Origin of the sequence: Polaribacter marinaquae, from assembly GCF_038019025.1 — a bacterium.
Taxonomy (GTDB): Bacteria; Bacteroidota; Bacteroidia; order Flavobacteriales; family Flavobacteriaceae; genus Polaribacter; species Polaribacter marinaquae.
On record NZ_CP150496.1, the window covers coordinates 2,244,942 to 2,706,314 of the forward strand.

Consider the following 461,373-nt stretch of genomic DNA (forward strand, 5'->3'; position numbering starts at 1 on the left):
AAAAAGGTTTGCTAGATTACAAGATGCAGTTATTAGATTATAAGAAAGGTAAAGACGCTTCTAAAAGTTACGATTTAGATTTTAATGCTAGACAAACTTTAGGCGATGATTTATATGATATTAACGATAAATTTTACGGTAACAATAATGTAATTGGTTCTAAAGATTTAGAAAGTCATGGTACACACGTTGCAGGTATAGTTGCAGCTTCTAGAAATAATAATAAAGGTGTAAACGGTGTTGCTAGCAATGTTAAGATTATGGCAGTAAGAGTTGTTCCAGATGGCGATGAACACGATAAAGATATTGCTTTAGGAATTCGTTATGCAGTTGATAATGGTGCAAAAATTATAAATACAAGTTTTGGTAAAGCATATTCACCAAATAAACAATGGGTTTATGACGCTATTAAATATGCAGAAAGTAAAGATGTTTTAATTGTAAATGCTGCTGGTAATGATGGTAAGAATATTGATATCGAAAAAACATACCCAAATGATTCTAAAGATTTAGTAAACGAAATTGCTGATAATGTTTTAACAATAGGAGCAATGAGTTTACATTATGATGAAAACTTGCCAGCTACTTTTTCTAATTATGGTAAAATGAATGTAGATGTATTTGCACCAGGTGTAGATATTTATGCAACATTTCCTAAAAACGAATATCAAGCTATTAGTGGTACATCTATGGCAGCACCTTCAAGTGCTGGTGTAGCGGCTTTAGTGCGTTCGTATTATCCGCAGTTATCTGCAAGTCAAGTAAAGCATATTTTAATGAACTCTGGTTTAAAAGTTAATTTTGATGTTATCAAACCAGGTACTAAAGACGAAAAAGTTCCATTCTCAGATTTATCAGTTTCTGGTAGAGTAGTTAATGCTTATAATGCGTTAATTATGGCAGATAGAATTGTAAACGGAAAAAAATAATAATTACAAAACAGCAATCTTTTGATTGCTGTTTTTTACTTTTATATTCAAATTTAATTAACTATCACATGAAAAAAAACCTACTTTTATTTTTTGCAATTGCTGTAATTGCTTCTTGTACCCAAACAAAAGAAGCAACATATCAGCAAAAAGAAGACACTAAGTTTACTACTTATTGGCAACAACACATCGATTATACAATGGATATTGATGTTGATACAGAAAAATATCAATATCAAGGTTCACAAAAAGCGGTGTACACAAACAACTCTCCAGATCAATTAGATAAAGTTTATTATCACTTATATTTTAATGCTTTTCAACCAGGTTCTCAAATGGATGTTAGATCTTTAAACATCAAAGATCCAGATAGAAGAGTTAGAGATAGAATTAGTAAATTAAATGCTGATGAAATTGGTTATATTAAAGTAAATTCTTTAAAACAAAACGGAACAGCGGTAACTTATGAAACTGTAGGTACTATTTTAGAAGTAACTTTAAATACGCCAATTAAATCTGGTGAAACAGTAACTTTAGATATGGATTTTGATGCACAAGTTCCTGTTCAAATTAGAAGAACTGGTAGAAATAATAAAGAAGGTGTCGCACTTTCAATGTCTCAATGGTATCCTAAAATGGCAGAATATGATTTTGAAGGTTGGCATACGCCACCTTATATTGCTAGAGAATTCCACGGAATTTGGGGTAATTTTGATGTGAAGATTTCTATTGATAAAGATTACGTTGTTGGTGGTACAGGTTATTTACAAAATCCGCAAGAAATAGGACACGGTTATGAAGACAAAACAAAGCAGTTAAACGTACCAAGTACAGAAAAATTAACTTGGCATTTTAAAGCTCCAAATGTACATGATTTTATGTGGGCAGCAGATCCTAACTACAATCATGATGTTTTAAAAATGGCAAACGGAATTGATTTACACTTTTTATATAAGAAAGATTTAGAGGCAAAGTATTTAAGAAACTGGAAAGAATTACAGCCAAAAACAGCTGAATTAATGTCTTATTTTAGCAAGCATGTTGGTCAATATCCATATAAACAATATTCTGTTATACAAGGTGGAGATGGTGGTATGGAATATGCAATGTCTACTTTAATTACAGGAAAAAGAAGTTTTGGTAGTCTTTTTGGTGTTACTTCTCATGAAATGGCACACACTTGGTTTCAGTTTTTGTTAGCTACCAACGAAAGTAAACACCCGTGGATGGATGAAGGTTTTACATCTTATATTTCTAACAAAGCATCTTATGAAATTTTAAAAAGAGGAAACAAAAATCCAAATGCAGGTCCATACAGAGGTTACAACTATTTAGTAAAAAATAATATAGAAGAACCTTTAACTACACATGCAGATAGATATAATACTAATGCAGCTTATAGTACTGGTAGTTATGGTAAAGGAAGCATGTTTTTATCGCAATTAGAATATGTAATTGGTGCAGATAATGTAGCAAAAGGATTAAAAAAATACTTTACAGATTTTAGTTTTAAACACCCAACACCAAACGATGTAAAACGTTCTATGGAAAAAGTATCTGGTATTCATTTAGATTGGTATTTAAATGAATGGACGCAAACAATACATACAATAGATTATGGTGTAAAATCTGTAAACAATAAAACAATTACTTTAGAGAGAATTGGTAAAATGCCAATGCCTATCGATTTAGAAGTTACTTATGTTGATGGTTCTATAGAAAACTTTAATATACCATTAAGAATAATGAGAGGTAATAAGCCAACAACAGCAACTGTTATTACAGATTGGGGTTGGGCAATGCCAACATATACTTTTAACGCATCGAAAGCAGTTAAATCTGTAACAATAGATAAAAGTAAACTAATGGCAGATGTTAATGCTGATAATAACTTTTACGAAGTAAAATAATACTTCTACAAAAAAGAGAAAAGCCTCATCATAATTTATGATGAGGCTTTTTTATTGTTATCTAGTTGATAAAATCTTCAATTCTATCATTTGGTATAAAACCTTTCAACATTAAGAATACACCACAAATTATCAATATAATTCCCATAATTTTTTTCACTCTAAAAATTACTTGTGGTGTCATTTTAGATTTTAATTGTTTTGCTAAAAAAATCTTACCTAAATCGGTTACAAAATAACCTATTAAAACAGTACCAAAATACCAAAATATAGCATTTTGATCCATTTTTAAGGTAGGTCCAATTACAAGAACAGTACCTAACCAAAAAGCTAAAACACCTACGTTTATAAAGTTTAAAAAGAATCCTTTAAAAAATAATTTTAAGTAGTTGTTTTTTATGGGTACATCTACAATTTTAGCAGATTCTAATGCTTCTTTTTTGTTCTCTTTTTCTAAATACGTAATTAAACCATAAATTATAAGTACCAAGCCGCCAAGAAAGAATAATCGCGGATCATCTTTAATTTTTTCTAGCAGAGATCTACTTCCGTAGTAAGCAATTAGAATAAAGGATAAATCGCCTAAAATAACACCTAAATCAAAAACAATTGCAGCTCTAGCGCCTTTTAAAATACTAGTTTGTATTAACATAAAAAAAACAGGTCCTATCATGAAAGCCATGAAAAAACCTATTAAAAAAGCATTTTTAAAGTCGTAAATATCCATATTGGCAAAAATACGGAATTTTAAACATCATCAAAGTCAATTGTAATTTTTGGTGTTGTTGGATATGCTTGACATGCTAAAACCAAACCTTCTTCAATTTCACTATCTGTAAGTATAGAATTTTTTACCATTACAGCTTTTCCTTCGGTAACTTTACACATACAAGAACTACAAACACCACCTTGACAAGAGTAAGGTGCATCTAAGTTATTGCGTAAACTTGCCGCTAAAAGATCGTCTGTTTGTTGCATAGAAAAAGTAGTTTCTTCATCGTCTAAAAGAACTTTAACTTCTGTAACGCCTTCTTTAACTTCTGCAGCAGCTTCTTTATCAATAGAAGTTGTAAATAATTCGAAATGAATATTTTCTTTACTAATTTTATTAGCAGCTAAAGTTTTAGAAACTTCTTCTATCATTTGTTCTGGTCCGCATAAAAAAGCAGCATCAAAACTAGTTTCTTTGTACATGTTTTTAACGAAATACTTTGTTACGTTTTCGTCTATTCTACCACGCAAACCGTTTTTTACGTTTTCTCTACTGTAAATAAAATGCAAATTTAAACGTTCTGAATACGTTTCTTTTAAAGCGTTTAATTCATCAAAAAAGATAGTGTCTGCAATAGATTTGTTACCATAAACTAAAGTAAAGTTAGAAGTGTTTTCTTCTTCTAAAACCGATTTTACCATCGATAAAATTGGTGTAATACCAGAACCTGCAGCAAAACCGATATAGTTTTTATTAGCCTGCGGATTTAGTAAAAAACGACCTTCTGGTTCAGAAACTTCTATTTCATCGCCAGCTTTTAATTTAGAAGTTGCGTAGGTAGAAAACACACCGTTTTCTACAGCTTTAATCGCAACTCTAATTTCTCCGCTTTTTGGTGCAGAGCAAATAGAATATGCTCTTCTTATTTCTTCACCATTAATTACTTTTTGTAAAGTAATGTATTGTCCTGCAACAAAATTAAAACTGTTTTTTAAATGTTGAGGTATTTCTAATAAAACAGAAACCGCGTTTGCGGTTTCATGTTTTACTTCTTGTATGTTTACTTTGTAAAATGTTGCCATTTAAATATGTATTAAACCAAATTATTCGCAATTAAATATTCGGCAATTTGAACTGTGTTGGTAGCAGCACCTTTTCTAAGGTTGTCTGCAACAATCCACAAATTTAAGGTATTTTCTTGAGATTCGTCTCTTCTAATTCTACCAACAAAAACTTCGTCTTTATTATGCGCATTAATTGGCATCGGATACACGTTGTTGGCCAAATCATCTTCTACAATCACACCAGGTGTTTCGCTTAAAATAGTTCTAACTTCTGCTAAATCGAAATCATTTTCAAACTGCACGTTAACAGCTTCAGAATGTCCACCAGCAGTAGGAATACGAACAGCGGTTGCAGTTACAGAAAAAGAATCATCACGTAAAATTTTCTTTGGCTCTTTAACCAATTTCATTTCTTCTTTAGTGTATCCGTTTTCTAAGAAAATATCACAATGTGGCAAAGCATTTCTACCAATTTTATGCGGATACGCCATTTCTCCGTCTACACCAGCTTCTTCATTATCTAGTTGTTGTACTGCTTTTACACCAGTACCAGAAACAGACTGATACGTAGAAATTACAACACGTTTCATGGTATATTTAGAGTGTAACGGCGCTAAAGCCATTACCAATTGTATTGTAGAACAGTTTGGATTAGCAATAATTTTATCATCCGCAGTTAAAACATCACCATTAATTTCTGGAACTACTAATTTCTTTGTCGGATCCATTCTCCAAGCAGAAGAATTGTCTATAACCGTTGTACCAACTTCTGCAAATTTTGGTGCCCATTCTAAAGAAGTATCGCCACCGGCAGAAAATAAAGCCACATCTGGTTTTAAACTCACAGCATCTGCTAAGGTTACAATAGTATATTCTTTGCCTTTATAAGATAATTTTTTACCGGCAGATCTTTCAGATGCTACAGGTATTAACTCAGTTATAGGTAAATTACGTTCTTCTAAAACTTGTAACATTACAGTTCCAACCATTCCAGTTGCTCCAACTACAGCTATTTTCATCGGTATTTCTATTTAATAATTTTTATTATACTACAAAGATGCTAACAAATTAGTAACCAGCCATTCTTTTAATAAAAATTTACCAATATAATTCCTGTTGTTTAAAATTAAACAAATTGATATAAAATTATATTTGTAAGTTAATTTTGAAGCTATCTCCTGCTTTCGCTACTCGCTTTTTTTGCAGAAAAAGCAAAAAAGAGCTCAAACAGACCGCTCTATCAGGGCTAAACTATTTGCATACAATTGGTCTTTTCTATTACAGTCTTTGCTTTGAAATGACTGTTTAAAAAACTAACTTTGCAAAAAATATATAGTTTAACCTAAAAAGTATAGCATGCAACTGTACAATAAGTTAAGCGCAAAAGAACGCGCTGCATTAATAGATGAGGCTGGTAAAGACCGTCTTACAATATCATTCTATCAATACTTCAAGATAGAAAATCCACAATTATTTAGAGATAAATTATTTTTAGAATGGAACGCTTTAGATGTTCTTGGTAGAATTTATGTTTCTTACGAAGGTATCAATGCACAATTATCGGTACCATCAGAAAATTTTTATGCTTTAAAAGAACAATTAGATAGTATTTCATTTTTAAAAGACATACGTTTAAATGTTGCGGTAGAGCAAGACAATAAATCGTTTTTAAAGTTAAAAGTAAAAGTTAGAAACAAAATTGTTGCCGATGGATTGAATGATGAGACTTTTGATGTAACTAACAAAGGAGTGCACTTAAACGCAAAGGAGTTTAACCAAATGCTAGCAAACCCAAACACGGTTTGTGTAGATATGCGTAACCATTACGAAAGTGAAATTGGACATTTTGATGGTGCTGTAACGCCAGATGTAGATACTTTTAGAGATTCTTTAGATATTATAGAAGAAGATTTAAAAGACAACAAAGAAGATAAGAATTTATTGATGTATTGTACCGGCGGAATTCGTTGCGAAAAAGCATCTGCATATTACAAACACAAAGGTTTTAAAAACGTATTTCAACTAGAAGGCGGTATTATAGAATATACGCGTCAGGTAAAAGAAGAAGGAATCGAAAATAAATTTATTGGTAAAAACTTTGTATTCGATCATAGAAGAGCAGAACGTATTACAGATGATGTAATTTCTAATTGTCACCAGTGTGGTAAAGCGTGCGACGAGCATACAAATTGTGCAAACGAAGCATGTCATTTATTGTTTATACAATGTGATGAATGTTCAGAAAAGATGGAAAACACCTGTTCTACAGATTGCCAAGAAATTATTCAGTTATCTTACGAAGAACAAAAAGAACTTCGAAAAGGGAAGGGAAATAGCAACAAAATCTTTAAAAAAGGACGTTCGGAGAAATTAAAGTTTAAGAAATAACCTAATTCCAAAAGATATTTGAAAGCTCTCAATTTTTGAGAGCTTTTTTTATGGATTAAATTTTAAAATATATCTGAATTCAAAAAAGATTATCAGTGAAATTAAATTACACGCTTACTAATTATTTACCTACAAATTCTAATAATAGATAAATTAAAGCTTCTGTTTATAGTAATTTCGTTTTAAAATTAAATATCAGTTCTCTTAAACTTATAAAAAGCTATTTTTTCATTCTTTAAGAATGCGTATATTTACGAATTAGACAAAATTAAGTGGTGTTTTTATACTTGCTTGATAATCAAAATTATGAACTTAAAGATTCTTAATTTTTATGTAATTTAAAGAGGTTTTTTGATGTAAAACGTTTAATTACTAAGAGTTAAAAATTATAAAATATAAATCACATGGCATGTGGAAGTTGCGGTACAACAGAAAATGGTGTACCAAAAGGATGTAAGAGTAATGGTAATTGTGGTAGTGGAACCTGCGGAAGTGGTAGTAATAAATTAGCTGTTTTCGATTGGCTTTCTAACATGACGTTACCAACCGGACAAGAACGTTTTAATATTTTTGAAGTCCGTTTTAAAAACGGAAGAAAACATTTTTATAAAAATGTAGATAATTTACCCATAACAATGGGAGATATTGTTGCTGTAGAAGGAAATCCTGGGCACGATATTGGTACCGTTTCTTTAGCCGGAGAATTGGTAAAAGTGCAAATGAAAAAGCGCAAAATTACCGCAGATCACGAAGACGTTAAAAAAATCTATAGAAAAGCAAGTCAAAGAGATATCGATATTTGGCAACAAGCAAGAGGTAAAGAAGAAGAAACTCAAAGAAGAGGAAGAGAAATCTTAGGTCGCTTAGGTTTGCAAATGAAATTATCTGATGTAGAATATCAAGGAGATGGTAACAAAGCTACTTTTTATTACACAGCAGATGCAAGAGTAGATTTTAGACAATTAATTAGAGATTTGGCAAGTGCATTTTCTATTCGTGTAGAAATGAAACAAGTTGGTGCAAGACAAGAAGCGGCAAGACTTGGTGGTGTTGGTTCTTGTGGTAGAGAATTGTGTTGTTCTACTTGGTTAACAGATTTTAGAAAAGTAACAACATCTGCAGCGCGTTATCAGCAATTATCTTTAAATCCGCTAAAGTTAGCAGGACAATGTGGAAAATTAAAATGCTGTTTAAATTTTGAATTAGACACGTATTTAGATGCCTTAAAAGCGTTTCCGAAACAAGATGTAGTTTTAAAGACAGAAAAAGGAGATGCCGTTTTTGTAAAGATGGATATTTTTAAAGGACATCTTTGGTACACTTATAAAGAAGAGCGTTTCAAGTGGTTTCGTTTGACTTTAGATCAAGTCTTAGAAATTATAGATTTAAATAAAAATAACGAAAAATCTGCTACGTTAGAAGAATATGAATCTGATGTAGAAATTCCTGTAAAAGTAGATTTTGAAGATGCTGTTGGGCAAGATAGTTTAACAAGGTTTGATGCGCCAAAAACTAGCAAAAGAAGAAGAAATAACAGAAACAAGAAAAAGAAAAAACCTGTTGCAGCTGCGGCAAGCACAACGCAACAAAAACCAAACGCTAGAAAGAAACCGCAAGCAAAACCCGCCGCAAAAAAAGGAAACAGGCAACCACAAAAAAATAAGCCACAACAACAAGGGCAAGCACAAGGGCAGCAAAAACCAAATAAACCAAAGCAGAAATCTAAGCCAAGGCAAAAACCTGTTGCTAAAAATACAGATGCTACAAAATCTGTTGCAAAAGCGAATGCAAATACAAACAAACCAAAGGTAGAAGGTAAAAGACTAAACAAACCAAGAAGAAATAATAGAAATCGTAAAAACAATACGCCTAAGAATGGAAAGGATTCAGAAAAATAAAATATTACTTTTTGTAGGTTTTTTCTTTTTGATGATTTCTTGTCAAGACGTATCCGAGTTTAATCAATATAAAACATTAGAAGATGGTTCTTGGAAATCGAACCAAGATTTAACGTTTAATTTTGAAGTTAAAGATACGATTCGACCAAAAAATTTGTTTATCAATATTAGAAATAATAATGAATACGAATACAGTAATTTGTTTATAATAACAACTTTAAAGTTTCCGAATAACACAGCAGTTATAGATACGTTACAATATGAAATGGCAGATGAAAAAGGGGTGTTTTTAGGTAGTGGATTTTCGAGTATCAAAGAAAATAAATTATTTTATAAGGAAGAAAAAGTTTTTCCTACTTCTGGAAATTACGTTTTAAGTGTAAAACAAGCAATGCGAAAAAACGGAGAAATTAACGAGATTAAAAATTTAAAAGGAATTTTAGACGTTGGTTTAACTATTGAAAAAATTAATGAATAATGGCAAAAAAAGAAACTACAAGTTTTAAAAAATATTTAAAATGGTTCTGGGGAATTGTTTTAGGAGGTTTTACACTAATCTTATTGTTGTTTTTGTATACAGCCTGGGATCCTTTTGATGCTTTACCATCTTTTGAAGAATTAGAAAATCCGCAGACCAATTTAGCAACAGAAGTTATTTCTATTGATGGTAAAACAATAGGAAAATATGCAACAGAAAACAGAACGCCAATTACTTTTAAAGAGTTGCCAACAAATTTGATAAATGCATTAGTTGCAACAGAAGACGAGCGTTTTTACGAACATTCTGGTATTGATTTTAGAGGAACAGCAAGAGCTGTAGTAAAGTTAGGTGCTGGCGGTGGTGCTAGTACAATTACACAACAACTGGCTAAAAATTTATTTACCAAAAGAGCTTCTGGTAACAAGATAAAAAGAGTTATACAGAAAGCAAAAGAATGGATTGTTGCCATCAAATTAGAACGCCAATACACAAAGCAAGAAATAATTGCAATGTACTTAAATACGCAAGATTTTATTTTTAGAGCAGTAGGTATTCGATCTGCTTCAAGAATTTATTTTGGTAAAGAAGCTAAAGATTTAGATTTACAAGAAGCAGCAATTATTGTTGCGATGTTAAAAAATCCTAGACAATACAATCCTCATAGAGAAATCTCAAAAAAGAAATCTTTAAATAGAAGAAATGTGGTTTTTGCTCAGATGTATAAAAATAGTTTTATCACAGAAGAAGAAAAAGATTCATTGCAAAAATTACCTTTAAAAATTAACTTTACTCCAGAAAGTCATAGTGATGGTTATGCCACTTATTTTAGAGGGCACTTACAAAAAGTGATGCGTAAATGGGTAAAAGAACACCCAAAACCCAACGGAGAAGAGTATAATATTTTTGAGGATGGATTAAAAATCTATGTAACTTTAGATTCTAGAATGCAACAGTATGCAGAAGAAGCCGTAAATGAGCATATGGCAAATTTGCAGAAATACTTTTTTAAAGAACAGAAAAATAATAAAACAGCTCCTTTTTTAGATATTGAAAAAAGCCAAGTTGCCGGAATTTTAAATAGAGCTAAGAAAAACTCTGAAAGATATAAGCGATTAAAAAAAGCAGGAAAATCTTCAAAATATATAGATGAAGTTTTTAAGAAAAAAACTGCAATGAAAGTGTTTTCTTATAAAGGAGATATTGACACAATTATGTCTCCAAACGATTCAATTAAATATTATAAATATTTTTTACGTTCTGGTTTATTATCAATAGAACCACAAACAGGGCACATTAAAGCTTGGGTTGGTGGCGTAAATTATAAACACTTTAAGTTTGATGCAGTAGAACAACAAAAAAGGCAAGTAGGTTCTACCTTTAAGCCATTTGTATATGCAACTGCAATTAATCAATTAAAATTGTCACCATGTACAGAGTTTCCTAATATTCCTTATACGATTCCGCAAGGAAAATATGGAATTCCAGAAGCTTATACACCAGAGAATTCTAACTCTAAGTATGGCGGAATGTTAACGCTTAAAGAAGGTTTAGCAGGTTCTGTAAATACAATGTCTGCAAGATTAGTAGATATGGTTTCACCAGAAAATGTTGTTCGATTGGCAAAGTCTGCGGGTATCGAAACTGATATACCGGCAAATCCTTCTATCGCTTTAGGTGCTGTAGATTTATCATTATTAGAAATGGTTAGTGCTTATTCTACTTTTGCAAATAGAGGTTTGCGCGTTAGCCCTATGATTATTACAAGAATAGAAGATAAAAACGGAACAGTTTTAGAAGAATTTACACCAAAAACACAAGAAGTTTTAAGTGAAGAATCTTCTTATGTTGTTTTAAATCTTTTAGAAGGTGTAACTCAATCTGGTTCTGGTGCAAGATTGCGTTCTGGCTATACCGCTTATCCAAAAATTGTAACGGGTTTTCCATATAAATTTACGAATGCAATTGCAGGTAAAACGGGTACAACTCAGAATCAATCAGATGGTTGGTTTATGGGTGTTGTGCCAAATTTGGCAACTGGAGTTTGGACTGGTGGAGAGGATAGATCTACGCATTTTCCGGGTATTGGTTACGGGCAGGGAGCAACTATGTCTTTACCTTCTTGGGCTTTATTTATGCAAAAATGTTATGCTGATAAAAGTTTAAAAATTAGTAAAGCAGAATTTGATAAGCCAGAAAACTTGTCGATAAATATCAATTGCGAAGAAGATACAGACGATAAGAATAATAAAGAAGAAGAAGAGGTTGTGCCAGAAGAAGATACAGACTTTTAATTTTTATTCTTATCAATACTTAAAATAATAACTTACAAAATTTAATTTTATGATTAATAAAAAAGTTAAAAATGTACAAGAAGCCTTACAAGGTGTTAAAGACAAAATGACCTTTATGCTAGGTGGTTTTGGTTTGTGTGGTATTCCTGAAAATGCAATTTCAGAATTGGTAAAATTAAACGTTAGAGATGTTACATGTATTTCTAACAATGCTGGGGTAGACGATTTTGGTTTGGGTTTATTACTTCAAAATAAACAAATAAAAAAGATGATTTCTTCTTATGTTGGCGAAAACGACGAATTCGAAAGACAAATGTTGTCTGGTGAATTGGAAGTAGAATTAACGCCACAAGGAACTTTAGCAGAAAAATGTAGAGCTGCACAAGCAGGTTTCCCTGCATTTTATACGCCAGCAGGTTACGGTACAGAAGTAGCAGAAGGTAAAGAAACAAGAGAATTTGATGGTAAAATGTATGTTTTAGAACCCGCTTTTAAAGCAGATTTTGCTTTTGTAAAAGCTTGGAAAGGTGATGCAGCAGGTAATCTTGTGTTTAAAGGAACCTCTAGAAACTTTAATCCAAATATGTGTGGTGCAGCTACAATTACTGTTGCAGAAGTAGAAGAGTTGGTAGAAGTTGGTGAGTTAGATCCAAACAATATTCATATTCCAGGAATTTTTATACAAAGAATTTTTGAAGGAAAAGATTACGAGAAAAGAATTGAACAACGAACTGTAAGACAAAGAAGCTAATTATGTTAGATAAAAACGGAATTGCGAAAAGAATCGCACAAGAAGTTCAAGACGGATTTTACGTTAATTTAGGTATCGGTATTCCAACGTTAGTTGCCAATTATGTTAGAGAAGATATCGAAGTAGAATTTCAATCTGAAAATGGAGTTTTAGGTATGGGACCTTTTCCTTTTGAAGGCGAAGAAGATGCAGATATTATAAACGCAGGTAAACAAACAATAACCACATTGCCAGGAGCAAGTTTTTTTGATTCTGCAACTAGTTTCTCTATGATTAGAGGTAAACATGTAGATTTAACAATTCTTGGTGCTATGGAAGTTGCCGAAAATGGTGATATTGCCAACTGGAAAATTCCAGGAAAAATGGTAAAAGGAATGGGTGGCGCAATGGATTTAGTAGCATCTGCAGAAAACATTATTGTAGCCATGATGCATTCTAACAAACGTGGTGAATCTAAAATTTTAACAAAATGTTCTTTACCATTAACTGGCGTAGGTTGTGTTACTAAAGTGGTAACCAATTTGGCGGTTTTAGAAGTAAAAGATAATGCATTTCATCTTTTAGAAAGAGCACCAGGAGTTTCTGTAGAAGAAATACAAAATGCTACAGAAGGTACTTTGGTTGTAAACGGAGAAATTCCGGAAATGAATATTTAGATAGAACAATAACCTTTTTACTTAAAAAGAACATGACTTTATTTAAAAAATTATATTGGTTGATAAATCCATTATTAATGGTTGTTTTTATGCTGATTTTAGAAAAGCTTTTTAAATTAGAGAACATCGTTTTAAGTACTTCAATTGCTGTTTTACTGGCGTTTTTATTATCTCCGAAAGTTGTAATTGTAGAAAGGCAACATGGGCCAGAAGAGCAAATTAAGTGGTTGTTTTTTAAAAAGGTAGTGAATAAAAAACTATAGAAAGATATAAAAATGAAGATAATATCTTATAACGTAAACGGAATTAGAGCCGCTTTAAAAAAGGGTTTTATAGAATGGTTAGAAGTAGCACAACCAGATGTACTTTGCATTCAAGAAACAAAAGCACATAAAGAACAATTAGATTTGTCTGTTTTTGAAGATGCAGGTTACAAATACCATTATTGGTTTTCAGCTCAAAAAAAAGGATATTCTTCAGTAGCAATTCTTTGTAAAGAAAAACCCAATCATATCGAATATGGTACAGGTATAGAAACCATGGATTTTGAAGGAAGAAATCTTCGAGTAGATTTTGATGATGTTTCTGTAATGAGCATGTATTTGCCATCTGGTACAAATTCTGATAGACTTAGTTATAAGTTTAATTATATGGATGAAATTCATGAGTATCTTCAAAATTTAAAACAAGAAATACCAAATCTAGTTATTTGTGGTGATTATAATATTTGTCATGAGGCAATTGATATTCACAATCCAAAAATGAAAGGTGTTTCTGGGTTTTTACCAGAAGAAAGAGCTTGGTTAGGTAATTTTATTGATAATGGTTTTATAGATAGTTTTCGTTATTTAAATCCAGAGAAACAACAATATTCTTGGTGGAGTTACAGAGCAAATTCAAGAGCAAACAATAAAGGTTGGCGTTTAGATTATGCAATGGTTACAGCACCTTTAAAAGACAAGATTTCTAGAGCTTATATTTTATCAGAAGCTAAACATTCCGACCATTGCCCAATCGCAGTAGAATTAGATTTATAGAATTTTAATGAGAAATTTTTTAGTAGTATTTTTTATAGCAACAAGTGTTTTTGCACAATCACCTAAAGATTCAACTTACAAGAAAATAACAAAAGCAGATTTATTCTCTGATTATGATATTGTTTTGATAGATAGTTTGTTAATGGATTCTAAATACAAGTCTCCGTTATACGAAACATCAACATATATTATAAAAGATGTAGAAAATAAAGACGTTTCTAATGTTGCTTTAACTACAGAGGTTTTAAAGGAAAGATTGCAAAAAGTAAATGCCAAAACACCTTTTCATATTGCCTATAATCCTGCTTTAGAAAAGGTAATAAAGTCTTATTTAAAATATAGAAAAAGATATTATCCTGCTTTAATGGCGAAAGCAGAATATTATTTTCCGATGTTCGAGAGATATTTAGACCAATTCGATGTTCCTTTAGAAATGAAATATTTGGCAATTGTAGAATCTGCTTTAGATCCTACGGCTAAATCTAGAGTTGGTGCAACAGGTTTATGGCAATTTATGTACACAACAGGTGTGCAATACAATTTAAAAGTTAGTTCTTATGTAGATGAGCGCCAAGATCCGGTTAGAGCAACTATTGCGGCTTGCAAATATTTATCTAATTTGTATACTATTTTTGGTGATTGGGATTTGGCTTTGGCAGCATATAATTCTGGTCCTGGTAATGTAGCAAAAGCAATTAAGCGTTCTGGGGGTTATAGAAATTACTGGAATATTCGCCCGTTTTTACCACAAGAAACAGCAAGTTATGTGCCTGCATTTTATGCAACAATGTATTTGTTTGAATATCAAAAAGAACATAATTTAATTGCGGCACCACCTCAAATTCGTCATTTCGAAACCGACACAATTCAAATAAAAAAGACAATTAGTTTCGATCATGTTTCGGAAACTACCGGTATAAGTTCAGAGTTGATTCAGTTTTTAAATCCGGCTTATAAGTTAGATATTATCCCTTTTGTAGAAGGAAAAAATTATGCAATTCGTTTACCAAGAAAGAATGCCTTTAATTTTATAGAAAATGAAAATGCAATTTACACTTTAGCAGCAGAAGATGCTTCTAAAAGAGAAAAGCCTTTACCTAAGTATTTTGAGATGGATAAACGTATTCGTTACAAAGTAAAAAGTGGAGATTTTTTAGGTAAAATAGCTAATAAATTTGGTGTTAGAATTAGTGAAATTAAAAGATGGAATAGATTAAAAAATAGTAGATTAAAAGTAGGGCAACGTTTAAGTATTTATCCAAAGAAATTGGCAATTCCAAAATCTTCCGTAAAAGTTTCATCAACCAAAAAAAATACGAAAAGTAATAAAAAAGGTGCTTACGACTTGTATACAGTGCAAAAGGGAGATTCACTATGGACAATTTCTAGAAAGTTTAAAAATGTTTCTGTAGATGAAATTAAAAAATGGAATGATATTTGGAGTGCAAAAAGTATTAAACCCGGAACCAAACTTAAAATCTATAAAAGTTAATTATGAAAAAAGCATTAATACTATTTGTAACCGCATTAGTTTTAGTTTCTTGTAAAGGTACAGACAAATATGTACTTAGAGATTCTTTAGGAAAAGTAAACAAAGTTTTAGTTGTAACAAAAGCAAGTGATTGGAACGGAGATTTAGGCTCTGAAATAAGAAATTCTTTTGGTGAAATTTTAGTTGGTTTGCCACAAGCAGAACCTATTCTTTCTGTGTCTCAAATTGCGCCAAATGGCTTTGGTAGCATGATGAAAGTTTCTAGAAACATCATGATTATTGGAGAAGGTGAAAAAGAAGAATTTTATATTAAAAGAAATGTATACGCACAACCACAAATAATTGTGTATGTATATGGTACAGATGATGCGAGTATAAGTAAAGTTTTTAATGAGCATAAGAAAGAAATTATGGATGCTTATATAGATTCTGATATCAAAATGACTCAAAAGATTTTTGAAAAGAAAAAACTAGATGAATCTCAATTTGAAACTGTAAAAAACTTGGGTATTACTTTTACGGCACCAGATAATTATAATAAAGTTGATGATACAGGAGACTTTTTATGGCTTAGACAGCATTTATTAAGTGGTATTGCAAAAACAGGTAGTAATAATATTTTAGTGTACAGTGTGCCTCTAGAAGATGAAGATAAGGTAGCCGAAAATATTGTAAACGTTAGAAACCAAATAGGAGAGAAGTACATACCAGGTACAAATGAAGAAACTATGCACATGATTACAGAAGAAGCGTATACTCCTTTTACTTCTGAAATGGTTTTAGATGGTAAAAAAACTTTTGAAACGAGAGGTAAATGGGAAGTAAAAAACGATTTTATGGCTGGTCCTTTTTTAAATTATTCTGTAATTGATAAAAAGAATAATAGGGTTGTAGTTTTCGAAGGATTTACATATGCGCCTTCTGTTAATAAAAGAGCTTTTATATTCGAGTTAGAGGCAATTGCAAAATCAATGAAAATAAAATAACGATACTTAGTTTATAGACTAAAAAATCCCTTAACAAATTCTGTTAAGGGATTTTTTTAATTATATATAAAAGTAAAGTAGCTTAGTACCCTATTTTTTGTCTTACTCTTTTAAGAACGTCATTTGCAGTTTTTGTTGCTTTTTCTGCTCCAATACGTAATGCATCATCAATTTCATTTTTGTTATTCATATAATGATGATAACGTTCTCTTACTGTCGCAAATTTTTCTAAAATAAGTTCGTACAAAGCTTGTTTTGCGTGCCCGTAACCATAATTACCACCTTCATAATTAGCTCGCATTTCTGCAATTTGAGCATCAGAAGCTAATAACTTGTACAAAGCAAAAACGTTATCTGTATCTGGGTTTTTAGGATCTTCTAAAGCTAAACTATCGGTTTTTATACCCATAATTTGCTTGCGTAATTTTTTATCAGTTAAAAAGATATTGATAGTATTATTTCGAGACTTACTCATTTTTTCACCATCAATTCCTGGTACTAGTTTTGTATGCTCTTGTATTTTTGCTTTCGGTAAAACAAACGTTTCTCCAATAATATTGTTCATTCTACTTGCAACATCTCTTGTAATTTCTAAATGTTGTAATTGATCTTTACCAACAGGCACAACTTCTGCATCATATAATAAAATATCTGCAGCCATTAACATTGGGTATGTAAATAAACCTGCATTAACATCTTCTAATCTATCAGATTTATCTTTAAAGCTATGTGCTAAAGTTAATCTCTGAAAAGGAAAATAACAACTTAAATACCAAGTTAATTCAGTAGTTTGTGGTATGTCGCTTTGTCTATAAAAAACAGTTTTATTAATATCTAAACCACAAGCAAGCCAAGTAGCAGCAGTACTGTAAGTGTTTTCTCTTAATTCTTCTCCGTTTTTAATTTGCGTTAAAGAATGCATATCTGCAATAAATAAATAAGCTTCGTTTTCTGGGTTGTTAGCCATTTCTACTGCAGGTAAAATAGCTCCTAATAAATTACCTAAGTGCGGGGTACCTGTACTTTGTACACCTGTTAAAATTCTTGACATTAATTGTATGTTTTAATACTTATAATTCTTCTTTAAAAAACAAAAATAAGGTTTTGATAAGGATAATCAATAAACAAAAAGAATATTAGTATTTTTGATTGATATGAAATTATTTAAGATTCCGTTATTACTTATTTGGCGTTTGTGGTTCTACATTTTAATGTTTGTTTCACTTTTAATTTTCTTTCCTTTTTTATTGATTTTTACAATTAAAGAAGAACATTATCCTATATTCTGGAAGTTTGCTAGATTAATTTCTAAGATTTTAATTTACGGAATGGGTTTTCGTATAGATTTAACTGCGGATGAAAAAATAGACGTTGATAAAAGTTATATGTTTTGTCCTAACCATGCCTCTTTATTAGATCCTTTTGTATTGATTGTATTAAGTAAAAGGCCCATTGTTTTTGTAGGTAAAAAAGAGTTGGTTAAAATACCAGTATTTGGTTTTTTCTATAAAAGAACCGTTATAATGGTAGATAGATCGAGCGTAGAAAGTAGAAAAAGAGTTTTCGAAATGGCTAAAAAAAGACTACAAAACGGTGTAAGTATGGCTATTTTTCCTGAAGGATTAGTGCCTGAAGAAGATGTTGTTTTAGCACCATTTAAAAAAGGTGCATTTAGTTTGGCTATCGAGTTTGAAATACCCATTGTACCGCAAGTATATTACGATTGTAAGCGTTTTTTTTCTTGGGATATTTTTAAAGGAAGGCCTGGTGTTTTAAGGGTTCATCAGTTTAAATTTATAGAAACAAAAGGTTTAAACGTGTTAGAAGATATGAAGGTTTTGAAAAATAAAACCTTTAATATTATTTTTGAAGCTTTGCAGGCTGATAAAAAATATATGAAAGATACAAATAGAAAAAAATGAACGAAAAATTAAATCCTATTTATACAAGTACCGAAGAAAAACTAAATATTTTGTCTCACGGATTCGGTTTGGTGTTAAGTATAATTGCTTTTCCTTTTTTGATTTTAAAAGCATTTGAATATGATGATTTTTGGAAACCTACAAGTTTTATAGTTTATGGAGTAAGCATGATATTGTTGTATGCCGCATCTACTTTTTATCATGCAGCAAAAGATCCAAAAAAAAGAAGGCGTTTAAATATATTTGATCATGCTGCTATTTACGTATTAATTGCAGGAAGTTACACACCTTTTTGTTTGGTAGGTTTAGATTCTTCACTAGGTAATTACATGGCTATATTTGTTTGGATTTTTGCGTTGATTGGTATCATACTCAAATTATTTTTTACAGGTAAATTTGATAAATTATCTACCGCAATGTATTTACTTATGGGATGGCAAGTAGTTTTTTTTATTTCGCCTTTAATAGATAGTCTGTCTTCGTTTAGTTTAAATTTTCTTTTTTATGGGGGTATTTCTTATAGCATTGGTGCAGTTTTATATTCCATTAGAAAGATGCCGTATAATCATGCAATTTTCCATTTATTTGTTTTAATAGGAAGTTTTTGTCATTTTTTATCAATATATAATCTATTATAAATATTAGGTTAATTTATTAATAACTTAATAAATGACTGCTTTACAGTTATTTAGTTTTGTTTTTTTGATGATTTAATGACAAATTCTTAAAACAAGGTAATTATTTTGTTAAATGTTAAAAAAACTTTAATTTTGTGTCGCTCATAAAAAAGTTAACATTTGTTAATGGATTTTTGAGTATTTATAAATTTATTTAGGGGGTAGGTTTATTAAATTTCCTCGAACAGCAAGTTCGAGGTTTTTTTATATCCAATTTTTAAAAGGAAATTTGCTAATATTTGAGTTATAGTATTTTACGTCTCCTGTAACTTCTTTACCCAACCAATTTGGTTTTTCAATTTTTTGATTTTCAGAAGTTAGTTCTACTTCAGCAATTATCAAACCTTTATTGTCGCCATTAAATTCATCAACTTCAAAAGTTAAAGATTCGTAAGAAACCAAATATCTATGCTTTTCTATGATGCCTGGTTCGCATAATATAAATAAATTTTCGGCTTCTTTTACATCAATTTCTTTTTCCCATTCAAATCTTGTGGTGCCTTCTAAATTAGATTTTCCTTTGATAGTTAAAAAAGCTTTGTCGTCTGCAATTCTAACTCTTACGGCTCGGTTTTTATCAGAATTTAGATACCCTTGTTTAATATATTTTTTTTCGAAACTTTCTGTTTTAAAGTTTAAGTTTTTTACCAAAAACTTTCTTTCTATTTCTATACTCATAAAACGTGCTGTATTTTGTACTAATGTAATGTGTTTTAGCGTTATTGTAACAATAAATAAATATCTTTGATTATTAATTTTATCTTCATGAAAAAAATAGTAACTCTTTATATATTCATTATCTCTTCGATAATATTTTCTCAAACAGATTACAGTGATTCTTGGGAAGATTTCTATTCGTACAATAATGTTAAAGATTTTACAAAGGTAGATAATGTAATTTATGCGTTGGCAGATAATGCTGTTTTTACCTACAATGTTTTAACTGGCGATATTGATAAACTATCTTCTGTACAAGGTTTATCTGGTGAGAATACAACATCAATTTATTATAATAAAACGTATCAAAGATTAATTATTGGTTACGAAAATGGTTTGGTAGAAGTTGTAGATAATGATGGTTCTATTACAATTTCATCAGACATTGTTAATTTTAGTCAATCTGGAGAAAAAAGTATCAATCATATATCAGAACACGGTAATAAACTCTTTTTAGCAACACCTTTTGCCATTGTAGTGTATGATATAGAAAAATTAGAATTTGGCGATACTTATTTTATAGGAAACAATTCTACATCAGTAAAAATTAATGAAACATTAGTAAATAATGATGTTATTTACGCAGCTACAGATTCTGGTATTTTTAAAGCTGATGTTAACAGTACTTTATTAATAGATTATAATAATTGGGAGCAGCAATTTGATGGCAGAAGTTTTAAATCGATCTCATTTTTAAATAACTTGTATGTATCAGAAAACAGAAATTTATATGTATATGATGGTAATGCTTTAAATCAAATACAAAGTTTTTCAGAAAATATTTTAGCAACAAAAGCATCAGAAACACATTTAAATATTGCTTTAAGTAAAAGTGTTGTCGTATTAAATACAACTATGGGAATTCAAGCAACTTTTAGTGCAAATTCTAGTTTAGATTATAGTGTAAACACTAGTTTTTTTGAAAATAATTTGGTTTATATCGCAACCAAAGAGTTTGGTGTTTTGGTATCAAATATTTCTAACCCTAATAATTATTTAGAAATTCATCCAGAAGGTCCGTTAGCAAACAATGCTTTTTCAATAGCTTCTGCAAATAATAATTTATGGATTGTTTACGGAGGTTATAATTCTGTGTATGGGCCAACTTTTAACAAAGCAGGATTTAGTCATTTTAACGGAGAAAATTGGTTAAATACCAACTACAATCCTAGTTTTCCGGTAACAGATTTAAGTTATGTTACAATAGATCCTAACCAAGAAAATAAAGTTTTTATAAGTTCTTTAGGCGATACAAGTAACACAAATAGTGTTGCTACTGGTGGTTTAATGGTTGTAGAAAATGATGAAATTACTACATTTTACAATCAATTAAATAGTCCGTTACAAGATATAGAAGCATTAGATCCTAACAGAGTAACTATTAGAGTTGTTGGTTCTGCAATAGATAGCCAAGGTAATTTATGGGTAACAAATATTGGTGTGCCAAACGAACTTAAAAAATTATCTACTAATGGGCAATGGTCTAGTTTTGATATGAGTTCTGTAAAAACCAATGCTGCATTTGGTTTAAGCGAAATGGCAATAGATAGAAACAACAGTATTTGGTATGGTTCTAGAAATAACGGCGTTTTTGTGTTTAATGAAAACGGAAACCGAAAAAAATCTTTAATAGCAACACCTAATTTGGGTAATTTACCAGACGCTTCTGTAGTTACTGTTGCTGTAGATAAAAGCAATAGAGTTTGGTTGGGTACAAAATCTGGTTTGGTAGTTTATTCTAATGCTTCTGGAGTTTTCGAAGAGACAGTTACCAATGCAAATCCTGTAATTATTTTAGATGACGGAATTCCGAAAAAATTAGGAGGAGATCAAGCAATTAATAGTATTTCTGTTGATGGCGCAGATAATAAATGGATTGGAACTGATAACGGAGGTGTGATTTACACAAACCCAAGCGGGCAAACAACATTGGCTAATTTTAGTAAGCAAAATTCACCTTTACCATCTAACCGAATATTAAAAATTAGCGTAGATACTTCTACGGGTAAAGTATATTTTGCAACAGATAAAGGTATTGTAGCTTACAATAGTAAAGTTGCGCCTTTTGGTGATGTTTTAGGTGAAGTTTATGCGTATCCAAATCCTGTCTTAAAAAATCATGAAACTGTAACAATAGATGGCAGAAATGGAACACATTTACCAAAGGGTACAAATGTTAAAATTGTAGATGTAGCAGGTAATTTGGTTTATGAAACTAATATTGTAGAAGGGCAAGAGCTTCAAGGTGGTAAGGTAGTATGGAACAAAGAAAATTTATCTGGTAGAAAAGTTGCTTCTGGTATTTACATTGTGCTACTTTCTAATGATGATGCATCAGAAACCTCAATAACCAAAATAGCAATTGTAAACTAATAATGGCTGCAATTAAAACAAAAGCTATTGTTTTAAGTAGTTTAAAATATAGCGATACTAGTTTAATAGTTAAATGTTTTACATATGAAGATGGTGTAAAATCTTACATTATAAAAGGGATTTTAAAAGCAAAAAAAGGCGGAATTAAAGTTGCTTATTTTCAACCTTTAACACAATTAACAATTGTAGCAAATCATAATAATAAAAGTACTTTAAATACACTTAAAGAAGTGCAGGTTTTAAATCCGTATACTTCTATTTACAGAGATATAGTTAAGCAATCTGTTGTATTGTTTATTTCTGAAGTGTTGTCTAACAGTATTCAAGAAGAAGAAAGTAATACATCTTTTTACAATTATTTAGAGGCAGGATTAAATTGGTTAGATTCTCATGATAAAATTGCCAATTTTCATTTACTTTTTCTTTTAAACGCTTCTCGTTTTTTAGGCTTTTATCCTGATACTACAAATGATTCTTTATTTGGCTTCGATTTATTAAACGGAAGTTTCTCAGAATCAACGCTTGACGCTAATGTTATTTCTGGTAACGAATTTTATCAATTTAAAAAGCTGTTAGGCATAAATTTTGATAGTATAGAAAACGTGTCTTTCAGTAAAAATGAAAGACAAATGGTGTTAAAAACCATAATAAGATATTTTGAATTACATTTGGATGGCTTTAGAAAACCTAAATCATTACAAATTTTAGAAGCAGTTTTTAATTAATGAAGAAATTTTTACTTACAATCGTTTTTTTTGTCGCAGGCATAACTTATGCACAAGAAGTTAAAGTTTTAGACAAGCAAACAGGTAAAATTGTTAAAAATGTTAGTGTTTTTAATGATAACCAAACAATTAATCTAACTACCAATAAGTTTGGTTTGGTAGATGTTTCTGATTTTAAAGAGAACGAATATGTTGTTTTCTCTCACTTAGCATATGCTGTTTTAAGAGTCAAAAAATCTGTGCTAAAGAGCAAGAATTATGTTATTTCTTTAGCAAAAGAATCAGAGCAGTTAGATGAAGTTGTACTTTCATTATTTAAAAAAGAAGAAAAAGCATACAGGATAGCAGAACAGGTTGCAGTTTTAAATACTAAAGATATTCAAAATGTATCACCACAAACGTCTGCAGATTTATTGGCAACAATACCTGGTATAAAAGTTCAAAAATCTCAATTTGGTGGTGGAAGTCCGGTGATTAGAGGTATGGAATCTAATCGTGTTTTATTAGTTGTAGATGGTGTTAGAATGAATAATGCAATTTATAGAAAAGGACATTTACAAAGTTCTATTACGGTTACACCAAATATTTTAGATAAAACAGAAGTAGTATTCGGACCATCCTCTGTTCTTTACGGCTCAGATGCTTTAGGAGGTGTAATTCATTATTACACAAAAACACCAAAGTTATCAGAAGAAAAAGAAGTTAAAAGTCAGTTTTTTTCTAGGTTTTCTACTGTTAATCATGAAATTACTACAAATGTTACTGCAGAAATTAGAAACAAAAATTGGGCTTCTTTAACAAGTGTTTCTTATAGTGATTTTGGCGATTTAAAAGCTGGTGAAAATAGAAGGCATGGTTTTGATGATTGGGGAAAAGTATTCTTTTACTCTGAAAATATTAACGGAAATTATAAAGAGAATCCTACACCAAATTTAGATCCAAATTTGCAAAGAAATACAGGCTACAATCAAACAGATGTTTTGCAGAAGTTTTTTGTGCCTTTAAATAAAAACGCAGATTTAAAAATTAATTTACAATACTCTACTACATCAAATATACCAAGGTTTGACAGGTTAACAGAATTAAGTGGCGGAACGTTAAAATTTGCAGAATGGTATTATGGTCCGCAAGAAAGATTGTTAATTTCGTCTCAATTATTATTTGATGCCAACAAAAATTGGTTAGAAAAAGGAGTTATTACTGCAGCGTATCAGAACCTGCAAGAAAGTAGAATCCAAAGAAAATTTGGTAGTTTAGAGCGTTCTTATAGAGAAGAATCTGTAGATGTTTTTAGTTTGAATGGAGATTTTTCTGTGTCTTTAACAGAAGATAAAAAAAGAACACTTTCTTATGGTTTTGAATTGGCTTATAACGACGTCGGTTCAAATTCTTACGGAAGAGAATTAAATATAGAAAACAATCAAATTAATGGTTTTTCTAACAATTTTAAAGTACAATCTCGTTATCCTGATGGTGGAAGCAGTTATTTGAGTTCTGCTGTTTATGTTGATTATAGACAAGATCTTAGTGCTAAATCTACTTTAAACTCTGGCTTAAGATTTACAAACACCCATTTAGAAGCAAAATGGATAGATCAAACATTTATTCAGCTACCAGAAACAGATATTGAAGCAAATCATTCTGCAGTTACGGCAACTTTAGGTTACGTTTTTAAACCTAATAAAAATTGGCAAATAAATAGCGTTTTATCATCTGGTTTTAGATCACCTAACATAGATGATGTTGGTAGAGTTAGAGAAAAATCTGGCAATGTTACAGTGCCAAATATCAATGTTACACCAGAATATGCGTATAGTGCAGAACTAGGTATTCAAAAATACTTTAATAACAAAAGATTTCGATTTGGTGCAAATATCTATTACACATTATTAGATAATTATATTCAAAGAGATTTTGTTTACAACGCAGACGGTAGTGTACAACAAGTAGAGTTTGATGGCGAATTTGGGAACGCTGTTTCTAATCAAAATAAAGAAACTGCTTATATTACTGGGTTTACAGCAAACTATTTAGGTAAAATTTCTGATGTTTGGAATACAACAGGTTTTATTACTTATACTAAAGGACGTACCTACGACACAGAAGAACCAATGTCTTCTATTCCGCCGTTATTTGGTCAATTTGGTGTAAACTATAAAGTAAATAAAATAGAATTAGGTGCAGCTGTTAGATTCAATGCCAAAAAAGATATAGAAGATTTTAATATTACAGAAGGTATCGATAATCACGATTTAACACCAATTGTTAACGAAAACGGTGCTACAGCATCAGATATTTACTTTGGCACACCAAGTTGGGCTACTTTAGGCTTAAATGGTAGATATGATGTTAATAATAATGTGTCTGTGCAAGCAAGATTAGATAATTTACTAGACGAACATTATATAGAATTTGCTTCTGGTGTTGCTTCTCCTGGTAGAAACTTATCAATTTCTTTAATGGCTACTTTTTAAGCTTTTTCTTTTTTCCTTCATCCGTAAAGTTTTCGTTTAAAGCTTTTTCTGTTTTTACGATACTTACAATTACAGATAAAAAAACAAAAGCCATTGGTTGCCAAGTTAAATTAGCGTTTAATAAAGTGGTAAAAGCTAAACAAGCAATAAAAGACAAACCTGCGTAAATTAACAGACTTCTATTAAAAGTGCTGTTTGCAAAATCCCAAATTTGCTGATTTTGCATCGCTTTAGGTGTTTTATAGCCGTAAATACTATTAATTTTTTTGGGTGGAAATTTCCAAAAAATTATACTCAATAAAAACAGTAAACCGTTGGTTGTTAATATGTATAATAAAGCATCGTTCATAATTATTTCTTTTTAGGTCTTAACAATCCTTCTTGTGCAAAAGATGCTATTAATTTACCGTCTCTTGTAAAAATATTTCCTCTAGATAAACCTCTAGCGCCAAAAGCATTTGGTGATTCTGCTGTAAAAAGCATCCAATCGTTAAAGTCAAAATCTCTAAAAAACCACATAGAATGATCTAAACTTGCAGTTTGCGTGTTCCCAAAATTATACTTGCTTGCATTTGGATTAAAAGCTGCATTAAGTATGTTATAATCAGAAATATATGTAAGGATTTCTAGTTTTGTTCTAAAATCTAGGTTTTCAGGTTTACCTTTTAAGCGAAACCAAACTTGCTCTGTAGGTGGCAAGTTTTTTGGATCTAAAGGATTTGGAACTCTAATAGGTTTAAACTCTATTGGTCTTTTAACGTTTAAAAATTCTTTAGTAGATTTTGGTAAGAAATCTCCAAATTTAACCAACATATCATCCCAACTTAAAAGTTCTTCGGGTTGTTTTATGTCTTTATCAAAATTAGCTTGATGCTCAAAACCTTCTTCTTGCTGATGAAAAGAAGCTGCAAGTATAAATATGGTTTTATCATGTTGTATTGCAGTTACTCTTCTTGTAGAAAAGCTTCCGCCATTTCTAACTTCTTCAACCTTATAATTAATAGGAACCTTTAAATCTCCTGCTTCTAAAAAATAACCATGTAAAGAATGTAAAAATCTATTTTCTGGAATTGTTCTATGTGCAGCATTAACGGCTTGTGCCAAAACTTGTCCGCCAAAAACTTGCGGGCTACCAATAGTATAACTATTACCGCTAAATATATTTTCTCCTACTTTTTCTAGATTTAAAAGTTTTATTAATTCTTGTATAGTTTGCATTTAACTTTGTTTTTTAAAAGGAAATTTTTGTTGAAACGGTGTTGGTTGAACTCTTTGCAAAAATAACTTTAAAATTTTGTTTTTTATAGTTTTCTTATGACGAAGATACATTGTTAAATTTTGTGGGGTTGCGCCTACAGAACTTTTAATCTCGCTTGCTGTTCGTCCGTAATTAATAGTGTTTAAATTGTTTTTTATGGCAATTTCTATATAATTATAAAGCATTCTTTGGTAAATAGCATACGCTCTATTTAATCGATAATCGATACCAACAAAATGTGCATCTAAAGCATTTTTATTAATAACACCAGATATAAAACCAACCACTTCACCGTTTAAACAATAGGTTTTTAAAATATAATTTTCACCTAGTTTTTCTTTTAAACTTATGTAAGTTTCTAAATTGAAATCTACCAAATTAAAACTAGCATTGGTAGCTACTTTGGTATACAAGGATTTTATTTTAGGTAAAATATTTTCTATGGATGCAAGCGTAACATCTTCAATTACCAATTCTTTACTCAGTTTAAAAGCTTTTTTTGCTTTTACCCTAAACTTTGTTTTTAATGAAGCTAAATAATCATCAAAATTTAACCAATTTGTATCTAATTTTAAAACCATATTTGGTTCTACTGAAAAAGGATGATAATTGTATAATTTTAACTTGTTTGTTATGTTTATAGAAGCATCGACAAAGTCTTTTATTAAAAAAGCATCAATTTGTTTTTTTAATTTTTTATCAGAATTTACAAAGTGATAAATACTAGCAGCTAGTTCTTTAACTACAGCTTTTTTATCTTGATTATTTTTGATGAATACACCGTGTTCTCCGCTAACAAATGTATTACCACATATTAATAGTTTTAAAGGTTTTGTTTCTGGAAAAAGATGCAGTTTTCTGCCAATATTCTTTAAAAAATCAAAATTATCTTTTATAGATTTTAAGTGAAAATCTACTATTTTTAAACTAGCAAAAGCAATAGGATTTTTTAAATTATCAACTAAAATAATATAAGAAAATGTAATTTTTGGATGATTTATCTCTAAAGATTTTAAAAATTTAGGATTAAAATATAAGTTGTCTAAACAACCTAACTCTTTTAAGGTTTCAGACGGAATTTCATCAATAGAAGAGAAATAAAGTGCCGTATTTGTATTTGTGCAACAAATCAAATTAATTTATATAATGTGTTAAGTTTTCTGGCCCTTCTAAAATGGTTCTTTTTATTTGCATTGTGCCATTATTGTTGGTTATTATGTGCCACTTTATAAGTGTAATTTCGTTGTTTTCTATTTCTATACCCGTTATAGATCTTGGATGTACGCAGCTACCATCATTAAAAAAAGGGATTTCACTTTTATCGGGAAAACGTGGCCTATGTGTGTGTCCGGTAATCATCATTTGATTATTATTTTCCATAATCCATTTTTCTAGTTTGTGCTCTACTTTTATACGTTCTTTAAAATTTTGAGCCGGACTTGTAGGGTCTGAAAAACCTAGTATTTGTAATGGTTTCCATAGTGTTTTTACTAAAAAACTGCTCAATCTCCAAAAAACATAATTAAACCAATCTGCTTGATGTCCGTGTAATAAAAAAATCCCTTTTCCGCTATTTTCATCTTCTAAAACGATTGCTTCAGAAAAAGAGGCACCAATTAGTAGCTCTTTTTGTGTATCTGTTACAGAGTCGTAATAATAATGTAAATTCCTACGAATTGTTGCCGGGTTTTTGTATTTCATGTCATGGTTTCCCCAAATAAAATGCAACCTATTATCATCATTAAACTTTTTAAGCAACATGTAAATGTGTTTGTTTGCTCTAAAAATTCTTTCAAAACGTCTGTTTTCCCATAACTCATCGCCATCACCTAATTCTATATAAGTAAAATTATTAGTGTAGTAATGTTCTAAAGCATGCTTAAACATATTTCTATTTCTAGCAAAATCGTCTGCAAAGCCATTGTTACCTCTATGAGAATCACTAAAAAACACAAATTTAGAATCTGTATTAAAACAAATTCTTTTAGCATTTTTAAAAGCACGAGAAATCCTTTTATTAGAAGACATTTATATATTTTTAGATGATATAAAGATGCTAAAAAAAAGTGAGTTTCTAGAAGAACTAATTTTATTAGTAAATTATAACGTTTCTTTAACATAGTTGGTTTTAAACTTTACCAAATAGCTAGAGTCATAAAAAGTATCTTTGTGCCAACCACAAGAAAACTTTTTACGAACTATTAAAAAGTGAAACGAAACCAATTATGAGAAAAGTTATTCTAGCCATTCTAGGAGTATTAAGTATTGCAGGAGCAATATTATTAGGAAATTACCTTATTGATAAGAATCAAAAACCAAAACCAAAATTTAAAAAACAGATAAAAACGGTATTTGTAGAAAATGTAGAGAATAAAGAAATTCCTATTATTTTATCTGCTAGCGGTAACTTAACTGCAAAAAATAAAATAGAAATTTTCTCTGAAGTACAAGGTGTTTTAAAAACTTCAAATAAATTATTTAAACCAGGTACAAACTATTATAGAGGCGAAACGCTTTTAAGTCTTAATAATGACGAGTTTTACGCTAGTTTACAATCTCAAAAAAGTAATTTATATAATTTAATTACTGCTATTTTACCAGATTTAAGATTAGATTATCCTAACGAGTTTAGCAAATGGGAATCTTATTTGAAGGGTTTTAATATGAACAATTCTACACCTAAAATTCCTGAGTTTTCTTCGGATAAAGAAAAGTATTTTATTTCTGGTAGAGGTATTATAACAGCTTATTACAATGTAAAAAATTTAGAAGTTCGTTTGTCTAAATATAAAATTAGAGCACCTTTTTCTGGTATTTTAACAGAAGCATTAGTTAGTCCGGGTTCTTTGGTAAGAGTTGGGCAAAAGTTGGGTGAATTTATCGACCCAAGTGTTTATGAAATGGAAGTTTCTATAAATTCTGAATTTGCAGATTTACTAAAAGTGGGCAATTCTGTAACACTAACAAATTTAGAGAAAACCAAAGAATATACAGGTAAAGTAGTTCGAGTAAACGGTAAAGTAGATCAGGTTTCGCAAACAATTAAAGCGTTTATAGATGTAAAACATAAAGATCTAAAAGAAGGAATGTTTTTAGAAGCAAATTTAGTAGCCAAATCAGAATCTAATGCAATTGAAATTCCTAGAAAATTATTAATAGATAATACCGCAGTTTACACAGTTAAAAACGATAGTATTTTGAGCTTAGTTTCTGTACAACCAGTATATTTTGGAACAGATAAAGTTGTGATTAAAGGAATCGAAAATGATGCAAAAATTTTAACACAAACTTTACCAGGAGCTTTCGACGGAATGGTTGTAAAAATTAATAAAAAGAAGTAAACTATGAAAAAAATCATTACTTATTTTATTAAATACCCGGTTGCTGTAAATGTAATGATTCTTGCATTTATTATTTTTGGAGCGGTTGGTGCAATTAGCATGAAATCTTCTTTTTTTCCGCTAGTAGATTCGCAACTTATTCAAATAAGTTTAGCTTATCCTGGTGCTTCACCAGCAGAAATGGAAGAAGGTGTAGTTTTAAAAATTGAAGATAATTTAAAAGGAATTGTTGGTGTAGAAAGAGTAACATCTGTTTCTAGAGAAAACTCTGCAAGTGTAAACATCGAAGTAGAAAAAGGTAAAGATATAGATGTTGTTTTATCTGATGTTAAAAATGCAGTAGATAGAGTTCCGTCTTTTCCTTCTGGTATGGAACCCGCAGTAATTGCAAAGGTAGAAAGTATAAGACCAACAATAAGTTTTACGGTTAGTGGAGAAAATGTTCCTTTAAAATCATTAAAACAATATGCTAGAAATGTAGAAAACGATATACGAGGTATCGAAGGAATTTCTCAAGTAGCAATTTCTGGTTTTCCAGACGAAGAAATAGAAATTTCTGTTAGAGAGAACGATTTGCGTTCTTACAATATGTCTTTTACAGAGGTTGCAAATGCCATAAGAAACTCTAATATTTTAATTACTGGTGGTAACATAAAAACATCCGAAGAAGATTATTTAATTAGAGCAAGTAACCGTTCTTATTATGGTGTAGAGCTTCAAAATTTAATAGTTAGAACGTCTACCGATGGTAATATTATTCGATTAAAAGATATTGCAAAAGTTAGCGATACTTGGTCTGAAACGCCAGATAGATTGTATTACAACGGTAATTTAGCAATTAATGTTACGGTAAGTAATACAAATAACGAAGACTTAATTAGTTCTGCAGATAAAATTAAAGAATACATTCATAAATTTAATCAGCAACAACAAAACGTACAATTAAATATTTCTAGTGATGCTTCTATTACACTAAATGGTAGAACTAAATTATTAATAGAAAACGGAGTTGTAGGTATTTTATTGGTGTTGTTTTTCTTAGCGTTATTTTTAAATTTAAGATTGGCAATTTGGGTAGCTTTTGGTTTGCCTGTTGCATTTTTCGGGATGTTTATTTTTGCTGCTCAGTTTGATGTAACAATCAATGTATTATCATTATTTGGTATGATCATCGTTATTGGTATTTTGGTTGATGATGGTATTGTGATTGGAGAGAATATTTATCATCATTATTACGACTTAGGAAAATCTAAAATAAATGCCGCAATAGATGGAACAATGGAAGTTATTCCGCCAATTGTATCTGCTATTTTAACTACAATTATTGCATTTTCTACATTCTTTTTTGTTGATGGTAGAATAGGAAGCTTTTTTGGTGAAGTTTCTACAATTGTATTATTAACATTAACGGTTTCTTTGGTAGAAGCATTGGTTATTTTACCGGCGCATATTGCACATTCTAAAGCTTTAGAAAGAAAAAGAGAAGAAAACGGAGAAGAGAAAAAAACCAATGTTATCGATGCTTTCTTTACAAAAGTAAATAAAGCAGCAGATAGGTTGTTAATGAAATTAAGAGATACTTTTTACATGCCTTTTTTAAAGTTCTGTTTGCAAAATAAAGTTTTTGCATTGTCTTTACCAATTGCGCTTGTAATATTTAGTATTATGGCAATGAATGCAGGTATTGTAAAACAAGCGTTTTTTCCAAGAATAGCAAGTGATAGAGTTCAGATAGCTTTAACAATGCCGCAAGGTACTAACGAGCAAATTACAGATTCTATAATATCGTCTATAGAAGAAAAAGTTTGGTTAACAAACACAGAATACACAGAAAAACAAACAGGTAATATTTCTGTAGTAGAAAATGTTATTAAAAGAATTGGACCTGGTAGTGCAAACGCAACTTTAACGGTAAATCTTTTACCTGGTGAAGCCAGAGATTTCTCGTCACCAGAAATTACAAATTCTATTAGCGATAAAGTTGGTAAAGTTTATGGTGTAGAAAGTTTAACTTTTGGGTCTGGTGGTAATTTTGGTGGAAGTCCGGTTGCTGTTTCTTTATTAGGTAATAATATTAGCGAGTTAAAAGCTGCCAAACAAGAGCTTAAACAAGAGTTAGAAAACAATGCACTTTTAAAAGATATTGCAGATAATGATCCTGCCGGAATTAAAGAAATTCAAATTACTTTAAAAGATAATGCGTATTTATTAGGCTTGAATTTGCAAGCAATAATGGCGCAAATTAGATATGGTTTCTTCGGATTTCAGGCACAAAGATTTCAAAGAGGTCAAGATGAAATTAAAGTTTGGGTTCGTTATGATAAAAAAGATAGATCTTCTATTAAGAATTTAGATGACATGAGAATTTCTACACCTTCTGGTACTCGAGTTGCATTTTCTGAAATTGCAAATTATACAATTGCTAGAGGAGATATTGCAATAAATCATTTAAAAGGTAAAAGAGAAATTCAAATCACAGCAGATTTAAAAGATCTAGAAACAAGTGCTACAGAAATTTTAGATGATATTAAAACAAGGGTAATGCCAGAAATAATATCTAAATATCCAACAGTTTCACCTTTATATGAAGGTCAAAATAGAGAAGCTAAAAAAACAACAGATTCTGTAAATGTTGTTGGGCCTATTATTTTATTACTAATTTATATTGTAATCGCATTTACGTTCCGTTCTTATAGCCAGCCAATTTTATTAATAATCATGATTCCTTTTAGTATGATTGGTGTAGTTTGGGGGCATTACTTTCATAATTTTCCAATTGGTATTTTATCCTTTTTAGGAATTATTGCCTTAATAGGAATTATGGTAAACGATGGTTTGGTATTAATTGGTAAGTTTAATAATTACCTTAAAGAAGGCATGAAATATGATGATGCTTTAATTGCTGCAGGTCAATCTCGTTTTAGAGCAATATTTTTAACGTCTTTAACTACAGTTGCTGGTTTAGCACCTTTACTATTAGAAAAAAGTAGACAAGCACAATTTTTAATACCAATGGCAATTTCAATTTCTTATGGTATTGCAATTGCTACTGTTTTAACATTAGTTATGTTGCCTATTTTACTTTCTGTATCTAACTCTATTAAAGTAAAGGCAAAGTGGTTAAAAACAGGAGAACATGTAACAAAAGAAGAGGTAGAAAGAGCAATTATAGAAGCCAAAGTAGATGAAGAAGAACAAACTCTTAAGATTAATTCAAAAGAAGAATAATATGAGATTGGTAAGAAAAACAATATTAGCAGTCGTTTTTTTATCGACTTTACAAATGGTTTCTCAAGAAATTTTAACCAAAGAAAAAGCGTTAGAAATAACATTAGAAAATAATTTCGGAATTAAAATTGCCAAGAATAACTTAGAAATTGCAGAGAACAATACAAGTATTTACAATACTGGTAAATTACCAACTGCAACTTTTAATTCTGGTGCAAACTATAGTAGGAACAATCAAAGTTTAATTTTTACGGATAGAGATACTGGTGATGATTCTGAAATATCTGGTAATGGTGTTGTAGCAAAAACATACAATGCATCACTTGCTGTAAACTATACAATTTTTGATGGTTTTGGTCGTAAATATAATGTAGAGCAATTAAAAGAAACCTATAATTTAACAGAGTTACAAGCTAGAGAAACGATAGAAAATACATATTTGCAATTGTTTACAACGTATTTTCAAATTGCTCGTTTATCAGAAAATACAGACAACTTAACAGAAGCACTTACCATTTCTAAACAACGTTTACAACGTGCCCAATATCAATATGATTATGGTCAATCTACCAAATTAGAGTTTTTAAACGCGCAAGTAGATGTAAATAATGATAGTATTTCTTTAATCGCAGCAAAACAACAATTAAACAATGCAAAACGTGGTTTAAATGTTATTTTAGGTAAAAAAAACGATGCAAATTTTTCTGTTGAAACAGAAGTGACTTATAATAAAATGTTAAGCTTTAATGATTTAAAAAATAAAACATTAGAAAATAATTCGCTTTTAAAACAGAATGAAAAAAACATTGCTATAAGTGAGTTTAATATCAAAATTAACAAAGCAAGTTATTTACCGTCTTTAAATTTTAATGCTTCTTATGGTTATAATAGAACCAGAAACGAGAATTTAATCAATCCTTTTGGGGCAAAATTAATTACGTCTGATGGTTTAAATGCGGGTGTTAATTTAACATGGAATATTTTTGATGGAGGTTCAACAAAAACAAGAATTGCCAATTCTAAGATTGCTTTAGAAAATCAGCAAATACTTTTAGAACAACAAAAAATAACTATAGAAAATAATCTAAAGAATACTTGGGAAAATTATCAAAATCAGTTATTTATTTTAAAAGCTCAAGAAACAAATGTTTTAACTACAGAGAATAACTTTAAAAGAACACAAGAGCGATACAAACTAGGGCAAGTGACCTCAATAGAGTTTAGACAAGCTCAAATAAATCTAATAAACTCTAAAACGGCATTAAATAATGCAAAATATGACGCGAAATTAATTGAACTTCAATTATTACAATTAAGCGGAGATATTTTAAACGTAGATTTTTAAAACCTGATTTATATCATAAATTTTAAAGTCCATAGTTTTTAGTTTTGTAGCAAACTTAAAATTATGGACTTTTTAAATTTCCCGCTAGTTTCTTGGGTAAACGGTACAGTTATGATTGGTGTATTTGCTGTTGTAGTAATCGGTTTAATAGCAGCAATTTTTTTATTGATAAATTCAGATAAGAAAGTAAAATAATCAAACTTAAATCTTTAATAGGTTTAAAATACTTTGCGTAAAATCATTTTATTATTTTTATACTTTTAAAATTTATAAAATGGCAGACGAATTAGCTACTAATTTTGGATATCTTTTTGAAGATAGTTTAATACAAGAAATTACAAAAATAGGTGTTTCTAAAGCTTATAAAGCAGAGTCTACAATTATAGACCGAGGAGATTACATAACTTCGATGCCATTATTACTTTCTGGAGCTATAAAAATACTTAGAGAAGATGAAAAAGGCGAGGAGCTAGTTTTGTATTATTTAGAAAAAGGAGATACTTGTGCCATGACACTTTCGTGCTGTATGGGACAAACAAAAAGCAAAATAAGAGCCGTTGCAGAAACAGATATAGAATTGATAATGCTACCAAAAGAAAAGATGACCGCATGGTTAAGCTCTTATAAATCTTGGCAATCTTTTATTTTACAAAGTTACCACAACCGTGTAGAAGAACTTCTTGTGGCAGTAGATACTATTGCTTTCTTAAAGATGGACGAGCGTCTTTTTAAGTATTTAAAAGACAAAGCTATGGTTACACACAATGATGTTTTACAAGTAACTCACAAACAAATTTCAGACGATTTACACACTTCTAGAGTTGTAATTTCTAGATTGTTAAAAAAGCTAGAGAATGAAAGTAAAATAGTGCTTCATAGAAATAGTATTAAAATTTTAGAACTTTAAAGTTAATTTTATGGCTAAATTTTCAGAAATAATACATCAAGAAAAACCTGTTTTAGTCGATTTTTTTGCAGAATGGTGTGGTCCTTGTAAAATGATGAATCCAATTTTAAAACAAGTTAAAGACGTTTTAGGCGACAAGGTTTCAATTATTAAAATAAATGTTGATAAAAATCAATCATTAGCATTAAAATATCAAGTTAAAGGAGTGCCAACTTTTATGGTTTTTAAAGAAGGGAAACAGCTTTGGCGACAATCTGGAGTTTTACAAACAAAAGAATTGGTTGAAATTATAAAAAGATTTAGTTAACCCTAAAGCACTTGTGTAGACAAGTGCTTTTTTTATGAATTTATATTTTAATTAAAGAATACCCTGTATTTTTTATTTTACCAATTCTTGCTTTTTTAGCAGTAGCGAATGTGCCAAGGTTGGTTTCTAAGAAAAAATATGGCAATGCTCTGGTTTTTTCATCGTTAACAATGGCGTTTTTATTAATGCTAGTTGCTTTTCAACTGTACCCTGTTTTATTGCCTTCTACCATAGGCCCTAATTTAGTGATACTATTTATAATGCAGCATCATCTCAAAAATCTTTAGGCATTATGTTAACAATTGTTTTAATTGGAGCGCCGCTTTTAGCAGGATACTTTTTGTTTTTATATAAAACTTTTCACGGTAAGGTAAAGTTAGATGATACAAGTTATTAGAAACTAACTTAGTTTTTAATTTAAAAGTTAATTAAAAAGCACTTAAATCTCTATGGTTTAAGTGCTTTTTCTTTAGTAACTAATGTTACTAAAAAAAGATTTTATTCAATTTAGCTTTGTACTGTTAAAATAGAATAGATAAATAAAATAATAAAAAGTGTATTTGTAATTGTGTTGTTGTTTTCTAAACAATTACCTGCACAAGAAATAATTTCGATTGGTAAGTCTGATGTTTTGTCTAAAATATCTGAAAACAATTTATCCTTAAAAATTTCTAAAGAAGCGTTTAATGCAGCAAAAGCAGATTACAATCAAACCAATGCAGTCTTTTTACCAAACATTAAAGCAAGTCATACTGGTATTTCTACAACGAATCCTTTAATGGCTTTTGGGTCTAAATTAAATCAAGAAATTTTAACGCAAAACGATTTTAATCCATCATTATTAAATGATCCAATCACTACTAGAAATTTTGCTACAAAGATCGAAATTCAGCAACCATTAATAAATTTTGACGGTTTTTATCAAAGAAAAGCAGCCAAATCTAAAATGGAAGCAATGTCTTTAAAAACAGAAAGAATGCAAGATTACTTGGTGTTTGAAGTAGATAAAGCATACATGCAATTGCAATTAGCCTATAAAGCAGTAGACGTTATAGAAAAAGCACTAAAAGCGGCCAATGCAAACAAACAAATGGCAGATAATAGTTTTAAACAAGGGTTTTTACAGCGAGCAGATGTTTTAAATGTTGAGGTAAGAGTTACAGAAGTTAAAAACCAATTACAAACTGCAAAAAGTAATGTGCAAAATGCCTCTAATTATTTGTCTTTTTTGATGAATGATAAAAGCTACGTAGTTTATAAACCAACAGAAACCTTATCAGTGGTTAGTTTTAATGTTGATGATAAAAAAATATCAGAAAACAGATCTGATATCAAAGCAATGGAACTTGCTTTAAAAGGATTTGAAGCAATGAATAAAGCGGCTAAAATGGCTTTTTTACCTCGTTTAAATGCTTTTGGTAGTTATGAAATGTATGATAATAAAGTGTTTCAAGGAAATGCAAATGGATATTTAATTGGTGCACAATTAAGTTGGGATTTGTTTCAGGGATCTAAACGTTTTGGAAAAGCGCAAAAAAGTAAAGCTGAATTCGAAAAATCAAAATTAGAATACAATCAATATGTGTCTAAAAGTAATTTAGAATTAAACAAAGTAAAACGCCAATTAGTAGATGCTAAAAATAGATTAGAATTAACAAGTTTAGCAATACAACAATCTGAAGAATCTTTAAGAATTAGAAAAAATAGATTTAAAGAAGGATTAGAAAAAACATCTGATTTGTTAATGGCAGAAACTCAATTTGCTAAAAAGCAATTAGAATATTACCAAACAATTTTCGAATACAATTTTACACAAACTTATTTAGAATTTTTAACTAAAGAATAATTATTAAAATGAAAAAATATATCTACATAATCGCGTTTTTATCTGCATCAATATTTATTACTAGTTGTGGTAGCGAAGAAAAAAAAGCAGCAATAGATACTACTCCTGCAATTAAAATTTCGGTAAATAAAGTTGCTGTAAATAGTAACAGTCAATTTTTGTCTGTTAGTGGTAAAATACAAGCAGCAAATAGTACAGACTTAAGTACTAGAATGATGGGTTACGTAAAAAAGGTACACGTAAATGTTGGCGATAAAGTAAGAAAAGGTCAGTTGTTAGTTTCTATTAATAATACAGATTTAGAAGCTAAAAAAGGACAAGTAAATGCAGGAATAATTCAAGCAAAAGCGGCTTTTAAAAATGCTGAAAAGAATTACAATCGTTTTAAAAACTTATTTGCAAGTAACAGTGTTACTCAAAAAGAAATGGATGATATGACTGCAAATTACGAAATGGCAAAAGCCGGATTAGAATCTGCAAATCAAATGAAAAACGAAATTAATGCACAGTTTACGTATTCTAATATTACAGCTCCTTTTAGTGGTGTAATTACAAGTAAAAACGTAGAAAACGGAGATATGGCAAATCCAGGAATGCCTTTAATTAGTTTAGAAACTCCTAAAGTTTTTGAAGTGATTGCAATGGTGCCAGAAACAGAAATATCAGAAATTGACAAAGGAACAGACGTAAATGTATTAGTAAAATCGATTGATACAACTGTAAAAGGAAAAGTTACAGAAGTAAGTACTTCTGCTAAAAATACTGGAGGACAATATTTAGTAAAAGTAGCTTTAGAAAAAACAGATGCAAATATTTTATCTGGTATGTTTTCTACAGTTCAGTTTCCTGTAGAAAGAAAAGTAAAATCTGAGTTGGTTTTAATTCCTACGGATGCAATAGTTAAAAACGGACAATTATCTGGAGTTTATACAGTAAGTGAAAGTAACACAGCAATTTTACGTTGGTTACGTTTAGGTAGAACTTACGGAAATGAAGTTGAAGTCTTATCTGGTTTAAATTCAGATGAATCTTATATAGTTTCTGCTGAAGGAAAATTATTTAACGGAGCAAAAATTACAATTCAATAACTAACATTCCGCGTTAAGGATAGCAATGGAAATCCTTTTTTTGCTGCCATTTATGGCAAAAAAAGATTGAAATGGATAGCCTGTTAAAACGCCCAAAAAATAAATAATATGAAAGAAGGTTTAGCTGGTAAAATTGCAAAAGTCTTTATAGGATCTAAACTTACAGTGCTTCTAATGATCGTTTTTATGGTTGTTGGTGTATATGCTTCGTTTTTAATTCCTAGAGAAGAAGAGCCACAAATTGATGTGCCAATGGCAGATATTTTTGTGGGTTACCCAGGCGCAAGTCCTACAGAAGTAGAAAATAGAGTTGTAAAACCTTTAGAGAAATTAATTTCTAATATTAAGGGTGTAGAGTATGTGTATGCCACTGCTATGAACGAAAAAGCGATTGTAATTGTTCAGTTTTATGTAGGCGAAGACATTGAGCGTTCGTTTGTAAAATTGTATAATGAAATTAACAAACATATGGATCAAATGCCACAAGGTGTTACGTTTCCGTTAGTTAAAACACGTGCTATTGATGATGTGCCAATGTTAGGTTTAACGTTGTGGAGTGAAAATTACAGTGATTATCAAATTAGCCAAATGGCGCAAGAGTTAGAAACAGAAATTAAGAAAGTAAATGATGTTTCTATTACACATAAAATAGGTGGAAGAAACAGACAATTGCGTGTGGTTTTAGATAAAGATAAGTTGGCTGCTAGTGGATTAGATTTCTTATCTGTTTCTGAAATGATAAAAGCCAATAATACACAATTAAGTTCTGGTAGTTTTGATAAAAACGATACTGAGTTTTTAGTAAATACAGGTAAATTTTTAGCTTCTGTTAAAGATGTAGAAAATTTGGTGGTTGGCGTGCAGCAAAATTTACCAATTTATTTAAAACAGATTGCAACTATTGTTGACGGACCAGAAATTTCACAAAACTATGTGTCTTTAGGTTTTGGACAAGCAAGTGATAAAGCTCAAACATATAAATCTGAATATCCTGCAGTAACGATTTCTGTTGCTAAAAGAAAAGGAGCAGATGCAATGAAAATTGCAGAAGTAGTTTTAGATAAAGTAGCTCATTTAAGAACTACTTTAATACCAGATGATGTTCATGTAGAAGTAACAAGAAATTATGGGGAAACAGCTTCTCACAAAGTATCAGAATTATTATTACACCTTATTGGTTCTATCATTGCAGTAACACTTGTAGTGATGTTAGCTATGGGTTGGCGTGGTGGATTGGTCGTGTTTTTATCTGTGCCAATTACATTTGCTTTAACATTGTTAAGTTACTATATGTTAGATTATACTTTAAACAGAATTACGCTTTTTGCATTGGTTTTTGTTACAGGTATTGTAGTTGATGATTCTATTATTATTGCAGAAAACATGCACAGGCATTTTAAAATGAAACGCTTGCCTTTTAAACAAGCTGCATTATATGCAATTAATGAAGTTGGTAACCCAACAATATTGGCAACATTTACAGTAATTGCTTCCGTTTTACCAATGGCTTTTGTATCTGGTTTGATGGGGCCTTATATGGCGCCAATGCCAATTGGAGCTTCAATTGCAATGATTTTATCTTTATTTGTAGCATTAACAATTACACCTTATTTAGGATATATTTTCTTAAGAGAAAAAGATAAAAAAGGAGGAGAAGAAAAAGTTGAAAAACCGTTAGAAGAAACGTTTATTTATAGAGTATACAATAAGTTTGAGAGACCTTTATTAGAAAATGCAACCAAAAGATGGTTGTTTTTAGGAGGAACATTCTTTGTTTTAATTGCAACTATGGGATTATTTGTAACCAATTCTGTTGCAGTAAAAATGTTGCCTTTTGATAATAAAAACGAGTTTCAGGTGGTAATAGATATGCCAGAAGGAACAACTTTAGAAAGAACAGGCGTTGTTACACAAGAAATTGCTCAGTATTTATCTACAAGACCAGAAGTGGTGAATTATCAAAATTACATTGGTACTTCTGCACCAATAACTTTTAATGGATTAGTGCGTCATTATGATTTACGTGGTGGATCTAATATGGCAGATATTCAGGTGAATTTGGTTGATAAAGGAGACAGAACAATTCAAAGTCATGGAATTGCTAAGTTGCTTAGACCAGAAATTCAGAAAATTGCAAAAAAATACAATGCAAATGTAAAATTGGTAGAAGTTCCACCTGGACCTCCAGTTTTATCGACAATTGTTGCTGAGGTTTACGGACCAGATTATAAAGAGCAAATTAGAATAGCAAACGATGTTCAGAATATCTTAAAAAATACCGATGATGTTGTAGATATTGATTGGATGGTAGAAGCTGATCAAAAAGAATATCAATTTGAAATAAATAAAGAAAAAGCAATGCTGTATGGTGTTGCGCCACAGCAAATTGCATATACCATGAATATGGCTTTATCTAACAGAGCAATAACAACTTTATATGATGAAGATGCTGCAAGTCAAGTTGGTTTGGTGTTGAGTTTAGATGAAAAGGAAAAGTCTACTATTTCTGATATTTCTCAATTAAAAGTAAAATCTAAAATGGGAAACATGGTTCCTATTGTAGATTTGGTTGAAATAAAAGAAACAATTGCTGATAAAAGCATCTACAGAAAAAACCAAAAACGTGTTGTGTATGTTATGGCAGATATGGCTGGGGAATTAGAAAGTCCTGCTTATGCTATTTTAGGAATGGAAAAGAAATTGAATACAATTGAACTTCCTGAAGGATACAAATTAAACGAAATGTATTTAGGACAGCCAGATTACGAAGATGATTATACTGTAAAATGGGATGGAGAATGGCAAATTACCTTAGAGGTTTTTAGAGATTTAGGAATTGCTTTTTTAGGCGCAATTATTTTGATTTATATTTTGATTGTGGGTTGGTTTCAAAACTTTAAAGCACCAGTTGTAATGATGGTTGCAATACCACTTTCTTTAATAGGAATTGTTTTAGGACACTGGATTATGGGCGCATTTTTTACAGCAACATCTTTTATTGGAATGATTGCTCTGGCAGGAATTATGGTGAGAAACTCCGTTTTATTGATAGATTTTATCAACTTAAGGCTAGAAGAAGGTGTCCCGTTAAAACAAGCGGCAATAGAAGCAGGAGCTGTAAGAACAACACCAATTTTATTAACTGCGGGTACAGTGGTAATTGGAGCCTTTGTTATTTTATTTGATCCAATTTTTCAAGGATTGGCAATTTCGTTAATGGGTGGTACAATTGTTTCTACTGTGTTAACATTATTGGTTGTGCCATTAGTTTATTATATGATAGAAAAAAAGAATTATAAATAAAAACAAGTAAATTATGTTGAATAAATATTTTAGAGTTATAGTTGGTTGTATGGTACTTTTAATGGTTTTATTAACTTATTATGTAAGTATTAAATGGTTGTGGTTTGGTGTGTTTATTGGTGTAAATATGATACAATCAGCATTTACAAAATGGTGTTTGTTAGAAACTATTTTGATGAAATTAGGAATTAAAAAATAATAAAAAAGCCCGATAAATTAATTTATCGGGCTTTTTTTTAAGTATTATATTGATTTTATCCTCTATATCTTCTTCTATTTCCTCCTTCGAATTTCTTACCAGCGCTACCTAAACTATTAAATTTCCAGGTAAAAGATAACATTGCGTATTGATTTAAAACCGTACTCGAAGAATCTTGAATGTAATCTTCTGTTGCAACTCTTCTTGCATTGGTGTTTTGATCTAAAATATCATAAACTTTTAAACTAATAGCACCTTGGTCTTTTAAGATAGAATAACGTAAAGTTGTGTTCCAGAACCAAGCACTTTTTTGAAAACCATCGGCAATATTAGGGTTGTAATTATAGTTGATGTCATTTCTCCATTCTAATTTTTTTGGTAAAAATGTTGCAGTTTGTATGGTAACATCATGACTTACAAAATTTCTATCCTCAAAACTTTCGATATCATATTTGTTGTTATTGAATGAAATTGAATATTCTGGCCTAATTTGAAGTACCTTATCCCAATTAAAATCAAAACCAATTCTAGGTGAAATAGTAGCCGTTTTACTTGAGTATTGAATTCCGTTATTAAAGTTGATGTTTTTATTATAGTTACCAAAAACTCTAAATTCTGTTCTTAAACTTCCAAAATCTTCCCACTTTTTTGTAGTGCTATAACTTCCTCCTGCTCTAAAACTATAAAAGCCATCTACATTTGCATAAGTTGTTTCTCTAATTAAAGAGTTAGGGTCTATGATAGTTTTTGCAACAACTCTATCATTTGTAAAAGTTAAGTTTGCAAAAGACCAAAAACCAGTTCTTTTTTGCCAATTAAAATTAGAAGCACCAAAGTTTAAAGAATGTGTTTTAGAAGGCGTTAAAGATGGATTACCAGTTACAATATTTAAAGGATTAGATTCATCTCTAAAAGGTTGTAACTGCGATAAACTAGGTGTATTATTTCTAAAACGATATCTTAAACGATACCTACTACTTCTACTTTCTCTAAAACGCACACCAAAACCATATTCTAAATTATTAAAATCTCTAACTAAATTTGTTTCTGGTCTTAAAAAATCTACATTTTCTAAAGTTCTATTTACTTGAGCTATTTCTGCGGATGCAGACCATTTATCATTTCTAAACTCTAATTCTAAACTTGGTCTTTTAGTTTTATCTAAATACTCGAAATCTGTACTTAATAAAGTACTAAAACTTGTAAAATCGTTAGTAGCTTGATCAAAATCGAAAGTACTACGTTTTGTTTTCGTTTTTGTGTTGCCATATGCATAAGCAACATCTAAAAATAATTTATTGGCCATAATTGGTAAACGGTATGTAAATTCACTACCAATTTCTTTTACCTCTGTTTTTCCGTCAGAATATTGATTTCTGATAATTTGATCAGGATTAGAGCCGTAAATGTTTGTTTCAGACTTTACAAAATCGTCTGTTTTATTATCGCTAAAATTTGCTGTTACTTCCGCTCTTATAAAGGCACCTTTACTTCCAAATCTTTTAGAAAAGTTAATTTCATTATCAAATTGATTTCTATCAGAATCTGCAACAGAATTTGTTTCAGAATCGTTGGTAAGTGTTCTATCATTATTTAAACTTTCTGAAATACTGTTAAAAGTGTTTGTATTTAAGTTCTTGTTAAAATCAGATTCAATATCTATTCTAAAAGTACTATCAATTTCAATTTCGAAATCGATACTTGCATCGTGGCTATCGCTTTCGTTTACAGAATTACTATTAGAGTTTCTAAAAAAACTTTCACCGTTAGATAAAAACGTTTCTCTATTGTTAGAAGAAGTGTTTTTAGACTCACTGTTTTTGTAAAAATAATCTCCAGAAAATTCAAAAATTTTCTTGAACACGTTAATGTAATTTACACCATAATTATTTGATGTAATAATACCTTGTCCGCCACCAAAACTTCTATTATTACCACCAAAACGAAGTCTTTGATTACCAAAACTAAAACCTGGCGAGTTTATATTGTTTCCACCGGCTAAAAGTCCTATTCGTTCACTTTGTTCAAAACGAGTTCCTAAACCAGCATACTCATAACGATCATCTGTACCTATACCCGCAGCTACTTTACCAAAATAACCTTTATTGTTTTCTTTCTTTATGGTTAAGTTTATTGTTTTATTTTCTCCATCAGAATCTTCGCCAGCAAATGCTTGTGCGTTGGTTTTTGTATCAGAAATCTGAATTTTCTCTATAATTTCTTTTGTTAAGTTTCTAGTTGTAATTGTAGGGTCGTTACCAAAAAAAGGTTTACCATTTACAAGAATTTTATTTACTTCTTTACCGTTTACAGTAATTGTACCTTCTGCATCTACCTCTACACCTGGTAATTTTTTAAGTAAATCTTCTACATTAGCATCTGCTTTTGTTTTAAATGATTTTACATTAAATTCTACGGTATCTTTTTTAATAGTAATTGGCGCAGAAGATCTAATAACAATAGCATCTAAAGTATTGGCAGATTTTAGGTATAATGTACCAACGTTTTGATTTTTTACATCTATAATTTTAGAATATGACTCGAAACCAATAAAAGAAACTACTAACTTTAACTTAGAATCGCCTGTATTAGAAACAATTTTAAAATCTCCTTTGGCATCTGTAATTGTATAAGAAACAATGCTGCTATCTTTTAACCTTTCTACATGTACGGTTGCAGATTCTAACATTTCTTTATCTTCTGCAGATTTTATGATTCCGCTAATTGTAAAGTCTTTTTTTTGCGAATAGGTTAAAGATGTCGCTAAAAAAGCAATTAAAAGTAATATTTTTTTCATTTGAGTTTGTTAGTATTATTTTGCAAATATTTAACTAATAAGTAGAAGTTTTTGCCATTTAACAGAACTTTATGAATACTTTAAGGAACTTTAACGGCTTTAATTTCTGATGAGTTACTAATAGAAATTTTAAATGATCTTATTTAAAATGTACTTTTGTTAAACTAATAAAAAGAAGATTTTAAATGGATTTATCTGCAAGTGCTTGGGACAATAGATATATTAATAATGATATTGGTTGGGATTTAGGTATTGTTTCTCCTCCTTTAAAAGCATATTTTGATCAATTAAAGAATAAAGAACTTAAAATTTTAATACCGGGTGGAGGCAATTCTTACGAAGCAGAATATCTTTTTAAACAAGGTTTTAAAAATGTCTATGTAGTTGATTTATCTAAAACAGCTTTAAATAATTTACATAATAGAATACCAGAATTGCCGAATAATCAATTGATAAATTCAGATTTTTTTGATGTAAATGATACTTTTGATTTAATTTTAGAACAAACTTTCTTTTGTGCTATTGCACCAAATTTAAGAGAGAAATATGCGGTTAAAATGAAGGAATTACTAAAACCAAATGGTAAATTAGTTGGTGTTATGTTTAATGTTCCGTTAAATGAAAATAGACCTCCTTTTGGTGGAAACTTAGAAGAGTATTTAAAACTTTTTTCTTCTCATTTCAAAATAGACATTTTAGAAAAGTGTTATAATTCATATAAAAATAGGCAAGGTAGAGAGTTATTTGTAAAATTGTTGAAGGATTAACTTTGCTATTTTTATTTATTCTAAATAAATACTTATATTTGCAGTATAATTATTTAGATTATGATTGTTTTTTACACAAATACTGCACCAACAATTCAGTTAAAGCAAGAAGTTGCTTGTAATTCTGTTTGTTCTTCTAGTTGTATTAAGCCAAAAAATAAATGCTGTAATAAATATAAAAAGAAGGGAATCAATTGTAAAAGATGCCCTCATGTTTTATTAGCGAAAGCCTCTTAATTATTTAATTTCTTTAACGCTAAAGGTAAAATTCTTTGTATAAATTTTGTGTATGCTAGTTTTGAAAGATGTAAATTATCTGATGCTACCAAATTAGGATTTGTTAAACCTTCACGAGAAATATCAGTTATATTTACATAAGTAATATCATTTTTAGTACAATATTCTTCTATAAACTTGTTGTAATTGTCTATTTGCTTTGAAATATAAGTATTATTTTTAAATAATGGTGTAAAAGAATAATCGGGTATAGAAATAACAATCAACTTATTCTTTTCGTCACCAATAGCTTTTATAGCAGTATCAACTAATAATGGAAATTCTTCTTGGAAGACAGCCATATTACTAAATCTATATTGATTATTTACGCCTATTAATAAAGTCGTTAAATTATAATCATTAGAAATATTTTGAGAATTGATTGCATTAATTAAGTCTGTAGTTGTCCAACCAGTTCTGGCAATAATTTTAAGATCAATTGTAGATCCTTCGGGATATTTTTTTAGCAAACTATCTTTTAATTGAGACGGATATCTACAAGTCTCGCAAACGCTTTGGCCAATTGTATAACTGTCACCTAAAGATAATATTTTGAAGCTTTTTGTATTTGAATTGTTTATTGAAGTCGAATCTAATTCTGCATCAATAACAACTACTTCGTCTTTAATTTCATCAATTTCTTCAATTGTTTCTATTTGATCATTCATACTTCCGCATGAAACAAGAAACAGACAAAAACAAATAAAAATACTTAGAATAGGCTTTTTCATCTTGCTTTTGTCTGAATATTAATGTAAACCTTACAATTTGAGTGGGTTATTTAAATGCATTAAAGCCAGTAATATCTAAACCTGTTATAAGTAAATGAATGTCGTGTGTACCTTCATAAGTAACAACACTTTCTAAATTCATCATATGACGCATGATAGAATATTCTCCAGAAATTCCCATTCCACCTAACATTTGTCTTGCTTCTCTGGCTACTTTTAATGCCATATCTACATTATTACGTTTTGCCATTGATATTTGAGCAGAAGTAGCTTTATCTTGATTTTTTAAAGTTCCTAATCTCCAAGCCAACAATTGTGCTTTTGTAATTTCGGTAATCATTTCTGCTAACTTTTTTTGTTGTAATTGAAACTGACCAATTGGTTTGCCAAACTGAATTCTTTCTTTACAATAACGAAGCGCGGTATCATAACAATCCATCGCTGCACCAATTGCGCCCCAAGCAATACCATATCTTGCAGAATCTAAACAACCTAATGGTGCGCCCAAGCCAGATTTATTTGGTAATAAATTTTCTTTTGGCACTTTTACATTGTCAAAAATTAATTCTCCTGTAGATGATGCGCGTAAAGACCACTTGTTGTGTGTTTCTGGTGTAGAAAAACCTTCCATACCTCTTTCTACAATCAAACCATGTATTCTACCTTCTTCATTTTTAGCCCAAACAACTGCAACTTGTGCAAACGGAGCATTCGAAATCCACATTTTAGCGCCATTTAATAAATAATGATCGCCTTTATCTTTAAAATTGGTTTCCATTCCTGCCGGATTAGAACCGTGATTTGGCTCTGTTAAACCAAAACATCCCATCCATTCGCCAGAAGCTAATTTTGGTAAATATTTTTTTCTTTGCGTTTCATTTCCGTATTTAAAAATAGGATACATTACCAAAGAAGATTGTACAGAAGCTGTAGATCTTACTCCAGAATCACCGCGTTCTATTTCTTGCATAATCAACCCATAAGAAATTTGATCTAAACCTGCGCCACCGTATTCTTCTGGAATATAAGGACCAAAAGCACCAATTTCTGCCAAACCATTGATAATTTGCTTTGGGAACGCTGCTTTTTGAGCATAATCTTCTATGATAGGAGAAACATCTCTTTTAACCCATTCTCTTGCTGCATCTCTAACAAGTTTATGTTCTTCGGTTAATAAATCGTCTAGATTATAATAATCTGGTGCTTGAAATAAGTCGGGTTTCATATATTTATATGTTTTATTTTAAACAAATTTATAAATTATTGTTTAATTTTTAACAATAGTAATTAAAAAGTATTGCTAATTTAAGCTAAAAATACACAACTTTTTTTAAAGTTAGCCGTTATAAATTGTAAAAACTAGTTGTTTTCTATTAAGTTTGTATAGATGAAAAATACGTTAGGAAAGCAAGAGCGTTTAAAGAGTAAGAAGTTAATAGAAAAACTGTATTCAGAAGGTAGTTCTGTTAAAACTTTTCCTTTAAGATTAATTTATGTGCAAACAGAACATACGTCAGATTTTCCTTGTCAAGTAGGAGTTTCTGTAGCAAAAAGAAACTTTAAATTAGCTGTGCATAGAAATCGATTAAAAAGACTGTTAAGAGAAACGTATCGATTGCAAAAAGAGATTGTGTATAACAATTTAGATAAACCGTATGTTTTTATGATTTCGTATATTGGTAGAGATGAAATTAAATATGAAGAATTGTATTTAAAAATGGAAAAACTACTAACGTTATTTGTAAATAAAGTAAAAGAAAAGGAAGATGAAAAACTTTAAAATAAAAAAGAAAACTATAATTATAGCTCTAGTAGCTACTGTTTTTTTAACGTATTCGTTTAAATCGAAGTTTTTTGAAGTTGCAAAACAAATAGAAATCTACAATACTTTGTTTAAGGAATTAAACATGTACTATGTAGATGAGATTAATCCTGCAGAACTTACCAATAGAGCAATTAAAAACACATTAAAAGATTTAGATCCATACACAAATTTTTATAACGAACAAGATGTAGAAACAGCAAGAATTAGAAGAGCTGGTGAATATGGCGGTATCGGGGTTTCTGTATTTTACACAAAACAAGGTATAGAAATTAGCGAAGTTTATAAAGGATATTCTGCTGATAAAGCAGGTTTAAAAGCAGGTGATGTAATTATAGCTGTAGACAATCAATCTATTAAAAACATGAATAGAGAACAATTGTCTATGTTTTTAAAAGGAACACCAAATAGCAAGTTTTCTGTTGAGGTTGTTAGACAAAGTAAATCTTTTACTAAAGAAATTATTAGAGAAAAAGTAGTTGTTAATCCGGTTCCGTTTGCAGAAATGATTGATGCAGAAACCGGTTACATTACCTTAACTCGTTTTAATGATAAAGCTTCATCCGAAGTAAAAAAAGCATATAGAAAATTAAAAAAACAAGGAATGAAAAAACTTGTTTTCGATTTAAGATATAATCCTGGTGGATCGTTATTAGAATCTATCAGAATTTCTAATTTCTTTTTACCTAAAGGAAAAAAAATAGTGAGTACAAAAGCAAAAATTAAAAAATGGAGCAACACATATACTTCTAAAAATGATCCTTTAGATTTAGAAATTCCTATTGTAGTTTTAATTAACGAACGTTCTGCATCGGCATCAGAAATTGTTAGCGGTTCTTTACAAGATTATGATAGAGCTGTAATTATGGGTAAAAGATCCTTTGGTAAAGGTTTGGTGCAACGCTATAGAGAGTTAACTTACGGTACGCAATTAAAGCTTACTATTTCTAAATATTATACACCAAGTGGGCGATGTATACAGGAGTTAGATTATGAAAACAGAGATCTTGAAACGGGTAAAATACCTAAGTTTTCTGATAAAGGAATTAATGCTTTTAAAACTGCAAACGGAAGAACTGTTTATGATGGTGGTGGTGTAATGCCAGATGTAGAAATTAAAACTTCTAAAAAGAATGAAACAACAGATGCATTAATTAAATCTAGAGCTATTTTTAACTTTGCTACAGATTATTATTACAATAATTTAACATCTAAAAGTTTAGAAGATTTTAAATTTAGCAATAAAGAGTTTAATCGTTTTACAGAGTTTTTAAAGGTAGATACAACATTTACAACAGTGCAAGAATCGTTGTTTAAAAAAGCATTTTTAGCTTCAAAAGAAAATAATGTTTCTTCGGAATATAGCAAGATAAAAGAAAAATTAGCAGACGATAAAATTAAAGAAATCTCTAAAAATAAAGATATTATTACAGCACTTTTAGAGGCAGAAATTCTAGAAAGATACTTTTATAAAGAAGGCGTTTACAAGTATAATTTAAAAAATGATGAAGCTATTTCGCAAGCAGTAGCTTTGTTAAACAACCCAACCCAATACACAGAAATACTATCAGGTAAATAGTTTTATATTTGTGAAGTAAATTAAGATATGTCAGAAATTAAAAAAATAACAAGAACAAGAGCGCAAGAGTCTACAAATGCAATTGAGAAATTATATATTTCTATGCGCCATTTATTTAGTAGAGGTTTTTATAAACCGATGGGTGTTTCAGGTGAAACATTACGTAAATCTTTATTGCTTTTAAGACCAGAAATTTATGGTTCTATAGCAGAAGAAAGAATAGAATTGAGTGGTTTAACTTATGTAATAGAAAGACTTCCTGAAGGAATTGAGGAATGTCAGTTTATAAATTTAACTGCAGACGAAGGATATAAGAATTCTCATTTTGAAGCAATAATTCCGCCAAAAAGAAGAAGAAATTGTTACAGAATTGATAAAGATCAAATGAATATTGAGATTACCCGAGGAAGATCTGAAATCTACGATATTTTAACGCATTTAACTTTTCTTTTTATTGAATCTCACAAAATTCAAGAAAGAGTTACCTTAAATGATGGTGAAGATTTTACCAGAGAATGGAAAAACTTAGAAGATATTGTTCTTCATCATAAAGAAATTACAGAGAAAGAAAGAGAAGTTACCATTGTACATTTAGGTAATATTTTAGGTAGAACTTTTGATGAGGTTTCTAATATTTATAATACTTTTTCAACAACAGAAAATCCAGATAGATTTTTTCAATTAATATATTGGTTAGGTAAGCTGGCAATAAATGAAGTTGTAGAAAATAATAAGAGAACAGTAACTTTTAGTTCTGTTTTAGTCGAAGAAATAGGACATCATATTTATGGTGAAATTTGGGCGAATGATATTAAGAAGGTTTTAAATGATAATAAACTTTTAGCAAGACCAATTCATATCATTAGTGCAAACATGCACAGTGTTTTAAACTCGGTGTATGCTAAAAATGCATTGCCAAAAGAAGCAGAAAAGTTACAAGGTTTTGAGTTGTATCAACTACTAAGTAATGCAGATAGTAAGCCGCTTCAGAAAAAAGTAAAAGATTTTGCAACGGCAAATGGTCTTATTTATTTAAAAGATACATCTGGTACAAATATTAATGTACAAATAATAGATACAGCAAAAATAGATTTTGATATTTTATCGTTTTCTAAATTAGAAAATGTAGAAGACAATGCAGTTATTGTGGTAATGGATTATGCTTTTGGTGAGCAGGCATTCGAAACTATGGATGAATTGTTAAAACCTTATACGTGTACTAAAGGTGTTAAAACACATTTAGATGTAAAGTCTGTTTCTATAATGGGTAAAGCCGGAATTCTAGAAGGCGGAAAAGGAGATATAATGATACCTTCTGCACATATTTTTGAGGGTACAGCAGATAATTATCCATTTAAAAACGAGTTAGCAAAAGAAGATTTAGAAGGCTTTGGTATCGAGGTTTTTGATGGTTCTATGATTTCTGTTTTAGGAACTTCATTACAAAATAAAGATTTACTAAAATTCTTTCATGATTCTACATGGAATGTTATCGGTTTAGAAATGGAAGGAGCGCATTACCAAAAAGCAATTCAATCTGCATCTAAAATTAGAGGAAATATTTCTGAAGATGTACAAGTAAGATACGCATATTATGCATCGGATAATCCTTTAGAAACAGGTGCAACTTTAGCCTCTGGAGGTTTAGGAATGACAGGTGTAACACCAACCTATGCAATTACTCAGAAGATTTTAGAACAAATTTTTAACAGTTAAACTGTTTTTTAATAAGTAAAAATGGCAACAAATCAACAACCAAATAACCAAGCCAATAATAACGAAGAAGAGGTAGATTTAGGATCTTTATTTGTTATCATTGGTAGAGGTTTTTCTAAGTTTTTCAACTTTATTGGAAACATTTTTAAAGGGATTTTTCATTTCTTTATTTTGATCTTAATTTTTTTAAGAAGTAATTTTTTAAAAATAGCAATAGCCGCAGTTATTGGTTTTACCGTAGGTTTATTTTTAGAAGTCAAAAAAGAAAATACATTTGGATCTACTTTACTTGTAGAACCAAATTTTGAAAGTGCTAGACAACTTTATAATAATGTGAATTTTTATAATGATTTAGTGAAGCAAAAAGATACTTCTAGAATTCAAAATATATTTCAAATTGATAAAAAATCTGCAGGGTCTTTAAAGAAATTTGAAATTGAACCGATTAAAAATAAAAGCGATATAATTAATTCTTATGATGATTTTATAAAATCTGTAGATACTACAACGGTAAAAAGCTACAAGTTTGAAGATTATAAAAATTCATTTGAAGAATTAGATTATAAACTTCATGAAATTACTGTTATAGCCACTAAAAATGATGTTTTTGATAAGTTAAGTAATGTTATCTTAGAATCTGTTACAGAAAATAAATACTTTAATAGAATTAAAGAGTTAACTAACGAGAATTTGAATAGAACAGATTCTTTACTTAGACAAAATCTAGGTCAAGTAGATTCTTTAAGAAGGGTTTATTTGCAGGTTATGGTAGAAGAAGCTAAAAAGCAATCTAACGGAACAAGCATAGATTTAGGCGGAGAGAAAAGAACAACCAAAGAGTTAGAGCTTTTTGAAACAAATAGGAAGTTAAATTCTGAATTAAGAAGCATTGTTGAAAATAAATCTAAAAAATATGAGGTTATAAATGTGATTTCAGATTTTCAACCGATTGGTTATGAAATTAAAGGTGTAACTAAAAATTTAGGTTTTCAGTTAGCAATTGTTTTATCGGTATTGGTAATTTTAATTTTATTAGTTCTCAAGCTAAATACTTATTTAAATACTTATAAAAAGTAACTATGAAATCTATTTTAGTTACTGGTGGTGCAGGGTTTATTGGTTCTAATTTTATTCCTTATTATTTAGAAAAGAATAGTGATTGTAAAATTATTAATCTAGATGTACTTTCATATGCCGGAGATTTAGAAAATTTAAAGGAAGTAGAAAATCATAAAAATTATACTTTTATTAAAGGTGATATTTGCGATAGAGATTTACTAAACAAGTTGTTTGATACATATAATTTTACAGAAGTAATTCATTTTGCAGCAGAATCTCATGTAGACAACTCTATTAAAAACCCTGATGCATTTGTAAGAACGAATGTTTTTGGAACGTTTAATTTGTTAGACGTTGCTAAAAATTATTGGATGACTTCACCAAATAAATATAGAGAAGAATTTAAGCATGCTAGATTTCATCATATTTCTACGGATGAAGTATACGGAACATTAGGCAAAGAAGGTCTTTTTACAGAAGAAACTTCGTACGCACCAAATAGTCCATATAGTGCTTCGAAAGCATCATCAGACTTTATGGTTAGAAGTTATTTTCATACTTATGGTTTAAACGTTGTAACTACAAATTGCTCTAATAATTATGGACCAAAACAACATAATGAGAAGTTAATACCAACCATAATAAGGAAAGCAATTTCTGGAGAAAATATTCCTATTTATGGTGACGGAAAAAATATTAGAGATTGGTTATACGTTTTAGATCATTGTAAAGGTATTGATTTGGTTTTAGAAAACGGAAGAGCTGGAGAAACGTATAATATTGGTGGAAAAAATGAAAGAGATAATTTATATATAGCACATAAAATTTGTGATATTTTAGATGAAATTAAGCCGAAAGATGAATCTTATAAAGAGCAAATTAGTTTTGTAAAAGATAGGCCAGGTCATGATTTTAGATATGCAATTGATGCTACTAAATTAGAAAATGAATTGGGTTGGCAAGCTGATGAAAGTTTTGAAACAGGTATTTTAAAAACCATTGAGTGGTATTTAAAAAAATATAATTAATATGAAAGGAATAGTTTTAGCAGGAGGTTCTGGTACAAGATTGCATCCACTTACATTAGCTGTAAGTAAGCAGTTAATGCCAGTGTATGATAAACCAATGATTTATTATCCTATTTCAACCTTAATTTCTGCAGGAATTAGAGAAATATTAATTATTTCTACTCCGCAAGACTTACCATTATTTAAAAAATTATTAGGTAACGGAAATCAAATTGGTTGCGGTTTTGAGTATGAAGTTCAAGAAAATCCTAATGGTTTAGCAGAAGCATTTATTATTGGAGAAAAATTTATAGGTAAAGACAAAGTTGCTTTAATTTTAGGAGATAATATTTTCTATGGATCTGGTTTATCTAACTTGTTAAAAGCAAACAATAACCCTAATGGCGGAATTGTATATGCATATCATGTAAATGACCCAGAAAGATATGGTGTTGTAGAGTTTGATAAAAATTTAAAAGCAATTTCTATTGAAGAAAAACCAGAAGTGCCTAAATCTAATTATGCCGTACCTGGAATATATTTTTATGATAATGAAGTCGTAGAAATTGCCAAAAACATTAAACCTAGTAAAAGAGGAGAATTAGAAATAACTGAAGTAAATAACATGTATCTTCAAAAAGGAAAACTTTCTGTAGAAATTCTAGATAGAGGAACGGCTTGGTTAGACACCGGTACATTTAATTCTTTAATGCAAGCAGGTCAATTTGTACAAGTAATTGAAGAAAGACAAGGTTTAAAAATAGGTTCTATAGAAGAAGCTGCTTTTAGAGCCGGTTTTATAAATAAAGAACAACTCTTAGCAATATCAAAACCATTATTAAAAAGTGGTTATTCTAACAATTTATTAAAAGTATAATGAAAGTAACTGAAACTTATTTAAAGGGTTGTTTCGTTTTAGAACCTCAAGTTTTTGGAGACGAAAGAGGAAGTTTTTTATTAGAATTTAATAAAAAAGAGTTTGCAGAAAAAACTGGTTTTAAAGGTGATTTTGTTTTAGGGAATCAATCTACTTCTCAATACGGTGTTATTAGAGGTTTGCATCTACAAAAAGGAGAATTTGCACAGACTAAGTTAGTAAGGGTTGTTAAAGGTAGAATTTTGGATGTAGCTGTAGATGTCAGAAAAAATTCAGAAACCTATGGTAAAGTATTTTCAGTAGAACTGTCAGGAGAAAATAATAAACAATTATTAGTTCCTAGAGGGTTTTTACATGGTTTTTCGGTATTAGAAGACGATACAATTGTGTCTTATAAATGCGATAACTATTACGAACCTGATGCAGAAGATGGAGTGCTTTATAATGATAAAGATTTGAATATAGATTGGAAGATTCCGTTTAATAAAATTATTCTTTCTGAAAAAGATTTAAAGTTGAAGTTTTTTTATGATTTTTAAACTATGAAAATTAAGGAAAAGCAAAATACTTCTTTTGATAAGAATTTATTAGAATTAATAAAAAAAGGTGGTGTAAACTTTATATTTTATGGTTTAAATCTTGCGATTGTTTATTTGATAGGAATTTTTATAACTAAATATTATGGTTCTGCAACTTATGGAAGGTATTCTATAATTAAGGCGTTAATTTTAGTTATTATTATTTTTAATACACTTGGTTTAAACACATACGCAATTAAATTGTCTTCAAACAAAAATCACTATGAGAATGGATTCTTTAAAAGTAATTTTATATCGAAATCTTATAAGATTATTTTTATTGTTTCGTTAATATTTACTTTTATTATATATTTTTTTAAAAAAAATATAGCTATTCAGATTTTTGGTGATAAAAACTTAGAAATTTATTTGCAGTATTTTCCTTTGATTTTAATTCTATCAGTTTTTTTAAACTATAACAGTAATGTCTTAAAAGGTCAAGGTAAGGTTTTATCCTTTTCATTTGTGAGTTCATTTTGCAATAATTTTATTTTTGTAGGTCTAATTTTATTGATTTTTAATTATTATTCTTCTAAAGAAATATACCTCATTTTAAGTCTTTTGTTTAGTTTTTTTATAGCCTTAATTATATCAATAACTAAAATATTTCCTCTGAAATTTCAGAAAGAAGTTAAAAGTATAAGAACAAAAAATATTCTAAAGGAAAGTTTTCCGATGATGTTAAGTTCTTCAATGATTTTTATTATTTTTTCTCTTGATACATTAATGTTAGGTTTTTTTGATACTAGCGAGAATGTGGGGGTTTATCGGATTGTAACCCAGGTTTCTAGTTTAAATGCAGTCTTTCTAATTATTTTAAATTCTATTGTAGGTCCTAAAATATCAAACTTTTATTCTGATTCTAATTATGATGAGATTAGAAAAGTTGTTATTAATGCTTCAAAAATTATTTTATTTATAACAATACCAGTATTAATATTTATTTTGTTTTTTTCCACAGAAATTCTACTTTTTTTTGGTGAAGAATATTTGAAGGCAAGAAATTCAATTATAATTTTATCTATATGTCAATTTTTTTATGCGATATCTGGATTTGTAGATTTAATATTAAATATGACAGGAAAGCAAAAGGTTTTTAGTAAAATAACAATGTTTTCTGGTCTGGTAAATATAATTCTTAATCTCATTCTTATTCCAATTTATAGTATTGATGGTGCTTCTATAGCGACAGGTTTTTCAATTTTAATAACTAATATTCTGGGTGTTATATATGTAAAAAGAAAATATAATTTTTTACCTATTTATTTACCTTTTATAAATAAAACAATAAATGAAAATTAGTATTGGAGAAGCTAAAAATATCAAAAATATAATATTTGTTGTTTTTGTAGTCTTTTGTATACAATTTACAGAACTAAAATTAGATGTAATAAAATTATCTGAACTACTACTGTTAATCTTAACTCCATTTCTTTATTTAAGAAAAACCATTAATAAATACAGTTTGTTGTTTTTAGGTTTATTTATTTTTTGGTTGGTTGCGACATTAATTCTTAATAATTTTAGAGATTTTTACTTATTGGAAAACGTTTCTATTTTAAAAAGACCTTATTTTATAACTATTGGTAGGTTTTTAGAATTATTATCTTGTGTAAATTTAGCTACACTTGTTTATCTATTTTTCAAAAATAAAAAGAGAGAAACAGCTTTAATTTATATTAAATATATTTTTAGATTTTGCTTGATTTTTACTATATACAATGTAATAACTTTTGGATTATTAAAGTTTAATATAATTGAAGAGAGTGTTTTATTATATTATGATCACGGTATTAGATTGAATGGTGGTTATGTAGAAGGGGGGCCTTATGGTTTAATGCTTAGTTTTACATTTATATTAACATTTCTGTTTAAAAGTAAATGGCATTTTATTAACAGAATGTTTCTAATATTGGTAATATTTTTTTTAGCAAGGTCTAAAGCAGGTTTGGTTTTAATTATAAGCTGGTATATTCTATTTTATTATAAGAGAATGTATGCAAAGCTAAAAGAATTAAATATTGTAATTATATTAATTGGAGGCTTATTAATATCAATAGTTATTGCTAAATTAGGAAAAGATTATATTGATGATATTGTAAATGTTAGGAGAGAAATGAAAGAGAGGTCAAGAGATGTAAATCTTGTAATGGGAAGAATTGCCGGATTATTTATATTTCCAAAGATGGTTGTAGAAAATCCTATACTTGGTATAGGCTTGGGTAACTATCCAATTATTAGAAACAATCCTAAATACTTGGGTTTTGTACCTAAAAGTCCAAAAGGTAAAACGGATGCTCATGGTTATGGTGGTTTAGTACAGTTGTTGGTCGACGGAGGAATTGTAATGTTGTTTCTATTTTTATGGATAATCTATAGTTTATTTAAAAACCTTAGAAACAATCAAAGAGAACTAGAAAATTATTTAATAATATTTTTATTATTTTTTGTTTTTGGAGTTCAGATATACTTTCTTTACCCTTGGATTTTAATGGGTTTGTTAATGTCTATTGCTAATAAAAAAAATGAAGAAAAAAAAGATAGTTGTAGATGCTAGAATGATTAATGATTCTGGTATAGGAACTTATTTAAAAAATGTTATTCCTTATTTAATACCAAAATATGATTTGGTATTCTTGGGTACTCCAAAAGATTTACATAAATATGAAAATAAATTAAGAAACAATATAGTTGAGTTTACTGCTAACATTTATTCTTTCGCAGAACAAATTTATTTGCCTCTTATTATTCCTAAGTGTGATATCTTTTGGTCTCCACATATCAATGTGCCTTTATTTCCTATAAGAGCTAAAAAGCAAGTAACAACAATTCATGATATTAATCTCTTAGCCTTTAATAATAATTTTAGTATACTTAAAAAGATGTATGCTAAACTATTGTATAAAAATGCAGTAAAAAAAAGCCATCAAATAATTACTGTTTCTAATTTTTCAAAAAGTGAAATATTAAAATATTTAAAGGTGGATGAGGAAAGAATTAATGTAATTTATGGTGGCGTAAATAAACTTTTCTTTAAAAAAAGCACTTTAAATTTCGAATTGCCAAAAAACTATCTATTATATGTGGGTAATGTAAAACCACATAAAAACTTAATTTCGTTACTAAAATCTTATAATAAATTACCTTTAAATATAAAAAAAGTATTTAGTTTGGTCGTTATTGGGAAGAAAGAAGGTTTTATAACTCCTGATAAAAAAGTCTTCAACTTTATTAATAAAAATAACCTAATTAATAATGTTATATTTACAGGTTATGTAGAAGATCAATATTTACCGGATATTTATCAAAAAGCCAAAATGTTTATTTTTCCATCTTTGTATGAAGGTTTTGGTTTACCTATTTTAGAGGCTATGGCTTCAAAAACTTTAGTTTTATCCTCTAATTTAACGAGTTTACCAGAGGTGTCTTTAGACAATGCTTTATATTTTAACCCTTTAGATACAGAAGAATTAAAAGATTTAATTGTAAAAGAAATATATAGTGATAATAGTATTAAGATTGAATTAGCTTACAATCATTCTAAAAAATTTACATGGCAAAAATCTGCGGAAGAACACATAAATATTTTTGAAAAAGTAATTTAATTATATGAAGACTTTTAGTTTAAAAAAAAATTCATTTTATATTTTAGTATTGATTTCTATGTTCCCTTTGCTCCCTAAGGCGGTAGAAAGTATATTAATGATATTATTTTTTTTAGTTTCGTTAATTATTTTTTTTAAAAACAAAAAACACTGTTGTAAATCAAATGTATTTCAGGTGTTTAATTTGTCGTCTCTGTTCGTAATTTATCTCATATCTACATTGTACAGTGAAAATTTATCTGAAGCTTTTAATTTTATCCTCAGAGTAACTCCTATTTTTTTATTCGCATTAACTTTAGGAATTTTAAATCCAATCATTACAAAGAAAAAAAAGAAATTTTTATTAAACACGTATTTTTTTTCAGTTTTTACAGCTCTTTTGATAGTTCATACGCATTTAATTTTTAATGTTTCAGGAGAAATAACTTCGTGGGAATATAGAAATGCTTTTGAAGAATATACAAAAGTGCATGGTACCTACTTTTCTTTATGGACAGGTTTTGCAGTATTAATAATACTTAATAAAGTATGTAACCTAAAATTTAATAAAAAAAACTTTATAATAATCTCACTATATTTAATAGTATTATCTTACTGTATTTATTGGCAATTTATAATTGCTGCGAGATTACCTTTATTTGTAACATTGCTTTTATCTTTTGTATTACTATTGAAACAATTAGAAAAGAGAATAGCTATCTATATTTTTTTTATGGCAATTACCCTAGCGTTAGTAATTGGTTTTGTCAATTTAAATACCATAAAAAATAAAATAGACTTTAAAATACCTCAAGGAAAATATGAATTGAAGCATAATGTAATGTCGAGTGAAGATATTAGAGCTGGTATATATTTTTGTTCCTATAAAATAATTAAACAATCAGTATTATATGGAATTGGCATAGGAGATGTTAATGACAATTTAAATAAATGTTATGAGAGTGAAATTGATAGTGATGTTTATCAAATTTTTCATTATAATTCACACAATCAGTACTTACAGATAATTTTAGCAAGTGGTCTCTTAGGGCTATTATTTTTTTTATACAATCTATTAATTTTGTTAAAATTGTCAATTAGAAATAAAGATAATTTGTTTTTTGCATTAAATATGTTTTTAATAATATGTTTTTTTACAGAAAATATTTTGAGTAGGCATGATGGCGTTATATTTTATAGTTTTTTTACTGCTATATTTTATTTTAATAAAGAGGTTTGATGAAAGTAGCTATTGTACATTATTGGTTTATAACTAGAAGAGGGGGAGAGAAAGTTGTTGAATCTTTGTTAAAGCTATATCCTGATGCAGATATTTATACACTTTTTTATGATAAAAATAAATATGGAGATTACTTAAAAAATCATAAAGTTTATACATCTAAACTAAATTTTCCTTTATTAAGAAAACATTATCAAAAATTATTTCCTCTTTATCCATTTGCTGTGAAATCTTTAAAATTGAAGCAGGATTATGATCTAATTATTTCATCAGAATCTGGGCCAGCAAAAGGCATCTCAATTAAAAATAAAACTAATCATATTTGTTATATTCACAGTCCAATGCGATACTGTTGGGGCTTTACAAATGAATACCTGGCAGCTATAAACCCTGTCTTGAGACCTTTAGCAAAATTCTTTTTTAGAAAACTTAAGAATTGGGATATAAAAACAGTGAATAATGTTGATTTATACATAGCGAATTCTAATAATGTAGCAGATAGAGTAAAAAAATATTATGGTAAAGTGGCAGAGGTTGTTTATCCACCAATTGAAACTAAATTATTTGAAAAATCATTAATTCAAGATGTTGAAAAAACTCATTATTTAAGTTTTGGTGCTTTAACACCTTATAAAAAAATAGATTTATTAGTAGATACTTTTAATATTAGCGGAGATAAATTAATTATTATAGGTAATGGTTCTGAAAAAGAAAACTTAGTAAAAAAAGCTAAACCTAATATAGAGTTTAAAGGGTTTTTAGAGGATGATAAACTAGAAAAATATATATCGACTTCCAAAGCATTACTTTTTCCTGGTGAAGAGGATTTTGGTATGATACCATTAGAAGTTATGTCTTACGGTATACCAGTTATTGCTTTAAAAAAAGGTGGTGCCTTAGAAACTGTTATAGAAAATAAAGAAGATTACTCTCAATCATCCGGTGTATTCTTTGAAGAACAATCAATAACTTCATTGCAAGAAGCTATTTTAAATTTTAAAAGCGTACAGTATGAATTTGACCCTTTATGGATTAGGAAGCATGCAGAGGGTTTTGAAGAGAGTAGGTTTTTGTATAATTTTAAGAATACAATAAAAAAATAAAGAATGAAAAAGAGATTTTCATATTTAATAAGACCTTTGCAAGTTTTAATAGATGTCATAATTATTAATTTAATTGTATATCTAATTTATGATAAAGAGTTTCTAAATTTTTCTTTCTTATCTTATATAACCCTGTTTTGGTTAGCATCTAGTTATTCTTTTGGTTTTTATAAGGTTTACCGTTATACAAGTTACTTACGTGTAATTACACTTTTGGGTAAACAAATTTTATTTTTTGCATTAGGTTATTTTGCTTATTTCGGTATATTTAGAGAAGGAGATGTTGTTAATAATCAGTTTGTAATTTTAATGTCAATAATGATAGCTATATCAATCATAAAAATTTTATGGTCGTTTGCACTTAAAAAATACAGATCTTTAGGTAATAATTTTAGAACGACAGTTGTATTAGGTTTCGATGAATCTTCAAAAAATATTATTAAGTTATTTAAAAGTAAAGCGAATTTAGGGTACAAATTCTTAGGATTCTTTTCCGATAAAAATTATAAGAATAGTGAATACTTGGGGAAATTAGAATCTGTTTATGACTTTACCAAAAAAAATATGGTAGATGAAATTTACTGTTCACTTTCTTCATTAACCGATAGTCAAATAAAAGAAGTAAATAAGTTTGCTTTAGAGAAAGAAATTGATTTAAAATTAATTCCTAATGCTACAGAATTGTATAGTAAAAATCAAACGATACATTACTATGACGATGATTTGATGGTTTTAAATGTTAATAAATTACCATTTGAGTTTACGGGTAACTTCTATATTAAAAGGGTGTTTGATATTGTGTTCTCTTTTTTTGTTTGTGTAACTGTTTTATCTTGGTTAATACCTATTTTATGGATTTTAGTAAAGTTAGAATCTAAAGGTCCTTTAATTTTTAAACAAGGTAGAGAAGGTATAAATGGAGAAGAATTTATTTGTTATAAATTTAGATCTATGAAACTTAATAAGATTGCAGATAAAGTACACGCTACAAAAGGAGACGCAAGAGTTACAAAAATTGGTGCCTTTCTAAGAAAAACTAGTTTAGATGAATTGCCTCAATTTATCAATGTTCTTTTTGGTGATATGAGCGTTGTTGGCCCACGACCGCACTTAGAAAGTTTGTCATTAGAATATCAAAAAGAGGTAGACGATTACTTAAAAAGACATATTGTAAAACCTGGTATTACAGGTTTAGCGCAAATAAGTGGTTATAGAGGTGAAATTAAGAAAAAGTCTGATATTAAAAATAGAGTGCGTTTAGATATTTTTTATATCGAAAATTGGTCTTTCTTTTTAGATATAAAGATTATAATACAAACTGTTTTAAATGTATTTAAAGGAGAAGAGAAAGCATATTAATGAAACCAAGATTCAAAATAACCGCTACTATTGTACTTTATAAAGACAATTTGAATATTTTAGAGCAAACAATTAAAAGTTTTTTAGAGACTAATGTTTCTAAAAAACTTTTTTTAGTAGATAACAATTCTACAGATACTTTAAAATCTAAATTTAACCATGCAGATATAGAATACATTTTTGTAGGTAAAAATATTGGTTTTGGTAAGGCTCATAATTTGGTTTTAGATAAAGTTGCCTCAGATTTTCATTTAATTTTAAATCCAGATATTCAGTTTTCTAGATTGGTTTTACCAAACTTAATTAATGTTTTAGATCATCAAAAAGATGTTTCATTTATAAGTCCTAGAGTGGTGTACCCAAATAAAGAAAATCAATTTATTTGCAGAAAAAACCCAACGCCTTTCGATTTAATTAATAGAAGATTAAATCTCTCTAAACAAAAGATTTTCGAAAACGAATATAGAAGTAAAAGTTTGTTAGAACCTTTTTTTCCTGAATTTATACACGGCTGTTTCATGCTTTTTAAAACAAAGGAATTTGTAAATTTAAATGGTTTTGATGAGCGTTATTTCTTGTATATGGAAGATGCAGATATTTGCAGAAAAGTATATCAATCTGGTAAGAAAATATATTATTATCCAAAAGAAATTATAAAGCACACGCACCAAAAAGGTTCTTCAAAAAAGGCGAAACTATTTTTTTATCATCTTTCTTCTGCAATAAAGTATTTTTTAAAGTGGGGAATTTAGTTTCGTCAAGAAATTAAAATATATTTGCAATAACAACAACACAACAAACAATGAATATTCTTATTTTAGGTTCTGGAGGAAGAGAACACGCTTTTGCATTAAAATTATCTGAAAGCAAAAAAATTAATCAACTTTTTGTAGCACCAGGTAATGCTGGTACAGATAAAATTGCGACCAATTTAAATATTGGAGTTTCAGATTTTGAAGCTATTAAAACTGCAGTTTTAGAAAATAATGTAGAAATGGTAGTTGTTGGTCCAGAAGTTCCTTTGGTAGAAGGAGTTCATGATTTCTTTTTAGCAGACGCAGATCTAAAAAATATACCTATAATTGGTCCTAAAAAAGACGGTGCTTTATTAGAGGGTAGTAAAGATTTCTCAAAGCAATTCATGCAAAAGCATGGTGTGCCAACTGCTAAATATCAATCGTTTACAAAAAGTAATTTAGAAGAAGGTTTTGCATTTTTAGATACATTACAACCGCCATTTGTTTTAAAAGCAGACGGTTTAGCTGCAGGTAAAGGTGTTTTAATTTTGAATTCTTTAGAAGAAGCGAAAACAGAATTAGAAAATATGGTTTCTAATCAAAAATTTGGCGAAGCTTCTACAACAGTGGTAATCGAAGAATTTTTAAAAGGAATAGAATTGTCTGTTTTTGTTTTAACAGACGGTAAAAGCTATAAAATCTTGCCTTCAGCAAAAGATTACAAGCGTATTGGCGAAGGTGACACTGGTTTAAATACTGGCGGAATGGGAGCAATCTCTCCAGTACCTTTTGCAGATGAAGCTTTTTTAAATAAAGTAGAAGAATTGGTGGTAAAGCCTACAATTAATGGTTTACAAAAAGACGGCATCGATTATAGAGGTTTTATCTTTATTGGTTTAATGAATGATAACGGAAACCCTTCTGTAGTAGAATATAACGTAAGAATGGGAGATCCAGAAACAGAAGTTGTTTTACCAAGAATAGAATCAGATTTGTTAGAATTATTCGAAGGTGTTGCACATCAAAATTTAAACGAAAAATCTTTTTCTGTAACTTCTAAAACTGCAACAACAGTAATGTTGGTTTCTGGCGGATACCCAGAAGCATATGAAAAAAACAAAGAAATTACAGGTTTCGAAAATGTAAAAGATTCTATAACATTTCATGCCGGTACAACAATTAAAAACGGTAAAGTTGTAACTAGCGGAGGTAGAGTTATGGCGGTAACTTCTTTTGGCGATACGATAGAGCAAGCGTTAGAAAAAAGTTACCAAAGTATCGATAAAATTAATTTCGATAAAATGAACTACAGAAAAGATATTGGTTTCGATTTAGTATAATTTTTTTTATTTGGGCGTTTTAACAGGCTTTCCATTATATCTTTTTTCAGAAAAAGAAAAAAGGATGCCATTACAATCCTTAACGCAACCTTTTTGCTGTAAATACTATTTTCCTAAACTTAGTTATTATTTAAAAATTTGGTAGCTTTAAACTTTAAATAAAATGTCTACTACCAAAAATAAAATAATAATAGCGCCATTAAACTGGGGTTTAGGTCATGCAACTCGTTGTGTGCCCATTATAAACGCATTGTTAGAAAATAATTATCAACCAATAATTGCGTCAGACGGAAGTTCTTTAGAGTTTTTAAAAAAAGAATTTTCTAATTTAGAATTTTTAGAACTTCCGTCTTACAATATTTCTTACCACAAAAATTTAAAGCTTACATTACTTTTACAAATCCCTAGAATTTTAGCAACAGTTAAAAAAGAACAAGAAGTCATTAATAATTTTATTAACGCTAATAAGGATGTTATTGGTGTAATTTCAGACAATAGATTTGGTGTAAGAAGTAAGGTTGTTCCTTCTATCTATATAACACATCAAGTAAATGTTTTATCTGGTTTTACAACTGTTCTAACCAGTAAAGTTCATCAGAAAATAATAAATAAGTTTGATCAATGTTGGATTCCTGATCATAAAAATGGGGAACTTTCTGGACGTTTATCAAAAATAGAAAACTCTAAATATAAATTTATTGGTGCCTTAAGCAGGTTTTCTAAAACTACAATTAAAGATAGTAAAGTTGATGTTTTGGTTGTGCTCTCTGGTGTAGAACCTAATAGAACATTATTAGAACATAAATTGATATCAGAATTTAAAAATGATGCTAGAAATATTGTTTTTGTTTTAGGGAAAGTAGAAAATGATCAAAAAAAATGGACAAGCAATAATTCCGTTTTCTATAATTTTTTATTGTCTAAAGAGTTAGAGCAAAAAATTAATGAAGCAGAAATAGTTATATGTAGATCAGGATATTCATCAATATTAGATTTGTATACCTTAGAAAAAAAAGTGTTTTTTATACCTACTAAAAATCAACCAGAGCAAGAATATCTTGCTAAATATTTAGAACAAAAAGGTATTGCTCCGTTTGCTAATTTAGAAGATTTTAATAAAAAAATGCTGAATAATTTGAGTGATTACACAGGTTTTAAATCTAAAAAATCAATTTTAAGTAGTAGTTTATTTAGCCTTTTCCATGGTAAAAGAAAACTCTGATCCTTCACCATAAGTACTTTTTAATAAAACTGTTTGGTTGTGAGCCTCTACAATATGCTTTACAATAGACAAGCCTAAACCAGAGCCACCTTGATCTCTAGATCTACTTTGATCGACTCTGTAAAAACGTTCGAATAATCGAGATAAGTATTTTTGTTCGATACCTTCACCGTTATCAACTACACGAATAACATATTTGTTGTCGTTATAATTATCTGCAGCAACAACGGTTGTTCCGTTAGGTTTACCATATTTAATTGAGTTTACAATTAAATTGATTAAAACTTGTTCTGTTTTTTCTACATCACCAACAACAAAAACCGGAAAATCATAAATTCTATCGAATTTTAAAGTGATATTTCTTTTTTTAGCTTTCATTTCAAACAAATCAAACACATTTTGAATAACTTCTAAAATGTTGAAAACAACCATGTTTAATTTCAAGCCGTCTGTTTCTAATTTAGCAATCATATCTAAATCTTTGGTAACAGCTACCAGTCTTTCTACACCTTTGTTGGCTCTTTCTAAATATTTTTCGCGAATATTTTTATCATCCATAGCACCTTCTAAAAGTGTAAGAATGTAACCTTGTACGGTAAATAAAGGTGTTTTAAGTTCGTGAGCAACGTTTCCTAAAAAATCTCTTCTAAAAGAATCTCTTTCTGTTAAACTTTTAATTTCTAACCGTTTACCTTCTACATATTTTTGCATTCTGTTAGAAAGTTTTTCGATATCTGTGGTTACAGATTGTTTTCTTAGATCGTTAACATCTAATATAGAAACGTTTTCGTATATTTTTTTTAATCTTCTATAAATAAAATGTTCTGTTCTATATTGAATTATAAAAAATGAGATGATAAACAAAATAAGTACAGCAATTATTGCTGTACTTAAATTAAGTTTATCTGTACTAAAAAAATATGTTATTATAGCAATACTAGAAGATAGTATTGTTAAGTAAGTTGCAGACCAAAGTGCGTATGAATAGGTTTTTTTAAACTTCATAAAAGCAAATTTATTTATCTGCTTCTAGTAATACAAATTTATAACCAACTCCTTTTACAGTTTTAAAATGGTCGTCTCCTATTTTTTCTCTTAATTTTCTAATATGTACGTCTATTGTTCTACCACCAACTACAACTTCATTACCCCAAACGGTATCTAAAATTACTTCTCTTTTAAAAACTTTACCTGGTTTAGAAGTTAGTAAAGAGAATAGCTCAAACTCTTTTCTAGGTAATAAAATCTTTTTACCAGCTTTATAAACTACATATTCTTCTCTATCAATAACTATATCGCCAATTTTAAAAGTCTCTTCGCTTTCTTTTTCAGATTTTAATCTTCTTAAAAGAGATTTCACCTTACTAACCAATACTTTGGGTTTAATAGGTTTTGTAATATAATCATCTGCGCCAGCTTCAAAACCTGCTACTTGAGAATAATCTTCTCCTCTTGCAGTTAAAAATGAGATGATAACATTTTCTAGCGAATTAATTTTTCTGATTTTTTCACAAGCCTCGATACCATCCATTTCTGGCATCATTATATCTAATAAAATTAAATGCGGTGTGTTTTTTTTAGCAGATTTTATTGCCTCTTGGCCATTATTTGCGGTAAAAACTTGATAGCCTTCATTTCTTAAATTATAACCAACTATTTCGATAATATCTGGTTCATCATCTACTAATAGTATTTTAATATCGCTTTTATTCATGATTTTAAATAAATATAAGTATCAAAAATAGTAATTATTATTATAGCAAAAGTATCCTTAACAAACATTTAATTTTAAAAAGATTATAGATAACGTTTACTTAACGATAAAATAAAATGTCTTTTTTTACTTCTTGATATTGAGTTTGTTAATGATTAGATAACAAATAAGAAATCTAAAAAGTTATATTTGTTTTTTGAAATCATAAATCCTATTCACATGAAAAAAAATTACATTATTACATTATTTTTAATGCTTTGTTTTGGGGCTTTGTCATACGGCCAAGGTTCTGAATCTTTTGCAAACTCAAACGCTACAGGTTCTTATGCAGATAATAGTTTTGTTGGTGATGGAGGAATAACCTGGACTTATGTTGCTTCTAGAAATGCAAATAATACTGCAGGTGTAACTTTACCAGCAGTTATGTTAAGAAGATCTAGTAGTGATAGTAAAATAACATCAAGTACTATATCTGGCGGTATTGGAAATTTTTCTGTGAAACTTTACAAAGGGTTTACGGGTGCTGGAAATAGACAAGTAGAATTATTTATAAATGGTGAATCTAAAGGAACATCAGTAGCTTTTGATGATTTTGATGAACACGTATTTTCTGTTTCTGGTATAAATGTTTCTGGAGATATAGTGATAGAAATTAAAAATATAACAGAAAAACAAGTTATTGTAGATGATATTTCTTGGACAGCTCCAAGTTCAGACCCAGCAATAAATACAATTGGTACAATATCTTTATTAGAATATTTTGAAGGAAATGGGCCGTCACCAGAAAAAGGAATTAATGTAGAAGGTACAAACCTAACATCAGACATTACCGTTACTGCTCCAACAAACTTTGAGGTTTCGGTTGATGCTACTGGTACATATTCGCAATCTATTGCTCTAGCACAAACTTCTGGTGAAGTTGCTTCTACACCAATTTATGTTCGTTTAAAAGAAGGTTTAGGTGAAGGTACATTTGCAGATAATATCACATTAAGTTCTGCGGGTGCAGAATCTGTTACAATTGCAGTTACAGGTGAGGTAAAAAATGCAGATCCTCAATTTACATATGCAGAATCTTTAAGTAAATTTAGTTATACACTAGAAGAAGGACCTTCTGATGTTCAAAACTTTTCTGTAGAAGGTCTGTTTTTAACAGATGATTTTATTATTGCTGCACCAGAAAATTTTGAAATTTCTTTTTCTCAAGATACAGATTTTGCTAGTTCTTTATCAATTACACCTGCTGACGGTAAAATTGAAGATATTATTTACATTCGTTTAAAAGCGGGTATTACAGTTCCTGGTAATTATCAAGGAGATGTAACTCTTTCTTCTGCAGGAGTAACAGCTGTTACTTTTAATGCTGAAGGAGTTGTATACGGAGAATTAACAAATAATATTATTATTTCAGGTGTTTTTGATGGTAGCTTAACTGGTGGAATTCCAAAAGGAGTTGAATTATATGTTTTAGAAGATGTTGCAGATTTAAGTTTATTCGGATTAAGCTCTGTTTCTAACGGAGGAGGTTCTACGGATGGAGACATAGAATTTAATTTTCCTTCTATAGCTGTTACTGCCGGAACTTTTATATATATTTCTTCAAGCGAAGCTGGATTTACAGATTTTTTTGGCAAGAATGCAGATTATATAACAGGTGTTGTAAATATTAATGGAGACGATTCGATTGAATTATATGAAAACGGAAAAATTATAGATGTTTTTGGTAACGTAAATAAAGATGGTTCTGGTGAAACTTGGGAGTATCTTGATGGTTGGGCTTATAGAAATTCTACTTCTAGCCCACAGGGAACTACTTTTACCGATACTAATTGGTCGTATAGTGGTGTAGATGGACTAGAAGGTGGTACAAATAATGCTACTGCAACAACTCCTTTTCCTATTGGTACTTTTCAACCTGCAACCGCAGCTGTTTCTAGAAATAGTATCGAAGGTTTTAAAACATTTCCAAACCCTGTTACAAATAAAGAGTTTACTGTATCAACAAATAATACAAGTGTAAAGCAAATTATAATTTTTAATGTTTTAGGTAAAAAAGTTTATGCTGCTAGTTTTTCTGGAGTAAAATCTACAATAAATGTTTCTGATATGAATGCAGGAGTTTATATTGTAAAGGTTACTGAAGATGGTAAGACAGCTACAAAAAAGTTGGTAATAAGATAATTACGAGTATACTTTTTAATATTAAGAAAGCTTCGATTTATTTCGGAGCTTTTTTTTTGACTATATTTAGAGGAGAAAAAGAAAAAGATGAATTTAAAATTAAAACTAAGTAATATCTTATTTTTAGATATAGAAACTGTGCCAGCAGAAAGTAATTGGCAAAATTTAACAACAACTACTCAAGAGTTATTTAAGAAAAAAACAAGTTATCAACGAAAAGAAGAAACTACAGCAGCAGAATTTTATGAACGTGCAGGAATTTGGGCCGAATTTGGCAAAATTATATGTATTTCTGTAGGTTATTTTGTTTTGAATGATGAAAAAAATCAATTTAGAGTGACTTCTTTTTTTGGTGATGATGAATTTAAATTATTATCCGAATTTAAAAACTTATTAGAAACACATTTTTCTAAACCAGCAAACGTATTATGTGCGCATAATGGTAAAGAGTTCGATTTTCCTTTTATCGCTAGAAGAATGATTGTACATCAAATACCATTACCTAAAAAACTAAATTTATTTGGTAAAAAACCATGGGAAATTCCGCATTTAGATACTTTAGAGTTGTGGAAATTTGGTGATTATAAGCATTATACTTCCCTAAACTTATTAACATCAATCTTAGGAATACCTTCGCCAAAAGATGATATTGATGGTAGTGAAGTTGCTAAAGTTTATTACATAGAAAAAAACATTAAAAGAATAGTTAATTACTGCGAAAAAGATACAATTACGGTAGCGCAGGTATTATTAAGATTTAATAATCAACCTTTGTTAGAGGAAAAGGATATTGTAAATGTTTAATTGAATTTAGAAAGTATAAATAACAATACATGATAAAAAGCTGGTAAAAAAGCAATTACTAATATTACTTTAAACTTTTTAAAAATATTTTTTGTCTGTAGCCAAATTATAAAAGGTGATGCTAGTGAAAGTAGTAAGCCAATATAAACGCAAACTTTAGAAATATAAGTACCGTATTTATAGATATACTCGTATTCAGAAAAACGATATACTTCAAAGCTTCCTTTAAGTATTAAATTTTGAATTAACAACAAGTAAATAACTACGGTAAGTATTAAGGGTGATGTAAAAAACTTTACTGTACTCATCTTACAAAACCATTAATTAATCTTCTAATTTCATAGAAAGTTCTAACCAACGCTCTTCTTTTGCTTCTAAATTGTCTATAATTTCTTGTAATTCTTCAGATTTTTTTGGAATATCTTCTGTAGCAATTTCTACGTTTAAAAATTGTTTTTCAATTGTTTCTTTTCTTTTCTGAAGTCTTTCTATTTCACTTTCTAAAGCGCCAAACTCTCTTTTTTCATCAAAGCTTAAAGCAGATTTTGTATTTTTTTTAGTTGCTTTTTTTTCTTCTTTTTTAATTGTTGTTTTTTCTGAATTGTCTTTAGAAAGAGAACTATCGTAAGCTCTAAAATCTGAGTAGTTACCTGGAAAATTTTCTACAACACCTTCACCTCTAAAAACAAATAATGAATCTACTATTTTATCCATGAAATATCTGTCGTGAGAAACCACTAAAAGGTTTCCTGGATAATCTAAAAGAAAGTTTTCTAAAACATTTAAAGTAACAACATCTAAATCGTTGGTAGGCTCATCTAAGATTAAAAAGTTAGGATTCTGAATTAAAACTGCACATAAATACAAACGTTTTTGTTCTCCACCAGATAGTTTTTCTACAAAGTCATATTGTTTCTTCTTGTCAAACAAAAATCTTTCTAATAATTGCGATGCAGAAATTCTTCTTCCTTTAGCTAACGGAATTTCTTCACCAAATTCTTTTACAACTTCTATTACTTTTTGTCCTTCTTTAATTTGAATACCAGCTTGTGTGTAGTAGCCAAATTTTACAGTTTCACCTAAAACTACCTTACCACCATCTAAAGGTGCTTTTTCGGTGATAATATTTAAAAATGATGATTTTCCTGTTCCGTTTTTACCAATGATCCCTACTCTTTCGCCTCTTTTAAAAACATAATCAAAACCATCTAAAATCTTTTTTTCTCCCCAAGATTTATGCACTTTATGTAGTTCTAGAATTTTACTTCCCAAACGTTCCATATTAATTTCTAATTGTACTTGGTGGTCTTTTCTACGTTGATGTGCTTTTTCTTTAATTGCGAAAAAATCATCTGTTCTAGATTTCGATTTTGTAGTTCTAGCTTTTGGTTGCTTGCGCATCCAATCTAATTCTTTTTTAAATAAACTTTTAGCTTTGCTTAAGTTTGTCGCTTCTAAAGCTAATCGTTCTTCTTTATTTTGAAGGTAATAAGAGTAGTTACCTTTGTATTTGTAAATTTTACCTTCGTCTAACTCTAAAATTTCGTTACACACGCGTTCTAAAAAGTAACGGTCATGCGTAACCATAAAAAGTGTTATTTTCTCTTTAGCAAAAAAAGCTTCTAACCATTCTATCATTTCTAGATCTAAATGGTTTGTTGGTTCGTCTAAAATTAGTAAATCTGGTTTATTAATTAAAACGATAGCAAGAGATAAACGTTTTCTTTGTCCACCAGACAAAGCACCAACTTTTAAAGATAAATCGTCTAATTTTAATTTAGATAATATTTGCTTGTATTGTGTTTCAAAATCCCAAGCATTAAACTGTTCCATTTGCTCAAAAGCAGCTTGGTAAGTGTCTGTGTCGTCTAAGTTTTTTAACGCTTTTTCATATTGATTTACAATAGATAGAATTTTATTATCAGTTGCAAAGATTGTTTCTTCGATTGTTAAATCAGGATTGATATCATCTTTTTGTGCTAAATAAGCAATAGAAATTCCTTTTCTGCTAACTACTTGCCCAGAGTCGGGTACATCTAAACCTGCAATAATATTTAATATTGATGTTTTACCGCTTCCGTTTTTTGCAACAAAAGCTACTTTTTGATCTTTATTAATACCAAAAGAGATGTCGTCGAATAAAATGCGTTCTCCGTAAGATTTAGAAATGTTTTCTACTGATAAATAATTCACTACTTGTATTTTTTTACAAAGAAACAAAAAACCCAAGCAAAGGCTTGGGTTTTTGAGTCATTTAATTTTAGGGGTCGCATTAGGGGTGCTAATTAAATGACTTTTATACTTGTAAAAATAGTAGTTAAGTACATACTTGTCAATCCCTGAATTCAGTATATTTTCACTATCCCTGAATTCAGGGTTTTATATCCCTGAATTCAGTATGTCAATAAATTTAAATTATTGTCTAATAGTGTTTTAATTTTTATTTAGTATGCTGGTTTAAATTATATTTTAATAAACTTTTTAATTAACTTCTCTTCACCGTCGCTTATTTCTAGCAAATACATACCAATTTTTAAATTAGAAACGTCTATTGAGTTGTTTTGTAATTTGCCTGATTTTATTGTTTGCCCGATAGAATTGATAATTTTATACGAATTAACAGTGTTAGTAGATAACTGCACATTTAATAATGTCTTTACTGGACTTGGATAAATCTTAAACGATCCGTCTGTAGTGTTAAAGAAATTATCATTATTTACCATGCTAATGTTGTTAGAGGCTGCAGTATTGTTTAAACTTACATTGTCTATGGCAACATCTGCTTGCCATGTATTACCGGTAACTCTATTAAATCTTAACTGAATATTACTACCTAAGTATGCCGATAAATCTACACTAGCGCTTAACCATTGGTTTCCTTTATTACCAGATTCTGTCCAAATACTCGACCAAGAAGCTCCGTTGTCATTACTAATTTCTACATCTAAAGTTCCCGTGTTTGTTGCGCCATACATGTGATAATTAAAATTAAACGAAGCTGCAGATAAACTAGATAAATCAAAACAAGGTGAAGTTAATATAGCTTGTTTTGTTGGGTAGCCGGTGTTGTTACCAGAAGCTTCAACAAATAAATACGAATTACCTTCTGTTGCAGAAGAAGGACCTGTACTGTTAGACGGTGTTCCGTTCGCATCAACAATCCAATTTAAATCATCATTTGAATTTTGAGACCAACTACCAATGTTTCCTTCAAAACCTTCGTTGTAAGGAAAAGAAGTTACTTCTGCAGTACAACCATTATTATTGCTGTTTCCGCTAGATAATTCGATGTTGTCTAATGCGATGTCTGCTTGCCAAGTACTGCCTGTAATTCTATTAAACCTTAATTGAATACTAGATCCTGTAAATGCATTTAAATTAATATTAGCAGACAACCATTGGTTACCCTTGTTCCCAGATTCACTCCAAATGTTCGTCCAATTTGTTCCATTATCTGTACTAATTTCTAAGGCTATTGTACCCATATCTGCAGCACCATACATATGATAATTAAAACTGAAGTTTGCAGATGTTTCATTAGTCAAATCAAAACAAGGTGTGTTTAAAATAGCTTGTTTGTTTGGGTAACCTGTTCCGTCTCCAGATGCTTCTACAAATATATATGAGTTTCCGTTTGTTGCAGAAGAAGGTCCTGTACTCCCAGAAGGCGTTCCGTTAGAATTAATAGACCAGTCAATATCATCCGAAGAAGATTGAGACCATGCGCCTAAATTTCCTTCAAAACTTTCTGTATAAGGAAAAGTTGATACTCCGTTTACACAATCATTAGTACTTATTGTATTTACATTTATTGTTCTAGAAACTTGTGCCGCTGCATTTCCTGCATTGTCACTTACATTATAATTTTTAATATATGTTCCTGCTGTATTTGTGTCTACATTACCAGTAATAATTATGTTAGATGTTAAATTACCGTCTACATTATCTGTTGCTGTTGCACCTTGTTCAGAATAGGTGTCGCCAACGTTTAAGTCTAAAGTTGATGCGCCGTTTAATGTTATTATTGGTGCTATTGTATCTGCGGATGCTGCTTGAATATTTACAGTATAATCTTCTACTTCTCCGTAAGAAAAACTTTGACAAGATGTAGGAATAGCATTGTAACTCATAGAAACTCTCATTCTTGTTGAAGTTTCTAGTGCTGATGACGGAACAGTAAATGAAGCTGAAACTGTTGCGTTTTGATTTGGTGCAACTGATAAAACTTGTTCATTAGCATCTGTAAAATCTCCATCTTTGTTAAAATCAATCCAAACTGCATAACCTTCGTTGTATTTGGTTCCTGTCCATGTTGGTGTAACAGTTACAGTATAATTATCACCTTTTATTAAGTTCGTTGATATGCTAGTAAAATCTGAATAAAACTGAGCGCCTGAATTATTATTGATGGAACCAAGTTGTACGTTACTTATAAATTCATCATTAACATTAGAACTTTGAGATGCACAATAATTAATAGGAGTAACATCTGTTGTAACAGTTAAAGTATTACTTGCGGTAGAAATATTACCGGCATCATCTTTTGCTATTACAGAAAACGAATATGATGTGTTTGAGGTTAATCCGTTTACGGTAAAACTAGTATTTGCGGTGTTTCCAACAACTGTACTTCCGTTTAAAACATCGTAAGAAGTTACTGCAACATTATCTGTAGAAGCTGTCCAACTTAAATTTACAGATGTATCAGTTTTGTTGTTTGAAACTAACGCTGTCGGAGCAGTAGGAGCAGTTGTGTCTGGTGCTAATGTTGTTGCGTTTACGGTGATGCTTTTAACAGAACTATTGCCTGCACTATCTTTTGCAATAACGTAAAAGTTATAGTTGGTATTGGCGCTTAGGCTTGTTGCTGTATAACTTGTGTTTGTAACAGTTGTTAGTAAGTTGCCATTTCTATAGATATCATAATTAGTAACGCCAACATTGTCTGTAGATGAGCTCCAAGAAAGTTGAATAGAGTTTTCTGTAATATTGTTAGTAATTAAGTTGGTTGGAGTGGTAGGTGCTTCTGTGTCAGGTGCTGATGATGAGGTAAATGTACCTGTAAATACACCTCTACCGTATGTAGAAGCTATAATTTTATTATTTGTATTATCGCCAGAAACATTCCAATAATCTAAAGAAGTTACACTAACATCACTCATGCCGTTATATGATTGAGACCAATTAGGGTTTGTATCATTAAAGTTTTCTGTAGACCAAACACCTAATTGAGTAGCAATAATTGCTTCGTTTGGTGCTAAAGGATTCAATAAAAAGTCTCTTACCGGGATATTTGGAAGATTTCCTTCTTTGCTTGACCAAGTGCTACCTGCATTAGAAGAATACCAAATGCTAGTAACGCCGTAATTATGTATTGTTACAATTAAATCGTTAGCAGTTTCTCCAAGTCTAATAGAAGAGATTGCACCAACAAAAGGATTATTAACTGTTGTAAATGTTGCAGAATTATTGGTAACATTTGTTAATTTAACCAATCCGCCGTTAGATAAACCAACATACCAAGCATTGTTTTCGAAAGGGGAGGCTCTAAACGCTGTTGGACTAGAAGTTAACGCAGCATTTGTTAATGATCCTTTACTGTTAGAAGCAACATTTATACTTAATATAGAATTACTACTTGTGGTAGATTGATTTGATAATAATCTATTTGCATTACTATCATAATCCATCGGGTTTACGAAATCACCAGTACTTTGATCACTCGACAAAGTTGTTGCTCCTCCATCAATCCTTCCTTGGCCATTCCATGGTAAATTAAATCTATAAATTACATTAAAAACATACGTTGCAATCATGTATTGCCCATCTTTATCTACAAAAGTGTAAAAACCATCTCCGTCGCTTAAATCTTCAGAAGAATTTATTCCGTTTGCTGTATTTGCGTCTCTAAAAGCTTGTGTACCGTTGTCTTGCGCACCAGCCGAAAAAATTCCATTTAAATCTCCAACACCATCTGGTCCAATACTTGCTTTTACAAATTGTGTAACATTGTAGTTGTTGTTTCTTGAGTTAATTGAATTACCCGAGTTGCCAGAATAATAAATACCACCATCATTACCAAACAAAACTTTAGAAGCATCATTATTACCAAAAGCAATTGAGTGTTGATCTGCATGTACATTATTTGGTTGTCCAAAGCCACCATACCAGTGTGATAATTGAGACCAAGAACTACCTCCGTTTGTAGATTTAAATAAATCGATTCCACCAACGTATATAATATTATCATTTGCAGGATCAGCTTCGATTACTAAATCGTAAAATGCTTGACCTCTTGTAAAATCATTTGCAGAAATGCCTGTATCTGCATCATTTGGCAGAGCTTTAGAAGTAATTGAGCTAAAACTATTTGTTGTTTCGTAAATATGAACAGGAGAGTTAACACCTTGAGTTAAAGCATAAATTTTATTTCCGTTTGTTGCTGATGGTTCTAGTTCTACTCTATTAGAATCTGTCAAAGGAGAAGCATTTGCCTCTGTCCAAGTAGATCCGTTTGTAGAGCTGTAAACTCGACCGCCACCTTCGCCAAGAGCAGAACCAATGGTTCCCATCCAAAGTTTATTATCTGCACCAACTTCTAAATCATTAGGAATGTAATAATAAGTAGAACCACCAAAAGAGTAAGATAGGTTTGACGATTCTATTCTACTCCAAGAACTACCATTATTTGTAGATCTATAAATACCAGCAGATTGTAAACCCAACCAATTTTTCGGACTTGAAGAATCTCCGTAAACATGAGCTCCGACGGCAACAAAAAGTTCTGTAGAGTTTCCGTTATCCCAGGCTAAAACATCGTTTACGTAATAAATACCTTTTAAAAATAAATTAGAAGCGTTGTAATCAAAAGAATCTGGTCCGGCGGCAGGAATTGTGACTGCAGACCAATTATTACCACCATCAGTAGTAACATAAACACCGTTACCAACAACATCTCCTGCGGTATATTGTTCTCCTGTACCTACATACCATCTATTAGAATTTCTAGGATCTACAGTAATGGAGGTTACAGAAAGGTTTCCTGGTACATTTTGCACTCTGCTCCATTGAGAATTTGCATTTGTAATGTTTGTATTTTTCCATAATCCACCAGAAACACCACCTGCATAAACGGTGTTGTTAGAAGTATCATTTGGGTCGAACATAATAACTCTTGTTCTACCACCAACGTTATTTGGGCCTCTTTCTTCCCAAGCATTAGAAGTGTTTCCTGGGGTTTTTCTAGAAACTCTTTTTTGCATTATCTTTTTTCTAAGCTCATTTAACTCACCATCATCTAATTTTCCTGTTTCAGGGTTTATGGTAAGTTCCCACATCTGCTCGAAATACCTGTTAGGAGGCAGTCCGTTTTGTTTCCTTTTCTTTTTATCCCAAGTTAATGTTTCTTTATATGGGCTGTTTTTAATAAAGTTTTCTAATTTTTTTCTTTTAGATAATAGTTCTTCTTTCTCTTTCTTTTTGATAATTGTTTTTGATAAAAAAAAGGAGAACATTAAAATAGCTATTGAGCTAAATAATAACTTAAGGTAAGTGTTTTTTTTCATGTGAATAAAATTTTTAAAAATTTGGGGATTGAATTAATTCGACAACATTATTATTTTTTGTATTAATAATTTATTAAAAAATCTTAATATATTATTAAATACGTATCAAAAGTATTAATTTATTAAACATTGTGCAATCCCTGAATTCAGGGTTTTTTACTATCCCTGAATTCAGGGATAGCGCCTTGAAGATTTTAATAAATATTGATAGCTTAAGTAAAACCTGTGAATGGATTTTTCTTGTGAAAATCATTCAGCTTTAATAGATTCAATTTTTTTTAAAATCTTTTTAATAATGGTATATTGCAACGATAATTTTTGATAAAAAGAACATGAAGATAATAGTACCAATGGCCGGAATAGGTTCTCGTTTAAGACCACATACATTAACAGTTCCTAAACCTTTAACCGTAATCGCAGGAAAGCCAATTGTGCAAAGACTTGTAGAAGATATTGCATCTGTGGTTGATGAAAAAATAGAAGAAATTGCGTTTATTATTGGTCCTGCAAAAAAAGGATTTCCAGCAAATACAAAAAATAATTTATTAGAAATAGCCAAAGAATTAGGTGCTAAAGGTTCTGTTTACGTTCAAGAAGAAGCATTAGGAACCGCGCATGCGTTATTTTGTGCTAAAGATTCATTAAACGGTCCTTGTGTTGTTGCTTACGCAGATACATTATTTAAAGCAGATTTTAAATTAGATTCTAATGCAGATGGTGCAATTTGGGTAAAGCAAGTAGAAGACCCGAGTGCTTTTGGTGTGGTAAAATTAGAAGATGGTTTTATTACCGATTTTGTAGAAAAGCCAAAAGAGTTTGTTTCTGATTTAGCAATAATTGGTATATACTATTTTAAAGACGGTGATAGAGTTAGAGATGAAATTCAGTATTTAATTGACAACGATTTAAAAGAAAATAACGAGTTTCAGCTTACAAATGTTTTAGAAACATTAAAAAAAGACGGCGCTAAATTTATTCCTGGAACTGTAAACACTTGGATGGATTGTGGTAAAAAAGATCCAACAGTAGATACCAATAAACAAGTTTTAGATTTTGAACATAAAGCCGGTAATAATTTGGTATCTAAAGACGTTGTATTAGAGAATTCTGAAATTATAGAACCTTGTTTTATTGGTAAAAATGTTGTGCTTAAAAACACAAAAATTGGTCCTTACGTTTCTATTGGAGAAAATAGTGTTGTAGAAAACGCAACCATAACAAACTCTTTAATACAAACAAATGTTCTAATTTCGAATGCAAAATTAGACAATGCAATGATTGGTAATCATGCAAAATATAACGGTGAATATACTTCAGTAAGTATTGGTGATTATACAGAGTTAATCTAATGGGTTTTATAAAAAAAGAAATAAATAAATTAAAAGAGGGGCAATTTCATAATTTTAAGTTGTCTCTTTTTTCTTTGTTCCTTTTTTTAATATCAATTAATGGTTTTGCACAAGATAGCATACCTGCGGCTGTAGATCTATCAGAAGAAAAAGAACTAAAGTTTCAGCAGTTTTTCTTTAAAGCATTATCGCAAAAATCTATCGGTAATTATCAAAAATCGATAGAAAATTTAGAAAACTGTAATCAAATATTACCTAACAATAGTGTTGTTTTTTTTGAGTTTTCTAAGAACTATTTAGAATTGAATAAAAAGCTTTTAGCTAAAGAATATATTAAAAGAGCTATCGACCAAGAACCAAAAAATATTTGGTTACAAAAGCATTTGGTTAAAATTAATGTTGCTGATAGAGATTTTTCTGAGGCAATTAGAGTTCAGAAAAGTATTGCTACTATCAATAAAAAAGAACGCGAATATTTAGTGAGGCTCTATTTGAAAAATAGAGATTTTAAAAACGCCATACATCTAATGGAGGTTTTAGAAGATGAAAATTCTTTGTCTTCTAGTTTAAAAAATATAAAAGATAATTTACAACAAACCAGAAAAGCCAGACCTGTAAAGAGCTCTGCAGTAAGTAATATTTTTAAACAGTTTGAAACCGATAAATCATATGTGCTTTTAAAACAGATTTTAGAAAGTGTAAAACAAGATCCTGATTTATTATTAGATTATAGTAAAAAAGGAATTGCTTTGTTTCCTGCACAATCATTTGTGTATTTAATGAACGGTAAGGCTTTAAATGCAAAACAGAAGTTTAACGAAGCTATTACTTCTTTAAAAAATGGTATCGATTTTGTAATTGAAGATGATATGGAAGCCGAATTTTATAATGAAATGGCTGTTTCTTACAATGGTTTAGGTAATACTATCGAAGAAAAAAAGTACAAACAAAAGTCAAAAAAGTTAAAAAAATAATATGCGATATCTAAAATATGTATTGATACTAACTTTAGTTTTTACAGCTTGTAAATCGAAAAAGTTAGTTTTAGATGCTAACGTAAAAGCAAAAGAAATTTCTGCAAATAAGGTCGTTAGAAAACATGTTGCAGCAAATTTTAAAAAGGAAACTATAGACGCTAAGTTTAAAGCAAATTTTAATGATGGTAAAACAAAACAAAGTATTACCGTTTATTTAAAAATTACCAAAGACAAAGAAATTTTTTTAAAAGGAACTAAATTTATAACAGTTTTTAAAGCAAAAATTACACCAACATCTATAGCGTACTATTCGCCATATGCTAAGAATTATTTTGAAGGTGATTTTAAAATGCTAAAGAAAATTTTAGGCACAGAAATTAATTTTGAGCAATTACAAAGTTTGTTTTTGGGGCAAGCTATGTTAAATTTAAAGAAGAATAAGCAAAGTGTAGAGATTGTTAATAATTCTTACGTTCTTTCTCCTGTTGTAAAAGACGTTGTTGTTAATGTTTTTACAGCGGTAAATCCTAATCACTTTAAGTTAGATTTTCAAGCAATAACATCACCATTAAAAAAAGAGAATTTAAAAATTAAGTACCCTTCTTATAAATTAATAGATAATACAGTTTTTCCATCAGAAATTAATATCACAGCAAAGCAAATTAACAAAACAACTAAGATTGATTTTACGTTAAAATCTGTTGAATTTAATACAGCATTAAACACATCTTTTTCTTTACCTAAAGGATATAAACGCATTAATTTATAGTGATAAAATTTCGTTTACACATATCAATTTTTATTTTACTTTTTAGTTGTTTAACCGTATTTGGTCAAACAAAGAAAGAGTTAGAAGAGCAGCGTAAAAGATTAAAAAAAGAAATTGTTCAGGTTAATAACTTGTTATTTAAAGAGCAAAAAAGAGAAAAAAATGTTCTTGAAGATTTAAAAGATTTAAATCAAAAAATAGATGTTAGGCAAAAATTAATAAGAACTATTAATTCTGAGGCTAAATTATTATCATCAGAAATAAATAAAAATAAGTTAGAACTTTCTAAGTTAGAAAAAGAACTTGCAGCACTTAAAAAAGATTATGCAAGTATGATTTATAAGTCTTACAAGAGTAAATCTCAGCAAAGTAGAATGATGTTTATTCTGTCTTCTCAGAACTTTTACCAAGCATACAAACGTTTAGAGTATATGAAACAATATACTTCGTTCAGAAAAAGACAGGGAGATCAAATAGGAGTGCAAACTCTGATCATCAAAAAGAAAAACGACTCTTTATTGTATCAGAAACAGGTTAAAGACACTTTACTATCTGTAGAAAAAGATCAGAAAGAACAAATTGAACTCGATAAGAAAAATAAAGAACAATTAATTTCTACAATTAAAAAGAAAGAGCGCAAGTATAAAAGAGAGATTCAGAATAAAATTAATGCTGAAAAAAGAATTGCAGAAAAAATAGATAAAATAATTAAAGATGAAATTGCCAAAGCAAATAGATTGGCAAATGCAAAACTTAAAAACAAACCAAAAACCACCAAAAAGAACGAGTTTGTTTTATCGCCAGAAGCTAAGGCTTTAGCCGCAAGATTTGAGCTTAATAAAGGTAAATTACCTTGGCCAATAGAAGAAGGTTTAATTACGAGAAGGTTTGGTAAACAATCGCATCCTATTTATCCTGGTATTACAATTAATAGTACAGGTTTACATATGATAACTAAAAAAGGTAAAAGTGCTCAAGCTATTTTTAATGGTAAAATTTTGAATGTTTTAGTAACATCAGGCGGTAAAAGAAACGTTTTAATACAACACGGTAATTATATTACATCGTATAATAATTTAGAAAAATTGTATGTTAAAAAAGGTGATAATGTAAAAACGGGTCAAAAAATAGGGCAAATTTTTACAGACAAAGTTTCTGGTAAAACTACTTTAATATTTGTGTTGTACAAAAACACAACAAAGCTTAATCCTGCTTCTTGGATTCTTAAAAGATAAATTTTTAGAATTTTTTATTTGTGTCAATTATTAAATTGATTGCAATAATGTTTACTTTTTATAGTGTCTATTTTTGTGTAAGAATTTAGAAAATATCTAGGTTATGTATTTTATTAATTAAAAAATTACATTAAAATGGAAAACTTAAATAGAAAGACTGTTGCGATTTTAGCAACTAATGGATTTGAAGAAAGTGAATTAAGCGAACCAAAAAAAGCTTTAGAAAAAGCAGGAGCAACAGTAGAAATTGTTTCTTTAGAATCTGGAGAGATTAAATCTTGGAACGATGGTAATTGGGGTAAAAATTACAAAGTAGATAAAACTTTAGATGAGGTTTCTCAATCTGATTATAATGCATTAATGTTACCTGGCGGAGTTATAAATCCTGATGTTTTACGTAGAGATAAAAATGCAGTGGAATTTGTAAAATCATTTTTCGAAAATCATAAACCAGTTGCAGCAATTTGTCATGCGCCTTGGTTATTGGCAGAAGCAGGTGTTTTAGAAGGAAGAAAAATTACATCTTTTAATTCTATTAAAACAGATATGATTAATGCTGGTGCAAATTGGGTAGACGAAGAGGTTGTTGTTGATGAAGGTTTAGTAACAAGTAGAAATCCTAAAGATTTGCCAGCTTTTAATGATAAATTAGTAGAAGAGGTTTACGAGGGTAAGCATGAGGCTCAAATGGCATAATTAGAATGTTAGAATAAAAAAAGCGCAATTAAATTGCGCTTTTTTTTATTTGTATTTTATATTTTTTTGAAGAATTATAGAGTTTGGTACTGTTAAAAATTCATCATCTTTAGTTTTTAGAGTGATAAAAAAGGCACCAATATCTCTTATTTCTCCGGTGATGTTATTATCTTTTTCTAAAATGGTTATTGTGTCTCCTATTTTAACTGGGTAATTAATATATAAAATTATACCAGCAGTTATGTTAGATAAAATAGACCATTGAGCAAAAAACGCAATACCTAAAATAGTTAAAAATGAAGAAATATAAATTAACAATTGCTTTTCATCTACACCCCAAATAAATGCAATTACTACAATTGTGGTTATGTATATAAGAATTGTTATAATCTTATTTGTAACAAGAATTCTTGCATTTTGAAAGCCGAATTTTGTTTGAATTTTTTTTAGAGAATTTGTTATAAACAATCGTAAAAAAAAGGCAATTACTACAATAATTACAGATTCTAAAATCTTAAAATGATTTAAAAACTCCATTGATATTAATTTCTATTGAAATAATGCTTTAAGTTCTGTAGCTTCGTTTGGTGTTAATCTACCAGCTAACACTAAACTTAATTGTTTACGTCTTAGAGCGCCTTCAAAACGTTCTTTTTCTAAGTCTGTTTCTGGTTCTATTTGTGCTATTTGCACTGGTTTACCTGTTTCATCTACAGCCACAAAAGTGTAAATACCTTCATTTACTTTAGTTCTATGTCTAGATTGTCTGTCTTCTATCCAAACATCAACATAAACTTCCATAGAAGATTTAAAGGCTCTAGATACTTTAGCTTCAACTGTAACAACGCTACCAACAGGTACAGATTTGTTAAATGCAACATGGTTTACAGATGCTGTAACCACAATTCTTCTAGAATGTCTTCTTGCTGCAATACTGCAGGCTCTATCCATTCTTGCTAGTAATTCTCCTCCAAAAAGATTGTCTAAATAATTAGTTTCTCCTGGTAAAACTAAATCTGTTAATATGGTTAAAGATTCTTTAGGTGATTTTGCTTCCATCAAAAAATAAATTTTTGCAAAGATACGCAATCACACTTTTAAAAGTGATGTAAAATAGCTAAAGAAAACTGAAATTATTTAAGGGCTTTAACTAATAACCAAGCGTCTTTAGAAACTGTTCTTTTGATCTTGTTAAGGTTATTAATGGCGTCATTTTTATCAGCATAACTATTAAATGTGACTTGCGTTAATCCCCATTTATTTACACCAATAATTTTAGCATCAAAACCCTTTGCAATAAGTTCTTTTACTTTGGTTTCTGCATTTTCTGGTATTTGAAAAGCGCCAGCTACCACATGGTAAGGTTTAGCAATTTCTTTAACCACATTTAATTCTAAAGTTGGTAACGGATTAGAAATTACAAAAGTTGCAGATTGTATCTTTTTTTCTAATTCTTTTTGCTGATTTGCAATAACCTCGTTTTGTTTATTTTGTTGATAACCATTAAAACCAGCAAAACCTAATGTTAATAAAATAGCGGCAGAAGCAGCGTATTTTATAAATGTTGGTATGCCTTTTTTCTCTGTTGAACGAGTAACAGCTATTAAAGGCTTAACTTGTTGTTTGTATCTTTCAACTGCAGAAGTTTCTACGGTAGCTAACCCAAATGAAGAGGTTAAAAAGTTAACATTTGTTGTTGGTTCAAAAATAACTTGCTTATTCTCATTAAGAGAAATAACACCTAAATTATTTAACGAGATTTCGTTTTTTTGAAGTTCTGTTTGCCATTTAATTACAGACAAAGAAATGGCTGTAGAAGCTTTCTCAAAAGAGATTTGCTCGCTAGAAGCTATATAATTTGCCAATAAACCATCATTATGTTTTAAAAGACTATTAAACGTAATTTGCTTAGAAGGCGGGTAGAAAGTGTTTGTGCTTTCATCTAGTTTTGCATCAATTTTATTTGTTACAAAACCTCCAAAATCTGGTACAATTACGCAATCGTATCTGTATAATAAATCGTTTATATAGTTGGCTAAATTCATATAAACAAATATATAATTTTAGACCTTTCGTAGAAAAAAGTTCTGTAAAAATTATCAACAATTTTTTTATATATTGGTTGTCAAATTGTTAACTATTGAAAGAAGAAAAATTGCTTGCAATCTTAAGATTGCAAAAAAGTAAAGCTGTGGGCGATATTTTAGCTAAGAAACTAATTGTAAATGTGGGAGATGTCTCCCAAATTTTTAAGGAAAAACCACAAAATTTAGCTAAAATAAACGGAATTGGTAAAAATGTACTAAACCATCTTTTTGATAAAGAAAACTTAGAAAAAGCATTAGACGAACTACAATACATCAAAAAAAATAACATAAAATATTCTTATTTTTTGGATGAAGATTATCCAGAGAACCTTCAACATTGTATCGATTCACCAATTCTACTTTTTAAAGACGGTGCCATCGATTTTTCTAATAAAAAAATGATTTCTATTGTTGGTACAAGAAATATGAGTTCTTATGGTAGAGACTTTTGTAATACCTTGATAAAAGATTTGGCTACTTACAATCCTGTAATAGTTAGTGGTTTTGCTTATGGTGTAGATATTTGTGCGCACAAAGCAGCAATAGAAAATAACCTGCAAACCATTGCGGTTTTAGCGCATGGGTTTGATCAAATTTATCCGAAAGTACATAAAAAGTATATAAATGATGTAAATAAAAAAGGTGGTTTTTTAACTGAGTTTTGGCATGACGAAGCACCGTTAAGAGAAAATTTTTTAAAAAGAAATAGAATTGTTGCGGGTATTTCTAAAGCAACTATAATTATAGAATCTGCAGCAAAAGGAGGTTCTTTAGTAACTGCAGATATTGCTAATTCTTATAATAAAGATGTTTTTGCTGTACCTGGTAGAACTACAGATTTGTATAGTAAAGGATGCAACCATTTAATTAAAAGTAACAATGCTTTTTTGTTAAACTCTGCAGAAGATATTGTAAAAATATTAAATTGGGATATTCAAGAAAAACCTAAAACAATACAGAAACAATTATTTGTAGAATTAGATGAAAATGAACAAAAAATATACGATTTATTACATGCCAAAGGACAACAATTATTAGATGTAATTGCATTAGAATGTAATATACCAACATATCAATTGTCGTCTATATTATTACAGTTAGAATTAAAAGGTGTTACAAAACCTTTACCCGGAAAGATGTTCGAATTGAGTTAAATATTCTTATTTTTGAGGAAAATCAATAGTAAAGATGGCGGTAGAGAAAAAATTGATGTCCAAAAAGAAACCCACATTTCCAGTAAATGAAATGTTTAACGCGTATCTTAAAAATTACAATAGAAACATTAAAATTTCTATTTTTTACGATGATTTATTACGTTTTCAAGGTTCTGTAACGGTTTATGATAAAAATGACGAAGATACACTTTGGGTAAGAACTTACTATTCTCAATTTGATAGAGAAGAAATAGATAGAAGTTTAAAAAAGGTGTATACAATGTTGCATTCTGATGGTAATGATGACACAATTCCTTTTTTAAATGTAGATGCAATCGATTATTGTACGTTTGGGAATTCGAAACCTTTTAGAATTAAAATTCGTAATATTTTAAATGACAACTTTTCTTATTTCTATGTAAAAAAAGCAGATGCATCTCGTATTTATGGTTTAGAGTTAGAGCATATTTTATCTCCACATAATATGAATTTTCTAGTTTTTGGAGACACTCTAATTGAAGAACATATTGCCGGAATTCCGGGAGATGATTTTATTAGAGATTTTTTACCAAAATGTACAGAATCTCAAAAAGCACAAATTGCAAAAGAGTTTGTAAAATTTAAAGAAAGATGTTTGGTGCGTCTTTTAGGTGATATGCGTTCGTATAATTACGTTATTACACCAACTCATGATTTTGACCATATTATATATAAGTTTAGAGCTATAGATTTTGATCAGCAATCTTTTGAAGGAAACTTAAAAGTATACAACTTACAATTCATGAAAGAGAATTTTAAGATGGTGGAAATGGTTAGTAAAAAATTACAAAACGATTCTATTAGGCAATATAAATTAGAAGAACGTTCTTTTATGGCAAAGAGAATGATTACTGCACCAAGAAGAACTGCAAGATTAATTAAATGTATGAAAGCAGATTCTATTTCGTATCCAGAAAATGTAGAGCTTTTAAAAGAGCATTTAATTAAATATGTTGGTGATGTAAAGTTTAAAGATTGCGAAAATATGGGGGAAATTTTAGAAACTATTTTAGCTTTCGTAAAGCGTAATTATTTAGATATTAGTAATAAAGAATTGTTTTAATAAAAAAGGCGTAAACCAAAGTTTACGCCTTTTTTATTATTTTTATTTGCAGTTTACCAAGCACCAATAAAGTGACTTCCTTCTGCGTTTACTAATTCAGCACCTTTTGTTACTGATCCAGTTTCTGTATCTACAACATAAATGTTTCCATTTTGTCCAACAGGAGCTTGCGTTAAGTATATTTCATTACCATCTACAGCAAAACCTTGGTATTGGAATAAGTAAAAATCTGGATCATACGGAATTGCATCAATTTTAACTGCAGTTTTAGTATTTAAATCAATTAAAGCAAAAAATCCTTGAGCACCTGCAATACCATCAGCAGAACCTTCATGACGATAAGTTAATACAGCTTTACCATTTGCAGCAGGTCTCCAAGCAAGTACGTAAGCACCTTGCACACCCAATGCTTCATCCAAATTAAAATCATAAGAATTATCATATTCATTATTTGCATCAATTTTTAAAATATGAGAACCTTCTGGGTCACTTTGGTTTGCTTGATAAACACTTCCATTATATTCAAAAGCATTAATACTTCTGTATCCGTTTGTGTTTCCATGACCAACACTAGAGGTAATAACGGTTGGGTTTAATAAAGAAGGATAATCTAATACAATTGTTTTAGAACCTAAAATTTCGTAACCGCTATCGCTTTCTACAGTTGCTGGGTTTACTTTGCTTAAACGCGCGCCAATGTATAATTTGTTTCCTGCAGTATTTAAAGTAGGCATATCTATTCTAGAAATATAATAACCTGCAGCTTCTTCTTCTGCGCTTAAAGCAACAACATGTTCTTGAAAGTTGTTAATTGCAGAGTTTACTAAATCTAAAGTAACTACACCAATTGTTGCTTCTGTGCGTGTGTAAACATCATCAGAAACATCATTTGGAGTACCATTATCATCAATTTGGTGTTCTGTAGAAACGTAAACTGCTGCACCTGTTTGATCTCCGTCAAATAATTTTATCCATCTTGGAGCAGTACCCACATAAGGAGCAATACTAATCTCTGTACCAGTTTGTACAAAGTTTTGGCCGCCTTCTACGGTATATTTCGTGTAATTTCCACCAGTATCACCAGCATAAGAAATGTTAAAAATTGTGTTACCATCTTCTGATGCTTGTAATCTAGCGGTTCTGTTAGAAGGGGCAATAAATCCGTTTTCGAAAGGATTAATAGATACACTTGGGTCTTTTGCATCTTCACTACTTACAGAATATATTAAAGTTCCACCGTTACCATCACCAGGGTTATCTCCCATTTTAGCTCCGGCAATTGTAATCCATCTAGATTCAGAAATAGGATCTACAGGATCTATTTGGTCAGTAATATCCTCATCGCTACAAGCAGTCATTAAACCAATACCAAGAGTAAGTATTGCTAAAGATTTTAGATTTAAAAAATTAATTTTCATTTTATTTGTGTTTTGAATGGTTAAAAATTATTAATTGTGTAATTTAATTTCAGGTAAAAAGCTCTACCTGGTTTTTGTACGGATAAATTATCGTATACGGGTTTGTCAAAAATGTTTTTTACATCAAAACTAGCTACCAACTTTTTGTTTGGAAATGCATAACTAAGTCCTAAATCTTGTGATAATTGCGTAGGAACTTCGAAAAAATTATTACCAACAGTGTTTGAACCTTGTGGCGCTAGGTAAGAAAATTCATCAGTAAAATAGATTGAGTAAAAAAGATTTAATCGTGATTTTTGTTGAATTAAGTCTTTAAAAGAATAACGTAAACTACCATTCATGGTAAAGAAAGGAGTGTTTGGTACGTCTATTTCTACGCCGCTATTTTTAATTTTTAAATCGAAACGAGATATGTTAAAGTTTAATCCGAAATTGTTGTTGTAGTTATAATTTAATTGTGCATCAAACCCTTTAGATGTTCCGCTACCTTGGTTTACATAGACTATTAATTCATCATCTACATTAAAAGAAGTTTCTATAGGTAAGCCAATTCTGTCTTTAATATTTCTTGTAAATAAGTTTGTAGAAATAGTAAAATTATGATTGGTGATATTAAAAGTACCAAATCTAAAACCTAGATTATAGTTGTTACTTTGCTCTGGATTAATAGTTGGATTTGCAACAACATTGTCTCCATCATTACCAAAAACTTCTGTTTCATCAGGTAAACGAACTGCCTTTTCTGCAGATGTTAATAATGTGGTTTTAGGAGAAAGCTCATAAGAAAGCGCAAATCCATATCCGTTATTTTTTTTATTGCTGTTTATAACTTCATCTACTATTTCATTAATTCCGTCAGAATTTGTTACTATTTCTGGATCTATACTAACGGTTTCTTGTTGATAATGTTTTCCGAAAATATTTGCTTTTAATTTATCGTCTAAAGCAGTTAACTCATACGTTAAAGAATAAATGTTTTTATAAAGATTTCTGGTTCCTGTAAATGTGTTTTCTAATAAAGAAAGTAAAACATCACTATCTTTTCTATCCGTTCCACTATACACGTGATTTGCTAAAACCTTATGATTATCGTTAATAGCATAAGACAATCCTGTTCTAATAGATGCTACTTTTCTTTTAATGGTAGCTAATGTTGGCCCACCTTCTTGCTGAGAACCCCAAGTATAATCATACTCATCGCCTCTAAAATCGATAGCTCTTTCTCCATTCCAACTATAGGCAGCTGCAACAGTATCATTAACAACACGATTTCTGTTTCCATATAATCCGTTAATGTTTAAATCTAAACCTTTGGTTATAAAGTTTTTCTTTTGATAAATTAAGTTGGTAACTAAAGCATCAGATTCTAAAAATCGATTCTTATAAGGAGTAATAGTCGTAAAAGCACCATGTTGTACTTCTTTATAATCATCAGAACCAGTAAGACCAATAAAAAATTGATCTGCCCATTTAACATTGGTAAAACCAATTTGTGCCATACCACCTGTAGATCGATAAGCATCGTTAAACCTTCTGGCAGTAATTGGCGTTTGTACACCTCCTAAACCTGTGGTAACAATACTTCTACCAGAAACCTTATAATCATTGTCAGAATAATTATGAAAAAGTGATGCTTTTACAGTAAAACCAGATTCTTTAAAACGATACAAACCGTTAACGTTTGTTTGTATTGTATTGAAAGATCCGTAAGAAACAGAAGCGTTTAAATTGGTTTTTGCATCATCATTAAGGATAATATTAATTGCTCCTCCTAAAGCATCATCTGCTAAATGCCCTGGAACTACACCTTTATAAACTTCAATATTTTTAATCATTGAAGCAGGAATACTGTTTAAATTAAAAGAAGAACCATACATAGAACTTGGTATTCCGTCTATGAAAATTCTTACAGCATTACCAGATAAACCATTTAAACTGTAGTTAACATCAGAACCTAAACCACCATTTTGTCTTATTTTAACACCAACTGTTGTGTTTAGTAATTCGTTTGTTTGAATATTTCTTAAACTTGCTTCTTTGGTTTTTATCACATTTACAGCAAAACCTTGCGTTTCTTTTTTAGTTTCTTCTGTTTTCGCGGTGATTTTTACTTCATCTAATGCATTGTCTATAAAATTTAAAGTAAAATTAAGTACTTTCTTTTTCGAATTTAAAGTAACGTTGATGGTTTTTGGTAAAGAATTTAAAGAGTGCACCTTAAAAGAATATGTGCCATATGGAACACTTTTTAAATAGAAGTCTCCATTAATATCTGTACTTAACTCTTTATAGAAACCTGTTCCTTTAACAACCACATAAGCACCAATTGCTGGCTCGTTATTATTAAATTTAATTTTTCCATAAAAGTCTCCATTCTGACTAAATGTTACAGAAGTTAAAAAGAAAAAAAGTAGCGTTCTAAAGAAAAGCATTGTCGATTATTTTTGACAAATATACTTTTATTTGTAATTAGTCTAAATAAATTTAGTTGATTTACAGAAAAATTAATTTTTAACTGCATACTCAAAAAGTATCACAATTTTAACCATATTATTTTTAATGATTCTAAATAAATGAGTATTATTTTTAATGATTCTATATAGTGGGGTTTTAAGAAAGCAGAATTTAAAGACACAATTTTTGATGATTTATTAGATTTTATTCTAAAATCAATCAGAAAGTAAAATTTAAAGAATTATTTTTTACTTCTTATGCTTTCTATAATTACTGTCAATAAAATTAAGCTTCCGCCTATAAAAGTATTAAAATCTGGAATTTCATTAACAAAGAGATAAGCAATTATAATTCCGAAAATTGGTTGAACACTGCTTATTATACTTGCGGTAGATATAGAGAAGTGTTTAAAAGAATTTACCATCATAGTATGTCCGATTGCTGTAGTTAAAATAGCGACTAACATTAATAAAGGTAACTCACTTTTTAGGTTAGAAAAATCACCAAAAAATAGCACAGGTGTTAATAGAATAGTAACAATTATCATTTGATGAAACATTAACATGCTGCTATTATACGTTTTTACATGCTTTTTTAACATTAAATTTCTTAAAGAATAGCAAAAAGCCGAAACAACCCCAAATAAAATACCTTGTAAGTAAGTATTTTCTAAAGAGAATTCTGGTACTAAAATAAACATACCTATTAATACTAAAGTTGCTAAAACAACATGAATTAAATTAAGTTTGCTTTTTGTAAAAAGAGGTTCTAGAAATGCTGTAATTACAGGAAAAGTATACATAGATAGCATACCTATGGCTACATTAGAAAGTTTTAAAGCATAAAAATAGGTTACCCAATGTGCACCCATAAAAAAACCGACTAAAACTAAAGACAATCTATCTTTTTTAGATTTTAATTTTAGATCTATTTTTTTAAACTTACAAAAGCCATAGATAAAAACTGCAGCTAAAAAAGCTCTAAATAAAATAATAGCTTCTGCAGAAAGGTTTATATATTTTCCTAAAACACCAGAGGTACTTACAAATAGTGTTGCTAGTAATAAAAACGATAAGTTTTTTATGTAAGAATTCTCCATTAAATTTTTTGTAAAATATTTAATGCCGTTTTCACTGTATCTATTCTTATAAATGTTATTAGTAAACGCAAGCCGTTTTTAGTTTCTTTCTCTTTCATTACACAGCTTTTACTATTTTGTTGCACGTATTTGAGCATTCTAGAAAATGCATCTGTTTGATAAAAATCACTTTGCTGATTAGAAACAAAGTAACCAATCATTCGTTTTTGTTTTAAAATGATTTTTTCTAAACCAAGTTCTTTAGCTAACCATTTAATTCTTACTGAATCTAATAAGTCTTCTACTTGCGTTGGTATTTCTCCGAATCTATCAATAATTTCAGATTCAAAAACTTGTAACTCTTCTTCTGTTTCTAAATTACCTAATTTGTTATAAAGGGCTAACCTTTCTGTAATAGAATTAATATAATCATCTGGAAACAAAATTTCGAAATCTGTATCAATAGCAACTTCTTTTACATATTCTTTAGGTTTCGAATTGTCTGTAGGGTACAATTCTTTAAATTCATTTTCTTTTAATTCTTCAATGGCTTCTTGTAGTATTTTCTGATAGGTGTCAAATCCAATATCATTAATAAATCCACTTTGTTCACCGCCTAATAAATCACCTGCACCACGAATTTCTAAATCTTTCATGGCAATGTTAATTCCGCTTCCTAAATCAGAAAATAAAACCAAGGCCTCTATACGTTTTCTAGCATCATCTGTCATCATGTGATAAGGTGGCGTAATAAAGTAACAAAATGCTTTTTTGTTAGATCTACCAACTCTACCACGCATTTGGTGTAAGTCAGATAATCCGAAGTTATTTGCGTTATTTATAAAAATTGTATTGGCATTAGGTACATCTAAACCACTTTCTATAATGGTTGTAGAAACTAAAACATCAAAATCACCAGCCATAAAACCAAGCATTAATTGTTCGAGTTTTTTTCCTTCCATTTGGCCATGACCAACAGCTATTTTAGCAGAAGGAACCAACCTTTGTAACAAACCAGCAACTTCTTTTATATTTTCGATTCTATTATGGATAAAGAAAACTTGTCCGCCTCGAGAAACTTCATAAGAAATTGCATCACGAATAGTTTCTTCACCAAAACGAATAACATTACTTTCTATTGGATGTCTGTTTGGTGGAGGCGTTTTTATTACTGATAAATCTCTTGCAGCCATTAAACTAAATTGTAAAGTTCTAGGAATTGGAGTAGCGGTAAGAGTTAAAGTGTCTACATTTTCTTTTAAAGTTTTTAATTTGTCTTTTACAGCAACTCCAAACTTTTGTTCTTCATCAATAATTAAAAGTCCTAAATTTTTAAATTTAATTCTTTGATTTGTTAACTGATGCGTACCAATAATTATATCAACAGAGCCATCGTTTACGCCATTAATTGCTTCAGTTTTTTGTTTTGCGGTTCTAAATCTATTTAAATAATCGATTCTTACAGGAAAATCTTTTAACCTTTCTGAAAACGTTTTGTAATGTTGAAAAGCTAAAATAGTTGTAGGAACTAAAATTGCAACTTGTTTGCCATTATCTACAGCTTTAAAAGCTGCTCTTACTGCAACTTCTGTTTTACCAAAACCAACATCACCACAAACCAATCTATCCATTGGTTGTTCCTTCTCCATATCATTTTTTACATCTTGTGTTGCTGTAAATTGATCTGGTGTATCTTCATACATAAAACTACCTTCTAGTTCGTGTTGAATGTGCGTATCTGGACCAAAAGCAAAGCCTTTCTGTAGTTTTCTTTTTGCGTAAAGTTGTATTAAGTTAAAGGCAACGTGTTTAACCCTTGCTTTGGTTTTCTGTTTAATTTTTTTCCAAGCTCCAGAACCTAATTTGTATATTTTTGGAGCTTTACCATCTTTGCCATTAAACTTAGAAATTTTGTGTAACGAGTGAATACTAACATATAATATGTCTCTTTCACCATAAATTAGTTTAATAGCTTCTTGTTTTTTTCCTTGAACATCAATTTTTTGTAAACCACCAAATTTTCCAATTCCGTGATCCATGTGTGTCACATAATCACCAATTTCTAATTTATTTAATTCTTGAAGTGTAATTGCTTGTTTTTTTGCATAACCATTCTTTAATCTAAACTTATGGTAACGCTCAAAAATTTGATGATCTGTATAGCAGACTAACTTATTATCAACATCAACAAAACCTTGGTATAAAGGAAAAACTATGGTCTCATAATGTACTTCTTTGTCAGAATCTGCAAAAATATCATGAAAACGTTTTGCTTGCTGTTCGTTGGCGCAAAAAATATAATTGGTAAAATCTGCTTTATGATATTCTTCTAAATTATCAATTAATAAATTAAACTGTTTGTTAAATGATGGCTGCGGAATCGTGTTAAACTCAATCGCAACCTCTTCTTTATTTTGATTGCCAAAATCTACCAAAGTAAAATCTTGTAACTGATTTTTTATAAAGTTACCATCACAAAATAATTCTGATGGTTTTGCATGTTTGATTTCCTTGGATAAATCATTAAAAGCATCTTCTGCTTTAGAGAAAAACTTGTCTAAATTGCCTGATAGTAAGTTTATATTTTTTGTGAATATTGCAGTTTTTGAAGGGATGTATTTTAAAAAACTTTCTCTGTTTTCTTGCAGAGTTTTATTTTCTACATTTGGCATTATAGAAACCTTTTTAAGCTTTTCTTTCGAAAGTTGAGTTTCTACGTCAAAAGATCTAATACTATCTATTTCATCACCAAAAAATTCTATTCGATAAGGTTCATCATTAGAAAAAGAGAAAACATCTATTATACCACCTCTTACAGAGAAATCACCAGGTTCAGTAACAAAATCTACGCGCTTAAACTTATATTCAAACAAAACTTCATTTACAAAATCTAAAGATAAGTTTTCGCCAATAGTTACTTTTAATGTGTTTTTGTCTAATTCTTTTTTTGTAACTACTTTTTCGAAAAGAGCTGTAGGATATGTAACAATTACAGCAGGTTTTTTTCTAGAATTAATTCTATTTAAAACTTCAGAACGCAGTAAAACATTAGCATTATCTGTTTCTTCTATTTGATAAGGTCTTCTGTAAGAACCAGGATAAAAAAGTACGTTTTTGTCTCCTAAAAGTTGTTCTAAATCATTTAAATAATAGGCAGCTTCTTCTTTATCGTTAAAAATTAAAAGATAAGGTTTGTCTGCTTTTTTAAAAGTTTCTGATATCACAAAAGACAACGAAGAACCCACCAAATTCGATATTTGAAAATGATTTTTTTCTTGTTTTAATTGTGCTACAATCTGCGATACACTCGCAGATGTTTGAAATTGATTTACAATATTCTGCTTGCTCAAAGTAAAAGTTTTTGCAAATGTAGTGCGTATATTAATAAAAACCCATTATCTATTTTGTTTTCTTAAACTTTGCGATATATTTGTTAATAATGATGTGTAAATTATACTAACTACCTCAAATCATGAAAAATATAACAGCAATTATAGTTTTATTGTTTGTACACACAATTAGCATAAATGCTCAGACAGAAAAACAACCTTGGACTGCAGGGGTAAGTTTTGCAGGTGCAAAATATTCTTTTGACGCAGGTAAAGTTGTTGGCGGGCAATTGGCTTATCAATCACCACGGTTTAATGTTTCTAAATATCTTTATAAAGGTTTAATTGCTGATGCAGCTGTTGCAACTGCTGTTGGAGATAACCAAAGTTATACAACTTTTGATGCTTCTTTAAGATACGATTTTGGTACTTCTCACGATAAAGTTGTACCCTATATTTTAGTAGGAGGAAGTTTTATAAGTGCAATAAGAACGACACCAACAGCAAATTTTGGTGCGGGTTCTACATTTTGGTTTAATCAGAAATATGGTTTAAACTTTCAATTAATGTATAAATTTTCTGAATCTAAATTCGAAAGTCAAAAATCTCATTTATATCCATCGGTTGGTTTGGTGTATAGTTTTGGATATAGATCATTAAACCCAAGAATTTGGAATGATTAAAGCAGTTTTTCTAAAACTTTTCTGAATTTTTTAGAGTTATAAAAGCCAACTAATTGCGCATCAATTTCTAAATTTGAGTTTAAAATAGTGGTTGTTGGATATGCAATTTTTTTATGATTCGTTGCAAGCGCTTTCGTAAGTTCATGAACGCCGGTATTAGATCCAGAAGGTAAATATTTAAAAATGTTACCTAAAAAACGTATGTCTTTTTTCTCTTCTCCGTTTAGTTTAATAAAATAGAAATGTTTGTTTAGTAGCGCAATAACGTTGCTATTATTAAAAGTAGTTTGTTTCATTCCGAAGCAAATTTTGCACCAATCTGTATAATTAAATACGACAATTGGCTTTGGTGTCTGCTTCATTTTTTTTTCAACTTCTTTAAAAGTATAAGTTTTTAATAGTAGTCCTTTCTTTTGAGCAAAGCTAGAAATACATCCGAAGAAAACTAAAAGGATAAAATATTTTTTCATTGTTTTAAAAGAGTGTATATCGAACGCCTAAAAATAATCTTATGCCTTGATTTGAAGCATAAACATAACTTGGGTCGAATGCTAATTCTGGATTTTGTTCTGTGTCTATTCCTTTATCAAAAGGATTGCTAGCATTGTTAATACTGTTTGCTGCTGGTGTAAAATTTAATATATTTTTAATGCCTCCGTAAGTTTCCCAATTAGACGAAAACTTTTTTGTTAGCTGAATATTTTGAATACTAAACCAAGGTGAATTGGCATCTCTTGTGTCATTTTCTCCTAACAAAGGCAATCGCATTAGCCCGTAAACATTGCCTGTATAATCTAATGTGTAGTTGTTGTTAAATCGATAAGAAATAGACCAAACACCACTAAAAGATTCTGTTAATAATTGTCTTTTTTTAATGTTGTTTTCGGTAATAGAAACATCCATAAGTGTTGCACCGGCATTAATTGTTAGACCGTTTGTAAACGTAAAATCTGTATTTAAAGAAATTCCTTTAGAAACCGAATGACCTTCTAGATTTGCATAGATAATTTTATTAGGATCAGTTTCGTAATCAGGTAAAATTCTATTGTTAAAATAAGTATAAAAAGCACTTGCATCTAACGTTATAAACGCATTTTCTGTATTTATTTTTTTCACAAAATTTATGTTTGCGTTCCAAGAAGTCTCAGGGTTTAATTCTCCGTCGAATTCTACTTCTCTCGCGCCAGTTAAAGCCGCATGATCTTCTGTAAAAACATTGGCAACTCTAAATCCGTTACCAACACTTGCTCTAAAAATGTTAGAATTATCTTTAGAATTCCATTTGTAATTTACTCTTGGCGATACAATGTTTCCGTGTAAACTATTATAATCCCATCTTGCACCCAATAATAATTTATTTTGAGAATTTAAAGAGACTTCATCTTGAACAAAAGCACCAGGTAAATGCGTAACAGACGGTTTGTTGGTAACACCATCTGTTTCTAAAGTTGCAAAAGTATTGTCTTCGTAATACGTGTATCTGTAAGCTAAACCAAATAAGAAATCGTGTTTTTTTGCAATTTTTTTATTGTAGATAAATTGTCCGAAACCTATTAATTGTTCTGCATTGTAACTGTCTGTGCCGTAAAAAGAATTCTGATAATGCCCATTTGCACTAAATTGAAAACTGATATCTTCGGATGTTGGTAGTTGATAAGTACCAAAAGTTTCCCATCTATTCGTGTAAATACTTTCGCCGTATTTAACATCTGTACCTCTAAATTCTTTTTCCCAATCTAATTCTCCTCCCCAACGATCTTCATATACAAATCGACCAGCAATTGTAAAGAGTTTTTCGCTTTCTCTTTCGATATTAATTTTGTTGAAAACAGAAATTCTATTTTGAAGTGTTAAATCTGTAAAACCATCGTTGTTGTTATCAATTCTATTTTGGTAGTTAAAGTAGTTTACACCTAAAAGACCGGTTGTTTTCTCAGAAATATTATATTTTACACCAATGTCTGTATTAATTTCTCCCCAAGAACTTCCTAATACATCAGTAGAAATAACAGGTGCATTGGATGTTTTTTTTGTGATTATATTTATGATTCCTCCAACGGCTTCAGAACCATATAATGTAGATGCAGGACCTTTAACAACTTCTACTCGTTCTATTAAAGCTTGCGGAATTCCGGTTAAACCATAAACAGTCGAAAGTCCACTAACAATTGGCATTCCATCAATTAACACAAATGTATAAGGTCCCTCTAAACCATTTATGTGAATATCACCAGTATTGCAAACATTACAATTTAATTGAGGTCTTACACCGTTAACATTTTGAAGTGATTCGAAAATAGAAGGCGTAGGATTTTTTTTAAAAAAAGTTTTGCTGTAGACTTCTACAGGAACAGGACTGTTAGATTTTGTTACAGGTCTTAAAGTTCCAGAAACTACAATTTCATCTAAATCATTGTTCTCGTTTAAGTCGAAATTTTTAATAATTGTAGATGCGTTTTTTACATTTATTTTTGCAGATTTTGATTTAAAACCGATACTACTTGCTACTATTGTATAGATTCCATTTTCGATATTTTGTAATTCGAAAAAGCCGTTTTCATTAGAAGACGTTCCGATTTTTGTATTTTTTAAATATACATTTACATAAGGTAATGGCTTTCCGTTAGACGTAATTTTACCTTTAATAGAATTTAATTGTGCATTAGTAGTAAAAACACCTAAAATAAATAACAAGTAAAAATTTGCAAATATTTTCATTATTGTAAATATATTTTTTTACAAATATAACTTAATTTTTAGACTTGTCTAAAAATATATTTTGATAAAAATAAAAAGTATATATTTGTTGTCTAAATAAAAATGAATGTTTACCCTTTCTGAAGAAAATTATTTAAAAGCAATATATCATTTAGAATTAGATGCTAATAAAGGTATTAGTACAAATGCTATTGCAGAAAAATTAGCTACAAAAGCTTCTTCTGTTACAGACATGGTTAAAAAACTATCTGAAAAAGAAGTTGTTATCTATAAGAAGTACAAAGGGGTTACATTAACCGAGCTAGGAAAAACAATTGCAGCAAATGTTGTTAGAAAGCATAGGTTGTGGGAGGTTTTTTTAGTGGAAAAATTAAACTTTTCTTGGGATGAGGTGCATGATGTTGCAGAACAATTAGAGCATATAAAATCGGCTAAATTAATTGATCAATTAGATAGTTTTTTAGGTTTTCCTACACACGATCCTCACGGAGATCCTATACCAGATAAAGATGGTAATTTAAAAACGATAGAGAAAAGTTTATTAGCTACGTTATCTAAAAATGAAAGTGGTATTTGTGTTGGGGTTGATGATTCTTCATCAGAGTTTTTACAGTTTTTAGATAAAAAAGGAATAACATTGGGTAAGAAAATTACCATTATAGATAAAGAAGATTTCGATAATTCATTATCTATATTAATAGAAGATAAAAAACTAAATATTTCTAATAAAATAGCAAACAATTTATACATTAAAAAAGCATGAGTACATTTGATCAATTAGTTAATTTTGGAAAAGAACATCCAATTTTAGCAGCGCTTTACGCATCATTATTTACTTGGGGTTTAACTGCTGCAGGCGCCGCGTTAGTTTTCTTTTTTAAGAAAGCAAATAGGGCGGTTTTAGATGGTATGTTAGGTTTTACTGGTGGTGTTATGGTTGCGGCAAGTTTTTGGAGTTTGTTAGCGCCGGCTATAGAAAACAGTCCTGGAGAAGGTTTTGTAAAAGTTTTACCTGCGGCAGTTGGTTTTGGTTTAGGAGCTTTGTCTTTATTTGGTATGGATAAAATTTTACCACATTTACACATAAATTTTAAAGAAAGTGAAGCAGAAGGTGTAAAAACAGAATGGCATAAAACTACTTTATTGGTCTTGGCAATTACACTGCATAATATTCCAGAGGGTTTGGCAGTTGGTGTGCTTTTTGGTGCAGCATCTACGTTAGTTGGTGTAGAGCAAACCGAAATGATTATAGCGGCAATTTCTTTAGCAATTGGTATCGGTATACAGAATTTTCCAGAAGGTTTTGCTGTTGCAATGCCTTTAAGAAGGCAAGGTGTAAGTAGGTTAAAAAGTTTTTGGTACGGACAAATGTCTGCAATTGTAGAACCCATTGCAGCGGTTTTAGGAGCCTTAGCTGTATCATTTTTTACACCGATTTTACCTTATGCGTTGGCATTTGCTGCAGGAGCAATGATTTTTGTTGTAGTAGAAGAAGTAATTCCAGAAACTCAAAGAGATAAATATACAGATATTGCTACACTTGGTTTTATAGGTGGTTTTATAGTAATGATGTCTTTAGATGTTGGTTTAGGTTAAAATCTTTATCAAAAAATTTAATATTAAAAGCCAAACAATTTCTGTTTGGCTTTTTGTATTTTGCAATAAAATTTCGCAGTGCAACAACCTTCAACTTTTAATGTTTATAACGCTTCTGCCGGAAGCGGTAAAACTTTTACATTGGTAAAACAGTATTTAAAAGTACTGTTAACATCAGATAATATTTTTACGTTTCAAAATGTACTGGCAATTACATTTACAAACAAAGCTGCTGGTGAAATGAAAGAACGAGTTCTTTTTAATTTGGAAGAATTTGCAGCTGGTAAACAAAATGATGTACTAAAGATTATTATTGATGAAACTTCTTTAGATAAAACATTAATTGTAGAGAGAAGTAAAAGAATTTTAGATGCAATTTTGCAAAATTACTCTGCATTTTCAATTACAACAATAGATAGCTTTACGCATAAAATTATTAAAAGTTTTGCATACGATTTAGGGTTGTCTTTAAATTTTGAAGTAGAAATGGATGCAGTTTCTTTATTGAATGAAGCTGTAGATGTATTGATTTCTAAAATAGGAACGGATAAAAAATTAACCAAACTTTTAATTGATTATTCTCTTGATAAAACAGATGATGATAAATCTTGGGATATTTCAAATGATCTTAACGAGTTTTCTAGGGTTTTGTTAAACGAAGATGATGTAAAACATTTTAGAAAATTACAAGATAAGAGTTTAGATGATTTTTTTGAACTGAAAGAAAAACTTCAGCAAAAAAATAAAAAAATAGAAGCTTCTTTTGAGGAAATTGGTAATAAGGTTTTAAGTTTGATCAATCAAAATGGTTTAAATATTTCTGATTTTGCATACACAGGTGAGTATTTTAAACATTTCAAAAAATTTACAAAGTTAAGATTTCTTAAAAGTGACGAGCTAAAATTTGATGGTAGATTAAATACTACAATAGAGAATGAAAAAAACTTATTTGCAGGAAAGGCTTCTGCAGACGTTAAAGAAACAATTAAAGACATTTCTCCTGAATTAAGGGCTTTTTATTACGAATCTAAAGTATTGTATGAAAATAATTTTTCTGGGTATTTGTTAAATAAAATTGCTTTAAAAAGTATTATTCCTTTGGCGGTTTTAAACAATATAAATTCAGAACTAAACACTATAAAAGAAGATAGTAATATTCGTTTAAATGCAGAGTTTAATCAATTAATTTCAGATAATATTAAAGACCAGCCTGCGCCATATATTTATGAAAGAATTGGGCAAAGGTTTCAGAATTATTTTATTGATGAAATGCAAGATACATCTGAGTTGCAATGGCAAAATTTAATTCCGTTAATAGACAATGCATTGGCGCAAGAAAATAGTAATTTGTTATTGGTTGGCGATGGTAAACAGGCAATTTATAGGTGGCGAGGTGGAAAGGCAGAACAGTTTATCGATTTAGGATCTGAAAATGGTAACCCTTTTCATATTCAAAAAAATGTACAAAATTTAGAAACGAATTATCGAAGCTATTCTGAAGTAATTAATTTTAATAATTCATTTTTTCAACATACTGCTAAATTCATTCAAAATGAATCTTACAAAAAATTATTTGTAGAAGGAAATACGCAGTTAGAAAACTCTAAAAAAGGTGGCTATGTTTCTTTAAATTTTTTAGATAAGTTAGAAAAAGATGAAGAGAAATTAAAGTATCCGAAAAAAGTTTTAGAGAAAATAAATCTCTTGAAAGAAGATTTTTATTTAAATGAAATTTGTGTTTTAACTCGTACTAAAAAAGACGGAATTGCAGTTGCTGATTATTTATCAGAAAACGGAATTTCTATAATTTCTTCTGAAACTTTACTGTTAAAAAACAATGCTAAAATCAACTTTATAATAGATGTTTTAAAAATTATTCAAAATCCTAAAGATGAAGAAAGGAGATTTGAGTTTTTATATTTTTTACATGAACATTTGCAGATTGAAATTCCAAAACATCAATTTTTTCAAAAACACATAAAATCCGATAACACAACTATTTTTGCAGAACTGCAACAGCATAATATTGTATTTGATTACAATGTTTTTCAGCAAGCGCCTTTTTATGAGAAAATAGAAGAGATTGTTAGAGGGTTTTGTTTGGTCAATTCTTCGGATGCTTATATTCAGTTTTTCTTAGATGTAGTATTAGAACAACAAAGAAAAGGTACAGAAATTGGCGACTTTTTAGAGTTTTGGGAATTAAAGAAAGACAAGTTGAGTATTGTGGCGTCAGAAAACTCAGATGCTGTTCAGGTAATGACGATTCATAAATCAAAAGGATTAGAATTTCCTGTAGTAATTTTTCCTTGTGATGTAGATCTTTACAGGCAAATTAAACCGAAAGTTTGGTTTAACGATTTGCCAGAAGATTACAATTTTAAAGAGCTTTTAATAGATTACAAGAAAGATTTAAGTTTAATAAATCAAAGAGGTTTAGATATTTTTAATCAACAGAGAGAAGAGTTAGAACTCGATAATTTTAATCTTTTATATGTAGCGTTAACAAGAGCTGTAGAGCAATTACATATTATTACCGAGAAGAAAATATCTGCAAAAGGTGTAGAAAGTGTCAATTATTATTCAGGTATTTTTATCAATTATTTAAAAGAACAAAATCTTTGGCAAGATGATCTTTTAGAGTATGAGTTTGGTGATGTTTCTCGTAAGATAGAGAAAGTAAAACAAGAATCTTTATCAGAAGTGCATCAAAAATTTATTTCCAATCCGTGGCAAGAACACAATATTGTTTTGTTGGCAAGTGCTTCAAAATTATGGAATACAGAGCAAGGAAAAGCAATTGATTTTGGTAATTTGTTTCATGAGATTTTATCTAAAATAAAAACTAAAAACGATGTCGATTTTATTGTAAATCAATATCATCAGCAAGGTTTTATCAATACAGAACAGTTAGAATATATATTAAAAAGTGTAAATACTATTGTAAACCACAAAGATTTAAATAGTTATTTTTCTGAAGAAGTAACCGTTTTTAATGAGCGCGAAATTGTAGATTTTGACAACCAAATTATTATTCCGGACAGATTGGTGGTTAATTCAAAAAATGAAGCGATAATTATAGATTATAAAACCGGTGCGCCATCAAATGAACATCATCAGCAGTTATTAAAATATGGAATTGTTCTAGAATCAATGCGTTTTAATGTATCTAGAAAATTACTTGTTTACATAAATGATAAAATTGATGTTGTTGAAGTATAAACAAAAAAAATAAACTTTGTAACTTTGTTTTCTCAAATTGATAAAAAATGTACGGTAAAATTAAAGATACTTTAAAAAAAGAAATTCAAGATATTAAAGAAGCAGGTTTGTATAAATCTGAAAGAATTATTACTTCTTCGCAAGATGCAGTTATTAAAATTTCTACAGGAGAAGAAGTTATTAATTTTTGTGCCAATAATTATTTAGGTTTGTCTAATAATACAGAGGTAATTCAGGCAGCAAAAGATGTTATGGATACGCATGGTTTTGGTATGTCATCTGTAAGATTTATTTGTGGTACACAAGATATTCATAAGAAATTAGAACAAAAAATAGCAGATTTTTATACCACGGAAGATACTATTTTATATGCCGCAGCTTTTGATGCAAACGGGGGTGTTTTTGAACCACTTTTAACAAAAGAAGATGCCATTATTTCTGATAGTTTAAATCACGCTTCTATTATCGACGGAGTTCGTTTGTGTAAAGCAGCTCGTTATAGGTACAATAATAATGACATGGCTTCTTTAGAAGAGCAATTAATTGCAGCCAATAAAGAAAACCATAGATTTAAAATAATTGTTACAGACGGTGTTTTCTCTATGGATGGTATTGTAGCAAAACTAGATGAAATTTGCGATTTAGCAGATAAATATGATGCTATGGTAATGGTAGATGAGTGTCATGCAACTGGTTTTATAGGTAAAACAGGTAGAGGAACTGTAGAATTAAAAAATGTTATGGATAGAGTAGATATCGTAACAGGAACTTTGGGTAAAGCCTTAGGTGGTGCAATGGGAGGTTATACTACAGGTAAAAAAGAAATTATAGAAATTTTACGCCAACGCTCTAGACCTTATTTATTTTCAAACTCTTTGGCTCCGGCTATTGTTGGTGCTTCATTAAAAGTTTTTGATTTAATAGCTACAGACACAACTTTAAGAGATCAGCTAGAATGGAATACAAACTATTTTAGAACAGAGATGGAAAAAGCAGGTTTTGATTTAGTTGGTGCAGATGCAGCAATTGTACCTGTAATGTTGTATGATGCAAAATTGTCTCAAATAATGGCTAACAAATTATTAGAAAAAGGAATTTATGTGATTGGATTTTTCTTTCCGGTTGTGCCAAAAGAAAAAGCAAGAATCAGAGTACAGTTATCTGCTGCTCATACTAAAGAACATTTAGATAAAGCAATTTCTGCATTTACCGAAGTGGGTAAAGAGTTAAAGGTAATTTAGTTTTATAAAAACTTGATGTTTTACGAATATTTTGTAGATTTGTCTTTGTAGATACGTTTTAAGAGTTTACTTTTGCGTATTATAATAACGAACTTTTAATTTAAAAATTTGATAATGAAACGATTAAAATTAGCTGTGATAGCTTTATTTGCGTTAGTAGCTGTAAGCAACGTAAATGCACAAGATGAAAACAACCCGTGGGCTGTTGGTTTTGGTTTAAACAATGTAGATTTTTACAACACTGATGATTTCAGTGAGCAAGTAAAAGATTTATTAGGAAACAATGACTGGAATGTATTACCGTCAATTTCTAGAATTTCTGCAGATAAATACCTTAACAAAGGTTTTTCTTTACAATTAGCAGGGTCTTTAAACAAAATTGAAACAGTTACAAGAAAAGATGATTCAGACTTTTTATACTGGGCTGTAGATGCAATTGTAAAGTATGATTTAAATAACTTAGTAGGTGAAACTGCTTGGTTCGATCCTTATGTATATTTAGGTGGTGGTTATACTTCAGTTGATTCTAACGGTGAAGGTATGTTAAATGCTGGTGTTGGTTTCAATACTTGGTTTAACGATAATTTAGGTTTAAACTTCCAAACTGGTACTAAAAAAGGTTTTGCTGATGAAGTAAAAGCTCACTACCAAACTACTTTAGGTTTAGTAATTAAATTTGGAGGAAAAGATACTGACGGTGACGGAGTATATGATAAAGATGATGCTTGCCCAGAGGTTGCAGGTTTAAAAGAATTTAACGGATGTCCTGATGCTGATGGTGACGGAATCAAAGATTCTGATGATGCTTGTCCTAATGTTGCAGGTTTAGCTTCTATGAACGGTTGTCCTGATGCTGATGGTGACGGTGTTGCTGATAAAGATGATATGTGTCCTAATGCAAAAGGAACTAAAGCTAACAAAGGTTGTCCTGATGCTGATGGTGACGGTGTTGTTGATAAAAACGATAAATGTCCATCTCAAGCAGGACCAATGGCAAACGGTGGATGTCCTTGGCCAGATACTGACGGTGACGGTGTATTAGATAAAGATGACAAGTGTGTTAATGTTGCTGGACCAGCTTCTAACAACGGTTGTCCTAAGCCAGTTATCAATGTAGAAGATGAAAACATGTTATCTGAATATGCTAAAGCAATTTTATTTAACGTAGGTAAATCTTCTTTCAAGCCAGGTGTTACTGCTAAGTTAAACGAAATGGTTAAAGTAATGAACAACAATCCAAGTGCTACTTTCGTAATCGAAGGTCATACAGATAGTTCAGGTTCTGCACCATTAAACTTAAGAATTTCAGAAAAGAGAGCAATCGCTGTAAGAGACTACTTAGTAAAACAAGGAGTTAGCACTACAAGATTAGAAGCTATCGGATTTGGAGAAGGAGAGCCAGTTGCAACTAACAAAACAAGAGCAGGAAGAGCTCAAAATAGAAGAGTTGTTGTTAAAGTAACTAACAAGAAATAATTCTATTTCAATTCTATAATAAAAACCTCACCAATTGGTGAGGTTTTTTGTTTTAAGAGAGTTTATTTTTTAAATAAAAAAACTTTTTTAATTACAACCAAAACAATTACCTTTGCATCCTGAAAATGAGATGCTAAATCTCAAAATTTAATAATAATTATAATTAGATATAGATGTCTACAACTACAGGAAAAGTCTCTCAAATTATTGGGCCAGTAATTGATGTTGAATTCAATACAGAAAATACTGAACTTCCTAAAATTTATGATTCATTAGAAATTAAAAAAGCTGATGGTTCTATTTTAGTGTTAGAAGTACAACAACATATTGGTGAAGATACAGTAAGAACCATTTCTATGGATGCTACTGATGGATTAAGTAGAGGAACAGAGGTTTTAGCTACAGGAAATCCAATACAAATGCCAATAGGAAATGACATATACGGTCGTTTATTTAATGTTACTGGTGATGCAATTGATGGTTTAGGTGATTTGAAAAAAGACGGTGAAGACGGTTTGTCAATTCACAGGTCTGCACCTAAGTTTGAAGAATTATCTGTTTCAACTGAAGTTTTATTTACTGGTATTAAAGTAATCGATTTAATTGAGCCTTATGCTAAAGGTGGTAAGATTGGTTTATTTGGAGGTGCAGGTGTAGGTAAAACTGTATTAATTCAAGAATTAATTAACAACATTGCAAAAGGTCACGGAGGATTATCTGTATTTGCAGGTGTAGGAGAAAGAACTCGTGAAGGAAATGATTTACTTCGTGAAATGTTAGAGTCTGGTATTATCAAGTATGGTGACGACTTTATGCATTCTATGGAAGAAGGAGGATGGGATTTATCTAAAGTAGATAAACCTGGTATGAGAGATTCTAAAGCTACTTTCGTTTTTGGTCAAATGAATGAACCACCTGGAGCACGTGCAAGAGTTGCATTATCTGGTTTAACGATTGCAGAATACTTTAGAGACGGAGCAGGCGAAGCAGAAGGTAAAGATGTTCTTTTCTTCGTAGATAATATTTTCCGTTTTACACAAGCAGGATCTGAGGTGTCAGCATTATTAGGTCGTATGCCTTCAGCAGTAGGATATCAACCAACGTTAGCTACTGAAATGGGAGCTATGCAAGAGCGTATTACTTCTACTAAAAAAGGTTCTATTACATCGGTACAAGCAGTATATGTACCTGCAGATGATTTAACAGATCCAGCACCAGCAACAACATTTGCTCACTTAGATGCAACTACAGTATTATCTCGTAAAATTGCAGAATTAGGTATTTATCCTGCAGTAGATCCATTAGATTCTACTTCTAGAATTTTATCTGCTGATATTTTAGGTGAAGAACACTATAATTGTGCACAAAATGTAAAAGAAATTTTACAGCGTTATAAAGAATTACAAGATATTATCGCAATTTTAGGTATGGAAGAATTATCTGAAGAAGATAAATTAGTTGTGCATAGAGCAAGACGTGTTCAGCGTTTCTTATCTCAGCCTTTCCACGTTGCAGAACAATTTACTGGTATACCAGGAGTTTTAGTTGATATTAAAGACACTATTAAAGGTTTTAATATGATTATGAATGGTGAGTTAGATAAATATCCAGAAGCAGCATTTAACTTAAGAGGATCAATTCAAGATGCAATTGATGCTGGAGAGAAAATGTTAGCAGAAGCTTAAAAACTAACTATAGCGAAAGCTAAAGCCTAAAGAATAGAAATATGTATTTAGAAATTGTAACACCAGAAGCAATCTTATTTTCATCTGAAGTTGATTTATTTTCGGCACCAGGTATTGATGGAGAGTTTCAAATATTAAATAATCATGCTCCTATAGTTTCTAATTTAGTTGATGGAGAGATTAAAATACATGTACACAATCAAGATCATTTGGTTTTAGATGATTTACATGGTAAGTTAGAGTCTCATATAGATGATGATAAAGTTTTAACTTTAAAAATCAACTCTGGTACTTTAGAATTAAATGATAATAAAGCTATTATTTTAGCAGATTAATCATATATAATACATTAAATTAAAAACCTCAAAACGTTTGTTTTGAGGTTTTTTTTTGGGGGAAATTTAAATTCAAATAATGCAATAACAATTTTCCCACTTAGCGGTTAAAGTTTTTTCTTTCTTTTTGTAAATGTCTAACTATTTTTAAAATACTATTAGAGGTTAATTATCCTTTTAAATAAGGAAAAACACCTTTTTTATTTTTTTGTTTTTAATATTACTTCCTTTGTTTATAAGGTGTTATTTTTTTATGTATGTTATATTTTTTTTCAATTTTATAAAAATTGTATTTTGTGTACAATTAACTTAACTATTTTACATTATGAAAAAAACTAATAAATTATTATTTTGTTTGTCATTTACAATTGTTTTAATGAGTTGCAATAACGAAAAGAAACAAAAAAAAGAGATAATGCACCATGCAGAGGCAATCGTTAATAGTAAAAGACCTTCTAACGCGATAACTTATAAAGAAATGGCAAGTATGTTTCATGAATACGATACCGGGCAGAAGGTTGTTTTAGATAAATACAGAGAAAATTATACTGGCGATTCAAATGATGCTGTAGAAACGGTTTCTCATTTTTATGAAATTAATCAATTGAAACAATATATTAGTTATTTAGAAAGAATTTCTAAAGAAAAAGAGATTCCATTAACTGGTTTAAGGATTTTTTCTGCTGCATATCCAAAAAATTATGTTGATAAAAGTTTAAGAGGCAGACATACATTGGTTTTTATGCCAACAGCTAAAATAGGAAATAAAAATAATGTTGCTTTCGAACCATTATATTCAGAATATAAGAATCCTATCAAATTTACAGAGTTTTTACATAAATATAGTACTAAGGAAACTCAGCGTGTAAGCAGAGCTTCAATGATTCCATTATTTCAAGATGATTTAGAAGATATGGATAGTTCAGGTACGAATAGATTAGAAACAAACCCACCTAATTAATAAGAATGTTTAATAGTTATTTTTACTTCTTAGAGGTGTTATCTTTGTTGGTAGCTATTTTTTATATCAAAAAATATAAAGAAAGTTATTACACTTATTTTGTAGCTTATCTTTCTGCTTTAGTCTTTATAGAAACACTTGGCGTCGTTTTAAGACAGTATGGAGTTTTATCTGCACCATATTACAATATTTATACATTTTTCGAATACAATTTAATAGCTATTATCTATTACAAACTTACTAAAGAGGAGAAATCACACAAACTGATATTCTACCTGATAGGAATTTTTAATGTCTTTTATTTTACAGGATTTTATTATCAAGATCTACAAGATTACTCTTATTTATTAGGTGCAATAACAGTTTGTGTTTTTATGATATTTTATTTGAAAGAATTATTAAAATCAGATTCAATTTTAATTTTTCAAAAACATTTACCATTTTGGATTACTGTAGCTTTTTTAATATATTACTTAACTACAGTGCCTTTTTATTTGGTTTTGTACGTTATAAAAATAGGTACAAGAGAAGAAAGTCAAAGTTTATTTTTAGTTCAGAAAATTTTGGTAGTAGTTACTAACTTATGTTATATATATGGTTTAATATGGAGCTCGAAACAGAAGAATTAGTAGTACTTATTTCTACTTTTATTATTGTATTAATTACTATTGCTTTGTTGGTGCTATTTTCTGTGTTTAAAAAAAATAAAGATTTTCTTTTAAAGCAAAGAGAAGAAGAAAAAAAACGTTTTGAAAGAGAAATAGCAGAAACTCAAATAGAAATTAGAGAAGAAACTTTGAGAAATATAAGTTGGGAGTTGCATGATAATATTGGGCAATTATTAACTTTAGCAAAAATACAATTACAAAATCCAAGCCCAGAATCTATTAAAGATGTTTCTAACACAATTACTAAAGGATTAACAGAAGTTAGAGCATTATCAAAATTAATAAATCCAGAAGCTATTAAAAATATTAACTTAAGAGAAGCAATTCAATTAGAAATAGATAGGTTTAATAGATTACAATTTATAGATTCTAAATTAGAAATTAAAGGGTTAGAATTTGATATAGAAAAAAAATCGAGTATTATAATCTTTAGAATTTTGCAAGAATTCTTTTCTAATACAATTAAACACTCTAAGGCATCTAAACTATCTGTATCTTTAAATTTTAAACTTGATAGTTTACATATTTTGGCTAAAGACAACGGTGTTGGTTTTTCTAAAGAGATTGTATCTAAAGGAATAGGTTTAGAGAATATTAAAAATAGAGCAAAATTAATAGGTGCAGAAGCTGTTTTCGAATCCGAAATAGATAAAGGAACTTCTTTATCAATAATATATAAATTATGATTAAATATTCTGTAGTTATTGTAGATGATCATACATTGCTTTCTCAAGCAATTGCTACAATGGTAAATACATTTAGTAAGTTTAAAGTGTTGTATACTTGTAAAAACGGACAAGAATTGGTAGAGAAGTTTTCAGCTTCAGCTAAATATATTCCAGATATTGTTTTAATGGATATTAACATGCCAATAATGAATGGTATAGAAACTACAGATTGGATTACTAAAAACCATGAATCTGTAAATGTAATGGCGCTTTCTGTAGAAGATGAAGATAACACCATTTTAAAAATGCTTAAAGTTGGTGCAATTGGCTATTTACTAAAAGATACCGAAAAAAGTGTGTTAGAAAATGCGCTCTTAGAAATTGCACAAAACGGATTTTATCATACAAAAACAGTAACCAATTTACTAATGAAATCTCTTTCGGGCAATTCGTCAGAAGAAATTACGCTAAAAGAAAGAGAAATTACTTTTATGAAACACGCTTGTTCTGAAATGACGTATAAAGAAATAGCAGATGTAATGTGTTTAAGCCCTAAAACGATAGACGGTTATAGAGATGTTCTTTTTACAAAATTAAACGTTAAAAATAGGGTAGGTTTGGTAATGTATGCAATAAAAAATAAGATTTATACTCCATAAAAATATCGTAAATTTGCAGCATGGAAGAAACAAACAGACAACGTAAAATAGCAGGTGTTTTACAAAAAGATTTGGTAGATGTGTTGCAAAAAGCAGCGCAAGATGGAATGAAAGGAGTTATAATCTCTGTTTCTAAAGTGCATGTTACTTCAGATTTAGGAGTTGCAAAAGTATATTTAAGCATATTTCCTTCAGAAAAAAGAGAAGAAATGGTTAAAGGAATTCAATCTAATACACCTTTAATTCGCCATGAAATGGCAAAAAGAACAAGAAATCAATTAAGAAGAATGCCAGAATTATTATTTTTTGGTGATGATACTTTAGATTATATCGAAGAAATTGATAAGTCTTTAAAAGGAGAAGATGAAAATCCTATTCAAAATCCAGACGTTTTACCAAGACGTCAAAAAAAATAATACAAGCTACACTATTTGAGCTTTCCTTATTACATAGCTAAAAGATATTTATTCTCTAAAACAAGCAATAATGCAATTAATATAATTACCATTATTGCTTCTTTTGGTGTTATAGTAGGTGCGTTGGCTTTGTTTATAATATTATCTGGTTTTTCTGGACTTAAAACTTTTAGTTATAGTTTACTCGATGTATCAGACCCGGATATTAAAATAACTTCGGTTAAGGGAAAATCATTTTTTATTGATAATACGATTCAAAACAAAATAAATTTTAATTTAGAAATTTCTGAATATACCAAGGTAATCGAAGAAAGAGTTTTTTTAGAGTATAATGAAAAAACAGAAATAGCTTATATAAAAGGTGTTGAAGAAAACTACACAAATATTTCTAACATAGATTCTTCTTTAAGTGTTGGTAGTTGGTTGTATAAAGAATTTGAAAATACAGCCGTTATTGGTAGAGGAATTTCAAATAAACTTTCTTTAGGAATATTAAATTACGGCGCTCCTTTAAAAATAATGGTGCCCAAGCCAGGTAAAGGATTTATAAACCCTAGAAATCCATTCTATAAGATTGAAACACAAATTGTAGGTGTTTATATGGGGACAGAAGATTTCGAAAATAAATTTGTTTTTACTTCGATAGATCAAGCGAGAACTTTATTAAGATTTAAAGAAAATCAAATATCTGCAATAGAAATAAAATTAAACGATTCTAATACAGCTGCTAATGTTGCAGAAAGTTTAAGTGATGCTCTTGGTGATGCTTTTAAGGTGCAAACTAAAGCACAGCTAAACGAAGTTTTTTATAAAGTAATTAATACAGAAAATTTTGTTTCTTACTTAATATTTACGCTAATCGTTATTATTGCTTTATTTAACGTAATCGGAGCAATAATTATGATGATTATTGATAAAAAGCAAAATTTAAAAACACTCTTTAGTTTAGGAGCAACTATTAAAGAAATAAAAAAAATATTTATTCTTCAAGGATTTTTGCTAACGTTCTTCGGAATGTGTATTGGCTTATTTTTAGGGATAATCTTAGTGTTTGTTCAAAAGAAATTTGAACTATTTATGATTGTACCCAATTTAGCCTATCCTGTAGAATTTAGGTTTCTAAATTTACTAATCGTTTTTTGCACTATTACCGTTTTAGGATATATAGCAGCTAAAATTGCAAGTAGTAGAATCTCAAAAGAGTTTATAGAAAAGTGATGTTATTATGAAAAAGATACTGTTTTTGCTATTCTTTATTTTTACCTTAGGATGTAAAAGCGGATATAATTTACCAAAAGGAGAAGTAGAATTAAAAACTTTAGTTAATTCTAAATATATATTGAAATATCCTAAAGATTGGAAAATTAGAAGAAATCATACTCAAATAAATTCAATAAAAATAGAAAGATTTAATTATAATACCTCCACAAATGCATGGTTTGCATTAGAATTAGATTTGTATAAATCTGATGAAAAACTAAATAAATTAATTAACGACCTTATCGATAAAGATTTAATTTTGAGATCTGCAAATATTTTATCGATAGATCATTTTAATTCATATACAGAAGTTATTAGTACATATAAAATAAAGCACTCTTATTTTAAAAGGGCTACAAGATTTTACAAAAAAAATAATGATATATCTCAAATTTCATTTTTTTGTAAAGGAAAAGATTCTGAAGATTTTTTAAAATATCAAAAAATATTTTTTGACAGTTTTAAATTAAAGTAACTTCTATTTAATTTCAGGAATAATTGCATTCCCAAATTTAGCTTCAACTTCATCAAACGCTGCAAATACATCCTTGGCATCATCCGAAGTTACCATTTTCATTCTGTATTCTTTAAAATGCGGAATTCCTTTAAAGTAATTTGTGTAATGTCTTCTTGTTTCAAAAACACCAAGAACAGGCCCTTTCCAATCAATAGACATTTGTAAATGTCTTCTTGCCATTTCTACACGTTGGGCAATTGTTGGTTTTTCTAAGTATTTACCAGTTTTAAAATAATGTTTTACTTCATTAAAAAACCAAGGATATCCGATAGCAGCTCTACCAATCATACAGCCGTCTAAACCATAAGAATCTCTCATTTCCATCGCTTTTTCTGGCGATGTTACATCTCCGTTTCCAAAAACAGGAATGTGCATTCTTTGGTTGTTCTTTACTTCGGCAATTGGTTTCCAATCGGCTTCACCTTTATACATTTGCGCGCGGGTTCTACCATGAATCGCAATTGCGGCACAACCAACATCTTGCAAACGTTCTGCAACTTCTACAATTCTTATAGAGTCATGATCCCAACCTAAACGAGTTTTTACTGTAACTGGTAAATTTGTGTGTTTTACCATGGCTTCTGTTAAAGAAACCATTAAGTCGATATCTTTTAAAATACCAGCACCTGCACCTTTAGAAACTACTTTTTTAACAGGACAACCAAAATTAATATCTATAATATCTGGATTCGATTTTTCTACAATTTCTACCGTTTTTAGCATAGAATCTAGATTTGCACCAAATATCTGAATACCAACAGGACGTTCTTTCTCGTAAATATCTAATTTCATTACGCTTTTTGCTGCATCACGAATTAAACCTTCCGAAGAAATAAATTCTGTATATACAACATCTGCTCCGTTTTCTTTACAAAGTGCTCTAAACGGAGGATCTGAAACATCTTCCATTGGAGCTAATAAAAGTGGAAATTCTGGTAATTCTATGTTGCCTATTTTAACCAAAGTATATTATTTTTTTGCAAAATTAGTGTTTTTATTTGTCAGAACCCAAATTCCGTAAAAACCTAATAAAAGTTCTGCAATTGTACCAAATTGATAACCAAAAGTTGGTGCACCATCAAAAATAAAACTAAGCAATCTACCAAAGCCTAAACAAAGCATAAAGATTGCATTAGTTATCAATGCAGTTTTTAAATACTCATTTTTAAAAACACCTAAAATCCATAGTAGAGAAAAACCTAAATACAAACCCATAACTGCTTTAAAAAAGTTGTGTTCGTCTATTGTTTGAAGTTGAATGTCGAATTGCAATCCAGGATTAAATCCGTAGATAAAAGAAACCGGTACAACAATTAATACAGATATTATTAAATGTATTTTTGTAAAATAATCTTGCTTTTTTTTAAACATTAAAACTGAATTTCTTTTTCGATTTTTTGTTGATTACGTTTAACAACTACAATACTTTTATCACCTTTTTTAAATACCGATAAAGCACGCATGTAACTCATCATATCAACAACGAGACTATCTCCTAATTTTAAAACAATATCACCTTTTTGCAAACCAGCTTTTTGTGCAGGTTTTCCTTCGGATATTCCATCGATACGCATTCCTTTGCCGTCAAACATATAATCTGGTATTACACCCAAACCAACTTTAAATCTTGGTGTATTTTTACCTTCGTTTTTCGTTTTAGTAAAGACAAGTTTTTCGTTGTCATTTAAATCAGAAATAATATTAAAAATATAATTACTGATGGTTTCCATTCCGTCATAATTCAATTTTTCTGCATCATCGCCAGGTTTATGATAATCTTCATGTTGCCCAGTAAAAAAATGTAAAACGGGTATATCTGCTAAATAAAAACTTGTATGATCGCTTGGCCCAACACCAGATTCTTTCTCGATTAATTTGAAATTATTGTTGTTTGATTTTAAAGTTTGTTTAAAAATAGGCGAAGTTCCGGTACCGTAAACAGCTAAAGCCGAATCTTGTTTTAGTCTACCAACCATATCCATATTAATCATGTAAGAAACTTTTTTGGTATTTATTGTTGGATTTTTCACAAAATAATTAGAACCTAAAAGGCCCATTTCTTCTCCGGAAAAAGCCATAAACAAGTAATTGTTATTTGTGTTTTTTTGTTTTAATCTGGCTGCTAAATGCAATAAAATTGCAATGCCAGATGCATTGTCATCTGCGCCATTATGTACTGCTTTAATAGAATCTCTGTATAAAGAACCTTCGCCACCAAATCCTAAATGATCGTAATGAGCGCCAATAATTATTGTGTTTTCTACGTTATTGTCTAAATAACCAATAACATTATTTCCGGTAATTGTTCCGTCTCCGTTTACATCAAATTTCACCTCTTCATGCGGATTCGTTTTTGGTTTAAAAGTAAAAGGTTGTAAAAACCCATTGGTACCTTTAGGTAATAATTCTAATTCTTTAAAACGATTTTCTATATATGCAGCAGCAGCTTTTTCTCCTTTGGTTCCTGTTTGTCTTCCCTCTAATTCATCCGAAGCTAAAAAAGAAACATCTTTTTTTAAATTATTTTGAATAATTGTATTCGGTTTACAGCAAATTATTAGACATAAAGCTAAAAGTAAAAGAATGTTTTTCATAGTGTTAAGTTTGGTTATACAAACTTAGAGAATTAATATTAATTTTATAAAAAGATGTGATTTGCTATGTGACACTTAAAATTTAATTGTTAAAATCTATTTTTATTAGTATCTTATAAAATTATAAACCTAAAACTTAAAGCTATTGGGAACAAAAGAGAATATTTTAAGAAAAATTAGAATTTTAATAACAAATCAATTTGACTCACCAGAAGAAGCATTTGCGTTTTTTGATGCAGATGGTGATAAAGAATTAAGAAAATCTGAAATAAAAAAGCTATTAAAAGCTGCGGAAGTTAGTGGTTTTTTAAGAGGAGTTGTAGCAAATGAATTGTTAAAAGGCTACGATAAATCTAGCGATGATACTATAAGTTGGAACGAGTTTAAAGTAGCAATTGCAGAATTAGAAACCGATTTATAATTCTCATCAAAAAAAATAAAAAAGTACAATCAATTTCATTGTACTTTTTTTATTTGACAAGCTTTTTAAATAGCATATATTTGTAGGTTGAAAGCAGTTAGAAAACGAAGTATGAAGAATATTAGAAACTTTTGCATTATCGCACATATAGATCATGGTAAAAGTACATTAGCAGATAGGTTATTAGATTATACTGGCTCTGTAACTGAGCGTGAAAAGCAAAATCAGTTATTAGATAATATGGATTTAGAGAGAGAACGTGGTATTACCATTAAATCTCATGCAATTCAAATGGATTATATTCATAAAGGAGAACAGTTTGTTTTAAATCTTATTGATACACCTGGTCACGTAGATTTTTCTTACGAAGTTTCTAGATCTATTGCTGCTTGTGAAGGTGCTTTGTTAATTGTAGATGCTGCACAAAGTATACAAGCGCAAACAATTTCTAATTTATATTTAGCTTTAGAGAACGATTTAGAGATCATTCCGGTTTTAAATAAGGTAGATTTACCTTCTGCAAATCCAGAAGAAGTTACAGATGATATTGTAGATTTATTAGGTTGCGATCCAGAAGAAGTTATACACGCAAGTGGTAAAACGGGTTTTGGAGTAGATAATATTTTAGAAGCTATTATTGATAGAATTCCTGCGCCAGAAGGAGACCCAGAAGCGCCGTTACAAGCACTTATTTTCGATTCTGTTTACAATTCTTACAGAGGTATAGAAACTTACTTTCGTGTTTTAAACGGAGAAATTAAAAAAGGCCAAGAAATAAAATTCATGGCAACAGGTAAAAACTATTTTGCAGATGAAGTTGGTACTTTAAAATTAGAGCAAGTAGTAAAAAAATCTGTAAAAACAGGTGATGTAGGTTATTTAATTACAGGAATTAAAACTGCTAAAGAAGTAAAAGTAGGAGATACAATTACAGATGCTCACAAGCCAACAACAGAAACTATTGATGGTTTTGAAGATGTAAAACCAATGGTTTTTGCAGGTATTTATCCTGTAGATACAGAAGATTACGAAGAGTTGCGTTACTCTATGGAGAAATTGCAATTAAACGATGCGTCTTTGGTTTTTCAACCAGAAAGTTCTGCAGCTTTAGGTTTTGGTTTTCGATGTGGATTCTTAGGAATGCTGCACATGGAAATTATTCAAGAACGTTTAGAACGTGAGTTTAACATGACTGTTATTACAACGGTACCAAACGTTTCTTACCACGCATACACAAAGAAAAATCCTGATGAAATTATTGTTTTAAATAACCCAACAGATTTACCAGATCCGTCTCGATTAGATAGAGTAGAAGAGCCATTTATTAAAGCCTCTATTATTACAAAGTCTGATTTTGTTGGTCAAGTAATGAGTTTGTGTATCGAGAAAAGAGGACAAATCATAAATCAAACATATTTAACTACACAACGTGTAGAGTTAATTTTTGAAATGCCTTTGGCAGAAATTGTTTTCGATTTTTATGATCGATTAAAAACAGTTTCTAAAGGTTATGCTTCTTTTGATTATCATCCTATAGGTATGAAAGAATCGAAATTAGTAAGAGTAGATATATTATTAAATGCACAACCTGTAGATGCGCTTTCTGCTTTATTACATGCAGACAACGCCTATACAATTGGTAAGAAAATTGTAGAAAAATTAAAGACTTTAATTCCTAGACAGCAGTTTGATATTCCTATTCAGGCAGCAATTGGAGCAAAAATTATTGCTCGTGAAACTACAAAAGCACTGCGTAAAGATGTTACCGCAAAATGTTATGGAGGTGATATTTCTAGAAAGCGTAAACTTTTAGAAAAGCAGAAAAAAGGTAAAAAGAGAATGCGTCAAGTTGGTAATGTAGAAATTCCGCAAGAAGCATTTATGGCAGTTTTAAAGTTGAATGATTAATTCATTTTAAAATAAAAATAAAAATATAAAGAATAAAAAAAACCTTTTAGAGAAATCTAGAAGGTTTTTTTATGTGTTGCTTTTTCTTGCTAATTTAACTTTGGAATATGTTTTTTTATCAAAAACAAACCATAAATTAAACATGGTAATGTTAATAAACTAGATATAATTGCACTTTCTAAATCCATAGGATTATATATCGTAGACTTTATTGGCAACCCTATTGAATCTAATTTTGCTACAAAATCAACAATAGCATGTATTATAATTAAAGGATAAACTCTTTTAGTAACAACGAGTAAAGCACCAAACATAACCCCTATAAAAGTGGCGAAAAATAGTTGAGAAACTTCTCCGTAAATTCCTTTATCAAACTTAATAAGATGTAATAATCCAAAGATTAAAGATGAAATTAAGATTGCTTTAATTTTTGCTTTTCTTGAATTGTTAAAAAAACGAGATAATAGAGGTAATAAGACACTTCTAAGGCTTAATTCTTCGGAAAAACCAATACTTATACAGTAAATTATAAGTAGAAGAAGATTTGTTAATGAAAAGTTAGGAATGTTATCTAAAAAAATACCATTTAATAATGTTAAAAATATTATTGGAAAAATTAGTAAAGTTAGTTTTTGAGGTTTTACATTTGATAATCCTCCTAAATTAATTAGATTTAATTTCTTAGCTACTACAAAAGAAACAGAGGCTAAAATGATATTTAAAAATATCTTTAAAACTAAATGATAATTGTAACTATTAATATCAATATTTAATAAATAATTACTAAATAAGTTTCTTGATAAAAGAAAAAATAAAAGGAAAAAAGTAAATAAAAGAATATGTTTTAATGTAGTTTTCATTTTGCTAATTTATTAGTTATCATCTCTAATTCTGTTCTCTTCATCATTGTTAGTTTTTCTTCCAGATTTTTTCTTACCGAATTTAGAACCAAAACTATAAACCAACCTTAATTGTACATTTTGTCTAGAACCATTACTTTCTACATCAGCAATACCATTACCATAATCGATGTTACCTACAAAACCTCGATTTAGCATTTTATTAAAACCAAGATTTACTTTTAGTTTATCGTCTAGAAACTTTTTTCCGAAAGAGAAATCTAACTCTGCTAACCAGTCTACTTCTATTTGACCTTCTAACGCACCGGTTTCGTAGTTTCCACTTAATTCAAAATTCACATCCCATGGTAATTGATAACTTGCTTGCACAAACCAAATTAAATTCCATTTATTTAAATCAACTCCATAAGTAGATGATTTAAAATCTGTATTTGTTACAATTATACCTGTGTAACCTTCTAGACCTTTTGTTAAGTTTAATGGCGCAAATAGTCTAAAATTCCAATTAGCATTATTTTCTACATTAACATCTTGTTGTCTTATTTGTGCAGTTGCGTTGTCTTGGCTAATTAATTGAAAGATTACATCATCTGTTTTGCTATAACCAACAGTAAAAAAAGGTTGCCCATCAAAGGTTAAATTAAATTGATAGTTGTTTGTATAAGCAGGTGTTAAATTAGGGTTTCCTTCTCCTGCAGAATAAGGATCTAAAAAAGTAGCAAAAGAATTTAAGCTACCATAAGAAGGTCTTTGAATTCTGTAGCTGTAAGATACGCTTGCGCCAAGAACATCAGTAATTTTTCTACTAATAGAAGCGCTAGGAAAAAGTTTTTTTATTGGTCTTTTTTGTACTTCTGATGTTAAGTTACCATCTTTTAGGAAAGTAGATGTTCCGTCTGTATTACTATCTTCGTATCTTAATCCTCCAGAAAAAGACCATTTACCTAAAGTAGCATTTACTTTAGAATATAAGGCAAAAATAGTTTCATCTATCACAAATCTGCTACTTGCCTCTTCATTTTTTTCGAAATTGCCATTTTTTTCTTCAAAAGTTTGCAAGTCATTGTCTGTTTTAACATCAGCAAATCTAGAACCCGCACTAATTTTAAGGTTGTCAGAAATTGTTTTAGAATAGTCTAATCTGTATGTTTTTATATTATATGTACCATCTTGAATGTATTTTCTATCATCAAAAGTAATAGTGCTACCCGCAATATCATACAGTGTATTTGTGTTATCGTTTGTAAAATCTACGTAATTAAAATCTATTACTAATTTGTCTGTATCTGTTTTGTATTCGTAATAAGGATTAATGTTATAATTGGTTCGTTGTCTGTCGAAGTAATTTTCAGAAAACAAAGTGTTTCTATTATTTTCATCAGAAATTATAGTTTTACTACTTGCGGTTCTTGTTGAGTTTCTGTTATTAAACCTTCCGCCAAGACCTATTGAATGATGCTCGCTTAAATAATAGTCTAAGCTACCGCTAATTGCAAAATTATCTGGATCGTAAGGTTCTTTGGTTACTTGATCGTACGTTTCAGAATTTACGGTTCTCACTAAAAATAAGTCGTCTCGCCAAGTCGGTTGAGAATAATTTACACTAGTTTGCCAATTTAATTTGTTCTTATAACTCGCCACAGAAAAACCAGTTCCCCATTCGATACCTTCATCTTCGCCAATCCAAGAGTTTACACTACCATGAGTTCCTAATTTTACATTTTTTTTAAGGATGATGTTTACAATTGCGCCAGAACCAGAGGCTTCATATTCTGCACCAGGCTGTTCTATAACTTCTACTTTGGCAATATTATCTGCCGGAAAATCACGTAAAAGAGTTTCAACATCCATATATTCTGTTGTTTTACCGTTGATTAAAATTCTAACACCACCATTACCAGCAATTGTAATTCCGTTATTGGTAACTAAAACTCCCGGAATTTTACGCATTACGTCTTGTAAATTGGTATTTGTCATTTCAGATTTTTCTAAATCGACTATTAGTTTCTCTGCAGTTTGTTTAATTACTGGGCGTTTGCTTTTTATAACAACTTCATTTAAACTTGTACTTTTTTCTTTTAGAGAGGCATTAAAAACTTTATTTCCTTTTAATTCGAAAGCTTTTATTTTTTTTGTCTCAAAGCCTAAGGTTGATATTTCAATTCTATAATTACCAGATTTTAATTTTGTAAAGTTGTAATTTCCATCAGAATCAGAAACTGTTCCTTTTGGCATTTCTTTAGTTTCTAAATTGTACAGTATTATATTCGTAAAGGGCAATGGTTGGTTTTGGTTGTCAGTAATTTTTCCAGAAATTCTATGTTGAGAAAAAGTTGAGAAAATTCCGAAGAAAAAAATAAAAAAGTAAGTTGTTGGTTTCATGGGTTGTTTTTTAAGATAGACTCTCTAAAGGTTTATTTGTTACATTAACAAGACGTTATCTTTTGTAAAAAGGTTTCCTGAAACAAAAAAAACCTTGATTTCTCAAGGTTTTTATATGGGTAATTATTTTAAAAAAAATTAATCTCTACTTCCTAAAATTCTCATTCCCCAATAAAGTAACATTGCTAAAGAACCTAAAGCAGCAACTAAATAAGTTCTTGCAGCCCATTTAAGTGCGTCTTCAGAACCAGCATATTCTTCTTGCGAAACCATGTTTTTATTTTTTAACCAAGCTAAAGCTCTATTACTTGCATCGTACTCTACAGGTAAAGTAACAAAACTAAATATTGTTGCCAAAGCCATAAAAATTAAACCTGCAATTGCGATGTATAAACCAATTCCTGGTGCACCAGAAGCGGCTCCCATAACTAATCCTCCAATTACTAACCATTGCGAGAACTTTGATGTTACACTAACAATAGGCACTAATTGAGATCTCATTTTTAAATAGCTGTAAGCAGTTGCGTGTTGTACTGCGTGTCCGCATTCGTGTGCAGCAACGGCAGCAGCGGCAGCATTTCTTTGGTTATAAACACCTTCACTTAAATTTACAGTTTTATTTTGCGGGTTGTAATGATCTGTTAACATACCAGGTGTAGAAATTACTTTTACATCAAAAATTCCGTTATCTGCTAACATTTTTTCGGCAATTTCTGCTCCACTTAAACCATTTCTAAGTTGAACTTTAGAGTATTTTTTGAATTTACTTTTTAAGGTATTACTAACTAGCCAACTCACTAAAGAGATTACACCAATTAAAATATAAAATCCCATCATAATTTATAAAGTTTTAAAATTGTATATCATTTTTGTTTGATAAATTTACAACATAAAGTATTCCAATTTATATTTTGGAACTTAAAAATGACAAAATGGCAAATAAACCTAAGATTTTAATTGTTTATACAGGTGGTACTATTGGTATGATAAAAGATTATAAAACAAATGCTTTAAAGGCTTTTGATTTTAGTCAGATTATAAATAAGATACCAGAACTACAACAATTAAATTGTGAAATAGAAAGTATTTCGTTTAAAGAACCAATAGATTCTTCTAATATGAATACGGACTACTATGTAGATATTTTAAATATTATAGAATCTAATTACAATTTATACGATGGTTTTGTGGTTTTAACAGGTTCAGATACCATGTCTTATACATCATCTGCAATTAGTTTTATGATAGAGAATTTACAAAAACCTGTAATATTTACGGGTTCGCAATTACCTATCGGAGATTTAAGAACAGATGCCAAAGAAAATTTAATAACTACCATAGAAATTGCTGCTGCAAGAAAAAATGATAAACCTGTTATAAGTGAAGTTTGTTTGTATTTTGAATATAAACTATATAGAGCAAATAGAACAACAAAAATTAGTGCAGAACAATTTGAGGCTTTTGCTTCTATGAATTATCCGGCTTTAGCAGAAAGTGGAGTTCATTTAAATTTTAATGAGCATTTATTACCCGAAGTTTCTAATACGGATTCCAATTTAGTTATTCGAAAAAAATTAGTCACAGATGTAGTTATATTAAAACTTTTTCCTGGAATAACAGAGAGTGTAGTAAAGTCTATATTAACTATTAAAAACTTAAAAGGAGTTGTTTTAGAGTCTTATGGTGCTGGAAATGCGCCTAATAAACCATGGTTTTTAAATTTAATTGCTTCAGCAATACAAAGTGGTATAAAAATTGTAAATGTAACACAGTGCTCTGGAGGTAGCGTTATTTTAGGACATTATGATACAAGTATTGGTTTAAAAGAATTAGGTGTAATTGGTGGATTAGACATCACAACAGAATCTGCAATTGCAAAGTTAATGTACTTATTAAGTGAAGATTTAACAGAAATCGAATTTAAAAAGTATTTTCAAAAATCTTTAAGAGGAGAAATTAGTTCGAAGTAATTTTAATGTTAAAAAAAACAATCTCTCGAAAAAAAGATTATTTTTACATAAAATAGATTGATTTTTTTTTGAGGGACAACAATTTTTTTGTTACTTGCCACTCAATTAAAAATAAATTAGTTGTTAAATTCTTTCTCAAAAAAATTAAAAGGAAATAACAATTGTTTATTTGAAGTGAAAATTTATATATTTAACCCGTTAACTATTAAAAATTAATTATAACAGAGATGAAAAAAGTAGTAAATGTCCTATCTGTAACAGGATTCATGTTTTTTGGAGCTATTCAATCAACTTTTGCACAGGAAGCAGCAACAGAGTCAAAAACTTTTCACCAAATTCTAAAGGAAAACTTTATTGATGGTGGTCCAGGATTTATGGGAATTGTATTAGTTGCCTTAATCTTAGGTTTAGCTATCGCAATTGAAAGAATTATTTATTTAAACTTAGCAACTACAAATACTAAAAAATTAGTAGCAAATGTAGATGATGCTTTAAGTTCTGGTGGTGTAGAAGCTGCAAAAGAGGTTTGTAGAAATACAAAAGGACCTGTTGCATCTATCTTTTACCAAGGTTTAGATAGAGTAGATGAAGGTGTAGATGCAGCTGAAAAAGCAGTTGTTTCTTACGGTGGAGTTCAAATGGGACTTTTAGAGAAAAACGTTTCTTGGATTTCTTTATTTATCGCATTAGCACCAATGTTAGGTTTCATGGGTACTGTAATTGGTATGATTGGAGCATTTAACGATATTGCTGTAGCAAATGATATTTCTCCAGCGGTAGTAGCAGGTGGTATTAAAGTAGCATTATTAACTACAGTATTTGGTTTAATTGTTGCTATTATATTACAAATCTTTTATAATTACATCGTATCTAAAATTGATGGAATTGTAAACAACATGGAAGATGCATCTATTCAATTAGTAGACTTATTAGTAAAATATAAAAAATAAAAACTAGTACAATGAAAAGCAATAAAATATTAAATATTATTATAGCTGTAGTTGCATTAGTAGGTGCTTTCCTTTTCATAAAGATATTTATGGAAGATAGTGAGGCAATTGAAACTGATGTTGATTTACAAAATAGTGTGGTAAGTCCTATTATTTATTATTCGACTTTCTTACTTATTGCAGCAGTAGTAATCGCAGTAGCACTTTCTTTATGGAGTTTAATAAGAAACCCAGAGAATTTAAAGAAAACATTAATGGGGCTTGCAGTTCTAGGTGTTTTATTAGTAATCTCTTATTTCTTATCTGATTCTGAAGCAGTAATAAACGCAGCAGGAGGAATTAGTGAAGGAGGAGAAGCAGGTTCTGCAACCAATAAATGGGTAGGAACTGGTATATGGTACAGTATAATATTAGGAGGTGTAGCTTCTTTATTTTTTGTGTACGATTTAGTTAAAGGATTAATAAAATCATAAAATTATGGCAAGAAGAGAGAATCCAGAAATTAATGCAGGTTCTATGGCAGATATTGCCTTCTTGTTATTAATCTTCTTTTTAGTAACAACAACCATGAATGTAGATTCTGGTGTTTCTAAAAAGTTATCTGAAAAACCACCAGAGGATTACGTTCCGCCAGTTATTAAAGAAAAGAATATTTTCGAGGTTAACATTAATAGAGATAATGATCTTCTTGTAGAAGGAGACAGAATGGAAATTAAAGACCTTAAAGAAGCTGCAATGGCTTTTATTGATAACGGTGGTGGTGAAGGAAAAATCGACGAAGGAGTTAAAACAGGGCCTTGTACTTATTGTCAAGGAGAAAAAAGTGAATCTTCTTCAGATCATCCAAACAAAGCAATTATCTCGGTTCAGAGTGACAGAGGTACAGAATACGGTACTTATTTAAGAGTTCAAAACGAATTAATTAAGGCGTATTCAGAGTTGCGTAACAGATTATCAAAAGAACGTTACGGGATACCTTTTCCAGAGTTAGAAGAGGCTTACAAAGATGACAGAAGTAATACAGAGTTGAAGAAAAAAGTTGAAGATATCAAAAAGAGTTATCCTGAAATTATTTCTGATGCTGAACCTACTTCAAATTAATTTTTAAAATACAACAATATGTCTAAATTCGGAAAAAAGAAAAAAGGAATGCCAGCAGTAAACACTGCAGCTTTACCAGACATCGTTTTTATGTTGTTGTTTTTCTTCATGGTAACTACTACAATGAGAGAAACTGATTTAAAAATAGAGAACCCAAGATTACCTAATGCAACAGAAGTAAAAAAACTAGAGCATAAGAGTCTTGTAAGTACAATTTATGTTGGTAAATCTAAGGATGCTGCTAGACATGGTACTGGTTTTAATAGAATTCAATTAAATGATAAAATTGCAACTGCAGATGATGTACCTGCTTTTATCATTAACGAGAGATCTAAAGTTTCTGAAGCAGAAGTGCCATTTATGACTACTTCTATTAAAGCAGATAAAGAATCTAGCGTAGGTACTATTATTGATATTAGATTAAAATTAAGAGATGTAAATGCTCTTAAAATTAGTTATTCAGCATCTCCTGGTGATGGGAACTAAATTTAATATATAAATTTTAAAAAAGGGTAATTCTTAGAATTACCCTTTTTTTGTTTTATATTTAATAAAATGTTTCAAAATAATATTAATTTGCAAACGTTAATTATTTTATGAAATTTCGTTTTTTATACATTATAATATTTCTAATTTCTTTTTCTATTTATAGTCAAAAGGATTCTTTAAATATTGATGATTATTATGCTGATGATCAATTGTATTTATCTGTTCATTATAGCCAATTAAGTGAGCAACCATCTGCTGTATCTAAAAGTAATTTTTCTTATTCTTTATCTACTGGTTTTATTAAAGATATTATATTGAACAAAGAAGGTACTTTTTCTTTTGCGGCTGGTATTGGTTATGGATATGACTATTTTAGTCATGAATTAAAAGTAGATGAATTTAATAATGAAACAAGCTTTTCAACTGCATCAGACATAACTAATAATAAATTTAAAGTACATAATTTAGAGTTTCCATTAGAGGTAAGATGGAGAACATCTACAGCTAAAGAATACAGTTTTTGGCGTATTTATACAGGTGTAAAATTTTTATACAATCTATCTAATAAGTTTGATTATACCTCTTCTAATGCAAGTGAAATATCATACAAGAATGTAAGTAGTTTTAATAATCTACAATATGGCTTGACTTTTTCAGCAGGTTATGATGAATTCAATATAAACGTATTTTATGGCTTAACTCCGATATTTAAAAATGCATCAATTAATGAAGAAGCTATAAATACCAAAGTACTTAAATTTGGTTTGATTTTTTACTTATTATAATATATTATAAGTTATAAAAGTAGATATAAAGCCCATAAAGAACCCAATATAAACTTCTGAGGGTTTGTGTGCTTTTAAATATAATCTTGCATTAGCAACAATGCCAGCAATTAATATGTTAAGAATTATCACTAATGGAAAATTACTTGAATTATTAATATCTATAATTAAAAAAAATGCAGTAGATATTCCTAAAGAAAGTAAATGGATACTTGTTTTAATTTTAAATACAAAAAAGACATATAACAGCATTAATGCACCACTTGTTGCATAAAATAATAAGCTAATATCTCTCATCGCTCCAATATTTGCAATGGTATTTCCTAATAAATAGAATAAAACAATCATCATTGCTACTGGTAATTTTCTCTCTTTAATAGTGTGCGCATTGAAGGATTCTATCAGTTTTAATTTTTTAAATAAGATTAAAATTAATAGAGGCACTAAATAAGTCATTATAAAAATTAAACTTAGTAGTGTTAGCTTTAAATTACTTGGGTAACTACTTGGTATAAGTATAAAATATAATAGAACACCAATGGTTGGTACCACGATAGGATGAAATACTACAGATATTATTTTGTAAAATTTTTCCACTAAATTTCTTTTCTCAATCGAGCTACAGGTAAATCTAATTGTTCTCTGTATTTTGCAACTGTTCTTCTTGCAATTGGATATCCTTTTTCTTTAAGAATTCCGGCAAGTTTTTCATCAGTGAGTGGTTTCTTTTTGTTTTCTTCAGCAATAACAGTTTCAAGAATTTTTTTAATTTCTTTAGTAGAAACATCTTCACCTTGATCGTTTTTCATTGATTCAGAAAAGAATTCTTTGATTAATTTTGTTCCGTAAGGCGTAGAAACGTATTTACTATTTGCTACTCTAGAAACCGTAGAAACATCCATATCAATCTTATCAGCAATATCTTTTAAAATCATTGGTTTTAATTTACGCTCATCTCCTGTTAAGAAATATTCGTATTGATAATGCATAATTGTATTCATGGTTACCAACAACGTTTGTTGTCTTTGTCTTATAGCATCTATAAACCATTTTGCAGCATCTAATTTTTGTTTTATAAAGTAGACTGCATCTTTTTGTGATTTAGACTTTACGGTAGATTCTTGATAACCTTTTAACATGTTGTTATACTCTCTAGAAACATGCAGTTCTGGAGCGTTTCTTGAGTTTAAAGTCAAATCCAACTCTCCGTCTATTAGTTTAATAGAAAAATCTGGTACTATTTGTTCTGCTATTTTATTATTACCAGCATAAGAACTACCAGGTTTAGGGTTTAATTTAGAAATCTCTTTATTAACTTCTTTTAATTCTTCTTCTGAAATATTAAATTTTTCTTGAAGTTTCTTGTAATGTTTTTTTACAAAATGATCAAAAGCATTTTCTAGTATTTCAATAGAAAGACTTCTGTATTTTGTTTTATCTTTTGCTTTAAGTTGTATAATAAGACATTCTTTTAGGTCTCTTGCACCAACACCTAATGGGTCTAATTTATGAACTACTTTCTTTAAAACTTTTATTACCTTTTCTTCTGTAGTAAAAACATTTGCAGTAAAAGCTAAATCATCTACAAGATCTATGATTTCTCTTCTTATATAACCGCTATCATCTATACTGCCAACTAAAAACTCTGCTATCGCGCGTTCTTCATCATCAAGACTAAAAGTATTCAGTTGATTTTTTAAAGATTGATGAAAGCTTGTACCAGCAGCATAAGGTACATTCTTATCTTCATCATCTGCAGAATAATTATTTGCTTGTGTTTTATAATTTGGTATTTCGTCGTCGCTTAAATATTCGTCTATATTAATATCTTCTGCTTCAATTTTTTCTGTACCAGCATCATCATATTCATTAGATAAATCATCATCTAAACTATCAGAATTCTCTTTACCTGTATCTAACGCAGGATTCTCTTCAATTTCTTGTTTTAAGCGTTCTTCAAATGCTTGCGTAGGCAATTGAATTAACTTCATCAACTGAATTTGCTGAGGAGATAATTTTTGTAATAATTTATAATTTAGACTTTGTTTTAGCATTATTCTTCTTTTAATTTACCTGAAGAGTAGAAATAATTTTTGTTATTATATTTTATTTTATTGGTAGCAGAATTTATAGTAATTCTATCTTTAGAATCTTTTATTAGAGTTTTACCAGTTTTATGATCTAGTAAACTATAACTAGAATTTTTAACTAAGATAATCAATTTTACATTTCTATAATAGGTAACGATATCGTATTTAACATCAGCAATTAAATTTCCATCATAAATTAACCCTGCTTTTCCTTTTTTAGTGATTTTGTAAAGTTTTGTTGTTAGATTTTTACTGTTATTAAAATCTTTTACAGTTATTTTACCATTACTACTGAAGGCTGTATACTTTTTATTCTGCTCGTTATAACCAGAGATAAAATTGTTGTAAACACGAACTCTATCATATTTTGTAGGTACAATTAATTTACCTGTATTTATATTGATTAGACCGTATTTATTGTCTTGTTTTGTCTTTAAATAAGTAGCATTACTTAAATAATAATCATTAAAATTGTATTTACTAACATCTGTATTTGTCTTAAACTTTATATTTCTGATAATTTTCTTATCCGAAGATGTTAAAAGATATTGTATTTTAGATAATTGATGAATTTCTTTGTAAACAGGTTTAATAAGATATTTGTCAAAATAAGAATCATAAACACCCCATAAATTATTTTCTTTAACTGTATATAAGTGGTAATTACTTTTGGTACTTACTTCATCAAATTTTATTGGAGTAATAGCATGTTCATCAAGATCTATAACTCCTTTTTTATTGTTTTTAACTACCAAATATTCGTAATTTCTGTAACTACCAAACTTCTCTACTTCTTCATAATTATTTTTAAATAAATTTTTACCATCATTTGTTAGAATTGAAGGAACTCCGTTTTTTGTAACACTAAAATGTTTATTGCTAGAACTGTAATCTATTTTGTCGTATACAATTGGTAATAATACCTCTCCATTATCTTTATAAATTCCGTAGGCATCGTTTCTTTTAACCTTAATATTATCATCATAAACAGTTATCCTTTCAAAGTTTCCGGTTAAAACAGGTTTACCATTGTAGTCTACAATTTCATAGTTACTATAGCTTCTACCTAGTATAAAAAACTGTTTGTCTTTCTGAGAAGTTATGCTAGAAAATTCAAAAGGAATAATAATTTCTCCTTTTCTATCGATAACTCCATTTTTAGAATAATCTAAACTAGCAACTATTCTGTTTTTAGAAGAACTATATTTATTAATGCTTTTAAACATTGGTCTAACTAAAAGATTACCTTCATAATCTTGTAAACCATACAATTTGGTGCTATTGTTTTTTATAATATAGATTTCATTATCTATGTTACCTGTTAAAAAATGCTCTCCTTTTTTGTAAATATTTTTTACATTTCGTCTACTTCTACTGTAATTATTATCAGCTTCTGTAGATTCTATTACTGTTTCTTCAACTTTTACGACTTCTTGCGAAAAAGAGATGTTAGAAAAAAGTATACAAGTAATAAAGCTTAATATAAGTAAGTTCTTCATATATAATCTTTAAAATTCAGCGTTTTGTGGTGTTCTAGGAAACGGAATAACGTCTCTAATATTTCCCATTCCGGTTGTAAATTGAACTAGTCTTTCGAAACCTAATCCAAAACCAGAGTGAACAGCTGTACCAAACTTTCTTAAATCTAAATACCACCAAAGTTCTTTTTCATCAATGTTCATGGCTTTCATTTTTTCTACTAATACATCATAACGTTCTTCACGTTGTGCACCACCAACCATTTCACCAATTCCAGGGAAAAGTACATCCATAGCTCTAACTGTTTTCCCGTCTTCATTTAAACGCATATAAAATGCTTTAATATTTGCAGGATAATCAAACAAAATCACTGGACATTTAAAGTGTTTTTCAACTAGGTAACGTTCGTGTTCAGATTGTAAATCTGCGCCCCATTCATTAATTGGAAACTGAAATTTTTTCTTTTTATTAGGTTTAGAGTTTCTTAAAATATCGATTGCCTCTGTGTAAGATACACGTTTAAAATTGTTATCGGCAACAAATTTTAATTTTTCTAACAAACTCATATCGCTTCTTTGCAATTGAGGTTTTGTTTTTTCTTCTTGTGTAAAACGTTGATCTAAAAAGGCTAAATCTTCTTTACAGTGCTCTAAAACATACGATAAAACAGATTTAATAAAATCTTCTGCAAGATCCATATTGCCATCTAAATCCATAAAAGCAACTTCTGGTTCTATCATCCAAAATTCTGCTAAATGTCTTGTTGTGTTAGAGTTTTCTGCTCTAAAAGTTGGGCCAAACGTATATACCTTTCCTAAGGCCATTGCGTAGGTTTCTGCTTCTAATTGACCAGAAACTGTTAGATTGGTTTCTTTACCAAAAAAGTCTTTAGAATAATCGATCTTACCATCTTCTGTAACGGGTGCTTTGTTATCTTCAAAAGAAGTAACTCTAAACATTTCACCAGCACCTTCTGCATCAGAACCTGTAACAATTGGTGTGTTTACGTAATTAAAACCGTTGTCTTGAAAATATTTATGAACAGCAAAAGATAGTTTAGATCGAACTCTCATTACTGCACTAAACGTATTTGTTCTAACACGTAAATGTGCATTTTCTCTTAAAAATTCGAAACTATGTTTTTTAGGCTGAATAGGATATTCATCTGGATTTGAGTCTCCAAGTATTTCAATTTCAGAAACCTGAATCTCTACAGATTGCCCTTTACCTTGGCTTTCTGCAATTACTCCTTTTATAGATACTGCTGCACCAGTTGTAATTCTTTTTAGTGTTTCTTCGGATGTGTTTTCAAAATCTATTACACACTGAATATTATTAATTGTTGAACCGTCATTTAAAGCAATAAAACGATTACTTCTAAAAGTTCTTACCCAACCTTTTATTGTTACCTCTTGTAAAACTTTACCAGATTCTAATAATTCTGCTACGTTATTATTCGTCATCATCTTAATATATATTGTATTCGAAAATTGTCTTTTACTAATAAAGCAAATATACTTTTTTTTGAAGGATTAAGTACAATTATTAGTGTTGAGTTGTTCTCTCTTTTAGCTTTAAAATATACCTACAATTAGGTATTTACATGCTTTTGTTTGATCTATATCTTTGATAAAGATTAAAATAACCAAAAATGAGAGGAAAATTACTATTAATTTTCGCGTTTATAAGTATAACTATAAATGCGCAAATTTCACAAACAGAAAGACAAGCATTAATAGATTTTTACAATGCTACAGATGGAGCTAATTGGACGAATAATACCAATTGGAATACAGATATAAATATTACTTCTGATGTTTCTAATTGGTATGGAGTTACAGTAACAGAAATTAATGGTCAAGATTACGTTACGGAAATCAATTTATCGAACAATAATTTAAACGGAAGTTTTTCTAGTTTGGTAAATTTATCATATTTAACCTCCGTAGATTTTTCAGAAAACATGAGTTTTTCAGGTGGTGTAAATTTCGATAATCACGCTGCAACCATTGATAATGTAAAACTTAATAATACTGGTATTACGAGTTTAAAACTTCATAAATATGTAACGCTAAATATCAAAGATGTACCTAATTTGAATTGTGTTGAAGTGCCATCGAGCTTAATTAATAGTTACCATTCTTTATCTATGAATAATTTTGATTTAGGAATTAAAATTACTGATAATTGTAGCGGAGTCTTACCATTAGATGCTACAGAAAAAGCAGCTTTAAAAGCAATATTTAATGCTACTAATGGAACTGCATGGTCTTATAATAATTATGGCAGTACAGAAATAATAGCAAATACGAATCCAGAAGATTTAAGAGGTATTGTAACTAAAGATTTTGGAACAGTTAGAAGAATAACAAAATTATTTTTTCATGGAATGGGTTTAAATGGAGGTTTGCCTGTTGAAATTGGAGATTTTTCAGAATTATTAGAGTTAAAATTAAGTCAAAATCAAATCAGTTCAATTCCAAATGAAATAGGTGGTTTATCTAAATTAAATCATTTAGATGTAAGTATCAACAATACTTTAACTACAATACCAAGTACTGTTGGTGATTTAGCAGAATTAATTTCTTTAAAATTTAATACTACTCAAATAGATTTACTTCCTACTACAATAGAAAATTTAATAAAATTAGAAATTTTAGAGTTCGGATCTACTAAAATAACTTTAATACCACCACAAATAGGAAGTTTATCAGAATTAACAAGGTTAGTTGCTGCACCAAATAATATAGCAAGTATTCCAACAGAGTTAGGACAACTATCAAAACTAACATACTTAGATTTTTCGAATTGTAAACTATCTAATACACCATCAGCATTTGCAAACTTAACGAATTTAGAAACTTTATATTTAAATAACAATGAGTTACAAGTTGTTGCAGGTTTAGGAGGTTTTACAAAATTAAAGTTTTTACGTTTACATAGTAATAGGTTAGGAGAAGATAATCCTAATTTTAATACCGATTTACCAGAAGATTTAAGTGATTTAGTACTATTAGAAGAACTAACATTGTATAGTAATCAGTTGAAAAAATTGCCTACTAATATAGGAGCTTTGCTAAACTTAACATCTTTAAAAATTTATAATAATAGGCTAACGTTTTTACCTAATAGTATTGGTAATCTAACAAGTTTAAAAGAGTTACAAGTACAAGGTAATGAGTTAACAAGTTTACCAGTAACAATTGGCGGATTAACAAGTTTAGAGAAGTTGTATTTGTCACAAAGTAGCAATAGTAATAAGATATCAACTTTACCAGAAGAGATAGGGGATTTATCAAGTTTAAAAGAGTTGTATTTAGAAAATATGCAAACCTATGATTCGTCTACAGGTACTTATACGCATTATTTAACAAGTTTGCCAAGTACAATGAATCAGCTAACCAATTTGGAGGTTTTAGAAGCGGAGAATAATGAAATAGGAGGATTGGTAGATTTAACAAATGTTATAAAGTTAAAGCGTTTGCAATTAAATAATAATAAGATAGAAGATTTAAAAATAGATGCGCCTGTAACTAATTTTAACTTATCGTCTAATGTTACCTATCATTTTAATATCAGTAACAATCCTTATTTAAGTTGTGTAGAAGTTCCTACAGCAGAAGTTACAAATTGGGAAACCCGATATGCACAAAGATCCCAGATAGCAGACAACGGAATTGCATTTAGCGATAGTTGTTCAGGCTTTAGAGTTCCACTAAGCGAGAGAGAAGCTTTGGTTGCTTTGTATATTGCAACAAACGGAGGAGACAAGGTAGATGCAACAACAGGAGTAACATGGGTTGGTACAAATTGGAGTTCTGATGCTACAGAATTAACCAATGTAGGTTCTTGGCAAGGAGTAACTACAGAAATTATCAACGGACAGAAACACGTAACTAAAATAGAGTTGATTAGTAATCAATTATCAGGAGTTGTACCAAAAGAAATAGCTGATTTACCAGAGTTAACGTTGCTAAATTTATCCTCTGGAAAAATAACTTCAGTAGCTACAGAAATAGGCGAATTAAGTAAATTAACTCATTTAAATTTATCTTCTAATAGTTTAGAGAGTTTACCTTTAGGAATAGGAGATTTTACTAGTTTAATAGAGTTAAATTTAAGCTATCAAAGAATAAATACAAATACTTCTCAATACACATCAACTCTAACAACTTTACCAAATGAGATTGGTAACATAGCAACATTAGAAAAGTTAGATTTAAGTTACAATGGATTAACAAGTTTACCATCGGGTATTGGAAATTTTACAAGTTTAAAGGAATTAAGACTAAATAATCAAATCACAAGTCCTGTTAGATATCAACCAATAAATACGTTAAATAGTTTACCAGATGAAATTGGGAATATTGTTAGTTTAGAGAAATTGTATTTACAGAATAATATTATTGCGAACATTCCGAGTACAATCAATGGTTTAACAAGTTTAAAAGAGTTACAAATACAAGGTAATGAGTTAACAAGTTTACCAGCAACAATTGGCGGATTAACAAGTTTAGAGAAGTTGTATTTGTCACAAAGTAGCAATAGTAATAAGATATCAACTTTACCAGAAGAGATAGGGGATTTATCAAGTTTAAAAGAGTTGTATTTAGAAAATATGCAAACCTATGATTCGTCTACAGGTACTTATACGTATTATTTAACAAGTTTGCCAAGTACAATGAATCAGCTAACCAATTTGGAGGTTTTAGAAGCGGAGAATAATGAAATAGGAGGATTGGTAGATTTAACAAATGTTATAAAGCTAAATCGTTTGCAATTAAATAATAATAAGATAGAAGATTTAAAAATAGATGCGCCTGTAACTAATTTTAACTTATCGTCTAATGTTACCTATCATTTTAATATCAGTAACAATCCTTATTTAAGTTGTGTAGAAGTTCCTACAGCAGAAGTTACAAATTGGGAAACCCGATATGCACAAAGATCCCAGATAGCAGACAACGGAATTGCATTTAGCGATAGTTGTTCAGGCTTTAGAGTTCCACTAAGCGAGAGAGAAGCTTTGGTTGCTTTGTATATTGCAACAAACGGAGGAGACAAGGTAGATGCAACAACAGGAGTAACATGGGTTGGTACAAATTGGAGTTCTGATGCTACAGAATTAACCAATGTAGGTTCTTGGCAAGGAGTAACTACAGAAATTATCAACGGACAGAAACACGTAACTAAAATAGAGTTGATTAGTAATCAATTATCAGGAGTTGTACCAAAAGAAATAGCTGATTTACCAGAGTTAACGTTGCTAAATTTATCCTCTGGAAAAATAACTTCAGTAGCTACAGAAATAGGCGAATTAAGTAAATTAACTCATTTAAATTTATCTTCTAATAGTTTAGAGAGTTTACCTTTAGGAATAGGAGATTTTACTAGTTTAATAGAGTTAAATTTAAGCTATCAAAGAATAAATACAAATACTTCTCAATACACATCAACTCTAACAACTTTACCAAATGAGATTGGTAACATAGCAACATTAGAAAAGTTAGATTTAAGTTACAATGGATTAACAAGTTTACCATCGGGTATTGGAAATTTTACAAGTTTAAAGGAATTAAGACTAAATAATCAAATCACAAGTCCTGTTAGATATCAACCAATAAATACGTTAAATAGTTTACCAGATGAAATTGGGAATATTGTTAGTTTAGAGAAATTGTATTTACAGAATAATATTATTGCGAACATTCCGAGTACAATCAATGGTTTAACAAGTTTAAAAGAGTTACAAATACAAGGTAATGAGTTAACAAGTTTACCAGCAACAATTGGCGGATTAACAAGTTTAGAGAAGTTGTATTTGTCACAAAGTAGCAATAGTAATAAGATATCAACTTTACCAGAAGAGATAGGGGATTTATCAAGTTTAAAAGAGTTGTATTTAGAAAATATGCAAACCTATGATTCGTCTACAGGTACTTATACGTATTATTTAACAAGTTTGCCAAGTACAATGAATCAGCTAACCAATTTGGAGGTTTTAGAAGCGGAGAATAATGAAATAGGAGGATTGGTAGATTTAACAAATGTTATAAAGCTAAATCGTTTGCAATTAAATAATAATAAGATAGAAGATTTAAAAATAGATGCGCCTGTAACTAATTTTAACTTATCGTCTAATGTTACCTATCATTTTAATATCAGTAACAATCCTTATTTAAGTTGTGTAGAAGTTCCTACAGCAGAAGTTACAAATTGGGAAACCCGATATGCACAAAGATCCCAGATAGCAGACAACGGAATTGCATTTAGCGATAGTTGTTCAGGCTTTAGAGTTCCACTAAGCGAGAGAGAAGCTTTGGTTGCTTTGTATATTGCAACAAACGGAGGAGACAAGGTAGATGCAACAACAGGAGTAACATGGGTTGGTACAAATTGGAGTTCTGATGCTACAGAATTAACCAATGTAGGTTCTTGGCAAGGAGTAACTACAGAAATTATCAACGGACAGAAACACGTAACTAAAATAGAGTTGATTAGTAATCAATTATCAGGAGTTGTACCAAAAGAAATAGCTGATTTACCAGAGTTAACGTTGCTAAATTTATCCTCTGGAAAAATAACTTCAGTAGCTACAGAAATAGGCGAATTAAGTAAATTAACTCATTTAAATTTATCTTCTAATAGTTTAGAGAGTTTACCTTTAGGAATAGGGGATTTTACTAGTTTAATAGAGTTGAATTTAAGCTATCAAAGAATAAATACAAATACTTCGCAATACACATCAACTCTAACAACTTTACCAGATGAGATTGGTAACATAGCTACATTAGAAAAGTTAGATTTAAGTTACAATGGGTTAACAAGTTTACCATCGGGTATTGGAAATTTTACAAGTTTAAAGGAATTAAGACTAAATAATCAAATCACAAGTCCTGTTAGATATCAACCAATAAATACGTTAAATAGTTTACCAGATGAAATTGGGAATATTGTTAGTTTAGAGAAATTGTATTTACAGGATAACGTTTTAGAAAGTTTGCCAAGTACAATAACCAATTTAATTTTATTAGAAACATTTAATATAAATAATAATAGAATATCGGGTTCTATTAATTTAGGTTTATCAGAAGTTTTAAATGACTTTAGAGCAGATTTCAATAATATTTCGGAATTAAAAATTGCCGTTGCACCAACAATTTTTGGAACCAATACAACAAATCCGAGAGCAAATAGACTGAGACTAAATAGAAATGCTTTGGGTTGTGTAGAAGTGCCTAGTGACGAGCTAGTTGCATGGCAATTGTCTAATTACAAAGAAGAAGGTGGTATAATAGATAATGGAGTTGTTTATTCAGATAATTGTAATTCGGTAACCAATAATTCCATTCCAGATATAGAAAGAGATGCATTAATTGCTCTATACAACAGTACTAAAGGTATGGATTGGAGAAACGATTTATCTAGTTCTTATAACGGAGTTGTTTGGGAAACAGATTCTAGCTTAAAAAGAAATGTTGGAGCTTGGTTTGGGATTACAACAGAGGTAATTAATGGACAAAAACACGTAACAAAGGTTGAATTAAATTCCAATGAATTAGATGGTACCATTCCATCTGTAATTAAAAACTTAACACAATTAAAAGAGTTAGAGCTAAATAGCAATTCTATATCAGAAATACCAACTGAAATTGGAGAATTGGCTAACTTAGAACAGTTAACATTCAATAATCAATATAATTCTAATATTCAAGAATATGTTTTAAATACATTACCGGTAGAAATTAATAATATTGCTTCATTAAAAAGATTGGAGTTAAGTTCTAATCAATTAGAAGGAAATTTAGATTTTTCAAATTTAACAAATTTGATATCTTTAAATGCATCTGGAAATGAAATTACAGGTTTAAAAATAGGTGTTGCTCCGTCTAATTTTGATAATAGTTATAATTCAGAAGAACAATTTTCTAATACTTTTAGTTTTTATAATCAATACTTAAACTGTATTTCAGTTCCAGAGAATACTATTTCAGACTGGGAAGCAACTTCTTTTGCAAGTCAATATTCAAATATAGTTTGGGGACAAGATTGTAGTGCTTATAATAATGTGCCAGAAAATGAAATTAAAGCTTTGGTAGATTTATATAATAATTTAGGGGGAGCAAATTGGACAAACAACACCAATTGGAATGGAAATTTAGCAAAAGCACTTATTAACAATCCATACAATGCTACAAAATGGCAAGGTATAACCACCAAAATTGTTGATGGAGGTAAGCATATTACTAATATTTCTTTGAGTAGTAATAAGCTTAAAGGAGAATTACCAGAGAGTATTGGGAATTTAACTAAGTTAACAAATTTACAGATAGGTTCTAATGAAATTTCGGGAGCAATTCCATCTACTTTTGGGAATTTAACCTCTTTAGAAACTTTATATTTGAATAGCAATAAGATTACAAGTTTACCAACAGAAATGAGTAATATGTTAGCCTTAAAAACGGTATATCTACAAAATAATGAGATTAAGGGGAATTTACCAGATTTTACAAATGCAATTAATTTAACAAGTTTATATGTTAGTAGCAATAAATTTCAGTTTGGTGATTTAGAGGATGAGTTTGCGGATTATCAGAATTTACAAACATTTAGTTATTCTAATCAAGCAAAAGTTGGGGTAGAGGAAATTGTAGATTTTGGTGATGGTTATGATAAAACTCTAGAAGCAGTTGTTAGTGGAACTAATAATATTTACCAATGGTATAAAAATGGAAGTCCAATTACAGATGCTATTAGTAAAGAATATGTTATTACAGATGCAACACAACAAGATGCTGGATATTATTTTTGTCTTGTTTCTAATCCTATTATTACAGGATTTAATATAGAAACACATAGGGTTACTCTTAATTATGATGAAATATTAAGTATTAATAATGAAGTTGTATTAGGTAACTATATAAAATTATATCCTAATCCTGTTAAAGATGTTTTACAAATTCAAAATATTAATAATGTAAATATTAAAAAAATTGAAGTATATAATCTTTTAGGTAAAAGATTACAATTAATTAAAAATCCTATAAATAAAATAAATATTTCTAATTTATCAGAAGGTGTTTATTTATTGAAAATAGATACAGCAAAAGGTAATATTATGAAAAGAATTATTAAAAAGTAAGGGGTTTGTTTTTGAGATCAAATAATAAAACCAGACATTTCTAAATGTCTGGTTTTATTATTTGATAAATAAATTTTTTATTCTTCAATTTTATCTTCCTTCGGAGGGAAAATTCTCATTTTAGGTTCTTTAAATACCTTCTTGTTTGCAATTTTCTTTTCAAAAGTAAGTAACAAAGAAGGTAGTAAAAGTAGGTTAGAAACCATGGCTAAAAGCAAGGTTACAGAAACCAAACCACCCAAAGCAATTGTACCACCAAAACTAGAAAGTGTAAATACTAAAAAGCCAAAAAATAAAACTATAGAAGTGTAAAACATACTTACACCAGTTTCTTTTAATGCTGAATAAACAGAAGGTTTAATTTTCCATCTATTAGCGATCAATTCTTGTCTATATTTTGCTAAAAAATGAATGGTATCATCAACAGAAATACCAAAAGCAATACTAAATACTAAAATTGTAGATGGTTTTATAGGGATGTCTAAAAAGCCCATTAAACCTGCAGTAATTAATAAAGGAAGCATGTTTGGTATCAAAGAAATTAAGATCATTTGTGGTGATCTAAACATCCAAGCCATAAATATTGCAATTAATAAAATAGCTAATGACAAAGAAATTACTAAATTGTTAATCAAGTAATTAGTCCCTTTTATAAAAACCAAAGCCTTACCAGTTAAAGAAACTGTATACTTATCTTCTGGAAATTCTTTTGCGATTACTGCTTTTAATCGTTCTTGAATGATATCCATTTTATCGGTACCAATATCTTTCATAAAAGTTGTAATTCTTGCATATCTACCTGTAGAATCTACAAAGGTTTTAAGCATGCCAGCATCACTGTTAGAGTTTTTTGTGTAAGAAAAAATATAACTTTGTTCTTGATTTGTTGGTAACTGATAATATCTTGGATTTCCCTTATAATATGCCTGTTTAGAATATTTAACTAGGTTTACGACAGAAATTGGTTTCGATAATTCTGGAAAAGTTTCAATGGTTTCATTTAATTCTTCCATCTTTTTTAAAGTTGAAAGTTTCATGACTCCTTTATCTTTTTTTGTATCAATCAAAATCTCTAAAGGCATGATACCACCAAACTCTTTTTCAAAAAAACGAATGTCTTTATAGAAATCCATTTTCTTAGGCATGTCTTCTATTAAGCTACCAGAAACTCGAATTTTATAAACTCCAATTATACCTAAAACAATAACGATAACGGTTGCAAAATAAATAGTAATTCTTTGATTTTTCACCATTTTCTCCATCCAATTCACAACATTCTCAATCCATTTTCTTTCTAAATGGTTCAAGTGTTTTTTCTTAGGAAGTGGCATAAAACTATAGATAATTGGTATTATCAATAGAGCTAAAATAAAGATACTAATTATGTTTACAGAGGCTAGAATACCAAACTCTCTAAGTAAATTACTTTTTACAAAGACAAATGTTGCAAAACCAGAAGCCGTGGTAATATTTGTCATTAAAGTAGCGTTACCAATTTTAGAAATTACACGCTGTAAAGCTTTTGCTTGCTGGCCGTGTTTTTTTATTTCCTGTTGATATTTGTTGATAAGAAATACCGCATTTGGTACACCAATAACGATAATTAATGGCGGAATTAAAGCTGATAAAACAGTAATTTCATATCGAAACAATCCTATAAAACCAAAAGCCCAAATAACACCAATTAGAACTACAAGAAGTGTTATAAATGTTGCTCTAAAAGATCTAAAGAAAAAGAAAAATATTAATGCAGTAATACCTAATGCACCTACTACAAAAAGTAAAATTTCATCTTGAATATTTTGGGCATTTAAGGTTCTAATATATGGCATCCCAGAAACCCTAACATCTAGATTGTTTTCTTTTTCAAATTTTTCTATGGCAGGAATTAAAACATCAAAAATAAAATCTCTTCTTTGAGGTGTGTTTATAATTTCCTTTTTAATATAAATTGCGGTTTGTAAAGTACCTGTTTCTTTGTTATAAAGTAGGTTGTCGTAAAAAGGAAGCTTTTCAAAAAGTTGTGTTTTTATTGCGTTAACCTCTTCTTTAGTAGTTGGATTTTTTTCGTATAGCGGTTCTAAGATAAACTTTCTCTTTTTTCTATCTGCTTTTAATTTTTGTACATCGGCAATAGATACTGTAAAATCTATTTCTTCTCTAGCATCAAATTGCTCTACTAATTTATTCCAAGCATTAAATTTTTCTGGTGTAAAAACGGTTGAATCTTTAACGCCTAAGATTACTAAATTACCTTCTTCACCAAAAATTTCTAAGAATTTATTATACTCTAGATTTGCAGCATGATCTTCTGGTAAAAGATTTGCTTCTGTATATGAGAATTTCATATACTTCATTTGAGATGCTAAAAAAGCTGTTATTAGTGCAATTATTAATAAAACCAAGTATCGGTTTCTTAATATTAAACCAGCTGCTTTTGTCCAGAAATTCATTTAAAAAATTTTCTGCAAAGGTAACTAATTTGAAGTTGGGTTTTAACCAAAAAAAAGGTGTTTTTATTAAAAACACCTTTTGAATTAACAGTTCTTAAACTGTCATAATTTCTTTTTCTTTGATTGCTAATTTTTCCTCTGTTATTTTAACATAAGAATCTGTTAGCTTTTGTATATCTGCTTCAGAAGCCTTTTTTAAATCATCTGAAATATCTGTTTTTTTGATATCGTTGTTTGCATCTTTTCTTGCATTTCTAATACCAATCTTAGCATTTTCTGCTTCTGCTTTAGCTTGTTTTGCTAAGTTTATTCTTCTTTCTTCTGTTAATGGTGGTACGTTAATCATTATTATGTCACCATTATTCATCGGGTTAAAACCTAAATTAGCAATCATAATTGCTTTTTCTATAGGTTGTAACATGTTTTTTTCCCAAGGTTGTATTGCAATAGTTCTAGGGTCTGGTGTACTTACGTTTGCAACTTGCCCTAACGGAGTTTGAGAACCATAATAATCTACCATTACATTGCCTAACATTGCAGGTGTAGCTTTACCTGCTCTAATAGTTCTTAATTCTTTTTCTAAATGAGCAATTGCATTATTCATTGCTTCTTTAGTTGTGTCTAATATAAATTCAATTTCTTCGTTCATCTTTCTAAATTTAAAGATTTTTCTTATTGATTATCAACAATAGTACCAATTTTTTCACCTGAAACTAGTTTTAGTAAGTTTCCGTTGGTATTCATGTCAAATACAATTATTGGTAATTTATTTTCTTCACTTAACGTAAATGCTGTCATATCCATAACTTTTAAACCTTTCTCAATAACTTCTTTAAAAGTTATTGTGTCAAATTTAATAGCATCTTTATTCTTTTCGGGATCTTCGTTATAAACACCGTCTACACGAGTTCCTTTTAAAATTGCATCTGCATCAATTTCGATTGCTCTTAAAACAGCTGCTGTATCTGTTGTAAAATATGGGTTACCTGTTCCTGCTCCAAAAATTACAACTCTACCTTTTTCTAAATGTCTAATTGCTCTTCTTTTAATATAAGGTTCTGCAATTTCTTTAATTTCTAGAGCTGTTTGTAGTCTTGTATAAACGCCTTCGTCTTCTAAAGCACTTTGTAAAGCTAAACCATTAATACAAGTTGCTAACATACCCATATGGTCTCCTTGAACACGATCCATGCCATTTGCAGCACCAGCAACACCTCTAAAAATATTACCACCTCCAATAACAATTGCTACTTCGATACCTTTTGCTATAACTTCTTTAATTTCTTTAGCATATTCAGAAAGACGTTTTGGATCGATACCATATTGTCTTTCTCCCATTAATGCTTCGCCACTTAATTTTAAGAGTATTCTTTTATATTGCATAGTTTCTTTTAAGAGTTGCGCAAAATTACGTTTTTTTTTTGATTTTCTTTTTTTGAAAATAAAAAAACCTCGTTATCAAATATTTGATAACGAGGTTAGAAAAAATATGTTTTTTAGAATAGTAATTATCCTAAAGTAACTCTTTTAAAAGTAGATACTTCTACATCACCAAACGTTTTAACGTATTGTGCAACAGTCTTCTTTTCATCTTTAATAAAAGATTGGTCTAAAAGACATTGTTCTGTATCTAAAGTAGTGTTGTCAGAAATAAATCTTTCCATTTTACCTGGTAAAATTCTATCCCAGATTTGTTCTGGTTTTCCTTCTGCTTTTAATTCTGCTTTTGCATCTTCTTCAGCTTTAGCTAAAACTTCATCAGATAATTGAGACATAGAAATAAATTGAGGAACATTTTTTAAAGTTTTTCCTAATCTACCTAACTCGATATTATCTTTTTCGATTACTGCAATTCTAGCTTCAGTTTCTGCAGCTACATAAGCAGGGTCTAAATCTTTGTAAGATAAAGTTGTAGCTCCCATAGATGCAATTTGCATTGCAAGATCTTTAGATAAAGTTTCTGCGTTATCTACAACAGCAGATAAACCAACTAAAGCAGCAATTTTACCAATGTGAGTATAAGCACCAACATAAGCTGCTTCTACTTTTTCGAAAGCAGTTATTTCTAACTTCTCTCCAATAACACCAGTTTGCTCAACTAATTTATCAGCAACAGTCATTCCACCAAAATCAGCAGCTAAGAAAGATTCTTTGTCTGCGTAATTTAAAGCGATGTCTGCAAATTGACCACCTAAAGCTACAAAAGATTCGTTTTTACCAACAAAATCAGTTTCACAAGCTAATACGATTGCTACACCTTCTGTTTTAGAGTCATTAATTCTAGTTACTGCAACTCCTTCTGTAGATTCTCTATCAGCTCTTTTAGCAGCAATTTTTTGACCTTTTTTACGTAAAATGTTTATTGCTTCGTCAAAGTTTCCTTCTGCTTCTACTAATGCCTTTTTACAGTCCATCATACCAGCTCCAGTTGCTTCTCTTAATTTTTTAACGTCAGCAGCACTTACTTTTACCATGTCACTTTTTTTTTATTTAGAAACTTAAGATTTCTAATTAGTTATTAAATTATTTTTTTTCTTCTGAAGCAGCTTCTGCTTTTTTAGGAGCTTCTGCTTTTGCTTCTTTTACTTTTTCTTTATCTGCTTTTCTATCAGATAAACCTTCTGCAACTGCATCAGTAACAAAAGATAATACTTTGTCTATAGACTTAGAAGCATCATCGTTTGCAGGAATTACGTAGTCTACTTGTCTTGGATCAGAGTTTGTATCTACCATTGCAAAAATTGGAATGTTTAATTTTTGAGCTTCTGCTACAGCAATGTGCTCTTTTTTGATGTCTACTACAAATAATGCACCAGGTAAACGAGTCATATCAGAGATAGAACCTAAATTCTTTTCTAATTTTTCTCTTTGACGATTAATTTGTAATTTTTCTCTTTTAGATAATGCATCAAAAGAACCATCTGTCTTCATTCTATCAATCTGAGCCATTTTCTTAACAGCTTTTCTAATAGTAACAAAGTTAGTTAACATTCCCCCAGGCCATCTTTCTGTAATATAAGGCATGCTTACAGATTTTGCTTTTTCTGCAACAATATCTTTAGCTTGCTTTTTTGTAGCAACAAATAAAATTTTACGTCCAGAGTTAGCGATCTTTTTTAAAGCTTCTGAAGTTTCTTCTATTTTAGCTGCTGTTTTATACAAATCGATGATGTGAACACCATTTCTTTCTGTATAAATATAAGGAGCCATGTTTGGGTTCCATTTTCTAGTAAGGTGTCCGAAGTGTACACCACTATCTAATAATTCTTGAATGTTTACGTTTGCCATTTTATAAATGTGTTTACTTTCTGTTTTGAAATCAATATATAAGTAGTCTTACGAGTCTTATATATTTAGATACTAAACTGTTTAATATTAATTGTTTGTAATAATAACAGTTCTCGATAAAATATAATGCAAAATAAATTTTGCAAATATATTAACGTTTCGAGAATTGGAATTTTTTACGTGCTTTCTTCTGACCAAATTTCTTACGTTCAACCATTCTTGGGTCACGCGTTAATAATCCTTCTGGTTTTAAAACAGCTCTATGGTCTGCATCAATAGAAACTAAAGCTCTAGTGATTGCTAAACGAATAGCTTCTGCTTGTCCTGTAATACCACCACCATATACGTTAACCTTAATATCGTAAGATTCTAAGTTTTCTGTTAACATTAAAGGTTGTTGTACTTTGTACTGTAAAGTACCAGTAGTAAAATAACTTTTATAGTCTTTCTTGTTTACAGTAATGTTACCTTTACCTTCTGTAAGATAAATACGAGCAACAGCTGTTTTTCTTCTACCTATTTTGTGAACTGTATCCATTATTTAAGATCGTTTAGGTTAATAGCTTTAGGTTCTTGACCTGCTTGTTTGTGCTCTGTACCTGCATATACATACAAGTTTCTGTATAAAGCGCTTCCCAAAGTATTTTTTGGTAACATCCCTTTAACTGCTTTTTCGATTAATCTTGTAGGATCTTTCTCAAACATTTCTGTTGCAGTTAACGATCTTTGTCCTCCTGGGTAACCTGTGTGACGAATGTAAGATTTGTCTCTCCACTTGTTTCCAGTAAGGTTAATTTTTTCTGCGTTGATAATAACCACGTTGTCTCCACAATCTACGTGAGGAGTAAAGTTTGGCTTGTATTTACCTCTAATTAGCTTAGCTACTTTAGAAGCTAGACGACCCAACGTTTGCCCGTCCGCATCAACTAAAACCCACTCCTTGTTTACGGTAGCGCTGTTTGCTGATACTGTTTTGTAACTTAATGTGTTCATAATTACACTATTAGTTTTTGTCAATTATTAATAATATTCATTTTCCTTAAAAAAGGAGTGCAAATGTAATGCTATTTATTTAATTGACAAATAGAGTTTTAGATTATTTTTTTCGAGACTAATTTACTGTTTTTAAAGTTTTTAAAATTAACAGAATCTTAAGAAAACTTTACCATATTAGTAAGGTACTTTTGCAAAATCAAAAAAACAGTCTTTTTTGATAAAAAATCAACCCAAAATTACATGAAGTTTTTAATTACATTATTAACTGTTTTTTCTGCATTTTGCCTTTATGCACAAGAAGCCTCTCAAACTAAATTACCTAAGAGAATTTATACTACAAAAAAACTAAAAAAAGCACCTATTATTGATGGTGATGTTTCTGATGATGCATGGAATGTGGTAGAATGGTCTTCTGATTTTGTAGAAAAATCTCCAGATGAAGGCACACCGCCTGCGCACCAAACAATGTTTAAAGTTATGTACGATGCAAAGTATTTATACATCGCATTAAGAGCTTTAGATGCTAATCCAGAATTAATTCAACAAAGATTAAGTAGAAGAGATGGTTTTGCAGGAGATAGAATAAATGTAATTATAGATAGTTATCACGATAAAAGAACCGCTTTTGTTTTTACTACAACTGCTGCAGGAGTAAAAGGTGAAGAGATTGCTACAGGTAACGGTGATAATTTTGATGAAAGTTGGAACCCTATTTGGTATACAGATGCACAAGTAGATGATAAAGGATGGACCGCAGAAATGAAGATTCCATTTAGTCAATTACGTTTTGGTAATGCTAAAGAACAAATTTGGGGTTTTAATGTTAATAGAACTATTTTTAGGTTACAAGAAAGGTCTTTATGGCAAAGAATACCTAACGATCAAGCTGGTTTTATTAGTGAGGCCGGAGAATTACATGGTTTAATCGATTTGGTGTCTCAAAAACAACTAGAGGTACAGCCGTTTACTGTTATGCAATATGATAATTATCTTGCAGAACCAAATAACCCTTACAGAGATGGAAGTGATTTTAAATTAAATGCAGGTTTAGATGCTAAAATCGGAATTACAAACGATTTAACTTTAGATCTTACTATTAATCCTGATTTTGGACAAGTAGAAGCAGACCCTGGAGCTATTGCTTTAGACGGATTTCAAATATTTTTTAGAGAACAAAGACCCTTTTTTGTAGAGAATAAAAATATTTTTGACTTTAGATTTGCAAATGGTAGAGACAATCTTTTTTATAGCAGAAGAATTGGTAGAAATCCTCATAGAGGTGCCAATTTGCAAGCGGGAGAATTTGCAGATGTTCCGCAAAATTCAACAATTTTAGGAGCAGCTAAGTTTTCTGGTAAAACACAAAATGGATGGTCTATTGGTGTTTTAGAGAGTGTTACTGCTAATGAATTTGCAGAAATAAGACAAGTAGATGGTAGTACTAGAGAAGAAATAGTAGAGCCTTTAACAAATTACTTCGTTACAAGAGTTCAGAAAGATTTTAATGAAAGAAATTCTTACATCGGTGGTATTGCAACGGCTACAAATAGAAATTTAGATGGTAATTTTAATGAGTTGCATAAATCTGCCTATACAGCAGGTGTAGATTTTAGACACACTTGGCAAGATAGGGAGTTCTATGTAGAAGGAAATAGTATTTTAAGTCGTGTTAACGGTAGTAAAGAAGCAATTTCTAATACACAAAAATCAATTGCTAGATTATTTCAAAGAGTTGATGCAGATTATATTAATTTAGATGAAAATAGAACTTCTTTAACAGGTACAGGTGGTAGAGTAGAGGCAGGTAAGCAAGGTGGTGGTAATTGGCGTTATAATGCTGGTTTTGTATGGCGTTCTCCGGAATTAGAATTGAATGATGTTGGCTTTTTAAGACAAACCGATGAGATGATTCAATTTACAGAAGCAAGATATTTATGGCAAGTTCCTACTGACATTTATAGAAATATGAATTTACGTTTAGAGCAATCTACAAGTTACGATTTTGGAGGTAATTTAAATCGATTTAGATATGAATTACAAGGAGACATCAGTTGGATAAACAATTGGTCTACAAGCGGTGGATTTGGATCTAGTAATAACATCCATAGAAATGCTTTTTTAAGAGGTGGTCCGCGTTGGCGTGCTGCAGATGATATTTTTTATTATGCTTCAATAAATTCTGATAGAAGTAAGAAATTTAGTTTTAGAGTTAGTTACCTTAAAGTTAAAAGTGAAGAAGATGTTTTTAATAGAAATAGGTATACATTTAGAATTAATTATCAACCTTTTGATTCTTTTAGCATGTCTTTAGATAATTCTTTAAGTAAAACACAAGATAGAACACAATATGTTACTACTGCAGATTTTGGTAATTTAAAACGATACATTTTAGGTAATATTAAAAATGATACTTGGTCTTCTACTTTGCGATTAAATTATAGTTTAAATCCTAATTTTTCTGTTCAATTTTATGGACAACCTTATATTTCTAGAGGTAGATATTCTAACTTTAATTATGTAAATAATTCTGTAGCAAGTTCTATTGACGATCGTGTTAATTTTTATACTGAGAATCAAATATCTAAAACCACAACAAATTCTGGTAGCAGCATTTATACTATTGATGAAAACTTAGATAATGACACGTATTCGTTTTCGAATCCAGATTTTTCATTTGTACAATTACAAACAAACTTAGTGGTAAGATGGGAATATATACCTGGTTCGGAATTATTTTTAGTTTGGGCTAGAGGTTCTGCAGGTTCTCAAAATATAAACGACTCTTTAACTGATAGTGTAAGCAATCAAATTTTTGATGTTCCTGCTAATGATACTTTTCTATTAAAAGCAACGTATAGGTTTGTAAGATAAATTATTTAAATGTAGCGCGTTGTAATCTATCGTTTATAGATTTTCCTAAGCCATTATTAGGAAAACGCTCTGCAATTATAATATCTAAATTTTGGCTATCTAAAGTGTGCATGGCGTTGTATAGGTTAGTAGCAGCTTCTTGCATAGAATTGTTTTTAGAAAGAATAATTTCTGTTATCTCATTATTATTTACAGAGGAATTAAATACTAAAACTCCGATTTTTTTATCGTTATGTTTTTGTATTTCAGAAGCAACATCATCAACTAAATATGTTGTAGTTTTTGGTGCGTAATGTCTTGCCAACATTCCAGGAGCATCAGGTTTAACTTCTTTCTTATTTAAAATTGTAATTTTACCAACAACAGCTTCTATTTCTTCTAAAGCCAAAGCACCTAATCGATAAATAATTGGCTCGTTGTTGTTAAAACCAATAATAGTAGATTCTATTCCGTTTGCGCAAGATCCGCCGTCTAAAACCTGAGAAATTTCATTGCTAAAATAACTTTCTACATGTTCTGGTTTAGTAGGGCTAATACTACCAAAAGGATTTGCACTTGGCGCTGCCAAAGGAAAATCGATACTATTTAAAAGTTCTAATGTTACCGGGTGATTTGGTATACGAACAGCAACAGTGTCTTTACCGGCTGTAATTAAGTCAGGAATATTTTTATTCTTTTTTAAAACTAAAGTCATAGAACCTGGCCAAAAAGCATCTGCTAATAATTTTGCTTTCTCTGGAATATCAACAACAATATCTTTTAGCGCTTCCTTAGAAGGGATATGTACAATTAACGGATTAAAAAAAGGTCTTTTTTTAGTAGAAAAGATACTTTTAATAGCTTTCTCACTAAAAATATTTCCTGCCAATCCATAAACTGTTTCTGTTGGTATTGCTACTAACTTCTCATCAGTTAATAATTGCGCTGCTTTTTGTATGTCTTTAGATATTATGCTCATAATTGATTGCAAAATTACATATAAAATTCATTTATTGAAATAAGGGAAATTAACTTTTAATTGATTGGTGTAAAACGGAATAGTTATTGATGACTTAAATCTCAAAAAAAGATAGCCAAATGAAAAGAACACTACTTTCAATTTTAGCACTTACAGTATTTCAAATAACCTTCTCTCAAGAAAAATTAGGACGACCTTTTTTTACTGCAGATTTAAACTTTACACTAGGTATAAATGAAGATTATGAAATAGGGAATGATGATGATAACGGACCACTTATTGTGCCTTCTGCTTTCTTTTTTAGAGTTGGTTTTGGTTACGAGTTTAAAAAAAGAGTAGCTGTCGCTTTAAATGGTGGTTACGATTTTCATTTTAATTATGCTGTAGATGCTTTTCCAGCGTATGGTAGTTTACGGTATAATATTACAGAAAAAGAAAATAACAATCATTTTATAGAAGTTAGATATGGTAAAATGTGGACACCTTCCTCTAAGTATTCAGATGGTAATTATTATGGTTTAGGTGTCGGAGTTCAAGTTGCTGGAGGAAAAAGATGGAACACTGTTTTTAGAATAGATTTTCATAGAAAAGGTATCTACGGGTTTAAAAATAACCGATTGGATAGTGTTTCTTTTGGTTTTGGATTTTCGTTTTTTTAGAAAACATATCAAGCTAAACATGTGTCTTCTAACTGTTAGTTATTTCGTTTCTTATTAGTTGTTGCTTTTGTTAAAAACCTATCAAATTTTTAAGTAGCAGAAGGACAAAAAAGTAAATCTGTAGGTGTGTCTACATCATATAAATATTGATGAGCTCTTGTGTCTTTTTTGCAAAAAGGTTCTATTAAAGATATCATTTTAATAAAACTTTCTAAAGTTAAAATACAGAAAAAAGTTTCATTGTCTTTGGTTAAAATTCCTTCATCAGATTTAAATAAACCAAAAATTAAATTGCAATTTCTTGGTTCAATAAAATCTATTTCAGCTAAATTTAATTTCTGTTTTTTATTGATGACAATTTCCTCCAATAAATTCTTAAATTTAAGGGCTTCTGTTTTGTCAAAATTATATAATCGAACTAAATTTTCATCAAGTCCGTTGTAGTTTTCTATGTAGTCTAATTTCATTTTTAATGTGCTTCTAACCAATTTTCACCTAAATCTATTTCTACATCTAACGGTACACTCATTTTAAATGCGTTTTCCATTTCATGCTTAATAATTGGTCTAATAATTTCTAGCTCTTCTTTGTGTGCATCAAAAACCAATTCATCATGCACTTGTAAAAGCATTTTAGATTTAAAACCTTCTGCTTCGAATCGGTTATGAATATTTATCATTGCAAGTTTAATAATATCGGCTGCAGAACCTTGTATTGGTGCGTTTACTGCGTTTCTTTCTGCGCCGCTTCTTACCATTGCATTTCTAGAATTGATGTCTTTTAAATATCTACGTCTATTTAAAACGGTTTCTACATATCCTTTTTCTCTTGCAAATTCTACTTGAGAAGTCATGTAAGCTTTTAATTTAGGATACGTTTCGTAATACGTATCTATTAATTCTTTGGCTTCACTTCTAGATAAATTAGTTTGGTTACTTAAGCCAAAAGCAGAAACACCGTAAACAATACCAAAGTTTACGGTTTTAGCATTGCTACGTTGCTCTCTTGTAACATCTTCTAAAGCAATATTAAAAACCTTTGCAGCAGTAGAAGCATGAATATCTTCGCCGTTTTTAAAAGCATTTATCATGTTTTCTTCTTCACTTAAAGCAGCAATAATTCTTAGTTCTATTTGCGAATAATCTGCCGCTAGTAAAACATAATTATCATCTTTAGGAACAAAAGCTTTTCTAACCTCTCTACCACGTTCTGTTCTAATTGGTATGTTCTGTAAATTAGGATTGTTAGAACTTAAACGACCTGTTGCAGCAACCGCTTGCATATATTCCGTATGAATTCTACCAGTTTTCGAATTAATTTCGTTTGGTAAAGCATCTACATATGTACTTTGTAGTTTTTTGTATTGTCTATATTCTTGAATGTCTCTAATTATTTTATGGTCTTTAGCTAAAAAGGATAAAATATCTTCGCCGGTTTTATATTGACCTGTTTTGGTCTTTTTAGGTTTTTTAACCAATTCCATTTTCTCGAAAAGCACAATTCCTAATTGTTTAGGTGATGCAATATTAAACTCTTCGCCAGCTTGTTCGTAAATTTCTTTTTCTAAACGATTAATATCATCAGACAAAGCAATCGAAAGTTCTTTTAGAAAATCTGTATTTACATTAATACCTTCAATTTCCATTGCCGTTAAAACCGATACCAATGGTAATTCTATCTCATTAAAAAGTTTGGTAACATTACCACTTTCTAATTCTGATGTAAATAATTGCTTTAATTGAAAAGTGATATCTGCATCTTCTACCGCATATTCTGTTTGGTCTTTAATCGGTACAACGCGCATAGAAAGTTGGTTTTTACCTTTTTTACCAATTAATTCTGTAATAGAAACGGGTTGATAATTTAAATAGGTTTCTGCCAACATATCCATATTATGACGCATATCAGGATTGATTAAATAATGCGCAATCATAGTATCAAACAATTTACCTTTTACAGGCATGTTGTAATTTGATAAAACTTTAATGTCGTATTTTAAATTATGACCAATTTTTTCAATTTCTGATTCAAAAAATGGTCTAAATTCTTCTAAGATTAATCTTGTTTCTTCTTGATCTTCCGGAAAAGAAACATAATAACCTTTTCCTTTTTCAAAAGAAAATGCAATTCCTATCAACTCTACTTCTAAAGCTTTTAAACCAGTTGTTTCTGTATCGAAGCAAACAGATTTTTGAGCCATTAATTTTCGAAGTAATAGTTTTCTTGATAAAACAGAATCTATATGCTGATAAAAATGATCGGTGTTATTAATTGTTTTAAATCCAGATGCAATGTCGGCATCAGAAACACTACCAGAACCTGGTGCAGCAAATAAGTCAAATTGACCTTCTGGTGCAGTAACGGCTTTTTTTGCTGTGGTTTTTACTTTTTCTTCGGATGAGTTTTCTGCAGAATTTACTTTTTCTGCATTTTCAACAGCAAAAGTTCGTGTAAAGTTTACTAGTAAGTTTCTAAATTCTAATTCATTAAAAAGAGCGGTAACTTTTTCGATATCTGGTTGATCTAATTCAAAATCTTTTGCATGAAAGGTAACAGGAACATCTAGCATAATTGTAGCTAGTTTTTTAGAAAGTAAGCCTAACTCTCCGTTGGCTTCTAGTTTCTCTTTCATTTTTCCTTTTAACTCGTGTGTATTTGCTAAAAGGTTTTCCATTGAACCGTAAGCAGCTAAAAACTTTTTGGCAGTTTTTTCTCCAACACCTGGTAATCCCGGAATGTTATCTGCAGAATCTCCCATCATTCCTAAGAAATCAATTACTTGCTCTGGTGTTTCTACGCCAAATTTTTCTTGTACTTCTGGTATTCCCCAAATATCATAACCACCACCAAAACGAGGTTTGTACATAAAAATGTTTTCAGAAACCAATTGTGCAAAATCTTTATCTGGTGTTACCATAAAAGTTTTATAACCTTCTTTTTCTGCTTGTTTAGAAAGTGTACCAATTACATCATCTGCCTCAAAACCTTCTTTAACCATAATAGGAATATGCATGGCTTTTAAAATTTCTTGAATATAAGGTACAGCCACTTTAATTGCTTCTGGTGTTTCATCTCTGTTGGCTTTATAGGCTTCGAACATTTCTACTCGATCTACACTACCTCCTTTATCAAAACAAACTGCTAAATGATCTGGTCTTTCTCTTTTAATTACGTCTAAAAGAGAGTTCATAAAACCCATTATTGCAGAGGTGTCTAAACCTTTAGAATTAATTCTCGGATTTTTAATAAAAGCATAATATCCTCTAAAAATCAATGCAAAGGCATCTACTAAAAAAACTCTTTTTTGATCTGACATATCTAAAATTTAATGGTAATTTTTTCTAAAATAGTTGTGGTTTTTTATGGCCACAGATGTTGCAGTAAAGCTACAAAACTTTAACATGCTATTAAAATTCAAACGAAATTATAACGCTTATCTTTACCGAATATTTTTTAAATAAAGATTCTTCATGAAAATGATAATTAGACTTGTTATTTTATTTGCCGTTATTATATTATTAGAGTTTTATGCTTTTCAGGCAATTAAAACAATTTCTAAAAATAAAATTATTCGTTTTGCATGGTTGTTTATAAGTGTAGCTGTGTATGCAAACTTTTTATATGTTGCATTAACTTATGATAGAGGTCAAGGGCAAACACCACAATTTCAAATGGCAATGGGTTTATTGCTTACCGTTTTAATTCCTAAAATAATTGTGTTATTGTTTATGTTTGGTGAAGACATTTATAGGTGGTTTTTAAAATTAATTTCTGCTATTTCATCAGAAAATACAAAGCCTTTAGCTAGTAGAAGAAAATTTATATCGCAAATAGCTTTAGGTTTAGCGGCAATACCTTTTGCATCTTTTATTTATGGTATTTTACAAGGTAAATACAATTATAAAGTTTTAAAGTATCAATTATCTTTTAAAGATTTACCAGATGCTTTTGATGGTTTTACAATTACACAAATTTCAGATATTCATTCAGGTAGTTTTACAAATAAAGAAAAGATTAAATACGGCGTAGATTTAATCAATCAGCAAAAATCTGATATTATGTTGTTTACAGGAGATATTGTAAATAATAAAGCAGATGAAATGGATGATTGGATTGATGTTTTTGATAAACTAGAAGCCAAAGAAGGTAAATATTCTATTTTAGGAAATCATGATTATGGTGATTATATGGATTGGAAGAATCCGCAAGACAAAATAGATAACTTTCAAAAAGTAAAAGATATTCATAAAAAGATAGGTTTCGATTTGTTGTTAGATGAACATCGATATCTAGAAAAAGACGGACAGAAAATTGCACTTTTAGGTGTAGAAAATTGGGGAAAAGGTTTCAACCAAGCCGGAGATTTAAAAAAGGCTTCTAAAAATATCAAAAAAGAAGATTTTAAAATTTTAATGTCTCACGATCCTAGTCATTGGGAAGAAATCGTTAAAAAAGACAATCTTAATTATCACTTAACATTAAGCGGTCATACACATGGTTTGCAAATGGGAATCGAAATACCCGGTTGGTTAAAATGGAGTCCTTCTCAATTTGTATACAAACAATGGGCAGGTTTGTATGAAGAAGCAGGTAGATTTATAAATGTAAACAGAGGTTTTGGTTATCATGCTTTTCCCGGGCGTGTTGGTATTTGGCCAGAAATTACGGTGATCGAGCTTAAAAAAGCTTGATAATCAGCTTATTCAAATAGATTTCTTATATTTGTGAATTAACAATTGACTAATTTATACGTTTTTACCTCTTAAAAAACTTATATCATGACAAAATTTGGAGAATTAATCAGTGTTCATAAACCAGTTCTTATAGATTTCTATGCAGAACTTTCGGATGCAGAAACTACCGTAGAAACCCTAAGAAGTGTAGCAGCAGCGTTAGGTGATAGAGCAAAAGTTATTAAAATAGATATTAATAAAAACGAAGTTCTTGCAGATGCTTTGCGTGTAAAAGGAAACCCAACGTTTATGATCTATAAAAATGGCGAAATGAAATGGCGTCAAACAGGTTATCAAGACGCAAACACATTAATTGGCTTGGTGCAGCAGTATTTTTAGAAGCTATTTCCTGCTTTCGCTACTCGCTTTTTCTTCGTTCCTAGAAAAGAGCTCAAACATGCCGCTCAATCAGGGCTAAACTATTTGCTGACTTTTTCTTTTAGCTGTTATTTTATTGCTTTAAAAACAAAACCTTGCTTAGAGAGTTTTTCTAAAACCTTTGGCAGTACATAAGTAACTTTTTCGGCAGCTTTTACACTATCATGAAAAACAATAATACTACCGTTGTTTACGTTTTTTAAAACATTTTGTAGGCAATTCTCTTTAGATAATTTATTATCAAAATCACCAGACAAAACCGTCCACATAATTATTTTAAAGCCTTTTTCTATTAAAATTCTAGCTTGCGATTTTTTAATTTTACCGTAAGGCGGTCTAAATAATTTAGAGTCAGAATTTTGGTTAGAATGTTTTAGTATGCTTTTTTCACAAGTTAAAACGTTATCAAGATATACAGATGTATCGTTTTTCCAGCCATTAAAATGATTTTGAGTATGATTACCTATTGTATGTCCATCAGAAATTATAGCATTAAAAATTTCAGGTTCATTCTCAATGTTTTTTCCAATGCAAAAAAAAGTTGCTTTTGCATCGTATTTTTTCAATTCATTTAGAACAAATCGTGTAATTTCTGGAGTTGGGCCATCATCAAAAGTTAAAAAAACTTCTTTTTTTTCTAAAGAAAAACGCCAGATGTATTTAGAGAATAATCTCATTATAAAATCTGGCGTTCCGGGGAAATATGCTTTCATTTTTGTATTACTCTTCGTCTGGCATTAAATGCCCAAAAAGTTTTACAGTGTCCATAAAATCTGTCTGAATTTTAGAAACGTAATCTTTATTATTGCTACCTCTTTCTACCTGATCTATTAGGTTCTTAAACATGTATAAAGATTGGTCTATTTCATCAAAAATTAAATCACTATCATTTTTGTCAAACGTACTTAACCAAGTTAGTTTTTCGATTATTAATCTACTTAGTGTTTCTGCTGTTGCTTTTGCTTTATTGTTTTCTCCTAAATTATAATACATTTCTGGATACCCCAAAGATAAACTGTAGTGGTCAAAATCTTCAATAGGCATTTTGCTTAAAGATAAGTCTAATACTTCTACAGCTTTAATTGTGTCACCTTGTTTTGCAAAAGCATCAGATAAGCGCATTAGGCTGTTTCTAAGTGAAATTGCATTTCTTTTTGTTTGTTCGTCTAAATATATTTCGCCACTATTTATATTTTTCCAGTCTAGTTTATTAATGTTGGCGTACATTTTATCAGCATCTATTCTACCAATATCAAACAAACTTACTTCTCTTGGTCTGCCAGCTTCGTCTATATATTTTGCTGGCGTTTTAATTGGTACTAATTTAAAAGCCAAACCATCTAATTGTAAATAATCTTTTAACCAAATATATTCTTCATCGGCATTTGCACCACCAGTAAAGTAAATTGGGCGTTTCCAGTCGTTATTTGCTAAGATATCTAACATTAAAAGGCGGTTTTTTGTAATGCCTCTTTCATCAATAGTAATATCTATAAAGTCTACAATTTTGTCTGCATCTTTTTGTGCAACAATTCCGCTTTTTAAAACGTTTTCTTTGTTTACAGGAATTCTAATTCTGTTTGTAGGATAATATTTTTCTTTGATATTTTCTTCTTCAACAATATAATAAGTTGCATCACTATCAGAAGAAATCCAACGCATAAAATCTTTAATTTCTATAATAGAATCTTTAAATCTTGGGTGTTCTATATGGTACGCAATATCTAAACTTCCGTATTTATATTGGTCATGTTTTAATTGAGAAGGAATCGGAGGAGCATCATAAGTTGCTCTTTTCATTTGGTCGATATACCAATCTGTAGCAAATAAACTTGTGTTTACTAGCTTTAAATCTGTTCTAATACCTTCTACTTCTTGCATGTACCAAAGTGGGAAAGTATCATTATCTCCAATGGTAAACATAATCGCGTTTTCATCGCAACTTTCTAAATACGCTTGAGCATTTAAGCGTGTTGTATATCTGTTAGATCTATCGTGGTCATCCCAGTTTTCTGATGCCATTAATGTTGGTACTGCCAAAAGTGTTATTACAGAAACTGCAATTGCAACCGTTTTTTTATTGGCAACATTCTTTAAGTATTCATAAAGAGCTAGCACTCCAAAGCCAATCCATATTGCAAAAATGTAAAAACTACCTACAACCGCATAATCTCTTTCTCTAGGTTCAAAAGGTTTTGGGTTTGTGTAAAATATAATTGCAAAACCAGTAAAAGCGAAAAATAAGAAAAGTGTAAAGAAGTTTTCTTTATCCCATTTTACTTGAAAAAATAAACCGATTAATCCTAAAATTAATGGTAAAAAATAATATTTATTTCTTCCTTTATTTTCTAAAACTTGAGACGGTAATTGTTGCTGAGAGCCTAATCGAACTTCGTCGATAGCATCGATACCGCTAATCCAGTTTCCGTTAAATAAATCTAATCGACCTTGAATATCGTTTTGTCTTCCAACAAAATTCCACATAAAATAACGACCATACATATAACCAAATTGATAGCTAAACATAAACTTTAGGTTTTCGCCAAAAGTGGGTCTTCTTTTACTATTTAAAGGAATACCTGCGATTTTTTTATACATTTCTTCGGATGCAGGATCTACCATTCTTGGAATAAAACCTTTATGCTTATCAGAATAATTTGGTACAACATTCTTGTATTTATTTACAATAACATATTTGCCATTTTTCTTTTCGTATTTAGGTTTGTCATCCTTTAAAGGATTGTTTGCATCTTGTTCTCTGCTGTATTTATTAGAGTAATAAGTGTCGTAAAACACATTTGCGTCACCGTATTGCTCACGTTCGTAATAGGCTAATAATTCTCTAGCACTAGAAGGGTTGTTTTCGTTAATTGTAGTGTTTGCGTTTGCTCTAATTGGTAACATCATCCAAGACGAGAAACCAATCATAATAAATAAAACAGCAAGTATTAGTGTATTTGCGTGTACTTTTTTCTTTTTTCGAGTGTATTTTAATCCGAAGAAGAAAAGAGCCATTAGAATAATTGCAGCAATAATACTACCAGAATTATATGGTAAGCCAATTGTATTGATAAAAAATAATTCTGAAGCACTAAAAAACTTAAGTGTAAAAGGAAATAAAAACTTAAAAACAAAAGCTAAAACAAAAACAGATAAAACTGTTGCAATTGCTGTAGATTTTAGATTGATGTTTTTATAAGTTTTAAAGAAATATAACATTACAATTGCAGGAATTACAAGTAATGATAAAATATGTACGCCAAAAGACAAACCAACAACAAAACTTATTAGAATTAGCCATTTGTTACCACGTGCAGTGTGTAATTCACTTTCCCATTTTAAGCCTAACCAAAATAGTATTGCCATTAAAAAAGAAGACATCGCATACACTTCTCCTTCTACGGCACTAAACCAAAAACTATCAGAAAATGTATAGGCTAAAGAACCTACAATACTACTTCCTAAAATTGCTATATAGCTACCTTCTGTTAATTTTCCTGATTTTAAAGCTAATTTTTCACCTAAATTGGTAATTGTCCAGAACATAAACAAAATAGTAAATGCACTAGCTAAAGCAGACATAAAGTTTACCATTTTGGCAATTTCAGAACTTTCTGATGTAAACATTGCAAAAAATGCGCCTAACATTTGAAATAAAGGTGCACCTGGCGGATGCCCAACTTCTAGTTTTACAGAAGTTGCTATATATTCTCCAACATCCCAAGCACTAACTGTTGGTTCTATTGTTAAAGAGTAGGTTATTAGCGCAATTACAAACGTGAACCATCCTAAAATGATATTCCATTTTTTAAAGTTTGCTGATGTCATAAGAAATACTTAATTATGTGTGGGCGAATTTAACAATAAATAAATATATAAACATTTAAAAGTGGGTTTTTAGACTTAAAAAAGCTCATAAATCTTTGTTAAAGAAAAAAAATATTTAAAAATGTTTGTGAGTTTAAAAGAAAGTTTTAAATTTGCACCCGCATTAAAGCATTGGCCTATGGTGTAATTGGTAACACACCGGTTTTTGGTACCGACATTCAAGGTTCGAGTCCTTGTAGGCCAACAAAAAAGTCCTAACAAATTTAATTTGTTAGGACTTTTTATTTGTTTCTTATATTTTTATACAAAAATAAGAACATGAAAGAATGGATTTTTACCAATTATAATACACTGCAATTTATATTTATATCTTGTTTGGGTATCTATATTATCATAATATTACTCACTAAAATTTTCGGCAAACGTAGCTTTTCTAAAATGTCTAGTTTCGATTTTGCTTGCACAATTGCAATAGGTTCTATTATTGCATCAACATTACTTTCTAAGTCCGTTTCTTTATTTGAAGGTGTATTTGGTTTGACTACAATTTATGTGTTACAAGGCATAACCGCATATTTAAGAAGGTTTCAGTTTTTTAGAAATATTGTAGATAACGAACCATTATTTTTAATGAAGAATGATCAAATTTTGTGGGAAAACCTTAAAAAGGCACAGGTTACCGAAGGAGATTTAAGAGCGAAGTTAAGGGAAGCAAATGTTTTAAAATTATCTGAAGTAAAAGCTGTAATTTTTGAGACAACATGTGATATTTCGGTTTTACATTCATCAGAAGAATTATCTGTAGATGATTGGTTGATTAAAGATGTCTTAGATCTCTAATTTATCTGAAAATAGAGATAGCGTTAATATAAAAATCATTTAAGCTAAAGCATAAAGTAGTAGTATTCTATTTTTGAATCATAGAATATTAATCTTTAAAATTTAGAAAAATGAAAGTACAATCTTATTTAGCGTTCGATGGAAATTGTCAAGAGGCATTAAATTTTTATGGAGAATTATTTGATGCAAAAGTAGAGAATAGAATAACATACGAAGACAAGAAAATTGATGTGCCATCATCATATAGAAAAAAACTACAACACGCAGAATTAAAAGGTAAAGGTGTAAATTTTATGGCTTATGATGCTGCGCCAGATACTCCAATAAATTCTGGAAATCAAGTGCATATGAGTGTAGATTTTAATCAAAAAGAAGAAGCAAAATCTGTTTTTGAAAATTTATCTAAAAACGGAGTTGTGCATCACGAGTTTAGAGAAAGAGAATGGGGTTTTTTTGGAAGATGTACAGATGAGTTTGGTATAAATTGGATGGTAAATGCTAAAAACTAAATTTCTATTATAACATAAAAAAAGGATTACAGCTCTGTTGTAATCCTTTTTTTTATGCTTTAAAAAGTTATTATTTTAAAAGAAAATCTTTTAAGTCTTGATAATTAGAGACTTTTAAAGAAACTTTTTTATTATTAATTACCTTTTTTATTTGAGCAGGAATTTCAACTTTAACAGGCAATGTTTCTTCTACAACATCTAAAAACTTAACAGGATGCGCAGTTTCTAAAAACACACCAAAATCACTATCTTTTAATTTATATTCTTGTAAACCTAGATAACCAACAGCGCCATGAGGATCTGCAACATAACCAGAGTTTTTATAAATTTCTTTCATTGTCGCTTTTGTTTCATCATCAGAAAAACTGTAAGAAGAAAATGCATTTTTTAAAGATTCTAAATCATTGTTAAATAATTCTTGAATTCTTATAAAGTTACTTGGATTCCCAACATCCATAGCATTAGAAATAGTTGCTTTTGATGGTTTAGGCTTGTAAACTCCATCTTTTAAGTAGTTTGGAACCGTGTCATTAACGTTTGTTGATGCAACAAAATGCTTTATAGGTAAGCCGATTTTCTGAGCCATAATTCCGGCACAAATATTACCAAAGTTTCCGCTAGGAACAGAAAAAACAATGTCTTTATGTTGCTTATGTAGTTCTTTGTAAGCAAAGAAAAAATAGAACATCTGCGGTAACCATCTAGCTACATTAATAGAATTTGCAGAGGTTAAGGTTTTGGTTATTTCTTCATCTAAAAAAGCAGTTTTTACCATTTCTTGGCAATCGTCAAAAACACCATCTACTTCTAAAGCTGTAATATTTTGTCCTAAAGTTGTTAATTGTTTCTCTTGAATGTCGCTTACTTTGCCTGATGGGTATAAAATAACAACATTTACACCTTTTGCACCTAAAAATCCATTAGCTACCGCGCCACCTGTGTCTCCGGAAGTTGCAACTAAAACAGTTACTTCTTCTGAATTGTCTTCATTAAAATACTCTAGACATTGTGCCATAAATTTTGCACCAACATCTTTAAAAGCCATGGTTGGTCCGTGAAAAAGCTCTAAAGACGCAACATTTTTATCAACCTTCACCAAAGGAAAATCGAATGAAACTGTATTTGCAATAATTTCTTTTAATTTTTTTGTCGGAATTTCATCACCTACAAATTGTTTAATTACTTCATAAGCAATTTCATGATTAGAGTAATCTGAAATATTTTCGATGAAATCGCTAGAAAGTGGCGTGATATTATCTGGAAAATAAATTCCTCTATCTTTTGCTAAACCTTGTACAACGGCATTTTTAAATGTTGATTTTGGTGATTTATGATGTAAACTGTAATAGTTCATTTTTTTTTGATTATTAGTCATTGCGAGAGAAACGAAGCAACCTGTTTGTTAGAAAGAGATTACTTCAGTTATTTTCTTTCTTTGTAATGACGATTAATTACTATTTAATATTTTCATACCATCAGGATTTACTTTCGAAATGTACATTTCAAAATCGATACCTGTTTCTTTGTAAGTTTCTTTGATGCTTTGATGTACTTTATTCGCAATTTCATCACCTTTACAAAGTGCAAAAATTGTTGGACCAGAACCACTAATTCCAGCACCTAAAGCATCTGCTTTTAAGGCGCTATTTTTTACGTTGTCAAAAAACGGAATTAATTTTTTTCGATGCGGTTCTACTATAATATCAACCAAAGAATTACTAATTAATTGATAATTGTTTGTGTACAAACCGCTAATTAACCCACCAACATTTGCCCATTGTGTAACTGCATCGTTTAAGTCTATTTTAGAAGGTAATACTTCTCTAGCATCTTTTGTTTTTACTTCTATCTGCGGATGAATAGCAACAGCTCTTAACTCATTTGGTACAGGTAATTTTATGATTTCTAAAGGCTCGTAGCTTCTAACCAATACAAAACCACCATAAATTGCAGCTGCAACATTATCTGCAATTGCAGAACCGCAAGCAACTTTTTCGCCAAACATAGCAAATTTTGTAAGTTCTAAATTAGAAAACACGTTGTTAAGTAATTTATTTGTACCAAAAGCAGCACCCGCAGCACTTGCAGCAGAACTACCTAAGCCACTACCCGGAGAAAAACCTTTGTGAATTGTTAAAGCTACGCCAAAATCTGCATTTGCATCTTCTAGCATTTTTTTTACAACTGCACTTGCTGCATTTTTATCAACATCATACGTTAAATTTGCGCCTGTAATATTTGTTATTTTAACTCCTTTTTCTTGCGTTTTTGTAAAAGTCATTTCATCGCCAATAGTATCAACAGCAAAACCAAGAGAATCAAATCCGCAAGAAACATTGGCAACTGTTGCCGGAGAAAATATTTTTAGATAATTCATTATTTTATTGATTTGCAATTCTAATAACATCAGCAAAAATACCAGAAGCAGTAACATCTGCACCAGCACCAGCACCTTTTATAATTAATGGATTTTCTGGATATCTTTCTGTAAAGAAAAGTACAATATTATCGCTACCTTCTAAATTATAAAAAGGATGATCTGCAGAAATATGTTGTAAACCAACATTTGCTTTACCGTTTTCGAATTCGGCAACATACTTTAATCTACACTCTTTATCGTTTGCTTCTTGAAAAATATGCTGAAAATGTGTTTCATTTTTAATTAACGAATCATAAAAGTCTTTGTTATTTGAAGTTGCAAGACTTTCTTCTAGCAAAAAAGAATTATTTGTAATGTCTTCTAATTCTAAATTATAGCCGCTTTCTCTAGCTAAAATTAAAATTTTTCTAGCAACATCTACACCGCTTAAATCTATTTTTGGATCTGGTTCTGTATAACCTTCTTTTTGAGCTTCTGCCACAACATCATGAAAAGTTGCATCTTCATCAAAATTATTAAAAACAAAGTTTAAGCTACCAGATAAAACTGCTTGAATTTTATGAATTCTATCGCCAGAATTTATCAAGTTTTTTAGCGTGTCTATAATTGGTAAACCGGCACCAACGTTTGTTTCGAATAAAAATGAAGCATTATATTTTCTAGAAACTTCTTTTAAGGTTTTGTAATTATTAAAGCTAGATGCGCAAGCAATTTTATTACAAGTAACTACAGAAATACTTTCACGTAAATATTTTTCGTAAATTTCTGATACTTCTTTATTTGCTGTGTTATCTACAAACACACTGTTTACTAGGTTGCAAGCTTTAACTTTATTATAAAAACTATCAAGACTAGTTGGTTCGCCGTTATTTAAAGCCTCTTTCCAGTTTTTTAGGTTGATGCCGCTTTCGTCAAAAAACATTTTTTTAGAATTTGCAATACCAATCACTTTAATTTTTAATTTTAAGTTTTCTTTTAGAAACTTTTTTTGCTGATTAATTTGAGCTAAAAATCGTTCGCCAACATTACCGACTCCTGTTACAAAAAGGTTTAATTGTTTTGTTTTTTCTTCAAAAAATTGCTCGTGTAAAGTTGTAAGAGCCTTTTTAGCATCATATTTATTAATTACTGCAGAAATGTTTTTTTCTGATGAACCTTGTGCAATTGCTCTAACATTTACGTTGTTTCTACCCAATGCGCTAAACATTTGACCGCTTAAACCTTGATGATTTTTCATGCTTTCGCCAACAACAGCAATTATTGCCAAATTACTTTCTACAATAATTGGTTTTATTTTTTTTCTAGTAATTTCTATGCTAAAAGTTTCTTCTAATAATTCTTTAGATTTTAAAGCATCATTTTCATAAACACCAACACAGATTGAGTGTTCTGAAGAAGCCTGAGTTATAAAAACTACATTTATTTTTTCTTGAGAAAGTGTTTCGAATAAGCGTTTTGAAAAACCAGGAATTCCAATCATTCCGCCACCTTCTAAAGTAATTAAGCTGATGTCTTCAATATGAGAAATTCCTTTTACTCCGTTATTGTTTTTTGGATTTTTAGAAATTAAAGTTCCGCTATTTTCTGGGTCAAAAGTATTTTTAATTCTAATAGGAATTTCTTTTCTTAAAGATGGCTGAATTGTTGGTGGATACAACACTTTTGCACCGAAATGAGACAATTCCATAGCTTCTTCATAAGAAATTTCTGAAATAGGAAAAGCTTGTTTTACAATTCTAGGATTTGCTGTGTACATTCCGCTAACATCTGTCCAGATTTGAAGCTCATTAGCATCTAATGCAGCCGCATAAATAGAAGCTGTAAAATCTGAACCGCCTCTACCTAAAGTTGTAGTTTCTTTAGAAGAATTAGATGCAATAAATCCGCCTAAAATAACCACTTGATTATTATTGTTGTTAAAGTAAGTGGTAATGTTTTCGTTAGAAATTTTAAAATTAACTTGTGCGTTTAGGTGATTGTTGTTCGTAATTATTAAATCTCTACTTTCTTTATGGCTAGCATTTAAAGTTTCTTTAGCAGCATTGGCAATAATAAAAGAAGATAATCTTTCGCCAAAACTAGCAACTTTTGCTAATGTTTTATCAGATAATTCTTGTAGTAAAAAGATACCTTCGTAAATAGAATTCAATCTTTTAAATAAGTCAAAAACTTCTTTTGAAACTACATCCATATCTTTAGTGATAAGGTTTTCTATAATTTCAAAATGTAAATTTTTTATAGTTTCTAAAGTGTTTTTAGCGATATTGATATCAACAATAGCCTCGTTTGCTGCGGCTAAAAGTTTGTCTGTAGTTTTACCAAAAGCAGAAACAACAATTACTACTTTTTCGTTTTTAGATTCTTTAGCAACTATGGCTAAAACGTTTTCTATGTTTTCTGAGCTTGCGACAGATGATCCGCCAAATTTTAATACTTTCATTGGTAATGAATAGTTTGTGTAATTTATTTTTTATTGATGTAACTTCGAGAAATCGAAATTATGTATAACCTAAGATGATATGAATATATAAAAACCCCTAAAGGGTAATTGTTGTAGAAGATGTGCGTGTAATAGTAGCCATAGAAATACCAACTATAGAAATAGTTTTTAAAGTTTTTGTATGTAAATTAGAATTACTCACGCAACAAATGTATTATTTATATTTAATAGCGACTTAAATAATGAGAATTATTTTAACTTTTACGTTGATTTATGTGTAATATGTAAAATTTAAGTATTAAAAATATAAATATGAAATTATTTTGAAATCAATTTTGATTTTTCTTTAATTATTGTAGCTATAGTTTTGTTTTCGATCTTACTTTCTAACCAAGATAAAATATCTAAGTATAAGAAAGCTCTTTTTTCATACGGATGATTTTCGAAGACCTTTAGTTTTGCATGAATTTTTTTGAATTCGTTTTTAATTTCATGCGGAAAAACATCGCTTAAATCTCTAATAGAAGTTAAAAATACTTTTTGCACTTCTTGTAAGTTTTCCATTTTTAATAGAAACTTATAAGTGTCTACAAATTGTCTTTCTAAATCGTAATCTAAGCCACATTCGTAATGTGCTATTAGGTTTAATATACGAGCAAAACATTGTAAATCTTCTGCAGAACTTAAGTTTTTAGACTTAATAATCTTTTGTAAATAAGCAATACATAACCTGTTTTCTCCCATTCCGAAGTACAGACAAGCAATTTTATAATACAACAGTACTACATAATGATTGTCTAGTCTGTTTTTATACTTTCCTATTTTGTCATTTATAATTTCTACTAAATATTCACCTTGTTCGAAAGTTCCTTCTAAAAAGTGAAGGTGTAGTTTATTAGAGTAGAAATACAAAAAGATTAGTAGTTCTGTATTTGTGTTTAACGGAATTTCTTTATTATCTATTTCATTTTCAAATGCAGCTAATTCTTCTTTAAATGTTGATGTTTTTTTTACTAAAAAAGAAGCTTCTAAAAGGTAGTTTTTAGATTTTAAATAAAAAACAGGATGTAAGTTGATCAATTTAGAATTGTCAAATAAATCGACACATTTTTTAGCATATTTGTAACTAAGTAAAAAATCTTGAATCAAAAAACTATGCCACAAATGGGCTTTATATAACCAAAGCTTTTCTCTAAACCCTAAGTTTTGATATTTGTATTTAGGCATTTTGCTGTTAAAATACTTCTCTACAAACAATAATTCTTCTTCATTTTTTACATAGCCATTTTGTAGTAAGTGACTATATAATTGTAATGATAAGTTAGAGAGTTTACTTGCGATAACATTCTGCTGACTTAGCTCTTTTGCTTGCACAGATAATTGATCTGCTCTTGTGCTAATACTTCTTGTTATATATTGTGTTTCTATTACCTTTTCTAATTCTACAATTTCGTAAGCAATATTTTTCTCTTCATTATCTAAAGCCATGTTTTTGGCTTTTTCTAGTAATTTTAAACTTTGTTTGTATAATCCTTTTTGATAAAGTACTGTTGCAAAATCTAATTGTTCTCTTATTTGAATCCTTACATTTTTGTGAGCGGGATTTAAACGCAGACTAATTAATATTTGTTTATATAAATGCGCTTTTAAATTAGAAAGTTGTTGTTTAGATACAATTCCGCTTCCAATAATAACTTTTTCATCATAGACTTTTAGCTTTTCTAAAAACTTAAATAAAGAAAAAAACTTTGCATCAATATTACCACCCAACCGACCTACATATAGGTTGAATTGTCTCTTTTCAGACTTTGTTAAAGACTTAATAAGAACAAATAAAGCATCATTTTGTTGATTGACGGATGTAATGATTTTACTCATAATGTATTGGTAATCAGTTTTTTAAATATTTTTGATTTGTTTTAGAAATCGTGTATTGCCTAAAGTTAATAAATAGATTGGAAAGGCAAGATATATATTTGATTTATAATAAGGACAATCTTTATACAAATTATGCAAGACAATCAAGTACAAATTTTCGATACAACCCTTAGAGATGGAGAGCAAGTTCCTGGGTGTAAATTAGACACTAATCAAAAACTAGTAATTGCAGAGAGATTAGATTTATTGGGCGTAAATGTTATAGAAGCTGGTTTTCCTGTTTCTAGTCCTGGGGATTTTAATTCGGTTTCTGAAATTGCAAAAATTGTAAAAAATGCAACAGTTTGCGGTTTAACAAGAGCTGTAGAAAATGATATTAAAGTTGCAGCAGAAGCGTTAAAAAATGCAAAATTCCCAAGAATTCATACAGGTATTGGTACAAGTGATTCTCATATAAAATTTAAGTTTAACTCTACAAGAGAACAAGTTATAGAAAGAGCTGTAAAAGCTGTTTCTTACTCTAAATCTTTTGTAAATGATGTAGAGTTTTACGCAGAAGATGCAGGTAGAACAGATAATGAGTATTTGGCAAGGGTTTGCGAAGCGGTAATTAAAGCAGGTGCAACAGTGTTAAATATTCCAGATACTACAGGATATTGTTTACCAGAAGAATATGGTGCAAAAATTAAGTATTTAAGAGAAAATGTAAAAGGTATAGAAAATGTAATTCTATCTTGTCATTGTCATAACGATTTAGGTATGGCTACTGCAAACTCTATTGCTGGTGTTATAAACGGAGCAAGACAAATAGAATGTACAATTAATGGTATTGGAGAAAGAGCAGGAAATACAGCTTTAGAAGAAGTTGTTATGGTTTTAAAACAACATCCTTACCTTAATTTAGAAACAACAGTTAACTCTAAATTATTATACGATACATCTATAATGGTAAGAGAAAGTATGGGTATGCCTGTGCAACCAAACAAAGCAATAGTTGGTGCAAATGCATTTGCACATAGTTCTGGTATACATCAAGATGGTGTAATTAAAAACAGAGAAACCTATGAAATTATGGATCCTGAAGATGTAGGTGTAACAGAAAGTGCAATCGTTTTAACAGCAAGAAGCGGTAGAGCAGCATTGGCTTACAGAGCAAAAAAGATTGGTTACGAATTAACAAAAGTTCAACTAGATGAAGCGTATAGCTCTTTTTTAGAAACAGCAGACAAGCAAAAAGAAGTAAAAGATCAAGACATTCATAATATAATGAAAGAAGTAAATAAGACTTCTAAAATAGCAATGGCATAACAATTTAATAATAAAAGTATGAAATATACAATAGCAGTAATTCCGGGAGATGGTATTGGTCCAGAGGTTACCAATCAAGCAAAAAAAGCATTAGATGCTATTGCAGAAGTGTATGATCATATATTTTTGTACGAAGAAGCGCAAATGGGCGCATGTGCTATTGAGGCAACAGGCAACCCTTTGCCAGATGAAACTATAAAAACATGTAAAAACGCAGATGCAATTTTGTTTGGCGCTATTGGCGATCCAAAGTATGATAAGGATCCATCTGCAAAAGTAAGACCAGAACAAGGTTTATTAAAATTAAGACAAACATTAGGTTTGTTTTGTAACGTTAGACCTGTAAAGGCTTATGATAGTTTAATTAAAAACTCTCCTTTAAAAAGAGAAATTATAAAAGGTACAGATATTGCAATTTTTAGAGAATTAACGGGCGGAATTTACTTCGGAAAAAAAGAAGTAAGCGAAGATGGTAAATCTGCTTTCGATGGTTGTTCTTATGATGTTGAGGAAATATCAAGAATTTCTCATTTAGCTTTTAAAACGGCGCAAACTAGAAGAAAAAAAGTGACTTTAGTAGATAAAGCAAACGTTTTAGAAACTTCTCGTTTATGGAGAAAAACAGTTACCGAAATTGCAAAACAATATAAAGACGTTAAGTTAGAGTTTTTGTTTGTAGATAATGCTGCAATGCAGTTAATTTTAAATCCTAAACAATTTGATGTAATTCTTACAGAAAATTTATTTGGCGATATTATTTCTGATGAAGCAAGTGTAATTGGTGGTTCTATCGGTTTATTAGCGTCATCATCCTTAGGAAAAAGAAACGCTTTATTCGAGCCAATTCATGGCTCTTTTCCACAAGCAAAAGGAAAAGATATAGCAAATCCTTTAGCGTCAATTTTATCTGCAGCTATGATGTTAGAACATTTAGGCTTGCATGAAGAAGCAGATGCAATCGAAAGAGCTGTAGAAAAATCTTTATTATTAGGTATTACTACAGAAGATATTAAAGGTAAAAATAAATATCCAGCATCAACATCTAAAGTAGGAGATTTTATAGCAGATTACATTTCTAATCAAGAAGATAGTAACCTTAATTTTAAGAATATTCACATGGGGCAAAGTACTATTATTTAATCCCTAGAATTCTGATAAAAAATATATGATGAAATCATTTTTAAATATTATTTCAATTACAAGCGTCATCGTAATTATTGCGGTTTGATGAGGAAGTTGTATTTATATTTTTATAAAAAAACCTTCCACTTTAAATGGAAGGTTTTTTTATGATTTTTTCAAAAGTTGAATGTCATAATAATAAACAGTTAAAACACTTGTTTTCAGCATTTTAAATATTAATTATAATCCCTGAATGTAAACGGTATCATTGCATTTTATGTAATGTAAATAGAGAAACATAGTAATTTAGTCAATAAATTGAACAAAACAATAAATGGAATTAAATAAACATAGCAAAAGGTTAACGCAAGACGAATCTCAACCAGCATCTCAAGCAATGTTATATGCCGTAGGCTTAACAGATGAAGATATGAGCAAAGCCCAAGTAGGTATTGCAAGTACTGGTTATGATGGTAACCCTTGTAATATGCATTTAAATCGTTTAAAAGACGAAGTTAAAGTTGAATGTAATATTGCAGATATGGTAGGGTTAGGTTTTAATACGATTGGTGTTTCTGATGGTATTTCTATGGGAACTTCTGGTATGAACTATTCTTTAGTGTCTAGAGATATTATTGCAGATTCTATAGAGACTGTAATGAATGCTCAAAGTTACGATGCTGTTGTTGCAATTGTTGGTTGCGATAAAAATATGCCAGGTTCTATAATTGCTATGTTGCGTTTAAATAGACCAGCAATAATGATGTATGGTGGTTCTATTGCGTCTGGAAATTATAAAGGAAGAAAATTAAATATTGTTTCTGCATTTGAGGCTTTAGGGCAAAAAGTTGCTGGAGAAATAGAGGAAGAGGAATATAAAGAAATTATAAAAAGAGCTATACCTGGTGCTGGCGCTTGTGGAGGTATGTATACAGCAAACACAATGGCGTCTGCTATAGAATGTATGGGTTTTGCTTTGCCTTATAATTCTTCAATTCCTGCAGAAAATCCAAATAAATTATCAGAAGCAGAAAGAACAGCAAGAGCAATTAAAAATCTATTAGAGTTAGATTTAAAACCTTTAGATATTATAACTAAAAAGTCATTAGAAAACGCAGTGGCTTTAGTAAATGCTTTAGGTGGTTCTACAAATGCAGTATTGCACTTTTTAGCTATTGCGCATGCCGCAGAAATAGATTTTACTTTAGAAGATTTTCAAAGAGTTAGTGATAGAACTCCATTAATTGCTGATTTAAAACCATCTGGTAAGTATTTAATGGAAGATGTTCATGGAGTTGGAGGTACGCCTGCAATTATGAAATACTTATTGCAAGAAGGTTTTTTACATGGAGATTGTTTAACAGTAACTGGTAAAACCTTGGCTGAAAATTTAGCAGACGTTGAGGCAATGGAGTTTGAAGAGCAAGATGTAATTTTTCCGAGAGACAAGGCTTTAAAGTCTTCTGGAAATATTCAAATTATATACGGAAACTTAGCAACAGAAGGTGCTGTAGCAAAAATTTCTGGTAACGAAGGTTTGCTGTTTGAAGGAAAAGCAGTGGTTTATGATGGTGAGCAAGCTGCAAACGCAGGAATTTCTAACGGAGAAGTTGAAAAAGGAGATGTAGTCGTCATTAGGTATGTGGGGCCAAAAGGAGGACCAGGAATGCCAGAAATGTTAAAGCCAACTTCTTTAATTATGGGTGCTGGTCTTGGGAAATCTGTAGCTTTAATTACAGATGGACGTTTTTCTGGAGGAACTCATGGTTTTGTTGTTGGGCACATAACTCCGGAAGCACAAAATGGAGGAACAATTGGAGTGTTACAAACAGGCGATAAAATTAGAATTAGTGCAGAAGATAATTCTATTAATGTTTTAATTTCTGATGAAGAATTAGCAGCTAGAAAAGCAAATTGGGTTGCGCCAGCATTAAAACATAAAAAAGGAATTTTATATAAATATGCAAAAACGGTGGCATCTGCTTCTAAAGGATGCGTTACTGATTTGTAGATTTAAAAAGACGTAAAAATAAGAGGTGAGAATAAGATTGAAGGTGTCTTTAATCTATTTTCTCTAATCTAAAAATAAAAAATATGGAAACAAAAACCATAAAAAATAAAAATAATACGGCTATAACTACAGAAAGAATTTCTGGTAGCGAGGCAATTGTTAGATCTCTAATAGAGGAAGGGGCAGACATTATTTATGGATATCCTGGTGGTGCAATAATGCCGGTTTATGATGAGTTGTATAAATATCAAGATAAAATTCATCATGTATTAACACGTCACGAACAAGGAGCAACGCATTCGGCGCAAGGATATGCTAGAATTTCAGGAAAAGTTGGTGTCGCAATTGCTACTTCTGGGCCAGGAGCAACAAATTTAATTACTGGTATTGCAGATGCGCAAATAGATTCTACACCAATGGTGTGTATAACTGGGCAAGTTTTTTCTCATTTATTAGGTTCAGACGCTTTTCAAGAGACAGATATTGTCGGTATTTCTACTCCGGTAACAAAATGGAATTGTCAAGTAACAAAAGCTTCAGATATTCCTGCGGCAATAGCAAAAGCTTTTTATATAGCAAAAAGTGGAAGACCAGGACCTGTTTTAATTGACATTACTAAGGATGCTCAAATGGATGAACTTGATTTTTTCTATGAGAAATGTACGAAAGTAAGAAGTTATAATCCGATTCCTAAAACAGATGCGTCTTCTTTAAAAGCCGCAGCAGAAATTATTAATAATGCCAAAAAACCATTAATTGTTTGGGGGCAAGGTGTTGTTTTAAGTGAGGCTGAATCTCAATTAAAGGCAGTTATGGAAAAAGCAGATATACCTGCTGCTTGGACAATTTTAGGGGCTTCTGCAATTCCAACCTCACATCCATTAAATGTTGGTATGGTTGGTATGCATGGTAATTATGCGCCAAATAAATTAACTAACGAATGCGATGTGTTAATAGCTATAGGTATGCGTTTTGATGATCGTGTAACTGGTAGCTTGTCTACATACGCCAAACAAGCCAAAGTAATTCATTTTGAAATTGATCCTGCCGAGGTAGATAAAAATGTTAAAACAGATGTTGCCGTTTTAGGTGATGCAAAGGCTAGTTTAGACTTGTTATTGCCATTGTTAAATGAAGCAAAACATACAGATTGGCTTCAAGAGTTTAAAGATTTGTACGAAGTTGAGTATGAAAAAGTGATAAAAAATGACCTATATCCCACGAAAGAAGGTATTACAATGGGAGAGGTTTTAAAAGAAATCAATATTCAGAGTAAAGGTGAAGCAGCTATAGTTTCTGATGTTGGACAACATCAAATGATTGCTTGTAGATATGCAGATTTTAATGTTACCAAAAGTAATATTACTTCTGGCGGATTAGGAACAATGGGTTTTGGTTTACCAGCAGCAATAGGTGCAAAAATGGCTGCTCCAGAGAGAGAGGTTGTTTCTATTTCTGGTGATGGTGGTTACCAAATGACAATTCAAGAATTAGGTACAATTTTTCAGCAAAAAGCAGCAGTAAAAGTAGTTGTTTTAAACAACGATTTTTTAGGAATGGTTCGTCAATGGCAACAACTGTTTTTTGATAAACGTTATGCTTCTACAGAAATGGTGAATCCAAATTTTGTAGCGATTGCAGAAGGGTACTACATTAAAGCTAAAAAAGTAACAAAAAGAGAAGAATTAGCAGATGTAGTTGCAGAAATGATGGCGAGTAAAGAAGCTTATTTTTTAGAGGTTTGTGTAGAGAAAGAAGATAATGTGTTTCCAATGATACCAACAGGAGCTAGTGTTTCGGATATAAGATTAGAATAAGATGAGTACAGAAAAACAATTATATACAGTGTCTATTTACACCGAAAACAATATTGGTTTGTTAAATAGGGTATCAGCAATTTTTCAAAGAAGGCATATTAATATAGAGAGTTTAAATACTTCTCCATCAGAAATAGAAGGTGTATCTAAATTTACAATTGTTGTAAATATGGATGAAATTAATATTAAGAAAATATTAGGTCAAATAGAAAAACAAGTAGAAGTAATTAAGGCATACTATCATAGCTTAGATGATATTATTTATCAAATATCTGGGTTGTTTAAGATTAAGTCTGTGCTTCTTTTTGAAGAGCGCCAAATTCAGAATATTATAAAAGAAAGTAATGCAAGAATTGTAACGGTAAACAAAGATTTTTTTATTCTAGAAAAATCAGGTAAAAAAGAAGAAATAGTAGCATTATATAATCAGTTAAGTGAATTCGGTATTATGCAATACACTAGATCTGGCTTAATAGCAGTAACCAAAGAAGAAATGAAAATTTCTGAATTATTAGAAACATACAACAACTAAATAAATAAAAATGTCAAATTATTTTAACACATTAACATTAAGAGAGAAATTAGAGCAATTAGGAAAATGCCGTTTTATGGAAGCTTCAGAATTTGAAGACGGAGTAGAAGCATTAAAAGGGAAGAAAATTGTTATTGTAGGTTGTGGGGCACAAGGTTTAAATCAAGGTTTAAATATGAGAGAATCTGGTTTAGACATTTCTTATACTTTAAGACAGGCTGCAATAGATCAAAAAAGACAGTCTTATATCAATGCATCTTCCAATAATTTTGAAGTTGGTAGTTATGAAGAAATGTTGCCAACAGCAGATGTGGTAATTAATTTAACACCAGATAAGCAACATACAAATGTTGTAAATGCAGTAATGCCTTTAATGAAAAAAGGTGCTACTTTATCGTATTCTCACGGTTTTAATATTGTTGAAGAGGGAATGCAAGTTCGTGAAGATTTAACAGTAATTATGGTGGCGCCAAAGTCTCCAGGATCTGAAGTTAGAGAAGAATATAAAAGAGGATTTGGAGTGCCAACCTTAATAGCAGTGCATCCAGAGAATGACCCAGAAGGAAAAGGTTGGGCACAAGCAAAGGCTTATGCAGTTGCTACAGGTGGTCATAAAGCAGGTGTTTTAGAGTCTTCTTTTGTTGCAGAAGTAAAATCTGATTTAATGGGAGAGCAAACTATTTTATGTGGTTTGTTGCAAACAGGAGCAATTTTATCTTTTGATAAAATGGTGGCAGAAGGAATTGAGCCTGGTTATGCGGGTAAATTAATTCAGTATGGTTGGGAAACTGTAACGGAAGCCTTAAAGCATGGTGGAATTACAAATATGATGGATAGATTGTCTAATCCTGCAAAAGTAGAAGCATTTAGACTTTCAGAAGAATTGAAAGATATAATGCGTCCGTTGTTTCAAAAGCACATGGATGATATTATGACGGGTCATTTTTCTAAAACTATGATGGAAGATTGGGCAAATGATGACAAGAATCTTTTAACTTGGAGAGCTGAGACAGGAGAAACTGCTTTTGAAAAACAAGTAATTACTTCTGATGAAATTTCAGAACAAGAGTATTTCGATCACGGAACGTTATTAGTTGCTTTTGTAAGATCTGGTGTAGAATTAGCTTTTGAAGCAATGACAGAGTCAGGAATTATTGATGCTTCTGCATACTATGAGTCTTTACATGAAACGCCATTAATTGCAAATACAATAGCAAGAATGAAATTGGCAGAAATGAATCGTGTAATTTCTGATACCGCAGAATATGGATGTTATTTGTTTGATCATGCGTGTAAACCTTTATTAACAGATTTCATGAAAAAGATTTCAACAAACGTTATTGGTAAATCGTTTAGTTCAGAAAATGGTGTAGATAATATAGAGCTTATTAAAATAAATAAGATTATTAGAAATCATCCTGTAGAAATTGTAGGAGAGCAACTAAGAGCTTCTATGACAGCAATGAAAGTAGTAAAAACTGCGTAAAACGTATGTTTTTAATTTTTTATAAAACCTGTCAGGATTTAATACCTGACAGGTTTTTAATTTTACATAAAAATCATGCAACATAAAGATATTTATTATCCGAGTTTAGTGAATATAAAAAAAGCGGCAAGTAATTTACAAGGTGTTGCTTTTGAAACTCCTTTAAGTAAAAATCACAATCTCTCTAAAGAGTTAAATGCTAATATATTATTTAAAAGAGAAGATTTACAAGTAGTACGTTCTTATAAAATTAGAGGTGCTTATAACAAAATGTCTTCTTTAAGTGATTTAGAAAAGCAAAACGGAATTGTATGTGCAAGCGCTGGTAATCATGCGCAAGGTGTAGCCTTATCCTGTAAATTATTACAGGTAAAAGGTACTATTTTTATGCCATCGCCAACACCAAAACAAAAAATTAATCAAGTTAAAATGTTTGGTGAAGATTATATTGATATTGTTATTGAAGGTGATACTTTTGATGATGCTTTTAATGCAGCAAAATTAGAATGTGATGCTAAAAACAAAACATTTATTCATCCTTTTAATGATGAAAAAGTTATTGAAGGACAGGCAACAGTTGGTTTAGAAATTTTAAATCAAGTAAAAGAAAAAATAGATTATGTTTTTGTTCCTATTGGTGGTGGAGGTTTATCTGCAGGATTGTCATCCGTATTTAAATACTTATCACCAAACACTAAAATAATAGGTGTAGAGCCAGAAGGAGCACCATCAATGTTAACTTCTATTAGAAATAATAAAAATACTTTTTTAGATAAAATTGATGCTTTTGTAGATGGTGCTGCAGTAAAAAAAGTTGGAGATTTAAACTTTGATATTTGTAATAGAAATTTATCTAAAGTGATTACTGTACCAGAAGGTAAAATTTGTCAAACAATTTTAGATTTGTATAATAAAGATGCTATTGTTGTAGAACCTGCTGGTGCTTTAAGTATTGCTGCGTTAGATTTTTATGCTGATGAAATTAAAGGTAAAAATGTTGTTTGTGTGGTTAGTGGAAGTAATAATGATATTACAAGAACAGCAGAAATAAAAGAAAGAGCATTATTATATGCTAAATTAAAGCATTATTTTATTGTGAAATTTCCGCAAAGAGCAGGTGCGTTAAAAGAGTTTGTTGCTGAAATTCTTGGTCCTAATGATGATATTACACATTTTGAATATACAAAAAAAACAAACAGAGAAAATGGTGCCGCTGTAGTTGGTTTAGAGCTGAAATCATCTTTAGATTTAGAACCTTTAATTCAGAGAATGAAAGATAAAAGCTTTTTTGGAGACTACTTAAATGATAAACCAGATTTGTTTCAGTTTTTAGTTTAAAAGAAACAACTTAAGAGTGAAATACATTTTGGCTTTTCGTTCTAAAAAGAACTGTTTTACACTTATTTTAGTTAATTTTGAACTCTAATTAAAGTAGTTTTTTTAGAGCCCTTAATTAGAGATAATTTATAAAATTACATGTATGAACTATACGTTTAAAGAAATACCAAACGAATATAAAATTAATGAGACTTTAAGTCAAGATACTTATTTAATTAACGGAGAATTAAAAAAGTGGAATGGCGATAAAGCGGATGTTTTTTCTACTATTTCATCAACAGAAGAGTACAAGCCAACTTTGTTGGGTTCTGTGCCAAATTTATCTGAAAATGAAGCATTAGAAGCCTTAAATGCTGCGTCAAATGCTTATGCAAGAGGGCAAGGTTTATGGCCAACAATGAAGGTAGAAGGTAGAATTGCTGCTATGGAGAAATTTGTAGCGCAAATGAAAACAAAAAGAGAAGAGATTGTTAAGCTTTTAATGTGGGAGATTGGAAAATCTTTACCAGATTCTGAGAAAGAGTTTGATAGGACAATAGAGTATATCTACGATACCATAGAAGATTATAAACAAATGGATAGAGATTCTGCTAAGTTTGAAAAAAATAGCGGAGTACATGCGCATATTAGACGTGGACCATTAGGTGTTGTTCTTTGTTTAGGCCCTTACAATTATCCTTTAAATGAAACTTTTGCGTTGTTAATTCCTGCTTTAATCATGGGAAATACAACTGTTTTTAAGCCAGCAAAACATGGTGTGTTGTTGTTAACTCCTTTGTTAGAGGCTTTTCAAACAAGTTTTCCTGCTGGTGTAGTAAATATAATTTACGGTAGAGGTAGAACGTTAGTTACTCCAATAATGAAAACTGGTTTAGTAGATGTTTTAGCTTTAATTGGTAATAGTAAGTCTGCAAATGCTATTCAAGCAAATCATCCGCAGAAAAATAGATTGCGTTTAATTTTAGGTTTAGAAGCTAAAAATCCTGGAATTGTTTTGCCAGAAGCAGATTTAGATTTGGCGATTAACGAATGTTTGGCGGGTTCAACTTCTTTTAATGGGCAAAGATGTACTGCTTTAAAGGTGTTATATGTTCATGAGGATATTGTTGAAGAGTTTAATAAAAGGTTTGCAGAACGTGTAGATGCTTTAAAGTTTGGTAATCCTTGGGAAGAAGGTGTTAAATTAACTCCTTTGCCAGAACCAGGAAAACCTGCTTACATTCAAGAGTTAATTGATGATGCTACTGATAAAGGAGCAAAAGTATTGAATGATAATGGAGGGAAAACATCAGAAAATTACATTTTTCCTGCAGTTTTATACCCGGTTTCTAAAGATTCTAGAGTTTTTGAAGAAGAACAGTTTGGGCCGGTTATTCCGATAGTGTCTTTTAAAGATGTGCAAGAGCCTATAGATGATATGGCTGCTTCTAACTACGGACAACAAGTAAGTGTATTTGGTAGCAATGTTAGAACTTTAGCGCCTTTAATTGATACGTTGGTAAATTTGGTTTGTAGGGTAAACTTAAATAGTGCAGCACAAAGAGGGCCAGATGTGTATCCTTTTACAGGTAGAAAAGATTCTGCAGTAGGAACTTTAAGTGTTCATGATGCTTTGCGTTCTTTTTCTATAAGAACTTTTGTAGCAGCAAAAGATACAGATTATAATAAGGCTATTTTACAAGAAATTTTAGATCAGAAAAACTCTAATTTTATAAGTACAGATTACATATTATAAAACATTAACTTAGATAAAAAAAGCTACTAATTCATAAGGTATTAGTAGCTTTTTTGTTTTAGACTTTAACTGTAAACATCGGTTTTAAAGCTTTTTTAGATAAGTTTTTGGTAACGCTTCCTGTAAAAAGGTGAGATATACCACTTCTACCGTGAGTGCTTAAAGCTATTAAGTCTGCTTTTTTCTCTTTTGCATAATTAAGAATTCCTTTTTCTACAGAAACATCGTTGTATATGTTTATTGTGTGTTTAGGTAGATTGTAATCTTTTATAAAAGTTTTTACTTTCTCTTTTGCATTAAATGTGCTTTCAAATTGAGAAGGTGTGTTAATTTTTAAAAGATGAATTTTGCTATTAAAGGCATTTGCAAAATTGAGGAATTTACTAAAAACCTCCTTGTTTTCTTCTTTAAAATTCGAAGCAAAAACTAAGTTTTTTAGTTTAATTTTCGCATCATCTTTTTTAACTACAATTACAGGAGTTTTAGAACTTCTAACAACTTTTTCTGTATTAGAGCCAATCATAATTTCTTCAAATTCAGAATGACCTTTAGATCCCATTATAATTAAATCTGCGTTAATTTTTTCTGCATATTTTTTAATACCATCAAAAGGATTACTCAATTTAATAAAATATTCTACATTCATTTCATCAGTAAAAAAAGTGTTTTTAAAAGCTACTATTTTTTCTTTTGTTTTTCGAAGATATAACATGCTTTCTGGAATGCTGAATTTACTACCAGAACCCATGTCTATAACTCCTGTAGGTAATTCTATGAGGTGAATTAAATAAATTGAAGCACTCGTTTTTTTAGCAATTTTAGCAGCCATTTTAGCTGCATATTCAGACGGTTTTGAAAAATCTATTGGAACTAAAATTTTTTTCATGATATAGAATTTTAAATTAGAAAAGAGCGTGTATTTAAAGTTACGAAAAAATTTTGAATTCGACTTGGTTTGGTAAATCGTAAACAATTCGTATATTTGCACCGAAATTTATAGTAAATGAAGAAGGAAGGGGACTCAAAAGTCCCCTCTTTTTATACTTTATTTTAAGGTTTATAATGGAGCAAGAAAAAATAAAAGACTTAGTAGAAGAGGCGTTGGCAAGTAACGACTCGTTGTATTTAATAGACTTATCTATTTCTGCAAACAACAAAATACAAGTTGTAGTTGATGGTGATCAAGGTGTTCCATTAAGCGAATGTATAAGAATTAGTAAAAATATAGATGGTAATTTAGATAGGGAAGAAGAAGATTTCTCTCTAGAAGTAACCACGCCAGATATTGCTCATCCATTAAAGATGAAAAGGCAGTATCTTAAAAATATTAATAGAATTCTTAAGGTAAAAACAGCAGAAGAAGAGTTTGAAGGAACTTTAACAGACGCAACAGAAGACAACATTGTCTTACAATGGAAGGCAAGAGAACCAAAACCAATTGGTAAAGGAAAAGTTACGGTGAAAAAAACAGTAACATTAGAGTATAAGGAGATTAAAGAAGCAAAAGTGAAAATTGTATTTTAAGCAAAAGATGTAATGGAGAATATAGCATTAATTGATTCGTTTTCAGAATTTAAAGATAATAAAAGTATAGACAGAGTAACACTTATGTCTATTTTAGAAGAAGTGTTTAGAGCTACTTTAAAACGAAAGTTTGGGTCTGATGATAATTTTGATATTATTATCAATCCAGATAAAGGAGATTTAGAGATTTGGAGAAATAGAGTGGTGGTTGCAGATGGTTTTTCTGAAGATGATAACGAAGAAATAGAATTAGCAGAAGCAAGATTAATCGAGCCAGATTTTGAGATCGGAGAAGATGTATCTGAAGAAGTTAAGTTAGTAGATTTAGGAAGAAGAGCAATTTTAGCATTACGCCAAAACCTAATTTCTAAAATCTATGAACACGATAGCACTAACATCTTTAAGCAATTTAAAGATTTAGAAGGCGATTTATATAGTGCAGAAGTACATCATATTAGACATAATGCAATTATTTTGTTAGATGATGAAGGTAATGAGATTGTATTGCCAAAAAGCGAACAAATACGTTCAGATTTCTTTAGAAAAGGAGATTCTGTAAGAGGAGTAATTAAAGCAGTAGAATTAAGAGGTAATAAACCTGCAATAATTCTATCTAGAACCTCTCCCGCTTTTTTAACAAAATTATTTGAACAAGAAATTCCAGAAGTATTTGATGGTTTAATTACTGTTGAAGGTGTAGCAAGAATACCAGGAGAAAAAGCAAAAGTAGCAGTAGATTCTTATGATGATAGAATCGATCCTGTTGGAGCTTGTGTTGGTGTTAAAGGTTCTAGAATACATGGTATAGTTCGTGAATTAGGTAATGAAAACATTGATGTTATCAATTATACTAAAAACGAACAATTATTTATCTCAAGAGCATTAAGTCCTGCAAAAGTGACTTCAATGGAAATTGAAATGTACGAAGAAGAGAAAAATGGTAAAAAAGGTCGTGTAAACGTACTTTTAAAACCAGAAGAAGTATCTAAAGCAATTGGTCGAGGTGGTGTTAATATTCGTTTAGCGAGTGAGTTAACAGGTTACGAAATAGATGTTAAGAGAGAAGGTCTTGAAGAAGAAGACGTAGAATTAACAGAATTTGGTGATGAAATCGAAGCTTGGGTAATAAAAGAATTTAAAAACATTGGTTTAGATACTGCAAGAAGCGTATTAGAAACAAGTGTACAAGAATTAGTTAAGAGAACTGATTTAGAAGAAGAAACTATTTTAGACGTTCAAAGAATTCTAAAAGAAGAATTTGAAGATTAGTTCGTGAAATAGTGAAAGAGTAATCGTAAAAAAGTATATTTTTACAAAATTAAAGGCTAAAAAATAATATATGTCTGAAGGCAAAACAACGAGGCTTAATAAAGTTTTAAGAGAATTAAATATCTCTCTAGATAGAGCAGTAGAATATTTAGCAGATAAAGGTCATGAAATAGAATCAAGACCAACTACTAAAATTTCTGGTGAGGTCTATCAAGTGCTCCTAGATGGTTTCCAAACAGATGCTAGCAAAAAAGCTGCATCTAAGGAGGTTGGTGAAGAGAAGCGTAAAGAGAAAGAAGCTATTCGTGCAGAACTAGAAGCTAAGCAAGAGAGAAAAAGAGCAGAAGACGCTAAAAAAGAAGAAGTTCTTAAAGCTAAAGCCGAAAAACTAGAGTTTAAAACTGTTGGTAAAATTGATATTGATAATATTGGTAAGCCTGTAGCAAAAAAACAAGAAGTAGAGGCTAAAGAAGAAGTACCGAAAGGAGAAGCTCCAAAAGTTGAAAAGCCAACGGAAGTTGAAAAGCCTAAAGAAGAAGCCAAAAAGGAAACTGAACCTGTTGCTAAACCATCAGAAGATAAAAAAGTCGTTAAAGAGGTAAAGGTAGATAAGCCTATTTCTTTAGTTGAAAAAGAAGCTTCTAAGGTTGCTAAAAAAGCAGAAGGTAAAAAGGATACTACAAAAACTTCAGAAAAAACTGAAGAAGTAACTCCAGAAAATGCTGAAGCTATTAAAACTCAGTATAAGAAGTTAGACGGACCAAACTTTACAGGTAAGAAGATTGATTTAAAGCAATTTGAAAAACCTAAGAAGAAGAAACCAGAAGCTAAAAAGGATGCGTCTTCAGATCCAAGAAAAAAGCGTAAGCGTATTGTAAACAAAGCTGGTGGTAATGCTGGTAACAGAACTCAAGGAAACAGAGGTCCGGGTAATAGAGGTCCAGGAAACAATAGAGGTTCTTTCAATAAAGGTAGAGGTAATAATAGACCAGCTGCTGTTAAGAAAGAAGAACCAACAGAAGCAGATATCCAAAAGCAGGTTAGAGAAACTCTTGAAAAACTTCAAGGGAAATCATCTAAAGGTAAAGGAGCTAAATATCGTAGAAATAAAAGAGATGCTCGTAGAGAGCAGTCTGAAGCAGAACAAGAAGCACAGGCATTAGACAACAAAGTTTTAAAAGTAACAGAATTTGTTACGGTAAGTGAAGTTGCAACAATGATGGACGTGCCTGTTACTAACATTATTTCATCTTGTATGATGTTAGGAATGATGGTAACAATGAATCAGCGTTTAGATGCAGAGACTCTTGTTATTGTTGCTGAAGAATTCAATTATAAAGTAGAATTCATTGGTGCAGAAGTAGAAGAATCAATCGAAGAAGTTGTTGATAAGCCAGAAGATTTAATTAGTCGTGCGCCAATTATTACGGTAATGGGTCACGTAGATCACGGTAAAACATCTTTATTAGATTATATTAGAAAAGCAAATATTGTAGATGGAGAAAGTGGAGGAATTACACAGCATATTGGAGCATACTCTGTTAATGTTGGTGATGAAAAAATAGCTTTCTTAGATACACCAGGTCACGAAGCCTTTACAGCAATGCGTGCACGTGGGGCGCAAGTAACGGATTTAGTAATTATTGTTGCTGCAGCAGATGATGATGTAATGCCACAGACAAAAGAGGCAATTTCACATGCACAAGCAGCAGGAGTGCCAATTATATTTGCGATTAACAAAATTGATAAGCCAAACGCTAATCCAGATAATGTAAAGACACAATTATCTGCAATGAATTTGTTGATAGAAGAATGGGGTGGAAGTATTCAGTCTCAAGATATATCAGCAAAAACAGGTCAAGGTATTGAAGAGTTGTTAGAAAAGGTTTTATTAGAAGCAGAGATTTTAGAATTGAAAGCAAACCTTAATAAAAATGCAGTTGGTACAGTTGTAGAAGCTCAGTTAGATAAAGGTAGAGGTTATGTAACAACTATTTTAGTGCAGGCTGGTACTTTAAAAATTGGAGATTATATTCTTGCTGGTAAAAACAGTGGTAAAGTTAAAGCCATGTTTGATGATAAAGGAAGAAAATTAAATGAAGCAGGTCCTTCAACTCCAGTATCAATTTTAGGTTTAGACGGTGCGCCACAAGCAGGTGATAAGTTTAACGTATTTGAAGATGAAAGAGAAGCTAAACAAATAGCATCTAAGAGATCTCAATTACAACGTGAGCAATCTGTAAGAACTCAGAAAACATTAACGTTAGATGAAATAGGACGTAGAATTGCGTTAGGAGACTTTAAAGAATTAAATATTATCTTAAAAGGTGATGTTGATGGTTCTGTAGAAGCTTTAACAGATTCTTTCCAGAAATTATCTACAGAAGAGATACAAGTAAATATTTTACATAAAGGTGTTGGTGCTATTACAGAAAGTGATGTTTTATTAGCAACAGCTTCAGATGCAATTATTGTAGGATTTAATGTGCGTCCGCAAGGAAACGCAAGAATGGTAGCAGATAGAGAAGAAGTAGATATTAGAACATACTCTATTATTTATGATGCTATTAATGATCTTAAAGATGCAATGGAAGGAATGTTATCTCCTGAAATGAAAGAAGAAGTTACAGGTAATGTCGAAATTAGAGAAGTTTATAAGATTTCTAAAGTAGGTAACATTGCAGGTTGTATGGTTATGTCTGGTAAGATTTATAGAGATTCTCAAATTAGAATTATTAGAGATGGAATTGTTGTACATGACGGAACATTAACTTCTTTAAAACGTTTTAAAGATGACGTTAAAGAAGTAGCTAAAGGTTACGATTGTGGTCTTCAGGTTAAGAATTACAATGATATTGCAGAAGGTGATGTAATTGAAGCTTACAAAGAAGTAGCAGTAAAAAAGAAGTTAAAATAAACTGATTTTAACCAAATATAAAAGCCGAAATTCTTCATTGAATTTCGGCTTTCTTTTTCTGGTATTTTAAATATTTATTTTTTCATAGGTACTACAATTGTACCAGAAAATTCCTTTTTAAATATCAAATTAGCTCTGTCTGCTTCTAGTTTTGTTTTGTAGTTACCAACTTGCACTTTCCAGTCTGGATTGTTGTAAACAAGCTTGGTGTAAACTCTAGGGTAAAGAACTTTAAAACGTGCATGTTTAGACCTTGCAGTTCGTTCATTTCCGTAATAAATTTGAATGCTGTAACCATAACCATTAGACTTATTATAACTTCTTTTCTTTTCTAATAAATTAGTTACTTCTTTGTCTTTTTTAGTTGAGTTTTGGGCATTTAAAGTACCAATACTTACAAATAAACAGAACAAAAATATCTTTAAAAACAGTGTGTTTTTCATAATCTTAAATGTTTCTGCAAAAATAACGACTTGCTAAAGAATAAATTGAGTCTTTTCCTTATTTAGAATTATTATAAATTGATATTTAACATTCTATTAGCTTTTCAAAATTTAGCAATATGTAGTACTTTTGTTGAACTGTTCAAAATGTGTTTTTTGAACGAATTTATACACAATACTAAAATTATAGTTTGTAAATATGAAAAGTGTAACATTGCATAGTAGACTAAACTCTGTACTTCTAAAAAGTCTTACATTACTTTTGTTTTTTGCCTTTAGTGCATCAACTTATTCGCAAGATGTTGATGAGGCTCGTCAGAAAGAAGGTAGAAAATTATTTAAATCTTTATGTGCTTCTTGTCATAAGTTGGATAAGAAATTAGTTGGACCAGCTTTAGGTGGTGTAGAAGAGCGTAGAGAGAATTCTTGGTTAAAATCTTGGATTAAGAACAATGCTGAATTTCAAAAAGTGAACGCAGATGCTGCAGAAGCTGCACAGTACAGTGCAACTGCAATGAATGCATTTCCTCAATTAACTGATGAAAATATTGACAATATTTTATATTACACAACTGTTGGTGATATAAAAAAGGCTGCAGCTCCTGGAGCTGGAGGTGCTACAACTCAAGTGTTGGAAAAAAGTGGTGCGCCAGATTGGTTGATTTATTTCTTAGCGGCAGCAATTGTTGTGGCGTTTTTAATGATCGCAAGTTTGTTAAAACAAGTTAGTGAGTTAAAAGGAAATAAGAAATCGGGTGTAGAGTCTAATTTAAGAAGAGATTTACAAGAGCTTTGGGTTGGTGTTAAAGAAAATACTTTCTTAAAAGTTTTAGGTACTATTTTAGTTTTATTGATTGGTGCTTACGTTGTTTTCGGTACGATGTTTAAAGTTGGTGTAGATCAAGGTTATCAGCCAATTCAGCCAATAGCATTTTCGCACAAGATTCACGCAGGTGAAAATAAAATAGATTGCCAATATTGTCACTCTTCGGCAAAACATAGTAAGCATTCAGGAATTCCTTCTGTTAATGTTTGTATGAACTGTCATAAAGGTATTTCAGAAGTTGCTGAAGGAACTGAGATTCAGTGGAACGGTCAGACTTATGGTAAAGAGCAGTTAGATCAAGAGATTGCTAAAGTTTATAAAGCTGCAGGATGGGATCCAGATGAGTTGGCTTATACAGGAGAGGAAAAGCCGGTAAAATGGATTAGAATACACAATCTACCAGATTTTGCTTATTACAATCATGCTCAGCACGTAACTGTTGCAGGTGTTAAATGTCAAAAATGTCATGGTCCTGTAGAAGAAATGGATGAGGTGTATCAATATTCTCCGTTAACAATGGGATGGTGTATTGATTGTCATAGAGAGACGAATGTAGATTTAAAAGGAAATGAGTATTACGAAAAAATTCATGATCAGTTAGCTAAGAAATACGGTGTAGATAAAGTAACTATATCTCAGTTAGGCGGTTTGGAATGTGGTAAATGTCATTACTAAACAAGAAATTAAAGATTCAAAATTAAAAGAGGAAAAAAATTGTTGATCAATTTTATAAATCTTTCAATCATTAAATAAAAAAGTATAAATGGCTTCAAACAAAAAATACTGGAAAAGTGTTGAAGAACTAAAAGATAGTTCTGTTGTTGAAACGCTGAGTAAAAATGAATTTGTAGAGAATATTCCTGCAGATGATTTTTTAGGAGATAAAGAAACATTAGAGGCGTCTTCTACTTCTCGTAGAGATTTCTTAAAGTATGTTGGCTTTACTACAGCGGCAGCTTCATTAGCAGCTTGTGAAGGACCGGTTGTTAAATCGATTCCTTATGTTGTTAAACCAAATGATATTATTGCTGGTGTAGCAGATTGGTACGCTACTTCTATGGCAGATGGTTATGATTTTGCGAATATTTTAGTAAAAACTCGTGAAGGTAGACCAATTCAAATAATGCCTAATAAAGAAGCAAACGGAACAACAAGTGCTAGAGTGCAAGCTTCAGTTCTTTCTTTATATGATGAGAAGTTACGTTTGAAGGAACCTACTAAGGCTGGAGCAGCTATTTCATGGGCTGAAGCAGATAAGGAAATAGGTCAAAAATTAATTAGTCTTAAAGAAGCAGGTAAGCAAGTTGTTTTGTTAACAGGAACGATGGCTAGCCCTTCTACAGATAAAGTTATAAGTGAGTTCTTAACTACATATCCTAACGCTAAGCATGTTGTTTATGATGCTGTTTCAGAATCAGCAGCAGCAGATGCTTTTGAGAAAATGTATGGTAGGAGAGCTTTGCCAAATTATAAGCTTCAAAATGCTGAAACAATAGTTTCTTTTGGTGCAGATTTCTTAGGAGATTTTCATGGTGGATTTGAGAAAGCGTATATTGATGGTAGAAAACCAGAAACAGGTAAAATGTCTTACCATGTTCAGGTAGAAAGTAATATGTCTTTAAGTGGTGCCAATGCAGATAAGCGTTTGGTAGCTAAACCTTCTGATGTTGTTTTTTCATTGTTGAATCTTTACAAAGAGTTAACAGGAAATTCAGTAGCGTCTAATAGTACTCCTATTGATGCTGAAATTAAGAAGTTGGCAAAAGCTTTGAAAAAGGCTGATTCTAAAGGTGTTGTAATGACAGGTGTTAACGATGTTAATGCTCAATTGATTTCTTTAGCAATCAATCAATATTTAAGTAGTGAGATTTTAGATGCTAAAAACTCTTTAAATATCCGTAAAGGTAATTTTAAAGATGTAGAAGCGTTAGTTTCTGATATGAAATCAGGTAATGTTGGTGGTTTATTAGCTGTTAATGTTGATCCTGCCTATACTTTGCCAAATTCAGCTGAGTTTACAGATTCATTAAGTAAAGTTGATTTAAAGGTTTCGTTGTCTGTAGAAAACAATGCTACAACAAATACAATGGAATACGCATTGCCTGCACCACATTTCTTAGAGTCTTGGGGTGATACTCAGTTTTCTGAAGAAAACTTCGGTTTAATGCAACCTACAATTCAAACTTTATTCAACACGCGTCAAGTACAAGATACTTTATTAAAATGGTCTGGTAGTTCTACTAATTACTATGATTTCTTAAAGTCATTTTGGTCTGATAATGTTTTAGGTGGTTCGTCTTGGAATAAAGCTTTACATAATGGTTATTTCAGTAAAGCTGTTGATGCTAGTTCTGTATCTGAATTTGTTTCAGAAGTTTCTATATCAGAAGTTGCATCAAACTTAAAAAAGAGTACAAAAGCTTCAGAAATGGAGTTAAACTTATATACTAAAACAGGTTTAGGAGATGGTAAACAAGCAAACAATCCTTGGTTACAAGAATTCCCTGATCCAATTACAAGAGCTTCTTGGGATAACTACTTAACAATGTCTATAGCAGATGCTAAAGCATTAGGTTTTGAAAACCCTGTTAAAGATAACGGAGCAATTAATGGAGATTACGCAAAAGTAACCGTAAACGGTGAAGAAGTTGTAGTTCCAGTAATGATTCAACCAGGACAAGCAAAAGGTTCTGTAGGTTTATCATTAGGTTTTGGTAAAACATTCGGTTTAAAAGACGAAATGAAAGTTGGTGTTAACGCTTATCCTTTATACAAAGGAGGTAATAACATTCAATATAATGTTTCTATAGAAAAAGTATCTGGAACTCATAAGTTTGCTTGTACTCAAGTACAGAAAACAATTGCAGGACGTCACGATATTTTAAAAGTTACTTCATTAAAAGATTACAAGAATGTAGATCCAAAAGATCATCATCATGGTTGGAACAAGCCAGCTTATGTATCTTATGATCATAAAGAAGTAGAAGCAAATACAATAGATTTATGGGATGAACACAACAGAGAAGTTGGTCATCACTTTAATTTATCTATAGATTTAACTTCTTGTACAGGTTGTGGGGCATGTGTTGTAGCATGTCATGCAGAAAATAATGTACCGGTAGTTGGTAAAAATGAAGTAAGAGTTGGTAGAGATATGCATTGGTTGCGTATTGATAGATATTACTCTTCTGAAGTTGAAACTAGAGAAGAAGCAAAAGAATTAGGATTAAGTAGAGGAGCTACTTATGAGGCTTTAGAAACTGAAGCAGAAAATCCGGAAGTTACTTTTCAACCAATGATGTGTCAGCACTGTAATCACGCTCCTTGTGAAACTGTTTGTCCAGTAGCAGCAACTTCACATGGTCGTCAAGGTCAAAATCAAATGGCGTATAACAGATGTGTTGGTACAAGATATTGTGCAAACAACTGTCCTTATAGAGTTCGTAGATTTAACTGGTTTAATTATGCAAATAACAACGAGTTTGATTTCAATATGAACAACGAGTACGGTAAGATGGTTTTAAATCCTGATGTTGTAGTGCGTTCTAGAGGAGTTATGGAGAAATGTTCTATGTGTATTCAAATGACACAAGCAACAATTCTTAAAGCTAAAAAAGAAGGTCGTAAGGTAAATGTTGATGAATTTGAAACGGCTTGTTCTTCTGCTTGTACTACAGGAGCAATGGTTTTTGGTGATGTTAATAACAAAGAAGATAAAGTAGCTGCATTAGCAGAAGATAAAAGAGCTTATAACGTATTAGATTACCTTCAAACGAAGCCAAACGTAATCTATCAAGTTAAAGTAAGAAACACAAACGAAGCGTAATTAATTTTTAAGATATAAAAACATGTCTCATTACGAAGCACCCATAAGGGAACCTTTAGTATTAGGTGATAAAAGTTACCACGATATTACCGAAGACATTGCAAAACCTATCGAAGGTAAAGCAAATAAGAATTGGTATATAGCATTTTATATTTCTTTAGCAGCAATGTTATGGGGATTTGGATGTATTTTCTACACAGTAGGAACAGGAATTGGAGTTTGGGGATTGAGCAAGAACATTGGATGGGCTTGGGATATTACTAACTTTGTTTGGTGGGTAGGTATTGGTCACGCAGGAACATTAATTTCTGCAGTACTTTTATTATTCCGTCAAAAATGGAGAATGGCGATTAACCGTTCTGCAGAAGCAATGACGATTTTTGCTGTATTTCAAGCAGGATTGTTTCCAATTATTCACATGGGTAGACCATGGAATGCATTTTGGGTTTTACCAATACCGAATCAGTTTGGTTCTTTGTGGGTAAACTTTAACTCACCATTGTTATGGGATGTATTTGCAATTTCTACATACTTATCTGTATCATTAGTTTTCTGGTGGACAGGTTTATTACCAGATTTTGCAATGATAAGAGACAGAGCTGTTAAACCTTTTCAGAAGAAAATATATGCTTTATTATCTTTTGGTTGGTCTGGTAGAGCAAAAGACTGGCAACGTTTTGAAGAAGTTTCTTTAGTACTTGCAGGTTTGGCTACACCTTTGGTATTATCTGTACACACGATTGTATCAATGGATTTTGCTACATCTATTAATCCAGGTTGGCACTCAACAATTTTCCCTCCTTATTTCGTTGCCGGAGCAATCTTTTCAGGATTCGCAATGGTTCAAACGTTATTAGGTATCATGAGAAAAGTTACTAACCTAGAAGATTACATTACTCGTATGCACGTAGAGTATATGAATATTGTAATTATCTTAACAGGTGGTATTGTTGCTGTAGCTTATGCAACAGAATTCTTTATCGCATGGTATACAGGTTCTCCTTATGAAAACTATACATATTTATCTGTAGGTGCTGCAACAGGACCTTATGCTTGGGCATTCTATTCTTTATTATTCTTTAACATTTTAACTCCTCAGTTATTATGGTTTAAGAAAATTAGAAGAAGCTTTATATGGACTTTCGTAATCTCAATATTTATCAATATTGGTATGTGGTTTGAGCGTTTTGATATTATTGCGATTGTATTAAGTAAAGGTCATTTACCTTCTACTTGGTGGCGTTTCGAACCAACTTTTGTAGATGTTGGTATCTTTATCGGAACAATTGGATTTTTCTTTGTATTATTTTTATTATATGCGAGAACTTTCCCTGTAATAGCACAAGCAGAAGTAAAAACGATATTAAAGTCTTCAGGTGAATTTTACAAGAAGAGAAGCGAACAAGGTATTCCTACTAAACCAGCAATTGTAGTTAACAATACAGCTGTTAAAAAGGAAAACTTAGATAACAATATAAACGAATAAATATGGAAGCTAATAAAGTTATTCATGCATTTTATACGGATGATGAAGTTTTAGTTGATGCAGTTAAAGCTGTTAAAGCAGAACACCATCATATCGAAGAAGTATTTTGTCCATTTCCTGTTCATGGTCTAGACAAAGCTATGGGATTAGCACCAACAAGGTTAGCTATTACAGCTTTCTTTTATGGTATTACTGGATTAGGAGTTGCAATTTGGTTAACAAATTATATAATGATTCAAGATTGGCCGCAAGATATTGGTGGTAAACCAAGTTTTTTATGGTTTGAAAACATGCCAGCTTTTGTACCAATTATGTTTGAATTAACTGTGTTTTTTGCTGCACACTTAATGGTAATTACTTTTTACATGAGAAGTAGAATTTGGCCATTTAAAGAAGCTGAAAACCCAGATCCAAGAACTACAGATGATCATTTTTTAATGGAAATACCTGTACATAATAATGAGGAAGCTTTAACTTCTTTATTAGCTAAAACAGGAGCTGTAGAAATTAATGTAGTAGATAAGCACTAATAAATAGATAATGAAGAATTTAAAATTAATTATCGGTTTAATGGTTTTTACAAGTATTATTTCTTGTAACGACAATAAGAATAGACAAGTTCAATACATGCCAGACATGTATGAATCTATACCTTACAATGCAGACGGTGAAGAAAGTGTTAATGGTAACGTTGTAAACAGCAAACCTGTTGCAGGTACAATTCCAAGAGGCGGAGCACCAGCATATGATGTGCCTGATACTATTGAAGGATACGATACAGCTAAGGTTGAAGTTAAATCTCCATTAGAAAAAAATGACGAGAACTTAGAAAATGGTAAAGCAATGTATACCATTTATTGTGTTTCTTGTCACGGTAAAAAAGGAGACGGTCAGGGTTACTTAGCAACTTCAGAAAAATTTGCAGGTGTACCAAATTATAAAGATAGAGATATTACAGAAGGAAGCATTTATCATGTACTTATGCACGGTAAAGGTTTGATGGGATCTCATTCTTCTCAATTGACTTATAAAGAGCGTTGGCAAATTGTTCAATACGTAGAAGTTTTACGTGCAGATTTGTTAAAATAAAATACAAAAAGATAGAATACGAAAGATATGTATCAATTCTCAGGTAAATTAAAGACATTCTCATTAGCACTTATTGTTTTAGGTGTTATAGGAATAGCATTCAGTTTTTACAGTGGTTCACAAACTACTATAGAAGATGCTAAACATGCAATTGAAGCAGCTAGTAATGATGGTCATGGTGGTTCACATGGTGATGCAATCGAGGCTCCTCACAATGCAGATAGTTCAAAAGTAGATAATAATGCTTCTGGTGTTCATCACGGAGAAGGAAGTGTTGACACTACAATGAGTGGTCATGGTGCTCATGACGATGATTCTCATGCAGAACATGTTTTACATCAATTACAAAATAGACCATGGTCTGCATTTTATGTAGCATTGTTCTTTTCTCTTGGTTTAACTTTATTAGTTTTAACTTTCTATGCAATTCAAAGAGTAGCACAAGTTGGTTGGTCTGTAGTTATTTTAAGAGTTATGGAAGCTATTACAGGAAATTTATTACCTGTATCTATCTTAATGGCAATTGTTATTATTGCCTCTGTAATGCATTTAAATCATTTATTCCCTTGGATGGCCGAAGGTACTTTTGATCCTTCAAGTGAAAACTACGATCCTATTGTAGATGGTAAATCATGGTGGATAAATTCAACTGGTTTTCTTGTAAGAAGTATAATTTATTTAATCCTTTGGAATGCTTATAGATTTTTCATCAGAAAAAATTCTATTAAAGAAGATACTGCAAATGATGGTAACAAAACATACAAGAAGAATTATAATGCGTCTGTTATTTTCTTATTTGTATTTATGATTACAGAATCTATGATGTCTTGGGATTGGATAATGGGATTAGATCCTCACTGGTTCTCTACATTATTTGGATGGTATGTATTATCTACATTATTAGTTAGTGCTTTAACAGTTATTGCATTCTTTACAATATACTTAAGATCTAAAAATGCTTTACCAGGAGTTAATGATAGTCATATTCATGATTTAGCTAAGTTTATGTTTGGTTTTTCAGTATTCTGGACATATTTATGGTTTGCTCAGTTTATGTTAATCTGGTATGCAGATATACCAGAAGAAACAACATATTATGTAGCAAGATTTACTGAGTATAAATTACCATTTTTAGGTATGGTTATTATGAACTTTGCTTTTCCAGTATTATTATTAATTAATAGTGATTTTAAAAGTAAACCTTGGTTTGTTTTTATTGGAGGAGTTGTAATATTAGCAGGACATTATATTGATATATTTATTATGGTGATGCCATCTACAGTTGGTGCACAATGGTTCTTCGGAATTCCAGAAATTAGTGCTTTATTATTCTTTATTGGCTTAATAATTTATACAACTTTAAGTTCTTTTGCTAAAGCGAATCCTGTACCAAAAGGAAATCCATTTTTAGCAGAAAGTGAACATTTCCATTACTATAATATTGAACATTCTGGAGAAGATTCAGGAGATCATCATTAATAAATAATTTAATTAAAATAAATAAGACAAGATAAATATGCTAGCTCTATTTTATATTTTTATAGGTGTTGCAATTGGTGTAAGCGTTTGGCAAATTACTAGAATCATGGATTTTAGAAGTTCTATTGCCAATGATCAAGATAATGCTGCTCAAGGTAAATTTGCAATTGCTTTCATGGCTTTTCTATATGCTATGATGATTTACTGTTTAATTTTTATGAACGTAATTATGTTGCCTGAATCAGCTTCTTATGAAGGTGAGCATGATGACAACTTATTTGATATTACTTTTTGGTTAATTGGTATTGTTCAATTTATAATGCAATTCTTAATTTTCTATTTCACATTTAAGTATAGAGGAAGTAAAGACAGAAAAGCTAAGTTTTATGCAGACAGTCATAAGTTAGAATTTATTTGGACAGTTACTCCAGCCATCGTTTTAGTATTATTAATAGGATACGGTTTATGGCAATGGAATAACGTAATGGATTTATCTGACGCAGAAGATCCAATTGTAATAGAAGTTTATTCTCAACAATTTAGATGGGATGCTCGTTATGCTGGTGCAGATAACACTTTAGGATTAGGTAATGTAAACTTTATTAAAGGTATTAACACAATGGGGGTTGATATGTCTGATAAAAATTCTGCAGATGACAAACAAGTTACAGAGTTGTACTTACCAAAAGGAAGAAAAATTCATTTTAAGTTCCGTTCTCAAGATGTGTTACACTCAGCTTATATGCCTCACTTTAGAGCTCAAATGAACTGTGTGCCTGGTATGGTTACAGAATTTGGATTTACACCGAAGTACACGACTTTAGAAATGAGAGATCAACCAGAAGTTATAGAAAAGTCTATTGGTATTAATAAAATAAGAAAAGCTAAAGGCGAAGATCCTTATGTGTTTGATTATTTATTATTATGTAATAAGATTTGTGGTGCATCTCACTATAATATGCAAATGAAAATTACTGTTGTAGAACAAGAAGAATATGACAAGTGGTTATCAGAACAACCAACATTAGCTGAAGTTATTAAATAAATTATAATAAAATTACTACAAACAAGTAAGATTATGTCAGAACATCATCATAAAGAAACTTTTGTAACAAAATATATTTTTAGTCAAGATCATAAAATGATCTCTAAACAGTTTTTAGTAACTGGTATGTTTATGGGTATTATAGCCGTTTTAATGTCTATGTTATTCCGTTTACAACTTGCATGGCCAGATACTTCTTTTTCGATTGTTGAAGCATTTTTAGGATCTCACCAAACAGATGGTATTATGGATCCTGATATGTATTTAGCATTAGTTACAATACATGGTACTATTATGGTATTCTTTGTATTAACAGCAGGATTAAGTGGTACTTTTTCAAACTTATTAATTCCATTACAAATTGGTGCTAGAGATATGGCTTCAGGATTCCTAAATATGGTTTCTTATTGGTTATTTTTCTTATCTAGTGTAATTATGGTTATGTCTTTATTTGTTGAGGCAGGACCAGCAGCAGCAGGTTGGACTATTTATCCTCCATTAAGTGCTTTACCACAAGCCATTCCTGGTTCTGGTATGGGTATGACTTTATGGTTGGTTTCTATGGCTATATTTATTGCATCTTCTTTAATAGGATCATTAAATTATATAGTTACCGTTCTTAACTTACGTACAAAAGGAATGAAAATGACAAGATTGCCATTAACAATGTGGGCATTCTTTATTACAGCAATAATTGGTGTAGTTTCTTTCCCTGTATTATTATCGGCTGCTTTATTATTGATTTTCGATAGAAGTTTTGGTACATCTTTTTACTTATCAGATATTTTTATTTCTGGTGAAGTATTACACTACCAAGGAGGATCACCAGTATTATTTGAACACTTATTTTGGTTCTTAGGTCACCCAGAGGTATATATTGTATTATTACCTGCATTAGGTATTACATCAGAAATTATTTCTACAAATGCAAGAAAGCCAATTTTTGGATATAGAGCAATGATTGGTTCTATTATGGCAATTGCATTTTTATCAACAATTGTTTGGGGTCACCATATGTTTATCTCAGGAATGAATCCTTTCTTAGGATCTGTGTTTACATTTACAACTTTATTAATTGCAATCCCTTCTGCAGTAAAGGCGTTTAATTACGTAACAACGTTGTGGAAAGGTAACTTACAATTAAATCCAGCGATGTTATTTTCTATTGGTCTAGTTTCTACTTTCGTAACAGGAGGTTTAACAGGATTGGTTTTAGGAGATTCTGCTTTAGATATTAATATTCACGATACTTACTTTGTTGTGGCTCACTTCCACTTAGTAATGGGTGTTTCTGCAATCTTTGGTATGTTTGCTGGTGTTTATCACTGGTTCCCAAAAATGTATGGTAGAATGATGAATAAGACTTTAGGTTATTGGCATTTCTGGTTAAGTATTATATGTGCTTACGGAGTATTCTGGCCAATGCACTTTATTGGTTTAGCAGGTTTACCACGTAGATATTATACAAACACTAACTTTCCAATGTTTGATGATTTAGCAGATATCAATGTTGTTATTACTATTTTTGCTTTGGTTGGTGGTATTGCTCAGATATTCTTTATTGCTAACTTTTTTATCTCTATGTATAGAGGTGAAAAAGCTACACAAAATCCATGGAAATCAAACACTTTAGAATGGACAACACCAGTAGAACATGTACATGGTAACTGGCCAGGTAAAATACCAGAAGTTCATAGATGGGCATATGATTACAGTAAGCGTGTAGATCCTAATGATGATGATAGTGATTATTTACATGGTGAAGATTTTGTTTTACAAACAACACCATTATTAGACGGTGAAGAACCATCTTAATAATTATAAAATATAATTTAAAAAACCTTTCCAGCAATGGAAAGGTTTTTTTTGTGTAACAAAACTTACATTTTAGTATTTTAAATAATATTATCTTTGTTTTATGAACGAAAATTTAAATCCTGACAATAGTAACTTTTCTAATGAAGACTTTGATGTTGAAAAGAAGTTAAGACCTTTATCATTTGATGATTTTACTGGTCAAGATCAAGCTATTGATAATTTAAAAGTCTTTGTTCAAGCAGCAAATAAAAGGAATGAAGCTTTAGATCATACATTATTTCATGGTCCTCCTGGTTTAGGAAAAACGACACTTGCACATATTCTAGCAAATGAATTAGAAGTAGGAATTAAGGTTACCTCTGGACCTGTTTTAGACAAACCGGGTGATTTAGCAGGATTACTTACAAATCTAGATGAAAGAGATGTTTTATTTATTGATGAAATACATCGTTTAAGTCCAATAGTAGAAGAGTATTTGTATTCTGCAATGGAAGATTACAAAATAGATATAATGATTGAATCTGGGCCAAATGCACGTACAGTTCAAATTCACTTAGAACCTTTTACTTTAATTGGTGCTACCACTCGATCTGGATTATTAACTGCACCAATGCGTGCACGATTCGGAATTAGTAGTAGATTACATTATTATAAAACGGATTTATTAACCACTATTATTCAAAGAAGTGCGCACATTTTAGGCGTTCCTATTTCTATGGAAGCAGCGATTGAAATTGCTGGTCGTAGCAGAGGAACTCCAAGAATTGCGAATGCTTTGTTACGTAGAGTTAGAGATTTTGCAGAGATTAAAGGTGAAGGGAATATCACTATTGAAATAGCTAAATATTCTTTAAAAGCATTAAATGTTGATGCCCATGGTTTGGATGAAATGGATAACAAAATCTTGGCTACAATAATCGATAAATTTAAAGGAGGACCTGTTGGTATTAGTACAATTGCAACTGCTGTTTCTGAAAATACAGAAACAATAGAAGAAGTTTATGAACCTTTTCTTATACAACAAGGATTTATAATGAGAACTCCAAGAGGTAGAGAAGTAACAGAGTTAGCATATAAGCATTTAGGAAGAACAAAAGGAACAAATCAAGGAGAATTGTTTTAATGAACTTAAAAAAGATAATACCTATTTTAGAATGGTTGCCAAACTACAATTCTTCGCTGTTTAAGGGAGATTTAGTAGCGGGTATAACTGTAGGAATTATTTTAATTCCACAAGGAATTGCCTATGCTTTAATTGCAGGTTTACCACCAATTTATGGTTTATATTGTGCGTTGGTTCCACAGATTATGTATGCTATTTTTGGTTCTTCTAGACAAGTAGCAATTGGTCCGGTAGCAATGGATTCTTTAATTGTTGCAACAGGTGTTTCTACCTTAGCTTTGGCAGGATCTGAAAGTTATATTTCTATTACAATTTTATTGGCTTTAATGGTTGGTGCTATTCAGTTTATAATGGGAGTATTTAGTCTCGGTTTTATCGTAAATTTTCTATCAAAACCTGTTATTACAGGTTTTACATCTGCAGTTGCATTGATAATTGGTTTTAATCAATTTAGAAATTTATTGGGTGTAGATTTTGTTCAGAGCGACCAAATTCAGATAATTTTAGAAGATATTATTTATAATATTAGTAATTATAATTATCATACAACTGTTATAGGTTTATTTTCTGTAATCGTAATTATTTTCTTTCGTAAGATAAATAAGAAAATTCCGAATGCATTAATTGTTGTTATTCTTGGTATTATCACAATGAAATACTTTGGTAAATGCTTTGAAGACGTATCAATTGTAAAAGACATACCGTCAGGATTACCAAAGTTTGAACTACCATCTTTTGATTTTGATCAGATTAAAGAGTTAATGCCTATTGCTTTAACATTAGTAATGGTTGGTTATTTAGAAACCATTTCTATTGGTAAATCTTTAGAAGCTAAACAAGACGAATATAGAATTAGACCAAATCAAGAATTAATAGCATTAGGTATTAGTAATATGGTTGGTTCTTTATTTAAAGCATACCCAAGTACTTCTAGTTTTTCTAGATCTGCAATAAATCAAGAAAGTGGCGCTAAAACAGGTATGGCAGCATTAATATCTGTAATTATGGTGGTAATTACGTTGTTATTCTTAACACCTTTATTTTATCATTTACCAAAAACAGTTTTAGCAGCTATTATTATTGTAGCTGTATTTGGTTTGGTAAATTTTAAAGAAGCGGGTTTTTTATGGAAAGCAAATAAACTCGATTTTTGGTTAATGTTAGCAACCTTTTTGGCCACATTATTACTTGGAATTGAATATGGTATTATTGTTGGTGTAGGTTTATCTCTAATCATTTTAATTTTTAGAACCTCGAGACCGTATGTAGCAGAGTTAGGTAAAGTGCCAAACTCTAATTTTTACAGAAATAAAAATAGATTTGATGAAGTTGTAATTGATGATGATATTCTAGTTTTTAGATTTGATGCACAATTATTTTATGCAAACTCTAGTTATTTTAGAGATAAACTTGATGAAATGATGTTTAGAAAAGGTTCTGCATTAAAATTGATTGTATTAGATGCAGAAAGTATTAATAGAGTAGACAGTACAGGAGTAGAAATGCTTAAAGAACGAATTAAATATTGTCAAAAAAGAAATATTACATTCTATTTTGCAGGTGTTAAAGGTCCTGTAAGAGACGATTTATTTAGAAGTGGAATATTAGAAATTATTGACTTAAAACATTTCTTTATGCGCGCAAATCAAGCGGTAAAATTCTATAAAACCGGAGATCGATCGCATCAAGAGAAATACGCGAAATATATACATCAAGCTTACGATTAAGCTTTAACTTAAAACTGATAAATATCATTTAGTAATTTACACTATTGATGTTATTTTGAAGTGTAATAAATGAAGAACAGATTATGATAATAGAACAAATTTATACAGGTTGTTTAGCACAAGGTGCTTATTATATTGAAAGTAAAGGAGAAGTAGCAATTATAGATCCTTTAAGAGAAGTACAAGATTATATTGATAGAGCAGCAAAAGCTAATTCAAAAATTAAGTACATTTTTGAAACACATTTTCATGCAGATTTTGTTAGTGGGCACGTAACTCTTGCAGAAAAAACAGGAGCAGATATTGTTTATGGTCCAACAGCAAAAACTAATTTTAATGCAATAATAGCAGAAGATAATCAAGTTTTTAAAGTAGGAGATATTTCTATAACGGTATTACACACACCTGGTCATACAATGGAAAGTTCTTGTTATTTATTAAAAGATGAGAATGGTAAAAACCATGCTCTTTTTAGCGGAGACACATTATTCTTAGGTGATGTTGGTAGACCAGATTTAGCTCAAAAAGGAGATATTACTGAAGAGGATTTAGCTGGTTTTCTATTTGATAGTTTAAGAATTAAAATTATGCCGTTAGCAGATGATATTATTGTTTATCCAGCACACGGTGCGGGTTCTGCTTGTGGTAAAAATTTAAGTAAAGAAACAGTAGGTACAATTGGTAATCAAAAAGAAACCAATTATGCCTTAAGAGCTAACATGACAAAAGAAGAGTTTATAAAAGAAGTTACAGATGGTTTATTACCACCACCAGCTTACTTTCCTTTAAATGTTAAATTAAATAAAGAAGGTTATAAATCTATAGATGATGTTATAAAAACATCTACAAAACCATTGTCTGTAAAAGATTTTGAATTGGTTGCAAACGAAACTGACGCTATTATTTTAGATGTACGTCATCAAACAGAATTTATAAAAGGATTTATTCCTCAATCTATTTTTATTGGAATAGACGGCGGATTTGCACCTTGGGTTGGCGCATTAATAAAAGACATTACACAACCAATTTTATTAGTAGCTGCAAAAGGTAGAGAAGAAGATACAATTACAAGATTATCTAGAGTTGGTTTTGATAATGTATTAGGTTATTTAGAAGGAAGTTTTGATGCTTGGAAACAAGCAGGAAAAGAAATTGATACTTTAGAATCTGTTTCTGCATCTGTGTTAGAAGAAAAAATAAAAGAAAATATGCCTGTTTTTGATGTAAGAAAGCCGGGTGAGTTTTCTAGCGAACATATAAATGTTGCTGAAAGCACACCTTTAGATTTTTTAAACGATCATATTTCACAATTTCCAAAAAAAGGAGATTTTTATATACATTGTGCAGGTGGTTACCGTTCTGTTATTGCTGCTTCGATACTTAAAGCTAGAGGATTTCATAACGTAATTGATGTGGCAGGTGGTTTTGGTGCAATAAGAAAAACTGATATCGAGACAACTGCAGCCGTTTGTCCGTCTACTTTAAAATAGTTTTAATGAAGCATTTTATTTGTTTATTAGTTACATGTATGTTTTTTATTGCTTGTAAACCTCAAAGTGATACAAATAATATAACTACTTTAGAATTAAAACGTATTTTAGAAGAAGATAGCATACAATTATTAGATGTTAGATCAACGAAAGAAGTTAAACAAGGTTTTATAAAAACTGCGATTTTTGCAGATTATTTTGATGCAAATTTTTATAATAATGCCTCAAGAAAGTTAGATAAAAATCGAAAAGTGTTTGTCTATTGTAGAAGCGGAAATAGAAGTAAAAAAGCCATTAAAATACTAAGTAAAGCAGGTTTTATGTGCGTTAATGTTTTAGGTGGATATAATCAATGGAAAAAAGAAAATTAGATAGTATGATTTCAGAAATAAAAATAGAGAATTTAAAATGTGGTGGTTGTGCTGCTACAATAAAAAAAGGTTTATTAAGTATAAATGAAGTTACAGATGTGCAAGTTGAAGTAGAAAATTCTACGGTTACCATAACATCAGAAAACGAAAATTTAGATTTGATAAAAGAAAAATTATCCAAATTAGGATATCCGGAAGTAGGAGATAAAAACACCATAGCTCATAAAGCAAAGTCATTTGTTAGTTGCGCTATTGGCAGAATAGATTCATAAAAATAAAAAATCTCAAAATGTAAATTTTGAGATTTTTTATTTTAAAAGTAATTTTATTTTATCCTAAGTATGTTTTTAGCATTTGATTTTTAGATTTAGATTGCAATCGTCTTATTGCTCTTTGTTTTACTTGTCTTACTCTTTCTCTAGTTAAATCGAATTTTTCGCCTATTTCAGTTAAACTTGTAGCAACTTCATTACCAATACCGTAATACATTTTTAAAACTTTAGCTTCTTTAGATGTTAAAGTGTTTAAAGCTCGATCGATTTCTATTTTCAAAGATTGATTCATTAAATCTTTATCTGGTTTCGGAGATTCATCAGACTGCAAAACATTGTATAAATTAGAATCTTCTCCGTCTTTAAAAGGCGCATCCATAGATAAAGATTTACCAGAATTTCTAATAGATTGTTCTACTTCTGTTTCTGTCATGTCTAAACTTTGCGCAATCTCTTTATTTGTAGGCATTCGTTGTTCATTTTGCTCTAGTCTAGCGTAAATTTTGTTAATTTTACTGATACTCCCAATTTTATTTAATGGCAACCTTACAATTCTAGATTGTTCTGCTAAAGCTTGCATTATAGATTGACGAATCCACCAAACAGCATAAGAAATAAATTTAAAACCTCTTGTTTCATCAAAACGTTTTGCCGCTTTTACCAAACCTAAATTACCTTCGTTTATTAAGTCTGATAGTTTTAAACCTTGCCCTTGATATTGTTTAGCGACAGATACTACAAACCTTAAATTAGCCTTCACCAATTTATCTAACGCAATTGAATCTCCTGTTTTAATTTTTAGAGCCAATTCAACTTCTTCATCTGCAGTTATTAAACCTATTTTACTTATTTCTTGAAAATATTTTTCTAAAGATTTTGCGTCTCTGTTGGTTACTTGCTTTACAATTTTAAGTTGTCTCATAAATTTTTAGTTTATTTTTTTGAATGAAGTGAGCTACTCTTTTAATTAGATTTGTTCTTTAAAAGAGAAAAAAAGAAAAGGGATAAGATGTCTAGAAAACTTGTTGGTAAAACTTCTTGGTAAAAACACTGTAGTAAAGCGTAGTTTTTATGCTAAAAGAATTGAAGTTTAAAAGTTTTTTCATAGAATTTCAATATACAGAAAAACGAGCGATTTTCAAAGAAAAAGGCTCGTTTTGTGATTTTATTAACCAAAATTGATTTAAAAAGTATGTTTTTTTAGAATTTTAGCGTTACACCAACTAAGAAGTTTCTAGTTGCTTGAGGGTAAAAACCGGCATAATCTAAAGTAGTTGTTTTATTTGGATCTGACCAAGTGTCATCAAAAGTACCATAGTAACCTCTGTCTACATATTCTCTATCAAAAATATTGTTTATTAAAGCAGTAAATACAATTGACTTAAAAATTTTAGTAGGTTTTACTTCGTACACAAAGTTTAAATCTGAAGTAAAATAACTGTCTATAATATCACTATTAGAAACTTTGCTACCTAAGTTACTCATATATTGTTTGCCAACATATTTAGATAAGAAAGAAATTTGTAGGTTTTCTATTGGTTTGTAAATAAACATATTTCCAACAACTACGTCCGGAGAAAATGAAATGTCTGTATTTCCTAAATTTTGTAAAGCACCGTCTATTTTGGCAACAAAGTTTTTATTCTTATTAGAACTAAAAGCTGCATTTGGTTTAATTGAGAAATATTCATTTAAATAAATATCCGCATCTATTTCTAAACCTAATCTATAACTGTCTCCAGAAGTAGCTCTAATAGGTGCACCAACGTCATCTAAAGCACCAGTTAATACTAACTGATTTTTATAATTCATATAGTACACATTTGTATTTAATTTTACATATTCACTTTTTAATCTCCAACCAAATTCTAAATCATTTAAAGTTTCGTGTGTGTTTACGCCACCTTCAAAATCATTTCTATTTGGCTCTCTATTAGCTACAGCAAAAGAAGTATATAAACTATTATTAGGATCTACTTTATATGTAAGTCCTACTTTAGGATTAAAGAAATCAAAATTTGCATCTACTCCAATGTTTTCTAGATCAGAAGTAATACCATTTGTTTGGTAGTTAACAAAACGACCTTGTAAATCTAAGTAACCAGAAAGATCTTCTGAAATTTTAAAGTTTGCTTTTGCAAAAACAGAAAAGTCGGTTTTTTTAGCATCAGAAAAATAATACTGATCTCTAATATTTGTGTTTGGTGCTAAATCTTCTCCCCAAATCACTTCTCCGAAATGATCTCCGGTATAATTTGAATAAGAAATACCAGAAATTACATTTAAAGATTCGTTTTTGTAATTAGCATTAAAGTTAGCAACATAAAAGTCATTTTGTAACCATCGTCTAACAATAACATCTGAACCATCAACAATTAAATTATTAAAATCTGCTGCATCTTCTTCTACTTTATATTGTTCGAAGTAACCAGAACCTTTTGTGTAGTTTAATGCTAAATTTGTAGACCAATTATCGTTTAATTGCTCATTCCAGTGCAATTGATAATGGTTTTGCTCGTAATTATCTACCTCATTATCATAAGTGTAATAATTGTATCTTCTGTCAGAATTTCTTAAATTTTCTGCTTCACTATCACTTAAAAAGTTATCTGTAATATAATCTTCGATACCTTGAGCATCATTTTCTAATCTTACTTTAGGCGTACCGTACCAAGCTTGGTAGGTTTTTTCTTTCCCTCCGAAAGTAATTGCTTTTATTAAAGTATTATCATCAATATAACTTCCTTGTAAAAAGTAAGATTTTAGGTCTGATGATGCTCTGTCGATATATCCATCAGAAGAAATATTAGACAAACGACCTGCAATTTCTATATGATCGTTAATTTTACCTGTACTAAATTTTACAGTATGTTTTCTTGTGTTAAAAGAGCCAAAAGAGTTTGATATTTCTCCGTATGCTTCTTCTTGAGCAGCATCTGTTAAAATATTTAAACTTGCCCCAAAAGCACCAGAACCATTTGTAGAAGTACCAACACCACGTTGCAATTGTAAGTTTTGAGTTGAAGATGCAAAATCACCTAAATTAACCCAAAAAGTACCATGGCTTTCTGCATCGTTATAAGGTATACCATTAACGGTTACATTAATTCTTTCTCCGTTAGAACCACGCACGCTCATGTATGTGTAACCAACACCTGCACCAGCATCTGATGAAGAAACAACAGAAGGCATATAGTTTAAAAGAATAGGAATATCTTGTCCTAGATTACGTTTTGCAATTTCTTTTTTAGATAAGTTAGAAAATGTAACCGGAGCATCGGTATTTGCTCTTACGGCAGCAACTAAAACTTCGTCTAAAACCATAGAACCTGTTTTAAGTTTTATAAAATACTCTTCGTTTTTAGAAAGTAAAACTCTTTGCGAAATAGTTTTGTAACCAATAAAAGAAACTTCTACTGTATAAGTACCTTTTTTAAGTTGCAAACTAAAATTTCCTTTAAAATTTGTTGATGTTCCTTTTTTAATTTCTTTAATGTAAACAGATGCTCCTGGTAAAGGATTTTCGTTTTCGTCTATTACAGTTCCAGAAAATTTAAAGGATTGTGCATTTGTAAGTATACTTACTAATAAGAATAAAAAAATTGTAATTTTTTTCATTTTAAATAATATAAAACGAATAAAAAGAGGCAATTATTCTGTGACTATTTTTGAATAATTAGTTTTGGCATTTAGAAGAGTTTGCAACGTAATAGTGTTTTATTTTTTTAAACCTACTGCAGTTAAAACTTCTTAATGACTTTGTTATAAATCCCTAAACAGCATTACCTGTTCTAGGTTCTTTGGGTATGATCTCAGCCTTTTTAAAGCACCCCTTTATGAGAACAATGCAAAATTAAGCTAGAATAGTTTAATGCGGAACTAAAAAGTGATTTATTTTAACTTTAGGTTAAGTTTTTCAACAATCATTACCGATAAGTAAAATTTTATATGAGTTAATGTGTATAAAAAATCAGCACTAAATTTGTACAAAATATCAATCATGAAATACAATACATCAAATAACCTTTATAAGATAGTAGTTAATTTATTTTTTGTTTTTCTCTTCACTTTATCTGCTCATTCTCAGGAAAGTGAATCTAAAAAAGAAACCGGTTTAGATAAATTTGTAGAGTATTTTACATTTTATCCGAATAAAGATAAAGTAGCTAAAGATTCTACCTTGTATTTATCAAAAATAATTACAGCACCAATTGTTAGTTATTCGCCAGAAACCAGTTTAGGGTTTGGTGTTGGTGCAAAATATTTATTTAAATTTAAAGGAAGTGGAGATGAAACAAGAACGTCTAATATGCCTGTTTCTATGTTGTACACTTTAAATAATCAATTTTTTATTTATTCAGGATTCGAGATTTTTACAAATCAAGAAGAATGGGTGATTTCTGGTAATTTGAGTTTTCAAAATTATCCAAAATATTACTACGGAATTGGTACAGATACACCAGAAACTAACGAAGAAATTTATGATACATATCAATTTTTGATTGAACCAATTTTGCTAAAAAGAGCGTTTACAAGATATTTATTTTTAGGTGGTGGAGTTAGATACAACAAAGTTTATAAAACTAAAGTTGAAGAAAATGGTTTGTTAGATGCAACTAGACCAACAGGTTATGATGGTTCTACTTCTACAGGTGTTGAGTTGGCAGTTTTGTATGATAGTAGAGATAATATTTTAAATGCATCTAAAGGTTGGTATTTCGAGTTAACTAGAGGTTTTTACAACACATCTATGGGCGGAACGCATGATTTTGATTTAACACGTTTCGATTTACGTCATTATTTTAAAGTTTCAGCATCTAATAATGATGTAATTGCTGTACAAGCAGTTGGTCATTTTGCGAACGGAAATGTGCCATTATCTGAGTTGGCATTATTAGGAAACGAACAAATAATGCGTGGTTATTTAGAAGGAAGATTTATAGAAGAAAACTTATTAGCAGCACAAATTGAATATAGAAAAACGTTTAAAGATAGTAGATTTGGTTTGGTAGGTTTTATTGGTGCAGGAGATGTGTTTAATAAAACTACTGATTTAAATATTGGCGATTTAAAGTTAAACTATGGTGTAGGACTTCGTTTTATGTTAGATAAAAAAGAGAAATTAAATATAAGATTTGATTATGGTGCTGGTAACGAAACAGATGGTAATTTTTACGTAAATATTGCTGAAGCTTATTAAGCAGTACTTAGTCTAATTTAGGTCTTTTTCTAAGTGCTTTTTTTACCGAGTTTTTCTGTTTAGAATCTAATCTTTTTTTGATGGCACTTTTAGAAGGTTTCGACTTTTTTCGCTTTTTTACGACAATTAAATTTTTTTTAATTAATTCTATAAATCGTTTAATAGCAAGTTCTTTATTTCTGTGCTGAGATCTAGTTTCTTCGCAAAACAGTATTAAAGTGTTTTCTTTAGTAAGTTTTGATGAAAGGTTTTTTTTGAGTAAAGTTTTTTCTTCATCAGAAAAAGCAAATGAATTTTCTAAACTAAAAGTTAATTCTATTTTAGAAGATGTCTTATTAACATGTTGCCCACCAGCACCAGAACTTCTAATTGCTTTAAAATTTAATTCTTTTAATAATAATTCTAAATTCATTTTAATAATCTAAAGAATTTCCGAAATCTGCAGAATTCTGATGTAAAAAATGCATATCTAAATCTAATAATGAATTTGAAAATGAGTGTAAATTATCTTTCGTTTCAATAATTTTATTGATAGCTTCTGTAGCGTTTTTTAATCTTGTCTCTTTATCTCCTTTTAACAAAAGATAGGGTCTTTTGTTTTTAATTAAGGCCTTTTCAAATGCTTTAAACATTTCGAGTCTTTCTTCTGGCCTGTCACGTAAATCATCTTCTTCCCAAGGAGTATCTATATAGGTTAAAAGATATAAATCATATTGGTTTTTTGTAGCTGCTTTATTTAGTTTATCATCTACAAAACCACCATAAAATTCTTCGGAATATACTTTTGTTTCTAATAAATCTGTATCACAAATAAGTATTTTATCTGCTTTTTTTGCTAACGAATTTTCTAGTTTCATTTGCCCAATTGCAATTGGTAATAAATCTTCTTTCTCACAAGTTTTACGCTCGTTGTTCCATTTATCTTGCAGATATTCGCGTGCAAATTCCGGAGCCCAAACCGTATTGTAATAGCGTGCTAATTGTCTAGAAAGTGTTGTTTTTCCTGTAGATTCAGGGCCAAATAAAACAACTTTTACGATGTTAATGGGTTCTTGTTTAAGTTCTTTTTCCATGCTAAATAGCCAAAAATGGCAATAAAAGTAAATCCGAAATATTGAAAACTAGTAAAGGTAAATCCTTTGTATAAATATAAAGGTACAGAAATTAAATCTCCAATAATCCAAAAAATCCAGTTTTCTATTTTACGTTTCGCCATTAACCACATACCTACAAAGAAAATGGCAGTTGTAAATGTATCTACATAAGCAGTCCAATTTGTCCATTTTTCAAAATAAGAATAAACAGCGTACACAAAAATTAATGTTGCTATAAATATTAAAACACTTATTTTTTTCTCTTTATACGTAGTTTTAGAAATTGGTGTTTCGTGTTCTCCATCGCTTTTGTAGGTCCAAATATACCAACCATAAATACTCATTATAAAATAATAAGCATTAATCATCATATCTCCTAAAAGTTCCCATTTTAGCAATAAATACACAAAAATTAAGGTACTTATCATTCCTGTCGGAAAAACTAAAACTTTATTTTTTTTGGAATACCAAACCGATAAAAATCCAAAAATAACGGCAATAATTTCTAAGACAATATCTATTGTTTCGTATGTTTTGTATTGCTCAAACAAGAAGTTAAAAATTTCTGTCATTTTTTATTTTTTTAAGTCTTCAAAGAAGGTTTCATCATCTTCAAAAGCAGTACCAATCACAACTATATCCGCACCAGCATTAAAAGTTATATCTAATTGTTCTTTAGAACGAATTCCGCCACCAACAATTAATGGAATTGACAAGTTTTTTTTTACAACATTGATAATACTATTATTTACAGGAACTGTTGCACCAGAACCTGCTTCTAAATAGATTAATTTTTTGCCAGAGAATTCGCCTGCCAAAGCAGTATTTAAAATCAAATCTACATTTTCTTGCGCGATTGGTTTTGTGTTACTTACTTTTTGAGTTGCAGTTTCTTTTTTTCCATCAATAAGAATATAACCTGTAGGTAAAATTTCTAAATGAATGTTTTTTAATATTGGCGCCGCTTTTATTTGTTGTTCTATTAAATATTCTGGGTTTCTGCCAGAAAGCAAACTTAAAAATAGAATTCCGTCTGCTTTTTCTGAAATCTGAGAAACATCACCAGGAAATAAAACTATAGGTAAATGTGTGGTTTTTTTAATTTCTGAAACTACATTTTCTGTTTGATTATTTTCATCTGTGCTTCCGCCAATAAAAATATGTGTTGCTATAGATTGGTGAACTTTTTCAAAGAAAATAGCAATATTTTCTAAATCTATTTTTTCTGGATCTATAAGAACAGCCAATAACTTTTTGCCTTCTTTTTTTGCTAATAAAATGTTTTGGTAAATATTCACGAATGCGAAAATACAAAAGCTGAATGTGATTACGAGGATTTATGCTGAACTTGTTTCTGTAAGAATGACCAAGTAATCTTATTTTAAACATTAAAGATTTTTTTATTTCTTCAGAATAACGATAATTAATAAGCAAATACGCAGGTAAAACCATCAAACTCTAAAAACTCTATTTTGTAAGAGAATTCTTCGCCATCATATCTAATAGCTCCTGTAGTTTTTTGATCTTCAAACTTAAAATCTTCAATATAAATATTATGTAAAAACAGTAATTTTTTCTTTCCGTAGATTTTATATAAACTTTCTTTTGCACCCCAAACTATGGTTAATTTACTTACCAATGCATCATGATTTGCAATCGTTTTATATTCTTCTATTGGTGTAAATTTATGTGCAATTTTTAAAATTTTGTCTCGCTGCATTTCAATATCTATCCCAACATGAAGTTTATCAGAAATTATCAAGCCAGAAAAAGTAAAAGAATGCGTAATCGAAATGTATTTACCATCTTTTAAATGCGGTTTTCCAAATTCATCATACATTAAATCTTCATCTCTATAACCAACCTCTTTAAGTAAGTGCCTTACACTTAAAAAACCTTTTTGATGCAAATCAGATTTCATGCTCTCTAAACGAGTTCTACTTTTTGGGGTTAGTAAAACGTTCTTATTTAATTCGTTAAAAGATTCATCAATCTTCCAGATTAGTACTTTGGTGTTATTATTTACCGTTAAACTTTTGTAAAGAGGCATACTTTTTTAAAATGGATGTCGTAACTTTGTAGTTCGAAAAATTAGAATATAAATATACATAATATGAGCACAAAAATAGCTTACGTACCAAATAAAGTTAAAGATATTTCTTTAGCTGCATGGGGAAGAAAAGAAATTTTATTAGCTGAAGCAGAAATGCCAGGGTTAATGTCTTTAAGAGAAGAATATAAAAATGAGCAGCCATTAAAAGGAGCTAGAATTGCAGGATGTTTGCACATGACAATTCAAACAGCTGTTTTAATAGAAACTTTACAAGCTTTAGGTGCAGAGGTTACTTGGAGTTCTTGTAATATTTTTTCTACGCAAGATCAAGCTGCTGCTGCAATAGCAGAAGCTGGTACTGCGGTTTATGCTTGGAAAGATATGACAGAAGAAGAGTTTGACTGGTGTATAGAACAAACTTTATTTTTTGGTGAAGACAGAAAACCATTAAATATGATTTTAGATGATGGTGGAGATTTAACAAACATGGTGTTAGATAAATATCCAGAATTAGCAGACGGAATTAACGGTTTATCTGAAGAAACTACAACTGGTGTTCACAGACTTTACGAAAGAGTAAAAAACGGAACGTTACCAATGCCAGCAATTAATGTAAACGATTCTGTTACAAAATCTAAATTCGATAACAAATATGGTTGTAAAGAATCTGCAGTAGATGCAATTCGTAGAGCAACAGATATTATGTTAGCTGGTAAAAGAGTAACAGTTTGTGGTTATGGTGATGTTGGTAAAGGTACAGCAGCTTCTTTTAAAGGAGCAGGTTCTATTGTAACTGTTACAGAAATAGACCCAATTTGTGCTTTACAAGCTGCAATGGATGGTTTCGAAGTAAAAAGATTAGAAACGGTAGTTGCAAATTCGGATATTATTATTACAACAACTGGTAATAAAGATATTATTCAAGGGCGTCATTTCGAAGCAATGAAAGACAAAGTTATAGTATGTAACATTGGGCATTTCGATAACGAAATTGATATGGCTTGGTTAAATAAAAACCACGGTAACACAAAAGATACTATAAAACCACAAGTAGACAAGTACGTTATAGATGGTAAAGATATTATTGTTTTAGCAGAAGGACGTTTAGTAAACTTAGGTTGTGCAACTGGGCACCCAAGTTTTGTAATGTCTAATTCTTTTACAAACCAAACTTTGGCTCAAATAGAACTTTGGACAAATGCAGACGCGTATAAAAACGATGTGTACATGTTACCAAAACATTTAGATGAAAAAGTTGCAAAATTACACTTAGCAAAAATAGGAGTAGAGCTTACAGAATTAAGAGACGAGCAAGCTTCTTATATTGGTGTAACTGTAGAAGGACCATTTAAGCCAGAACATTACAGATACTAATAAAAGACAACGTTTTGTCGTTACTAGAAATAAATGACAAAACAATTTTTTAAAACTCAAAACTCTCTCATTAATTTGAGAGAGTTTTTTATTTTGGGCGTTTTAACAGGCTTTCACTACTCGCTTTTTTTCGTTCCTCAAAAAGAGCTCAAACAAACCGTTCAATCCTTAACGCATGCTTACTTGGTTAATTTTAACATTCTTTCATACCTTTACAGTTATTAAGAATTTTAAACAAACCAATCTTGACAAAGAAGAAAATACTCTCTATTATAGCAGTTGTTATTTTAATTGCAGTTCTAGGTTACGAACAGTTTTTAGACAACCAAAAAGAAGATTTTATAATTGAAGAAGGTAAAAAACCAAAAGCAGCAACAAATCAATATTTTTTGCCAACAAGTACTACAAATCAAGTAGTGCATCATCAACACTACTCTTTATCTTATAGCGAAAAACACGAACAAGCAGAATGGGTTGCTTACGAATTAAAAGCATCAGATTTAAGTAGAAATAATTTTAAAAGACCTTATTTTGAAATAGATAATGCAGTAAAAACAAAAGCAGCACATTGGCGTAATTACAAAAATTCGGGTTATGATAGAGGTCATTTATGTCCTGCCGGAGATAGAAAGTTTACAAAAACAGCGCACGACGAAACATTTTTAACAAGTAATATCAGTCCGCAAAAACATGCATTTAATGCTGGTATCTGGAATCGGTTAGAACAAAAAGTACGTTATTGGGCAAGGAAAAACGATGGTGTTTTTGTAATAACAGGCGGTGTTTTAGAAAACAATTTACAAACAATTGGAAGCGAAAATGTAGCTGTGCCAAAAAAATTTTATAAAGTAATTTTAGACAAGACGAGTAGCAAAATAAAAATGATTGCTTTTTTAGTACCACATAAAGACTCGAAGTTACCATTGTATAAATTTGTTGTTTCTGTAAATAAAATTGAAGCATTAACGGGTATCGATTTTTTTAAAGAATTAGAAGATGATTTAGAGGAAAGGTTAGAAAGTTCTAGTAGTTATAAAAACTGGAGTTTTTAACTAAAAAAAAACCTTTCAAATATAAATTGAAAGGTTTTTTTAGAACTTATAAAGTATAAATAATTATGTTATTTATCTACAGAAAGTTGAATTTCACTTTTTTTTAAACTCACTTTTTTATTAATCTTTAGATATATAGGATACAAAACACCTATAAAAAATAGGATGCCACATAGTATAAAAATGTTGCTAGTTTTAGCAAAAGTATCTCCAGCAGTTAAAATTCCTAAGATTAATAATACAGAAATTGGTAATGAAAGTGCTAATATTGATAATGCGAAATTGATATCAAAAGTTCTTTTAACCGTTTTTTCTTTGGTTTCTTTTAAATGTATTGCAGAAATATGAGCAAAAGGCCAAAAGCTAGCAGAACTTAATCCGAAAGCAATCATTACTAAAATATCTTTAGTAACAGTTAAGTCTGCAAAAGAAATTACGGCAGCAATTAATAAAAGGGTAAACGAAGCCCTTAAAAGCAATAAAGAAAACAACTGAAAGAATTGTTGTTTTTTAATTTTAACCGCCAAACCAATAAAAAGCAATACCAAAGGCGTCATTATAAAGCTTAGTCTACTTAACGTCATCGATAAAAAATTCGGAATTTTATCTAAAGTAATTCCAAAAGAAACTAATACCAATGCAACAATTATAAAAATGTTTACAGGTTCGTATAATAAAGCTTTTAAAAGACCTTTAAGTTTTGTTTTTAACGAGTTTGCTTCGAAGTCTGCATTGTTATAATGCCATTTTAATGCTACTAAATAAAGTAAAAAAAGCACAAAAAATTTATTTCCTAAATCTGCCATAGCAGCTTTTGCTAAATATCCATCACCTAAAAATTCTAAAATAAAAGCAAAGCAAGAAAGTCCAGGGGCCAAAGATGGTATTAAAAGTTTAGCACTTCTACCTTTATCAGAATTAGGATCGACACCAATAATTTTTAATAACAACGGTGTAACTGCAAAAAGTATTACATTAAAAGCTAATGCTAATAATGGAAACAACACCAGGTTGCCATCAATTTTAACTTTTAATAAAGCAATAAAAATAGTTGCGGGTAATGCAAGTGTAAGAATTATTTTTTTTAATCCATTGGTTTCATCGCCTACAGAAATTTTCTTTTTTAAGATGATTCCTATAATTATAAAGAGAATAAACGAAATAGATTTTTCTACTGCACCATCCATATACTAGACAAATATTTCTGTCATAGCATTGGTGAATTTTTTCATTTCATCCATAGTACCAATACTTACTCTGCACCAATTTTTGTCCCAGAATTTAAAAGATTTTACAGCAACATTTTTTGCGTAAATTTTCTTTAGAAATGCTCTTCCTTCCATTGGTATTTCAAAAATTAAAAAATTGGTTTCAGAAGGCAAACAAGAAAAATTGTTTTCTTTTAAGTAAGTAATGGTATAATTTCTAGCATCGGTAATTTTTGATTTACAAGAATCTAAAAATTCTTGATTGTCTAAGCTAGAAGATGCTGCAGCAATAGAAGGACCGGTAATTCCCATTCCGCCACGTGTAATTTCACTAATAATATCTAACGTTTCTTTTTTACCAATTGCATAACCAACTCTTAAACCTGCCATACCATGTATTTTAGAAAAAGTTCTGGCAACAATTACGTTTTTACCTTCTGCAACTAAAGTATTCATAGAGTCTCTTAAGCCATTTTTAGATAATTCTAAATAAGCTTCGTCTACAAAAACGGGTACTTTTTCTGAAACTCTACTACAAAAATCTCTTAGTTTTTTAGCATCTGTAATAGAACCCGTTGGGTTGTTAGGGTTGCATATATAAACGAGCTTAGTGTTTTTATCTATTCCTGCTTCCATAGCATCTAAATCATGCTGAGAGTCTTCTAATAACTTGTATGACTTCCAATTACCACCAACAGATTTAGCAACAACAATTAATGACATATAACTTGGGTCTGCACTTATAACGTTACCACCATTTTGAAAGAGAACCATGGCAACTTTTTCTAATAAATCTGAAGAACCAGGTCCCATTAAAATTTGATTGGTTTTAATGCCTTCGTTTTTAGCTATTTTTTCTTTTAATCCGCCTAAAGATTTCCAAGAATATCTATTTCCTCCAAAAACTTCATTTTGAAATGCTTTTACTGATTTTGGCGGTGGCCCATAAGGATTTTCGTTAGACCTTAATATTGTTAAAGAAGCTTCTTCTTTAACTAATGGTGGTGTATATTCATTAAAATAATTATTAGAACTGTATAAAAAAGTACTGTTGTTTTTTTGAGCGTTGGCAACATTGCTGCTCCAGATATCATGAGGTACTAATGCCAATGCGCCAAGAGTTAATGATCCTTTTTTTAACCATTCTCTTCTACTAAAATTTGTTGAATTCATTTGTTTGTGTTTTATAAAAAGTTGACCTTACTAAGTTATAAAACTTTTAATTTATTGAAGTATGGAATATTTAACAATAATCACAATTAATTAAATTTATTGCAATAGTTTAAGCTAAAAATCATATTTTAATAATTTAAATTTACTAAAAATTCAATTTTGTTGTAAATAATGTATTCTGATATTGGGCTGGAATATTTAAAAATTAGCTAAGAAATTTATATGTAAAGTTTATAGTTAAGATAGCTAAAACGTATTGTATTCTTAGTTCTAGTTGAAATGTTTGTTACAAAAAAAGCTTCATTTATATAAATGAAGCTTTTTTTTATTACTGTTTTTTCAGCTCGCCGTTATGATCTTCTATAATTTTACTGTCTCTATATTTACAACAAGGATGCACAGAGTTGTATGCTTCATCTGTTGCTTTAAAACCTTTTATATCATGGCCCACATTTGCGATGTTTTGTTTTAAAGTATCGACAGGAGTTTTTCGTTCATCTAATATTACATTAATTTGATGCGTTTTAACATCCCAAATAGCAAACTTTACACCTTTTGTTTTTAAAGCTGCTGTTTCTATTCGTTTTTTACACATACCGCAAATACCGTCTACGGTAAAACTTACTTTTGCATTTTTCTTTTTTACTTTTTTAACGTCTTGTGCTTGTACAGAAAACCCAATTAGAAATAGACTGAATGCGAATATTAATTTTTTCATTTTTTATTAATTTTTATAGAGTTTGTTATTTTATTTTAAATCGTAATCCTGCATAAATTGTTCTACCAAATATTGGTGAGTATACTATTGTAGTATCAAAATTCGGTCCAAAAGGATTATCGTTACCTAATACAGGATTTTCTTGTTGCACATTTGTTAGGTTTTCTCCACCAAAATAAACTTCAAATTTATTTGAAAAGACTTTGGTTATTTGAGAGTTTAATAAACTATAATTATCTGCATATTCTGGTAATCGATATTGAATAGGATTGTTTGCAGTATTAGGCAAACGTTGCTTACCAATTGCATTATAAGTTATATCAAACTTCCATTGATTTCCATTTTCTTTAGCAACTGTTTCGTAAGATAAGTTTGCGAAAAAACGATCTTTAGGCTGTAAAGGTTTCTGCAGATTACCGTTTTTATAATCCGTAGAAATATCAAAATACTTATATGCGGTTCTTAAGTTTAAATTTTTAGCCAATTCGTAATTTACTTCAACTTGAAAGCTGTCTGCAATACTTTTTCCTGTTAAATTGTAAAATGAAATTGCTTGCGGATTTTCCCAATCGACAACAACTTTATTGCTAAAATCGGTTCTGTAAAAATCGAAAGTAATATCTCCTTTATTGTCAAGTAAATTAAACTTTTGTAGATATGAAACTCCGAAATTCCATGCAGTTTCAGCATTTAATCCGTAGAAATTCCCACCAATATCATCTATATTTATTTGTCTAGAACTTGCAAATAATTGCTGATTTTCGGCAAAAATATTAGCACTTCTTTTTCCTCTACCAGCAGAAGCTCTAAAAACTCCTTTTTCCCAAGGAACATATCTTAGGTGAACTCTAGGAGTAATAAATGTGCCTAATAAATTATGTGCATCTACTCGAATACCTGCGGTTACACTAAAGTTGTCTAAATTGTCAAAAGCATATTCAAAAAATGCTCCGATAGAATTTTCTTTTCTATTATAATTTGTGGTGTTTACAAGTTCTTCAAAGTTATCATAAGTAAAGTTGATACCTGTTTTAAATTTTGATCTTGTATCACCAATAATAGAGTTAAAAAGTAAGTTAGAGTATAAACTTTCCTGTTTAATATCATATATATTTAAACCAAAATAAGAGTCTTGTTGATGATTGCTATAAGCTAATTGTAAACCAAAACTTTGAAATGGTAATTCTGGAAAAACATATCCAATTTTTGCCGACGTTTCAAAACGTTTGGTGTCTATTTCACTTCCCCAAGCATTGGTTGTAGCTTTATCTGTTTCTGGATTAAAATTAAGTTCTCCTGTTTGTTTTTCATCATTTAAATAACGAACATTTAAGAAACTAACCCAACCATTTTGAGCATCTGTATATTGCCAACGGTTCATAACATTTATTTGATTTGATAAAGGTGCGTCTAAGAAATTGTCGTTGTTTTTGTCAAATTTCTCTCCTCTATAATTACCATGAATGTATAAACCGGTTTGCCATTTTTCTGAAACCCTTTTATTAAAATGTGTGTTTAATTCTAATCTACCGTTAAGAGAACTGTATGCATTTAGAAAGAAAGCATTGTCAGAAAAAGGTTTCACTAATTCTGCGTTTATTTGTCCAGAAATACTTTCGTAGCCATTAACTACAGATCCGGCTCCTTTTGTAATTTGAATACTTTCTACCCAAGTACCTGGCGTAAAAGTTAAACCAAAAGCTTGTGCTGCACCTCTAATAGAGGGAAGGTTTTCTTGCATTATTTGTAAATACGGACTTTTTAGTCCTAACATTTGAATCTGTTTTGTGCCGGTTAAAGCATCAGAAAAACTAACGTCTATCGACGGATTTGTTTCAAAACTCTCTGCTAGATTGCAACAAGCAGCTTTTAGAAGTTCGTCGTTATTTACCGTAAAAGTGTTTGCAGTTGCAAATAAAGATTTTTGAACAGCATCTCTTTTACTTTTAATTGTAATTTCGGCTAAGTTGCTTTCTGGCGTAATGTAATGATGTATTGGTATTAAGTCTAATACTGTAATTGTATCTGTTTTGTAGCCAATGTAACTAACAACTAGTTTTTTATATTCTTTTTTATAAGGTATCGTAAACCAACCTTTTTCATTAGTTATAGCACCAATATTTGTGTTTAACCAATTTACGGTTGCACCTGCAATACCTATATTGTTTTTAGGATTTTCTCTGTCCATAATCATTCCTTTTAAATTGTTTTGAGAAAGAATAATTATCGGAAATAGTAGCATAAGACCACTAAGTATATTTTTTTTCATTGATATGTGACTTTATTAAAATTAAAACTATACTTCATAAATGAAGTTTTTAGTAAGAATTAGAATAAAATCAAATTAAAAAGGTTTGGTATAAAACCAAGAAGTTTTTATCTGTGTCTGGCGGATACGGATTTTTATGATAAATCTTAACAAAGTCTTTTGTAACAAATAAACTTTTATAAGAAGTTAAAAATGAAGTTAAGAAAAATTGTTTGCTAAAATCTAATTGTTTGTCAGAGTTTACTTGTAATTCATCTTGACCTTCAATTTTATGTTGTTTATCAGAACAGCAATCTTTCATAGCTATAGAAAGATCATTTGTCATGTCTGTTTTACAAACTTCAGCTTCACCTGTGTAAGAAATGTCTACAATAAAATCACCACAATAATGCGCTTCTACCGTAAAAGAAAAGGTAGAAAATAGTACTAAAAATGCTAGAGAAAAAGCGGTTATTTTAGTTAGATATTTTTTCATTTCTGATGCAAATTTACAATAAGAAACACAAAAAATTTAGTTAAATTATCGATTACTTAATTTTTGAAAGTAAAATGCAGGTAAAAGTATCAGTAAAAATAATGGATGAATAATAAATCTTCTGATGTAAAATGGTAATAAATATCCAGATTGAAATTGATCTCTAAGTAAAAGAGAAAAAATGATAATTAAAATTAAAAAAGCTGTCATTAAGAAAAAGCCAGTAAACTTTACATAATCTTTTCTTTCAAAAATAACCCAAATAATTGCAATTGTAATTACAGAATTTAAAACATATCTAAAAAGCATATCTACAATTAAAGACCAAATATTTAGATTAGGCATATTTGTGTATAAATAATCGTTTTTAAAATAAGCAATTAAAGGATCGTAAAATAATTCCGCAGAAAATGCTCTCACAACAAATAATAGAGAAACAAAAAGAAAAAGTAATATTATTTTTATGTACCTATTCATCGTTTATAGTTGCTAAATTTATTAACCCAAATTACCCAAAGTAAAAATACTGTACCATAAATTAATGCTGGAAAAACTAAATTGTGCAAAAATTCTTGTTTTTCTGGATATTTATAAATCATTACTGCAAGAAAAGCAATTCGAGCAATATTTATAACATAAATAAATAGACTACCTAAAACAGAATAAATTATAGTGGCTTTTAAAGAACCCGCAAAAGCAACAATAAAAGCAACAAATAAAATAATAATGCTTACAGAGTTGCAACCTTCTATAACCCTAGCGGTGTATTTACCGTGAATTAATAATTTTACAGAAAGCTCTTCTTTATGCTGATATGCGCCAGAATCATAACCAAAAAAATCTAATAGATCTACCGTTTGATCTGCAACAATAGTTGTTATAGAAGCCGTTTTAAATTGGCCTACTTTTGTTTGTGATCGTTGTAAGTAAGACGAGTAAATTGCGAACAAAATAAAGTATGTTGCAAAAAACTTAATTAAAAAAAAGACTACATTTTTATGTTTTTTCACAATATAAAATGATTTAATTTTGCAATTTACAATTATGCATAAACGAATATACAAAAATGGATATTAATATATTAAAAAATAAAGTAGAAAGCATTATTGCTTTAGAAGAAAATGTAGCTGTTAAGTTACAAGCTATTTGCGATTTGTTAGAACAAGAAATTTCTTACTACGATTGGGTAGGTTTTTATTTTAAAAACGGAGATAAGAACGAATTAAAATTAGCGCAATATACAGGTGAAGAAACAGAGCATATAATTATTCCTTTTGGAAAAGGTATTTGTGGGCAAGTTGCTGTCTCTAACGAAAACTTTGTTGTACAAGATGTTTCTGAACAAGATAATTACATTTCTTGTGGATGGAAGGTGAAATCAGAAATTGTAATACCTATTTTTGTAAACGAAGAAAATATTGGTCAAATTGATATAGATTCGCATACGGCAAATACTTTTACAGAAAAAGATGAAGAGCTTTTAGAGTTTGTATGTAGCAAAGTAGCAACTATTTTATAGGATAGTTGTTACTTAAGGATTTTTTTTTATATTTGTTAACAACATTTTATTATTTATAGTATTTCTATAATCATTAAATCCCTAACTGATGAGAAAAGAACATTTTACCTCTGTTGCTAATAGCGACAATTCAACTAATTTTATAGAGAAAAAACAATCATGGACCCACATGTTTGTGCAATGGTTTCATAACTTTTTAGAAACTGCAGAGTAATAAAAGCCCTGAAAACTTACTAAATACCCTAAAATGAAAAAAATTACCCCTAATTTTTTACTAAAAATTTTATATTCAACAAAAAAAAATCAAGATAGAAGAGTGCCTAGAGATTATACCGCACTTGTAGAGAGTTTTAAATCGAAAGTGCAAGTAAACTAGTTGTTAATTACTTCTGGTTTTTGTTACTATCTTTTTATTGTCTTTCAAACTTGGTTTTACTAAATTTGCGTGCTTAACAACACAACATTAGATGAGCACTTCAAAAACAATCAAATCCGCATTAATTTCAGTATTTCACAAAGATGGTTTAGAGCCAATTGTTAGAAAATTAAATGAACTTAATGTAACTATTTACTCTACAGGAGGAACAGAAAAATTTATTAAAGATTTAGGAATAAATGTAGTACCTGTAGAAGATGTAACTTCTTATCCTTCAATTTTAGGAGGAAGAGTAAAAACCTTACACCCAAAAGTTTTTGGAGGTATTTTAAATAGACAAGATCACGAAGGTGATGTTGCAGAACTTAAAGAGTATAACATTCCGCAAATAGATTTAGTAATAGTAGACTTATATCCGTTTGAAAAAACTGTTGCATCTGGTGCGCCAGAACAAGATATTGTAGAAAAAATTGATATTGGTGGTATTTCTTTAATTAGAGCATCAGCAAAAAACTTTAAAGATACTTTTACAGTTTCTTCTATGGATCAATACGATGCTTTTTTATCTATTTTAGATGAAGGAAACGGAGAAACTACTCTTGAACAAAGAAAGAGTTTTGCAGCAAAATCTTTTAATATCTCTTCTCATTACGATACAGCAATTTTTAATTACTTTAATACTGATGAAACTCCAGCCTTTAAAGTTAGCGAAACAAATGCTAAGGTTTTACGTTACGGAGAAAATCCACATCAAAAAGGATACTTTTTTGGGGATTTAGAAGCTATTTTCGATAAATTACATGGTAAAGAATTAAGTTACAATAATTTGTTAGATGTTGATGCTGCAGTAAATTTAATAGAAGAATTTAAAGGAGAAGCACCAACATTTGCAATTTTAAAACATAATAATGCTTGTGGTTTTGCGCAAAGAGAAACTATAAAACAAGCTTATGTAGATGCGTTAGCAGGAGATCCTGTTTCTGCTTTTGGCGGAATTTTAATTGCTAATACGGAAATTGATGCTGCAACTGCAGAAGAAATTCATAAATTATTTTGCGAAGTTGTAATTGCGCCTAGTTATTCAGAAGAAGCTTTAGCAATTTTAAAAGGTAAAAAGAACAGAATAATTCTTGTGCAAAAAGAAGTTGCATTGCCAACAACAACTATTAGAACTTGTTTAAATGGTAATTTAGTGCAAGATAAAGATAGTATTACAGATAAATTAGAAGATTTAAAGTACGTTACAAACAATAAACCAACGCAATCTGAGTTAGATGATTTATTATTTGCGTCGAAGTTATGTAAAAACACAAAATCGAATACAATTATTCTTGTAAAAAATAAGCAATTATTAGCAGGAGGAACAGGGCAAACAAGTAGAGTAGATGCTTTAAATCAAGCTATTGAAAAAGCAACTTCTTTTAAATTTGATTTAAAAGGATCTGTGATGGCTAGTGATGCATTTTTCCCTTTTCCTGATTGTGTAGAAATTGCAGATAAAGCAGGAATAAAAAGTGTTATTCAACCAGGTGGTTCTATTAAAGATCAACTAAGTATAGATTATTGTAATGAAAATAATTTATCGATGGTAATGACAGGAACAAGACATTTTAAACATTAATAAATTATTAAGTTTACAAAGAGATTTTTAGTAGCTTTGTAATACTTACTTTAAATAATACATTAAAGATATTTTATGGGTTTTTTTGATTTTATGACGGAAGATATTGCGATTGATCTAGGAACCGCAAATACGTTGATAATTCACGACGGAAAAGTGGTTATAGACAGTCCTTCTATTGTTGCTAGAAATAGAATTTCCGGTAAAATAATTGCAATTGGTAAAGAAGCCAATTTAATGCAAGGAAAAACCCATGAAAATATCAAAACAATTCGTCCGTTAAAAGACGGAGTAATCGCAGATTTTCAGGCTTCTGAAGAGATGATTAAAGAGTTTGTAAAACAAATTCCGTCAATCAAAAAGAAGTTATTTCCACCAGCACTTAGAATGGTAATCTGTATTCCATCAGGAATTACAGAAGTAGAAAAACGTGCTGTTAGAGATTCTGCTAAACACATGAATGCTAAAGAAATCTATTTAATTTATGAGCCTATGGCTGCTGCTATTGGTGTTGGTATAGACATTATGGAGCCAAAAGGAAATATGATTATTGATATAGGTGGTGGTACAACAGAAATTGCTGTTATTGCCTTAGCTGGTATTGTTTGTGATCAATCTGTAAAAGTTGCAGGAGATTTGTTTACCAACGATATTATGTACTACATGCGTACGCAACACAATTTACATGTTGGAGAAACTACTGCAGAAAAAATTAAAATAACAATTGGTGCTGCTACAGAAGATTTAGAAACTCCGCCAGAAGACATGTTGGTTCAAGGTAGAGATTTATTAAGTGGTAAGCCAAAACAAGTACAAGTTTCATACAGAGAAATAGCAAAAGCATTAGACAAATCTATTTTAAGAATTGAAGATGCTGTTATGGAAACTTTATCTAAAACTCCGCCAGAATTGGCAGCAGATATTTACAATACAGGTATCTATTTAGCAGGTGGTGGTTCTATGTTAAGAGGTTTAGATAAGAGACTTTCTAGAAAAACAGATTTACCGGTTTACGTAGCAGAAGATCCTTTAAGAGCTGTTGTAAGGGGTACAGGTATTGCATTAAAAGAATTAGATAAATACAAAAATGTATTAATGAAATAAAACTTTAGCGGTTTAGTATGCAGCAGCTTATTTACTTTTTACAAAAATTTAAATATTTTTTATTTTTTATGTTGCTGCAATTTATTGCTTTAGCACTTACTTTTAATAACTTAAACTTTCATAAAAGTAAGTATGTAAACTCTGCAAACTCGTTAACGGGTGGTATGTACAATAAGGTTTCTAATATTTCTGAATATTTTAGTCTAAAGCATACAAACGATATTCTTTTAGAAGAAAATACGCGCTTAAGAAACTTATTACAGCAAAAAAATATTTCAATTGTAAACCTAGATTCTACGGTTGTAGATACAATCAATTATTTTCAGAAATATACATTTTCAAACGCAAGAATTATCAATAATAATTACGCTAAAGAATTTAATTTTTTAACTATTGATAAAGGAGAACAAGATGGTGTTCAACAAGAAATGGCTGTAATTAATAGTTTAGGAATTATTGGTATTACAGACAATACTTCTAAAAGATACGCTCGAGTTCAATCAATTCTAAATAAAAACTCTAATTTAAATGCAAGGTTAAAAAATAGCCAGTATTTTGGTTCTTTAAAATGGAATGGATTAGATTATAATACAGTACAATTGATTGATATACCAAGGCAAGCTTCTATAAAAGTAGGTGATACTATCGAAACAGGTGGTAAGTCTACAATTTTTCCAGAAGGAATTTTAATAGGAACCGTTAGTAGTGTTAATAAAAACAATGCAGTAGAAAATATTATAAACGTTAAGTTATTTAATGATATGAGTAATTTAGGTAACGTTTATATTGTTAAGAATTTGCATAAAGAAGAAATAAAGAACACAGAAAACCTAGTAAATGAATAAGACAATTTTTTTCGGACTTCTGTTTGTCTTTATGATTTTGATACAAGTTTTTATTTTAAATAATATCTTGTTTTTAGGTTATGTAAATCCCTATTTATATATAATGTTTATATTTCTTTATCCATTAAATAAAAATAGATTTGTATTTCTTTTTCTGGCATTTTTATTGGGATTAATTATTGATTTTTTTTCAGATTCTGGCGGTATACACGCTTTTTCTACGTTGTTTATAGCATATATTCGCTTGTTTTTTGTAAGAGTCTATTTTAATAAATTTGAGGTAGATTTTCCTTTTTTTAGACTTAATTTAGAGCCTTTTGGTAAACGATTTAATTATGTTGTAACTTTAACAGTAATTCATCATTTTATATTATTTTCTTTTGCTAACTTTAGTTTTCAAAATTTTTCGAATGTTATAATTAACACAATTTACTCTAGTATTTTTACGTTAATTATATATTTTTTAGCAACGTTTATTTTTTCTAAAAAGCAATAATGCAAAAAAGTTTATTACTTTATACTTTAATCACACTTGTGGGTTTGGTTTTTATTGGTCGATTATTTCAACTACAAATTGTTAGAGGAGAAAGTTATGATCCTATACATAACTCTGCAGTAGAAAAAAAGTTTGATTATCCAGAAAGAGGTTACGTTTACGATAGAAATGGTAAGTTATTAATTGCAAACCAACTTTCTTATGATGTAATGGTGCAACCAAATAAGGTAAAACCTTTAGATACTTTAGAGTTTTGTAAATTATTAAAGATAACCAAAGAAGATTTTTACAAAAGATTCAATCGGTCTGTAAATTTTGCATCTTATAAACCTTCGGTATTTTTAAAACAATTAGCAAAAGAAGATTTTGCTTTTCTTCAAGAAAAATTGCATAAGTATAAAGGCTTCTTTATACAGAAAAGAATCATTAGAGATTACCCTTTTAAATCTGCCGCAAATGTTGTTGGTTATATTAGCGAAGTTAATAATCAGCTAGCAAAAAGTAGTATGTATTACGAACAAGGAGAATTAATTGGAAAAGCTGGTGTAGAAAAGCAATACGAACTTTTTTTAAGAGGAAGGAAAGGAAAAAAGTATTATAGAAAAAACAAACTTAATAATATTGTTGGTTCTTTTAAAAACGGTGCTTATGATACTTTGCCGGAAAACGGAAAAGATTTAACTTTAACTTTAGATTTAGATTTACAACAATATGGAGAAAAGTTAATGAAAAATAAAAGAGGAGGTATTGTTGCAATAGAACCAGCTACCGGAGAAATTTTAGCCTTAGTTACCGCGCCTTCTTACGATCCTAATATGATGGTTGGTAGAAAACGTTCTCCAAACTCAGTTATTTTAATGGATCCTAATAATTTAGAAAAACCAACTTATGACAGAGGTTTGAAGGCTTCATATCCTCCAGGTTCACCTTTTAAAATGATGAATGCTTTGATAGGTTTACAAGAAGGCGTTATCAATGAAAGTACTACTTTTAAATGCTTTAATGGTTACAGGTATGGTAGTAGAAAAGGTGAGTTTATGGGCTGCCATTGTAATATTTATAACAGACCAATTAGTCTAAAAACCGCAATAGCTAAATCTTGCAACAGTTATTTTTCTAATACCTACAAAAGAATTGTAGAAAAAGATAATAAACCTTCAGAAGGATTAGATAGTTGGGCAAATCATGTAAAAAGTTTTGGATTAGGAAATTATTTGGGTTATGATTTACCTCAAGGAAGTCCTGGTTTTATTCCGGTAGGTAAATATTATGACAATGCGTATCGATATTCTTGGAATGCATCTACAAATATTTCTAATGCAATTGGTCAAGGAGAGGTTCAAACAACACCAATTCAGTTAGCTAACTTTACAGCGGCAATTGCAAATAGAGGCTATTTTTATACACCGCATATTCTAAAAAAAGTTAATAATCAACCAATAGACAATCCTAATTTTACAAAAAAGAAAGTAACTTCTATAAATAAAGAATATTTTGATCCTGTTGTTGAAGCAATGCATGAAGTTTTTAAAACAGGAACAGGAAGTGGCGTAAAAGTTAAAGGGATTGATATCTGTGGAAAAACCGGAACTTCGGAAAATTATGCGGTTGTAGACGGTAAAAGAATTAAGTTAGAAGACCATTCTATATTGGTCGCATTCGCGCCAAAAGATAACCCTAAAATAGCAATAGCAATTTTTGTAGAAAATGGTGGTTATGGTTCTAGAATTGCGGCTCCTATTACTAGTTTGATGATAGAGAAATACCTTAACGGAAAAATATCAGAAGCAACTAAGTACAGAGAAACAAATATGCTAAACATCAGTTTAAAATCTGAATATGATAAATTAATACCTAAAACAGAAGAAGAAATTGCGTCAGGAACGAAATAATATTTTTGCAGGTATAGATTGGTTATTAGTATTACTATTTGTTGTTTTGGTCGGTTTTGGTTGGCTAAACATTTACTCTGCTTCTAAATCTGAAGAAGATATACAGATTCTTAGTTTTTCTACTAAATACGGTAAACAGTTAATTTTTATTTGTCTAACAATTCCGTTAATAGTACTTATTCTCTTTTTTAACTCTAAGTTTTACGAGAAATTTTCTAGCATTCTCTATATTATTTCCCTTTTATCTTTAGTTGGTTTGTTTCTTTTTGGGAAGACAATTAATGGTGCTACTTCTTGGTATAATTTTGGAGTACTTGGTCTACAGCCTTCAGAATTTGTAAAAGCATTTACAGCTTTAGCAGTCGCAAAATTATTAAGTGATAGACAATACAATTTTAAATTGGTAAAAAACCAGATAAAAGCATTTGCTATTATCTTTTTACCAGCTTTTCTAATCATTTTACAACCAGATGCAGGTTCTGCGTTAATATATCTTTCTTTCTTCTTTGTATTGCATAGAGAAGGTTTAACCTTATATTATATTATTATTGGTGTAGCAATTGTAGTTTTATTTTTACTAACCATATTATTTGGCACAACTATAGTTTTATCTTCGTTATTAGGAGTAATATCTGTTTTTACTGCTTACATTTTATACAAAGGTGGTAAACGATTTTTCCGTTTTAATTGGTATAAAATTATTGGAGTTTATCTAATAGTTACAGCGTTTGTATTAAGTTCAGGTTTTGCTTATAATAATGTATTTAAACAACATCATAGAGATCGTTTCGAAATTTTGTTAGGGCTAAAGCAAGATAATCAGGGAATCGGTTATAACTCTTATCAATCTGAATTAACTATAAGTTCTGGGGGTGTTAGTGGTAAAGGGTTTTTAAAAGGAGATTTAACACAAGGTGATTTTGTGCCAGAACAACATACAGATTATATTTTTAGTGTAATAGGAGAAGAGTGGGGTTTTATAGGTAGCTCTTTGGTAATTATTCTTTTTATGCTGATGATGTATAGAATATTGTATTTATCTGAAACGCATACAAACAAGTTTGGTCGAATTTATGGTTACAGCTTAGCTTCGATACTGTTTTTTCATGTAATTGTAAATATTGGTATGGTAATAGGTTTGTTGCCTACAGTTGGTATTCCTTTGCCATTTTTTAGTTATGGTGGTTCTTCTCTTTGGGGATTTACAATTCTTTTATTTATTTTTATTAGGCTAGATGCTCATAAAAAGTACGATTGGTAAAACAACCTTATTAATAATTTGTAAGTCTTTTAATAACCTTATTTTGACTTTAATTTAAGCTAATTATTCTTTATTATTTCATCTTTGAAATCAACATTTATTCGTTGTGAATCCATCGACATAAATTATAATAGATTATTTAATTATTGATTTGATTTCTGATGTTTTAGTTTGTAAAAATCTTTTATGATATCAATCTGCCAATTCAAACCAATTAATAGAACTAATTTATTCATGAAGTAAAATCATTACTTTTTGGATGTTATTTAACTAACTAAATAATAAAATCAATAGCTCTAATATATTTATCGTCTAAAAAGTAAAGCACAAAAAAAACTCTGAATAAATATTCAGAGTTTTTTTAAATTTCTTAATAATTAAAATCTTACAAAGCAGCTACGTGCTTAGTTAATTTAGATTTTAAGTTAGCAGCTTTATTCTTGTGAATAATGTTATTCTTAGCTAATTTGTCTAACATAGAAATAACAGTACTTAATTTTCCTTCTGCTTCTTTCTTGTCTTCTGATGTACGTAAATCTCTAACAGCATTTCTAGTTGTCTTGTGCTGATACTTGTTACGTAATCTTTTAGCTTCGTTGCTTCTAATTCTCTTTAATGCTGACTTATGATTTGCCATAATTTCTTAATTCGTTTTTTTATTAAAACTTTGTAGTCCGTACGGGAATCGAACCCGTGTTACATGGATGAAAACCATGCGTCCTAACCCCTAGACGAACGGACCATAACAATCAATCGATATGTTTAGTATGTCTCAATTGCGGGTGCAAATATACAACCTTTTTTTACTTCTGCAACTATTTTTTAAAAAAAAATGCATTTTTTTTTAAAATTAATATGCTTTGGCAAAAAGTACCCTTTTAGAAGACGGTTTTCCGCTAAAAACACAAACACCATTTTCTTCTTTTGCATCATTAGGAATACATCTTATAGTTGCTTTTGTAATTTCTTTTATTTTGTCTTCTGTTTCTTCTGTACCATCCCAGTGCGCAGATACAAAACCACCTTTATTTTTAATTGCTTCTTTAAACTCATCAAAAGTATCTACAGATGTTGTGTTTGCTGTTCTAAAGTCTACAGCTTTTGTAAATAAGTTTTCTTGAATTTCTTCTAAAAGATTACTTACAAAATCAGAAACATCAACTTGATTTATTGTTTGTTTCTCTAAAGTATCTCTTCTGGCAACTTCTACAGTTCCGTTTTCTAAATCTCTTTTACCAATAGCTATTCTTACTGGCACACCTTTTAGTTCGTATTCTGCAAATTTTGCACCAGGTCTAAAAGTATCTCTATTATCAAACTTTACAGAAATTCCTTTAGCTCTTAACTCTTTTACAAATACATTTACTTTTTCTGAAATTGCTTCTAATTGTTCTTCACCTTTATATATTGGTACAATAACAACTTGTATTGGCGCTAATTTTGGTGGCAACACTAAACCATTATCATCAGAGTGCGTCATTATTAAACCTCCAATTAGTCTAGTTGAAACTCCCCAAGAAGTTGCCCAAACATGTTCTTGTTTCCCTTCTTTAGAAGTAAACTTAACATCGAATGCTTTTGCAAAGTTTTGTCCTAAGAAATGACTTGTACCTGCTTGTAAAGCTTTACCATCTTGCATTAATGCTTCGATAGTTAATGTATCTTCTGCTCCTGCAAAACGTTCGCTGTCAGACTTAGAACCTTTAATTACAGGCATTGCCATAAATTGCTCTGCAAATGTTGCATAAACTTCTTGCATTTGTTTTGCTTCGCTAATAGCTTCTGCTTTTGTTGCGTGTGCCGTATGGCCTTCTTGCCACAAGAACTCTGCAGTTCTTAAGAATAAACGAGTTCTCATTTCCCAACGAACAACATTTGCCCATTGATTAATAAGTAATGGTAAATCTCTATAAGATTGTATCCAGCCTTTATATGTGTTCCAAATAATAGCTTCCGAGGTTGGTCTAACTACTAATTCTTCTTCTAATTTTGCTTCTGGATCTACTCTTAATTTCCCTGGTTTATCTGGGTCATTTTGTAATCTATAATGTGTTACAACTGCACATTCTTTAGCAAAACCCTCTGCATTTTTTTCTTCTGCTTCAAATAAACTTTTAGGAACAAACAAAGGAAAATAAGCATTTTCATGCCCCGTTTCTTTAAACATACGATCTAGCTCTGCTTGCATTTTTTCCCAGATTGCAAAACCATAGGGTTTTATTACCATACATCCTCTTACAGCAGAGTTTTCAGCTAAATCTGCTTTAACAACTAACTCATTATACCATTTAGAATAATCGTCTTCCCTTTTTGTTAAATGTTTACTCATAATTAAAAGTTTGGCACAAATATTGTTACCTTTAAAGTGAAATTTATGTTAAAAGATTGTTTAATATTTTTTCTATACAAACGATACAAAATTACTACAAAAAGGTTAGAGACCAAGTAAAGTTTAGATTTTTTTGTTTAACGTACTTTTTCAACAATAATAATACCTACATAAAATACGCCTTATGAAAATACGACACATAAAAAATAATAGTAACTTAATCCTTCTTTTAATAACTACTAGTTTATTCTTAGTTTCTTGTGGTACTTACCAAAGTGCTTATAATGATGACGGAATTTACGGTAGCGATTCTAATGTTACAGAGAGTAACGTAAGAGTAGTAGATGAAGCGGGTTATAATAACTACAATAACGATTATTTTACTAGAGAATTAGAAAGGTTAGAAAATCTAAATGATACTGAAATCTTTACGGATGTTAATTCTTATAATTCACAAGATTCTATTTATTTAGAAGACAATTTAAATTACAATACCAATCCTTCTTGGGGTGCAAATGATAATAATGATGTTGTTGTTCAGGTAAATTTAATAAATGATCCTTATTGGAATAATTTTGGGCCTTATTACGGTAATTGGGGCTTTAACAACGGTTTTTATAATAATAATTGGAGATTTAGAAACAGATTATGGAATAACTATTGGGGATACAATCCTTACTGGCATCCTTATCATAATAATTTTGCTTGGGGATTTAATTATGGCTTTTATGGAAATCCTTATTATGGATTTTACAATCCTTATAGAAATAATAGATTTTACAATTATAACAACAGATATTATAGAAATTCTACATACGGCAGAAGAACAGTTTACAATAACACCAACAGAAGGTATAATGTAAATTCTAGAAACACATCAGTTTCATCTAGAAGAAGAAGCACAAGTACAAGACAAAATTCTAATACTACAAAAAGAAGATCTTCTAGTACTAGAAGTAGAACTTATGGTAACACTTCTAGAAATACGAATACTACTAGAAGGAGTTCTGGTAATACTTCTAGAGGGTCTAGCAGTACAAGAAGATCTGGTTCTTCTACAACAAGAAGAAATAATGCTACTATAAATAGAAGTTCTAGAACTAGTTCTAATAGGTCTAGCTCTAATAGAAGTTATTCTAGATCGTCTTCAAGTTCTTCTAGAAATACATCTAGTAGAAGTTCATCAAACAGAAGTAGTAGATCTTCGGGTAGAAGTTCATCATCTTCGTCTAGAAGAAGAAATTAAGACTCTTATTCATTAACAAATACAAAATTTAAAATGAAAAAAATTATAACATTAGCGGTATTATTCGCAGTAACAATAACGTCTTATTCTCAGTCTTTAGGATATCAAGATTTAGGATTGCTTTTCTCTCAAGACGATAATAATGGTACAGCAAGATTTACTTCTATGAGTGGTGCTTTTGGTGCACTTGGCGGAGATTTATCTGTTATGAATATCAATCCTGCAGGTTTAGCGGTTTTTAATAACAGTGCTTTTGCAGCCACTTTAAATTCTAGAAATACTGATATTAACACAACGTATTATGGAAACAGTACTAATAATCAAGAACAATTTTTAAATTTATCGCAAGCCGGTGCAGTTTTAGTTTTTGACAGTGCTTATAAATCTGATTGGAGCAAATTTGCAATAGGTTTTAATTATCGAATTACAAAAGATTTTACAAATAGTTTTAGCGCTATGGGTAATAGTGGTGTTGCTACTTTTAGAGATTTTCCTTTAGATAACAATACGCCAACAATAGATTACAATATTGCAGAAGAACAGCGTTTTTTTAATGATTATAAAGGTGAGTTGAGTGAAATGAATATTGCTTTTTCATCTGTGCACAGAAACAAACTGTATGTTGGTGCAGGTTTAAATTTTTACGATTTAAATTTTAGTCAGCGTTCTACTTTGGTCGAGTTTAATAATGATGGAAACGGAAATACCTTAGATGCTAATATATATCAAGAAAACTTTACAACAGGTGCAGGTGTTTCTTTAAATTTCGGTTTTATATATAAAGCACATCAAAATTTTAGATTTGGTATGTCTTATCAAACACCAACTTGGTTTACAGAAATGTTAGAAGAAACGAATATTATTGATAATGATGGTTATAATGGCGATACAGAAATAACTGTTAGTAATAACAATACTACTTACGATAATACTTTTGGCGGAAATTTTCCTTCTCAAAGATTTATTTACAAATTAAAGACACCAAGTAAATTTACTACAAGTGCGGCTTTTGTCTTCGGAAAAAATGGCTTGTTGAGCATCGATTATATCAACAAGAATTACAAAGATATGCAGCTTTCTGAAGGAGATTTTTCTGATGAAAATAACTTTTTTGCTAATGAATTAAGAAATACACATGCAATTAACATTGGTTCAGAATGGCGTTTTGATAGATTTAGTGTAAGAGGAGGTTATAAATACGAGCAAAGTCCAGACAAAATGGCTTTAGATTCAGATAACTTAGAAGGTTATTCTTTTGGTGGTGGTTATAATTTTGGAAACTTTAAAATAGATTTAGCTTACAGTAATAATAACAGAACATCACCCTATAATTTTTACTCAGGTTTTAATGTAAATGCTGCTGATTTAGATATCGATAATCGATTTTTTACAGCAACAGTTTCTATAAACCTATAGTATATTTAACAACTTATTTTTAAGACTCTGTTAGATTTTATATTTTAATTATAAAATCTAACAGAGTCTTGAAGTTTTTAGCATTAGATAATCTTATTTATCTTTTTTGCCTTAATTTTGCAATTCAATTTTTAGAACATGTCAGATACTAAAATTACCATACAAGAAACTACTAATGATACAATCATTAAATATAACAGTAACACTATTTTAATAAATGGTGGTAGTTATGAGTTTAACAACATAGACGAAGCAAAAAACTCTCCGTTAGCACAACAATTATTTTATTTACCATTTGTAAAAAAGGTTTTTGTTACAGCAAATTTTATAGCAATACAACGTTTTGATATTGTACAATGGATTGATGTACAAGAAGAAGTAAAAGAGCAGATTGAAGCATATATAAATGCAGGTAATGTTGTTGTAAACGAACAAAAAACTTCTAAAAAAGAGGCTATAGAGGTATATGCAGAAGTTACGCCAAACCCAGCAGTAATGAAGTTTGGTACTAACAAAGCATTAACTCAAACAGATGTTGAGTTTAAAAATATAGACGAAGCGAATACGTCATCTCCTTTAGCGCAAGCAATTTTTAATTTTCCGTTTGTAAAAGAAGTTTTTATTTCTGATAACTATATTTCTATTACCAAATATGATATGGTAGAATGGAATGAAGTGTACGGAGAAGTAAGATCTTTCATTAGAGAATATTTAGCGGAAGGAAAAATAATAATCAAAGAATTACCAAAGCAAGAAGCATCAACTTCTGCAGATACTGCAGAAACAGTTCCTGAAGTTGCCTTAGAAGGAATTTCTGCTCAAATTGTAGATATTTTAGACGAATATATTAAGCCTGCGGTTGCCGGAGACGGAGGAAATATTGCTTTTAGATCTTTTGATGAAGAGAATAAAGTAGTAAGTGTTGTTCTACAAGGTGCTTGTAGCGGTTGCCCATCATCTACAGCAACATTAAAAAACGGAATAGAAAATTTATTAAAAGAAATGCTACCAAATCAAATTAATGAAGTGGTTGCAATAAACGGATAATAATACATAATATTTAAGCCTTAAGAAATAACGTATGTCGAAAATTATAAAACCTTATAAAGATTCTGAATTAGGAAAAAAAGAACAAGTTGCACAAATGTTCGATAATATTTCTGGTAATTACGATGGTTTAAATAGAGTTATTTCTTTAGGAATAGATGTTAAATGGCGTAAAAAAGTTGTAGAAATTGTTGGTAAAAATAATCCGAAGCAAATTTTAGATATTGCAACAGGAACTGGTGATTTAGCTTTAATGATGTCTAGTTTAAATCCTGATAGAATTGTAGGTCTAGATATTTCTGCAGGAATGTTAGAAGTTGGTAAGCAAAAAATAGCCAAAGCAAAACTTTCTGATAAAATAGAAATGATTGTAGGTGATTCTGAAGAAATGCCTTTCGAAGACAATACTTTTGATGCTATTACAGTTTCTTTTGGTGTTAGAAATTTTGCCAATTTAGATAAAGGAATTAAAGAAATTGCAAGAGTTTTAAAGCCAACAGGGGTTTTAGTAATTTTAGAAACATCAAATCCAACGAAATTCCCTTTTAAACAAGGTTATAAGTTATATACAAATTTGTTTTTACCAATTGTAGGTAAACTGTTTTCTAAAGACAAAGTAGCGTATTCTTATTTGTCTGAATCTGCAAATTCTTTTCCGTTTGGTAAAGCTTTCAACAATATTTTACAAAAAAACGGGTTTACACATACAGAAGATAATCCTGTAACATTTGGTGTTGCAACAATTTACACAGCACGTAAATAATTATGAGTAAAAGAATTTTATTTTTTTGTTTTTCTATATTAGTTAGTAGTACTTTTTTTGCACAAAGAGAACGTGTAGACTATTTACCAACTTTTGATAAAAGACCTTTGCATTATGGCTTTTACTTAGGTTTAAATCAAAATGATTTTAAACTAAACCTTAAAGAAAGTAGTATTACAGATGCAAATATTACTGTAGAATCTACTACTGGTTTTAATGTTGGTTTAATAGCAGATTTGCGTTTGCATAAAAATTTAAACCTGCGTTTAGAACCTGGTTTAATGAGTAACTCTAAAAATGTAATTTTTAATCACTTAAAAGGTTCTGCAAATCCGCAAGACAGCATTAGAGAGGTAAGTTCTACGTATTTACATGTGCCATTGGTATTTAAATTTAGTACGGATAGATATAAAAACTTTAGACCTTATTTACTTGCTGGTGTTTCCTATGATTATAATTTTTCTTCAAACGAAGACAATCAAGACGACAATTCTGCAGGACAATTTCGAATGAAAACAAACAATTTTATGTACGAGGTTGGTGTTGGTGTAGATTTCTATTTATACTACTTTAAATTTTCTCCATCAATTCGTGGAGTTTTTGCAATGAATAACGAGATAAAATATGATGATGACCCAAATAGTAGATGGACGGCGCCAGTTAATTTTATGGGAACTCGTGGTATCTTTATAAATTTTGCGTTCGAGTAAATCTTAACTATTTCGTTTAAATTCGCTTAACAGAATAGCTGTTGCAGTTGCAACATTTAAGCTTTCGGTTTCTTGTACTTCTCCAAATCTTGGTATAGAAATCTTATTAGATATTATTTTTTTAATTTGGTTAGAAACTCCGTTAGCTTCATTTCCCATAATTAAAATTCCTTCTGCGGGTAATTGTGTTTTATACACATTGTCACCATCCATATCAGCAATATAAGTTGGTAAATGGGTTTCGTTTAAGTAAGCTTCTAAATTAACGTAGTTAATAGCAATTCTAGTCAAAGAACCCATAGATGCTTGCACAACTTTTTGATTAAAACAATCTACGGTATCTGTAGAACATATTAATTGTGTAACTCCGTACCAATCGCAAAGTCTTATAATTGTACCTAAATTACCAGGATCGTTAATAGCATCTAAAGCTACAATTAATCCAGAGGCGTTTATAGAATTTAGCTTGGGTATTTTAAACAATCCTAAAACTTTGTTAGGTGATTTTAAAGAACTTATTTTTTTTAAATCGGTTTCATCAATTCTAACAATTTTATCTTCTGTAAGATTAGTTTCGTAATCATTTGTGCAAAATAATGTTGCTACTTCAAAAGAAGACTTTAATAATTCATTTACCACTTTTATACCTTCTGCAATAAATAAATTATGCTTTTGTCTATACTTTTTTTGTGATAAACTAGTTATTAATTTTAACTGATTTTTTGAGATGCTCATTAATTGTATCTAATTAGAAATAAACCGTTGAAAAATACTATTTTTGATGTTAAATGTATTGCTAAAGTAATGAAAAAACTTTCTTTTTACTTTCTACTTGTTTTATTTTTGACAGCTTGTAATTCTACAAAACATGTTGCTGAAGATAAGCAGATGCTAACGCAAAATTATATTTTTGTTGACAGTGTAAAAAATAAAAGTGCAGATTTACAAAAGTACGTGCTTCAAAAACCAAATCCGCGTCTTTTAGGTTTACCTTTTGGGCTGTACTTTCATAATATAGGAAACCATAATAAGCCCAAAACCCCAACAGAATGGGGATTGAAGCATCCGAAGAAATACAACTTTATTAAAAATATTTTTTCAGAAAAACAAAGTATTGCTTATGCAAATGCTTTTATCAGTTTAAATAATTGGTTTTTAAATTACGATGCTCCTGTAATTTTAAGTGAGAGTAAAGCAAATAGAACAGCCGATAATTTATGGGCTTTTTATAAAACCCAAGGTTATTTTGATTCTAAAATTAAGACAGTCATAGATAGAGATTCTACTGATAAAAAAGCAATAGTTAGTTATTACATAAATAAAGGAGAGCCTACATTATTAGATTCAATAAAGCTTAAAATAGAATCGCCTGTATTAGATTCTATATATAAGGATTCAAAAATAAAATCTTTGTTAGTTAGTGGTAATCAATACAACGACAAAGTATTTCGAAAAGAAGCTAGTAACGTTGTAAAGCTATTTAAAAATAGCGGAATCTATTATTTTTCTGAATCTGCACTTGGTTTTTATGTAGATTCTACAAGAACAGATCACAAAACCAATGTAGAGTTTTTAATAGCAAAAGATAGATTTAAAGAAAAAGATGGTGTTTACGAGAAGAAAGATTATAAGGTACATAAAGTTAGTAAAATTAATGTAGTTACAGATTATTCTTATACTAAGAAAGAAGAGGTTTATAAAGATTCTGTAAATTATAACGGAATTAATTTTTTAGCAATTGATAAATTAAAATACAATCCTAAATATTTATCGCAATCTATTTTCTTTAAATCTGGCGATGTTTATAAAGATACTTTAAGTAATTTAACAAGAAATCATTTAAAATCGCTTAAAAACTTTAAATCTACAAACATATCATTTAGTCCGATAGAAGGTACAGATGATGAATTAAAAATGGATATTTTTCTGTCTCCGAAAGAGAAATATACTTTAGGTTTTGAAACAGAACTAACACATTCTAATATTAGAAATATTGGTTCATCAGCAAAGTTTTCTTTAACTAATAGAAATGCTTTTAAAGGTGCAGAATTATTAAAGTTTTCTTTTTTAGGTTCTTATTTTAATGCGAATAATGGTCCGGGCTGGGAGATTGGTGCAGACGCATCTTTAGAATTTCCTAGATTGGTAGCGCCTTTTGGTTTAGATAAATTAGTACCAAAAAGAATGTCGCCAAGAACGTTGTTTTCTTTAGGATCTAGTTTTCAGAAAAACATTGGTCTAGATAGGCAAACGTTTACCATTTTATCTGATTATAAGTGGCAATATAACAGTAAAAAAACCATTCAGTTAGAGATATTTAATACACAATACATTCAAAATTTAAATGTAAATCGTTTTTTTGATATTTATGGTTCAGAATTTACAAACCTAAATAATGTCGCAGAAATTTACGACCAAGAAAATAATACATCTTTTTGGCCATTAGCTACAGATTTAGAGAATCAAGCATCAGAATCTTTAGCTTTTATAAGAAGTGTTGCGTCTAATGCTGGTTTTAGAAACTCAAATCCAAATGATTTTAATACTGTATTAAATATTCAGAATAGGTACAATATTGTTACTTCAGATTTTTTAATTCCTACTTTGGCTTATTCATTTACATATAACAGTCAATCAGATTTTAAAGACAATAATTTTTCATTTTTTAAATTAAGAGTTTCAAATTCTGGTAATATTTTAGGGGTGTTTTCTAAGGATTATAATGCAAATGGTAAAAAAACATTTTTAAAGATTCCTTTAGCACAATATTTTAAAACAGATTTAGAGTATAAGCAATTTTGGGATGTTGGTTTAAATTCTGTTTTCGGATTTAGAACATTTTTAGGCGCTATTTTAACCTACGACAATTCTGATATTCCTTTTACAAGAAGTTATTTTGCAGGTGGTTCTAATGATATTAGAGCGTGGCAAACATATGAATTAGGCCCAGGAAGCAGAAACAGTGGTTTAGAATTTAATGTTGGTAGTTTAAAGTTTTTATCGAGTGCAGAATATCGATTTAATTTAATAGGAAGTTTTAAAGGAGCCTTATTTGTAGATGCTGGTAATATTTGGGATATTTCTGATGCCGAGTTTGTAGACGAAGACGCGAAATTTAATAGTTTATCATCTTTAAAAGATATTGCAATAGGTTCTGGTATGGGAGTTCGATACGATTTAAATTTCTTTGTATTAAGATTTGATGTTGGTTTTAAAACCTACGAACCTTATTTAGAAGGTGGTAAGTGGTTTAAGAATTATAATTTTGCTAGTGCAGTTTACAATATAGGTATTAATTATCCTTTTTAAAAAATCATTAAAAGTCTATAACGTTTTCGTTATTTTATGCTCCGATTAAACATAAAAGTGCCTATTTTTAGTATTTTTGAAGAAATATAAGAATCAACAAATTAAAATATCATAACTATGAGTCACAACATAAAACCTGGAGTTGCTACAGGTAAAGAAGTTCAAGAAATTTTTAAACTTGCAAAAGAAAAAGGATTTGCATTACCAGCTGTAAATGTTGTTGGTTCTAATACAATTAATGGTGTTTTAGAAACTGCAAGAGATTTAAATGCACCTGTTATTATTCAGTTTTCTAACGGAGGAGCGCAATTTCAAGCAGGAAAAGGATTATCTAATGAAGGGCAAAAAGCTGCAATTGCTGGTGGAATTGCAGGAGCAAAGCATATACACGAATTAGCTGTTGCTTATGGTGTGCCAGTTATTTTACACACAGATCACTGTGCAAAGAAATTATTACCTTGGATTGATGGATTATTAGATGCTTCTGAAAAGCATTTCGAAGAAACAGGTAAGCCTCTATATAGTTCTCATATGATAGATTTATCTGAAGAGCCATTAGAAGAAAATATCGAAATTTGTAAAACTTATTTAGCTCGAATGAGTAAAATGGGAATGACTTTAGAGATAGAGTTAGGTATTACAGGTGGTGAAGAAGATGGTGTAGATAATTCTGATGTAGATGTTTCTAAATTATATACACAACCAGAAGAAGTTGCGTATGCTTATGAAGAATTATTAAAAGTATCGCCACAATTTACTATTGCAGCTGCATTTGGTAATGTACACGGTGTTTACAAGCCAGGAAACGTAAAATTAACTCCAAAAATTTTAAAGAATTCTCAAGAATATATTTCAGAGAAGTACAATGTTGGTCATAATCATATCGATTTTGTATTTCATGGTGGTTCTGGTTCTACTTTAGAAGAAATTAGAGAATCTATTGGTTATGGTGTTATCAAAATGAATATCGATACAGATTTACAATTTGCTTTTACAGAAGGTATTAGAGATTATATGCATGGTAAAGCAGCATATGTTGCAACTCAAATTGGTAATCCAGAAGGAGATGACTTACCAAATAAAAAATATTATGATCCAAGAAAATGGTTACGCGAAGGAGAAATTACTTTTACAAACCGTTTAAAGCAAGCATTTCAAGATTTAAATAACGTAGATACATTATAGTATTTATTATTAAATTAATTAAAAAGCATTTTGAATTATTTCAAAATGCTTTTTTTTTATGAAAATATCTAGCTCAAATAGAATAATCACATAAAGAAGAAACCAGAATTAGAAAAAATCTTTTACATTTGTACTTCATATTTATTTTAAAATAGAATTTTTATTTTAAGATATTAAATTAAAACAAACACATAACATGGCTTGGTTTAAAAGAACAGATAAAGGAATACAGACTTCTACAGAAGATAAAAAAGATACTCCGAAAGGTTTATGGTATAAAACACCTAGCGGAAAAATTATAGATACAGAAGAATTAAAAAGAAACCTATACGTTAGTCCAGAAGATGGATATCATGTAAGAATAGGTAGTAAAGAATACTTCGAATTATTTTTTGATAATAATGAGTTTAAAGAATTAAATGAAGGTTTAACTTCTAAAGATCCTTTAAAATTTGAAGACACAAAAAAATATCCAGAAAGATTAAAAGCTGCGCAAGCAAAAACAAAATTAAACGATGCTGTAAGAACTGCCGTTGGTAAATCTTTAGGTAAAGATATAGTTATTGCTGCCATGGATTTTGCTTTTATTGGAGGTTCTATGGGATCTGTAGTAGGAGAAAAAATTGCAAGAGCTATCGATTATTCAATTAAAAACAACATTCCGTTTTTAATGGTTTCTAAGTCTGGTGGTGCTAGAATGATGGAAGCATCTTTGTCTTTAATGCAATTGGTTAAAACTTCGTCTAAGTTAGCGCAATTGGCTAAAGCAAAAATACCTTATATATCTTTATGTACAGATCCAACTACAGGTGGTACAACAGCTTCTTATGCAATGTTAGGTGATATTAATATTGCAGAACCAAATGCATTAATTGCTTTTGCAGGACCAAGAGTTGTAAGAGATACAACAGGTAAAGATTTACCAGAAGGTTTTCAAAAATCTGAATTTGTCTTAGAACACGGTTTCTTAGATGCTATTTACGAGCGTAAAGACCTTAAAAAAGAAGTGAATTTATATATAGATTTAATCCAAAACTTGCCAATTAGAAAAGAGGCAGTAGTTTAATAAGATAAAGTTATTATAAAATAAAAAAACCAGCATTTGCTGGTTTTTTTATTTTATAAAGGTTTGTTATTTATATTAGAATCTCCATCCTACATTTACACCAAGCCTAGGTACAAGAATTGGCGAATCTGTACCAAAAAGGTTTCTACCTAAACCACCATAAATATCTATAACCAAACCACCTTCAGAAGAATATTTAGTTCCTATTGCTACACCTAAAGCAGCATCTGTATATTTTAAATCGTAAACGCCAGAATCTTTAACAGTTTCTGTTTTTCCAGAATTTATGCCTACAAATCCTTCACCAAAAAAGTTCCATTGTGCATCTGCAGTAAAATAATGACGAAAATAAGGTGTTATCATTGTGTTTTCGTTATACCTAAAATCGATATCTTGTTTCGCTAGATTAAATAAAGCCGAAACTCCGAAAGAATTTTCTACACTTATATAATTTTCATAAGAAAATTCTAGACTTCGTATAACTAATGCATCAGCAACATCTAACTTAATTTCTTGTTGAGAAAATCCTAAAGAACTTACTAGAAGTCCTAATATTAAAACTATTTTTTTCATGTTATTAATTTTTACAAATTTACTAAAAATATGATTGCTTAAAATCTGTAGCCTAAAGAAATACCACCTCTAGTAATTAAATTATTTTCCAATCCGTTTTCATCATTGTTATTAAATAAGTTTCTTCCAACACCTAAATAAATTTCTGTAATAAAACCAGATTTAGTTATAAATTTTCCTCCTACAGATATACCTAACGCAAAATCTGTCTCTACAATTGTTTCATCATTGTTATTAAAAAAATAATAACGATCCTCATAAGTGTTTAACATACCAAAACCTTCTACAAAGAAACCTCTAGCATATCTTGTTTCAGAAAAAAACCATCTATAATAAGGGGTTAAAGAAAATTTCTTCGGAAAATATAAGTCATCAGAGATATCGTTAAAATTGTAAAATACATCGATACCAAAAGAGGAATCTTTATTTAATAGATTTTCATAACTAACATTTAAAGACGAAAAAGCAATCAAACTAAATGCATTTAATTTAAGTTCGTGTTTTTTTGCATTGTCTTGCGGATACTTGAATTTCTCTTTTTCTTGAGCTGTTAATTGAATGCTAGTGCATACTAACAATACAAATAAGATAATTTTTTTCATATAATTTTGGTTGATTTTTAGCCAAATGTATTAAAAAATTGCACGTAATTGTACACTACCTGTGTGTATCGTTTTAGAATTTTCACTTTTTCTACCTAAATAACTTAAATTTAAATTTAAAAACGAATTTAATTTTCTGTTGAAAAGAAGGTTCCAAGTATAATTTTTTCCTTCTTGCAAACCTTCTAACATTTGGTAGGCAACAGGTGTGTTCGTCTCACCTTTATAATCGTTTAGAAAGACATTTAAACCTGCGGATATCTGATTCTTTTTAGTGCCTAAATAAAAGTATTCAATTCCGAATTTATGTTGTTGTAGGCTTTCGAAATCTTCTAAGGTGTTTTCTTTGTTTTTAAAATGATAAAAGGCAGACAATCGGTTGTTTTGATTTTGTAAAAAACTTATTTTAGGTTGAAATTCATAAGTATCTATATTGTAATTTCTATTATCAAAATTTTCTGTAACTAAATTATTTGTAGATTTTTTTCCTAATAAATTAAAAACCCAAAATGTTGCAAATTTATGAACAAAATCTACTTGATGCATCTTAATTATGTTTTCTTGCGTTCCTATAAAATACAATTGCTTATTTCTTTGATTGCCATAAGTATAACTTGTACTATATTTTTGTAGATTTTTGTTATAATGTAAACTGTTTCTTAAACTATAATTAAGATCAATTAAATTATTTTTATCAAAATTAAAAGGATTAAAATTAAAAGAGTTGCCATTTCTAGCTTGTTCATTTTCGATGCTTAAAAAGCTTTCGTTTTTAAAATAAGAAACTAATTTTTTAAATCCTTTTTGCATTTTCCATTGACTAAAATTTAGGTTGATTGCTTGCCTGAATTTTGCTTTTTGTGTAGCAATAAAACGAATGTTCGGTTTTAAAATTCTTAAATAATTTGCTTGATCTTTAAATTCGGCAATTTCAAATTCATCAAAATCTTGCATACCATCATTGTTGTAATCGATCCAAGTATAAAAACCAAAACCAGGCTCTGTCTTAATATAAACGTATTCTTGCCTTGCAATATTACCAGAAGAGGTTTCGTACAGAGTGCTTAAGTTAACAAAGTTTTTAAATAATTTTTGATTGAAAAGAACTCTCGAATTTAAAGATTTTTCATCGTTAGTAAAAGCATTATTAGTAAGTCTGTAATTTGCATAAATAGCTAAATTTGTACTTTCATTTTTGATTAGCTTACTGTTTATATAAAAAGACTTTCTATTATTAATTTCGGTAAATGCGTTCGATTTAATACTGTCATTATTTCTATAATTAAAACCAAACTTTGCAAATACTTTTGTGGTGTCTCCTAAACCAAAATAGGTTTCAAACTCTTTAAATCTGTGGCTTGTATTTGCGTAGGTATTCGTTTCGGTAAGTTTTCTTTTATTAGTTTCTATATTAGTAAAAGCACCTAACCAACTTTTTTTAAACGAATGTTCTATAGTAGCTTTTGCTCTTAAAAATGTGTTATTTTCTAATGTAGATGTATTGTTTAGTAAACTAGCATTTACAAAAAAAGAGGTTTTTTTAAGTTTTATTTTAGATGCAAGAAGATGTTTATTACCGTTGTAAGTGTTTAAATAATTAAGATTTTTAAAACTATATAAAACGTAATCTTTATTTTTATTTTGAAGGTTTATTTCTGATTGAAAATAGTTTTTAGTTGCATTGTTTGTTAACAAATTCCAATCTCGATTAAACTCTATAGATTCCCAACGTTGTAACGTTTTAAAGTTTTGATGTGCGTATTCATGATTAAATTTACTTGTTAATTGCCAATCGCGATCTATTAAAATTTGTTCCCAACCAATTTTAGCAGCCAAACCTGTATTTTCGGCGTTATCTAAATTAGAAAATAAATTTGCATCATTATTACTGATAGCAATTTCTGAAGTGATTTTTGTTTTATTAGTAGAATCATAATCTGACTTTAAAACAAATATTTGCGATTTTGTTGGCGGAATTAATCTTGTTATTGGTGCAAAATCACCTTGATTTACGCCTACATAATTATAAATTGTACCAATAGCTGTAGTGCTTTCTATAGCATAATCTCCATTATTTGCACCAACATTGTTAAACGTAACAAAATACAATTCTTCATTTTCATCATCAGAATATTCAAAATTTTCTACAGCACCATTTATAACTTTTCTATATAGAATTTTATTTTCATCATAAGTGTCTAAATAAGTACTTTCAGCAAACATTAAATCTTCATTATTACCTGCATTTGCTAATATTTCTTTTTGATTATCTGTTAAAACTTGTTGTAAAGGTTGATTTTTAGCATCGTTTTCGCTGTAAAAAAAACTATTAATTTTTAATTTTTCGGTTTTATAATCAACAGATTCATAAGTAATAAAACGGGTGTAATTTCTATCAGAATATTGAAAATCTATTGTAATCCTCATATCATTAGTAATAGGATACGTGGTGTTAAAAGTAATTTCACCTAAATTATAGTCAATTTCATAATCTTTATTTTGGCCTCTTTCAATCTTAATTCCGTTTACATAAACCCTTTCGCTACCTGCAATTATAAGAATATTCGATTCGTTATTTGCGCCAATAACCTTATAAGGACCTTGATTTCCTTCATTACCAACAATAGAAAATGTTGTAAATTTTCCTCGAACAATTGCACCAGAAGCATCAACTTTTAAATTATCAGAAACATTGGCTTCAACTTCTAAACCGGAAACTTGTTTTGTAAAAGGAGCAAAGAAACTTTGATTATTGCTTAAGGATAAATCTCCGGCTTTTAGGCGCCAATCATCAGTAAACATTTCTATAAATATTCTATCAAAATCACTTATTTTTTGAGAATAACCGTTTTCTTGAATCGGAATGTTGGTATCCCAAATATTAGCTCTTAAAGTCACTCTTTCTGATAATTTACCAGAAATTTCTAAATCTAACGCAGCATTTGTAACCGTATTTTGGTTGTTACCAGATGTAATACCTCTAGATATAAAACCTTTGGTTTGCAAACCATCGAAAAGTTTAATTTCTGATGGTTTTTTATTAGTTGTTAGGCTGTAAAGTTTGCCTGTATAAGTGCTGTTGGGTACAATTAAGCTATCGTTGTAATTTGTGTATACTTTGGTTAAAAATGCAGGGTATCTAAAGTATTTAATAGTAATTTCTGAGTATTTTTTAGAATCTAAAATTAAAAGTGCTTTGTTAAAATCAACTTTATAATGAATAGTATCAATTACCTTTAGATCTTTATTTAAAACTTTAAACTTTTGCGGGTTAATTGCAATCGAATCAAATTTTATAGAATCGTTTTTAACATTAAATTTTATAGATCTATAATTGGTAGGAATAGTTTGTGCTTGGATAAAGTACCCAATCAATAAAAAGAAAAAAAAGAGATTTTTTTTAAACATTTACAAACTATACGTTGTTAACGTAAAAATAAGATTTTTAATATCTTACAAAGAAATTAAAATAACGATTGCTGTTTTACTGGGTTTTCGTGTGCCAATAACCATTTTTTTCTCCAAATTCCGCCAGCGTAACCTGTTAAAGAACCATTCGAACCAATTACACGATGACAAGGAATTACAATCCATAAAGGGTTTTTACCATTTGCAGAAGCAACAGCTCTAATAGCTTTTACATCGCCTAAAAATTTACTTTGTTGTAAGTAAGTTCTGGTTTTACCGTACGGAATATCTAATAAACTTTTCCATACCTTTTTCTGAAAACTGGTTCCTTTTGGGTTAACAGTTAAATTAAAACTAGCTCTTTTGCCATTAAAATACTCTTGCAGCTGTAAAACACAATCTTGTAAACATTCTGGTGTTTTTTGGTGCAGTAATTCCTGTGAAATTTCATCATCATTTAAGACAGAAACAGATTGTATGCCGTTTGTATCTCCAATAATTTTAGCAATACCAATTGGTGTTTTATAGTATGTGGTTTCTGTTTTTAACATTAGACACCAAATATGGCTTTAGAGTTTTGAGTTGTTATTTCAGAAATTTCTTTAAATGAAACTCCATAGATATCTACTAATTTATCAATAACATTTGTAATATAAGCACTTTCGTTTCTTTTACCTCGGTAAGGAGTTGGTGCTAAATAGGGCGCATCTGTTTCTAAAACGATGTGTTGTAAATCAATTTCATTTAAAAATTTATCAATTTTACCATTTTTAAAAGTAGCAACACCGCCAATACCTAATTTCATATTGTAAGAAATTGCTTTATCTGCTTGTTCTTTTGTACCTGTAAAACAATGAAAAATCCCCCTTAAATCATCACCCTTTTCTTCCTCTAAAATTTCGAAAATTTCATCAAAAGCATCTCTACAATGAATAACAATAGGTAGTTTTTTTTCTTTTGCCCACTTAATTTGAGTTCTAAAAGCTTCTTGTTGTTGTTTTAAAAAGCTTTTATCCCAATACAAATCGATGCCAATTTCTCCTATTGCGTAGAAATCTTTTTTATCAATCCATTCTTTAACATGTTGCAATTCTTCTAAATAATTTTCTTTTACAGAAGTAGGATGAAGGCCCATCATTAAGTAAACATCTAAAGGATATTCTTCTTCTAACTTTAACATACTTTCTGTATAACTAGAATCTATTGCAGGTATAAAAAACCTCGAAACGCCCACATCTTTTGCGCGTTGAATCATTTCTTTTTGATCTTCGTTAAACTGACTAGAATATAAATGCGTGTGCGTATCTGTAATCATTATTATTTCTGATAATTTTTAGCAAAATTACAAATTAATACAACGCTTAAGACTTGTTGTAAAACATTTTATAAAACGTACCTTTGCATAAAATTTTATAAGATGACTTTTGAAGATTTAGATTTATCAAATCAATTACAATATGCAATAGACGATTTGGGGTTTACAACACCAACACCAATTCAAGAACAAGCATTTTCTGTGGTTAGATCTGGTAAAGATGTTGTAGGTATTGCGCAAACAGGTACAGGTAAAACTTTTGCTTATATGTTGCCAATTCTTAGAGATTTAAAATTTTCGAAACAACAACATCCTAGAATCTTGGTTTTGGTACCAACAAGAGAATTGGTTTTGCAAGTTGTAGAAGAAATAGAAAAACTATCTAAATACATAAATACACGTGTTTTAGGAGTTTATGGGGGTACAAATATCAACACGCAAAAACAAGCAATTTTACAAGGGCAAGATATTATTGTTGCAACACCTGGTAGATTGTATGATTTGGCTTTAAGTAATGCTTTAAAGTTAAAATCTATTCAGAAATTGGTGATTGATGAGGTAGATGTAATGTTAGATTTAGGTTTTCGTTTTCAATTGATGAACATTTTTGATGTGATACCTGAAAGAAGACAAAACATATTGTTTTCTGCTACAATGACAGAAGATGTAGATGCTTTAATTTACGATTTCTTTAAAAATCCTACTAAAATATCTGTTGCAGTAAGCGGAACACCATTAGATAATATCGAACAGGTTTCTTACAATATACCTAACTTTTTTACTAAAGTTAATTTGTTACATCATCTTTTAAGAGATAAAGAAACGTACAATAAAGTATTAATATTTGTAGGTTTTAAAAGAACTGCAGATTTACTTTTTAAGCATTTAGAAGAGGTTTTTAACGATGAAATGTGTGTTATTCACTCTAATAAAACTCAGAATTACAGAATACGTTCGATAAGGCAGTTCGACGAAGGTAATAATAGAATATTATTAGCAACAGATGTAATGGCACGTGGTTTAGATTTTGATAATGTTTCTCATGTAATTAATTTTGATACACCAGATTTTCCAGAAAATTATATGCACAGAATTGGTAGAACTGGTCGTGCAGAAAAAGCGGGTAAAACGTTATTGTTTTCTACGGATAAAGAGCAAGAAGCTAAAGAGCAAATAGAAACTTTAATGGATTATACTATTCCGGTTTTAGAATTACCAGAAGAAGTAGAAATTTCTAAATTGTTAACAGAAGACGAGCGCCCAAGAGAAGACCAAGGTATTTCTAAAAACAGAACAGGTTTAGAATATGTTCCGGGGCCAGCATTTCATGAAAAAAGCGAAAAGAACAAGAAGGTAAATTTAGGTGGTTCTTACAGAAGAGAAATTGCTAAAAAATATAAAAAGCCTAAAACAAGAGGAGATAAAAATTACAACAAACGTAACAAGAAAAAATAATGCAAGTTTTAACAGCGCAAGAATTGCACAATTTGGCCATGAATATTGTTGGCGAAAAATTACAAGAAATGGGCTACGAGTTTCAAGCGATTAATAGTCAATTAAAAAGACATCCTCAATTTGTATTATTTAAAAAAGGAGAACCTACAATTTTTGTATTAGTAAAAGCTACAAAAAATCTTCAAAACCCTAACGAATACGATGTTTTATGGATGGAAACTTTTAAAAACCATGCAAGAAAACAAAATGCTAAAGTTTGGTTTGCTGGTGTAGGAATTGCAAATGCAGAAAGTGTAGAAAGTCCTGTTTTTAAAGACCAACCTTACTATGTTGCTTTTGATAATTTTGTAAAAGTATTAGAATAGATAAATGTATTATTCACAATAAAAAACGCCACAATTAATGTGGCGTTTTTTATGAATAAGAAGTTTTTTACTTACGGATTTGTAGACCATAAAGCAGCACTTTTTAGCATTGCTCTTCTTGGTAATTTTAATCCGCCCACAATTAATTCAGCAAAATCTTCTGGTTGTAAAACACTATCTTCAGAGTCTTTATTTGCAATACCTAATTCTACAGACATATCCGAAGCAATAGTACTTGGTGTTAATGTGCAAACTCTTATGTTGTTTTTTCTTACTTCTTTCATTAAAGATTCAGACATACCAATTACGGCAAATTTAGATGCAGAATAAGCAGAAACGTTAGCATTACCGTTTAATCCAGCTGTAGAAGCTACATTTATAATGTCTCCTTTATTCTTTTCTATTAAATAAGGTAAAACTTCTTTAGTTACATAATACATTCCCATAACATTGGTTTGTATGATTTGTTCCCAAGTTTGTACATTCATTTCTGTAAAAGAACCAAAAGCAGCAATACCTGCATTATTTACTAAAATATCTACGCCGTTTAATTGCTCTATCAGTAATTTTATTCCTTTTTGAACTTCTTTATAATTACCAACATCAAAAGCGGCATAAGTAGCTTTTACACCAATTTTTTCAATTTCTTTTACAGTTTCTTTTAATACAGATTCATTTCTTCCTGTAATTGCAATATCTACGCCTTCTTTTGCTAAAGCCAATGCTGTTGCTTTACCCAAGCCTCTGCTTCCGCCGGTAATTATTGCTTTTTTGTTTGATAAATTTTCCATTTTTCTATTTTTTTAAATTTGATAAAATAAAAAACCACTCAGAAATTGAGTGGTTTTAATATGTTAAAAGAACGATGTATTATTTAGCATCTTGCTCTAATAAATCAAAGAATTGATTTAATTTAGGCATGATAATAATTTTTGTTCTTCTGTTTTTTGATTTGTTTTCTGCTGAGTTGTTTGGTACTAAAGGAATGTACTGACTTCTACCTGCAGCAATTAATCTTTGTGGTTTTACACCATACTTATATTGTAATATTCTAGTAATAGAAGTTGCTCTTAAAGCAGATAAATCCCAGTTGTCTTGAATTAAATCTCTTTTTATTGGTGTAGAATCTGTATGACCTTCAATCATCACTTCCATTTGCGGCTGATCGTTTACAACTTTAGCAATTTTTTCTAAAACTGTGTAAGCACCATCAGTTACGTTATAACTACCACTCTTAAATAATAATTTATCAGAAATAGAAATAAATACAACTGTTTTTTCTACGTTAACCTCGATGTCTTTATCTTGAATACCTTCTGTTAAGTTTCTAGTTAAGTGATATTTTATAGCTAAGTTTAATGAGTCTTTTTGAGTCATCGCTTTTCTTACACCATTAATATACTTGTCTTTTTCACTTAATTGAGCAATAACAGTCTTAATATTATCTGAAGAAGATTGCGTTAAAACAGTTAAATTTTCAACTTGTTTTAAAGCCGTTTTCTTATCGTCTTTTAAATATTTAACCTGTTCTGTTAAAGCAAAAATTTTCCCTTCTTCTTTTTCCTTTTCAATTAAACATTTTTGTAAATTAGTTTTTACAGCTAATAATTCCTCTTCTGCTTTCGTTTTCTCTGCTTGTAACGCTACAAATTCTTTCTTAGAAACACAAGAACTAACTAAAATTGTAGATAATAAGATTAAAGATATTTTCTTCATTTTTTCTGCTTAATAATTTATTATTCGAACAAATTTAATAAAATCAAAGTACAAAAAGTACGATTAACAATTTTTTGTGAAAAATTATAGACTATTTTTGTTTTTATTAAACTTTTATTATGAAAAATTACCCATTTGTTATACTACTAATTTGTGCTTTATGCTTTTCTTCTTGTTCTAAAGAAACTATAAAGAAAAATTATACTTTTAAAGGAGCCGTATTTGGAACAACATACAAAATTACCTACTTAAATACAGATGAAAATTATAAAGAAAATATTGATAGTTTATTTCTTAAAATGAATAATTCTTTATCTACTTATATTTCAGATTCAGAAATTTCTAGAGTAAATAGAGATGAGGAAAATGTAGAGTTAGATCCTTATTTTATAGAGGTTTTTAAAAAGTCTAAAAGAATTTTTAAAGAAACTAATGGTTACTTCGATCCAACAGTTGGTAATTTGGTAAACGCTTGGGGTTTTGGGCCAAAGAAAACAAAATTAGATCTAACAGAGGCAGAGGTTGCCAAGGAAATGCAGTTTGTAGGTTTTGATAAATTACAATTAGAAAACTCGACAATTAAGAAAGAATTCCCCGGAATTTATTTAGATTTTAATTCAATTGCAAAAGGTTTTGGTATAGATGTAGTTGCTCGTTTTTTAGAAAGTAAAAATGTAAAAAGTTATTTAGTAGAAATTGGTGGAGAGATTAGAACAAAAGGTTTTAAAGAGGCAGATAAACCATGGTTGGTAAAATTAGTAGATCCAATAAATGCAGATGGTTCTGGTTTTAAAACTCTAAATCTATCTAATAAATCGATGGCAACATCTGGTAACTATAGAAAGTTTAGAATATCAGAATCTGGTAAAAAGTTTGTGCATACTGTTAATCCTAAAACTGGTTACGCACAAGAAAGTAATTTATTAAGTGCATCTGTAATTGCAGATTTAGATTGTGCAGATGTAGATGCGTATGCCACCGCATTTATGGCAATGGGATTAGAAAAAACAAAAAATTTCTTAAAGAAGAACAGTAAAATTAAAGCAATTTTATTGTACACAAATGAAAACGGAAATCTAGAAGAATACACCAATTATACCTACAAGTAGGTAGTGTTTTTCGGCTTAAAAATGACTATTTTTTTTTATATTGCACTCTAAAGTTCTCAATACCCAACATTTACTATGAAAAAACAATTGTTATCTATTTTTTTTGCTACTTTTTTTTGTAGCTTTTATGCCCAAAACAATTCAGAAATTGCCAACGTATATATAAATAGAGCCAATACTGCTATTGAAGAAAGTATAGATTATAAAGAAGCACTAGATCTTTTTGAAAAAGCCATGAAATACATGGATACCGTAACAAAACCTTCTGTTGCAGACCTAGGAGCAAGAATATACTACGAATTAAAAAATTACAGACAAGCTCAAAAATATTCGAAACAATATTTTTTACTAGCTAAAAATAAAAAATCTGAAACTTATCAGCAGCAATTAGAACTATTTGTTACTATTGATGAAGAATTGAAAGAGCAAATAGAAAGAGAAAGAATATTAGAAGAAGAGAGAATTAGGAAATCTAAAGAACTTAAAAGAATAGATTCTTTAAAATTTATTTGGAAAAAGACTTCTATGGATATGGCTTTAAAAGTAGATAGTGTTTACAATTTTAACGCTAACAATTATGCATTGTTTTCTAAAGAAGGTAAGTTTGGAGTTATAAATGATAAAGCAGAAATAATTTTAGAAGCCAAAGAATACACAAATGCAATTAATTTTGCGGGGTATTTTTTATTACTGAATAAATCTAAAGAGGCAACTAAAATTTATAGTTTTAATACAAATAGCGGTACAGGTATTTTATTACCAAATCCATCTGACTTTAACGCGCTTTCTACACATTTTGGTAAGGTAATGTTGCCAAGAGAAAACGGAAGGTTAATTACATATCCAAACAACTCATATGAACCTTTAGTTTTTGACTTAAATCAAGGTAAAATTGTTAAAATCTCTAATAAAGAAGATTTAATGAAAGATTTAAAAAAGAACGATGTTTTAAGAAAATATAATAAAGATGGTGAAGTAAAAGTAGATAAAGATTGGTATTTGTTTGGAGGTCATTTAGGTGGCGGAATTTACCCGCTATATGTAGAAGGAGATTATAATGTTAAAGCTTTTTTATGTTCTGTAGATGGTACAATGTTGTATGCTGATTCTAAGTACGATTATATTGGTTCTTTTCATGATAACAAAGCGCAAGCTGTAAAAGGAGATACTATTTCTTGGGTAAATCAAAACGGAACAAAAGTTTCAAAAGCTAAAGATAGTAAAGCAAATTATAAAGGAGATTCTAAAGTATTTAAAGTAGAAGATGGTGTTTATCAGATTCTTAAAAATGGAGTAATTATAAATGGAGATAAAAAACTAGAAAAATTACCAGAATATTTAAGGAAATTTCAGTAATCTCAATTATTTATAACATACGGGAAGAATTTCGTTCTTCATTAAACAAAATCGTTCTAGTTTTTCTGGAGCGATTTTTTTTGTATAATCAACTTCATCAACCTTAAAACCAATTGCACGCAGTTTATCAAAATAATCTCTTCCGTAAACCCTTACATGATCGTATTGACCAAATATTTTTGCACGTTCTTTTTTGTCTGTTATAGTATCGTCTTCAAAAGTTTTTTCTCTTGATAAATCTTGCGGAATTTGAAAAATACCAAAACCACCAGGTTTTAAAACTCTATACAGTTCTTGCATCGCTTTAGTGTCATCAGGAATGTGTTCTAAAACATGATTACAAAAAACAACATCAAATTCGTTATTTTTAAAAGGTAAATCACAAATATCTGCTTTTACATCGGCAATTGGAGATTCTAAATCTGATGTTAAATAATTTAGATTTTCTTGTTTTCTAAAGATATCTAAAAAACATTGTTCTGGTGCAATATGTAAAACGTTTATTTTTTTTGTTGAGGTAAAGAAATTAGTTTCATCTTTAAGAAAAAGCCACATTAAACGATGTCTTTCTAAAGAAAGTGTAGAAGGAGAAAGTGCATTTTCTCTCTGGTTTCCATATCCGTAAGGTAGAAATTTTTTAAAACTTCTACCATCAATAGGATCTGTAAAATTATCACCTTTTAAATACCAAGCTATAGTTGGTCTAACTAGATAGCTTGCTTTAATTAACCAAGGTCTAGGTATGGTGTTAAGTATGGTTTTAAATATAGACATTAACGTTTATTTACTGTCTAAATTCGTCTTCTTCTGTAGTTTCAATTCCTAAAGCTTCGTGTACATATTTAAATGTAGAAAGCAATTCTGGTTTTCCGTTTAGAATTGCAACATCGTGTTCAAAATGAGCAGATGGTTTGTCATCTAAAGTAGTAATTGTCCAACCATCAGAATGTTGTCTTATCTTTTGAGTTCCTAAATTTGTCATTGGTTCTATAGCTACAACCATTCCTTCTACAAACTTTTTTCCTCGTCCTCTTTTTCCGTAATTTGGCATTTCTGGGTCTTCGTGCATTTCTCTACCCAAACCATGACCAACAAGTTCTCTAACAACACCATAACCATGGTCTTCAGTAAATTTCTGAATCGCATAACCAACATCGCCAACTCTGTTACCAACTTTAAACTCTCTTATACCAACATACAAACTCTCTCTAGTTACGTCTAATAATTTTTTGGTTGCTGGTTCTATTTCGCCTACAGCAAAAGTGTATGCATGATCGCCATAAAAACCATTTTTTATTGCACCACAATCTATAGAAATAATATCGCCTTCTTTTAAAGGATCTTTATTTGGAATACCATGAACAACTTGAGAGTTCGGACTCATACAAAGCGTGTTCGGAAAATCATATAACCCTAAAAAACCAGGAATTGCACCTTCTGCTCTAATAAATTCTTCTGCTAATTTATCTAAATATAAAGTTGAAACACCAGGCTTAACTTCTTTGGCAAGCATACCTAATGTTTTAGAAACTACTAATGCACTTTCGCGCATAATTTCTATTTCTTCTTTGGTTTTAATCTTTATCATGTTAAAAAAATTGAACCACAAAGTTAGTATAATTTAAGTAATTTGTAGACTGATTTTGTTATTTGAAAAAAGAGAAAAAACCTTTTTTCTTTTTAGGTTCTGGTTCGTGGTTAAAAATTTGCTTGTAAACTTGTGTCCAACCAATAAAACCACCCACATTTCTATCGTCTATAAATATGTCGGCGTTAATTTTTCTACTGTATTTTTCGTCATAAATTTCTTCTGGATAACTTTTGTTAACAGCATAAAATTCAATTCCGTTTTCTTTACAAAAAGCCACGGCTTCAGTTAATCTAGAGCCACTTCTATATGTCCATAAGATTAACCTAAAACCTTCTGCTTGAAGTTTTCTTAAGGTTTCGAAAGCAAAAAGTTGTGTTTTTCCTATTTTAGGATAACCGTCTTCTACAATTGTACCGTCAAAATCTACAGCAATAATTAAATTATTGTTTTTCATTTATTTACTTCTGTCGTAAGAATGTTTATATGGTTTGTTTGTAACTATTTTAAGAATATCTTTTTCTAGAGTTTGTCTTGCATATTCTACATAACGCCCAACCTCCTTATCATTTTTATAAAAAATAAATGTTGGTACTCTTATAATATTAAAGCCTTCTTGTAAATTGTCTGGTGTTCTTTTAGAACGATTAACGGTGATAAGCTCTACATTTTTAAGGTTGAAATTTGCCATTTCTAGTATTTTAAAAAAACGCGGTGTTTCTCTTTTACTATCGCCACACCAAGTGCCCATAAAACCTTTAATTTTATATCCTTTTAAAGCACTTTTTAAAGCTTCTATAGTTGCTGCGTCTGGTTTGTAAGAGTCATAATTTTTTGTAAACCAAGCACTGTAAGGTGCTTGATTGAAAGATTCTTTGTTTGCAAAGCCAATTAAATTGCCTTTATTGTTTTTTTTAGCTGTAATTTCTTGTTGTGCACTGCAAGAACTTAATGCAATTACAAAAAATAAGAGTAAAATTTTTTTCATTGTATTTGTTTACGATTCTATAATAAAGAGTTTTGTGTCATTTCTTCTGGTTGTGCTACACCCATTAATTCTAAAATTGTAGGTGCTACGTCTCCCAATATACCGCTTTTTATAGACTTTATCTCTTTATCAATTAAAACAAAAGGTACAGGGTTGGTAGTGTGTGCAGTGTGAGGTGAACCATCAGGGTTCATCATTGTTTCACAATTACCATGATCTGCAATTAATAAAATAGAATAATCATTTTCTAAACCAGTTTCTATAACTTCTTTTGCACAAGCATCTACAGCTTCACAAGCTTTTATTGCTGCTTCCATAATACCTGTATGGCCAACCATATCTCCGTTTGCAAAATTTAAGCAAACAAAATCTACTTCACCTTTTTCTAAATCTTCACACAAAGCATCTTTTAATTCATAAGCAGACATTTCTGGTTTTAAATCGTAAGTAGCTACCTTAGGTGAGTTTCTTAAAATTCTAGATTCACCTTCAAAAGGAGCTTCTTGGCCACCAGAGAAGAAAAAAGTTACATGTGGATACTTTTCTGTTTCGGCAATTCTAATTTGTTTTTTACCAGCTTTAGACAAAACTTCACCCAATGTGTTTTTAATATTATCGTTATTATAAATTACATTTATTCCTTTAAAGCTTTCGTCATATAAAGTAATGGTTGTATAGTATAAGTCTAATTTTTTCATTCCGAATTCCGGAAAATCATTCTGCGATAGCGCATTTGTTAATTCTCTTCCTCGATCTGTTCTATAGTTAAAAAACAAGACAACATCTCCTTCTTTAATTTTTGCTTTCGGATTACCGCTATTGTCTGTAGCAATTATTGGTGTATGAAATTCATCTGTAATACCAGCCTCATAATTTGCATTCATTTCAGCAAGAACTTCTGTTGTTTTTTTACCAATTCCGTTTACAACACCATCATAAGCTTCTTTTACACGTTCCCACCTGTTGTCTCTATCCATAGCATAATAACGCCCAGTTACAGAAGCCAATTCTCCTGTACTTTCTTTCATGTATTCTTGAATATCATTTATAAAAAACGTACCAGATTTAGGATCACAATCTCTACCATCTGTAAATGCATGTAAGTAAACATTTTCTACTTGATTTTCTTTAGCGACATCTAAAATTCCTTTTAAATGATTAATATGTGCATGAATTCCTCCGTTAGAAACCAAACCAAGTAAATGCACGTCTTTATTGTTTTCTTTTGCAAAGTTAAAAGTGTCTAAAAGTACTTTTTCTTTACCTAAAGTTTTTTCTTCTACAGCTTTGTTAATTCTAGCTAAATTTTGATATACAATTCTACCTGCACCCAAATTCATATGTCCAACTTCAGAATTACCCATTTGACCTTCTGGCAAACCAACATGCAAACCGTCTGTTCTTAATTCTGCATGCGGATATTTGTCATACAAACTATTAATGTAAGGTGTTTTTGCGTTGTATATTGCAGATACTTTTGGGTCTTGAGTTATTCCCCAACCATCTAAAATCATTAAGATTACTTTCTTGTCCATTTTTCTAAAATTATACAGTAAAAATAAGAAAGTTTTTTGTCTTCTTATTAAGTTTTTACGAAACCGATACCGTAAAATTACTAGTATTATTCTTGCTTTTTTTCAATTGTAATATTATTCAGATTAAAAAAAGAAATTTTCATGAAATAGAAATAAAGAATTACTATTTTAATCCGTAATTTTGTAAGAATAATTCAATAAATAGAAGAATATGCAGTTTCAATTGAATGATGTCACAAAAAAGTTACCAAAACACTTACATAAGTTTGTAGTTAAGCAGCCTTATGAAGAATATACAGCACAGAACCAAGCCGTTTGGCGCTATGTAATGAGAATTAATGTTGATTATTTAAGTAAAGTTGCACATAATTCTTACATAAAAGGTTTAGATAAAACAGGAATTTCTACAGAAGTTATACCACACATGGAAGGTATGAATCGTATTTTAAAAGATATTGGTTGGGCTGCAGTTTCTGTAGACGGATTTATTCCGCCAAATGCTTTTATGGAATTTCAGGCATACAATGTTCTGGTAATTGCATCAGACATGAGAACTATAAATCATATAGAATATACACCTGCGCCAGATATTATTCATGAAGCTGCAGGTCATGCTCCAATTATTGCAAATCCAGAATATGCTGAGTATTTAAGAAGATTTGGAGAGATAGGATGCAAAGCAATTTCTTCTGCTAAAGATTATGAAATGTATGAAGCAATACGTTTATTGTCTATTTTGAAAGAAGATCCAAATTCTACAGAAAAAGAAATTACAGAAGCGCAAGAAAAAGTAGAGTATCTGCAAGAAAATATGGGTGAATTATCTGAAATGGCACAGATAAGAAACTTACACTGGTGGACTGTTGAGTACGGATTGATTGGATCTTTAGAAAATCCTAAAATTTATGGAGCCGGTTTACTTTCTTCCATAGGTGAAAGTGCATGGTGTATGAAAGAAGAAGTGGTTAAAAAACCATATTCTATAGAAGCTGCTAATATTAATTTTGATATTACAAAACCACAACCACAACTTTTTGTAACTCCAGATTTTGCTCATTTAAGTTTAGTTTTAGAACAATTTGCCAATAAAATGGCAATTAGAAAAGGAGGTTTATCTGGTTTAAGAAAATTGATAGAATCTAAAAACCTTGGAACGATTGAGCTTAGTACGGGTATTCAAGTTTCTGGCGTTTTTACAAATGTTATTGCAGACGAAAATAACAAGCCAATTTATTTTCAAACAACAGGGCCAACTGCTTTGTCTAACAGAGATAAAGAGTTGATTGGTCATGGTATCGAAACGCATGCAGATGGTTTTGGTAGCCCAATAGGTAAGTTAAAAGGAATTAATATTCCTATCGAAAATATGAGTCCTAGAGATTTAGAAGCTTACCAAATTTATGAAGGTAAAACAATTACTTTAGAGTTTGAAGGCGGTTTAAAAGTAATAGGAAATGTAATTACAGGTACAAGAGATTTAAAAGGAAAAATATTGATAATTTCTTTTGAAAACTGTACAGTTACCCATAATGATAAGGTTTTATTTCAACCAGAATGGGGTGTTTACGACATGGCTGTGGGTAAAGAAGTTGTATCGGCTTATGCTGGTGCAGCAGATATCAATTCTTTTGAAGATACAAGTGAAGTTTCTAAAACAAAAACACATAAAATTAAGTATTCTGATAATCAGAAAAGATTATATGGTTTATACGATAGTGTAAGAGAAATTAGAAATACAAAAAACGTAACAGAACAAAAAATTGAATCTATTTATAATGACCTTTTAAATAATTATAAAAATGATTGGTTATTGCTTTTAGAACTATATGAATTAGCAAAAACACATAAATTAGATATTCAAGAAAAGATTCTAAAATCTTTAGAGGTTTTAAAAAGTAATAATAGTTACACAAAATTGATAGAAAATGGTTTAGCTTTGTGCCATTAATCAAAATAACAACATAACATGGGCTTATTTAGCATGTTTAAAAGAAATGATATGAGTGCAGAAATTAAAGAATATTTACAAAATGATGCCGTAATTTTAGATGTTAGAACTTTAGAAGAATGGAATGAAGGACATATAGAGTCTTCTAAACACATTGTTTTAAATTTAATTCCGTTAGAAATAGAACAAATAAAATCTTGGAACAAACCTGTAATTACAGTTTGTAGAAGTGGAGGTAGAAGTGGGCAAGCTGCTCAGTTTTTAGCTCAAAACGGAGTTGATGTTATAAATGGCGGACCTTGGCAAAATGTAGCAAAAGAGCTATAAAAACCTATTTGCCAAACCCTTTTCTTCTACGCTTACGTAATTTCAAGTAAATTATGTAAGTGTGTTTTATTTTTCTAATAATTGCAAAAATACCACCAAGCATTGCACCTACAAATGCTCCCATAGTTAAAGCATCTAAGTTTTGACCTGTAATTAAGCGTTTTAAAACGAAAGTAATAATACCTATTAGAATTAGTACAAAAAAGACTTGTAATTTAGATTTAGATAAGTGTGCATAAATTCCGCCCAAACCACCAGTAATTATTGCTGTGGCGGTAATCTTAGTTAAAAATAATTCTATTAATTCGCTTGTAGTTGGTTGTATAATTGCAGAAACAAAAATACCAACCAGAGCACCAGAAACTAAACCTGTAATAATTTTTCTAATCATACTTTCAGTAATTATTTTACCTAAGACTTAAAGGTACAAAATATTAATGTACTAAATTAAGTTTCTTTTTTGTGCGCTTTATTTTCTTTAATATTTTTTCTTAACTTCAAATATATATAATTTAAATCTTCAAAAAAGGTAGGGTAAATTACAATTGAGTTGTTTTACTAATAGATAATAGAAATTATGTATTAGAATTTATAAATTTTTAAATTATGAAAACAATCAAATTAATAGCAACATTTATCGCTCTTTTTACAATCGGATTTTTAAATGCTCAAGAACAAAAAGAACAGCAATTAGAACAAAAAGAACTGTCTAAATCTGCTTATTATCAAAAAAGAGCAAAGGAAGATGCCAAATTCGAACAACAATATGAGGCTAAATCTAAAAAAGATGAAAAACAATTCTGGAAAGAACAAAAAGCCTACGAAAAAGAGTTAAAGAAAAAAGACAAAGAAGCGTATGATGCCTATATGCAAGGTAAAAGAGATGCTTATGCAGAACATCACAATCACTGTGATTCACATTGTCATCATGGTTATTATTATCACAATCACACAAGATATTATTACAGTTACGAGTATAGAAGTCAACCAAGATATAGAACACGAACAAGTGTAAGAGTTGGTGTGCCAAGAGTAAGAATTGGATTATTTTAATTAATTAAAAGCTTATCGAGCATAGTTTTCGGTAAGCTTTTTTAAAATTTAATAAAAGGAAGTTTTTTAGTTAACTGTGCTTTTTTTAATTGCAAGTTTTTTAAAAACTTTTGATGTTCTTCAGAAGCTTCATTAAAAGGTCTGTGTGCAATTCCTCGCTGAATTGTTTCAACATCTTTCATAATTGGTTTAGAATCTTCAGAAAACCAAGTTGCTGTGAATTTTTCCCAAATATAATTTATTGCAATGTTATTCGGATGAATCATATCTTCATTATAAAAACGATAATCTCTCAATTCATCTACTACAATTTCATAGGAAGGGAAATAATATGAATTCATATCAGAATTTACGGTAGCATGAACCGCACTAATTAAATGCGCTTTACTTCTGTTGTTTTCTATAAAACCATCTTTTAAATGTCTAACCGGTGAAACTGTAAAAATAATGTTAGCATTTTTATTAATTGATTTTATTAGAGAAGTTATCTTTTTTAAAGTTGAGGTAATTTCATCAACAGAAAGTAAATCTTTAGAAAATTTTTTCTGCGGAATTTTATGACAATTTGCTACAATACAATCATTTTCTAAATAACGATATACCCAAGAAGTACCTAATGTTATAAGAATATGAGATGAATTTTCTAAATAACTTTTAGTGTTTTTTAAAGCTAAATTTAAGTTGTATAAAAGCGTTTTCTTATCCGAAGCACTTAAACTTGAGTGTGCATCAAAACAATGCCACCTTTCGTTGTTGTAAACTAATTCTTTTTCGGTATAGAATTTACTGTTGATAGCTCTAGAAATTAAATTTTCTATTGCCTTCGGATGAAATAAAATACCAAATGGATTTTGCTGTGTTTGAAACTTATAAAAAGCAAGTTTATTACCAATGTTTTCTGAAAAACAAGAACCAATTAAAAGTGTTTTAGAATGATAAGAAATAAGATTGTTATCTTCTCTTTTGATTGGTATTTGTGTCTGAAAAATCATTTATACTAAATAATCTTTTGCTTTGTCTAATGCTTTCGGTATTCCACCTGGGTTTTTACCACCAGCAGTTGCAAAAAAGTTTTGGCCACCACCGCCACCATGAATTAATTTACCTAATTCTCTAACAACCTTACCAGCATCGTAACCACGTTCTTTTGCCAATTCTTTAGAAATGTAACAAGTTAACATCGCTTTGTCTTTAGAAGGAGCAGTAGCAAACAATAAAAATAAATTATCTAGATCTTTACCTAAGCTAAAAGCTAAGTTTTTAATTCCGTTTGCATCTAAATCTACTTTTGTAGCTAAAAATTGCACTCCATTAATTTCTTGAAGATTGTTCTTAATTTCTCCTGATAAATTTTGCGCTTTTTCCTTTAAAAGTTGTTCTATTTGTTTTTGAAGCGACGCATTATCTTCTTGTAATTTTAAAACTGCTTTTACGGGTTCTTTAGCGTTGTTAAGTAAGTCTTTAATTTCGAATAAAGTTTTGTTATTTTCAGAATAGAAACCTTTAACAGCATCATTAGTAATTGCTTCTATTCTTCTAATTCCAGAGGCAACAGCGCCTTCAGATTTAATTTTGAAATGCCATATGTCTCCGGTGTTTTGTACATGTGTACCACCACATAATTCTACAGATTTACCAAATTTAATTGCTCTAACAGTATCACCATATTTTTCTCCAAACAATGCCATGGCACCATCATCTAAAGCTTGTTGCATTGGTATATTCCTTTTTTCTACTAAAGGTAGTTTACCAGAAATACGCGCATTAACAAAATCTTCTACATCGCTTAACTCATCCGCAGTTAACTTAGAAAAGTGAGAAAAATCGAAACGTAAATATTTAGAATGCACAGCAGAACCTTTTTGCTCTACATGAGTTCCTAAAACTTCTCTTAAAGCTTGATGCAATAAATGTGTTGCTGTATGATTACATTCTGTTCTGTAACGTTGTTTTTTATCTACAACAGCTTTAAAACTCTCGTTTAAATGCTTTGGTAAATTTTTGGTAAAATGTATAATTAAGTTGTTTTCTTTTTTAGTATCTAAAATATAAACAACATCACCGTGTGTATCTTCTAAATATCCTTTATCACCAACTTGTCCTCCGCCTTCAGGATAAAAAGGTGTTAAATTGAAGACTAATTGAAACATTTCGCCATCTTTTTTAGAGGTTACTTTTCTATACTTAGTTAGCTTTACATCAGCTTCTAAATAATCGTAACCAATAAATTCTTCTTCTTTGTCATCAATTAAAACTACCCAATCTTCTGTAGAGCTTTCACTTGCAGCTCTAGATCTATTTTTTTGTTTCTGAAGTTCTTCTTTAAAACCGTTTTCATCTAAAGTATAGCCTTTTTCAGATAAAATTAAAGCAGTTAAATCAATAGGAAATCCAAAAGTATCATATAATTCGAATACTTTTTCCCCAGAAATTTCTTTGGATTTAGAAGTATCAATAATTCCGTCTAATAAAAGTAATCCTTTGTCTAGAGTTTTTAAGAAAGAAGCTTCTTCTTCTCTAATTACATTTTCTATTAATTGTTTTTGTGCTTTAATTTCTGGAAAAGCTTCTCCCATTTTATTGCTTAAAACTTCTACAAGTCTATAAATAAATGGATCTTTTTTATTTAAAAACGTAAATCCGTATCTAATAGCTCTTCTTAAAATTCTACGAATAACATAACCTGCACCTGTGTTACTTGGTAATTGGCCATCTGCTATTGAAAAAGCAACCGCTCTAACATGATCTGAAATTACACGAGTTGCAATGTCTTGTTTTTCGTTTTTTCCGTAAGTTGTATTTGTAATAGTTCCAATTTCGCTAATAATTGGTTTAAAAACATCTGTGTCGTAGTTAGATTGTACATTTTGCAAAACCATGCATAAACGTTCAAATCCCATACCTGTGTCTATATGTTTGTTTGGTAATTCTTCTAAAGTTCCGTTTGCTTTTCTATTGAACTGCATAAAAACTAAGTTCCATATTTCTACAACATGCGGATGATCTTCATTTATTAAAGTTCTACCATCAACTTTTGCTTTCTCTTCTGCAGAACGAATATCTACATGAATTTCAGAGCAAGGTCCGCAAGGTCCTTGTTCTCCCATTTCCCAAAAGTTATCTTTTTTATTTCCTTTTAAAATTCTGTCTTCATCTATATATTGTTTCCAAATATCGTAGGCTTCAGTATCTAATTTTAAATTGTCTTTATCGTCAGAACCTTCAAAAACGGTAACATATAAAATGTCTTTATCAATTTTATAAACTTCGGTTAATAATTCCCAAGCCCAAGCGACAGCCTCTTTCTTAAAATAATCTCCAAAAGACCAATTACCCAACATTTCAAATAATGTGTGATGATAGGTATCGTAACCAACTTCTTCTAAATCATTATGCTTACCAGAAACCCTTAAACATTTTTGCGAATCTGTAATTCTTGTACTTTTAGGCGAGCCATTACCCAAGAAATATTCTTTAAAAGGTGCCATTCCAGAATTTACAAACATTAAAGTTGGGTCGTCTTTAGTTACCATGGGTGCAGACGGCACAATAAGGTGAGATTTATCTTTAAAAAAGTTTAAAAATGTAGCACGAATATCTTGAGATTTCATAAAGAAAGAAGTTTCTAGATTGGTTATTATATGTTAATATATCTATAAAACAACTGTTTTAAAAAGCAGTTGTAAAACATTTTGTAAATTAGCGAGTTCTTAAAAGTGAAATTTTAACTAAAATCAAATTTAAGAATACAAAAATAGTACATTTACAATTATGGCAAAAGTAAAATATTATTACGATGCAGATACACTTTCTTACAGAAAAATTGCTGTTAAGAAAAGTGATTACTACAAGAAAACAATATTTGTTTTTTTAGCTATTTTATTAAACGGATTTATAGGTTTTATAGTGTTTAGCCAATTTATCATGTCGCCAAATGAAAGAGCCTTAAACAGAGAAAACGAAAATCTACAGTTAAATTTAGAATTATTATCTAAAAGAGTAGAAGAAAGTTCTACAATTTTAGCCCAGTTACAAGAAAGAGATAACAATATTTATAGAGTTTATTTTGAAGCTAACCCAATACCAGAAGAACAAAGAAAAGCAGGTTTTGGTGGTGTAAACAGATATAAAAGTTTACAAGGTTACGACAACTCTAAACTAATAACAGATTTAACTAAAAACGTAGATATTTTATCGAAACAGCTTGTAGTGCAATCTAAATCTTTAGACGAAATTGTTGTTTTAGCAAAAGAAAAAGAGAAAATGTTGGCAGCAATACCAGCAATTTTACCTGTAAAGTTAGTAGATTTAACAAGAATGGCGTCTGGTTATAAATGGAGAATGCATCCTATTTTAAAAATTCGTAAATTTCATAAAGGAATGGATTTTACTGCGCCAGTTGGTACACCAATATACGCTTCTGGTAACGGTAAAGTTATTAGAGCAGAAAGAAGTGCTACTTTTGGTAAAGTTATTTACATAGATCATGGTTATGGTTATAAAACCATTTATGCTCACATGAGTAAAATGAAAGTAAGAAAAGGACAAAAAGTAAAACGTGGCGATTTAATTGGTTATGTTGGTAATACAGGTAGATCTGTTTCCGCTCACTTGCATTACGAAGTTCATAAAAATGATAGAGCTGTAAATCCTATTAATTTTTACTACGGAGATTTAACGCCAGAAGAGTTTGCTGCAATGCAAAAAGCGGCAGAAGAAGAAGGACAATCTTACGATTAAAATCGCTAAAAAATGCATATAGATTTACCAGAAAAGCGTTACTACAAAATAGGTGAAGTTGCCAAAGCATTTGATGTAAATACGTCTTTAATTCGTTTTTGGGAAAAAGAATTTGATATTATTAAACCCAAAAAAAACGCAAAAGGTAACCGACTTTTTACTGCGGATGATATTAGTAATTTTAAACTAATTTTTAATTTAGTAAAAGAAAGAGGATTTACTCTAGAAGGTGCAAAACAAAAATTAAAAAAGAATCCAGATTCTACAATTTACAATCACGAAATTATTAGCAGATTAGAAAGTGTAAAAGCAGAATTGATTAAAATTAAAAATCAGTTGTAACACTTTTAACTTTTACGTGTCTAACAATTATATAAAGCAAATAACTGCTTTATATTCTTAAGAATATTAGGTAAATTTGTAGAAATCGATTAAAAATCAACTAAAAAACTTTAAAAAATAGAAATTATGAAAAAATGGTTAGTACCAGTAATTGTTATATTAGTAATAGTAATTGGTGTTTATAAATGGGGTGTAGGTTTTAATAATACAGCAATAGAATTAAACGAAAGTGTTTCAGAATCTTGGGCAAATGTAGAAACGTCTTACCAAAGAAGAAACGATTTAATTGGTAACTTAGTAAACACTGTGCAAGGTGCAGCAGATTATGAAAGAGGTACATTGGTAGAGGTAATCGAAGCAAGAGCAAAAGCAACTTCTGTAAATATCGATCCTTCTAACATAACACCAGAACAATTGGCACAATTTAATAAAGTACAAGGAGGTTTAAGTGGTGCTTTAAAAAGTTTATTGGTAACTGTAGAAAGATATCCAGAGTTAAAAGCGAATGAGAACTTTTTAAAATTACAAGATGAATTGGCAAGTACAGAAAACCAAATTCTAACTGCAAGAACTCGTTTTAATGAGAAAATAAAACCTTATAACAATCACGTTAAGAAATTTCCTAATTCAATTTTAGCAGGTTGGTTTAATTTTGAAGGGAAACCATATTTTCAAGCAGAAGCAGGTGCAGAAAAACCAGTTAAAGTAGATTTTAGTAAAAAATAAAAGATGTCTAAAGTAGAAGAATTTCTTACACCAGCAGAAGAAAAAGAAATTATTTCTGCTATTAGAACTGCAGAGTCAAATACTTCTGGTGAAATACGTGTTCATATCGAAGCTACATCAGATAAAGAACATTACAAAAGAGCGCTAGAAGTGTTTCATCTCTTAAAAATGGATAACACCAAAGATGCCAACGCTGTATTAATTTATGTGGCAGTTAAAGATCATAAATTTGTTATTTACGGTGATAAAGGTATTAATGATGTTGTGCCTAAAAATTTCTGGGATACTACAAAAGATGTAATTCAAAATCAATTTAAAAAAGGAAACTTTAAGCAAGGACTTGTAGATGGTATTTTAAAAGCTGGTTTAGAATTGCAAAGTCATTTTCCTTGGCAAACAGATGATATTAACGAATTACCTAACGAAATTTCTAAATAATCAATTTCTTGAAAGCATTTAAAAACATCAGTTTTCTTCTTTTATTTTTTGTAACTCAAATTTCATTTGGGCAATTTACGATACCAGAAATCCCAAAAGAACAAACAAGTGTTTACGATTATGTAAACTTATTAACTGCTAGCCAGAAAACGAATTTAGAAAATAAATTAGTACGTTATTCAGATTCAACATCAACACAAATTGTTGTTATTGTAATAGAGTCAACAAAAAATGAAAGTATTGGTATCTTGGCTCCTAAATGGGCTCAAAAATGGGGAATTGGTCAAGAAAAAGAAGACAACGGTATATTAATTTTACTTGCCGAAAAAGACCGTAAAATTTGGATAGCACCAGGTTATGGTATCGAACCAATTTTAACCGCTGGTATTGTTGGCGAAATTACAAGAAATGTAATAATACCAGAGTTTAAAAGAGGGAATTTTTACGAAGGATTAGACAAAGGTTCTGATACTATTTTTCAATTACTAAACGGAGAATATAAAGGAACTCGAAAAAACAAATCGAAAGGTTTTGATCCAGGAATGTTTTTCTTCATCCTAATTGTCATCATCTTTTTTATTATAATCTCAAGAGGTAATAAAAATAATAGAGGTGGCGGCAACAGGCATAGAAGAGGTTCTTTAGCCGATACAATTTTTGATACCATTATATTAAGCAATGCCGGTAGAGGTGGCGGAAGCTTTGGAGGCGGTTTTGGCGGTTCTTCTGGTGGTGGAAGTTTTGGCGGAGGCGGCTTTGGAGGCGGTTTCGGTGGCGGTGGCTTTAGTGGCGGTGGAGCAGGAGGAAGTTGGTAACAAGCTACTAAAGATTATTTTAGGTATCATAATTTAGATACTTACAAAACAGAACACTTAATTTTTATTTAAAAAATTTAAGTGTTTTATTATTTTCAATAATTCTAAAAGCAAAAGTAAATGAAGAAAATAGTTTCCATATTTAGTTTTTTAATTTTGATGAGTTGTCAGAATTTTGGGCAATTAAATATAATTTCAGATTTACCAAAAACTTTAAATGAAGTTTCTGGTACAGAAATAGTGCCGAAATCAGATTTAATTTGGATGATAAATGATGGTGGAAATAAACCAACTTTGTTTGGCTTAAACGCTAAAGGAAAAATTAAAAAAGAAATTTATATTAAAGCTAAAAATCACGATTGGGAAGATTTAGCTTCGGATGAAAATGGAACTATTTACATTGGAGATTTTGGAAATAATTTAAACAAAAGAAAAAATTTATCGATTATAATAGTTGAACAAAATGAATTGGACGAAAAAAATGCAGAGGTAGATGAAATAGAGTTTGAATATCCAAATCAAAATAAATTCCCACCAAAAAAGAAAGATCGCTACTTTGATACAGAAGCTTTTTTTTACTATAATAAGAACTTATATATTCTAACAAAAAGTAGAGTAAAAGGTAATTATGGTAAAACTACTCTTTATAAATTACCTGCTAAAAAAGGAACTTACACAGCAGAAATAGTAGATGATTATGAAAACTGTAAAGATTTAGAATGCTGGATTACTTCTGCGGATATTTCGCCTAACGGAAAAAAAGTTGCAGTTTTATCTCAAAGAAATATCTTAATATTTTCTAATTTTAAAGGAGATAAGTTTCTTTCTGGAGATGTGAAAAAGATAGATTTAACTCATCGATCTCAAAAAGAAAGTATAACTTTTAAAGACAATAACACGTTACTTATTTCAGATGAAAAGGCGCACGGTACAGGCGGTAATTTATACGAATTAAAACTTTAGATAAAATAGAGTAAACTAAATTTATAAAAAATTAATGCCCAACCTAAGCATAAAAACAATCCTCCCAAAGGAGTAATTGGTCCTAAGAATTTCATTTTTTTATTTTTAGCTGAAGAAATTACCAAGCCATAAATAGAAAATGAAAATAAAATTACACCAATTATAAAAGCGTAAACTATGTAATTATCTATAGTCAATTCGCTGTTTAGTTTAAATCCTAAAAATAGTAAAACAATGGCGTGATACATTTGGTATTTTACACCTGTTTCAAAGCTTTGTAATTGTTCTTCGGATAATTTCTTTTTTAATAAATGCGCCCCAAAAGCTCCAAATATTATTGCTAATAATCCAAAAAAACTTCCAAATAAAATTGCTGTGTATATCATAATTTAAAAATCGAAACCTAAACTAAAAGTTATTCTAGAGCCTTCGTTACCATCAAAAACCCCAATACTTGTGGTTAACATATCTGCAGCGTTTAAAAATAATCCACCTCCAAAAGAAGTATTCGGTTTAGAAGATGGGTTTGGTTGCACTGTTAAAGAAGTTGGGGTTCCCCATACTTTACCATAATCAAACCCAGAATAAATACCAATATTAATAGGTAAAATAGCAGTTCTTAAATTACTTATATTATACCTAAGATCTGTTGTGTGGTAAAAAGCATTTTTACCTGTAAATCGCTCGTTTCTATAGGCTCTCATACCTTCATTACCTCCAATAGAGGCTCCTTGATAAAATTGAAAATCGTTGCCAAAAATAAAATGTCCGTCTACTTTTGATGCCAATACAAGTTTACCATTCGGAATTAATTTATGCGTAATTCCTAAAGAAGTGGTAGCGTAAGAAAAATTACTTTTATTACTTAAATTACCTGTAAAGCCTATAAGAGCATTAAATTCTACACCTAAAGTAGGAAATGCAGGATTGTCTGAGTGTTGGTAATAGTAACCAGCTTCTGTGTTTATAAAGTTTTGAGCTTTAAACAAATCGTTACCAGCCGCATATTGTGTTTCTAAAAATCTACCTGAAGTTCTTTCAATGTCAAAACTTTGAAAACTTGCAGAAGCTGTAAATTTTGCACCCAAATCACCTCTCCATTTTAAAAATGCACCTGCTTGTAGTTTTCTAATTTTTACTCGATTATAATCTCTATTTACAGTTCCGTTTGGTTCTAAGTTTATAGAATTGTTACCAAATCCAAAAAAGTTAGTAGCATAATTAGGACTGTTAAATTCTGCATTAAACCCTAAGTTAAAACGGTCTAAAATATTGGCAAACTCGCCGTTATATTTTATTTCTAAACCTTGTGTTGCAAATACATAATAACCTTCTATAACATGTTTTCTTGTAAACGGATTTCTTTCGAAACCATTTACCAAACGTGTATTTTTAATACCTAGTTTAACTCCGTCATCTGGATTGTAACCAATTGCAGGAGAAACTAAATTACTTTTACTTCTTAATTTTTTATAATCGTATGTGTTGGTCTTATAATCGTCTGTAATTTTTTTATTGATATTCTTAGTTATAAAGGTGTTTTTCTTAGTTTTATAATCATAAACCTTAATAAACTTTTTTGTTTTTATGTCGTAAATATCGTTGTTTAATCCTCCGATTAATTTAATTTTTATTGGATCAATGCCAGAAGGACCACTAACAACAAACCTGTCATCATCATCTAAACCATATACCCAAATATCTTTGGTAACATCTTTTTTATATCTCCTTTTATGAAAAATATCAGCTTTTTTACCGTCTTTTATTCTATAACCTATAATTTCAGTATCTCCGTTTACAAATCTGTTTATTTCAAACCAATCATCTTTATGAGTACCTGTTACTACTTGAAATTTGTTTAAGTGACTAAAATACTTATCCGATATTTTTTGTAGATTTTTTCTTCGTCCTTTTAGTTTTCTCTTGATGTTGTCTATTGCATTTCCTCTAACTTCTTTCGGGAATTTAGAAAACGCACTTTCTATAACTTCATCTGTAATTTGATTTTGAATTATTTGTACTTCTCTATCCCAATCTGCTTTGTTAGATTCTCTAATTAACCTCATATCTAAAGGATATGCAGATAAACTAAAATGGGCCGGATTTTTGATATCTTCTTCGTAAGATCGCATCCCTTTTAAAGCAGGAATAATACTTGTAATTGTGTTCATTAAAAATCCATCACTAAAAACAGAAAAAGCTTGATCGCGATCTCTTGGTACAGGTCGGTAAATTACTTTATTATCTTTTTCAAAAGTTGCCCATCGCCATTGATCTTGATGTCTGTCCCAATCTCCAATTAACATATCAAACAAACGTGCTCTTATATAAGAACCTTCATCTAAAACATATTTTTCGTCTTTCGCTAGATTTTTTCTTAAATCGTCTGTACTTATTATTTCATCAGAAAAACCAAAGTATTCTTTATCTCCATGACCGTCTGCAGTTCTTGCCTCAATCATGTACAATTCATCACCAAAGCTAGCATTAAACTCTTTTAAAGTCTCTTGCTTTGGTACGTAAAATAAAATTGGTTTGGTATGATATACGTTAATTGCTTCTGCCAATTTATCAATAGTAAAAGGCGCATACGGATGCGATCCTGTAAAAACATCTAATAACAAGTCTTCTGTAAAAGTGTTGCTAAATTGCCCTTCTACATATTGATTTTTAAAAGCAACAGCTTGCAGATATTGCACAGCATTTTTTCTTAATGCTCTCATTACATATTCCTTACCGTCTTTATCTTCTAATCGTAAAGATTTAGATTGATGTCCGCCACCTTTTCTAACGGGTTTTAATCCGCCGTATAAAGTGTCTAAACTTACAGTTGGGGCCATTATTTTCTGACCAAAGTATTTACGGTATCTTTTTCCCCATAAGAAATTATAGAATTTCCCTTTATTTGTTTCTTTATCGGTGTAAATTCCCGCTTTTTTTTCTGAAACATCCATGTTAGGGAAGTCTGTAAATTCTACAATGCTATCTTTTTTAAATACATTCGCTTCAAAAACAATTTTGCGTTCTTTTGCCGTGTAAAAATGAACTGTAGATGCGCCGTCTTCATAAATATCTAATCTAGCAAAACCTTGAGTTCCGTAAGAAAAAACACCACCATTTACGTTTTTAGTTGCTGTTAATTTAGAACCAGAACCGCTTACAATTTGCGGTATGTTGTCTTGCACAATATATTGTATACTATGTTCATGACCAGAAATAAACATTACTTTTTCATTCTGTTGCGCTAAACTAATAATACGTTTTCTTAATAAATTGTATTTTTCATTTTGTTGATCTGTATTTGTAACTCCAGATGTTTTTCTTAGAATATTTAAAGCAGAACCAAAAATAGGCAAAGGCTTCATGTGACTTTTAAAAGAGTAATAACCACCATGCGGACCGTTTGTAAACATTGGGTGGTGTAAAGCAACAATTGTAGTTTTACCTTGCGATTTTTTCAACAAACCTTCAAATTCTTCGAAGAATTTTTCTCTGGTTTTAATTTCGCAATTATCGTTAATTCCTGGGTGATTGTCCCAGTTTGTAACAAACCAATGCGTATCTACAACAATAACATTTATGTCATCATTTATTTCAACTTTTTCTAACGGACAACCTTTTTCTGGTAAAAAAGAGTTTTTTCCAAGTGCTTTTTCTACTAATTTTTCTTGTCTTTTTAAACCATCTAAACCGCTATACCAATCGTGATTACCCGGAATAAAAAATGTTCTACCAGGAAATTTTTTACCAATATCTGTTTGAACTTTTAATCTGTGTTCTGCTAACTTATAGTTTTTAGAATTCTCTTTCGGAATTCCTCTTTGATAAACATTATCACCTAAAAATATTAATGTAGAATTTTTCTTAGCATTTTTAATTTCTTCCTCTAAATAAGAGAGTGCAGAATCTTTTTTATTTAAAGCAGAATTACCAGCATCTCCTATTAAATAAAAAGAATGTAAAACTTTAGACGAGTCTTTTTTAGAAATATAACTATGGTTTTCTGCAACTTGCATTTTAATGGTTGCGCAAGCAGAAATTAATAGTGATAAGACAAGTAAAGTAAGTATTTGTTTGATGAAGTTCATCTTACAAAAATAGCTATTTTAAAATTGAATTTTTAAAGTCTTGATAGTCTTTTTCTGTATCTATATCTAAGAAGTTAGTTTTTTTAGGCATCGAAATTACTTCGCTATTGTTGTTTAAAATTTCTTTAGCGCCAATATCTCCATAAATATTTTTTAAATCTTTAAAATAATTTTTAGGAAATAAAGCAGGAACACCTAATTTGTTTCCATAATTTGAAGCAATAATTTTAGTGTTACTTTTACTAAATAACGCAATCATGTTATTTAAATATTCTTTTTCTACAGCAGGTTGATCTCCTAAAAGCACTAAGATTCCGTCGTAATTTTGATATTGTTTTTCTATTTCTGATATTCCAAAAGAAATACTTTTGCTTAGTCCTTTTTCAAAATCTTCATTATAAAAAAAATGTACATCAGGACTAGAAATTTCTTTTAAAATAATTTCTGCATTTGCACCTAAAACACAGTAAACTGCATTTGCTTCTATAGATTTTGCTTTGGATAAAACAGTTTCAATTAGAAAATTGGTACCAATAGTAACCAATTGTTTCGGAGTTTTCATTCTTGATGATTTTCCTGCTGCTAAAACTAAAACTGCAATTTTCATTATTTTTAATTATTAATGTTTTTTGATAATTTTTTTAATGAGAACGGTTCTTTTTTTCTAACGACAGCTAAAATTTCTGCAATTATAGAAATTGCAATTTCCTCTGGCGTAGTTGCTCCAATATGTAAACCTGCAGGTGTAAAAATAGTGTCTAAAAACTCTTCTTCTAAATCGGGTACATACTCAAAAAGTTGGTTAAAAAGTTTTTCTCTTCTTTTGGGTGCACCAATTATGCCAATATATTGAGGTTTATATTTACTTAGTTTTACTAAATATTTTAAATCTTGCACAAAACTATGATTCATTAATACAATGGCTGTATTTTCTTCAATAGAACTAAAAGTTATGGTTTCTGGTGTTGTGCCTTTTACGCTAAAAGCCCCTGGAAAATCTAGTTGAGATTTCGAATCTTTTATAGATGTGTAAACTTCTATTTGCCAACCTAAATTAGCGGCAATTTCACAGAGTTTTACAGCATCATGTTCGCCACCAATTATTATTAATTTGAATAAAGGTTTTAATTCTTGAGAAAAAACTTTCTTATCTTTTGTTTGCTTAATATCAAAAGAATTAGAAAAAGCAACTTGTTGTTGATTGTTGTATGTAATTACAGAACCGTAATTTCCTTTAGCTTCATCTTCTGTTATAAAATAAGAATCGATTTTAATAGATTCTCTGTTTTCAATTGCGTTTAAAAATAAAGTTCTAAAGTGTTTGGTTATGTCTAAAGGTTCTATCAAAATGTATAAAACACCTTCGCAACCTAATCTATATCTGCCATCATAAGTAATTATTTTTGCAATATTATCATTAAAAACACTTTGTGCTCTTCTAATAATTTCTTTTTCTACACAACCACCACTTACAGCACCAACAGAAGTATTATTGCTAGAAATTAACATACGAACTCCGGGTTTTCTGTAAGAAGAACCATTTAAATCTACTACAGTTACCAATACATTTTTAATGTTATTTTCTTGGTTTATAATTGCTTGTTTAAATATGTTTTTAAGTTCGTGTAGCATTTAAATACTTTAATATTTTAGTTTAAATATAAAGGTTTTTTACAAAATGTATCTTAAAAAAGTAAAGGGTTGTTTCTTTTAAGAACTGCAAGACAACATAGAACAACCAATTTTGTTATTTGCCCAATCTGGTCTTTTTGCAAACCATTTATTGTACTTTGGTTGATCTGTATATGGTTGTTTAAGTACTGTAAATAATTCGTCTATTAAATTATAATCTTCATTATCTGCGGCATCAATTGCTAATTGCGCCATGTAATTTCGTAAAACATATTTAGGATTTACCAAATCCATATTTTCTTTTCTTTCTTCGGATGAAACTCGCTCTATTTTAAGTCTATCTGCGTATTTATTAAACCAAATATTCCAGCGTTTTTTTACATCCATAGAAATACTTTCTAAATCATAAAAAGCATCTTTAATCAAATCGATACCTGAAATTTTATCAGAAAAATCACTTAGATTTCTAAAAAAAATGGTCATATCAGTTTCTACTAATTGTAAATTATCCTCTAAGCTCTGAATCAGTTTTAAATCGTCTTCATCTGAAGTAAATAAACCTAATTTAGATTTCATCATCTGTAAAGATTTTACTTCAAAATCAGTTTTATATTGTTCTAAAATAGCATTTAAAGGTGCTACTTCTTCAATTATAGGATATAAAGCATTTGCAAGTTGATACAAATTCCATAAACCAATATTTGGTTGATTGCCAAAACGGTAACGTCTATTTTCTCTATCTGTAGTATTTGGCGTCCAGCTAAAATCGAAACCTTCTAACCAACCATAAGGCCCATAATCTATTGTTAAACCAAGAATAGACATGTTATCTGTATTCATAACGCCATGCACAAAACCAACTCTTTGCCAGTTTATAATCATATCTAGAGTTCTTTTTGAAACTTCTTCGAACAGCTTAATATAGTTTTCTTTAGATGGTTTTCCCAAATAAGAAAAATGGTTATTTATGGTGTAATCTACTAATTTTTTTAAATTTTTTAAATCGTTTCTTGCAGCAAAAATTTCAAAACTACCAAACCTTAAAAAAGAAGGTGAAACTCTAGCAACGATAGCACCTTTTTCATAAGCCGCATTACCATTGTACATAATGTCTCTTAAAACGCTATCGCCAGTAACACTTAAAGAGAGTGCTCTTGTGGTCGCAATACCTAAATGATGCATTGCTTCGCTGCATAAATACTCTCTAATAGAAGATCTAAGTACAGCCAAACCATCTGCAGTTCTAGAATATGGTGTTTCTCCGGCGCCTTTTAATTGAACTTTCCAGTTTTTATTCTGATGTTCAATTTCAAATAAATTGATTGCTCTACCGTCTCCTAATTGTCCTGCCCAATTACCAAATTGATGACCAGCATAACACATTGCAAAAGGTTTTGTATTCGGATAAATTTGATTACCCGTAACAATATCTCTAAAAAAATCTGTATTTAAATCTTTTTCTAAAATACCTAGTTCTGATGCCATTTCTTTTGAAGTATGCACAACTTTTGGATTGGAAGTTTGTTTAGGATTTACATAAGAATAAGCTGCATTTTCTACTTGTCTTCTTGTGTTTTCTAAAATTTTATCCGCTGGTAGATTGTCAGTAAATTCACTTTTAATAGTAAGATTTTTCATCTAGAAATCATTGTATTTTTTATGCTAATTTGTCTGCGTGTAACTGTCTTAATTTGGCAAGCTTTGGTTCTATTACAAAACTACAATAACCTTGTGTTGTATTGTTTCTATAATAATTTTGATGTTCTTCTGTAGCTTTGTAAAAAATTGGTAAAGCACTTAACTCTGTAACTATCTTATCATCATAATAAGACTGAATTTGTTTAAGAACTTCAGAAGCTAAGGCTTTTTGATTATCATCATGATAGAAAATAACCGATCTATATTGCGTACCTCTATCGGCACCTTGCCTATTTAATGTTGTAGGATCGTGTGTTGTCATAAAAATGACCAAAATATCTTGGTAAGTAATAATATCTGGATTGTAAGTAATTTGAATTACTTCTGCATGACCAGTTAATCCAGAACAAATTTCTCTATAAGTTGGTTCTCCTGGTACATTTCCGCCAGCATAACCAGAAACTACTTTTTCGACACCTTTTACTTCTTGAAACACAGCTTCTGTGCACCAAAAACAACCGCCACCAACCGTTGCAACTTGTAAGTTTGTACTCATTTTTTAAGAATTTTCTTTTTCTAATTGCATAGATTCAGAATTAATACAATAGCGTAAACCGCTTGGTTCTGGTCCGTCAGGAAAAATATGGCCTAAATGTGCATCGCAAGTATTGCATAAAACTTCTACTCTTACCATGCCAAAAGAAACATCTTTGTGATATTTTATAGCATTTGTTGTAATAGGTTGCGTAAAACTAGGCCACCCAGAACTCGACTCAAATTTTATTGTAGAATCAAATAATGGTGTATTGCAACAAACACAATTGTATTTTCCTTCTTCGTATGTAGAACATAATTCGCCTGTATGCGGTCTTTCAGTTCCTTTTAATCTTGTAATTCTATATTGTTCAGAACTTAGTATTTCTTTCCACTCTGCCTCAGATTTTTCTACACGTTTCTCTGGGGTTGGATTTCCTTTTACTGTAAAATTTATAATATCTTTCCAAGTAAGCATTTTAATCTATTTTTTTAATTATTAATTGTCTTTATATAGACGAAAAATGTAGCAATAGCTTACAAATTCACAATTTTTGTATATGCTAAAATCAATACTTAAATTTACAACAAAAATCAATTAGAGAAAACCATTTTTAATTGTTTATTTTTGTTTAAAATTTTACCATGAGCGCATTAATTATAGAAGTAGAAAAATTTGTTTTTAGTTTTTTAAGTAAAAATATACACTCTAATTTTGTGTATCATAATCTTGCGCACACACAAAGAGTTGTAGAAAGCGTAAAAGAAATTGCAGAAAGTTTAAAGTTAGATAACATTGCTCTAGAAAACTTAGTTATTGCAGCTTGGTTTCATGATATAGGTTATGTAGAGGGTTCTGATAATCATGAACAAAAAAGTATAAAAATTGCTGCAAAATTTTTAAAAGAAAATAACTTTGATGAGAAAAGAATACAAGTTGTTTCTGAAGTTATTTTAGCAACAGAAATGAACTCTGTACCTAAAAATATTTTAGAAGAAATTATTAGAGATGCAGATTGTGCACATTTAGCATCTAAAGATTTTATAGATTATACTTCTTTACTTCGAAGAGAATGGGAACTTTCTTTAGAGAAAAAATATACCAATGCTGAATGGATTAATCTTAATCTTGCGTTTTTAACACAAAAACATAGATATTATACAGATTTTGCTTTACGTAATTGGAGTGAGGGGAAAGAAAAAAATATAGCTAAACTATTAAAGAATAAAAAGAAATTAAAAAAAGAAAGTAAAAAATTTAAGCAGAAAAAAGTTGCTTTAGATTTAAAGAAAAATAAAAGTGAAGTACCCGAAAGAGGAGTAGAAACTATGTTTCGAGTTGCACTAAGAAATCATATTACCTTAAGTGATATTGCAGATACAAAGGCGAATATTTTACTTTCTGTAAATGCTATTATCGTTTCTTTGGCACTTTCTAGTTTATTGCCAAAATTAGACAATCCTTCTAACTCGCACTTGTTAATACCTACAATTATTTTTATAGCTTTTACAGTTGTTTCTATAGTTTTATCAATTATAGCTACAAGACCAAACGTAACAGAGGGTAAGTTTACAAAGCAAGATGTTGCTAATAAAAAGGTGAATTTATTGTTCTTCGGAAATTTTCACCAAATGAAATTGGACGATTTCGAGTGGGGGATTTCAGAAATGATGACCGACAGAGATTATTTATACGGCTCGCTTACAAAAGATTTATACTTTTTAGGATTGGTTTTAAATAGAAAATATAAAATATTAAGATTAACCTACACTGTTTTTATGGTAGGTATTATTGTAAGTGTTTTAGCTTTTGCAATTTCGTTTAGATATCAAACAGTTGTTGCTTAAGATTCTATTTGTCTTATTAAGTCGTTAAGAGTTATGGTTTTCTTTTCATCAAAATCTTTTTGATAAATAACCTCTACTCTTAATGCTTTTAAACCAGAAACACCTTGTAAATCTTCTAATTCTAAAAATTCAATTTTACCTAATTGTTTTCTAGATTGTAAAAAGTTTATGTATTTAATATATTCTAAAGCATCTTTATCTTGAGAATATATAATTGCAATTTTACCAGGCTGTGTAACCCTTTCTTCTGTATTTTTAATATTTGCTTTATCTATTCTTTTCTTAATTATTTCGTATCTAATATTATAAGCACCATCAACATCAAATTGTTTTTCATCCATCCTAAACTTAATAGCCATAGGATTACTGTGAACTAAAATTAAAGACGCAACTCTTAAGTTATGTGGCATTGTATCTACCAAAGTATATGCAATATTTTCCATTTCGCACATTGTTTGCAGTTGCCATAAACGCAAATTGTATAGATAAATATTGTCGAAAGAATTCTTTTTAGTGATTGATTCACCAATATACATGTTAAACTCTACACCATCGGTTTTATATCTTTCAAAATAATGAGGATACATTTTTTGAGCATCCTTTTGTTTTTTATCGATATATTTAGCTAATTTTTCGTTGATAAGATTTACACTTTTTTCGTAGTCTTTTCTTTTTTCATAAACCACATTTAAATCTTCATCTAAACGGTTCATGTAAATATCTACTTTTTTGGCTAAATTTTTATCTAATTCTTTAATGTGATTAAAAACAGGGTATATTTCTCTTTGTAAAAAATCTAAAATATTAACCTCGTCACCAGCATTTAAATCTTGTTTAACATCTTTTAAAAAGGTTGATACTCTATACATCAACTCGTTGTAAATTGGTAATTTTTCCTTTTTACAAGCGTCTTTTAAAACAGAAATTGCCAAAGATAATTGTGTAATTAAATCTTCTTTAATTGCTGTATTTCTTGCATCAGAAGAACCTTTAATATCACTTTGACCAAACAACGGATACACATCTTTAAACACAATTTCGTCTAACTTTGCATTGTCGTTAGTTTGAAATTCTGTATGATATTTTTCTGCAGCTTCATAAAAACGCCATTTAACAGATTCGTGAATAGAAGTATAGTTTTCTTGAATTGTAGCTTCTAAAACATTTTGTCTTTCTTCTGATGTCCTTTTTACCGCAGCTTCAAAAACAGGAATAATATCTTTTAATTTGTTAATATTTACCGAGTTTAAATCGTATGCATTTGGCGACGCAATTTCTAATAATGCCAAGTCGCCACTTTTGGTAGCTTTAATTGGTATTAAAATAATACTTTGAATTCCGCCATCATATAAATTATGATAAAAAGGATTTTTATCTGTAGCTTTACCATATTCTTCGATATCAGAAATGATAAAAGTTTCATGATTTACAAAAACCTTTTGCATTACTTCTTCACAAAAGTAATTTGAAGAACAATTAATTTCTTCTTTATTATTTAAAATGATGCTATTTGATTTGTTTACGATAGTTTCGCACAACTTGTCGTTTAAATTGTCGAAAATAGAATAGCCTAATTTTAAATCTTTAATAGCATAAAAATCTCTTAAGTTGTTTTGAAGTTTAAAGATTAAACTATCATCACTTGCTAATAAATTTGCTTTTATAGAAGACAACATTTCTTCTGATGTAACATCAAAAAGATTGATAAGCCCAAAACCTTTAAAAATATAACTATTTGGTGGAAATTTCTCTTTCCAAATATCTATGTTATCAAAGTTATTTAATAATTCTCTGTAATCTTCTTTTGTAATTTTAGGTGCAATTTTTGTTGGTGTAATTTCAGAAAAGTCACCATTAAAAGCTGCTCTATAATATTTCATTGTACCAGAAGTTCTATCTGGAATATCAAAATAAAAAGGTCTTTTTAAATCGATTTTATATCCATAAACAAAACTTAGAATAAAAGTACATGCTAGAATGTACATACTTTCGTCTTGAAAATTTCTAACAGAAAGTTCGTAATCTTCGCCAGCGTTGTCTAAAATGTTTTTAAAACGATCTGTAAATTTAAAGGAAGTAAATAAAAACGGTATACTTGCTGCTTTTATTTCATTTAAAAGTAAAGGTTCTGGAAATAAAGGATTTAATACTAACTCTATTTCTTCTTCATATTTATCTAAAAGAGAATAATCTGAAAAACCATCATTTAATTCTGGATGCTGCTTAAACAGCTTTACCATTTCTAAAGCAGAACTGTAAAACGGATGCCCTTTATAAGATTCATGCGTGTATTTTTCATAAAGATCATAAACCTTTCTAAAAGAAATGTTTAGCTGTAGCGGTAATTCTACTTCGGTTTCTATGTTAGATTTTATGATTTTCATCTTTTAAATTTAGGGTGCAAATTTACAAAATTGTGCCTATTTGGTCGTTTATAGCAACAATAACTTTCGAGGTTTTACTCTTAAAGATAAAAAAAAATAGCTAAGTAGTCCTTTATAATTTATTGCTAAATTATTTTTAAGCCTTAAATAAAGTGTTTTATTATTTTTGTCTGAAATAAATTGTAATTGGTACACCAGAAAAATCATATAAATCTCTTAGTTTATTTTCTAAGAATCTTTTATAAGGATCTCTTACATATTGTGGTAAATTACAAAAGAATGCAAATTGCGGAGTAGGAGTTGGCAACTGCATGCAGTACTTTATTTTTACAAATTTTCCTTTAATTGCTGGTGGCGGGTAACTTTTAACAATGTCTAACATAGCATCGTTTAGTTTACTTGTAGGTATTTTAAATTTACGTTTTTCAAAAACTTCTACAGCCGTTTCTATTGCTTTAAATAAACGTTGTTTTGTTAATGCAGAAATAAATACAATTGGTACATCTGTAAATGGTTCGATTTGTTTTCTAACCATTGCTTCAAAATCTCTCATTGTATTGGTTTCTTTCTCAATTAAATCCCATTTATTAATTAAGATTACCACACCTTTTCTGTTTTTTTCTGCTAACCAGAAAATATTTTGATCTTGTCCTTCGAAACCACGAGTAGCATCTACAACTAAAACAATTACATCAGAATATTCGATAGATCTTACAGCTCTCATTACAGAGTAAAACTCTAAATCTTCTTTAACTTTAGATTTTTTTCTAATTCCGGCAGTATCTACAAGATTAAAATCGAAACCAAATCTATTATATTTTGTATCTATAGAATCTCTAGTTGTACCTGCAATATTGGTAACTATATTTCTGTCTTTACCAATTAAGGCATTTATAAATGACGATTTACCTGCGTTTGGTCTACCAACTACGGCAAATCTTGGTAACTCTTCTTTTTCTAAATCAACTTCTTCTGGTTCGGGCATTTTTTCTGTAATTGCATCTAAAATGTCTCCGGTACCACTACCGTTAATAGAAGAAATTGTATGGTAATCTCCTAAACCTAAGTTGTAAAATTCAACAGCATCTGCATCTCGCATTGCATTGTCTACTTTGTTAACTGTTAAGAAAATTGGTTTTTTAACTTTACGTAAAAGTTTTGCAACTTCAGCATCCATAGGTGTTATACCTTCTTCTACATCTACAACAAAAACAATAATATCTGCTTCTTCTATAGCTAAAGCTACTTGTTTTCTAATTTCTTCTTCAAAAATATCATCAGAACCAATAGTATAACCACCTGTATCTATAACAGAAAATTCTTTTCCGTTCCAGTCAGATTTTCCATAATGTCTATCACGTGTAACTCCACTTACAGAATCTACAATTGCTTCTCTTCTTTGTACAAGTCTATTAAAAAGTGTCGACTTTCCTACATTTGGTCTTCCTACAATGGCAACAATACTATTCATTTTGAATTCTAATTTTTTGCAAAGATACAATTTAAGGTTGTAAGAAAGATACTAAAAAAAGAAGTCTTTAAAAAACAAAAAACCAGCAAGTTAAATTGCTGGTTTTATTTTAATTAAAAGTAGTAATTAGTTGTTCTGATAAATAGTAACAGTTCCGCTATCTTCATTAGAAACTACTAGTAAATCTTTACCGTTTGGGCTATCTTCAGATTTTATAACCAATAATCCTTCCGGAGCTTCATCATCAGAATTAGAAAGTATCTGTAAAAACTCTGGAGCATTTGGGTTTGTAATATCATACACCATAACTTGATCGTTTCTTTCTAAACCAACAAATAAAATATAACGTTGATCGCCTATGTTTAAAACTTCTACACTTTCTGGTTCTGCACCTTTATCATCACTTCTTTTATCATTATCATTAAATCTGTCTGTAGTTAATGCTAAAGTTTGAGTTGCGATGCTGTTTCCAGAATCGTATACCAAATTACCGTTATCAGACCAAATACTAAAAGATCTTGCACCATAACTATATAGTTCTTCAACTTTACCATCGTTATTTGCATCACCTAAAGTTGTAGTAGTTTTTAAACGACCAAGATTCATTTCATTTAAATAATCTTTATCATAATCAAATACAGTTTCGTCTAAAGTTAAATCGTCCATTCTAACTTCTTCGCTAAATCCATCGTAATCTCTTGCATCACCTTCATTTGCAGAAATAATGTATTCTACTCCGTTAATTTTAACATATACAATAGCATCTGGCATGTAAATACCTTTCACTGGCCAAGATTTTAATTCTTTTACGTCGTCTTTATCACTTGCGTCTAAAGTGTTTTTTGCTAAAGAGTAATCTTTAAAACCTAAAGGATAAATGGCTTCGATTGTTTTTGTTTGTAAGTTAACTTTAGCAATTCCGTTGTTTTCTTGTAAAGAAACCCAAGCAGTTTTAGAATCTTCTGAAATTGCTACATATTCTGGTTCTACATCTTTCGCTAAATCTGCATTTGGTCCAAAAACTCTAAAACCTTCACTTTCTAAAGAAGCTTCTTGTGCGTTAAAAGCATTAAAATTTAAAGTTGTAACAGCATCGTTTTCTAGGTTAATGATACTTATACTTCCTTCTGGGTCTACTGTATAGTCATCATTTGGTTCACCTTCATTTGCAGAAACAATCATCTTTCCGTCTGGTGAAAAAGTTACCATATCTGGCAAAGAACCTACAGTATATTGTTTTAATAAAGAATTGTCTACTGTATTGTAAAGTAATATTTTCCCAGGATTTTGTTTTACGTTATCTTCTACTGCAATTGCTAATTTTCCTTCAAAAATAGCAACACTATTAGGTGCACCGTAAGCATTTAAACTTATAGAGTTTTCTTTTACAGGTGTGTCTAAATTTGAAATATCATGAATAGAAATCTCGTTTAAATCTACGTTTACAGTAAAAAGTTTTTTCGAGATTTTGTCATAAGCTGTAATTTCTGATGCACCTTCACCACCTACTTTGATGGTAGTTTTATGAGTAAAATTAACTGATGTATCTACAGGAGTGATAACAGGATTAACATCGTCTTTACAACTAAAAGTAAAAGCTAATAAAGAGAATAAAGTAATTTTTTGTAATGTTTTCATTGTTTGATTTTAGTTTTTGCAAAAATGAACTCAAAAACTAAAAATCGTGTTAAATGAAATATAAGTAAACATTAGATTTTACATTTATTTGTAAAATAATTGTTTATTAGGGTTGTAAGATAGTTGTCTAATGTAAATTAAATGTAATATTATTTTTGATTGTAACCAAAGCGTTTTAATTGCGTTTTATCGCTACGCCAGTTTTTATTAACCTTAACGTAAAGTTCTATAAAAACCTTTTTCATAAAAAACTTTTCTAGATCTTTTCTAGCTTCTGCACCAACTCTTTTAATGGCAGAACCTTTATGACCTATAATTATTCCTTTTTGAGTTTCTCTCTCGACCATAATTACAGATCTTATTCTAACAATATTTTCTTCTTCTATAAACTCTTCTGTTTCTACTTCTACAGAATACGGAATTTCTTTCTTATAATGAATTAAAATCTTTTCTCTAATTTTTTCATTTACAAAAAAACGTTCTGGTTTGTCAGTTAATTGGTCTTTCGGATAAAAAGGAGGTCCTTCTGGTAAAAGTTCTTTAATTTTATTAAAAACGGCAGCAACATTAAACCTTTCTAATGCAGAAATTACAAAAACTTCTGCATTGGGTACTTTCTCTCGCCAGTATTTTATTTTTTCTTCGACATCTTCTTGAGATGATTTATCAATTTTGTTTAATAAAAGAATAACAGGAATTTCACTATGGATTATCTTATTGAAGAAAGCTTCGTTTTTCAATTCTTTTTCGCCAATTTCTACCATGTAGATTAAAATATCGGCATCCTCAAAAGCAGATTTCACAAAATCCATCATCGAAGATTGAAGCTCATAAGCTGGTTTTAAGATACCTGGCGTGTCAGAAAATACAATTTGATGCTCCTCATCATTTACAATGCCCAAAATACGATGTCTAGTCGTTTGAGCTTTCGGAGTAATTATTGATAGTTTTTCTCCTACCAAAGCATTCATTAATGTCGATTTTCCTACGTTAGGATTTCCTATGATGTTTACAAAACCTGCTTTATGTGTCATAATGCAAAGATAAATAGATTTTATATCGGATTAGAATTTAGAGGATTAAAAAAAGATTAAAATTTTTTCGATAAAAGTTTGGTTAGTACTTTAAATATGTTGTATATTTGCAACCCGGAAATAACGTGTCGAATTTATGAGTCGAAAGTTTAAAGCTAAGTCGTTTATCTGAAATCACAACGCGGGATAGAGCAGTAGGTAGCTCGTCGGGCTCATAACCCGAAGGTCACTGGTTCGAGTCCAGTTCCCGCTACTAAGTATAAGCTTCATAGAAATATGAAGCTTTTTTTTGTGCTTAATTTTTTTACTTTTATTTGCTTTACTATACCGCAAAACGTGCACAGTTTGTTTGTTTGTAAAATTATCTGCAATTTTTTTTCATTTAAAATAAGTTACATGAAGTGAAAAGTTTTTTACTTTTTGTGCAGATTTAGATGAAAACATAGAAAATAGTTCAATTGAAAATGAAATTTTATCAATAGGAGGAGAAGATGAACAAGATCCAAGTGAAGATGAAAACCCAACTAATGTAAGATAGTGATTTTAAGAAATTATAGTACATTAGAGGAATGAAACAAGTAAAAGTAGCATTCCTCTTTTTTGTTTTATTTTCATTTTTATCATGTGAAAAACAAGATGATAAATTAGAGAATGATTCAAAACAAAAATCCCTAGCAAAAGAATTCTTTAAAAGTGCAGATTATAAAAAATCGAGTAATGCCAAAAGATTAGAAAATTCAAAAATATTTATTTCTGATAATAAGTTAAATTCAACTGATAAGTATTTGATGTACAATAATATCAGCTATTTATCGAGTAAATTAAACAAAATAGACAGTGCAATATTTTATTCAAAAAAAATGTTGAGACTGCCTAGTGTAGAAAATGATATAAATCTAAAAGGAAAAGTTTATTATAAGCTAGGGATTTATCAGTACAAAAAAAACGCACAGGATAGTTCTTATTTTTTCTATGCTAAATCTAAAAATGAGTTTTTAAAATTAAAGGATAGTGTATCTGTTGGGAAAAGCTTATCTAATTTAGCAATAATAGAATCAAATTTTGGAAGCTATTCTTTAAGTGATTCTTTGGCTGTAGAATCTTTAAAGTTTTTTAATGGAAAAGAACCAAAAACAATGGCTTCTAGTTTAAATTGTTTAGCCATTAATGCTAAAAAAAGATCATTTTATAACGAAGCTATTGCTTACTATATTTCTGCTTTGAAAATTACCACAAGAAAAAGCTCTAAAATTAGGTTTCGAAATAATTTAGCGATTGCACACAAAGAGTTAAAGAATTATAAAAAATCGATTTTAATTTTTGAAGAGTTGTTGCAAGACACTATTACAAGTCAAAAAACAAAGACAAGAGTTATAGATAATTTAGCATATGTAAAGTGGTTAGAAAATTCAGATGTAAATGTATTAAAAGAATTGTTGTTTGCTAATTCTAAAAAACTTCAGCTTAAAGATAATTATGGTTTAATAGCAAATTACAGTCATTTATCCGATTATTTTCAAGAAAAAAACAGAAAAAAATCATTGCAATATGCTATAGAAATGTATAAAATTTCAAGAAAAGTAAAAAGCATTCAAGATGTTTTAGAAGCTATAGATAAGATTGTAGAAAGACAGCCGCCTGAAAAGGCTATTACATATTATAAAGAAAGTATTAATTTAAGAGATAGTTTACAAGAAGCAGAGACTAAAAGACAGTTTAGGTTTGCTAAAATTAAATATAATTACGACGAAGAAGAAAAACTAAAAGAAAAGTTTAGAAACCTAGCAATTGAAAATGAATTAAAAGTAGAAAAAGAGAATAGCCAAAAGAAGAATAGTATAATTATCGGAATTCTTTTAATTTCTGGTCTGTTATTTTTATTATACAGACGTAAACAATTACATAAAAAAAGAGTTTTACAAGAGAGTTATAATACTGAAACAAGAATAGCAAAGAGATTACATGATGAATTGGGTAATGATGTTTTTAATACGCTTGTAAAAGTTCAGAATCCAAAGATCAATACATTAGAGATTATAGATGATTTAGATAAAATCTACCATCAAACACGTTCCATTTCACATGAAAATAATGCTATTAAAACTGGAGATAAATTCGAAAGTTATTTTAGACATTTAGTAGCAAGTTATAATACAAATGATTGTAAGATTATTATAAAAGGGTTATCTGACATTCATCTAAACAACCTAGCTGCTGAAAAGCAAATTGTGGTTTACAGAATATTTAATGAACTTTTTGTAAATATGAAGAAGCATAGTAAAGCTAGTTTGGTAATGTTGACTTTTACAAAAAAGAATAGTAGAATAGAAATGATTTATTTTGATAACGGAATTGGTTTTGAAAAAGAGAATATTGTTCATAAAAATGGACTTAAAAATATGGAAACCCGTATAAAAACTATTAACGGAACTATTAATTTTGAAAACAAACCAGGTAAAGGATTAAAAGTTAGTATTCATTTTAAAAGTTAAAAATGTTTAAAAAAGTTTTAGTTGTAGAAGATTTTGATGTTATAAATAGCGGTATTAAAATTGCTTTAGATGAAATAGGAATTCATCATGTAGATTATATTTCTTATTGTGATGAAGCTTTTTTAAAAATTAAAAGCGCTTTTTTAAAAGGAGAACCTTACGGTTTAATTATTTCAGATTTATCTTTTGAAAACGATGGTACACCTCAACAATTAAAATCCGGAGAAGAATTGATAACCAAAATTAGAGAAGAATTTATTGATTTAAAAATTATAGTTTTTTCTGTAGAAGATAAACCGTACACAATACAAAATTTATATAAAAATTTAAAGATCCAAAGTTATATTTGGAAAAATAGAAACGGATTAAAAGAATTAAAAAAAGCAATTTATAAATCTTTTACTTCTAGTGAGTTTTACATTTCTCCAGAGTTACATGCTGCAATTCATCCTAAAAAAGCTGTAGAAATTACAGATTATGATCTCTCTTTGATCAAATACCTTTCGCTAGGTTTTTTACAGGAGGTTATTAGTGAAAAATTAAAAGAAAAAGGAATAACACCTTCAAGTACAAGTGCTATAGAAAAAAGATTAAAGTTTTTAAAAGAACATTTTAATGCCAATAATCCTGCACATTTGGTTGCAATAGCTAAAGATTTTGGTTTGATTTAAAATTCTTATGCAATATAATTGTTTATGCTAGGGAAAGCTTTAGTGTTTTTTGTGTTTTAAGAAATTAGGTTTGTTATTTAAAAATGCTAAATACTTCAAAAAAGAGAATCATAGTATAAAGGTGTACCCACATATTGAATTAGCGGAAATATTTAAACAATTAATAACCTTTGGGATAACTAAAAAAGTCAGGGAATTTAAAGGTGTAATACAGATAATTGACGGATATTTGGTGTTTATTTTCTTCGAATAAGCAACAACCTTAATTAAAGAGAACCGACCTAAATAGTTTTTTATAGTACGTCTTAGCTACTGTGGCACAGTAAGATGTAATACTTAGATAAGGATTTACTGATAAGGTAGGTTCTAACTGTTTTAAACAGCTAAATCATCAAGTTTAATTTTTTTAATTCCCTTATTTTTTTGTTGTAATAATGCAAAACCAAAAGTTAATACACCAACACGTCCAATAAACATCAAGATAATAATCAATATTTTTCCAATATTAGATAAATCTCCGGTTATACCCGTACTTAAACCTACGGTTCCTAAAGCAGATGCAACTTCAAATAAGATGCTTTCAAAAGAAAATTTTTCAAAATAAGAAAGTAAAAATGAAAACAAGAAAATTAAACTGGTATATAACATAAAAGTTGATGTAGCAACATATATTCTTTCAAAAGGAATTAATCTATTTAAAAATGTAATTTTAGTTTGACCAAATAATCTACTTTTTAATATTGCTAACATTGCTGTTAAAGTTGTAATTTTCATACCACCAGCTGTTCCTGAAGGTGAGGCGCCAATATACATCAGAAAAGTTATAAGTAGTAGTATTGGTAAAGAAAATTCACCAATAGCTATCGTGTTAAAACCAACTGTTGTCATTGCAGACATTGCTTGAAAAAAAGATGTCATTAGTGTGCTACTTGATCCTAAAATAGATAAAGATTCTGAAGAGTAAATTAGTAAAGTACCTAATATCAGTAAAAATAAAAAGCCGTAAATAATAATTTTAGTCGTAAACGAAATTTCTTTTGATTTACCACTTATTCGATACCAAAGATCTGTAATAACAATAAAGCCCAACGAACCAGAGATAGCTAATATAGAAATAATTGTATTGATAAAAGTATTGTCTTGGTAGCTTTCGAAGCCATTATTAAATAAGCCAAAACCAGCTGTACAAAATGTAGAGACACTATGAAAAATCGAAAACCAAACAGCCTTTAAATTATCCATTCCGGCATTAGTAAAGGCAAAGTAAAAAAGAATTGCTCCAATAATTTCCATCACCAAAGTAAAAATTATAACACTTTTGATGAAATCTTTAATTTGAATTGTATTAGGTAACGTAAATTCTGTACCTATTAATTTACTGTGCCAGTGGGTTATTTTTTTTGTGGTAAATATTAAATAATATGTTGTTAATGTCATATATCCAATTCCGCCAATTTGTATCAATCCCATAATTATAAATTGGCCAAAAAAATTATAGGAATCAAAAATACTAACAGTTACCAGACCTGTAGTAGAAATAGCAGAAGTAGAAATAAATAAATTATCTAAAAAAGCGATATCAGTTTTGTGAAATAATGGAATAGACAGTAGAATAAATCCGGTTAAAGTGTACAAGAAGAAACCCCAAACTAAATTCATTTGTGGTGATTTGCTAATTTGAAGTTTTCTATACCAATTTGATAATTTCTTATATTTTTTATTTTCCATTATTTATACTCAGTTGTTTAATTAAAAATGAGATTTACTTTAACTAACATAGCATATTTGCAGGCTCAAAGTTATTAAATAAAAGAAGAAAAAAATGGTTATTGTATTTTTTTGTATTTCTGTAAAGTATAAAAATCTATCGGTTAGATATGTTTTTATTGATACTCAATACAATTCTGTTTTGATTAGTTTTGTATCGTTGTGCTTATTATAAATTTCTCTGATTCTGTTAATAGAGTCGGTATTTTATAATGAATTGTAAAATTATACTTCTCTTTCTGATTTGTGAATTAATTCTTAATCAGGTTATTTTAACGTTCAAGAGTTGTACTTCTGTATTTAATATTAAGCTAACTCAAGTTCTAAAATAGTTAGTAAAGCTACAGTTTTGCCAAGTTTTAAGGTTTATAGAAAAATTAATAAAATCTAAAAATAGGAATCAATTATGTATGATGTTTACAAAGTTATTTTTCCGTTTGTTTATTGATCCAATTCATTAATTCATATTTATCTATTTTATTCCAAGTAGTCTGTGTATTTCGATTTTCAGATTGATTATATTCAGGCTGCAAAATAACTAATTCTGTATTTTTATTTCCTGCAAGTTCTAATTCGGCTAAAAATCCAACAATGTCAGTAGCATTATTTTCATATAAAGTTCTGTAATATTTTTTAAGTCTGTACTTTATTTTTGGCTCGATATAGGCTCTTACAGCATAATTTTTATAAAAATTAATATTTTCATTATTTTGATTAGAGTAACTATAAGTCGAGAAATTATGATAATTATCTTGAGCAGTTTTGGGTGTACCTTTCAGGTAGGTTTCCAACATAAAATTCATAAAAGTCGGCTCCCAAAGATTGATTCGATTTATTTTAATGTCTCGTTTATGTTGTTGCCATTTTCTTATCCAATCTAATGTAAAATCACAAATAACCACACCTTTAATGTTAATCTTAAAACCGGAATCTTCTTTATTGATAAATTCAGTATATTTCATTGCTCTATGACCAACTAAACCTGCACCCAAAAAGAAAATATTTTCATTAGGGAGATTGAATTTTTTAAAAATTTTTTGAATTAAATTATGAGTAGATTTAATCGAAGATTTAGAAAAATAAAAATCTAGAGGTATTTCGGTAGAAATTGATAATACCCCAAAATTACTTATAGATGCTTGATTATATATCTGCTTAGAACTAAAATTCTTTTTGTTGTATTTTGAATCTTCTAAGAAAATAAGTACACCTTTTATCTTTTTATTTTCGGGAAGCATTAGAGTATATCCTTTTTGAATAAAGGGTAAAAAGTCATTTTCTCCTATTCCAATTTTTAGGCTGTCATTTTTTACAGGTTCGTAATCTTTAATTATTTTCTGCGAAAAAGATTTCGTGCTTAAAGTAGTAAGAAAGAGTAATAGTAATAACTTAAAAGGTGTTTTCATTATTGTTTTTTAGTTACAACAAGGTCTTTATGTATTGTTGGTTATGTAAATTAAGTAACTAATCTACTAAATAAATCACGAACGGCGAAAATCCGAAGGATTTTCCAAGTTGGCTAAAACTATAAATTAATTATGCACTTTCTTGGCATTAGTTTCTTCTTTCGTTCCTTTTTATTTTTTTCATAATCTTTTCAAAACCTTTTCTGGTTAGTTTTTCTACGCTTTTTGTAAAAGCAAAATCTTGATTGTTTTCGTCAATAGTTAAATTAGCAACAACAGTGTGAAAATAAAATTTTTCAAGTAAATTTAAATCATATATTTCAATGCCAATTTCTACATTGTTTTCAAGACGTGAGTACACTGGTCCAATTTGTAGGGCTCCTATTTCATTTTTATTGGTATTTGCCTTTATATTAATGAAATAATCAAAATCAGTTCCATTCTTAATATATCTTAGAATAGATTTATTGAAACTGTCTTTACTTTTAAGTTGTGGGACTAAAATGTTTTTTGCTTCATTTAATGTCGAAAATCTTTCACCTAATATTTTTGAAAATTTATCTCTAGCTATTTTGTTAAAACATAATTAACTTCTTTAGGAGATTCTATATTATTTAATAACCATTTTCCTTTTCTAAAATCTAGGCTAGAATTAACATTTCCTGAACGTCTATAACTAGGAAAATGGCAGGATAAAAAGGTTGTAAGTATTATTAATAAAAAGAAAAGTTTTTTCATAGTTAGTGCTCACGTGTTTGTGAATGCTTCTTTGCATTGGTTTAGCGTAAATCTAGTAAATAAATCACGAACGGTGAAAATCTGAAGGATTTTCGTAAGTGAGCTAAAAGCAGCAATTAATTATACACGTCTTAAGTTTGTCTTTTAATAAATTTGATATCTAATCAGAAAGAATAAAAGAGAGAATTAAGGTTAATATATACGGTGAAGCTTTCGACTTCGACAACATTGGTAATCCTCTCTCTTTTCTACTATAAACCACGTTCAGTTCTGTGAGACCTAGATCTCGTTTTCAAGTTGTTGTGAGTCATGGTAGGTTATTCTTTCATAAATCAGTTCTTATGAATAAATATAAGGAAATTTTTGGAGTTGACATTAGCAAAGATGTGTTTGATGTTTATGGAAGTACAAGTGGTCATAATCAATTTAAAAATGATGCCTCTGGATTTAATTTTTTTCTAAAAAATCTTCCTAAAAACTCATTAGTAATTATGGAAGCCACAGGTTATTATCATTACAGGTTAGCTCAATTTTTATACAAGCAAAGTGTTATTGTCTCTGTTGTAAATCCATTATCAATAAAGCGTTTTATTCAAATGAAATTGGCAAAAGTTAAAACAGATAAAAGTTATGCCAAAGCAATTTGTGATTATGGAATGATAAATGAAGTTCCATTATACAATGCTCTTACAGATGTTCAAAGTGAATGTTTACAGCTCTTTAGGTGGTTAGATAGTTTAATAAAAAAACGTACAGCTACCAAGAATAAAATTCATGGAGAAGAAGTGTTAGGGGTTCCATCAAAATGGGTCTATCGCTCTTTAATTCGTGTTAAAAAACATTTAGAAAGAGAGATTAAAGGCATAGAAGAAAAGTTACTTACTTTAGTAAAGCAAGAACAACAAGCTCAATTAACACTTTTAACCAGTATTCCAGGAATAGGATTAAAGACAGCATTATTTTTAATCGTTGTGACAGATGGTTTTGAAAAGTTTGAAACAGCGGCTCAACTTTGTAGTTATGTAGGAATCACACCAACAATAAGAGAGTCTGGAAGTAGTGTGAGGGGTAGAGCAAGAATTAGTAAGGTGGGTAATAGAAAGCTACGCAATCTTTTGTTTTTGTGTTCATTTACAGCTTGTAAGCATAATAAAGGTTGTAGAGAAATTTATGAGCGAATTGTAAACAAAGGTAAGAGTAAGAAATTAGCTTTAATTGCGGTTTCTAATAAGTTGTTAAAACAGAGTTTTGCAATTGCCAAATCTGGATTAGCATATGATGAAACTTATGTTTCTGTATTGTCTAAACAAATAAGTTAAAAAAAAAAATAAAGCTCAAAATACCAAGTAAAAGCATTTTGAGCCTAAAATAATATTGAATAGATTTAACGAAGAAAATAGTTGTTTTTTAGCTCAGTTCTTTGTTGGTAGTAGTATTTTTTAATAACCAGTTCCACTAAATTTCATTAGAATTGTGTCATTTTTGATTTCGCAAAAGACTTTTCTGTTTAACGAACCTCCGTTTGTATAATATCCACCAACAGTTTGTTCCTTTTTTCCATTTTTTCTTTCGAATATTATTCCATATGCGCCATCTTCTTTTTGATTATTTGTCATATCCAGAAATTCCTCAACTGTCTCATTCGGTTTTATTTTTTCAAATTCCAGCTTTGTGCTTCCGTCCGATAAAAAAAATACATTACGAATAGTTTTGTCAGAAGAGTTTTTGATTTTAGCTATAATTCCGTTTTTCCCATAATTACAGGAAATGAAAGTCAAAAGTAATATTAGAACGGTTAGCTTTTTCATATTATGTACAACGTGTTTTTGTATGGTTTGTTGCGAGTTTAAGCAATAAAGTTAATGAATAAAACACTAACAAAGAAAATCCGAGAGGATTTTCGCAAGTGAGCAATTTGCAAGCAATAAATTATACAAGGTGTTGGGCAAAGTTTTTTATTCAATTTCAATTAATTCTGCTTTTTTCATTCCATCAAATTTTTCAAATTCAGACATTTTCATTTTTGGGCAATGATTTACAACTAAATTAAATTCTCTTATTCTTTCAATAGTAGTTAAAAATATTTTGAAATTTCTATTTTTATTTTTAAAAGTCATTTCATAAACTGATTCATTAATTTTATGTATTTCAATAATTGTTTTTTGAAACTTCGTTCTTGACTCAATACTATTCAATTCAAGTTTTATATTTCCTTTTTTTGATTCAATCAATTTATAAATAGTATGAGCTTTAGATTCAAGTGGACCATAAATTATAAACGAATCTTTGAGTAATTCAAATCTTTGGTCAATTCCATCACATCTTTCATAAAGAATATATTCGCCCTTTAATTTTCTTAATGTTATAAAATTATTCGGAAATTCTTTCAACTGAATTGATTTGGGTTTAAAATTCTCATTCAGTTTTTTTAAAGATAATTTGGTATCATTAATATCATATTTTGATTTTTTCCAATTTTCAATTCTTTTGTAGAATATTGAGTTTCTTGTAGTGTCTATGAAAATTTGATTTTCATTTAGATTTAATGACTTTGGATTATTTTTTTCAATAATCGTGTCTTTTTCAAACCTTTCTGTTTGAGAAAATATCTTACCAGAAATTATGGATAGAATTATAATTAATATTACTGTTATTCTGTTCATTTTAATTTTGCCCAACGTATTTGTGTTATGGAAAGTTGCGTTTAAGTGAACGGCTATTTTCCGAAGGAAAATAGAAGTTTACAAAAATGCGATTAACTTTTATTAAGCTAAAATTAAGCAATTTTTTTTACACGGTGTTATATAGATACTGCACTCTATTACTCTAAATTTCTTTAAAACCCTTTATATACAAGGGTTTATGGTTTTTAGCCAAAGTAAAATAATGCAATAAAATGCGCTAAAATGCTTGTTTTGTTGTACCCTTTGTTGTACCTTAGTACTCGGTTGCACCGCATTGCATCCCTTTAAAACCAGTACTTTATGTCTTCAATAAAACTAATTTTAAGAAATAACAAGATAGATAAAGCAGGTGAAGCACCTCTTTATTTAAGAGTTATCAAAGACCGTAAAACTAAATTCATTTCGTTAAGCCTAAAATTAAAGCCAAATGAATGGGATGAAGATAAGCAAAAAGTAAAAAAGAATCACAGTAATTCTACAAGGCTAAATGCTTACATATCTCAAAAGGTAGCGGATGCAAAAGGCGAAATTGCAGACCTAGAACGCAGGAACCAATCCACAACCGCAAGAAAATTAAAAGAGGCCATTAAGGGTAAACCCTTAACGAACTTTTTTGACTACTCTGATAATCTTTGCGAAAAGAGAAAAGATACTTTAGCTTATTCGACGTATAAGAATTACAAAACTTATTTAAAGAAATTTGAAAAGTTTGTAGGGCATAGAGAGTTGATGTTTGAAGATATTACAGTTACAACTTTAAAGGATTTTGCATCTTATTGCAGTTCTACATTAGGCAATAATAATACAACCATAAATTTCTCTTTAAAGATTATGAAGATAATGTTTAAGGAGGCGCAAAAAGAAGATTTAATACCTTTGGATTTATTTCCATTTAACAAATTCACAGTAAAAAAAGATAAGAGTACAAAACGCTATTTATCTGCTGAACAGTTTCAGGACTTTATGGATTTAGAAGTTTCAAATAAGGACAAAGCACAGATTATAAAAGATATGTTTATTTTTTCAGTCTTTGCAGGTGGTTTAAGGTTTGGGGATATGTTAGAGCTAAAATGGAAAAATTACGATAAGAAAAACGGAAGAATTACAAAGATAATCAGAAAAACAAACAGACAGCACAGCGTTAGAATAGGGCAAAAAGCAGTTGAGATTTTAGAGAAGTATCAACAAAAAGACCAGAAGCAAGAAGATATAATTTTCCCTTTTGCAAATATTGATAAAACCTATTTTACAGATAAAGAACATAGAAATTTAATAACCGGAAGAGCAATAGCATTAAGCAATATGTATTTAAGAAAAATGGGCAAACGTTTAGAACTGCCTTTCAATTTAAGTTTTCATATTAGCAGACATACATTTGCTACCAGGGCATTAAATAATGGTATGCGTATAGAACACGTTTCTAAATTGATGGACCATTCAGATATTGGTATCACGCAAGTGTATGCAAAGATTATTAGTAGTGAGTTAGATAATGCAGTAGATAAATATATCAATTAGTTTATGAAGGAAATTGTTTTTGATAGTTTTAAAAGCACACTTCAAGAAGTGAAGATTTTAAATAATATCGTTGTAAAAGAAAAAATTAGAAATTCTCAATTAGAAGACAGTTTAAAGCAGGCGCAGAATTTATTATTTTCTAGTTACAGTAGCTTGAATATTTTTGCTGAATCAGTTAAAAGTTATATATCTGTAGGGTATAAGATTACACCTTTTGATAAAAAAGAGAAGAAACAAATATCAAAAATTGAAGCTAAAATAATTTATAACAAATTATTAGGCATCATAAACTCGGAACTAGAAAAAGATATTATTGTACCAACAGAATCATTAATTCTTCAAAGTCAAATTTCTTCATTAGGTTTAGCTTTTATTTCGGCCTCAATAGATGAAAATCTAAAAAAGAATAATGATGAATTAAATATTGATAAATTAAAATCACAAGAACTATCAACAGCACTAAATAAATATTTTGCTGCTATAATAGGTTATATCCAAGATATTTTATTGTACGACATTTATTTAATATTTGAAAAGCCAGAAATCACTTACTTGCAAGAAATTGTTTTTACAACAGATTACAAGAAAGAATATATTGATAAATGGCTAGATTGTACTGTAACTTTTAATGAATTAAGAAGAAATAAAAGAACAGATCATTGGGCTGAAATTTATAAGCTAAAATTAGAGTTTGAACAAACAGAAAAAATTGAAAATCATCAAAAAAAGCTTTTTAATGAACGTATTGATTTTGAAATAAGAAATGCAATAAATGATTTTGATGAATTAGAAGATGACGTCAAAAAGGAAGCATTAAATAAAGAGATTAAATTAATACAAGACTTTTTCAATAGTGATACATCAAAGACTGTTGTAAAAAGGCTTAAAAATATTTTAAATTTTTCTAAGCCAAAAGAGGTGGTTTTAGAGTATGATAATATTTTAAGGGATAGGTTATTGTTGGGTGATTTTAATATTTACGAAGTTGGTAAATCAAATTATTCATCAGCTTTTGTAGCATCTTTCTTTATGCAGTATTTAGATAAATTAAAAGAATATTTAGAGTCACTTAATGATGAAGTAAATAATAATAAAATGATAAACGACCAATTTCAATACGACAACTTCAAAGATTTATTATTAGTAGAAGAATTAGAAAAGCGTGTAGCAATTGAAGCAGCAGAGTACAAAAAGAATTGCGATGACTATTGGGAAACTTATACTTTCGACCCAACCTATTTTGATACGTTCATTTCTGGCGAGTTGTACACTATATTTTTAAACGCTATATATGAAAGAATAAAGCCTTTAAATGACTTTGAAATTAATAAATACCTAACACTATCATTAAATCAATTCAATACACATACGCCAACAAAAAGAGCTGAAGAGTTTAAAAGAATTTACCACAATACATATTGGTTTCCAAACTATATGGAGTACAATCCAAATCAGTACGAGAATAAGTATCCTGTTCACGTTTGGAAGCATTACGCAAATCATTTCCACTTATTTAAAGAAGCATCAGAAAATATATTACAGGACTTTAAAAAAGGCTTAATTGGTAGTGGCAGAAAACAAGAAGTCATTGCAAAGCCAAAGACTAAACTAAAATCAAAGCATAACTCATTTACTTATAAAAAATGGAGATTTGAATCCACAAATCTAACTTCATTAAAAGACTCTTTAATTAGAAAAAAATTAATTGCATCAGACACAGATCTAAAGGATTTTAGAAAAGCATTTAGCGGAGAAGAAATTGAAAAGCCTATTGTCTGGACTGGTAATATTAGCGAACTTTCATATTTCATTAAGCAATTGCATAATGTATTAAAACTTGTTGTAGATTTAAAGCAACAGCAATGGGCAGTAACTATAAACTGTTTTATTCAAGAAAACGGAGAGCAATATAACCGCACCAAATTAAGAACTCAAAAAGTTCCTGCTACATCAAAAAACATTGATATGGCATTAAAAACACTGTAATAACACTCTACACTTCTAGTGCAGTATTAAAAAACTTTCTTCAAAAAATACAGTTAATCTCTTTTAGTTTGTCTGTTTTTTTATAGCACTCTACACTCTACACCTTACTCTAAACCCTTGTTTTTAAAGTGTTTTGAACCTCTGTTTCTGACAATCTTTGTTTTCATAATCATAAAAATTTTATCAAATGGAAGCAATTATTTTAAGCGCACAACAGTACAAAGAATTAGTAAATCGTTTAGATGTTCTAAACAAGAAACTAGAAGAAAAACAGAAGTCACCTAACGACACGTTTTTAGACAATCAAGAATTTTTACAGCTAATGAATATTAGCAAAAGAACAGCACAATCCTGGAGAGATGAAGGTAAAGTTTCATTTTCACAAATAGGCTCAAAAATCTATTATAGAATGAGCGATGTACAGAAGCTTTTAGACAAAAACTACAAAGCAGCATTTTCTAACAAACGTAAATATTAATTCTAAAATGTAAAAAGTTATGAAAAAAGCTGTATCACTAAAACCAGAATTTGAAAGTTTAGAAGAGCCTAATACTATTATTCAACACGTTAAGGAATTAACCAAAAGAGAAGAAGTTAAACACGCTAGTATATTGTCGAAATTATTAAAAGAATTTAAACCTATTGATTTTGAAAAAATAGCAAATCCAAGTGTTCACGATAATTTTAAACTTTCAAACAAACACTATTCAATTATTTCAATTGATACTGTATTAAAAATTGCTAAAAACAATAATTGGGGTTTATGTAAAAATCATAGTTTCATTTATTTATACAACGGTTCTTATTGGAATGAAATCGACAAAGAAGCATTTCAAAAGTTTTTAGGCAATGCATCAGAAATTATGGGAGTACCAAAATTTTCAGCAAAGTATTATAAATTCAAAAAAGAATTATACGAACAATTTTTGGCAACCGCTTACTTGGAAGCTAAACCAACATCAGCAGATAATGTTTTAATAAACTTAAAAAACGGAACATTTGAAATTAATACAAAAGGCACACAATTAAGGCCTTATAATTCAAATGATTTTATCACATATCAATTACCATTTGAATACAATCCAGAGGCGCAAGCACCTCTATTTAAAGCCTATTTAAACGAAGTGTTACCAGATATAGAGCGTCAAAATGTATTGGCAGAATATATAGGTTTTGTATTTATCAAACACAATAGTAATCGGTTAAAAGAAGAAAAAGCATTAATACTTTACGGTACAGGTGCTAATGGTAAATCTGTATTTTTTGAAGTGATAAGTGCCTTATTGGGTGATGAAAATATAAGTAACTATTCTTTGCAAAGTCTTACCAATGAAAACGGATATTTTAGAGCAAAGTTAGCGAACAAGTTAGTGAATTACGCATCCGAAATTAATGGAAAATTAGAGAGTTCAATATTCAAACAATTAGTTTCTGGTGAACCTGTAGAAGCGCGCTTACCTTATGGCGAACCATTTACATTGAAGCAATACGCAAAATTGATATTCAATTGTAACGAATTGCCAAAAGAGGTAGAGCAGACAAACGCGTACTTCAGACGCTTTTTAATTATTCCTTTCGATGTTACTATTCCACCTGAAAAACAAGATAAAAACCTACACAATAAAATCATAGAAAAAGAATTATCAGGTGTTTTTAATTGGGTTTTAGAGGGGTTAAATAGACTGTTAGCACAAAAAGGATTTTCTAATTGTAGAGCAGCAGAAGAAGCAGTTGCAGACTATAAAAAACAATCTGATAGCGTTAAAATGTTTATTGATGAAAACGATTATACTATTTCGCCAAACCAATACACGCTCATAAAAGAAATATATCCACGTTACAGGCAATATTGTGCGGAAGATGGTTATAGACCAGTTAGTAAAGTTAATTTCTCTAAACGTCTAAAAAACTTAAAAATCATAGTTGAACGTGTTGCAGGCAACAAATTAGCAGCATTTATAACAAATGATATTCCCTATTAAAAAAAGATGTTTATAAGTAGTAATTAAAGTAACTAAAATAACAAGCAGAGTTACTAAAGTTATTAAAGTTACCCTTCAAGAAAAACTTTTTATGCGCCAATACAGATACATATTCGAAAAAGGTAGTAAAAAACACCAATGTCCTGCGTGTCATAAAAAACGCTTTGTAAGGTATGTTGATGTTTATACACAAGAATATCTTCCAGAGATTTATGGTAAATGCGACCGAGAAATGAATTGCGGTTATCATCTAAACCCATATAAAAATGGTTATGCAAAAGACAATACTATTAAAGATGATTTTGTGTATCAAATTAGTAAACCGATAGTAAAACCAAAACCAGTATTTATTCCAAAAGATGTATTTTATAAAACAAGAAAAGCGTATGAAGAAAATACATTTATACAAAATTTACTAAATAATATAGCATTTCCATTCGAGTCAGAAGATATAGAGAAAATAATAGCACAATATCATTTAGGTACAATAACAAAGGGTTATCGTAAAGGCGCAACAACATTTCCATTTATTGATATAGATAATAATGTAAGGGCAATCCAAGTAAAGCAATTTGATAAATTCAACCATACAATAGGCACAGATTTTTTGCACTCAATAATAGAGAAGCATTACAAACGTAATAAACAACAAATCCCTATTTGGTTAAAAGGTTATAATAAAAACGAAACTAAAGTTTCTTGTTTATTCGGTGAGCATCTATTAAGCAAATATCCTTTAAATCCTATTGCATTAGTTGAAGCACCAAAAACAGCAATGTATGGCACGTTGTATTTCGGATTTCCTAACAATCCTAAAAACTTATTGTGGTTAGCGGTCTATAATTTGAGTAGTTTAAATATTAATAAGTGTAAAGCATTAAAAGGTAGAAACGTTTATTTATTTCCAGATTTATCAAAAGAGGGTAAAGCATTTAATTTATGGTCTAATAAGGCACAGAAAATTCAACAACAATTAGAAAATTCATTTTTTAAAGTTTCCGATTTATTGGAAGAACTAGCACCAAACCAAGACAAAGAAGAAGGTAAAGATATTGCAGATTATCTCATAAAATTAGACTGGCATAAATTCAGAAAAAAGGAAATTAAAAATATACTTGAAGTAGTTCCCAAAAAAATAACTGTAAAAAACAAAATAATAGCAGATAAAACCAATAATATAAACAGTAAAAGTTCTGCTAATCAATTCAAAGAAATACAATTAGAAGAAACGTTTATTCATCAAGAAAAACAGTCAATTAATTGGAATGAACAAATAGAAGAATTAGAATCATTTTTTAAAAACATCCAATTACCTCAAAAAGAAATAAAACTAAATCAATGTACTACAATTTCAAATGTCAATAAATTTATAACAAGTCATTTAGCTACTGTTAAAGCGAATAATGGTAGTCTTATATACTTACCATATTTAGTGAGATTGCAGGAATTAAAAGTTATTTTAAAAGTATAGCTTTTATCTCTTAAAAGATTTATATTTTTATAGCCTTTATATAAATATCACTAATTCTTAAAGTTACTTAAAACTATATTAACAATCCAATAAATGGCAAAAAAGAAAGAAGTTAAGCAAGAACCAATAGAAAAACAACTTTGGAAAGCAGCAGATAAACTGCGTAAAAATATTGATGCAGCAGAATATAAACACATTGTATTAGGCTTGATATTTTTAAAATACATATCTGATTCTTTTGAAGAACTCTATGCTAAACTGCAAGCAGGTGAAGGCGAATATGCAGGAGCCGACCCTGAAGATAGAGACGAGTACAGAGCAGAGAATGTATTCTTTGTGCCACCTTCTGCAAGATGGTCTTATTTACAAGGTAGAGCCAAATTACCTGAAATAGGTAAAGACATTGATAATGCAATGGATGCTATTGAAAGAGACAATGCTTCATTAAAAGGAGTACTACCCAAAGCATTTGCCAAAGAGAATTTAGACCCAACCAGTTTAGGGCAACTAATTGACTTGATTAGTAATATTGCTTTAGGTGATGAAGTAAGCAGAAGTCAAGATTTATTAGGTAAAGTATATGAATATTTCTTAGGAGAATTTGCATTGGCTGAAGGTAAAAAGGGCGGACAATTCTACACACCAGAGAGCATCGTAAAATTATTGGTAGAAATGCTACAACCTTATAAAGGTAGAGTGTTTGACCCTTGTTGTGGTTCAGGTGGTATGTTCGTACAGTCTGAAAAATTCATATTGGCTCATCAAGGTAAAATCAATGATATTTCCATTTACGGGCAAGAAAGCAATCAGACTACTTGGCGTTTGGCTAAAATGAATTTAGCCATTAGAGGGATTGATAGCTCACAAGTAAAATGGAACAATGAAGGCTCATTTTTAAACAATGCTCATAAAGATTTAAAAGCAGATTATATTATCGCAAATCCGCCTTTTAATGATAGTGATTGGAGTGGTGATTTATTAAGGGGTGACGCAAGGTGGCACTACGGCATCCCATCAGCAAAAAACGCAAATTTTGCTTGGCTACAACATTTTCTGTATCACTTATCTCCTAATGGTACAGCAGGTATTGTTTTAGCGAATGGTGCTTTGTCCTCAGATACTTTAAATGATGATGTTATTAGGAAACAAATGATTGAATCCAATGTAATAGACTGTATAGTTATGCTTCCTGAGAAATTGTTTTTTAATACAGGTATTTCAGCATCATTGTGGTTTCTGAGAAAGAATAGAACTCGTGATGAAGTACTATTCATTGATGCATCAAACTTTGGTGAAATGGTTAGCAGAAAACTTAGAATACTTGATAGTAATGATTTAAAAGAAGTTGCACAAACTTATGAAGATTGGAAAAATAACAATAATTATCAAGATGTCATTGGTTTTTGTAAATCTGCGAGCTTGGATGAAATTAAGAAAAACAAACACATTTTAACACCTGGTAGGTATGTTGGCGATATTGTTGACCCAGAAGAAAAGCTATCATTCAGTTCTAAAATATTAGCATTTAATAAAACACAGAATGAATTAGATGAAATATCTAATGGCATCAATAATGACATAAGAACTAAACTGAACTCATATTATCCGGATAACAATTTCGACAATATCAAATTAGAATCAGTAAAAGTTATTGATTATTTGGGGGAATTAATTTTTAAAGAATGGATTATTAATGAGAATCTTCCAAAATCTATTCAATTGTCTAACAATTTAGAAACCGTAAAACTTTCGGAGGTAGTTGAAAAGAGTAATACTGGTGCTGATGCTATACAAAAAGCTCCAATTGTTGAGGATGATACAGGTGTTAGATGTATTAGAATAGGCGACATAACTAATGAAAGACCTTTTAATGAATGGGGTTTTAGTAAAGTGACAGAAAAAATTTTCAAACAATATCAATTAAAGGCTAATGATATAATTGTAACAAGAACAAGTGTTTTAGGTCTTTCGCGTTATATATCAAATGATTTAATGAGCGTATATAATAACGGTTTAATACGCCTACAAATAACAGAAGCTATACCTGCACAGTATGTTTATGCTTGGCTTCAAAGCTCTTCATTTAGAAAGTATATCAATAGAATTACGAATGAAACATCTACAAGGCCAAATATGAAGATGAATTATTTGCTTGATTTTCCAATTAAAATTGGATGCGACAATCTAATTAAAGAATTTTCAGAACTCTATTCTCTTCTTATAAAAAAGAAGAACCATCTAAATACTATGCATATTAAGTTACAGAAAAATATTGATGAAAGAATAGAATTAGAATTGAATGATTTTTAAGCTATGGCAAAAATTACAGAAAACGACATAGAATTATATGCAATAGAAGAATTAGAAAAACTTGGGTATTCCTATATCTATGGTCCAGATATTGCACCTGATACAGATGCACAAGAAAGAACTTCTTTTGACCAAGTTATTCTTACCGAAAGGCTTCAAAATGCAATTGACCGCATCAATCCAAGTATTCCAAGTAATGCTAAAGAAGATGCTCTAAAACAAGTATTGCGTATTGGTACACCTGATTTATTAACAGATAACGAAACATTTCATAAAATGCTCACAGAGGGCATAAATGTAACTTATCAAAAAGACGGAAGCCAAAGAGGAGATATTGTAAAATTAGTTGATTTTGATACGGTAAATAACAATGAATTTAATGTTATCAATCAGTTTACTGTTATTGAAAATAACAACAACAAAAGACCAGATGTAATTCTATTTGTAAATGGTTTACCCTTAGTAGTCATAGAGCTAAAAAATGCAGTAGATGAAAATGCAACAATAAGGTCGGCTTACAAGCAAATACAAACCTATAAAGCTACAATTCCATCATTATTTACCTACAACAGCATATTGGTAATATCAGACGGTACAGAAGCCAAAGCTGGTTCATTATCGGCAGGTTTTACACGTTTTATGTCTTGGAAAACAGCAGACGGAGAAAGTGAAGCATCACATCTTATTCCTGAAATGGAAACGCTAATTAATGGGATGCTAAATAAAAAAACCGTTTTAGACCTTATTCGCCATTTTATTGTATTTGAAAAATCTAAAAAAGAAGATTTAAAAACAGGAATTACTACCATAGAAACAGTAAAAAAAATAGCAGCCTATCATCAATACTATGCAGTTAACAAAGCAGTTATAAGCACACAATTGGCAAGTGTTGAAGATGGCGACAGAAAAGGTGGTGTAGTATGGCATACACAAGGCTCTGGAAAGTCTTTGTCTATGGTTTTCTATTCAGGTAAGATAGTTTTAAATCTAAACAACCCTACCATATTAGTCATAACAGATAGAAATGATTTAGACGACCAATTATTTGACACCTTTGCTTCATCCACTCAATTATTAAGACAAACACCGGTACAAGCTGAAAATCGCCATCACTTAAAAGAGTTGCTAAAAGTTGCATCAGGTGGAGTTGTTTTTGCCACTATTCAAAAATTCCAACCAGAAGAAGGAAACATTTTTGAAACCCTTTCAGAACGTAAAAACATCATTGTTGTAGCAGATGAAGCTCACAGAACACAATATGGTTTTAAAGCAAAAACCATAGATGAAAAAGATGCAGACGGTAACGTAGTAGGTAATAAAGTAGTGTATGGCTTTGCAAAGTATATGCGTGATGCTTTACCAAATGCCACTTATTTAGGTTTTACAGGAACACCTATTGAAAATACAGACGTAAACACATCAGCAGTTTTTGGGAACTATGTAGATATATATGATATAGCCCAAGCAGTAGAAGATGGTGCAACAGTTAGAATATTTTATGAAAGTAGATTGGCTAAAATTGCCTTAACAGAAAAAGGTAAAAAACTGGTTGAAGATTTAGATGAGGAATTAGGCGAAATTGAATTAAACGAAACCCAAAAGGCTAAAGCAAAATGGACAAAATTAGAAGCCTTAGTTGGTAGTGAAAAAAGAGTAAAAAGTATCGCTAAAGATGTAGTAACACATTTTGAAGCTCGGCAAGAGGTTTTTGAAGGTAAAGCAATGGTAGTTTCTATGTCGAGAAGAATAGCAGCAGAATTATACAAAGCTATTACCACTTTAAGACCAGATTGGCACAATGACGATTTAGACAAAGGAGCAATAAAAGTAATAATGACTGCATCATCTTCTGATGGTCCAGAAATGGCAAAACATCATACCACAAAGCAACAGCGTAGAGCATTAGCAGACCGTATGAAAGACCCAAAAGACGAATTAAAATTAGTAATAGTTAGAGATATGTGGTTAACAGGTTTTGATGCTCCTTCTATGCACACCTTATACATTGACAAGCCAATGAAAGGCCATAATTTAATGCAAGCTATTGCAAGAGTAAATAGAGTTTATAAAGATAAACCAGGTGGTTTAGTTGTTGATTATTTGGGTATAGCATCAGACCTTAAAAAGGCATTAGCCTTTTATTCGGATAGTGGAGGAAAAGGAGACCCAACCATTGCACAAGAACAAGCAGTTCAACTAATGTTAGAGAAGTTAGAAGTTGTGTCTCAAATGTTTTTAGAGAAACCAGAACAAGGCTATTCCAGCGATTTTACTTCATTAGTAGAAGATCCATCCGTTCCATATTTAGGGAGAAATAAAGGTTTATTGTATGAAGAATATTTTACAGCTGATACCAAAACTAAACTTAAAATAATATTAGCAGCAGAAGAGCATATTTTGAGTATTGAAGATGGTAAAAAACGTTTTATCAATGAAGTTACAGCATTGTCTAAAGCGTTTGCAATTGCTATACCTCACGAGCAAGCATTAGATGCTAAAGATGAAATAGGCTTTTTTCAAGCGGTTAAATCAAGGCTTCAAAAATTCGATACTACTGGCTCAGGTACATCAGATGACGAAATAGAATCAGCTATCAGACAAGTAATTGATAAAGCATTAGTTTCAGATGGTGTGATAGATGTGTTTGATGCAGCAGGTATCAAGAAACCTGACATTTCAATCCTATCTGATGATTTCCTTATGGAAATCAAAGATATGGAGCATAAAAACTTAGCATTAGAAACATTAAAAAAATTGCTTAATGACGAAATAAAATCAAGAGCAAAAACAAATCTAATACAGAGTAAATCCTTAATGGAGATGCTTGAAAATTCTATTAAAAAATATCAAAATAAAATTCTTACAGCAGCAGAAGTAATAGAAGAATTGATAGAGTTAGCCAATAGCATAAAAAATAAAGACAAAGCCGATAAAGACACAGGCTTAACCAATGAAGAATTAGCCTTCTACTATGCAATTGCAGAAAATGAAAGTGCAAAAGAAGTGTTGGGTAATGAAGTTTTAAGAGAGTTAGCTGTCCATTTATCGGAAGTTGTAAAAAACAATGCAACAATAGATTGGACAATTAAAGAAAGTGTTCGTGCCAAATTGAAAGTAATGGTAAAAAGAGCACTAAGAAAATTTGGCTATCCACCAGACCTTCAAAAATTAGCAACAGATACCGTATTAAAACAAGCTGAATTATTAGCAAATCATTGGACTAAATAGTCCCCACAACACAAAACCCAGTTTTTTCGTACCTCAAAATCCTCTGTTTTTTGTGTTGTTCCGCGCGCCACCGCATAGTTAGTTTTATGTCATAATACTTGTACCCAACGCTATAATGGCACATTGCTTGTTTTATTTAAACGTATCTATTTTTCTTAATTGGTACAATAAAAAAGCAAAGAGCCATTGCCTACGCTCAAACAACTATTACGCCAAAAAACCAACCCAAAGCTATGTTACATAATAGAAGTTATAGTAGCAAAAACCTTTTCATTGGTACGCTACGCTAAGTTTTTATGTTTTGGTAGCTATAACTGCTATTATGTAAAATATCCGCTCATCCAACGCGCACTTCCTTACATATAACAACATTTTGAACTAACAATGAACATTCCTAGGTTCTTGCATTGTTTTTATAAGTGCTTTTTTAGTTTCATTTCAACAAGACTTTTAATTTTGAAGTTGGGGTTTATATAAGATAATTTGTAAAGCACCTATAAAATCAAAAAATCCAAATAAGAGTATTACCATTCATTTGTCAATAACATTAGTACAATAAAAGAAAAGGAAGTAAAACAAATAAAGGGCAATACACTTATTTCCGCTACTGCCAGCGCACTACGTACTTTAATATTGTTTTTATTTCTTATCTCATTCCATTGCACAAAACCATCGTTAAGTCCAAGTATTCCTTATCTCAAGTCTTTGTTTATTCCATTTCACTAAGAAATAAAAATGTCCTAACATCATATTTAGAACTATAAAAAAATAAAAAAGATAGCAAATATAAGTGCCTTGCTACAGCCAACGCTAAAAGCCTGTAAAGGTCAAGCCCTACGGGTTTTGAATAAAACTTTTTTCACAATATTTCTTCTTTTTCATTAAACATTTTAACTCAAAAAACTTTTATCCAAAAACCTTGACAGTCTTATCCAAGGCACTTTTAGATAGCACATCTTTTTTCTTTCTTTTCCAAAAATAATGGCGCGAAGCGTAGCGAAGCAAATTTTTAATTGGATAGCTATGTCAACTTTTGAACTGAAAACACACCGAAGCGGAAGAGCTTACTCGAAACCTCATTTTTTTATACTAAATAAAGGTCTAAACAGCGGAAAACCGCTTTCAAATCCTTGTCCTAACTGTTTTGTAGTGAAAACTGCAACCGAAAAAGAAAAAAACACGCTGTTTCATTTATCTATGATGCTACAAATAGGCGGTTTTTACGCTTATTATTTAAAAGGTAGTGTTATTCCGTTTATTTCAATAGATGATTGCAGAAAAACGCTTAAAAGCAGTTTAAAATCAAATAGTAATGCAGGCGATTTAATACAGAAACATATTAAAGCGGTTGAGGTTATTAGTAAAAAAGAAAAAGAGTTACAAAATGTCATTGATAAAATGGCAGTTTTAAAGGTTGCATATATCCGAAATTGTTTCAATCTAATGCAAACGAAAGAAGTCTAATGCAAAGGCATCACAACGCACTAAAACAGTAACAGAATGGCATAATTTTCGTTATATTAGAAGAGTAAACAAAGTTTAAAAGCAATATTAAGTCCGTACCAAATCCGAACGTGTATTAATTTTAAATATTTATAGTTATGGGGAAAATATCCCAAGGAATTTTAGGAGGGTTATCAGGAAAAGTAGGTAACGTAATTGGTGGTAGTTGGAAAGGTATTGACTACATCAGAATTAAGCCATCAAGTGTGGCGAATCCTCGAACAGAGGGGCAAGTCAATCAGCGTAATAAATTTACTGTTACATTGGAGTATTTACAACCGAACAAAGAGTTCTTGAAAGTCGGTTACAAGTCATTTGCGACAAAGAAAACAGAATTTAATGCTGCAATGTCTTATGTGTTGAATAATGCAGTAGGAGGTACTGCGCCAAACTTTACGGTAGATTATTCTAACGCTCTATTAAGTAGAGGTTCATTATCTGGAGCATTAAATGCAACTACAGATTTAGCAACAGCAGGACAAGTTTCTTTTGCTTGGGATGATAACTCATTAGAGGGTAATGCAAATACAACTGATAAAGCAATGGTTTTAGTTTACAATCCAAGTAAAAAAGAATCAATGTATATTTTAGATGGGGCAATTAGAACTGCAGGTTCTCAAACAGTAACACTACCAGGAACTTATGCAGGCGATACAGTAGAGCTGTTTATTGCGTTTGTTTCCGCTGATGGTACACAAGTATCAAACAGTTTGTATTTAGGCTCTGGTACGGCAGCTTAATAACTTTAAGCGTAAATACATACAAAAAGAAACCGTTACAATATATTTGTAACGGTTTTTTTATGCTTTTAGATCACTATTTCTACTTCTCAAATTTATAGTTTAAAAAGTTGTACCTATGTTGTACCTCTTTTAATTTGTTTCTAAATAAGTCAATAAAATCAACACATACAGAGTTTTATCTACACAACACGGTGTTGTACAAAGTTTTTTTATTTTATTCGATTGTATGTATATCCAGAAGGATGACTAATATTTCCAGTTCTACTTTCTCCACCATTATCTATTTTTCCATAATTTAGAATTGTTAAATTGCTTTTTGTAGAATCAATATTATAATTCCAAATTTCATTATTTGAATGTAAAAAGTCAGAATAACTTGGGAAATAATTCATTAATTCACAAAATTTTATTTTCAAACTGATATTAGGATCGTTTGCTTTTAAATTTTGTTTACTTGTGTAATAAAAAATAGAATCTTTAGTTATACGTAAAAATTTTCCAAGTTTTTCATAGTGTTTTTTATCTTTCTCACTTTTTATTTTACTTAATATCTTTATTTTCCAATTTCCTTCTATATTTCTAATTAACTTTTTCCTTAAAGTAGATTTTAAAGAGTCAGATAATTTCAAAGATTTTTTTCCTGTTTTACTTTCAGGAAGCAATTCATATGCAAACCTGTAAGAAGAAAAAGCTCTATTTATTTGACGTTCATTTAATTCCATTTCAGCCTTCTTATACCAATTATTTTGTGCTTCAGCATCCTTTTTTTCTTGAGCAATAATTAAAATCGGAATTAGGAAAATTATCAGAAGTAGCTTTTTCATAATTTTGTACAACGTGTTTGTGTTATGGAAAGTTGCGTTTAAAGTGAACGGCTATTTTCCGAAGGAAAATAGAAGTTTACAAAAATGCGACTAACTTTGATTAAGCTAAAATTAAGCAATTTTTTTTACACGGTGTTAGCTGACGTTTTTTAATTCGGTTTAGTTTTATTCCGATTTTGCTGGATTTTTTCCCCAATCACACCAAAAGTTAAACTTTTTTTCAGTTAATTTTTCTTTCAAATTTTTATTCATTTCTATAATTATAAGATTTTCGTGAGTATTTGTTGCAAAAAATTCTTTTCCATTTTTCACAAAACTCATATCTTCATAATTATAACCATTCCAATCTCCGTATTTTTTTGATTTGATAAATTCCTTTAATTCATCTGATAATTTATATCTGACAAAATAATTTCCATTAGAGTAAATTTTTTCACCCCTTTTGTTTTTTTCTACTAAAAATTCAGAAAGAGATTCAATTTCAAGTGTAATTTCTTGATTTGTATAAAGTACATTGAATTCAACAAATTCAGCCTTTTCAAGAGCATAATCAAGTAAATATTGCCACTTTTCTTCTTCTCCATATTTCAATGAATCGTCACAATAGTATCTGTTTTCGGTGTTGCTCATAAATGACAGCTAACGTGATTGTATAAGATTAGTTGCGTGAAAATATGTTTAAATTTTCGGATTAAGAAATAAGCTATTAAAGCTGTTTTATCCTTATAAAATCGGGTTGAAAACCTGAAATCTAAAAATCATAACAAAACTGCTTTAATAGTGGTTTTCCAAATACAAAACGACCAATGGGGTAGCCTTGAGCAGCAATTAATTTTATACGGTGTTACCTGCAGGCTTTATTCCCCTAATTAGTAACAGTTGTTGTTATTTTTCTGTTCCTTCTTTATTTAGGCTTAAAAATTTTAAACCTAGAGCCAAAAGCACAATTGAAGCAGGGAGTATTATTAATTCCCATTTAAGGTTGTCAATATTCACAAATACTACTTCAAGAAATTTTACAAATAGAATAATCACAATGACTTCGGCAAGTACATTTTTTAAATGTCCGATGTTTGGGGTTCTAATCCATTTTAAAACACCATTTCCATCATCAAATTTTTTGTTAGATATGAATAAAGTATATACTCCATGGGCAAAAATGAAAAGCACCAAAGCAATCAAGAAAGTGTCTAAAGATTTAATAAGATAAGTTGTTGCTATATCTGCAGTATGTAAATGGGCTTTGTCTTTTGGAATGTAATCGAATAGCACAACTCTAAAAGCGTTGATGGTTTTTAAGGCTCCAACGACAAAAAGTAGAAGCGAACCAAGTAGAGAGCCTATAATTGCTATCCAGCTGATATATCGGAATAGATAGAATGTTTTTTTCATAATATAAATGAGTTTTAGAGCTATTACAGCTGCTTTACTAAAAATTAAAACCCCGGAATTTCCGGGGTTTTATTAAAACTAAATAGAGGTTTCAATTAAAAGAATCCCATTGGTTTCTTGTCGTAAGATATCAACATGTTTTTTACAACACGGTAATGATCTAATGCCATTTTATGGTTTTCACGACCAAATCCTGATTCCTTAACACCACCAAATGGAGCGTGAGCAGGATAGGTATGGTATTGGTTTACCCAAACTCTACCTGCTTGAATAGATCTAGGAACTTGGAATAATTCGTGTGCATCACGAGACCAAACACCTGCACCTAATCCGTAAGGCGTATCGTTAGCAATAGCAATAGCTTCCTCGGTAGAACTGAATGTAGTTAAGGCTACAACTGGGCCAAAAATTTCTTCTTGGAATACACGCATATTGTTATCACCCTTTAAAACGGTAGGCTGGATGTAGTATCCTTCAGAAAGTGCGCCTTCGTAATTACCAGCGTCACCACCAGCTAATACCGTTGCACCTTCTTCTTTACCAATATTGATATATCCTAAAATCTTCTCGTATTGTGCTTTAGATACTTGAGAACCAATCATCGTTTCAGGATCTAATGGGTCCCCAGTTTTAACATCTTTTAAACGTGCTTGCATTCTTTCGATAAAAAGGTCTGCAATATCTTCATGGACAAGAATACGTGATGGTGATGTACAGATTTCTCCTTGGTTAAGTGCGAACATTAACGCGCCTTCAATAGCCTTGTCGAAAAACTCATCATCTTGTTCTGCAACAGATGGGAAGAAAATGTTTGGAGATTTTCCACCTAATTCCATAGTTACTGGAATAATGTTTTCTGCAGCATTGTGCAATACTTTACGTCCTGTTTCGGTAGAGCCAGTAAATGAAAGTTTTGCAATACGTTTAGATGTTGCTAAAGCTTGTCCAGCTTCTGCGCCGAAACCAGTTACGATGTTTAATACACCTGCAGGTAAAATGTCGCCTATAAGTTCCATTAACGCCATAACACTGGTAGGAGTTTGTTCTGCCGGCTTAACAACCGCTGTACAACCTGCAGCTAAAGCTGGAGCAATTTTCCATGCTAGCATTAACATTGGGAAGTTCCAAGGAATAATTTCTCCAACAACACCTATAGGTTCGTGCAATACAATACTTACCGTGTCTTTGTCGTGTTCTGAAACACTTCCTTCGTCTGCACGGATAACACCTGCGAAATAACGAAAGTGATCAATACAATAAGGAATATCAGCTGCACGAGACTCACGAATTGGTTTCCCATTATCGATTGTTTCCAAAGTTGCCAAGTACTCGAAGTTGTCTTCCATTACTTGTGCAATTTTTAAAAGCATATTGCTACGCTCGGTTGCTGAAGATGTGCTCCAAGACGGGAATGCTTCGTGTGCTGCATCTAAAGCAAGATCTACATCTTCTTGGGTTGAACGTGCTGCTTGGGTAAATACTTTTCCATCTACAGGAGATACGTTGTCAAAATACTGACCCTTTACAGGTGCCACGAATTTTCCTCCAATAAAGTTCCCGTATCTTTCTTTGAATACAGGTTTTTTTACATTTGCCATAATTATTTGTTTAAGTTATTTTTCTGAATTTGTACTTGCTTTAAACAAGCGTTTGTAATTACAGTGCAAATGTATGGCGAGTGTTCACTTTTTAACTTATTGAAACAGCTCAATAACTTATGAAAAAAGGTCAAAGTGTATTTTAGAAGAGTAACAGCTGAGTAGTACTATATTTACTTTGTTGATTTTAAGATGGTTAGTGTGATTGGTTGATTTTTATTAAATATCCTTTGGGCTTTTTCCGAACTTATTTTTGAAGGCTGTGCTGAAGTTGGAGAGGTTATTATAACCTATATCTAAATAGATATCAGAGGGTTTTAAAGATCCTTCTTGCAATAACTCCATTGCTTTTTGAAGGCGTTTATCTTGAAGCCATTTTCCGGGTGCTTCATTGTATTCAGATGTAAAATGGCGCTTGAAGGTGGATAAGCTCATATTACATAAAAAGGCTATTTCTCCCAGCTTTAAATTGGAATACACATTACTTTCCACTGTCTTTTTAAAAGGAGAAACCTCTTTAGAAATTAAAGACTGTAAATAAATTTCAAAATTTTCTCCATATTTATTTAATAGATAAAGCATAATTTCCTCAAACTTTATTGAAAGTAAATTTTCTGAAAATGATGAAGGCGCATTGCTTAAAGTGGATAATGAATTTAAGTAAGAAGAGATATAGGTATCATTTTCTATCACAAAATATGCTATCTCATCTTTATTCAGCAGTGTGTTTTTAGTGTGCTTTTTTAAAAACTCCAGTAGTTTCTCTTCCGAAAAAAATAACAGTTTACAATAATAGATCGCTTCTTTATCCAGTAATTCTGTCCATAACCAGTTCCCTTTTTTTAGCAATAAGGATTGGTCTTTATTTACTGCTACGGAAGTGTCTGCAAAATGCACCTGTTTTTTACCAACTTGTAAAAAGCTAAACATATTCATGCTTAAATTCACCTTACTTTTAACAACGTCATTGGTCATTTTAAAATCATAAACGAACAAATCAGGACTTTCTTTTTTGTCCTGGATGTAGATTTCTGGTATGTTTTCTATTGGCATAAGGATTTTTTTTTCAGCTTGCAGGTAACGGTTTTGTGTATGCTTTGTTGCGTTGATTTAGCGTAAAGTTAGCAAATATATACTTAATAGAAAATCCGCAAGGATTTTCGTAAAAAGGCTAAAAGCTAGCAATAAAATATACACGTTGTTGGGCGTAGGTTATTTGTTATTTCGATTTTTTCTTATTTAAATTAAATTTATTTTAATATTCAAAGTTAATTTTCGTGCAGTCTATTCATTACTTTATTTTCAATTGTTTTAAAACTCCTGCATTTACTAGTTAACCTATTTTTCTTTAAAAATCAGGATTTTCATTTTTCGCACAGTTTTTACAGTTATTGTATTTCAGTTGTTTTAAAATTCCTGCTTTTACTAGTTAAACAATACTATCTTAAAAATTTGGATTTTTATTTTTTCGTATAATTCTTACAGTTGTTGTATTTCAGTTGTTTTAAAATTCCTGCTTTTACTAGTTAACCTATTTTATCTTAAAAATTAAGATTTTTATTTTTCTTATAGTTCTTACAGTTGTTGTATTTCAGATGTTTTAGAATTCCTACTTTTACTAGTAAACCTATTTTACTTTAAAAATAAGGATTTTTGTATTTCACACAGTTTTTAAGGTTCTTGTATTTAATAGTCTTAAAAAATTCTGTTCTTTCTAATTTTCCTAATTGGTATTAAAAGTGCAACTCTTAAAACCTGTTTTTTCTTAAAAAAAGATATTTTAAAAATTATTTCAGATTTTTTGTTGAAGTTCGTTATTACTTACGCCCAACGGGTTGCGGCTAAAAGAAGTGGCGGCTTTGGAACACTAAACTGTCTAAACGCACAATGTTTATTAGTTGCACAACTGTTTATATTCGCACTTCGCCCGCCATTTTTTTTAGGTGCTGTTAGCGGTTCGTTGTTTTCTGTCTATATGGTCATTACTTGTCCACCGATTTTATCAGTCTATTTGATTTTTTAAAACTTTTAAGAAACAAAATTAAACTAATTAATGTCAATATTGAAGCAATTAAAAAAGGAATTCCTGGAAAATAAATCTCGGATTGTTTTCCCGTAAAGTAAGAAAAACTGCTTGTCATTAACGGTGGTGCAATCAGAGTTGTCAAGCCCATTAAACTGCCTAAAGCACCTTGAAGTTCACCTTGTTCGTTGTCGGGCATTGCAGAAGACATAATACTTTGAACGGCTGTGCCTTGAATTCCACCAACTATGAAAAGTAATAAAGCGGTAAAGAGCAACCATTGCCACGGTGTAAAAGCAAACAGAAAAAAGCCCGTCATCATAAGTACAAATCCTAATACTGCCATTCGTTTGTCGCCCAATTTTTTTGCCAAAATACTGACTAACCATAACTGAACGATAATTGATAGAATGCCTATAAATGCTAATGAGTAGCCAACAAGAGAGGTGCTCCACTTAAATTTTTCAATGGTGAAAAATGCCCAAACACTTTCCATACTGTGATTAGCGATGGAAACAAAAATCATTGATAGCACTAAAGTTTTTATCAATGGGAATTTCTGTAAGTGTTTGAGGGAACCAAATGGATTAGCTCTTTTCCTGTCAAATTTCCTGCGGTTATTTGCTTTTAACGATTCCGGGAAAAAGTAATAGCCGAAAATAAAATTGATAAAACTTAAAATAGCAGCAACAATAAAGGGTGTATGAGTTCCGAATTGTCCCAATGTTCCGCCAATTATGGGTCCAATTATAAACCCCAAACCAAAGCCTGCGTTTATAAGTCCGAAATTTTTAGTTCTATTATCGTCTGTGCTAATGTCGGCAACACAAGCAGATGCAACGGAATAGCTTGCTCCTGTTATACCTGCAATTGTCCGCCCAACAAAAAGCCACAAAATACTTGGTGCAAAAGCAAGAAAAATGCAGTCGATGCTAAACCCAAACAATGAGCTTAAAAGTACTGGTCGCCTGCCATATTGGTCGCTTAAATTCCCTAAAACTGGTGCAAAAACAAATTGCATAATTGCATAAGCAAATGAGAGCCAGCCTCCGTATTTGGCGGCTGTGCTGATGTCTGAATGAAGTAGATTAATTAGTAGTTGTGGTAGAACTGGAAAAATTAGTCCAAAACCTGCGGTGTCAATTACGACAACTATTAATACAAATATGAGTGTTGATTTATGATTTGATTTCATTTTTATGAAGCGATAAATTATAGCATTACTCTGAAAAGTATAATGCAGTTTGTTAATAATAAATTCAATTTTTGTCGGGCGTTTAATGCTTGTACATTTACAATGACCGCTAACGTGTTTGTACAAGGTTAGTTGCATGGTTTAAGCACTAAATTTACTAAATAATTACTGACAAAGAAAATCCGCGAGGATTTTCGTAAGTAAGCAAAAAGCAAGCAATTAATTTTGTACGGTGTTGGGTAACGTATTTTTTTATTCAGGTTCTTTATCGTAAATTTCAAATGAATATTCTTTTTCAATTTCCTCTCTTTCATTTTTGGTTAAACTGTCAAATTTTTTATTAAAACGCTTAATTGATATTTTATTTTTGAATTTTAAAAAAATTAGTTCTAAATTTTCTTTAAGTTTTAAATATTCTCCATAAATCGCTTGTCTACTTGATTTAACGCTTATTAATGATTTTTCTTTATTTCTAGATAAATATTCAATTACAATATTTTCCATTTCCGTTTTTGAAGTTTTTTTCCCATTTAATGAAGTTAAGTTTTCTTCTGAAAAATAAATATTTAAAGAATTTTCAATTCTCTCTTTTGAATATTTAGGTTTTCCTATTCCTAATTCAAGGAGAGATTTGTTCATTTCTAAAACTAATAAAGCTCTCAATTTATAAAATTCAATTTGAAAATCTTTTTCATTAAGTGTTTTTATATAAATTTCAGCTGCTTTTTCAGCATCAAAGTTATCTTTGATAGAATCTATTCTTTTTTCAAGTAAAAAAGTATTTGAATTTATATATTTTTTTGAAGATTTAATTTTTTCAGTACATTTAATATTGTAATGAATTAAATCAGAATATTCCAGTTTATTAATTGAGTCAATTAGTGAATAATTTGTTTTATTATCGATAAACTTTTCAGACATTACTTTTCTAAATAAAGTATAATAACTTTCTCCAGAATTATCTGCTAAAATTCCTTTTGATATAAGTTGTTTTTCGTAAGTTTTATAGATTCTTTTAACTTCTTTTCCATTGCTAGGCATTGAGTTAAAATAACAATCACTGTAAATCTTTTCAATTTCTCTTTCTTGAGAATTACCTATAAAAAAAGTAAAAAATATAATTATTAAAGACAATTTTTCTTTCATTCGTAATATGTTACCCAACGTTGTTGTATAAGCTTTGTTGCGTTGTTTAAGCAGTGAATTTAGTAAATAAAGTACGAACGGCGAAATTCCGAAGGAATTTCCCAAGTGAGCTAAAACAAGCAATAAAGTTTATACGGTGTTGTGCATAGTGTTTTTTATTCAGCTTTAATTTCATATGGTTTTTCTGGGAATCCAAATAGAATTGCTTTTTCCTCGTCAATTTCCTTTATTCCAATTAGTGTTTCTCGTTCGTCATTTTCGAAAATTGATACGAAATAAGTTCCTTGCAAATTTTCTAATATTAATTTCCGTCCATTTCTTTTCATTCTTTTATTCAGTTCTTGGATTACTGGACTATCCAAAATTTTGTTGAACGTTAATGGTATTTTCTCTTTATTCCATTGTGCTTTGAATTCGAGCGTCTCAATTTTTTCAGATTCAAGTTCCGTTTTTGTTGGTTCAATTCTTTCATAGTCAGTCGCAAATTCAGTATCCTCTGTTTTAGATTCAGTTTCGCTCAACACAGTGTGAGTTTTTCCCATTCTGAATATTCTTATTCGATTGTCATTTACGAATTTATATTTTGATTCGGAAAGTTTCTCGCTACATTCAGTTCGTACTTTTGATAATTCATTTCCGCTTTTTAATTCAAGTTCAAAATGAATGATTTGGTCGTTATTGAATTCAATAAATTCTGGTCGACAATAGTCGTCTCCTGTTTTAATCTTTAACCAAGTTCCATTCAGGTTTTTCATTTATTTTCTGCGGTTTTTTTGGACATTATGCACAACGGTCTTGTATATGAAAAGTAGCGGATTTTACGCACTGAACTTTCGGTTTATAACTGACCTTCGTTTTACTAACCATCTTTCATTTAAGCACTTATTCCGCTATTTTTTATATACGTTGTTGCCAGTAGTTTTATTCACTTTTAAATTCTCTCAAAACAGGTAAAGCTTTATTATCAAAGTTAAATAATGCTTGATTTTCCCAAGGGGAAGCATCTGTAGATTGATTTTCTTTCCAAGCAATTAATTCGGCTCCCCAATAACATAATCCTATTCCATTTTCTAATTCTTTGGTTAATGTCTTAATTTGATTGATGAATTTTCTCTGTCCTTCAATTGTTGCTGGATATTCAGGTAAAATCAGTTGTTCGTCTAAACCTACAATGTTATTTGTCCAGTCATTCCATTCAAGTGTAAAAGGGTAGGCTGTTTCTGCAATAATTATTTTTTTATTATGGGTTTCACTTAAATTTTGCATTTTAGTTTTGAGGTTATTTAAAGATTTTCCGTGCCAAATTGGATAATATGATAAGCCTATAATATCATAATCTAATGTATTTACTTGATTAAAAAACCAATCAGAACCTTCAATACCTGCAAAATGTAAAATTATCTCAGTTTCAGTTGAATTTGCTCTTACTGCCGTAATCCCCATATTCATTAATTCTTTAAATTTTTGATAATTATTTGAAATATGACCAGATGGGTGAAGCAATCCAGAATTGATTTCATTTCCAATTTGAATATAATTTGGTTTTAATTCATTCATAATTTTTTCAGTATAATTATATACACTGTCTTTCAATTGGGCAAAACTTATTCCTTGCCATTGTGTTGGAGTTTCTTGATGAGCAGGGTCAGCCCAAGTATCAGAATAATGAATAGTTAGCCAAATTTTAAAACCATAAGTTCTTAAGGTGTTGGAAAACTGTTTTACTTCATTAAATCCAGAGTGTTCATTACTCGGATTTACCCAAAGTCTTAATCTAACAGTATTTATTCCATTATCTTTAAGTATAGTTAAGAAATCATTTTGCTTTCCTTCCAAATCATAAAACGTAGGATTTGAATTTGATATTTCAGGATAGCTTGAAATATCAACAGCAGAAATAAATGTCAAATTTTCACTCTCTGGAATTGGTGTATTTATATCCTCTTTGTTACAAGAAGTAAAAATCATAAGAGCTATTAATATTTGTAATGTTTTATTCATTTTTCAAATTACTGGCAACGTTGATGTATAAGCTTTGTTGCGTTGTTTAAGCAGTGAATTTACTAAATAAATCACGAACGGCGAAATTCCGTAGGAATTTCCTAAGTGAGCCAAAACCAGCAATAAAGTTTATACGGTGTTGTGTTTAGTACTTTTCATATTCAGATGTTATTGTTTTTTCACAATTCAATTTTTCAGCTATTTTAACCATACTGTTTAGTTTATTTTCAATGTAGTCTATCGTAACCAAATTTTCCTTTTTTGTATTAATTTCCCAAAAAACTCCATATTCATCTATTTTTATTTTTTCAGTTTTTAATTTCTCAAATACGTTTTGAGCTTTCTTTAAGTCAGGAATTTTTCCATTAATGCTAAAAGTTACCATTTTTGGTTTGGATAAACTAATTTCAAAATAGATTTCCCAGTTATTAAATTTTGAAAAATAAGTATAGTCAATCATTCCATTTATGCTAATTATAGATTTAGTACGATTATTAAATCCAATTTGTTTCAGATTGTTATATGGATTTTTAGAATAAATTCGTTTAACGTTTCGTCTATTATAAAACCATTCATAACTCCAAATACTTAATATAAAAATTGGTGCTAAAATTGAAGTTCCGAAAAAGATAATAATTATCCATTTTAAAGATAATTCGGAATAAAAAAAAGTTAAAAATAAAATGAAAATAAAATTCAAAACTCCTGTAAACCATAAATATCCTTTTTTTAGGTTTGCAGAATTTAATTCAAAAAGTTCATTCATTTTGGGATTTTTCTTGTATTAAACACAACGTTGATGTATAAGCTTTGTTGCGTGTTTTAAGCAGTGAATTTACTAAATAAAACACGAACGGCAGAAAATCCGTAGGATTTTCCCAAGTGAGCTAAAACCAGCAATAAAGTTTATACGGTGTTGGCATTAGTTTTTTCTTTCGTTCTTTTTTATTTTTTTCATAATTTTTTCAAACCCTTTTATCGTTAAGTTTTCTGTTCCTTTTGCAAAAGCAAAATCTTGATTATTTTCTTTAACAGTTAAACGACCAATAACAGAATGAAAATAAAATCTTTCAAGTAAATTTAAATCATATATTTCTATGCTAACTTCTACATTGTTTTCAAGACGTGAATAAACGGATCCAATTTGTAAATCTCCTATTTCATTTTTATTAGTTTTAGCTTTTATATTAATCAAGAAATCAAAACCAGTTCCATTCTTAATATCTCTTAGAGTAGATTTTCTCAGATTATTATTTTTCTCAATCAGGGGAACTAAAATTCCTTTAGATTGATTTAATGTAGAAAACCTTTCACCTAATAATTTTGAAAATTTTTCACGTGCAATTTTTGACAAAATAAAATTAACTCCTTTTGGAGATTCTATATTATTTAATAACCATTTTCCTTTTCTAAAATCTAAGCTTGAATTAACATTTCCTGAATGTCTATAATTAGGGAAATGACAGGATGTAAAAGTTATAAATATTATTGTTAAAATGACTATTTTTTTCATAATTAATGCCAACGTTGTTGTATAAGCTTTGTTGCGTGGTTTAGGCAATGAATTTACTAAATAAAGCACGAACGGCGAAATTCCGAAGGAATTTCCCAAGTGAGCTAAAACTAGCAATAAAGTTTATACGGTGTTGTGTGTAGGCTTTTTTCATTCCGCTCAATTATTTTCAGTTTCAGCTATAAGTTTTGTTATTTTCGGTTGTAAAATCCAAACTCCAATTATTAAAAATAGAGTTAATATTAAATTCACTAAATAGTCAGAAAATTTCACTTCTCTTTTCAGTTCAATTATAGAAAGTGTTTTGCAAGAGAAAACTATTGTTTGAAATAATGCAAAAAACATATAAAGTGTAATCGGAATTAGTAAAATCGTTTGAGTGTTAAATTCCGCTTGAGTATTTTCAGTAGTTTGTTCAGGCGAAAGCAGAAATGAAATGATTAATAAAATCGGAAATAGAATTATATTAATTTTAAAAAGTTTAGTGTTCAAATTTGGAAGTTTTAGAGATTCCAATTTCTTTTGTCCATAAATTCCAATTGCATAAATCCAAATGAGAAAAGTAATTAGACCTATAAATCTAATAATTTCCTGTAAAGGACTTGGTGATGTCCATGCAGCAGTCAGAACTATCAAAATAAATAGTTGCCAATGTTTAAATTTTAGGATTTTTTTCATTCGTTAGTTACGATTTTCAGCTTACACACAACGGTTTTGTATATTGTTTGTTGCGTGGTTTAAGCAACTAATTTAGTAAATAATTACCGACCAAGAAAGTCCGCGAGGACTTTCGTAAGTAGGCTAGAAGCCAGCAATAAATTATATACGGTGTTGGGCATAGTGTTTACTTCTGTTTAAAATTTAGTATCATATTTTCGAATTGTTTCAATACTTTTAGTTTAGATTTTTCTTTTTTTGATGATTCCGAATTAGTTTCATTTAGTTGGTTAAGTATTCTTTCTCTTTTTGTCTTTTCATTTTCAATAAATCCACTCAATTTTTCTATAAATTCTGAATATTTTTGAATTTTGTCCTTGTCTTTTTCGAATTGATTTTCATTATTTAATATTATTTTATTCAATTCATCTATATTATATGGTCTGATTTCAGTTCCGTAATTAGAACAATGTATTTCGTAATTTTGGTTATCGAAGTAAGTAAATATGTCTATTTTTATTTGACTTTTCTTATTTTCAATTTCAATGTCAGCATCTTCATTATAACTTATTAAATTTTCAAGATTTTCAACTGTTATTTTCTTTTTGTCAAAATCATTGAATGTCCAAACCTGAATAGAATCTTTTCTATTAGGTTCGAAAGTCCAATAAAGATCTTCTGTGAGAATAAGTTTATTTTCAACTATTTTATATGAAGTAAATCTGCTCATTTTTTTACATTATGCCCAACGTGTTTATATATGGTTTGTTGCGTGGTTAAGCAACTAATTTAATAAATAAAAACTAACCAAGAAAATCCGCGAGGATTTTCGCAAGTGAGAAGAAAGCCAGCAATAAATTATATATGGTGTTGGCAGTAGTTTTTTCAATTCAGATTATTAATTTTAAATATAAATATTATGTCAAAAAAAGAAATTTCATTAAAAGTAAATTCAGAAGATTTTATTCAGCTTCTAAATTCAGGTGAAATAAAAGTCAGTTCAGATGATTTAACTTTCATTAAAAGTCAAATTAAAATAAAACCAACGTTTAAAGATTCAATAATTTCAGTTTCTGAAGATGATATTCATAATTCGTTAAAAATTACTTTAAATAATCATTTACTAACTTTTCAATTATGTTAGCGGATTCATCACTTTCAGATTTAACACTTAAAGTAAATTTATCTATTTTTCCAGTTAAAGTTACTTCTGCATCGTGTTGTGATGATATTGTATTCAGTTTAGATTTTATTCCTTTTATAACCTCATTCATTTGTTCGTTTATAATAGAATTAGCATCTAAAATTTCATTTTTGTTTTCCCTTAATTTCGTAGTGTTGTTTCTAAAATTTATCATAGTTTCAATTTTTATGGTTATGAGTGAGCAATTACTGCCAACGTGTTTGTATATGAAAAGTTGCGTGTAAATAATCACCAACCTTTCGAATTTAAACTGACCATAAATATATAAAAAAGCCAATGAATTAAGCACTTTGCAGCAATTTTTTATATACGTTGTTACCTGCTGGCTTTACTCCGTTTTGTTAAATGAATTCCAAATTAACATTGCGACTATTGCTCCTAAAGTTGGTGCAGTAATATAAACCCAAAGAGCAATGAAGTTTCCAGATACAATTGCAGGTGCCAAACTTCTCGCAGGATTAAACGAGCCTCCAGAAATTGGACCTGAAAATAAAATAATTCCAGTAACAACTAATCCAATTATAAGACCTGCTATATATGAAAATTCTTTTTTAGATGTTACTCCTAAAATTGTAAGCATTAAAAAGAAAGTCAGAACAAATTCTAAAATGAACGATTGTACTAACTAGCCAGAAGGAATTGTAGTTCCTAACGTTAAGTTTTTAGAGAATGTAAATTTTAGTAAACCACTTGCAAAAATAGCTCCTAGAATTTGAGCCGAAACATAAAATTATAATTGAGTATTAAATTTTTCAGGCTCTGGTTTAGGTATATTATTTTCATGATCACCAATCATTTGACGAATATCAATCTCTATGTCTCGAGACATTGTTGTAATTGGCACATCATTGCCTTCTCCTTCAAAAGGGTTTTCAGAGGCTTCACCTACACGCTCCATAGTATTAAAAACCCATGATATGATGACGCTAAAAGGCACAGTAAACCATATAAAATAATGCCCCATTAATTCTATTAAATAATGGAATCCTGAATTAGGATAAGGTTTGTATTGTTCCATGCTTTCAACGATGATTATCCCAATTTTATCAAATTCATTCATCATACCAAATGGTAGGAGAATAACAAAAATCCAAACAAAAAACTTATTTAATGTGGCAAACTGACGAGGATAAGGGAAATTTTTAATACGTTCTACTTTACCTTGAAGAGTAAATAATTCAACAAACATCTTTTCAATCTCTAAATGGGCAAATTCCCAAACATAGCCTTCTGTTTTAAGTGCACTTAAATGTTTTGATTGTAAATTTAAACAGGCTGCTTGCTTATTTTTTTTACTTAAAACATAGTCCTTTTCTTCTTCAGATAAATAGCCTTTTAGTTCTTCTTCAAGTGAATATTTTTGCTCTCTAATTTCTAAGTGTTTTCTATAGTCTATACCAGTTTTCTTTCTTGGTTCTGCTTCCCAAGACTTTGGTGTGCGTAAAGCGTGACGTAACGAACTCATCCAAGCTATGTGACGCAATATAAATGTCTTTCTAATTTCGAATAATTCTTGATCTGAAAGTATTTTTTTTGCATGTTCATTATTTACATAATCGTTAAGCATTATAGTTAAAGATCGAGAAGTATTTACAATGCCTCCCCAAACTTTTCGTGCTTCCCATAAACGGTCGTAAGAAGCATTATTTTTAAAACCAATAATGAAAGCTACTGCAGTACCTATTAAACTAATAGGTAGCCAAGGTAAATGTAACCAATACCAACGAAAAACGGTATAAAGTATTACAGGTACTGTTGAAAGTATTACGAAATAAAAAATATCTTTCCGTGTCCAAAGTAGAATCTGCTTTAAAGAATAATTACGCTTTGTGTACATTTAATTTAGTTTTTATATAATTAATATTTGATATTAATAATTTTAAAATACCTGTCTTCTTTAGCTAGTTTCAACACTGCTTTTTCTCCCACTTTTTTGTTTATCAAAAGTCTAGCAATTGGTGAAATGAATGCGATTTTTCCTTTAGAAATATCAGCTTCATCTACACCTACAATTTGATAGTGTTCAGGCGCTGTTTTATTTCCAATTTTTAGAGTTACTAATGCACCAAATCGAATTATGTTTTTTGGTTGATTGTTTAGATCTACTATTTTTGCTGTAGCAATTCGGTTTTTCAACAATTGCAATTTAGCGTTTATATAATTGGAGGCTATTCGGCTTTCCTTTTCGTTTGAACTGTCAAGATGCTCTCTTTCATTAATCAATTCTTGTTTTTCAATTAAAAGTTCATCCATACCAACTTGCGTTACATAATTAGTTACACCTTCTGGTAAGTCGGCTCTTGGTGGTACCAAAGGAATTTCCTCTTGGTCATCTTCTTTTACAAATCCTCTACTCATGACTTATTTAATTTTGATAACAACTTTTCCTTTAGTTCGCCCTTTTTTAACGTAAAGCAAGGCGTTTAGTGTGTCTTTTAATGGAAACACTTTGTCTATTTTGGTTTTGACTGTTCCAGATTCTACAAGTTCAGAAATTTCATTGAGTTGTTTAGCATTGGCTCGTATGAATACTAAACTATAAAATGCTGATTTTTGCTTTATTTGTTTTGTTATTTTTCGTCTTTTAAACGCTAAGAATAGTTTAGTGATTTTATTGAGTTTCATTCTATTGGCAGTTTCTTTATCTACAGGACCAACAAGGGTTATTACTTTTCCACCATTTTTTATTACGCTAAAAGCTTCTTCAGTGTATTCGTTTCCAAGTGTATCCAAAACCATATCTGCATCTTGTACAATAGCAGTATAATCTACAGTTTTATAATCAATCACTTCATCAGCTCCAAGTTTTTTTACCCAACTTACATTTTCTGAACTTGTAGTAGTATATACATAAGCTCCAATTGATTTTGCATATTGAATGGCAAATGAACCAACACCACCAGAACCAGCATGAATTAAAATACTTTCCCCAGATTTTAGTTTACCTCGTTTCAAGGCTTGAATTGCTGTAAGACCTACTAATGGTAAGCTAGCAGCTTCTTCAAAAGTTGTGTTTTTGGGTTTTAGGCTAACTAGTTTTTGATTCACAGCGACAAATTCAGTAAACGTTCCTTGTCTATTCACTTTAGAAAATACCTCGTCTCCAATATTGAAATTAGGAACATTTTCGCCTTTTTCAATAATAATTCCACTAACATCATAACCTAAAGTTGTTGGTAACTTAAAATTACTCACGCTTTTTAGTTTTCCTTCAACTACTTTTATATCTAAAGGGTTTACACTAGCAGCATACGTTTCAATTAATACTTCATCTTTGCTAATGGTTGGTTTAACAATTTCGGAAGTTTTTACTTTTTTCGAAACCTCTCCATAACCTGTAAATTGTATGGCTTTCATAAGCTATTATTTTTTAGTTTTATCAATATCTTCTTTATTAAGACTTAAAAATTTTAATCCCAATGCTAATAGCACAATAGATGCTGGAAGTATTAAAATCTCCCATTTAAGGTTGTCAATATTTACAAATACTACCTCAAGAAATTTCACAAAAAGAATAATGACAATAACTTCGGCAAGCACATTTTTTAAATGACCAATATTTGGGGTTCTAATCCATTTTAAAACACCATTTCCATCATCATATATTTTGTTTGAAATATACAAAGTATAAACTCCGTGTGCAAAAATGAATAGCACCAATGCTATTAAAAACGTATCTAAAGATTTTATAAGATAAGTAGTGGCTATATCTGCAGGATGTAAATGTGCTTTATTTTCAGGAATATAATTGAAGATGACAACTCTAAAAGCATTAATGGTTTTTAAAGCACCAACGATAAAAAGTAACAGTGAGCCAAGAAGTGAACCTATTATTGCAGTCCAGCTGATATAACGGAAAAGATAGAATGTTTTTTTCATAATTAAAAAGTGATTAAAATCTTTTATTAAGACTTTGATTAAAACAATAAAACCCTGGAATTTCCAGGGTTTTTATTATAAACTTATTTTATAAAGTTTTAATTAAAAGAATCCCATAGGTTTCTTGTCGTAAGAGATCAACATGTTTTTTACAACACGGTAATGATCTAAAGCCATTTTGTGGTTTTCACGACCGAATCCTGATTCTTTAACTCCACCAAATGGTGCGTGAGCTGGATAGGTATTGTATTGGTTTACCCAAACTCTACCTGCTTGTATTGCACGTGGTACTTGGTATAATTCGTGAGCATCACGAGACCAAACACCAGCACCTAATCCGTAAGGTGTGTCGTTTGCAATAGCAATCGCTTCTTCCGTAGTTTTAAACGTTGTTAAGGCTACAACAGGTCCAAAAATTTCTTCCTGGAAGACTCTCATTTTGTTATCTCCTTTTAAAACGGTTGGTTGTACGTAATAACCTTCAGATAATTCACCTTCATAGTTACCAGCTTCACCACCAGCTAAAACAGCAGCACCTTCTTCAATACCAATTTTAATATAGTTTAGTATTTTTTCGTATTGCGCTTTAGATACCTGAGAACCAATCATTGTTTCTGGATCTAATGGGTTTCCTGGTTTAACTAATTTTAAACGTTCTTGCATTTTTTCAACAAAACGATCTGCAATATCTTCGTGTACTAGAATACGAGAAGGAGAGGTACAAATTTCACCTTGATTTAAAGCAAACATTAATGCACCTTCAATAGCTTTACTAAAAAACTCATCGTCTTGAGCTGCTACAGATGGGAAGAAAATGTTTGGCGATTTACCACCTAATTCCATAGTTACAGGAATAATGTTTTCTGCTGCATTATGTAATACTGTACGTCCAGTTTCTGTAGAACCTGTGAATGATAATTTAGCAATTCTATTTGATGTTGCTAATGCTGCACCAGCTTCTTTACCAAAACCAGTTACAATGTTTAATACACCTGCTGGTAAAATATCACCAATAAGTTCCATTAACATCATAACACTTGTTGGTGTTTGTTCTGCTGGTTTTACAACTGCTGTACAACCTGCTGCTAAAGCTGGAGCAATTTTCCATGCTAACATTAACATTGGGAAATTCCATGGGATAATCTCTCCAACCACACCAACTGGCTCGTGTAATACGATACTTACAGTGTCTTTATCATGTTCTGAAATACTTCCTTCATCTGCACGAATTACACCTGCAAAATAGCGGAAATGATCAATACAATAAGGGATATCTGCTGCAAGTGACTCACGGATTGGTTTACCGTTATCAATGGTTTCTAAGCTTGCTAAATACTCTAAGTTATCTTCCATAACCTGAGCAATTTTTAATAACGCATTGCTACGTTCTGTTGCAGACGTGTTACTCCATGCTGGGAAAGCTTCGTGTGCTGCATCTAATGCAAGATCTATATCTTCTTGCGTAGAACGTGCTGCTTGTGTAAAAACTTTACCATCAACAGGAGATCTGTTTTCAAAATATTGACCTTTAATTGGATCAACAAATTTTCCTCCAATAAAGTTTCCGTATCTTTCTTTAAATTCGGGTTTTGTTACATTTGCCATAATTATAATTTTTAAATTTGATTTTAATTTATACTTGCCAAAACAAGCGTTGTGTAATTATGGTGCAAATGTATGTTGGGTTATTACCTTTCTATTTACTGATATGGTTCAATAACTTATGAAAAAAGGTCAATGTGAATATTTGTGAAGAATAAATATGAAATAAAACACTTAAATAGCTAATAAATAGAGGTTTGTGTGATTTATTTTTTAATTCGAAATATCTGTTGGACTAATTCCGAATTTGTTTTTAAAGGCTACACTAAAGTTAGACAGGTTGTTATAACCAATATCTAAATAAATATCTGAAGCTTTTAATTCACCTCCTTGCAACAATTCTTTAGCTTTTTGAAGACGTTTGTCTTGAAACCATTTTCCAGGTGGCTCCTTATATTCGTTTGTAAAATGACGTTTAAAAGTTGATAGACTCATATTACAGAGAAAGGCAATTTCTTCCACTTTTAAATTGGAATCTACATTGCTCTCTACTGTATTTTTGAATGGCGAAACCTCTTTAGAAATTAAAGAGTGTAAATAAAATTCGAATTCATTACCATATTTATTAAGCATGTAGAGCATTATTTCTTCAAATTTTAAAGATAATAGCGCATTGCTATAACTATGATCTGAAAATGTGCTTGAAGATAAAGAGCTTATAAAAGAAGCAATATAATCATCATTTTCAATTACAAAATATGGTACATCCTCCTTATAAGGTTTTACATTACTCGTGTACTTACTTAAAAAATCTGTGAGTTTTTTTTCTGAAAAAAAGAGAAGTTTACAGTAGTAAATGGCTTCTGTATCCAGTAATTCTGTCCATAGCCAATTTCCTTTTTTAAGTAATAATGATTGGTCTTTATTTACAGCAACCGATTTTCCTGCAAAATGTACTTGTTTTTTTCCAACTTGTAAAAAGCTGAACATATTCATTCCTAAATTGACTTTGCTTTTCACAACATCGCTTGTCATTTTAAAGTCATATACAAATATGTCTTGTTGTACTTTTGGGTCTTTAAAGAAAATTTCTGGTATGTTCTCTATTGGCATTTAGATTTTTTTTAGCTTGCAGGTAACGTCTAGGCTATGATTAGTACGGGAATTAAAAGCAGTAAACTTTCGATTAAGCACTTAGCCAAAACTTTTTATTTTGTTTTATCTTTTTTGTTTTAAAGCCAAATCAAAAGATTTGGTGGACTATATTAAAAGCACTAAACTTTGGGTTAAGCACGAAAACCCGTATTAATTATAGCCATTGTTAGCAGCTGCCTATTTCAATTTAAATAATTCAATTGTATAATCAAATAATTCCAATCCTCCCGATTTTCCGTGTCCTGGAATTACAATTTTTGTTTTTGGATATTTTAATTTGATTTTGCGAACAGTCTCAGACCATTTTTCCGTGTTAGCATCTCCCAAATAACCCTTACTTGCTCCAACTTTTTTAATCAAACAGCCACCAAAGATGGCATTGTCTTCTGGAAAATATCCTATTATATTATCCTTAGTATGTCCTTCTCCAAAGTATTCTGCATGTACCTTTTTGTTACCAATGTTTAAAGTTTGATTATTGGCAAATTCTTTAATTGGTTTAGAGAAATTTTGACCATTGTTTTTAAGTAGTTCTATAGTTTGACTAGCAGCGTATGTTTGAATATTGTGTTTCTCAAATTCCTCTATTCCTCCAACACAATCTTTGTGAAAATGAGTTGGAATAATAGCTATTATTTCGGTTTTAAGTTTATTAGTAACGAAATCAATTAATTCTAATGAACTTTTGTTGTCCGTTGGCGTGTCAAAAACAATTCCTTTATTTTCATTTATAACTAACATTCCGTTACAGCCTACTTTTCCATAATCATCCGTATTTAGATATGAAATATGTTCATAGATATGATTTGATAGTTTTTTAATAATCAAATTTTCGGTATGATAGATAGTCAAACTATCGACTGAATCTGTTTTAGTGTTTTCGGTATTAGTTTTTTGTTTTGATGATGACTCTTTGCACGAAATAAAGGTTAATCCTGAAAGAAGAAAGAGTGTTAATAGAAGTTTTGTCATAAATTTCGTTTTTCTATTTAGGTTTTTTTTTGGTTGCTGCTAACGGTTTTGTATAAGATTAGTTGCGTGTTTTAAGCACTAAAGTTAGTAAGTAAAACGCAGACTTAAAGTCTGCTAAGACTTTTGTATATAAGCTAAAATCAGCAATTAATTTTATACGGTGTTATATTTAGTTATTTTAAAAATATTTTATTATTCAACAATTAATTTAATCATAGTCTTCTCAAAATTATTTTGAATATTAATAAAGTAAATTCCAGTCTCTAAATTTTTAACACTGAAGGTTATTCCCGAAATTGATTTTTTTATTATTTCTAAATTTACTTGTTTCCCTTGCACATCGTAAATTGAAATATTAGAAATTGGATTTGAAGATTTTATGCTAACTAAACCATCTGTTGGGTTTGGAAACATTAAAATATTTTTCATAGTTGTTTCATTCAAACCTAAAATATTAGAAGCATCTTCTAATTCCCACTGAGCACTTTGCCAATTTGTATTAATTGAGCTATGCTCTGCGTAACCCAAATCATTTTCAATATTAATGTATTGGTTAGAAGCAGATTTATTTAGAAATCTAATATGTGTGCCGTTAACAGTTCTTTTTTCCCAAAGAGAACTTTGTACATTTAAGTCTATGGATGAGCATTCCAACGAACCAGTTTGGTTTTCAATATGTATTTTATCTCCTGAGATTGCATTTTCTAAATAGTAATAGCCATTTCCTGCGATTATTAGTTTCCATTTGAAAGTATCATCACTTGTTTCTGCACTATATCTAACGACACCTCCATCTTGAAATAAGTAATTGCTATTGAACCTATTCTTTATATAATATAGTTTTTGATTATTTAGATCTTCAATATTATCCATAAGTGCTATGGCATTACTCACCTGATAGGTTATAAAGTAGTCTCTAGATTGATTTAATATATTTTTAATGCTTTGATCATTTGAGTGTTTTTTCCTCAGATCGAATAAACGATATATCTGTTGGAGTTCGTATTCAGAATACGAAACACCTAATTTTATTTGTAGGTTGGTTAACATTTTGAATCCATATTCATAAGTAGGCTCAAACATTGTTCCTTCTCCAAAATCATTCCAAGTCACTAATTGCAATGCATCTATTGATGTTTTATTCTGTATTGCCATGTCAAGTGTTTGATTCAATAATTCTCCATCATTGTGATTTAGATAAAAATAATTATTACCCCAACCACCTTCTGCATAGAAATCTTTAAAACCAGGATAAGCACAACCCATAGCAAAGTCTAGAGATGGAGCTACAGATTCATAAAAATAATTAATACCCGAAACACCACTATCAATTACCCAATCATATCCGCCTCCTGCATTTTGCCCAACTTTATATTTATCCCAATATAGAGGCAAAAAAACGACATCTTCTCCAGTTGCAGTCATTGCGTAATCCCAACTAGCTTCATCGTTAATATTAATAGGTCCAAATATTCCAAAAAAGGGTTTTCCTGAGCTGGTTCGTATAAAGTTATTATTTAGAAAATAATTATTTTTCAGATATTCTATATTTATATGAACATAGTCAACAGGGTTCAAGCCATTTTCACTACCAACAAATCGGTCTTCCATTATGACACTAAAATCCATATCAAGCACTTTAGATTTATCTGCAATAGCATTAGAATTTTCAAGTAATAAATCAATATCACCATTAGTGCCAACCTTGCCATACCAGTTAATCAAAATTCCATCAACACCACTATATTTCATAAGTAAAAAATGGTATTCAATAACATCTGGGTCTTGACTGTCGTATGGTCCAATTAAAGGGTAATAATGTGAAGCAATTTCTCGTTCTCCAGTAATTTCATCAACTATTACATTGGGATTTTTATTAGCCATTGTCCAATGTGATCCCCAATTATTATTATAATTAGGAGAATCAAACCAAGGCATATAATGCATATAAACAGGCTTATCGAATGTTTCAGTCTGTTGTGAAAATGTAGTATAAAAGCACCCAACAAAAAATAATATAGAACAATATTTAAAAAAGGTTTTACTCATAGTTTTTCAATTAAATATAACGGTTTGTATATGAAAAGTAGCGGATTTTATGCACGAACTTTTCGGAAAGCAAGATACTTAATTAAATGCAAAAACGGTTCAGGTTAGCACCTAAACCGCTATTTTTTATATACGTTGTTACCCACTGGCTTTTCAATTCAGCTTGGTTTTCAGCGTTGGCAAAGACATACTCTTTTGCAATTTTTGGCTTGAGTGTCGGCTGGTGCGAATTGCAAATGTGTTTGGCTTTTAGCGTTGGCTATTATTTGTATTTATAGATAAAAGCTAAAAACCCTAAAAAAATAAAAACTTAAATACAGTAGGGCAATTCCGCTCAATATTTGAATACTTTTTCTTAACCAAGATAATTTGGCAAGTTTTGAAACAGAACTTGAAAAAAGACCTACAACCAAAAAAGGAAGTCCTCTCCCAATACCAAAGCTCAAGGCGAGAAGTAAACCATATATTAAACTTGCTTTTGCAACTGCAAATGACAATAAGAGCAATAAAGGAGCGGCTGATGTACCTAAACTAAATACAAATCCGTATATGAATGAACCGCCAATTCCGGGTTTTCGCAAAGATTCAAGTTGTTTTACACGCAAATATGGTCCGTAAAACGCAATTCCTGCTGCGATTAGCGATATTATTGCCATACTTAAAGCCCAATATTTCCCAAATACTTCAGTTAGGAAAATTCCAGAATAACCTGCAATGGCTCCTAATAATGTCAAACAAAATACAATGCCGATAAAAAATGAAAAAGTAATTGCAAATCCTGTTTTTGATTCTCGAACAGAAGTACTTCCAACATAACCCGCAAATCCAAGTCCAACAGGTAATGTACAAGGACAAACGCCACTTGAAATCAATCCTGCCACAAAAGCAATACCTAAACTTAAAATTGAGCCGTCTTGAAATGCAGCTGTAAATTCATTTAGAAATTGCTCCAGATTCATTGAGGTAGTTTTTTTACAGTCCCAGCTTTATATCCAATTTTATCAATAGTTTGTTTTATTTTGTCTAATGAAATATTATTTGGATTGTATTGTAGCGTTGCACTTTTGTTTTCAAGACTAACTTTCACTTCATTTATGCCGTCTAAATCAGAAAGGGTTTTTCTTACGTTTGCCACACAAGACATACAGCTCATTCCTTCAATAGAAATTTCAACAGAAACGTTATCAACTTGATTTACGTCAGTTTGCTTACTTTTATTGCTGTTTTCAGCACAACCCATTAAAAGCATAAATAGTAACAATAATGAAGAATTGAAAACGGTTTTCATATAACAGCTTTTTTGGGTTCATATCCTGATTTGGTCAAGGCATTTTCTATTTCTGATTCATTTATCTTGTCTGGATTAAATTCCACTCGTACCGATTTCTGTATCGCTTTGGTTTTTACCTTTTTAATTCCTTCTAATTCTTTTAAAATGTCCGTTATTTTTTCAGCACATCCTTGACAAACCATATTGTCAATTGTTAGAGTTATAGTTTGCATATTTTTTTCTGTATTTGTTTGTAGAAATTCATAAATAGATTCAATTTCTTTCATTTTGTCTGTAAGCTCGTAAAGATTTAAGTTTGGGAATTGCTTTCTTATGGTTGCAATTTTTTCCTCCTGACCGCAATTGCCTGGGCAAGTTTCTAATGCTTCTGCAATTCTAATTGCCAATGTTTTTCTGAATACTTCATCTAAAAGAAGATGCTGGGCTTTTTCAAACCCTTTATTAACAGCTTTAAACTGATTGAGAATTTGAGCTGGATTATCACTTTTATCAAGCATTTTTATAATCCCTTCTACTTGTCCATTGATACTTTTTAGGCGGTCTTTGAGGTCTTTTGTTAAATCTTTCGGTAACATAATAATTTCAATTAAATACATTCCAAACGCTGAAAATCAGCGTTTGGAATGTATTGATGATAAATTTAGCGACTTTTTTTACATTGCTTTTCCAATTCCAGCAGCGATTAATTCATCTTTGTTTACTCCTGTGTCTTTGCAGCAGTTAAGTAATTTTCCATTTACGGCTACAGCAGGCAAAGAAGTGATGTTATATCCCTTCATTTTGTCAATACATACTTTAGAGTCGCATTGCTCAACTGTATTATAAACTGTAACTTCGCAAGAGTCGCAAGCCATTTCTTTTACCATCTTTACTACTGGTTCACATACTGGACATCCAGCTGTAAATACTTCAATTTGTCGTTTCATCTTTTTAAGATTTTAATGATTAAAATTAATTACACTACAAAGATGGGGTCGGTATAGGGGAGGTCTCCAAATTTATTTTCAATTATTTTCTGTTTACGGTCGAGCGTTGGAGAAATTAGGCTCTTTTGGTTTTTCAGCGTTGGATTTGTGTGTCGGAAAAAACCAAATGTGCCTAATGTGCGGTTGGCTTTTCAGCTTGTGGGTAACGGTCTTGTGTATGAAACGTAGCGTATAAATAAACGCTAACTTTTCGGATTTAGCACGAGCCGAATTTTTTATTTTTATGTTTTATTTTCTTTTATAAATATAACCAAATAAAAAATTTGGCGTACTTTGTAAATTAGCAAAACCTCTCAGAAAGCCTATAATAGCTATGTTTTATACACGTTGTTGTGCATAGTGCTTTTCGCGTTCAGCTTGGTTTTCCGATGTTTGTTATTTAGTTCGGATTGAGCGTTGGCAAGACATACTCTTTTGGAATTTTTGGCGTAGCGTTGGCTGTAGCGAATTGCAAATGTGTATGGCTTTTGGCGTTGGCATTAAAAAGATTCATTTAAAATTGAATCAATAAGATTTTCAGAAAGACTATTTTGACTTTCGATTTCTAATTCTAATTCTTCACATTTTTTCAATAAGTTATTTACCTGTTCTATTATATGTTTTTGTTCTTCTAGAGGTGGAATTGGAATTGGGCAAGATAAAATTTGACTTTTTTTCAGATTTGTTTGTTTTTTTCCATCATTAAAATTCAAGTAATATTTATTTCTATCTAAAACCATTTTTAAGTATTCAGGATGAATACCACATAATGATTTTAAACATCCAATTCTTTGGTTTAGTGTATATAAGTTGTTTTCCTCTACAAGATAGCATCTACTTAAAGCTCTGCCGTTTGGAACATCACTCATTACTATGGCAATATCATTTTTTTTAAGAGGAACTAATATTTCAGTACTGTATTTTTTAACTGAACCATTTGTTGAGACAAATTTTGAGTTTACTAAAATATATTGACCACTTGAATCAACTAATTTTTCGTGAGCCTTACCATTATAAAATATTGAAACATTATCAAGTATATTCCAACACCAATGGTTTGGTACTTCATACGGTATTGCTTGTTTTTCAATTGGAATTACTGATTTTTCAGGTTTAAGTCTTTCTTCTTCAAAAATGATTGCTTTTTCTTCCAACATTTTATCAGAGAGTAACTCTCCAGACTTGAATTCTTGTTTATCGCTAAAATCTTTACTTAAATTTCCTTTTAGCCCTTCTAGAATAATAACTTTCTTGAATTTATTAATAAAATCTATGTTTAGGAACAAAGAATTATTATTTTGAAGAAGTTTGTCTAGAACTGGAATTCTGTTAAATAAAATATTTTTTGATATTGTAGAGAATGTTTGTTGAACTGAAGTCAGTTTGTTGTTATATTTTTCATATAATTCAATAGCAGGAATATGTTTTATTTTCTCTTGATAAGGATTTTTAATATCTAAATCCCAATCTTTCAATTCTGAAACATTTACTTTCCAAGAAACTGAAGATTCTTCTCTATTTTGCCACCATTTTATAATTGGTTGAAATTCATCAAATTCAATAGGTTTAGTTTTAGAGTAGCTTTTTTGACCTTTGGGTAATTTATGCTCATAGTACCAAATATCATTTGTTTTCTTTCCTTTTTCAAAAAAAAGCAGATTTGTTCTAACTGCTGCTGGAAAAAATGTACTAGTCGGCATTCTAATAATTGTATGCAGATTACATTCTGTTAATAGTTTTTTATGTATTCGAGCTTTTACTCCTTCGCCTTTAATACATCCATCAGGTAAAACAATTGCAGCTCTACCATTATGGTTTAATAATTTTAACATTAGTACAACAAATAAATCTGCTGATTCACGACAACGAAAAGAACTCGGAAAGTTTGATTCTACACCTTCAGCTATACTTGCACCAAATGGTGGATTAGCTAATATTACATCTACTTGGTCTTTTTTACTAATACTATTATATTCCTTTTTTAGACTATCAATATAATGATAGTCAGGAACATCCATTTCGTGTAAAATTAAATTGGTTAGACCTAAGACGTATGCTACAGGTTTTAATTCCCATCCTGTAATACTTTTTTGCAGAAGATGCTCGTCTTCTACAGTATTTACATAATTTTCTCTAACGTGGTCTATTGCTGCGCTTAAAAAACCTCCTGTACCAGCTGCAGGGTCAAGTACTTTTTCACCCAATCTTGGATTGGTCATTTGTGTCATAAACTGTGTTACTGCTCTTGGTGTGTAGTATTCACCTTTATTACCTGCATCACGCAATTCTTGTAAAATACTTTCGTAAATATTGCCGAAAATGTGCTTATCGTTAGAATTGTTAAAGTCAATTTCATTGAGTTTATTTATGACTTTTCGCATTTCGTAACCACTCTTCATATAGTTATTTGAACCATCAAAAACTTCTTTCGCTATGGCAGCACGTTTTGGATTATTAATACTTGTGAGATTACGTAAAGTGGCAAATAATCCTCTGTTGTTTTGGGCGTTACTGTCTATAAATTCCAATAAATCATCTCCTGTAATTCCTTCTGGGTCACTTGCCCAAGTTCTCCATTGAAATTGCTCTGGAATTACCGACTGATAATCGTCTTTTAAAATTTCTAATTCTTGGTCTTTGTCGTCAATAATTTTTAAAAAGAGCATCCAACCTAATTGCTCTAATCTTTGGGCATCACCAGAAATCCCTCTGTCTTGACGCATTATATTTCTTATGCTGCTTACTACTGCTGCTACGTTTGCCATTTATGCTGTTGTATTGTATAATTGTGTTTCTAATTCCTTCAATGCTTGTAAATAAACTTTTTTACTACCAAAAGCTTTGATTAATTCAATTGGTGTTCCTAATTTATTTAAAGGGTCAAGTTTTAATACTTCTGTACTTTCAATAGTTAATAAACCATCTTCTGCATATTTATCGAGCAAACTATTTAAAACCGTTTGGGCTTTGTCTCCATATTTGGTAAAATAATTTCTCTTTTTTACGTTGTTTGCTCTTTCTTTTCTTGTTAAGGGTTTTGCTTCAAAAGCTACGTGACAGATTAAATCGAAAGGGTCAAATTCTTTTCCAACTTCATCTTTTAAAGCTTCAAAGAAAATTCCTTGTTCTTCTAATTCTTTAATAATAACTTCTTTCTTTTCTGAATTGTTCCAACTATTCAAGAACTTCTCTAAACTTTTATATTGTTTGGTAACGCTATTTTTGGTGTAGTCTTTTAAACTTTCTGTTATAATTTTACCATCATTACCTAAATATTGAACACGTTCATTTACAATTTTTACTTGAACGCCATCAACTCGAATTTTTTCTCGTCTTGTATCTTCTTCAATTTCTCCACCACCTTCAATATCTGGAAATTCAACTTCTGCACCATCTAAAATATCTGTAATTACATCATCTGTGGTTTCATCTTCTGCTCCTGATAAATCGTCATCTTCACCAACTTGTTTTATCATTACTGGGTCGCCATCAAAATCAGGGTCAGCAAATAAGTTGGTTACATTTCTAAAGTCCATAATGGTAAAATAGGTTTTACCATATTCTTCATTTATTCTCGTTCCACGACCAATAATTTGCTTAAACTCGGTCATTGAACCAATATTACTATCTAAAACAATGAGTTTACAAGTTTGAGCATCAACACCTGTTGTCATTAATTTTGAAGTTGTTGCAATAACAGGATAAGGTTCACTTGGATTGATAAAACTATCCAACTCACGTTTTCCTTCTTCGTTATCGCCTGTAATTTGCATTACGTACTTATTGTTTTGAGCGAATAAATCGGCATTGGCGTTAGCCAATGCGGAACGCATTCCTTCTGCGTGCTCAATGTCAATACAGAAAACGATTGATTTTGCAAATCTGTCATAACCTTTTAAGAATTCGGTTATTTTTTTTGCAACTAATTTTCTGCGTTCGTCAACAACAATATTTTTGTCAAAATCCGTTCTGTTGTAAATTCTGTCTTCAACTGGATTTCCGCTTTTATCAACAAAACCTTGTGTTGGTCTCCAACCTTCCGCATCAATATCTAAAGTGACTTTTACAACTTTATAAGGTGCAAGAAAACCATCATCAATTCCTTGTTTTAAAGAATAGGTGTAAAGAGGCTCACCGAAATAATCAATATTTGAAACTTCTTCGGTTTCTTTTGGTGTTGCTGTTAAACCAATGTGAGTTGCTTTGTTGAAATAAGCTAAAATCTCACGCCATTTGCTATCTTCTTTAGCACTTCCTCTGTGGCACTCGTCAATTATTATTAAATCAAAAAAGTCTGGACTAAATTGTTTGTATGCATCTGCTCCTTGACTATCTGATAAACCTTGATATAATGCTAAATAAATATTGTAAGCTGTATCAATTTGTTTCTTTTTTATGATTGTTAGAGCATCTTTAAAATGTCTAAAATCTCCACGAGCTGTTTGGTCAATTAATGCAGTTCTGTCCGCTAAAAATAGAATTCTCTTTTTTGCTCCACTTTTCCAAAGCCTATAAATGATTTGAAAAGCAGTATAGGTTTTTCCTGTTCCAGTTGCCATTACCAAAATAATTCGGTCTTGACCTTTTGCAACTGCTTCGATTGTTCTGTTTACTGCAATTTGTTGGTAATATCTTGGACTACGACCAGAACCATCTTGAAAATAATCTTGCTTTGCAATTTCTTCAACTTCTTCGGTTTCAATTCCTTTGTATTTTTTGTACTTCTGCCAAAGAATTTCAGGACTTGGAAATTCGTCTAAAGTCAGTTCTTTTTCAATTTCTCCGTCTGTTGCTGTTTTATCGTGAAAGTAAAATCCGTCTCCATTACTACTAAACACACAAGGAATATCCAAGGTGTTGGCGTAGCCAAGAGCTTGTTGAATTCCACTTTTTACGCTGTGTTTGTTGTCTTTTGCCTCAATTATAGCAATCGGTACATTCGGTTTGTAGAAAAGAATATAGTCCGCAAATTTTCTTTTTCCTCTTGCAGTCAGCTTTCCTTTCACATAGATTCGACCATCTGTGAAGAAAATTTCACGTCCTAATTGTGTTTGCTCATCCCAACCTGATTTCAAAATAGCAGGTGTGATAAATTTCGCCTTTATGTCAGATTCAGATAAGTCTTTTTTATTCATTCATTTTGTTGGTTTGGTCGCGTGTTGGCTAAAATAGCTCTTTTGTTTTTTTTAGCGTTGGATTTTGCGTTGGAAAAAAAATAAATGTGCTATTTATGCGGCTGGCTTTTATAGTTCAAATTTTCAATGTTTTCTCGTTTTTCCGCATTATGCACAACGTGTTTATATATGGTTTGTTGCGTGGTTTAAGCACCTAATTTAGTAAATAATCACTGACCAAGAAAATCCGCGAGGATTTTCGCAAGTAAGCAGAAAGACAGCAATAAATTATATATGTTGTTGGGCAACGTTTTTATTTCTTTTTCAGGTCAAAACCTAAATTCAGTTGTAACATTATTGGAAAAAATCCACCATTCCCATTTGTGTCAAAATAATAATGAGGTCCTATGTCAAATAATAAGTGAAAATTTTTTCCATATTTTCTCTGTATTCCCCAAGTTGGACCAATTGCAAAGTCAAAATTTGAGCTTCTTATAAAATTACTTTCTATTGTATTTCCTCTAGTTAAAAATCTGAAAGAAACAAAATTTCCAGAATTATTTTCTGTACTTCGATTTTTGGCTTTTCTTTTTTCAAAATTATAAAATCTCTTATACTGTAAATCTAAAAACGGATTAAAACTATAAAGAAATTCATTATAAGGTGAAACAGAAATTTCATCATAAGGAGCTCCATAACCAATTCCTAAACCAGCAGAAAATGTTCCTTTTTTTGAAACTGGCATTTCTAATTCAATTGCAGGATTTAAAAAATTAATTCTCCAAACTTTTTCAGTTTTAGGTTCAATTTTTTCTTGCGCATAATTCAGAGTTGTTAAAATTCCAAATATTATTAGTAGTAAATTCTTTTTCATTTTTTCTTTATATTATTAATTTTCGTGTTTTTCGTTTTTAATGTTGCCCAACGTTGTTGTATATGGTTTGTTGCGTGTTTTAAGCAACTAATTTAGTAAATAATTACGGACAAAGAAAGTCCGCGAGGACTTTCGTAAGTAGGCAAAAAGCCAGCAATAAATTATATACGGTGTTAGCGGTAGTTTTTTAATTTATATTCGTTATTTTATTATAACAGTAAAAATTTCACCAATTTCTTTAAACATACGATGGTGTTTTATTTGATAGGAATCACAATCTTGCCTTTCCTATTTATAAATCCGAACTGATTTCCTTTTTTGACTAATGCCAATTCTTTACGAACTTCTCCAAACATTCCAATTGCGGTATATTCTATAGGAACAATAATTTCGCCTTTCATATTTATAAATCCAAACTGATTATCTTTTTTTACAATTGCCCATTCTTTATGAATTTCTCCGAACATTCCAATTGCGGTATATTCTATAGGAACAATAATTTCGCCTTTCATATCTATAAAACCGAACTGATTATCTTTTTTTACTATTGCCCATTCTTTATGAATTTCTCCGAACATTCCAATTGCGGTATATTCTATAGGAACAATAATTTTGCCTTTCATATCTATAAACCCGAATAGATTATCTTTTTTTACTATTGCCCATTCTTTATGAACTTCTCCGAACATTCCAATTGCGGTATATTCTACAGGAACAATAATTTTGCCTTTCATATCTATAAAGCCAAAAAGATTTCCTTTTTTTACCAATGCCCAATTTTTATGAATTTCCCCAAACTTTCCAATAAAATCATATTCTTTTGGAGGTGTTTTCCTTTTATGTTCAGCTTCTAAATTTGCCTTTTGATTATTTATTTCTAGGGTGTTTTTGTTTTTTTTATTAAATGCAGTAACAGAAAGAAAAAGAATAATGAGAATTGAAGTAGTTAAGATTGAGATTTTTTTCATTGTATTTGTTTTTAAATTAAAGAAGTCTTTTAAATACCATAAAATAGTATGGTTTTTCAAATTTGAATTTTGATTTGAGATTTCAAAAAAATCAATTTTCAAGAATTCTGAAATAATTTTGATAGTAGATGATCTTGGTTTAACAGCACCAGATTCAATTCTCTGAATTGTACGTATTGTTATGTTGCATTTTTCTGCAACTTCTGCTTGAGTTAATCCATTTGCTTTTCTTATTCTAATTAATTCTTTTCCGAAATCTAGTCTATCCATTCAAATTGAAATTTTAAGTAAAATTATCTTCAATCGTAAAACTTGCCAAAAATTAGTAATGTTTTTTGTATGACATTTACACGACATTTGGTTTTTGGTGTTATTTAATTGTGACTTTTGATATAAAAACGATGTTCATTCTAATTACCGCTAACTGGTTATATGCAATCAAATATATTACATTTTCATTATAATTTACCGGATAATAAAACTTTTTTGTTGTTATTATCGGTCATTTTTATCTTTTGTAAGGCTCTATCTAACGGATTCTGAATCTCCATTAAATCTTTTCTTTTTACATGTGTATATATCATAGTGGTTTCTGGTCTAGAATGTCCTAACAAAGACTGAATGTATCTTATATCAACTCCGTTTTCAAGTAAATGTGTTGCATAACTGTGCCTTAAAGTGTGTGGTGTTACCGTTCTTCTAATGCCTGCTTTTAAACAATTCTTCTTTAAAAACTGACGAACACTTTCCGCACTATATTTTCCCTTGTTTTGTCCTTCTACAAAATAAATTTCGGGTTTGTATGAGTAATAATAATTAGATAATAACGGAATAAAACTATCGGCTAAACTAACATATCTGTCTTTTCTTCCTTTACTATTTTTAATAACTAATTGCTTTCTATCAATATTAAAGTTCTCTAATTTTAAATTAATCAATTCGCTAATTCTTAATCCACAAGAATAAATTAAAGCTAATATTGCTTTGTGTTTTAAGTTTTGGGTAACGCCAATAATTTTTAAAACTTCCTCTTGAGACAAAATATTAGGTAGTTTTTTAGATTTCTTGGGTCTAACTAATTCTAAATTATTTATTAAAGTTTCAGGGCAAAAAACTATAAATAGTTTTAAAGCACTAATAAATTGCCTTTGAGAACTTACAGAGTAATTTCTCTCTATAAATACACTTTCAATAAAAAGTTCTACAGATTTATTAGTTAGTTCGTTTAAAGCAGTATTAGTGTGAAAGTTTATAAAATCGGCAACAAAAAAAGTATAGGTCTGTATGGTGCTTTTACTATACCTTTTCCCTTTTAAATAAAGGTAAAAATTATTTAAAAGCACTTTTTCATCCGCAGATAAATTTCTGTTAAAAGGGGTTTTCTTTGTTGAGTTTTGAATCGTTAATTTTGTAATTTTATCAAAATTTCGCTTAAGAGCTTCTAAATTTAAGGCAGTATCTTGCAAATACCAACATTTAAGAGATTTGCTCCATAAAGCTCCATCAATTTTTCTTATAATATTTATTAAATCATTATTATAATCAAACTTAATTAGAAGTTGTTGCTTGTTACGGTGCTTTTTTCGCTCAACAAATATGTTAGGATACTTTTTCAATTTTCTTATTTATAGCACCTAAATATACTAAATATAAGTCGATTATAAGTGTTTTTTAAATAGGTTTTTTAATAATTTTGTTAGAAAAACGTTATTGCTACAAATAAAAATGTGTTTGTAAATTTTAATTAAAACTTTAGTAAATCATTCACATAATAAATAGCTGTAAAACTTAAAAATTAATAATACTGATGTATTTTTACATAATCATTTAAACTTTTATGTCGAAAAGAAAGAAAACTAAAAAGAAATATCGTTTTGTAAGAAGAACTTTAAGGGTTCTTATTGCTGTTTTGTTTTTTTTCCTTTTTTTAGTTTTATTTATCCGAAGTTCTTGGGGACAAAATTTAATTGTACAAAAAGCTGTTAATTATGTTTCTAATAAAACCAATACAAAAGTAGCGATAAATAAGTTGTTTATTACTTTTGATGGAGACATCCAGTTAAATGGTTTATTTTTAGAAGATAAAAAAGGTGATACCTTAATTTATTCGAAATCTCTAGAAGCAAACGTACCACTTTTTGCAATGATTTCAGGAAAATCTATCGGTGTAGATAATTTAGAATGGAATGGAGTAAGAGCAAATATCTTAAGAAAAGACACGCTAAATAATTATAATTTTCAGTTTTTAATTGATGCATTTGCATCAGAAAACACTGCGGAAGTAGCTAAAGATACAGCAACAAATCCTGTTGATATTGTCTTAGGAACTTTAAATTTTAAAAACATAAATGTAAATTTTAAAGATGATGTTTTAGGTATTGATAGCAAGTTTAAGATTGGTAGTTTAGCTGCAGATATCGACAAAGTTGATGTGAATTCTATGCATTTTGATGTTCATGAAGTTGGACTTAAAAATTCTGAAATCTCTTATATTCAAAAGCCTCCATCAATAGTTTTACCTGCTACAGAAGTAATTTTACCAACAATTACTGCGGATAAGATCTCGATTAATAACACAAAAGCTTTCTATCAATCTAAGATAGATAATTTGTCTGCAAATGTTACCATCACAGATTTTTATTCAGAAATACCTAGCGCAGATTTAAAAAAGAATAGCTTCGATATAAATACAATTCAGTTACATAAATCAGAAATTTTATTAGCTTTAAATTCTAAAGACAATCAAAAAGTAAATAATAACACACCAGTAACTTTTAGTTGGCCAGCAATCGATTTAAAAATAGATGAAATAGATTTTTCAGAAAACAAAGTTCAATCTGCTGTAAATAATCAAAAACCGAGTTTAAATGTATTTAATCCAGAAGCTTTATTTATTGATAATTTAAATTTAAAAGCGAAAGAAATTAAATTAAAAGATAAACAAGCGGAATTAGAAATCGAGCGTTTTAATTTTAAAGAAAAATCTGGTTTAAATCTTTCAAAATTTCAATTAACTATAAAGGCAACAGATACAAAAACTAGTATTTCCGATTTAAAAATTGCTGTCAATCAAAATAAAATATCGGGTAATTTACAAGCTAATTACACATCATTATCCAAACTAGTTTCTTCACCAGAAACTACAAATTTGCAAATCAATTTGCCTTCATTTAATGTTTGGTTAAAAGAGGTTTTTAGATTTCAGCCGCAATTAAAAGAAAATGAATACTTATCTAAATTAAGTGCAAAAGCATTTCAAGGAAAATTATTTTTAGACGGAAATTTAAATGATTTAAAGATTGAAAATACTAGTGTTAATTGGGGTAATGCTACAAATGTTTCTTTAAACGGAAGTGTCAAGAATGCTACAAATCCGGATAAATTACAATTGAATTTGCCAAATTTTAAAGCTGAAACTAAAAGAGCAGATCTTTTACAAATTGTTAATGAAAAAGAATTAAATTTAAAATTACCTGAAGAAATTTTAATTACTGGTAATGTTAACGGAAGTTTAAAGAACAGTAAAATTGATGCTAGTATAAATACATCTCAAGGTAATGCTTTTGTAGAGGGAAATTTATCTAATGATACAAATATTAGTTACAATGTTAAAGCATCTATTACAGATTATGATTTAGGTGAATTATTACAAAATGAAAATTTTGGCGCTTTATCACTTTCATTACAATCTAACGGAACTGGTGAAAATCTAAATAATTTAGATGCGAAATTAGAAACAAACATTTCTAAATTTCAGTTACAAGAATATGTAATTAAAGATTTAAGTTTAGAAGGTAATTTTAAAGATGGTGTTGGTGTTATTTCTTCTAATTATAAAGATGATAATTTAAATTTAAATCTTAACGGATCTATTATTTTAGATTCTGTAGCAACACAAGCAAATGTAGATTTAAATGTAATTGGTGCAGATTTACAAGCTTTAGGTCTTTTAAATAGAAATGTTAAAACGGGTATGGATGTATCTGTTGATTTTAAAGGAAATATAGATAGTTATAATATAAAATCTACTATTAAAAATGGTGTTGTAGTTTACGATAATAACACGTATTTACTTGGTGCTGTAAATGCAGAAGCTTTTATTAATAAAGACACCACTGCTGTTAAAATAAATAACAAAATGTTAAATGTTAATTTGCAGTCTAACACAGATCCAGAAACGTTTAGCAAAGGTTTGCAACGTCATGTTTTAAGTTATTTTTACAGAGATGATAAAGTTTCCGACACAATTAAAAATCCTATAAATTTAAAATTAGAAGCAAAAATTTCGCAAACTTCTTTTATTAAAGACGTTTTTCTGGTGAACCTAAAAGATATTGATACCATTGATATTGCATTAGATTTTAAAGAACAAGAAAGACTTTTAAAAGCAAATGTTTCTGCACCATTTATTAATTATAGTGGTAATAAATTAGATAGTTTGTCTTTTTCTATGGATACAGATAAAGAGAGTTTCAATTTTAATTTAGGTTTTAAAAACATTAAAGCGGGTCCTGTAGATGTACCCAAAACTGTAATTACTGGTAACCAAACTAATAATGAATTAGCGCTTAATTTCTTAGGATTTCACAAAGGTGAAAAATTGATGAATGTAAATACTAAAATTACAGGAAATCGAGATCGACTAAAATTTACGGTAAACAAAGACAGTTTAATTTTAAATAAAAGTAAATGGTCTATACCAGAAGAAAATGAAATTGTTTTAGAAAATAATAACTTAACCTTTTCGAATTTTAGAATCAATAAAGAAAATCAATCTATAGAAATTACAAACAACTTAAAAAATATTCAGAAAAAACACATTGCGTTGGTGTATAATAACTTTAACATAAATGAAGTTTTTAATTATTTGAATCCGGAAGATGAAATAGCAAACGGTGTTTTAAATGGCGATTTTGTACTTGTAGAACCTTTTACAAATACAGGTGTTATTGCAGATGTTTCGGTTTCTAATTTTAAAGTTTTAAATACCAATTTGGGTAAATTATCTATGGATGCAAAATCTTTAGGAAATAATAAATATAATTTTAATACCTATTTAAAAGAAGGTGACGTCGATTTAGATCTAAAAGGAGATTACTTTGTAAATAATAATATTGCAAATTTAAACCTAGATTTAGACATAAATCAGTTTAAAATGAATGCTCTTAAAACTCTTTCTTTAGGAGAAATAAAAGAAACTAGCGGAAGTTTTTCTGGCGATTTTAAAGTTACTGGTACAACAAGCAAACCTAAATACAATGGTAGTTTAACGTTTGATAATGCTGTTTTTAATATCACAAAGTTAAATACAAAATTTACGTTAAAAGAAGAGCAATTAACTGTAGATAATTCGGGTATTTCGATGGCTAATTTTACAGTTTTGGATGCTAAAAATAATGCATTAACGCTTTCTGGAGACATTAAAACCGAAAGTTTTATAAATCCAGAATTCGATTTAAAATTAAAAGCAGAAAACTTTAGAATTTTAAACGCAACACAAAAAGACAATCCAGATTTGTATGGTAAAGTTACTTTTAACACCAATGCAACATTAACTGGTGATTTACAAATACCAAAAGTAAATGCCAACTTTACACTTGGTAAAGATACAGATGTAACTTATGTAATGCCATCTACGTATGCAAATGTAGAAGAAAGAGATGGTGTTGTGGCTTTTGTAAATCGAAAAAATCCGGATGCTATTTTAACGCAAACAGAAGAACAATCTGCAGTAATTAGCGGGTTTGATATTTCTTCTCAATTAAAAATTAACAAAGAAGCTGTAGTTACCATTATTATAAACGAAGATACTGGCGATAATTTTAAAGTTTCTGGAGAAGGAGATTTTCTTTTTACAATGGTGCCAAATGGTAGAATTACGTTTACTGGAGCATATCAAGTAGCTAGCGGGCATTACGAACTAACATTATACAATTTAGTTAATAGAAAATTTTTGCTTGCACCTGGCGGAAGAGTTACTTGGTCTGGTGATCCTTTTGATGCAAAATTAGATGTAAGTGCCATTTATAAATTAGAAACGTCTGCATCTTCTTTAATGGCGGCACAAATTTCAAATGAAGATGTATCAGTACAAAATAAGTACAAACAAGTATTACCTTTTCAGGTATATTTAAATATTGATGGCGAATTATTACAGCCAAAAATATCTTTTGATTTAAGCATGCCAGAAGAAGAACAAGGTGCCATTGGTGGACAAGTTTATGTTAGAGTTCAGCAAATTAAGCAGCAAGAAGAAGAATTGAACAAACAAGTTTTTTCGTTATTAGTACTTAATAGATTTTATCCTGATGCTGGTAGCGATGGTAGTTTTGGTGGTTTTGCATCCATAGCAAGAAACAATTTAAACGATGCAGTTTCAGAACAATTAAATACTTTTTCTGATAAACTTTTGGGTAAATCTGGGATAGAATTAGATTTCGGTTTAAACAGTTTTACAGATTATCAAGGTGATGCACCAACAGACAGAACGCAACTAGATGTTGCTGCACAAAAACAACTGTTTAACGAAAGGTTAACCGTTAGAGTTGGTAGCGAAATTGATATACAAGGAAGTAGCACAACCGGAGAGCAAACTCCGTTAATTGGTAATGTTAGTTTAGAATATAAAATAACAGAAGATGGCAGATATCGTTTAAAAGGATTTAGAAAAAGTGAATTCGAAAATGTGATCGATGGTCAAACTATTGTTAGCGGAATTGGGTTGATTTTCACACAAGAATTCAATGAATTTCAAGAATTATGGAAAGCTCTTTTAGGTTCAAATTCAGACAAGAATACATCAGAAAAAAAGCCAAAAGAAGAAGAGAATCAACCAAAATCAGCTAAAAAATCTGTTAATAAAAAGAATTAAACTTTGAATAAAATTGTTAAACACTTATTAATTGCAGTACTTTTTGGTACATTTTTATATTCTTGTAGTATTCAAAAATACATACCCGAAGACGAGCGTTTATACACTGGTGCAAAAATTGAAATGGATGTAGATTCTGCGGTAGATAATGCAACCAATTTAAAAGTAGATTTAAATACAGTGCTAAGACCAGAACCAAATTCTAAGTTTTTAGGTGCTTATTTAGGCTTGTACTATTATTACAAAAATCAAAAAGAGAATCCTAACTTTTTAAATAAATGGTTGTTTAAAAGATTTGGTGAAGAACCCGTTTACCAAAGTGATGTAAATGAATTAGAAGTTACAGAAATACTAAAAAACAGATTAGAAAATCATGGCTTTTTCTATAGCAGAGCAACTTCTTTTTTTGATGAACAAGATAAAAAAGCAAGCGTAGTTTATAGGTTAAAAGTACCTGCGCCTTATAAAATGGCGAGTTATCAAATAGATAGTATAGAAAGTCCTATTTACCAAGAAATAAAAGAATTAACCAAAAAATCTCCATTTCCAGAAAACATGCGTTTCGATTTAGCGAATTTAAAATTAGAGAGACAACGTTTAGATACCGAATTAAAGCAAAGAGGTTATTATAATTTTAATCCTAGTTTTTTAATTTTTGAAGCAGACACAAATCAATATAAAAATAAAAGATTCGATTTGTTTTTAAAATTGAAGGCAAAAGTGCCTCAGAAAGCTACAATTCCGTATCAAGTAAAAAAGATAAATATTTACCCAAATTTTAATTTAAAAGATTCTACAAACGTAAAAGAAACCAGGTTCGATAATAAAAGTTATTTTCAAGATTCTGTGTTTTTTAAACCAAAATATTTAGATGATTTTATTACAATTAAAGAAGACGAAAACTACAATCCGTTAACATCTAAAAATACAGCAAGACGCTTGTCTTCTATTGGTGCTTACAAATATGTAAACATTCAGTATAAAGAATTAGAAAGTTTAGAAACAGATAGTTTAGGTGTTTTAGAAGCCAATATATTTTTATCGCCGTTAACAAAAAGAGCTATTAGGGCAGAATTACAAGCGGTTACAAAGTCTAATAATTTTGCAGGCCCAGAATTGTCTTTAACTTACAGCAATAGAAACCTTTTTAAAGGTGGCGAAACACTAAATATAAGCACAAATTTTGGTTATGAAACACAAGTTTCTAGTGGCGAAAATTCTGGTTTAAGTAGTTTAGAATTAGGTTTAAAAACCGAATTAATTTTTCCGAGAGTTATTGCTCCTTTTTCTATTGATGAAGATTTTTTTGAATATTCTGTACCTAAAACAAAAACGAGTTTAGGTGTAACATATTTAAATAGAAGTAAGTTGTATACACTACTGTCTGGTAGTGCGCTTTTTGGTTATGTTTGGAATGCAAATAAATATATTACTTACGAGTTAAACCCTATTTCGGTAAATTATACAAGATTATCAAACACTACAGAAGAGTTTCAGCAAATATTAGAAGACAACTCTTTTCTAGAACAAAGTTTTGAGCAACAATTTATAAGCGGATTAACATTTTCGTTTACTTATAATGAAATGTTGAATAATGCTAAAACTCATCAATTTTATTTAAATTCTACATTAGATATAGCAGGGAATTCTATAAGTTTATTAGCAAAAGAAAATGAAACAAATGGTACTAAAGAATTTTTAGGTTTGCAATATGCACAATATGCAAAAGCAGATTTTGATGCAAGATATCATTATAATTTTGGTGCAAATAAAAATCAAACCATTGCAGCGAGATTGTTTGCTGGTTATGGTTATGCATATGGTAATTCTGATGTTGTTCCGTTTGTAAAACAATATTATGCTGGTGGCCCATATAGTGTTAGAGCATTTAATATTCGATCTTTAGGGCCAGGAACTTACAATGGAAATGATGTTGCAGATAACACAGATACAACAAGTAATTTTTTTGATAAAACTGGTAATATTCGTTTAGAAGCAAATCTAGAATATCGTTTCCCAATCTTTTCGTTTTTTAAAGGAGCGGTTTTTGCTGATGCTGGAAATGTATGGAATTCTAAAGCAAATCCAGATTTTGGCACTGCAGGTAAAGATAAGTTTACATCAAATTTTATAAACGAATTAGGAATCGGAGCAGGTGTTGGTGTTCGTGTAGATGTGCAAGGTTTTGTAATTCGTTTCGATTTGGCTGCACCATTTCATGATCCGGCGTTACAAGAAGGCAAGCGTTGGGATTTTAGAGTAGACGAACCTGTATTTAATTTTGCAATTGGTTATTCTTTTTAAAAAGTATTAAAAACCAGTAACCATTTTTTCTAAGGCTATTTTGTCTAAAATTTTAATGTTTTTACCTTTAAATTCGATAACGTTTTTCTTCTTAAGATCAGAAAGTAATCGAATTGCAGATTCTGTTGCTGTACCAATAATATTTGCAATATCTTCTCTGGAAAGCTGAATGTTAATATTACCGTCTGCATTTATACCAAATTTAGTTTCTAAGTGCAAAAGAGTTTCTGCTAAACGTTGTTTTACTGTTTTTTGAGCCATATCTACAATTAAATTGTCTGCTGTTTTTAAAGAATTGGCCATATCTTTTAAAACACTCATTGTAAAATTATTGTTTTTCTCTAAATCTCTAATAATTTCATCTTTCGGAATAAAACAAATTTCCATATCATTTAAAGCCACAGCTTTTAGGTTCGAAACTTCTTCAGAAATTAAACTGCGTTCACCTAATAAATCACCTTTTTGCACCAAGTTAACAATTTGATTTCTACCGTTATCGCTCATTTTAGAAACTTTGCAAACACCATCTTTAATGCAAAAAACACCATTGATGTGTTCTCCTTCATCAAAAAGAATTTCGCCTTTTTTTATAATTTTAGAAGTTTTGCAATTAGACATTCTTAACAATTCTTCTTTAGAAAGATGTTTTAAAGAATTAAACTGTCGAACAATACATTGTTCACATTTGCTCATGTTAAAAATGTTTTAGGTAAAATCAAAAATAGTAAAAACCTGATAAATATCATATTTTAAAAGACACTCTTATTAGAAATTTGCAATAGGCAAAAGAGTAAATATGAATTCTACACAATGTTATCACTGTGGCGATTCTTGTAATGACAGTTTAATTACGTTTGATGATAAAAGTTTCTGTTGTAACGGTTGTAAAACTGTTTATGAGATTTTTTCTGAAAACGATTTAACGTGTTATTATAATTTTCAAGACAATCCGGGGGCAATACCTTCAGAAATTAAAGGCAAATACGATTTTTTAGATTCTAAAGAAATCGCAGCAAAATTATTAGATTTTTCTGATGGTGATATAGAAATCGTATCACTTTACATACCACACATTCATTGTAGTTCTTGTATTTGGGTTCTAGAAAATCTACATAAATTAAACGAACATGTTAGTGCGTCTCAAGTAGATTTTCCTAAGAAAAAAGTGAGAGTTACTTATAACTCTGCTAAAACAACAATTAAAGAAATTGTACTGTTATTAAGTGCAATTGGTTACGAGCCTTACATTAGTTTAGAAGATTATGAAAGCGGAAAAAAAGCAGTTGATAGAAGTTTAATTTACAAACTTGGTATTGCGGGTTTTGCATTCGGAAACGTAATGTTTTTATCTTTTCCAGAGTATTTCGAAGTCGATGGTTTTTGGATAGAAAAGTATAAGAACATTTTTAGATGGTTGATGTTTTTCTTTTCGTTACCCGTAGTTTTTTATGCAGGTAAGGATTATTTTATTTCTGCTTATAAAGGTTTGCGATCTAAAATATTAAATATTGATGTGCCGATAGCATTGGGTATTTCGGTGTTATTTATTAGAAGTTCTGTAGAAATAATTTTCGATTTAGGAACCGGTTTTTTTGATAGTTTAACCGGCTTGGTTTTCTTTTTATTACTAGGTAAATTTTTTCAGCAAAAAACTTACAATTTCTTGTCTTTTGAGCGTGATTACAAATCGTATTTTCCTATTGCGGTCACAAAAATAACTAAGGATAATCAAGAAGAAACCGTACAGATTTATGATGTTGAAAAAGGTGATCGACTATTAATTAGAAATGAAGAATTGATACCTGTAGACGGAATTTTAATAAACGGAAATGCAGACATTGATTATAGTTTTGTTACTGGAGAAGCAGAGGCGGTTTCAAAAAAATCTGGGGATAAACTTTTTGCAGGTGGTAAACAACTTTCTGGAAGCATAGAAATGGAAGTTTTAGCATCGGTTTCTCAAAGTTATTTAACTCAGTTATGGAGTAACGATGTTTTTCAAAAAGAGCCCAAGTCGCATTTTAAAACAATAACAGACAGAATTAGTAAAAATTTTACAATTGCAGTTTTGGCAATTGCGTTTATAGCAACATTATTTTGGTTATTTATAGATGTCAACAAAGCATTAAACGTATTTACGGCAGTTTTAATAATTGCTTGTCCTTGTGCAATAGCATTAGCGGCGCCATTTACTTTAGGAAATATGTTGCGCATTTTTGGTAAACAAAAATTCTATTTAAAAAATGCCACTGTAATAGAGCAATTGGCAAAAATAGATACTATAATTTTTGATAAAACAGGTACATTAACAACGCACAAAGAAAATACAATTTCTTATGATGGAACAGCACTAAATACTCTCGAAAAAAGAATTTTAAAAAGTGCTTTAAGATCTTCTAATCATCCGTTAAGTAGAACTTTATACAATACATTTTCTAAGTTAGATTCAGTACCAATTTCTAAGTACGATGAGTTTGTTGGTAAAGGAATTGTAGCAACTTATAATAACGAAATTTTAAAATTAGGATCTTCTAATTTCGTGCTAAATTCTAGTGAGTCTTCTAATTTAGATACAGCAATTTATATCAGTTTTAATGGCGTTTATAAAGGTAAATTTACTTTTAAAAATTCTTACAGAAAAGGAGTAAAAGGATTATTTAAATCTTTAAAAGATAAATTTAGTTTATCTGTGGTTTCTGGAGATAATGAAGGAGAGAAATTGTACTTAGAACAAAATCTACCAAGAGAAACCACGCTTTTATTCAACCAAAAGCCAGAAGATAAATTAAATGTAATAGCACAACTTCAAAAAGAAAACAAAAAAGTGGCTATGATTGGCGATGGTTTAAATGATGCTGGCGCTTTGGCACAGAGTGATGTAGGTATTGCTTTATCAGAAAATATCAATGTTTTTTCACCTGCTTGCGACGGAATTTTAGATGCATCAAAATTCTCTAAAATAGCAACGTTTATTAACGCATCTAAAAAGGCTATTAAAATTATAAAGTATAGCTTTTTACTGTCTTTATGTTACAATTTAATTGGTTTGGGTTTTGCAATTACAGGTAATTTGATGCCCGTTATTGCAGCTATTTTAATGCCTTTAAGTTCTATTAGTATCGTAATCTTTACAACAATTTCTACCAATATTTTGGGTAAAAAAATAAAATAATATGCAAAATTCTTTAATTCAGAAATATAATATTCCAGGTCCTAGGTACACAAGTTATCCAACAGTTCCTTTTTGGAACAAAGCCGGAATCGATAAAAATGTTTGGATAAATTCCTTTAAAGCTTCTTTTAAAGAAAGCAACACATCCGAAGGGATAAGTATTTACATTCATTTACCATTTTGTGAGAGTTTATGTACTTTTTGTGCGTGTCATAAGCACATTACGAAACGTCATGAAGTAGAAGAAGAATACATAGAAACTGTTTTAAAAGAATGGAAATTGTATGTTGCTTTGGTTGATGAAACGCCAATAATTAAAGAGTTGCATTTAGGTGGCGGAACACCAACTTTTTTTTCGAAAGAAAATTTAGAATATTTAATGAATGGAATTTTTTCGATTTCTAAAAAACATCAAAATGCAGAATTTAGTTTCGAAGGACATCCAAGTAACACAACCAAAGAGCAACTACAAACTTTATATAATTGTGGTTTTAGAAGGGTAAGTTTTGGTGTGCAAGATTATAATGAAAAAGTACAGAAAGCAATTCATAGAATTCAGCCGTTTGTAGAGGTAGAAAAGGTTACAAATTGGTCTAGAGAAATAGGATATACATCTGTTAGTCACGATTTAATTTTCGGATTACCATTTCAAACTAAAGAAAATGTAATCTACACAATTAATAAAACAAAAGAATTACAACCCGATAGAATTTCTTTTTACAGTTACGCACATGTACCTTGGGTAAAAGGAGTAGGGCAAAGAGGTTTTAATGAAAATGATTTGCCTGCAAACGAAGAAAAAAGAGAACTGTACGAAATAGGTAAAGAACTTTTTGCTGCTTTGGGCTATGTAGAAATTGGTATGGATCATTTTGCTTTAAAAACAGATAGTTTATTTAAGGCAACAGAGCATAAAACTTTGCATAGAAACTTTATGGGCTATACGGCAAATAAAACTCAATTAATGGTTGGTTTAGGTATGTCTGCAATTTCAGATTCTTGGTATGCTTTTGCACAAAATGTAAAGACAGTAAAAGAATATCAGCAAATAGTAAACTCTGGTGAAATTCCTATTTTTAGAGGACACCTTTTATCTGAAGAAGATAGAATTATTAGAAAACATATTTTAAATATTATGTGTCATTTTTCTACTTCTTGGGAAGATGATAGCTTAAAAATTAAAAATATAGAAAACCATCTGACTTTACTAAAAGAAATGGAAAATGACGGTTTGGTTGTGATAAATAAAAATTCACTTTCTGTGCCAGAAGAAGCAAGACCTTTCGTTAGAAATATTTGTATGGCTTTTGATGTGCATCTGTTAAAAAACAAACCAAAAACACAATTATTTTCTATGACAATTTAAAGATAAATTTTAAACATGACAAATGTCATATTTTAAGAAATGTATCAATATTATTTTTGTTGTATCAATTATCAGGCAAGATATGAGCGTAATATATTTACTACTTACACTAAGTATTTTAGTGGCATTAATATTTTTTATAGCATTTATTTATTCAGTTAAAAAAGGGCAATACGATGATTCGTATACACCATCTGTTCGCATGCTTTTTGATGATGAGCTAATTATAAAAAAACAAGAAAAATCAACTTTAGACTAAATTTTAAATTATGGAAATGCAACAATTTTATTACGATAATAAAATCGTAAAAAAATTCATCTACGCAACATTACTTTGGGGAATTGTAGGATTCTCTGTAGGTTTATTGCTAGCGTTTATGTTTTTATTCCCAAACGTAACAGACGGAATTTCGTGGTTAAGTTTTGGGCGTTTAAGACCCTTACATACAAATGCAGTAATTTTTGCCTTTGTAGGCAATGCAATTTTTGCAGGTGTTTATTACTCTTTACAACGTTTGTTAAAAGCAAGAATGGCAAGTAACTTTTTAAGTAATTTTAATTTTTGGGGCTGGCAAGCAATTATTGTAGCTGCCGCAATTACATTGCCATTAGGTTATACTTCGTCTAAAGAATATGCAGAATTAGAGTGGCCTATAGATATTGCAATAGCTTTAGTTTGGGTTGCTTTTGGTGTTAACATGATCTGGACTATTCTACAAAGAAGACAAAGACATTTATATGTTGCAATTTGGTTTTATTTAGGAACCTTTGTTACCGTAGCTGTGTTACATATTTTTAATAGTTTGGCATTACCAGTAGGTTTTTTAAAGTCTTATTCTGTGTATGCTGGTGTGCAAGATGCTTTGGTGCAATGGTGGTATGGTCACAATGCAGTTGCTTTCTTTTTAACAACTCCGTTTTTAGGTTTAATGTATTACTTTGTTCCTAAAGCAGCAAACAGACCTGTTTATTCTTACAGATTATCAATTGTACACTTTTGGTCTTTAATATTTATTTATATCTGGGCAGGACCACACCATTTATTATATACTTCATTACCAGATTGGGCACAAAACTTAGGTGTTGCATTTTCTGTAATGTTAATAGCGCCTTCTTGGGGTGGAATGATAAACGGACTGCTAACATTAAGAGGAGCTTGGGATAAAGTAAGAACAGATCCTGTTTTAAAATTTATGGTAGTTGCAATTACGGGTTATGGTATGGCAACTTTTGAAGGCCCGATGCTTTCTCTAAAAAATGTTAATGCAATTGCACATTTTTCTGATTGGATTATTGCACACGTACATGTTGGTGCATTAGCATGGAATGGGTTTTTTACTTTCGGTATGTTGTATTGGTTAATACCTAGAATGTTTAAAACTAAATTATACTCAACAGGTTTGGCAAATTTCCATTTCTGGATTGGTACTCTAGGTATAATAATGTACACTTTACCAATGTATGTTGCAGGTTTTGTACAAGCTTCTATGTGGAAACAATTTAATCCGGACGGAAAATTAACTTACGGAAACTTCCTAGAAACTGTCAACGAAATTATACCAATGTATTGGATGCGTGCTATAGGAGGATCTTTATTTATTGTAGGTGCAATTGTAATGTTGTACAACGTTGTTAGAACTGTAAAAGCAGGTGTTGGCGTTACAGACGAATTAGCAGAAGCACCAGCTTTAACTAAAGTTTCTAAATACAGAACAAAAGGAGAAGGATGGCATACTTGGATTGAAAGAAAACCAATTAAATTAACATTATATGCTACAGTAGCTATTTTAATTGGTGGTGTTGTACAAATTATACCAACTTTATTAGTGAAATCTAATATACCAACAATTAGCAGTGTAAAACCTTATACACCATTAGAATTAGAAGGTAGAGATCTTTACATAAGAGAAGGCTGTGTTGGTTGTCACTCGCAAATGGTAAGACCTTTTAGAAGTGAAGTAGAGCGTTATGGCGAGTATTCTAAAGCAGGTGAATTTGTGTACGATCATCCTTTTTTATGGGGAAGTAAACGTACTGGGCCAGATTTACATAGAATAGGGCAGAAGTATAACGATAGTTGGCACCTTAATCATATGTACGATCCACAAAGTACATCCGAAGGTTCTATAATGCCTGCCTATAAATGGTTGGTAAGAAACGAGCTAGATAAATCGAATACAGAAAATAAAATGAAAGCAATGGTAACTTTAGGTGTACCATATACTGAAGAAGAAATTTCAAATGCGCAAGCTAATATGTTAGCTCAAGGTACACAGATTGAAGAAAATCTATATTCAGATCCAGATTTTGCAAAAACTTATGAAGCTGATAAAAAATATGCAAAAGATAATGGCGAAGCTTTTATAGAAATGAAAAACAGAGAAATTGTAGCGATTATAGCTTACATACAACGTTTAGGTACAGATATAAAAGTTAAAGACGAACAAAAACCTACTAAAAAATAGAAATTATGTTTAAATTTTTAAAAGGACATTTAGAAAGTATTACAGGTATAGAAATTTATCCAATGATATCATTAGTTATATTCTTTACTTTTTTTGTAGCCTTGTTTTGGTGGGTTTTTACAGCCAAAAAAGACTATATCAGTAAAGTAAGCAGTATACCATTAGATAATTAAAAAGTTAGTAAAATGAAAAAATCTATACAGTCTACAGTATATGTAATTTTTGTAATTGTTACGTTTATAACGCTTGCAAAATCGTTTATGGTGTATGAAAACCCATTTAGTTTTTATGAGAATCCGTTGGTTTGGTTGGCCTTAATTGGTTTTGTTTTAGTAGTTGTTTTAAAAGAAGTTGTTAATGTATTAGCAATTAAAAGAGCTACAGAACTGCAAAACGAAAAAGATGGTATTGTGCCAGAACCAAGTAATGCTTGGATTCAAAAATTATTAAAATCTTGGACCAAAGCAAAAGCAATAGAAGAAGAGCAAGAAATAGTTTTAGATCATGATTACGACGGAATTAGAGAATTAGATAATTCGCTTCCGCCATGGTGGATTTATATGTTTTATGCAACCATAATTTTCGCGGTTGTTTATTTAGTAAGATTCGAAGTTTTAGATGGCGATAATCAGGTGGTAGAATATAATAAGGCGGTTGCAGAAGCAAAAGCAGCGTTAAACAAATACAAAGCCACAGCTAAAGATTTAATTACAGCAGAAAATGTAACACTTTTAACAGATGCTAAAGATTTAAGTAGAGGTAGAGCAGTGTTTAATTTAAACTGTGCTTCTTGTCATCAAAAAGATGGAGGAGGTTCTATTGGACCAAATTTAACAGATGAATATTGGATTTTGGGTGGCGGAATTAAAAATGTCTTTGCAACTATTTCTAATGGTGGTAGAGATGGTAAAGGAATGATTGCTTGGGATAAAACATTAAAAACTGCAGATATTGCAAAAGTAGCAAGTTATGTTCTAACCCTTCAAGGTACAACACCTACCGTTGCTAAAGCACCACAAGGAGAAATCTGGACAGAAGAATAATACAGAAAAAGGAAAAGTAATTTAATAGTTAATTTTTATGGATAAGCCCAAGAACGAGTATTTTAGAGATAGTATTGCGACTGTTAATAATGAGGGAAAGCGTTCTTGGGTATTTCCTAAAAAACCAAGCGGATTTTTCTATAAATACAGAACTTACGTTAGTTATTTTTTATTACTTTTTTTATTATCTGCACCTTTTATAAAAATTAATGGCAACCAATTTTTATTGTTTAATGTATTAGAAAGAAAATTTAATATTTTCGGATTTCCTTTTTGGCCACAAGACTTTCATTTATTAGTTATTTCAATGATTGTTGGTGTTGTTTTTGTAATTCTCTTTACGGTTGTTTTTGGTCGTATTTTCTGCGGATGGATTTGTCCGCAAACCATATTTCTCGAAATGGTTTTTAGAAAAATAGAATATTGGATTGATGGTGATCGAGGCAAACAAATCCGTTTAGATAAACAACCTTGGAATGCAGAGAAAATTAGAAAAAGACTCTTAAAATGGTTTGTGTTTTTTATAATTTCTTTTTTAATCGCAAATGTATTTTTAGCATATTTAATTGGTGGAGATACACTAATAAATTACATAACTGGTAATCCTTTAGATAATATTAGTACATTAATTTCATTAACAATTTTTACCTGTGTATTCTATTTTGTGTTTGCTTGGTTTAGAGAGCAAGTTTGCATAATTGCTTGTCCGTATGGTCGATTACAAGGTGTTTTGTTAGACAATAAAACAATTAATGTCACCTATGATTATAAGAGAGGCGAAGGAGAAAACGGTCGTTCAAAATTCAGAAAAAATGAAGATAGAAATGCTTTAGGTAAAGGAGATTGTATTGATTGTAAACAATGTGTAGTTGTTTGTCCTACAGGTATAGATATAAGAAACGGTACACAGTTAGAATGCGTTAATTGTACAGCTTGTATAGATGAATGCGATCATATGATGGAGAATGTGGGTTTACCTAAAGGATTGATTAGATATGCAAGTGAAGATAACATTGCAAAGAAAAAACCTTTTGAGTTTACAGCTAGAATGAAAGGTTATTCTGCAGTTCTGTTAATTTTAACCGGTATTTTAATTGGTATGCTATTTCTAAGAAACGATGTAGAAGCAAGAATTTTAAGGCTACCAGGGCAATTATATCAGCATAAAGAAAATAATATCATCAGTAACGTTTATACGTTTAAGGTGATCAATAAAACAACAAAAGATATTACAGATGTTAGCTACAAATTGTTATCTCATAAAGGAGAAATAAAATTAGTTTCTAACAAAAATTTTGTAGTTCCAAAACAAGGTTTGGCAGAAGGTACTTTGTTCATCGAAATTAATCAAGCAGCTTTAAAAGGTGATAAAGACAAGCTAGAAATTGGCGTTTATACAAAAGGAAAATTAATAGAAACGGCTAAGTCTAGTTTTTTAGGACCTAGAAGTTATAAATAATAAGATTATGAAATTTAATTGGGGAACGGGTATTGTAATAGCAATTGTGGCTTTTATGGGGTTTATTTTGTACTTCGTAATAACTATGAGTACAAATAATTCTTACAGTCATGATTTAGTAACAGAAAAATATTACCAAAAAGAATTAGGTTTTCAAAATGAAATTGATGCAACACAAAATGCAAATAATTTAGAAGAGAACGTAAAAATTTTAAAAGTTAATAATGATTTAAAAGTAATATTTCCTGCAGTATTTAACCCTAAAAAGATTCAAGGAAAAGTGTTCCTATACAGACCATCTAATAAACAATTAGATTTCGAAATTCCTATTTCGATTTCTAATTCATATTTGCTCGTGCCTGAGAAGCGTTTGTTAGGTGGTCGATGGAACATTAGTGTTGCTTTCAAATACAATGATAAAGAATATTTAGTAAAACAAGAAATAGAATATTAATGTTAATATCTGCACTAATTTTTGGTTTATTGGGTAGCTTTCATTGCATTGGTATGTGCGGGCCAATAGCATTTATGCTACCAATAGATAGGCAAAATAAAACCAAAGGTTTTCTGCAGGTTATGATTTATCATTTTGGTAGATTGTTAACATATGCATTAATTGGCTTATTGTTTGGTTTGTTGGGTAAAGGTTTTTATTTCTTCGGATTTCAACAGCAAATATCAATTATTGTTGGTGTATTCATGATTTTATTTATTCTTTTTCCAAAGCTTTTTCATAAAATTAAATTTTCTAAAAAAGTAAACGCTTTATTAGTGCATTTAAAAAACACTTTAGGTAAAGAGTTAAAAAAGAAAAGAAACGATACTTTTTTTACAATAGGTTTTCTTAATGGATTTTTACCGTGCGGGTTAGTTTATATGGCTTTATTTGGTGCCTTGGCAACTAAAAATGCTTTAGAAGGTAGTTTGTATATGTTTTTATTTGGTTTGGGTACAGTGCCGTTAATGACCTCTGTTGTTTTCTTAGGAAACTTTGCAAAAGGAAGTTTAAAGAAATCAATTCAGAAAGCAATACCTTATGTTGTTGTTTTTATAGGTTTATTATTTATTGTTAGAGGTCTTGGTTTAGGCATTCCGTATGTATCACCAAAACCAATTTTAGATATTGTTTCTAATAATGCAAGTTGCCATTAAATATTTGAATAATTTCTAAAGAACAACTATTATTTTTTATTTTTAACTGTGTTAAAACTTATTAGAACAAAGAATTCTTAAAGATTTTTATAATATATTTGATTTTCTTAAAAAACGCTATTGGGTTAATGAAGTTTACAAGTATTAAAATCTGTCTTTTATTTATTGTTTTATTTTCAATAAAAAACCAAGCACAAGAAACGTTACCAATTTATACAGATTACTTATCAGATAATGTTTTTTTAGTACACCCTTCAGCAGCAGGTATTGGTAATTCTAGTAAATTAAGATTAACTGCAAGACAACAATGGATTGGTGTACCAAATGCACCTGCATTACAAACGGTAAGTTTTCATACCAAATTTGGCGAAGAATCGAATGCTGGTTATGGTTTGGTTTTATTTAATGATAAAAACGGATTTCACTCTCAGCAAGGTATGCAAGGTGCTTATGCTTATCATTTACCAATGAGCACGAGTAAAATGTTTCAACAATTATCTTTTGGTTTGGCTTTTTCTTTTGTACAAAACCAATCAGATCAAAGAACATTTTCTGGAGATAGACCAGGTGTTGTTAGTCAAATTATAGAAAGTACAAGTTACTATAATGCAGATTTTAGTTTAGCTTATCACAGAGGAGGTTTGTCTTCTTATTTTACAGTTAAAAACTTATTCTTAACAGCAAAAAACAATTTGAATGTTCAAGAACCTTTAGATTTAAGAAATTATATTTTATCCGTTGGTTATTATTTCGGACAAGAAAGATTTGTACAATTTGAACCTTCTGTAATGTTGCAAATAAGAGAAGGAACTAAAGAAAGAATTGCAGATCTAAATTTTAAAGCCTACAAAACTTTTAAAAACACGCAATTTTGGGCAGCACTATCTTATAGAAGAAATTTTGATGCTAGTAGCGAAGATAACTCTTCTTACATCTCGCCTTTAATTGGTGTAAATTATAAGAATTTGATGTTTTCTTACACGCATACAAAGCAATTAAACGATGTATTATTCGCAGAGAATGGATTTCATCAAATTTCTATAGGTTTTAACCTATGGACAAGAGAACCAAGAGGTGCAGCTTGCCCTAATATAAATGCAAGTTACGGTAGCTTTTAGAAATCTTTTTCTATTACTTCTATACCATCATTAACAATTAAATTCTTTAATGCAGTCTTATCTTTGTTGATGTAAATAAAATGAGATGCTTTTTTAGCATCTTTTTTAATTAGATTGTTTTTCTCTAAAATAGCTTTCGTTTGTTTGGCAACTGCTTCGCCAGAATCTATAATTTTAATTTTAGATCCAACAATTTTTCTAATTTGAGGTATTAAATAAGGGTAATGAGTACAACCAAGCACCAAAGAATCGATATCATTTTTAATCATAGGATTCAGGTATTGAAGAAGTAGATCATTCATTTCTTCTGAATGTAATTTTCCGGCTTCTATTAGTTCTACAAGTCCTTTACCTATCGTTTCTTTAATCGTAATATCTTTAGATATAGTTTTAGATGTTTTCTCAAACAAAGTACTGTTTAGCGTTCCTTTTGTTGCTAAAATTCCTATAATTTTAGTTTTTGTAATTAAAGCAGCGGGTTTTATAGCAGGTTCTATCCCTATAAAAGGAATTGCATATTTGTCTCTTAAAAAATCAATTGCATTTGTTGTGGCAGTATTACAAGCAACAACAATTATTTTACAATTTTTAGCTAATAAAAATTCAGTATTTTTAATACACAATGCAATAATTTCTTCTTTGGTTTTTTGACCGTAAGGAGCATTTTTACTATCGGAAAGATAGATTGTATTTTCAAAAGGCAAAAGCGTTATCACTTCTTTTAATATTGATGTGCCACCAACACCAGAATCAAAAAAACCAATAGGATTATTGTTAGATATCATATGCGTAAAAATAAAAAAACCTACTTAAAAAAGTAGGTTTCTTATATAATTTAAAAAGTAGAAATTATTGTCTTGCTTGTTGTGGCTTTGGTAAATCTTTTAATAAACCTAATTTAGCTTTTACAGCACTATATAAATCTTCTCCCTTTTTTACGATTAAACTTTTAGCATCAAGAACATATAAAATTCCTTTAGATGCAGCAGCAGATTCAATTGCTTTTTCAGCTTTTTCTACAATTGGCTTTAAACCATCTGCTTGTTTCTTTTGCATTTCTTGGTAAGCAGCTTGTTGTGCTTGGTCAAATCTTGCCTTGTCTACTTGTACTTCTTGTGCTCTTTGCTTGTTAGTAGCTTCTGTTTGTGTTGCTTGCTCAGCAGTATATTTTTGAACTTTAGCTTCTAACTTTTTCTTTAAACCTTCAATTTCATTTTGGTACGATTTACCTAACTTTTCTAAAGTAGTAGATAATGCTCTTGTTTCTGGCATATTATCTATAACTCTTTGGTAATCTACATGACCTATTTTTTGTGCATTCGCAACACCAGCTACTCCTAAAGTAAATACAGCAATTAATAGTAATGTTTTAAAATTTTTCATTCTTGTTTTTAATTTAATTATTATTCTCTTGTTTTTCTTGCTCTTTCTTTGCGTCTTCTTTTTTCTTTCTAAGCGCTTCTTTCTTTTTTCTAAGCAACTCTCTTTTTTCGTCTCTTTTCTTTAACAGTGCTTGTCTTCTTTCTTCTGCTAATTTTTGCTTCGCTTCTTTATCAGATAGTTTTTTTGCAATTGCTGCTTCTTTTTTAGCGATTGCAGTTTTTTGTTTATCTGTTAATTCTTTTGGCGCACTTGCTTGCTTCTTTTTAGCATTTTTTTGATCTACTAACCTTGTTCTATCAATAGTTGCTAAAACGAGGTCGCTAATATCGTATTTTTTATTTGAATATAGCATTACTAATTCACTAGATTTATCAAAAACAAAATCGTATTTTTTTCTAGCAGAAATACTTTGTATTGCATTGTAAACTTGGTCTTGTATAGGTTTTACTAATTGTTTTCTTAATAAAAACATATCACCTTTAGGTCCAAAATACAAAGATTCTAATCTTCTTAATTCGTCTTGTTTTAATGCTATTTCTTCTTCTTTTTCTTCTATAAGATCTTTTGTAAGAATAGCTTTTTCGTTTGCTAAATCAGTTTTTAGTACTTCAATAAATCTTGCTTCTTTATCTAATTTTTGTCTCCACTTTACTACTTTTTCGTCTAAAGTATTTTGTGCTTCTAGATATTCAGGAACATTTTCTAGAATGTATTCCATATCTATGTAGGCAATAATTTGATTTCTTTGAGCGCAAGAAATACTAACTGTAAATAAAAGAACTGTAAATAAAAATATTTTTTTCATTCGTTTAGTATTTAGAAAAAACCATGCCAAAAAAACTTTAGTCTTAACAAATGTACAGTTTTCTTAGAATTGTCTTCCGATAATAAAATGTGTTTGCCAACCAGATTTTTCTATTTGACCAGGTAATGGATCGAACCCATGAGCAAAATCGATACCTAATAAACCAAATGCAGGCATAAAAATTCTTACACCTAAACCAGCTGATCTTTTTACGTTAAACGGATTAAATGTTCTAAAATTGTCATAAGAGTTACCAGCTTCTAAGAAACCTAAAGTATAAATAGATGCAGATGGTGAATCTGTAATAGAATACCTTAATTCTAATTGAAATTTATTATAAATAGTACCTCCAGAAATAGAAGATAATCTGTTGTTTTCATACCCTCTTAAACCTACTGTTTCTCTACCGTCTAACTGAAATTGAGCTATACCGTCTCCACCAACAAAGTAACGTTCAAATGGTGTTTGACCTAGTTTATCACTATAAAATCCTAAGAATCCCATTTCAGCATTCGTCATCAACACTAATTTATCTGTAAAAGAAGTATACCATTTACCTTTAGCGTTTAATTTATAGTATTCTAACCACTTATATTTATCTGCTAAAAAGTCATTTTGCTCTTCTGCAGTTAAATTATCTGGTTGATTGTAATCTTTATCTGTGAATAAAGAATATGGAAGTGTCGCTTTAATTCCGAAAGAAAATTCTGAACCATAAGTTGGGAAAATTAAACTTGGTCCTGAAGAATTTCTTGTTAAGTTAATATTATAAGATAAGTTATTTAATGTACCATTGTCTAAAACATTGTCTCCAACTCTAAAACCATAATTTTTTAATTGAAAACTTTGGTAAGAAATTGTTTGTGATAACTGAAAGAAATCATCTGGCCATTTTAAACGTTGTCCTAAACCAATAGAAGCACCTGTAATACCTAGTTTTCTACTTCTGTCTACATCAAAAGTTTGAGGGTCTAACTGAAACTGATTTGATTGATAAATAGAAAATGATAAAGATTTTGGAGTTTTACCACCAAACCATGGCTCTGTAAAAGAAAAACTATATGTGTTAAAAGTTCTACTAGATTGAAGTCTTAAAGATAATTTTTGACCGTCACCGGTTGGTAATGGTTTGTAAGCTTCTTTATTAAAAATGTTTTTTATAGAAAAGTTGTTAAAAGATAAACCTAATGTTCCTATAAAAGAACCACCACCATAACCACCTTGTAATTCTATTTGACTACCACCTTTTTCAATTACGTTAAAATTGATGTCTGTAGTTTTATCTCCGTAATTTGGCGTTACATCAGGTGTTACATTTTGATCAAAAAATCCTAACTGACCTATTTCTCTAATAGATCTAATAATTTCTCTTCTACTAAATAAATCTCCTGGTTTTACACGTAATTCTCTAAAAATTACATGATCATTTGTTTTGTCATTACCAGAAACAGTAACCTTTTTAATTCTTGCTTTTTCGTCTTCTCTAATTCTAATTTCTACTGTAATAGAATCGTTTTCTACTTTAGTTTCTACTGCATTAATTTGAGAGAATAAGTAACCGTTGTTTTGGTATTCCGAAGAAATATCAAAAGAAGTAGGGCTTCCGTCTCCGCTAACACGTTCTTTTAAAACAGCACCGTTATAAATGTCTCCTTTTTCAATCCTTAAGACTTGCTGTAATTGCTCGTCTGTATACTCTTTATTTCCAACAAATAATATTTCTGCAAAACGATATTGTCTACCTTCTTCTAAATCGATATTAATGTCTATTGTATTATCATCATTCCAAGAAATTCCTTCTTTTAAAATACGAGCATCTCTATAACCTTGTCTGCTATAAAGATCTAAAATGCTTTCTAAATCTTCTTGATAATCTTCTTCTATATATTTAGATCCTTTCCAGAAACGACCAAAAAATTTCTCTTTGGTGTTTTTCATGGCACCTCTTAATTTTTTATTTGAAATAGCGTCATTTCCATTAAAGTTGATATCTTTAATTTTAATTTTTTTCCCTTTATCTATAAACACAGACATGTTTACGATATTAATATCCGAAGTATCTTTTTGAACATCTAAAGATACTTTTGTTTTTAAGAATCCTTTATCTGTATATTTTTTTCTGAAATAATTTTTAGAGGTAACTAACAAGTTATCTGTTACCATTTTACCAAGTTTTAATTCGGTTTCTTTTAAAAGTTCTTTGGCTTTAGACTTCTTAATTCCGTTTATTTTAACTTGATTTAGCTGAGGTAATTCTTGTACATCTAATTGCAGGTATACTGTATTACCATCAATTTTTGCTAAATAGACATCTACATCACTAAATTGGTCACTTTCATAAAGTTTTTTAATAGCACTTGTAAGCTTGTCTCCAGGCAATTTTATTGTCTGCCCGTATCTTAATCCTGTAAAAACTCGAACTGTTTCTTCGCTAAATTTTTGAAGACCAGTTACAGTAATACCGCCTAAAATGTATTCTTGTCCTTTAACGAACGAAGCTTTTTTAGTGGATATGGTATCCTTTTTAATTATAGATATACTATCTTTTTTAACTTGAGCATTTGCGCTGTAAGTAGAAAATAGTGCTGTAAACACTATTGCTGCAGAAAATAATTTCATAAAAAATTTATTCTGTAATTTGTTCGCTTGTTTTTCCAAATCTTCGTTCTCTATTCTGGTAATCTATAATTGCATCATAAAAATGCTCTTTTCTAAAATCTGGCCAAAGTACATCTGTAAAATATAGTTCGGCATATGCCAACTGCCACAATAAGAAGTTACTAATGCGTTGTTCTCCGCTAGTTCTTATCATTAAATCAACGTCCGGCAAATTAAATGTATATAAATGATTATTTATAGTATTTTCATCTATTTCTTCTAAATTAAGTTCTTTATTAACAACTTTTTTAGATATATTTTTAATTGTATTAACAATTTCTTCTCTAGAACCATAACTTAAAGCCAAAGTTAATACGATTCTAGAATTGTTTTTTGTCTCTTCAAATACTTCTTTAAGAGCTTTTTGTGCTTTTTTAGGAAGACTTGTTATCAATCCAACAGCATTTACCTTAACTCCGTTTTTCATGAAAGTTGGTAATTCCTTTTTTAAAGAATTAACTAATAAAGTCATTAATGAGTCTACTTCTAATTTTGGTCTGTTCCAGTTTTCTGTAGAAAAAGCGTATAAAGTAATTGCTTCTATATTAATTTCTGCTGCAGCTTCAACAGAGTCTCTTACTGCGTTAAGTGCATTTCTATGACCAAAAATCCTATTCATTCCTTTACCTTTTGCCCATCGTCCATTACCATCCATAATTATGGCAACGTGTTTTGGAACTCTTTGTAAATCGATACGTAGTTTTTTATCCATATTTTAAAATCCTTGTGTGTAACAAGCGGGTCTACCAAAAGTATAAATTAAAGATACTCCGGTAAACATATACCAATCATTACTATTACCTTCTATATTGTAATTTAAATTGTCTTCTGTTAGATAATCTAAATCATCTTCAAAAGTATATCTAAATTTACTTTCTATAGAAAATGCAAAATTACCACTTAATTTAGACTTAAAGCCCAAACCTATTGGTATCGCAAAAGATGTTTTTTTATCAAAAAGATCTTCTCCTGCAGTAGTTTGTTCTCTAATATAAGAGTAATTAAAAGCTGCAAGCTCAATTAAAATGTATGGTGTCCAAGTTTTATTTTCTGATGAAATATCATATTCATAAAAATTAAACTCCATTCCTAAAGCAATTTCACCTATTGTATTTGTAAAATTTAATCCTCTATTTCTTCTAAAATCTGTATCTGCATTCTTATCATTTCCTTTAATTGGTAAATAAGAAAGTGTGCCTTTAAAAGCAATTCTAGGATTATAATTATATTTAAAAAAAGCGTTACCTGCTAATTGATTAGGGTATATGTAATTGGTTCTACCAACATCACCAACGTAATTTGTGCCTCCTAAAGAAACACCAATTTCATACACTTGCCCAAACATAATTGCAGATAGGCTAAAAAATACGATAAATAAAATACTTTTTTTCATTCTAAAAAATAGCGAGCAAATATAGGAATTTCAATTTGCTTTATAAAGTTAATACTCAGTCTTTTTTGAATAACCTTTTTTTTTAGGTTTTATTGTAGTTAGTGCGTTAAAGATTTGTTGCGTTTCTTGTGTCTTCTCCCCAAAGCAATTTGCTTCTAAGAGTTTGTAAAAAAGATTGATTATTTGGAATGATACTTTTTATGGTGAATGGTGCTTTTTCTATAAAAACTTTTGTGTTTTCGGAAACTGTTGTAATTCTAGAATCTAATGAAATTAAAAAGTCTTTTTCTCTTGAATCTACTTCTAATTGTATCGAAGTTTGGTCTGAAATTACCATCGATCTTGCATTTAAATTGTGTGGTGCAATTGGTGTAATTACTAAGTTTTTAGAATCCGGAGAAATCACAGGGCCATTGCAACTTAAAGAGTAACCAGTAGAGCCTGTTGGCGTTGCTATAATTAAACCATCTGCCCAGTAATTTGTTAAGTATTCGTTGTTAAGATTGGTTGTTACACCAATCATAGAAGTTGTGTTTTTTCTAGCAATTGTAACTTCGTTTAAAGCAAAATTAAGTTCAGAAAATTCTTTTGTTTCGGGTGCCGTTTTAACAGCTAAAAGAGTTCTTTCTTGAGTTGTATATTCTTCTTTTAAAATTAACTCTACACTTTCGTTAATTGTGTTTTTGTTGATGGTTGCCAAAAAACCTAATCGACCTGTATTAATACCTAAAAGCGGAATGTCTAAATCTCTAATGTAGGTTACAGCTCTTAAAATTGTGCCGTCTCCGCCAAGTGTAAACATCAAATCGAAAGAATTGTTTAAATCTCTAAAATGAGAAAATGTTTTGTATTTATTATCAAGAATTGTTCCTTCTACAAGCAAGTTGTAAAACTTTTCTTCAATAAAGCATTCGATATTATTTTCTTCTAAAATCTTTAAGAGAATTTGAATTTCTTTTTCTGCTGATATAGAATATGATTGGCCGTAAACTGCTACTTTTTTCAAATTTGTAAAATATTTAATATTTTAATTTGCTTTTCTTTTTTAATAATTTCTTAGAAATTACATTTCGAGATATTTCTGTAAATAATCAGACCTGTTTTTTAAATCTTCTAAATAAATATCGTTTTCATGCGTAGAAATTATTTTATAGTCATAACGTCTAAAGGTATGCATAACTTCATTGATGTCTTCTGCTTTAATTTTTAAAGTTACTTGTACATTGCCTTGATTTTTCTCAGAAACATATAAACCTAATAATTTACCGCCATTAGATTCTACTATTTGCGATACTTCGCTCATCGAATAATCATTTTCATTTTTTTCGATAATTAAAGTTTCACTGTCTTCTATCATAAAAGGACTTGTAGAAAAAACATCTAAAACATCACATAAATCGTAATAACCAATATATTCCTTTTCTTTATTAAGCACCGGAATAATCGTTGTGTCATTATCAGCAAAAATCTTTAAAAGTTCTAAAACTGTTGCTTTTTCATCGGCAAAAAAAGAATTTAACAAATGTGCATAACCAACTAATTCGTCAGATTTATTTTCTATTGTTTGTATGTCGTCTTGCGCAAAACATCCTAAAATCTTATTATTTTCTACGACGGCAAAATGTGTTATCGGAAAATTATCGAACAATTTTTGTGCAGCCTTTACACTGCTTTTTAAGCTTAAAGGCTTTATTTCATTTAGTATATAGTCTGTAATATTCATGCTTTACGAATATAGGATAAAATGATTTAATAATTTATCTTTGTTGTCTAATTTAAGACGATGACAAAGTTAAGTGTTAATATTAATAAAATAGCAACTTTAAGAAATTCTCGTGGCGGAAATGTGCCAAATTTACTAAAAGTAGCAGCAGATATTGAAAGTTTTGGTGGACAAGGGATCACAATTCATCCAAGACCAGACGAAAGACATATTAAATACCAAGATGCTAGAGATTTGGTTTCTGTGGTTAAAACAGAGTATAATATTGAAGGAAATCCGATACAATCTTTTATAGATTTGGTGTTAGAAACAAAACCAACTCAAGTTACACTTGTACCAGATGCAATAGACGCTATTACATCAAATGCTGGTTGGGATACCATAAAACATCAATCTTATTTAAAAGAAGTAATTCAAGAGTTTCAACAAAATGGTATTAGAACTTCTATTTTTATTGATACAGATTTAAAACTGATTGAAGCTGCAGCTAAAACAGGTACTGATAGAATAGAATTATACACAGAAGAATTTGCAACACAATACGATTTAGGAAACAAAGAGGCAATTAAACCTTATACTAACGCAGCGATTTTAGCACATGATTTAGGTTTGGGTATAAATGCGGGTCATGATTTAAGTCTTGATAACATAAAGTTTTTTAAAGAAAATATACCAAACTTAGCAGAAGTTTCAATTGGGCATGCGCTTATAGCAGAAAGTCTATATTTAGGTTTAGAAAATGTTGTAAACATGTATTTACACAAGTTAAAATAGCTTCAATCTTAAATAAAACTTACATGTCTAAAGAAATATTACATGCCACAGTAAAAGGAGAAGGTTTTCCTTTGTTAATTTTACATGGTTATTTTGGTATGTCAGATAATTGGAAAACTCTTGGAAATAAGTTTTCAGAAGATTTTGAGGTGCATTTAATAGACCAAAGAAACCATGGTAGAAGTTTTCATGAAGATGAGTTTAATTACGAAGTTTTAGTTGAAGATTTACATCGATACATTTTACATCATAATCTACAAGAAGTTTATTTGCTAGGGCATTCTATGGGCGGAAAAACAGTAATGCAATTTGCTGTAACTTACCCAGATTTAGTTAAAAAACTAATTGTTGTAGATATTTCACCAAGGCAATACCAACCGCATCATAATGCTATTTTAGCAGGATTAAATTCGATAGATTTTAAAGTAGAAGATTCTAGAAGTAAGGTTGATAACAAGTTGGCAAACTTAGTGCCAGATTTAGGTGTTCGTCAGTTTTTGTTAAAAAACGTCTATTGGGTAGAAAAAGGTAAATTAGCTTTTAGATTTAATTTAGAATCTCTAACAATAAATAATCCAGAAGTTGGTGCAGCATTGCCTCCATTTACTGTATTCGATAAAGAAACTTTGTTTTTAAAAGGAGAAAAATCAAATTATATTACAGAAGATGAAGAGGCTATTATAGAAGCACATTTTCCAAGTTCAAAAATTGCTACAATTAAAAATTCCGGACATTGGTTACATGCAGAAAATCCGAAGCAATTTTACAGCGAAGTTTGTGCATTTTTAAATTAAACAACAAAAAGCTATATCAATAAAAATATTCATGAAAAAACTAATAGCATTTGTAATTCTTCTTAGTTTCGGACTTTCTTACGGTCAGAAAGATTCTATTAATTTGAATTTAAGAAAAGATAGCGATAGAGATTTTTGGCAAAAATTTACCTATGATTTAGGTAATATGGCCGGCGGAATGGGCTATGCATATACTAGACCCTTGTATTGGAAAAAGAAAGATTTTGCAAATTTAGGATATGTAGCAGCAGGAACAGCAGCTTTGTATGTAATAGATGATAATGTAGATAATTGGGCAAATGGTTGGCGAAACGATGTACCAAGATGGTTAACAAACTATGGCAATGATATTGGTAGTCCGAATAACAATTTTATGCTAACTGGTGCTGTGTATTTAACAGGTTTGTTTACAGAAAACCCCAAATTAAGAAGAACTGGTGTTTTATTGATATCGTCTGCAGCTGCTTCGGGATTATTACAACAAGTTTCTAAACGAATTATTGGTAGAGCAAGACCAAGAATAGATGTTGGTAAAAGTTCTTTTGATCCTTTTCATATAGATAGGGTTTTTAATTATGATTCTTTTCCTTCTGGACACACCATGTTAGGTTTTACAAATGCTTATGCAATTGCTAAACATTTTGAAAGTCCGTGGATAAAAGCAGGCTTGTATACCATTGGCTCAATACCAGGTATTGCAAGAATTATAGATCGTTTTCACTGGATTTCTGATGTTGCATTTTCTACAGCAATAAGTATTTTTATTGTTGAAGCCATAGATCGATTTTTAGATACAAAATATGATCAAAAATATAATGACCAAAGATTTAAGAAAAAAGTGGTTTGGAATTTACAAGTAACACCACAAAGTTTTGGTGTTACTATGAATTTTTAGGCAATTTCACCTCTTTGTGGTTTTAGAGCGTCTCTGTAAATTTTCATGTCTTTTTCATCAACCGTTATAAATGCAGCACAAAGCATTGGGTTTTGCTCTATAATATCAATTTCGTGAAAGTTTAATTTTTCTAGTTCTGCAAACTCTTTTAAGTGTATTGTGTGGTGTTTGGCAGTTTCTTTTGCGTCTTCACCTCTAAAATCCCACAATAATTTTATTTTTCTGCTCATAATTTAATCGTTTATAAAAATAAATAAGTTTCCAGAAGTATAACTTATATCTACGTTGTTTTCTATTGCCTTGTTTCTTGTGCCAATTCTTTCTCCAAAAACTAAATCTTCATTATTTAAAGAATATTGTAGTCCTTTAGTGGTAATGTTTTTAACTTCAGGAAAAGGAACTAAAGAAACGGTTTTATATTTACAGTTATTAAGAACTGTTTTTTTATCAGCTAAAAAATAACGACCATAATTATCATGAAAAGTAAGTTTTAACTTTTCTTGCCATTGAATAGTGGTGTGTAAATTTCCTAAAAAATGATCTTGTTCTTTACCGCTTGCTCCGTAAATATCAATAGCTGTAAAACCTTTGTCAGATAAGATTTGTAGCATTTTATCAAAATCTGTAAAATTTTGATCTGGTGTTTCTATTACTTCAATTTCTGTTGGTAAACTCTCTAAAGAATCAAAATCTCCCGTAATAAAATTTGGTGTAATTTTTTTTTCTTTTAAATATTGATAAGCGCCATCGGTTGCACAAATAATATCGTAATTAGATAGATTTGGCAGTTTTTTTGGCTTTTCGCCATTTAATAATAAAAAAACTATTTTGGTTTTCATGTGATGCAAAAATACCCATTTCTTATCGAATGAAATGGGTAGGAACTTCAATAAAAAAAAGAAGTCGATTATTTTTCTTTTATAATTATACCGATAATGCCTAAACGTGCAATTAGAAAAGTTAAAGAACCAAAAATAGGAGAATACAAACAAATTTTCAATCCTCCTGCTAAGATTTTAGTTGAAAAACCTGAGGAAATTGAAAGAGCTTGAAATGCTCCCATTAATCCAAGCATCATACCTAAAAATCCCCAAACCAAAGCAAACAAACTTATAGACTTAATCAATTTTAGACCTTTATCGTTTTTATCGCCTTTAAGTAATACTATTATTGTTAATAGAACACAAATAATTAAGGTGATTAAAATTGTGTACATAAATAATGGTCCGCCATCATTTAATAAATTCATTGGTAATAATTTCATAATAAGTTGTTTTTAGTAATTAATATGAATCAAATGTATTTTAAATAGAAGTTCAAATTTTTAAAAAACGATGTTTGATTATTTAAAATTAGTAAACAACCAAATAACAAGGGGTTTTAACAAAAATAACTTAATTTGGTAGAAAAGGTTCGTTTTCTGGTATTTTGCCTTAAAAACTTCTGAGTTTTTAAAAAATATATGATATTGGTAAATTATTTAAAACAATGAATTCATATATAAAATTATTATTTACTGCTTTTTGCCATATCATTTTTTGGGTTGGTGTCTATTTCTTTTACACTTATTTTTTAGGTTATGGTAGCTTAAATGTAAATTATGTAAATTCATTTTCATGGTATTTAATGCCAAGTACAATTGCTACAAGTTATTTTTTTCTGTATTATTTGTTTCCTTTTTATCTTCAAAAAAAGAAATATTTTTTATTTTTTCTTTACAGTATTTACACGTTTATAATTTCTAATTGTGCTATAATTTTATCAATTTTATTTGGTTTTATTTTTTTAGATGCATCTGATAAAATAACTGTAATTCCTTTAACTAAAGGTTTACCATTTATAGTTTTTGGAGTTTATATGGTTGTTTTGTTTTCAATTGTGATAGGATTAATGTTATTTAATTATTTAGATCAAAAAAAAACAGAAGATTTAAAGACTAAATTTCTACAGACTCAACTACAATTAAAAGAACAAGAATTAAAGTTTTTAAAAATGCAAATTCATCCACATTTTTTATTTAATTCTTTAAATACAATTTATGGTTTTGCTTTACAAAAAGGAGATGAAGCGCCAGAAATGATTTTAAAATTATCGAACTTATTAGACTATATTTTATATCAAATAGAAAAACCTAAAGTTAACTTGCAGCAAGAAATTAATCATTTAGAAGATTATATTTCTTTAGAGAAAATGCGTTTTCATGATTCTTTAAAAGTAAATTTTCAAAAGGATATTTTAACAGAAAATATAGAGATTTCGCCAATGTTATTAATTCCTTTTGCAGAAAATAGTTTTAAACATGGTAAAATAAGCAATGGTTTTTTAGAAATTGATATCAAGCTTAGCGTAACTGATAATGAATTGGTCTTTACAATTCAAAATCCATCAAAAAATGATGTTAATTCAAATGTTGGTATTGGTATAGATAATATTAGAAAAAGATTGCAAATGCTGTATCCAGATAAACATCAGCTTAAAATTCAAGATGAAGAAGCAACTTTTAGCGTAAGTTTAAAAATTCAATTAGAAGATTTTCAAAATAATTAATATGAAAAAAATTACTTGTGTTATTGTTGATGATGAGCCTGTAGCAAGAGATATTTTAACTTCTTATGTAGCTAAAATACCTAGTTTAGAATTGATAGCAACTTGTAAGAATGCAATAGAAGCTTTTCAAGTTTCAAATACTCAAAACATAGATATTTTCTTTTTAGATATTAATATGCCAGACATTTCTGGATTGTCTGTGGCGAAATCTATCAACCAAAAATCTAAAATTATTTTTACAACTGCCTATAGAGAATATGCTGTAGATGGTTTCGATTTACAAGCGGTAGATTACTTGTTAAAACCGATTTCGTTTGACCGTTTTTTGCAAGCAATTAATAAGTTGTTTCATCAAAACTCTAAAGTTTCTTCAGAAATTTCATCAGAAGAAAATCTTGTAAAGAATGATTTTATTTTTGTGAGATCTGATAGAAAAATGCTAAAAATTAATTTTGATGAACTACTTTATGTAGAAAGTTTGTCTGATTATATTAAACTTCATTTAAAAGATAAGGTAATTACAACAAGAGAAACAATTAGTAATATTGAAACGAAATTACCCGCTAAAAACTTTCTTAGAATTCATAGATCTTTTATTGTAAATCTTACAAAAGCAACTTCTTACACAAACGAATTTGTAGAGATTGGTAAAAATGCGATTCCTATTAGTAGAACTTACAAAGAAAATGTACTTAAAAAGTTGACAGAAATTTCATAGAAATAGTTTTATCTTTGATGCAAATTTTAGACTTTTGAATACGACACAATTTATTCCAGAAATACTTTCAGAAAAAATAGAAAAGGCAACTTTTACATGGCAAACACCAAGTAATATTGCGTTGGTAAAATATTGGGGAAAAAGCAATCCTCAAATTCCTAAAAATGCTTCTATAAGTTTTACGCTAAATAACTGTCATACAATTACTACAATAGATTTTTTAAAATCAGAAAATTCTGAAAAAGTAGATTTTGATTTATTTTTTGAAGGAAAAGAAAAGGAAGAGTTTAAACCAAAAATTGCTGAGTTTTTTAATAGAGTAGCAAAGTATTGTCCGTATATATTTGATTATAAGATGATAATTAAATCAGAAAACTCTTTTCCGCATTCTAGCGGAATTGCATCTTCGGCAAGTGGTTTAAGTGCAATTGCTATGTGTTTAATGAGTTTAGAAAAAGAGTTAAATCCTGATTTATCAAAAGATTTTATAAATCAAAAAGCATCTTTTTTAGCGCGTTTGGGTTCTGGAAGCGCTAGTAGAAGTATCGAAGGGCCTTTGGTGGTTTGGGGAGCGCATCCTGAAATTGAAGGAAGTTCTGATTTATTCGGAGTTCAATTTCCGTATGAAGTTCACCCGGTTTTTAAAAATTATCAAGATGCTATTTTATTAGTAGATAAAGGCGAAAAAGTTGTTTCTAGTACGGTTGGTCATAATTTAATGCACAATCATCCGTATGCAGAAAATAGATTTACGCAAGCAAATGAAAATCTAGAGAAAATATCTAACATTTTACAAAACGGAGATATAAAGGCTTTTGTAAATTTAGTTGAAAGTGAAGCTTTAACATTACACGCAATGATGTTAACGAGTAATCCGTATTTTATTTTAATGAAGCCAAATACATTGGAAATTATTAATAAAATTTGGAAGTACAGAGCCGAAAACGAGAGTAATATTTGTTTTACTTTAGATGCCGGCGCAAATGTGCATGTTCTATATCCTGAAAACGAAAAAGATGCGGTAAACAAATTTATCGAAGAAGATTTGGTAAACTACTGTCAGAAAAAGCAGTATATTTATGATACTGTAGGTTTAGGAGCAGTAAAAAAGTAACCTAATTTTAATATTATGAAGTTTATTTTAGTATTGTTTTTTTTCTTTTCATCATTTTTAACTTTAGCACAAGATAAGATTTGGTTTGATGCAAACGGAAATATAACAACTAAAGAAAATGCTGTTTATTACAGGGTTTCATCAAAAAATAAAACTAAAAAGCAACTAATTATAGATTATTATATCTCTGGTAAAAAAGCCAAAGAATCTTATTTTGTTAAAGGTAAGCAAGATGGTAAGTATGTAGAGTTTTATAATACAGGTGAGGTAAAAGTAACTGGTGTTTACCAAAATGGATTAAAAACCGGGATGTGGAAAACCTACGACAAGAAAGGTAAAATAAAGAAAAAAGGAAAGTATTTTAAAGGCGAAAAAGTAGGCGTTTGGAAAACTTTTTACAAGAATAATTAATAAGAATTTGTTTACAAATAAATTCGTATTTTTGTAACGTAATAAACATAACTATGAAAGGCCCACTATTTTACGCTAAAATCTTACTTTTTGGAGAATACGGAATTATTAAAGACTCGAAAGGGCTTGCGATTCCTTTTAATGCATATAGAGGCGCTTTAAAATCATCTGAAGATCTTTCTGGTAAAGCTCTAGATTCTAATGGTAATTTAGAAAAGTTTTATACTTATTTATCTAACTTAAAAACAGATTTAGTTACTTTTAATTTAGAAGAACTAAAAAAAGATATCGAAAACGGTATGTATTTCGATTCTTCAATTCCGCAAGGTTATGGTGTTGGTAGTTCTGGTGCTTTAGTAGCATCTATTTATGATAAGTATGCTTCTAATAAAATTACTGTTTTAGAGAATTTAACAAGAGACAAATTGTTGAATTTAAAATCAGTTTTTTCTTTAATGGAATCTTTTTTTCATGGTAAAAGTTCTGGTTTAGATCCTTTAAATAGTTACCTAAGTTTACCAATTTTAATCAATTCTAAAGATAATGTCGAGCCAGCAGGAATTCCTTCACAAAAAGAAGGTAAAGGCGCTGTCTTTTTATTAGACTCAGAGCAAATTGGTGAAACAGAGCCAATGGTAAACATCTTTATGAATAAGATGAAGAACGAGGGTTTTAGAAAAATGATTAGTGAAGAATTTTCTACAACTACAGATGCTTGTATAGAAGATTTTTTACAAGGTAATGTAAAATCTTTGTTTGGTAATGTAAAGTCTTTATCTAAGATTGTTTTAAAGAATTTTAAACCAATGATACCTTCTGCTTTTCATAAAGTTTGGGAAAAAGGAATATCAACAAATGACTACTATCTTAAACTTTGTGGTTCTGGTGGTGGTGGTTACATCTTAGGTTTTACAGAAGATTTTGCAAAAGCTCAAAAAAGTTTAAAAGATTATAAGCTAGAATTGGTTTATAGATTTTAAAAAACTTTATGAGTACTTCAAAATTAAAAAGAACAATTCTTAAATTTTTTAGTTTATTTTCTGCAGTTAGAGGTTACAATATTTTAGTTTTAATTGTAGCACAATATCTTGCGGCAATATTTATTTTTTCACCAGCTAGGTCTTTAAAAGAAGTACTTTTCGATTTACATTTACTGTTTTTAGTATTAGCATCTGTGTTTGTAATTGCTGGTGGTTATATAATTAATAATTTTTACGACTCTAAAATTGATAAGATTAACAGGCCTGTTAAAGCCGGTTTAGATAATTATGTAAAGCAGTCTACAAAACTTAGATTGTATTTTATATTAAATTTTATAGGTTTCTTATTCGGAGTTTTAATCTCATGGCGAGCAGCATTGTTTTTTGCTGTTTACATTTTTGCTATTTGGTTTTACTCACATAAATTAAAAATGAACCCTATTTTAGGCTTTGTAACTGCTACAATCTTAACAGTTTTACCATTTTTTGCTGTTTTTGTCTATTTTGGCAATTTCTCTCCTATAATTTTTGTGCATGCTAGTTTTTTGTTTTTAGTAGTTATGGTTAGAGAGCTTATTAAAGATTTGCAAAATTTAAAAGGAGCTATTGTAAGTAATTATAACACGTTTCCGGTGGTTTATGGCGAACGTAAAACAAAAATAACATCTATAATAATACTTGCTTTAACTATTTTGCCGGTAAGTATTTTGTTTAGTTATCCTTCTTTAAGTTACATGCGATATTATTTTTATTTTGCATTAATTATTTTCTTTTTTGTAGGTTTTTCACTTTGGAAATCTCAAACAAGAAATCATTACAGAATGTTACACAACATTTTAAAAATGTTACTTTTAATTGGTGTTTTGTGTTTGATTTTTATTGATACGTCACTTCTTTTAGATAAAGTGATTGATAGATTGAACTAGAATTCAATAATATAACTACCTTTGCAAAAATTTTTATAATGAATTCAAATAGAAACTCGTCGAGAGGACGACAAGAAGGTAAAAAAAGTACACCTTTAAGTAGAAAAAGTGGAACTTCAAACAAGAAAAGTTCTCCGTTAGGAAGAAAAAACACTAAAAAATCTTTTTCTAAAGTAAAAGAAACTCCAAAATCTGATGAATCATCAGGAATCCGTTTAAATAAATATATTGCCAATTCTGGAATTTGCTCAAGAAGAGAAGCAGATACTTATATCGAACACGGTAGTGTAGAGGTTAATGGTAAGTTGGTTACAGAAATGGGGTATAAAGTTCAGCCAGATGATGTGGTTCGTTTCGACGGAACTTCAATTTCTCCTGAACAAAAAAGATACATTTTACTGAACAAACCTAAAAACTATATCACTACAATGGATGATGATAGAGGAAGGAAAACAGTAATGGAATTAGTATCAAATGCTTCTAAAGAAAGAATATATCCGGTTGGTAGATTAGATAGAAATACAACAGGTTTGTTGTTGTTTACTAATGATGGTGATTTGGCTAAAAAGTTAACGCATCCAAAACACAATGTTCGTAAATTATACCACGCTTCTTTAGATAGAAAGCTAGATTTAAGAGATTTAGAAAAGTTAAGAGGAGAGGTGATTATAGAAGGTAGAAAGGTGTTTATTGATGCAGTTTCTTATGTAGAAGGACAACCAAAATCTGAAATCGGAATTGAAATTCATTCTGGTAGAAATAGAATTGTTCGTAAAATTTTTGAACACGTAGGTTATAAAGTTAATAAGTTAGATAGAGTAATTTTTGCTGAATTAACTAAGAAAAACTTACCAAGAGGAAGATGGAGACCTTTAACAAATCAAGAAGTAAACAATCTTCAAATGTTAAAGTAATTTTATTGTAACACATAATTAAAAAGAGCCTTTTAGAATTCTAAAAGGCTTTTTTATGCTTTTAAAATAATAAAATCTATCAATCTTGCTGCCAATTTTGCAGTTGCATTGTCTTGATCGAAATTGGGATTTAATTCTGCAATATCACAAGAAATTACTTTTTTAGTTTCTAATAAATATGTCAATACACTACAAACAAATAAAGGAGATAAACCAAAAGCCGAAGGCGCACTAACGCCAGGTGCATAAGCAGATGAGAATCCGTCTAAATCTATTGTGATATAAAGGTAATCTACATTTTGTGTGAAAATTTTTAATTTGTTTTTAAGTTGATCTGTAAATGTTTCACAATCAAAATTAGTTGCAAAACTCACATTGTTGTCTTTTGCAATTTGAAATAATTCTGATGTATTTGATTGATGTTGAATGCCAATAGCAAAATAACTTGCGGTATCGTTTTCAGACAAGATTTGATTAAATGGTGTGCCAGAATTTGCTTGTAAATCTACTTTTCTAAGGTCGAAGTGTGCATCAAAATTTATAATTCCTATTTTATTCTTTCCTGATGACTTTAAGTAGTTATTAATTCCATTGAAATTAGCATAAGCAATATCATGACCGCCACCAATGCCTATTGGTAAAATTCCGTTTGTGATTAATTTGCTTATAAATTTAGAAAAAGCTTCTTGGCAATCTTTTAAATTATTTTCAATACAAATTAAATCTCCGTAATCTGTTATTGTTTTATTTGCATGGTGAAGCGGAAGTTTACCTAAAACTTTTCGAATATTTTCCGGTCCTTTTTTTGCTCCAATTCTTCCTAAATTCCTTTTTATACCTTCATCGCATGCATATCCAATAATTCCGAAGTTTTGGTCATTTTTAGGTTCAATATTTTCTATTGAAGCAACTTTTATATTTTGATGCCAATATTGGTTTTTTAATATTGACTCTCTTCCAGTATAATTAGATTTATTCCCTTTTTTATAATCGACTTTTAAATCTTTCAAAAAATCCATATTTATATTTTTTTAATTTCTTTTCCTTTTAAAAATACTTTTTCAATGCAATGGTTTCCAAAAGAATATGGGATAAAATTATATGAATTAATTTCTTTTGTAAGAATTAAATTGGCTAGTTTTCCTTTTGTAATTGAGCCAGTTTTATGTTGAAGATTCATTGCGTAAGCGCCATTAATTGTTGCGGCATTTATGGCTTCTTCTGGTGTCATTTTCATTTTAATACATGCGATTGAAACAACAAAATTCATGTTTCCAGAAGGCGTAGAACCCGGATTATAGTCTGTAGCTAAAGCTAAAGGCAAACCGTTATCTATCATTTTTCTAGCAGGAGTATATGGTATTCCTAAGAAGTAAGAGCAACTAGGTAAAGCAACTGGTATTGTTTTGGTGTTTTTTAAATCTAAAATATCTTCGTTTCTCATTTCTTCTAAATGATCTACTGATAATGCATTGTTTTCTATTCCTTTTTGAATTCCTCCAATTGCATTAAATTGATTTACATGAATTTTACCAACTAAACCATGTTTTCTTCCAGTTTCTAATATAAGTTGTGTGTCTTCTACAGAAAAATATCCTTCTTCACAGAAAACATCTATAAAGTCGGCTAAGTTTTCTTTTTCAATGATTGGTAATATTTCATCTATCAACATTTGCAAAAAACCACTTTTGTTATTTTTGTACTCTTTTGGTACTGCATGAGCACCTAAGAAAGTAGCCTTAATTTCTAAAGGATAATTTTCTTTTAACTTTTGAATTACTCGCAACATTTTTAACTCAGCGTCTTTGGTTAGACCATAACCCGATTTTATTTCGATTGCGCCAGTTCCTAATAAAATAACTTCTTCTAAACGTTTTTTACTTTGATTGTATAATTCGGTTTCAGAAGTTTCTTGAAGTTTTTTGGCTGAATTTAATATTCCGCCACCTTTCGCTGCAATTTCTGCATAAGTTAATCCTTTTATACGGTCTACAAATTCATTTTCTCTATTACCAGCATAGACGATATGTGAATGGGAATCGCACCAAGCAGGTAGAATTATTTTTCCTTTAGCATCAATGGTTTTAACTTTGATTTTAGGACAATTTTTCATCTCTCCATAATCAGAAATAACGCCATTTTCAACCAACAAAAAAGCATTTTTTATACTTGGTAAAATATTCATTTCTTTTCCTGAAAGAAAATCTATATAGGTTTCTCTAACCTGAAGTAATTCTTTAATATTTTTAAATAAGAGTTTCATTAGAAAAGGTTTTTTAAATATTTTTCATCTACCAAATTAGGAATGGTAACTTTTAGGTTTGGCGTTCTTTTCATTTCTCTTTTGATGGCAAAAATAGCTTCATCATTTCTTGACCAACTTCTTCTTGCTATTCCGTTATTTACATCGTAAAAAAGCATATTTTCTAATTTTTCTTCAGCTTCTTTGGTTCCGTCAAGCAGCATTCCGAAGCCGCCATTTATAACTTCTCCCCAACCAACGCCGCCACCATTGTGTATAGAAACCCAAGTAGCACCTCTAAAACTATCGCCAATTACATTATGAATTGCCATATCTGCTGTAAATTTACTTCCGTCGTAAATATTAGATGTTTCTCTAAACGGAGAATCAGTTCCGCTAACATCATGATGATCTCGTCCTAAAATAACAGGTCCAATTTTACCTTTAGCTATTGCTTTGTTAAATGCTCTTGCAATTGCAATTCGCCCTTCTGCATCTGCATATAGAATTCTTGCTTGTGAACCAACAACCATTTTATTCGATTTTGCATTTAGAATCCAAGTAATATTGTCTTGCATTTGTAATTTTATTTCTTCCGGAGAATTTTCCATTATTTCATGTAAAACAATAGCAGCAATTTCATCAGTTTTATCTAAATCCTTTTCATCACCAGAAGCGCAAACCCATCTAAAAGGACCGAAACCGTAATCGAAACACATTGGGCCTAAAATATCTTGCACATAAGACGGATATTTGAAATCAATATTATTTTTAGCCATTACATCTGCACCAGCTCTAGAAGATTCTAATAAAAAAGCATTTCCGTAGTCAAAAAAATAAGTGCCTTTTTGTGTGTGTTTGTTAATTGCCTCGGCATGTCTTTTTAATGATTTTTGAACTTCTTCTTTAAATTTAGCTGGATTATCTTTTATTAAAATGTTAGATTCTTCGTAGGATAAATCAGCAGGATAATAACCCCCTGTCCAAGGAATATGAAGCGACGTTTGATCTGAACCAAGATGAATAAAAATATTTTCTACATCAAATTTTTCCCAAACCTCGATTACGTTTCCTATATAAGCAATAGAAATGATTTCATTATTTTCTTGTGCTTTTTTGGTTCTTGAAACTAAAATGTTGATATCATCAATTAATAAATCTACCCAACCTTGTTCGTGTCTTTTGGTAGCAGCTTTTCTATTAATTTCTGCGCAAATAGTAATACAACCAGCAATATTTCCTGCTTTTGGTTGCGCGCCACTCATTCCGCCTAAACCAGCTGTTAAAAATATCTTTCCGTTCGGATTTTCATCTTTACTTAATATTTTTCTAAAAGCATTCATTACGGTTATTGTAGTTCCATGAACTATTCCTTGCGGACCAATATACATAAAAGAGCCCGCTGTCATTTGTCCGTATTGCGTAACACCTAAAGCATTAAATTTTTCCCAATCGTTGGGTTTAGAGTAATTTGGTATCATCATTCCGTTGGTTACCACAACTCTTGGGGCGTTTTTAGAAGAAGGAAATAATCCCATCGGATGACCAGAATACAAATGCAACGTTTGTTTTTCTGTCATAATTGCTAAATATTGCATCACTAAAAGATATTGCGCCCAATTTTGGAAAACAGCACCATTTCCTCCATAAGTAATCAATTCTTCTGGATGTTGCGCAACATCTGGATTCAAATTATTCTGAATCATCAACATTAATGCTGCTGCTTGTGAAGTTTTTGCAGGGTATTCGGAAATTTCTCTTGCGTATATTTTATAATTTGGTTTAAAGCGATACATGTAAATTCTACCAAATTCTTTTAATTCATCAGCAAATTCTTTAGCTAATTCTAAATGCCATTCTCTAGGGAAATAACGAAGAGCGTTTTTTATGGCTAGCTGTTTTTCTTCAATAGTTAATATGTCTTTTCTTTTTGGAGCTCGATTTGCATCTTCAGGATATTTCTTTTTTGAAGGTAAATTGGCTGGAATTCCTTGTAGAATTTGTTCTTGAAACGTCATAACTAATTTTATTTTACGATAAGTTGTTTGTTTTTTACTAATAAAATCATTGCATTAATATCTTCTTTTAAAAGTCGGTCATCTTCTAATTTACCAACCTTGGTTCTAATAACTGAATGGTTTTTTTCTATTATTTTAGAAAACGTATTTGGTCTTCTAAATTCTAAAGACTGTGCAGCATACATTAATTCTATGGCTAAAATCTTTTCTAGATTTTCTAAAATCTGATTTAGTTTTCTTCCTGAAATACTTCCCATGGAAACGTGATCTTCTTGTCCTAAAGAAGTAGGAATGCTATCTGCAGAAGGAGGAAAGCACAATGATTTGTTTTCTGTAACTAATGCTGCTGTTGTGTATTGCGGAATCATAAAGCCAGAATTTAAGCCACCACTTTTGGTTAATAGCCGTGGTAAACCATATTTGCCTTCTAATAATAAGTAACATCTTCTGTCTGCAATATTACCAAGTTCTGATGCCGCAATAGAGCAGTAGTCTAAAGCCATTGCTAAAGGTTGACCGTGAAAATTTCCACCAGAAATAGCTTCTGTTTCACTTAAAACAATTGGGTTGTCTGTTACAGAATTCATTTCTATTTCTGCCAATTCTAATAAATGGTTAAAAGCATTTCTAGAAGCGCCGTGAACTTGAGGAATACAACGCATAGAATACGGATCTTGAACTCTTTCGCAATTAATATGAGAAGTAATATTTTGAGAATTTTTAAAAAGTTTTCGCATTCTTTTTGCAACTTTTAAACTGCCTTTAAATGGTCTAATTTTATGCAATTCTTCTTTAAACGGTGAGGAACTACCTTTGTATCCTTCTATACTCATCGCGCCAGAAATATCCGCTAAATTTAATAGGTATTTCATTTTTAGAAGTCCGGTAATTGTATGAGCTAAAATAAATTGTGTTCCGTTTATTAACCCTAAACCTTCTTTTGCTTGTAGTTCTAACGGTTTAATGTTATAATTTTTTAATACTTCTTTGGCAGGTAGAATATTATTGCCAATCCAAAACTCTCCCTCACCAATTAACGGTAAAAATAAATGGGAAAGCGGTGCCAAATCTCCAGAAGCACCTACAGAACCTTGTTTGGGTACAGTTGGTAATAAATCATTTTCAATAAAATAAATTATTCGTTCAATTAACTCTAAACGTACACCAGAATAACCTTGGCAAAGTGCATGTACTTTGCAGATCATCATTATTTTAGATAATTTTTTATCAATATTTTCGCCAACACCAACAGCATGTGTTATTAATAGGTTTTTCTGTAATAAATTGGTTTCTTCGGATGAAATTTGAACGTCGCATAAAGGTCCGAAGCCAGTATTAATTCCGTAAACAACTTTGTCACTTTTAGTAATAGCAACTACTTTTTTTCGGCAAGAATTTATTTTTTCTTTGGCCTCATTGGTTATTGTTGCTTTTAAAGTTCCTTTAGCTATTCTATCAACACTTTTAAGTGTAAGTTTATCTATTCCGTATTTAAACATCTTACTTTGTAAATTGGGTTTTAACAAAGTTATAATTACTTTTGATGCTTTATAATATCATTTAATATCTTAATTAATAACTATGAGTTATCAAATTGAATTAAGACATATGCGTTATTTCTTGGCAGTTGCAGAAGAATTGCACTTTAGAAAAGCTGCTGATAAATTATTTATTTCTCAACCTGGTTTAAGTAGGCAAATTAAAATTTTAGAAGATGAATTGGGTGTTGTCTTGTTTGAAAGACATAATAGAAAGGTTGTCTTAACAAAAGTAGGTGTTTATTTACAGAAAGAATTTTCTAAGCAGTTAGGTGCAATTAATAATACTTTAGATAATGCAAAATTATTGCAAGACGGTAAAAAAGGAGAATTAAAAATTGGCTATGTAGGTTCTGCTATGCAAGATGTAATTCCTAATTTGTTGTTGAATTTTGAGAAAAATAATCCAAATGTTTTATTTAATTTAAAAGAGATTGATAATCAGAAACAAATAGATGATTTGTTATCTATGTCTTTAGATATTGGTTTTGTGAGATTAGAAAGAGTACCAAGAGCTTTAGAAATCAAAACAATTTTAACAGAAAATTATTGTTTGGTCTTACCCAGAAATCATAAAGTTAATAAAGATAACTTCAAAAGTTTATCAGAATTTAAAGAAGAGTCTTTTATACTTTTTGATGCAAAGTATAGTGCTTCTTATTACGAAAAAGTGATGCAAATTTTTGATGATTGTGGTTTTACACCATTAGTTTCTCATAATACAATACATTCTAGTTCTATATTTAAGTTGGTAGAAAATAACTTTGGAATCTCTATAGTTCCAAAATCTTTGGCTAAAAAAGCAGGATATAAAATTAAGTTTATAGAATTAGATAAAATTCCGCAAAAAACTAAACTTTCTATAATCTGGAATAAGAATAATACAAATGCTATTTTACCGGCAGTTTTGTCTTTAATTTAGAGTAAAATTTAAATTATAAGCATAAAAAAACCCAAACTAATGTTTGGGTTTTTAAGTGGTACCTCCAGGTGAATTTTAGGTTTACCTCATTTTACTACAATTTAATATAAGTAATTGTTAATCAGTAGTATAATGGTTATATTATTATAAAAAAGTAAAAAGAAATCAAAAGAAATAACAATGATTTAAACCTGCCGAGCAACCTCTCGAGCAACCCGTATTCTTGCCTTATCTTAGCCAAGATCACTAATTTAGAGAAAGATGTATAAGGTGTTAAGGTCAACAAAATCGGCGGTTCGATTTAGTTTAAAAAAATCAAAGAAGTATTTATCAGAAAATAGATACCAAGAAAGTTTAATTTTATTGTGGTTCTCTTTTGGAGGTGCAGACAAACGAGTAAGTTATTCAACTGGTTATACCGTTTCTTATGCGGACTGGGATTATCAAAAACAACGCGTTAAAACCAATAAATCAAGAGTTATCAATTCCCATACGGTCAATAACTATTTAAATAAGTTAGAAACTGAATTGATGAACACTTATAGTCGATATATAGATGAAGAAAGAGTAATAACAAAAGAACTTATAAGGGAAACATTAGATATCATAACAGGTAAAATAGAACCTGTAGAGAGAGAAGAAATAGTTCCTGTTGATTTTTTTAAGTTTTCTGAAAATTATTTGAATCAAAAAAAAGATCAAATTGCACAATTATCCTATACATTGTACAAAGGATCCTTAACGAAATTAAAGAAATATAAACGGTCAAGAAATGTTAGAGTTGACTTTAGTTCATTTGACAAACCCTTTTTAGATGATTTTAGAAAGTTTTTAGAGGTTCATGAGAACTTGGCTCTAAACACAATATCAAAACACTTTAAAAACCTTAAAATGTTTGTGATTGAAGCCAAGAATCAAGGATTGATATCGAATCCTCCACTAAAATATTTTAAAGTATCCACAGAAGAAACCACAGCAATTTATTTGAACGATTCTGAAATTGAGAAAATATTGAAATTGGACTTGTCCTTTAATAAAAGGATGGAATTGGCAAGAGATAAATTTTTAATGGGATGTTATACCGGTCAACGAGTTAGTGATTATAATGGAATTACCTCAGAAAATATTATTGATATAAATGGGTTGGAATGTTTTAGAATCAAACAACGTAAAACCAAGAATATTGTGGATTGTCCAATCACATTGGAAATACGAGAGATTATGTCCCGATACAACAATCAGCCCCCACCATATCTTCATGACACGGATATTAATGAAAATATTAAGATTGTAGGGAGGATATTAGGATTTAACGAGGTTATAAAAACAGAGATTACAAAAGGAGGTAAGTTGTTGAAGAGAAATAAACTCAAATGGGAGATGATTGAAACACACACCGGTCGTAGAAGTTTCTGTACCAATAATTATAAAAAGGGAATGTCATCTTTGTATATTATGCACTTTTCTGGTCATAAATCTGAACGAGAGTTTCTAAAGTATATTAGAGATAGAGGAGAGGATAGAACCAAACATATTGTTGATCAAGGGTATTTTAATGTGTAGACTAAAGTTATTAGGAACGTTAGTCAACTTTTCTAAAACCTCTAATAATTACATAAAAAATTTATTTTTTAATAAAAAGAGATCCATTCCATTCCCATCTAAAAATTTGATTTGTATCGAAATGATACTTGTCATTTTCAAATAAATCTAAGAATCCATTATTGTCAATATCTTGAGTTCTAATCCAAACCATACAAGGTTCATTACCCTGATAAATGTTGAAGTAATCTTTAGTAACATCTATAAATTCCTTGCCTTGGTTATTAATTATCAATTGTACACTCCATCCGACATAAAAGTCAGAATCGTAAGTGTTATTTGCTGTGACAGATCCTCCTGCACGATTCACAAAAATATCTTCAAACCCATCATTATTTATATCATAAAATGAAAAATCAGTTGAAACACCATATCCAAAAACTTTTGGGAGTAGTATAGAGTTTGAATCAGAGAAATTTACACCGTTACCAAAATAAATCTTTTCGGATTTTAAATCATAGGTTGTCATGGTGTGTCCTCCAACAATTAAATCTAAAAAACTATCGTTATTGATATCAATTAATTCAACAGTATAAATTCCACCTTCATTTGTATCCCATAAGTCATTCATTTCTATAAAATTAGCTGTTCCATCATTTATTAAAACTAAACCTGTAGATGTAATAATATCTAAATCACCGTCATTATCAATATCTCCTGAAGCAGCACCATGATAAAACGCTTTTGGTAAATTATTTAATATTTCGAATTTATATCCATTAGAGTTGCTAAGTAATATACTTGGATATGCGAATTCATAAGTCATAAGTTCCGCTCCAGTATCAGCGAAAAACAAATCAGGTTTTCCGTCCCCATTGTAATCTCCTACTATAGATTTTCGTGCGTTTTCCGCACCAATATTATTTTGAATTAAACTTTGATCTAAAACAAATTTTTCATTTTTTTTATTTAGAAATAATTCCAACGGATTTCTATTAGTATTGTAGGTGTATTTAGCGATTATAACATCTTCATAACCATCTCCGTTAAAATCAGCATATGAACATGCTGAATCATAACTTGTTTGATGAATATTAATTCCATTAAGTTCCGGTAATGTTTGGATATCTAACCAAAAATCTGAATTTTTAAACTTATAAGAAGGTTGCATATAATCAAAGTACCGCATAAATTTAGCAGTAACTTCAGTAGAATCTGAAATTATAATTTCAAGAGGATTTTCTGAAGAAATAATACTTCCAGACCAACCAATAAACTCCCATTTTTTTGATGGATTAGCTTCTAAAGTAATTATGGTGCCTGATTCATAGTTTGAAGTTGATAATCCGTTTTGTGATTGATAGGTTATGTTTCCCTCTCCTTCAACATTTACTGAAAATGGAAAAATTGACAATTCTGGTTCAGGGATTATTTCTGATTCTTTTGAACAAGAATAAATCACGATGATTAATAGATATAAAACTACTTTTTTCATATTTAATATTTTCATTAATAGTTTGTTTCTTAACTTTAAAATAAAACTCCATCCAACAAGTGTTTTCAGGAGTTTTTAGTAAGCAACTTTCACATTTTTAATTAAAGTCTAAGTAGAAAATAATTATATTTTTATTTTTACATTTACTGTATAAACTTTCTTATCTGGATCTCCATTTTGATGGTTTCCAGGAAAAGTTCCTATAAAGTTTAGAATGCCATCATTCATGTATGGTAAAACATTTCTAACGATATATCCATCTAACTTGAGTTCATTCTCATAATAAGGAGAGAATGTTCCATCTCCATTATTAATCTGAATAATTTCATTTAGTTGAACTCCTCCAGAATCCATGATATTAACTCCTCCATTTATCCTATATAAATTTCCGTCTGCGTGAGGTCTTAAAACAATATCAGGAAATGAATCGCCATTAACATCCATTACAGAAAACTCCCTAAACATTAATTCTGTTTGCGTATAAACTTTCGAAACATAGTGAGGTTTAAAAGTATTACCTTCATTTAACCATATTTCAAAAGCACCATCTCCTTCATGTCTTTCTCGCGCAACAGAGATATCTATATCCCCATCATTATCAAAATCAAAACATTTGATTGAAGTTGCGCCAAATGATTTATTGTAAAAAACGTATGGTTCTTCAGACTTAAAAAATAAATGAAATTTGTTTGACTGTTTGTCGAATTTGTAAACAGAAATACTATTTAGTTCATTTTCACGATAGTGACTTCCATCCATAATATAGGTAGCTGTAACTATTTCATCAATTCCATCATTATCTAAATCTGCAAAATCTATGGCAAATGGTTGATATCCACTTATAGAAACTAAGTCATTTTGAAATGAAAAACCACTATTGTCTTTAAAATATAGATTTAAATCTCCATATTCACCTCCAAAACCTGGAGAACCACCAATATCGGTAATACCATCGCCGTTTATGTCGCCCAAGCATGTGCCATGAAAAAAAGATTGTTGATTTTCGTCATTTACAATTGACCAATTAATATTTCCGTCAGCTAAAATATTTCCATAAAATAAATCTCCAGACCACATACTCGAGTCTCCTATTTCATTTCCATCACCAATCCCAACAACATTATCTATAACTTCATAATTACGAGCCCCCCAAAATTTGGCTTCATAGTCTACTTTGAAAAGTTCCCAACCAGAATTTCCTAATTTGAAAATTACAGAAGGTACTCTTGGGACATCTTCTTTGTTTACCATAGCACCTCCAGAAATCCAATTAGCCTGTCCTGGGAAAAAGATATAATTGTCAGAATCAGTTGAGTAATGAAAAACTCCACTAGGTATTGAAAATGTTCTTGAAATATCGTCTACAGATAGTCCTTCTTCAATAGGGATAACATTTTCTGTTATCATCATATTAGTTTCTGTAAACTTTAGATTTATTGTTGTAGGTTTATTAATTACTAATTCAACACTAATTTCTGTAGAAATTAAATCGCCACTCCAGGAATCAAATCTATCCCATTCACCGCTAGGAATTGCAGTTAATCTAACTTTTGTTCCAGAAGAATAGTCTGTTGTTTTAGACAGACTTATAATTTCTTCTTTAACCTGGCCATTACCTTCAATATTAATTATTAAAGGATACTTTCTTTTCTCAAATAAAGCGTTTAGGTTAATATCTGAAGTTATTGTGAAATTTCTTAGAGTATTCGTATTCTCATCAGACCATTTGGTAAATAAATATTCTCCTTCAGGGATCGCTGTTACAGATATTTTTTCTCCTAATTGATATTTACCGCCATTTGAACTAACAGCCCCACCTTTTGTTGCTGAAAACGAAACAGTAAAAAAAGGAATTTCTTCATCTGGTTTACTACATTGTATAAATAAACCTATGATAAATGAGATTGTTAAAAAGTGTAATTTATATTTCATAATTTAAATTTAAGCTTGTTAATTGTTTTTATAAAAAAAAACGAGTAATACCGTATTATACCCCTATCTCAAAAAAGATAATTTTAGTATTTTAGTTTCATGAAGTATTTAGTATCTCTAATATTATTTTTAGCATTAGTAATTCCTAGTTTACATTCACAGAATAGGGCATTACAAAAAGATGGAAAACACTTTTTATTTACATTCAAACAAGATTCTTATTTAATATCTGGTGATTCTTTGTTTTGTATAACGAAAGAAAAAGAAGGATTCCCCAAACAACATGAACTTAATTTAGTCGATTACAAATTTGTTACTAATGATTCTATCGGATATTTAAAAAACAGATCTAGTGGAATTGTGTATTCTTTTGATGGAAGTAAGTTTAAAAGATTGGATAGATCATTTCCATACCAGTCCCAAAATTTTAGTTTTTCATTTTTGTATAAAAATAATCTAATGGATTTTGGAGGTTATGGGCTCCATACTTATAAAAATAATATCATTTACTTTGATACTGAGAAGAAAGAAACAGAACTTTATCCTCAAGCTTCATCTTATAATGATTCTCCGAATCCAAGACATAAAATTATAGGACAATTTATTGGAAATCATCTTTATATTGGTCCTGGTTACGGAGTGCTCAATGAACAAGAATCTCCTCTAAAGAACCTGAGTTTTATAAATGATTATTGGAAATTTTCTTTTAAAGATTCTCGTTGGGAAAAACTTGGAGAAGGATCTCTTAATATAACTTTCCCTTTTTATGGTTCTATTGAAAATTTTAATCAAAATACGTTGGTTATTGCAGAAGAAGGAGTCTTTGAATGTGATATAAAAAATAACACTTTGATTACGTATCCTAACGCAAAGTTAAACATAACAAGAACATTAAATAGATCCTTCGATGAATACAAAGTAACTTATAATAAGTTTGAAGATAAGTTTTATTTTATAATCAATAAGACAAGTGGAGTAGCAGAACTTATTAGTTTAAGTAAAGAAGGTCTTTTAGGTACCGAAAAAGTATATTCTAATTTGTACAGGACAAAATCATATATGTGGTTCATTATTTTAAGTCTATTTGTAGTATTTGTTTTGATATATTTTTACTTTACTTCACAAAAGACTCCGTCACAAGTTATCTCTAAAAATTTATTTAAAATACGAGAAGAAATAAAACTAGAAGATTTTAAAATTTTAAAGAGACTTGTAGACGCATCTCCTAATTATATAAATTATTCAGAGTTATTAGATGTTTTTCCTGAACATTATAGCTATGAATCGAAGAAGAAAAAAACCCGACAATCCATTTTATATTTAGAGGAGTATTTAATTCAAAAAATTAAATTAAAATTACCGGTCTTTGAGTTTAGAAGAAATATAGAAGATCGAAGAGAAAAACAAATTAGAATAAAATAAAAACCTCTTGAAAGTAGATTGTCGATCAAGGGTATTTTAATGTGTAGACTAAAGTTACCAGTAACGTTAGTCAACTTCTCTAATACCCTTTAAAAAAACCAATTGTAAAATCTACAACCCATTTCATAAATAAAAAACCAAACCATAAAATGGAAATAGAGGTATACCAAAAAAAACTTGATGAAATTAACAAAAAGAATGATCACCATGTAGATCATTTGAAACGTAGCAGCGTTTTTTCCTCGAACTTGAACATCACCTAGCTTAAAACGGGAGTAATTAGGTTTAAAGATGTTATAGGAACCTCGTTTATTTTTGAGGGAAATACTAACTCCATTCTTTTAAATATTGAAGTTAAATGGACCACTATTGTATCTGCCGATAAACTGAAAGTTTCCATTTTGGAAACACTCTCTTAGTTTTTGACTTAATCAGTACACTTTTTACTGACGATTTTCATGCTTGGTTTATATCGATGGCTTAGATATAATTTTTGAATTAATGATTAAAGAATTATTAATTCTCTAGAAAATCACTTAAAATTTTTGATATAAATGGACTATTTATTATTCAATAAGATTAGCTAAATCAAAGAAAAAAAATTAAATTATCACTTTTAATCACTTGTTTTTTAACACAACTCTAAATGAATTCTTGATATCTTACTCTTAGAAATATGACTACACTTTAAACTAAGTATTTTCTCTCTTCATTCAGTGATAAGGAGAAAGAGTTTAAAAGTCTATAATTAAAAACATTACACTTTGGCTAGACATATTATATTAATTTCTTTTTATGCAGATATTCTCTTGGAGTACATTTTTCGTATTTTTTAAAAATGGAGTAGAAGTTAGACTTAGAATTAAACCCAGATTGTTCAGAAATATAACTAAGGTTATACTTCAATTTGGTTTCTTCTAGTATTTTTTTAGCGCGAGATACGCGTACTTTATTTTTTATATCGGTAAATGTTGTGTTTTCTAATTTTAAATATTGTCTAATGACATGATTTGGGAAGTTAACCAATGACGAAAAATCCCTGAATTTATTATTAGGATTTAAAAAAAAATCTCATTTTTTTTTATTTCTTCAATTTTTAGTGCGATTTGTTTTTCGTCTTCCTTATTTATCGTTTTATTGTTATTTTTTTTATATAAATTGAATCATTCAAATAAGATTTGTTTATTTTTTTAGTATTTATATACAATTCAGGAGCTTTAATAAATTCTAAGATTAATAAAAACAATGAGAAAATACCTATAAAATTTATCACTGTAATGAATAACGACTTATATATACCATTTATTAAAATTAAAATTACATTGACATTATATGATATAACAATACTAGAGGTAATTAATGTAATTACTTTAAGTCTTTTTATTTGGTTGAAAGTACTAAATTTCTTCAGCCAAATTATTGACGCTATAAGGTATGCTGTTATATGAAAAAAACGTATTAAATAGTTCGTTTGAGAATTAAAAAAAATATTAACCTGGACACTAGACTGATTCTCTGGGTTTAAGTAAAAACCATTAACCAATTCCATTTTTGTTGTCCAAGGAACCATAATATATTCATAAATAGCTATACATTGGATGAAGAATGGGATTAAGTGAATAAGATGGACCTTTTTAAATTTAAAATTATCCTTTGTTGCAGATTTAATAAAGAAGTAAAAACTAGGACCTGCAAGTAAATAAAAAGGAGTAAAATGATTGAAAAGTAATGTTTTTAAAGTTGCATAGCCTTTTGAGTTTATTGATGTATGTGCTAGGGCATAAATCAAGAACAGTATTAACCAGGAACTTAATAATTTTATGTTTAACTTATCTTTATTTGTTATAAAAAGATAAATACAAAAAAACAAAGAAAGAAATAATATTTCCATTTTAAAATGGAACGACTTGATGTAAAAATAGTCCTTTTTTATAAAAACAATTACTTTGTAATGATATTTCAAATTATTACCGTTTTTTTTATATTTTTGCGCGAATAATAAAATTTTCATTCAAATGACGAATAAATCAGCCTTTAATACCATTAAAATAATTCTGTCTTTTTTACTCATTATCTTCTCGTCTTATTCTAAAGGACAGGAAATTAAAAAAATTCCAAAAGGACATACAATAAAGGATAAATTTTTAAAACCATTAACCATCAATAAATATCAGGAGTCATCAGTTTCTAAGAATGCTTTATACCTAGTAAATAAAAGTATAGTTTCAACTGATAGACTAAAGCTAATTCCTAAAGATTCTATTGTTTCTGTAAAAATAATCAAACGAGATACTGTTATTAAAGGATTTGAGTATGATACTCAAATTATTGTAAACCTAATCGGTTATAAAAAAAAATAACATCTTAAAAACCTATTAAATAGATATCAACATATCATTATTTCTTATTCATAATTTATAAACATAGCATGAAATTTAGTTTGTCGTTATTTTTTTTTGTCCTATTTCTTTCAGTAAGTAACTTAAAGGCACAAAATGTTATTATTAACCCTTCGTCAGATGGTGGATTCGAAGGTGTTCATGGTTGGAATATTGTTAATCACCCTTCAGGAGAAAATAAATGGTTTATTGGGAACGCAGAAAAAAGTAGTGGAGAGTTTGGAGCCTACGTATCGGATAATACCATTACTCAGTCACTTACCACTCCTCAAAGTGTTAATGCTGTAATTTATCTTTATAAAGATGTTGTAGTTCCCGCGAATGCTTCTTCCATTTCGATGTCATTTAAGTTCAAAAATGAGTCTGTATCAGACAAACCCCCGCGTGTGTTTTTTGCGAAAACTTCTTTGTTTGAACCCACTCCAAGAACTAATGTCATTTATTCTGATTATACAACCATTACAAAAGTTTTAAATAACGAGCAAAATTGGGAACCATACACAAATACTGACCCATTAGTCAATGACCGACAAGTCACCTTCTCCTCACGTAATCTGGAACCAGGAGAAAGTTACAGAATCATGTTTGAGTGGTCAGCTCTTCAGCAGGGCAGTATTACCCAAACCTCGCCACCCACTATTTACCCTACGAACCCTAGGATTGTGACTAGCTCAGAAACCTATACTCCAGGAACGACTACTACCGTTAATCTAGTTTTTGACCAAGATGGGCAAAACTATGATATCGTATGGTCAGTAGAAGGAGGTTCCGAAATTCAATCAGGACAAGGAACGACCACAATGGTTGTCTATCATCCTTTAGGTGTTTCAGGTACGCAAACTTATAGCGCTAGACTTTTACCTAATCCACGTACCCCTACCTTCGAATCAAACGGGGTGAATAGTGGTTTAATAGCAATTGATGAAGTTTCATTAACATTTACAGGTGTTCCAAAAATTAATAATCTCAGCGCGAATACTGCACAAGTTGGAGCTAACGTAGTGATCAATGGTGAATATTTTGACCCGATACCGGCAAACAATATTGTTTACCTAGGAGGTATGAAGTGTGAAGTTGTTTCTGGTGACGCCAATTCACTTACGGTTACGGTTCCCTCTTATGTAGGTACTGCCTTTTTTACAGTGACCAACGCAAATACAAAGCTCAGTGCAGTATCACCTATTAAGTTTACACCCATAAATATAGCTTTAGCCAATGCAGTTTATGCGTCACACAGCTATAGTAATCTTACTTTTGAAAATCCAATCAGCTTCTCAACATCTTTTTCTTCAAGCTATGATCAAAAGTTTGCCTTAATGGATCTTGACATTGATGGAAAATTGGATGTTGTGAGCTTTGCAAGCAATGGCCAACCAAACTTTTTGAAAAACACAGCGGTAGCAGGAAAGTTAGATGCTTCAACTTTTGCAGCAGTATCAACCTTCACTGGCGTTTCTCCTACTTATACCCCCAATTCTTCTAGGAGTATACTTTTTGCTGATTTCAATAATGATGGCAAATTAGACATAGGCGCTTCAAATAATATCAATGATGGAGGTTTCATTAATCCGAACACATCAACTATCGGAACCGGAAGTCTTGGGAATAGTGAGTCGATCATGGCTTCTGGAAATAATTATAAGGTGAATGCTGCCTTCCTTCCTTTTGATATCAACAGAGATGGAAGATTAGATATTTTTGGAGTATCAACGGAGCAAGGAACGGTTAGACCTTATTATACTCAAAATACCTCAACAGCGGGTAACTTTGGGTTTGAAACCATTGAAAGCGAAAGAAGTTTCGATTTATCCTCGGCCTATGGAGGTGATTTTGGTGATTTTGATGGCGATGGAGCACACGATGCAGTTTATGGAGCCGATGGTTATGTTCTCTTGTTCAAGAACAACACACAGCAGGGAAATCCATTTGTCTCCAACTTTTCAATGCAAAGATTGGCGCTTTTGCCATTACCTAATATGTTTGGTATGGATAAGGCCTACACTGTTATGTTTTTCGATGTAGATGGTGATGGGAATCTCGATATTGTTGCAACGAATGCTACTAGACCGATATTACATATTTGGCGTAATTCCGGAAGCGATTTTGATGTAGAGCCGAGACAAGATTTCAAAATTAAAGACTTACGAAATACAGTAGGATTAACTTTAGGAGATCTAAACGGAGATGGTCGGTTGGATATTGTAACTTCTGATTATGTCAATGGATCAGGGTCAAAGTTTTCATATTTAGAAAACCAATCTACGAATGGTGCGGTGTCCTTTGGAGAATCCGTAACTATTATTCAGTCGGACGATAGTTATCAGCAAGTTGAAATAGCAGATGTTGATGGTGATGGTAAGGTTGATATTATCGGTGCTAATGTATCAAACGGTAGTCTAGATGTCTTTAGAAATAGAGTATTTGAATCAGGTAGTATTGCTGAAAATCAAGAGATTTGTATTGGAACCACCACTCAAGAGATTGCTTCATTAGCTCCTGGGCAAGTTATAAGTGGAGATATTGTTTACAGTTGGCAGAGTTCTACCACAGATGAAATCTCTGGGTTTTCTACTATTGCTAATGAAACAGCTGCCACTCTTGAGCCAGGCAACCTAACCCAAACCACCTACTTCAGAAGAGGAATTGCCAGTTCGGACGATCCAAGTTCGGTATTTTATACAGCCCCAGTAGAAATTAAGATTGTTCCTTTACCTACTATTACCGAGGCAGTTGATGTAACCATTTGTGGAACAGGTTCTGTGCCATTGGTTGCAACTACTTCTGCAGGTGAGACCTCTTTTGTTAATTGGTATGATGCACCAACTGGTGGAAATTTATTAGGTCAGTCTGTTTCCGGAGAAGTGTTCAATACCCCAGAGATTACTCAAAATACTACATTTTATGCAGAAGCAGAAAATGCTAATGGGTGTATTGCTGCAGCTAGAGAAGCTGTAGAAGCCATATTGAATTTGGCCATACCAACGGCTACGCTCGGTACATTTGAGGATACCAAATGTGATGCGGCAAGCTTTACCCTCACGGCATCTACCAGTTCTGAGGCTGTTATTAAATGGTATGATGCCGAGACAGAAGGAAATCTATTAAGAGAGGGCCCTTCATTTACAACTCCGGTAATTAGTGCCAATACCACTTATTGGGTAGAGGCAAGCAATTGTAATGGTGCTTCTACAAGAACTGCAATTCCGCTAACATTAATTCAAACGCCTTCGATTGTTGCAGCGCCAAGCCTTACCACTTGTCAGTTTAGTGACGTAGTACTCACAGCTGAAGCTTCTGCAGGAGGGGTTTTGAATTGGTATGAAAATCCAATAGGTGGTGTCCCGAACGCTGCTTATGCAACGATAAACAACTTAAGTGCAACGACCACCAGGTATGTTTCTGCTTCAATAACCGTAAATGGAGTTACTTGTGAAAGCCCAAGAACACCGGTGAAGGTAACGATGTTGGCGGGGCCTACGATTGGTTCAGGTAATAACCGTCAAGTTTATGGAGCTAATACTGTAAATCTTTCAGTGAGCTCAATTTCTCCAACTGATGCTCCAGTAAATTGGTATGCAGATGCAGCAGGAACCCAACTACTGTTATCAAATTCTACTACATATACTACCCCAGAAATTAGACAAACTACCACATATTACGCCATTGCGATTAGTCTTGAAACGGGCTGCCAATCAGCACCTCGTGCGATAACAGTTAATTATAGTGGGCCTTTGTACGATGCACTGGCGAATACCTTTGCCCTAACGGACCAAGAAAATGTAGTGGTTAAAGCAACTGGCTTAAGCAGACTTTCCACATCAACAGATTACTTATGGCAAAGATCAGATAATGGTGGGGTTTCTTGGACAAATCTTTCAGCTTCTACCGATGCTGGGATCACCTACAGCGGATTTTCTGGAAGAGGAGGTACAAGTGCGGCTTTGACTATTTCCAAGGCAGATGCCAAACTACATGGTTTTCAATATAGGCTCAAATTATATGGAACTAGAAATTCTGATTTTGTTTATACCAACCCCTCCACACTAACAGTAGCTGATGTCTACGGGGCTTGTGATGAGGGAGATATACCCATTTCTAATGTTACCTATACAGCGCCCAAGACAGGATTGACACTAAGTGGTGGCGTTGTATTTACCAGTGATAAAACACAACTGACGGATGGAAATTTACAGACAGGCTTGGTGGTTACTAATTCTGAGAGTTTTCCAGTTACCTCTGCCTTGAGTTTTGATGGAAATGATGATAATGTGTTTATTGGTCAGCCAGCTTCGATACAAGCTACAACGTCTGGAATTACTGTTGAAGCTTGGGTTTATCCCCGTTCATTTGACAATGATTGGTTTAAAAACCCGGTTGTTGAAAAAGATGGTCAATTTGGTCTACGAATAGGATCTAAAGTTGAGCAGGTTTTTAACCAATACGCAAATTGGGATAATAATTGTAGGTGTTATCTGGGTGGTTACGAAGATGTTGCGGTAGGTGGATCGGTGGCCTTTACAGTCGCTAATGGTACAAAAAATGACAGCTTTATAAGTGATGGCGAGACTATTCCTAAGAACCAGTGGTCTCACATAGCGGGAACTTATGATGCTTCAACAGGAAAAATAATAGTCTATGTAAATGGGGTGAAAATTGGTGAGAAAACGAACAACCAAGGTTTTACAACTTTAGGTACTGGTGGTAATTTAATTTTAGGAGGTTCTCCTAGTTCTAGCAGAAGATTTGAAGGAAATATGGATGAGGTCCGTATTTGGAATTACGTTAAGCCGCAATCCGAAATCCAATCTTCTATGTCTGCAGATGTCACGGAATCTTCTGGATTGGTCGGATATTATAAGTTTATGGAGGGAGTAGGAACTACACTTTCAGACCTTTCAGGAAATGGTGCAGATGGTATCTTGAACAATTTTTCATTCTCTGGAAACTCTAATTGGTCTACCTCCTCTGATATTACTGACACTAAGAAAGTAGCTTCTATTGTAGCAGATTTGGGTGCAACAGTCACAGTAAACGGAGTACGCCTATCAAATTTTAATGGTCTGTTAGATGGAGGAGCACCAGTCCAGCCCAATTTTACCGGGGGCTATTTGGAGTCGAGTACCGATGGAGTGAATTGGACAAGGCAAATCAATGCAATTCCTTCCCTACCATTAAACGGGCAAACCTTAGCCATTAATGATGTAACAGCACGTTATTTTCGATTTAGAAAAGAAGATCAAACAGACGGCGCTTATTATGGACTTTCTGAAATTACTTTTCTAGGTGGGGGCTATGAAACGGTTCCGTACATCAGAGAGGCATTGCCAGTAGAAAAGTATATACTGTCTGGCACAACGCTAGACCTTGCCAGTGAGGCTATGCCAATCTCTGGCGAAACAATTGCTTCTTATCAGTGGAGCACCAGCACCAGTCCATTAGACGGCACATTTACTGACCTAACCGATGGAGGTGATATTTCGGGAACAAATACATCTAATTTGATCATTTCGAATTATACCAATGGAACGCCTACCTATTATCGACTGACCGCTACCCAATCCAATGGTTGTGTAGTGAGTACGCAAGTTTTAGTTAATTTGGAAACCACCCCATACTATTCTACTTCTTCAGGCACCAATACATTAAACCAATTAGATTCTTGGACAGTGAATGAAGATGGTTCGGCAGGATCTGCTCCAGTAGCCTTTGCCGAAAATAAATTCTTTATACTAAAGAATTCTGGGGATGGAACTTATCAACTCGCTGCCGATTGGACAAACCAAGGAACGCTGAAGTTAAATGGGAATTCTTTATCCTTAAACAACACATACAGTGCGACGGTGAATAACATTGAAGACTTTAGTAATAGTGCCTATGTGAAAATGTTAGGTACTGGCTATCTGAAGTCTAATGTATCTAATGAACCAAAGGTTTTTCCTGTGGGTACTTCAACCAATTATTCTCCGGTAACCATTACCAATAATTTAGGAGCAGATGAGGTTTTCTCTGTTTCTGTTGCTGATGGTGTCACTAATCCAGGCTCAGGGGTTCAAGATTATCTAGCAAAAACCTGGAAAATTAAAAAAACAACGAGTACAATGTCTGGAGGTACCAATATTGATATTACTTTCGAATGGAACCCTGATGATGTGACAGGAACCCTACATGAGCCTATGGTGTTTTATGGTTCTTCAGCAACAACAAGTTCATGGTCAACCATAACTTCATCAAATTACTCAAGCATTGAACGTGGAGAAAATTCCATTACCATAAAAGGGTTTAAATCGATTCTAACATACTCTGATAGATATTTTATAATTAAAAATGCAGCACCAACAATCACTGCGTTTACACCCAAATCTGCAGGCTCTGATATGGAAGTTGTAATTACCGGTACTGGTTTTACAGGCGCAACAGCAGTCGCTTTTGGCGGTACTGCTGCTACTAGCTTTACCGTAGATAGCTCTACACAGATAACAGCAACAGTAGGGGCAGGGGAAAGTGGTAATGTAACAGTAACTACTCCAGGAGGAACAGTCAATAAATCAAATTTTTCTTACAAGTCAGCTCCGACAATTATTTCCTTTACACCAACTAAAACACAGGTGGGTCAACCAATTGTCATTACAGGAACGAACTTTAACAATGTAGCAGAAGTGAAAATTGGAGGGGTAGTGGCTGCTTTCAAGAGGAATTCTTCTACTCAAGTGACAGCTGTGGTTCCTGATGGAGAAAGTCCAGGATCGGTCGAAGTTACAGCCGAGGGTGGAACTGCTACAAAAACTGGTTTTGAATTGGGAATGCCGTTGGCGAAAGCCGAATCTATTGTGTCATGGTATCCTGCAAATGCCTCTACTTTAGACGAACCATATACCCAAAGTACCCGAAAAGAAGGAGCTATCCTTTCTGGTGAATTTACTTATTCTGGATTGACCGGTCGTTTTTCTTCAGATAGACTTAAGTTCGGTTTACCAACTGTGGTTGGTTCTACTTTGAATACAGCCACTGCACCTTACATAAGTTTGAAAATTAATACAGAAAGTTTGATAGATCTAGAGCGTATTGTCCTACAAGGCTATCATGCATCTCATCAAACCAAACTACAATTAAGATGGTCAATTGATGATTTTGCTTCATCATTAGGCGAATTCCAAGGCAAAACATTTAACAGTACTTCCTCAAATTATGAAACCAAGACAAATTCAAACAATTGGCGATATACTTCTTTGAGCTTGGCTTCTGCAGAGCCTATTGCTGGAAATGAAGAAATTGAGTTGAGAATTTATGTTTACGGAAACTACAGTACATCAGGTCATTTTTGTGTAGTTAATAACAACCCTGATTACTTATCTAATGACTCAAGCCCGGTAGAATTTAAAGATACCAATGATGCAATCACTGTAATTGGTACGACAAAAAATGACCCTGGACTAGCCACTGTTCTACCAATTGAGGCTATGCTTTCAGATCGATTGATGAGTTTCAATTCGCCAGTTTCAAACAGTTCAGGTGAAATTACAATGTCGATTCCTGAGGAAAGTAATGTAGCAGCTTACAATAATAACTATATAAATTTTCTAGGAATTGGTCGAGATACCTTGACAATAAAACAGGCAGAAACTCCAGATTACATGCCTGCGACGCAATTGGTACCTATCACTGTTAAGGATTACCCTGTGGTTGAATTCAATAGCCTGACTGCCTTTGTTGACGACGATCCTTTGACTTTATCGGTTAATTCACCGAGCCAAGGTAGCGTCACTTACCAGTCTAGCGATCCGAATGTAGCAACCATTTCTGGCAATACATTGTCCATTGTTGGCAAAGGGGTTGCACAAATCACGGCTCAGCAGGCTGCTGCTGGAGCTTATTTAGCTGCTTCAGCCAACGCTGTTCTGTTGGTGAAAGACCCAGTCAAACCTACGCCAACCGTAACTTGGATAAACACAGTTACCAAAAGTCTAGATGATTTGTCTTTTACCTTGGAGAAACCGCAAAGTAACAGTTCAGGATTATTTACCTATTACTCGAGCAATCCTCAAGTGGCCACAGTTTCGGGTCGAGAAGTATCTTTGGTGGGTAATGGAATTACCGTGCTGACGGCGGTACAGGAGGAAACCAGCAGTTTTAATGCTACAAAGGTAATTACCTTGTTGGTGGTTGCAGATAACTATAAGACTGCGGCAGGTTTAACCGGATTAATTAATTACACCAAAGTAGTAACAGATGCAGATTTTGATGTTGATGCACCAACATCTTCAAGCACTGCACCGATTATCTATGTGTTAGCCGATGATGAGATTGCCAGTATTTCAGGAAACAGAATTACGCTGAAGCGAGACGGTGTCACCAAGCTTTATGCTTATCAACAAGAAACAGGTACACATAAAGCAGCGGCGGTTGCATCAACCCTAACGGTGAACTTGCCAGAGGCTCCATCAATTTCATATAGCGATGCATTAAACCTTCCCATTGGGATTGCTATTACTCCAATATCGTCAGCTTCAAGTGCTGGAACCGTAACAAGTTATGAAGTTTGGCCACCTTTACCAGCTGGTTTAAGTTTGAACCAACAGACAGGTGAAATCACGGGTACACCGACTACTTTATCGGCCGAAACCAACTATCAAATTTCAGGCAGAAATTTAGGAGGAGTTTCAAATGCAGACTTTAGTTTGTCGGTGATTGATCTGCTGCCTTCTAATTTGAGTTATAGCACACCGCAAGTATTTACTAAAGGCCAAACCATTACTCCATTATCACCAAGTGTGAGTGGAGGGGCAGTTGTGAGTTATAGTGTAACTCCGGCTTTACCACTAGGTTTGAGCCTTAACACCATCACTGGAGAAATTAGTGGAGCGCCATTATTTATATCTGCTCAAGAAACATTCACCATTAAGGCAGAAAATACTGGAGGTGGAACTACCTTCGACCTCCAAATAACGGTTGAAGATTCAGTACCAACAAGCTTATCTTACCCAGCTCCTGTCGTGTTATCTAAAGGGGTTGAAATGGTAGAAGTTTTGCCGTTCCAAAATTCTGGAGGTGAAATAGCTGCTTTTACAGTCCAAGGAACCCCTTTACCTGCTGGGTTAATGTTAAATGCGCAAACGGGTGCAATATCAGGGACCCCAACAGTAATTGTAGGATCAACAAGCTACACTATTAGAGGTTCAAATTCTGCTGGTTTTGTTGATGGAACCATTCAGTTGATTATTAATGATGCACCACCTATTATTTCTTATTCAGATCCTGTTACAGTTACAAAGGGTGTTTTGATGACACCACTTCTTCCAACTAATACAGGAGGTGAAACCACAAGGTTTTCATTAGCGACTGCATTGCCACAAGGACTCAGTTTTAATACTTCCACAGGAGAAATTTCAGGAACGCCAACAGTGCTATCTCCTGCTGCGACATATACTATTACGGCCGAAAACTTGTTTGGAACGAGCGATTATGATTTGACCTTGGCTGTTGTTGATGTAGCTCCAAGTAATTTTACTTACCCACAGAATTCTATAATTGCTACAAAAAATGGGGTTATAAATTCTATGACACCAACTGCTTCGGGTGGAGCTATTGTGTCTTATACAATATCACCAGAGCTTCCAGCAGGAATTTTGTTCAATACTTTAACAGGAGAGGTTTCAGGTACACCTACTGTGCTATCTGAAAATACAACCTACACGGTGACAGCAACAAATACTGGAGGTAGTACTTCAACCACCTTTACTATTGTGGTGAATGATACGCCACCTTCTTCGTTAACATATGCATCATTTAATGATCTGACAAGAGGATTTTCGTTTAACTCTGGCACTCCGACAGCTAATGGAGGGCCTATCGTGTCTTTTGCGATTTCGCCTTCTCTACCAGCTGGTTTAACACTTGATGCTGTTACAGGTCTTATCAGTGGTACTCCGCAAGTGACAACAGGAACTTTGACTTATACAATTACGGCAACCAATAGTGGGGGTAATACAACTGCAACAGTTGCCTTTGCAGTAAATAAAGCGCCACTAACTATCAGCGTGAATAATGCGAGTAAAGTTTATGGTGAAGCTGATCCTGCAAATACGGTAAGCTATGATGGTTTTGTATTGGGAGAAGATGAAAATGACTTAAGCGGGGCTTTGGTATTTCAGAGAGAACCTGGAGAAGTAGTAGGTTCCTATGAAATTTCAGCAAGTGGTTTAACATCATCGACTGAATATGATATAACATATGAAACAGGTAACCTGAGCATTACAAAGTTACCAGTTACTGTTAGCGTTGCGGCTAAGAATAAAAATTACGGGGATGCTGATCCATCTTTGACTTTCGAAGCTGTGCCAGCTGTTGGAAGTACATTAGCGAATGGAGAAATGGTCTCTTTTACAGGTGCCATTGCAAGAGAAGTGGGTGAAGATGTAGGGGTTTATGCGATTACTCAGAATACGCTGAATAATAGTAATTATACCCTAAGTTTTAATGGTGCAGACTTTACCATTAATGCTTTACCTGTTGTTGTGTCAGCTCAGGCTAAGTCTAAGGTTTTTGGAAGTCTCAATCCAGATTTAACTTTTACAGCGGTACCAGCATTAGGTAGTAGTTTACCTAACGGGGAGACAGTAGCCTTTACCGGTGCTTTATCTAGAACCACAGGTGAAGATGTGGGTACTTATGTGATAGACAGAAATACACTTTCGAATAGTAATTATGCCATTACCTATAATGCTGCAGACTTTACTATCACGAAGCTTCCGGTTACTGTTACGGCGCAATCCAAAACGAAAGTTTATGGAGAGCAAGATCCAATATTAACCTACATGTCTATTCCTGAAGTAGGCCAAACACTTCCAAATGGAGATCTTGTCTCTTTCGAGGGAGATCTTTCAAGAGAAGAGGGAGAAGATGCTGGGGTTTATGCGATTACTCAGAATACACTGAATAACAGTAATTATCTTATAGCTTATACAAGCGCTGATTTTGAAATCACTAAAAGAAATTTGGTGGTCACTGCGAATAGGAAGGAGCGAGTTTATGGTGAATCAAATCCAACTTTTACGTTTACTTATAATGGTTTAGCAAATGGAGATATCAAGATGTCTACTGAACCAACAATCAGTTCGACGGCAACACAATTTTCCAATGTGGGAACATACCCAATTAGTTTAACGGGTGGAGCAGACTCAAATTATGAGTTTGTGCTTCAATCTGATTTACTAATTGTATTACCAAAGCTACTGACCATTACTGCAGATGCTAAGACTAAGGAGTTTGGAGAGGATGACCCTGAGTTAACGGTAAGTTATACCGGTTTTGTAAATGGTGAGGATGCTGAAGATCTCACAGGCACCTTAGCGATCAGTCGAGTTGCAGGAGAAGCAGCAGGCACTTATGCGATTACAGCTTCAGGTTTAACGTCAACGAATTATTCGATTACTTATGCACCAGGAGAGTTTACCATCAATTCTAAGTCGATAGCGGTTACGGATATTACCATTTCCCCTATCTCAGATGTGGTATATAGCGGATTAGCGCAAACGCCAAGTCCAGAGGTAAAAGATGGCGCTACCACCTTGGTAGAAGACACAGACTATGAGTTAAGCTATACGGCCAACACCAATGTAGGTACAGCAACGATTACGATTACAGGAATCAATGCATATGAGGGCAGTAGAACGGTAACCTTTAACATTACCCGAGCTCTACTGACTATTACAGCAGATGCTAAGACAAAGGAGTTTGGAGAGGATGATCCTGAGTTAACGGTAAGTTATACCGGTTTTGTGAATGGCGAGGATGCTGAAGATCTCACAGGCACCTTAGCGATCAGTCGAGTTGCAGGAGAAGCAGCAGGCACTTATGCGATCACAGGCTCAGGTTTAACGTCAACTAACTATGCGATTACTTATGCGCCAGGAGTGTTTACCATCACTGCTAAGTCGATTATTGATGCAGATATTACTGTTTCACCTATCTCAGATTTGGTATATAACGGAACAGCTCAAACGCCAAGCCCAGAGGTAAAGGACGGTACTACAGTACTGACTAAGGACACGGACTATGAGTTAAGCTATGCAGCTAACACCAATGTAGGGACAGCAACGATTACGATTACTGGAAAAGGGAATTACACTGGTAACAAGGTAGTAACCTTTAACATTACCCCAGCTCCACTGACCATTACGGCAGACGATAAGACAAAGGAGTTTGGAGAGGATGATCCTGAGTTAACAGTAAGTTATGCAGGATTTGTGAACGGCGAGGATAAGGACGACTTAACAGGAACCTTATTAATAAGTAGAGTATCTGGAGAGGCGGTATCAACTTATGCGATTACAGCTTCAGGATTAACATCGACAAACTACGATATAACCTATACTCCAGGAACATTTACCATTACAAGTAGACTTATTACTCAATCAGCTTTCATGGTATCTCCGATAACGGACTTAGTGTATACAGGATTAGCTCAAACTCCAAGTCCGTTGGTGAAAGATGGTGCTACAACCTTAGTAGAAGATACAGATTATGAGTTAAGCTATGCAGCATATACCAATGTAGGTACAGCAACAGTTACGATTACAGGTAAGGGTAATTACAACGGGACAAGAACAGTAACCTTTAATATTACCCCAGCGCCACTGACCATTACTGCAGAAGATAAGAGTAAGGTATTTGGAGAGTCAGATCCTGACTTAACGGTAAGTTATGTAGGTTTTGTGAATGGGGAGGATCAGAATGATCTATCGGGGACTTTATCTATCAGTAGAACTTCTGGAGAGACACCAGCTACTTACACTATCACAGCTTCAGGATTAACGTCAACCAATTATGTGATTACTTACGAAACAGGAGAGTTTACTATTGGTAGTAAGTCTATAACAGATACAGATATTAGAGTTGCTTCTATATCCGATTTAGTGTATACAGGATTAGCTCAAACTCCAAGTCCGTTGGTGAAAGATGGTGCTACAACCTTAGTAGAAGACACAGATTATGAGTTAAGCTATGCAGCAAATACCAATGTAGGTACAGCAACAGTTACGATTACAGGTAAGGGTAATTACAACGGGACAAGAAGAGTAACCTTTAATATTACCCCAGCGCCACTGACCATTACGGCAGAAGATAAGAGTAAGGTATTTGGAGAGTCAGATCCTGACTTAACGGTAAGTTATGCAGGATTTGTGAATGGGGAGGATCAGAATGATCTATCGGGGACTTTATCTATCAGTAGAACTACTGGAGAGACACCAGCTACTTACACTATCACAGCTTCAGGATTAACGTCAACCAATTATGTGATTACTTACGAAACAGGAGAGTTTACTATTGGTAGTAAGTCTATAACAGATACAGATATTAGAGTTGCTTCTATATCCGATTTAGTGTATACAGGTTTAGCTCAAACTCCAAGTCCGTTGGTTAAAGATGGAGAAATAATACTTGTTAAAGATACGGATTACACGCTATCATATCAAGATAATATCAACGTAGGCACAGCAACGGTTACCATTACAGGGATAAATGCCTACGAGGGCAGTAGAACGGTAACCTTTAACATTACCCGAGCTCTACTGACTATTACAGCAGATGCTAAGACAAAGGAGTTTGGAGAGGATGATCCTGAGTTAACGGTAAGTTATACCGGTTTTGTGAATGGCGAGGATGATGAAGATCTCACAGGCACCTTAGCGATCAGTCGAGTTGCAGGAGAAGCAGCAGGCACTTATGCGATCACAGGCTCAGGTTTAACGTCAACTAACTATGCGATTACTTATGCGCCAGGAGTGTTTACCATCACTGCTAAGTCGATTATTGATGCAGATATTACTGTTTCACCTATTGAGGACTTTGTTTACACGGGTCAAGGGATTACTCCTCCGTTAACGGTGAAGGATGGAGCAACTACTTTGGTACAGGGAACGGATTATGGATTAGATTACAGTAATAATATCAATGTTGGTATAGCTACAGTGACGATTGTTAGCTATGGCAATTACACTGGTAACAAGGTAGTAACCTTTAACATTACCCAAGCTCCACTGACCATTACGGCAGACGATAAGAGTAAGGTATTTGGAGAGTCAGATCCTGAGTTAACAGTAAGTTATGCAGGATTTGTGAACGGCGAGGATAAGGACGACTTAACAGGAACCTTATTAATAAGTAGAGTATCTGGAGAGGCGGTATCAACTTATGCGATTACAGCTTCAGGATTAACGTCAACCAATTATGTGATTACTTACGAAACAGGAGAGTTTACTATTGGTAGTAAGTCTATAACAGATACAGATATTAGAGTTGCTTCTATATCCGATTTAGTGTATACAGGATTAGCTCAAACTCCAAGTCCGTTGGTGAAAGATGGTGCTACAACCTTAGTAGAAGACACAGATTATGAGTTAAGCTATGCAGCAAATACCAATGTAGGTACAGCAACAGTTACGATTACAGGTAAGGGTAATTACAACGGGACAAGAAGAGTAACCTTTAATATTACCCCAGCGCCACTGACCATTACGGCAGAAGATAAGAGTAAGGTATTTGGAGAGTCAGATCCTGACTTAACGGTAAGTTATGCAGGATTTGTGAACGGCGAAGATAAGGACGACTTAACAGGAACCTTATTAATAAATAGAGTATCTGGAGAGGCGGTATCAACTTATGCGATTACAGCTTCAGGATTAACATCGACAAACTACGATATAACCTATACTCCAGGAACATTTACCATTACAAGTAGACTTATTACTCAATCAGCTTTCATGGTATCTCCGATAACGGACTTAGTGTATACAGGATTAGCTCAAACTCCAAGTCCGTTGGTGAAAGATGGTGCTACAACCTTAGTAGAAGATACAGATTATGAGTTAAGCTATGCAGCATATACCAATGTAGGTACAGCAACAGTTACGATTACAGGTAAGGGTAATTACAACGGGACAAGAACAGTAACCTTTAATATTACCCCAGCGCCACTGACCATTACTGCAGAAGATAAGAGTAAGGTATTTGGAGAGTCAGATCCTGACTTAACGGTAAGTTATGTAGGTTTTGTGAATGGGGAGGATCAGAATGATCTATCGGGGACTTTATCTATCAGTAGAACTTCTGGAGAGACACCAGCTACTTACACTATCACAGCTTCAGGATTAACGTCAACCAATTATGTGATTACTTACGAAACAGGAGAGTTTACTATTGGTAGTAAGTCTATAACAGATACAGATATTAGAGTTGCTTCTATATCCGATTTAGTGTATACAGGATTAGCTCAAACTCCAAGTCCGTTGGTGAAAGATGGTGCTACAACCTTAGTAGAAGACACAGATTATGAGTTAAGCTATGCAGCAAATACCAATGTAGGTACAGCAACAGTTACGATTACAGGTAAGGGTAATTACAACGGGACAAGAAGAGTAACCTTTAATATTACCCCAGCGCCACTGACCATTACGGCAGAAGATAAGAGTAAGGTATTTGGAGAGTCAGATCCTGACTTAACGGTAAGTTATGCAGGATTTGTGAATGGGGAGGATCAGAATGATCTATCGGGGACTTTATCTATCAGTAGAACTACTGGAGAGACACCAGCTACTTACACTATCACAGCTTCAGGATTAACGTCAACCAATTATGTGATTACTTACGAAACAGGAGAGTTTACTATTGGTAGTAAGTCTATAACAGATACAGATATTAGAGTTGCTTCTATATCCGATTTAGTGTATACAGGTTTAGCTCAAACTCCAAGTCCGTTGGTTAAAGATGGAGAAATAATACTTGTTAAAGATACGGATTACACGCTATCATATCAAGATAATATCAACGTAGGCACAGCAACGGTTACCATTACAGGGATAAATGCCTACGAGGGCAGTAGAACGGTAACCTTTAACATTACCCGAGCTCTACTGACTATTACAGCAGATGCTAAGACAAAGGAGTTTGGAGAGGATGATCCTGAGTTAACGGTAAGTTATACCGGTTTTGTGAATGGCGAGGATGATGAAGATCTCACAGGCACCTTAGCGATCAGTCGAGTTGCAGGAGAAGCAGCAGGCACTTATGCGATCACAGGCTCAGGTTTAACGTCAACTAACTATGCGATTACTTATGCGCCAGGAGTGTTTACCATCACTGCTAAGTCGATTATTGATGCAGATATTACTGTTTCACCTATTGAGGACTTTGTTTACACGGGTCAAGGGATTACTCCTCCGTTAACGGTGAAGGATGGAGCAACTACTTTGGTACAGGGAACGGATTATGGATTAGATTACAGTAATAATATCAATGTTGGTATAGCTACAGTGACGATTGTTAGCTATGGCAATTACACTGGTAACAAGGTAGTAACCTTTAACATTACCCAAGCTCCACTGACCATTACGGCAGACGATAAGAGTAAGGTATTTGGAGAGTCAGATCCTGAGTTAACAGTAAGTTATGCAGGATTTGTGAACGGCGAGGATAAGGACGACTTAACAGGAACCTTATTAATAAGTAGAGTATCTGGAGAGGCGGTATCAACTTATGCGATTACAGCTTCAGGACTAACATCGACAAATTACGATATAACATATACTCCAGGAACCTTTACGATTAATAGTAGGTCAATTACGGAAACTGATATTACAGTAGCTCCTATAGCAGATCTTGTATACAATGGATCGTTACAAAGGCCTAAGCCTATTGTGGAAGATGGTTCAAACCTATTAGAGGAAGGAATCGATTATAAATTAAGTTATAGTGATAATATCAATGTAGGACAAGCGATGGTAACGATTACAGGGCTTGGTAATTATGATGGTAGTAGAACCGTAAGGTTTATGATTGTACCAAAGGTTATAGAAATTTTAATACCAGATCAAGAGAAAGATTATGGTGCTCAAGATCCTGTATTGGTATTTACAGCAGATCCTGTACTTTTTGGTTCGGATGAATTTACAGGGGTGTTATCACGAGAATCAGGTGAGGCTGTAGGAGAGTATTTAATATCCTCTGGGACTTTAAGTGCAGGAGATAATTATACTTTAAATATTCAGTCAGATGCTATTTTTAGGATTATTAGAATTGATAGTGACGGAGACGGTGTTGCGGATGATATAGAAGAGACAGATGGAACAGACCCGTTAGATACTTGTGATTTTGTATTGGCAAGTCAAACATTTCCACCGAGTATAGCTTGGGACACAGCAGACTGTGATATTGACGGAGTAACCAATGCCGAAGAATTGATAGATGGTACTGATCCATTGAATTCAGATAGTGATGGAGATGGAGTTGTAGATGGTTATGAGAAAACAGATGGTACAGATCCATTAGATTTTTGTTCATCAGTACCATCTAGAATTACAGAGTCATTATCTGATGAATTTTTGTTTAGTGACTGTGACGGTGATGGTTTGAGTAATGGAGATGAGATTGGATTAGATCCAAAAAATCCAATTGGCTCAAATGGTAATGGTATTTTTGATTATTTAGAGTTCAATAATTATAGACCTTCGGCAGAGGATAATTTAGAGGTTTTTAATTTATTGACTCCAAATGGAGATGGCCAGAATGATGTATTTGTGATCCGTAATATTGAGTTGTATCCGGAGAATATTTTAGAGATTTACAATCGTTGGGGATCTAAGGTTTATAATGTATCGGGATATGGGCAAAATGGAAATTATTTCACAGGTGTTTCCAATGGAAGAGGAGTAATTTCACCATCATCATTATTACCAACAGGCACATACTTTTATATTTTAAAATATAAATCAAGTTCAGGAGATTTTAAAGAGCGCAAGGGTTATTTATATTTAACTAGATAGATTGTTTTAAGATATAAGATAAATTGTAAAAATTAAAAATAAATGAAAAAAATAGTCACACTTGTTATTATACTTATAAGCGGATTGAGTTACTCTCAGCAAGATGCTCAGTTTAGTAACTATATGTATAACACGCTGAGTTTTAATCCGGCGTATGCTGGTTCCCGTGGTACGACAAGTATTTATTTATCACAACGTTCTCAGTGGATTGGTTTGGATGGAGCACCGACAACGAATGCTCTTTCGTATCATTCCCCTTTAGGTTCTTCTAATTTAGGTATTGGGTTGAGTTTTTTAAATGATGCGATAGGGCCTGTTGAAGAGAATTTAGTTTCTTTAGATATGAGTTATACGATCCAAACGTCATATGATTATAAATTAGCCTTTGGATTACGAGCGAGTGCTCATATGCTGAATGTAGATTTCAACCAGTTAAATATATTTAACCCAGGGGATGTATTGGCGCAGAATAACATTAATAATCGTATTTCTCCGAACTTTGGTTTTGGAGTGTTTTGGTATTCAGATAAGAGTTATTTAGGATTTTCAATTCCTAATTTATTACAGACCAAACATATTAATAAAAACTTAGGAGCATCTGTAAGTTCGATATCTAAGGAGCGTTTGCATTATCATTTTACAGCGGGTTATGTATTTGATTTAAGTCAAGATGTATTATTTAAGCCTGCATTGTTGACAAAGTTTGTTTCGGGTTCTCCATTACAATTGGATGTATCGGGAAATTTTCAGATATATGATAAGTTTACTATAGGAGGGTCATATCGTATAGATGCAGCTGTGAGTTTATTAGCTGGCTTTCAGTTAAGCAGGAATTGGTTTTTAGGTTATGGTTATGATTTTGACACAAATAATCTATCTACGTTTAATTCAGGTTCACACGAGGTTTTCCTACGTTATGAAGTATTTAGGAATAGCAATATAAAAGCACCGCGATTCTTTTAAAAAAAAAAAACAAAAACCACAAAATAGAGATGAAATTACATTTTAATTATATTACACTTTGCTTACTATTAGTAAGTGGATTTATATATGGTCAACAAGAAAGAGAAGTAAGAGCTAATTCAAAGTACAATAGTATGTCTTATACTGAGGCCATATCTCTTTATAAAGGTTTGGTTGCAGATGGTTATGGTTCTCCGGAGTTATTTGAGAATTTAGGGAATTCATATTACTTACAATCTAATTATTCGTTAGCTAGAGTAAGTTACGATTCATTATTTAAAAGAACGAAGGATGTTTCTAAGAGCACGTACTATAGATATATCAATGTGTTGCGAAGTGAGAAAGAAGATAAGAAGGCAGATAAGTTGTACGCTACATTATTAAAGAAATACCCACAGGAGAATATAGAAGAGAAACTTAAGAATCGTATTTTTTTAAGTCCAGAAGTACTTGTTGTTTCTTCGGTTACTCTAAAAAACTCAAAGATTAATTCTCCATATTCAGATTACAAGGTTTCATATCTAGGAGAAGACAAGATTGTTTATTCAAGTAGCAAGGAGACAAAGAGTTTTTTATCTACCAAATCTATTTGGAATAATGAGGCTTATACGAACCTATATGAAGTTAGTATTGATGGAGATAGCCTTATAGGTGAAGTTTCCAAATTAAAAGGTCGCATCAATAGATTTTACAATGAATCTTCAGCCGTTTTCACAAAAGATGGTAAAACCATGTATTTTACTAGAAACAATCATTTAGCAAATCAAGTAAAGACAGATTCTTTAGAAAATGTTTTACTAAAAATATACAAAGCAAGGTATAATGGGAAGCGTTGGGTAGATATAGAAGAGTTACCATTTAATAGCAACCAATACAACTGTGCACATCCGGCCTTGAGTCCTGATGAGGATTATTTATATTTTTCATCAGACATGCCTGGAACGAAAGGAGAATCTGATTTGTATAGAGTATCTATAAGTGATAACACCTATGGTACGCCAGAGAATTTAGGAGCTCAAATAAATACGTTAGGTAGAGATACTTTTCCATTTATCACCTCAGAGAATGTTTTGATTTTTTCTTCGGATTATAGAAAAGGTCAGGGAGGATTAGATTTGTATTATACAGATTTAAAAAGTACGAATAAAAGAGTCTATACTTTTAGCGCCCCTATCAATTCTACTTCTGATGATTTTGGCTTGGTTTATAAAGTCTCAGAAGGTACAGGTTTTATCTCTTCGAACCGTAAAGAAGACAATGTAGGTTCAGATGATATTTATGAGTTATCAGGATTAACGATTCCAAAATTGGAAAATTTGACAGTAATGATCAAATCGAAGAAAGGGAGTGATGTAATAGGAAATACATCGGTTACCTTATCAAATGAAAATAACAGTATTTTAGGCACTATAGTTGCAATCAACAATGAATTATCTTTAAAGGATTTAGATCCATCAAAGACCTACAGATTGGAGGTAAACAATGAGAATTATCAACCATATGCTTCCTCACTACAATTTAAAGGCACCAATACAACTACTATTTATCTTACAGAGAAAGCGGTACCACCAGCAGCAGTAGACTTGCAAGATCTCTTAAAGTTAGAGAATATTTACTTTGATTTTGACAAGCATGCAATTAGAAGCGATGCTGCAATTGAGTTAGCTAAGATTGTAGAGATATTAAACAGATATCCAGTAATAAACTTAGAGATCTTAGGTCATACGGATCTTCGTGGACCGGCATTGTATAATGAGAGATTATCTCTTCAAAGAGCAACATCTGTAAAACAATGGTTGGTAGATAGAGGGATCTCATCAGATCGAATAACCACCATTGGTTATGGAGAGAAACAGCCTATCAATGATTGCGAAAGAAATAACTGTACAAAAGAAAAACACGATCAAAACCGCAGAACAGAGTTTTTAATCAAATAAAAAATATTGTAAGATTATTATTTTTTTGCAAAAATTAATAAAGAATAGGATGATTTTTTTAATTATAATTAAAATATGTTTTTAACTAGAAACAAAACCTCAAAACATGAAATCAAGATTTTTTTTGCTCTTTACCTTTGTTATTTTTAACATGTCTCTTTCTTCACAGGTTGTAAGTAGTTTTGAATTTAATAATTCAAATCAATTGACGGAATCATTTTACAATGATGGATCAATAAGTACTTATCCAAGACACGAAGCTACTGGCGGACTCAACAATTCTGGTTTTGTTCGAATGAATGATGATGCTGGTAGTGTTGATGTCGATGAAGTGTTTATTTCAAAACAAGGCTACTCAAATGCGGGTGTCGGAAGCGTTTTTGAATTCAGTATGTATTTCAAATCGGTCGGCGTAGGTTATGGAGGCCTTGGGTTTCAAATTCCAGAAGGTAATGGATCACTGAATACTACTGCGCAAGGAAAATATGCTAGATCACTTGGTCGAGTTTTGGGGATATCTTTTCATGGAAATGGATACCATTGGCATAAGGGTTCCTTTTCCTCGTCTATAGATAATACTAACATCTATTGGGATGCGACAGGATATGCAGGTACTGATGGTGTTCCTAATACAGGAGACGCGGCTGCCACTGGAGTGACTGAAGAGTATAGTTGGTTAAAAGCGGTTTTGAAAATTGAAAACACAAGCCTGAATAATTATCGCATGACTATCTCCATCTACAAAGCTAAACCTGACGGTTCCGTTGGAGAACTTAATGAGACGGAGACAACGACCTACACGTCATCAGATTTTCAAAACGCTGATATTCTTCATTCTTACTTTGCCATTGGAGGTAAAAGGGTTAGTCACATAGATAGATACAGTGTGTTATTATCTGGTGGATCCTCGTTTATCGAACCAGGTCTTCCAATTGTTACTGGGTCGGCAACGAGGTCTGGGACAACTATTTCTTTGAATGGTAATGTGACGAATGATAGAGGCGCAAATGTCACAGAAAGAGGTTTTGTATGGTCTCGAACCGAGGCGAATCCTACACTTTCCGATACTAAAATTTCTTCCGGAACGGGAGAGGGTGTATTTACAGGAAGTATTACTGGCGTTACACCAGGTGCTTACTATATAAGAGCATTTGCCACGAATAGCAGTGGGACAAGTTACGGGCAGACTAGTGAATTCATTGTTAGAGGTGCTGGAAATTTAAATATAATCGCTTCAGGTGGCACAAATGAAGGAACAACATGGGACTTAAGTTCGGGCTACATTGTCTCTCTTGGATCAGAAGACGCAAATATAAATGCTTCAGTTATCGAAACAGCTCTGGCTGCTGGTGATCTAACAATTCTAACCGACGGTTACATTAATATTGAGTCAGACTTTTCATGGACTACAGATGCTGAATTAACACTTCAATCAGCGGGTAATATCTTTTTTGGAAGTGAGATTTCTGCAACTCATGCTGACGCAAGCTTGAATATTTTTTATGGAGGAAGTGACGCATCAACAGCTGCTTCGAACGGCTTTGATTACATATTTAACTTGGCAAACGACGCAAGAATCGAAATGACTGGAGCTAATGCCTCATTAAAAATTGCTAACGAATCTTATACGATTATCAATGATATCTCAGAAATAGCAACAATTCCTGTTTCCTCAGCAGAGAGAGTTGCACTAACTGATGATATTGATGTCAGCGCAACTAATTATACTGCTGCAGTAGTAACTTCAGTTTTTCAAGGGGTTTTTGAGGGTTTAGGGAATGAGGTTCAGAATATGACCATCAGAAACTCAGGTGGATCTCAAATTAACCTAGGATTCTTCTCAGAGGCTAGAGGGGCTACTATCCGAAATTTCGGAGTAACACATATGGATATTTTCACCTCTTCTACTAGTAATTCTACAGAATATCGTATCGGAGGTATTGTTGGAAGTATTGGTCAAGCAAGTTTGTCTTCTGGGCATTCTAAAACGGTCTATACTACAACTTTAGACGGGGTTTGGAGTAGCGGAAAAATCGCTACTGCCAATACAGACCCAATAACCACTGCGAACGATACAGATAAGCAGGCTATTTTCTTTGCTGGTGGACTTGTAGGAAACATCAACAATGGTACCGGTATCATAAAAAGATCTTTCAGTACGGCAGATGTTAGTTCAGCTGGATCTGAAATATCTCGAAGATTGTCAGTAGGGGGCTTAATTGGTGATGTGGGCAATTATGATACCTCAGGAAACAGCACAACCGTTAAATTAATAATAGAAAGATCATACGCCACGGGAAGTATTTTGACGGCCCATCATTCTAGCGGCTATTATGGTACCGGAGGACTAGTTGGAGTAGTGTACGTTTTAGATAGTAATATCTCAAATTCCTATTCATGGAGTAATGTGGTCTCTCAGGACGTATCTTTTGGCGGTATTACCGGGTTTAGTTCAGGTGGAACATTTAATAGTTTGTATACCACGTTAAACACTCTCGGCAATATTGAGACAAGAGTTACTCGCTCTTCGACGTATACAGGTGTTACCCCAACCAGTGGCACAACCCTTCCATCAGGGTTTAGCACTACTTATTGGTCAAAGGTTGATGGCCAGTTGCCTCGCCTTAAAGAATTACAATATCCAAGAACGGCACTTTATGTGAAAGTGAATAATGGTACAGGACCACTTGGAAATATCTCGCCAACCTATAGTATAGTAGACGCTTCAGGCACGGCAGTCGACTTAAGTACCCTAGGTTTAACTGCCCCATCAGGAGAACCACAATTCACTGTAGACAATAATACCCCGGCAGGAACCTATCGAGATGTTGCTTATCTAGGAGGTTTAACCCTCAACGGTTCTAATAGAGCATTGTATATTTTAAGACCTTATTCTCAGTTTGCGACCTATGTGATTAGTGCAACTGCACCAAATATTACGTCTTTTTCACCTACTACTGCTGAGATTGGATCCAATATCACTTTAACTGGAACGAACCTCAGCACAGTTAATGCGGTGACAGTAGCCGGAGTCACTGCAACATTTACAGTCAATTCTGCTACTTCTATTACTGTTACAATTCCAGTGGGAGCGACTTCTGGAAGTATTACAGTTTCAACAGCAACCAGTGGTCAGTCTAGTAAATCGGGCTTTATATTAGCAACTTACAACACTTTACAAGTAAGTGATATCACGATTAATGAAGGTTCGGATTGGGGTGTTTTTGAGGTCAATGGTCCTGTAGGAGATGTGTTTTCGCTCAGATTACTGCAAGCGTCAGGAGAGGCAGATTTAGGTAATGCTCCGGCCATTCAATGGTGGAATGGTAGTGCTTGGGTTGACTATATAACTGATGATCAGTTGACGATACCTAATGGAGGCACTGTTTATGTAAGAGTGGATATTACTGGTGAGCAAGACACTATTTTTGAGGGTGCAGAGACGTTTGGGTTAGAAGTTTTCGAAATCCCTAATGATTTGGTAGGGTTGATGATATATGATGCGAACTTCCAAACTTTCAATTTAGATAGTTATACGGTTACAGGTACAGATGGTGCGGTAGGGACAACCTACAAAAAAGTGAATGCGATTACCATTGATGGTCAAGCGATTGATATAGTAATCAGTATTGATGCTAAATCGAATGTAAGCAGCTTTACTTTTGATAATAATACTAATGCCTCGAGATTTGAACCTCAAATAAATTCATCTTCATCTTCAGGATCATATGTAGACTTTACTTTTGAGTTTTTCTTGTCAGGAACTACGACAAAAGTAGGAGTGAAAAACTTTGTGGTCAATCCAGTAGATATAGATGGTAGCTCATCAACAGTGAAAGAGTTTGTAGAGTTGTTCGGTTTAAGTTCGTATCAGTTAGGTCAAAATTCTGGTTTAACAGTGACACCAAACCCTTCAGGTAGAACTGGATTTACAAGATTTGAAGGAATTAATTCATCTTTAAGTGGTATTGAGTTTGAAAATACCGCCTCCTTTATTGCTTATTTCACCAGACCGGTTGATAAGTTCAAGGCGCGTATGGGGGTTACGGGTTCGAGTTCAAGTGCTAGACTCTTTTCCTCATCTATAGGTTCTGCGCTTGGAACGTTTGGCCAACCTTCAGACAATACTGTTACTGAGATTTCAGGAACAGCAACCATTATAGATGATGGTACAGGAGATTATTGGATAGGAGATAATCCTCTTCCAGCTACTTCATCTGAATTAGTGGATGCTAATATCACGCTAGATGATGATCAGGTCAGAGATATCAACTCTAATGGAATTACTGTAGCCTCAATCTCAGACTTGGTGTACAACGGAACAGCGCAAAGCCCAAGTCCGGAGGTAAAAGATGGCGATACCACCTTGGTAGAAGACACAGACTATGAGTTAAGCTATGCAGCTAACACCAATGTAGGCACAGCAACGATTACCCTTACAGGTAAGGGCAACTACAACGGAACAAGAGTTGTAACCTTTAACATTACCCGAGCTCCACTGACCATTACTGCAGATGCTAAGACAAAGGAGTTTGGAGAGGATGACCCTGAGTTAACGGTAAGTTATACCGGTTTTGTAAATGGTGAGGATGCTGAAGATCTCACAGGCACCTTAGCGATCAGTCGAGTTGCAGGAGAAGCAGCAGGCACTTATGCGATTACAGCTTCAGGTTTAACGTCAACGAATTATTCGATTACTTATGCACCAGGAGAGTTTACCATCAATTCTAAGTCGATAGCGGTTACGGATATTACCATTTCCCCTATCTCAGATGTGGTATATAGCGGATTAGCGCAAACGCCAAGTCCAGAGGTAAAAGATGGCGCTACCACCTTGGTAGAAGACACAGACTATGAGTTAAGCTATACGGCCAACACCAATGTAGGTACAGCAACGATTACGATTACAGGAATCAATGCATATGAGGGCAGTAGAACGGTAACCTTTAACATTACCCGAGCTCTACTGACTATTACAGCAGATGCTAAGACAAAGGAGTTTGGAGAGGATGATCCTGAGTTAACGGTAAGTTATACCGGTTTTGTGAATGGCGAGGATGCTGAAGATCTCACAGGCACCTTAGCGATCAGTCGAGTTGCAGGAGAAGCAGCAGGCACTTATGCGATCACAGGCTCAGGTTTAACGTCAACTAACTATGCGATTACTTATGCGCCAGGAGTGTTTACCATCACTGCTAAGTCGATTATTGATGCAGATATTACTGTTTCACCTATCTCAGATTTGGTATATAACGGAACAGCTCAAACGCCAAGCCCAGAGGTAAAGGACGGTACTACAGTACTGACTAAGGACACGGACTATGAGTTAAGCTATGCAGCTAACACCAATGTAGGGACAGCAACGATTACGATTACTGGAAAAGGGAATTACACTGGTAACAAGGTAGTAACCTTTAACATTACCCCAGCTCCACTGACCATTACGGCAGACGATAAGACAAAGGAGTTTGGAGAGGATGATCCTGAGTTAACAGTAAGTTATGCAGGATTTGTGAACGGCGAGGATAAGGACGACTTAACAGGAACCTTATTAATAAGTAGAGTATCTGGAGAGGCGGTATCAACTTATGCGATTACAGCTTCAGGATTAACATCGACAAACTACGATATAACCTATACTCCAGGAACATTTACCATTACAAGTAGACTTATTACTCAATCAGCTTTCATGGTATCTCCGATAACGGACTTAGTGTATACAGGATTAGCTCAAACTCCAAGTCCGTTGGTGAAAGATGGTGCTACAACCTTAGTAGAAGATACAGATTATGAGTTAAGCTATGCAGCATATACCAATGTAGGTACAGCAACAGTTACGATTACAGGTAAGGGTAATTACAACGGGACAAGAACAGTAACCTTTAATATTACCCCAGCGCCACTGACCATTACTGCAGAAGATAAGAGTAAGGTATTTGGAGAGTCAGATCCTGACTTAACGGTAAGTTATGTAGGTTTTGTGAATGGGGAGGATCAGAATGATCTATCGGGGACTTTATCTATCAGTAGAACTTCTGGAGAGACACCAGCTACTTACACTATCACAGCTTCAGGATTAACGTCAACCAATTATGTGATTACTTACGAAACAGGAGAGTTTACTATTGGTAGTAAGTCTATAACAGATACAGATATTAGAGTTGCTTCTATATCCGATTTAGTGTATACAGGATTAGCTCAAACTCCAAGTCCGTTGGTGAAAGATGGTGCTACAACCTTAGTAGAAGACACAGATTATGAGTTAAGCTATGCAGCAAATACCAATGTAGGTACAGCAACAGTTACGATTACAGGTAAGGGTAATTACAACGGGACAAGAAGAGTAACCTTTAATATTACCCCAGCGCCACTGACCATTACGGCAGAAGATAAGAGTAAGGTATTTGGAGAGTCAGATCCTGACTTAACGGTAAGTTATGCAGGATTTGTGAATGGGGAGGATCAGAATGATCTATCGGGGACTTTATCTATCAGTAGAACTACTGGAGAGACACCAGCTACTTACACTATCACAGCTTCAGGATTAACGTCAACCAATTATGTGATTACTTACGAAACAGGAGAGTTTACTATTGGTAGTAAGTCTATAACAGATACAGATATTAGAGTTGCTTCTATATCCGATTTAGTGTATACAGGTTTAGCTCAAACTCCAAGTCCGTTGGTTAAAGATGGAGAAATAATACTTGTTAAAGATACGGATTACACGCTATCATATCAAGATAATATCAACGTAGGCACAGCAACGGTTACCATTACAGGGATAAATGCCTACGAGGGCAGTAGAACGGTAACCTTTAACATTACCCGAGCTCTACTGACTATTACAGCAGATGCTAAGACAAAGGAGTTTGGAGAGGATGATCCTGAGTTAACGGTAAGTTATACCGGTTTTGTGAATGGCGAGGATGATGAAGATCTCACAGGCACCTTAGCGATCAGTCGAGTTGCAGGAGAAGCAGCAGGCACTTATGCGATCACAGGCTCAGGTTTAACGTCAACTAACTATGCGATTACTTATGCGCCAGGAGTGTTTACCATCACTGCTAAGTCGATTATTGATGCAGATATTACTGTTTCACCTATTGAGGACTTTGTTTACACGGGTCAAGGGATTACTCCTCCGTTAACGGTGAAGGATGGAGCAACTACTTTGGTACAGGGAACGGATTATGGATTAGATTACAGTAATAATATCAATGTTGGTATAGCTACAGTGACGATTGTTAGCTATGGCAATTACACTGGTAACAAGGTAGTAACCTTTAACATTACCCAAGCTCCACTGACCATTACGGCAGACGATAAGAGTAAGGTATTTGGAGAGTCAGATCCTGAGTTAACAGTAAGTTATGCAGGATTTGTGAACGGCGAGGATAAGGACGACTTAACAGGAACCTTATTAATAAGTAGAGTATCTGGAGAGGCGGTATCAACTTATGCGATTACAGCTTCAGGATTAACGTCAACCAATTATGTGATTACTTACGAAACAGGAGAGTTTACTATTGGTAGTAAGTCTATAACAGATACAGATATTAGAGTTGCTTCTATATCCGATTTAGTGTATACAGGATTAGCTCAAACTCCAAGTCCGTTGGTGAAAGATGGTGCTACAACCTTAGTAGAAGACACAGATTATGAGTTAAGCTATGCAGCAAATACCAATGTAGGTACAGCAACAGTTACGATTACAGGTAAGGGTAATTACAACGGGACAAGAAGAGTAACCTTTAATATTACCCCAGCGCCACTGACCATTACGGCAGAAGATAAGAGTAAGGTATTTGGAGAGTCAGATCCTGACTTAACGGTAAGTTATGCAGGATTTGTGAACGGCGAAGATAAGGACGACTTAACAGGAACCTTATTAATAAATAGAGTATCTGGAGAGGCGGTATCAACTTATGCGATTACAGCTTCAGGATTAACATCGACAAACTACGATATAACCTATACTCCAGGAACATTTACCATTACAAGTAGACTTATTACTCAATCAGCTTTCATGGTATCTCCGATAACGGACTTAGTGTATACAGGATTAGCTCAAACTCCAAGTCCGTTGGTGAAAGATGGTGCTACAACCTTAGTAGAAGATACAGATTATGAGTTAAGCTATGCAGCATATACCAATGTAGGTACAGCAACAGTTACGATTACAGGTAAGGGTAATTACAACGGGACAAGAACAGTAACCTTTAATATTACCCCAGCGCCACTGACCATTACTGCAGAAGATAAGAGTAAGGTATTTGGAGAGTCAGATCCTGACTTAACGGTAAGTTATGTAGGTTTTGTGAATGGGGAGGATCAGAATGATCTATCGGGGACTTTATCTATCAGTAGAACTTCTGGAGAGACACCAGCTACTTACACTATCACAGCTTCAGGATTAACGTCAACCAATTATGTGATTACTTACGAAACAGGAGAGTTTACTATTGGTAGTAAGTCTATAACAGATACAGATATTAGAGTTGCTTCTATATCCGATTTAGTGTATACAGGATTAGCTCAAACTCCAAGTCCGTTGGTGAAAGATGGTGCTACAACCTTAGTAGAAGACACAGATTATGAGTTAAGCTATGCAGCAAATACCAATGTAGGTACAGCAACAGTTACGATTACAGGTAAGGGTAATTACAACGGGACAAGAAGAGTAACCTTTAATATTACCCCAGCGCCACTGACCATTACGGCAGAAGATAAGAGTAAGGTATTTGGAGAGTCAGATCCTGACTTAACGGTAAGTTATGCAGGATTTGTGAATGGGGAGGATCAGAATGATCTATCGGGGACTTTATCTATCAGTAGAACTACTGGAGAGACACCAGCTACTTACACTATCACAGCTTCAGGATTAACGTCAACCAATTATGTGATTACTTACGAAACAGGAGAGTTTACTATTGGTAGTAAGTCTATAACAGATACAGATATTAGAGTTGCTTCTATATCCGATTTAGTGTATACAGGTTTAGCTCAAACTCCAAGTCCGTTGGTTAAAGATGGAGAAATAATACTTGTTAAAGATACGGATTACACGCTATCATATCAAGATAATATCAACGTAGGCACAGCAACGGTTACCATTACAGGGATAAATGCCTACGAGGGCAGTAGAACGGTAACCTTTAACATTACCCGAGCTCTACTGACTATTACAGCAGATGCTAAGACAAAGGAGTTTGGAGAGGATGATCCTGAGTTAACGGTAAGTTATACCGGTTTTGTGAATGGCGAGGATGATGAAGATCTCACAGGCACCTTAGCGATCAGTCGAGTTGCAGGAGAAGCAGCAGGCACTTATGCGATCACAGGCTCAGGTTTAACGTCAACTAACTATGCGATTACTTATGCGCCAGGAGTGTTTACCATCACTGCTAAGTCGATTATTGATGCAGATATTACTGTTTCACCTATTGAGGACTTTGTTTACACGGGTCAAGGGATTACTCCTCCGTTAACGGTGAAGGATGGAGCAACTACTTTGGTACAGGGAACGGATTATGGATTAGATTACAGTAATAATATCAATGTTGGTATAGCTACAGTGACGATTGTTAGCTATGGCAATTACACTGGTAACAAGGTAGTAACCTTTAACATTACCCAAGCTCCACTGACCATTACGGCAGACGATAAGAGTAAGGTATTTGGAGAGTCAGATCCTGAGTTAACAGTAAGTTATGCAGGATTTGTGAACGGCGAGGATAAGGACGACTTAACAGGAACCTTATTAATAAGTAGAGTATCTGGAGAGGCGGTATCAACTTATGCGATTACAGCTTCAGGACTAACATCGACAAATTACGATATAACATATACTCCAGGAACCTTTACGATTAATAGTAGGTCAATTACGGAAACTGATATTACAGTAGCTCCTATAGCAGATCTTGTATACAATGGATCGTTACAAAGGCCTAAGCCTATTGTGGAAGATGGTTCAAACCTATTAGAGGAAGGAATCGATTATAAATTAAGTTATAGTGATAATATCAATGTAGGACAAGCGATGGTAACGATTACAGGGCTTGGTAATTATGATGGTAGTAGAACCGTAAGGTTTATGATTGTACCAAAGGTTATAGAAATTTTAATACCAGATCAAGAGAAAGATTATGGTGCTCAAGATCCTGTATTGGTATTTACAGCAGATCCTGTACTTTTTGGTTCGGATGAATTTACAGGGGTGTTATCACGAGAATCAGGTGAGGCTGTAGGAGAGTATTTAATATCCTCTGGGACTTTAAGTGCAGGAGATAATTATACTTTAAATATTCAGTCAGATGCTATTTTTAGGATTATTAGAATTGATAGTGACGGAGACGGTGTTGCGGATGATATAGAAGAGACAGATGGAACAGACCCGTTAGATACTTGTGATTTTGTATTGGCAAGTCAAACATTTCCACCGAGTATAGCTTGGGACACAGCAGACTGTGATATTGACGGAGTAACCAATGCCGAAGAATTGATAGATGGTACTGATCCATTGAATTCAGATAGTGATGGAGATGGAGTTGTAGATGGTTATGAGAAAACAGATGGTACAGATCCATTAGATTTTTGTTCATCAGTACCATCTAGAATTACAGAGTCATTATCTGATGAATTTTTGTTTAGTGACTGTGACGGTGATGGTTTGAGTAATGGAGATGAGATTGGATTAGATCCAAAAAATCCAATTGGCTCAAATGGTAATGGTATTTTTGATTATTTAGAGTTCAATAATTATAGACCTTCGGCAGAGGATAATTTAGAGGTTTTTAATTTATTGACTCCAAATGGAGATGGCCAGAATGATGTATTTGTGATCCGTAATATTGAGTTGTATCCGGAGAATATTTTAGAGATTTACAATCGTTGGGGATCTAAGGTTTATAATGTATCGGGATATGGGCAAAATGGAAATTATTTCACAGGTGTTTCCAATGGAAGAGGAGTAATTTCACCATCATCATTATTACCAACAGGCACATACTTTTATATTTTAAAATATAAATCAAGTTCAGGAGATTTTAAAGAGCGCAAGGGTTATTTATATTTAACTAGATAGATTGTTTTAAGATATAAGATAAATTGTAAAAATTAAAAATAAATGAAAAAAATAGTCACACTTGTTATTATACTTATAAGCGGATTGAGTTACTCTCAGCAAGATGCTCAGTTTAGTAACTATATGTATAACACGCTGAGTTTTAATCCGGCGTATGCTGGTTCCCGTGGTACGACAAGTATTTATTTATCACAACGTTCTCAGTGGATTGGTTTGGATGGAGCACCGACAACGAATGCTCTTTCGTATCATTCCCCTTTAGGTTCTTCTAATTTAGGTATTGGGTTGAGTTTTTTAAATGATGCGATAGGGCCTGTTGAAGAGAATTTAGTTTCTTTAGATATGAGTTATACGATCCAAACGTCATATGATTATAAATTAGCCTTTGGATTACGAGCGAGTGCTCATATGCTGAATGTAGATTTCAACCAGTTAAATATATTTAACCCAGGGGATGTATTGGCGCAGAATAACATTAATAATCGTATTTCTCCGAACTTTGGTTTTGGAGTGTTTTGGTATTCAGATAAGAGTTATTTAGGATTTTCAATTCCTAATTTATTACAGACCAAACATATTAATAAAAACTTAGGAGCATCTGTAAGTTCGATATCTAAGGAGCGTTTGCATTATCATTTTACAGCGGGTTATGTATTTGATTTAAGTCAAGATGTATTATTTAAGCCTGCATTGTTGACAAAGTTTGTTTCGGGTTCTCCGTTACAATTGGATGTATCGGGAAATTTTCAGATATATGATAAGTTTACTATAGGAGGGTCATATCGTATAGATGCAGCTGTGAGTTTATTAGCTGGCTTTCAGTTAAGCAGGAATTGGTTTTTAGGTTATGGTTATGATTTTGACACAAATAATCTATCTACGTTTAATTCAGGTTCACACGAGGTTTTCCTACGTTATGAAGTATTTAGGAATAGCAATATAAAAGCACCGCGATTCTTTTAAAAAAAACAAAACCACAAAAAAATGAATTTATTCAAGTCGAAATATTTTTACAAAAGATTCAAAGTAGCTATAGTTGTGTTTATTTCACTCGTAAATGTAAATGATCTTTATGCTCAAACTCAAGTCTCATTTTCAAATTGGGTAAAAAGAGGAGCATCAGCAAATGGAGATTGGGAGTATGATTCCGCTAATGAAAAGCTAACTCAAAAAATAAATGGAAGTCCAACTTTTTATGTTTCTAATGATAATTATATAAATAAGTCAGTTGAAGGGCGTTTCAAGGTAGCAACCACTGGTGATGATGATTTTGCAGGCTTTGTATTAGGGTTTGAATCTGCAGTTGATGACTCTGGTACTGAAAATAAGTTTTTACTTATAGATTGGAAGCAAGGAAATCAAACAGTTAGCCCTGAGGGCACAGCAAATGCAGAAATTCGATTATCATACTTTGATACCACCCAAAATGAAAATACTATCTTTTGGGAAACACAAACTGCAAATAGTACCTGGGGTAATATTGCCGTATACGAACCTTCAGCGAGCTTTTCTGGGGTAAATTCTTCAGGTGGTTGGGTAGATAATTTCACTTATAAATTCAAAACAGTTTATACAGAATCTAACGTCAAAATTTATTTTGATTTTGGCGACGGCGTTTTCACCAAAGTTTTTGATATAGAAGCAACTGCTGTTTCATTCTTTGATTCCTTTCCTGAAGGTAAATTTGGATTTTATAATTATTCACAAGACGATGTTATTTACGATAATTTCACAGTTCCTAATGGAAATTTATCTATTGTCAGTTCTGGTGGCGGCACCGAAAACGTGGATTGGCAAAAAACAGGATCAACAATTATTCCTTTGTCTGGTGATGCTAAAATTAATGCCTCAGAAATTGAGGCATTTGCAAATTCATCTGATTTAGCTATAGTCTGTGATGGTGACATTTCAGTAGAATCAGATATTAGAATTACTGGCTCAAATGATATCACTCTCAAGTCTAAAGGTAATATTCAAATTCAAGATAACACGAGCATTGAAACCAATGGTGGTGATCTCATTTTATGGTCAAATAGTGATAACTCTGATGGTGGATATGTATTAACAGGTCAGAATGTAACCTTAGACACACGACAAGGTGCAGCTAGCACTGGAGGGGGGGATATTCATATTGGTGGTGGTGCCGATACAAATAGTGACGGATTTCCTGATGATCCAACAGCTGGTAAATCTCATTCGGGTGGAGCCTATGGTATATTATTTGGAAATGCAGCAGGCTCTGGTGTAGAAATACTTTCTGGTGGGGGAAATATTACCCTTATTGGTGGAATTGATGCAAACTTTACTGCTTCTGAAAATGCTCACGGCATAGGATTTTATCCAGGCTATACGGTTAATGCCGGTGCAGGGAGCATAAGTTTCACAGGCTATGCCAATAGCGGTGGGGCAAATTCTTTTGGTATTGACCTTATGACATTTGGTGCAACTAATTCTAGCTCGATCTCAACCACTGGCGACCTCACTCTAAATGGTGTGACTACTGTTATAAATAACACTAACCATGGAATAATCATAAATACTGGACTAACCATAAATGCAGGAACAGTAAATATAACAGGTGATTCAGACGATGCAGGCTTAGTTTTAAATGGAGCTGTAGTTTCAGATGGCGCCATTGAACTCAAGGCTAACTCTTATTCATTCAGCTCTGGCAGTATCAGTGGCCAAGGTGCGCTGACCATTGAGCCACTAACAAATTCTAACTCGTTTAGCAGTGCATTTAGCAACAGTAGTCTTACGCTTGGGTCTGCACTGACAGGACTGACTATCGGTAAGCCAAGCAATACAGCTAATGTTACGATTGGTTCTTCAACAGCCATTACTGGACCCATTTCTATTTATGGCGGCGATATTAACATCAACAATAACCTCAATACCACCGGTGGCGGTGCAGCGGGAGATATATTGCTAAAAGCATCGTCAGATATAGTACTTGCTGAATCTAAGTCACTTACTACTAACGGTGGAAATGTAATTCTTTGGTCAAACACTGATAATGAAACAACATCGGGTTCAGTAGTAACAAGAAAAGGCTCATCAATTACGACAAATAGTGGGCATTTATGGATTGGTGGAGGTACTGAATCTGCTTCACAATGGAATGGTCTAACAGTAGGGGATGGTTATGCTGTTGCCGGAACTAGTTTGAATGATTTAGATAGACCAAATACTAATACGGATGCATCTTGGAGAGGTGCTGGTATTTTCTTAGATGGAACTACAATTAGTACTTCAGGAGGGCATATTGTTATGTATGGAAAATCAGTTGGAAATTATGATGGGCTTGTAACATATGGCATCAATACTATTAATTCAGGTACTGGAAAAATTTCAATAAATGCTGACGCAAATGATAATTACGCATCACTTTTTGGGGTTCATAATAGTGTTACTCCATCAATAACAAATATCACATCAACAAATAGTGATGCTGACGCCATTACTTTTAATCTAGGCTCTGGCACGGGAACACAAAATTATGGTGCTTGGGTAGAGGGTGATGTAATTGTTTTGGCCTCCAATGGTGGAGGCATAACTTATAATGCTTTATCGAATGTTTCTAATGTTGGACTTAATTTAGGTTATAGTACGACGAGTTCTGGTTATCTGTATTTATTAGCAGATGTTGGTGATATTAATTTAAATACAGGGCTTGGTGGGATTACCTTACAAAATCAATTCACCGATATTTATTTAGGTAAAAATGCTGATAAAGGGGTAAGTAGTTCATCAAGCGACATCACATTTACATCGGATAAAATCAGTTCAAATGGAATATTACATTTTAGTACATCGGGAGCTATAACTGTCGAATCTTTAGGCAATTCATTTACCTCTGCATTTGATACAAGTACTTTAGATTATTCTTCTGATGTTACTGGTTTAACAATAGGTAAAGCTACAAATAATCAAGATGTTACAATTGGTGCGGTTGCTATTGATGGTCCGTTAACAGTATATGGGAATAATATTTTAGTAAGCGGTGCGGTAAACGTCGGAAATAATACAGTTAAACTATCGGGTTCAGGCAATGTAACAGATGGAGTAAACGGATATATAATTGCTGAAAGTTTAGCGCTTTTAGACGGTAATGTAACGTTAAACAACACGAGCAATAATGTAGCTACGATAGCTGGTGGTGATAATACGACCAAACTGGGTGGTTTAAATTATGTGGATGCCAGCGGCGGATTGGAAATTGGTTCGGTTAATCCAGATGGTATTTATTCTTCGGGTCTTATTGAAATCGCTACGCTTTCCGGAGATCTGGAAGTGACTCAGCCGATTGTTTCTACCCTTGCCACAGGCGATGCGGTGAAACTATATGCCGATAAGGATGAGGAAGCTGAAAATGCAGGCGACGGCAATATCAAAATAACCGATAATGGTTCGATAACCGTTGAATCAGGCGCAAGAGCCTTATTGTACTCAGGTAAGGAATCAGAGAGTACGGGAGTTCAGACAGAGGTAGGTGGAGAGAGCAATACACGTACAAGTGTTGATGCGTCTACAGATTTAAGTACAGTTGATCCGGCATTGTCAGCGACAGGGAAGTATGGACTGTTTAGGGTAGATAATACAATAGATATAGCTACTCTGACCGTAGAGGCTATAGCAGATCAAACCTATACAGGTAGTGCTATAGAGCCTACGGTAGTGGTAAAAAATGGAGCCACAACATTGGTAGAAGATACAGATTATACCCTAAGCTATACGAATAACATCAATGTAGGAACAGCAACAGTTACGGTTACAGGTAAGGGTAATTATAATGGAACAAAAGATGTAACTTTTGCAATCACTCCAGCGCCACTGACCATTACAGCAGAAGATAAGAGTAAGGTATTTGGAGAGGTAGATCCTGAGTTAACGGTAAGTTATGCTGGTTTTGTAAATGGTGAGGATAAGGATGATCTATCGGGTACTTTATTAATAAGTAGAGTATCTGGAGAGGCGGTATCAACTTATGCTATTACAGCTTCAGGATTAACATCGACAAACTATGATATAACGTATACTCCAGGTACATTTACCATTACAAGTAGATTTATTACTCAATCAGCTATTACGGTATCTCCGATAACGGACTTAGTGTATACAGGCTTAGGTCAAACTCCAAGCCCAGAGGTTAAGGATGGCACTACGGTTCTTGTAGAAGATACGGATTATACGCTGTCTTATCAAGATAATACCAATGTAGGTACAGTAACAGTTACGGTTACAGGTAAGGGTAATTATAATGGAACAAAAGATGTAACTTTTGCAATCACTCCAGCGCCACTGACCATTACAGCAGAAGATAAGAGTAAGGTATTTGGAGAGGTAGATCCTGAGTTAACGGTAAGTTATGCTGGTTTTGTAAATGGTGAGGATAAGGATGATCTATCGGGTACTTTATCAATAAGCAGAGTATCTGGAGAGGCGGTATCAACTTATGCTATTACAGCTTCAGGATTAACATCGACAAACTATGATATAACGTATACTCCAGGTGTATTTACCATTACAAGTAGACTTATTACTCAATCAGCTATTACGGTATCTCCGATAACGGACTTAGTGTATACAGGCTTAGGTCAAACTCCAAGCCCAGAGGTTAAGGATGGCACTACGGTTCTTGTAGAAGATACGGATTATACGCTGTCTTATCAAGATAATACCAATGTAGGTACAGCAACAGTTACGGTTGCAGGTAAGGGTAATTATAATGGAACAAAAGATGTAACTTTTGCAATCACTCCAGCGCCACTGACCATTACAGCAGAAGATAAGAGTAAGGTATTTGGAGAGGTAGATCCTGAGTTAACGGTAAGTTATGCTGGTTTTGTAAATGGTGAGGATAAGGATGATCTATCGGGTACTTTATCAATAAGCAGAGTATCTGGAGAGGCGGTATCAACTTATGCTATTACAGCTTCAGGATTAACATCGACAAACTATGATATAACGTATACTCCAGGTGTATTTACCATTACAAGTAGACTTATTACTCAATCAGCTATTACGGTATCTCCGATAACGGACTTAGTGTATACAGGCTTAGGTCAAACTCCAAGCCCAGAGGTTAAGGATGGCACTACGGTTCTTGTAGAAGACACGGATTACACGGTATCTTATCAAGATAATACCAATGTAGGTACAGTAACAGTTACGGTTACAGGTAAGGGTAATTATAATGGAACAAAAGATGTAACTTTTGCAATCACTCCAGCACCACTGACTATTACAGCAGAAGATAAGAGTAAGGTATTTGGAGAGGTAGATCCTGAGTTAACGGTAAGTTATGCTGGTTTTGTAAATGGTGAGGATAAGGATGATCTATCGGGTACTTTATCAATAAGCAGAGTATCTGGAGAGGCGGTATCAACTTATGCTATTACAGCTTCAGGATTAACATCGACAAACTATGATATAACGTATACTCCAGGTGTATTTACCATTACAAGTAGACTTATTACTCAATCAGCTATTACGGTATCTCCGATAACGGACTTAGTGTATACAGGCTTAGGTCAAACTCCAAGCCCAGAGGTTAAGGATGGCACTACGGTTCTTGTAGAAGACACGGATTACACGGTATCTTATCAAGATAATACCAATGTAGGTACAGTAACAGTTACGGTTACAGGTAAGGGTAATTATAATGGAACAAAAGATGTAACTTTTGCAATCACTCCAGCACCACTGACTATTACAGCAGAAGATAAGAGTAAGGTATTTGGAGAGGTAGATCCTGAGTTAACGGTAAGTTATGCTGGTTTTGTAAATGGTGAGGATAAGGATGATCTATCGGGTACTTTATCAATAAGCAGAGTATCTGGAGAGGCGGTATCAACTTATGCTATTACAGCTTCAGGATTAACATCGACAAACTATGATATAACGTATACTCCAGGTGTATTTACCATTACAAGTAGACTTATTACTCAATCAGCTATTACGGTATCTCCGATAACGGACTTAGTGTATACAGGCTTAGGTCAAACTCCAAGCCCAGAGGTTAAGGATGGCACTACGGTTCTTGTAGAAGACACGGATTACACGGTATCTTATCAAGATAATACCAATGTAGGTACAGTAACAGTTACGGTTACAGGTAAGGGTAATTATAATGGAACAAAAGATGTAACTTTTGCAATCACTCCAGCACCACTGACCATTACAGCAGAAGATAAGAGTAAGGTATTTGGAGAGGTAGATCCTGAGTTAACGGTAAGTTATGCTGGTTTTGTAAATGGTGAGGATAAGGATGATCTATCGGGTACTTTATTAATAAGTAGAGTATCTGGAGAGGCGGTATCAACTTATGCTATTACAGCTTCAGGATTAACATCGACAAACTACGATATAACCTATACTCCAGGAACATTTACCATTACAAGTAGACTTATTACTCAATCAGCTTTCATGGTATCTCCGATAACGGACTTAGTGTATACAGGATTAGCTCAAACTCCAAGTCCGTTGGTGAAAGATGGTGCTACAACCTTAGTAGAAGACACAGATTATGAGTTAAGCTATGCAGCATATACCAATGTAGGTACAGCAACAGTTACGATTACAGGTAAGGGTAATTACAACGGGACAAGAACAGTAACCTTTAATATTACCCCAGCGCCACTGACCATTACTGCAGAAGATAAGAGTAAGGTATTTGGAGAGTCAGATCCTGACTTAACGGTAAGTTATACAGGTTTTGTGAATGGGGAGGATCAGAATGATCTATCGGGGACTTTATCTATCAGTAGAACTTCTGGAGAGACACCAGCTACTTACACTATCACAGCTTCAGGATTAACGTCAACCAATTATGTGATTACTTACGAAACAGGAGAGTTTACTATTGGTAGTAAGTCTATAACAGATACAGATATTAGAGTTGCTTCTATATCCGATTTAGTGTATACAGGATTAGCTCAAACTCCAAGTCCGTTGGTGAAAGATGGTGCTACAACCTTAGTAGAAGACACAGATTATGAGTTAAGCTATGCAGCAAATACCAATGTAGGTACAGCAACAGTTACGATTACAGGTAAGGGTAATTACAACGGGACAAGAAGAGTAACCTTTAATATTACCCCAGCGCCACTGACCATTACGGCAGAAGATAAGAGTAAGGTATTTGGAGAGTCAGATCCTGACTTAACGGTAAGTTATGCAGGATTTGTGAATGGGGAGGATCAGAATGATCTATCGGGGACTTTATCTATCAGTAGAACTACTGGAGAGACACCAGCTACTTACACTATCACAGCTTCAGGATTAACGTCAACCAATTATGTGATTACTTACGAAACAGGAGAGTTTACTATTGGTAGTAAGTCTATAACAGATACAGATATTAGAGTTGCTTCTATATCCGATTTAGTGTATACAGGTTTAGCTCAAACTCCAAGTCCGTTGGTGAAAGATGGTGCTACAACCTTAGTAGAAGACACAGATTATGAGTTAAGCTATGCAGCAAATACCAATGTAGGTACAGCAACAGTTACGATTACAGGTAAGGGTAATTACAACGGGACAAGAAGAGTAACCTTTAATATTACCCCAGCGCCACTGACCATTACGGCAGAAGATAAGAGTAAGGTATTTGGAGAGTCAGATCCTGACTTAACGGTAAGTTATGCAGGATTTGTGAACGGCGAAGATAAGGACGACTTAACAGGAACCTTATTAATAAATAGAGTATCTGGAGAGGCGGTATCAACTTATGCGATTACAGCTTCAGGTTTAACGTCAACGAATTATGCGCTTACTTATGCACCAGGAGAGTTTACTATTGGTAGTAAGTCTATAACAGATACAGATATTAGAGTTGCTTCTATATCCGATTTAGTGTATACAGGATTAGCTCAAACTCCAAGTCAGTTGGTGAAAGATGGTGCTACAACCTTAGTAGAAGACACAGATTATGAGTTAAGCTATGCAGCAAATACCAATGTAGGTACAGCAACAGTTACGATTACAGGTAAGGGTAATTACAACGGGACAAGAACAGTAACCTTTAATATTACCCCAGCGCCACTGACCATTACGGCAGAAGATAAGAGTAAGGTATTTGGAGAGTCAGATCCTGACTTAACGGTAAGTTATACAGGTTTTGTGAATGGGGAGGATCAGAATGATCTATCGGGGACTTTATCTATCAGTAGAACTTCTGGAGAGACACCAGCTACTTACACTATCACAGCTTCAGGATTAACGTCAACCAATTATGTGATTACTTACGAAACAGGAGAGTTTACTATTGGTAGTAAGTCTATAACAGATACAGATATTAGAGTTGCTTCTATATCCGATTTAGTGTATACAGGATTAGCTCAAACTCCAAGTCCGTTGGTGAAAGATGGTGCTACAACCTTAGTAGAAGACACAGATTATGAGTTAAGCTATGCAGCAAATACCAATGTAGGTACAGCAACAGTTACGATTACAGGTAAGGGTAATTACAACGGGACAAGAAGAGTAACCTTTAATATTACCCCAGCGCCACTGACCATTACGGCAGAAGATAAGAGTAAGGTATTTGGAGAGTCAGATCCTGACTTAACGGTAAGTTATGCAGGATTTGTGAATGGGGAGGATCAGAATGATCTATCGGGGACTTTATCTATCAGTAGAACTACTGGAGAGACACCAGCTACTTACACTATCACAGCTTCAGGATTAACGTCAACCAATTATGTGATTACTTACGAAACAGGAGAGTTTACTATTGGTAGTAAGTCTATAACAGATACAGATATTAGAGTTGCTTCTATATCCGATTTAGTGTATACAGGATTAGCTCAAACTCCAAGTCAGTTGGTGAAAGATGGTGCTACAACCTTAGTAGAAGACACAGATTATGAGTTAAGCTATGCAGCAAATACCAATGTAGGTACAGCAACAGTTACGATTACAGGTAAGGGTAATTACAACGGGACAAGAAGAGTAACCTTTAATATTACCCCAGCGCCACTGACCATTACGGCAGAAGATAAGAGTAAGGTATTTGGAGAGTCAGATCCTGACTTAACGGTAAGTTATGCAGGATTTGTGAACGGCGAAGATAAGGACGACTTAACAGGAACCTTATTAATAAATAGAGTATCTGGAGAGGCGGTATCAACTTATGCGATTACAGCTTCAGGTTTAACGTCAACGAATTATGCGCTTACTTATGCACCAGGAGAGTTTACTATTGGTAGTAAGTCTATAACAGATACAGATATTAGAGTTGCTTCTATATCCGATTTAGTGTATACAGGATTAGCTCAAACTCCAAGTCAGTTGGTGAAAGATGGTGCTACAACCTTAGTAGAAGACACAGATTATGAGTTAAGCTATGCAGCAAATACCAATGTAGGTACAGCAACAGTTACGATTACAGGTAAGGGTAATTACAACGGGACAAGAACAGTAACCTTTAATATTACCCCAGCGCCACTGACCATTACGGCAGAAGATAAGAGTAAGGTATTTGGAGAGTCAGATCCTGACTTAACGGTAAGTTATACAGGTTTTGTGAATGGGGAGGATCAGAATGATCTATCGGGGACTTTATCTATCAGTAGAACTTCTGGAGAGACACCAGCTACTTACACTATCACAGCTTCAGGATTAACGTCAACCAATTATGTGATTACTTACGAAACAGGAGAGTTTACTATTGGTAGTAAGTCTATAACAGATACAGATATTAGAGTTGCTTCTATATCCGATTTAGTGTATACAGGATTAGCTCAAACTCCAAGTCAGTTGGTGAAAGATGGTGCTACAACCTTAGTAGAAGACACAGATTATGAGTTAAGCTATGCAGCAAATACCAATGTAGGTACAGCAACAGTTACGATTACAGGTAAGGGTAATTACAACGGGACAAGAACAGTAACCTTTAATATTACCCCAGCGCCACTGACCATTACGGCAGAAGATAAGAGTAAGGTATTTGGAGAGTCAGATCCTGACTTAACGGTAAGTTATACAGGTTTTGTGAATGGGGAGGATCAGAATGATCTATCGGGGACTTTATCTATCAGTAGAACTTCTGGAGAGACACCAGCTACTTACACTATCACAGCTTCAGGATTAACGTCAACCAATTATGTGATTACTTACGAAACAGGAGAGTTTACTATTGGTAGTAAGTCTATAACAGATACAGATATTAGAGTTGCTTCTATATCCGATTTAGTGTATACAGGATTAGCTCAAACTCCAAGTCAGTTGGTGAAAGATGGTGCTACAACCTTAGTAGAAGACACAGATTATGAGTTAAGCTATGCAGCAAATACCAATGTAGGTACAGCAACAGTTACGATTACAGGTAAGGGTAATTACAACGGGACAAGAACAGTAACCTTTAATATTACCCCAGCGCCACTGACCATTACGGCAGAAGATAAGAGTAAGGTATTTGGAGAGTCAGATCCTGACTTAACGGTAAGTTATACAGGTTTTGTGAATGGGGAGGATCAGAATGATCTATCGGGGACTTTATCTATCAGTAGAACTTCTGGAGAGACACCAGCTACTTACACTATCACAGCTTCAGGATTAACGTCAACCAATTATGTGATTACTTACGAAACAGGAGAGTTTACTATTGGTAGTAAGTCTATAACAGATACAGATATTAGAGTTGCTTCTATATCCGATTTAGTGTATACAGGATTAGCTCAAACTCCAAGTCAGTTGGTGAAAGATGGTGCTACAACCTTAGTAGAAGACACAGATTATGAGTTAAGCTATGCAGCAAATACCAATGTAGGTACAGCAACAGTTACGATTACAGGTAAGGGTAATTACAACGGGACAAGAACAGTAACCTTTAATATTACCCCAGCGCCACTGACCATTACGGCAGAAGATAAGAGTAAGGTATTTGGAGAGTCAGATCCTGACTTAACGGTAAGTTATACAGGTTTTGTGAATGGGGAGGATCAGAATGATCTATCGGGGACTTTATCTATCAGTAGAACTTCTGGAGAGACACCAGCTACTTACACTATCACAGCTTCAGGATTAACGTCAACCAATTATGTGATTACTTACGAAACAGGAGAGTTTACTATTGGTAGTAAGTCTATAACAGATACAGATATTAGAGTTGCTTCTATATCCGATTTAGTGTATACAGGATTAGCTCAAACTCCAAGTCCGTTGGTGAAAGATGGTGCTACAACCTTAGTAGAAGACACAGATTATGAGTTAAGCTATGCAGCAAATACCAATGTAGGTACAGCAACAGTTACGATTACAGGGATAAATGCCTACGAGGGCAGTAGAACGGTAACCTTTAACATTACCCGAGCTCTACTGACTATTACAGCAGATGCTAAGACAAAGGAGTTTGGAGAGGATGATCCTGAGTTAACGGTAAGTTATACCGGTTTTGTGAATGGCGAGGATGATGAAGATCTCACAGGCACCTTAGCGATCAGTCGAGTTGCAGGAGAAGCAGCAGGCACTTATGCGATCACAGGCTCAGGTTTAACGTCAACTAACTATGCGATTACTTATGCGCCAGGAGTGTTTACCATCACTGCTAAGTCGATTATTGATGCAGATATTACTGTTTCACCTATTGAGGACTTTGTTTACACGGGTCAAGGGATTACTCCTCCGTTAACGGTGAAGGATGGAGCAACTACTTTGGTACAGGGAACGGATTATGGATTAGATTACAGTAATAATATCAATGTTGGTATAGCTACAGTGACGATTGTTAGCTATGGCAATTACACTGGTAACAAGGTAGTAACCTTTAACATTACCCAAGCTCCACTGACCATTACGGCAGACGATAAGAGTAAGGTATTTGGAGAGTCAGATCCTGAGTTAACAGTAAGTTATGCAGGATTTGTGAACGGCGAGGATAAGGACGACTTAACAGGAACCTTATTAATAAGTAGAGTATCTGGAGAGGCGGTATCAACTTATGCGATTACAGCTTCAGGATTAACGTCAACCAATTATGTGATTACTTACGAAACAGGAGAGTTTACTATTGGTAGTAAGTCTATAACAGATACAGATATTAGAGTTGCTTCTATATCCGATTTAGTGTATACAGGATTAGCTCAAACTCCAAGTCCGTTGGTGAAAGATGGTGCTACAACCTTAGTAGAAGACACAGATTATGAGTTAAGCTATGCAGCAAATACCAATGTAGGTACAGCAACAGTTACGATTACAGGTAAGGGTAATTACAACGGGACAAGAAGAGTAACCTTTAATATTACCCCAGCGCCACTGACCATTACGGCAGAAGATAAGAGTAAGGTATTTGGAGAGTCAGATCCTGACTTAACGGTAAGTTATGCAGGATTTGTGAACGGCGAAGATAAGGACGACTTAACAGGAACCTTATTAATAAATAGAGTATCTGGAGAGGCGGTATCAACTTATGCGATTACAGCTTCAGGATTAACATCGACAAACTACGATATAACCTATACTCCAGGAACATTTACCATTACAAGTAGACTTATTACTCAATCAGCTTTCATGGTATCTCCGATAACGGACTTAGTGTATACAGGATTAGCTCAAACTCCAAGTCCGTTGGTGAAAGATGGTGCTACAACCTTAGTAGAAGATACAGATTATGAGTTAAGCTATGCAGCATATACCAATGTAGGTACAGCAACAGTTACGATTACAGGTAAGGGTAATTACAACGGGACAAGAACAGTAACCTTTAATATTACCCCAGCGCCACTGACCATTACTGCAGAAGATAAGAGTAAGGTATTTGGAGAGTCAGATCCTGACTTAACGGTAAGTTATGTAGGTTTTGTGAATGGGGAGGATCAGAATGATCTATCGGGGACTTTATCTATCAGTAGAACTTCTGGAGAGACACCAGCTACTTACACTATCACAGCTTCAGGATTAACGTCAACCAATTATGTGATTACTTACGAAACAGGAGAGTTTACTATTGGTAGTAAGTCTATAACAGATACAGATATTAGAGTTGCTTCTATATCCGATTTAGTGTATACAGGATTAGCTCAAACTCCAAGTCCGTTGGTGAAAGATGGTGCTACAACCTTAGTAGAAGACACAGATTATGAGTTAAGCTATGCAGCAAATACCAATGTAGGTACAGCAACAGTTACGATTACAGGTAAGGGTAATTACAACGGGACAAGAAGAGTAACCTTTAATATTACCCCAGCGCCACTGACCATTACGGCAGAAGATAAGAGTAAGGTATTTGGAGAGTCAGATCCTGACTTAACGGTAAGTTATGCAGGATTTGTGAATGGGGAGGATCAGAATGATCTATCGGGGACTTTATCTATCAGTAGAACTACTGGAGAGACACCAGCTACTTACACTATCACAGCTTCAGGATTAACGTCAACCAATTATGTGATTACTTACGAAACAGGAGAGTTTACTATTGGTAGTAAGTCTATAACAGATACAGATATTAGAGTTGCTTCTATATCCGATTTAGTGTATACAGGTTTAGCTCAAACTCCAAGTCCGTTGGTTAAAGATGGAGAAATAATACTTGTTAAAGATACGGATTACACGCTATCATATCAAGATAATATCAACGTAGGCACAGCAACGGTTACCATTACAGGGATAAATGCCTACGAGGGCAGTAGAACGGTAACCTTTAACATTACCCGAGCTCTACTGACTATTACAGCAGATGCTAAGACAAAGGAGTTTGGAGAGGATGATCCTGAGTTAACGGTAAGTTATACCGGTTTTGTGAATGGCGAGGATGATGAAGATCTCACAGGCACCTTAGCGATCAGTCGAGTTGCAGGAGAAGCAGCAGGCACTTATGCGATCACAGGCTCAGGTTTAACGTCAACTAACTATGCGATTACTTATGCGCCAGGAGTGTTTACCATCACTGCTAAGTCGATTATTGATGCAGATATTACTGTTTCACCTATTGAGGACTTTGTTTACACGGGTCAAGGGATTACTCCTCCGTTAACGGTGAAGGATGGAGCAACTACTTTGGTACAGGGAACGGATTATGGATTAGATTACAGTAATAATATCAATGTTGGTATAGCTACAGTGACGATTGTTAGCTATGGCAATTACACTGGTAACAAGGTAGTAACCTTTAACATTACCCAAGCTCCACTGACCATTACGGCAGACGATAAGAGTAAGGTATTTGGAGAGTCAGATCCTGAGTTAACAGTAAGTTATGCAGGATTTGTGAACGGCGAGGATAAGGACGACTTAACAGGAACCTTATTAATAAGTAGAGTATCTGGAGAGGCGGTATCAACTTATGCGATTACAGCTTCAGGACTAACATCGACAAATTACGATATAACATATACTCCAGGAACCTTTACGATTAATAGTAGGTCAATTACGGAAACTGATATTACAGTAGCTCCTATAGCAGATCTTGTATACAATGGATCGTTACAAAGGCCTAAGCCTATTGTGGAAGATGGTTCAAACCTATTAGAGGAAGGAATCGATTATAAATTAAGTTATAGTGATAATATCAATGTAGGACAAGCGATGGTAACGATTACAGGGCTTGGTAATTATGATGGTAGTAGAACCGTAAGGTTTATGATTGTACCAAAGGTTATAGAAATTTTAATACCAGATCAAGAGAAAGATTATGGTGCTCAAGATCCTGTATTGGTATTTACAGCAGATCCTGTACTTTTTGGTTCGGATGAATTTACAGGGGTGTTATCACGAGAATCAGGTGAGGCTGTAGGAGAGTATTTAATATCCTCTGGGACTTTAAGTGCAGGAGATAATTATACTTTAAATATTCAGTCAGATGCTATTTTTAGGATTATTAGAATTGATAGTGACGGAGACGGTGTTGCGGATGATATAGAAGAGACAGATGGAACAGACCCGTTAGATACTTGTGATTTTGTATTGGCAAGTCAAACATTTCCACCGAGTATAGCTTGGGACACAGCAGACTGTGATATTGACGGAGTAACCAATGCCGAAGAATTGATAGATGGTACTGATCCATTGAATTCAGATAGTGATGGAGATGGAGTTGTAGATGGTTATGAGAAAACAGATGGTACAGATCCATTAGATTTTTGTTCATCAGTACCATCTAGAATTACAGAGTCATTATCTGATGAATTTTTGTTTAGTGACTGTGACGGTGATGGTTTGAGTAATGGAGATGAGATTGGATTAGATCCAAAAAATCCAATTGGCTCAAATGGTAATGGTATTTTTGATTATTTAGAGTTCAATAATTATAGACCTTCGGCAGAGGATAATTTAGAGGTTTTTAATTTATTGACTCCAAATGGAGATGGCCAGAATGATGTATTTGTGATCCGTAATATTGAGTTGTATCCGGAGAATATTTTAGAGATTTACAATCGTTGGGGATCTAAGGTTTATAATGTATCGGGATATGGGCAAAATGGAAATTATTTCACAGGTGTTTCCAATGGAAGAGGAGTAATTTCACCATCATCATTATTACCAACAGGCACATACTTTTATATTTTAAAATATAAATCAAGTTCAGGAGATTTTAAAGAGCGCAAGGGTTATTTATATTTAACTAGATAGATTGTTTTAAGATATAAGATAAATTGTAAAAATTAAAAATAAATGAAAAAAATAGTCACACTTGTTATTATACTTATAAGCGGATTGAGTTACTCTCAGCAAGATGCTCAGTTTAGTAACTATATGTATAACACGCTGAGTTTTAATCCGGCGTATGCTGGTTCCCGTGGTACGACAAGTATTTATTTATCACAACGTTCTCAGTGGATTGGTTTGGATGGAGCACCGACAACGAATGCTCTTTCGTATCATTCCCCTTTAGGTTCTTCTAATTTAGGTATTGGGTTGAGTTTTTTAAATGATGCGATAGGGCCTGTTGAAGAGAATTTAGTTTCTTTAGATATGAGTTATACGATCCAAACGTCATATGATTATAAATTAGCCTTTGGATTACGAGCGAGTGCTCATATGCTGAATGTAGATTTCAACCAGTTAAATATATTTAACCCAGGGGATGTATTGGCGCAGAATAACATTAATAATCGTATTTCTCCGAACTTTGGTTTTGGAGTGTTTTGGTATTCAGATAAGAGTTATTTAGGATTTTCAATTCCTAATTTATTACAGACCAAACATATTAATAAAAACTTAGGAGCATCTGTAAGTTCGATATCTAAGGAGCGTTTGCATTATCATTTTACAGCGGGTTATGTATTTGATTTAAGTCAAGATGTATTATTTAAGCCTGCATTGTTGACAAAGTTTGTTTCGGGTTCTCCGTTACAATTGGATGTATCGGGAAATTTTCAGATATATGATAAGTTTACTATAGGAGGGTCATATCGTATAGATGCAGCTGTGAGTTTATTAGCTGGCTTTCAGTTAAGCAGGAATTGGTTTTTAGGTTATGGTTATGATTTTGACACAAATAATCTATCTACGTTTAATTCAGGTTCACACGAGGTTTTCCTACGTTATGAAGTATTTAGGAATAGCAATATAAAAGCACCGCGATTCTTTTAAAAAAAACAAAACCACAAAATAGAGATGAAATTACATTTTAATTATATTACACTTTGCTTACTATTAGTAAGTGGATTTATATATGGTCAACAAGAAAGAGAAGTAAGAGCTAATTCAAAGTACAATAGCATGTCTTACACTGAGGCTATAGCTCTTTATAAAGGTTTGGTAGCAGATGGTTATGGTTCACCGGAGTTATTTGAGAATTTAGGGAATTCATATTATTTACAATCTAATTATGCGTTAGCTAGAGCAAGTTACGATTCATTATTTAAAAGAACTAGGGATGTTTCTAAGAGCACCTATTATAGATATATCAATGTGTTGCGAAGTGAGAAAGAAGATAAGAAGGCAGATAAGTTGTACGCTACATTATTAAAGAAATACCCACAGGAGAAGATAGAAGATAAGCTTAAGAATCGTATTTTTTTAAGTCCAGAAGTACTTGTTGTTTCTTCGGTTACTCTAAAAAACTCAAAGATTAATTCTCCATATTCAGATTACAAGGTTTCATATCTAGGAGAAGATAAGATTGTTTATTCAAGTAGCAAGGAGACAAAGAGTTTTTTATCTACCAAATCTATTTGGAATAATGAGGCTTATACGAACCTATACGAAAGTCGTTTTGATGGAGATAGCCTTATAGGTGAAGTTTCCAAATTAAAAGGTCGCATCAATAGATTTTACAATGAATCTTCAGCCGTTTTCACAAAAGATGGTAAAACGATGTATTTTACTAGAAACAATCATTTAGCAAATCAAGTAAAGACAGATTCTTTAGAAAATGTTTTACTAAAAATATACAAAGCAAGGTATAATGGGAAGCGTTGGGTAGATATAGAAGAGTTACCATTTAATAGCAACCAATACAACTGTGCACATCCGGCCTTGAGTCCTGATGAGGATTATTTATATTTTTCATCAGACATGCCTGGAACGAAAGGAGAATCTGATTTGTATAGAGTATCTATAAGTGATAACACCTATGGTACGCCAGAGAATTTAGGAGCTCAAATAAATACGTTAGGTAGAGATACTTTTCCATTTATCACCTCAGAGAATGTTTTGATTTTTTCTTCGGATTATAGAAAAGGTCAGGGAGGATTAGATTTGTATTATACAGATTTAAAAAGTACGAATAAAAGAGTCTATACTTTTAGCGCCCCTATCAATTCTACTTCTGATGATTTTGGCTTGGTTTATAAAGTCTCAGAAGGTACAGGTTTTATCTCTTCGAACCGTAAAGAAGACAATGTAGGTTCAGATGATATTTATGAGTTATCAGGATTAACGATTCCAAAATTGGAAAATTTGACAGTAATGATCAAATCGAAGAAAGGGAGTGATGTAATAGGAAATACATCGGTTACCTTATCAAATGAAAATAACAGTATTTTAGGCACTATAGTTGCAATCAACAATGAATTATCTTTAAAGGATTTAGATCCATCAAAGACCTACAGATTGGAGGTAAACAATGAGAATTATCAACCATATGCTTCCTCACTACAATTTAAAGGCACCAATACAACTACTATTTATCTTACAGAGAAAGCGGTACCACCAGCAGCAGTAGACTTGCAAGATCTCTTAAAGTTAGAGAATATTTACTTTGATTTTGACAAGCATGCAATTAGAAGCGATGCTGCAATTGAGTTAGCTAAGATTGTAGAGATATTAAACAGATATCCAGTAATAAACTTAGAGATCTTAGGTCATACGGATCTTCGTGGACCGGCATTGTATAATGAGAGATTATCTCTTCAAAGAGCAACATCTGTAAAACAATGGTTGGTAGATAGAGGGATCTCATCAGATCGAATAACCACCATTGGTTATGGAGAGAAACAGCCTATCAATGATTGCGAAAGAAATAAATGTACAAAAGAACAACACGGTCAAAACCGTAGAACGGAGTTTTTAATCAAACAATAACAGACAACATTTTATAAAACTTCAGAAAAGACTCAAATGGATTGTTTGGGTCTTTTTTTATCTACGTTTATAAAATCATTTATATTGTCTTAAAAAAGATGTTATAGAAGGCAATAGGTCAGACTACTTTTAATAACTCACATGAAAAGTATTTGAGTAGAAGTGAAACTGCAAAATTACTTCATGTAACAGAGGTAACTCTTAATAATTGGGAAAAGAAAAATATACTTGTTCCGAGTAGAATGGGTAGACGTGTCTTATATAAAGAGGCTGAAGTTTTGGAGAGATTGGACCATGCTGCTTAATTAAAGTATAACAGTATAAATGTTATGTAATGTTACAGACTGCGCACACCTTTGAGCACACCCTAAAAACCAAAAAACCCGTAAATCATTGTTTATAAATGAGTTACGGGATAATTTTGTGGTACCTCCAGGAATCGAACCAGGGACACAAGGATTTTCAGTCCTTTGCTCTACCAACTGAGCTAAGGTACCATTGCCTTAGCGGATGCAAATATATAATGTTTTTTGATATCTCCTAATCTTTTTTCGAAAAAAAAGTAAAAAAAAATTATTTTTTATCTAAATTTGAATCATGAATCTAACAATTGATGTAGGAAATACAAGGGTTAAGTCTGCTGTTTTTGAGGGAGATAAATTAATAAATCTTTATGTTTTTGATAAAAGAAAAATTATTTCAGAAATTAGAAAAATTTTAAAAGAACATTCAATTTCGCAGGCAATCATTTCAAATGTTGCTTCTATTTCAGAAAAAAAGATGTTGCAGCTTCATAAATTAGTAGATTTAGAAGTGGTTTCATCAGCAACAAAAGTTCCTTTTAAGAATTTGTACAAAACGCCACATACTTTAGGTGTAGATAGAATTGCACTAGTTGCAGGTGCAGTTCAACAATTTCCGAATAAAAATGTTTTAGTAATAGATGCGGGTACATGTATTACTTTTGATTTTGTGAATTCTGAAGCAGAGTATCTGGGTGGAGCAATTTCTTTGGGAATAAAAATGCGTTACAAAGCATTAAACAAGTTTACTGCAAATTTACCTTTATTAGAAACATTAGAATTAGAAAATCTTATTGGTAAAAATACAAAAGAAAGTATAATTTCTGGTGTTTTAAATGGTGTAGTGAAAGAGTTACAAGGAATAATTGATAGCTATGAGCAAAAATTTGCAAATTTAACAATAGTTTTAACGGGAGGAGACACAAATTTCTTGTCAAAACAATTTAAAAGTAGCATATTTGCCAATCAAAATTTTCTCCTACAAGGATTAAATGAAATATTGAAATTTAAGGAACACAAATGATTAGAAAGATTTTAACGGTTTTTTTACTGATAACATCGGCAACATTATTAGCTCAAAGAACTAGTTCTTCTCCATATTCTTTTTTTGGAATTGGTGAGCAGTATACGCCAAGAACAGTTGAAAACGCAACAATGGGAGGAATAGGAGTTTCTTTTAACCATTATAAATATTTAAACTTTACAAATCCCGCAGCAAATGCTTTTCTAAGGCAAACTACTTATGCAATCGGATTTTTAAACAACGATTTAACGGTAAAATCTGCAGATGCTAAGCAAAGCTCTACATCTACAAGTTTAAATTACATTGCTTTAGGTGTGCCTATTGGAAGTAAAGCTGGTTTTTCTGTTGGTTTACAACCAGTATCTTCAGTTGGTTATTCTCTTTCAAATAGCGAATTTGACGCAAATGGTGATATATCTGCAATAACTTTATATTCAGGTGAAGGTGGTGTTAATAGATTATACGGAAGTTTTGGTATTAAATTAACTAAAGAGATTGCCTTAGGTATCGAAGCTGATTATAGCTTTGGAAATATAGAAAATAGTATTACAAACCAAAGAGCAGATGTTAGTTTAGCAACAAAATATAAAGAAACAAGCATTGTTAGAGGTGGTACTGTTACTTTAGGGTCACAATATCAAAAATTCTTGAAAAACGATACTTATTTAAATGCAGGAGCAACTTTTAAGTTAGGTAATGATTTAAAAACGTATGGTAACGAGTATTTATATTCTTTAACACTTTCTGGTGCAGGTATAGATATTCCTAGAGATACACTTTCTAGCAGTTCTACGAATGGTAGATATAAAATGCCTTTAAAATCTATCTTAGGAGTAAGTGTAGGTAAATATGATAAATGGCATGTTGGTGTAGAATATCAAAATCAAGATGCTATACAACCAGAAGGTTTTATCAATAATACAAACAATTCTTTTAAATACGAATCTTCTAACAGAGTATCTTTAGGAGGTTATTACATACCAAAAGTAAATTCTATTTCTAGTTACTGGGATAGAGTTACTTACAGGGCTGGATTAAGATACGAAAACATAGGATTAGCGATTGACGGATCTGGTTCTGGAACAAATTATACCTCAATTAACGACTTTGGCATGTCTTTTGGTTTAGGTTTACCACTGAAACAATTATCTAACGTTAATTTAGGTTTCGAATATGGTAAAAGAGGTACAACCACAAACAACCTAGTTCAAGAGAATTACTTTAATTTTAGACTTAGTTTGTCATTGACAGCTTCCGGAGCTCAAAGTTGGTTCAGAAAAAGAAAGATTGATTAATTTATAAAACAACTATTAAAATGAAGAAAATTACGTTTTTATTAGCTGCAATGTTATTTATAACTACAGTAAAAACAAATGCACAGGTATCAAAAACAGATTGTGAAATTAAATACAATCTTTTTAGCGGAGACTATAAGTCTAAAAAATACGATGATGCTTATACAAATTGGATATTTTTATTAGATAATTGTAAAGATTTATCTGTAAATATCTATAAATTAGGTTCAAACTTAGCAGAAGATGTTAGAAAAGATCCTGTTTTAGCAAAAAGAGTATACGAACAAAGGTTAGAAGTTTTTCCTAACTCTAATCCAGCAAAAGTACATAGTGATTATGCATCTTATTTATACAAAAATAAGTTAGCAGATGATAACACTATATTCTCAATATTAGAAAAAGCATACAAGATTGATCCTACTAAAATGGGAGTTAAAAATTTATATCTTTATTTTCAAGGTGTAACAGATAGAAATAAAGATGCTAACCCTCAATTAGTATTTGATACTTATGATAATGTATTAGAAAATGTAAATATTAAATTAGAGGGATACGCTAAGAAATTAGTTGAATTAAGAAAGGATTCTGTTAATTTAGATAAAAGAGGTTTAGGAAGATTAAGAGCGTACAAAATAAATTCTAAGGCTTTAGGTACTGTTGAAGGTGGATTGGATAATATTATTTCTGAAATAGCTACTTGTGAACGTTTAATCCCTTTATATCAAAGAGATTTTGAAGCAAATAAAACAGATGCAGTTTGGTTAAAAAGAGCGGTTTCTAGAATGTTTAATAAAGGATGCCAAACTGATCCACTATTCGAAAAGTTAGTTAGAGCTTACGCAGAAGCATCTCCTTCACCAGAAGCATATTCTTTCTTAGCTAACGTTTTAGAAGATAATGGCGATTCTGCAGGAGCAAATGATATGAGAGAAAAATCTTTTAGCTTAGAAACAGATCCATTAAAGAAAGCAAAGTATAAATTAAAGTTTGCACAAGCAGCAAGAGATAGAGGTCAATTAAGTAAAGCTAGAAGTTTAGCTAGAGAGGCAATTAAATTTAATCCTAACTTTGGTAGAGCATATTTATTTATCGCAACTTTATACCAATCTAGTGTAAATAATTGTGGAGAAAACTTATTCGAAAAAAGAATGGTTTATGTAGCAGCATTAAATATGGCTAGAAAAGCATCTTCTGTAGATCCAAGTATATCTTCTAGAGCTAGAAAGTATATCAGCATTTATAGACAAAATGTACCAAGTCAAAAAGATATTTTTAACGCAACTGCAACTCCAGGAGGAAAGTTTACAATTAAATGTTGGATTGGAGAAACTGTAAGAATACCTAATAAATAGTTTTTTTGAAAAACTACATACAAATATTATTTAAAAGCATTACTGTAATTTGTTTTACAGTAATGCTTTTTTCATGCTCTAATTCTACAGAAGAAGTTCGTATTTTTTTAGAAGAAAAAAACTTGCCAATTGGTAAGGCAAAAGATGCTTTTCATGTTTACAAAGACTCTGGTAGAATAACATCTAAATTAATTACGCCTTTATTGTTAGATTTTAGCAATCGTCAAAATCATCCTTATAATGAGTTTCCTAAAGGGATAAAAATTATTAACTTTGAAAACAAAGGAAAAGATTCTGTTACAATTATAGGTGATTATGCATTATCTTACGCTAAAACAGAAGTTTCGGAAATTAAAGGAAATGTTGTTGTGTTAAATCATACAGAACAATCTAGATTAGAAACAGAACAATTATTTTGGGATCAGAAAACAGGTTATTTTGTTTCAGAAAAGCCTTTTACAATGTTTAAAGAAAAAGATACCATTACAGGTGTTGGTTTCGAGTGTAAAGAAGATTTAAGTAAATATATAGCCAAAACAACTATCGGTAAAATCGATACTAAAGAAGAATAATATATTATGAATAAGCTTTGGAAATTTTTTCAGTACGGATATTTAATAGTTGCATTTATTTGCTTAGTAGAAGGTATTGTAAGATGGAACTCTGAAAGAAGTAGATCTTATTTGTTTTTAGGTTTTGCATTAATGATTACCTTAGTATTCTTTTTTAAGAGACATTTTAGAAAAAAAGTACAAAAACGAAACAATCAAAATAAATAGTTTTAGATTTCTTAATGGAAGTAGAACTCATCATTATATTATTGTCAATTATACTTTCCGCATTTTTTTCGGGAATGGAAATTGCATTCGTTTCTGCAAATAAACTTCACATAGAATTAGAGAAAAAAAGAGAAGGCTTTATTCCTCAAATTCTAAACAAAATCACTCAAAAATCTTCTAAATTTATTACCACAATGTTGGTTGGTAATAATATATCCTTAGTAATTTATAGTTACTATATGGGTAGGTTTTTAGTAAGAATTCTGCCGCTAGATGGCTATAATGATTTTTCTATTTTACTTATTCAAACCATAATTTCTACAATTATTATTTTAATAACTGCAGAGTTTTTACCAAAAGCAATCTTTAGAATTTATGCAAATGAGGTTCTTAAAATTTTTGCTTTACCTGCCTATTTTTTCTATGTATTGTTTCATTTTTTCTCTGAGTTTATAACCTTAATTTCAGATTTTTTTCTGAAAGTATTTTTCAAAACAGATGCAGATGAACAGCAAGTTGAATTTAGTAAAGAGGAATTAGGAAATTATATTACAGAACAACTAGAAACTGGTACTGATGAAGAATTAGACTCTGAAATACAAATTTTTCAAAACGCTTTAGAGTTTCACAATGTAAAGGCAAGAGAAGTTATGGTTCCTAGAACCGAGATTATAGCTGTAGAAATTCACGAAAAAGTATCAGTATTAAAAAAGATTTTTATCGAGACCGGTTTGTCTAAAGTGCTGGTTTATAAAACATCTATGGATGATGTGATTGGTTATGTAAATGCTTTTGAATTATTTAAAAAACCAAGAACTATAAAATCTATTTTACTACCTGTAGAAATTGTACCAGAATCTATGATGATTAATGATATTTTAAATATCTTAATGAAAAAGAGAAAAAGTATAGCAGTAGTTGTAGATGAATACGGTGGTACTTCTGGAATGATTACTGTAGAAGATATCGTCGAAGAATTGTTTGGCGAAATTGAAGATGAACACGATTCTCAAGTGTTTCTAGAAGAAAAAATAAACGATTCAACATTTAATTTTTCTGCAAGATTAGAAGTAGATTATTTAAATGAAGAATACGATTTAAGCATTCCGAAGTCTGAAGCTTACGAAACTCTAGGTGGTTTTATTATCGAACATACAGAAAGTATACCAGAAGAGAATGAAGTAGTTGATATAGAAGGTTTCGAGATAAGAATTTTAAATATAAGTGGCGCAAAAATAGACGACGTTTGCTTAAAAATTATCGATACAGAAGATTAGTTATTATTACTTACCGCATTACTTGCTATTTACTGTTTATTTAGTTTAAAATGGGTTGCAATATTAAAACCCAAATCGTATATTCGCCCACTGAAAATAAATAAAAACGTATGGCAATTTTATCAAAAATTAGAGAACGCTCAATGTTCTTGATTATCATAATTGGTTTAGCACTTTTTGCTTTTGTATTAGATCCTTCTACTTTAGGAGATTTTTTTAATTCAAGTAAAGTGAATGAAGTAGGAGAAGTGAACGGAGAAGCTATTTCTACACAAGAATTTGCAAAAGAATTAGAGCAATACAAACAACAAACAGGTGGTAGAGTTTCTGAAATGCAAGCTGCAAAAAATGTTTGGGATAACATTGTAAGAAAAAAAATATATAAAAATCAGTTAAACGAAGCTGGTATTACTGTTGGAGAGCAAGATGTTTGGAACGAAGTAATCAATTCTCCGTCAGTTCAAAATAATCCGCAGTTTTTAAACGAGGCTGGTTTGTTTGATGAAGGAAAGTTTAAAACATTCTTAGCAGATACAAAAGCAAACAACGAGCAAATGTGGGCAGCTTGGTCTGGTTATATGAACCAAGTTAAAAATAATGCAGAAACAAATACTTATAATAAGTTAGTTACTGCTGGTTTAGGTGCTTCATTAAAAGAAGGTGAAACAGAATATTTAATCGAAAATACAAAGTTAAGTGGTAAGTTTGTGTACATACCTTACAGCAGTATTTCTGATAGTTTGGTTAAAATTAAAAAATCTGAAATTGCATCTTACATTAAAGATAATAAAAGTCAGTTTAAGGTAGAAGCAGCTAGAGATCTTTCTTATGTAAAATTCAATATTCTTGCTACACCAGAAGATGAAGCTGTAATTAAGCAGAATGTTGCAAGTTTAATTGAAGATTCTTTAGATAGAAACAACGATAAAAGATTAGGTTTAAAAAATGCTACTGAATACAAAGAGTTTTTAGAAGAAAATAATTCTGATATTAATTTAGATTTAGGTTATAAATTCAATGCGTCAGTTAATCAAACAGTAGCCAAAGATATTTTTGCAGGTAAAGAAGGTGATGTTTTTGGTCCTTATAAAGATCAAGGATATTTCAAAATATCTAAAATTACAGAAGTTACTAAAATGCCAGATTCTGTAAAAGCTAGTCATATTTTAATACCTTTTGTTGGTTCTCAAGCAGCGCCACAAGATGTTACAAGAACTAAAGAAGAAGCAAAAATACTTGCAGATAGTTTATTAACTGTTGTTAAAAGAAGAAAAAGTAAGTTTGCCGATTTAGCAAAAGAATTTTCTTCGGATAAAGTTTCTGGAGAAAAAGGCGGAGACTTAGATTGGTTTAATTACAATAGAATGACACCAGCTTTTAGAGATTTTAGTTTTACAAACAAAAAAGGATCTTTAGGTGTAGTAGAAACTCCTTTTGGTTACCATGTTGTAAGTGTAGATGATACAAAAAACAATCAAACAGTTTTAAAATTAGCAACATATGGTAAACAAATAGTGCCATCAGAAGCTACAGAAAATGCTGTTTTTCAAGAAGCAGAACAGTTTGCTTTAGCAATTTCTAAGACAGATGATTATGCTACTTTAGCTAAAGATAAAAATTATAGCTTAAGATCTGCAGTAGGTTTACAAGTGTTAGATGAAAATGTTCCTGGTTTAGGAAACCAAAGACAAATTGTTTCTTGGGCATTTAGCGGAGATTCTGAAGTTGGTAGCTTTAAGCGTTTTGATTTAGAAGGTAGTTATGTAGTTGCTGTAGTAACAGCAGAAACCGAAAAAGGTTTAATGCCAGTTGAAAAAGCAATTAACAGAGTAAGACCAATTTTAACTAATAAAAAGAAAGCGGCTTTAATTTCAGAAAAATTAAACGGAAGTTCTTTAGAAGAAATAGCAAAAGCAAATAATACAACTGTAAGAACAGCTACAAATGTAGATCTTAAAAATTCTTCACTTTCTGGTGTAGGAGTAGAGCCTAAGGTAGTTGGTGCAATGTATGGTGCTAAAGAAAACCAATTATACAAAGGTATAGAAGGTAATAGAGGTGTATTTTCTTTTGAATTAAATAAAAGGGAATTACCAACGGCTTTACCAAATTATGAAGCTAATAGAAAAAAGATTGCTGAATCTAGAAAGAGATTAACTTTTAAGATTTACGAAGCAATTAAAAAAGCTAGCGATATAGAAGATAATAGAGCTAACATGTATGTTTCTAATTAAGAGGAAGTATACTTAGATAATATTAAAAACCGTTCAATTAGCTTTGAACGGTTTTTTTATGCTTACTAAATAATAATTTTAAGTACAAAAAAACACCCTTCTAAAAGTTAAGAAGGGTGTTTTAATTTATTTATAAGTTTTAATTCTTATCCGTTCATAGATATTAAGAATTCTTCATTATTTTTAGAGAACTTAATTCTGTCATTTATAAATTCCATTGCTTCAATAGGATTCATGTCTGCTAAGTATTTTCTTAACACCCACATTCTTTGAACCGTTTGCGCATCTAATAATAAATCGTCTCTTCTTGTAGAAGATTTAATTAAGTCGATTGCAGGATAAATTCTTCTATTAGAAATATTTCTATCTAATTGAAGTTCCATGTTACCAGTTCCTTTAAACTCTTCGAAGATTACTTCATCCATTTTAGAACCTGTTTCTGTAAGAGCAGTAGCAATAATAGTTAAAGAACCACCATTTTCTATGTTTCTAGCAGCACCAAAGAATCTTTTTGGCTTGTGCAATGCATTTGCATCAATACCACCAGAAAGTATTTTTCCAGAGGCAGGAGCAACCGTATTGTAAGCTCTAGCCAAACGGGTAATGGAATCTAAAAGAATTACAACATCGTGTCCACATTCTACCAATCGTTTAGCTTTTTCTAAAACAATATTGGCAACTTTAACGTGTTTGTCTGCTGGTTCATCAAAAGTTGAAGCAACAACTTCGCCACGAACATTACGTTTCATGTCCGTAACTTCTTCCGGACGCTCATCAATCAGTAAAACAATTTGATATACTTCTGGATGATTAGCTGCAATTGCATTGGCAACATCCTTTAAAAGCATCGTTTTACCTGTTTTTGGTTGTGCTACAATCATACCTCGTTGTCCTTTTCCTATCGGAGAAAATAAATCGATAATTCTTGTAGATAAAGAGCTTCCTTTTTCTGCTAAATTGAATTTTTCTTGAGGAAATAAAGGCGTTAAATGTTCAAAAGAAACACGGTCTCTAACAATATTAGGATTTAATCCATTTATTTTAGAAACTCTAATTAAAGGAAAATATTTTTCACCCTCTTTTGGTGGTCTAACATTTCCTCTTACTGTGTCACCAGTTTTTAAACCAAATAATTTAATTTGAGATTGAGAAACATAAATATCATCAGGAGACGATAGGTAATTATAGTCAGAAGATCTTAAGAAACCATAACCATCAGGCATCATTTCTAAAACTCCTTCACTTTCTATTATTCCGTCGAATTCAAAATCAGGATCTCTGTATCTATTGTTCGACTTATTACCGTTATTTCTATTAGAGTTTTTATCTCTATTGTTATTTTTTTGCTTATTGTTTGGTTGATTGTTGTTTCTATTATGCTGCGGTTTATTTGGTTGATTCACAGTTTTGGTTTCTGTTTTATCTTCCTTTTTGCTTACAACATTTTTCTTAGGAGCAACATTTTCTTTAGCAGTATCTTCTACCTTAACTTCTTTTTTAGCTACTGGCTTTTTCTGAGGTCTAGGATTTGGTTTAGCTCTTTCTTTTGTTACTGCTTCCGTATTTTTTTCATCCGTTTTAGCAGTGCTTTCTTCGGTATTAACTTTTTCAGAAGCAACAGCTTTTTTAGTTACACGTTTTCTTTTAGGTTTTTCTGTTTTTTCTACATTTTCCTTTTTAGGTGAAACGGCAGCCTTTGCTTTAGAAGGATTGGCTGCTTGTGTATCTAAAATTTGATAAACTAGGTCTAATTTTTTTAACTGACTAGTTTTTGTTAAACCAATAGATTTGGCAACATTTTGTAATTCAGCAAGAGTTTTTGCTTTTAGTTCTGAGATTTCGAACATTCTAAAATTGTTAAGTTAAATTTTTTTGGATCTTAAATTTGTATTGTAAGATGTGTGTTTTTTTTGAATGGAGCTAAAAGTATAGTTCTACTTTTTAGCCTTGTTGTGCGGTTACTATGTAACAAATATATGCTTTTTTTTTTAGTTTTAGGTTTTCTTTATTAAAAAAGAATGTATACTTTTGTTGCAATAGAAATAACAAATGATACAAAGAATACAAAGTGTATATTTATTTTTAGCTTCAATAATTTCTGGAGTATTAATTTTTGTTTTTAATTTGTGGAAATCTATAAAAAAAGATATCTTCGCTATGGATTTATTAAATAGTGAATCTTTTCTTTTAAAGGTTATCCCTGTTTTATTTCTAGTATCGGCTATATTGTCTTTTGTAGCTATTTTTATATTTAAAAATAGAAAATTACAATTTGTAATTGGCCGTGTAACAATTTTGATAAACCTTATTTTATTAGGATTATTGATTTATGTATCTCTAACTTTACCTGGAGAAGCTTCTGTTTCAGAGAAAGGTATTGGGATGTTTATACCAGTTTTAGCTATTTTGCTTGTTGTTTTGGCAAATAAAGCTATAAAGAAGGATGAAGATCTTGTAAAATCTGTAGATAGATTGCGATAAAACTAACATCTTAGTATATTTAGTGCGAAAAAAAACCGAGATTTATTCTCGGTTTTTTTATAACCTAATCTAAAATACGTTTTTTTAAATAAATCATTCATTTTTTTAATTTTAAAAAGTTAACTTTCTAACCAATTTTATAGTTTTTTAAACATCTCTTTTATAGTTGTTTAACTTGTTTGTATCCCTGAATTCAGGGACATGTATCCCTGAATTCAGGGATAGTTAAAATTCACTGTTTTCAGGGATTGTCTACAAACTATTTCTAATTTAAATTTGTAGCATAAATAATGAAAGATAAAATATACGTTCACGTAGCAGATGATCATAAGATTTTAATAGAAGGAATCATCGCTGTTATAAATACAGATAAAGATATCGAAATTCGAGATTATTCTTTAACTGGTCAAGAAGTAATAGATTGGTTTAGTAAAAAAGAGAATAATGCCGATGTTTTAATATTAGATATTACGATGCCTGTTTTAGATGGTTTTGATGTTTTAAAATATTTTAAAGAAAACAAATTAGACCAAAAGGTAATTGTACTTTCTAGTTACGATGATGTTAAAATTGTACAAGAAGTATTAAATCTAGGCGCAAGAGGTTATATCTCTAAAAATAATGCAGGAGAGCATATTGTAAAAGCAATTAAAGCAGTAGCAAATGACGAGCAATATTTTAGTAATGATATACAAGAAGAGCTTTTAAAGTCTTTTTCTGGGCAAAAAACTAGAAAAGGAGATATGCCAGAAGACTTTTTATTTGAGTCTTTAACAGAAAGAGAAATAAGTGTGTTAAAATTAGTTACAAAAGAACTAAGTACCAGTGAAATTGCAGATAAAATGCATATTAGTCATCACACAGTAGAGTCATATAGAAAAAAATTATTAAAAAAATTAAATGTAAAAAATTCAGTAGGATTAGCAATGTATGCTGTTAAATATAAGTTAGTATAGCCTATACTTTATTAAGTTTAAAACCGCCCCTAAAACTTAAACTTAAGTTGCATTCCCCCAAAAACATAAGCACTAATTTATTTGTGTACATTGTTGTCCTTACAATATTACCTATCCCCAAATTACCCAACTTAACTTAAAACAAACCTCAAGAATTCCATTATTATGAAAATTACAAAATTAGCATCATTAGTTGTTGTAGCGGTATTAACATTATCAGCATGTTCTTCGAACGAGAGCATTTTACCTGTAGAAGAAAGTGAAAATGCACTTAAATCTTATAAGATAAAAAGAGACGCTACTGGTGCTTATTCTATTGATTTAGATGTTGATGATAATGTAAAAACACAAGCATTTAAAAACGAAGAAACAAATAAAAATGAGTTTCATTTTTATGAATCTGATAACCAGTCAAGTAAAAAACAATCTAAAGAATTATTAATAGACGATCAAGAATTAAGTATTGGTTTTATAGATACTAGATCTAATAAAACGTCTAATATTAGTATTATTGATGATAATATTGAAATGGCTAAAAAAAATCTAGATGATACATTTTTATCAGAATATAGCATTACAAGTAATGAAGACGGAACTTATGATTTAGATTTTACGGTAAAAAATCAAACTACTGTAGATTTTGTATACAATCAAGAGGCAAATATCTATGAAATTCACTTAGAAAAAGGTAAGTCTTCTGAAAGAGATTTCTCAAGAAATTTCACTAAATTAGAGGGTGAAGTTTTAAGGATTGATTTTGTAAATCATTTTTTAAATCTAACTAATTTAAAAAGTAATAATTTAGCTAGAGCAACTTCAGAAAAGAAGCCACGTATGATAATTCAAAATTTTAATGAATAGATTAATTGTAGCTATTATTATACTATTTATTAGTGTAGAAGTATTATGTAATAATAAAACAACTGAAGAAGCTAAATTTGATTTAGCTTCTTCAGTTGTTTTAAATCAGAAAGATTCTACAATAATTAATAAATATGATGAAATTAAACGACTTTATGATAAAGGTGACTTTGTCAACTCCTTAAATAATTCTTATTCTTTACTAGATTTAATAGAAATAAAAAAGGATTTAAAATATGCAATTTTAACTAATCAATTGATTGGTGATATCTTTACTAAAACGAACAAAAACATAAAAGCTCTAGAGTATTACAAAAGAACATATGAACTATACGATGGCAGTACTGAATTTAATGAAGAGATAAATTTTTTAAAGAATGAGAAATCTGATTTGCTTTTTAAAATTGCAGGTACATTTCAAAAGTTAGAGCAGATAGATAGTGCAAAAACATATTATGAAAAAAATATAAATTTAGATTTAAAAAGTAATAATTTTTCTATCACAAAAGCAAAAAGTTATAGTAACTTATCTGCAATTTATGTAAATGAAGGTAGATTTGATATTGCAAAAAAATATTTAGATCAAGCATTTGAAATTCATAGGATTTTGAATAACAAAACTGCACAAGCTGCATCTCTAAATAATTATGGTAGTATTTTACTCTATGAAGGGGATTATTTAAGGGCTAAGGAGAAATATAATAAGGGTATAGAATTATTAGAAAATATTCAGTCGAATAATGCAATTAGGTATAAAGAAGACTTATATTATAATATGGCTTATGTATTATACAAATTAAAGGATTATAAAGCATATGATTTTCAGGAGCGTTCTTATGAAATTAAAGACAGTTTGAGAGATAAAGAAGTTATAGTTATGATAGAAGAATTAGATGCTAAATATAATTTTGATACTGCCAAAAAATTATTTTTAAAAGAAGAAGAAAACAAAAGGTTAAAAGATCAAAGAACATTTTGGATTTTTGGAATTGGGAGTTTTATTGTAATGATTTCTTTAGTGTATTTTTTAAATCTATATAAATTAAAGCAGAAAAACTTAAGGCTTAAATTATCTCAAACACAATTAATTCAGAATCAAAATATAGAAAAATTAAAATCTGAATCTCAAGCAAGAATATTAAACGCAACCATAGATGGTAAAGAAACAGAACGTAAAGAAATAGCAGAAACTTTACATGATAGTG

355 protein-coding genes, 4 tRNA genes and 1 pseudogene (2 of these 360 running past the window's edge) are annotated in these 461,373 nt (G+C 30.9%); 204 read left to right on the forward strand and 156 right to left on the reverse strand.

The features are described from left to right. A protein-coding gene (locus WG950_RS10245; RefSeq protein ID WP_340932122.1) for a S8 family peptidase crosses the window boundary here: on the forward strand, positions 1 to 929 show its 3' portion. It extends 769 nt beyond the left edge of the window; only the last 929 of its 1,698 coding nucleotides appear in the window; its start codon lies beyond the left edge, outside the window; it ends in the stop codon at positions 927 to 929. Positions 930 to 997: 68 nt separating this feature from the next. After that, positions 998 to 2,839, forward strand: a complete 1,842-nt coding sequence (locus tag WG950_RS10250; RefSeq protein WP_340932124.1) for a M1 family metallopeptidase — start codon at positions 998 to 1,000, stop codon at positions 2,837 to 2,839. Positions 2,840 to 2,900: 61 nt separating this feature from the next. Here the strand turns inward: WG950_RS10250 and WG950_RS10255 are convergent, their stop codons facing one another. The 3 genes from WG950_RS10255 to WG950_RS10265 are packed head-to-tail and all read right to left on the reverse strand — an operon-like array spanning position 2,901 to position 5,634. Then, entirely contained in the window at positions 2,901 to 3,566 is a 666-nt protein-coding gene (locus WG950_RS10255; RefSeq protein ID WP_077810398.1) for a LysE family translocator, read from the reverse strand. Positions 3,567 to 3,586: 20 nt separating this feature from the next. After that, positions 3,587 to 4,633, reverse strand: a complete 1,047-nt coding sequence (locus WG950_RS10260; RefSeq protein ID WP_079737539.1) for a ferredoxin--NADP reductase — start codon at positions 4,631 to 4,633, stop codon at positions 3,587 to 3,589. 11 nt (positions 4,634 to 4,644) lie between these two features. Further along, the gene (locus tag WG950_RS10265) at positions 4,645 to 5,634 is read right to left on the reverse strand and encodes an aspartate-semialdehyde dehydrogenase (RefSeq protein WP_340932125.1); all 990 of its coding nucleotides are present in this window, start codon (positions 5,632 to 5,634) and stop codon (positions 4,645 to 4,647) included. 337 nt (positions 5,635 to 5,971) lie between these two features. Here WG950_RS10265 and WG950_RS10270 point away from each other — a divergent pair, with 337 nt between their 5' ends. From WG950_RS10270 to WG950_RS10315, 10 genes are all read left to right on the forward strand, one after another. Further along, positions 5,972 to 7,003 (forward strand): rhodanese-related sulfurtransferase, encoded by a 1,032-nt coding sequence (locus WG950_RS10270; protein WP_079737537.1) that lies wholly within the window; start codon positions 5,972 to 5,974, stop codon positions 7,001 to 7,003. Between the two features lie 404 nt (positions 7,004 to 7,407). Beyond that, entirely contained in the window at positions 7,408 to 8,901 is a 1,494-nt protein-coding gene (locus WG950_RS10275; RefSeq protein ID WP_340932130.1) for a regulatory iron-sulfur-containing complex subunit RicT, read from the forward strand. After that, entirely contained in the window at positions 8,879 to 9,379 is a 501-nt protein-coding gene (locus WG950_RS10280) for a gliding motility lipoprotein GldH (protein WP_340932131.1), read from the forward strand. The genes WG950_RS10275 and WG950_RS10280 overlap by 23 nt, the downstream gene beginning before the upstream one ends. Then, entirely contained in the window at positions 9,379 to 11,673 is a 2,295-nt protein-coding gene (locus WG950_RS10285; protein ID WP_340932132.1) for a penicillin-binding protein 1A, read from the forward strand. The genes WG950_RS10280 and WG950_RS10285 overlap by 1 nt, the downstream gene beginning before the upstream one ends. Before the next feature lie 49 nt (positions 11,674 to 11,722). Continuing rightward, on the forward strand, positions 11,723 to 12,424 hold the full coding sequence (locus tag WG950_RS10290) for a CoA transferase subunit A (RefSeq protein WP_340932133.1): 702 nt from the start codon (positions 11,723 to 11,725) through the stop codon (positions 12,422 to 12,424). 2 nt (positions 12,425 to 12,426) lie between these two features. Continuing rightward, a complete protein-coding gene (locus tag WG950_RS10295) occupies positions 12,427 to 13,080 on the forward strand; it encodes a CoA transferase subunit B (protein ID WP_077810390.1) in 654 nt (217 codons plus the stop codon). Positions 13,081 to 13,112: 32 nt separating this feature from the next. Then, positions 13,113 to 13,343, forward strand: a complete 231-nt coding sequence (locus WG950_RS10300; protein WP_340932135.1) for a hypothetical protein — start codon at positions 13,113 to 13,115, stop codon at positions 13,341 to 13,343. Between the two features lie 12 nt (positions 13,344 to 13,355). Continuing rightward, entirely contained in the window at positions 13,356 to 14,117 is a 762-nt protein-coding gene (locus tag WG950_RS10305; RefSeq protein ID WP_340932137.1) for an exodeoxyribonuclease III, read from the forward strand. A 7-nt stretch (positions 14,118 to 14,124) separates the two neighbouring features. Beyond that, complete coding sequence (locus tag WG950_RS10310) at positions 14,125 to 15,609, forward strand: lytic transglycosylase domain-containing protein (RefSeq protein ID WP_079737531.1); 1,485 nt, start codon at positions 14,125 to 14,127, stop codon at positions 15,607 to 15,609. 2 nt (positions 15,610 to 15,611) lie between these two features. Continuing rightward, positions 15,612 to 16,595, forward strand: a complete 984-nt coding sequence (locus tag WG950_RS10315) for a DUF4837 family protein (RefSeq protein ID WP_340932139.1) — start codon at positions 15,612 to 15,614, stop codon at positions 16,593 to 16,595. An 82-nt stretch (positions 16,596 to 16,677) separates the two neighbouring features. Here WG950_RS10315 and trpS read toward each other — a convergent pair whose 3' ends face one another. Beyond that, positions 16,678 to 17,646 carry a tryptophan--tRNA ligase gene (gene trpS, locus WG950_RS10320; protein WP_077810385.1) on the reverse strand — a complete coding sequence of 323 codons (969 nt, stop codon included), beginning with the start codon at positions 17,644 to 17,646 and terminating at the stop codon, positions 16,678 to 16,680. Positions 17,647 to 17,749: 103 nt separating this feature from the next. Between trpS and WG950_RS10325 the strand changes: the two genes are divergently transcribed. Both WG950_RS10325 and trhA read left to right on the forward strand, forming a co-directional pair. Beyond that, entirely contained in the window at positions 17,750 to 18,517 is a 768-nt protein-coding gene (locus WG950_RS10325; RefSeq protein WP_340932144.1) for a lysophospholipid acyltransferase family protein, read from the forward strand. Next, a complete protein-coding gene (gene trhA, locus WG950_RS10330; RefSeq protein WP_340932146.1) occupies positions 18,514 to 19,155 on the forward strand; it encodes a PAQR family membrane homeostasis protein TrhA in 642 nt (213 codons plus the stop codon). The genes WG950_RS10325 and trhA overlap by 4 nt, the downstream gene beginning before the upstream one ends. A gap of 243 nt (positions 19,156 to 19,398) precedes the next feature. Here the strand turns inward: trhA and WG950_RS10335 are convergent, their stop codons facing one another. Beyond that, positions 19,399 to 19,872 (reverse strand): CYTH domain-containing protein, encoded by a 474-nt coding sequence (locus tag WG950_RS10335; protein ID WP_340932147.1) that lies wholly within the window; start codon positions 19,870 to 19,872, stop codon positions 19,399 to 19,401. Positions 19,873 to 19,959: 87 nt separating this feature from the next. Here WG950_RS10335 and WG950_RS10340 point away from each other — a divergent pair, with 87 nt between their 5' ends. The 3 genes from WG950_RS10340 to WG950_RS10350 are packed head-to-tail and all read left to right on the forward strand — an operon-like array spanning position 19,960 to position 25,483. Beyond that, a complete protein-coding gene (locus WG950_RS10340; RefSeq protein WP_340932149.1) occupies positions 19,960 to 22,284 on the forward strand; it encodes a hypothetical protein in 2,325 nt (774 codons plus the stop codon). A 2-nt stretch (positions 22,285 to 22,286) separates the two neighbouring features. Further along, positions 22,287 to 23,009, forward strand: coding sequence for a DNA repair protein RecO (recO, locus tag WG950_RS10345; RefSeq protein ID WP_340932150.1), 723 nt, complete (start codon positions 22,287 to 22,289; stop codon positions 23,007 to 23,009). Continuing rightward, positions 23,009 to 25,483: a TonB-dependent receptor plug domain-containing protein gene (locus tag WG950_RS10350; RefSeq protein WP_340932151.1), complete on the forward strand. Its 2,475-nt coding sequence runs from the start codon at positions 23,009 to 23,011 to the stop codon at positions 25,481 to 25,483. The genes recO and WG950_RS10350 overlap by 1 nt, the downstream gene beginning before the upstream one ends. On the opposite strand, the gene WG950_RS10355 is transcribed toward WG950_RS10350, so the two are convergent. Genes WG950_RS10355 through WG950_RS10370 form a run of 4 tightly spaced genes read right to left on the reverse strand, consistent with a single transcriptional unit; the run spans position 25,473 to position 28,769 of the window. After that, positions 25,473 to 25,832: an SdpI family protein gene (locus tag WG950_RS10355; RefSeq protein ID WP_077810379.1), complete on the reverse strand. Its 360-nt coding sequence runs from the start codon at positions 25,830 to 25,832 to the stop codon at positions 25,473 to 25,475. The genes WG950_RS10350 and WG950_RS10355 overlap by 11 nt on opposite strands. A 2-nt stretch (positions 25,833 to 25,834) precedes the next feature. Further along, positions 25,835 to 26,701: an acyl-CoA thioesterase gene (locus WG950_RS10360; protein ID WP_340932152.1), complete on the reverse strand. Its 867-nt coding sequence runs from the start codon at positions 26,699 to 26,701 to the stop codon at positions 25,835 to 25,837. Continuing rightward, complete coding sequence (locus WG950_RS10365; protein WP_340932153.1) at positions 26,702 to 27,874, reverse strand: GNAT family N-acetyltransferase; 1,173 nt, start codon at positions 27,872 to 27,874, stop codon at positions 26,702 to 26,704. Position 27,875: 1 nt separating this feature from the next. Further along, positions 27,876 to 28,769 (reverse strand): metallophosphoesterase, encoded by an 894-nt coding sequence (locus WG950_RS10370; protein ID WP_340932155.1) that lies wholly within the window; start codon positions 28,767 to 28,769, stop codon positions 27,876 to 27,878. 197 nt (positions 28,770 to 28,966) lie between these two features. Here WG950_RS10370 and WG950_RS10375 point away from each other — a divergent pair, with 197 nt between their 5' ends. The 11 genes and pseudogenes from WG950_RS10375 (at position 28,967) to WG950_RS10425 (ending at position 42,305) form a co-directional block, all read left to right on the forward strand. Further along, positions 28,967 to 30,082, forward strand: a complete 1,116-nt coding sequence (locus WG950_RS10375) for an efflux RND transporter periplasmic adaptor subunit (protein ID WP_340932157.1) — start codon at positions 28,967 to 28,969, stop codon at positions 30,080 to 30,082. A gap of 3 nt (positions 30,083 to 30,085) precedes the next feature. Next, positions 30,086 to 33,310: an efflux RND transporter permease subunit gene (locus WG950_RS10380; RefSeq protein ID WP_340932159.1), complete on the forward strand. Its 3,225-nt coding sequence runs from the start codon at positions 30,086 to 30,088 to the stop codon at positions 33,308 to 33,310. Further along, entirely contained in the window at positions 33,267 to 34,655 is a 1,389-nt protein-coding gene (locus WG950_RS10385) for a TolC family protein (RefSeq protein ID WP_340932162.1), read from the forward strand. The genes WG950_RS10380 and WG950_RS10385 overlap by 44 nt, the downstream gene beginning before the upstream one ends. A 63-nt stretch (positions 34,656 to 34,718) precedes the next feature. After that, positions 34,719 to 34,850, forward strand: a complete 132-nt coding sequence (locus WG950_RS10390; RefSeq protein WP_302849547.1) for a hypothetical protein — start codon at positions 34,719 to 34,721, stop codon at positions 34,848 to 34,850. Between the two features lie 79 nt (positions 34,851 to 34,929). Next, positions 34,930 to 35,562 carry a Crp/Fnr family transcriptional regulator gene (locus WG950_RS10395; RefSeq protein ID WP_340932166.1) on the forward strand — a complete coding sequence of 211 codons (633 nt, stop codon included), beginning with the start codon at positions 34,930 to 34,932 and terminating at the stop codon, positions 35,560 to 35,562. Positions 35,563 to 35,572: 10 nt separating this feature from the next. Then, positions 35,573 to 35,869: a thioredoxin gene (trxA, locus tag WG950_RS10400; protein WP_340932168.1), complete on the forward strand. Its 297-nt coding sequence runs from the start codon at positions 35,573 to 35,575 to the stop codon at positions 35,867 to 35,869. 53 nt (positions 35,870 to 35,922) lie between these two features. Further along, positions 35,923 to 36,266, forward strand: a pseudogene (locus tag WG950_RS10405) (cytochrome d ubiquinol oxidase subunit II); the annotation flags it as partial. Between the two features lie 177 nt (positions 36,267 to 36,443). After that, positions 36,444 to 37,715, forward strand: coding sequence for a TolC family protein (locus WG950_RS10410; RefSeq protein ID WP_340932169.1), 1,272 nt, complete (start codon positions 36,444 to 36,446; stop codon positions 37,713 to 37,715). Positions 37,716 to 37,723: 8 nt separating this feature from the next. Beyond that, positions 37,724 to 38,803 (forward strand): efflux RND transporter periplasmic adaptor subunit, encoded by a 1,080-nt coding sequence (locus WG950_RS10415; RefSeq protein WP_340932171.1) that lies wholly within the window; start codon positions 37,724 to 37,726, stop codon positions 38,801 to 38,803. A gap of 108 nt (positions 38,804 to 38,911) precedes the next feature. Continuing rightward, on the forward strand, positions 38,912 to 42,106 hold the full coding sequence (locus tag WG950_RS10420) for an efflux RND transporter permease subunit (RefSeq protein ID WP_340932172.1): 3,195 nt from the start codon (positions 38,912 to 38,914) through the stop codon (positions 42,104 to 42,106). A 13-nt stretch (positions 42,107 to 42,119) separates the two neighbouring features. After that, on the forward strand, positions 42,120 to 42,305 hold the full coding sequence (locus WG950_RS10425; protein ID WP_077810366.1) for a YgaP family membrane protein: 186 nt from the start codon (positions 42,120 to 42,122) through the stop codon (positions 42,303 to 42,305). Between the two features lie 55 nt (positions 42,306 to 42,360). On the opposite strand, the gene WG950_RS10430 is transcribed toward WG950_RS10425, so the two are convergent. Then, on the reverse strand, positions 42,361 to 45,102 hold the full coding sequence (locus WG950_RS10430) for an outer membrane beta-barrel protein (protein ID WP_340932173.1): 2,742 nt from the start codon (positions 45,100 to 45,102) through the stop codon (positions 42,361 to 42,363). Between the two features lie 185 nt (positions 45,103 to 45,287). On the opposite strand from WG950_RS10430, the gene WG950_RS10435 reads away from it, so the two are divergent. Both WG950_RS10435 and WG950_RS10440 read left to right on the forward strand, forming a co-directional pair. After that, the gene (locus WG950_RS10435) at positions 45,288 to 45,869 is read left to right on the forward strand and encodes a methyltransferase domain-containing protein (RefSeq protein WP_340932174.1); all 582 of its coding nucleotides are present in this window, start codon (positions 45,288 to 45,290) and stop codon (positions 45,867 to 45,869) included. A 60-nt stretch (positions 45,870 to 45,929) separates the two neighbouring features. Continuing rightward, the gene (locus WG950_RS10440; RefSeq protein WP_340932175.1) at positions 45,930 to 46,106 is read left to right on the forward strand and encodes a hypothetical protein; all 177 of its coding nucleotides are present in this window, start codon (positions 45,930 to 45,932) and stop codon (positions 46,104 to 46,106) included. Here WG950_RS10440 and WG950_RS10445 read toward each other — a convergent pair. Both WG950_RS10445 and WG950_RS10450 read right to left on the reverse strand, forming a co-directional pair. Next, on the reverse strand, positions 46,103 to 46,876 hold the full coding sequence (locus WG950_RS10445; protein ID WP_340932177.1) for an SGNH/GDSL hydrolase family protein: 774 nt from the start codon (positions 46,874 to 46,876) through the stop codon (positions 46,103 to 46,105). The two genes, WG950_RS10440 and WG950_RS10445, sit on opposite strands and share 4 nt — an antisense overlap. A gap of 46 nt (positions 46,877 to 46,922) precedes the next feature. Next, positions 46,923 to 48,101, reverse strand: a complete 1,179-nt coding sequence (locus tag WG950_RS10450; RefSeq protein WP_077810362.1) for an acyl-CoA dehydrogenase family protein — start codon at positions 48,099 to 48,101, stop codon at positions 46,923 to 46,925. A gap of 162 nt (positions 48,102 to 48,263) precedes the next feature. Here WG950_RS10450 and rnpA point away from each other — a divergent pair, with 162 nt between their 5' ends. The 16 genes from rnpA (at position 48,264) to WG950_RS10530 (ending at position 66,099) form a co-directional block, all read left to right on the forward strand. Then, entirely contained in the window at positions 48,264 to 48,656 is a 393-nt protein-coding gene (rnpA, locus tag WG950_RS10455) for a ribonuclease P protein component (RefSeq protein ID WP_340932179.1), read from the forward strand. Continuing rightward, positions 48,643 to 50,277, forward strand: coding sequence for a S41 family peptidase (locus WG950_RS10460; RefSeq protein WP_340932181.1), 1,635 nt, complete (start codon positions 48,643 to 48,645; stop codon positions 50,275 to 50,277). The genes rnpA and WG950_RS10460 overlap by 14 nt, the downstream gene beginning before the upstream one ends. Positions 50,278 to 50,304: 27 nt before the next feature. Beyond that, the gene (locus tag WG950_RS10465) at positions 50,305 to 51,993 is read left to right on the forward strand and encodes a DUF6909 family protein (protein WP_340932182.1); all 1,689 of its coding nucleotides are present in this window, start codon (positions 50,305 to 50,307) and stop codon (positions 51,991 to 51,993) included. A gap of 21 nt (positions 51,994 to 52,014) precedes the next feature. Further along, a complete protein-coding gene (locus WG950_RS10470; protein WP_340932184.1) occupies positions 52,015 to 53,070 on the forward strand; it encodes a hypothetical protein in 1,056 nt (351 codons plus the stop codon). A gap of 2 nt (positions 53,071 to 53,072) precedes the next feature. Then, positions 53,073 to 54,080: a dTDP-glucose 4,6-dehydratase gene (gene rfbB / locus WG950_RS10475; RefSeq protein WP_340932185.1), complete on the forward strand. Its 1,008-nt coding sequence runs from the start codon at positions 53,073 to 53,075 to the stop codon at positions 54,078 to 54,080. Position 54,081: 1 nt separating this feature from the next. Then, complete coding sequence (gene rfbA, locus WG950_RS10480) at positions 54,082 to 54,936, forward strand: glucose-1-phosphate thymidylyltransferase RfbA (RefSeq protein WP_340932186.1); 855 nt, start codon at positions 54,082 to 54,084, stop codon at positions 54,934 to 54,936. After that, on the forward strand, positions 54,936 to 55,475 hold the full coding sequence (gene rfbC, locus WG950_RS10485) for a dTDP-4-dehydrorhamnose 3,5-epimerase (RefSeq protein WP_340932187.1): 540 nt from the start codon (positions 54,936 to 54,938) through the stop codon (positions 55,473 to 55,475). Before rfbA ends, rfbC begins: the two co-directional genes overlap by 1 nt. Positions 55,476 to 55,478: 3 nt before the next feature. Then, positions 55,479 to 56,816 (forward strand): oligosaccharide flippase family protein, encoded by a 1,338-nt coding sequence (locus WG950_RS10490; RefSeq protein WP_340932189.1) that lies wholly within the window; start codon positions 55,479 to 55,481, stop codon positions 56,814 to 56,816. Continuing rightward, positions 56,806 to 58,071: an O-antigen ligase family protein gene (locus WG950_RS10495; protein WP_340932191.1), complete on the forward strand. Its 1,266-nt coding sequence runs from the start codon at positions 56,806 to 56,808 to the stop codon at positions 58,069 to 58,071. Before WG950_RS10490 ends, WG950_RS10495 begins: the two co-directional genes overlap by 11 nt. Continuing rightward, positions 58,040 to 59,119, forward strand: a complete 1,080-nt coding sequence (locus tag WG950_RS10500) for a glycosyltransferase family 4 protein (protein WP_340932193.1) — start codon at positions 58,040 to 58,042, stop codon at positions 59,117 to 59,119. The genes WG950_RS10495 and WG950_RS10500 overlap by 32 nt, the downstream gene beginning before the upstream one ends. A 4-nt stretch (positions 59,120 to 59,123) precedes the next feature. Continuing rightward, positions 59,124 to 60,338 carry an O-antigen ligase family protein gene (locus WG950_RS10505; RefSeq protein WP_340932194.1) on the forward strand — a complete coding sequence of 405 codons (1,215 nt, stop codon included), beginning with the start codon at positions 59,124 to 59,126 and terminating at the stop codon, positions 60,336 to 60,338. After that, positions 60,338 to 61,441 (forward strand): glycosyltransferase, encoded by a 1,104-nt coding sequence (locus tag WG950_RS10510; RefSeq protein ID WP_340932196.1) that lies wholly within the window; start codon positions 60,338 to 60,340, stop codon positions 61,439 to 61,441. Before WG950_RS10505 ends, WG950_RS10510 begins: the two co-directional genes overlap by 1 nt. A 3-nt stretch (positions 61,442 to 61,444) precedes the next feature. Beyond that, on the forward strand, positions 61,445 to 62,800 hold the full coding sequence (locus WG950_RS10515; protein WP_340932197.1) for an exopolysaccharide biosynthesis polyprenyl glycosylphosphotransferase: 1,356 nt from the start codon (positions 61,445 to 61,447) through the stop codon (positions 62,798 to 62,800). Continuing rightward, entirely contained in the window at positions 62,800 to 63,552 is a 753-nt protein-coding gene (locus tag WG950_RS10520; RefSeq protein WP_340932199.1) for a glycosyltransferase family 2 protein, read from the forward strand. The genes WG950_RS10515 and WG950_RS10520 overlap by 1 nt, the downstream gene beginning before the upstream one ends. A 50-nt stretch (positions 63,553 to 63,602) precedes the next feature. Continuing rightward, positions 63,603 to 64,877, forward strand: a complete 1,275-nt coding sequence (purD, locus tag WG950_RS10525; protein WP_340932201.1) for a phosphoribosylamine--glycine ligase — start codon at positions 63,603 to 63,605, stop codon at positions 64,875 to 64,877. A 163-nt stretch (positions 64,878 to 65,040) separates the two neighbouring features. Continuing rightward, on the forward strand, positions 65,041 to 66,099 hold the full coding sequence (locus tag WG950_RS10530; RefSeq protein ID WP_340932203.1) for a glycosyltransferase: 1,059 nt from the start codon (positions 65,041 to 65,043) through the stop codon (positions 66,097 to 66,099). Here WG950_RS10530 and WG950_RS10535 read toward each other — a convergent pair. Both WG950_RS10535 and WG950_RS10540 read right to left on the reverse strand, forming a co-directional pair. Next, complete coding sequence (locus WG950_RS10535) at positions 66,064 to 67,104, reverse strand: sensor histidine kinase (RefSeq protein ID WP_079737489.1); 1,041 nt, start codon at positions 67,102 to 67,104, stop codon at positions 66,064 to 66,066. The two genes, WG950_RS10530 and WG950_RS10535, sit on opposite strands and share 36 nt — an antisense overlap. Before the next feature lie 10 nt (positions 67,105 to 67,114). Then, a complete protein-coding gene (locus WG950_RS10540; protein WP_079737488.1) occupies positions 67,115 to 67,813 on the reverse strand; it encodes a response regulator transcription factor in 699 nt (232 codons plus the stop codon). 219 nt (positions 67,814 to 68,032) lie between these two features. On the opposite strand from WG950_RS10540, the gene WG950_RS10545 reads away from it, so the two are divergent. Together WG950_RS10545 and WG950_RS10550 are read left to right on the forward strand one after the other, a co-directional pair. Further along, positions 68,033 to 69,994, forward strand: coding sequence for a T9SS type A sorting domain-containing protein (locus WG950_RS10545; protein ID WP_340932205.1), 1,962 nt, complete (start codon positions 68,033 to 68,035; stop codon positions 69,992 to 69,994). Between the two features lie 87 nt (positions 69,995 to 70,081). Beyond that, complete coding sequence (locus tag WG950_RS10550) at positions 70,082 to 70,798, forward strand: 3'-5' exonuclease (RefSeq protein WP_340932206.1); 717 nt, start codon at positions 70,082 to 70,084, stop codon at positions 70,796 to 70,798. On the opposite strand, the gene WG950_RS10555 is transcribed toward WG950_RS10550, so the two are convergent. The 3 genes from WG950_RS10555 to WG950_RS10565 form a co-directional block, all read right to left on the reverse strand. Continuing rightward, positions 70,795 to 71,106, reverse strand: coding sequence for a hypothetical protein (locus WG950_RS10555; protein WP_340932207.1), 312 nt, complete (start codon positions 71,104 to 71,106; stop codon positions 70,795 to 70,797). The two genes, WG950_RS10550 and WG950_RS10555, sit on opposite strands and share 4 nt — an antisense overlap. Before the next feature lie 16 nt (positions 71,107 to 71,122). Further along, positions 71,123 to 72,991, reverse strand: a complete 1,869-nt coding sequence (locus WG950_RS10560) for an ABC-F family ATP-binding cassette domain-containing protein (protein ID WP_340932208.1) — start codon at positions 72,989 to 72,991, stop codon at positions 71,123 to 71,125. A 269-nt stretch (positions 72,992 to 73,260) separates the two neighbouring features. Further along, positions 73,261 to 78,363: a GEVED domain-containing protein gene (locus tag WG950_RS10565; protein ID WP_340932209.1), complete on the reverse strand. Its 5,103-nt coding sequence runs from the start codon at positions 78,361 to 78,363 to the stop codon at positions 73,261 to 73,263. 332 nt (positions 78,364 to 78,695) lie between these two features. On the opposite strand from WG950_RS10565, the gene WG950_RS10570 reads away from it, so the two are divergent. The 5 genes from WG950_RS10570 (at position 78,696) to WG950_RS10590 (ending at position 83,389) form a co-directional block, all read left to right on the forward strand. After that, on the forward strand, positions 78,696 to 79,712 hold the full coding sequence (locus WG950_RS10570; RefSeq protein ID WP_340932210.1) for a sugar phosphate nucleotidyltransferase: 1,017 nt from the start codon (positions 78,696 to 78,698) through the stop codon (positions 79,710 to 79,712). Beyond that, complete coding sequence (locus WG950_RS10575; RefSeq protein ID WP_340932212.1) at positions 79,712 to 80,686, forward strand: hypothetical protein; 975 nt, start codon at positions 79,712 to 79,714, stop codon at positions 80,684 to 80,686. Before WG950_RS10570 ends, WG950_RS10575 begins: the two co-directional genes overlap by 1 nt. A gap of 1 nt (position 80,687) precedes the next feature. Further along, positions 80,688 to 81,458, forward strand: a complete 771-nt coding sequence (locus WG950_RS10580) for a DUF4292 domain-containing protein (RefSeq protein ID WP_340932214.1) — start codon at positions 80,688 to 80,690, stop codon at positions 81,456 to 81,458. Next, positions 81,458 to 82,693: a murein hydrolase activator EnvC family protein gene (locus tag WG950_RS10585; RefSeq protein ID WP_340932215.1), complete on the forward strand. Its 1,236-nt coding sequence runs from the start codon at positions 81,458 to 81,460 to the stop codon at positions 82,691 to 82,693. Before WG950_RS10580 ends, WG950_RS10585 begins: the two co-directional genes overlap by 1 nt. Before the next feature lie 135 nt (positions 82,694 to 82,828). After that, positions 82,829 to 83,389 (forward strand): type 1 glutamine amidotransferase domain-containing protein, encoded by a 561-nt coding sequence (locus WG950_RS10590; RefSeq protein ID WP_340932216.1) that lies wholly within the window; start codon positions 82,829 to 82,831, stop codon positions 83,387 to 83,389. A gap of 45 nt (positions 83,390 to 83,434) precedes the next feature. On the opposite strand, the gene WG950_RS10595 is transcribed toward WG950_RS10590, so the two are convergent. The 3 genes from WG950_RS10595 to WG950_RS10605 form a co-directional block, all read right to left on the reverse strand. Further along, positions 83,435 to 83,926, reverse strand: coding sequence for a mechanosensitive ion channel domain-containing protein (locus WG950_RS10595; RefSeq protein ID WP_079737478.1), 492 nt, complete (start codon positions 83,924 to 83,926; stop codon positions 83,435 to 83,437). Between the two features lie 12 nt (positions 83,927 to 83,938). After that, positions 83,939 to 84,448, reverse strand: coding sequence for an acyl-CoA thioesterase (locus tag WG950_RS10600; protein ID WP_077810333.1), 510 nt, complete (start codon positions 84,446 to 84,448; stop codon positions 83,939 to 83,941). Positions 84,449 to 84,522: 74 nt separating this feature from the next. Then, positions 84,523 to 85,434, reverse strand: coding sequence for an SPOR domain-containing protein (locus WG950_RS10605; protein ID WP_340932219.1), 912 nt, complete (start codon positions 85,432 to 85,434; stop codon positions 84,523 to 84,525). A 95-nt stretch (positions 85,435 to 85,529) separates the two neighbouring features. On the opposite strand from WG950_RS10605, the gene dprA reads away from it, so the two are divergent. After that, positions 85,530 to 86,630, forward strand: coding sequence for a DNA-processing protein DprA (dprA, locus tag WG950_RS10610; RefSeq protein WP_340932221.1), 1,101 nt, complete (start codon positions 85,530 to 85,532; stop codon positions 86,628 to 86,630). 34 nt (positions 86,631 to 86,664) lie between these two features. Further along, a complete protein-coding gene (locus WG950_RS10615) occupies positions 86,665 to 87,732 on the forward strand; it encodes a hypothetical protein (RefSeq protein ID WP_079737475.1) in 1,068 nt (355 codons plus the stop codon). 53 nt (positions 87,733 to 87,785) lie between these two features. Here the strand turns inward: WG950_RS10615 and WG950_RS10620 are convergent, their stop codons facing one another. The 4 genes from WG950_RS10620 to mfd all read right to left on the reverse strand — a co-directional run bounded on the left by WG950_RS10620 (position 87,786) and on the right by mfd (position 96,032). Next, positions 87,786 to 89,150, reverse strand: coding sequence for a hypothetical protein (locus WG950_RS10620; RefSeq protein WP_340932227.1), 1,365 nt, complete (start codon positions 89,148 to 89,150; stop codon positions 87,786 to 87,788). A gap of 20 nt (positions 89,151 to 89,170) precedes the next feature. Continuing rightward, entirely contained in the window at positions 89,171 to 91,582 is a 2,412-nt protein-coding gene (locus WG950_RS10625) for a TonB-dependent receptor (protein WP_340932228.1), read from the reverse strand. 263 nt (positions 91,583 to 91,845) lie between these two features. After that, the gene (locus tag WG950_RS10630) at positions 91,846 to 92,703 is read right to left on the reverse strand and encodes a DMT family transporter (RefSeq protein ID WP_340932229.1); all 858 of its coding nucleotides are present in this window, start codon (positions 92,701 to 92,703) and stop codon (positions 91,846 to 91,848) included. Then, positions 92,703 to 96,032 (reverse strand): transcription-repair coupling factor, encoded by a 3,330-nt coding sequence (gene mfd, locus WG950_RS10635; protein WP_340932230.1) that lies wholly within the window; start codon positions 96,030 to 96,032, stop codon positions 92,703 to 92,705. The genes WG950_RS10630 and mfd overlap by 1 nt, the downstream gene beginning before the upstream one ends. Before the next feature lie 122 nt (positions 96,033 to 96,154). On the opposite strand from mfd, the gene WG950_RS10640 reads away from it, so the two are divergent. Further along, positions 96,155 to 96,694: a hypothetical protein gene (locus WG950_RS10640; RefSeq protein ID WP_340932233.1), complete on the forward strand. Its 540-nt coding sequence runs from the start codon at positions 96,155 to 96,157 to the stop codon at positions 96,692 to 96,694. On the opposite strand, the gene WG950_RS10645 is transcribed toward WG950_RS10640, so the two are convergent. Then, complete coding sequence (locus WG950_RS10645; RefSeq protein WP_340932234.1) at positions 96,691 to 97,164, reverse strand: thioredoxin family protein; 474 nt, start codon at positions 97,162 to 97,164, stop codon at positions 96,691 to 96,693. The genes WG950_RS10640 and WG950_RS10645 overlap by 4 nt on opposite strands. Positions 97,165 to 97,168: 4 nt before the next feature. Continuing rightward, positions 97,169 to 99,412, reverse strand: a complete 2,244-nt coding sequence (locus WG950_RS10650; RefSeq protein WP_340932236.1) for a TonB-dependent receptor — start codon at positions 99,410 to 99,412, stop codon at positions 97,169 to 97,171. Between the two features lie 106 nt (positions 99,413 to 99,518). Between WG950_RS10650 and WG950_RS10655 the strand changes: the two genes are divergently transcribed. The 14 genes from WG950_RS10655 to WG950_RS10720 all read left to right on the forward strand — a co-directional run bounded on the left by WG950_RS10655 (position 99,519) and on the right by WG950_RS10720 (position 114,074). Continuing rightward, positions 99,519 to 100,175, forward strand: coding sequence for a metal-dependent transcriptional regulator (locus tag WG950_RS10655; protein ID WP_077810322.1), 657 nt, complete (start codon positions 99,519 to 99,521; stop codon positions 100,173 to 100,175). Continuing rightward, entirely contained in the window at positions 100,172 to 101,008 is an 837-nt protein-coding gene (locus tag WG950_RS10660) for a ZIP family metal transporter (RefSeq protein WP_340932239.1), read from the forward strand. The genes WG950_RS10655 and WG950_RS10660 overlap by 4 nt, the downstream gene beginning before the upstream one ends. Positions 101,009 to 101,086: 78 nt before the next feature. After that, the gene (locus tag WG950_RS10665; protein ID WP_340932241.1) at positions 101,087 to 104,230 is read left to right on the forward strand and encodes a UvrD-helicase domain-containing protein; all 3,144 of its coding nucleotides are present in this window, start codon (positions 101,087 to 101,089) and stop codon (positions 104,228 to 104,230) included. A gap of 47 nt (positions 104,231 to 104,277) precedes the next feature. Next, a complete protein-coding gene (gene kbl, locus WG950_RS10670) occupies positions 104,278 to 105,471 on the forward strand; it encodes a glycine C-acetyltransferase (RefSeq protein WP_079737465.1) in 1,194 nt (397 codons plus the stop codon). Positions 105,472 to 105,585: 114 nt separating this feature from the next. After that, positions 105,586 to 106,947, forward strand: coding sequence for an OmpA family protein (locus WG950_RS10675; RefSeq protein ID WP_299062305.1), 1,362 nt, complete (start codon positions 105,586 to 105,588; stop codon positions 106,945 to 106,947). Positions 106,948 to 107,120: 173 nt separating this feature from the next. After that, positions 107,121 to 108,632 (forward strand): F0F1 ATP synthase subunit beta, encoded by a 1,512-nt coding sequence (atpD, locus tag WG950_RS10680; RefSeq protein WP_079737463.1) that lies wholly within the window; start codon positions 107,121 to 107,123, stop codon positions 108,630 to 108,632. A 41-nt stretch (positions 108,633 to 108,673) separates the two neighbouring features. Beyond that, positions 108,674 to 108,967: a F0F1 ATP synthase subunit epsilon gene (locus WG950_RS10685; protein ID WP_079737462.1), complete on the forward strand. Its 294-nt coding sequence runs from the start codon at positions 108,674 to 108,676 to the stop codon at positions 108,965 to 108,967. Between the two features lie 325 nt (positions 108,968 to 109,292). Then, positions 109,293 to 109,928, forward strand: coding sequence for a hypothetical protein (locus WG950_RS10690; RefSeq protein ID WP_340932245.1), 636 nt, complete (start codon positions 109,293 to 109,295; stop codon positions 109,926 to 109,928). A gap of 5 nt (positions 109,929 to 109,933) precedes the next feature. Next, entirely contained in the window at positions 109,934 to 110,557 is a 624-nt protein-coding gene (locus tag WG950_RS10695) for a hypothetical protein (protein ID WP_340932247.1), read from the forward strand. Further along, positions 110,533 to 111,282, forward strand: coding sequence for a sensor histidine kinase (locus WG950_RS10700; protein WP_340932249.1), 750 nt, complete (start codon positions 110,533 to 110,535; stop codon positions 111,280 to 111,282). The genes WG950_RS10695 and WG950_RS10700 overlap by 25 nt, the downstream gene beginning before the upstream one ends. After that, entirely contained in the window at positions 111,279 to 111,923 is a 645-nt protein-coding gene (locus WG950_RS10705) for a response regulator transcription factor (protein ID WP_079737459.1), read from the forward strand. Before WG950_RS10700 ends, WG950_RS10705 begins: the two co-directional genes overlap by 4 nt. Before the next feature lie 20 nt (positions 111,924 to 111,943). Next, positions 111,944 to 112,339, forward strand: a complete 396-nt coding sequence (gene rbfA / locus WG950_RS10710; RefSeq protein ID WP_079737458.1) for a 30S ribosome-binding factor RbfA — start codon at positions 111,944 to 111,946, stop codon at positions 112,337 to 112,339. Between the two features lie 15 nt (positions 112,340 to 112,354). Further along, positions 112,355 to 113,557: an ABC transporter permease gene (locus WG950_RS10715; protein ID WP_340932254.1), complete on the forward strand. Its 1,203-nt coding sequence runs from the start codon at positions 112,355 to 112,357 to the stop codon at positions 113,555 to 113,557. A 7-nt stretch (positions 113,558 to 113,564) separates the two neighbouring features. Further along, entirely contained in the window at positions 113,565 to 114,074 is a 510-nt protein-coding gene (locus tag WG950_RS10720) for a hypothetical protein (RefSeq protein ID WP_340932256.1), read from the forward strand. A gap of 3 nt (positions 114,075 to 114,077) precedes the next feature. On the opposite strand, the gene dusB is transcribed toward WG950_RS10720, so the two are convergent. Genes dusB through WG950_RS10735 form a run of 3 tightly spaced genes read right to left on the reverse strand, consistent with a single transcriptional unit; the run spans position 114,078 to position 116,710 of the window. Continuing rightward, positions 114,078 to 115,079 (reverse strand): tRNA dihydrouridine synthase DusB, encoded by a 1,002-nt coding sequence (dusB, locus tag WG950_RS10725; protein WP_077810308.1) that lies wholly within the window; start codon positions 115,077 to 115,079, stop codon positions 114,078 to 114,080. 6 nt (positions 115,080 to 115,085) lie between these two features. After that, positions 115,086 to 115,487 carry a DUF4345 domain-containing protein gene (locus tag WG950_RS10730; RefSeq protein ID WP_340932258.1) on the reverse strand — a complete coding sequence of 134 codons (402 nt, stop codon included), beginning with the start codon at positions 115,485 to 115,487 and terminating at the stop codon, positions 115,086 to 115,088. Further along, complete coding sequence (locus WG950_RS10735) at positions 115,487 to 116,710, reverse strand: M28 family peptidase (RefSeq protein WP_340932259.1); 1,224 nt, start codon at positions 116,708 to 116,710, stop codon at positions 115,487 to 115,489. The genes WG950_RS10730 and WG950_RS10735 overlap by 1 nt, the downstream gene beginning before the upstream one ends. 145 nt (positions 116,711 to 116,855) lie before the next feature. On the opposite strand from WG950_RS10735, the gene WG950_RS10740 reads away from it, so the two are divergent. Both WG950_RS10740 and lepA read left to right on the forward strand, forming a co-directional pair. After that, entirely contained in the window at positions 116,856 to 117,131 is a 276-nt protein-coding gene (locus WG950_RS10740) for an EF-hand domain-containing protein (protein ID WP_340932261.1), read from the forward strand. A gap of 111 nt (positions 117,132 to 117,242) precedes the next feature. Next, on the forward strand, positions 117,243 to 119,039 hold the full coding sequence (gene lepA, locus WG950_RS10745; RefSeq protein ID WP_077810304.1) for a translation elongation factor 4: 1,797 nt from the start codon (positions 117,243 to 117,245) through the stop codon (positions 119,037 to 119,039). An 89-nt stretch (positions 119,040 to 119,128) separates the two neighbouring features. Here the strand turns inward: lepA and WG950_RS10750 are convergent, their stop codons facing one another. The 3 genes from WG950_RS10750 to WG950_RS10760 all read right to left on the reverse strand — a co-directional run bounded on the left by WG950_RS10750 (position 119,129) and on the right by WG950_RS10760 (position 123,118). Next, positions 119,129 to 119,899, reverse strand: coding sequence for a CPBP family intramembrane glutamic endopeptidase (locus tag WG950_RS10750; protein WP_340932266.1), 771 nt, complete (start codon positions 119,897 to 119,899; stop codon positions 119,129 to 119,131). 12 nt (positions 119,900 to 119,911) lie between these two features. Continuing rightward, entirely contained in the window at positions 119,912 to 122,281 is a 2,370-nt protein-coding gene (locus WG950_RS10755) for a TonB-dependent receptor domain-containing protein (RefSeq protein WP_340932268.1), read from the reverse strand. Positions 122,282 to 122,419: 138 nt separating this feature from the next. Next, positions 122,420 to 123,118, reverse strand: a complete 699-nt coding sequence (locus WG950_RS10760; protein ID WP_077810302.1) for a zinc metallopeptidase — start codon at positions 123,116 to 123,118, stop codon at positions 122,420 to 122,422. Between the two features lie 95 nt (positions 123,119 to 123,213). Here WG950_RS10760 and WG950_RS10765 point away from each other — a divergent pair, with 95 nt between their 5' ends. The 6 genes from WG950_RS10765 to WG950_RS10790 all read left to right on the forward strand — a co-directional run bounded on the left by WG950_RS10765 (position 123,214) and on the right by WG950_RS10790 (position 127,576). Continuing rightward, complete coding sequence (locus WG950_RS10765; RefSeq protein WP_340932270.1) at positions 123,214 to 124,251, forward strand: asparaginase; 1,038 nt, start codon at positions 123,214 to 123,216, stop codon at positions 124,249 to 124,251. Between the two features lie 227 nt (positions 124,252 to 124,478). Further along, a complete protein-coding gene (locus WG950_RS10770) occupies positions 124,479 to 125,201 on the forward strand; it encodes a MotA/TolQ/ExbB proton channel family protein (protein WP_077810301.1) in 723 nt (240 codons plus the stop codon). An 11-nt stretch (positions 125,202 to 125,212) separates the two neighbouring features. Then, on the forward strand, positions 125,213 to 125,674 hold the full coding sequence (locus tag WG950_RS10775; RefSeq protein ID WP_340932272.1) for a hypothetical protein: 462 nt from the start codon (positions 125,213 to 125,215) through the stop codon (positions 125,672 to 125,674). Between the two features lie 4 nt (positions 125,675 to 125,678). After that, positions 125,679 to 126,302: an ExbD/TolR family protein gene (locus WG950_RS10780; RefSeq protein ID WP_079737448.1), complete on the forward strand. Its 624-nt coding sequence runs from the start codon at positions 125,679 to 125,681 to the stop codon at positions 126,300 to 126,302. A gap of 18 nt (positions 126,303 to 126,320) precedes the next feature. Beyond that, positions 126,321 to 126,788, forward strand: coding sequence for an ExbD/TolR family protein (locus tag WG950_RS10785; protein ID WP_077810298.1), 468 nt, complete (start codon positions 126,321 to 126,323; stop codon positions 126,786 to 126,788). 110 nt (positions 126,789 to 126,898) lie between these two features. After that, positions 126,899 to 127,576, forward strand: a complete 678-nt coding sequence (locus WG950_RS10790) for a porin family protein (RefSeq protein WP_340932276.1) — start codon at positions 126,899 to 126,901, stop codon at positions 127,574 to 127,576. Here the strand turns inward: WG950_RS10790 and WG950_RS10795 are convergent. The 4 genes from WG950_RS10795 to asnS are packed head-to-tail and all read right to left on the reverse strand — an operon-like array spanning position 127,571 to position 132,608. Further along, complete coding sequence (locus WG950_RS10795) at positions 127,571 to 128,173, reverse strand: hypothetical protein (protein ID WP_340932278.1); 603 nt, start codon at positions 128,171 to 128,173, stop codon at positions 127,571 to 127,573. The genes WG950_RS10790 and WG950_RS10795 overlap by 6 nt on opposite strands. Further along, the gene (gene rpoN / locus WG950_RS10800; protein WP_077810296.1) at positions 128,173 to 129,630 is read right to left on the reverse strand and encodes an RNA polymerase factor sigma-54; all 1,458 of its coding nucleotides are present in this window, start codon (positions 129,628 to 129,630) and stop codon (positions 128,173 to 128,175) included. The genes WG950_RS10795 and rpoN overlap by 1 nt, the downstream gene beginning before the upstream one ends. After that, positions 129,630 to 131,165 carry a WG repeat-containing protein gene (locus WG950_RS10805; RefSeq protein ID WP_340932280.1) on the reverse strand — a complete coding sequence of 512 codons (1,536 nt, stop codon included), beginning with the start codon at positions 131,163 to 131,165 and terminating at the stop codon, positions 129,630 to 129,632. Before WG950_RS10805 ends, rpoN begins: the two co-directional genes overlap by 1 nt. Before the next feature lie 9 nt (positions 131,166 to 131,174). Then, entirely contained in the window at positions 131,175 to 132,608 is a 1,434-nt protein-coding gene (gene asnS, locus WG950_RS10810; RefSeq protein WP_340935249.1) for an asparagine--tRNA ligase, read from the reverse strand. A gap of 188 nt (positions 132,609 to 132,796) precedes the next feature. Here asnS and WG950_RS10815 point away from each other — a divergent pair, with 188 nt between their 5' ends. Next, complete coding sequence (locus WG950_RS10815; protein ID WP_340932282.1) at positions 132,797 to 140,287, forward strand: leucine-rich repeat domain-containing protein; 7,491 nt, start codon at positions 132,797 to 132,799, stop codon at positions 140,285 to 140,287. Positions 140,288 to 140,364: 77 nt separating this feature from the next. Here the strand turns inward: WG950_RS10815 and WG950_RS10820 are convergent, their stop codons facing one another. From WG950_RS10820 to rplM, 7 genes are all read right to left on the reverse strand, one after another. After that, positions 140,365 to 142,740, reverse strand: a complete 2,376-nt coding sequence (locus WG950_RS10820; protein ID WP_340932284.1) for an efflux RND transporter permease subunit — start codon at positions 142,738 to 142,740, stop codon at positions 140,365 to 140,367. 94 nt (positions 142,741 to 142,834) lie between these two features. Continuing rightward, positions 142,835 to 143,389: a ribosome recycling factor gene (gene frr, locus WG950_RS10825; protein WP_077810291.1), complete on the reverse strand. Its 555-nt coding sequence runs from the start codon at positions 143,387 to 143,389 to the stop codon at positions 142,835 to 142,837. Positions 143,390 to 143,412: 23 nt separating this feature from the next. Beyond that, positions 143,413 to 144,123, reverse strand: coding sequence for a UMP kinase (gene pyrH, locus WG950_RS10830; RefSeq protein ID WP_077810290.1), 711 nt, complete (start codon positions 144,121 to 144,123; stop codon positions 143,413 to 143,415). A 125-nt stretch (positions 144,124 to 144,248) separates the two neighbouring features. Continuing rightward, on the reverse strand, positions 144,249 to 145,214 hold the full coding sequence (gene tsf / locus WG950_RS10835; protein WP_077810289.1) for a translation elongation factor Ts: 966 nt from the start codon (positions 145,212 to 145,214) through the stop codon (positions 144,249 to 144,251). 49 nt (positions 145,215 to 145,263) lie between these two features. Continuing rightward, positions 145,264 to 146,028, reverse strand: coding sequence for a 30S ribosomal protein S2 (gene rpsB, locus WG950_RS10840; RefSeq protein ID WP_340932289.1), 765 nt, complete (start codon positions 146,026 to 146,028; stop codon positions 145,264 to 145,266). A 151-nt stretch (positions 146,029 to 146,179) separates the two neighbouring features. After that, positions 146,180 to 146,566: a 30S ribosomal protein S9 gene (gene rpsI, locus WG950_RS10845; RefSeq protein WP_077810287.1), complete on the reverse strand. Its 387-nt coding sequence runs from the start codon at positions 146,564 to 146,566 to the stop codon at positions 146,180 to 146,182. Continuing rightward, entirely contained in the window at positions 146,566 to 147,021 is a 456-nt protein-coding gene (rplM, locus tag WG950_RS10850; RefSeq protein WP_077811389.1) for a 50S ribosomal protein L13, read from the reverse strand. Before rplM ends, rpsI begins: the two co-directional genes overlap by 1 nt. 243 nt (positions 147,022 to 147,264) lie before the next feature. On the opposite strand from rplM, the gene WG950_RS10855 reads away from it, so the two are divergent. Beyond that, positions 147,265 to 149,895, forward strand: a complete 2,631-nt coding sequence (locus WG950_RS10855; RefSeq protein ID WP_340932292.1) for a DUF5916 domain-containing protein — start codon at positions 147,265 to 147,267, stop codon at positions 149,893 to 149,895. A gap of 1 nt (position 149,896) precedes the next feature. On the opposite strand, the gene WG950_RS10860 is transcribed toward WG950_RS10855, so the two are convergent. After that, positions 149,897 to 150,853, reverse strand: coding sequence for an L-threonylcarbamoyladenylate synthase (locus tag WG950_RS10860; RefSeq protein ID WP_340932293.1), 957 nt, complete (start codon positions 150,851 to 150,853; stop codon positions 149,897 to 149,899). 119 nt (positions 150,854 to 150,972) lie between these two features. Here WG950_RS10860 and WG950_RS10865 point away from each other — a divergent pair, with 119 nt between their 5' ends. After that, entirely contained in the window at positions 150,973 to 151,512 is a 540-nt protein-coding gene (locus WG950_RS10865; protein WP_340932296.1) for a hypothetical protein, read from the forward strand. Positions 151,513 to 151,601: 89 nt separating this feature from the next. Here the strand turns inward: WG950_RS10865 and WG950_RS10870 are convergent, their stop codons facing one another. Next, positions 151,602 to 151,979, reverse strand: coding sequence for a hypothetical protein (locus WG950_RS10870; protein ID WP_079737439.1), 378 nt, complete (start codon positions 151,977 to 151,979; stop codon positions 151,602 to 151,604). A 2-nt stretch (positions 151,980 to 151,981) separates the two neighbouring features. Continuing rightward, positions 151,982 to 154,828 (reverse strand): DNA polymerase I, encoded by a 2,847-nt coding sequence (gene polA, locus WG950_RS10875; protein ID WP_340932299.1) that lies wholly within the window; start codon positions 154,826 to 154,828, stop codon positions 151,982 to 151,984. 154 nt (positions 154,829 to 154,982) lie between these two features. Between polA and WG950_RS10880 the strand changes: the two genes are divergently transcribed. Together WG950_RS10880 and WG950_RS10885 are read left to right on the forward strand one after the other, a co-directional pair. Beyond that, a complete protein-coding gene (locus tag WG950_RS10880) occupies positions 154,983 to 156,203 on the forward strand; it encodes a metallophosphoesterase (RefSeq protein WP_340932301.1) in 1,221 nt (406 codons plus the stop codon). Between the two features lie 87 nt (positions 156,204 to 156,290). Next, a complete protein-coding gene (locus WG950_RS10885) occupies positions 156,291 to 156,584 on the forward strand; it encodes a thioredoxin family protein (protein WP_077810280.1) in 294 nt (97 codons plus the stop codon). 107 nt (positions 156,585 to 156,691) lie between these two features. On the opposite strand, the gene WG950_RS10890 is transcribed toward WG950_RS10885, so the two are convergent. Next, entirely contained in the window at positions 156,692 to 157,336 is a 645-nt protein-coding gene (locus WG950_RS10890) for a polysaccharide deacetylase family protein (protein WP_340932302.1), read from the reverse strand. A gap of 7 nt (positions 157,337 to 157,343) precedes the next feature. Then, positions 157,344 to 160,451, reverse strand: coding sequence for a DUF2723 domain-containing protein (locus WG950_RS10895; RefSeq protein WP_340932303.1), 3,108 nt, complete (start codon positions 160,449 to 160,451; stop codon positions 157,344 to 157,346). 172 nt (positions 160,452 to 160,623) lie between these two features. Here WG950_RS10895 and WG950_RS10900 point away from each other — a divergent pair. The 3 genes from WG950_RS10900 (at position 160,624) to WG950_RS10910 (ending at position 161,800) form a co-directional block, all read left to right on the forward strand. Continuing rightward, a tRNA-Gln gene (locus WG950_RS10900) sits at positions 160,624 to 160,695 on the forward strand. A gap of 74 nt (positions 160,696 to 160,769) precedes the next feature. Continuing rightward, positions 160,770 to 161,291: a DUF421 domain-containing protein gene (locus WG950_RS10905; RefSeq protein ID WP_340932304.1), complete on the forward strand. Its 522-nt coding sequence runs from the start codon at positions 160,770 to 160,772 to the stop codon at positions 161,289 to 161,291. Between the two features lie 110 nt (positions 161,292 to 161,401). Continuing rightward, complete coding sequence (locus WG950_RS10910) at positions 161,402 to 161,800, forward strand: VOC family protein (protein ID WP_340932306.1); 399 nt, start codon at positions 161,402 to 161,404, stop codon at positions 161,798 to 161,800. A 70-nt stretch (positions 161,801 to 161,870) separates the two neighbouring features. On the opposite strand, the gene thrC is transcribed toward WG950_RS10910, so the two are convergent. The 4 genes from thrC to WG950_RS10930 all read right to left on the reverse strand — a co-directional run bounded on the left by thrC (position 161,871) and on the right by WG950_RS10930 (position 168,498). After that, entirely contained in the window at positions 161,871 to 163,154 is a 1,284-nt protein-coding gene (gene thrC, locus WG950_RS10915; RefSeq protein ID WP_340932308.1) for a threonine synthase, read from the reverse strand. Positions 163,155 to 163,247: 93 nt separating this feature from the next. After that, positions 163,248 to 164,177, reverse strand: coding sequence for a homoserine kinase (locus WG950_RS10920; protein WP_340932310.1), 930 nt, complete (start codon positions 164,175 to 164,177; stop codon positions 163,248 to 163,250). Between the two features lie 4 nt (positions 164,178 to 164,181). Continuing rightward, on the reverse strand, positions 164,182 to 166,620 hold the full coding sequence (gene thrA, locus WG950_RS10925) for a bifunctional aspartate kinase/homoserine dehydrogenase I (protein WP_340932312.1): 2,439 nt from the start codon (positions 166,618 to 166,620) through the stop codon (positions 164,182 to 164,184). A 318-nt stretch (positions 166,621 to 166,938) separates the two neighbouring features. Then, complete coding sequence (locus WG950_RS10930) at positions 166,939 to 168,498, reverse strand: hypothetical protein (RefSeq protein WP_340932313.1); 1,560 nt, start codon at positions 168,496 to 168,498, stop codon at positions 166,939 to 166,941. A gap of 132 nt (positions 168,499 to 168,630) precedes the next feature. Between WG950_RS10930 and WG950_RS10935 the strand changes: the two genes are divergently transcribed. The 8 genes from WG950_RS10935 to WG950_RS10970 all read left to right on the forward strand — a co-directional run bounded on the left by WG950_RS10935 (position 168,631) and on the right by WG950_RS10970 (position 179,847). After that, positions 168,631 to 169,806: a 2-isopropylmalate synthase gene (locus WG950_RS10935; RefSeq protein ID WP_079737431.1), complete on the forward strand. Its 1,176-nt coding sequence runs from the start codon at positions 168,631 to 168,633 to the stop codon at positions 169,804 to 169,806. A gap of 18 nt (positions 169,807 to 169,824) precedes the next feature. Then, on the forward strand, positions 169,825 to 170,946 hold the full coding sequence (leuB, locus tag WG950_RS10940) for a 3-isopropylmalate dehydrogenase (protein ID WP_340932315.1): 1,122 nt from the start codon (positions 169,825 to 169,827) through the stop codon (positions 170,944 to 170,946). 316 nt (positions 170,947 to 171,262) lie between these two features. Next, positions 171,263 to 172,939 (forward strand): dihydroxy-acid dehydratase, encoded by a 1,677-nt coding sequence (ilvD, locus tag WG950_RS10945; RefSeq protein ID WP_340932316.1) that lies wholly within the window; start codon positions 171,263 to 171,265, stop codon positions 172,937 to 172,939. Between the two features lie 83 nt (positions 172,940 to 173,022). Further along, positions 173,023 to 174,756, forward strand: coding sequence for a biosynthetic-type acetolactate synthase large subunit (gene ilvB / locus WG950_RS10950; protein ID WP_340932317.1), 1,734 nt, complete (start codon positions 173,023 to 173,025; stop codon positions 174,754 to 174,756). A 1-nt stretch (position 174,757) separates the two neighbouring features. After that, a complete protein-coding gene (gene ilvN / locus WG950_RS10955; RefSeq protein ID WP_340932320.1) occupies positions 174,758 to 175,288 on the forward strand; it encodes an acetolactate synthase small subunit in 531 nt (176 codons plus the stop codon). A gap of 10 nt (positions 175,289 to 175,298) precedes the next feature. Further along, positions 175,299 to 176,774 carry a ketol-acid reductoisomerase gene (gene ilvC / locus WG950_RS10960; RefSeq protein WP_340932321.1) on the forward strand — a complete coding sequence of 492 codons (1,476 nt, stop codon included), beginning with the start codon at positions 175,299 to 175,301 and terminating at the stop codon, positions 176,772 to 176,774. A 75-nt stretch (positions 176,775 to 176,849) separates the two neighbouring features. Continuing rightward, the gene (gene ilvA / locus WG950_RS10965; RefSeq protein WP_340932323.1) at positions 176,850 to 178,112 is read left to right on the forward strand and encodes a threonine ammonia-lyase IlvA; all 1,263 of its coding nucleotides are present in this window, start codon (positions 176,850 to 176,852) and stop codon (positions 178,110 to 178,112) included. Positions 178,113 to 178,254: 142 nt separating this feature from the next. Next, positions 178,255 to 179,847, forward strand: coding sequence for an NADP-dependent glyceraldehyde-3-phosphate dehydrogenase (locus tag WG950_RS10970; RefSeq protein ID WP_340932324.1), 1,593 nt, complete (start codon positions 178,255 to 178,257; stop codon positions 179,845 to 179,847). Between the two features lie 58 nt (positions 179,848 to 179,905). Here WG950_RS10970 and WG950_RS10975 read toward each other — a convergent pair whose 3' ends face one another. Then, the gene (locus WG950_RS10975; RefSeq protein WP_340932325.1) at positions 179,906 to 180,733 is read right to left on the reverse strand and encodes a universal stress protein; all 828 of its coding nucleotides are present in this window, start codon (positions 180,731 to 180,733) and stop codon (positions 179,906 to 179,908) included. A 176-nt stretch (positions 180,734 to 180,909) separates the two neighbouring features. On the opposite strand from WG950_RS10975, the gene rimP reads away from it, so the two are divergent. The 3 genes from rimP (at position 180,910) to infB (ending at position 185,557) form a co-directional block, all read left to right on the forward strand. Continuing rightward, positions 180,910 to 181,371, forward strand: coding sequence for a ribosome assembly cofactor RimP (rimP, locus tag WG950_RS10980; RefSeq protein ID WP_340932326.1), 462 nt, complete (start codon positions 180,910 to 180,912; stop codon positions 181,369 to 181,371). Positions 181,372 to 181,383: 12 nt separating this feature from the next. Continuing rightward, positions 181,384 to 182,640, forward strand: coding sequence for a transcription termination factor NusA (nusA, locus tag WG950_RS10985; RefSeq protein WP_079737423.1), 1,257 nt, complete (start codon positions 181,384 to 181,386; stop codon positions 182,638 to 182,640). A gap of 70 nt (positions 182,641 to 182,710) precedes the next feature. Then, positions 182,711 to 185,557, forward strand: a complete 2,847-nt coding sequence (gene infB / locus WG950_RS10990) for a translation initiation factor IF-2 (protein WP_340932328.1) — start codon at positions 182,711 to 182,713, stop codon at positions 185,555 to 185,557. Positions 185,558 to 185,631: 74 nt separating this feature from the next. Here the strand turns inward: infB and WG950_RS10995 are convergent, their stop codons facing one another. Next, positions 185,632 to 186,000, reverse strand: a complete 369-nt coding sequence (locus WG950_RS10995; protein WP_340932329.1) for an SPOR domain-containing protein — start codon at positions 185,998 to 186,000, stop codon at positions 185,632 to 185,634. Between the two features lie 199 nt (positions 186,001 to 186,199). On the opposite strand from WG950_RS10995, the gene WG950_RS11000 reads away from it, so the two are divergent. The 13 genes from WG950_RS11000 (at position 186,200) to WG950_RS11060 (ending at position 202,552) form a co-directional block, all read left to right on the forward strand. Next, the gene (locus tag WG950_RS11000) at positions 186,200 to 187,501 is read left to right on the forward strand and encodes a c-type cytochrome (RefSeq protein WP_340932331.1); all 1,302 of its coding nucleotides are present in this window, start codon (positions 186,200 to 186,202) and stop codon (positions 187,499 to 187,501) included. An 88-nt stretch (positions 187,502 to 187,589) separates the two neighbouring features. Next, a complete protein-coding gene (locus WG950_RS11005) occupies positions 187,590 to 190,652 on the forward strand; it encodes a TAT-variant-translocated molybdopterin oxidoreductase (protein WP_340932332.1) in 3,063 nt (1,020 codons plus the stop codon). A gap of 22 nt (positions 190,653 to 190,674) precedes the next feature. After that, positions 190,675 to 192,138: an NrfD/PsrC family molybdoenzyme membrane anchor subunit gene (nrfD, locus tag WG950_RS11010; protein ID WP_077810259.1), complete on the forward strand. Its 1,464-nt coding sequence runs from the start codon at positions 190,675 to 190,677 to the stop codon at positions 192,136 to 192,138. 2 nt (positions 192,139 to 192,140) lie between these two features. Continuing rightward, the gene (locus tag WG950_RS11015) at positions 192,141 to 192,668 is read left to right on the forward strand and encodes a DUF3341 domain-containing protein (RefSeq protein WP_340932338.1); all 528 of its coding nucleotides are present in this window, start codon (positions 192,141 to 192,143) and stop codon (positions 192,666 to 192,668) included. 10 nt (positions 192,669 to 192,678) lie between these two features. Beyond that, positions 192,679 to 193,227 (forward strand): cytochrome c, encoded by a 549-nt coding sequence (locus tag WG950_RS11020; protein ID WP_340932340.1) that lies wholly within the window; start codon positions 192,679 to 192,681, stop codon positions 193,225 to 193,227. Between the two features lie 27 nt (positions 193,228 to 193,254). Further along, positions 193,255 to 194,706 (forward strand): quinol:cytochrome C oxidoreductase, encoded by a 1,452-nt coding sequence (locus WG950_RS11025; protein WP_340932343.1) that lies wholly within the window; start codon positions 193,255 to 193,257, stop codon positions 194,704 to 194,706. A 37-nt stretch (positions 194,707 to 194,743) separates the two neighbouring features. Next, positions 194,744 to 195,751, forward strand: a complete 1,008-nt coding sequence (locus WG950_RS11030; protein WP_077810256.1) for a cytochrome c oxidase subunit II — start codon at positions 194,744 to 194,746, stop codon at positions 195,749 to 195,751. A gap of 33 nt (positions 195,752 to 195,784) precedes the next feature. Beyond that, the gene (locus tag WG950_RS11035) at positions 195,785 to 197,566 is read left to right on the forward strand and encodes a cytochrome c oxidase subunit I (protein ID WP_340932349.1); all 1,782 of its coding nucleotides are present in this window, start codon (positions 195,785 to 195,787) and stop codon (positions 197,564 to 197,566) included. A 103-nt stretch (positions 197,567 to 197,669) separates the two neighbouring features. Continuing rightward, positions 197,670 to 198,692, forward strand: a complete 1,023-nt coding sequence (ruvB, locus tag WG950_RS11040) for a Holliday junction branch migration DNA helicase RuvB (RefSeq protein WP_340932350.1) — start codon at positions 197,670 to 197,672, stop codon at positions 198,690 to 198,692. Beyond that, positions 198,692 to 200,419: a solute carrier family 26 protein gene (locus WG950_RS11045; protein WP_340932351.1), complete on the forward strand. Its 1,728-nt coding sequence runs from the start codon at positions 198,692 to 198,694 to the stop codon at positions 200,417 to 200,419. Before ruvB ends, WG950_RS11045 begins: the two co-directional genes overlap by 1 nt. Positions 200,420 to 200,502: 83 nt before the next feature. After that, on the forward strand, positions 200,503 to 201,909 hold the full coding sequence (locus WG950_RS11050) for an MBL fold metallo-hydrolase (protein WP_340932353.1): 1,407 nt from the start codon (positions 200,503 to 200,505) through the stop codon (positions 201,907 to 201,909). 5 nt (positions 201,910 to 201,914) lie between these two features. Beyond that, positions 201,915 to 202,280: a rhodanese-like domain-containing protein gene (locus WG950_RS11055; protein ID WP_340932354.1), complete on the forward strand. Its 366-nt coding sequence runs from the start codon at positions 201,915 to 201,917 to the stop codon at positions 202,278 to 202,280. Further along, positions 202,262 to 202,552 carry a heavy-metal-associated domain-containing protein gene (locus WG950_RS11060; RefSeq protein ID WP_254712353.1) on the forward strand — a complete coding sequence of 97 codons (291 nt, stop codon included), beginning with the start codon at positions 202,262 to 202,264 and terminating at the stop codon, positions 202,550 to 202,552. Before WG950_RS11055 ends, WG950_RS11060 begins: the two co-directional genes overlap by 19 nt. A 58-nt stretch (positions 202,553 to 202,610) precedes the next feature. Here WG950_RS11060 and WG950_RS11065 read toward each other — a convergent pair whose 3' ends face one another. Both WG950_RS11065 and WG950_RS11070 read right to left on the reverse strand, forming a co-directional pair. Continuing rightward, positions 202,611 to 203,474 carry a sigma-70 family RNA polymerase sigma factor gene (locus WG950_RS11065; protein WP_077810250.1) on the reverse strand — a complete coding sequence of 288 codons (864 nt, stop codon included), beginning with the start codon at positions 203,472 to 203,474 and terminating at the stop codon, positions 202,611 to 202,613. A 278-nt stretch (positions 203,475 to 203,752) separates the two neighbouring features. After that, the gene (locus tag WG950_RS11070; protein ID WP_340932357.1) at positions 203,753 to 206,170 is read right to left on the reverse strand and encodes a TonB-dependent receptor; all 2,418 of its coding nucleotides are present in this window, start codon (positions 206,168 to 206,170) and stop codon (positions 203,753 to 203,755) included. 382 nt (positions 206,171 to 206,552) lie between these two features. On the opposite strand from WG950_RS11070, the gene WG950_RS11075 reads away from it, so the two are divergent. After that, positions 206,553 to 207,752, forward strand: coding sequence for a BamA/TamA family outer membrane protein (locus WG950_RS11075; RefSeq protein ID WP_340932358.1), 1,200 nt, complete (start codon positions 206,553 to 206,555; stop codon positions 207,750 to 207,752). Between the two features lie 7 nt (positions 207,753 to 207,759). On the opposite strand, the gene arfB is transcribed toward WG950_RS11075, so the two are convergent. The 5 genes from arfB to WG950_RS11100 form a co-directional block, all read right to left on the reverse strand. Then, a complete protein-coding gene (arfB, locus tag WG950_RS11080) occupies positions 207,760 to 208,164 on the reverse strand; it encodes an alternative ribosome rescue aminoacyl-tRNA hydrolase ArfB (protein ID WP_340932360.1) in 405 nt (134 codons plus the stop codon). Between the two features lies 1 nt (position 208,165). Beyond that, positions 208,166 to 208,825 (reverse strand): ATP-binding protein, encoded by a 660-nt coding sequence (locus WG950_RS11085; protein WP_340932361.1) that lies wholly within the window; start codon positions 208,823 to 208,825, stop codon positions 208,166 to 208,168. Continuing rightward, the gene (pnuC, locus tag WG950_RS11090; RefSeq protein ID WP_340932362.1) at positions 208,786 to 209,418 is read right to left on the reverse strand and encodes a nicotinamide riboside transporter PnuC; all 633 of its coding nucleotides are present in this window, start codon (positions 209,416 to 209,418) and stop codon (positions 208,786 to 208,788) included. Before pnuC ends, WG950_RS11085 begins: the two co-directional genes overlap by 40 nt. Before the next feature lie 3 nt (positions 209,419 to 209,421). Beyond that, complete coding sequence (locus WG950_RS11095) at positions 209,422 to 210,144, reverse strand: geranylgeranylglyceryl/heptaprenylglyceryl phosphate synthase (protein WP_340932363.1); 723 nt, start codon at positions 210,142 to 210,144, stop codon at positions 209,422 to 209,424. Positions 210,145 to 210,269: 125 nt separating this feature from the next. Then, positions 210,270 to 210,896, reverse strand: coding sequence for a 4'-phosphopantetheinyl transferase family protein (locus tag WG950_RS11100; RefSeq protein ID WP_340932364.1), 627 nt, complete (start codon positions 210,894 to 210,896; stop codon positions 210,270 to 210,272). A 63-nt stretch (positions 210,897 to 210,959) separates the two neighbouring features. Here WG950_RS11100 and ahcY point away from each other — a divergent pair, with 63 nt between their 5' ends. Beyond that, positions 210,960 to 212,273 (forward strand): adenosylhomocysteinase, encoded by a 1,314-nt coding sequence (ahcY, locus tag WG950_RS11105; protein ID WP_079737404.1) that lies wholly within the window; start codon positions 210,960 to 210,962, stop codon positions 212,271 to 212,273. Between the two features lie 245 nt (positions 212,274 to 212,518). After that, positions 212,519 to 213,325, forward strand: a complete 807-nt coding sequence (locus WG950_RS11110) for a DNA/RNA non-specific endonuclease (RefSeq protein ID WP_340932367.1) — start codon at positions 212,519 to 212,521, stop codon at positions 213,323 to 213,325. Between the two features lie 68 nt (positions 213,326 to 213,393). Here the strand turns inward: WG950_RS11110 and WG950_RS11115 are convergent, their stop codons facing one another. The 7 genes from WG950_RS11115 to xrtF all read right to left on the reverse strand — a co-directional run bounded on the left by WG950_RS11115 (position 213,394) and on the right by xrtF (position 220,178). Next, positions 213,394 to 214,512 (reverse strand): permease, encoded by a 1,119-nt coding sequence (locus tag WG950_RS11115; RefSeq protein ID WP_340932368.1) that lies wholly within the window; start codon positions 214,510 to 214,512, stop codon positions 213,394 to 213,396. Between the two features lie 3 nt (positions 214,513 to 214,515). After that, on the reverse strand, positions 214,516 to 215,706 hold the full coding sequence (locus WG950_RS11120) for a histidinol-phosphate transaminase (protein WP_340932369.1): 1,191 nt from the start codon (positions 215,704 to 215,706) through the stop codon (positions 214,516 to 214,518). Between the two features lie 328 nt (positions 215,707 to 216,034). Then, positions 216,035 to 216,424, reverse strand: a complete 390-nt coding sequence (locus tag WG950_RS11125; protein ID WP_340932370.1) for a heavy-metal-associated domain-containing protein — start codon at positions 216,422 to 216,424, stop codon at positions 216,035 to 216,037. Between the two features lie 25 nt (positions 216,425 to 216,449). Continuing rightward, a complete protein-coding gene (locus tag WG950_RS11130) occupies positions 216,450 to 218,693 on the reverse strand; it encodes a TonB-dependent receptor (protein ID WP_340932371.1) in 2,244 nt (747 codons plus the stop codon). A gap of 70 nt (positions 218,694 to 218,763) precedes the next feature. Next, positions 218,764 to 219,168 (reverse strand): HYC_CC_PP family protein, encoded by a 405-nt coding sequence (locus WG950_RS11135; protein WP_340932372.1) that lies wholly within the window; start codon positions 219,166 to 219,168, stop codon positions 218,764 to 218,766. Between the two features lie 45 nt (positions 219,169 to 219,213). Next, the gene (locus WG950_RS11140) at positions 219,214 to 219,645 is read right to left on the reverse strand and encodes an exosortase F system-associated membrane protein (RefSeq protein WP_079737397.1); all 432 of its coding nucleotides are present in this window, start codon (positions 219,643 to 219,645) and stop codon (positions 219,214 to 219,216) included. Then, on the reverse strand, positions 219,642 to 220,178 hold the full coding sequence (gene xrtF, locus WG950_RS11145) for an exosortase family protein XrtF (RefSeq protein ID WP_077810231.1): 537 nt from the start codon (positions 220,176 to 220,178) through the stop codon (positions 219,642 to 219,644). Before xrtF ends, WG950_RS11140 begins: the two co-directional genes overlap by 4 nt. Positions 220,179 to 220,234: 56 nt before the next feature. Here xrtF and WG950_RS11150 point away from each other — a divergent pair, with 56 nt between their 5' ends. From WG950_RS11150 to rodA, 9 genes are all read left to right on the forward strand, one after another. After that, on the forward strand, positions 220,235 to 220,687 hold the full coding sequence (locus tag WG950_RS11150) for a GAF domain-containing protein (RefSeq protein WP_340932377.1): 453 nt from the start codon (positions 220,235 to 220,237) through the stop codon (positions 220,685 to 220,687). Between the two features lie 88 nt (positions 220,688 to 220,775). Continuing rightward, positions 220,776 to 220,901, forward strand: a complete 126-nt coding sequence (locus tag WG950_RS11155) for a hypothetical protein (RefSeq protein WP_302849546.1) — start codon at positions 220,776 to 220,778, stop codon at positions 220,899 to 220,901. Positions 220,902 to 220,934: 33 nt separating this feature from the next. Then, a complete protein-coding gene (locus WG950_RS11160) occupies positions 220,935 to 221,063 on the forward strand; it encodes a hypothetical protein (protein WP_299062036.1) in 129 nt (42 codons plus the stop codon). Between the two features lie 91 nt (positions 221,064 to 221,154). Beyond that, positions 221,155 to 222,684, forward strand: coding sequence for a bifunctional phosphoribosylaminoimidazolecarboxamide formyltransferase/IMP cyclohydrolase (purH, locus tag WG950_RS11165; protein WP_340932380.1), 1,530 nt, complete (start codon positions 221,155 to 221,157; stop codon positions 222,682 to 222,684). Positions 222,685 to 222,759: 75 nt separating this feature from the next. Continuing rightward, the gene (locus tag WG950_RS11170; RefSeq protein WP_079737393.1) at positions 222,760 to 223,788 is read left to right on the forward strand and encodes a rod shape-determining protein; all 1,029 of its coding nucleotides are present in this window, start codon (positions 222,760 to 222,762) and stop codon (positions 223,786 to 223,788) included. A 17-nt stretch (positions 223,789 to 223,805) separates the two neighbouring features. Continuing rightward, a complete protein-coding gene (gene mreC, locus WG950_RS11175) occupies positions 223,806 to 224,633 on the forward strand; it encodes a rod shape-determining protein MreC (protein WP_340932383.1) in 828 nt (275 codons plus the stop codon). Beyond that, positions 224,626 to 225,129, forward strand: coding sequence for a rod shape-determining protein MreD (mreD, locus tag WG950_RS11180; protein ID WP_079737391.1), 504 nt, complete (start codon positions 224,626 to 224,628; stop codon positions 225,127 to 225,129). The genes mreC and mreD overlap by 8 nt, the downstream gene beginning before the upstream one ends. Next, entirely contained in the window at positions 225,129 to 227,021 is a 1,893-nt protein-coding gene (gene mrdA, locus WG950_RS11185; RefSeq protein WP_340932389.1) for a penicillin-binding protein 2, read from the forward strand. The genes mreD and mrdA overlap by 1 nt, the downstream gene beginning before the upstream one ends. After that, positions 227,002 to 228,282, forward strand: a complete 1,281-nt coding sequence (gene rodA / locus WG950_RS11190; protein ID WP_340932391.1) for a rod shape-determining protein RodA — start codon at positions 227,002 to 227,004, stop codon at positions 228,280 to 228,282. Before mrdA ends, rodA begins: the two co-directional genes overlap by 20 nt. Positions 228,283 to 228,667: 385 nt before the next feature. Here the strand turns inward: rodA and rpsT are convergent, their stop codons facing one another. The 3 genes from rpsT to proS form a co-directional block, all read right to left on the reverse strand. After that, positions 228,668 to 228,919 carry a 30S ribosomal protein S20 gene (gene rpsT, locus WG950_RS11195; RefSeq protein ID WP_077810216.1) on the reverse strand — a complete coding sequence of 84 codons (252 nt, stop codon included), beginning with the start codon at positions 228,917 to 228,919 and terminating at the stop codon, positions 228,668 to 228,670. Between the two features lie 33 nt (positions 228,920 to 228,952). Further along, a tRNA-Glu gene (locus WG950_RS11200) sits at positions 228,953 to 229,024 on the reverse strand. A 108-nt stretch (positions 229,025 to 229,132) separates the two neighbouring features. Further along, entirely contained in the window at positions 229,133 to 230,611 is a 1,479-nt protein-coding gene (gene proS, locus WG950_RS11205; protein ID WP_340932394.1) for a proline--tRNA ligase, read from the reverse strand. A 184-nt stretch (positions 230,612 to 230,795) separates the two neighbouring features. On the opposite strand from proS, the gene WG950_RS11210 reads away from it, so the two are divergent. The 5 genes from WG950_RS11210 (at position 230,796) to WG950_RS11230 (ending at position 235,793) form a co-directional block, all read left to right on the forward strand. After that, positions 230,796 to 231,857 (forward strand): hypothetical protein, encoded by a 1,062-nt coding sequence (locus tag WG950_RS11210; RefSeq protein ID WP_340932396.1) that lies wholly within the window; start codon positions 230,796 to 230,798, stop codon positions 231,855 to 231,857. Positions 231,858 to 231,890: 33 nt separating this feature from the next. Then, entirely contained in the window at positions 231,891 to 233,273 is a 1,383-nt protein-coding gene (locus WG950_RS11215; protein WP_340932398.1) for a hemin receptor, read from the forward strand. Between the two features lie 138 nt (positions 233,274 to 233,411). Beyond that, complete coding sequence (locus WG950_RS11220) at positions 233,412 to 234,320, forward strand: NifU family protein (protein WP_340932401.1); 909 nt, start codon at positions 233,412 to 233,414, stop codon at positions 234,318 to 234,320. 34 nt (positions 234,321 to 234,354) lie between these two features. Beyond that, positions 234,355 to 235,083: a bifunctional demethylmenaquinone methyltransferase/2-methoxy-6-polyprenyl-1,4-benzoquinol methylase UbiE gene (ubiE, locus tag WG950_RS11225; protein ID WP_077810209.1), complete on the forward strand. Its 729-nt coding sequence runs from the start codon at positions 234,355 to 234,357 to the stop codon at positions 235,081 to 235,083. A gap of 2 nt (positions 235,084 to 235,085) precedes the next feature. After that, positions 235,086 to 235,793, forward strand: coding sequence for a porin family protein (locus tag WG950_RS11230; protein WP_340932407.1), 708 nt, complete (start codon positions 235,086 to 235,088; stop codon positions 235,791 to 235,793). Positions 235,794 to 235,796: 3 nt separating this feature from the next. Here WG950_RS11230 and WG950_RS11235 read toward each other — a convergent pair whose 3' ends face one another. Then, positions 235,797 to 236,528 (reverse strand): RNA methyltransferase, encoded by a 732-nt coding sequence (locus WG950_RS11235; RefSeq protein ID WP_340932410.1) that lies wholly within the window; start codon positions 236,526 to 236,528, stop codon positions 235,797 to 235,799. Positions 236,529 to 236,555: 27 nt separating this feature from the next. Here WG950_RS11235 and WG950_RS11240 point away from each other — a divergent pair, with 27 nt between their 5' ends. The 3 genes from WG950_RS11240 (at position 236,556) to accD (ending at position 241,353) form a co-directional block, all read left to right on the forward strand. Then, positions 236,556 to 239,102, forward strand: coding sequence for a BamA/TamA family outer membrane protein (locus tag WG950_RS11240; RefSeq protein ID WP_340932413.1), 2,547 nt, complete (start codon positions 236,556 to 236,558; stop codon positions 239,100 to 239,102). Between the two features lie 117 nt (positions 239,103 to 239,219). Next, positions 239,220 to 240,287 carry a class II fructose-bisphosphate aldolase gene (gene fbaA, locus WG950_RS11245; protein WP_079737381.1) on the forward strand — a complete coding sequence of 356 codons (1,068 nt, stop codon included), beginning with the start codon at positions 239,220 to 239,222 and terminating at the stop codon, positions 240,285 to 240,287. A gap of 196 nt (positions 240,288 to 240,483) precedes the next feature. Then, positions 240,484 to 241,353, forward strand: a complete 870-nt coding sequence (gene accD, locus WG950_RS11250) for an acetyl-CoA carboxylase, carboxyltransferase subunit beta (RefSeq protein ID WP_077810200.1) — start codon at positions 240,484 to 240,486, stop codon at positions 241,351 to 241,353. Positions 241,354 to 241,428: 75 nt separating this feature from the next. Here accD and WG950_RS11255 read toward each other — a convergent pair whose 3' ends face one another. Genes WG950_RS11255 through WG950_RS11275 form a run of 5 tightly spaced genes read right to left on the reverse strand, consistent with a single transcriptional unit; the run spans position 241,429 to position 247,251 of the window. Beyond that, positions 241,429 to 241,926 carry a hypothetical protein gene (locus tag WG950_RS11255; protein WP_079737380.1) on the reverse strand — a complete coding sequence of 166 codons (498 nt, stop codon included), beginning with the start codon at positions 241,924 to 241,926 and terminating at the stop codon, positions 241,429 to 241,431. A gap of 38 nt (positions 241,927 to 241,964) precedes the next feature. Further along, complete coding sequence (locus tag WG950_RS11260; RefSeq protein WP_079737379.1) at positions 241,965 to 242,528, reverse strand: DUF3575 domain-containing protein; 564 nt, start codon at positions 242,526 to 242,528, stop codon at positions 241,965 to 241,967. Positions 242,529 to 242,558: 30 nt separating this feature from the next. Then, positions 242,559 to 245,936, reverse strand: coding sequence for a hypothetical protein (locus WG950_RS11265; protein ID WP_340932423.1), 3,378 nt, complete (start codon positions 245,934 to 245,936; stop codon positions 242,559 to 242,561). Between the two features lie 56 nt (positions 245,937 to 245,992). Continuing rightward, on the reverse strand, positions 245,993 to 246,487 hold the full coding sequence (locus tag WG950_RS11270; RefSeq protein ID WP_340932426.1) for a methylated-DNA--[protein]-cysteine S-methyltransferase: 495 nt from the start codon (positions 246,485 to 246,487) through the stop codon (positions 245,993 to 245,995). Next, positions 246,487 to 247,251: a TatD family hydrolase gene (locus tag WG950_RS11275; protein WP_340932428.1), complete on the reverse strand. Its 765-nt coding sequence runs from the start codon at positions 247,249 to 247,251 to the stop codon at positions 246,487 to 246,489. Before WG950_RS11275 ends, WG950_RS11270 begins: the two co-directional genes overlap by 1 nt. A gap of 102 nt (positions 247,252 to 247,353) precedes the next feature. On the opposite strand from WG950_RS11275, the gene WG950_RS11280 reads away from it, so the two are divergent. Together WG950_RS11280 and WG950_RS11285 are read left to right on the forward strand one after the other, a co-directional pair. Further along, the gene (locus tag WG950_RS11280) at positions 247,354 to 248,706 is read left to right on the forward strand and encodes a DEAD/DEAH box helicase (RefSeq protein WP_079737376.1); all 1,353 of its coding nucleotides are present in this window, start codon (positions 247,354 to 247,356) and stop codon (positions 248,704 to 248,706) included. Continuing rightward, entirely contained in the window at positions 248,706 to 249,071 is a 366-nt protein-coding gene (locus WG950_RS11285; protein WP_077810192.1) for a Na(+)-translocating NADH-quinone reductase subunit F, read from the forward strand. Before WG950_RS11280 ends, WG950_RS11285 begins: the two co-directional genes overlap by 1 nt. Before the next feature lie 71 nt (positions 249,072 to 249,142). Here the strand turns inward: WG950_RS11285 and WG950_RS11290 are convergent, their stop codons facing one another. Both WG950_RS11290 and WG950_RS11295 read right to left on the reverse strand, forming a co-directional pair. Further along, a complete protein-coding gene (locus WG950_RS11290) occupies positions 249,143 to 249,862 on the reverse strand; it encodes a 3-ketoacyl-ACP reductase (RefSeq protein ID WP_340932430.1) in 720 nt (239 codons plus the stop codon). A 79-nt stretch (positions 249,863 to 249,941) separates the two neighbouring features. Next, positions 249,942 to 250,787 (reverse strand): OmpA/MotB family protein, encoded by an 846-nt coding sequence (locus WG950_RS11295; RefSeq protein WP_079737375.1) that lies wholly within the window; start codon positions 250,785 to 250,787, stop codon positions 249,942 to 249,944. Between the two features lie 119 nt (positions 250,788 to 250,906). Here WG950_RS11295 and WG950_RS11300 point away from each other — a divergent pair, with 119 nt between their 5' ends. Continuing rightward, positions 250,907 to 251,896, forward strand: coding sequence for an FAD:protein FMN transferase (locus WG950_RS11300; RefSeq protein ID WP_340932436.1), 990 nt, complete (start codon positions 250,907 to 250,909; stop codon positions 251,894 to 251,896). A gap of 75 nt (positions 251,897 to 251,971) precedes the next feature. After that, entirely contained in the window at positions 251,972 to 253,252 is a 1,281-nt protein-coding gene (locus WG950_RS11305) for a tetratricopeptide repeat protein (protein WP_340932439.1), read from the forward strand. 6 nt (positions 253,253 to 253,258) lie between these two features. On the opposite strand, the gene WG950_RS11310 is transcribed toward WG950_RS11305, so the two are convergent. From WG950_RS11310 to gpmI, 5 genes are read right to left on the reverse strand one after another with little or no spacing between them, the layout of a single operon-like run. Then, positions 253,259 to 254,026 carry a methyltransferase domain-containing protein gene (locus WG950_RS11310; RefSeq protein ID WP_340932442.1) on the reverse strand — a complete coding sequence of 256 codons (768 nt, stop codon included), beginning with the start codon at positions 254,024 to 254,026 and terminating at the stop codon, positions 253,259 to 253,261. Positions 254,027 to 254,036: 10 nt separating this feature from the next. Next, a complete protein-coding gene (gene map / locus WG950_RS11315; RefSeq protein WP_077810183.1) occupies positions 254,037 to 254,840 on the reverse strand; it encodes a type I methionyl aminopeptidase in 804 nt (267 codons plus the stop codon). Between the two features lie 58 nt (positions 254,841 to 254,898). After that, a complete protein-coding gene (locus tag WG950_RS11320) occupies positions 254,899 to 255,297 on the reverse strand; it encodes a BT0820 family HAD-type phosphatase (RefSeq protein ID WP_077810182.1) in 399 nt (132 codons plus the stop codon). Next, positions 255,298 to 255,828, reverse strand: coding sequence for a thioredoxin family protein (locus WG950_RS11325; RefSeq protein WP_340932449.1), 531 nt, complete (start codon positions 255,826 to 255,828; stop codon positions 255,298 to 255,300). 17 nt (positions 255,829 to 255,845) lie between these two features. Next, entirely contained in the window at positions 255,846 to 257,363 is a 1,518-nt protein-coding gene (gpmI, locus tag WG950_RS11330; protein WP_340932450.1) for a 2,3-bisphosphoglycerate-independent phosphoglycerate mutase, read from the reverse strand. A gap of 211 nt (positions 257,364 to 257,574) precedes the next feature. On the opposite strand from gpmI, the gene WG950_RS11335 reads away from it, so the two are divergent. Together WG950_RS11335 and WG950_RS11340 are read left to right on the forward strand one after the other, a co-directional pair. Next, complete coding sequence (locus WG950_RS11335; RefSeq protein ID WP_340932452.1) at positions 257,575 to 259,311, forward strand: aromatic amino acid hydroxylase; 1,737 nt, start codon at positions 257,575 to 257,577, stop codon at positions 259,309 to 259,311. A 51-nt stretch (positions 259,312 to 259,362) separates the two neighbouring features. Beyond that, on the forward strand, positions 259,363 to 259,638 hold the full coding sequence (locus WG950_RS11340) for a rhodanese-like domain-containing protein (RefSeq protein WP_077811383.1): 276 nt from the start codon (positions 259,363 to 259,365) through the stop codon (positions 259,636 to 259,638). 4 nt (positions 259,639 to 259,642) lie between these two features. Here WG950_RS11340 and WG950_RS11345 read toward each other — a convergent pair whose 3' ends face one another. Then, a complete protein-coding gene (locus WG950_RS11345; RefSeq protein WP_077810176.1) occupies positions 259,643 to 260,029 on the reverse strand; it encodes a hypothetical protein in 387 nt (128 codons plus the stop codon). Positions 260,030 to 260,244: 215 nt separating this feature from the next. On the opposite strand from WG950_RS11345, the gene WG950_RS11350 reads away from it, so the two are divergent. Next, on the forward strand, positions 260,245 to 260,691 hold the full coding sequence (locus WG950_RS11350) for a hypothetical protein (RefSeq protein ID WP_340932456.1): 447 nt from the start codon (positions 260,245 to 260,247) through the stop codon (positions 260,689 to 260,691). A 41-nt stretch (positions 260,692 to 260,732) separates the two neighbouring features. Here the strand turns inward: WG950_RS11350 and WG950_RS11355 are convergent, their stop codons facing one another. Then, positions 260,733 to 261,683 carry a GSCFA domain-containing protein gene (locus tag WG950_RS11355; protein ID WP_340932457.1) on the reverse strand — a complete coding sequence of 317 codons (951 nt, stop codon included), beginning with the start codon at positions 261,681 to 261,683 and terminating at the stop codon, positions 260,733 to 260,735. Beyond that, positions 261,684 to 264,302: an alanine--tRNA ligase gene (alaS, locus tag WG950_RS11360; RefSeq protein WP_340932460.1), complete on the reverse strand. Its 2,619-nt coding sequence runs from the start codon at positions 264,300 to 264,302 to the stop codon at positions 261,684 to 261,686. Positions 264,303 to 264,462: 160 nt separating this feature from the next. On the opposite strand from alaS, the gene WG950_RS11365 reads away from it, so the two are divergent. From WG950_RS11365 to WG950_RS11390, 6 genes are all read left to right on the forward strand, one after another. Continuing rightward, positions 264,463 to 265,431, forward strand: a complete 969-nt coding sequence (locus WG950_RS11365; protein WP_340932463.1) for a M23 family metallopeptidase — start codon at positions 264,463 to 264,465, stop codon at positions 265,429 to 265,431. 12 nt (positions 265,432 to 265,443) lie between these two features. After that, positions 265,444 to 265,773, forward strand: a complete 330-nt coding sequence (locus WG950_RS11370; RefSeq protein WP_079737359.1) for a MerR family transcriptional regulator — start codon at positions 265,444 to 265,446, stop codon at positions 265,771 to 265,773. A gap of 126 nt (positions 265,774 to 265,899) precedes the next feature. Then, complete coding sequence (locus tag WG950_RS11375) at positions 265,900 to 266,499, forward strand: LemA family protein (protein ID WP_340932469.1); 600 nt, start codon at positions 265,900 to 265,902, stop codon at positions 266,497 to 266,499. Positions 266,500 to 266,502: 3 nt separating this feature from the next. Continuing rightward, positions 266,503 to 266,937 (forward strand): TPM domain-containing protein, encoded by a 435-nt coding sequence (locus WG950_RS11380; RefSeq protein WP_079737357.1) that lies wholly within the window; start codon positions 266,503 to 266,505, stop codon positions 266,935 to 266,937. Then, positions 266,937 to 267,752: a TPM domain-containing protein gene (locus tag WG950_RS11385; RefSeq protein ID WP_340935251.1), complete on the forward strand. Its 816-nt coding sequence runs from the start codon at positions 266,937 to 266,939 to the stop codon at positions 267,750 to 267,752. Before WG950_RS11380 ends, WG950_RS11385 begins: the two co-directional genes overlap by 1 nt. 120 nt (positions 267,753 to 267,872) lie before the next feature. Next, positions 267,873 to 268,715 carry a hypothetical protein gene (locus tag WG950_RS11390; protein ID WP_340932475.1) on the forward strand — a complete coding sequence of 281 codons (843 nt, stop codon included), beginning with the start codon at positions 267,873 to 267,875 and terminating at the stop codon, positions 268,713 to 268,715. Here WG950_RS11390 and WG950_RS11395 read toward each other — a convergent pair. The 7 genes from WG950_RS11395 to msrB all read right to left on the reverse strand — a co-directional run bounded on the left by WG950_RS11395 (position 268,712) and on the right by msrB (position 277,085). Continuing rightward, positions 268,712 to 269,101 (reverse strand): DUF423 domain-containing protein, encoded by a 390-nt coding sequence (locus tag WG950_RS11395; RefSeq protein WP_340932476.1) that lies wholly within the window; start codon positions 269,099 to 269,101, stop codon positions 268,712 to 268,714. The two genes, WG950_RS11390 and WG950_RS11395, sit on opposite strands and share 4 nt — an antisense overlap. Before the next feature lie 3 nt (positions 269,102 to 269,104). Continuing rightward, positions 269,105 to 272,803, reverse strand: a complete 3,699-nt coding sequence (locus WG950_RS11400) for a metallophosphoesterase (RefSeq protein WP_340932478.1) — start codon at positions 272,801 to 272,803, stop codon at positions 269,105 to 269,107. 13 nt (positions 272,804 to 272,816) lie between these two features. Then, the gene (locus WG950_RS11405; protein WP_340932479.1) at positions 272,817 to 273,410 is read right to left on the reverse strand and encodes a nucleotidyltransferase family protein; all 594 of its coding nucleotides are present in this window, start codon (positions 273,408 to 273,410) and stop codon (positions 272,817 to 272,819) included. Positions 273,411 to 273,415: 5 nt separating this feature from the next. Then, positions 273,416 to 274,435, reverse strand: a complete 1,020-nt coding sequence (locus tag WG950_RS11410) for an XdhC/CoxI family protein (protein ID WP_340932482.1) — start codon at positions 274,433 to 274,435, stop codon at positions 273,416 to 273,418. A gap of 78 nt (positions 274,436 to 274,513) precedes the next feature. Continuing rightward, positions 274,514 to 276,073 carry a protein adenylyltransferase SelO gene (locus WG950_RS11415; protein WP_340932483.1) on the reverse strand — a complete coding sequence of 520 codons (1,560 nt, stop codon included), beginning with the start codon at positions 276,071 to 276,073 and terminating at the stop codon, positions 274,514 to 274,516. Between the two features lie 19 nt (positions 276,074 to 276,092). Continuing rightward, positions 276,093 to 276,629 carry a peptide-methionine (S)-S-oxide reductase MsrA gene (msrA, locus tag WG950_RS11420; RefSeq protein ID WP_079737349.1) on the reverse strand — a complete coding sequence of 179 codons (537 nt, stop codon included), beginning with the start codon at positions 276,627 to 276,629 and terminating at the stop codon, positions 276,093 to 276,095. A 3-nt stretch (positions 276,630 to 276,632) separates the two neighbouring features. Beyond that, complete coding sequence (gene msrB, locus WG950_RS11425) at positions 276,633 to 277,085, reverse strand: peptide-methionine (R)-S-oxide reductase MsrB (RefSeq protein ID WP_340932486.1); 453 nt, start codon at positions 277,083 to 277,085, stop codon at positions 276,633 to 276,635. A gap of 167 nt (positions 277,086 to 277,252) precedes the next feature. On the opposite strand from msrB, the gene WG950_RS11430 reads away from it, so the two are divergent. Further along, positions 277,253 to 278,455 (forward strand): Pycsar system effector family protein, encoded by a 1,203-nt coding sequence (locus tag WG950_RS11430; protein WP_340932487.1) that lies wholly within the window; start codon positions 277,253 to 277,255, stop codon positions 278,453 to 278,455. Here the strand turns inward: WG950_RS11430 and WG950_RS11435 are convergent. From WG950_RS11435 to era, 4 genes are all read right to left on the reverse strand, one after another. After that, positions 278,452 to 280,839 (reverse strand): GAF domain-containing protein, encoded by a 2,388-nt coding sequence (locus tag WG950_RS11435; protein WP_340932490.1) that lies wholly within the window; start codon positions 280,837 to 280,839, stop codon positions 278,452 to 278,454. The two genes, WG950_RS11430 and WG950_RS11435, sit on opposite strands and share 4 nt — an antisense overlap. Positions 280,840 to 280,999: 160 nt before the next feature. Then, a complete protein-coding gene (gene der, locus WG950_RS11440; protein ID WP_079737345.1) occupies positions 281,000 to 282,310 on the reverse strand; it encodes a ribosome biogenesis GTPase Der in 1,311 nt (436 codons plus the stop codon). A gap of 126 nt (positions 282,311 to 282,436) precedes the next feature. Then, a complete protein-coding gene (locus tag WG950_RS11445; RefSeq protein WP_340932491.1) occupies positions 282,437 to 283,948 on the reverse strand; it encodes a choice-of-anchor I family protein in 1,512 nt (503 codons plus the stop codon). Between the two features lie 149 nt (positions 283,949 to 284,097). Continuing rightward, positions 284,098 to 284,982 (reverse strand): GTPase Era, encoded by an 885-nt coding sequence (gene era / locus WG950_RS11450; protein ID WP_077810144.1) that lies wholly within the window; start codon positions 284,980 to 284,982, stop codon positions 284,098 to 284,100. A 180-nt stretch (positions 284,983 to 285,162) separates the two neighbouring features. Here era and WG950_RS11455 point away from each other — a divergent pair. The 3 genes from WG950_RS11455 to WG950_RS11465 all read left to right on the forward strand — a co-directional run bounded on the left by WG950_RS11455 (position 285,163) and on the right by WG950_RS11465 (position 288,145). Then, positions 285,163 to 285,235: transfer RNA gene (locus WG950_RS11455), tRNA-Met, on the forward strand. 316 nt (positions 285,236 to 285,551) lie between these two features. After that, a complete protein-coding gene (locus WG950_RS11460) occupies positions 285,552 to 287,474 on the forward strand; it encodes a hypothetical protein (RefSeq protein WP_340932494.1) in 1,923 nt (640 codons plus the stop codon). A 2-nt stretch (positions 287,475 to 287,476) separates the two neighbouring features. Further along, positions 287,477 to 288,145, forward strand: a complete 669-nt coding sequence (locus tag WG950_RS11465; protein WP_079737341.1) for a response regulator — start codon at positions 287,477 to 287,479, stop codon at positions 288,143 to 288,145. Between the two features lie 375 nt (positions 288,146 to 288,520). Here the strand turns inward: WG950_RS11465 and WG950_RS11470 are convergent, their stop codons facing one another. The 3 genes from WG950_RS11470 to WG950_RS11480 all read right to left on the reverse strand — a co-directional run bounded on the left by WG950_RS11470 (position 288,521) and on the right by WG950_RS11480 (position 292,056). Next, complete coding sequence (locus tag WG950_RS11470; protein WP_340932496.1) at positions 288,521 to 289,873, reverse strand: TrkH family potassium uptake protein; 1,353 nt, start codon at positions 289,871 to 289,873, stop codon at positions 288,521 to 288,523. Between the two features lie 464 nt (positions 289,874 to 290,337). Then, positions 290,338 to 291,318 carry a hypothetical protein gene (locus WG950_RS11475; protein ID WP_340932497.1) on the reverse strand — a complete coding sequence of 327 codons (981 nt, stop codon included), beginning with the start codon at positions 291,316 to 291,318 and terminating at the stop codon, positions 290,338 to 290,340. A gap of 567 nt (positions 291,319 to 291,885) precedes the next feature. Continuing rightward, positions 291,886 to 292,056, reverse strand: coding sequence for a hypothetical protein (locus tag WG950_RS11480; RefSeq protein WP_340932498.1), 171 nt, complete (start codon positions 292,054 to 292,056; stop codon positions 291,886 to 291,888). Between the two features lie 341 nt (positions 292,057 to 292,397). Here WG950_RS11480 and WG950_RS11485 point away from each other — a divergent pair, with 341 nt between their 5' ends. Beyond that, positions 292,398 to 293,375 (forward strand): IS110 family transposase, encoded by a 978-nt coding sequence (locus WG950_RS11485; protein WP_340932499.1) that lies wholly within the window; start codon positions 292,398 to 292,400, stop codon positions 293,373 to 293,375. A 120-nt stretch (positions 293,376 to 293,495) separates the two neighbouring features. Here WG950_RS11485 and WG950_RS11490 read toward each other — a convergent pair whose 3' ends face one another. Both WG950_RS11490 and WG950_RS11495 read right to left on the reverse strand, forming a co-directional pair. Beyond that, complete coding sequence (locus tag WG950_RS11490; RefSeq protein ID WP_340932500.1) at positions 293,496 to 293,864, reverse strand: hypothetical protein; 369 nt, start codon at positions 293,862 to 293,864, stop codon at positions 293,496 to 293,498. A 147-nt stretch (positions 293,865 to 294,011) separates the two neighbouring features. Continuing rightward, the gene (locus tag WG950_RS11495; protein ID WP_340932502.1) at positions 294,012 to 294,719 is read right to left on the reverse strand and encodes a hypothetical protein; all 708 of its coding nucleotides are present in this window, start codon (positions 294,717 to 294,719) and stop codon (positions 294,012 to 294,014) included. 321 nt (positions 294,720 to 295,040) lie between these two features. Here WG950_RS11495 and WG950_RS11500 point away from each other — a divergent pair, with 321 nt between their 5' ends. The 9 genes from WG950_RS11500 to WG950_RS11540 all read left to right on the forward strand — a co-directional run bounded on the left by WG950_RS11500 (position 295,041) and on the right by WG950_RS11540 (position 309,478). Then, positions 295,041 to 296,258, forward strand: coding sequence for a site-specific integrase (locus WG950_RS11500; protein WP_288954484.1), 1,218 nt, complete (start codon positions 295,041 to 295,043; stop codon positions 296,256 to 296,258). A 3-nt stretch (positions 296,259 to 296,261) separates the two neighbouring features. Then, positions 296,262 to 298,244 carry a hypothetical protein gene (locus WG950_RS11505; RefSeq protein ID WP_340932506.1) on the forward strand — a complete coding sequence of 661 codons (1,983 nt, stop codon included), beginning with the start codon at positions 296,262 to 296,264 and terminating at the stop codon, positions 298,242 to 298,244. 187 nt (positions 298,245 to 298,431) lie between these two features. After that, positions 298,432 to 298,722 carry a helix-turn-helix domain-containing protein gene (locus WG950_RS11510; RefSeq protein WP_087490832.1) on the forward strand — a complete coding sequence of 97 codons (291 nt, stop codon included), beginning with the start codon at positions 298,432 to 298,434 and terminating at the stop codon, positions 298,720 to 298,722. Positions 298,723 to 298,741: 19 nt separating this feature from the next. Further along, positions 298,742 to 300,226: a phage/plasmid primase, P4 family gene (locus WG950_RS11515; protein WP_340932512.1), complete on the forward strand. Its 1,485-nt coding sequence runs from the start codon at positions 298,742 to 298,744 to the stop codon at positions 300,224 to 300,226. 91 nt (positions 300,227 to 300,317) lie between these two features. Beyond that, positions 300,318 to 301,697, forward strand: a complete 1,380-nt coding sequence (locus tag WG950_RS11520; RefSeq protein WP_340932513.1) for a DUF6965 family protein — start codon at positions 300,318 to 300,320, stop codon at positions 301,695 to 301,697. Between the two features lie 93 nt (positions 301,698 to 301,790). Beyond that, complete coding sequence (locus WG950_RS11525; protein ID WP_340932514.1) at positions 301,791 to 304,007, forward strand: N-6 DNA methylase; 2,217 nt, start codon at positions 301,791 to 301,793, stop codon at positions 304,005 to 304,007. Between the two features lie 3 nt (positions 304,008 to 304,010). Beyond that, positions 304,011 to 307,235, forward strand: coding sequence for a type I restriction endonuclease subunit R (locus WG950_RS11530; protein WP_340932516.1), 3,225 nt, complete (start codon positions 304,011 to 304,013; stop codon positions 307,233 to 307,235). 1,023 nt (positions 307,236 to 308,258) lie between these two features. Then, complete coding sequence (locus WG950_RS11535) at positions 308,259 to 308,699, forward strand: DUF6943 family protein (protein ID WP_340932518.1); 441 nt, start codon at positions 308,259 to 308,261, stop codon at positions 308,697 to 308,699. 137 nt (positions 308,700 to 308,836) lie between these two features. Continuing rightward, positions 308,837 to 309,478, forward strand: coding sequence for a DUF6266 family protein (locus WG950_RS11540; protein ID WP_340932520.1), 642 nt, complete (start codon positions 308,837 to 308,839; stop codon positions 309,476 to 309,478). A gap of 212 nt (positions 309,479 to 309,690) precedes the next feature. Here the strand turns inward: WG950_RS11540 and WG950_RS11545 are convergent, their stop codons facing one another. The 13 genes from WG950_RS11545 to WG950_RS11605 form a co-directional block, all read right to left on the reverse strand. After that, the gene (locus WG950_RS11545) at positions 309,691 to 310,305 is read right to left on the reverse strand and encodes a hypothetical protein (RefSeq protein WP_340932522.1); all 615 of its coding nucleotides are present in this window, start codon (positions 310,303 to 310,305) and stop codon (positions 309,691 to 309,693) included. A gap of 165 nt (positions 310,306 to 310,470) precedes the next feature. Further along, the gene (locus WG950_RS11550) at positions 310,471 to 310,935 is read right to left on the reverse strand and encodes a hypothetical protein (RefSeq protein WP_340932524.1); all 465 of its coding nucleotides are present in this window, start codon (positions 310,933 to 310,935) and stop codon (positions 310,471 to 310,473) included. A 255-nt stretch (positions 310,936 to 311,190) separates the two neighbouring features. Beyond that, the gene (locus WG950_RS11555) at positions 311,191 to 311,697 is read right to left on the reverse strand and encodes a YqhA family protein (protein ID WP_340932525.1); all 507 of its coding nucleotides are present in this window, start codon (positions 311,695 to 311,697) and stop codon (positions 311,191 to 311,193) included. A 95-nt stretch (positions 311,698 to 311,792) separates the two neighbouring features. Next, positions 311,793 to 313,295, reverse strand: a complete 1,503-nt coding sequence (locus WG950_RS11560) for an aldehyde dehydrogenase family protein (protein ID WP_340932526.1) — start codon at positions 313,293 to 313,295, stop codon at positions 311,793 to 311,795. A 219-nt stretch (positions 313,296 to 313,514) separates the two neighbouring features. Continuing rightward, positions 313,515 to 314,348, reverse strand: coding sequence for an AraC family transcriptional regulator (locus WG950_RS11565; protein WP_335977648.1), 834 nt, complete (start codon positions 314,346 to 314,348; stop codon positions 313,515 to 313,517). Between the two features lie 929 nt (positions 314,349 to 315,277). Continuing rightward, positions 315,278 to 316,513, reverse strand: coding sequence for a TCR/Tet family MFS transporter (locus tag WG950_RS11570; RefSeq protein WP_340932530.1), 1,236 nt, complete (start codon positions 316,511 to 316,513; stop codon positions 315,278 to 315,280). 252 nt (positions 316,514 to 316,765) lie between these two features. Then, the gene (locus tag WG950_RS11575; RefSeq protein WP_340932531.1) at positions 316,766 to 317,659 is read right to left on the reverse strand and encodes a hypothetical protein; all 894 of its coding nucleotides are present in this window, start codon (positions 317,657 to 317,659) and stop codon (positions 316,766 to 316,768) included. 155 nt (positions 317,660 to 317,814) lie between these two features. Then, positions 317,815 to 318,414, reverse strand: coding sequence for a hypothetical protein (locus WG950_RS11580; RefSeq protein WP_340932532.1), 600 nt, complete (start codon positions 318,412 to 318,414; stop codon positions 317,815 to 317,817). Positions 318,415 to 318,580: 166 nt separating this feature from the next. Beyond that, complete coding sequence (locus tag WG950_RS11585; protein ID WP_099567893.1) at positions 318,581 to 319,660, reverse strand: glycoside hydrolase family 53 protein; 1,080 nt, start codon at positions 319,658 to 319,660, stop codon at positions 318,581 to 318,583. 145 nt (positions 319,661 to 319,805) lie between these two features. Next, the gene (locus WG950_RS11590) at positions 319,806 to 320,426 is read right to left on the reverse strand and encodes a hypothetical protein (RefSeq protein WP_340932536.1); all 621 of its coding nucleotides are present in this window, start codon (positions 320,424 to 320,426) and stop codon (positions 319,806 to 319,808) included. Between the two features lie 156 nt (positions 320,427 to 320,582). Continuing rightward, positions 320,583 to 321,173 carry a hypothetical protein gene (locus tag WG950_RS11595; protein WP_340932538.1) on the reverse strand — a complete coding sequence of 197 codons (591 nt, stop codon included), beginning with the start codon at positions 321,171 to 321,173 and terminating at the stop codon, positions 320,583 to 320,585. 159 nt (positions 321,174 to 321,332) lie between these two features. Then, positions 321,333 to 321,851, reverse strand: coding sequence for a hypothetical protein (locus WG950_RS11600; RefSeq protein WP_340932540.1), 519 nt, complete (start codon positions 321,849 to 321,851; stop codon positions 321,333 to 321,335). Between the two features lie 166 nt (positions 321,852 to 322,017). Continuing rightward, the gene (locus WG950_RS11605; RefSeq protein WP_340932542.1) at positions 322,018 to 322,560 is read right to left on the reverse strand and encodes a hypothetical protein; all 543 of its coding nucleotides are present in this window, start codon (positions 322,558 to 322,560) and stop codon (positions 322,018 to 322,020) included. Positions 322,561 to 322,749: 189 nt separating this feature from the next. On the opposite strand from WG950_RS11605, the gene WG950_RS11610 reads away from it, so the two are divergent. Continuing rightward, complete coding sequence (locus tag WG950_RS11610; protein WP_340932543.1) at positions 322,750 to 322,974, forward strand: hypothetical protein; 225 nt, start codon at positions 322,750 to 322,752, stop codon at positions 322,972 to 322,974. Here WG950_RS11610 and WG950_RS11615 read toward each other — a convergent pair. The 19 genes from WG950_RS11615 to WG950_RS11705 form a co-directional block, all read right to left on the reverse strand. After that, positions 322,934 to 323,188 carry a hypothetical protein gene (locus WG950_RS11615; RefSeq protein ID WP_340932545.1) on the reverse strand — a complete coding sequence of 85 codons (255 nt, stop codon included), beginning with the start codon at positions 323,186 to 323,188 and terminating at the stop codon, positions 322,934 to 322,936. The genes WG950_RS11610 and WG950_RS11615 overlap by 41 nt on opposite strands. 174 nt (positions 323,189 to 323,362) lie before the next feature. After that, on the reverse strand, positions 323,363 to 323,644 hold the full coding sequence (locus tag WG950_RS11620; protein WP_340935253.1) for an aquaporin: 282 nt from the start codon (positions 323,642 to 323,644) through the stop codon (positions 323,363 to 323,365). A 120-nt stretch (positions 323,645 to 323,764) separates the two neighbouring features. Next, a complete protein-coding gene (locus WG950_RS11625; protein WP_340932547.1) occupies positions 323,765 to 324,871 on the reverse strand; it encodes a bestrophin family protein in 1,107 nt (368 codons plus the stop codon). Between the two features lie 20 nt (positions 324,872 to 324,891). Further along, positions 324,892 to 325,392, reverse strand: coding sequence for a GreA/GreB family elongation factor (locus tag WG950_RS11630; RefSeq protein WP_340932549.1), 501 nt, complete (start codon positions 325,390 to 325,392; stop codon positions 324,892 to 324,894). Between the two features lie 3 nt (positions 325,393 to 325,395). Continuing rightward, a complete protein-coding gene (locus tag WG950_RS11635) occupies positions 325,396 to 326,391 on the reverse strand; it encodes an NADP-dependent oxidoreductase (RefSeq protein ID WP_340932551.1) in 996 nt (331 codons plus the stop codon). 6 nt (positions 326,392 to 326,397) lie between these two features. Continuing rightward, positions 326,398 to 326,913 (reverse strand): YqhA family protein, encoded by a 516-nt coding sequence (locus WG950_RS11640; protein WP_340932553.1) that lies wholly within the window; start codon positions 326,911 to 326,913, stop codon positions 326,398 to 326,400. Positions 326,914 to 327,015: 102 nt separating this feature from the next. Next, positions 327,016 to 328,518, reverse strand: coding sequence for an aldehyde dehydrogenase family protein (locus WG950_RS11645; protein ID WP_340932554.1), 1,503 nt, complete (start codon positions 328,516 to 328,518; stop codon positions 327,016 to 327,018). Between the two features lie 210 nt (positions 328,519 to 328,728). Then, a complete protein-coding gene (locus tag WG950_RS11650; protein ID WP_340932556.1) occupies positions 328,729 to 329,568 on the reverse strand; it encodes an AraC family transcriptional regulator in 840 nt (279 codons plus the stop codon). Positions 329,569 to 329,787: 219 nt separating this feature from the next. Continuing rightward, on the reverse strand, positions 329,788 to 330,582 hold the full coding sequence (bla, locus tag WG950_RS11655) for a subclass B1 metallo-beta-lactamase (protein WP_340932557.1): 795 nt from the start codon (positions 330,580 to 330,582) through the stop codon (positions 329,788 to 329,790). Positions 330,583 to 330,774: 192 nt separating this feature from the next. Next, positions 330,775 to 332,631 carry a T9SS type A sorting domain-containing protein gene (locus tag WG950_RS11660; protein ID WP_340932559.1) on the reverse strand — a complete coding sequence of 619 codons (1,857 nt, stop codon included), beginning with the start codon at positions 332,629 to 332,631 and terminating at the stop codon, positions 330,775 to 330,777. A gap of 272 nt (positions 332,632 to 332,903) precedes the next feature. Further along, positions 332,904 to 333,590 (reverse strand): cytochrome c biogenesis CcdA family protein, encoded by a 687-nt coding sequence (locus tag WG950_RS11665; protein ID WP_340932561.1) that lies wholly within the window; start codon positions 333,588 to 333,590, stop codon positions 332,904 to 332,906. Next, a complete protein-coding gene (locus WG950_RS11670; protein WP_340932563.1) occupies positions 333,587 to 333,919 on the reverse strand; it encodes a heavy metal-associated domain-containing protein in 333 nt (110 codons plus the stop codon). The genes WG950_RS11665 and WG950_RS11670 overlap by 4 nt, the downstream gene beginning before the upstream one ends. Next, complete coding sequence (locus WG950_RS11675; RefSeq protein WP_340932565.1) at positions 333,916 to 334,518, reverse strand: metal-sensing transcriptional repressor; 603 nt, start codon at positions 334,516 to 334,518, stop codon at positions 333,916 to 333,918. Before WG950_RS11675 ends, WG950_RS11670 begins: the two co-directional genes overlap by 4 nt. A 57-nt stretch (positions 334,519 to 334,575) precedes the next feature. Further along, a complete protein-coding gene (locus WG950_RS11680) occupies positions 334,576 to 334,848 on the reverse strand; it encodes a thioredoxin family protein (protein WP_340932566.1) in 273 nt (90 codons plus the stop codon). A 539-nt stretch (positions 334,849 to 335,387) separates the two neighbouring features. Next, positions 335,388 to 337,652, reverse strand: a complete 2,265-nt coding sequence (locus WG950_RS11685) for an N-6 DNA methylase (protein WP_340932567.1) — start codon at positions 337,650 to 337,652, stop codon at positions 335,388 to 335,390. After that, positions 337,653 to 340,022, reverse strand: a complete 2,370-nt coding sequence (hsdR, locus tag WG950_RS11690) for an EcoAI/FtnUII family type I restriction enzme subunit R (protein WP_340932568.1) — start codon at positions 340,020 to 340,022, stop codon at positions 337,653 to 337,655. Positions 340,023 to 340,314: 292 nt separating this feature from the next. Beyond that, a complete protein-coding gene (locus WG950_RS11695) occupies positions 340,315 to 340,875 on the reverse strand; it encodes a hypothetical protein (RefSeq protein WP_340932570.1) in 561 nt (186 codons plus the stop codon). A gap of 257 nt (positions 340,876 to 341,132) precedes the next feature. Further along, positions 341,133 to 342,113 carry a WG repeat-containing protein gene (locus WG950_RS11700; protein WP_340932571.1) on the reverse strand — a complete coding sequence of 327 codons (981 nt, stop codon included), beginning with the start codon at positions 342,111 to 342,113 and terminating at the stop codon, positions 341,133 to 341,135. 188 nt (positions 342,114 to 342,301) lie between these two features. Beyond that, positions 342,302 to 343,459 (reverse strand): site-specific integrase, encoded by a 1,158-nt coding sequence (locus tag WG950_RS11705; RefSeq protein WP_340932572.1) that lies wholly within the window; start codon positions 343,457 to 343,459, stop codon positions 342,302 to 342,304. A gap of 221 nt (positions 343,460 to 343,680) precedes the next feature. Here WG950_RS11705 and WG950_RS11710 point away from each other — a divergent pair, with 221 nt between their 5' ends. After that, entirely contained in the window at positions 343,681 to 348,714 is a 5,034-nt protein-coding gene (locus WG950_RS11710; protein ID WP_340932574.1) for a translocation/assembly module TamB domain-containing protein, read from the forward strand. 3 nt (positions 348,715 to 348,717) lie between these two features. Then, positions 348,718 to 351,018 carry a BamA/TamA family outer membrane protein gene (locus WG950_RS11715; protein WP_340932577.1) on the forward strand — a complete coding sequence of 767 codons (2,301 nt, stop codon included), beginning with the start codon at positions 348,718 to 348,720 and terminating at the stop codon, positions 351,016 to 351,018. A gap of 6 nt (positions 351,019 to 351,024) precedes the next feature. On the opposite strand, the gene WG950_RS11720 is transcribed toward WG950_RS11715, so the two are convergent. Next, on the reverse strand, positions 351,025 to 351,711 hold the full coding sequence (locus WG950_RS11720) for a Crp/Fnr family transcriptional regulator (RefSeq protein ID WP_340932578.1): 687 nt from the start codon (positions 351,709 to 351,711) through the stop codon (positions 351,025 to 351,027). Between the two features lie 103 nt (positions 351,712 to 351,814). Between WG950_RS11720 and WG950_RS11725 the strand changes: the two genes are divergently transcribed. From WG950_RS11725 to WG950_RS11770, 10 genes are all read left to right on the forward strand, one after another. After that, positions 351,815 to 354,190: a heavy metal translocating P-type ATPase gene (locus tag WG950_RS11725; protein ID WP_340932579.1), complete on the forward strand. Its 2,376-nt coding sequence runs from the start codon at positions 351,815 to 351,817 to the stop codon at positions 354,188 to 354,190. A 1-nt stretch (position 354,191) separates the two neighbouring features. Then, positions 354,192 to 355,556 (forward strand): oxygen-independent coproporphyrinogen III oxidase, encoded by a 1,365-nt coding sequence (hemN, locus tag WG950_RS11730; protein WP_340932580.1) that lies wholly within the window; start codon positions 354,192 to 354,194, stop codon positions 355,554 to 355,556. Positions 355,557 to 355,638: 82 nt separating this feature from the next. After that, positions 355,639 to 355,815: a cbb3-type cytochrome oxidase assembly protein CcoS gene (gene ccoS / locus WG950_RS11735; RefSeq protein ID WP_077810081.1), complete on the forward strand. Its 177-nt coding sequence runs from the start codon at positions 355,639 to 355,641 to the stop codon at positions 355,813 to 355,815. 10 nt (positions 355,816 to 355,825) lie between these two features. Beyond that, a complete protein-coding gene (gene ccoN / locus WG950_RS11740) occupies positions 355,826 to 358,021 on the forward strand; it encodes a cytochrome-c oxidase, cbb3-type subunit I (protein ID WP_079737269.1) in 2,196 nt (731 codons plus the stop codon). Positions 358,022 to 358,026: 5 nt separating this feature from the next. Continuing rightward, positions 358,027 to 358,194: a CcoQ/FixQ family Cbb3-type cytochrome c oxidase assembly chaperone gene (locus WG950_RS11745; RefSeq protein ID WP_340932584.1), complete on the forward strand. Its 168-nt coding sequence runs from the start codon at positions 358,027 to 358,029 to the stop codon at positions 358,192 to 358,194. A 12-nt stretch (positions 358,195 to 358,206) separates the two neighbouring features. Continuing rightward, a complete protein-coding gene (locus WG950_RS11750; RefSeq protein WP_340932586.1) occupies positions 358,207 to 359,064 on the forward strand; it encodes a cbb3-type cytochrome c oxidase N-terminal domain-containing protein in 858 nt (285 codons plus the stop codon). Positions 359,065 to 359,101: 37 nt separating this feature from the next. After that, a complete protein-coding gene (gene ccoG / locus WG950_RS11755; RefSeq protein ID WP_340932588.1) occupies positions 359,102 to 360,523 on the forward strand; it encodes a cytochrome c oxidase accessory protein CcoG in 1,422 nt (473 codons plus the stop codon). 7 nt (positions 360,524 to 360,530) lie between these two features. Next, a complete protein-coding gene (locus WG950_RS11760; RefSeq protein ID WP_340932591.1) occupies positions 360,531 to 360,977 on the forward strand; it encodes a FixH family protein in 447 nt (148 codons plus the stop codon). Continuing rightward, positions 360,977 to 361,675, forward strand: a complete 699-nt coding sequence (locus WG950_RS11765) for a sulfite exporter TauE/SafE family protein (protein ID WP_340932593.1) — start codon at positions 360,977 to 360,979, stop codon at positions 361,673 to 361,675. Before WG950_RS11760 ends, WG950_RS11765 begins: the two co-directional genes overlap by 1 nt. A 128-nt stretch (positions 361,676 to 361,803) precedes the next feature. Next, positions 361,804 to 362,793, forward strand: a complete 990-nt coding sequence (locus tag WG950_RS11770; RefSeq protein ID WP_340932594.1) for a PorP/SprF family type IX secretion system membrane protein — start codon at positions 361,804 to 361,806, stop codon at positions 362,791 to 362,793. On the opposite strand, the gene murI is transcribed toward WG950_RS11770, so the two are convergent. The 8 genes from murI to WG950_RS11810 form a co-directional block, all read right to left on the reverse strand. After that, on the reverse strand, positions 362,790 to 363,578 hold the full coding sequence (murI, locus tag WG950_RS11775) for a glutamate racemase (protein ID WP_340932596.1): 789 nt from the start codon (positions 363,576 to 363,578) through the stop codon (positions 362,790 to 362,792). The two genes, WG950_RS11770 and murI, sit on opposite strands and share 4 nt — an antisense overlap. A gap of 64 nt (positions 363,579 to 363,642) precedes the next feature. Next, positions 363,643 to 364,176: an OmpH family outer membrane protein gene (locus WG950_RS11780; protein ID WP_077810072.1), complete on the reverse strand. Its 534-nt coding sequence runs from the start codon at positions 364,174 to 364,176 to the stop codon at positions 363,643 to 363,645. 13 nt (positions 364,177 to 364,189) lie between these two features. Further along, positions 364,190 to 364,981 (reverse strand): OmpH family outer membrane protein, encoded by a 792-nt coding sequence (locus tag WG950_RS11785; RefSeq protein ID WP_340932599.1) that lies wholly within the window; start codon positions 364,979 to 364,981, stop codon positions 364,190 to 364,192. 63 nt (positions 364,982 to 365,044) lie between these two features. After that, complete coding sequence (gene bamA, locus WG950_RS11790) at positions 365,045 to 367,600, reverse strand: outer membrane protein assembly factor BamA (RefSeq protein ID WP_079737260.1); 2,556 nt, start codon at positions 367,598 to 367,600, stop codon at positions 365,045 to 365,047. A 7-nt stretch (positions 367,601 to 367,607) separates the two neighbouring features. Continuing rightward, complete coding sequence (locus WG950_RS11795) at positions 367,608 to 368,351, reverse strand: isoprenyl transferase (RefSeq protein WP_079737259.1); 744 nt, start codon at positions 368,349 to 368,351, stop codon at positions 367,608 to 367,610. Positions 368,352 to 368,354: 3 nt separating this feature from the next. Then, complete coding sequence (locus WG950_RS11800; protein WP_340932602.1) at positions 368,355 to 369,032, reverse strand: DUF6089 family protein; 678 nt, start codon at positions 369,030 to 369,032, stop codon at positions 368,355 to 368,357. Between the two features lie 106 nt (positions 369,033 to 369,138). Next, a complete protein-coding gene (locus tag WG950_RS11805) occupies positions 369,139 to 370,038 on the reverse strand; it encodes an NAD kinase (protein ID WP_340932603.1) in 900 nt (299 codons plus the stop codon). Between the two features lie 57 nt (positions 370,039 to 370,095). Then, positions 370,096 to 370,755, reverse strand: a complete 660-nt coding sequence (locus WG950_RS11810; RefSeq protein ID WP_340932605.1) for a CBS domain-containing protein — start codon at positions 370,753 to 370,755, stop codon at positions 370,096 to 370,098. A gap of 60 nt (positions 370,756 to 370,815) precedes the next feature. Here WG950_RS11810 and WG950_RS11815 point away from each other — a divergent pair, with 60 nt between their 5' ends. From WG950_RS11815 to WG950_RS11825, 3 genes are read left to right on the forward strand one after another with little or no spacing between them, the layout of a single operon-like run. Continuing rightward, on the forward strand, positions 370,816 to 371,529 hold the full coding sequence (locus tag WG950_RS11815; RefSeq protein ID WP_340932607.1) for a pyridoxine 5'-phosphate synthase: 714 nt from the start codon (positions 370,816 to 370,818) through the stop codon (positions 371,527 to 371,529). Positions 371,530 to 371,552: 23 nt separating this feature from the next. Then, entirely contained in the window at positions 371,553 to 372,323 is a 771-nt protein-coding gene (locus WG950_RS11820) for an alpha/beta fold hydrolase (RefSeq protein ID WP_340932608.1), read from the forward strand. A gap of 31 nt (positions 372,324 to 372,354) precedes the next feature. Beyond that, positions 372,355 to 373,218 carry a phosphatase PAP2 family protein gene (locus WG950_RS11825; RefSeq protein WP_340932610.1) on the forward strand — a complete coding sequence of 288 codons (864 nt, stop codon included), beginning with the start codon at positions 372,355 to 372,357 and terminating at the stop codon, positions 373,216 to 373,218. On the opposite strand, the gene WG950_RS11830 is transcribed toward WG950_RS11825, so the two are convergent. The 3 genes from WG950_RS11830 to WG950_RS11840 all read right to left on the reverse strand — a co-directional run bounded on the left by WG950_RS11830 (position 373,215) and on the right by WG950_RS11840 (position 374,482). Further along, positions 373,215 to 373,448: a hypothetical protein gene (locus WG950_RS11830; RefSeq protein ID WP_077810063.1), complete on the reverse strand. Its 234-nt coding sequence runs from the start codon at positions 373,446 to 373,448 to the stop codon at positions 373,215 to 373,217. The genes WG950_RS11825 and WG950_RS11830 overlap by 4 nt on opposite strands. Before the next feature lie 3 nt (positions 373,449 to 373,451). Then, complete coding sequence (locus WG950_RS11835) at positions 373,452 to 374,057, reverse strand: thiamine diphosphokinase (protein WP_340932613.1); 606 nt, start codon at positions 374,055 to 374,057, stop codon at positions 373,452 to 373,454. A 68-nt stretch (positions 374,058 to 374,125) separates the two neighbouring features. Further along, entirely contained in the window at positions 374,126 to 374,482 is a 357-nt protein-coding gene (locus WG950_RS11840) for a MotA/TolQ/ExbB proton channel family protein (RefSeq protein WP_340932615.1), read from the reverse strand. Positions 374,483 to 374,706: 224 nt separating this feature from the next. Between WG950_RS11840 and WG950_RS11845 the strand changes: the two genes are divergently transcribed. Genes WG950_RS11845 through WG950_RS11875 form a run of 7 tightly spaced genes read left to right on the forward strand, consistent with a single transcriptional unit; the run spans position 374,707 to position 380,828 of the window. Continuing rightward, positions 374,707 to 375,765, forward strand: coding sequence for a sensor histidine kinase (locus WG950_RS11845; protein ID WP_340932618.1), 1,059 nt, complete (start codon positions 374,707 to 374,709; stop codon positions 375,763 to 375,765). Position 375,766: 1 nt separating this feature from the next. Next, positions 375,767 to 376,483 (forward strand): LytTR family DNA-binding domain-containing protein, encoded by a 717-nt coding sequence (locus WG950_RS11850; RefSeq protein WP_340932619.1) that lies wholly within the window; start codon positions 375,767 to 375,769, stop codon positions 376,481 to 376,483. Positions 376,484 to 376,517: 34 nt separating this feature from the next. Further along, positions 376,518 to 377,597, forward strand: a complete 1,080-nt coding sequence (locus WG950_RS11855) for a diphosphomevalonate decarboxylase (protein ID WP_340932620.1) — start codon at positions 376,518 to 376,520, stop codon at positions 377,595 to 377,597. 15 nt (positions 377,598 to 377,612) lie between these two features. Next, positions 377,613 to 378,008 carry a hypothetical protein gene (locus tag WG950_RS11860; RefSeq protein ID WP_340932621.1) on the forward strand — a complete coding sequence of 132 codons (396 nt, stop codon included), beginning with the start codon at positions 377,613 to 377,615 and terminating at the stop codon, positions 378,006 to 378,008. Positions 378,009 to 378,061: 53 nt separating this feature from the next. Then, entirely contained in the window at positions 378,062 to 378,988 is a 927-nt protein-coding gene (locus WG950_RS11865) for a mevalonate kinase family protein (protein ID WP_079737246.1), read from the forward strand. Positions 378,989 to 378,996: 8 nt separating this feature from the next. Then, the gene (locus tag WG950_RS11870; protein ID WP_340932624.1) at positions 378,997 to 379,914 is read left to right on the forward strand and encodes a geranylgeranylglycerol-phosphate geranylgeranyltransferase; all 918 of its coding nucleotides are present in this window, start codon (positions 378,997 to 378,999) and stop codon (positions 379,912 to 379,914) included. A gap of 38 nt (positions 379,915 to 379,952) precedes the next feature. Then, the gene (locus WG950_RS11875; protein WP_077810054.1) at positions 379,953 to 380,828 is read left to right on the forward strand and encodes a pseudouridine synthase; all 876 of its coding nucleotides are present in this window, start codon (positions 379,953 to 379,955) and stop codon (positions 380,826 to 380,828) included. A gap of 53 nt (positions 380,829 to 380,881) precedes the next feature. Here the strand turns inward: WG950_RS11875 and hutG are convergent, their stop codons facing one another. The 4 genes from hutG to hutH are packed head-to-tail and all read right to left on the reverse strand — an operon-like array spanning position 380,882 to position 386,587. Further along, a complete protein-coding gene (gene hutG, locus WG950_RS11880; protein ID WP_340932627.1) occupies positions 380,882 to 381,847 on the reverse strand; it encodes a formimidoylglutamase in 966 nt (321 codons plus the stop codon). 2 nt (positions 381,848 to 381,849) lie between these two features. Then, entirely contained in the window at positions 381,850 to 383,091 is a 1,242-nt protein-coding gene (gene hutI, locus WG950_RS11885; protein WP_340932629.1) for an imidazolonepropionase, read from the reverse strand. Further along, on the reverse strand, positions 383,091 to 385,088 hold the full coding sequence (locus WG950_RS11890; protein WP_340932630.1) for a urocanate hydratase: 1,998 nt from the start codon (positions 385,086 to 385,088) through the stop codon (positions 383,091 to 383,093). The genes hutI and WG950_RS11890 overlap by 1 nt, the downstream gene beginning before the upstream one ends. 8 nt (positions 385,089 to 385,096) lie before the next feature. Next, positions 385,097 to 386,587, reverse strand: a complete 1,491-nt coding sequence (gene hutH, locus WG950_RS11895; protein ID WP_340932631.1) for a histidine ammonia-lyase — start codon at positions 386,585 to 386,587, stop codon at positions 385,097 to 385,099. 82 nt (positions 386,588 to 386,669) lie between these two features. Between hutH and WG950_RS11900 the strand changes: the two genes are divergently transcribed. Both WG950_RS11900 and WG950_RS11905 read left to right on the forward strand, forming a co-directional pair. Beyond that, positions 386,670 to 387,548: a LysR family transcriptional regulator gene (locus WG950_RS11900; RefSeq protein WP_340932633.1), complete on the forward strand. Its 879-nt coding sequence runs from the start codon at positions 386,670 to 386,672 to the stop codon at positions 387,546 to 387,548. Between the two features lie 261 nt (positions 387,549 to 387,809). Further along, on the forward strand, positions 387,810 to 389,111 hold the full coding sequence (locus WG950_RS11905; RefSeq protein ID WP_340932634.1) for a site-specific integrase: 1,302 nt from the start codon (positions 387,810 to 387,812) through the stop codon (positions 389,109 to 389,111). A gap of 61 nt (positions 389,112 to 389,172) precedes the next feature. Here WG950_RS11905 and WG950_RS11910 read toward each other — a convergent pair whose 3' ends face one another. Together WG950_RS11910 and WG950_RS11915 are read right to left on the reverse strand one after the other, a co-directional pair. Further along, positions 389,173 to 390,585 carry an FG-GAP-like repeat-containing protein gene (locus WG950_RS11910; RefSeq protein ID WP_340932635.1) on the reverse strand — a complete coding sequence of 471 codons (1,413 nt, stop codon included), beginning with the start codon at positions 390,583 to 390,585 and terminating at the stop codon, positions 389,173 to 389,175. 123 nt (positions 390,586 to 390,708) lie between these two features. Continuing rightward, positions 390,709 to 392,517 (reverse strand): InlB B-repeat-containing protein, encoded by a 1,809-nt coding sequence (locus WG950_RS11915; protein ID WP_340932637.1) that lies wholly within the window; start codon positions 392,515 to 392,517, stop codon positions 390,709 to 390,711. Between the two features lie 99 nt (positions 392,518 to 392,616). Here WG950_RS11915 and WG950_RS11920 point away from each other — a divergent pair, with 99 nt between their 5' ends. Then, on the forward strand, positions 392,617 to 393,939 hold the full coding sequence (locus WG950_RS11920) for a hypothetical protein (protein WP_340932639.1): 1,323 nt from the start codon (positions 392,617 to 392,619) through the stop codon (positions 393,937 to 393,939). 777 nt (positions 393,940 to 394,716) lie between these two features. Here WG950_RS11920 and WG950_RS14140 read toward each other — a convergent pair. Next, on the reverse strand, positions 394,717 to 394,965 hold the full coding sequence (locus WG950_RS14140) for a helix-turn-helix domain-containing protein (protein ID WP_377499890.1): 249 nt from the start codon (positions 394,963 to 394,965) through the stop codon (positions 394,717 to 394,719). A gap of 989 nt (positions 394,966 to 395,954) precedes the next feature. Here WG950_RS14140 and WG950_RS11925 point away from each other — a divergent pair. From WG950_RS11925 to WG950_RS14145, 10 genes are all read left to right on the forward strand, one after another. Continuing rightward, the gene (locus WG950_RS11925) at positions 395,955 to 396,299 is read left to right on the forward strand and encodes a hypothetical protein (RefSeq protein WP_340932640.1); all 345 of its coding nucleotides are present in this window, start codon (positions 395,955 to 395,957) and stop codon (positions 396,297 to 396,299) included. Positions 396,300 to 397,000: 701 nt separating this feature from the next. Then, positions 397,001 to 414,154 (forward strand): MBG domain-containing protein, encoded by a 17,154-nt coding sequence (locus WG950_RS11930; RefSeq protein WP_340932642.1) that lies wholly within the window; start codon positions 397,001 to 397,003, stop codon positions 414,152 to 414,154. 42 nt (positions 414,155 to 414,196) lie between these two features. Further along, entirely contained in the window at positions 414,197 to 415,117 is a 921-nt protein-coding gene (locus tag WG950_RS11935) for a PorP/SprF family type IX secretion system membrane protein (protein ID WP_298949656.1), read from the forward strand. Positions 415,118 to 415,146: 29 nt separating this feature from the next. Then, complete coding sequence (locus WG950_RS11940; RefSeq protein WP_340932644.1) at positions 415,147 to 417,054, forward strand: OmpA family protein; 1,908 nt, start codon at positions 415,147 to 415,149, stop codon at positions 417,052 to 417,054. Positions 417,055 to 417,205: 151 nt separating this feature from the next. Further along, a complete protein-coding gene (locus tag WG950_RS11945; protein ID WP_340932646.1) occupies positions 417,206 to 428,140 on the forward strand; it encodes an MBG domain-containing protein in 10,935 nt (3,644 codons plus the stop codon). Positions 428,141 to 428,182: 42 nt separating this feature from the next. Further along, positions 428,183 to 429,103, forward strand: coding sequence for a PorP/SprF family type IX secretion system membrane protein (locus tag WG950_RS11950; RefSeq protein ID WP_298949656.1), 921 nt, complete (start codon positions 428,183 to 428,185; stop codon positions 429,101 to 429,103). 21 nt (positions 429,104 to 429,124) lie between these two features. Then, on the forward strand, positions 429,125 to 444,709 hold the full coding sequence (locus WG950_RS11955) for an MBG domain-containing protein (protein WP_340932648.1): 15,585 nt from the start codon (positions 429,125 to 429,127) through the stop codon (positions 444,707 to 444,709). Positions 444,710 to 444,751: 42 nt separating this feature from the next. Further along, complete coding sequence (locus WG950_RS11960) at positions 444,752 to 445,672, forward strand: PorP/SprF family type IX secretion system membrane protein (RefSeq protein WP_298949656.1); 921 nt, start codon at positions 444,752 to 444,754, stop codon at positions 445,670 to 445,672. A gap of 24 nt (positions 445,673 to 445,696) precedes the next feature. Beyond that, positions 445,697 to 447,607: an OmpA family protein gene (locus WG950_RS11965; RefSeq protein WP_340932650.1), complete on the forward strand. Its 1,911-nt coding sequence runs from the start codon at positions 445,697 to 445,699 to the stop codon at positions 447,605 to 447,607. Between the two features lie 152 nt (positions 447,608 to 447,759). Further along, positions 447,760 to 447,912 carry a helix-turn-helix domain-containing protein gene (locus WG950_RS14145; protein ID WP_377500733.1) on the forward strand — a complete coding sequence of 51 codons (153 nt, stop codon included), beginning with the start codon at positions 447,760 to 447,762 and terminating at the stop codon, positions 447,910 to 447,912. 119 nt (positions 447,913 to 448,031) lie between these two features. Here the strand turns inward: WG950_RS14145 and WG950_RS11970 are convergent. Continuing rightward, a tRNA-Phe gene (locus WG950_RS11970) sits at positions 448,032 to 448,104 on the reverse strand. Positions 448,105 to 448,204: 100 nt separating this feature from the next. Between WG950_RS11970 and WG950_RS11975 the strand changes: the two genes are divergently transcribed. The 7 genes from WG950_RS11975 to WG950_RS12005 all read left to right on the forward strand — a co-directional run bounded on the left by WG950_RS11975 (position 448,205) and on the right by WG950_RS12005 (position 455,870). Beyond that, on the forward strand, positions 448,205 to 448,933 hold the full coding sequence (locus WG950_RS11975) for a type III pantothenate kinase (protein WP_340932652.1): 729 nt from the start codon (positions 448,205 to 448,207) through the stop codon (positions 448,931 to 448,933). Further along, positions 448,930 to 450,228 carry a hypothetical protein gene (locus WG950_RS11980; RefSeq protein WP_340932654.1) on the forward strand — a complete coding sequence of 433 codons (1,299 nt, stop codon included), beginning with the start codon at positions 448,930 to 448,932 and terminating at the stop codon, positions 450,226 to 450,228. The genes WG950_RS11975 and WG950_RS11980 overlap by 4 nt, the downstream gene beginning before the upstream one ends. Before the next feature lie 20 nt (positions 450,229 to 450,248). After that, positions 450,249 to 451,580 carry a tetratricopeptide repeat protein gene (locus WG950_RS11985; protein WP_340932655.1) on the forward strand — a complete coding sequence of 444 codons (1,332 nt, stop codon included), beginning with the start codon at positions 450,249 to 450,251 and terminating at the stop codon, positions 451,578 to 451,580. Positions 451,581 to 451,585: 5 nt separating this feature from the next. Continuing rightward, positions 451,586 to 452,152, forward strand: coding sequence for an LPS export ABC transporter periplasmic protein LptC (gene lptC, locus WG950_RS11990; protein WP_340932656.1), 567 nt, complete (start codon positions 451,586 to 451,588; stop codon positions 452,150 to 452,152). Between the two features lie 6 nt (positions 452,153 to 452,158). Then, positions 452,159 to 452,359, forward strand: a complete 201-nt coding sequence (locus tag WG950_RS11995) for a hypothetical protein (protein WP_340932657.1) — start codon at positions 452,159 to 452,161, stop codon at positions 452,357 to 452,359. Positions 452,360 to 452,373: 14 nt separating this feature from the next. Beyond that, entirely contained in the window at positions 452,374 to 453,636 is a 1,263-nt protein-coding gene (locus WG950_RS12000) for a hemolysin family protein (RefSeq protein ID WP_340932658.1), read from the forward strand. A 110-nt stretch (positions 453,637 to 453,746) separates the two neighbouring features. Further along, entirely contained in the window at positions 453,747 to 455,870 is a 2,124-nt protein-coding gene (locus WG950_RS12005) for a peptidylprolyl isomerase (RefSeq protein ID WP_340932659.1), read from the forward strand. 146 nt (positions 455,871 to 456,016) lie between these two features. Here the strand turns inward: WG950_RS12005 and rho are convergent, their stop codons facing one another. Continuing rightward, the gene (gene rho, locus WG950_RS12010; protein WP_340932661.1) at positions 456,017 to 457,717 is read right to left on the reverse strand and encodes a transcription termination factor Rho; all 1,701 of its coding nucleotides are present in this window, start codon (positions 457,715 to 457,717) and stop codon (positions 456,017 to 456,019) included. A gap of 202 nt (positions 457,718 to 457,919) precedes the next feature. Here rho and WG950_RS12015 point away from each other — a divergent pair, with 202 nt between their 5' ends. From WG950_RS12015 to WG950_RS12030, 4 genes are all read left to right on the forward strand, one after another. Further along, positions 457,920 to 458,351 (forward strand): DUF4293 domain-containing protein, encoded by a 432-nt coding sequence (locus WG950_RS12015; protein ID WP_077810045.1) that lies wholly within the window; start codon positions 457,920 to 457,922, stop codon positions 458,349 to 458,351. 290 nt (positions 458,352 to 458,641) lie between these two features. Continuing rightward, positions 458,642 to 459,307, forward strand: coding sequence for a response regulator (locus tag WG950_RS12020; protein WP_079737235.1), 666 nt, complete (start codon positions 458,642 to 458,644; stop codon positions 459,305 to 459,307). Between the two features lie 165 nt (positions 459,308 to 459,472). Beyond that, complete coding sequence (locus tag WG950_RS12025) at positions 459,473 to 460,168, forward strand: hypothetical protein (protein ID WP_340932663.1); 696 nt, start codon at positions 459,473 to 459,475, stop codon at positions 460,166 to 460,168. Continuing rightward, on the forward strand, positions 460,161 to 461,373 hold the 5' portion of the coding sequence (locus tag WG950_RS12030; protein WP_340932665.1) for a tetratricopeptide repeat-containing sensor histidine kinase. Its footprint extends 557 nt past the window's final position; only the first 1,213 of its 1,770 coding nucleotides appear in the window; its start codon is at positions 460,161 to 460,163; its stop codon lies beyond the right edge, outside the window. Before WG950_RS12025 ends, WG950_RS12030 begins: the two co-directional genes overlap by 8 nt.

What these genes read in the sequence shown, in the direction of transcription:
- WG950_RS11720 (WP_340932578.1), bottom strand. Translation starts at nt 351,711, where the DNA reads ATGAGCAAATGTGAACAATGTATTGTTCGACAGTTTAATTCTTTAAAA.
- WG950_RS11155 (WP_302849546.1), top strand. Translation starts at nt 220,776, where the DNA reads ATGAGAAAAGAACATTTTACCTCTGTTGCTAATAGCGACAATTCAACT.
- WG950_RS10730 (WP_340932258.1), bottom strand. Translation starts at nt 115,487, where the DNA reads ATGTTTAAAAAAAAGCAAGATTATTTTACAAAAATACATTTAATAATA.
- WG950_RS11555 (WP_340932525.1), bottom strand. Translation starts at nt 311,697, where the DNA reads ATGAAAAAAACATTCTATCTATTCCGATATATCAGCTGGATAGCAATT.
- WG950_RS11210 (WP_340932396.1), top strand. Translation starts at nt 230,796, where the DNA reads ATGAAAATACGACACATAAAAAATAATAGTAACTTAATCCTTCTTTTA.
- WG950_RS11470 (WP_340932496.1), bottom strand. Translation starts at nt 289,873, where the DNA reads ATGGAAAATAAAAAATATAAGAAATTATCAAATTGGTATAGAAAACTT.
- WG950_RS12015 (WP_077810045.1), top strand. Translation starts at nt 457,920, where the DNA reads ATGATACAAAGAATACAAAGTGTATATTTATTTTTAGCTTCAATAATT.
- WG950_RS10565 (WP_340932209.1), bottom strand. Translation starts at nt 78,363, where the DNA reads ATGAAAAAAAACACTTACCTTAAGTTATTATTTAGCTCAATAGCTATT.
- WG950_RS10510 (WP_340932196.1), top strand. Translation starts at nt 60,338, where the DNA reads ATGAAAGTAGCTATTGTACATTATTGGTTTATAACTAGAAGAGGGGGA.
- WG950_RS11585 (WP_099567893.1), bottom strand. Translation starts at nt 319,660, where the DNA reads ATGAATAAAACATTACAAATATTAATAGCTCTTATGATTTTTACTTCT.
- WG950_RS10765 (WP_340932270.1), top strand. Translation starts at nt 123,214, where the DNA reads ATGGCAAATAAACCTAAGATTTTAATTGTTTATACAGGTGGTACTATT.
- WG950_RS11750 (WP_340932586.1), top strand. Translation starts at nt 358,207, where the DNA reads ATGAAAAAATCTATACAGTCTACAGTATATGTAATTTTTGTAATTGTT.
- WG950_RS11560 (WP_340932526.1), bottom strand. Translation starts at nt 313,295, where the DNA reads ATGGCAAATGTAAAAAAACCTGTATTCAAAGAAAGATACGGGAACTTT.
- ccoS (WP_077810081.1), top strand. Translation starts at nt 355,639, where the DNA reads ATGAGCGTAATATATTTACTACTTACACTAAGTATTTTAGTGGCATTA.
- WG950_RS10350 (WP_340932151.1), top strand. Translation starts at nt 23,009, where the DNA reads ATGAAGAAATTTTTACTTACAATCGTTTTTTTTGTCGCAGGCATAACT.
- WG950_RS10790 (WP_340932276.1), top strand. Translation starts at nt 126,899, where the DNA reads ATGAAATTTCGTTTTTTATACATTATAATATTTCTAATTTCTTTTTCT.
- WG950_RS10380 (WP_340932159.1), top strand. Translation starts at nt 30,086, where the DNA reads ATGAAAAAAATCATTACTTATTTTATTAAATACCCGGTTGCTGTAAAT.
- WG950_RS10735 (WP_340932259.1), bottom strand. Translation starts at nt 116,710, where the DNA reads ATGAAAAACATTCTTTTACTTTTAGCTTTATGTCTAATAATTTGCTGT.
- WG950_RS12025 (WP_340932663.1), top strand. Translation starts at nt 459,473, where the DNA reads ATGAAAATTACAAAATTAGCATCATTAGTTGTTGTAGCGGTATTAACA.
- WG950_RS11355 (WP_340932457.1), bottom strand. Translation starts at nt 261,683, where the DNA reads ATGATTTTTCAGACACAAATACCAATCAAAAGAGAAGATAACAATCTT.
- murI (WP_340932596.1), bottom strand. Translation starts at nt 363,578, where the DNA reads ATGATATCTAACAATAATCCTATTGGTTTTTTTGATTCTGGTGTTGGT.
- WG950_RS10705 (WP_079737459.1), top strand. Translation starts at nt 111,279, where the DNA reads ATGATTAAATATTCTGTAGTTATTGTAGATGATCATACATTGCTTTCT.
- WG950_RS10595 (WP_079737478.1), bottom strand. Translation starts at nt 83,926, where the DNA reads ATGGAGTTTTTAAATCATTTTAAGATTTTAGAATCTGTAATTATTGTA.
- ahcY (WP_079737404.1), top strand. Translation starts at nt 210,960, where the DNA reads ATGAGCACAAAAATAGCTTACGTACCAAATAAAGTTAAAGATATTTCT.
- WG950_RS11395 (WP_340932476.1), bottom strand. Translation starts at nt 269,101, where the DNA reads ATGATATACACAGCAATTTTATTTGGAAGTTTTTTTGGATTATTAGCA.
- WG950_RS11770 (WP_340932594.1), top strand. Translation starts at nt 361,804, where the DNA reads ATGAAGTTTACAAGTATTAAAATCTGTCTTTTATTTATTGTTTTATTT.
- WG950_RS10630 (WP_340932229.1), bottom strand. Translation starts at nt 92,703, where the DNA reads ATGGAGAATTCTTACATAAAAAACTTATCGTTTTTATTACTAGCAACA.
- hutH (WP_340932631.1), bottom strand. Translation starts at nt 386,587, where the DNA reads ATGTTTAAATACGGAATAGATAAACTTACACTTAAAAGTGTTGATAGA.
- WG950_RS11220 (WP_340932401.1), top strand. Translation starts at nt 233,412, where the DNA reads ATGTCAGATACTAAAATTACCATACAAGAAACTACTAATGATACAATC.
- polA (WP_340932299.1), bottom strand. Translation starts at nt 154,828, where the DNA reads ATGTCAGATCAAAAAAGAGTTTTTTTAGTAGATGCCTTTGCATTGATT.
- WG950_RS11290 (WP_340932430.1), bottom strand. Translation starts at nt 249,862, where the DNA reads ATGGAAAATTTATCAAACAAAAAAGCAATAATTACCGGCGGAAGCAGA.
- mreD (WP_079737391.1), top strand. Translation starts at nt 224,626, where the DNA reads ATGAATAAGACAATTTTTTTCGGACTTCTGTTTGTCTTTATGATTTTG.
- WG950_RS10860 (WP_340932293.1), bottom strand. Translation starts at nt 150,853, where the DNA reads ATGAGCATAATATCTAAAGACATACAAAAAGCAGCGCAATTATTAACT.
- WG950_RS10750 (WP_340932266.1), bottom strand. Translation starts at nt 119,899, where the DNA reads ATGAAAACTACATTAAAACATATTCTTTTATTTACTTTTTTCCTTTTA.
- rfbA (WP_340932186.1), top strand. Translation starts at nt 54,082, where the DNA reads ATGAAAGGAATAGTTTTAGCAGGAGGTTCTGGTACAAGATTGCATCCA.
- WG950_RS11955 (WP_340932648.1), top strand. Translation starts at nt 429,125, where the DNA reads ATGAATTTATTCAAGTCGAAATATTTTTACAAAAGATTCAAAGTAGCT.
- trxA (WP_340932168.1), top strand. Translation starts at nt 35,573, where the DNA reads ATGGCTAAATTTTCAGAAATAATACATCAAGAAAAACCTGTTTTAGTC.
- WG950_RS11235 (WP_340932410.1), bottom strand. Translation starts at nt 236,528, where the DNA reads ATGAGCATCTCAAAAAATCAGTTAAAATTAATAACTAGTTTATCACAA.
- WG950_RS11860 (WP_340932621.1), top strand. Translation starts at nt 377,613, where the DNA reads ATGAAGTTTATTTTAGTATTGTTTTTTTTCTTTTCATCATTTTTAACT.
- frr (WP_077810291.1), bottom strand. Translation starts at nt 143,389, where the DNA reads ATGAACGAAGAAATTGAATTTATATTAGACACAACTAAAGAAGCAATG.
- WG950_RS10375 (WP_340932157.1), top strand. Translation starts at nt 28,967, where the DNA reads ATGAGAAAAGTTATTCTAGCCATTCTAGGAGTATTAAGTATTGCAGGA.
- WG950_RS11625 (WP_340932547.1), bottom strand. Translation starts at nt 324,871, where the DNA reads ATGTACACAAAGCGTAATTATTCTTTAAAGCAGATTCTACTTTGGACA.
- gpmI (WP_340932450.1), bottom strand. Translation starts at nt 257,363, where the DNA reads ATGGACAAGAAAGTAATCTTAATGATTTTAGATGGTTGGGGAATAACT.
- WG950_RS11350 (WP_340932456.1), top strand. Translation starts at nt 260,245, where the DNA reads ATGAAAACAATCAAATTAATAGCAACATTTATCGCTCTTTTTACAATC.
- WG950_RS11915 (WP_340932637.1), bottom strand. Translation starts at nt 392,517, where the DNA reads ATGAAATATAAATTACACTTTTTAACAATCTCATTTATCATAGGTTTA.
- accD (WP_077810200.1), top strand. Translation starts at nt 240,484, where the DNA reads ATGGCTTGGTTTAAAAGAACAGATAAAGGAATACAGACTTCTACAGAA.
- WG950_RS10885 (WP_077810280.1), top strand. Translation starts at nt 156,291, where the DNA reads ATGACAAAATTTGGAGAATTAATCAGTGTTCATAAACCAGTTCTTATA.
- WG950_RS10515 (WP_340932197.1), top strand. Translation starts at nt 61,445, where the DNA reads ATGAAAAAGAGATTTTCATATTTAATAAGACCTTTGCAAGTTTTAATA.
- WG950_RS10995 (WP_340932329.1), bottom strand. Translation starts at nt 186,000, where the DNA reads ATGAAAAACACACTGTTTTTAAAGATATTTTTGTTCTGTTTATTTGTA.
- WG950_RS11285 (WP_077810192.1), top strand. Translation starts at nt 248,706, where the DNA reads ATGCAAGTTTTAACAGCGCAAGAATTGCACAATTTGGCCATGAATATT.
- proS (WP_340932394.1), bottom strand. Translation starts at nt 230,611, where the DNA reads ATGAGTAAACATTTAACAAAAAGGGAAGACGATTATTCTAAATGGTAT.
- WG950_RS12005 (WP_340932659.1), top strand. Translation starts at nt 453,747, where the DNA reads ATGGCAATTTTATCAAAAATTAGAGAACGCTCAATGTTCTTGATTATC.
- msrB (WP_340932486.1), bottom strand. Translation starts at nt 277,085, where the DNA reads ATGCTTACTTGGAAAGATATTATAAATTTTACAGTAAAAGGAAATCCA.
- WG950_RS11830 (WP_077810063.1), bottom strand. Translation starts at nt 373,448, where the DNA reads ATGAGCAGAAAAATAAAATTATTGTGGGATTTTAGAGGTGAAGACGCA.
- WG950_RS11005 (WP_340932332.1), top strand. Translation starts at nt 187,590, where the DNA reads ATGGCTTCAAACAAAAAATACTGGAAAAGTGTTGAAGAACTAAAAGAT.
- WG950_RS10640 (WP_340932233.1), top strand. Translation starts at nt 96,155, where the DNA reads ATGAAAAATATAACAGCAATTATAGTTTTATTGTTTGTACACACAATT.
- WG950_RS11335 (WP_340932452.1), top strand. Translation starts at nt 257,575, where the DNA reads ATGCAGTTTCAATTGAATGATGTCACAAAAAAGTTACCAAAACACTTA.
- WG950_RS10910 (WP_340932306.1), top strand. Translation starts at nt 161,402, where the DNA reads ATGAAAGTACAATCTTATTTAGCGTTCGATGGAAATTGTCAAGAGGCA.
- WG950_RS10815 (WP_340932282.1), top strand. Translation starts at nt 132,797, where the DNA reads ATGAGAGGAAAATTACTATTAATTTTCGCGTTTATAAGTATAACTATA.
- WG950_RS10685 (WP_079737462.1), top strand. Translation starts at nt 108,674, where the DNA reads ATGTATTTAGAAATTGTAACACCAGAAGCAATCTTATTTTCATCTGAA.
- WG950_RS10450 (WP_077810362.1), bottom strand. Translation starts at nt 48,101, where the DNA reads ATGAAACCCGACTTATTTCAAGCACCAGATTATTATAATCTAGACGAT.
- WG950_RS11380 (WP_079737357.1), top strand. Translation starts at nt 266,503, where the DNA reads ATGTCTAAAGTAGAAGAATTTCTTACACCAGCAGAAGAAAAAGAAATT.
- WG950_RS11070 (WP_340932357.1), bottom strand. Translation starts at nt 206,170, where the DNA reads ATGAAAAAAATTACAATTTTTTTATTCTTATTAGTAAGTATACTTACA.
- thrC (WP_340932308.1), bottom strand. Translation starts at nt 163,154, where the DNA reads ATGAACTATTACAGTTTACATCATAAATCACCAAAATCAACATTTAAA.
- rimP (WP_340932326.1), top strand. Translation starts at nt 180,910, where the DNA reads ATGGAGCAAGAAAAAATAAAAGACTTAGTAGAAGAGGCGTTGGCAAGT.
- WG950_RS12000 (WP_340932658.1), top strand. Translation starts at nt 452,374, where the DNA reads ATGGAAGTAGAACTCATCATTATATTATTGTCAATTATACTTTCCGCA.
- WG950_RS11875 (WP_077810054.1), top strand. Translation starts at nt 379,953, where the DNA reads ATGAATTCAAATAGAAACTCGTCGAGAGGACGACAAGAAGGTAAAAAA.
- rfbB (WP_340932185.1), top strand. Translation starts at nt 53,073, where the DNA reads ATGAAATCTATTTTAGTTACTGGTGGTGCAGGGTTTATTGGTTCTAAT.
- WG950_RS10775 (WP_340932272.1), top strand. Translation starts at nt 125,213, where the DNA reads ATGAAAAGCAATAAAATATTAAATATTATTATAGCTGTAGTTGCATTA.
- WG950_RS10280 (WP_340932131.1), top strand. Translation starts at nt 8,879, where the DNA reads ATGGAAAGGATTCAGAAAAATAAAATATTACTTTTTGTAGGTTTTTTC.
- WG950_RS11430 (WP_340932487.1), top strand. Translation starts at nt 277,253, where the DNA reads ATGAGCGCATTAATTATAGAAGTAGAAAAATTTGTTTTTAGTTTTTTA.
- kbl (WP_079737465.1), top strand. Translation starts at nt 104,278, where the DNA reads ATGTACGGTAAAATTAAAGATACTTTAAAAAAAGAAATTCAAGATATT.
- WG950_RS10600 (WP_077810333.1), bottom strand. Translation starts at nt 84,448, where the DNA reads ATGGAAGCAAAATCACCTAAAGAATCTTTAACCATATTAACAGATTTA.
- WG950_RS11910 (WP_340932635.1), bottom strand. Translation starts at nt 390,585, where the DNA reads ATGAAAAAAGTAGTTTTATATCTATTAATCATCGTGATTTATTCTTGT.
- rho (WP_340932661.1), bottom strand. Translation starts at nt 457,717, where the DNA reads ATGTTCGAAATCTCAGAACTAAAAGCAAAAACTCTTGCTGAATTACAA.
- WG950_RS11795 (WP_079737259.1), bottom strand. Translation starts at nt 368,351, where the DNA reads ATGGATAAAAAACTACGTATCGATTTACAAAGAGTTCCAAAACACGTT.
- ilvD (WP_340932316.1), top strand. Translation starts at nt 171,263, where the DNA reads ATGGAATTAAATAAACATAGCAAAAGGTTAACGCAAGACGAATCTCAA.
- WG950_RS11635 (WP_340932551.1), bottom strand. Translation starts at nt 326,391, where the DNA reads ATGAAAGCCATACAATTTACAGGTTATGGAGAGGTTTCGAAAAAAGTA.
- WG950_RS11835 (WP_340932613.1), bottom strand. Translation starts at nt 374,057, where the DNA reads ATGAAAACCAAAATAGTTTTTTTATTATTAAATGGCGAAAAGCCAAAA.
- WG950_RS10260 (WP_079737539.1), bottom strand. Translation starts at nt 4,633, where the DNA reads ATGGCAACATTTTACAAAGTAAACATACAAGAAGTAAAACATGAAACC.
- WG950_RS10385 (WP_340932162.1), top strand. Translation starts at nt 33,267, where the DNA reads ATGAAGAAGAACAAACTCTTAAGATTAATTCAAAAGAAGAATAATATG.
- WG950_RS11150 (WP_340932377.1), top strand. Translation starts at nt 220,235, where the DNA reads ATGGATATTAATATATTAAAAAATAAAGTAGAAAGCATTATTGCTTTA.
- ilvB (WP_340932317.1), top strand. Translation starts at nt 173,023, where the DNA reads ATGGAAACAAAAACCATAAAAAATAAAAATAATACGGCTATAACTACA.
- WG950_RS10465 (WP_340932182.1), top strand. Translation starts at nt 50,305, where the DNA reads ATGTCAGAAATTAAAAAAATAACAAGAACAAGAGCGCAAGAGTCTACA.
- WG950_RS10295 (WP_077810390.1), top strand. Translation starts at nt 12,427, where the DNA reads ATGTTAGATAAAAACGGAATTGCGAAAAGAATCGCACAAGAAGTTCAA.
- WG950_RS11675 (WP_340932565.1), bottom strand. Translation starts at nt 334,518, where the DNA reads ATGTATTTAATTGAAATTATTATGTTACCGAAAGATTTAACAAAAGAC.
- WG950_RS10930 (WP_340932313.1), bottom strand. Translation starts at nt 168,498, where the DNA reads ATGAGTAAAATCATTACATCCGTCAATCAACAAAATGATGCTTTATTT.
- WG950_RS11975 (WP_340932652.1), top strand. Translation starts at nt 448,205, where the DNA reads ATGAATCTAACAATTGATGTAGGAAATACAAGGGTTAAGTCTGCTGTT.
- WG950_RS11920 (WP_340932639.1), top strand. Translation starts at nt 392,617, where the DNA reads ATGAAGTATTTAGTATCTCTAATATTATTTTTAGCATTAGTAATTCCT.
- era (WP_077810144.1), bottom strand. Translation starts at nt 284,982, where the DNA reads ATGACACATAAAGCAGGTTTTGTAAACATCATAGGAAATCCTAACGTA.
- WG950_RS10890 (WP_340932302.1), bottom strand. Translation starts at nt 157,336, where the DNA reads ATGAAAGCATATTTCCCCGGAACGCCAGATTTTATAATGAGATTATTC.
- WG950_RS10650 (WP_340932236.1), bottom strand. Translation starts at nt 99,412, where the DNA reads ATGAAAATATTTGCAAATTTTTACTTGTTATTTATTTTAGGTGTTTTT.
- WG950_RS10905 (WP_340932304.1), top strand. Translation starts at nt 160,770, where the DNA reads ATGAAAGAATGGATTTTTACCAATTATAATACACTGCAATTTATATTT.
- WG950_RS11125 (WP_340932370.1), bottom strand. Translation starts at nt 216,424, where the DNA reads ATGAAAAAATTAATATTCGCATTCAGTCTATTTCTAATTGGGTTTTCT.
- WG950_RS11630 (WP_340932549.1), bottom strand. Translation starts at nt 325,392, where the DNA reads ATGAGTAGAGGATTTGTAAAAGAAGATGACCAAGAGGAAATTCCTTTG.
- alaS (WP_340932460.1), bottom strand. Translation starts at nt 264,302, where the DNA reads ATGAAATCTCAAGATATTCGTGCTACATTTTTAAACTTTTTTAAAGAT.
- WG950_RS10355 (WP_077810379.1), bottom strand. Translation starts at nt 25,832, where the DNA reads ATGAACGATGCTTTATTATACATATTAACAACCAACGGTTTACTGTTT.
- WG950_RS11100 (WP_340932364.1), bottom strand. Translation starts at nt 210,896, where the DNA reads ATGCCTCTTTACAAAAGTTTAACGGTAAATAATAACACCAAAGTACTA.
- WG950_RS10870 (WP_079737439.1), bottom strand. Translation starts at nt 151,979, where the DNA reads ATGAAATTAGACTACATAGAAAACTACAACGGACTTGATGAAAATTTA.
- thrA (WP_340932312.1), bottom strand. Translation starts at nt 166,620, where the DNA reads ATGAAAGTATTAAAATTTGGCGGATCATCTGTCGCAAGCTCAGAAAAC.
- WG950_RS11890 (WP_340932630.1), bottom strand. Translation starts at nt 385,088, where the DNA reads ATGACGTTTCAAGAACAAATTCTACAAGGAATTCCAGCCAATTTACCT.
- WG950_RS11270 (WP_340932426.1), bottom strand. Translation starts at nt 246,487, where the DNA reads ATGTTAAAAACAGAAACCACATACTATAAAACACCAATTGGTATTGCT.
- leuB (WP_340932315.1), top strand. Translation starts at nt 169,825, where the DNA reads ATGAAATATACAATAGCAGTAATTCCGGGAGATGGTATTGGTCCAGAG.
- WG950_RS11130 (WP_340932371.1), bottom strand. Translation starts at nt 218,693, where the DNA reads ATGAAAAAAAATATACTTAGTGGTCTTATGCTACTATTTCCGATAATT.
- WG950_RS10420 (WP_340932172.1), top strand. Translation starts at nt 38,912, where the DNA reads ATGAAAGAAGGTTTAGCTGGTAAAATTGCAAAAGTCTTTATAGGATCT.
- WG950_RS11950 (WP_298949656.1), top strand. Translation starts at nt 428,183, where the DNA reads ATGAAAAAAATAGTCACACTTGTTATTATACTTATAAGCGGATTGAGT.
- WG950_RS11570 (WP_340932530.1), bottom strand. Translation starts at nt 316,513, where the DNA reads ATGAAATCAAATCATAAATCAACACTCATATTTGTATTAATAGTTGTC.
- WG950_RS10920 (WP_340932310.1), bottom strand. Translation starts at nt 164,177, where the DNA reads ATGAATTATCTAAAAATATTTTCTCCGGCAACAGTTGCCAATGTTTCT.
- WG950_RS11865 (WP_079737246.1), top strand. Translation starts at nt 378,062, where the DNA reads ATGAAAGGCCCACTATTTTACGCTAAAATCTTACTTTTTGGAGAATAC.
- WG950_RS10415 (WP_340932171.1), top strand. Translation starts at nt 37,724, where the DNA reads ATGAAAAAATATATCTACATAATCGCGTTTTTATCTGCATCAATATTT.
- WG950_RS11515 (WP_340932512.1), top strand. Translation starts at nt 298,742, where the DNA reads ATGAAAAAAGCTGTATCACTAAAACCAGAATTTGAAAGTTTAGAAGAG.
- asnS (WP_340935249.1), bottom strand. Translation starts at nt 132,608, where the DNA reads ATGACGAATAATAACGTAGCAGAATTATTAGAATCTGGTAAAGTTTTA.
- WG950_RS11935 (WP_298949656.1), top strand. Translation starts at nt 414,197, where the DNA reads ATGAAAAAAATAGTCACACTTGTTATTATACTTATAAGCGGATTGAGT.
- WG950_RS11035 (WP_340932349.1), top strand. Translation starts at nt 195,785, where the DNA reads ATGTCAGAACATCATCATAAAGAAACTTTTGTAACAAAATATATTTTT.
- hemN (WP_340932580.1), top strand. Translation starts at nt 354,192, where the DNA reads ATGCAAAATTCTTTAATTCAGAAATATAATATTCCAGGTCCTAGGTAC.
- WG950_RS11465 (WP_079737341.1), top strand. Translation starts at nt 287,477, where the DNA reads ATGTTTAAAAAAGTTTTAGTTGTAGAAGATTTTGATGTTATAAATAGC.
- WG950_RS11745 (WP_340932584.1), top strand. Translation starts at nt 358,027, where the DNA reads ATGTTTAAATTTTTAAAAGGACATTTAGAAAGTATTACAGGTATAGAA.
- WG950_RS11415 (WP_340932483.1), bottom strand. Translation starts at nt 276,073, where the DNA reads ATGAAAAATCTTACTATTAAAAGTGAATTTACTGACAATCTACCAGCG.
- WG950_RS10755 (WP_340932268.1), bottom strand. Translation starts at nt 122,281, where the DNA reads ATGAAACCAACAACTTACTTTTTTATTTTTTTCTTCGGAATTTTCTCA.
- WG950_RS10395 (WP_340932166.1), top strand. Translation starts at nt 34,930, where the DNA reads ATGGCAGACGAATTAGCTACTAATTTTGGATATCTTTTTGAAGATAGT.
- WG950_RS10700 (WP_340932249.1), top strand. Translation starts at nt 110,533, where the DNA reads ATGGAGCTCGAAACAGAAGAATTAGTAGTACTTATTTCTACTTTTATT.
- WG950_RS10285 (WP_340932132.1), top strand. Translation starts at nt 9,379, where the DNA reads ATGGCAAAAAAAGAAACTACAAGTTTTAAAAAATATTTAAAATGGTTC.
- WG950_RS11685 (WP_340932567.1), bottom strand. Translation starts at nt 337,652, where the DNA reads ATGGCAAACGTAGCAGCAGTAGTAAGCAGCATAAGAAATATAATGCGT.
- nusA (WP_079737423.1), top strand. Translation starts at nt 181,384, where the DNA reads ATGGAGAATATAGCATTAATTGATTCGTTTTCAGAATTTAAAGATAAT.
- WG950_RS11280 (WP_079737376.1), top strand. Translation starts at nt 247,354, where the DNA reads ATGACTTTTGAAGATTTAGATTTATCAAATCAATTACAATATGCAATA.
- WG950_RS10935 (WP_079737431.1), top strand. Translation starts at nt 168,631, where the DNA reads ATGCAAGACAATCAAGTACAAATTTTCGATACAACCCTTAGAGATGGA.
- WG950_RS10500 (WP_340932193.1), top strand. Translation starts at nt 58,040, where the DNA reads ATGAAGAAAAAAAAGATAGTTGTAGATGCTAGAATGATTAATGATTCT.
- recO (WP_340932150.1), top strand. Translation starts at nt 22,287, where the DNA reads ATGGCTGCAATTAAAACAAAAGCTATTGTTTTAAGTAGTTTAAAATAT.
- WG950_RS10520 (WP_340932199.1), top strand. Translation starts at nt 62,800, where the DNA reads ATGAAACCAAGATTCAAAATAACCGCTACTATTGTACTTTATAAAGAC.
- ruvB (WP_340932350.1), top strand. Translation starts at nt 197,670, where the DNA reads ATGAACGAAAATTTAAATCCTGACAATAGTAACTTTTCTAATGAAGAC.
- WG950_RS10315 (WP_340932139.1), top strand. Translation starts at nt 15,612, where the DNA reads ATGAAAAAAGCATTAATACTATTTGTAACCGCATTAGTTTTAGTTTCT.
- ubiE (WP_077810209.1), top strand. Translation starts at nt 234,355, where the DNA reads ATGTCGAAAATTATAAAACCTTATAAAGATTCTGAATTAGGAAAAAAA.
- WG950_RS11870 (WP_340932624.1), top strand. Translation starts at nt 378,997, where the DNA reads ATGAGTACTTCAAAATTAAAAAGAACAATTCTTAAATTTTTTAGTTTA.
- WG950_RS10300 (WP_340932135.1), top strand. Translation starts at nt 13,113, where the DNA reads ATGACTTTATTTAAAAAATTATATTGGTTGATAAATCCATTATTAATG.
- WG950_RS11120 (WP_340932369.1), bottom strand. Translation starts at nt 215,706, where the DNA reads ATGAATTCAACAAATTTTAGTAGAAGAGAATGGTTAAAAAAAGGATCA.
- WG950_RS11825 (WP_340932610.1), top strand. Translation starts at nt 372,355, where the DNA reads ATGAAAAAACTAATAGCATTTGTAATTCTTCTTAGTTTCGGACTTTCT.
- WG950_RS10805 (WP_340932280.1), bottom strand. Translation starts at nt 131,165, where the DNA reads ATGAAGAACTTACTTATATTAAGCTTTATTACTTGTATACTTTTTTCT.
- WG950_RS11325 (WP_340932449.1), bottom strand. Translation starts at nt 255,828, where the DNA reads ATGAAAAAAATTTTACTCTTATTTTTTGTAATTGCATTAAGTTCTTGC.
- WG950_RS10690 (WP_340932245.1), top strand. Translation starts at nt 109,293, where the DNA reads ATGAAAAAAACTAATAAATTATTATTTTGTTTGTCATTTACAATTGTT.
- WG950_RS11505 (WP_340932506.1), top strand. Translation starts at nt 296,262, where the DNA reads ATGAAGGAAATTGTTTTTGATAGTTTTAAAAGCACACTTCAAGAAGTG.
- rpsT (WP_077810216.1), bottom strand. Translation starts at nt 228,919, where the DNA reads ATGGCAAATCATAAGTCAGCATTAAAGAGAATTAGAAGCAACGAAGCT.
- WG950_RS10390 (WP_302849547.1), top strand. Translation starts at nt 34,719, where the DNA reads ATGGACTTTTTAAATTTCCCGCTAGTTTCTTGGGTAAACGGTACAGTT.
- WG950_RS11370 (WP_079737359.1), top strand. Translation starts at nt 265,444, where the DNA reads ATGCATATAGATTTACCAGAAAAGCGTTACTACAAAATAGGTGAAGTT.
- WG950_RS11815 (WP_340932607.1), top strand. Translation starts at nt 370,816, where the DNA reads ATGACAAAGTTAAGTGTTAATATTAATAAAATAGCAACTTTAAGAAAT.
- WG950_RS10530 (WP_340932203.1), top strand. Translation starts at nt 65,041, where the DNA reads ATGTCTACTACCAAAAATAAAATAATAATAGCGCCATTAAACTGGGGT.
- WG950_RS10370 (WP_340932155.1), bottom strand. Translation starts at nt 28,769, where the DNA reads ATGTCTTCTAATAAAAGGATTTCTCGTGCTTTTAAAAATGCTAAAAGA.
- der (WP_079737345.1), bottom strand. Translation starts at nt 282,310, where the DNA reads ATGAATAGTATTGTTGCCATTGTAGGAAGACCAAATGTAGGAAAGTCG.
- WG950_RS10970 (WP_340932324.1), top strand. Translation starts at nt 178,255, where the DNA reads ATGAACTATACGTTTAAAGAAATACCAAACGAATATAAAATTAATGAG.
- WG950_RS10820 (WP_340932284.1), bottom strand. Translation starts at nt 142,740, where the DNA reads ATGAATTTCTGGACAAAAGCAGCTGGTTTAATATTAAGAAACCGATAC.
- WG950_RS10490 (WP_340932189.1), top strand. Translation starts at nt 55,479, where the DNA reads ATGAAAATTAAGGAAAAGCAAAATACTTCTTTTGATAAGAATTTATTA.
- WG950_RS11480 (WP_340932498.1), bottom strand. Translation starts at nt 292,056, where the DNA reads ATGAAAAAACTTTTCTTTTTATTAATAATACTTACAACCTTTTTATCC.
- msrA (WP_079737349.1), bottom strand. Translation starts at nt 276,629, where the DNA reads ATGAGTACAAACTTACAAGTTGCAACGGTTGGTGGCGGTTGTTTTTGG.
- WG950_RS11265 (WP_340932423.1), bottom strand. Translation starts at nt 245,936, where the DNA reads ATGTTTAAAAAAAATCTCTTTTTTTTCTTTTTATTGATTGGGTACTTT.
- hutG (WP_340932627.1), bottom strand. Translation starts at nt 381,847, where the DNA reads ATGGATTTTTTGAAAGATTTAAAAGTCGATTATAAAAAAGGGAATAAA.
- WG950_RS10570 (WP_340932210.1), top strand. Translation starts at nt 78,696, where the DNA reads ATGAAGATAATAGTACCAATGGCCGGAATAGGTTCTCGTTTAAGACCA.
- WG950_RS11460 (WP_340932494.1), top strand. Translation starts at nt 285,552, where the DNA reads ATGAAACAAGTAAAAGTAGCATTCCTCTTTTTTGTTTTATTTTCATTT.
- WG950_RS11140 (WP_079737397.1), bottom strand. Translation starts at nt 219,645, where the DNA reads ATGAATAGGTACATAAAAATAATATTACTTTTTCTTTTTGTTTCTCTA.
- WG950_RS11695 (WP_340932570.1), bottom strand. Translation starts at nt 340,875, where the DNA reads ATGAAAAAGAATTTACTACTAATAATATTTGGAATTTTAACAACTCTG.
- WG950_RS10360 (WP_340932152.1), bottom strand. Translation starts at nt 26,701, where the DNA reads ATGCAAACTATACAAGAATTAATAAAACTTTTAAATCTAGAAAAAGTA.
- bamA (WP_079737260.1), bottom strand. Translation starts at nt 367,600, where the DNA reads ATGAAATTATTTTCTGCAGCAATAGTGTTTACAGCACTATTTTCTACT.
- WG950_RS10250 (WP_340932124.1), top strand. Translation starts at nt 998, where the DNA reads ATGAAAAAAAACCTACTTTTATTTTTTGCAATTGCTGTAATTGCTTCT.
- WG950_RS11075 (WP_340932358.1), top strand. Translation starts at nt 206,553, where the DNA reads ATGAAATACAATACATCAAATAACCTTTATAAGATAGTAGTTAATTTA.
- WG950_RS10265 (WP_340932125.1), bottom strand. Translation starts at nt 5,634, where the DNA reads ATGAAAATAGCTGTAGTTGGAGCAACTGGAATGGTTGGAACTGTAATG.
- WG950_RS11340 (WP_077811383.1), top strand. Translation starts at nt 259,363, where the DNA reads ATGAGTGCAGAAATTAAAGAATATTTACAAAATGATGCCGTAATTTTA.
- map (WP_077810183.1), bottom strand. Translation starts at nt 254,840, where the DNA reads ATGATAAAGATTAAAACCAAAGAAGAAATAGAAATTATGCGCGAAAGT.
- WG950_RS11965 (WP_340932650.1), top strand. Translation starts at nt 445,697, where the DNA reads ATGAAATTACATTTTAATTATATTACACTTTGCTTACTATTAGTAAGT.
- WG950_RS11785 (WP_340932599.1), bottom strand. Translation starts at nt 364,981, where the DNA reads ATGAAAAAAATATTTTTATTTACAGTTCTTTTATTTACAGTTAGTATT.
- WG950_RS11665 (WP_340932561.1), bottom strand. Translation starts at nt 333,590, where the DNA reads ATGAATCTGGAGCAATTTCTAAATGAATTTACAGCTGCATTTCAAGAC.
- WG950_RS10545 (WP_340932205.1), top strand. Translation starts at nt 68,033, where the DNA reads ATGAAAAAAAATTACATTATTACATTATTTTTAATGCTTTGTTTTGGG.
- WG950_RS11810 (WP_340932605.1), bottom strand. Translation starts at nt 370,755, where the DNA reads ATGAATATTACAGACTATATACTAAATGAAATAAAGCCTTTAAGCTTA.
- WG950_RS11310 (WP_340932442.1), bottom strand. Translation starts at nt 254,026, where the DNA reads ATGTCTATATTTAAAACCATACTTAACACCATACCTAGACCTTGGTTA.
- WG950_RS10290 (WP_340932133.1), top strand. Translation starts at nt 11,723, where the DNA reads ATGATTAATAAAAAAGTTAAAAATGTACAAGAAGCCTTACAAGGTGTT.
- WG950_RS10495 (WP_340932191.1), top strand. Translation starts at nt 56,806, where the DNA reads ATGAAAATTAGTATTGGAGAAGCTAAAAATATCAAAAATATAATATTT.
- WG950_RS10655 (WP_077810322.1), top strand. Translation starts at nt 99,519, where the DNA reads ATGTTTACCCTTTCTGAAGAAAATTATTTAAAAGCAATATATCATTTA.
- rbfA (WP_079737458.1), top strand. Translation starts at nt 111,944, where the DNA reads ATGGAAGAAACAAACAGACAACGTAAAATAGCAGGTGTTTTACAAAAA.
- hsdR (WP_340932568.1), bottom strand. Translation starts at nt 340,022, where the DNA reads ATGAATAAAAAAGACTTATCTGAATCTGACATAAAGGCGAAATTTATC.
- WG950_RS11410 (WP_340932482.1), bottom strand. Translation starts at nt 274,435, where the DNA reads ATGCTACACGAACTTAAAAACATATTTAAACAAGCAATTATAAACCAA.
- WG950_RS11645 (WP_340932554.1), bottom strand. Translation starts at nt 328,518, where the DNA reads ATGGCAAATGTAACAAAACCCGAATTTAAAGAAAGATACGGAAACTTT.
- WG950_RS11085 (WP_340932361.1), bottom strand. Translation starts at nt 208,825, where the DNA reads ATGGAAAAAGAACTTAAACAAGAACCCATTAACATCGTAAAAGTTGTT.
- mrdA (WP_340932389.1), top strand. Translation starts at nt 225,129, where the DNA reads ATGCAAAAAAGTTTATTACTTTATACTTTAATCACACTTGTGGGTTTG.
- WG950_RS11065 (WP_077810250.1), bottom strand. Translation starts at nt 203,474, where the DNA reads ATGAGACAACTTAAAATTGTAAAGCAAGTAACCAACAGAGACGCAAAA.
- WG950_RS11475 (WP_340932497.1), bottom strand. Translation starts at nt 291,318, where the DNA reads ATGAAAACACCTTTTAAGTTATTACTATTACTCTTTCTTACTACTTTA.
- WG950_RS12020 (WP_079737235.1), top strand. Translation starts at nt 458,642, where the DNA reads ATGAAAGATAAAATATACGTTCACGTAGCAGATGATCATAAGATTTTA.
- rpoN (WP_077810296.1), bottom strand. Translation starts at nt 129,630, where the DNA reads ATGCTAAAACAAAGTCTAAATTATAAATTATTACAAAAATTATCTCCT.
- WG950_RS10855 (WP_340932292.1), top strand. Translation starts at nt 147,265, where the DNA reads ATGAAGTTTTTAATTACATTATTAACTGTTTTTTCTGCATTTTGCCTT.
- WG950_RS10695 (WP_340932247.1), top strand. Translation starts at nt 109,934, where the DNA reads ATGTTTAATAGTTATTTTTACTTCTTAGAGGTGTTATCTTTGTTGGTA.
- WG950_RS11945 (WP_340932646.1), top strand. Translation starts at nt 417,206, where the DNA reads ATGTCTCTTTCTTCACAGGTTGTAAGTAGTTTTGAATTTAATAATTCA.
- WG950_RS11725 (WP_340932579.1), top strand. Translation starts at nt 351,815, where the DNA reads ATGAATTCTACACAATGTTATCACTGTGGCGATTCTTGTAATGACAGT.
- WG950_RS10580 (WP_340932214.1), top strand. Translation starts at nt 80,688, where the DNA reads ATGCGATATCTAAAATATGTATTGATACTAACTTTAGTTTTTACAGCT.
- WG950_RS11595 (WP_340932538.1), bottom strand. Translation starts at nt 321,173, where the DNA reads ATGAAAAAAATAGTCATTTTAACAATAATATTTATAACTTTTACATCC.
- WG950_RS11135 (WP_340932372.1), bottom strand. Translation starts at nt 219,168, where the DNA reads ATGAAAAAATATCTAACTAAAATAACCGCTTTTTCTCTAGCATTTTTA.
- WG950_RS11295 (WP_079737375.1), bottom strand. Translation starts at nt 250,787, where the DNA reads ATGAAGAAAATATCTTTAATCTTATTATCTACAATTTTAGTTAGTTCT.
- WG950_RS11230 (WP_340932407.1), top strand. Translation starts at nt 235,086, where the DNA reads ATGAGTAAAAGAATTTTATTTTTTTGTTTTTCTATATTAGTTAGTAGT.
- WG950_RS11510 (WP_087490832.1), top strand. Translation starts at nt 298,432, where the DNA reads ATGGAAGCAATTATTTTAAGCGCACAACAGTACAAAGAATTAGTAAAT.
- WG950_RS11255 (WP_079737380.1), bottom strand. Translation starts at nt 241,926, where the DNA reads ATGAAAAAAATAGTTTTAATATTAGGACTTCTAGTAAGTTCTTTAGGA.
- WG950_RS10575 (WP_340932212.1), top strand. Translation starts at nt 79,712, where the DNA reads ATGGGTTTTATAAAAAAAGAAATAAATAAATTAAAAGAGGGGCAATTT.
- WG950_RS10645 (WP_340932234.1), bottom strand. Translation starts at nt 97,164, where the DNA reads ATGAAAAAATATTTTATCCTTTTAGTTTTCTTCGGATGTATTTCTAGC.
- WG950_RS11000 (WP_340932331.1), top strand. Translation starts at nt 186,200, where the DNA reads ATGAAAAGTGTAACATTGCATAGTAGACTAAACTCTGTACTTCTAAAA.
- WG950_RS11375 (WP_340932469.1), top strand. Translation starts at nt 265,900, where the DNA reads ATGAAAAAATGGTTAGTACCAGTAATTGTTATATTAGTAATAGTAATT.
- mreC (WP_340932383.1), top strand. Translation starts at nt 223,806, where the DNA reads ATGCAGCAGCTTATTTACTTTTTACAAAAATTTAAATATTTTTTATTT.
- WG950_RS11525 (WP_340932514.1), top strand. Translation starts at nt 301,791, where the DNA reads ATGGCAAAAAAGAAAGAAGTTAAGCAAGAACCAATAGAAAAACAACTT.
- WG950_RS11940 (WP_340932644.1), top strand. Translation starts at nt 415,147, where the DNA reads ATGAAATTACATTTTAATTATATTACACTTTGCTTACTATTAGTAAGT.
- trhA (WP_340932146.1), top strand. Translation starts at nt 18,514, where the DNA reads ATGAACGAAAAATTAAATCCTATTTATACAAGTACCGAAGAAAAACTA.
- WG950_RS10615 (WP_079737475.1), top strand. Translation starts at nt 86,665, where the DNA reads ATGGCGGTAGAGAAAAAATTGATGTCCAAAAAGAAACCCACATTTCCA.
- rpsB (WP_340932289.1), bottom strand. Translation starts at nt 146,028, where the DNA reads ATGGCAAACGTAAACATTCAAGAATTATTAGATAGTGGTGTACACTTC.
- rpsI (WP_077810287.1), bottom strand. Translation starts at nt 146,566, where the DNA reads ATGGATACAGTTCACAAAATAGGTAGAAGAAAAACAGCTGTTGCTCGT.
- WG950_RS11115 (WP_340932368.1), bottom strand. Translation starts at nt 214,512, where the DNA reads ATGGATGGTGCAGTAGAAAAATCTATTTCGTTTATTCTCTTTATAATT.
- WG950_RS10310 (WP_079737531.1), top strand. Translation starts at nt 14,125, where the DNA reads ATGAGAAATTTTTTAGTAGTATTTTTTATAGCAACAAGTGTTTTTGCA.
- WG950_RS11050 (WP_340932353.1), top strand. Translation starts at nt 200,503, where the DNA reads ATGATAATAGAACAAATTTATACAGGTTGTTTAGCACAAGGTGCTTAT.
- WG950_RS10605 (WP_340932219.1), bottom strand. Translation starts at nt 85,434, where the DNA reads ATGAATTTAGCCAACTATATAAACGATTTATTATACAGATACGATTGC.
- WG950_RS11610 (WP_340932543.1), top strand. Translation starts at nt 322,750, where the DNA reads ATGTCAAAAAAAGAAATTTCATTAAAAGTAAATTCAGAAGATTTTATT.
- infB (WP_340932328.1), top strand. Translation starts at nt 182,711, where the DNA reads ATGTCTGAAGGCAAAACAACGAGGCTTAATAAAGTTTTAAGAGAATTA.
- WG950_RS10675 (WP_299062305.1), top strand. Translation starts at nt 105,586, where the DNA reads ATGAAACGATTAAAATTAGCTGTGATAGCTTTATTTGCGTTAGTAGCT.
- trpS (WP_077810385.1), bottom strand. Translation starts at nt 17,646, where the DNA reads ATGTCAAGAATTTTAACAGGTGTACAAAGTACAGGTACCCCGCACTTA.
- WG950_RS10505 (WP_340932194.1), top strand. Translation starts at nt 59,124, where the DNA reads ATGAAGACTTTTAGTTTAAAAAAAAATTCATTTTATATTTTAGTATTG.
- WG950_RS11995 (WP_340932657.1), top strand. Translation starts at nt 452,159, where the DNA reads ATGAATAAGCTTTGGAAATTTTTTCAGTACGGATATTTAATAGTTGCA.
- WG950_RS11680 (WP_340932566.1), bottom strand. Translation starts at nt 334,848, where the DNA reads ATGAAACGACAAATTGAAGTATTTACAGCTGGATGTCCAGTATGTGAA.
- WG950_RS11660 (WP_340932559.1), bottom strand. Translation starts at nt 332,631, where the DNA reads ATGAGTAAAACCTTTTTTAAATATTGTTCTATATTATTTTTTGTTGGG.
- WG950_RS11850 (WP_340932619.1), top strand. Translation starts at nt 375,767, where the DNA reads ATGAAAAAAATTACTTGTGTTATTGTTGATGATGAGCCTGTAGCAAGA.
- WG950_RS11435 (WP_340932490.1), bottom strand. Translation starts at nt 280,839, where the DNA reads ATGAAAATCATAAAATCTAACATAGAAACCGAAGTAGAATTACCGCTA.
- WG950_RS11780 (WP_077810072.1), bottom strand. Translation starts at nt 364,176, where the DNA reads ATGAAAAATTTTAAAACATTACTATTAATTGCTGTATTTACTTTAGGA.
- WG950_RS11020 (WP_340932340.1), top strand. Translation starts at nt 192,679, where the DNA reads ATGAAGAATTTAAAATTAATTATCGGTTTAATGGTTTTTACAAGTATT.
- WG950_RS11650 (WP_340932556.1), bottom strand. Translation starts at nt 329,568, where the DNA reads ATGCCAATAGAGAACATACCAGAAATTTTCTTTAAAGACCCAAAAGTA.
- WG950_RS11765 (WP_340932593.1), top strand. Translation starts at nt 360,977, where the DNA reads ATGTTAATATCTGCACTAATTTTTGGTTTATTGGGTAGCTTTCATTGC.
- WG950_RS11980 (WP_340932654.1), top strand. Translation starts at nt 448,930, where the DNA reads ATGATTAGAAAGATTTTAACGGTTTTTTTACTGATAACATCGGCAACA.
- WG950_RS11015 (WP_340932338.1), top strand. Translation starts at nt 192,141, where the DNA reads ATGGAAGCTAATAAAGTTATTCATGCATTTTATACGGATGATGAAGTT.
- bla (WP_340932557.1), bottom strand. Translation starts at nt 330,582, where the DNA reads ATGACAAAACTTCTATTAACACTCTTTCTTCTTTCAGGATTAACCTTT.
- WG950_RS10445 (WP_340932177.1), bottom strand. Translation starts at nt 46,876, where the DNA reads ATGAAAAAGCCTATTCTAAGTATTTTTATTTGTTTTTGTCTGTTTCTT.
- ccoN (WP_079737269.1), top strand. Translation starts at nt 355,826, where the DNA reads ATGGAAATGCAACAATTTTATTACGATAATAAAATCGTAAAAAAATTC.
- WG950_RS11215 (WP_340932398.1), top strand. Translation starts at nt 231,891, where the DNA reads ATGAAAAAAATTATAACATTAGCGGTATTATTCGCAGTAACAATAACG.
- WG950_RS11025 (WP_340932343.1), top strand. Translation starts at nt 193,255, where the DNA reads ATGTATCAATTCTCAGGTAAATTAAAGACATTCTCATTAGCACTTATT.
- WG950_RS10540 (WP_079737488.1), bottom strand. Translation starts at nt 67,813, where the DNA reads ATGAATAAAAGCGATATTAAAATACTATTAGTAGATGATGAACCAGAT.
- WG950_RS11275 (WP_340932428.1), bottom strand. Translation starts at nt 247,251, where the DNA reads ATGATTACAGATACGCACACGCATTTATATTCTAGTCAGTTTAACGAA.
- WG950_RS11055 (WP_340932354.1), top strand. Translation starts at nt 201,915, where the DNA reads ATGAAGCATTTTATTTGTTTATTAGTTACATGTATGTTTTTTATTGCT.
- WG950_RS10430 (WP_340932173.1), bottom strand. Translation starts at nt 45,102, where the DNA reads ATGAAAAAAATATTACTTTTAATTGCTTTTTTAGCGACATCTTTAACC.
- WG950_RS11700 (WP_340932571.1), bottom strand. Translation starts at nt 342,113, where the DNA reads ATGGATAGACTAGATTTCGGAAAAGAATTAATTAGAATAAGAAAAGCA.
- WG950_RS11540 (WP_340932520.1), top strand. Translation starts at nt 308,837, where the DNA reads ATGGGGAAAATATCCCAAGGAATTTTAGGAGGGTTATCAGGAAAAGTA.
- WG950_RS11485 (WP_340932499.1), top strand. Translation starts at nt 292,398, where the DNA reads ATGAATAAATATAAGGAAATTTTTGGAGTTGACATTAGCAAAGATGTG.
- WG950_RS11520 (WP_340932513.1), top strand. Translation starts at nt 300,318, where the DNA reads ATGCGCCAATACAGATACATATTCGAAAAAGGTAGTAAAAAACACCAA.
- WG950_RS10275 (WP_340932130.1), top strand. Translation starts at nt 7,408, where the DNA reads ATGGCATGTGGAAGTTGCGGTACAACAGAAAATGGTGTACCAAAAGGA.
- WG950_RS10625 (WP_340932228.1), bottom strand. Translation starts at nt 91,582, where the DNA reads ATGCTTTTCTTTAGAACGCTACTTTTTTTCTTTTTAACTTCTGTAACA.
- WG950_RS11565 (WP_335977648.1), bottom strand. Translation starts at nt 314,348, where the DNA reads ATGCCAATAGAAAACATACCAGAAATCTACATCCAGGACAAAAAAGAA.
- WG950_RS11905 (WP_340932634.1), top strand. Translation starts at nt 387,810, where the DNA reads ATGTATAAGGTGTTAAGGTCAACAAAATCGGCGGTTCGATTTAGTTTA.
- WG950_RS10325 (WP_340932144.1), top strand. Translation starts at nt 17,750, where the DNA reads ATGAAATTATTTAAGATTCCGTTATTACTTATTTGGCGTTTGTGGTTC.
- lepA (WP_077810304.1), top strand. Translation starts at nt 117,243, where the DNA reads ATGAAGAATATTAGAAACTTTTGCATTATCGCACATATAGATCATGGT.
- WG950_RS11305 (WP_340932439.1), top strand. Translation starts at nt 251,972, where the DNA reads ATGAAAAAACAATTGTTATCTATTTTTTTTGCTACTTTTTTTTGTAGC.
- rnpA (WP_340932179.1), top strand. Translation starts at nt 48,264, where the DNA reads ATGAAAAATACGTTAGGAAAGCAAGAGCGTTTAAAGAGTAAGAAGTTA.
- ilvN (WP_340932320.1), top strand. Translation starts at nt 174,758, where the DNA reads ATGAGTACAGAAAAACAATTATATACAGTGTCTATTTACACCGAAAAC.
- WG950_RS11600 (WP_340932540.1), bottom strand. Translation starts at nt 321,851, where the DNA reads ATGAAAAAAATCCTAAAATTTAAACATTGGCAACTATTTATTTTGATA.
- WG950_RS11640 (WP_340932553.1), bottom strand. Translation starts at nt 326,913, where the DNA reads ATGAAAAAAACATTCTATCTTTTCCGTTATATCAGCTGGACTGCAATA.
- WG950_RS10660 (WP_340932239.1), top strand. Translation starts at nt 100,172, where the DNA reads ATGAGTACATTTGATCAATTAGTTAATTTTGGAAAAGAACATCCAATT.
- WG950_RS11345 (WP_077810176.1), bottom strand. Translation starts at nt 260,029, where the DNA reads ATGATTAGAAAAATTATTACAGGTTTAGTTTCTGGTGCTCTGGTTGGT.
- arfB (WP_340932360.1), bottom strand. Translation starts at nt 208,164, where the DNA reads ATGAATTTAGAATTATTATTAAAAGAATTAAATTTTAAAGCAATTAGA.
- WG950_RS10780 (WP_079737448.1), top strand. Translation starts at nt 125,679, where the DNA reads ATGGCAAGAAGAGAGAATCCAGAAATTAATGCAGGTTCTATGGCAGAT.
- WG950_RS10470 (WP_340932184.1), top strand. Translation starts at nt 52,015, where the DNA reads ATGGCAACAAATCAACAACCAAATAACCAAGCCAATAATAACGAAGAA.
- WG950_RS10460 (WP_340932181.1), top strand. Translation starts at nt 48,643, where the DNA reads ATGAAAAACTTTAAAATAAAAAAGAAAACTATAATTATAGCTCTAGTA.
- WG950_RS10340 (WP_340932149.1), top strand. Translation starts at nt 19,960, where the DNA reads ATGAAAAAAATAGTAACTCTTTATATATTCATTATCTCTTCGATAATA.
- WG950_RS10555 (WP_340932207.1), bottom strand. Translation starts at nt 71,106, where the DNA reads ATGAGTACAGTAAAGTTTTTTACATCACCCTTAATACTTACCGTAGTT.
- WG950_RS11820 (WP_340932608.1), top strand. Translation starts at nt 371,553, where the DNA reads ATGTCTAAAGAAATATTACATGCCACAGTAAAAGGAGAAGGTTTTCCT.
- WG950_RS11300 (WP_340932436.1), top strand. Translation starts at nt 250,907, where the DNA reads ATGAAAAATTACCCATTTGTTATACTACTAATTTGTGCTTTATGCTTT.
- WG950_RS11365 (WP_340932463.1), top strand. Translation starts at nt 264,463, where the DNA reads ATGGCAAAAGTAAAATATTATTACGATGCAGATACACTTTCTTACAGA.
- WG950_RS11260 (WP_079737379.1), bottom strand. Translation starts at nt 242,528, where the DNA reads ATGAAAAAAATTATCTTATTTGTATTGTTAGTATGCACTAGCATTCAA.
- WG950_RS11760 (WP_340932591.1), top strand. Translation starts at nt 360,531, where the DNA reads ATGAAATTTAATTGGGGAACGGGTATTGTAATAGCAATTGTGGCTTTT.
- pnuC (WP_340932362.1), bottom strand. Translation starts at nt 209,418, where the DNA reads ATGACAGAAATTTTTAACTTCTTGTTTGAGCAATACAAAACATACGAA.
- WG950_RS11495 (WP_340932502.1), bottom strand. Translation starts at nt 294,719, where the DNA reads ATGAACAGAATAACAGTAATATTAATTATAATTCTATCCATAATTTCT.
- WG950_RS11960 (WP_298949656.1), top strand. Translation starts at nt 444,752, where the DNA reads ATGAAAAAAATAGTCACACTTGTTATTATACTTATAAGCGGATTGAGT.
- ccoG (WP_340932588.1), top strand. Translation starts at nt 359,102, where the DNA reads ATGGATAAGCCCAAGAACGAGTATTTTAGAGATAGTATTGCGACTGTT.
- WG950_RS11500 (WP_288954484.1), top strand. Translation starts at nt 295,041, where the DNA reads ATGTCTTCAATAAAACTAATTTTAAGAAATAACAAGATAGATAAAGCA.
- ilvA (WP_340932323.1), top strand. Translation starts at nt 176,850, where the DNA reads ATGCAACATAAAGATATTTATTATCCGAGTTTAGTGAATATAAAAAAA.
- WG950_RS10435 (WP_340932174.1), top strand. Translation starts at nt 45,288, where the DNA reads ATGGATTTATCTGCAAGTGCTTGGGACAATAGATATATTAATAATGAT.
- WG950_RS10590 (WP_340932216.1), top strand. Translation starts at nt 82,829, where the DNA reads ATGGAAAACTTAAATAGAAAGACTGTTGCGATTTTAGCAACTAATGGA.
- WG950_RS11845 (WP_340932618.1), top strand. Translation starts at nt 374,707, where the DNA reads ATGAATTCATATATAAAATTATTATTTACTGCTTTTTGCCATATCATT.
- WG950_RS11925 (WP_340932640.1), top strand. Translation starts at nt 395,955, where the DNA reads ATGACGAATAAATCAGCCTTTAATACCATTAAAATAATTCTGTCTTTT.
- nrfD (WP_077810259.1), top strand. Translation starts at nt 190,675, where the DNA reads ATGTCTCATTACGAAGCACCCATAAGGGAACCTTTAGTATTAGGTGAT.
- WG950_RS11400 (WP_340932478.1), bottom strand. Translation starts at nt 272,803, where the DNA reads ATGAACTTCATCAAACAAATACTTACTTTACTTGTCTTATCACTATTA.
- WG950_RS10620 (WP_340932227.1), bottom strand. Translation starts at nt 89,150, where the DNA reads ATGAAAATTAATTTTTTAAATCTAAAATCTTTAGCAATACTTACTCTT.
- WG950_RS11530 (WP_340932516.1), top strand. Translation starts at nt 304,011, where the DNA reads ATGGCAAAAATTACAGAAAACGACATAGAATTATATGCAATAGAAGAA.
- WG950_RS10550 (WP_340932206.1), top strand. Translation starts at nt 70,082, where the DNA reads ATGAATTTAAAATTAAAACTAAGTAATATCTTATTTTTAGATATAGAA.
- WG950_RS10785 (WP_077810298.1), top strand. Translation starts at nt 126,321, where the DNA reads ATGTCTAAATTCGGAAAAAAGAAAAAAGGAATGCCAGCAGTAAACACT.
- WG950_RS10770 (WP_077810301.1), top strand. Translation starts at nt 124,479, where the DNA reads ATGAAAAAAGTAGTAAATGTCCTATCTGTAACAGGATTCATGTTTTTT.
- WG950_RS11550 (WP_340932524.1), bottom strand. Translation starts at nt 310,935, where the DNA reads ATGAGCAACACCGAAAACAGATACTATTGTGACGATTCATTGAAATAT.
- WG950_RS11605 (WP_340932542.1), bottom strand. Translation starts at nt 322,560, where the DNA reads ATGAGCAGATTTACTTCATATAAAATAGTTGAAAATAAACTTATTCTC.
- WG950_RS11170 (WP_079737393.1), top strand. Translation starts at nt 222,760, where the DNA reads ATGGGTTTTTTTGATTTTATGACGGAAGATATTGCGATTGATCTAGGA.
- WG950_RS11670 (WP_340932563.1), bottom strand. Translation starts at nt 333,919, where the DNA reads ATGAAAACCGTTTTCAATTCTTCATTATTGTTACTATTTATGCTTTTA.
- WG950_RS10440 (WP_340932175.1), top strand. Translation starts at nt 45,930, where the DNA reads ATGATTGTTTTTTACACAAATACTGCACCAACAATTCAGTTAAAGCAA.
- purH (WP_340932380.1), top strand. Translation starts at nt 221,155, where the DNA reads ATGAGCACTTCAAAAACAATCAAATCCGCATTAATTTCAGTATTTCAC.
- WG950_RS11160 (WP_299062036.1), top strand. Translation starts at nt 220,935, where the DNA reads ATGAAAAAAATTACCCCTAATTTTTTACTAAAAATTTTATATTCAACA.
- WG950_RS10535 (WP_079737489.1), bottom strand. Translation starts at nt 67,104, where the DNA reads ATGAAGTTTAAAAAAACCTATTCATACGCACTTTGGTCTGCAACTTAC.
- hutI (WP_340932629.1), bottom strand. Translation starts at nt 383,091, where the DNA reads ATGAAACTCTTATTTAAAAATATTAAAGAATTACTTCAGGTTAGAGAA.
- WG950_RS11590 (WP_340932536.1), bottom strand. Translation starts at nt 320,426, where the DNA reads ATGAATGAACTTTTTGAATTAAATTCTGCAAACCTAAAAAAAGGATAT.
- WG950_RS10880 (WP_340932301.1), top strand. Translation starts at nt 154,983, where the DNA reads ATGAAAATGATAATTAGACTTGTTATTTTATTTGCCGTTATTATATTA.
- WG950_RS10335 (WP_340932147.1), bottom strand. Translation starts at nt 19,872, where the DNA reads ATGAGTATAGAAATAGAAAGAAAGTTTTTGGTAAAAAACTTAAACTTT.
- WG950_RS10270 (WP_079737537.1), top strand. Translation starts at nt 5,972, where the DNA reads ATGCAACTGTACAATAAGTTAAGCGCAAAAGAACGCGCTGCATTAATA.
- WG950_RS10760 (WP_077810302.1), bottom strand. Translation starts at nt 123,118, where the DNA reads ATGATGGGATTTTATATTTTAATTGGTGTAATCTCTTTAGTGAGTTGG.
- WG950_RS11580 (WP_340932532.1), bottom strand. Translation starts at nt 318,414, where the DNA reads ATGAAAAACCTGAATGGAACTTGGTTAAAGATTAAAACAGGAGACGAC.
- WG950_RS10425 (WP_077810366.1), top strand. Translation starts at nt 42,120, where the DNA reads ATGTTGAATAAATATTTTAGAGTTATAGTTGGTTGTATGGTACTTTTA.
- WG950_RS11800 (WP_340932602.1), bottom strand. Translation starts at nt 369,032, where the DNA reads ATGAAAAAAAGTATTTTATTTATCGTATTTTTTAGCCTATCTGCAATT.
- purD (WP_340932201.1), top strand. Translation starts at nt 63,603, where the DNA reads ATGAATATTCTTATTTTAGGTTCTGGAGGAAGAGAACACGCTTTTGCA.
- pyrH (WP_077810290.1), bottom strand. Translation starts at nt 144,123, where the DNA reads ATGCAATATAAAAGAATACTCTTAAAATTAAGTGGCGAAGCATTAATG.
- WG950_RS11445 (WP_340932491.1), bottom strand. Translation starts at nt 283,948, where the DNA reads ATGAAAACATTACAAAAAATTACTTTATTCTCTTTATTAGCTTTTACT.
- rfbC (WP_340932187.1), top strand. Translation starts at nt 54,936, where the DNA reads ATGAAAGTAACTGAAACTTATTTAAAGGGTTGTTTCGTTTTAGAACCT.
- WG950_RS11390 (WP_340932475.1), top strand. Translation starts at nt 267,873, where the DNA reads ATGAAGAAAATAGTTTCCATATTTAGTTTTTTAATTTTGATGAGTTGT.
- WG950_RS11900 (WP_340932633.1), top strand. Translation starts at nt 386,670, where the DNA reads ATGAGTTATCAAATTGAATTAAGACATATGCGTTATTTCTTGGCAGTT.
- WG950_RS11710 (WP_340932574.1), top strand. Translation starts at nt 343,681, where the DNA reads ATGTCGAAAAGAAAGAAAACTAAAAAGAAATATCGTTTTGTAAGAAGA.
- WG950_RS10895 (WP_340932303.1), bottom strand. Translation starts at nt 160,451, where the DNA reads ATGACATCAGCAAACTTTAAAAAATGGAATATCATTTTAGGATGGTTC.
- WG950_RS11030 (WP_077810256.1), top strand. Translation starts at nt 194,744, where the DNA reads ATGCTAGCTCTATTTTATATTTTTATAGGTGTTGCAATTGGTGTAAGC.
- WG950_RS11320 (WP_077810182.1), bottom strand. Translation starts at nt 255,297, where the DNA reads ATGAAAAACAATAATTTAATTATTGCTGTAGATTTTGACGGTACAATT.
- WG950_RS11490 (WP_340932500.1), bottom strand. Translation starts at nt 293,864, where the DNA reads ATGAAAAAGCTAACCGTTCTAATATTACTTTTGACTTTCATTTCCTGT.
- WG950_RS10975 (WP_340932325.1), bottom strand. Translation starts at nt 180,733, where the DNA reads ATGAAAAAAATTTTAGTTCCAATAGATTTTTCAAAACCGTCTGAATAT.
- WG950_RS11545 (WP_340932522.1), bottom strand. Translation starts at nt 310,305, where the DNA reads ATGAAAAAGCTACTTCTGATAATTTTCCTAATTCCGATTTTAATTATT.
- tsf (WP_077810289.1), bottom strand. Translation starts at nt 145,214, where the DNA reads ATGGTAAAAGTAAGTGCTGCTGACGTTAAAAAATTAAGAGAAGCAACT.
- WG950_RS10865 (WP_340932296.1), top strand. Translation starts at nt 150,973, where the DNA reads ATGAAAAGAACACTACTTTCAATTTTAGCACTTACAGTATTTCAAATA.
- WG950_RS11840 (WP_340932615.1), bottom strand. Translation starts at nt 374,482, where the DNA reads ATGAAATTATTACCAATGAATTTATTAAATGATGGCGGACCATTATTT.
- fbaA (WP_079737381.1), top strand. Translation starts at nt 239,220, where the DNA reads ATGAGTCACAACATAAAACCTGGAGTTGCTACAGGTAAAGAAGTTCAA.
- WG950_RS11985 (WP_340932655.1), top strand. Translation starts at nt 450,249, where the DNA reads ATGAAGAAAATTACGTTTTTATTAGCTGCAATGTTATTTATAACTACA.
- atpD (WP_079737463.1), top strand. Translation starts at nt 107,121, where the DNA reads ATGTCTACAACTACAGGAAAAGTCTCTCAAATTATTGGGCCAGTAATT.
- WG950_RS11575 (WP_340932531.1), bottom strand. Translation starts at nt 317,659, where the DNA reads ATGAAAGAAAAATTGTCTTTAATAATTATATTTTTTACTTTTTTTATA.
- WG950_RS10720 (WP_340932256.1), top strand. Translation starts at nt 113,565, where the DNA reads ATGAAAAAGATACTGTTTTTGCTATTCTTTATTTTTACCTTAGGATGT.
- WG950_RS11405 (WP_340932479.1), bottom strand. Translation starts at nt 273,410, where the DNA reads ATGAAAATTGCAGTTTTAGTTTTAGCAGCAGGAAAATCATCAAGAATG.
- WG950_RS10305 (WP_340932137.1), top strand. Translation starts at nt 13,356, where the DNA reads ATGAAGATAATATCTTATAACGTAAACGGAATTAGAGCCGCTTTAAAA.
- WG950_RS11045 (WP_340932351.1), top strand. Translation starts at nt 198,692, where the DNA reads ATGAACTTAAAAAAGATAATACCTATTTTAGAATGGTTGCCAAACTAC.
- WG950_RS10255 (WP_077810398.1), bottom strand. Translation starts at nt 3,566, where the DNA reads ATGGATATTTACGACTTTAAAAATGCTTTTTTAATAGGTTTTTTCATG.
- ilvC (WP_340932321.1), top strand. Translation starts at nt 175,299, where the DNA reads ATGTCAAATTATTTTAACACATTAACATTAAGAGAGAAATTAGAGCAA.
- WG950_RS11535 (WP_340932518.1), top strand. Translation starts at nt 308,259, where the DNA reads ATGTCAACTTTTGAACTGAAAACACACCGAAGCGGAAGAGCTTACTCG.
- WG950_RS11615 (WP_340932545.1), bottom strand. Translation starts at nt 323,188, where the DNA reads ATGATAAATTTTAGAAACAACACTACGAAATTAAGGGAAAACAAAAAT.
- rplM (WP_077811389.1), bottom strand. Translation starts at nt 147,021, where the DNA reads ATGAACACATTAAGTTACAAAACAGTATCAGCAAACAGCGCTACCGTA.
- WG950_RS11060 (WP_254712353.1), top strand. Translation starts at nt 202,262, where the DNA reads ATGGAAAAAAGAAAATTAGATAGTATGATTTCAGAAATAAAAATAGAG.